This window comes from Lactococcus protaetiae, assembly GCF_006965445.1.
In the GTDB taxonomy this organism is placed as follows: domain Bacteria; phylum Bacillota; class Bacilli; order Lactobacillales; family Streptococcaceae; genus Lactococcus; species Lactococcus protaetiae.
On record NZ_CP041356.1, the window covers coordinates 288,357 to 749,729 of the forward strand.

Annotated in this window: 456 protein-coding genes, 25 tRNA genes, 13 rRNA genes, 25 pseudogenes, 1 riboswitch and 1 other annotated feature (2 of these 521 running past the window's edge); of the genes and pseudogenes, 251 read left to right on the plus strand and 268 right to left on the minus strand. The window is 37.9% G+C overall.

All coding sequences use genetic code 11. The features are described from left to right. From agaB to rpsB, 10 genes are all read right to left on the minus strand, one after another. On the minus strand, nucleotides 1-481 hold the 5' portion of the coding sequence (gene agaB, locus FLP15_RS01375; protein ID WP_142765709.1) for a PTS galactosamine transporter subunit IIB. The gene continues 17 nt to the left of window position 1, outside the view; only the first 481 of its 498 coding nucleotides appear in the window; it begins with the start codon at nucleotides 479-481; its stop codon lies beyond the left edge, outside the window. A gap of 115 nt (nucleotides 482-596) precedes the next feature. Further along, on the minus strand, nucleotides 597-1,283 hold the full coding sequence (locus FLP15_RS01380; RefSeq protein ID WP_190288323.1) for a MurR/RpiR family transcriptional regulator: 687 nt from the start codon (nucleotides 1,281-1,283) through the stop codon (nucleotides 597-599). A gap of 316 nt (nucleotides 1,284-1,599) precedes the next feature. Beyond that, nucleotides 1,600-1,714 (minus strand): 5S ribosomal RNA (rrf, locus tag FLP15_RS01385). 83 nt (nucleotides 1,715-1,797) lie between these two features. After that, nucleotides 1,798-4,695, minus strand: a 23S ribosomal RNA gene (locus FLP15_RS01390). A 185-nt stretch (nucleotides 4,696-4,880) separates the two neighbouring features. After that, a tRNA-Ala gene (locus FLP15_RS01395) sits at nucleotides 4,881-4,953 on the minus strand. A 90-nt stretch (nucleotides 4,954-5,043) separates the two neighbouring features. After that, nucleotides 5,044-6,590, minus strand: a 16S ribosomal RNA gene (locus FLP15_RS01400). A gap of 324 nt (nucleotides 6,591-6,914) precedes the next feature. After that, nucleotides 6,915-7,409 (minus strand): sigma-70 RNA polymerase sigma factor region 4 domain-containing protein, encoded by a 495-nt coding sequence (locus FLP15_RS01405; protein WP_142765711.1) that lies wholly within the window; start codon nucleotides 7,407-7,409, stop codon nucleotides 6,915-6,917. A 224-nt stretch (nucleotides 7,410-7,633) separates the two neighbouring features. After that, nucleotides 7,634-9,364 (minus strand): septation ring formation regulator EzrA, encoded by a 1,731-nt coding sequence (gene ezrA / locus FLP15_RS01410; protein WP_142765712.1) that lies wholly within the window; start codon nucleotides 9,362-9,364, stop codon nucleotides 7,634-7,636. Between the two features lie 188 nt (nucleotides 9,365-9,552). After that, a complete protein-coding gene (tsf, locus tag FLP15_RS01415; protein WP_142765713.1) occupies nucleotides 9,553-10,581 on the minus strand; it encodes a translation elongation factor Ts in 1,029 nt (342 codons plus the stop codon). Nucleotides 10,582-10,702: 121 nt separating this feature from the next. Then, entirely contained in the window at nucleotides 10,703-11,470 is a 768-nt protein-coding gene (rpsB, locus tag FLP15_RS01420; RefSeq protein ID WP_120772611.1) for a 30S ribosomal protein S2, read from the minus strand. A gap of 304 nt (nucleotides 11,471-11,774) precedes the next feature. Between rpsB and FLP15_RS01425 the strand changes: the two are divergent. Both FLP15_RS01425 and adhE read left to right on the plus strand, forming a co-directional pair. After that, a pseudogene (locus FLP15_RS01425) lies at nucleotides 11,775-12,799 on the plus strand (lactonase family protein). A 221-nt stretch (nucleotides 12,800-13,020) separates the two neighbouring features. After that, nucleotides 13,021-15,699, plus strand: a complete 2,679-nt coding sequence (adhE, locus tag FLP15_RS01430; protein WP_142765714.1) for a bifunctional acetaldehyde-CoA/alcohol dehydrogenase — start codon at nucleotides 13,021-13,023, stop codon at nucleotides 15,697-15,699. A 92-nt stretch (nucleotides 15,700-15,791) separates the two neighbouring features. Here adhE and FLP15_RS01435 read toward each other — a convergent pair whose 3' ends face one another. From FLP15_RS01435 to FLP15_RS13520, 14 genes are all read right to left on the minus strand, one after another. Beyond that, on the minus strand, nucleotides 15,792-16,262 hold the full coding sequence (locus FLP15_RS01435) for a hypothetical protein (protein ID WP_142765715.1): 471 nt from the start codon (nucleotides 16,260-16,262) through the stop codon (nucleotides 15,792-15,794). Nucleotides 16,263-16,348: 86 nt separating this feature from the next. Next, complete coding sequence (locus FLP15_RS01440; protein WP_142765716.1) at nucleotides 16,349-16,858, minus strand: LTA synthase family protein; 510 nt, start codon at nucleotides 16,856-16,858, stop codon at nucleotides 16,349-16,351. Beyond that, nucleotides 16,852-17,172: a hypothetical protein gene (locus FLP15_RS01445; protein WP_142765717.1), complete on the minus strand. Its 321-nt coding sequence runs from the start codon at nucleotides 17,170-17,172 to the stop codon at nucleotides 16,852-16,854. The genes FLP15_RS01440 and FLP15_RS01445 overlap by 7 nt, the downstream gene beginning before the upstream one ends. Nucleotides 17,173-17,195: 23 nt before the next feature. After that, nucleotides 17,196-17,711 (minus strand): hypothetical protein, encoded by a 516-nt coding sequence (locus FLP15_RS01450; protein ID WP_142765718.1) that lies wholly within the window; start codon nucleotides 17,709-17,711, stop codon nucleotides 17,196-17,198. A gap of 13 nt (nucleotides 17,712-17,724) precedes the next feature. Next, nucleotides 17,725-18,003: a hypothetical protein gene (locus tag FLP15_RS01455; protein ID WP_142765719.1), complete on the minus strand. Its 279-nt coding sequence runs from the start codon at nucleotides 18,001-18,003 to the stop codon at nucleotides 17,725-17,727. 86 nt (nucleotides 18,004-18,089) lie between these two features. Beyond that, on the minus strand, nucleotides 18,090-18,953 hold the full coding sequence (locus tag FLP15_RS01460; RefSeq protein ID WP_142765720.1) for an Rgg family transcriptional regulator: 864 nt from the start codon (nucleotides 18,951-18,953) through the stop codon (nucleotides 18,090-18,092). A 211-nt stretch (nucleotides 18,954-19,164) separates the two neighbouring features. Continuing rightward, nucleotides 19,165-20,214 (minus strand): SepM family pheromone-processing serine protease, encoded by a 1,050-nt coding sequence (locus tag FLP15_RS01465; RefSeq protein WP_142765721.1) that lies wholly within the window; start codon nucleotides 20,212-20,214, stop codon nucleotides 19,165-19,167. Next, complete coding sequence (gene coaD / locus FLP15_RS01470) at nucleotides 20,198-20,698, minus strand: pantetheine-phosphate adenylyltransferase (protein ID WP_142765722.1); 501 nt, start codon at nucleotides 20,696-20,698, stop codon at nucleotides 20,198-20,200. The genes FLP15_RS01465 and coaD overlap by 17 nt, the downstream gene beginning before the upstream one ends. 8 nt (nucleotides 20,699-20,706) lie before the next feature. Continuing rightward, nucleotides 20,707-21,129: a hypothetical protein gene (locus FLP15_RS01475; RefSeq protein ID WP_142765723.1), complete on the minus strand. Its 423-nt coding sequence runs from the start codon at nucleotides 21,127-21,129 to the stop codon at nucleotides 20,707-20,709. Further along, nucleotides 21,119-21,658, minus strand: a complete 540-nt coding sequence (gene rsmD, locus FLP15_RS01480; RefSeq protein WP_142765724.1) for a 16S rRNA (guanine(966)-N(2))-methyltransferase RsmD — start codon at nucleotides 21,656-21,658, stop codon at nucleotides 21,119-21,121. Before rsmD ends, FLP15_RS01475 begins: the two co-directional genes overlap by 11 nt. A gap of 248 nt (nucleotides 21,659-21,906) precedes the next feature. Beyond that, the gene (locus FLP15_RS01485) at nucleotides 21,907-23,124 is read right to left on the minus strand and encodes an MDR family MFS transporter (RefSeq protein WP_142765725.1); all 1,218 of its coding nucleotides are present in this window, start codon (nucleotides 23,122-23,124) and stop codon (nucleotides 21,907-21,909) included. 43 nt (nucleotides 23,125-23,167) lie between these two features. Continuing rightward, nucleotides 23,168-24,394: an MDR family MFS transporter gene (locus tag FLP15_RS01490; RefSeq protein WP_142765726.1), complete on the minus strand. Its 1,227-nt coding sequence runs from the start codon at nucleotides 24,392-24,394 to the stop codon at nucleotides 23,168-23,170. Between the two features lie 22 nt (nucleotides 24,395-24,416). Beyond that, nucleotides 24,417-25,130 (minus strand): MFS transporter, encoded by a 714-nt coding sequence (locus tag FLP15_RS01495; protein ID WP_342588731.1) that lies wholly within the window; start codon nucleotides 25,128-25,130, stop codon nucleotides 24,417-24,419. A 22-nt stretch (nucleotides 25,131-25,152) separates the two neighbouring features. Next, the gene (locus FLP15_RS13520; RefSeq protein WP_280954080.1) at nucleotides 25,153-25,506 is read right to left on the minus strand and encodes an MFS transporter; all 354 of its coding nucleotides are present in this window, start codon (nucleotides 25,504-25,506) and stop codon (nucleotides 25,153-25,155) included. A gap of 307 nt (nucleotides 25,507-25,813) precedes the next feature. Between FLP15_RS13520 and FLP15_RS01500 the strand changes: the two genes are divergently transcribed. Together FLP15_RS01500 and FLP15_RS01505 are read left to right on the plus strand one after the other, a co-directional pair. Next, the gene (locus FLP15_RS01500; protein ID WP_142765727.1) at nucleotides 25,814-26,305 is read left to right on the plus strand and encodes an RNA polymerase sigma factor; all 492 of its coding nucleotides are present in this window, start codon (nucleotides 25,814-25,816) and stop codon (nucleotides 26,303-26,305) included. 27 nt (nucleotides 26,306-26,332) lie between these two features. Next, entirely contained in the window at nucleotides 26,333-27,442 is a 1,110-nt protein-coding gene (locus FLP15_RS01505; RefSeq protein ID WP_142765728.1) for an anti-sigma factor, read from the plus strand. Between the two features lie 414 nt (nucleotides 27,443-27,856). On the opposite strand, the gene FLP15_RS01510 is transcribed toward FLP15_RS01505, so the two are convergent. Continuing rightward, nucleotides 27,857-29,203, minus strand: a complete 1,347-nt coding sequence (locus FLP15_RS01510) for a glucose-6-phosphate isomerase (RefSeq protein WP_142765729.1) — start codon at nucleotides 29,201-29,203, stop codon at nucleotides 27,857-27,859. 175 nt (nucleotides 29,204-29,378) lie between these two features. After that, nucleotides 29,379-29,894 (minus strand): TetR/AcrR family transcriptional regulator, encoded by a 516-nt coding sequence (locus tag FLP15_RS01515; RefSeq protein ID WP_142765730.1) that lies wholly within the window; start codon nucleotides 29,892-29,894, stop codon nucleotides 29,379-29,381. Between the two features lie 109 nt (nucleotides 29,895-30,003). On the opposite strand from FLP15_RS01515, the gene FLP15_RS01520 reads away from it, so the two are divergent. From FLP15_RS01520 to FLP15_RS01530, 3 genes are all read left to right on the plus strand, one after another. Beyond that, the gene (locus FLP15_RS01520; protein WP_142765731.1) at nucleotides 30,004-31,131 is read left to right on the plus strand and encodes an MFS transporter; all 1,128 of its coding nucleotides are present in this window, start codon (nucleotides 30,004-30,006) and stop codon (nucleotides 31,129-31,131) included. Nucleotides 31,132-31,250: 119 nt separating this feature from the next. Next, a complete protein-coding gene (locus tag FLP15_RS01525) occupies nucleotides 31,251-31,988 on the plus strand; it encodes a MerR family transcriptional regulator (RefSeq protein ID WP_142765732.1) in 738 nt (245 codons plus the stop codon). 22 nt (nucleotides 31,989-32,010) lie between these two features. Beyond that, complete coding sequence (locus tag FLP15_RS01530; RefSeq protein ID WP_142765733.1) at nucleotides 32,011-32,517, plus strand: YkgJ family cysteine cluster protein; 507 nt, start codon at nucleotides 32,011-32,013, stop codon at nucleotides 32,515-32,517. A gap of 269 nt (nucleotides 32,518-32,786) precedes the next feature. On the opposite strand, the gene FLP15_RS01535 is transcribed toward FLP15_RS01530, so the two are convergent. The 12 genes from FLP15_RS01535 to rlmD form a co-directional block, all read right to left on the minus strand. Continuing rightward, nucleotides 32,787-35,438 (minus strand): valine--tRNA ligase, encoded by a 2,652-nt coding sequence (locus FLP15_RS01535; RefSeq protein ID WP_142765734.1) that lies wholly within the window; start codon nucleotides 35,436-35,438, stop codon nucleotides 32,787-32,789. A 1-nt stretch (nucleotide 35,439) separates the two neighbouring features. Continuing rightward, nucleotides 35,440-35,829 (minus strand): nuclear transport factor 2 family protein, encoded by a 390-nt coding sequence (locus FLP15_RS01540; protein ID WP_142765735.1) that lies wholly within the window; start codon nucleotides 35,827-35,829, stop codon nucleotides 35,440-35,442. Between the two features lie 78 nt (nucleotides 35,830-35,907). Then, complete coding sequence (locus FLP15_RS01545) at nucleotides 35,908-36,807, minus strand: DUF5655 domain-containing protein (RefSeq protein WP_142765736.1); 900 nt, start codon at nucleotides 36,805-36,807, stop codon at nucleotides 35,908-35,910. After that, nucleotides 36,808-37,359, minus strand: coding sequence for a GDSL-type esterase/lipase family protein (locus FLP15_RS01550; protein WP_223804678.1), 552 nt, complete (start codon nucleotides 37,357-37,359; stop codon nucleotides 36,808-36,810). Nucleotides 37,360-37,372: 13 nt separating this feature from the next. Further along, complete coding sequence (locus FLP15_RS01555) at nucleotides 37,373-37,849, minus strand: GNAT family N-acetyltransferase (RefSeq protein ID WP_142765738.1); 477 nt, start codon at nucleotides 37,847-37,849, stop codon at nucleotides 37,373-37,375. Nucleotides 37,850-37,894: 45 nt separating this feature from the next. Then, nucleotides 37,895-38,195, minus strand: a binding site (T-box leader). A gap of 26 nt (nucleotides 38,196-38,221) precedes the next feature. Then, nucleotides 38,222-38,659: a DUF1801 domain-containing protein gene (locus FLP15_RS01565; RefSeq protein WP_223804679.1), complete on the minus strand. Its 438-nt coding sequence runs from the start codon at nucleotides 38,657-38,659 to the stop codon at nucleotides 38,222-38,224. Continuing rightward, entirely contained in the window at nucleotides 38,659-39,276 is a 618-nt protein-coding gene (locus FLP15_RS01570; RefSeq protein WP_142765741.1) for a FusB/FusC family EF-G-binding protein, read from the minus strand. Before FLP15_RS01570 ends, FLP15_RS01565 begins: the two co-directional genes overlap by 1 nt. A 275-nt stretch (nucleotides 39,277-39,551) precedes the next feature. Beyond that, nucleotides 39,552-39,800 carry a DUF1912 family protein gene (locus tag FLP15_RS01575; RefSeq protein WP_142765742.1) on the minus strand — a complete coding sequence of 83 codons (249 nt, stop codon included), beginning with the start codon at nucleotides 39,798-39,800 and terminating at the stop codon, nucleotides 39,552-39,554. A gap of 4 nt (nucleotides 39,801-39,804) precedes the next feature. Then, entirely contained in the window at nucleotides 39,805-40,158 is a 354-nt protein-coding gene (locus FLP15_RS01580; RefSeq protein ID WP_142765743.1) for an MmcQ/YjbR family DNA-binding protein, read from the minus strand. 3 nt (nucleotides 40,159-40,161) lie between these two features. Next, complete coding sequence (locus FLP15_RS01585; protein WP_142765744.1) at nucleotides 40,162-40,668, minus strand: GNAT family N-acetyltransferase; 507 nt, start codon at nucleotides 40,666-40,668, stop codon at nucleotides 40,162-40,164. 292 nt (nucleotides 40,669-40,960) lie between these two features. After that, on the minus strand, nucleotides 40,961-41,665 hold the full coding sequence (locus FLP15_RS01590; protein WP_142765745.1) for a B3/B4 domain-containing protein: 705 nt from the start codon (nucleotides 41,663-41,665) through the stop codon (nucleotides 40,961-40,963). A gap of 431 nt (nucleotides 41,666-42,096) precedes the next feature. Continuing rightward, the gene (gene rlmD / locus FLP15_RS01595; RefSeq protein WP_142765746.1) at nucleotides 42,097-43,632 is read right to left on the minus strand and encodes a 23S rRNA (uracil(1939)-C(5))-methyltransferase RlmD; all 1,536 of its coding nucleotides are present in this window, start codon (nucleotides 43,630-43,632) and stop codon (nucleotides 42,097-42,099) included. A 110-nt stretch (nucleotides 43,633-43,742) separates the two neighbouring features. Here rlmD and recX point away from each other — a divergent pair, with 110 nt between their 5' ends. Further along, entirely contained in the window at nucleotides 43,743-44,546 is an 804-nt protein-coding gene (gene recX, locus FLP15_RS01600) for a recombination regulator RecX (protein WP_142765747.1), read from the plus strand. Nucleotides 44,547-44,630: 84 nt separating this feature from the next. Here recX and rrf (FLP15_RS01605) read toward each other — a convergent pair. The 7 genes from rrf (FLP15_RS01605) to gnd form a co-directional block, all read right to left on the minus strand. After that, a 5S ribosomal RNA gene (rrf, locus tag FLP15_RS01605) occupies nucleotides 44,631-44,745 on the minus strand. Nucleotides 44,746-44,828: 83 nt separating this feature from the next. After that, nucleotides 44,829-47,725 (minus strand): 23S ribosomal RNA (locus FLP15_RS01610). Nucleotides 47,726-47,910: 185 nt separating this feature from the next. Next, nucleotides 47,911-47,983, minus strand: a tRNA-Ala gene (locus tag FLP15_RS01615). A 90-nt stretch (nucleotides 47,984-48,073) separates the two neighbouring features. After that, nucleotides 48,074-49,617 (minus strand): 16S ribosomal RNA (locus FLP15_RS01620). Between the two features lie 317 nt (nucleotides 49,618-49,934). Further along, nucleotides 49,935-51,350 carry a gluconate:H+ symporter gene (locus FLP15_RS01625; RefSeq protein ID WP_142765748.1) on the minus strand — a complete coding sequence of 472 codons (1,416 nt, stop codon included), beginning with the start codon at nucleotides 51,348-51,350 and terminating at the stop codon, nucleotides 49,935-49,937. 134 nt (nucleotides 51,351-51,484) lie between these two features. Continuing rightward, nucleotides 51,485-52,996 carry a gluconokinase gene (gene gntK, locus FLP15_RS01630; RefSeq protein WP_142765749.1) on the minus strand — a complete coding sequence of 504 codons (1,512 nt, stop codon included), beginning with the start codon at nucleotides 52,994-52,996 and terminating at the stop codon, nucleotides 51,485-51,487. 395 nt (nucleotides 52,997-53,391) lie between these two features. Next, complete coding sequence (gnd, locus tag FLP15_RS01635; protein ID WP_142765750.1) at nucleotides 53,392-54,366, minus strand: phosphogluconate dehydrogenase (NAD(+)-dependent, decarboxylating); 975 nt, start codon at nucleotides 54,364-54,366, stop codon at nucleotides 53,392-53,394. Nucleotides 54,367-55,604: 1,238 nt separating this feature from the next. Between gnd and FLP15_RS01640 the strand changes: the two are divergent. Continuing rightward, nucleotides 55,605-56,452, plus strand: a pseudogene (locus FLP15_RS01640) (MurR/RpiR family transcriptional regulator). Between the two features lie 991 nt (nucleotides 56,453-57,443). Beyond that, nucleotides 57,444-57,752, plus strand: coding sequence for a DUF960 domain-containing protein (locus FLP15_RS01645; RefSeq protein ID WP_120772647.1), 309 nt, complete (start codon nucleotides 57,444-57,446; stop codon nucleotides 57,750-57,752). A gap of 66 nt (nucleotides 57,753-57,818) precedes the next feature. Here the strand turns inward: FLP15_RS01645 and FLP15_RS01650 are convergent, their stop codons facing one another. From FLP15_RS01650 to FLP15_RS01670, 5 genes are all read right to left on the minus strand, one after another. Next, nucleotides 57,819-58,592, minus strand: a complete 774-nt coding sequence (locus tag FLP15_RS01650) for a metallophosphoesterase (protein WP_142765751.1) — start codon at nucleotides 58,590-58,592, stop codon at nucleotides 57,819-57,821. 177 nt (nucleotides 58,593-58,769) lie between these two features. After that, nucleotides 58,770-59,015, minus strand: coding sequence for a 30S ribosomal protein S18 (gene rpsR / locus FLP15_RS01655; RefSeq protein WP_075525977.1), 246 nt, complete (start codon nucleotides 59,013-59,015; stop codon nucleotides 58,770-58,772). 74 nt (nucleotides 59,016-59,089) lie between these two features. Then, nucleotides 59,090-59,584 carry a single-stranded DNA-binding protein gene (locus FLP15_RS01660; protein ID WP_142765752.1) on the minus strand — a complete coding sequence of 165 codons (495 nt, stop codon included), beginning with the start codon at nucleotides 59,582-59,584 and terminating at the stop codon, nucleotides 59,090-59,092. Nucleotides 59,585-59,608: 24 nt separating this feature from the next. After that, entirely contained in the window at nucleotides 59,609-59,902 is a 294-nt protein-coding gene (gene rpsF, locus FLP15_RS01665; protein ID WP_142765753.1) for a 30S ribosomal protein S6, read from the minus strand. Between the two features lie 132 nt (nucleotides 59,903-60,034). Beyond that, a complete protein-coding gene (locus tag FLP15_RS01670) occupies nucleotides 60,035-60,889 on the minus strand; it encodes an undecaprenyl-diphosphate phosphatase (RefSeq protein ID WP_142765754.1) in 855 nt (284 codons plus the stop codon). A gap of 413 nt (nucleotides 60,890-61,302) precedes the next feature. Continuing rightward, a riboswitch (Lysine riboswitch) is annotated at nucleotides 61,303-61,478 on the plus strand. 262 nt (nucleotides 61,479-61,740) lie between these two features. On the opposite strand from FLP15_RS01670, the pseudogene FLP15_RS01675 reads away from it, so the two are divergent. Continuing rightward, a pseudogene (locus tag FLP15_RS01675) lies at nucleotides 61,741-63,200 on the plus strand (amino acid permease). A gap of 25 nt (nucleotides 63,201-63,225) precedes the next feature. On the opposite strand, the gene FLP15_RS01680 reads toward FLP15_RS01675, so the two are convergent. From FLP15_RS01680 to FLP15_RS12910, 6 genes are all read right to left on the minus strand, one after another. Then, nucleotides 63,226-63,642 (minus strand): hypothetical protein, encoded by a 417-nt coding sequence (locus tag FLP15_RS01680; RefSeq protein WP_142765755.1) that lies wholly within the window; start codon nucleotides 63,640-63,642, stop codon nucleotides 63,226-63,228. A 14-nt stretch (nucleotides 63,643-63,656) separates the two neighbouring features. Further along, the gene (locus FLP15_RS01685; RefSeq protein ID WP_142765756.1) at nucleotides 63,657-63,986 is read right to left on the minus strand and encodes a hypothetical protein; all 330 of its coding nucleotides are present in this window, start codon (nucleotides 63,984-63,986) and stop codon (nucleotides 63,657-63,659) included. Nucleotides 63,987-64,138: 152 nt separating this feature from the next. Next, nucleotides 64,139-65,797: a DNA polymerase III subunit gamma/tau gene (gene dnaX, locus FLP15_RS01690; RefSeq protein ID WP_142765757.1), complete on the minus strand. Its 1,659-nt coding sequence runs from the start codon at nucleotides 65,795-65,797 to the stop codon at nucleotides 64,139-64,141. A gap of 15 nt (nucleotides 65,798-65,812) precedes the next feature. Next, nucleotides 65,813-66,466 carry a phosphotransferase gene (locus FLP15_RS01695; protein ID WP_142765758.1) on the minus strand — a complete coding sequence of 218 codons (654 nt, stop codon included), beginning with the start codon at nucleotides 66,464-66,466 and terminating at the stop codon, nucleotides 65,813-65,815. A 15-nt stretch (nucleotides 66,467-66,481) separates the two neighbouring features. Further along, nucleotides 66,482-66,970, minus strand: coding sequence for a GAF domain-containing protein (locus FLP15_RS01700; RefSeq protein WP_142765759.1), 489 nt, complete (start codon nucleotides 66,968-66,970; stop codon nucleotides 66,482-66,484). 60 nt (nucleotides 66,971-67,030) lie between these two features. Continuing rightward, complete coding sequence (locus FLP15_RS12910) at nucleotides 67,031-67,279, minus strand: hypothetical protein (RefSeq protein ID WP_142765760.1); 249 nt, start codon at nucleotides 67,277-67,279, stop codon at nucleotides 67,031-67,033. On the opposite strand from FLP15_RS12910, the gene FLP15_RS01710 reads away from it, so the two are divergent. Next, entirely contained in the window at nucleotides 67,278-67,562 is a 285-nt protein-coding gene (locus FLP15_RS01710; RefSeq protein WP_142765761.1) for a chorismate mutase, read from the plus strand. The genes FLP15_RS12910 and FLP15_RS01710 overlap by 2 nt on opposite strands. 23 nt (nucleotides 67,563-67,585) lie before the next feature. Here FLP15_RS01710 and FLP15_RS01715 read toward each other — a convergent pair whose 3' ends face one another. Next, entirely contained in the window at nucleotides 67,586-68,047 is a 462-nt protein-coding gene (locus FLP15_RS01715; RefSeq protein WP_142765762.1) for a hypothetical protein, read from the minus strand. 374 nt (nucleotides 68,048-68,421) lie between these two features. Here FLP15_RS01715 and FLP15_RS01720 point away from each other — a divergent pair, with 374 nt between their 5' ends. After that, nucleotides 68,422-68,622, plus strand: a complete 201-nt coding sequence (locus FLP15_RS01720) for a hypothetical protein (RefSeq protein ID WP_120772659.1) — start codon at nucleotides 68,422-68,424, stop codon at nucleotides 68,620-68,622. A gap of 40 nt (nucleotides 68,623-68,662) precedes the next feature. Here the strand turns inward: FLP15_RS01720 and glnA are convergent, their stop codons facing one another. The 56 genes and pseudogenes from glnA to FLP15_RS01960 all read right to left on the minus strand — a co-directional run bounded on the left by glnA (nucleotide 68,663) and on the right by FLP15_RS01960 (nucleotide 107,527). Further along, the gene (glnA, locus tag FLP15_RS01725) at nucleotides 68,663-70,003 is read right to left on the minus strand and encodes a type I glutamate--ammonia ligase (RefSeq protein ID WP_142765763.1); all 1,341 of its coding nucleotides are present in this window, start codon (nucleotides 70,001-70,003) and stop codon (nucleotides 68,663-68,665) included. 114 nt (nucleotides 70,004-70,117) lie between these two features. Next, the gene (locus FLP15_RS01730) at nucleotides 70,118-70,483 is read right to left on the minus strand and encodes a MerR family transcriptional regulator (RefSeq protein ID WP_142767401.1); all 366 of its coding nucleotides are present in this window, start codon (nucleotides 70,481-70,483) and stop codon (nucleotides 70,118-70,120) included. Between the two features lie 164 nt (nucleotides 70,484-70,647). Continuing rightward, on the minus strand, nucleotides 70,648-71,076 hold the full coding sequence (locus FLP15_RS01735) for a low molecular weight protein-tyrosine-phosphatase (RefSeq protein ID WP_142765764.1): 429 nt from the start codon (nucleotides 71,074-71,076) through the stop codon (nucleotides 70,648-70,650). A 606-nt stretch (nucleotides 71,077-71,682) separates the two neighbouring features. Continuing rightward, nucleotides 71,683-72,180 (minus strand): hypothetical protein, encoded by a 498-nt coding sequence (locus tag FLP15_RS01740; protein WP_142765765.1) that lies wholly within the window; start codon nucleotides 72,178-72,180, stop codon nucleotides 71,683-71,685. A 2-nt stretch (nucleotides 72,181-72,182) separates the two neighbouring features. Beyond that, nucleotides 72,183-73,184 carry a Holliday junction branch migration DNA helicase RuvB gene (ruvB, locus tag FLP15_RS01745; RefSeq protein WP_142765766.1) on the minus strand — a complete coding sequence of 334 codons (1,002 nt, stop codon included), beginning with the start codon at nucleotides 73,182-73,184 and terminating at the stop codon, nucleotides 72,183-72,185. Between the two features lie 476 nt (nucleotides 73,185-73,660). Further along, nucleotides 73,661-74,257, minus strand: coding sequence for a Holliday junction branch migration protein RuvA (ruvA, locus tag FLP15_RS01750; protein ID WP_142765767.1), 597 nt, complete (start codon nucleotides 74,255-74,257; stop codon nucleotides 73,661-73,663). Nucleotides 74,258-74,313: 56 nt separating this feature from the next. Further along, nucleotides 74,314-76,227 carry a DNA mismatch repair endonuclease MutL gene (gene mutL / locus FLP15_RS01755; protein ID WP_142765768.1) on the minus strand — a complete coding sequence of 638 codons (1,914 nt, stop codon included), beginning with the start codon at nucleotides 76,225-76,227 and terminating at the stop codon, nucleotides 74,314-74,316. A gap of 423 nt (nucleotides 76,228-76,650) precedes the next feature. Next, the gene (locus FLP15_RS01760) at nucleotides 76,651-77,193 is read right to left on the minus strand and encodes a hypothetical protein (protein WP_223804680.1); all 543 of its coding nucleotides are present in this window, start codon (nucleotides 77,191-77,193) and stop codon (nucleotides 76,651-76,653) included. A gap of 338 nt (nucleotides 77,194-77,531) precedes the next feature. Next, nucleotides 77,532-80,065 (minus strand): annotated as a pseudogene (mutS, locus tag FLP15_RS01765) (DNA mismatch repair protein MutS). Nucleotides 80,066-80,472: 407 nt separating this feature from the next. Continuing rightward, entirely contained in the window at nucleotides 80,473-80,823 is a 351-nt protein-coding gene (locus tag FLP15_RS01770; RefSeq protein WP_142765769.1) for a YlbF family regulator, read from the minus strand. After that, nucleotides 80,813-81,259 carry an arginine repressor gene (gene argR, locus FLP15_RS01775; protein ID WP_120772668.1) on the minus strand — a complete coding sequence of 149 codons (447 nt, stop codon included), beginning with the start codon at nucleotides 81,257-81,259 and terminating at the stop codon, nucleotides 80,813-80,815. The genes FLP15_RS01770 and argR overlap by 11 nt, the downstream gene beginning before the upstream one ends. A 223-nt stretch (nucleotides 81,260-81,482) precedes the next feature. After that, nucleotides 81,483-82,553, minus strand: coding sequence for a tyrosine-type recombinase/integrase (locus FLP15_RS01780; protein WP_223804681.1), 1,071 nt, complete (start codon nucleotides 82,551-82,553; stop codon nucleotides 81,483-81,485). Nucleotides 82,554-82,610: 57 nt separating this feature from the next. Continuing rightward, entirely contained in the window at nucleotides 82,611-82,826 is a 216-nt protein-coding gene (locus tag FLP15_RS01785; protein ID WP_142765770.1) for a hypothetical protein, read from the minus strand. A gap of 46 nt (nucleotides 82,827-82,872) precedes the next feature. Continuing rightward, nucleotides 82,873-83,100: a hypothetical protein gene (locus FLP15_RS01790; protein ID WP_142765771.1), complete on the minus strand. Its 228-nt coding sequence runs from the start codon at nucleotides 83,098-83,100 to the stop codon at nucleotides 82,873-82,875. A gap of 77 nt (nucleotides 83,101-83,177) precedes the next feature. Next, the gene (locus FLP15_RS01795; protein ID WP_142765772.1) at nucleotides 83,178-83,669 is read right to left on the minus strand and encodes an antirestriction protein ArdA; all 492 of its coding nucleotides are present in this window, start codon (nucleotides 83,667-83,669) and stop codon (nucleotides 83,178-83,180) included. A gap of 51 nt (nucleotides 83,670-83,720) precedes the next feature. Next, nucleotides 83,721-84,053, minus strand: coding sequence for a hypothetical protein (locus tag FLP15_RS01800; RefSeq protein WP_142765773.1), 333 nt, complete (start codon nucleotides 84,051-84,053; stop codon nucleotides 83,721-83,723). After that, nucleotides 84,053-84,382 (minus strand): type II toxin-antitoxin system RelB/DinJ family antitoxin, encoded by a 330-nt coding sequence (locus FLP15_RS01805; RefSeq protein WP_142765774.1) that lies wholly within the window; start codon nucleotides 84,380-84,382, stop codon nucleotides 84,053-84,055. The genes FLP15_RS01800 and FLP15_RS01805 overlap by 1 nt, the downstream gene beginning before the upstream one ends. A gap of 62 nt (nucleotides 84,383-84,444) precedes the next feature. Further along, nucleotides 84,445-84,939 (minus strand): hypothetical protein, encoded by a 495-nt coding sequence (locus tag FLP15_RS01810; RefSeq protein WP_142765775.1) that lies wholly within the window; start codon nucleotides 84,937-84,939, stop codon nucleotides 84,445-84,447. Between the two features lie 93 nt (nucleotides 84,940-85,032). After that, nucleotides 85,033-85,971: a hypothetical protein gene (locus FLP15_RS01815; protein WP_142765776.1), complete on the minus strand. Its 939-nt coding sequence runs from the start codon at nucleotides 85,969-85,971 to the stop codon at nucleotides 85,033-85,035. 18 nt (nucleotides 85,972-85,989) lie between these two features. Next, nucleotides 85,990-87,026, minus strand: a pseudogene (locus tag FLP15_RS01820) (phage tail tip lysozyme). Between the two features lie 15 nt (nucleotides 87,027-87,041). Continuing rightward, nucleotides 87,042-87,548 (minus strand): hypothetical protein, encoded by a 507-nt coding sequence (locus tag FLP15_RS01825; protein WP_142765777.1) that lies wholly within the window; start codon nucleotides 87,546-87,548, stop codon nucleotides 87,042-87,044. Next, entirely contained in the window at nucleotides 87,545-87,721 is a 177-nt protein-coding gene (locus FLP15_RS01830) for a hypothetical protein (RefSeq protein ID WP_190288324.1), read from the minus strand. The genes FLP15_RS01825 and FLP15_RS01830 overlap by 4 nt, the downstream gene beginning before the upstream one ends. 44 nt (nucleotides 87,722-87,765) lie before the next feature. Continuing rightward, entirely contained in the window at nucleotides 87,766-88,440 is a 675-nt protein-coding gene (locus FLP15_RS01835; protein WP_142765779.1) for a hypothetical protein, read from the minus strand. Nucleotides 88,441-88,622: 182 nt separating this feature from the next. Beyond that, the gene (locus FLP15_RS01840) at nucleotides 88,623-89,015 is read right to left on the minus strand and encodes a hypothetical protein (RefSeq protein WP_142765780.1); all 393 of its coding nucleotides are present in this window, start codon (nucleotides 89,013-89,015) and stop codon (nucleotides 88,623-88,625) included. Further along, nucleotides 89,015-89,272, minus strand: a complete 258-nt coding sequence (locus FLP15_RS13525; protein ID WP_276116913.1) for an ATP-binding protein — start codon at nucleotides 89,270-89,272, stop codon at nucleotides 89,015-89,017. Before FLP15_RS13525 ends, FLP15_RS01840 begins: the two co-directional genes overlap by 1 nt. Next, nucleotides 89,269-90,213, minus strand: coding sequence for an ATP-binding protein (locus tag FLP15_RS12920; protein ID WP_280954081.1), 945 nt, complete (start codon nucleotides 90,211-90,213; stop codon nucleotides 89,269-89,271). The genes FLP15_RS13525 and FLP15_RS12920 overlap by 4 nt, the downstream gene beginning before the upstream one ends. Continuing rightward, entirely contained in the window at nucleotides 90,126-90,560 is a 435-nt protein-coding gene (locus FLP15_RS12925) for a hypothetical protein (RefSeq protein ID WP_223804683.1), read from the minus strand. The genes FLP15_RS12920 and FLP15_RS12925 overlap by 88 nt, the downstream gene beginning before the upstream one ends. Nucleotides 90,561-90,601: 41 nt before the next feature. After that, nucleotides 90,602-91,579: a hypothetical protein gene (locus tag FLP15_RS12930; protein ID WP_223804684.1), complete on the minus strand. Its 978-nt coding sequence runs from the start codon at nucleotides 91,577-91,579 to the stop codon at nucleotides 90,602-90,604. Further along, nucleotides 91,579-91,938 (minus strand): TcpE family conjugal transfer membrane protein, encoded by a 360-nt coding sequence (locus tag FLP15_RS01850; protein ID WP_120772676.1) that lies wholly within the window; start codon nucleotides 91,936-91,938, stop codon nucleotides 91,579-91,581. The genes FLP15_RS12930 and FLP15_RS01850 overlap by 1 nt, the downstream gene beginning before the upstream one ends. Nucleotides 91,939-91,948: 10 nt before the next feature. Continuing rightward, nucleotides 91,949-92,184 (minus strand): annotated as a pseudogene (locus FLP15_RS13785) (TcpD family membrane protein). A 7-nt stretch (nucleotides 92,185-92,191) separates the two neighbouring features. After that, nucleotides 92,192-92,911, minus strand: coding sequence for a hypothetical protein (locus FLP15_RS12935; RefSeq protein ID WP_223804685.1), 720 nt, complete (start codon nucleotides 92,909-92,911; stop codon nucleotides 92,192-92,194). Nucleotides 92,912-92,919: 8 nt separating this feature from the next. Then, nucleotides 92,920-93,447 (minus strand): hypothetical protein, encoded by a 528-nt coding sequence (locus FLP15_RS12940; RefSeq protein WP_223804686.1) that lies wholly within the window; start codon nucleotides 93,445-93,447, stop codon nucleotides 92,920-92,922. 10 nt (nucleotides 93,448-93,457) lie between these two features. After that, the gene (locus FLP15_RS01865; protein WP_120772678.1) at nucleotides 93,458-93,745 is read right to left on the minus strand and encodes a hypothetical protein; all 288 of its coding nucleotides are present in this window, start codon (nucleotides 93,743-93,745) and stop codon (nucleotides 93,458-93,460) included. 1 nt (nucleotide 93,746) lies between these two features. Next, entirely contained in the window at nucleotides 93,747-94,385 is a 639-nt protein-coding gene (locus FLP15_RS01870; RefSeq protein ID WP_142765781.1) for a hypothetical protein, read from the minus strand. Further along, nucleotides 94,385-94,576, minus strand: a complete 192-nt coding sequence (locus tag FLP15_RS01875) for a hypothetical protein (protein ID WP_142765782.1) — start codon at nucleotides 94,574-94,576, stop codon at nucleotides 94,385-94,387. Before FLP15_RS01875 ends, FLP15_RS01870 begins: the two co-directional genes overlap by 1 nt. A 10-nt stretch (nucleotides 94,577-94,586) precedes the next feature. Further along, the gene (locus FLP15_RS01880) at nucleotides 94,587-95,096 is read right to left on the minus strand and encodes a hypothetical protein (RefSeq protein WP_142765783.1); all 510 of its coding nucleotides are present in this window, start codon (nucleotides 95,094-95,096) and stop codon (nucleotides 94,587-94,589) included. A gap of 52 nt (nucleotides 95,097-95,148) precedes the next feature. Continuing rightward, the gene (locus tag FLP15_RS12945) at nucleotides 95,149-95,343 is read right to left on the minus strand and encodes an LPXTG cell wall anchor domain-containing protein (protein ID WP_223804687.1); all 195 of its coding nucleotides are present in this window, start codon (nucleotides 95,341-95,343) and stop codon (nucleotides 95,149-95,151) included. Continuing rightward, nucleotides 95,340-97,226, minus strand: coding sequence for a SpaA isopeptide-forming pilin-related protein (locus tag FLP15_RS01885; RefSeq protein ID WP_223804688.1), 1,887 nt, complete (start codon nucleotides 97,224-97,226; stop codon nucleotides 95,340-95,342). The genes FLP15_RS12945 and FLP15_RS01885 overlap by 4 nt, the downstream gene beginning before the upstream one ends. Next, nucleotides 97,163-97,525 (minus strand): hypothetical protein, encoded by a 363-nt coding sequence (locus FLP15_RS12950; RefSeq protein ID WP_223804689.1) that lies wholly within the window; start codon nucleotides 97,523-97,525, stop codon nucleotides 97,163-97,165. Before FLP15_RS12950 ends, FLP15_RS01885 begins: the two co-directional genes overlap by 64 nt. Before the next feature lie 199 nt (nucleotides 97,526-97,724). Then, nucleotides 97,725-98,270, minus strand: coding sequence for a hypothetical protein (locus tag FLP15_RS01890; protein WP_142765784.1), 546 nt, complete (start codon nucleotides 98,268-98,270; stop codon nucleotides 97,725-97,727). Further along, entirely contained in the window at nucleotides 98,267-98,857 is a 591-nt protein-coding gene (locus tag FLP15_RS13790) for a helix-turn-helix domain-containing protein (RefSeq protein WP_142765785.1), read from the minus strand. Before FLP15_RS13790 ends, FLP15_RS01890 begins: the two co-directional genes overlap by 4 nt. Nucleotide 98,858: 1 nt before the next feature. Beyond that, nucleotides 98,859-99,131 (minus strand): hypothetical protein, encoded by a 273-nt coding sequence (locus tag FLP15_RS01900; RefSeq protein WP_142765786.1) that lies wholly within the window; start codon nucleotides 99,129-99,131, stop codon nucleotides 98,859-98,861. Between the two features lie 2 nt (nucleotides 99,132-99,133). Further along, nucleotides 99,134-99,271 carry a hypothetical protein gene (locus FLP15_RS12640; protein ID WP_190288325.1) on the minus strand — a complete coding sequence of 46 codons (138 nt, stop codon included), beginning with the start codon at nucleotides 99,269-99,271 and terminating at the stop codon, nucleotides 99,134-99,136. A gap of 230 nt (nucleotides 99,272-99,501) precedes the next feature. Then, complete coding sequence (locus FLP15_RS01905) at nucleotides 99,502-99,762, minus strand: hypothetical protein (RefSeq protein ID WP_142765787.1); 261 nt, start codon at nucleotides 99,760-99,762, stop codon at nucleotides 99,502-99,504. Nucleotides 99,763-99,827: 65 nt separating this feature from the next. Next, nucleotides 99,828-100,001, minus strand: a complete 174-nt coding sequence (locus FLP15_RS12645) for a hypothetical protein (RefSeq protein ID WP_190288326.1) — start codon at nucleotides 99,999-100,001, stop codon at nucleotides 99,828-99,830. Beyond that, nucleotides 100,002-100,304: a hypothetical protein gene (locus FLP15_RS01910; protein ID WP_142765788.1), complete on the minus strand. Its 303-nt coding sequence runs from the start codon at nucleotides 100,302-100,304 to the stop codon at nucleotides 100,002-100,004. A 107-nt stretch (nucleotides 100,305-100,411) separates the two neighbouring features. Continuing rightward, entirely contained in the window at nucleotides 100,412-102,073 is a 1,662-nt protein-coding gene (locus FLP15_RS01915) for a replication initiation factor domain-containing protein (RefSeq protein WP_142765789.1), read from the minus strand. Nucleotides 102,074-102,309: 236 nt separating this feature from the next. Next, entirely contained in the window at nucleotides 102,310-103,491 is a 1,182-nt protein-coding gene (locus tag FLP15_RS01920) for a site-specific integrase (RefSeq protein ID WP_142765790.1), read from the minus strand. Beyond that, entirely contained in the window at nucleotides 103,488-103,688 is a 201-nt protein-coding gene (locus FLP15_RS01925; RefSeq protein WP_142765791.1) for a DUF3173 family protein, read from the minus strand. The genes FLP15_RS01920 and FLP15_RS01925 overlap by 4 nt, the downstream gene beginning before the upstream one ends. Before the next feature lie 17 nt (nucleotides 103,689-103,705). Further along, nucleotides 103,706-103,960 (minus strand): hypothetical protein, encoded by a 255-nt coding sequence (locus FLP15_RS01930; RefSeq protein WP_142765792.1) that lies wholly within the window; start codon nucleotides 103,958-103,960, stop codon nucleotides 103,706-103,708. A gap of 22 nt (nucleotides 103,961-103,982) precedes the next feature. Beyond that, a complete protein-coding gene (locus FLP15_RS01935; RefSeq protein WP_142765793.1) occupies nucleotides 103,983-104,351 on the minus strand; it encodes a hypothetical protein in 369 nt (122 codons plus the stop codon). Next, nucleotides 104,344-104,655 (minus strand): hypothetical protein, encoded by a 312-nt coding sequence (locus FLP15_RS01940; RefSeq protein ID WP_223804690.1) that lies wholly within the window; start codon nucleotides 104,653-104,655, stop codon nucleotides 104,344-104,346. Before FLP15_RS01940 ends, FLP15_RS01935 begins: the two co-directional genes overlap by 8 nt. Before the next feature lie 39 nt (nucleotides 104,656-104,694). After that, nucleotides 104,695-106,029 carry a Rep family protein gene (locus FLP15_RS01945; protein WP_142765795.1) on the minus strand — a complete coding sequence of 445 codons (1,335 nt, stop codon included), beginning with the start codon at nucleotides 106,027-106,029 and terminating at the stop codon, nucleotides 104,695-104,697. Between the two features lie 356 nt (nucleotides 106,030-106,385). After that, nucleotides 106,386-106,736, minus strand: a complete 351-nt coding sequence (locus FLP15_RS01950; protein WP_142765796.1) for a hypothetical protein — start codon at nucleotides 106,734-106,736, stop codon at nucleotides 106,386-106,388. Nucleotides 106,737-106,746: 10 nt separating this feature from the next. Then, nucleotides 106,747-107,205, minus strand: a complete 459-nt coding sequence (locus FLP15_RS01955) for a hypothetical protein (protein WP_142765797.1) — start codon at nucleotides 107,203-107,205, stop codon at nucleotides 106,747-106,749. Then, nucleotides 107,195-107,527 (minus strand): hypothetical protein, encoded by a 333-nt coding sequence (locus FLP15_RS01960; protein WP_142765798.1) that lies wholly within the window; start codon nucleotides 107,525-107,527, stop codon nucleotides 107,195-107,197. The genes FLP15_RS01955 and FLP15_RS01960 overlap by 11 nt, the downstream gene beginning before the upstream one ends. Before the next feature lie 209 nt (nucleotides 107,528-107,736). Here FLP15_RS01960 and FLP15_RS01965 point away from each other — a divergent pair, with 209 nt between their 5' ends. Beyond that, on the plus strand, nucleotides 107,737-108,036 hold the full coding sequence (locus FLP15_RS01965) for a helix-turn-helix domain-containing protein (RefSeq protein ID WP_142765799.1): 300 nt from the start codon (nucleotides 107,737-107,739) through the stop codon (nucleotides 108,034-108,036). A gap of 122 nt (nucleotides 108,037-108,158) precedes the next feature. On the opposite strand, the gene FLP15_RS01970 is transcribed toward FLP15_RS01965, so the two are convergent. The 5 genes from FLP15_RS01970 to FLP15_RS01990 form a co-directional block, all read right to left on the minus strand. After that, nucleotides 108,159-108,413, minus strand: a complete 255-nt coding sequence (locus FLP15_RS01970) for a hypothetical protein (protein ID WP_142765800.1) — start codon at nucleotides 108,411-108,413, stop codon at nucleotides 108,159-108,161. A gap of 2 nt (nucleotides 108,414-108,415) precedes the next feature. Further along, a complete protein-coding gene (locus FLP15_RS01975) occupies nucleotides 108,416-109,660 on the minus strand; it encodes a Tle-like phospholipase domain-containing protein (protein WP_142765801.1) in 1,245 nt (414 codons plus the stop codon). Further along, nucleotides 109,657-110,028 carry a hypothetical protein gene (locus tag FLP15_RS01980; RefSeq protein WP_142765802.1) on the minus strand — a complete coding sequence of 124 codons (372 nt, stop codon included), beginning with the start codon at nucleotides 110,026-110,028 and terminating at the stop codon, nucleotides 109,657-109,659. Before FLP15_RS01980 ends, FLP15_RS01975 begins: the two co-directional genes overlap by 4 nt. A gap of 485 nt (nucleotides 110,029-110,513) precedes the next feature. Further along, on the minus strand, nucleotides 110,514-112,004 hold the full coding sequence (locus FLP15_RS01985) for an FtsK/SpoIIIE domain-containing protein (protein WP_142765803.1): 1,491 nt from the start codon (nucleotides 112,002-112,004) through the stop codon (nucleotides 110,514-110,516). Between the two features lie 125 nt (nucleotides 112,005-112,129). Next, a complete protein-coding gene (locus FLP15_RS01990) occupies nucleotides 112,130-112,933 on the minus strand; it encodes a hypothetical protein (protein ID WP_142765804.1) in 804 nt (267 codons plus the stop codon). Between the two features lie 284 nt (nucleotides 112,934-113,217). Here FLP15_RS01990 and FLP15_RS01995 point away from each other — a divergent pair, with 284 nt between their 5' ends. Continuing rightward, a complete protein-coding gene (locus tag FLP15_RS01995) occupies nucleotides 113,218-113,445 on the plus strand; it encodes a hypothetical protein (protein WP_142765805.1) in 228 nt (75 codons plus the stop codon). Between the two features lie 130 nt (nucleotides 113,446-113,575). Here the strand turns inward: FLP15_RS01995 and FLP15_RS02000 are convergent, their stop codons facing one another. The 9 genes from FLP15_RS02000 to FLP15_RS02035 all read right to left on the minus strand — a co-directional run bounded on the left by FLP15_RS02000 (nucleotide 113,576) and on the right by FLP15_RS02035 (nucleotide 116,649). Then, a complete protein-coding gene (locus tag FLP15_RS02000; protein ID WP_142765806.1) occupies nucleotides 113,576-113,827 on the minus strand; it encodes a hypothetical protein in 252 nt (83 codons plus the stop codon). Nucleotides 113,828-113,829: 2 nt separating this feature from the next. Then, nucleotides 113,830-114,099 (minus strand): hypothetical protein, encoded by a 270-nt coding sequence (locus FLP15_RS02005; RefSeq protein WP_120772699.1) that lies wholly within the window; start codon nucleotides 114,097-114,099, stop codon nucleotides 113,830-113,832. Next, on the minus strand, nucleotides 114,092-114,358 hold the full coding sequence (locus FLP15_RS02010; protein ID WP_120772700.1) for a hypothetical protein: 267 nt from the start codon (nucleotides 114,356-114,358) through the stop codon (nucleotides 114,092-114,094). Before FLP15_RS02010 ends, FLP15_RS02005 begins: the two co-directional genes overlap by 8 nt. Nucleotides 114,359-114,518: 160 nt before the next feature. Continuing rightward, nucleotides 114,519-114,776, minus strand: coding sequence for a hypothetical protein (locus FLP15_RS02015; protein WP_120772701.1), 258 nt, complete (start codon nucleotides 114,774-114,776; stop codon nucleotides 114,519-114,521). Then, the gene (locus FLP15_RS02020; RefSeq protein ID WP_223804691.1) at nucleotides 114,773-115,054 is read right to left on the minus strand and encodes a hypothetical protein; all 282 of its coding nucleotides are present in this window, start codon (nucleotides 115,052-115,054) and stop codon (nucleotides 114,773-114,775) included. Before FLP15_RS02020 ends, FLP15_RS02015 begins: the two co-directional genes overlap by 4 nt. Then, nucleotides 115,047-115,334 (minus strand): hypothetical protein, encoded by a 288-nt coding sequence (locus tag FLP15_RS02025; protein ID WP_120772702.1) that lies wholly within the window; start codon nucleotides 115,332-115,334, stop codon nucleotides 115,047-115,049. Before FLP15_RS02025 ends, FLP15_RS02020 begins: the two co-directional genes overlap by 8 nt. A gap of 4 nt (nucleotides 115,335-115,338) precedes the next feature. Beyond that, nucleotides 115,339-115,665, minus strand: a complete 327-nt coding sequence (locus FLP15_RS02030; RefSeq protein ID WP_142765807.1) for a helix-turn-helix transcriptional regulator — start codon at nucleotides 115,663-115,665, stop codon at nucleotides 115,339-115,341. Nucleotides 115,666-115,714: 49 nt separating this feature from the next. Then, nucleotides 115,715-115,858 (minus strand): hypothetical protein, encoded by a 144-nt coding sequence (locus FLP15_RS12650; RefSeq protein ID WP_190288327.1) that lies wholly within the window; start codon nucleotides 115,856-115,858, stop codon nucleotides 115,715-115,717. Between the two features lie 83 nt (nucleotides 115,859-115,941). Then, nucleotides 115,942-116,649, minus strand: coding sequence for a hypothetical protein (locus tag FLP15_RS02035; protein ID WP_142765808.1), 708 nt, complete (start codon nucleotides 116,647-116,649; stop codon nucleotides 115,942-115,944). A 724-nt stretch (nucleotides 116,650-117,373) separates the two neighbouring features. Between FLP15_RS02035 and FLP15_RS02040 the strand changes: the two genes are divergently transcribed. Both FLP15_RS02040 and FLP15_RS02045 read left to right on the plus strand, forming a co-directional pair. Continuing rightward, nucleotides 117,374-117,733 (plus strand): helix-turn-helix domain-containing protein, encoded by a 360-nt coding sequence (locus FLP15_RS02040; protein ID WP_142765809.1) that lies wholly within the window; start codon nucleotides 117,374-117,376, stop codon nucleotides 117,731-117,733. A 66-nt stretch (nucleotides 117,734-117,799) separates the two neighbouring features. Further along, nucleotides 117,800-118,663 carry an ImmA/IrrE family metallo-endopeptidase gene (locus tag FLP15_RS02045; RefSeq protein WP_223804692.1) on the plus strand — a complete coding sequence of 288 codons (864 nt, stop codon included), beginning with the start codon at nucleotides 117,800-117,802 and terminating at the stop codon, nucleotides 118,661-118,663. A gap of 71 nt (nucleotides 118,664-118,734) precedes the next feature. Here FLP15_RS02045 and FLP15_RS02050 read toward each other — a convergent pair whose 3' ends face one another. From FLP15_RS02050 to FLP15_RS02090, 9 genes are all read right to left on the minus strand, one after another. After that, the gene (locus FLP15_RS02050) at nucleotides 118,735-118,965 is read right to left on the minus strand and encodes a hypothetical protein (RefSeq protein ID WP_142765811.1); all 231 of its coding nucleotides are present in this window, start codon (nucleotides 118,963-118,965) and stop codon (nucleotides 118,735-118,737) included. Further along, nucleotides 118,962-120,011, minus strand: coding sequence for a synaptobrevin family protein (locus FLP15_RS02055; protein ID WP_142765812.1), 1,050 nt, complete (start codon nucleotides 120,009-120,011; stop codon nucleotides 118,962-118,964). The genes FLP15_RS02050 and FLP15_RS02055 overlap by 4 nt, the downstream gene beginning before the upstream one ends. Nucleotides 120,012-120,047: 36 nt before the next feature. Next, a complete protein-coding gene (locus FLP15_RS02060) occupies nucleotides 120,048-120,311 on the minus strand; it encodes a YiaA/YiaB family inner membrane protein (protein ID WP_142765813.1) in 264 nt (87 codons plus the stop codon). A gap of 83 nt (nucleotides 120,312-120,394) precedes the next feature. Beyond that, the gene (locus FLP15_RS02065; protein WP_120772709.1) at nucleotides 120,395-120,646 is read right to left on the minus strand and encodes an EsaB/YukD family protein; all 252 of its coding nucleotides are present in this window, start codon (nucleotides 120,644-120,646) and stop codon (nucleotides 120,395-120,397) included. A 33-nt stretch (nucleotides 120,647-120,679) separates the two neighbouring features. Next, nucleotides 120,680-120,964, minus strand: coding sequence for a hypothetical protein (locus FLP15_RS02070; protein ID WP_142765814.1), 285 nt, complete (start codon nucleotides 120,962-120,964; stop codon nucleotides 120,680-120,682). 7 nt (nucleotides 120,965-120,971) lie between these two features. After that, nucleotides 120,972-122,339: a hypothetical protein gene (locus FLP15_RS02075; RefSeq protein WP_142765815.1), complete on the minus strand. Its 1,368-nt coding sequence runs from the start codon at nucleotides 122,337-122,339 to the stop codon at nucleotides 120,972-120,974. Beyond that, nucleotides 122,330-122,908, minus strand: a complete 579-nt coding sequence (locus tag FLP15_RS02080; RefSeq protein WP_142765816.1) for a hypothetical protein — start codon at nucleotides 122,906-122,908, stop codon at nucleotides 122,330-122,332. The genes FLP15_RS02075 and FLP15_RS02080 overlap by 10 nt, the downstream gene beginning before the upstream one ends. Nucleotides 122,909-122,917: 9 nt before the next feature. After that, on the minus strand, nucleotides 122,918-123,193 hold the full coding sequence (locus FLP15_RS02085) for a TIGR04197 family type VII secretion effector (RefSeq protein ID WP_142765817.1): 276 nt from the start codon (nucleotides 123,191-123,193) through the stop codon (nucleotides 122,918-122,920). A gap of 553 nt (nucleotides 123,194-123,746) precedes the next feature. After that, nucleotides 123,747-124,049, minus strand: a complete 303-nt coding sequence (locus FLP15_RS02090; protein ID WP_223804693.1) for a helix-turn-helix domain-containing protein — start codon at nucleotides 124,047-124,049, stop codon at nucleotides 123,747-123,749. A 137-nt stretch (nucleotides 124,050-124,186) separates the two neighbouring features. Between FLP15_RS02090 and FLP15_RS02095 the strand changes: the two genes are divergently transcribed. From FLP15_RS02095 to FLP15_RS02120, 6 genes are all read left to right on the plus strand, one after another. After that, entirely contained in the window at nucleotides 124,187-124,987 is an 801-nt protein-coding gene (locus tag FLP15_RS02095) for an FxLYD domain-containing protein (protein ID WP_142765819.1), read from the plus strand. Between the two features lie 490 nt (nucleotides 124,988-125,477). After that, on the plus strand, nucleotides 125,478-125,687 hold the full coding sequence (locus FLP15_RS12955) for a hypothetical protein (RefSeq protein ID WP_223804694.1): 210 nt from the start codon (nucleotides 125,478-125,480) through the stop codon (nucleotides 125,685-125,687). Between the two features lie 13 nt (nucleotides 125,688-125,700). After that, on the plus strand, nucleotides 125,701-126,615 hold the full coding sequence (locus tag FLP15_RS02105; RefSeq protein WP_142765820.1) for a zinc finger Ran-binding domain-containing protein: 915 nt from the start codon (nucleotides 125,701-125,703) through the stop codon (nucleotides 126,613-126,615). An 11-nt stretch (nucleotides 126,616-126,626) separates the two neighbouring features. Then, on the plus strand, nucleotides 126,627-127,781 hold the full coding sequence (locus tag FLP15_RS02110) for an SPFH domain-containing protein (protein ID WP_142765821.1): 1,155 nt from the start codon (nucleotides 126,627-126,629) through the stop codon (nucleotides 127,779-127,781). 2 nt (nucleotides 127,782-127,783) lie between these two features. Continuing rightward, the gene (locus FLP15_RS02115) at nucleotides 127,784-128,353 is read left to right on the plus strand and encodes a hypothetical protein (protein ID WP_142765822.1); all 570 of its coding nucleotides are present in this window, start codon (nucleotides 127,784-127,786) and stop codon (nucleotides 128,351-128,353) included. Between the two features lie 220 nt (nucleotides 128,354-128,573). Then, entirely contained in the window at nucleotides 128,574-129,020 is a 447-nt protein-coding gene (locus FLP15_RS02120; RefSeq protein WP_142765823.1) for an Hsp20/alpha crystallin family protein, read from the plus strand. 52 nt (nucleotides 129,021-129,072) lie between these two features. Here FLP15_RS02120 and FLP15_RS02125 read toward each other — a convergent pair whose 3' ends face one another. The 5 genes from FLP15_RS02125 to FLP15_RS02145 form a co-directional block, all read right to left on the minus strand. Then, on the minus strand, nucleotides 129,073-129,954 hold the full coding sequence (locus FLP15_RS02125) for an NAD(P)-dependent oxidoreductase (RefSeq protein ID WP_142765824.1): 882 nt from the start codon (nucleotides 129,952-129,954) through the stop codon (nucleotides 129,073-129,075). A gap of 18 nt (nucleotides 129,955-129,972) precedes the next feature. After that, nucleotides 129,973-130,176 carry a hypothetical protein gene (locus FLP15_RS02130; protein WP_142765825.1) on the minus strand — a complete coding sequence of 68 codons (204 nt, stop codon included), beginning with the start codon at nucleotides 130,174-130,176 and terminating at the stop codon, nucleotides 129,973-129,975. A 128-nt stretch (nucleotides 130,177-130,304) separates the two neighbouring features. Then, nucleotides 130,305-130,386, minus strand: a tRNA-Leu gene (locus tag FLP15_RS02135). 331 nt (nucleotides 130,387-130,717) lie between these two features. Continuing rightward, nucleotides 130,718-131,080 carry a DUF1634 domain-containing protein gene (locus FLP15_RS02140; RefSeq protein ID WP_190288328.1) on the minus strand — a complete coding sequence of 121 codons (363 nt, stop codon included), beginning with the start codon at nucleotides 131,078-131,080 and terminating at the stop codon, nucleotides 130,718-130,720. A gap of 8 nt (nucleotides 131,081-131,088) precedes the next feature. Beyond that, nucleotides 131,089-131,943 (minus strand): sulfite exporter TauE/SafE family protein, encoded by an 855-nt coding sequence (locus FLP15_RS02145; protein ID WP_120772720.1) that lies wholly within the window; start codon nucleotides 131,941-131,943, stop codon nucleotides 131,089-131,091. A 335-nt stretch (nucleotides 131,944-132,278) separates the two neighbouring features. On the opposite strand from FLP15_RS02145, the gene FLP15_RS02150 reads away from it, so the two are divergent. Then, entirely contained in the window at nucleotides 132,279-132,458 is a 180-nt protein-coding gene (locus tag FLP15_RS02150) for a hypothetical protein (protein WP_120772721.1), read from the plus strand. A 299-nt stretch (nucleotides 132,459-132,757) separates the two neighbouring features. Next, nucleotides 132,758-134,269: a glucose-6-phosphate dehydrogenase gene (zwf, locus tag FLP15_RS02155; protein WP_142765827.1), complete on the plus strand. Its 1,512-nt coding sequence runs from the start codon at nucleotides 132,758-132,760 to the stop codon at nucleotides 134,267-134,269. 787 nt (nucleotides 134,270-135,056) lie between these two features. Here the strand turns inward: zwf and FLP15_RS02160 are convergent. From FLP15_RS02160 to mreC, 9 genes and pseudogenes are all read right to left on the minus strand, one after another. Then, nucleotides 135,057-135,587 carry a YqeG family HAD IIIA-type phosphatase gene (locus FLP15_RS02160; protein ID WP_142765828.1) on the minus strand — a complete coding sequence of 177 codons (531 nt, stop codon included), beginning with the start codon at nucleotides 135,585-135,587 and terminating at the stop codon, nucleotides 135,057-135,059. A 297-nt stretch (nucleotides 135,588-135,884) separates the two neighbouring features. Beyond that, complete coding sequence (dnaJ, locus tag FLP15_RS02165; RefSeq protein ID WP_142765829.1) at nucleotides 135,885-137,024, minus strand: molecular chaperone DnaJ; 1,140 nt, start codon at nucleotides 137,022-137,024, stop codon at nucleotides 135,885-135,887. Nucleotides 137,025-137,312: 288 nt separating this feature from the next. Next, nucleotides 137,313-138,071: a C39 family peptidase gene (locus FLP15_RS02170; RefSeq protein ID WP_142765830.1), complete on the minus strand. Its 759-nt coding sequence runs from the start codon at nucleotides 138,069-138,071 to the stop codon at nucleotides 137,313-137,315. Next, nucleotides 138,064-138,783 (minus strand): aspartate/glutamate racemase family protein, encoded by a 720-nt coding sequence (locus FLP15_RS02175; protein WP_142767402.1) that lies wholly within the window; start codon nucleotides 138,781-138,783, stop codon nucleotides 138,064-138,066. Before FLP15_RS02175 ends, FLP15_RS02170 begins: the two co-directional genes overlap by 8 nt. Nucleotides 138,784-139,168: 385 nt before the next feature. Then, nucleotides 139,169-140,338 (minus strand): carboxylate--amine ligase, encoded by a 1,170-nt coding sequence (locus FLP15_RS02180; protein ID WP_223804752.1) that lies wholly within the window; start codon nucleotides 140,336-140,338, stop codon nucleotides 139,169-139,171. 71 nt (nucleotides 140,339-140,409) lie between these two features. Further along, nucleotides 140,410-142,286: pseudogene (asnB, locus tag FLP15_RS02185) on the minus strand (asparagine synthase (glutamine-hydrolyzing)). Between the two features lie 128 nt (nucleotides 142,287-142,414). Further along, on the minus strand, nucleotides 142,415-143,695 hold the full coding sequence (locus FLP15_RS02190) for a C40 family peptidase (RefSeq protein WP_142765832.1): 1,281 nt from the start codon (nucleotides 143,693-143,695) through the stop codon (nucleotides 142,415-142,417). A 97-nt stretch (nucleotides 143,696-143,792) separates the two neighbouring features. Beyond that, nucleotides 143,793-144,326: a rod shape-determining protein MreD gene (mreD, locus tag FLP15_RS02195; protein WP_142765833.1), complete on the minus strand. Its 534-nt coding sequence runs from the start codon at nucleotides 144,324-144,326 to the stop codon at nucleotides 143,793-143,795. Next, complete coding sequence (mreC, locus tag FLP15_RS02200) at nucleotides 144,323-145,183, minus strand: rod shape-determining protein MreC (protein ID WP_142765834.1); 861 nt, start codon at nucleotides 145,181-145,183, stop codon at nucleotides 144,323-144,325. The genes mreD and mreC overlap by 4 nt, the downstream gene beginning before the upstream one ends. Before the next feature lie 221 nt (nucleotides 145,184-145,404). Here mreC and FLP15_RS02205 point away from each other — a divergent pair, with 221 nt between their 5' ends. After that, nucleotides 145,405-145,848: an NUDIX hydrolase gene (locus FLP15_RS02205; protein ID WP_142765835.1), complete on the plus strand. Its 444-nt coding sequence runs from the start codon at nucleotides 145,405-145,407 to the stop codon at nucleotides 145,846-145,848. Nucleotides 145,849-145,935: 87 nt separating this feature from the next. Here FLP15_RS02205 and rpiA read toward each other — a convergent pair whose 3' ends face one another. From rpiA to FLP15_RS02235, 6 genes and pseudogenes are all read right to left on the minus strand, one after another. Continuing rightward, a complete protein-coding gene (gene rpiA / locus FLP15_RS02210) occupies nucleotides 145,936-146,610 on the minus strand; it encodes a ribose-5-phosphate isomerase RpiA (protein ID WP_142765836.1) in 675 nt (224 codons plus the stop codon). 268 nt (nucleotides 146,611-146,878) lie between these two features. Next, nucleotides 146,879-147,541, minus strand: a complete 663-nt coding sequence (locus FLP15_RS02215; protein WP_120772732.1) for a Crp/Fnr family transcriptional regulator — start codon at nucleotides 147,539-147,541, stop codon at nucleotides 146,879-146,881. A 72-nt stretch (nucleotides 147,542-147,613) separates the two neighbouring features. Then, on the minus strand, nucleotides 147,614-148,828 hold the full coding sequence (locus FLP15_RS02220) for an MFS transporter (protein ID WP_142765837.1): 1,215 nt from the start codon (nucleotides 148,826-148,828) through the stop codon (nucleotides 147,614-147,616). 650 nt (nucleotides 148,829-149,478) lie between these two features. Continuing rightward, a complete protein-coding gene (locus tag FLP15_RS02225; protein WP_142765838.1) occupies nucleotides 149,479-149,682 on the minus strand; it encodes a hypothetical protein in 204 nt (67 codons plus the stop codon). A 423-nt stretch (nucleotides 149,683-150,105) separates the two neighbouring features. Next, entirely contained in the window at nucleotides 150,106-151,419 is a 1,314-nt protein-coding gene (locus tag FLP15_RS02230; protein ID WP_142765839.1) for an MATE family efflux transporter, read from the minus strand. Nucleotides 151,420-151,563: 144 nt separating this feature from the next. Further along, nucleotides 151,564-155,858: pseudogene (locus FLP15_RS02235) on the minus strand (acyl-CoA dehydratase activase-related protein). Nucleotides 155,859-156,275: 417 nt separating this feature from the next. Here FLP15_RS02235 and FLP15_RS02240 point away from each other — a divergent pair. The 3 genes from FLP15_RS02240 (at nucleotide 156,276) to FLP15_RS02250 (ending at nucleotide 159,156) form a co-directional block, all read left to right on the plus strand. Further along, nucleotides 156,276-156,890, plus strand: coding sequence for a TetR/AcrR family transcriptional regulator (locus FLP15_RS02240; protein WP_142765840.1), 615 nt, complete (start codon nucleotides 156,276-156,278; stop codon nucleotides 156,888-156,890). Nucleotides 156,891-157,094: 204 nt separating this feature from the next. Beyond that, a complete protein-coding gene (locus FLP15_RS02245) occupies nucleotides 157,095-158,450 on the plus strand; it encodes an FAD-dependent oxidoreductase (RefSeq protein WP_190288329.1) in 1,356 nt (451 codons plus the stop codon). A 28-nt stretch (nucleotides 158,451-158,478) separates the two neighbouring features. Then, nucleotides 158,479-159,156 carry a hypothetical protein gene (locus FLP15_RS02250; protein WP_223804695.1) on the plus strand — a complete coding sequence of 226 codons (678 nt, stop codon included), beginning with the start codon at nucleotides 158,479-158,481 and terminating at the stop codon, nucleotides 159,154-159,156. A gap of 395 nt (nucleotides 159,157-159,551) precedes the next feature. Here FLP15_RS02250 and FLP15_RS02255 read toward each other — a convergent pair whose 3' ends face one another. The 4 genes from FLP15_RS02255 to FLP15_RS02270 form a co-directional block, all read right to left on the minus strand. Next, complete coding sequence (locus FLP15_RS02255) at nucleotides 159,552-160,796, minus strand: ABC transporter permease (protein ID WP_142765843.1); 1,245 nt, start codon at nucleotides 160,794-160,796, stop codon at nucleotides 159,552-159,554. Beyond that, complete coding sequence (locus tag FLP15_RS02260) at nucleotides 160,793-161,542, minus strand: ABC transporter ATP-binding protein (protein ID WP_142765844.1); 750 nt, start codon at nucleotides 161,540-161,542, stop codon at nucleotides 160,793-160,795. The genes FLP15_RS02255 and FLP15_RS02260 overlap by 4 nt, the downstream gene beginning before the upstream one ends. A gap of 460 nt (nucleotides 161,543-162,002) precedes the next feature. Next, nucleotides 162,003-162,647, minus strand: a complete 645-nt coding sequence (locus tag FLP15_RS02265; protein WP_142765845.1) for a TetR/AcrR family transcriptional regulator — start codon at nucleotides 162,645-162,647, stop codon at nucleotides 162,003-162,005. Between the two features lie 62 nt (nucleotides 162,648-162,709). Then, nucleotides 162,710-163,438 carry a pseudouridine synthase gene (locus tag FLP15_RS02270; protein ID WP_142765846.1) on the minus strand — a complete coding sequence of 243 codons (729 nt, stop codon included), beginning with the start codon at nucleotides 163,436-163,438 and terminating at the stop codon, nucleotides 162,710-162,712. 119 nt (nucleotides 163,439-163,557) lie between these two features. Between FLP15_RS02270 and mnmE the strand changes: the two are divergent. After that, a pseudogene (gene mnmE, locus FLP15_RS02275) lies at nucleotides 163,558-164,924 on the plus strand (tRNA uridine-5-carboxymethylaminomethyl(34) synthesis GTPase MnmE). 166 nt (nucleotides 164,925-165,090) lie between these two features. On the opposite strand, the gene FLP15_RS02280 reads toward mnmE, so the two are convergent. From FLP15_RS02280 to FLP15_RS02305, 6 genes are all read right to left on the minus strand, one after another. Beyond that, the gene (locus tag FLP15_RS02280; RefSeq protein ID WP_142765847.1) at nucleotides 165,091-166,245 is read right to left on the minus strand and encodes an MFS transporter; all 1,155 of its coding nucleotides are present in this window, start codon (nucleotides 166,243-166,245) and stop codon (nucleotides 165,091-165,093) included. A 67-nt stretch (nucleotides 166,246-166,312) separates the two neighbouring features. Then, a complete protein-coding gene (locus FLP15_RS02285; protein ID WP_142765848.1) occupies nucleotides 166,313-166,612 on the minus strand; it encodes an ArsR/SmtB family transcription factor in 300 nt (99 codons plus the stop codon). Between the two features lie 42 nt (nucleotides 166,613-166,654). Beyond that, nucleotides 166,655-167,380: a hypothetical protein gene (locus FLP15_RS02290; protein ID WP_223804696.1), complete on the minus strand. Its 726-nt coding sequence runs from the start codon at nucleotides 167,378-167,380 to the stop codon at nucleotides 166,655-166,657. Between the two features lie 52 nt (nucleotides 167,381-167,432). After that, nucleotides 167,433-169,439, minus strand: coding sequence for an ATP-dependent DNA helicase RecG (recG, locus tag FLP15_RS02295; RefSeq protein WP_142765849.1), 2,007 nt, complete (start codon nucleotides 169,437-169,439; stop codon nucleotides 167,433-167,435). A gap of 129 nt (nucleotides 169,440-169,568) precedes the next feature. Further along, complete coding sequence (gene gap, locus FLP15_RS02300) at nucleotides 169,569-170,579, minus strand: type I glyceraldehyde-3-phosphate dehydrogenase (protein WP_142765850.1); 1,011 nt, start codon at nucleotides 170,577-170,579, stop codon at nucleotides 169,569-169,571. Nucleotides 170,580-170,869: 290 nt separating this feature from the next. Continuing rightward, on the minus strand, nucleotides 170,870-171,391 hold the full coding sequence (locus FLP15_RS02305; protein WP_142765851.1) for a DUF536 domain-containing protein: 522 nt from the start codon (nucleotides 171,389-171,391) through the stop codon (nucleotides 170,870-170,872). A gap of 126 nt (nucleotides 171,392-171,517) precedes the next feature. Here FLP15_RS02305 and FLP15_RS02310 point away from each other — a divergent pair, with 126 nt between their 5' ends. After that, nucleotides 171,518-174,214 (plus strand): cation-translocating P-type ATPase, encoded by a 2,697-nt coding sequence (locus FLP15_RS02310; protein WP_142765852.1) that lies wholly within the window; start codon nucleotides 171,518-171,520, stop codon nucleotides 174,212-174,214. A gap of 161 nt (nucleotides 174,215-174,375) precedes the next feature. Here FLP15_RS02310 and FLP15_RS02315 read toward each other — a convergent pair. The 12 genes from FLP15_RS02315 to rplM all read right to left on the minus strand — a co-directional run bounded on the left by FLP15_RS02315 (nucleotide 174,376) and on the right by rplM (nucleotide 181,044). Next, nucleotides 174,376-174,459, minus strand: a tRNA-Leu gene (locus tag FLP15_RS02315). 12 nt (nucleotides 174,460-174,471) lie between these two features. Then, nucleotides 174,472-174,543, minus strand: a tRNA-Gln gene (locus tag FLP15_RS02320). Between the two features lie 6 nt (nucleotides 174,544-174,549). Beyond that, nucleotides 174,550-174,622 (minus strand) — tRNA-His (locus FLP15_RS02325). Nucleotides 174,623-174,634: 12 nt separating this feature from the next. After that, nucleotides 174,635-174,705, minus strand: a tRNA-Trp gene (locus FLP15_RS02330). A 16-nt stretch (nucleotides 174,706-174,721) separates the two neighbouring features. Then, nucleotides 174,722-174,801 (minus strand) — tRNA-Tyr (locus FLP15_RS02335). Between the two features lie 31 nt (nucleotides 174,802-174,832). Next, nucleotides 174,833-174,905, minus strand: a tRNA-Val gene (locus FLP15_RS02340). Nucleotides 174,906-174,908: 3 nt separating this feature from the next. Next, nucleotides 174,909-175,023: ribosomal RNA gene (gene rrf / locus FLP15_RS02345) — 5S ribosomal RNA — on the minus strand. A gap of 83 nt (nucleotides 175,024-175,106) precedes the next feature. After that, nucleotides 175,107-178,002, minus strand: a 23S ribosomal RNA gene (locus FLP15_RS02350). Nucleotides 178,003-178,187: 185 nt separating this feature from the next. Then, nucleotides 178,188-178,260 (minus strand) — tRNA-Ala (locus tag FLP15_RS02355). An 89-nt stretch (nucleotides 178,261-178,349) separates the two neighbouring features. Beyond that, nucleotides 178,350-179,894: ribosomal RNA gene (locus FLP15_RS02360) — 16S ribosomal RNA — on the minus strand. A 291-nt stretch (nucleotides 179,895-180,185) separates the two neighbouring features. Then, nucleotides 180,186-180,578 carry a 30S ribosomal protein S9 gene (gene rpsI / locus FLP15_RS02365; RefSeq protein ID WP_120772749.1) on the minus strand — a complete coding sequence of 131 codons (393 nt, stop codon included), beginning with the start codon at nucleotides 180,576-180,578 and terminating at the stop codon, nucleotides 180,186-180,188. Between the two features lie 19 nt (nucleotides 180,579-180,597). Beyond that, entirely contained in the window at nucleotides 180,598-181,044 is a 447-nt protein-coding gene (rplM, locus tag FLP15_RS02370; RefSeq protein ID WP_120772750.1) for a 50S ribosomal protein L13, read from the minus strand. Nucleotides 181,045-181,229: 185 nt separating this feature from the next. On the opposite strand from rplM, the gene rnhC reads away from it, so the two are divergent. Both rnhC and lepB read left to right on the plus strand, forming a co-directional pair. Then, the gene (gene rnhC, locus FLP15_RS02375; RefSeq protein ID WP_142765853.1) at nucleotides 181,230-182,108 is read left to right on the plus strand and encodes a ribonuclease HIII; all 879 of its coding nucleotides are present in this window, start codon (nucleotides 181,230-181,232) and stop codon (nucleotides 182,106-182,108) included. 14 nt (nucleotides 182,109-182,122) lie between these two features. Then, complete coding sequence (lepB, locus tag FLP15_RS02380; protein WP_142765854.1) at nucleotides 182,123-182,749, plus strand: signal peptidase I; 627 nt, start codon at nucleotides 182,123-182,125, stop codon at nucleotides 182,747-182,749. A gap of 65 nt (nucleotides 182,750-182,814) precedes the next feature. On the opposite strand, the gene FLP15_RS02385 is transcribed toward lepB, so the two are convergent. The 5 genes from FLP15_RS02385 to rpsL all read right to left on the minus strand — a co-directional run bounded on the left by FLP15_RS02385 (nucleotide 182,815) and on the right by rpsL (nucleotide 187,580). Next, nucleotides 182,815-183,315 carry a DUF2127 domain-containing protein gene (locus tag FLP15_RS02385; RefSeq protein WP_223804697.1) on the minus strand — a complete coding sequence of 167 codons (501 nt, stop codon included), beginning with the start codon at nucleotides 183,313-183,315 and terminating at the stop codon, nucleotides 182,815-182,817. Nucleotides 183,316-183,373: 58 nt separating this feature from the next. After that, nucleotides 183,374-184,198 carry a pur operon repressor gene (purR, locus tag FLP15_RS02390; protein ID WP_142765855.1) on the minus strand — a complete coding sequence of 275 codons (825 nt, stop codon included), beginning with the start codon at nucleotides 184,196-184,198 and terminating at the stop codon, nucleotides 183,374-183,376. A gap of 150 nt (nucleotides 184,199-184,348) precedes the next feature. Next, on the minus strand, nucleotides 184,349-186,433 hold the full coding sequence (gene fusA, locus FLP15_RS02395) for an elongation factor G (protein WP_142765856.1): 2,085 nt from the start codon (nucleotides 186,431-186,433) through the stop codon (nucleotides 184,349-184,351). A 247-nt stretch (nucleotides 186,434-186,680) separates the two neighbouring features. Beyond that, nucleotides 186,681-187,148: a 30S ribosomal protein S7 gene (gene rpsG, locus FLP15_RS02400; RefSeq protein ID WP_120772754.1), complete on the minus strand. Its 468-nt coding sequence runs from the start codon at nucleotides 187,146-187,148 to the stop codon at nucleotides 186,681-186,683. Nucleotides 187,149-187,166: 18 nt separating this feature from the next. After that, nucleotides 187,167-187,580 (minus strand): 30S ribosomal protein S12, encoded by a 414-nt coding sequence (rpsL, locus tag FLP15_RS02405; protein ID WP_120772755.1) that lies wholly within the window; start codon nucleotides 187,578-187,580, stop codon nucleotides 187,167-187,169. Between the two features lie 309 nt (nucleotides 187,581-187,889). Between rpsL and FLP15_RS02410 the strand changes: the two genes are divergently transcribed. Beyond that, complete coding sequence (locus tag FLP15_RS02410; protein WP_142765857.1) at nucleotides 187,890-189,194, plus strand: serine hydrolase; 1,305 nt, start codon at nucleotides 187,890-187,892, stop codon at nucleotides 189,192-189,194. A 457-nt stretch (nucleotides 189,195-189,651) separates the two neighbouring features. On the opposite strand, the gene FLP15_RS02415 is transcribed toward FLP15_RS02410, so the two are convergent. From FLP15_RS02415 to FLP15_RS02495, 16 genes and pseudogenes are all read right to left on the minus strand, one after another. Further along, nucleotides 189,652-190,539 carry a GRP family sugar transporter gene (locus tag FLP15_RS02415; RefSeq protein ID WP_142765858.1) on the minus strand — a complete coding sequence of 296 codons (888 nt, stop codon included), beginning with the start codon at nucleotides 190,537-190,539 and terminating at the stop codon, nucleotides 189,652-189,654. Between the two features lie 557 nt (nucleotides 190,540-191,096). Then, nucleotides 191,097-191,690: a tRNA 5-(aminomethyl)-2-thiouridylate-methyltransferase MnmM gene (mnmM, locus tag FLP15_RS02420; RefSeq protein ID WP_142765859.1), complete on the minus strand. Its 594-nt coding sequence runs from the start codon at nucleotides 191,688-191,690 to the stop codon at nucleotides 191,097-191,099. 2 nt (nucleotides 191,691-191,692) lie between these two features. Continuing rightward, nucleotides 191,693-192,508, minus strand: coding sequence for a LacI family DNA-binding transcriptional regulator (locus FLP15_RS02425; protein WP_142765860.1), 816 nt, complete (start codon nucleotides 192,506-192,508; stop codon nucleotides 191,693-191,695). Between the two features lie 17 nt (nucleotides 192,509-192,525). Then, nucleotides 192,526-192,690, minus strand: coding sequence for a LacI family DNA-binding transcriptional regulator (locus tag FLP15_RS13410; RefSeq protein WP_190288330.1), 165 nt, complete (start codon nucleotides 192,688-192,690; stop codon nucleotides 192,526-192,528). Nucleotides 192,691-192,862: 172 nt separating this feature from the next. Next, the gene (locus tag FLP15_RS02435; RefSeq protein ID WP_142765862.1) at nucleotides 192,863-193,048 is read right to left on the minus strand and encodes a hypothetical protein; all 186 of its coding nucleotides are present in this window, start codon (nucleotides 193,046-193,048) and stop codon (nucleotides 192,863-192,865) included. After that, complete coding sequence (locus FLP15_RS02440) at nucleotides 193,045-193,383, minus strand: MATE family efflux transporter (protein ID WP_142765863.1); 339 nt, start codon at nucleotides 193,381-193,383, stop codon at nucleotides 193,045-193,047. The genes FLP15_RS02435 and FLP15_RS02440 overlap by 4 nt, the downstream gene beginning before the upstream one ends. A gap of 5 nt (nucleotides 193,384-193,388) precedes the next feature. Continuing rightward, nucleotides 193,389-194,206 (minus strand): annotated as a pseudogene (locus FLP15_RS13795) (MATE family efflux transporter). 96 nt (nucleotides 194,207-194,302) lie between these two features. Beyond that, nucleotides 194,303-195,082 carry a nucleotidyltransferase domain-containing protein gene (locus FLP15_RS02455; RefSeq protein ID WP_142765866.1) on the minus strand — a complete coding sequence of 260 codons (780 nt, stop codon included), beginning with the start codon at nucleotides 195,080-195,082 and terminating at the stop codon, nucleotides 194,303-194,305. A gap of 145 nt (nucleotides 195,083-195,227) precedes the next feature. Continuing rightward, nucleotides 195,228-196,169: a tRNA modification radical SAM protein MnmL/YtqA gene (mnmL, locus tag FLP15_RS02460; protein WP_142765867.1), complete on the minus strand. Its 942-nt coding sequence runs from the start codon at nucleotides 196,167-196,169 to the stop codon at nucleotides 195,228-195,230. 64 nt (nucleotides 196,170-196,233) lie between these two features. Next, nucleotides 196,234-196,307, minus strand: a tRNA-Asn gene (locus FLP15_RS02465). Between the two features lie 37 nt (nucleotides 196,308-196,344). Beyond that, nucleotides 196,345-196,416, minus strand: a tRNA-Glu gene (locus FLP15_RS02470). Nucleotides 196,417-196,424: 8 nt separating this feature from the next. After that, nucleotides 196,425-196,540 (minus strand): 5S ribosomal RNA (rrf, locus tag FLP15_RS02475). 83 nt (nucleotides 196,541-196,623) lie between these two features. Continuing rightward, nucleotides 196,624-199,521 (minus strand): 23S ribosomal RNA (locus FLP15_RS02480). Between the two features lie 185 nt (nucleotides 199,522-199,706). After that, a tRNA-Ala gene (locus FLP15_RS02485) sits at nucleotides 199,707-199,779 on the minus strand. 90 nt (nucleotides 199,780-199,869) lie between these two features. Then, nucleotides 199,870-201,414 (minus strand): 16S ribosomal RNA (locus tag FLP15_RS02490). A gap of 324 nt (nucleotides 201,415-201,738) precedes the next feature. Continuing rightward, entirely contained in the window at nucleotides 201,739-202,026 is a 288-nt protein-coding gene (locus FLP15_RS02495) for a hypothetical protein (RefSeq protein ID WP_223804698.1), read from the minus strand. A gap of 390 nt (nucleotides 202,027-202,416) precedes the next feature. Between FLP15_RS02495 and dnaA the strand changes: the two genes are divergently transcribed. The 38 genes and pseudogenes from dnaA (at nucleotide 202,417) to FLP15_RS02690 (ending at nucleotide 242,243) form a co-directional block, all read left to right on the plus strand. Further along, nucleotides 202,417-203,784, plus strand: coding sequence for a chromosomal replication initiator protein DnaA (gene dnaA, locus FLP15_RS02500; protein WP_142765868.1), 1,368 nt, complete (start codon nucleotides 202,417-202,419; stop codon nucleotides 203,782-203,784). A 156-nt stretch (nucleotides 203,785-203,940) separates the two neighbouring features. Next, nucleotides 203,941-205,082, plus strand: a pseudogene (gene dnaN / locus FLP15_RS02505) (DNA polymerase III subunit beta). Nucleotides 205,083-205,257: 175 nt separating this feature from the next. Further along, a complete protein-coding gene (rexB, locus tag FLP15_RS02510) occupies nucleotides 205,258-208,548 on the plus strand; it encodes an ATP-dependent nuclease subunit B (protein ID WP_142765869.1) in 3,291 nt (1,096 codons plus the stop codon). Next, nucleotides 208,541-212,167, plus strand: a complete 3,627-nt coding sequence (addA, locus tag FLP15_RS02515) for a helicase-exonuclease AddAB subunit AddA (RefSeq protein ID WP_142765870.1) — start codon at nucleotides 208,541-208,543, stop codon at nucleotides 212,165-212,167. The genes rexB and addA overlap by 8 nt, the downstream gene beginning before the upstream one ends. Nucleotides 212,168-212,376: 209 nt before the next feature. Then, complete coding sequence (locus FLP15_RS02520; RefSeq protein ID WP_120772765.1) at nucleotides 212,377-212,580, plus strand: DUF951 domain-containing protein; 204 nt, start codon at nucleotides 212,377-212,379, stop codon at nucleotides 212,578-212,580. A gap of 88 nt (nucleotides 212,581-212,668) precedes the next feature. Next, the gene (locus FLP15_RS02525; RefSeq protein WP_142767404.1) at nucleotides 212,669-213,079 is read left to right on the plus strand and encodes a helix-turn-helix domain-containing protein; all 411 of its coding nucleotides are present in this window, start codon (nucleotides 212,669-212,671) and stop codon (nucleotides 213,077-213,079) included. Between the two features lie 90 nt (nucleotides 213,080-213,169). Then, nucleotides 213,170-214,285 carry a redox-regulated ATPase YchF gene (gene ychF / locus FLP15_RS02530; RefSeq protein ID WP_142765871.1) on the plus strand — a complete coding sequence of 372 codons (1,116 nt, stop codon included), beginning with the start codon at nucleotides 213,170-213,172 and terminating at the stop codon, nucleotides 214,283-214,285. A gap of 124 nt (nucleotides 214,286-214,409) precedes the next feature. Further along, nucleotides 214,410-214,934 (plus strand): AAA family ATPase, encoded by a 525-nt coding sequence (locus tag FLP15_RS02535; protein ID WP_223804699.1) that lies wholly within the window; start codon nucleotides 214,410-214,412, stop codon nucleotides 214,932-214,934. Continuing rightward, nucleotides 214,900-215,520: a class I SAM-dependent methyltransferase gene (locus tag FLP15_RS02540; protein WP_142765872.1), complete on the plus strand. Its 621-nt coding sequence runs from the start codon at nucleotides 214,900-214,902 to the stop codon at nucleotides 215,518-215,520. The genes FLP15_RS02535 and FLP15_RS02540 overlap by 35 nt, the downstream gene beginning before the upstream one ends. Continuing rightward, the gene (gene pth / locus FLP15_RS02545; protein ID WP_142765873.1) at nucleotides 215,517-216,083 is read left to right on the plus strand and encodes an aminoacyl-tRNA hydrolase; all 567 of its coding nucleotides are present in this window, start codon (nucleotides 215,517-215,519) and stop codon (nucleotides 216,081-216,083) included. The genes FLP15_RS02540 and pth overlap by 4 nt, the downstream gene beginning before the upstream one ends. Nucleotides 216,084-216,134: 51 nt before the next feature. Continuing rightward, nucleotides 216,135-219,620 (plus strand): transcription-repair coupling factor, encoded by a 3,486-nt coding sequence (gene mfd / locus FLP15_RS02550; RefSeq protein WP_142765874.1) that lies wholly within the window; start codon nucleotides 216,135-216,137, stop codon nucleotides 219,618-219,620. Between the two features lie 171 nt (nucleotides 219,621-219,791). Beyond that, a complete protein-coding gene (locus tag FLP15_RS02555; RefSeq protein ID WP_142765875.1) occupies nucleotides 219,792-220,064 on the plus strand; it encodes an RNA-binding S4 domain-containing protein in 273 nt (90 codons plus the stop codon). Between the two features lie 20 nt (nucleotides 220,065-220,084). After that, nucleotides 220,085-220,456 carry an FtsB family cell division protein gene (locus FLP15_RS02560; RefSeq protein WP_142765876.1) on the plus strand — a complete coding sequence of 124 codons (372 nt, stop codon included), beginning with the start codon at nucleotides 220,085-220,087 and terminating at the stop codon, nucleotides 220,454-220,456. Next, entirely contained in the window at nucleotides 220,453-220,767 is a 315-nt protein-coding gene (locus tag FLP15_RS02565; protein ID WP_142765877.1) for an RNA-binding protein, read from the plus strand. Before FLP15_RS02560 ends, FLP15_RS02565 begins: the two co-directional genes overlap by 4 nt. A 26-nt stretch (nucleotides 220,768-220,793) precedes the next feature. After that, the gene (locus FLP15_RS02570) at nucleotides 220,794-222,236 is read left to right on the plus strand and encodes a 4-hydroxyphenylacetate 3-hydroxylase N-terminal domain-containing protein (RefSeq protein WP_142765878.1); all 1,443 of its coding nucleotides are present in this window, start codon (nucleotides 220,794-220,796) and stop codon (nucleotides 222,234-222,236) included. Next, nucleotides 222,217-223,533 (plus strand): serine hydrolase, encoded by a 1,317-nt coding sequence (locus FLP15_RS02575; protein ID WP_142765879.1) that lies wholly within the window; start codon nucleotides 222,217-222,219, stop codon nucleotides 223,531-223,533. Before FLP15_RS02570 ends, FLP15_RS02575 begins: the two co-directional genes overlap by 20 nt. Nucleotides 223,534-223,630: 97 nt before the next feature. Continuing rightward, nucleotides 223,631-224,800: a tRNA lysidine(34) synthetase TilS gene (tilS, locus tag FLP15_RS02580; protein ID WP_223804701.1), complete on the plus strand. Its 1,170-nt coding sequence runs from the start codon at nucleotides 223,631-223,633 to the stop codon at nucleotides 224,798-224,800. Between the two features lie 4 nt (nucleotides 224,801-224,804). Next, the gene (gene hpt / locus FLP15_RS02585) at nucleotides 224,805-225,344 is read left to right on the plus strand and encodes a hypoxanthine phosphoribosyltransferase (RefSeq protein WP_190288370.1); all 540 of its coding nucleotides are present in this window, start codon (nucleotides 224,805-224,807) and stop codon (nucleotides 225,342-225,344) included. Nucleotides 225,345-225,494: 150 nt separating this feature from the next. After that, entirely contained in the window at nucleotides 225,495-227,567 is a 2,073-nt protein-coding gene (gene ftsH, locus FLP15_RS02590; protein ID WP_142765881.1) for an ATP-dependent zinc metalloprotease FtsH, read from the plus strand. Between the two features lie 198 nt (nucleotides 227,568-227,765). Next, nucleotides 227,766-227,837: transfer RNA gene (locus tag FLP15_RS02595), tRNA-Glu, on the plus strand. A gap of 5 nt (nucleotides 227,838-227,842) precedes the next feature. Continuing rightward, nucleotides 227,843-227,932, plus strand: a tRNA-Ser gene (locus FLP15_RS02600). A gap of 11 nt (nucleotides 227,933-227,943) precedes the next feature. Further along, nucleotides 227,944-228,017: transfer RNA gene (locus FLP15_RS02605), tRNA-Met, on the plus strand. A gap of 8 nt (nucleotides 228,018-228,025) precedes the next feature. Next, nucleotides 228,026-228,098, plus strand: a tRNA-Phe gene (locus FLP15_RS02610). 12 nt (nucleotides 228,099-228,110) lie between these two features. Continuing rightward, nucleotides 228,111-228,181: transfer RNA gene (locus FLP15_RS02615), tRNA-Gly, on the plus strand. A gap of 14 nt (nucleotides 228,182-228,195) precedes the next feature. Further along, nucleotides 228,196-228,269 (plus strand) — tRNA-Ile (locus FLP15_RS02620). Nucleotides 228,270-228,271: 2 nt separating this feature from the next. Continuing rightward, nucleotides 228,272-228,387: ribosomal RNA gene (rrf, locus tag FLP15_RS02625) — 5S ribosomal RNA — on the plus strand. A 5-nt stretch (nucleotides 228,388-228,392) separates the two neighbouring features. Further along, nucleotides 228,393-228,466 (plus strand) — tRNA-Asn (locus FLP15_RS02630). Nucleotides 228,467-228,613: 147 nt separating this feature from the next. Then, the gene (locus FLP15_RS02635; protein WP_142765882.1) at nucleotides 228,614-230,437 is read left to right on the plus strand and encodes a PTS mannitol transporter subunit IIBC; all 1,824 of its coding nucleotides are present in this window, start codon (nucleotides 228,614-228,616) and stop codon (nucleotides 230,435-230,437) included. A 225-nt stretch (nucleotides 230,438-230,662) separates the two neighbouring features. Then, nucleotides 230,663-232,597 (plus strand): BglG family transcription antiterminator, encoded by a 1,935-nt coding sequence (locus tag FLP15_RS02640; RefSeq protein ID WP_142765883.1) that lies wholly within the window; start codon nucleotides 230,663-230,665, stop codon nucleotides 232,595-232,597. A gap of 106 nt (nucleotides 232,598-232,703) precedes the next feature. After that, nucleotides 232,704-233,135, plus strand: coding sequence for a PTS mannitol transporter subunit IIA (locus FLP15_RS02645; protein ID WP_142765884.1), 432 nt, complete (start codon nucleotides 232,704-232,706; stop codon nucleotides 233,133-233,135). Nucleotides 233,136-233,569: 434 nt separating this feature from the next. Continuing rightward, entirely contained in the window at nucleotides 233,570-234,724 is a 1,155-nt protein-coding gene (locus FLP15_RS02650) for a mannitol-1-phosphate 5-dehydrogenase (RefSeq protein WP_142765885.1), read from the plus strand. A gap of 674 nt (nucleotides 234,725-235,398) precedes the next feature. Beyond that, nucleotides 235,399-235,470 (plus strand) — tRNA-Lys (locus tag FLP15_RS02660). 154 nt (nucleotides 235,471-235,624) lie between these two features. Continuing rightward, entirely contained in the window at nucleotides 235,625-236,371 is a 747-nt protein-coding gene (gene pnuC / locus FLP15_RS02665; protein ID WP_142765886.1) for a nicotinamide riboside transporter PnuC, read from the plus strand. Between the two features lie 146 nt (nucleotides 236,372-236,517). Beyond that, complete coding sequence (locus tag FLP15_RS02670) at nucleotides 236,518-237,693, plus strand: pyridoxal phosphate-dependent aminotransferase (protein WP_142765887.1); 1,176 nt, start codon at nucleotides 236,518-236,520, stop codon at nucleotides 237,691-237,693. A gap of 433 nt (nucleotides 237,694-238,126) precedes the next feature. Continuing rightward, the gene (locus tag FLP15_RS02675) at nucleotides 238,127-238,585 is read left to right on the plus strand and encodes an HIT family protein (RefSeq protein ID WP_142765888.1); all 459 of its coding nucleotides are present in this window, start codon (nucleotides 238,127-238,129) and stop codon (nucleotides 238,583-238,585) included. Nucleotides 238,586-238,992: 407 nt separating this feature from the next. After that, on the plus strand, nucleotides 238,993-239,748 hold the full coding sequence (gene recO / locus FLP15_RS02680; protein ID WP_142767406.1) for a DNA repair protein RecO: 756 nt from the start codon (nucleotides 238,993-238,995) through the stop codon (nucleotides 239,746-239,748). Nucleotides 239,749-239,755: 7 nt separating this feature from the next. Beyond that, nucleotides 239,756-240,625: a helix-turn-helix domain-containing protein gene (locus tag FLP15_RS02685; protein ID WP_142765889.1), complete on the plus strand. Its 870-nt coding sequence runs from the start codon at nucleotides 239,756-239,758 to the stop codon at nucleotides 240,623-240,625. Between the two features lie 58 nt (nucleotides 240,626-240,683). Next, complete coding sequence (locus FLP15_RS02690) at nucleotides 240,684-242,243, plus strand: ATP-binding cassette domain-containing protein (protein ID WP_142765890.1); 1,560 nt, start codon at nucleotides 240,684-240,686, stop codon at nucleotides 242,241-242,243. A 101-nt stretch (nucleotides 242,244-242,344) separates the two neighbouring features. On the opposite strand, the gene lpdA is transcribed toward FLP15_RS02690, so the two are convergent. From lpdA to trpS, 10 genes are all read right to left on the minus strand, one after another. After that, a complete protein-coding gene (gene lpdA / locus FLP15_RS02695; RefSeq protein WP_142765891.1) occupies nucleotides 242,345-243,763 on the minus strand; it encodes a dihydrolipoyl dehydrogenase in 1,419 nt (472 codons plus the stop codon). 449 nt (nucleotides 243,764-244,212) lie between these two features. After that, complete coding sequence (locus tag FLP15_RS02700; protein WP_142765892.1) at nucleotides 244,213-245,808, minus strand: 2-oxo acid dehydrogenase subunit E2; 1,596 nt, start codon at nucleotides 245,806-245,808, stop codon at nucleotides 244,213-244,215. Then, nucleotides 245,801-246,781 carry an alpha-ketoacid dehydrogenase subunit beta gene (locus tag FLP15_RS02705; RefSeq protein ID WP_120772791.1) on the minus strand — a complete coding sequence of 327 codons (981 nt, stop codon included), beginning with the start codon at nucleotides 246,779-246,781 and terminating at the stop codon, nucleotides 245,801-245,803. The genes FLP15_RS02700 and FLP15_RS02705 overlap by 8 nt, the downstream gene beginning before the upstream one ends. A gap of 2 nt (nucleotides 246,782-246,783) precedes the next feature. Then, nucleotides 246,784-247,908: a thiamine pyrophosphate-dependent dehydrogenase E1 component subunit alpha gene (locus tag FLP15_RS02710; RefSeq protein WP_142765893.1), complete on the minus strand. Its 1,125-nt coding sequence runs from the start codon at nucleotides 247,906-247,908 to the stop codon at nucleotides 246,784-246,786. Nucleotides 247,909-247,990: 82 nt separating this feature from the next. After that, nucleotides 247,991-248,992, minus strand: coding sequence for a lipoate--protein ligase (gene lplA, locus FLP15_RS02715; RefSeq protein ID WP_142765894.1), 1,002 nt, complete (start codon nucleotides 248,990-248,992; stop codon nucleotides 247,991-247,993). A 231-nt stretch (nucleotides 248,993-249,223) separates the two neighbouring features. Next, entirely contained in the window at nucleotides 249,224-249,991 is a 768-nt protein-coding gene (locus tag FLP15_RS02720) for a glycerophosphodiester phosphodiesterase (protein WP_142767407.1), read from the minus strand. Nucleotides 249,992-250,273: 282 nt separating this feature from the next. Further along, nucleotides 250,274-250,918: an HD domain-containing protein gene (locus FLP15_RS02725; RefSeq protein WP_142765895.1), complete on the minus strand. Its 645-nt coding sequence runs from the start codon at nucleotides 250,916-250,918 to the stop codon at nucleotides 250,274-250,276. Nucleotides 250,919-250,967: 49 nt separating this feature from the next. Then, nucleotides 250,968-251,105, minus strand: a complete 138-nt coding sequence (locus FLP15_RS02730; RefSeq protein ID WP_223804702.1) for a DUF6440 family protein — start codon at nucleotides 251,103-251,105, stop codon at nucleotides 250,968-250,970. 10 nt (nucleotides 251,106-251,115) lie between these two features. Continuing rightward, complete coding sequence (locus FLP15_RS02735) at nucleotides 251,116-251,637, minus strand: 2'-5' RNA ligase family protein (protein ID WP_142765896.1); 522 nt, start codon at nucleotides 251,635-251,637, stop codon at nucleotides 251,116-251,118. A 3-nt stretch (nucleotides 251,638-251,640) separates the two neighbouring features. Beyond that, on the minus strand, nucleotides 251,641-252,666 hold the full coding sequence (gene trpS, locus FLP15_RS02740; RefSeq protein ID WP_142765897.1) for a tryptophan--tRNA ligase: 1,026 nt from the start codon (nucleotides 252,664-252,666) through the stop codon (nucleotides 251,641-251,643). A gap of 1,385 nt (nucleotides 252,667-254,051) precedes the next feature. Here trpS and FLP15_RS02745 point away from each other — a divergent pair. The 14 genes and pseudogenes from FLP15_RS02745 to FLP15_RS12665 all read left to right on the plus strand — a co-directional run bounded on the left by FLP15_RS02745 (nucleotide 254,052) and on the right by FLP15_RS12665 (nucleotide 265,611). Next, complete coding sequence (locus FLP15_RS02745; RefSeq protein ID WP_142765898.1) at nucleotides 254,052-254,489, plus strand: OsmC family protein; 438 nt, start codon at nucleotides 254,052-254,054, stop codon at nucleotides 254,487-254,489. 603 nt (nucleotides 254,490-255,092) lie between these two features. Further along, nucleotides 255,093-255,461: a VOC family protein gene (locus FLP15_RS02750; RefSeq protein ID WP_142765899.1), complete on the plus strand. Its 369-nt coding sequence runs from the start codon at nucleotides 255,093-255,095 to the stop codon at nucleotides 255,459-255,461. A gap of 223 nt (nucleotides 255,462-255,684) precedes the next feature. After that, entirely contained in the window at nucleotides 255,685-256,677 is a 993-nt protein-coding gene (locus FLP15_RS02755; protein WP_142765900.1) for a helix-turn-helix transcriptional regulator, read from the plus strand. A 260-nt stretch (nucleotides 256,678-256,937) separates the two neighbouring features. Beyond that, nucleotides 256,938-257,960: a putrescine carbamoyltransferase gene (ptcA, locus tag FLP15_RS02760; protein WP_142765901.1), complete on the plus strand. Its 1,023-nt coding sequence runs from the start codon at nucleotides 256,938-256,940 to the stop codon at nucleotides 257,958-257,960. 15 nt (nucleotides 257,961-257,975) lie between these two features. After that, nucleotides 257,976-259,337 carry an APC family permease gene (locus FLP15_RS02765; RefSeq protein WP_142765902.1) on the plus strand — a complete coding sequence of 454 codons (1,362 nt, stop codon included), beginning with the start codon at nucleotides 257,976-257,978 and terminating at the stop codon, nucleotides 259,335-259,337. 13 nt (nucleotides 259,338-259,350) lie between these two features. Then, on the plus strand, nucleotides 259,351-260,448 hold the full coding sequence (aguA, locus tag FLP15_RS02770) for an agmatine deiminase (RefSeq protein WP_142765903.1): 1,098 nt from the start codon (nucleotides 259,351-259,353) through the stop codon (nucleotides 260,446-260,448). 23 nt (nucleotides 260,449-260,471) lie between these two features. Further along, nucleotides 260,472-261,418 (plus strand): annotated as a pseudogene (gene arcC, locus FLP15_RS02775) (carbamate kinase). A 704-nt stretch (nucleotides 261,419-262,122) separates the two neighbouring features. Then, on the plus strand, nucleotides 262,123-262,302 hold the full coding sequence (locus FLP15_RS12660; protein ID WP_223804703.1) for a hypothetical protein: 180 nt from the start codon (nucleotides 262,123-262,125) through the stop codon (nucleotides 262,300-262,302). After that, complete coding sequence (locus FLP15_RS02780) at nucleotides 262,289-263,575, plus strand: APC family permease (protein ID WP_142765904.1); 1,287 nt, start codon at nucleotides 262,289-262,291, stop codon at nucleotides 263,573-263,575. The genes FLP15_RS12660 and FLP15_RS02780 overlap by 14 nt, the downstream gene beginning before the upstream one ends. Next, the gene (locus FLP15_RS12970; RefSeq protein WP_223804704.1) at nucleotides 263,568-263,951 is read left to right on the plus strand and encodes a TMEM175 family protein; all 384 of its coding nucleotides are present in this window, start codon (nucleotides 263,568-263,570) and stop codon (nucleotides 263,949-263,951) included. Before FLP15_RS02780 ends, FLP15_RS12970 begins: the two co-directional genes overlap by 8 nt. Next, nucleotides 263,942-264,172, plus strand: a complete 231-nt coding sequence (locus tag FLP15_RS12975) for a hypothetical protein (RefSeq protein WP_223804705.1) — start codon at nucleotides 263,942-263,944, stop codon at nucleotides 264,170-264,172. Before FLP15_RS12970 ends, FLP15_RS12975 begins: the two co-directional genes overlap by 10 nt. A gap of 241 nt (nucleotides 264,173-264,413) precedes the next feature. Then, nucleotides 264,414-264,749 carry a hypothetical protein gene (locus tag FLP15_RS02790; protein ID WP_142765905.1) on the plus strand — a complete coding sequence of 112 codons (336 nt, stop codon included), beginning with the start codon at nucleotides 264,414-264,416 and terminating at the stop codon, nucleotides 264,747-264,749. 109 nt (nucleotides 264,750-264,858) lie between these two features. Then, nucleotides 264,859-265,200 carry a DUF2391 family protein gene (locus FLP15_RS02795; protein ID WP_142765906.1) on the plus strand — a complete coding sequence of 114 codons (342 nt, stop codon included), beginning with the start codon at nucleotides 264,859-264,861 and terminating at the stop codon, nucleotides 265,198-265,200. A gap of 54 nt (nucleotides 265,201-265,254) precedes the next feature. Next, nucleotides 265,255-265,611, plus strand: coding sequence for a hypothetical protein (locus FLP15_RS12665; RefSeq protein WP_190288333.1), 357 nt, complete (start codon nucleotides 265,255-265,257; stop codon nucleotides 265,609-265,611). Nucleotides 265,612-265,629: 18 nt separating this feature from the next. Here the strand turns inward: FLP15_RS12665 and plsX are convergent. The 10 genes and pseudogenes from plsX to FLP15_RS02850 all read right to left on the minus strand — a co-directional run bounded on the left by plsX (nucleotide 265,630) and on the right by FLP15_RS02850 (nucleotide 275,858). Then, nucleotides 265,630-266,624 (minus strand): annotated as a pseudogene (plsX, locus tag FLP15_RS02805) (phosphate acyltransferase PlsX). A 324-nt stretch (nucleotides 266,625-266,948) separates the two neighbouring features. Next, nucleotides 266,949-267,761 carry a Cof-type HAD-IIB family hydrolase gene (locus FLP15_RS02810; RefSeq protein WP_142765907.1) on the minus strand — a complete coding sequence of 271 codons (813 nt, stop codon included), beginning with the start codon at nucleotides 267,759-267,761 and terminating at the stop codon, nucleotides 266,949-266,951. Between the two features lie 502 nt (nucleotides 267,762-268,263). Continuing rightward, nucleotides 268,264-268,947, minus strand: coding sequence for an NUDIX hydrolase (locus FLP15_RS02815; protein WP_223804706.1), 684 nt, complete (start codon nucleotides 268,945-268,947; stop codon nucleotides 268,264-268,266). Between the two features lie 6 nt (nucleotides 268,948-268,953). Further along, nucleotides 268,954-270,590: pseudogene (locus FLP15_RS02820) on the minus strand (ABC-F family ATP-binding cassette domain-containing protein). A gap of 353 nt (nucleotides 270,591-270,943) precedes the next feature. After that, nucleotides 270,944-271,768, minus strand: a complete 825-nt coding sequence (locus FLP15_RS02825) for an SDR family NAD(P)-dependent oxidoreductase (RefSeq protein ID WP_142765908.1) — start codon at nucleotides 271,766-271,768, stop codon at nucleotides 270,944-270,946. 267 nt (nucleotides 271,769-272,035) lie between these two features. Then, nucleotides 272,036-272,617 carry a TetR/AcrR family transcriptional regulator gene (locus FLP15_RS02830; RefSeq protein ID WP_142765909.1) on the minus strand — a complete coding sequence of 194 codons (582 nt, stop codon included), beginning with the start codon at nucleotides 272,615-272,617 and terminating at the stop codon, nucleotides 272,036-272,038. Between the two features lie 80 nt (nucleotides 272,618-272,697). Further along, entirely contained in the window at nucleotides 272,698-273,024 is a 327-nt protein-coding gene (locus FLP15_RS02835) for a hypothetical protein (protein WP_142765910.1), read from the minus strand. A 194-nt stretch (nucleotides 273,025-273,218) separates the two neighbouring features. Beyond that, nucleotides 273,219-274,049: an SDR family NAD(P)-dependent oxidoreductase gene (locus FLP15_RS02840; protein WP_142765911.1), complete on the minus strand. Its 831-nt coding sequence runs from the start codon at nucleotides 274,047-274,049 to the stop codon at nucleotides 273,219-273,221. A 117-nt stretch (nucleotides 274,050-274,166) separates the two neighbouring features. Further along, the gene (locus tag FLP15_RS02845; RefSeq protein WP_142765912.1) at nucleotides 274,167-274,886 is read right to left on the minus strand and encodes a YdeI/OmpD-associated family protein; all 720 of its coding nucleotides are present in this window, start codon (nucleotides 274,884-274,886) and stop codon (nucleotides 274,167-274,169) included. A 234-nt stretch (nucleotides 274,887-275,120) separates the two neighbouring features. Then, nucleotides 275,121-275,858, minus strand: coding sequence for a MerR family transcriptional regulator (locus FLP15_RS02850; protein ID WP_142765913.1), 738 nt, complete (start codon nucleotides 275,856-275,858; stop codon nucleotides 275,121-275,123). Nucleotides 275,859-276,054: 196 nt separating this feature from the next. Between FLP15_RS02850 and FLP15_RS02855 the strand changes: the two genes are divergently transcribed. From FLP15_RS02855 to FLP15_RS02875, 5 genes are all read left to right on the plus strand, one after another. Next, nucleotides 276,055-276,252, plus strand: coding sequence for a hypothetical protein (locus tag FLP15_RS02855; RefSeq protein ID WP_142765914.1), 198 nt, complete (start codon nucleotides 276,055-276,057; stop codon nucleotides 276,250-276,252). A gap of 321 nt (nucleotides 276,253-276,573) precedes the next feature. Continuing rightward, nucleotides 276,574-277,542, plus strand: coding sequence for a VOC family protein (locus FLP15_RS02860; RefSeq protein WP_142765915.1), 969 nt, complete (start codon nucleotides 276,574-276,576; stop codon nucleotides 277,540-277,542). 305 nt (nucleotides 277,543-277,847) lie between these two features. Next, on the plus strand, nucleotides 277,848-278,465 hold the full coding sequence (locus FLP15_RS02865; protein ID WP_142765916.1) for an alpha/beta hydrolase: 618 nt from the start codon (nucleotides 277,848-277,850) through the stop codon (nucleotides 278,463-278,465). A 181-nt stretch (nucleotides 278,466-278,646) separates the two neighbouring features. Continuing rightward, nucleotides 278,647-279,810 (plus strand): VOC family protein, encoded by a 1,164-nt coding sequence (locus FLP15_RS02870; protein WP_142765917.1) that lies wholly within the window; start codon nucleotides 278,647-278,649, stop codon nucleotides 279,808-279,810. A 42-nt stretch (nucleotides 279,811-279,852) separates the two neighbouring features. After that, on the plus strand, nucleotides 279,853-280,443 hold the full coding sequence (locus FLP15_RS02875; RefSeq protein ID WP_142765918.1) for a flavin reductase family protein: 591 nt from the start codon (nucleotides 279,853-279,855) through the stop codon (nucleotides 280,441-280,443). Between the two features lie 79 nt (nucleotides 280,444-280,522). Here the strand turns inward: FLP15_RS02875 and rpmG are convergent, their stop codons facing one another. Both rpmG and rpmF read right to left on the minus strand, forming a co-directional pair. Beyond that, nucleotides 280,523-280,684 carry a 50S ribosomal protein L33 gene (gene rpmG / locus FLP15_RS02880; protein ID WP_075526099.1) on the minus strand — a complete coding sequence of 54 codons (162 nt, stop codon included), beginning with the start codon at nucleotides 280,682-280,684 and terminating at the stop codon, nucleotides 280,523-280,525. Nucleotides 280,685-280,713: 29 nt separating this feature from the next. After that, nucleotides 280,714-280,887, minus strand: a complete 174-nt coding sequence (gene rpmF, locus FLP15_RS02885) for a 50S ribosomal protein L32 (RefSeq protein WP_075526098.1) — start codon at nucleotides 280,885-280,887, stop codon at nucleotides 280,714-280,716. Between the two features lie 610 nt (nucleotides 280,888-281,497). Between rpmF and FLP15_RS02890 the strand changes: the two genes are divergently transcribed. Continuing rightward, nucleotides 281,498-283,318 carry a heavy metal translocating P-type ATPase gene (locus FLP15_RS02890; protein ID WP_142765919.1) on the plus strand — a complete coding sequence of 607 codons (1,821 nt, stop codon included), beginning with the start codon at nucleotides 281,498-281,500 and terminating at the stop codon, nucleotides 283,316-283,318. 465 nt (nucleotides 283,319-283,783) lie between these two features. On the opposite strand, the gene FLP15_RS02895 is transcribed toward FLP15_RS02890, so the two are convergent. From FLP15_RS02895 to FLP15_RS02905, 3 genes are all read right to left on the minus strand, one after another. Further along, nucleotides 283,784-284,560, minus strand: coding sequence for a ParB/RepB/Spo0J family partition protein (locus FLP15_RS02895; RefSeq protein WP_142765920.1), 777 nt, complete (start codon nucleotides 284,558-284,560; stop codon nucleotides 283,784-283,786). Nucleotides 284,561-284,625: 65 nt separating this feature from the next. Continuing rightward, nucleotides 284,626-285,906 carry a replication-associated recombination protein A gene (locus tag FLP15_RS02900; RefSeq protein WP_142765921.1) on the minus strand — a complete coding sequence of 427 codons (1,281 nt, stop codon included), beginning with the start codon at nucleotides 285,904-285,906 and terminating at the stop codon, nucleotides 284,626-284,628. A 190-nt stretch (nucleotides 285,907-286,096) separates the two neighbouring features. Beyond that, nucleotides 286,097-286,585 (minus strand): GNAT family N-acetyltransferase, encoded by a 489-nt coding sequence (locus FLP15_RS02905; RefSeq protein WP_142767410.1) that lies wholly within the window; start codon nucleotides 286,583-286,585, stop codon nucleotides 286,097-286,099. A 660-nt stretch (nucleotides 286,586-287,245) separates the two neighbouring features. Between FLP15_RS02905 and FLP15_RS02910 the strand changes: the two genes are divergently transcribed. The 7 genes from FLP15_RS02910 to prmA are packed head-to-tail and all read left to right on the plus strand — an operon-like array spanning nucleotide 287,246 to nucleotide 291,941. Further along, nucleotides 287,246-287,713: a DUF3013 family protein gene (locus FLP15_RS02910; protein ID WP_142765922.1), complete on the plus strand. Its 468-nt coding sequence runs from the start codon at nucleotides 287,246-287,248 to the stop codon at nucleotides 287,711-287,713. Beyond that, nucleotides 287,710-288,132, plus strand: coding sequence for a VOC family protein (locus FLP15_RS02915; RefSeq protein ID WP_223804708.1), 423 nt, complete (start codon nucleotides 287,710-287,712; stop codon nucleotides 288,130-288,132). The genes FLP15_RS02910 and FLP15_RS02915 overlap by 4 nt, the downstream gene beginning before the upstream one ends. Before the next feature lie 3 nt (nucleotides 288,133-288,135). Next, nucleotides 288,136-288,615, plus strand: coding sequence for a GNAT family N-acetyltransferase (locus tag FLP15_RS02920; RefSeq protein WP_142765923.1), 480 nt, complete (start codon nucleotides 288,136-288,138; stop codon nucleotides 288,613-288,615). Between the two features lies 1 nt (nucleotide 288,616). Beyond that, the gene (locus FLP15_RS02925) at nucleotides 288,617-290,176 is read left to right on the plus strand and encodes an ABC-F family ATP-binding cassette domain-containing protein (protein ID WP_142765924.1); all 1,560 of its coding nucleotides are present in this window, start codon (nucleotides 288,617-288,619) and stop codon (nucleotides 290,174-290,176) included. Then, the gene (locus FLP15_RS02930; RefSeq protein ID WP_142765925.1) at nucleotides 290,173-290,634 is read left to right on the plus strand and encodes a hypothetical protein; all 462 of its coding nucleotides are present in this window, start codon (nucleotides 290,173-290,175) and stop codon (nucleotides 290,632-290,634) included. The genes FLP15_RS02925 and FLP15_RS02930 overlap by 4 nt, the downstream gene beginning before the upstream one ends. Nucleotides 290,635-290,664: 30 nt before the next feature. Then, nucleotides 290,665-290,967 (plus strand): hypothetical protein, encoded by a 303-nt coding sequence (locus tag FLP15_RS02935; protein ID WP_142765926.1) that lies wholly within the window; start codon nucleotides 290,665-290,667, stop codon nucleotides 290,965-290,967. A 20-nt stretch (nucleotides 290,968-290,987) separates the two neighbouring features. Then, the gene (gene prmA, locus FLP15_RS02940; RefSeq protein ID WP_142765927.1) at nucleotides 290,988-291,941 is read left to right on the plus strand and encodes a 50S ribosomal protein L11 methyltransferase; all 954 of its coding nucleotides are present in this window, start codon (nucleotides 290,988-290,990) and stop codon (nucleotides 291,939-291,941) included. A 12-nt stretch (nucleotides 291,942-291,953) separates the two neighbouring features. Here prmA and FLP15_RS02945 read toward each other — a convergent pair whose 3' ends face one another. Beyond that, a complete protein-coding gene (locus tag FLP15_RS02945) occupies nucleotides 291,954-292,763 on the minus strand; it encodes an ABC transporter permease (RefSeq protein ID WP_142765928.1) in 810 nt (269 codons plus the stop codon). Between the two features lie 502 nt (nucleotides 292,764-293,265). Beyond that, nucleotides 293,266-294,195, minus strand: a complete 930-nt coding sequence (locus FLP15_RS02950; protein ID WP_142765929.1) for an ATP-binding cassette domain-containing protein — start codon at nucleotides 294,193-294,195, stop codon at nucleotides 293,266-293,268. A 193-nt stretch (nucleotides 294,196-294,388) separates the two neighbouring features. On the opposite strand from FLP15_RS02950, the gene FLP15_RS02955 reads away from it, so the two are divergent. The 3 genes from FLP15_RS02955 (at nucleotide 294,389) to FLP15_RS02965 (ending at nucleotide 298,904) form a co-directional block, all read left to right on the plus strand. After that, nucleotides 294,389-294,907: a MarR family winged helix-turn-helix transcriptional regulator gene (locus FLP15_RS02955; RefSeq protein ID WP_142765930.1), complete on the plus strand. Its 519-nt coding sequence runs from the start codon at nucleotides 294,389-294,391 to the stop codon at nucleotides 294,905-294,907. Continuing rightward, on the plus strand, nucleotides 294,907-295,659 hold the full coding sequence (locus tag FLP15_RS02960; protein ID WP_142765931.1) for a 16S rRNA (uracil(1498)-N(3))-methyltransferase: 753 nt from the start codon (nucleotides 294,907-294,909) through the stop codon (nucleotides 295,657-295,659). The genes FLP15_RS02955 and FLP15_RS02960 overlap by 1 nt, the downstream gene beginning before the upstream one ends. Nucleotides 295,660-296,681: 1,022 nt before the next feature. Then, entirely contained in the window at nucleotides 296,682-298,904 is a 2,223-nt protein-coding gene (locus FLP15_RS02965) for a RelA/SpoT family protein (protein ID WP_142765932.1), read from the plus strand. Between the two features lie 173 nt (nucleotides 298,905-299,077). Here the strand turns inward: FLP15_RS02965 and FLP15_RS02970 are convergent. The 5 genes and pseudogenes from FLP15_RS02970 to FLP15_RS12675 all read right to left on the minus strand — a co-directional run bounded on the left by FLP15_RS02970 (nucleotide 299,078) and on the right by FLP15_RS12675 (nucleotide 303,151). Beyond that, nucleotides 299,078-300,003 (minus strand): annotated as a pseudogene (locus FLP15_RS02970) (glycosyltransferase family 2 protein). 183 nt (nucleotides 300,004-300,186) lie between these two features. Continuing rightward, entirely contained in the window at nucleotides 300,187-301,647 is a 1,461-nt protein-coding gene (locus FLP15_RS02975; protein ID WP_142765933.1) for a recombinase family protein, read from the minus strand. 120 nt (nucleotides 301,648-301,767) lie between these two features. Continuing rightward, nucleotides 301,768-302,226 (minus strand): hypothetical protein, encoded by a 459-nt coding sequence (locus FLP15_RS02980; RefSeq protein ID WP_142765934.1) that lies wholly within the window; start codon nucleotides 302,224-302,226, stop codon nucleotides 301,768-301,770. 62 nt (nucleotides 302,227-302,288) lie between these two features. Beyond that, the gene (locus FLP15_RS12670; RefSeq protein WP_190288334.1) at nucleotides 302,289-302,618 is read right to left on the minus strand and encodes a LexA family protein; all 330 of its coding nucleotides are present in this window, start codon (nucleotides 302,616-302,618) and stop codon (nucleotides 302,289-302,291) included. A 200-nt stretch (nucleotides 302,619-302,818) separates the two neighbouring features. Further along, nucleotides 302,819-303,151, minus strand: coding sequence for a helix-turn-helix domain-containing protein (locus tag FLP15_RS12675; protein WP_190288335.1), 333 nt, complete (start codon nucleotides 303,149-303,151; stop codon nucleotides 302,819-302,821). Nucleotides 303,152-303,317: 166 nt separating this feature from the next. On the opposite strand from FLP15_RS12675, the gene FLP15_RS02990 reads away from it, so the two are divergent. The 57 genes and pseudogenes from FLP15_RS02990 (at nucleotide 303,318) to ptsP (ending at nucleotide 344,727) form a co-directional block, all read left to right on the plus strand. Further along, nucleotides 303,318-303,542, plus strand: a complete 225-nt coding sequence (locus FLP15_RS02990; RefSeq protein WP_142765935.1) for a DUF739 family protein — start codon at nucleotides 303,318-303,320, stop codon at nucleotides 303,540-303,542. Nucleotides 303,543-303,649: 107 nt separating this feature from the next. After that, the gene (locus tag FLP15_RS12680) at nucleotides 303,650-303,796 is read left to right on the plus strand and encodes a hypothetical protein (protein ID WP_190288336.1); all 147 of its coding nucleotides are present in this window, start codon (nucleotides 303,650-303,652) and stop codon (nucleotides 303,794-303,796) included. Next, the gene (locus FLP15_RS02995; protein ID WP_142765936.1) at nucleotides 303,796-304,041 is read left to right on the plus strand and encodes a hypothetical protein; all 246 of its coding nucleotides are present in this window, start codon (nucleotides 303,796-303,798) and stop codon (nucleotides 304,039-304,041) included. Before FLP15_RS12680 ends, FLP15_RS02995 begins: the two co-directional genes overlap by 1 nt. A gap of 35 nt (nucleotides 304,042-304,076) precedes the next feature. Next, nucleotides 304,077-304,286 (plus strand): hypothetical protein, encoded by a 210-nt coding sequence (locus FLP15_RS03000; protein WP_142765937.1) that lies wholly within the window; start codon nucleotides 304,077-304,079, stop codon nucleotides 304,284-304,286. After that, a complete protein-coding gene (locus FLP15_RS03005) occupies nucleotides 304,276-305,559 on the plus strand; it encodes an AAA family ATPase (RefSeq protein WP_142765938.1) in 1,284 nt (427 codons plus the stop codon). Before FLP15_RS03000 ends, FLP15_RS03005 begins: the two co-directional genes overlap by 11 nt. Before the next feature lie 115 nt (nucleotides 305,560-305,674). Beyond that, a complete protein-coding gene (locus FLP15_RS03010; RefSeq protein WP_142765939.1) occupies nucleotides 305,675-306,220 on the plus strand; it encodes an HNH endonuclease in 546 nt (181 codons plus the stop codon). 9 nt (nucleotides 306,221-306,229) lie between these two features. After that, nucleotides 306,230-307,273, plus strand: coding sequence for an ATP-binding protein (locus FLP15_RS03015; RefSeq protein WP_142765940.1), 1,044 nt, complete (start codon nucleotides 306,230-306,232; stop codon nucleotides 307,271-307,273). A 17-nt stretch (nucleotides 307,274-307,290) separates the two neighbouring features. Then, nucleotides 307,291-307,863 carry a hypothetical protein gene (locus tag FLP15_RS03020; RefSeq protein WP_142765941.1) on the plus strand — a complete coding sequence of 191 codons (573 nt, stop codon included), beginning with the start codon at nucleotides 307,291-307,293 and terminating at the stop codon, nucleotides 307,861-307,863. A gap of 12 nt (nucleotides 307,864-307,875) precedes the next feature. Then, the gene (locus FLP15_RS03025) at nucleotides 307,876-308,136 is read left to right on the plus strand and encodes a hypothetical protein (RefSeq protein WP_142765942.1); all 261 of its coding nucleotides are present in this window, start codon (nucleotides 307,876-307,878) and stop codon (nucleotides 308,134-308,136) included. Continuing rightward, nucleotides 308,111-309,705, plus strand: a pseudogene (locus tag FLP15_RS03030) (DEAD/DEAH box helicase). The gene FLP15_RS03025 and the pseudogene FLP15_RS03030 overlap by 26 nt, the downstream one beginning before the upstream one ends. 2 nt (nucleotides 309,706-309,707) lie before the next feature. Continuing rightward, entirely contained in the window at nucleotides 309,708-311,009 is a 1,302-nt protein-coding gene (locus FLP15_RS13530) for a PriCT-2 domain-containing protein (RefSeq protein WP_280954082.1), read from the plus strand. Next, on the plus strand, nucleotides 311,006-312,043 hold the full coding sequence (locus FLP15_RS13535) for an AAA family ATPase (RefSeq protein WP_280954083.1): 1,038 nt from the start codon (nucleotides 311,006-311,008) through the stop codon (nucleotides 312,041-312,043). Before FLP15_RS13530 ends, FLP15_RS13535 begins: the two co-directional genes overlap by 4 nt. Before the next feature lie 384 nt (nucleotides 312,044-312,427). Next, on the plus strand, nucleotides 312,428-312,652 hold the full coding sequence (locus FLP15_RS03040; RefSeq protein ID WP_142765943.1) for a hypothetical protein: 225 nt from the start codon (nucleotides 312,428-312,430) through the stop codon (nucleotides 312,650-312,652). Then, nucleotides 312,642-312,998: a DUF1064 domain-containing protein gene (locus tag FLP15_RS03045; protein WP_142765944.1), complete on the plus strand. Its 357-nt coding sequence runs from the start codon at nucleotides 312,642-312,644 to the stop codon at nucleotides 312,996-312,998. The genes FLP15_RS03040 and FLP15_RS03045 overlap by 11 nt, the downstream gene beginning before the upstream one ends. Next, nucleotides 312,998-313,468: a DUF1642 domain-containing protein gene (locus FLP15_RS03050; protein WP_142765945.1), complete on the plus strand. Its 471-nt coding sequence runs from the start codon at nucleotides 312,998-313,000 to the stop codon at nucleotides 313,466-313,468. The genes FLP15_RS03045 and FLP15_RS03050 overlap by 1 nt, the downstream gene beginning before the upstream one ends. A gap of 142 nt (nucleotides 313,469-313,610) precedes the next feature. Continuing rightward, nucleotides 313,611-313,874 (plus strand): hypothetical protein, encoded by a 264-nt coding sequence (locus FLP15_RS03055; protein WP_142765946.1) that lies wholly within the window; start codon nucleotides 313,611-313,613, stop codon nucleotides 313,872-313,874. 51 nt (nucleotides 313,875-313,925) lie between these two features. Then, the gene (locus FLP15_RS03060; RefSeq protein ID WP_142765947.1) at nucleotides 313,926-314,156 is read left to right on the plus strand and encodes a hypothetical protein; all 231 of its coding nucleotides are present in this window, start codon (nucleotides 313,926-313,928) and stop codon (nucleotides 314,154-314,156) included. Then, nucleotides 314,153-314,368, plus strand: a complete 216-nt coding sequence (locus tag FLP15_RS03065; RefSeq protein ID WP_142765948.1) for a DUF1660 domain-containing protein — start codon at nucleotides 314,153-314,155, stop codon at nucleotides 314,366-314,368. Before FLP15_RS03060 ends, FLP15_RS03065 begins: the two co-directional genes overlap by 4 nt. Before the next feature lie 205 nt (nucleotides 314,369-314,573). Next, complete coding sequence (locus FLP15_RS03070) at nucleotides 314,574-315,032, plus strand: hypothetical protein (RefSeq protein ID WP_142765949.1); 459 nt, start codon at nucleotides 314,574-314,576, stop codon at nucleotides 315,030-315,032. Nucleotides 315,033-315,191: 159 nt separating this feature from the next. After that, a pseudogene (locus FLP15_RS12980) lies at nucleotides 315,192-315,448 on the plus strand (HNH endonuclease); the annotation flags it as partial. A gap of 3 nt (nucleotides 315,449-315,451) precedes the next feature. Then, complete coding sequence (locus FLP15_RS03075) at nucleotides 315,452-315,988, plus strand: HNH endonuclease (RefSeq protein ID WP_223804755.1); 537 nt, start codon at nucleotides 315,452-315,454, stop codon at nucleotides 315,986-315,988. Next, nucleotides 315,981-316,325, plus strand: coding sequence for a hypothetical protein (locus FLP15_RS12985; protein WP_223804709.1), 345 nt, complete (start codon nucleotides 315,981-315,983; stop codon nucleotides 316,323-316,325). Before FLP15_RS03075 ends, FLP15_RS12985 begins: the two co-directional genes overlap by 8 nt. Beyond that, nucleotides 316,307-317,224: a hypothetical protein gene (locus FLP15_RS03080; protein ID WP_223804710.1), complete on the plus strand. Its 918-nt coding sequence runs from the start codon at nucleotides 316,307-316,309 to the stop codon at nucleotides 317,222-317,224. Before FLP15_RS12985 ends, FLP15_RS03080 begins: the two co-directional genes overlap by 19 nt. Before the next feature lies 1 nt (nucleotide 317,225). After that, nucleotides 317,226-318,659 (plus strand): phage portal protein, encoded by a 1,434-nt coding sequence (locus tag FLP15_RS03085; protein ID WP_142765950.1) that lies wholly within the window; start codon nucleotides 317,226-317,228, stop codon nucleotides 318,657-318,659. Beyond that, nucleotides 318,656-319,819, plus strand: coding sequence for a phage minor head protein (locus FLP15_RS03090; protein ID WP_142765951.1), 1,164 nt, complete (start codon nucleotides 318,656-318,658; stop codon nucleotides 319,817-319,819). The genes FLP15_RS03085 and FLP15_RS03090 overlap by 4 nt, the downstream gene beginning before the upstream one ends. Beyond that, a complete protein-coding gene (locus FLP15_RS03095) occupies nucleotides 319,803-320,018 on the plus strand; it encodes a hypothetical protein (protein WP_142765952.1) in 216 nt (71 codons plus the stop codon). The genes FLP15_RS03090 and FLP15_RS03095 overlap by 17 nt, the downstream gene beginning before the upstream one ends. 101 nt (nucleotides 320,019-320,119) lie before the next feature. Then, the gene (locus FLP15_RS03100; RefSeq protein WP_142765953.1) at nucleotides 320,120-320,668 is read left to right on the plus strand and encodes a hypothetical protein; all 549 of its coding nucleotides are present in this window, start codon (nucleotides 320,120-320,122) and stop codon (nucleotides 320,666-320,668) included. Between the two features lie 204 nt (nucleotides 320,669-320,872). Then, nucleotides 320,873-320,949 (plus strand) — tRNA-OTHER (locus tag FLP15_RS03105). 76 nt (nucleotides 320,950-321,025) lie between these two features. Beyond that, nucleotides 321,026-321,637, plus strand: a complete 612-nt coding sequence (locus FLP15_RS03110) for a phage scaffolding protein (protein WP_190288338.1) — start codon at nucleotides 321,026-321,028, stop codon at nucleotides 321,635-321,637. A 1-nt stretch (nucleotide 321,638) separates the two neighbouring features. Beyond that, the gene (locus FLP15_RS03115) at nucleotides 321,639-322,532 is read left to right on the plus strand and encodes a major capsid protein (protein WP_142765955.1); all 894 of its coding nucleotides are present in this window, start codon (nucleotides 321,639-321,641) and stop codon (nucleotides 322,530-322,532) included. A gap of 10 nt (nucleotides 322,533-322,542) precedes the next feature. After that, complete coding sequence (locus tag FLP15_RS03120; protein WP_142765956.1) at nucleotides 322,543-322,818, plus strand: Ish1 domain-containing protein; 276 nt, start codon at nucleotides 322,543-322,545, stop codon at nucleotides 322,816-322,818. Nucleotides 322,819-322,826: 8 nt separating this feature from the next. After that, a complete protein-coding gene (locus FLP15_RS03125; RefSeq protein ID WP_223804711.1) occupies nucleotides 322,827-323,447 on the plus strand; it encodes a hypothetical protein in 621 nt (206 codons plus the stop codon). After that, nucleotides 323,434-323,799: a head-tail adaptor protein gene (locus tag FLP15_RS03130; protein ID WP_142765957.1), complete on the plus strand. Its 366-nt coding sequence runs from the start codon at nucleotides 323,434-323,436 to the stop codon at nucleotides 323,797-323,799. The genes FLP15_RS03125 and FLP15_RS03130 overlap by 14 nt, the downstream gene beginning before the upstream one ends. Before the next feature lie 229 nt (nucleotides 323,800-324,028). Next, nucleotides 324,029-324,259, plus strand: a complete 231-nt coding sequence (locus tag FLP15_RS03135; protein ID WP_142765958.1) for a pyocin knob domain-containing protein — start codon at nucleotides 324,029-324,031, stop codon at nucleotides 324,257-324,259. Next, nucleotides 324,241-324,558: a pyocin knob domain-containing protein gene (locus tag FLP15_RS03140; protein ID WP_142765959.1), complete on the plus strand. Its 318-nt coding sequence runs from the start codon at nucleotides 324,241-324,243 to the stop codon at nucleotides 324,556-324,558. Before FLP15_RS03135 ends, FLP15_RS03140 begins: the two co-directional genes overlap by 19 nt. A gap of 8 nt (nucleotides 324,559-324,566) precedes the next feature. Continuing rightward, a complete protein-coding gene (locus FLP15_RS03145; protein WP_142765960.1) occupies nucleotides 324,567-325,004 on the plus strand; it encodes an HK97-gp10 family putative phage morphogenesis protein in 438 nt (145 codons plus the stop codon). After that, complete coding sequence (locus FLP15_RS03150; RefSeq protein WP_142765961.1) at nucleotides 325,001-325,369, plus strand: hypothetical protein; 369 nt, start codon at nucleotides 325,001-325,003, stop codon at nucleotides 325,367-325,369. Before FLP15_RS03145 ends, FLP15_RS03150 begins: the two co-directional genes overlap by 4 nt. Continuing rightward, entirely contained in the window at nucleotides 325,366-325,986 is a 621-nt protein-coding gene (locus FLP15_RS03155; protein ID WP_142765962.1) for a hypothetical protein, read from the plus strand. The genes FLP15_RS03150 and FLP15_RS03155 overlap by 4 nt, the downstream gene beginning before the upstream one ends. 25 nt (nucleotides 325,987-326,011) lie before the next feature. Further along, nucleotides 326,012-326,365: an iron-containing alcohol dehydrogenase gene (locus tag FLP15_RS03160; protein ID WP_142765963.1), complete on the plus strand. Its 354-nt coding sequence runs from the start codon at nucleotides 326,012-326,014 to the stop codon at nucleotides 326,363-326,365. Between the two features lie 98 nt (nucleotides 326,366-326,463). Beyond that, a complete protein-coding gene (locus tag FLP15_RS03165; RefSeq protein ID WP_142765964.1) occupies nucleotides 326,464-326,694 on the plus strand; it encodes a hypothetical protein in 231 nt (76 codons plus the stop codon). Beyond that, nucleotides 326,681-327,241: a hypothetical protein gene (locus FLP15_RS03170; RefSeq protein WP_142765965.1), complete on the plus strand. Its 561-nt coding sequence runs from the start codon at nucleotides 326,681-326,683 to the stop codon at nucleotides 327,239-327,241. The genes FLP15_RS03165 and FLP15_RS03170 overlap by 14 nt, the downstream gene beginning before the upstream one ends. A gap of 29 nt (nucleotides 327,242-327,270) precedes the next feature. Then, nucleotides 327,271-329,493, plus strand: a complete 2,223-nt coding sequence (locus FLP15_RS03175; protein WP_142765966.1) for a phage tail protein — start codon at nucleotides 327,271-327,273, stop codon at nucleotides 329,491-329,493. A 2-nt stretch (nucleotides 329,494-329,495) separates the two neighbouring features. Then, nucleotides 329,496-330,374 (plus strand): phage tail domain-containing protein, encoded by an 879-nt coding sequence (locus FLP15_RS03180; protein ID WP_142765967.1) that lies wholly within the window; start codon nucleotides 329,496-329,498, stop codon nucleotides 330,372-330,374. Beyond that, nucleotides 330,371-331,486 (plus strand): siphovirus ReqiPepy6 Gp37-like family protein, encoded by a 1,116-nt coding sequence (locus tag FLP15_RS03185; RefSeq protein ID WP_142765968.1) that lies wholly within the window; start codon nucleotides 330,371-330,373, stop codon nucleotides 331,484-331,486. The genes FLP15_RS03180 and FLP15_RS03185 overlap by 4 nt, the downstream gene beginning before the upstream one ends. Nucleotides 331,487-331,488: 2 nt before the next feature. Next, nucleotides 331,489-332,538, plus strand: a complete 1,050-nt coding sequence (locus FLP15_RS03190) for a hypothetical protein (protein WP_142765969.1) — start codon at nucleotides 331,489-331,491, stop codon at nucleotides 332,536-332,538. Between the two features lie 77 nt (nucleotides 332,539-332,615). After that, nucleotides 332,616-332,975: a hypothetical protein gene (locus FLP15_RS03195; protein WP_142765970.1), complete on the plus strand. Its 360-nt coding sequence runs from the start codon at nucleotides 332,616-332,618 to the stop codon at nucleotides 332,973-332,975. A gap of 1 nt (nucleotide 332,976) precedes the next feature. After that, nucleotides 332,977-333,207 (plus strand): holin, encoded by a 231-nt coding sequence (locus FLP15_RS03200; RefSeq protein WP_142765971.1) that lies wholly within the window; start codon nucleotides 332,977-332,979, stop codon nucleotides 333,205-333,207. Between the two features lies 1 nt (nucleotide 333,208). Further along, nucleotides 333,209-333,988 (plus strand): peptidoglycan amidohydrolase family protein, encoded by a 780-nt coding sequence (locus tag FLP15_RS03205; RefSeq protein WP_142765972.1) that lies wholly within the window; start codon nucleotides 333,209-333,211, stop codon nucleotides 333,986-333,988. Between the two features lie 167 nt (nucleotides 333,989-334,155). Next, nucleotides 334,156-334,608 carry a D-aminoacyl-tRNA deacylase gene (gene dtd / locus FLP15_RS03210; RefSeq protein WP_142765973.1) on the plus strand — a complete coding sequence of 151 codons (453 nt, stop codon included), beginning with the start codon at nucleotides 334,156-334,158 and terminating at the stop codon, nucleotides 334,606-334,608. Next, on the plus strand, nucleotides 334,601-335,554 hold the full coding sequence (locus FLP15_RS03215; protein WP_142765974.1) for a TMEM175 family protein: 954 nt from the start codon (nucleotides 334,601-334,603) through the stop codon (nucleotides 335,552-335,554). The genes dtd and FLP15_RS03215 overlap by 8 nt, the downstream gene beginning before the upstream one ends. Further along, on the plus strand, nucleotides 335,554-336,189 hold the full coding sequence (locus FLP15_RS03220) for an HAD family hydrolase (RefSeq protein WP_142765975.1): 636 nt from the start codon (nucleotides 335,554-335,556) through the stop codon (nucleotides 336,187-336,189). The genes FLP15_RS03215 and FLP15_RS03220 overlap by 1 nt, the downstream gene beginning before the upstream one ends. A gap of 133 nt (nucleotides 336,190-336,322) precedes the next feature. Then, nucleotides 336,323-337,771, plus strand: coding sequence for an APC family permease (locus FLP15_RS03225; protein ID WP_142765976.1), 1,449 nt, complete (start codon nucleotides 336,323-336,325; stop codon nucleotides 337,769-337,771). A 119-nt stretch (nucleotides 337,772-337,890) separates the two neighbouring features. Next, nucleotides 337,891-338,535, plus strand: a complete 645-nt coding sequence (locus FLP15_RS03230) for a lysophospholipid acyltransferase family protein (protein ID WP_142765977.1) — start codon at nucleotides 337,891-337,893, stop codon at nucleotides 338,533-338,535. Between the two features lie 198 nt (nucleotides 338,536-338,733). Continuing rightward, nucleotides 338,734-341,322: a preprotein translocase subunit SecA gene (secA, locus tag FLP15_RS03235; RefSeq protein ID WP_142765978.1), complete on the plus strand. Its 2,589-nt coding sequence runs from the start codon at nucleotides 338,734-338,736 to the stop codon at nucleotides 341,320-341,322. Between the two features lie 127 nt (nucleotides 341,323-341,449). After that, entirely contained in the window at nucleotides 341,450-342,487 is a 1,038-nt protein-coding gene (locus tag FLP15_RS03240; RefSeq protein ID WP_142765979.1) for a 3-deoxy-7-phosphoheptulonate synthase, read from the plus strand. A gap of 243 nt (nucleotides 342,488-342,730) precedes the next feature. Further along, entirely contained in the window at nucleotides 342,731-342,997 is a 267-nt protein-coding gene (locus tag FLP15_RS03245; protein ID WP_120772856.1) for a phosphocarrier protein HPr, read from the plus strand. A 2-nt stretch (nucleotides 342,998-342,999) separates the two neighbouring features. Then, nucleotides 343,000-344,727, plus strand: a complete 1,728-nt coding sequence (gene ptsP, locus FLP15_RS03250; RefSeq protein WP_142765980.1) for a phosphoenolpyruvate--protein phosphotransferase — start codon at nucleotides 343,000-343,002, stop codon at nucleotides 344,725-344,727. 367 nt (nucleotides 344,728-345,094) lie between these two features. Here the strand turns inward: ptsP and FLP15_RS03255 are convergent, their stop codons facing one another. From FLP15_RS03255 to FLP15_RS03295, 9 genes are all read right to left on the minus strand, one after another. After that, on the minus strand, nucleotides 345,095-345,394 hold the full coding sequence (locus FLP15_RS03255) for a YbaB/EbfC family nucleoid-associated protein (protein WP_142765981.1): 300 nt from the start codon (nucleotides 345,392-345,394) through the stop codon (nucleotides 345,095-345,097). 82 nt (nucleotides 345,395-345,476) lie between these two features. After that, complete coding sequence (locus FLP15_RS03260; RefSeq protein WP_142765982.1) at nucleotides 345,477-346,631, minus strand: site-specific integrase; 1,155 nt, start codon at nucleotides 346,629-346,631, stop codon at nucleotides 345,477-345,479. Then, nucleotides 346,628-346,861: a DUF3173 family protein gene (locus tag FLP15_RS03265; RefSeq protein ID WP_142765983.1), complete on the minus strand. Its 234-nt coding sequence runs from the start codon at nucleotides 346,859-346,861 to the stop codon at nucleotides 346,628-346,630. Before FLP15_RS03265 ends, FLP15_RS03260 begins: the two co-directional genes overlap by 4 nt. A 51-nt stretch (nucleotides 346,862-346,912) precedes the next feature. Then, nucleotides 346,913-348,004, minus strand: a complete 1,092-nt coding sequence (locus FLP15_RS03270; protein WP_223804712.1) for a replication initiation protein — start codon at nucleotides 348,002-348,004, stop codon at nucleotides 346,913-346,915. Nucleotides 348,005-348,170: 166 nt separating this feature from the next. Beyond that, nucleotides 348,171-348,443: a hypothetical protein gene (locus tag FLP15_RS03275; RefSeq protein ID WP_223804713.1), complete on the minus strand. Its 273-nt coding sequence runs from the start codon at nucleotides 348,441-348,443 to the stop codon at nucleotides 348,171-348,173. 376 nt (nucleotides 348,444-348,819) lie between these two features. Continuing rightward, entirely contained in the window at nucleotides 348,820-349,044 is a 225-nt protein-coding gene (locus tag FLP15_RS03280) for a hypothetical protein (RefSeq protein ID WP_223804714.1), read from the minus strand. A 137-nt stretch (nucleotides 349,045-349,181) separates the two neighbouring features. Then, nucleotides 349,182-349,592, minus strand: a complete 411-nt coding sequence (locus FLP15_RS03285; protein WP_142765985.1) for a hypothetical protein — start codon at nucleotides 349,590-349,592, stop codon at nucleotides 349,182-349,184. Beyond that, nucleotides 349,582-350,145 carry a hypothetical protein gene (locus FLP15_RS03290; protein WP_142765986.1) on the minus strand — a complete coding sequence of 188 codons (564 nt, stop codon included), beginning with the start codon at nucleotides 350,143-350,145 and terminating at the stop codon, nucleotides 349,582-349,584. The genes FLP15_RS03285 and FLP15_RS03290 overlap by 11 nt, the downstream gene beginning before the upstream one ends. A gap of 129 nt (nucleotides 350,146-350,274) precedes the next feature. Continuing rightward, nucleotides 350,275-350,646 (minus strand): hypothetical protein, encoded by a 372-nt coding sequence (locus FLP15_RS03295; protein ID WP_142765987.1) that lies wholly within the window; start codon nucleotides 350,644-350,646, stop codon nucleotides 350,275-350,277. Between the two features lie 295 nt (nucleotides 350,647-350,941). Here FLP15_RS03295 and FLP15_RS03300 point away from each other — a divergent pair, with 295 nt between their 5' ends. The 3 genes from FLP15_RS03300 to FLP15_RS03310 are packed head-to-tail and all read left to right on the plus strand — an operon-like array spanning nucleotide 350,942 to nucleotide 352,809. Beyond that, nucleotides 350,942-351,382: a helix-turn-helix transcriptional regulator gene (locus FLP15_RS03300; protein WP_142765988.1), complete on the plus strand. Its 441-nt coding sequence runs from the start codon at nucleotides 350,942-350,944 to the stop codon at nucleotides 351,380-351,382. Nucleotides 351,383-351,392: 10 nt separating this feature from the next. Next, nucleotides 351,393-352,466 (plus strand): coiled-coil domain-containing protein, encoded by a 1,074-nt coding sequence (locus FLP15_RS03305; RefSeq protein WP_142765989.1) that lies wholly within the window; start codon nucleotides 351,393-351,395, stop codon nucleotides 352,464-352,466. 1 nt (nucleotide 352,467) lies between these two features. Then, nucleotides 352,468-352,809, plus strand: coding sequence for a hypothetical protein (locus tag FLP15_RS03310; RefSeq protein WP_142765990.1), 342 nt, complete (start codon nucleotides 352,468-352,470; stop codon nucleotides 352,807-352,809). A gap of 369 nt (nucleotides 352,810-353,178) precedes the next feature. On the opposite strand, the gene FLP15_RS03315 is transcribed toward FLP15_RS03310, so the two are convergent. After that, a tRNA-Leu gene (locus FLP15_RS03315) sits at nucleotides 353,179-353,264 on the minus strand. Nucleotides 353,265-353,344: 80 nt separating this feature from the next. After that, nucleotides 353,345-354,295: an alpha/beta hydrolase gene (locus tag FLP15_RS03320; RefSeq protein ID WP_142765991.1), complete on the minus strand. Its 951-nt coding sequence runs from the start codon at nucleotides 354,293-354,295 to the stop codon at nucleotides 353,345-353,347. Between the two features lie 228 nt (nucleotides 354,296-354,523). On the opposite strand from FLP15_RS03320, the gene FLP15_RS03325 reads away from it, so the two are divergent. Beyond that, a complete protein-coding gene (locus FLP15_RS03325; RefSeq protein WP_142767414.1) occupies nucleotides 354,524-354,844 on the plus strand; it encodes a DMT family transporter in 321 nt (106 codons plus the stop codon). Between the two features lie 201 nt (nucleotides 354,845-355,045). Here FLP15_RS03325 and FLP15_RS03330 read toward each other — a convergent pair. Next, nucleotides 355,046-355,132: transfer RNA gene (locus tag FLP15_RS03330), tRNA-Ser, on the minus strand. Between the two features lie 430 nt (nucleotides 355,133-355,562). On the opposite strand from FLP15_RS03330, the gene FLP15_RS03335 reads away from it, so the two are divergent. Both FLP15_RS03335 and argH read left to right on the plus strand, forming a co-directional pair. Beyond that, nucleotides 355,563-356,756 carry an argininosuccinate synthase gene (locus FLP15_RS03335; protein WP_142765992.1) on the plus strand — a complete coding sequence of 398 codons (1,194 nt, stop codon included), beginning with the start codon at nucleotides 355,563-355,565 and terminating at the stop codon, nucleotides 356,754-356,756. A 123-nt stretch (nucleotides 356,757-356,879) separates the two neighbouring features. Then, nucleotides 356,880-358,259, plus strand: coding sequence for an argininosuccinate lyase (gene argH, locus FLP15_RS03340; protein ID WP_142765993.1), 1,380 nt, complete (start codon nucleotides 356,880-356,882; stop codon nucleotides 358,257-358,259). A 61-nt stretch (nucleotides 358,260-358,320) separates the two neighbouring features. Here the strand turns inward: argH and FLP15_RS03345 are convergent, their stop codons facing one another. Next, nucleotides 358,321-359,529 carry a multidrug efflux MFS transporter gene (locus tag FLP15_RS03345; protein ID WP_142765994.1) on the minus strand — a complete coding sequence of 403 codons (1,209 nt, stop codon included), beginning with the start codon at nucleotides 359,527-359,529 and terminating at the stop codon, nucleotides 358,321-358,323. A gap of 242 nt (nucleotides 359,530-359,771) precedes the next feature. Between FLP15_RS03345 and FLP15_RS03350 the strand changes: the two genes are divergently transcribed. From FLP15_RS03350 to FLP15_RS03395, 10 genes and pseudogenes are all read left to right on the plus strand, one after another. Continuing rightward, on the plus strand, nucleotides 359,772-360,344 hold the full coding sequence (locus FLP15_RS03350) for a TetR/AcrR family transcriptional regulator (protein WP_142765995.1): 573 nt from the start codon (nucleotides 359,772-359,774) through the stop codon (nucleotides 360,342-360,344). A gap of 144 nt (nucleotides 360,345-360,488) precedes the next feature. Then, nucleotides 360,489-360,857: a ribonuclease P protein component gene (rnpA, locus tag FLP15_RS03355; RefSeq protein WP_190288371.1), complete on the plus strand. Its 369-nt coding sequence runs from the start codon at nucleotides 360,489-360,491 to the stop codon at nucleotides 360,855-360,857. 212 nt (nucleotides 360,858-361,069) lie between these two features. Then, nucleotides 361,070-361,662: pseudogene (locus FLP15_RS03360) on the plus strand (YidC/Oxa1 family membrane protein insertase). A gap of 251 nt (nucleotides 361,663-361,913) precedes the next feature. Then, entirely contained in the window at nucleotides 361,914-362,828 is a 915-nt protein-coding gene (jag, locus tag FLP15_RS03365) for an RNA-binding cell elongation regulator Jag/EloR (protein WP_142765996.1), read from the plus strand. Between the two features lie 234 nt (nucleotides 362,829-363,062). Beyond that, a complete protein-coding gene (gene rpmH / locus FLP15_RS03370) occupies nucleotides 363,063-363,197 on the plus strand; it encodes a 50S ribosomal protein L34 (RefSeq protein WP_003131818.1) in 135 nt (44 codons plus the stop codon). Nucleotides 363,198-363,774: 577 nt separating this feature from the next. Continuing rightward, the gene (locus tag FLP15_RS03375) at nucleotides 363,775-364,686 is read left to right on the plus strand and encodes an aldo/keto reductase (protein ID WP_142765997.1); all 912 of its coding nucleotides are present in this window, start codon (nucleotides 363,775-363,777) and stop codon (nucleotides 364,684-364,686) included. 608 nt (nucleotides 364,687-365,294) lie between these two features. Next, nucleotides 365,295-365,561, plus strand: coding sequence for an IreB family regulatory phosphoprotein (locus FLP15_RS03380; protein ID WP_120772866.1), 267 nt, complete (start codon nucleotides 365,295-365,297; stop codon nucleotides 365,559-365,561). Then, a complete protein-coding gene (gene ruvX / locus FLP15_RS03385) occupies nucleotides 365,561-365,992 on the plus strand; it encodes a Holliday junction resolvase RuvX (RefSeq protein WP_142765998.1) in 432 nt (143 codons plus the stop codon). Before FLP15_RS03380 ends, ruvX begins: the two co-directional genes overlap by 1 nt. 156 nt (nucleotides 365,993-366,148) lie before the next feature. Continuing rightward, a complete protein-coding gene (locus FLP15_RS03390) occupies nucleotides 366,149-366,472 on the plus strand; it encodes a DUF1292 domain-containing protein (RefSeq protein ID WP_142765999.1) in 324 nt (107 codons plus the stop codon). Between the two features lie 224 nt (nucleotides 366,473-366,696). After that, complete coding sequence (locus FLP15_RS03395) at nucleotides 366,697-367,167, plus strand: GNAT family N-acetyltransferase (RefSeq protein ID WP_142766000.1); 471 nt, start codon at nucleotides 366,697-366,699, stop codon at nucleotides 367,165-367,167. 153 nt (nucleotides 367,168-367,320) lie between these two features. On the opposite strand, the gene FLP15_RS03400 is transcribed toward FLP15_RS03395, so the two are convergent. Together FLP15_RS03400 and FLP15_RS03405 are read right to left on the minus strand one after the other, a co-directional pair. Then, the gene (locus tag FLP15_RS03400; RefSeq protein WP_142766001.1) at nucleotides 367,321-368,106 is read right to left on the minus strand and encodes an SDR family NAD(P)-dependent oxidoreductase; all 786 of its coding nucleotides are present in this window, start codon (nucleotides 368,104-368,106) and stop codon (nucleotides 367,321-367,323) included. A gap of 2 nt (nucleotides 368,107-368,108) precedes the next feature. Next, nucleotides 368,109-368,894 carry an SDR family oxidoreductase gene (locus FLP15_RS03405; protein ID WP_142766002.1) on the minus strand — a complete coding sequence of 262 codons (786 nt, stop codon included), beginning with the start codon at nucleotides 368,892-368,894 and terminating at the stop codon, nucleotides 368,109-368,111. Between the two features lie 915 nt (nucleotides 368,895-369,809). On the opposite strand from FLP15_RS03405, the gene FLP15_RS03410 reads away from it, so the two are divergent. Continuing rightward, nucleotides 369,810-370,349, plus strand: a complete 540-nt coding sequence (locus FLP15_RS03410; RefSeq protein WP_142766003.1) for a TetR/AcrR family transcriptional regulator — start codon at nucleotides 369,810-369,812, stop codon at nucleotides 370,347-370,349. A gap of 287 nt (nucleotides 370,350-370,636) precedes the next feature. Here FLP15_RS03410 and FLP15_RS03415 read toward each other — a convergent pair whose 3' ends face one another. Beyond that, nucleotides 370,637-372,580 carry an alpha-amylase family glycosyl hydrolase gene (locus FLP15_RS03415; RefSeq protein WP_142766004.1) on the minus strand — a complete coding sequence of 648 codons (1,944 nt, stop codon included), beginning with the start codon at nucleotides 372,578-372,580 and terminating at the stop codon, nucleotides 370,637-370,639. 586 nt (nucleotides 372,581-373,166) lie between these two features. Continuing rightward, the gene (locus FLP15_RS03420; protein WP_142766005.1) at nucleotides 373,167-373,592 is read right to left on the minus strand and encodes a hypothetical protein; all 426 of its coding nucleotides are present in this window, start codon (nucleotides 373,590-373,592) and stop codon (nucleotides 373,167-373,169) included. 633 nt (nucleotides 373,593-374,225) lie between these two features. Here FLP15_RS03420 and FLP15_RS03425 point away from each other — a divergent pair. The 16 genes from FLP15_RS03425 (at nucleotide 374,226) to FLP15_RS03495 (ending at nucleotide 384,772) form a co-directional block, all read left to right on the plus strand. Beyond that, nucleotides 374,226-376,853, plus strand: a complete 2,628-nt coding sequence (locus tag FLP15_RS03425; RefSeq protein ID WP_190288339.1) for a tetratricopeptide repeat protein — start codon at nucleotides 374,226-374,228, stop codon at nucleotides 376,851-376,853. Between the two features lie 436 nt (nucleotides 376,854-377,289). Beyond that, nucleotides 377,290-377,565 carry a hypothetical protein gene (locus FLP15_RS03430; protein ID WP_142766007.1) on the plus strand — a complete coding sequence of 92 codons (276 nt, stop codon included), beginning with the start codon at nucleotides 377,290-377,292 and terminating at the stop codon, nucleotides 377,563-377,565. Nucleotide 377,566: 1 nt separating this feature from the next. Beyond that, nucleotides 377,567-377,833: a hypothetical protein gene (locus tag FLP15_RS03435; protein ID WP_142766008.1), complete on the plus strand. Its 267-nt coding sequence runs from the start codon at nucleotides 377,567-377,569 to the stop codon at nucleotides 377,831-377,833. A gap of 79 nt (nucleotides 377,834-377,912) precedes the next feature. Further along, entirely contained in the window at nucleotides 377,913-378,968 is a 1,056-nt protein-coding gene (locus tag FLP15_RS03440) for a hypothetical protein (protein WP_142766009.1), read from the plus strand. A gap of 32 nt (nucleotides 378,969-379,000) precedes the next feature. Beyond that, entirely contained in the window at nucleotides 379,001-379,423 is a 423-nt protein-coding gene (locus FLP15_RS03445; protein ID WP_142766010.1) for a hypothetical protein, read from the plus strand. 8 nt (nucleotides 379,424-379,431) lie between these two features. Next, entirely contained in the window at nucleotides 379,432-380,007 is a 576-nt protein-coding gene (locus tag FLP15_RS03450) for a hypothetical protein (RefSeq protein ID WP_142766011.1), read from the plus strand. A gap of 31 nt (nucleotides 380,008-380,038) precedes the next feature. Next, nucleotides 380,039-380,611, plus strand: coding sequence for a J domain-containing protein (locus tag FLP15_RS12685; protein ID WP_190288340.1), 573 nt, complete (start codon nucleotides 380,039-380,041; stop codon nucleotides 380,609-380,611). Nucleotides 380,612-381,032: 421 nt separating this feature from the next. Next, on the plus strand, nucleotides 381,033-381,365 hold the full coding sequence (locus tag FLP15_RS03460) for a hypothetical protein (protein ID WP_142766012.1): 333 nt from the start codon (nucleotides 381,033-381,035) through the stop codon (nucleotides 381,363-381,365). 16 nt (nucleotides 381,366-381,381) lie between these two features. After that, complete coding sequence (locus FLP15_RS12690) at nucleotides 381,382-381,528, plus strand: hypothetical protein (protein WP_190288341.1); 147 nt, start codon at nucleotides 381,382-381,384, stop codon at nucleotides 381,526-381,528. Nucleotides 381,529-381,653: 125 nt separating this feature from the next. Then, nucleotides 381,654-382,055, plus strand: coding sequence for a hypothetical protein (locus FLP15_RS03465; protein ID WP_142766013.1), 402 nt, complete (start codon nucleotides 381,654-381,656; stop codon nucleotides 382,053-382,055). 47 nt (nucleotides 382,056-382,102) lie between these two features. After that, nucleotides 382,103-382,447: a type II toxin-antitoxin system RelB/DinJ family antitoxin gene (locus FLP15_RS13800; RefSeq protein ID WP_223804715.1), complete on the plus strand. Its 345-nt coding sequence runs from the start codon at nucleotides 382,103-382,105 to the stop codon at nucleotides 382,445-382,447. Beyond that, nucleotides 382,447-382,779 carry a hypothetical protein gene (locus FLP15_RS03475; RefSeq protein ID WP_142766014.1) on the plus strand — a complete coding sequence of 111 codons (333 nt, stop codon included), beginning with the start codon at nucleotides 382,447-382,449 and terminating at the stop codon, nucleotides 382,777-382,779. Before FLP15_RS13800 ends, FLP15_RS03475 begins: the two co-directional genes overlap by 1 nt. A 59-nt stretch (nucleotides 382,780-382,838) precedes the next feature. After that, entirely contained in the window at nucleotides 382,839-383,153 is a 315-nt protein-coding gene (locus FLP15_RS03480; RefSeq protein ID WP_142766015.1) for a hypothetical protein, read from the plus strand. Beyond that, nucleotides 383,146-383,367 carry a hypothetical protein gene (locus FLP15_RS03485; protein WP_142766016.1) on the plus strand — a complete coding sequence of 74 codons (222 nt, stop codon included), beginning with the start codon at nucleotides 383,146-383,148 and terminating at the stop codon, nucleotides 383,365-383,367. Before FLP15_RS03480 ends, FLP15_RS03485 begins: the two co-directional genes overlap by 8 nt. 29 nt (nucleotides 383,368-383,396) lie before the next feature. Further along, nucleotides 383,397-383,639 (plus strand): DUF3173 family protein, encoded by a 243-nt coding sequence (locus tag FLP15_RS03490; protein WP_223804716.1) that lies wholly within the window; start codon nucleotides 383,397-383,399, stop codon nucleotides 383,637-383,639. Next, nucleotides 383,639-384,772, plus strand: coding sequence for a site-specific integrase (locus FLP15_RS03495; RefSeq protein ID WP_142766017.1), 1,134 nt, complete (start codon nucleotides 383,639-383,641; stop codon nucleotides 384,770-384,772). Before FLP15_RS03490 ends, FLP15_RS03495 begins: the two co-directional genes overlap by 1 nt. A 78-nt stretch (nucleotides 384,773-384,850) precedes the next feature. On the opposite strand, the gene FLP15_RS03500 is transcribed toward FLP15_RS03495, so the two are convergent. Next, nucleotides 384,851-384,922, minus strand: a tRNA-Thr gene (locus FLP15_RS03500). A gap of 65 nt (nucleotides 384,923-384,987) precedes the next feature. Further along, nucleotides 384,988-386,136, minus strand: coding sequence for a tRNA guanosine(34) transglycosylase Tgt (gene tgt, locus FLP15_RS03505; protein ID WP_142766018.1), 1,149 nt, complete (start codon nucleotides 386,134-386,136; stop codon nucleotides 384,988-384,990). Between the two features lie 343 nt (nucleotides 386,137-386,479). On the opposite strand from tgt, the gene FLP15_RS03510 reads away from it, so the two are divergent. Then, the gene (locus tag FLP15_RS03510) at nucleotides 386,480-387,175 is read left to right on the plus strand and encodes a DUF975 family protein (RefSeq protein WP_142766019.1); all 696 of its coding nucleotides are present in this window, start codon (nucleotides 386,480-386,482) and stop codon (nucleotides 387,173-387,175) included. A 51-nt stretch (nucleotides 387,176-387,226) separates the two neighbouring features. Here the strand turns inward: FLP15_RS03510 and FLP15_RS03515 are convergent, their stop codons facing one another. Beyond that, a complete protein-coding gene (locus tag FLP15_RS03515) occupies nucleotides 387,227-388,405 on the minus strand; it encodes an MFS transporter (protein WP_142766020.1) in 1,179 nt (392 codons plus the stop codon). Between the two features lie 382 nt (nucleotides 388,406-388,787). Next, nucleotides 388,788-389,228, minus strand: coding sequence for a CoA-binding protein (locus FLP15_RS03520; protein ID WP_190288373.1), 441 nt, complete (start codon nucleotides 389,226-389,228; stop codon nucleotides 388,788-388,790). Between the two features lie 264 nt (nucleotides 389,229-389,492). On the opposite strand from FLP15_RS03520, the pseudogene FLP15_RS03525 reads away from it, so the two are divergent. The 13 genes and pseudogenes from FLP15_RS03525 to FLP15_RS03580 all read left to right on the plus strand — a co-directional run. Next, nucleotides 389,493-390,098 (plus strand): annotated as a pseudogene (locus tag FLP15_RS03525) (DNA/RNA non-specific endonuclease); the annotation flags it as partial. 249 nt (nucleotides 390,099-390,347) lie between these two features. Beyond that, entirely contained in the window at nucleotides 390,348-390,563 is a 216-nt protein-coding gene (locus tag FLP15_RS03530; protein WP_120772880.1) for a hypothetical protein, read from the plus strand. 33 nt (nucleotides 390,564-390,596) lie between these two features. Continuing rightward, nucleotides 390,597-390,836: a hypothetical protein gene (locus FLP15_RS03535; protein ID WP_120772881.1), complete on the plus strand. Its 240-nt coding sequence runs from the start codon at nucleotides 390,597-390,599 to the stop codon at nucleotides 390,834-390,836. 560 nt (nucleotides 390,837-391,396) lie between these two features. After that, nucleotides 391,397-392,398 (plus strand): hypothetical protein, encoded by a 1,002-nt coding sequence (locus tag FLP15_RS12990; RefSeq protein WP_223804717.1) that lies wholly within the window; start codon nucleotides 391,397-391,399, stop codon nucleotides 392,396-392,398. 56 nt (nucleotides 392,399-392,454) lie between these two features. Further along, nucleotides 392,455-392,976, plus strand: a complete 522-nt coding sequence (locus tag FLP15_RS12995) for a hypothetical protein (RefSeq protein ID WP_223804718.1) — start codon at nucleotides 392,455-392,457, stop codon at nucleotides 392,974-392,976. A gap of 203 nt (nucleotides 392,977-393,179) precedes the next feature. Continuing rightward, nucleotides 393,180-394,394 (plus strand): pyridoxal phosphate-dependent aminotransferase, encoded by a 1,215-nt coding sequence (locus FLP15_RS03545; RefSeq protein ID WP_142766023.1) that lies wholly within the window; start codon nucleotides 393,180-393,182, stop codon nucleotides 394,392-394,394. Between the two features lie 154 nt (nucleotides 394,395-394,548). Continuing rightward, a complete protein-coding gene (codY, locus tag FLP15_RS03550) occupies nucleotides 394,549-395,337 on the plus strand; it encodes a GTP-sensing pleiotropic transcriptional regulator CodY (protein WP_142766024.1) in 789 nt (262 codons plus the stop codon). Nucleotides 395,338-395,496: 159 nt separating this feature from the next. Then, on the plus strand, nucleotides 395,497-395,802 hold the full coding sequence (gene gatC / locus FLP15_RS03555; protein WP_142766025.1) for an Asp-tRNA(Asn)/Glu-tRNA(Gln) amidotransferase subunit GatC: 306 nt from the start codon (nucleotides 395,497-395,499) through the stop codon (nucleotides 395,800-395,802). Nucleotide 395,803: 1 nt separating this feature from the next. After that, complete coding sequence (gene gatA / locus FLP15_RS03560; protein WP_142766026.1) at nucleotides 395,804-397,264, plus strand: Asp-tRNA(Asn)/Glu-tRNA(Gln) amidotransferase subunit GatA; 1,461 nt, start codon at nucleotides 395,804-395,806, stop codon at nucleotides 397,262-397,264. Nucleotide 397,265: 1 nt separating this feature from the next. After that, nucleotides 397,266-397,877, plus strand: coding sequence for an NUDIX hydrolase (locus FLP15_RS03565; protein ID WP_142766027.1), 612 nt, complete (start codon nucleotides 397,266-397,268; stop codon nucleotides 397,875-397,877). A 9-nt stretch (nucleotides 397,878-397,886) separates the two neighbouring features. After that, the gene (locus tag FLP15_RS03570) at nucleotides 397,887-398,369 is read left to right on the plus strand and encodes a GyrI-like domain-containing protein (RefSeq protein ID WP_142766028.1); all 483 of its coding nucleotides are present in this window, start codon (nucleotides 397,887-397,889) and stop codon (nucleotides 398,367-398,369) included. A 129-nt stretch (nucleotides 398,370-398,498) separates the two neighbouring features. Then, nucleotides 398,499-399,932, plus strand: coding sequence for an Asp-tRNA(Asn)/Glu-tRNA(Gln) amidotransferase subunit GatB (gene gatB / locus FLP15_RS03575; RefSeq protein WP_142767419.1), 1,434 nt, complete (start codon nucleotides 398,499-398,501; stop codon nucleotides 399,930-399,932). A 164-nt stretch (nucleotides 399,933-400,096) separates the two neighbouring features. Further along, nucleotides 400,097-401,608, plus strand: coding sequence for an amidase family protein (locus tag FLP15_RS03580; RefSeq protein WP_142766029.1), 1,512 nt, complete (start codon nucleotides 400,097-400,099; stop codon nucleotides 401,606-401,608). 888 nt (nucleotides 401,609-402,496) lie between these two features. Here the strand turns inward: FLP15_RS03580 and FLP15_RS03585 are convergent. From FLP15_RS03585 to FLP15_RS03595, 3 genes are all read right to left on the minus strand, one after another. Then, complete coding sequence (locus tag FLP15_RS03585; RefSeq protein ID WP_142766030.1) at nucleotides 402,497-405,454, minus strand: BspA family leucine-rich repeat surface protein; 2,958 nt, start codon at nucleotides 405,452-405,454, stop codon at nucleotides 402,497-402,499. Between the two features lie 119 nt (nucleotides 405,455-405,573). Further along, a complete protein-coding gene (locus FLP15_RS03590) occupies nucleotides 405,574-406,968 on the minus strand; it encodes an MATE family efflux transporter (RefSeq protein WP_142766031.1) in 1,395 nt (464 codons plus the stop codon). Between the two features lie 194 nt (nucleotides 406,969-407,162). Then, nucleotides 407,163-407,360 carry a cold-shock protein gene (locus FLP15_RS03595; RefSeq protein ID WP_120772890.1) on the minus strand — a complete coding sequence of 66 codons (198 nt, stop codon included), beginning with the start codon at nucleotides 407,358-407,360 and terminating at the stop codon, nucleotides 407,163-407,165. Between the two features lie 113 nt (nucleotides 407,361-407,473). Here FLP15_RS03595 and FLP15_RS03600 point away from each other — a divergent pair, with 113 nt between their 5' ends. The 20 genes and pseudogenes from FLP15_RS03600 (at nucleotide 407,474) to FLP15_RS03690 (ending at nucleotide 426,067) form a co-directional block, all read left to right on the plus strand. After that, the gene (locus FLP15_RS03600) at nucleotides 407,474-407,998 is read left to right on the plus strand and encodes a 5-formyltetrahydrofolate cyclo-ligase (protein WP_142766032.1); all 525 of its coding nucleotides are present in this window, start codon (nucleotides 407,474-407,476) and stop codon (nucleotides 407,996-407,998) included. A gap of 12 nt (nucleotides 407,999-408,010) precedes the next feature. Further along, nucleotides 408,011-408,703: a rhomboid family intramembrane serine protease gene (locus FLP15_RS03605; protein WP_142766033.1), complete on the plus strand. Its 693-nt coding sequence runs from the start codon at nucleotides 408,011-408,013 to the stop codon at nucleotides 408,701-408,703. Between the two features lie 957 nt (nucleotides 408,704-409,660). Further along, entirely contained in the window at nucleotides 409,661-410,092 is a 432-nt protein-coding gene (locus FLP15_RS03610) for a DUF3284 domain-containing protein (RefSeq protein ID WP_142766034.1), read from the plus strand. Nucleotides 410,093-410,107: 15 nt separating this feature from the next. Further along, nucleotides 410,108-410,491, plus strand: a complete 384-nt coding sequence (locus FLP15_RS03615) for a VOC family protein (protein ID WP_142766035.1) — start codon at nucleotides 410,108-410,110, stop codon at nucleotides 410,489-410,491. Nucleotides 410,492-410,682: 191 nt separating this feature from the next. Beyond that, nucleotides 410,683-410,814, plus strand: a complete 132-nt coding sequence (locus tag FLP15_RS03620; protein WP_425351485.1) for a hypothetical protein — start codon at nucleotides 410,683-410,685, stop codon at nucleotides 410,812-410,814. Nucleotides 410,815-410,945: 131 nt separating this feature from the next. Beyond that, nucleotides 410,946-411,209 carry a hypothetical protein gene (locus FLP15_RS03625; protein WP_142766036.1) on the plus strand — a complete coding sequence of 88 codons (264 nt, stop codon included), beginning with the start codon at nucleotides 410,946-410,948 and terminating at the stop codon, nucleotides 411,207-411,209. Nucleotides 411,210-411,500: 291 nt separating this feature from the next. Continuing rightward, nucleotides 411,501-412,538: a GNAT family N-acetyltransferase gene (locus FLP15_RS03630; RefSeq protein ID WP_142766037.1), complete on the plus strand. Its 1,038-nt coding sequence runs from the start codon at nucleotides 411,501-411,503 to the stop codon at nucleotides 412,536-412,538. A 505-nt stretch (nucleotides 412,539-413,043) separates the two neighbouring features. Continuing rightward, a complete protein-coding gene (locus FLP15_RS03635; RefSeq protein WP_142766038.1) occupies nucleotides 413,044-414,135 on the plus strand; it encodes a DUF871 domain-containing protein in 1,092 nt (363 codons plus the stop codon). Further along, entirely contained in the window at nucleotides 414,128-414,259 is a 132-nt protein-coding gene (locus FLP15_RS13540) for a hypothetical protein (RefSeq protein ID WP_280954084.1), read from the plus strand. The genes FLP15_RS03635 and FLP15_RS13540 overlap by 8 nt, the downstream gene beginning before the upstream one ends. 60 nt (nucleotides 414,260-414,319) lie before the next feature. Then, entirely contained in the window at nucleotides 414,320-415,825 is a 1,506-nt protein-coding gene (locus tag FLP15_RS03640) for a PTS sugar transporter subunit IIC (RefSeq protein ID WP_142766039.1), read from the plus strand. 314 nt (nucleotides 415,826-416,139) lie between these two features. Then, on the plus strand, nucleotides 416,140-416,343 hold the full coding sequence (locus FLP15_RS03645) for a hypothetical protein (protein ID WP_223804719.1): 204 nt from the start codon (nucleotides 416,140-416,142) through the stop codon (nucleotides 416,341-416,343). Nucleotides 416,344-416,347: 4 nt separating this feature from the next. Continuing rightward, complete coding sequence (locus FLP15_RS03650; RefSeq protein WP_142766040.1) at nucleotides 416,348-416,542, plus strand: hypothetical protein; 195 nt, start codon at nucleotides 416,348-416,350, stop codon at nucleotides 416,540-416,542. A 763-nt stretch (nucleotides 416,543-417,305) separates the two neighbouring features. Then, on the plus strand, nucleotides 417,306-418,742 hold the full coding sequence (locus tag FLP15_RS03655; RefSeq protein ID WP_142766041.1) for a glycoside hydrolase family 1 protein: 1,437 nt from the start codon (nucleotides 417,306-417,308) through the stop codon (nucleotides 418,740-418,742). Nucleotides 418,743-418,812: 70 nt separating this feature from the next. Then, nucleotides 418,813-419,265, plus strand: a complete 453-nt coding sequence (locus tag FLP15_RS03660; RefSeq protein WP_142766042.1) for a dUTP diphosphatase — start codon at nucleotides 418,813-418,815, stop codon at nucleotides 419,263-419,265. A 204-nt stretch (nucleotides 419,266-419,469) separates the two neighbouring features. Further along, a complete protein-coding gene (locus FLP15_RS03665) occupies nucleotides 419,470-420,813 on the plus strand; it encodes a bifunctional metallophosphatase/5'-nucleotidase (RefSeq protein ID WP_142766043.1) in 1,344 nt (447 codons plus the stop codon). Beyond that, nucleotides 420,798-421,533 (plus strand): annotated as a pseudogene (locus FLP15_RS03670) (YutD family protein). Before FLP15_RS03665 ends, FLP15_RS03670 begins: the two are co-directional and overlap by 16 nt. 536 nt (nucleotides 421,534-422,069) lie before the next feature. Next, nucleotides 422,070-423,167 carry a dual-specificity RNA methyltransferase RlmN gene (rlmN, locus tag FLP15_RS03675; RefSeq protein WP_120772902.1) on the plus strand — a complete coding sequence of 366 codons (1,098 nt, stop codon included), beginning with the start codon at nucleotides 422,070-422,072 and terminating at the stop codon, nucleotides 423,165-423,167. Nucleotides 423,168-423,365: 198 nt separating this feature from the next. Then, nucleotides 423,366-423,977 (plus strand): nitroreductase family protein, encoded by a 612-nt coding sequence (locus FLP15_RS03680; RefSeq protein ID WP_142766044.1) that lies wholly within the window; start codon nucleotides 423,366-423,368, stop codon nucleotides 423,975-423,977. 117 nt (nucleotides 423,978-424,094) lie between these two features. Continuing rightward, on the plus strand, nucleotides 424,095-424,706 hold the full coding sequence (locus tag FLP15_RS03685; RefSeq protein WP_120772904.1) for a nitroreductase family protein: 612 nt from the start codon (nucleotides 424,095-424,097) through the stop codon (nucleotides 424,704-424,706). Nucleotides 424,707-425,086: 380 nt separating this feature from the next. Next, entirely contained in the window at nucleotides 425,087-426,067 is a 981-nt protein-coding gene (locus tag FLP15_RS03690; protein ID WP_142766045.1) for a polyprenyl synthetase family protein, read from the plus strand. Between the two features lie 144 nt (nucleotides 426,068-426,211). On the opposite strand, the gene FLP15_RS03695 is transcribed toward FLP15_RS03690, so the two are convergent. From FLP15_RS03695 to FLP15_RS03720, 6 genes are all read right to left on the minus strand, one after another. Then, nucleotides 426,212-426,841: an ATP-binding cassette domain-containing protein gene (locus FLP15_RS03695; RefSeq protein WP_142766046.1), complete on the minus strand. Its 630-nt coding sequence runs from the start codon at nucleotides 426,839-426,841 to the stop codon at nucleotides 426,212-426,214. A 172-nt stretch (nucleotides 426,842-427,013) separates the two neighbouring features. After that, nucleotides 427,014-427,682, minus strand: a complete 669-nt coding sequence (modB, locus tag FLP15_RS03700) for a molybdate ABC transporter permease subunit (protein WP_142766047.1) — start codon at nucleotides 427,680-427,682, stop codon at nucleotides 427,014-427,016. Nucleotides 427,683-427,800: 118 nt separating this feature from the next. Next, nucleotides 427,801-428,595, minus strand: coding sequence for a molybdate ABC transporter substrate-binding protein (modA, locus tag FLP15_RS03705; RefSeq protein WP_142766048.1), 795 nt, complete (start codon nucleotides 428,593-428,595; stop codon nucleotides 427,801-427,803). A 120-nt stretch (nucleotides 428,596-428,715) separates the two neighbouring features. Further along, nucleotides 428,716-428,964 (minus strand): hypothetical protein, encoded by a 249-nt coding sequence (locus tag FLP15_RS03710; RefSeq protein WP_120772909.1) that lies wholly within the window; start codon nucleotides 428,962-428,964, stop codon nucleotides 428,716-428,718. Nucleotides 428,965-429,041: 77 nt separating this feature from the next. After that, nucleotides 429,042-429,518 (minus strand): MogA/MoaB family molybdenum cofactor biosynthesis protein, encoded by a 477-nt coding sequence (locus FLP15_RS03715; RefSeq protein WP_142766049.1) that lies wholly within the window; start codon nucleotides 429,516-429,518, stop codon nucleotides 429,042-429,044. Next, nucleotides 429,515-430,516 (minus strand): HesA/MoeB/ThiF family protein, encoded by a 1,002-nt coding sequence (locus FLP15_RS03720; protein ID WP_142766050.1) that lies wholly within the window; start codon nucleotides 430,514-430,516, stop codon nucleotides 429,515-429,517. The genes FLP15_RS03715 and FLP15_RS03720 overlap by 4 nt, the downstream gene beginning before the upstream one ends. A 478-nt stretch (nucleotides 430,517-430,994) precedes the next feature. Here FLP15_RS03720 and FLP15_RS03725 point away from each other — a divergent pair, with 478 nt between their 5' ends. Continuing rightward, nucleotides 430,995-431,903 carry a prenyltransferase gene (locus FLP15_RS03725; RefSeq protein ID WP_142766051.1) on the plus strand — a complete coding sequence of 303 codons (909 nt, stop codon included), beginning with the start codon at nucleotides 430,995-430,997 and terminating at the stop codon, nucleotides 431,901-431,903. Between the two features lie 60 nt (nucleotides 431,904-431,963). On the opposite strand, the gene FLP15_RS03730 is transcribed toward FLP15_RS03725, so the two are convergent. The 3 genes from FLP15_RS03730 to FLP15_RS03740 form a co-directional block, all read right to left on the minus strand. After that, nucleotides 431,964-432,152, minus strand: a complete 189-nt coding sequence (locus tag FLP15_RS03730; protein WP_120772916.1) for a hypothetical protein — start codon at nucleotides 432,150-432,152, stop codon at nucleotides 431,964-431,966. 15 nt (nucleotides 432,153-432,167) lie between these two features. After that, the gene (gene feoB, locus FLP15_RS03735) at nucleotides 432,168-434,243 is read right to left on the minus strand and encodes a ferrous iron transport protein B (RefSeq protein WP_142767420.1); all 2,076 of its coding nucleotides are present in this window, start codon (nucleotides 434,241-434,243) and stop codon (nucleotides 432,168-432,170) included. A gap of 143 nt (nucleotides 434,244-434,386) precedes the next feature. Next, on the minus strand, nucleotides 434,387-434,851 hold the full coding sequence (locus FLP15_RS03740) for a ferrous iron transport protein A (protein WP_142766052.1): 465 nt from the start codon (nucleotides 434,849-434,851) through the stop codon (nucleotides 434,387-434,389). A 261-nt stretch (nucleotides 434,852-435,112) separates the two neighbouring features. Here FLP15_RS03740 and FLP15_RS13545 point away from each other — a divergent pair. From FLP15_RS13545 to FLP15_RS13555, 5 genes and pseudogenes are all read left to right on the plus strand, one after another. Beyond that, nucleotides 435,113-438,794: pseudogene (locus tag FLP15_RS13545) on the plus strand (nitrate reductase subunit alpha). After that, a pseudogene (narH, locus tag FLP15_RS03760) lies at nucleotides 438,791-440,352 on the plus strand (nitrate reductase subunit beta). Before FLP15_RS13545 ends, narH begins: the two co-directional pseudogenes overlap by 4 nt. Then, entirely contained in the window at nucleotides 440,330-440,953 is a 624-nt protein-coding gene (gene narJ / locus FLP15_RS03765) for a nitrate reductase molybdenum cofactor assembly chaperone (protein WP_142766056.1), read from the plus strand. The pseudogene narH and the gene narJ overlap by 23 nt, the downstream one beginning before the upstream one ends. After that, nucleotides 440,954-441,409: a respiratory nitrate reductase subunit gamma gene (narI, locus tag FLP15_RS13550; RefSeq protein ID WP_280954085.1), complete on the plus strand. Its 456-nt coding sequence runs from the start codon at nucleotides 440,954-440,956 to the stop codon at nucleotides 441,407-441,409. Beyond that, a complete protein-coding gene (locus FLP15_RS13555; protein ID WP_280954086.1) occupies nucleotides 441,406-441,642 on the plus strand; it encodes a respiratory nitrate reductase subunit gamma in 237 nt (78 codons plus the stop codon). Before narI ends, FLP15_RS13555 begins: the two co-directional genes overlap by 4 nt. 125 nt (nucleotides 441,643-441,767) lie before the next feature. Here the strand turns inward: FLP15_RS13555 and FLP15_RS03775 are convergent, their stop codons facing one another. Continuing rightward, nucleotides 441,768-442,295, minus strand: a complete 528-nt coding sequence (locus FLP15_RS03775; protein WP_142766057.1) for an NTP transferase domain-containing protein — start codon at nucleotides 442,293-442,295, stop codon at nucleotides 441,768-441,770. Between the two features lie 725 nt (nucleotides 442,296-443,020). On the opposite strand from FLP15_RS03775, the gene FLP15_RS03780 reads away from it, so the two are divergent. The 9 genes and pseudogenes from FLP15_RS03780 to FLP15_RS03820 all read left to right on the plus strand — a co-directional run bounded on the left by FLP15_RS03780 (nucleotide 443,021) and on the right by FLP15_RS03820 (nucleotide 449,864). Further along, nucleotides 443,021-444,235 (plus strand): molybdopterin molybdotransferase MoeA, encoded by a 1,215-nt coding sequence (locus tag FLP15_RS03780; RefSeq protein WP_142766058.1) that lies wholly within the window; start codon nucleotides 443,021-443,023, stop codon nucleotides 444,233-444,235. Next, nucleotides 444,214-444,702 carry a molybdopterin-guanine dinucleotide biosynthesis protein B gene (mobB, locus tag FLP15_RS03785; protein WP_142766059.1) on the plus strand — a complete coding sequence of 163 codons (489 nt, stop codon included), beginning with the start codon at nucleotides 444,214-444,216 and terminating at the stop codon, nucleotides 444,700-444,702. Before FLP15_RS03780 ends, mobB begins: the two co-directional genes overlap by 22 nt. Then, complete coding sequence (gene moaC, locus FLP15_RS03790; RefSeq protein ID WP_142766060.1) at nucleotides 444,687-445,166, plus strand: cyclic pyranopterin monophosphate synthase MoaC; 480 nt, start codon at nucleotides 444,687-444,689, stop codon at nucleotides 445,164-445,166. The genes mobB and moaC overlap by 16 nt, the downstream gene beginning before the upstream one ends. A gap of 6 nt (nucleotides 445,167-445,172) precedes the next feature. After that, entirely contained in the window at nucleotides 445,173-445,373 is a 201-nt protein-coding gene (locus FLP15_RS03795; RefSeq protein ID WP_142766061.1) for a hypothetical protein, read from the plus strand. Between the two features lie 7 nt (nucleotides 445,374-445,380). Continuing rightward, complete coding sequence (locus FLP15_RS03800; protein WP_142766062.1) at nucleotides 445,381-445,794, plus strand: molybdenum cofactor biosynthesis protein MoaE; 414 nt, start codon at nucleotides 445,381-445,383, stop codon at nucleotides 445,792-445,794. A gap of 51 nt (nucleotides 445,795-445,845) precedes the next feature. Then, the gene (locus FLP15_RS03805; protein WP_142766063.1) at nucleotides 445,846-446,088 is read left to right on the plus strand and encodes a MoaD/ThiS family protein; all 243 of its coding nucleotides are present in this window, start codon (nucleotides 445,846-445,848) and stop codon (nucleotides 446,086-446,088) included. 214 nt (nucleotides 446,089-446,302) lie between these two features. Next, nucleotides 446,303-447,321: pseudogene (moaA, locus tag FLP15_RS03810) on the plus strand (GTP 3',8-cyclase MoaA). Between the two features lie 296 nt (nucleotides 447,322-447,617). Beyond that, nucleotides 447,618-448,838, plus strand: a complete 1,221-nt coding sequence (locus FLP15_RS03815) for a nitrate/nitrite transporter (protein ID WP_142766064.1) — start codon at nucleotides 447,618-447,620, stop codon at nucleotides 448,836-448,838. Nucleotides 448,839-449,069: 231 nt separating this feature from the next. Then, the gene (locus tag FLP15_RS03820; protein WP_142767421.1) at nucleotides 449,070-449,864 is read left to right on the plus strand and encodes an HAD family hydrolase; all 795 of its coding nucleotides are present in this window, start codon (nucleotides 449,070-449,072) and stop codon (nucleotides 449,862-449,864) included. Nucleotides 449,865-450,022: 158 nt separating this feature from the next. Here FLP15_RS03820 and FLP15_RS03825 read toward each other — a convergent pair whose 3' ends face one another. The 3 genes from FLP15_RS03825 to rpmB all read right to left on the minus strand — a co-directional run bounded on the left by FLP15_RS03825 (nucleotide 450,023) and on the right by rpmB (nucleotide 452,516). Next, on the minus strand, nucleotides 450,023-451,687 hold the full coding sequence (locus FLP15_RS03825) for a DAK2 domain-containing protein (protein ID WP_142766065.1): 1,665 nt from the start codon (nucleotides 451,685-451,687) through the stop codon (nucleotides 450,023-450,025). After that, nucleotides 451,687-452,049 (minus strand): Asp23/Gls24 family envelope stress response protein, encoded by a 363-nt coding sequence (locus FLP15_RS03830; protein WP_162930940.1) that lies wholly within the window; start codon nucleotides 452,047-452,049, stop codon nucleotides 451,687-451,689. Before FLP15_RS03830 ends, FLP15_RS03825 begins: the two co-directional genes overlap by 1 nt. 272 nt (nucleotides 452,050-452,321) lie before the next feature. Then, nucleotides 452,322-452,516 carry a 50S ribosomal protein L28 gene (gene rpmB / locus FLP15_RS03835; RefSeq protein ID WP_120772929.1) on the minus strand — a complete coding sequence of 65 codons (195 nt, stop codon included), beginning with the start codon at nucleotides 452,514-452,516 and terminating at the stop codon, nucleotides 452,322-452,324. Nucleotides 452,517-452,652: 136 nt separating this feature from the next. Between rpmB and FLP15_RS03840 the strand changes: the two genes are divergently transcribed. The 10 genes and pseudogenes from FLP15_RS03840 to FLP15_RS03885 form a co-directional block, all read left to right on the plus strand. Continuing rightward, nucleotides 452,653-453,312, plus strand: a complete 660-nt coding sequence (locus FLP15_RS03840; RefSeq protein WP_142766066.1) for a DUF1129 domain-containing protein — start codon at nucleotides 452,653-452,655, stop codon at nucleotides 453,310-453,312. Nucleotides 453,313-453,436: 124 nt separating this feature from the next. Continuing rightward, a complete protein-coding gene (locus FLP15_RS03845; RefSeq protein WP_142766067.1) occupies nucleotides 453,437-454,390 on the plus strand; it encodes a hypothetical protein in 954 nt (317 codons plus the stop codon). Between the two features lie 135 nt (nucleotides 454,391-454,525). Then, nucleotides 454,526-455,394: pseudogene (gene rfbA / locus FLP15_RS03850) on the plus strand (glucose-1-phosphate thymidylyltransferase RfbA). Nucleotide 455,395: 1 nt separating this feature from the next. Beyond that, complete coding sequence (locus FLP15_RS03855; RefSeq protein WP_142766068.1) at nucleotides 455,396-455,989, plus strand: dTDP-4-dehydrorhamnose 3,5-epimerase family protein; 594 nt, start codon at nucleotides 455,396-455,398, stop codon at nucleotides 455,987-455,989. A gap of 4 nt (nucleotides 455,990-455,993) precedes the next feature. Continuing rightward, the gene (locus tag FLP15_RS03860; protein ID WP_142766069.1) at nucleotides 455,994-456,263 is read left to right on the plus strand and encodes a hypothetical protein; all 270 of its coding nucleotides are present in this window, start codon (nucleotides 455,994-455,996) and stop codon (nucleotides 456,261-456,263) included. Between the two features lie 60 nt (nucleotides 456,264-456,323). Then, nucleotides 456,324-457,367 (plus strand): dTDP-glucose 4,6-dehydratase, encoded by a 1,044-nt coding sequence (gene rfbB, locus FLP15_RS03865; protein WP_142766070.1) that lies wholly within the window; start codon nucleotides 456,324-456,326, stop codon nucleotides 457,365-457,367. 108 nt (nucleotides 457,368-457,475) lie between these two features. After that, nucleotides 457,476-458,375, plus strand: coding sequence for a dTDP-4-dehydrorhamnose reductase (rfbD, locus tag FLP15_RS03870; RefSeq protein ID WP_142766071.1), 900 nt, complete (start codon nucleotides 457,476-457,478; stop codon nucleotides 458,373-458,375). Nucleotides 458,376-458,895: 520 nt separating this feature from the next. Then, nucleotides 458,896-460,038, plus strand: a pseudogene (gene cps2T, locus FLP15_RS03875) (beta 1-4 rhamnosyltransferase Cps2T). After that, nucleotides 460,028-460,966: a glycosyltransferase family 2 protein gene (locus FLP15_RS03880; RefSeq protein ID WP_280954087.1), complete on the plus strand. Its 939-nt coding sequence runs from the start codon at nucleotides 460,028-460,030 to the stop codon at nucleotides 460,964-460,966. Before cps2T ends, FLP15_RS03880 begins: the two are co-directional and overlap by 11 nt. Next, on the plus strand, nucleotides 460,963-461,373 hold the 5' portion of the coding sequence (locus FLP15_RS03885; protein ID WP_142766072.1) for an ABC transporter permease. 399 nt of this gene lie beyond the right edge of the window; 411 of the gene's 810 nt are visible here — the first part of the coding sequence; it begins with the start codon at nucleotides 460,963-460,965; its stop codon lies off the right edge, out of view. Before FLP15_RS03880 ends, FLP15_RS03885 begins: the two co-directional genes overlap by 4 nt.

Genomic DNA, 461,373 nt, shown 5'->3' on the forward strand with positions numbered 1-461,373 from the left:
GAAAATCATTTGTGACAACTACTTTTTTATCGTTTGGTAATTCTTGAAGATAAACTTCAATACCTAAACCGATTAAATCTCTAAAAGCTTGCTTGTCTATTTCATCCACAAAAACCTTATTTGAAAGACCAATTTTACCTTCTGAATAGTGCATATTGCCGATATTTAGACTGCTGAATTTTACACCACCTTTCACCAGTATCAAAGCGTCTTCAGGTGTCTGGATAATTAAAAATATTTTTTGCCGAGGTGATGCCTTGTGAATCATATCAATCGTTTTTTTCAAAGTCCAAAAACGAATTCCGACTCCTGAACTTTCTGCTGTCGCACTCATCAATGTCTGCTGGAGCTCATTTTCAGCTGCAAAATCATTTGCGACTAGCAATAAATTTGTTCCACATTGAGCTGTCCAAACCACTCCAACCTGTCCATGGACAAGCCTATTGTCCACACGTGCAAGAACGATATTAGGTTCTGTCATAATAAATTCTCCTTAATAAATTATTAAATCTTTACTTACTATTGTATTCGCTTTCTTTTGAAAAATTTTTCTTTTTTCACAAAATTGGAAAAAATTTTTTCAAAAAAGAAGCTAATTACTTAGCTCCCGTTATATTTCCTAAATTTTTATAAATAGACCACATATCCAATAAAACACGAGCGATTATCTCAAGAGAAATACGACTGGCTGTGTCTGTTGTCATACCAAATTTTTTTAAATGAGATTTGTAACATATCATCTTATAATCCGCTTGCTGTGCAAGAGTACTCTCTCCCTCACTAGTTAAAGTTACCATATTTGCATGATTTTTTTTAGCAATCTCTCCGGCTAATATTATTTCCTCAGTTTCCCCATACAACGATAATATAAGCAAAAGATCTTCTCTTCCCATCTTATTTGCATAAAAGAGCATATAATCTTTATCATCTAATGCAATGCAACTTTTTCCTGATAATTGTAACTTACTTGCAAAATAATTAGCCACACTTTTCGTTGGACCAGCTGACATAATATAAATGTTTTGTGATTTATGTATTAAATGGACAATTTCTTCGATATCACCCAGCACAAGCAAATCAATAGTACGGTTGACTTCCTCACGATTTTTTTCAATCAATTCTTGTGCTACTACAGAAAAACCAGACTCTTTCAAAATATAGTGTGGCCGATTTTTCTTTGAACTTTTATAATCAGAATAACCATCATATCCACTTTTTTTTAGAGTTCTTTCAATTGTTGCTGCTGAAACATGAGAAATAGATGCTAATTTTGTAATAGTCATTGACTGCACCTTGTCTTCATTATCTTCTAAAAAATTCCATGTATATAACTCAGTAGATGAAAAAGACCTATCCATTATAAGCACCTCCATTTTATATTCCGCGAATCTATATTATCACATTTTCCCGACTCTATGCAATCTAAGGTGCAAAACAATTATCCAACAGTTACTGCGCAAAGGGTTTTCCTATGCTATGATACGCTCCGCCCTCCAAGATTATCCCCTCAACTAAACTCGCCTTCTAAAACGAAGGCTTTTATCTTACCTCAACTTCGTAAAATAAAAAAAAGAGGAGTAACACTCCCCTTCTCCCCAAACTTGGCCACTCGCCTATCTCCCAGGGGCAACCCCCAAGTACTTCCGCCGTAGATGGACTTAACTGCTGTGTTCGACATGGGAACAGGTGTATCTCCATCGCAATGATGACCAAATCTTTAAATGTTCCTTTGAACATTCAAAACTAAATAACAATCCTTCTAACTTCTAAACCTTAAGCATTTTATAGTTGACTCTTTTGGTAAAGTCCTCGAGCGATTAGTACTGGTCCGCTCCACCCCTCACAGGGCTTCCACTTCCAGCCTATCAACCAGATCATCTCTCTGGGCTCTTAATTCTTACGAATGGGAAATCTCATCTTGAGGTGGGCTTCGCACTTAGATGCTTTCAGCGCTTATCCCTTCCCTACATAGCTATCCAGCCGTGCTCCTGGCGGAACAACTGGTACACCAGCGGTAGGTCCATCCCGGTCCTCTCGTACTAAGGACAGATCCTCTCAAATTTCCTACGCCCGCGACGGATAGGGACCGAACTGTCTCACGACGTTCTGAACCCAGCTCGCGTGCCGCTTTAATGGGCGAACAGCCCAACCCTTGGGACCGACTACAGCCCCAGGATGCGACGAGCCGACATCGAGGTGCCAAACCTCCCCGTCGATGTGAACTCTTGGGGAGATAAGCCTGTTATCCCCAGGGTAGCTTTTATCCGTTGAGCGATGGCCCTTCCATGCGGTACCACCGGATCACTAAGCCCTAGTTTCCTACCTGCTCGAGTTGTAGCTCTCGCAGTCAAGCTCCCTTATACCTTTACACTCTACGATTGATTTCCAACCAATCTGAGGGAACCTTTGGGCGCCTCCGTTACTCTTTAGGAGGCGACCGCCCCAGTCAAACTGTCCGTCAGACACTGTCTCCCTGGCCGATATTGCCAGCGGGTTAGAGTAACCATAAGTCAAGGGTAGTATCCCAACAACGCCTCAATAGAAACTAGCGTCCCTATCTCAATGGCTCCTACCTATCCTGTACATGACTTACAGGTACTCAATATCAAACTACAGTAAAGCTCCATGGGGTCTTTCCGTCCTGTCGCGGGTAACCTGCATCTTCACAGGTACTAAAATTTCACCGAGTCTCTCGTTGAGACAGTGCCCAAATCATTACGCCTTTCGTGCGGGTCGGAACTTACCCGACAAGGAATTTCGCTACCTTAGGACCGTTATAGTTACGGCCGCCGTTTACTGGGGCTTCAATTCAGGGCTTCGCTTACGCTAACTCCTCCTCTTAACCTTCCAGCACCGGGCAGGCGTCACCCCCTATACATCACCTTGCGGTTTAGCAGAGAGCTGTGTTTTTGATAAACAGTTGCTTGGGCCTATTCACTGCGGCTGGCTTTTACACCAGCACCCCTTCTCCCGAAGTTACGGGGCTATTTTGCCGAGTTCCTTAACGAGAGTTCTCTCGATCACCTGAGGCTACTCGCCTCGACTACCTGTGTCGGTTTGCGGTACGGGTAGATATGACTTTACGCTAGAAGCTTTTCTTGGCAGTGTGACATCAGAGAGTTCGCAACCGTAGTTGCTTCCCCATTACAGCTCAATGTTAAAGAGAAATGCATTTGACACATCTCACACCTCACTGCTTAGACCAGAATCCATTAACTGGCATCTCTTAGCCTACTGCGTCCCTCCATCACGATCATATCTAGTACTGGAATATCAACCAGTTGTCCATCGACTACGCCTTTCGGCCTCGCCTTAGGTCCCGACTAACCCAGGGCGGACGAGCCTTCCCCTGGAAACCTTAGTCTTACGGTGGATAAGATTCTCACTTATCTTGCGCTACTCATACCGGCATTCTCACTTCTTAACGCTCCAGCACTCCTCACGGTATACCTTCTTCGCGGTTAAGAACGCTCTCCTACCATTGATAATATATCAATCCAAAGCTTCGGTAATATGTTTAGCCCCGGTACATTTTCGGCGCAGGGTCACTCGACTAGTGAGCTATTACGCACTCTTTGAATGATAGCTGCTTCTGAGCTAACATCCTAGTTGTCTGTGCAACCCCACATCCTTTTCCACTTAACATATATTTTGGGACCTTAGCTGTTGGTCTGGGCTGTTTCCCTTTCGACTACGGATCTTAGCACTCGCAGTCTGACTGCCGAACATGTGTATTAGCATTCGGAGTTTATCTGAGATTGGTAATCCGAGATGGACCCCTCACCCAAACAGTGCTCTACCTCCAATACACTTACATTTCGACGCTAGCCCTAAAGCTATTTCGGAGAGAACCAGCTATCTCCCAGTTCGTTTGGAATTTCTCCGCTATCCACAAGTCATCCAAACACTTTTCAACGTGTCCTGGTTCGGGCCTCCAGTGCGTCTTACCACACCTTCACCCTGCTCATGGATAGGTCACTAGGTTTCGGGTCTACATCATGATACTAAAGCGCCCTATTCAGACTCGCTTTCGCTACGGCTCCGTCTCTTCAACTTAACCTCGCATCATAACGTAACTCGCCGGTTCATTCTACAAAAGGCACGCTCTCACCCATTAACGGGCTCGAACTTCTTGTAGGCACACGGTTTCAGGTGCTATTTCACTCCCCTCTCGGGGTTCTTTTCACCTTTCCCTCACGGTACTGGTTCACTATCGGTCACTAAGGAGTATTTAGGGTTGGGAGATGGTCCTCCCGGATTCAAACTGGATTTCGCGTGTCCAGCCCTACTCAGGATACTGCTAGGTATAAGGTCTATTTCGAATACGAGGCTTTTACTCTCTTTGGCTCATCTTCCCAGATGATTCTTCTATAGACCTTAAGTCCACGTTGCAGTCCTACAACCCCAAGAAGCAAGCTTCTTGGTTTGCCCTTCTTCCTGTTCGCTCGCCGCTACTTAGGAAATCGTTTTTACTTTCTCTTCCTGCAGGTACTTAGATGTTTCAGTTCTCTGCGTTACCTTTACATGAGCTATGTATTCACTCATGAATAACTGCTAGAAGCAGCTGGGTTTCCCCATTCGGAAATCAACGGATCAAAGCGTACTTACAGCTCCCCGTCGCATATCGTCGTTAGTCACGTCCTTCTTCGGCTCTTAGTGCCAAGGCATCCACCGTGCGCCCTTATTAACTTTGCCATGATGATTCAATCATCTTTTTTCAAGTATAAGTTTGTAAATTCTTTAAAATTCACAGCTTTTCGGTTTATTTATCGTTATTAGATATTGTTATTTAGTTTTCAAGGTTCAAGATGATTTTAACGTCTTTTCTGACAAGATACCTTCGGCTGAAACTAATCTCAACACTTACTTTCGTATCTTCATGGAGCCTAGCGGGATCGAACCGCTGACCTCCTGCGTGCAAAGCAGGCGCTCTCCCAGCTGAGCTAAGGCCCCACAATCAAGAAGTTGATTCTTGCGTGGTCTATCTCTAGACCCCTCAAAACTGAATAAAGTTGAATGCTCATCCTTGTATATATTCCTTAGAAAGGAGGTGATCCAGCCGCACCTTCCGATACGGCTACCTTGTTACGACTTCACCCCAGTCATCGGTCTTACCTTAGGAAGCGCCCTCCTTGCGGTTAGGCAACCTACTTCGGGTACTCCCAACTCCCGTGGTGTGACGGGCGGTGTGTACAAGGCCCGGGAACGTATTCACCGCGGCGTGCTGATCCGCGATTACTAGCGATTCCGACTTCATGTAGGCGAGTTGCAGCCTACAATCCGAACTGAGAATGGTTTTAAGAGATTAGCTAAACATCACTGTCTCGCGACTCGTTGTACCATCCATTGTAGCACGTGTGTAGCCCAGGTCATAAGGGGCATGATGATTTGACGTCATCCCCACCTTCCTCCGGTTTATCACCGGCAGTCTCACTAGAGTGCCCAACTTAATGATGGCAACTAGTAATAGGGGTTGCGCTCGTTGCGGGACTTAACCCAACATCTCACGACACGAGCTGACGACAACCATGCACCACCTGTCACCGATGTACCGAAGTAACTCCTTATCTCTAAGGATAGCATCGGGATGTCAAGACCTGGTAAGGTTCTTCGCGTTGCTTCGAATTAAACCACATGCTCCACCGCTTGTGCGGGCCCCCGTCAATTCCTTTGAGTTTCAACCTTGCGGTCGTACTCCCCAGGCGGAGTGCTTATTGCGTTAGCTGCGATACAGAAAACTTATAGCTTCCTACATCTAGCACTCATCGTTTACGGCGTGGACTACCAGGGTATCTAATCCTGTTTGCTCCCCACGCTTTCGAGCCTCAGTGTCAGTTACAGGCCAGAGAGCCGCTTTCGCCACCGGTGTTCCTCCATATATCTACGCATTTCACCGCTACACATGGAATTCCACTCTCCTCTCCTGCACTCAAGTCTACCAGTTTCCAATGCATACAATGGTTGAGCCACTGCCTTTTACACCAGACTTAATAAACCACCTGCGCTCGCTTTACGCCCAATAAATCCGGACAACGCTCGGGACCTACGTATTACCGCGGCTGCTGGCACGTAGTTAGCCGTCCCTTTCTGGTTAGATACCGTCACTGCATGGATTTTCCACTCCCACACACGTTCTTCTCTAACAACAGAGTTTTACGATCCGAAAACCTTCTTCACTCACGCGGCGTTGCTCGGTCAGGGTTGCCCCCATTGCCGAAGATTCCCTACTGCTGCCTCCCGTAGGAGTTTGGGCCGTGTCTCAGTCCCAATGTGGCCGATCACCCTCTCAGGTCGGCTATGTATCATCGCCTTGGTAGGCCTTTACCCTACCAACTAGCTAATACAACGCGGGATCATCTTTGAGTGATGCATTTGCATCTTTCAAACTTTTAACTTATGTTTAAAGCTTTTATGCGGTATTAGCATTCGTTTCCAAATGTTGTCCCCCGCTCAAAGGCAGATTCCCCACGCGTTACTCACCCGTTCGCTGCTCTTCCAGTTGGTACAAGTACCAACCTTCAGCGCTCAACTTGCATGTATTAGGCACGCCGCCAGCGTTCGTCCTGAGCCAGGATCAAACTCTCAAATAAAGTATTTAAGTCACCTTAGTGACTGGCTTGTCTTTCATTATTGATTGACAGATTTTTGATGTCTTTACGACATCACATGAGTCATTCTTCTTTATTCAGTTTTCAAGGGTCTAAACGCTTGAGTGGCTTCCCTCTCTCGCGACAACTATTATATTCTATCAAACTACACACCCTTTGTCAATTATTTTATCACTCCTTTCTCCGATTTTTTTTACTTTGTTCGATTTTTACTCCTACCCTACTCCCATTTTTTATCGTGGACATAAACTGAATGGGAAATGAACCCAAAAAAGAAGCCCCTGTATCTAGCAGGGGACTTCCTTTTTATTCTTCCGAGTCATCTAAATCAAAAAGAATAGATTTAATTTTTTCTTTGAGCCGATAGCGCTCCATACGAGTCAGTTCTTCTCCTCGCATTTGGCGGACGAGAAGCTCTTGGTAATGAGGACGAAGGCACTCATACACCTCTGCTAGAAGGTGATTAAATACAAGGGCACTCTCTGGAGTCTCTCCGTGTGACGAAATGACATCCGAATACTCATAGATATCTACCGCTCCTAGTTGGTCAAAACCTCGTTTTTTCGCTTGGCTATGACGGATTTCATCTATCAAACGTTGGTGATATTGGACTTTGAATTTCACTGGTAGTCCCTCGAATCCCACACTTGATTCAAGTAAGTGATACAGAACTATCATTCCTTCTTGAAGATAATCGTCATATGTCCAAGAGCGAACTCGAAGTTGTTTCATTGCTTTTAAGACAATTGGTTTAAGTCTTGAAAAGGCTTGGTCAAAATTTATTTTATCTTTTTGTGGCAAACACACTTTCTCCTATTTATTTTTTACTAACGTATTTTTATCTTTTAGATGCTCGGAGGAGAATGATAAATGAACATGATATTGATATCCTTTCAAAGTTTTATCACTCCTTTCAATTTTAATTCTATTATAGGTCTATTTTTCTTTTACTGCCAATAATATGCAAATTATTACGTCTAGAAAACAAAAATAAAAAGACGAGAGTGCTCTCGTCTTTTTAAAAATCATAAATAATCTGGTTTAGCTTTATCTTTAAAATATACTCCTGAAATTCTCGAAGCTGCTCCTGGTTCCACAAGCTCTAATGTTTTCGATATTTCATCAAATGAAGCATTGTAGTCTCGATCGCGTTCAAATAATTGGAGAGCTCGTGAGATTCCTGAAGCGACCTGTTCATTTGAAGCCTTATAACGGTTGGCGTATTGAATAAGTTGTTCTGCCAACACTGCATGGTCTGTAAGATTATTTGTTGCTTCTTTCAAAACATGCATATCTTCTGTACTGACATCAACTAGATGATTAATTGTATCTATGTTAATTCTGACACGTCCTAACTCTTTAAAGAGATTTTGAATACGGTCACCTGTCATGAAGAACAAATCCAAATAGTCTTTAGGTAGACCTGGAAGATTTCTCTTCTCAACATATCGTTTTATTGTCCTGAGTTCCGAATCAAACTTTTCAGCAATTTCTTGTGCAGCCCTTTCTTCATCTTTCAACCCTGTTAAAGTATTATTGATTTTTATTTGATTCTTTTCCATTTCTTCTAATGCATTAACAATGGAATTTACTCTACGCGAAAGTACAGAGTAAGGAAGAGCTTTTTCCTCAATAGCTTTTAATATATCGTCGGCATCAACTTCTAATGTTTCTAAGTGTTCTTGATAACCTCGGACATAACCTTTTTCATTTCCAGAAAGGATGTATGATTGTGTAATATGGTCAATTTCAAGAAGTAAGTTTTTATTGTTTGAACGAATATGTTCAATATATTCTTTGAGCACAGCCGAACGCTTTTCAACATTTCTGCGCGCACCATATTCCTTATCAAATATAGCATATAGACTCTCGATTTTGTCTTGAATGGAAACAAGCTCAGTTTCTACACGATCAAGTTCAAATTGTTCCAAAAGATTTCGTGTATCATCAAGATGTTCTTGAATATCTGCCATCTTTTCCTCAATATCAACACTTTCGGGAAGGATGTACTCTTCTTCTATAAATTTATCGCTCGCTTCTTTGAGATCAGCAAGCTGCTTAGGAATATCTTTTTCAATTTTTTCGATAAATTCAGGAATCTGCTCAGTAATTGCTCTCAAAGCAATAGTATGTTCTTCTGCTGTTTCCAGAACCTCAGCTGCCTCAATAGGGTCTCCTGTAGAGTTCAAAGTCACAAATTGAGAAAACTCTGCTTCAATATTAGTCAAATGTTTCTCAAGCTCATGAATAACCGTTCCATACAAATCTGCATTATCAGTAATATCATTTCGTAAACTATCGTACAGATCCAGAGATTCTTGAATTTTATTAGAATTCCTTTTTTCTTGCTCCGTTAATTGTGCCACACCTTGGCGAATGGATTCTACTTCTTCTTCCATCAGTTCAATTTGCGCTTCACTATCTGCAACTGATTCACGTGCACGGAAAAAATGGAAAGAATCATTAAGTTGTTCTGCCTCAAAGATGTGATTTTCAAGGTCAGCAAAAGAATTTGATGACAAATCAATCCATTTTTGATTCCATTCTCGGAAGATCGTTTGTGACTGTCCGACAAGATGCATTTTTTTAACTGAATCTATCTCTTCTTGAACCGGAAGATCGAAAAGCGTTTCTTTTCTTTCTTCCATGGCTAAAATACGATCTTCTGTTTTCTTCCGCATCAAAATTGCGAAAATATAAAAGCCAACAACGATAACTACTAAGACAACGATAAGGATAATGACAGTACTTGACATGCTTTACTCCAAAAAATTTTTAATTACTTTACAGGTTACAGATTTCATTAGATAGAAAATCTCAAATATAATTATAGCATATTGCAAGAAGAATTACACTATTTTTTGGACCTATTTGGTTAAAAAATACTTTAATAAAATTGGTACACAAAAAAAGCAACTCACTCGAGTTACTTTTCATTTTCAAATTAAAGGCCAGCTTTAGCTGCTTCAACTTCTGCTGCAAAGTCTGTCTCTGCTTTTTCAATTCCTTCACCAACTTCAAAACGTGTAAAGCTGATTGCTTTGGCACCTTTAGAGTCAAGGAATTTTTCAACAGTCATGCTGTCATCCATGATATAGAGCTGAGCAAGGAGTGTGTATTGTTGGTCAACTTTAGTGTTGTCTTCAAGGAATTTAGCCATCTTGCCTGGGAGAATTTTATCCCAAATTTTTTCCGGTTTACCTTCGGCTTTAAGTTCTTCTTTGATTTCTACTTCAGCTGTCGCAATTGCTTCAGGAGTAATTTGTAATTTAGAACCGAATTTAGGGAATGGCAATGCTGGCTTATTAACCAATGCGCGACTCTCATTATCTTGTTCAATTTTGTGGATAAGTTGAGCTGTTTCATCATGAATAAATTGAGCATCTAATTCTTCGTATGAAAGAACGGTTGGATTCATTGCTGCTACATGCATTGATACTGATTTCGCAAGCGCGGCATCTCCACCTTCAATAACTGTAATAACTCCAATTTTTCCACCGTTATGTTGGTAAGCACCAAAGTATTGAGCATCTGTTTTTTCAACAACCACAAAACGACGGAAAGTAATTTTTTCTCCAATTGTTGCTGTTGCTTGAACAAGAGATTCTTCAAGTGTCGCACCTGAAGCTGTTTTAATAGCAAGGGCTTCTTCATTGTTTGCTGGTTTATTCGCAGCAATAAGCTCTGCAGTCTCTTTAACTAAAGCAACAAATTGATCGTTTTTCGCAACAAAGTCTGTTTCTGAGTTAAGCTCCACAAGAGCTGCAACATTTCCATCTACGGCAATCCCAGTGAGTCCTTCTGCTGCTACACGATCAGCTTTTTTAGCCGCTTTAGCGATACCTTTTTCACGAAGAAGTTCTGCTGCCGCTTCCATGTTTCCATCAGTTTCTACAAGTGCACGTTTAGCATCCATGATTCCTGCACCAGTCTTTTCACGCAATTCTTTAACTTGAGCTGCTGTTACTGCCATTTTGTAAATCTCCTATATTTTATTTTCTGCCTTATAGACAGGATGTTTATTTTAAAAAACAGACGAGGCGTAAGGCCTCGCCTGTTATTAATTACTTAACTTATAAGTTTAAAATTTTGAATCATTTGCCTTCAACAATTTCAGCAAGCTCTTCAAGTGATTCTTCTGAAGCTGCTTCATCTGCTACAAATTCTTCTGCTGCATCTTCACCTTGACGACCTTCAATAATAGCGTCTGCCATTTTAGCCGTAATCAATTTAACCGCACGGATAGCATCATCATTTGCAGGGATAACTACATCAATTGGTTCTGGATCAGCATTTGTATCAACCATAGCTACAACTGGAATCCCCAAAGTTTTAGCTTCTTTAACTGCGATTTGTTCAGCATGTGGGTCAACAATATACAGTACATCTGGAATACGAGGCATATCAGCGATACCACCAATGAATTTTTCAAGACGTTCACGCTCTTTATTAAGAAGAACTACTTCTTTCTTGGGTAAAACTTCGAAAGTTCCTTCTTCTTCCATTTTGTTGATTTCTTTAAGGCGTGACACACGTGTTTGGATAGTATTCCAGTTAGTGAGCATACCGCCTAACCAACGATGGTTTACGTAGTATTGACCAGCACGAAGTGCTTCTTCTTTAACTGCTTCAGCAGCTTGCTTTTTAGTACCAACAAAAAGAACTACTGCACCTTCTTGTGAAGCGTTTTTTACATAATTGTAAGCATCGTCAACAAGTTTTACAGTTTTTTGAAGGTCGATAACATGAATACCATTACGTTCTGTGAAGATGTATGGTTTCATTTTAGGGTTCCAACGACGAGTTTGGTGTCCAAAATGCACACCAGCTTCAAGAAGTTGTTTCATTGAAATAACTGACATTTTACTGTCTCCTTTTAAAATAGTTTTATCCTCTTTTGACCGTCAACCAGTGCCGCTACACTATGCGCACTACGACAATGTCCAATCAAAATGCGAAATGGTTGCACTGCAACTCACTTATTATACACTCTTATAGAATATTTTGCAAGTCGAATTTCAATAAGTTTTATCTCTCTAACTTTTTATATCCTGACTCTATTCATATTTAGAATTTTTTCTAAGAAAAAAATTAAATAATTTCGCTGTAAACGCTTATTTATGATAAAATGATGGTATGAACTTAAAAGTGAGATAAGGAGAAACGATGAAAGAAAAAATTCTTCTAGGTGGTTACACCAAACGTGTATCTAAAGGGTTTACAGTGTGATATTGGATACTAAAAGTGCTCAATTATCAGATTTGAATGAAGTGGCTACTGTGCAAAACCCTACTTACATTACCATTGATGAGCATAATCATCTTTATACCTGTGCTGCAGATGGAAATGGTGGAGGAGTTGCTGCATTTGATTTTGATGGAAAAACAGCCAAACATATCAATAACGTAACAAGTACAGGCGCTCCACTTTGCTACGTCGCCGTTGATGAAGCAAGACAATTAGTATATGGTGCAAATTATCATCTTGGTGAAATACGCGTTTACAAAATTCAACTCGATGGTTCTCTTAAACTGACCGATACTGTTAAGCATGAGGGCTCTGGACCTCGCCCTGAACAAAATGCTGCCCATGTCCATTATGCTGACTTAACTCCCGATGGTCGATTAGTCACTTGTGATTTAGGTACTGATGAGGTGACAGTATACGATGTAATCGGCGAAGGAAAACTGAATATTGTAACGATTTATCGTGCTGAAAAAGGAATGGGAGCACGTCATTTAACTTTCCACCCAAATGGAAAAATTGCTTACTTAGCTGGCGAATTAAACTCAACAGTTGAGGTTTTGAGCTACAATGAAGAAAAAGGACGATTTGCTCGTGTCCAAACAATCACTACTCTCCCTGAAAGTCATGAAGGCTTCAATGGCGTAGCTGCTATTCGCATTTCTTCTGATGGAAAGTTCCTCTATGTTTCTAATCGTGGAAATGATTCCTTAGCAATTTATCAAGTTAGCCCTCTTGGTACAAAACTTGAAATCATAGGATGGGTACCAACTGAAGGAAATATTCCACGTGACTTTAACTTTAACAAAACCGAAGACTTTATTATCGTTGCTCACCAAAATTCAGATAATTTAACTTTATTTGCTCGTGATAAATCAACTGGTAAATTGACTTTAGAGCAAAAAGATTTTTATGCCCCTGAAGCAACTTGTGTCCTTCCCTTATAAAACAAAATAATTGAACGTAAAAAATATTGTCAAATCTTTAAAATCATGGATTTGACAATATTTTTACGCCTTAATGTAAGCGCTATCTAATTTATCTGATTTTTTAATTTAATAAAAATTGTAAAAGTCATCACAATATTACTTGACATGGGAATAAATGTTTGTTAAAATATTCACGTAATGGTAAGTGAAAAAAATCACAAAGGAGAATCTATTTACTTATGCCAAAAGAAAAAACTGAGCTGACTGCTGAAGAAAAAATGGCTCAAGCCGTAAAATATACTGACGGTCTTGTCAAAAAAGCTCACGAAGCTGTACTAAAATTTGAAGGTTATACTCAAGAACAAGTTGACACAATTGTGGCCGCTATGGCACTAGCTGCAAGCGAACACTCATTGGAGCTTGCTCATGAAGCTGTAAACGAAACAGGACGCGGTGTGGTTGAGGATAAAGACACTAAGAATCGTTTTGCTTCTGAATCAGTTTATCACTCTATCAAGAACGACAAAACGGTCGGTGTGATTGGTGAAAACAAGGTTGCAGGTAGTGTTGAAATTGCAAGTCCTCTTGGAGTCTTGGCAGGTATTGTTCCAACTACCAATCCAACTTCTACTGCAATCTTTAAATCATTATTGGCAGCGAAAACACGTAACGCTATTGTTTTTGCTTTCCATCCACAAGCTCAAGGATGTTCAAGTCATGCTGCTAAGATTGTATACGATGCTGCTGTTGCAGCCGGAGCTCCTGAAAACTTTATCCAATGGGTAGAAAAACCTAGTCTTGACAATACAACTGCCTTGATTCAAAATCATGGTATTGCATCTATCCTTGCTACTGGCGGACCAGGTATGGTCAATGCTGCACTCAAATCTGGTAATCCTTCACTCGGCGTTGGTGCTGGTAATGGTGCAGTCTATATTGATGCTACAGCTAATGTTGAACGCGCGGTTGAAGACTTACTCATGTCTAAACGTTTTGATAATGGGATGATTTGTGCAACTGAAAATTCTGCTGTTATCGCAGCTGAAATCTACGATGAATTTGTTGCTAAAATGCAAACTCAGGGTGCTTATATGGTGCCTAAAAAAGATTACAAAGCTATTGAATCATTTGTTTTTGTTCAACGTGGTGGTGAAGGCTGGGGAGTAACTGGACCCGTTGCCGGTCGTTCAGGTCAATGGATTGCTGAACAGGCGGGTGTAAAAGTGCCTACTGATAAAGATGTTTTACTCTTTGAACTCGACAAGAAAAACATTGGTGAGGCACTTTCATCTGAAAAACTAAGCCCATTGCTTTCTATTTATAAATCAAATTCACGTGAAGAAGGAATCGAAATTGTCCGTAGTCTTCTGCACTATCAAGGTGCTGGGCATAATGCCGCTATCCAAATCGGCGCAATGGATGATCCATTTGTTAAAGAATTTGGTGAAAAAGTCGAAGCTTCTCGTATCTTAGTCAATCAACCTGATTCAATCGGCGGTGTTGGGGATATTTATACTGACGCAATGCGTCCATCGTTGACACTTGGTACTGGTTCTTGGGGGAAAAATTCGCTCTCACATAATTTGAGCACATATGATCTATTGAATATTAAAACAGTGGCAAAACGTCGTAATCGCCCACAATGGGTTCGTTTGCCAAAAGAAATCTACTACGAAAAAAATTCTATTTCTTACTTGCAAGATTTACCACACGTGCATAAAGCCTTTATCGTAGCTGACCCAGGTATGGTAAAATTTGGTTTTGTTGATAAGGTGTTGGAACAACTTGCAGTTCGTACAACTCAAGTACAAACAAGTATCTATGGTTCTGTTCAACCTGACCCAACTCTATCGGAAGCTATCGCGATTGCTCGTCAAATGAATGAGTTCCACCCTGACACGGTCATCGCAATCGGTGGTGGTTCTGCCCTTGATGCTGCAAAAATTGGTCGTTTGATTTATGAGTATTCACATCGTGGAGAAGTTGATTTAGCTGATGATAAAGCGTTGAAACATCTCTTTGAAGAATTAGCTCAAAAATTCATGGATATTCGTAAACGTGTTGTAAAATTCTATAACCAACGTCAAACTCAGATGGTATGTATCCCTACAACATCTGGTACAGGTTCTGAGGTAACTCCATTTGCCGTTATCACTGACGATGAGACTCATGTAAAATACCCACTCGCCGACTACCAATTGACACCTCAAGTAGCCATTGTTGACCCTGAGTTTGTTATGACTGTACCAAAACGTACTGTAGCTTGGTCTGGTATAGATGCACTCTCTCACGCTCTTGAATCTTATGTTTCTGTTATGGCTTCTGACTATACTAAACCTTATTCATTGCGTGCGATTAAGTTGATTTTTGAAAACTTGGAAACTTCTTACAAATATGATCCAAGTCATCCGTCTAAAGAAGGTCAAGTTGCTCGCGAAAATATGCACAATGCGGCGACTATCGCTGGTATGGCTTTTGCTCAAGCTTTCCTCGGTATCAATCACTCACTTGCTCACAAAACTGGTGGTGAATTCCACTTGCCACACGGTCTTGCGATTGCGATCGCAATGCCACATGTCATCAAGTTTAATGCTGTAACTGGTAACGTTAAGCGTACACCATTCCCACGCTATGAAACTTACCGTGCTCAGGAAGATTACGCCGAAATTGCACGTTATATCGGCTTGACTGGTAAAGATGATGCTGAATTGGTGGATGCTTTGATTGCTAAAATCCATGAACTTACAGATGCAGTTGATATTGACGTGACGCTTTCAGGCAATGGTGTGAAGAAAGAACAACTTGAAAGTCAACTCGACAAACTTGCAAACTTGGTTTATGATGACCAATGTACGCCTGCTAACCCTCGTCAACCTCGAATTGATGAACTTAAACAACTTTTGTTGAATCAATTTTGATGTTTGAATCCTTTAGTGAAGGATGATAATAATATGTTAAACCCGTCTGTTTAGTCACAGGCGGGTTTTAAATACACAAGAATAAAAAGAAACTACCTTAAAGCATAGTTTCTCCTATTGCGAGTAATATCTCGAATAATCCAAGCAATCAAGAAGATATTAACAACGGCAAACACATAGTAACCCCAGTAGAGCATATCGCTAAGCATAAACTTGATTACCTCAAGTCCAACCAATCCTTCGGATAAGTTTTTAAAAAGATATCCACCACCGAGATAGAATGCACTAAGTGCTAAAGCTCCTCCAATGATGTAGGATAGCTTTTTCGTCCTATTTCTCACAACAAAATAAAGGACAAACAAAGCAATAAATATACCCAAAGCAACTCCATGGAAAAGCAAATGGTTAAATACTGTCGTGTTATTGTGTCGCTCAATACCAAGACTTATCTTTCCGCTAACTGCGATTATCGGATGAATGGGACGTAAATATGGTAAAAATAGCGCGAATAGATACAATACACTCAATGTAACTAAAGAAATATTTTTTTGTATTTGTTTCATTAATTTTCCTTATTTTTCTATATGTTATAATTTACTCCATTGTTACTTTGAATAAATTAATTGGATACAGTAAATATAAGAGTGTACTACAAATCTACTGTATCTTTATGTTTTTTATTTTTGGGAGTAAAAGCTACAAAAATAGCCCAAACTGAAATTATAATACTAACTATTGTTGGAATCCAGTAACCTACACTTGCTACTTTCAAGATTATTTTTGCATTTTCTAATCCTGCACTTGAGTACAAAAACATCGGTAATATCATCAGTGTGGCTAAATCTAGTGTTGCCATAAACAATATAATCGATATAATACGAGATATTTTTTTATTTCGTTTGATAAAGGGAAAAACCATACCCAATACAATAAACGCAACTAAAGAAATCTGACTTCTCAAATAAGCAATTCCTACAAAAAGAATTGTAAAGATATTAGAGTTTCCTGCTCCTTGAACCGCATCTGTAAAATACGGAAATAATGAACCGATGGTATAAATTAAAACGAAAAAGAGGAATGCAACATCTCCTTTATTCAATCTAATTTTTCCCATCGAAAAGATTCTTTTGGATTTTAAGACCTTATTGTCTCCTACCATCTTCTAACCTCATGAATTCTAGTAATATACGTAAATGTATTTTCTATTATATTCGTTTGATATTCAACATATGCTGAAGTAATCGCAATAACTTTATAATAAAATCCATCAGAACGAAGAATAATTTCACCTACATATACTCCTCCACCATCGTCCATCACTTGTGTCAATGGTGCGATGGCAACTGGTGTTGTAACAGTATCTGCACTTGCTTTGAGTTCTGGAGTAGCAAAGAATAATCCTGCTGCAAGAGCTGCTACTGCAAGAAGTGCATATTTTGGAGCTTTTGTTCCTGAAATTTGTGAGTAGTCCATGATATGAACCTCCTTTGTATTTGTTAAGGTTGCACTTTTAGTTTAATCACTCTCTTTACATTTTTGCCCTCTCTATCAGAACTGTGATTAATAAACATATCTCTGATCAACCAACTAATTAGCATAACACTTGCAAGTGCAAAAGCATAGAATCCCCAATTCATTACAATTGGTACAACACTAGGAGAAGTTATACCACCCAAAAATCCTGTTTCTTGGAAATTTCTAATCATAATATAGCCCAAGACAAGATAGAATATCGTCAAAATCGCTACTGTCCCTGAAATAATTGCTAATTTCCTCAGACTTTTTCGTAAGACAAAGTAAGCAACTAACAAAACGAGAAAAAAAATAGTCGTTTTAGTATGTTCTATCACCTTAGTAAAACCAGTGGCTGCATTATATAGATCTATATTTCCATGAGTCGCCGCCTCCGTCCAAGAGGTTATCTTAAAGGGTTTGTAGTAGGGTAAAACAAAACTTATCAGATAGAGTAAAATGCTCAATCCTAGCCATAAAAAATTTATTTGTTTTTTCATTTCTCAGCACCTCCTAGGCAAGATAATCAGCATAAAACTTAAATTGTCCGTTGACAAGCTTATAATATCCTCCAGAAACCGTATTATAATACAATCCATTTCCTACATAGGCATATGTTCCTCCACCATCGTCCATTACTTGTGTCAATGGTGCGATGGCAACTGGTGTTGTAACAGTATCTGCGCTTGCTTTGAGTTCTGGAGTAGCAAAGAATAATCCTGCTGCAAGAGCTGCTACTGCAAGAAGTGCGTATTTTGGAGCTTTTACTCCTGAAATTTGTGAGTAGTCCATGATATGAACCTCCTTTGTATTTGTTAATGATAGTCTATCACTTTAAATGAAGGTTCATTTAGTTTTTGGAATATATACCAAAGCGCTTACAAATTTTCGATTTCTTCGTAAAGTATTTTTGCTTCTTCTTTGTACCCATAATATTCTAAGGTCTCAACACATTTTCTCATATCATTGACTGCACTTTTCTGTTTTTGCAATACCCTATAGTGAGCTTTGTGATAATTAAGAATTATTTTTTCATAAAAGAAATCAATTTGAATGTTTATAGATTCAAGATAATTAATATATTTAAGCGCAAAAATCAGATCTCCTCGTCGTAAAAATGTATCAATGATATTTAAAAATGTTCTAATAACGAGTTGTTGATTGAGATGTATGGATTGATAAAAGTTTGTTTTCCCTAAAATATACTTCCCATAATATTTCAGAGAATTATCATCAAAAAATCTTAAGCAGTTTGAAAAAATCCATAGTTCATAACGTCCCCACTCGGTAACTTGTTCTAAATGATTCATCAAAAAATCCACATCTTTTTTTAGAACAACTGAGTTCTGAGCCATTACGAGAATTATCCGAATTACTGTTTCATTTATTTTAAAATATTTGACAGATGGTTTTTCTTGGACTTTGCTTTCCCAAAACTTTAATATTTCTTTTATTTTAACTATATCTCGCTTAGAATATGCGTTCGCCAAATCTGTTCTAAATTTCTCCTCCTCATCCATGCTATAGTCATTATAAATACTTTGAAATTCATCCAAATAAATATTTGAATTTTTTAATATAACAAAAAATTTCTCAACAGTAATATCAGACTCACCTTTTTCAAATCTAGCAAGTAGCGACTCAGAAAAGCATCCCTGCGTGACTTCTCTGAGTTTTAGACTTTTTGCTCTTCTCAACATTGATATAATTTTGCCTAACTTTAAATCTTTTTTTTCGTCCATTTTTACTCACTTTACCAAATATTCCAAAAATTCTACAAATTATCTTTTTATATTATATCATTATTTCAAAACAACCATAAGGAGTTAATAATATGAAAAAAAGATTTTTTTGTTTCTTTGCATTCATTATTATGGATGTGATTATTACAAAATACTCACTTGTTATTCCCATCATCCAAAAATAAAAAATTCAGCTTATAAGCTGAATTTTTTAATCATTTATTTTCCCAGTTTCTAGATAATCAAGTGCATCATGAATTGTTTTTACTGGTATGATTTTCATTTTGGTGTTGAGTTTTTTGGCTGCTGCTTTGGCTGCAAGGTAGTTATTACTACTGTTTTTCTTCGTGCCTGAGTCTGGCACAATAAAGACGTCTGCTCCTTCTTTGCTCGCCGTGGCAACTTTTTTATCTACACCACCGATTTGGCCGATACTGCCATCATGCTCAATGGTTCCTGTACCCGCAATTTCTCGTCCTTGACGAAGATTTTTCCCTGTAAGCTGACTATAAATCTCGAGTGTGAACATCATCCCAGCACTTGGTCCACCAATACTGCCTGCATTAATCGTGACTTTCGGATTGGTGACTACTTCTGTGTGATCTGTCAGACTTATTCCTATTCCAGTTTTTCCATTTTCGAGCTTGATGTATTTTCCTGTGGACTTATGTTTACTTCCGTCAATCCTTGTGTACTCTATGGTTACTGAATCACCTACTTTTTGTTTTGAGACGTAATCAATCATTTCAGTGCTTGATTTGAAATGTTGACCATTTACTGCGGTGACTGTGTCTGCGAGTTGAAGTTTATTTTTAAACGTTGAATTTTTGGCAATTTGTAAAACATAAACGCCATCGTATTTTAATTCATAAGGTTTATCTGCTAATTTAAAAGCTTGATAAACCGCGGTATTTTGTGCGGTTTGCATATAAAATTGATTGACGAGGTTAAATTGTTCACTATTTAATCCACCTGTCATTTGCTGCTCACTATAAATTGTTGCAAAACTGTTAAAATGGCTATAAATCATCATTGCTACATTGGCTTGAGCAATCTGAACTGTAGTTAAAAAGAAGTCTCCTTTATGCTCATCTTTCTTGCCCTCCACTTGAACCATTTTGCCTAAAGGTTCGGTCGTACCAGGTACCTCAAGGTAGTAGCTTGTTGGATAGATGAGCGCAATTACAGCAATTACAACTACTGCAATAACAAGTGACCATTTGATTATTTTGCTTTGTTTTTTATTATTTGCTTTCTTCATTTCGTTTCCTTAATTCACGCGCGACATTTTCTGGAACCCACTGACTAACATCCTGCCCAAAGCTGTAAAGTTCTCGCATTCTAGTAGAATTCAATGGTTCAAGCGATGGCTTCGCTATAAATAAAATTGTTTCTATTCCTGTCATCTCATGATTAAAATAAAACATATTTTTTTCATACTCAAGGTCTTGAGTATTTCTAACTGAGCGTACAAGCGCTGTTACACCAAGGTTTTTAGCAATATTGACTGTCAAATCTCTTTCATGAGTAATGACTTCAACATTTTTTATTTCTGTCAGTGCTGACAGGCTTTCTGTCAGCATTTTTACACGTTCATTTGTTAAAAAAAGTGGATGTTTTTGGTCATTTTTGAAAATGCCAACATAAAGTTTATCAAAATGCTTACTTGCCCGCTTGATGATATCCAAATGTCCATTGGTCAGAGGGTCAAATGTACCTGTGAATAGTCCGATTTTTTGGCTCATGATTTTCCTCATGTAATTCTATAAAATTGAGTGATTAGGGCAACAATAATGCAGAGAAATACTGGGCTAAATGATAAAAGCACCTTGAGTGCGGCGTAAGGTTTATTTCCATCTATCACGACCATAGCAAAGAATGGACAGACTACACTCATCGGGAATCCAAGAATCGATACAAGAGCAAGTAAGCTACCAAAATCAGATGCTGGAATCATGGATTGAATTACCTTATGTGAGGCAAAGAAACTTCCAAAAAGAAGTGCTAAAATCAATATAACACCTAAACTATAAGTTAAAATGGCAAATACTTTCAAGCCATCATTCAAAATTTTCATTGTTTTTAAAGTGATTACTTCATTGATGAGGGATTCTTTCTCCCCACCAATGTTAGTAGAACGAAAGTAGAGATTAGTGCGTGATAATTTAAAACTCATAAATAGATATTTTTGAAATACCATAAACTTTTTGCTTCGTTAGTTCTAATTGTGCAATTTTGTCAGGTAATTCTACAGTTTTGTCAGTTTCACAAACAACAATACAGTGTTCTGTCAGCAATCTTTGTTCTTGTAAGTACTCCAGATTTTTGACAATCTGCTCTTTAGCATAGGGCGGGTCAAGCAAAATCAAATCAAATGGTTCTGTCAGCACTGACAAACTTCTGTCAGCTGGCATTTTCAACAGTTGAAACTTTTCTGCATCTTTCGTCATTTTGATATTTTCCAAAATCACTGCTTGCGCTAATCTATCTTTTTCCACCATCACTGCGAAATCCATTCCTCGTGAAACCGCTTCAATAGATAAGGAGCCTGAGCCTGCAAATAAATCTAACACACGTCCACCGTCAAAATATGGACCAATCATATTAAAAATAGCGCCTTTAACTTTGTCAGTAGTTGGGCGTGTTGTTTTGCCTGCCAATGTTTTTAGCGGACGTCCGCCATAGTTTCCTGAAACAACTCTCATGGAATCAATTATAACAGAAAAAGAGTAAATCTGTCAGCGTTCTGACAGATTCTCTATTCGTTAATGACATATATTTTTTCTAATTTATATCCTGACTTCATTACGCTATCACTGCTTAAACTCGGATATACAAGGCGAGATGACTGTAAAAATCGTAAGTGATGGAACAATGTTAATCGTTGTTGGCTTTTTACATTGAATGGACCGTAGCCGCTACTGACAGAAATCCTGTCAGCACACTTTCCTTATCATACTGCTTGTTTAATCCTAATCGAGCGCATAGCAGGAAGAACAGCGAAAACAATGATAAGAACCATGAAAAATGCCATGCCGACATTGCCATAAACTGCTGAAAAAGAAACGAGAACTCCTGATAATACTGAAGCTACAGGTTGTGTAATTGTGAAAAAACCTGAATAAGTTCCCGCTGAATCACCCTCCATCAGGTCGGCGCGATATGCTTGAATAAAGCCAACACCAATCATCTCACCAAAAGTTGCAACACCTGTTGCAATAAGCTCAACTGATAAAGTCGTTCCTAAAAATGCCACGATGAAGCCGCTGCCTTGTAAGACTAGACCAACCAAAATTCCTGTTTCACGTCGCCAATTTTTAGTCCATCGATTAATCCCACCGATAAATAATACAATCAAAAGCGTGTTGACAATCAAAAATATTGATAACATTCTTTGTCCGTAAATTTCTATGCCAAAAATACTCGTTGTCACAAAGTGGTCTGATAAATGAACTGGTAAATAATTATCTAACTGATTAAAAATCATTGCTGTAAAAATCGCCGATAAACAATACCACATAAACGCTGTATCTTTTGCTACCCATTGATATGCTTTAAAAATATTGCTCTCTGCTTTTCTCTTTGCCAATTCAGGATGGAAAGATTCACCAATCCAGAAATAAATCACCAGAAAGCTCAAAAATTCTTCTATTGAAATAACGAGCAAAAGTTCAAATAAGTAATCTCTGAAAAACCAACCTGATAGGGCCGAACCAATCAAGATTGCCATATTAATTACCCAGTATTGTAAACTATAAACCATTCGCCGATTATCCGAAGTGGTCAAATCAACCATCATCGCAGTTGCTGCCGTATTAAAAAATCCATAACCAAAAAACAAAATCAAAAAGCCGATATAAGTCAACCAAGGGTCGAAATACCAGGGTGAATTTGCAAAAGTCGCTGTCAAACCACCTATTGTCGTAACTAAGCAGGCAAAAAGCATGAGTGGTCTACGTCCACGTAAGTCTGATAAATGTCCAGCCCAAAGTCCCACAACAAAAGTCAGGATATTTGAGATGATGAGTAGAATCCCTGTAATACCTGCTCCCATATGCTCATTATAATAAATAGTCATTGAACCACCTACTGTACTAAAGCACAGTCCCCCAACAAACATCATTAAAATACGAAGTTGGATTTGTCGATTCAGTTTAAAAAAATCTTTCATATTCTCCTATTACCATTTTGTTAGTAGCTTGGCAGAAAATCTGTCAGCGTGCACCTCGTTCATATCGTCTGATGGAAACTAGACCAGGCAAGACGCCAAGAGAAGTTACAACTAATAAGATAATTCCCATCCCCATACTGCCATAAAGAGGCGAAAATGAAACTAAAGCACCACAAATAACTTGCGCCATTGGCTGAATTGCCGAAAAAGCACCTGTATAAGTTCCAATTTGTTCAGGATTCATCATATCTGCACGCAAAGATTGCTCAAAGGGAACAAAAATTAATTCTCCACCGACATTGAGTACTGCTGCGAGAAATTCAAATAGCACATTATTCGACCAGACTGCCATCGCCCAACCCAATCCCATCAAGATTGCCCCAATCGCAAACCCCCGTCGATTTGACCATTTATTGGTTTGTTTGCGGAAAAAAGACATGAAAAGTACCACGCAGATTGTATTCGTTACTGCCATAATTGTCAACATCCGTTGTCCATAAATTTCTACACCAAAAATATGACTCGTATGAAAAGCATTTCCACTCAAATGCACGGGGAGAAAATAATCTGGCTGTGTGAAAAGCATAGTAATAAAAAGTGTTGCAAGCAAATACAGCATAAATGTGCGATCTTTCGATACTTGTAAATAAGCTTTAAAAATGTTTGTCTGTTGATGTTCTGCGTGATGGACAGGATCAAAAGTTTCTACAATCAAAAATTTGACAATCAAAAGATTGATGACATCTCCCGTAACCACAATTGACAAAAGCATAAATAAATGGTCACGAAAAAGCCACCCTGAAATTCCACTCCCCAGTGCTACTCCGATATTGAGTACCCAGTAATTAAGGGAAAACACGACTTTCCGAGTTTTTGTTGTTGTAATATCAACTAACATCGCGCTCGCTCCAGAGTTAAAGAATCCCCATCCAAAACTTGATGCAACTAAACCAACAAAAGTCAACCAAGGATTAAATAGCACAGGAGAATTGGCAAACGTTGCTAAAGCTGCACCAAAAGTTGAAGTCAACGCACCAATCATCATCGTTGGTTTCCGACCATGAATATCTGTAAAATGTCCCGACCAAATCCCAACCAAAAAACTCAAAACTGAGCTGATGATAAGTAAAATCCCTGTCAGGCTTGCTCCCATATGCTGATTATAATAAATCGTCATCGAGCTACCAATCGTGGAAAAGGTCAGTACCCCGATAAAAGTCATAATAATCCTAAGTTTAATATTACGACTAAGTTCAAAAAAATCTTTCACTTACTCTATTCTCCAAGCTCTGTCAGTATACTGACAGGGTTTCTTTTTGATGACGTGACACAGCGATACTAGCAAGAATAATGGCTAAAATCTCTACAAACGCTAAAATTAATGAAACACCACTCGCTTTAATAATCGGTGAAATTGATACTAGTAAAGCTGCTAAAATCGAAGCAATTGGTGTACGAATTGCACCAATTCCATTATAAGAGCCTATCTTCTCAGGATTCATCAAATCTGCACCCAGTGTTTGAACACTAGGTGTATATACAATTTCACCAAGAGTATAAATCACCCCAGCAATAAAAATCGGAGTAAATGTCGTTGTCATAAAAGCAAAAATCATGCCTGCAGCCATAAAAAGACTACCTAATACGAAGCCTTTTTGATGCGACCAGTCTTTTGTCAACTTATTCATTGTTGTCATTAAAACAACTACCATGACACAAGCTAAAATCAAAAAAATCGTCAACATTCTCTGTCCATAAATCTCAAAACCTAAGATTTTCACCATTTGAAAGCTATTTGATAAGTGCACGGGTAAAAAATTATCAAACTGCATAATGATAAAAGTTGTCCCAATGTTTGCCGCCATAAAAATCATGTATGTTTTATCTCGAATGACAGTCTTATAAGCCTGCAAAATATTTTCACGAGGTTTGTCAGTGCTGACCGAAGGTTTGAATGTTTCTGTCATCACAAAAGTTGTCAAGAAAAACGAAACCAACACTGTCACAAGTAAAATTCCTAAAAGCGCTTCAAACGCAGGTTTGAATAGCCATGCCCAAGAGCTGCCCCAAAATAACTGACAAATTTTGCGCCCAATAATCCAACATAAAAACAACTTTTCGATTTTCAGCCGTTGATGCATCAATAATCATTGCATTTCCGGCTGTAATCACAAAATTATAACCAAAACTAATCATCAAAAAAGCAATAAAAGTTGTCCAAGCATTAACATGAGAAGGCAGATTTGAAAAAATTGCCAATCCACTTCCCAATAACTGGATCGCTGTCCCTACAACCATAACAGGTTTTCTACCATTTCTATCTGCAAAATAACCCGCCAAAATTCCAGCGACGAAAGTTGCGACTGCAGACAAAGCAAGCAAAATCCCGTAATTGCACTTCCTAAGTGTTGATTATAATAAATCGTCATTGACGAAAAAACCGTGCCATAAGAAAAGGCACCTAAAAATACAATTCCTAAGCGAAGTTGCAAATTTTTATCTAAATTCCAAAATTCTTTCATAAATTCCCTTAAATTATCAAATTTTCTTAATTTATCTACAATTGTAGCACAAATAAATTTTAAAAACTAGAAAATCTTAATATAAACTGAATCTATTCTCTCCTTTTGTTACAATAAACTGTAACCAAACTTAATCCCGTTTGTTATATAAGTGAGAGGAGGAAAAAGTGAATCTAAAAAAATATGAAACTGATATCAATCAATATGCAACGGAAATCACTAAATACCTCATCTCACGTGGAAGTAACTATGAAGATGCACAAGATACTGTCCAAGATACCCTAGTAAAGATGATTAGTCTAGACATTTTTATCCCACCTGATAAGCTTCGAGCTTGGATGTACCGTGTTGCCATTCGCAAATATATCAATACTTACAACCGAAACAAACATTATCAAACGCTCATTCAACAATTAAGCACTGAGGTTATGACTTCTGAATTTCTCATCGAAACAAGTCCTCTCCCCACATTTCTTGAACAACTTCCCCCTTATCAAAAACAGCTTCTGACAGCTTATTATTATAAAAATTATTCTACAAAACAACTTGCAGATATGTTTGATATTAGTCTAAGCAAAGTTAAAATTGACCTCTATCGCGCACGTAAAAAACTTAAAAAAATTTTAGAAAAAGAAGGTTACGACCAGTGGTCTTTGTAACCCTAAATATGAAAAGGACTCAAATCAATGCGTACAATTATGATTTTCTTTTATCTCATCCTACTCATTACATTAGCCATCGGGGTAGTTCGCTTTATTCTCTATACCATCAAAAAAATCCGTCACAAAAAGTTGCCTCAGTCTCACCCTATCTCTAATCTGGGAAAAGATTTTACTTCATTTGCCAACAAAACCAAATGGAAACGCTGGGGAATCACTGCATGGATTGCTTTAGTAATTATTTCAATGGTTGGAGCGTTGGTCTGGAACATTAATTCCTACTATATGGAAAAAGCTTATTTCAACGCAAGTAACGAAAGTTCTGCTTATTTTATAGCTTCCGCTCCAAATATTATTGCCAATAACCAAATCATTGATGATTACGGTATATTCAGCTCTAATATCCACTCTGATACTTACAAAGATGTGGATGGTTATCATGTTCCTTGGCGTTCTTACAATTTCGGTTTTGGCACATTAGGTACAACTAATCTAGGTATTCCATTTTCCTCTCCTGTTAATAGTGAAAACGGCTATTACACACAGGACACTGGACAAAAAATTGCAACATTTTTCTCAACGAAAGTTGACTATCACAGTAAAGATTACACAGGAATTCTTCCCACTCACGATGCCGATAAAATCTCAAAACTCTCAAATCATGTTGCAGAAGTTGCTGTAACTTTCAATCAATCCTACAGCTATAACGATATTCAAAAGATGATTCCAAAAAATTTACTCATCAACTGGTACTGGATTGGCTACAACAATCCGACATCTGCTATCGTTGCGGCTCAGGGCAACTGGTATGGTTTAATGAGTAACAGTAGCCCTACAAAAACAAACAGTAACTCACAACTAAATGGAAAACTAGATGATAAAAGTTATGCCTCCTTCATAAAAAATCTTCAAGTCATTACACAATCTCAGCAACTTATCATTAATAATTTCAATTTAACAAAAGATGTACTAAAACAAAGTCAAAAATATCCTTCCCTTAAAACTGCTAAATTTTCAGGTGTTATCCTCACAGGGCGTACTAAAAATTTTGAAAATCTTGATAAGAACTCCTGGGTTTATGCGACAAATGTAGGCGTGACAACTGAAATACGACCAGATATTCCCCCTATCAAATAAAAAACTTACTGACAGAATACTATCAGTAACTATCACAAAAAACCGTACTGACAGAAAGTTGTCAGTACGGTTTTAATCTCTTTTTTTAACCAAGCAAGTGTCTGCTACTCCGCCCTTCGGGCTACGCTGTCGATGCTCGCTACGGTGCTACGTGCTTCGCACGCCGTTCTGCGAACGGTCTACGCAACTTCGTTGCTCCGCTGTCCGTTTGATTGCCTCTATTCTTGTCACTTTAGTGACCTAGAGATAGAGGACAAATGTTCATCGGCACTTTAGTGCCTTACAGCCAATGGTCATGCGAAGCTAACTGCTAAAGCAGTAAGAGCAAAAGGCGAAGCGATAAGGCGAAATGGCAAGCTTTGCTTTCGTTCTACTAACAGAAAGAATCTCCCACTGATGAAGTAATCACTTTAATTAAAGGCGTGAGTTCAATTCTTTTCCAAGTTCTTCAAATCCTGGTTTACCAAGAAGCGCAAACATATTTTTCTTGTAGGCTTCAACACCTGGTTGGTTGAATGGATTAATACCATTCAAGTAGCCAGAAATACCGATAGCAAGCTCGAAGAAGTAAATGGCATATCCAAGCGTGAAAGCATCTTGTTCAGGCAAAGTCACAATCATGTTTGGTACATTACCATCAGTGTGAGCAAGCAATACACCATCAGCGGCTTTCTTATTAACGAAGTCAACATCTTTGCCTTGCAAGTAACCTAAACCATCCAAATCTACATCAAGCTCAGGAATGTTAATATTTTTACGTGGTTTTTCAATACGAACAGCTGTTTCAAAAACAGTACGTGTTCCTTCTTGAATCCATTGACCCAATGAGTGAAGGTCTGTTGAGAAGTTAGCTGAAGTTGGGTAAATTCCTTTTTGGTCTTTCCCTTCAGACTCACCAGCTAATTGTTTCCACCATTCTGAGAAGTATTGAAGTGATGGTTCGTAGTTAATCAAGATTTCTGAGAATTTACCTTTACGGTAGAGGATGTTACGAAGTGCAGCATAAGCATAAGCATCGTTTTCACGAACGTTTGTAGAAGTGTATTCTTTACGTGCAGCGTTAGCACCTTCCATCAAAGCAGTAATATCAGCACCTGAAGCTGCGATTGGCAAAAGTCCAACAGCTGTCAATACTGAGAAGCGTCCACCAACTGAATCTGGAACAACGAAAGTTTCCCAGTTATTAGCATCAGCATTAACTTTTACAGCACCTTTTTCTTTATCAGTTGTTGCGTAAATACGTTTGTTTGCTTCTTCACGACCGTATTTTTTAACCAACATTTCTTCGAAGACACGGAAAGCAATCGCTGGTTCTGTTGTCGTCCCTGATTTAGAGATAACATTTACAGAGAAATCTTTGTCAGCAACATAATCTACAAGGTCAGCCAAGTATGATGAAGAGATAGAGTTCCCTGCATAAAGAATACGTGGTGCTTTGCGTTCCTCAGCAGTTTGCAAGTTAACAAAACTGTTATTCAAAAAGTCAATCGCAGCACGCGCACCGAGGTATGAACCACCGATACCGATAACAATGAGGACTTCTGAGTCAGATTGAATTTTTTGAGCTGCTTTTTGGATACGAGCAAACTCTTCTTTGTCGTAATCTTCTGGGAGGTCAAGCCATCCGATGAAGTCTGAACCAGCACCTTTTCCTTCGCGGAGCAATTTATCAGCGCCGTCAATTTGCCATTGAATTTCGTCAAGTTCATTTTCAGCTACAAATGGTGTGAGTTTTGAATAGTCAAATTTAATGTGAGCCATTTTTGATTCCTTTCAAGCTCTTGCACACTGCAAGAATTTATCTATCAGATGAACTGCAAATTTTTACTTTTCATCTTCGAATTTTCTAGTTAATTTTATCACTTTTTCGCATTTTTAACAAGATAAGACATAGCTAAATACTATTTTTAAGCGTACACGCTTTCATTTTAAGCTTTCAGACAAATTTATCCGCCACCAAATTCCACACTGCTTCAAAATTTTCCTGAAAATGTTCATCCCAACGATTTGCAAACTGCGGATGTTGAAAAACCATAAATGCCTGAATCAATGCTTGATAGTCTTCCGTTTCATTCTCTGAGCTAAAATCACACAATAACTGTGCCAGATGTTGATTATGCTGGTCTTCGAGTGCGAGATTTGTAGAAATATAGTGCGTATAAAGCTCAAACATTTCTCTATCTTCTGTGTAAGCTCTTTTTTTGCAAGAAACAAGTAGCCAGAGCCAATCATGCACACTGTTTCCTTCAAAAGTAATCACAGGAAGCAAGATTTCATCTAGCCAAAGTAATGCCAGTTGCTCCATCAACTGTTTTTTGCTTTTAAAATGCTTGTAAGCCGCCTGATGCGTCACACCAATACGCTCCGCAACCTCAGTCACTGTCACACTTTTCGCCCCTTTTTGAGCTACCAACTGCTTTGCAACTTGTAAAATTTTGTCTTGTGTATTCATAATTTTGATTATAGCACAAGTTGCAAAACTTGACAAACGAAACTCAAAAAGATATAATCATTTCCAGAAAGTTGCAAAACACATAAAACGCAACTCAAAAGGAGATGAGATGAATCATTCACAACTTACCAACCGGGTGTCAAGAGAAAAACTGCCTAAGGGTTCACTTTTCGCTTTGTTTTTCAGTGGCTTTGTTTCGCTATTGACAGAGGCACTGCCTGCTGGACTGCTTCCTGAGATGTCAAGAAGCTTGCACATTACTGCTTCTTTGACAGGGCAAACCGTTACGATTTATGCACTTGCGACTGCTTTAGGCGCCATTCCTCTTGCCAGGTGGACTGCGTCTTGGTCACGCAAACGTGTGGTGCAAACGGCACTCGCTATCGTCTTTATCGCTGATTTATTGACTGCTTTTTCGCCATTTTTTGCCTTGACTATGTTTATTCGTTTCATTGCTGGGCTTGGGACGGCGATGATTTGGCCTTTGCTTGGCGGTTACGCTTCTAGTATTTCGCCAGAAAGCAGTCAAGGAAAAGCTGTGGCTCTCGCTTTGGCTGGAAATCCTGTCGGTTTAGCGTTAGGGATTCCAATGGGGGCGGCACTGGGCAAGCTTTTGGACTGGCAGTTGGTCTTTTTGATCGCAGCAGGACTTGTTTTGCTTAATTTTTTGTGGAATTTTCATTTCCTGATTGATGCCCCTGGGCGTAAACCTGAGCATCAGTCCAAGATTGGAGAAACACTTGCTATTCGAGGATTTAAGCCTATTCTTTTCGCCCTTGCGACTTATATGGTGGCACATAATATCGTTTACACCTATATCACGGACTATCTCGGACGGATTCACTTAGCTTCTGGGACAAGTTTGATTTTGTTTACTTTTGGAGCGGCTTCTATTTTGAGTGTGCTTTTAGTTGGCTCACTCATTGATCGCTACGTACGTCGTCTGACTTTGTTTTCAGCTTCTGGATTGGCATTCGCAATGTTTCTATTGTCAGTTTTCACAGAGAGTCCTTTTATCATTTTTCTTGCTAGTGGACTTTGGGGTTGGTTTTCGGAAGTTCGGCAAGTTTATTTATCCACTCAGCGATTCGTGCAACTGGCAAATATGCTGATATGGCGCAAGCGCTTGTCGTCACTGCATTTTCAGGTTCTATCTCGATTGGAGCTTTTAGTGGCGGCTTACTTATCTCAATCTTTGGCACTTTGTCCATCAGTTGGGCTGCTATGCTCTTACTGATTTTGTCTGCTTTAACTGTGTTTTTTGGGAAAAAGTTCGCTTTTCCTGTGAAATGATTTTGCACTTGACTCTGACCTTGGTGGAGAGTTTATAATGGTTCTATCAGGAAAGGAGATTTCATGTATACAGTTCATCAGGTTGCGGCGCTTTCTTGCGTAACCGTCAAGGCTTTGCACCATTATGACAAGATTGGCTTGCTTGTCCCAGCTACACGCTCTGAGGCAGGTTATCGGCTTTATGATAAGGCAGATTTACAGCGCTTACAGGAAATTTTGTTTTACAAAGCACTGGATTTTTCACTGACAGATATTCAGAAAATGCTGTCAGCACCTCAGCAGCGACTGTCAAATTTGACCGCGCAGCGACGACTACTGACAGAAAAAATTCAGTACTTACAGACCTTGATTACGAGTCTTGACGAAACTATCTCCGCAGAAATTAAAGGAGAAAAAATGACAGAAATCGCACTATTCAAAGGTTTTAAGACAATTGACGAATGGAATCATGCTTTACAGGAGCAAAATGAATATTTACAAAATGTTTATCAGACGCAGGTCAAAGTCGCGGATAGCGACCGTCAAAATTCACTGACAAAAGAAGCACAAAGCTTTACACAGCAAGTGATTACAGCATTACGCGCTGACAGACATCCGTCAGAACTGACAGAAATTGTACGCGCACATCTCGATTTTCAAAAAGCTTATCAGCTCCCTCATACTGCTGACAGCTTTGTCAAACAGACAGCATTTTTCTTGTCAGATGATTTTCATCGTAAAATGCTGGAAGACCAACAGGCAGGGCTTGCAGGCTATTTAGATGAAGTCGCTCAAGCTTATCAAAAGCAGGAAAATTCTTGAAAATTTTGTTAGAATATGAGCAATGAAACATAAATTCCAAGAAATTGACATCGCTCATTACCGCGACCTCGCCCAGCAAAAACAGAAAACGCACAAAAAATTTCTCACTGGACTTGCCAAAAAGCCACCGAAGAATCTTGACCGTGTCGCTCAATCTGTGCATGATGACGTTTTCCTTAAAATCGATTGCACTCTCTGCGCCAACTGCTGCAAGACCCTAGGACCACTATGGACGGAGGCTGATATAGAGCGCGTCGCTAAACATTTGCACATGAAACTACCCGACTTTGAAACTGCTTATCTGCGCATTGACGAGGATGGCGACAAAGTTTTTCAGACCATGCCTTGTCCCTTTTTGTCTACTAATAATCTCTGTAGTATTTACGAAGTTCGTCCCAAAGCTTGTCGCAAGTTTCCGCATACTGACAGAAAAAAGATTTACCAAATCAATCATCTGACCATAAAAAACACCTTGACTTGCCCTGCGGCTTATGAATTTGTAGAGGAATTATCGGAGAAAATAAAATAAAACTTACTGACAGAAAGTTGTCAGTAAGTTTTTTATTAGTTTTCCAATTCCTCAATACGCTTCGCAACCGTATTAAATTTCTCCTGATACCTACGCTTCGCTTCGGTGTCCGTTTGATTGCCATTTGGCTTGCCTCTATTCTTAGTGACTTAGAGATAGAGGACAAATGTCCTATGGTCATGCGAAGCTAGTCGCTATCTTCGCAACTTCTTTGCTACGCTGTCCATTTACTTAGGCGCTAAAGCGCCAAGAGCAAAAGGCAATCCGCCTTATTTTTTCAGTTCTTCAATTCGTGCCTGAGTGGCATTGAACTTATCAAGGTAATCCTGTAATTTTTCCTTTTCTTTCTGCACGACCTCAACCTTGGCATTGGCGACAAATTTCTCATTTGACAGCTTGCGGTTGACAAGGTCAAGCTCTTTTTGCCATTTGGCAAGTTCTTTGTTCAAGCGCGCGATTTCTTCGTCAATGTTGATGAGTCCTGCAAGTGGCAGGTAAATTTCTGCGCCTGTGATGACCGCTGACATGGCTTGTTCGGGCGCTGTCAGTTCCGCTGAAATTGTCAGTTCTGACGGATTGGCGAAGCGCACAATATAAAGTTTGACAGAGTTCAGGAAGTCTGCATTGTCAGATTTGACAAAAATTGGTACTTTCTTTGACAATGGCGTATTGACTTCCGCGCGAATATTTCGCACCGCGGTAATCAGCTCAATCAGCAGTGCGACTCCGTCAGATGCCTTTTCATCGTCAAATTCTGGGCGAACTGTCGGATAGTCTGCCACCACGATGGAGCCTGACGTATTTGGCAATTTTTCAAAAATTTCTTCCGTGAAGAAAGGCATAATCGGGTGCAACAAACGCAGCACATTGTCCAAAACGTGCAAGAGAACGCTTCTCGTTACATCTTTTTCTGCCTCATCATCACCGAACATGACTTCTTTTGTCAGCTCCAAATACCAGTTGGCGAACTCGTCCCAAATGAAATTGTAGAGAATGTGACCCGCAACTCCGAACTCAAACTTGTCCATCTGCTCAGTCACGCGCGCAACCGTGTCATTGAGCCGTGTCAAAATCCAGCGGTCAGTCACGTTGCCAACTTTTCCAGCTGACAGTTCTGTCAGTACTGACGAAACCTTGTCAGCACTGATAGACTCTGCATTCATCAGAATATAACGGCTGACATTCCAAATCTTGTTAATGAAATTCCAAGCAGCATCCATCTTATCATAGCTGAAACGCACGTCCTGACCAGGCGCAGAGCCATTTGACAGGAACCAGCGGAGCGCGTCCGTGCCATACTGCTCGATGACATCCATCGGATCAATCCCATTGCCGAGCGATTTCGACATCTTGCGCCCTTGCTCATCACGGATGAGGCCGTGAATCAGCGCACGCTCAAATGGCGATTGACCTGTAAACTCAAGCCCTTGGAAAATCATGCGTGACACCCAGAAAGGAATGATGTCATAGCCTGTCACGAGTGTGCTGGTTGGATAGTAACGTTTGAAGTCTTCCGCATTTTCATCAGGCCAGCCCATCGTGCTAAAAGGCCACAAAGCCGAGCTAAACCAAGTGTCCAGCACATCTTCTTCCTGTACCCAGCCGTCGCCCTCTGGTGCTTCCTCACCAACATAAACCTCACCGTCCTTGTACCACGCTGGAATCTGATGACCCCACCAGAGCTGACGACTGATGACCCAGTCATGGACATTTTCCATCCATTGCAAATAAGCATCGCCAAATCGTGGCGGATAGAAAGTTACGACATCATCTGTACCGTCTTCTTTGCGTTGATGCGCGATGGCATTTTTAGCCAGCCCGTCCATTTTTACAAACCACTGTTTAGACAAACGTGGCTCCACAATCACACCCGTCCGCTCAGAATGCCCTACTTCGTGATGAATCGGCTCGATTTTAACCAAAACCCCCAGCTTTTCAAACTCTGCCACCACTTTTTTGCGTGCTTCAAAACGGTCAAGCCCGTCATAGTCAGGTCCACAGAGTTCATTCATCGTGCCATCGGCATTCATGACATTCACCTGTGGCAAATCATGCCGCTGCCCAACCAAAAAGTCATTCGGATCATGCGCAGGCGTGATTTTCACGACACCTGTGCCCTTTTCCATATCTGCGTGCTCGTCGCCAATGATCGGGATTTCCTTATTGATAATCGGCAAAATCACGGTTTTCCCGATGTATTTGTTGTAACGCTCATCCGCAGGATTGACCGCCACCGCTGTGTCGCCAAAGAAAGTCTCAGGCCGTGTCGTTGCGACCTCCAGCACGATAGAACCGTCCGCAGAGGCATAATTCACATGATAAAAGGCGCCCTCCACATCCTTGTGAATGACCTCGATATCTGACAGCGCCGTCTGAGCTTTCGGATCCCAGTTGATGATTTTCTCGCCCTGATAAATCCAGCCTTTTTTGTAAAGCTCAACAAAAACCTTGCGCACCGCCTTGTTCAGCCCTTCATCAAGAGTGAAACGCTCACGGTCATAATCGACCGAAATACCCATTTTCGCCCATTGTTGATGGATGGTCTCGGCATACTCATCTTTCCACTCCCACGCTTTTTCAAGGAACTTCTCACGTCCAAGGTCTTGCGGCAAAATTCCGTCTTCAGCCAAACGTGCGGCCACTTTCGCCTGCGTGGCAATTCCTGCGTGATCCATCCCTGGCAGCCACAGCGTGTCAAAGCCCTGCATCCGCTTTTGACGAATGATAATATCTTGTAGCGTTGTATCCCAAGCGTGCCCTAAGTGGAGCTTACCCGTCACATTTGGCGGCGGAATCACAATGCTGTAAGGGTGCGCTTTTTTATCGCCACTCGGCTTAAAAACGCCTTGTGCCAACCATTTTTCATAGCGACCTTCTTCTACTTCTTTTGGGTTGAATTTTGTTGGTAGTTCTGTTGTCATGTTATCTCTCCTCAATTATTTCGATGTTCAACTCTCGCCGACTAAATTTGACGACACCATTTTCTTCCACAAAATCATCTTCATAGCAAATATACATGACAAGTAAGCTTCCATCAGGTTTCAAATGGTGAGCGATGCAATAGCTCGTCGCATGATTGTCGCCAAATTTTACCTGACCATTAAAATGAAAGGTCTTTGTGAAATTTGACAGGGCGGATTTGATGCCGTCAAGGAGTTCAGCCTTGCTGTCAAAAATTTGACGCGTACCATCAGGCATGATTGTCACATTTTCAAAGCTGTCAGTAAAGAGTGCGACTTGTTTTTCGTGCTGCTTGCTGTCAGCGTAGAAAGCCCAATCATCAATCAGCTGTTTCATTTTAATTTCATTCATTTTCAAAGCTCCTTTTTTCAGTTTCTCGTGGGTTGAATTTTGGAGTTAGTTGTGTTGTCATGTTATGTATCTCTTTCATTAATTATTATTCTTTTGGAAATCATAGGCTTGTTTAACTAAACTTAAGAAATAGTTATAATCTGTTGATTCATCAAGCCTAATTTCATAATCTCCATTTCCTCTATGCCCTGTTTCAGACATATCTCTTGCTACGCGGTTTCCATCCTTAAGCGTACCTTTCTTCAAATTAAGTGTAACTCTCATATTTCTCGTAGTAAATTCTACATCCATAAAATTTGAAATTAATTTGAAGGCAATATAAACTTTTGTAGGAGCAACTTTTATATCCATATCCCAAGATGTTATTTCATCTCTCAACCTGAAATAAAGCTCTTTTACAGAATCATCAACTTTTTTCATAAAATCCTCCTCTGTTTTCACTGTAATCTGCCGCGAAACAGATGGAAATTTTATTGCTGATTCATAAGTCTTATTCACATAATCAATATCAATGATATTTCCCTCATATCTGTTCACTGTCATCAAATCGAACGGAAGTTTTTTATTATTCATCGCTTCCCTCTGATGCTTATTAAATGCTGGAGCTACAAATAACACTCTGGTCTGACTCCAATCAAATTCTTTCGGTTCTCTAAAAGACTTTTTGATATTGTTATACGCTAAAACTAATGATTCTTTATGAGATTCTGCGATATTTAGATAAGCATAACCTTGATCAACAACACCGTCATTTTCTTTTCTCTTATATTCAACAATTAAAAAAGCATTATTTTCATTATCAAATAATAAACTATCAAATCTAAAACCAGCAACCGTTAATTCCGAAGCAATGAAATCACAGTTGGGAAGAATATAGGACGTATTTTTTTCAAAAAATCTTTGTAAATCTTTTTCAAGTTTAAATTCTTGCTTTCTGATTCTACCACTTATTTTATCTTTTTCTATCTGATATAGCATTTAATGCCTCTCCTTAATAAATTTCAAAATCTCCCCTACCAAAATCTCATAACCAGCCTCCGTAAAATGCAAGCCATCAGGTCTTAATAACGAATTCGGCTCTGGAAAATCAGCCATTGCCTGAAAAATATCAATCACAGGAAGTTGTTTTTCTTGCGCAAGGTCAAGAACGGCAGCTCTGAAAAGTTGAACCTCGGAAAGCTTGCTATAATGCGTAGGCTCAAGCTCATTGTAGTAGGGCGGCGTGATGAGGACGGTCTTGTCCGCACCCAGCTCGTCAATGATTTTGGTCAGATTTTGGCTATACTCGTCAGGTCGGATGAGATGATAGGGTGAAGCATCGTTGGCACCGAAGAAAACAAAGTTCAAGTCGGCATTTTCAGCTTTCACGTACTTAATCCGAAACTGTGCACCGTAGGTGTCGTCGCCGTTGATACCGTGGAGTTTGACCTCGATTTGTGGCATTTTTTCTTCAATCAAGTCCTTCAAAATCAGTGGATTTTCTGCCATATAGCCATTTGTGATGGAATCTCCGAAAATTGTAATTTTCACGGTCATCTCCCCTTTACTTTTCCAATTTATAAATGCACTCTGTAATCTCGTTTTGCCTTGCGGACGCATAACTCATCAGGCTGTCAGTACTGACAAATCCGTTTTTTTCTAAAACACGCTTGGAGGCAATGTTGTCAAAAGCAACTGAGGCAAAAATTGGACGTATTTTTATTTTTTCTATCAGCAACCTGACAGCTTCTGTCGTTATCCCTTGGTCAGCAAATGCTCTATCTATCCAATAAGTTATTTCTGGAAGTTCATCTTGCTCATATTTCCCAACCATTCCAACACTTTTTTCGTCCAATGTAATCACGTAAGCATTAATCGTTGAATCGTCAAAGCGTTGTTCCCACTTTTTAGAAAATTCATCAAAACTTTCTGGCTTTTCTTCTGGCATAAAAGCGGCTTGAAAGCGAGAGCTTTCATCAAGTTGCCATGAATAAAAAATTGGTAAATCTTCTTTTGTCATTGTTCTTAATGAGATTTTCATATTTTACTCACTTTCCGACAAAAAAACGCACGCAAACCTCCCACAAAATAGGACGCTCACGCGCGGTACCACCTAAATTCATACGTTATCGTATGCACTCTTTATTGTTTTAACTTCTGAGTTTTAAAGATGTTGCGCTTAAACATTTGTCCGTTTTCTCTAGTCGCTAAAGCGACTGATAAAAAGGCACGCGCGGTATCACCTAAATTTCTGTCAGTATGCTGACAGATGCTCATTGTTATTTTATTAATCTGAAATGATGCAACCTTCACAAAGTCTGATTGATAGTTTTCAGCATCCACTACCTCTCTTTAAATCTCGCTTTGTTACTCCTCATCAAGTTGTTTTCATTTTATCAGATTTTTTTGATTTTTACAAGGTTTTTTGCGGTTTATCATTACCTGAAAATTTTCCTTTATCATGCATTAGCTCAATCCCATGTCGAATGAAATTGTGCTTCATGACAAACTGTAAAAGTGATTTGAATTTCTCTTCATTCAAATCATAAGGTACTCGGAGAGAACCTTTTCCAACTTCAACGCCTTGGCGAATAAATGTCGCAAAATCTTCTGGCTCTAGTCCATCTGTACCATAAATTCCAAGCCAATTTTTCTGCGCTTGAACAAGGAAAAGTTGTTGATTTGACTTTGTTGCAAGCTTTGGATAAAAGCCGGGCATATTGTAAGCCACACGTTCTTGTACTTCTGGATACATCTCATTAACCAGAGTTCTTGTCAATTGTAATCTTTCTAACTGACTTACTGACAGACTTTTGTCAGTAAAATATTCATCAAAATCTTTTTTATCCATTATTTTTCTCTAATTATTTCTAAAAATTGTTGCAGACCTTGTATTGATTGAACTTGCTGGTTACATTTATCCGAGTCCAGACAAATATAAGTTCCATTTTTTGTGTAAGTTCCATCAGCTCCCGTTTTCGTTACAGCCAAAAACTGAGTCACTATACTTGTTTTTTTGCAAATTGCGCAAATGTTTTTCATACTTCCCGACATTGTACCATAAAAACCGTGGCCATCAGCTGTCAGAATATACTTGCGACCGCTTGATACCTCATTCCAAGCGAAATAAGTTACCTCGCGCATATCCCAAAGTGTTGTTGCAGGGATTTTAAGTTTCTTAACTTTTTTAAAGATTTTTCTCATTTGATTTTCAGTCATCAATGGAAAAGGTTCTATCAATGGTTTTAAATCAAGAAGTAATTTTTCAGCTTGTTCTCGTGAAAGTTTTGGGCTCTCAATTACTGACAGAAATTTTTCGATTTCTGGTAAGTCTGTCAGTGCCAAAATTTCACTAGCAACTTGCGCGTAAACAGCATCAACTGTAGATTTATCATTGACTGAGTGGTAAATATTAACCAAGTCAAAAGTAAGTGATTTTATTCTATTATATTCATAAGGTTTTAACATTTTTCTTATTCCTTTCTTATAGTTAGCCCACTCTAAAATCACCCTAAGATTGCTTAGAAATTTTTTGACAAACTGAGGCGGAAGGACACCAGTTTACTTAGCGTAAGCCAAGGACGACAACGAAAGGTTGTCGGAAAATTTAAGTAAGATGGGAGGATTTTAGAGTGGACTGGCTATATATCCGCAAAGAAATAAGACTTTGCGGTAATCTAAGCGAGAGCTCTTACCCGCACTTGATTACCAGTCATAAATTCTAATTTCATTTTTAATTCTTTCTAATAGGTCTTTGTGTCAAAATCTGGCATATCATGAAAACCTTTACCATTTTTATAATTTTCAAATTTTCCTTGTAGGAACTGATAAGCATCCAGACGACTTTCGTAGCGAATGACTGCATCTTCCGCTTCTGGTTTGTGGTCTTCTTTTGCAATTTTTGCAGCTGCCTTCATCGCTAAATCTGAAATTTGTACTTGCTGTTCAATCCATTCTGAAAAGTCTTTAAGAAATTGTTGTTCATAATTCATTTTTTTATTTTACCTTTCTCTTAGGTTTTATTAAATCATAACTATTTTCAATCATTTTTTGGAGGATATCATCTGGAACATCTCCGCCCAATCGAATATCATTCCAATGTGTTTTATTCATATGGAAGGCAGGCGTTACATCCACAAAAAATTCTCGGAGTTCTTGGGAAATTTCTGGATTTTGCTTAAGAGCAACAATCAAATTCTCATTGCGTTCATAAATAATTGCAAAAATTTTCTTATTTTTTAAATGACGCAATACTGCATAATCAATAGCTCCACTATTTTGACTAAATGGGAAGTCAAGATAGGTTGCGCCTAGAGACAAGCCAAACTCGATTATCTCCTCTTTAGTCATCTTCTAATCCAATTCTAATTGATAAGCAATACGCTTGCCTTCAATAAACACAAAACCACGTCTTATAAAACCTTCTCGCTCAAAAACATGCTGCATGACTTGATTCATCTCATGAGTATCTACTCGAAAATCATGATAATCTCGCGAAATCATCAAACTAAATATCGTTGAAAAAAGAAATCTTGTTAATTGTTGACCTCGGTATTGGTCTGAAAAAGCAATGCGATGAATCGTCACATAATCTAAACTATCATTTGACCACTTTCCGTCCGTAATTTCAGTATACGCTGGCTCCTCACCTGTAATCACAGCACTATAAGCTGCAACCTTATCATTTACAACAAGAACATAAGCTTGATTTTTTGCCATATCATTTTCAATATCTGCTAACGCAGGATATTGTCCTTGCCATTGATCCGAACCTGACTTTTTCAGGAAACTTTTAGCCTCTGTCAGTATACTGACAATTTCTGGTAAGTCTGTCAGTACCGCTTTTCTTAAATAAATCATATTTCTCTCACATTTTTATCCGAACAATATGTGTTATAACACATATTTATACTATAATTAATCCGTAGTAAAGACCAACAACGAATTGATGTTGCGACCCAACTTTATGGTACACTACTTGGTGCGATGTTCTGTTCGTTTGTTTGTCTGCAGTTCCCACTAGCCACTTCCCCGATTCAAAGTGAAGCAAGGGTTCATTTCTAAAAAATTAGTGGCTGAACTGCAAAAATACCGCCTCACAATGTAGTATAGCAAAGTAATTTCTAAAAGAACTTTTAGAAATTAAACATCATTAAAGATTAAGACTCGGATGATTTTTATCAACAATCACAGCAGTAGTCGTTAGTCCGAAATGTTCATTAATGAGTGTAGACAATGCATAAGTTGCCTCACGTACTGCATTTTCTTGTTCTGCTACACAACTTTCAACAATCAGGAAAGCATTTCTTGTTTCGTCTGTTAACATCGTACGTCTCCCATCACGCCAGTTCCAGCACCGACAAACTGCGCCCGCTTCATCCAAATAAGCCACTTCATCTTCAAGGCAAGGCTCAGACTTTTCTTCACCGATACCAACGAACTCTTCTCCACCATGTGCTTTAGTCAGGCGCATATCTCCTACAAACGCGTCCAAATCTTCTCCACCAGCAGGAAGTCCATATGTTAGGCTAATACTATTATATAAATCAACCAAAGGGTTGATTGTTCCTACTTCTTTTCCTTTACTTACACGTTTTAGAAGATTCTCAATTGAACTGCGTGCCCCTTTTTTCGTTTTAAACTTTTTATAAGCCTCGCGCCACACTGCAACAGCAGGGTTCTCGCTAAAAATATCCTCTTGCGTAAATTTTTCAGATTGTTCATTTGCTTTATTTAACAGTTGCAAAACTTTATCAGGTGTTTTTCCACTATTATCAAAATCTTTTGCCAACACAATACCAAAATGTGCATCAGGAAAAAGTTCCCAGAATTCATTTGTTACAATAAATTTTGCCATATTCTCTTCTTTCCAGTTATCTCAATCCCTCATTCATCGCATTCAACACTGTTTAACCAAGCAAGTGTCTGCTATCTCCGCCCTTTGGGCTACGCTGTCCATCCTCGCTAAGACGCTATGTGCTTTGCACGCCGTTCTACGAACGATCTTCGCAACTTCGTTGCTCCGCTGTCCGTTTCTATTCTTGTCACTTTAGTGACTTAGAGATAGAGGACAAATGTTCATCGGCACTTTGGTGCCTTACAGCCAATGGCAATCAAACGGACAGCGAAGATAACGACTAGAGAAAATGGACAAATGTTTTACGAAACTCCCACTAAATAAGTCTTGACTTCATTTTATCATAAAAACGAGGTTTTCAACTCCTCGTTTTCATTCGTCAGTACTGACAGAAATTTTGTCAGTAGCATTTTTGAATTCTGTCAGCAAATTCAACGCTTATTCACTCGTTTTCGAGTAGAATAATCTAGTTTTCTTCCTCTAGAGGCCCTTGGATTTTCATCTTTATGTTCAAATTTCACAATTTTTAATGGCTCTTTACGTTTGGTCAATTTTACCACAGCCTCCGTACGAGCAGTATGAGGAAACATGTCAACAGATTGAATATATTCTACTTTGTAGTAGTTGGCAAGAACCACCAAATCTTTGGCAAGGGTTGAAACATTACAGCTCACATACACCATACGCTCAGGTGGAAATTTCGTGATTGTCTCAAGCAGGGCATCATCAAGCCCAGTACGAGGCGGATCAACGATCATCGCTGTTGCACGGTGACCAGATTTATTCCAATTTGGAATAATCCGCTCTGCTTTACCAATCTCATAGTGACAGTTCTTCAAGCCTAGACGTTTTGCATTATTACGCGCATCAAAAATCGATTCTGGCGTGATGTCCATGCCATGAACAGATTTAACTTTTTTTGCGACAGCAAAACCAATCGTACCCACACCACAATAAGCATCAATCACACGGTCATCTTTTTTGGGATTTAGCGCTTTGACTGCTTCAGCATAAAGGACATTAGCCTGCTCAGAATTCAGCTGATAAAAAGCACGTGGACTTAATTCAAAATCATAATCTAAAACACCTTCAGTAATTGTTTCTTTCTCATTAAACAAAATTTGTGTTCGTTCACCATAAATTTCACTCGTTTTTTTCGGATGAAAATTCACTGCAACCGTTACAATCTCTTGAAATTGTTCTGTCAGTGCTGACAACATTTTGTCAAATTTGACAAAGCTATTTTTCTGACGTTTTGATGGTTCTTCCCGTAATTCAGGCCAAACTTGTCCATCCAAAATAATCGGTGTGGAGCTGATAAAAATAATCTGCACCTCACCAGTTTTTTGAGAACGACGCACCATTACTGTCCGAATTCCACCAATCTTACGTTCATCATAAACAGGCAAGTCAAATTTTTCAATTAAACGGCAAATTTGGTTAATAATCTCTTGCGTTTTTACATCTTGTACCAAACAGTTTTCCAGATTGACCAAATGATGGGTACCTTCTTTGTAAAGTCCCGCAATTACTGTTCCGTCATTAAGACGTCTCACTTGAAACTGCAATTTATTACGGTAATGCAAAGTATCTTTCATGCCCAAAGTAGGACGCAATTCATAAGAGGCCCACCCTGCTGGTTTATATTTTTCCAAAGCCTGACGCAGCACATCACGCTTAAATTCCAGCTGCATAGGATAGGAGAGGTGCATGATATGCGATTGACTCATCTCATGATAAGCGCGGTCCATTGGTTTTACACGATTTGGTGATTTCTTTTTTATTTCTACCAATTTTGCTCGGCTAAAATTCCGCGCATTTTCAGTAATTTCAGCAACAATTTCTTCACCTGGTAAGGCATAAGGTACGAAAATCAAGCGTCCTGATATGACTCCGATTCCCTCACCATTTATTCCCATTCGCTCAATTTCAAGCGAAATTTTTTGTCCAATTTTTAAATTTATCATAGCTCTGATTATACCATAAAAACCCTGTATTCTTGCATTTCTCTAAAAATATTTACTGACAGAACTTCTGTCAGTAACATCTGTCAGTTATTTTCGTATATAATAAGACTATGGGAAAAATTACTGAAATAAAAAAACTCAAAAAACTATATCGGATCGATTTAGAAAACTGTACCGAAGATAAAATATATGTTTGTGATGACACCATTGTTCATTTCATACTAACCACAGGCAAAATAATCACTGACGAAGAATTAATAAGTATCATCAATTTTGACCAGTTTGCGAGGGGAAAATCACTTGCTCTCTACTACATTTCTTTCAGACCCCGCACTTGCGCAGAAGTTAGAAAATATCTTTATGAACATGATATATTGGAGGAACAAGCCTCCGAAATTCTGTCAGTACTGACAGAAAATAAACTCATCGATGATAAAAACTATGCAGAGAATTTCATTCAAGGAAAAATTTCCATGTCCACCGCAGGCCCTTATCAGATTAAACAGAAATTATATCTAAAAGGAGTTGATAAATTCATTATAGAACAAGCACTCCAGGAACTTTACACTGAAGAAAAACAGATTGATGTTGCGTACAAACTTGCAGAAAAACAAGTCCGCTCAAACGCTCATAAGCTCCCCTTGAATCAGCTTAAACAAAAAATCATTCAAAACTTAACCACTAAAGGTTTCTCTTATTCTGTTAGTTCAATTGCATTAGACAGCCTAGAATTAGAGTCAGATGAAGACAATGAAATGACACTTCTCATGAGCGAATTATCCAAAGCTAATCATCGCTACTCACGAAATTACGACGGATACGAACGTGAACAAAGAATTATCCAACAGTTACTGCGCAAAGGGTTTTCCTATGCTATGATACGCTCCGCCCTCCAAGATTATCCCCTCAACTAAACTCGCCTTCTAAAACGAAGGCTTTTATCTTACCTCAACTTCGTAAAATAAAAAAAAGAGGAGTAACACTCCCCTTCTCCCCAAACTTGGCCACTCGCCTATCTCCCAGGGGCAACCCCCAAGTACTTCCGCCGTAGATGGACTTAACTGCTGTGTTCGACATGGGAACAGGTGTATCTCCATCGCAATGATGACCAAATCTTTAAATGTTCCTTTGAACATTCAAAACTAAATAACAATCCTTCTAACTTCTAAACCTTAAGCATTTTATAGTTGACTCTTTTGGTAAAGTCCTCGAGCGATTAGTACTGGTCCGCTCCACCCCTCACAGGGCTTCCACTTCCAGCCTATCAACCAGATCATCTCTCTGGGCTCTTAATTCTTACGAATGGGAAATCTCATCTTGAGGTGGGCTTCGCACTTAGATGCTTTCAGCGCTTATCCCTTCCCTACATAGCTATCCAGCCGTGCTCCTGGCGGAACAACTGGTACACCAGCGGTAGGTCCATCCCGGTCCTCTCGTACTAAGGACAGATCCTCTCAAATTTCCTACGCCCGCGACGGATAGGGACCGAACTGTCTCACGACGTTCTGAACCCAGCTCGCGTGCCGCTTTAATGGGCGAACAGCCCAACCCTTGGGACCGACTACAGCCCCAGGATGCGACGAGCCGACATCGAGGTGCCAAACCTCCCCGTCGATGTGAACTCTTGGGGAGATAAGCCTGTTATCCCCAGGGTAGCTTTTATCCGTTGAGCGATGGCCCTTCCATGCGGTACCACCGGATCACTAAGCCCTAGTTTCCTACCTGCTCGAGTTGTAGCTCTCGCAGTCAAGCTCCCTTATACCTTTACACTCTACGATTGATTTCCAACCAATCTGAGGGAACCTTTGGGCGCCTCCGTTACTCTTTAGGAGGCGACCGCCCCAGTCAAACTGTCCGTCAGACACTGTCTCCCTGGCCGATATTGCCAGCGGGTTAGAGTAACCATAAGTCAAGGGTAGTATCCCAACAACGCCTCAATAGAAACTAGCGTCCCTATCTCAATGGCTCCTACCTATCCTGTACATGACTTACAGGTACTCAATATCAAACTACAGTAAAGCTCCATGGGGTCTTTCCGTCCTGTCGCGGGTAACCTGCATCTTCACAGGTACTAAAATTTCACCGAGTCTCTCGTTGAGACAGTGCCCAAATCATTACGCCTTTCGTGCGGGTCGGAACTTACCCGACAAGGAATTTCGCTACCTTAGGACCGTTATAGTTACGGCCGCCGTTTACTGGGGCTTCAATTCAGGGCTTCGCTTACGCTAACTCCTCCTCTTAACCTTCCAGCACCGGGCAGGCGTCACCCCCTATACATCACCTTGCGGTTTAGCAGAGAGCTGTGTTTTTGATAAACAGTTGCTTGGGCCTATTCACTGCGGCTGGCTTTTACACCAGCACCCCTTCTCCCGAAGTTACGGGGCTATTTTGCCGAGTTCCTTAACGAGAGTTCTCTCGATCACCTGAGGCTACTCGCCTCGACTACCTGTGTCGGTTTGCGGTACGGGTAGATATGACTTTACGCTAGAAGCTTTTCTTGGCAGTGTGACATCAGAGAGTTCGCAACCGTAGTTGCTTCCCCATTACAGCTCAATGTTAAAGAGAAATGCATTTGACACATCTCACACCTCACTGCTTAGACCAGAATCCATTAACTGGCATCTCTTAGCCTACTGCGTCCCTCCATCACGATCATATCTAGTACTGGAATATCAACCAGTTGTCCATCGACTACGCCTTTCGGCCTCGCCTTAGGTCCCGACTAACCCAGGGCGGACGAGCCTTCCCCTGGAAACCTTAGTCTTACGGTGGATAAGATTCTCACTTATCTTGCGCTACTCATACCGGCATTCTCACTTCTTAACGCTCCAGCACTCCTCACGGTATACCTTCTTCGCGGTTAAGAACGCTCTCCTACCATTGATAATATATCAATCCAAAGCTTCGGTAATATGTTTAGCCCCGGTACATTTTCGGCGCAGGGTCACTCGACTAGTGAGCTATTACGCACTCTTTGAATGATAGCTGCTTCTGAGCTAACATCCTAGTTGTCTGTGCAACCCCACATCCTTTTCCACTTAACATATATTTTGGGACCTTAGCTGTTGGTCTGGGCTGTTTCCCTTTCGACTACGGATCTTAGCACTCGCAGTCTGACTGCCGAACATGTGTATTAGCATTCGGAGTTTATCTGAGATTGGTAATCCGAGATGGACCCCTCACCCAAACAGTGCTCTACCTCCAATACACTTACATTTCGACGCTAGCCCTAAAGCTATTTCGGAGAGAACCAGCTATCTCCCAGTTCGTTTGGAATTTCTCCGCTATCCACAAGTCATCCAAACACTTTTCAACGTGTCCTGGTTCGGGCCTCCAGTGCGTCTTACCACACCTTCACCCTGCTCATGGATAGGTCACTAGGTTTCGGGTCTACATCATGATACTAAAGCGCCCTATTCAGACTCGCTTTCGCTACGGCTCCGTCTCTTCAACTTAACCTCGCATCATAACGTAACTCGCCGGTTCATTCTACAAAAGGCACGCTCTCACCCATTAACGGGCTCGAACTTCTTGTAGGCACACGGTTTCAGGTGCTATTTCACTCCCCTCTCGGGGTTCTTTTCACCTTTCCCTCACGGTACTGGTTCACTATCGGTCACTAAGGAGTATTTAGGGTTGGGAGATGGTCCTCCCGGATTCAAACTGGATTTCGCGTGTCCAGCCCTACTCAGGATACTGCTAGGTATAAGGTCTATTTCGAATACGAGGCTTTTACTCTCTTTGGCTCATCTTCCCAGATGATTCTTCTATAGACCTTAAGTCCACGTTGCAGTCCTACAACCCAAGAAGCAAGCTTCTTGGTTTGCCCTTCTTCCTGTTCGCTCGCCGCTACTTAGGAAATCGTTTTTACTTTCTCTTCCTGCAGGTACTTAGATGTTTCAGTTCTCTGCGTTACCTTTACATGAGCTATGTATTCACTCATGAATAACTGCTAGAAGCAGCTGGGTTTCCCCATTCGGAAATCAACGGATCAAAGCGTACTTACAGCTCCCCGTCGCATATCGTCGTTAGTCACGTCCTTCTTCGGCTCTTAGTGCCAAGGCATCCACCGTGCGCCCTTATTAACTTTGCCATGATGATTCAATCATCTTTTTTCAAGTATAAGTTTGTAAATTCTTTAAAATTCACAGCTTTTCGGTTTATTTATCGTTATTAGATATTGTTATTTAGTTTTCAAGGTTCAAGATGATTTTAACGTCTTTTCTGACAAGATACCTTCGGCTGAAACTAATCTCAACACTTACTTTCGTATCTTCATGGAGCCTAGCGGGATCGAACCGCTGACCTCCTGCGTGCAAAGCAGGCGCTCTCCCAGCTGAGCTAAGGCCCCACAATCAAGAAGTTGATTCTTGCGTGGTCTATCTCTAGACCCCTCAAAACTGAATAAAGTTGAATGCTCATCCTTGTATATATTCCTTAGAAAGGAGGTGATCCAGCCGCACCTTCCGATACGGCTACCTTGTTACGACTTCACCCCAGTCATCGGTCTTACCTTAGGAAGCGCCCTCCTTGCGGTTAGGCAACCTACTTCGGGTACTCCCAACTCCCGTGGTGTGACGGGCGGTGTGTACAAGGCCCGGGAACGTATTCACCGCGGCGTGCTGATCCGCGATTACTAGCGATTCCGACTTCATGTAGGCGAGTTGCAGCCTACAATCCGAACTGAGAATGGTTTTAAGAGATTAGCTAAACATCACTGTCTCGCGACTCGTTGTACCATCCATTGTAGCACGTGTGTAGCCCAGGTCATAAGGGGCATGATGATTTGACGTCATCCCCACCTTCCTCCGGTTTATCACCGGCAGTCTCACTAGAGTGCCCAACTTAATGATGGCAACTAGTAATAGGGGTTGCGCTCGTTGCGGGACTTAACCCAACATCTCACGACACGAGCTGACGACAACCATGCACCACCTGTCACCGATGTACCGAAGTAACTCCTTATCTCTAAGGATAGCATCGGGATGTCAAGACCTGGTAAGGTTCTTCGCGTTGCTTCGAATTAAACCACATGCTCCACCGCTTGTGCGGGCCCCGTCAATTCCTTTGAGTTTCAACCTTGCGGTCGTACTCCCCAGGCGGAGTGCTTATTGCGTTAGCTGCGATACAGAAAACTTATAGCTTCCTACATCTAGCACTCATCGTTTACGGCGTGGACTACCAGGGTATCTAATCCTGTTTGCTCCCCACGCTTTCGAGCCTCAGTGTCAGTTACAGGCCAGAGAGCCGCTTTCGCCACCGGTGTTCCTCCATATATCTACGCATTTCACCGCTACACATGGAATTCCACTCTCCTCTCCTGCACTCAAGTCTACCAGTTTCCAATGCATACAATGGTTGAGCCACTGCCTTTTACACCAGACTTAATAAACCACCTGCGCTCGCTTTACGCCCAATAAATCCGGACAACGCTCGGACCTACGTATTACCGCGGCTGCTGGCACGTAGTTAGCCGTCCCTTTCTGGTTAGATACCGTCACTGCATGGATTTTCCACTCCCACACACGTTCTTCTCTAACAACAGAGTTTTACGATCCGAAAACCTTCTTCACTCACGCGGCGTTGCTCGGTCAGGGTTGCCCCCATTGCCGAAGATTCCCTACTGCTGCCTCCCGTAGGAGTTTGGGCCGTGTCTCAGTCCCAATGTGGCCGATCACCCTCTCAGGTCGGCTATGTATCATCGCCTTGGTAGGCCTTTACCCTACCAACTAGCTAATACAACGCGGGATCATCTTTGAGTGATGCATTTGCATCTTTCAAACTTTTAACTTATGTTTAAAGCTTTTATGCGGTATTAGCATTCGTTTCCAAATGTTGTCCCCGCTCAAAGGCAGATTCCCCACGCGTTACTCACCCGTTCGCTGCTCTTCCAGTTGGTACAAGTACCAACCTTCAGCGCTCAACTTGCATGTATTAGGCACGCCGCCAGCGTTCGTCCTGAGCCAGGATCAAACTCTCAAATAAAGTATTTAAGTCACCTTAGTGACTGGCTTGTCTTTCATTATTGATTGACAGATTTTTGATGTCTTTACGACATCACATGAGTCATTCTTCTTTATTCAGTTTTCAAGGGTCTAAACGCTTGAGTGGCTTCCCTCTCTCGCGACAACTATTATATTCTATCAAACTACACACCCTTTGTCAATTATTTTATCACTCCTTTCTCCGATTTTTTTTACTTTGTTCGATTTTTACTCCTACCCTACTCCCATTTTTTATCGTGGACATAAACTGAATGGGAAAATAAAAAACTTAGAAAAATTCTAAGTTTTTTATTTTTATTAGTGAATCCATATACTCATCAACATTACCATTCCCAAACCAACAACTGCAATAATCGTCTCCAGAACCGTCCATGTCTTGAGTGTTTGTTTCACATCTAAATCAAAGTACTCTTTGAACATCCAAAATCCTGCATCGTTCACGTGTGAAGCTGCGATTGAACCTGCCCCAATAGCAAGCACCATCAAAGCTGCCATATTTGGCGATGCAGAAGCAAGCATTGGTTGTACTAATCCTGCTGCCGTTAATGCCGCAACTGTAGCCGAACCCAGCGCGATACGTAAAATAACTGTGATAATCCATGCTAAAAGAAGCGGAGAAAGTGACGAATCTTTGAACATTTCGGCAATTTGAGATGAGATACCACCATCAATCAGAATTTGTTTAAGCGCGGCTCCACCACCAATAACAAGTAAAAGCATTGCGATTGATTTTACAGAGTCAACAATGGAAACAGCTATTTCGGAATTTTTCTTATGTTGCATCCATCCCATCGTAATCATAGCAAAGAGTAGCGAAATAATCATGGCAGAAACTGGATTACCGATGAACATCATGATATTTTCGATGAAACTAGACGGATAAGTCGTTGTTGTTACTACTTTGCCCGCTTTCAGAGCACTTGTGGTTACTGCTGAGAATGGCTTCCCTTGATTAGTGACAATAGAATAGATTGTGCTGATTGCCATTAGTATAACTGGCATGAGTGCAGTTAAGATTGATATTCCAAATCCTGGCGTTTCTTCCAATTTCCATTCTTTTATCTCTCCAAAAGTTGATAGTTTCTTTTTTACTACAAATGCTTCTGGAACCCATTTGCGAGCAATCTTGGTAAAAACGGGACCTGCGATAATGACTGTAGGAATAGCGGCAATAATTCCATAAAGTAAGACTGTTCCTGGATTGGCTCCTAACGCACCTGCAATGGCGATTGGTGCTGGGTGAGGTGGCAAAAATCCATGAGTAACAGAGAGACCTGCTGCCATTGGAATACCAAGATAAATCAGTGGAACTGATGCTTCTAAAGCAACCGCAAATACAATAGGAATCAGAAGAACCATACCAACTTCGAAGAAGAGCGCAATACCAATGATAAAGCTGGCAACCATAATCGCCCATTGAATTCTTTTTTTGCCAAAACTGTTAATTAATGTCTTTGAAATACGATAGGCACCACCAGCATCGGCGATTAAACGTCCTAGCATTGCTCCAAATCCGAATACAATCGCCAATTCCCCGAGCGAACCACCTATTCCATTTTGGATCGATACAGGAATTTGTCCCAGAGGCATTCCTAATCCGAGACCCACCAAGACGGAAACGACAATGAGTGAAACGAAGGTATTAATCTTAAACTTGATAATCATCAATAAAAGAATCAATACTCCAACTAAAAGAACAAGTAAATCAAGCATTTATTTTTTCCTTTCAATAAATAAATGATGGTATAACTGCATGCTTGCGCTTACAATTAAATTAAAAATTTTACTCAACACTTTTTTTATCTTCTTGAAATTAAAAGTATTGAGTATTTTTGTATTAACAAATGTCATTTGTTTTCTTCAAACTGTCTCTGAAAATTTGAAATATTTTCATACTCAGATGAAAGAGAACGGGATAATCGAATAAAGATAGGTGTAATCTCACGATAAATCTCAAAAGTTTCTGAGTTTGGTTGATAAGTTTGATTGCTCCCTACCATATCATCAACAACGCTTAGGCTATCAATCAAACCAAGTGCCTTTTCTGCCATAACAACCGCAGCTAAACACCCTGCCTCTCGACTTTCAGGAACATTGATAGGCTGTTCAAAAATATCTGCAAGAATTTGAGTCCATAGCGGAGAAGCTGTAAATCCCCCCGTTGCTTGAATCATATTTAAATCTCCCACAACTTCTACTAAACTCAAAGCCACCATGTAAAGATTAAACATCACACCTTCAAGAACGCTTCGAACCATATGACTTCGATTATGACCATAGTTCAAACCAAAGAACGACCCTCTAGCATTTGCATCCCATAGCGGCGCTCGCTCTCCTCCTAGATAGGGATGGAAAAGAAGACCGTTGGCACCAGGAGAGATTTTTGATGCGAGTTCTGTCACTTCGTCAAAACTTAGCTTACCGTCAAAAATTTGGTCACGCGCCCAACGAAAAACATCTCCTCCTGAATTTACTGGTCCACCCACAACCCAATGATTTTTGTCTAAGGCATAAGTAAAGGTACGACCTTTCTCATCTGTACGTGGTCGATCGGTCACAACACGAATAGCTCCAGATGTTCCTATAGTTATCGCTGCAACACCCGGTTTAATGGCATTTACTCCTAGATTTGACAGAGGACCATCTGCTGCGCCCCAAACAAATTTTGTATTGGATTGAATTCCCATTTTTTTGGCAAATTCGTGAGGCATATTTTCTTCAATCTCATAGGGCTCTACGACTTGAGGAAGTTGGTTTTGATTTACTCCTGTCATTTGTAGTGCTTCTTCATCCCATTTAAGTTCAAAAATATTGAACATTCCTGTACCTGAAGCTGTTGAAAGGTCAATTTTATTGGTACCAAATAGTCGGTAGAAAATATATCCTTTGAGCTCTAGATAGTGACTAGCTTGTTCATAAATCTCTGGTCGCTCCGCACGAAGCCATAGTAATTTTGATAGAGGCGCCATAGGGTGAAGAGGGGTGCCTGTTCGTTTATAAATTTCAAATCCCTTACTTGACACTTTAAGCTGTTCTGTGTATTTAACCGCTCTAGTGTCTGCCCAGGTCATCACCCGACTAAGTGGTTTCCAATCTTTATCAAATGCAATGAGCGAATGCATTTGGGTACTAAAGGAAACGGCCAAAAGCTCATCTGCCTCCTCAAGATTAATAGATACTTCACGAATTGTGACCAATACAGCTTCAAAGATATCTTCTAAGGCTTCTTCTGCCATGCCACTTGCATCACGATAAAGCGTATATGCCTGACTACTACTTGCAATAATTTTTCCACTTTTTTCAAAAAGTACTGCTTTAGTGGCTGTGGTTCCTAAGTCTACGCCAATCAGATATTGCATTTTTTCTCCTTTTTGTTCATTTTTATACTAGTTCATTTTTAATTTTACTAGGTAAAATTAAAAATGAACTGCAGATATACTGTCTTGCGACGCTTGAGAAAAACTGTGCTTTTCTTATTCGCAACCTTGACGCAGTCACTACGTTACGCTATCCATTCGCTCTAAGCCAGCAGAGCTGGCAAGGCGAAATGGTAAGCGCAAGAGATGGTTTGCGTAACACGCAAAGGTTGCGAGCATCGACAACGTAGCGCAGCGAAGTGACTTTTAATCCGTAGGTCTGAAAGTCAAACAGTATTAGTTTTGTCAGTAAACTTTTTCTGTCAGCATACTGACAGATTTTTTCTAAAACTGTTGAACTGCTCATTTAGAGATGAACTAGCATAAGCTAAAAGTGCTTATTTTCTCTCAACATCATGCCCACCGAAACCGTTACGCAATGCAGCGACAACTTTTCCTGTCATTGTATCATCTTGCAGTGAGCGATTACGCATCATGAGTGATAAAGCGATAACTGGTGCTGGAACTCTTAAATCTAAACTTTCTTCGATGGTCCATTTCCCTTCACCAGAAGATTGAACGCGTCCAATAATTTCATCAAGTTTTGGGTCTTTTGCAAACTGTTCTTCAGCAAGTTCCATGAGCCAACTGCGAATGACCGAGCCATGATTCCATAATTTAGCAACAGCTTCGTAGTCGTAGTCAAAAGGAGATGCTTCAAGAATTTCAAAGCCTTCAGCAATGGCCTGCATCATCCCATATTCAATACCATTATGAATCATTTTCAGATAATGACCACTACCAAGCTGCCCTGTATAAAGATATCCATTTTCTTGAGCGATAGCTTGGAAAATTGGCTCAATCACCTGCCACGCCACTTTATCATCACCGCCAATCATGAAGTTACCTCCTTGACGTGCACCTTCCATGCCACCTGATGTCCCAGCATCAAAAAATCTAATGCCCTTTTCCGCCAGAATTTTATTTTGTAGCAGATTATCTTTATAGTTGGAATTTCCACCATCAATGATGATGTCTCCTACTGACAGCTTTTCTGTCAGTTGCTCAATCGTGGAGTTTGTCGGATGTCCAGCTGGAACCATCACCCAGATAATTTTAGGAGATGCTGTCAGTTCATCACGACTCACAGAAGCTACTGGATCAGTAGATGGAGAATGAGCCTGTTCTACTGATGACAATTTTGTCAGTAAATCATCTATATCAAAAGCTCCAGTTACCTTGCCTGAATATTGTTGAATTTCCTCAACAGCCGAGCGTTCTAGGTCATAAGCAACAACTTCAATATCATGGTCCACTGCATTTTTAACAAGATTCATTCCCATTTTTCCTAGACCAATCATTGCAAATTTCATTTTTTCCTCCTCTAATCTTTAAGCTCAACAAATCCGTAATGATTTTATGCTATGGCCATCCACTTGTTACACTTATTGTGCGATTCTTGCACACTTTTGTGCTAAGAAACTTGCGAAGCAATGTTAATTTATCAAAACAAGTGCATGCTATCTCCGCTGCGCTACGCTGTCCATCCTCGCTACGGTACTGAAACACCTAGTCGGAATGGCAATCTTTGAATTTCGTCCGACTAAATTCAGTGGTGAGTTGCCCTTTTATCAGTCGCTTCAGTGACTAGAGAAAATGGACAAATGTTTTATGAAATTCCCACTGAATAAGTCTTGACTTCATTACTGCTTTTTACAACGAATGAGCTATAGTTTTAGTAAAATTACGACATGAACTTATCATTGATGTTATCGTTTTCATAAGTCTGTTATTATTATACGTAATTTATTTTCATTTGTCAACAATATATTTTGTAAAAAATTTTCTAATTTATATAATTACTTTTGCTGTAGGCTTCGACTAGATTTTATCAAAACAAGTGCGTGCTATCTCCGCCCTTTCGGGCTACGGTGCTACGTGCTTCGCACGGTTCTACGAACGGTCTACGCAACTTCGTTGCTCCGCTGTCCGTTTGATTGCCATTTGGCGTTGCCTCTATTCTTGTCACTTTAGTGACTTAGAGATAGAGGATAAATGTTCATCGGCACTTTAGTGCCTTACAGCCAATGCCTTTTGCTCTTGGGGCTTTAGCCCCTAAGCAAACGGACAAATGTCCTAGGGTCATGCGAAGCTAGCTGCTAAAGCAGCAAGAGCAAAAGGCAAAGCACCTAGTCGGAATGGCAAGCTTTGAATTTCGTCCGACTGCCATAGGGCGTTGGCGCTTTTAGCGACTAGGCTTCTTGGACAAGACCACTTCACCTTGCGACTTTAGTCGATTGCGATTTGAACTTCCGACTTTAGTCGGTTAGTGAAATCGACAACGTAGCAAAGCGGAGGTAGAGCGAATGGATAAATGGTGCGACCTCATATCAAAGATGTTAAGCAGACTGTTGCAGCTTTAGCTGCGTACAGGTCGCTTAGTTGTTACACCTAGAGGTTGCACCTTAAATTCAGTGGCGAGTTAAAACTCCCACTGAATAAGTCTTGACTTCATTGGTAATTTTCAAGAAAAGTTAAAGATGTTTTGTGGTATAATGTAATCAAATTCACTTGAGTTCATTAATCGAACTCAACTTATAGGAGGCTTGACATGGCGCGTACGCTGATTAGCCGCATCAAGAGTTATTATGACAATCTCAGCAAATCAGACCAAGCAATTTCCGACTATTTGATTGCAAATATTGACAGTGCCGCGAGACTCTCAATTCAAGATTTTGCCAAAAACACTAATGTATCTACTGCCACAATATCCAGATTTTCTAAAAAGATTGGATTCAATTCTTTTCAAGAGCTGAAGCTCGCAATTCACGCTACAGATTCTGTCAGTACTGACGAATTTTTTAGTGAACTTTCACCTACTGACAGCTATAAGGAAATATTGACAAAAAACTTTAACGGAAACATTTCCTCATTAAATTCTACTTTAAATTTAGTAGATGAGCGCAAGCTCAACCAAACAATGGATATCCTACTTCGTGCAGAAACCTGTGGGTTTTTCGGCCTTGGGGTTCAAATGCTGTGGCTCTGATTGCTTATCACAAGTTCTTACGAATGCCTTTGCACTGTGTTTATCATCAAGATTTTCATTTTCAACAAATGCAGGCTGCTAAATTGACTTCCAAAGACTGCGCTTTTGTCATCTCGCATACTGGGAAAAATAGGGATACCATCCACCTTTTAGAAATTTTGAAAAGTCGTGGTGTTCCCGTCATCGCAATCACCTCTTTTGCCAGTTCACCTTTAGCTAAGCTCGCAGACATTGCTCTTATATCTATTTCAGAAGAAATTTCCTATCGTCCAGAAGCCGTGGCTTCTACCGTTTCACAAATTAGCTTACTTGATGCTCTATTCATGATGTATGGTATGAAAATGAAAGATGTTTCTGAGAGCACTCTATCTGAAATCAGAAAAGTCATCCGCGATTCTCGTTTACCATGAGATGACACACCATAATAGCAAGGAAACTGAATTAATTCGTTATAAAAAGCAACAGCAAGTTAACGTTACTTCCCAAACCTCTTAGCGTAAGAGTTCGTCAGAACAGTACAATGAGTGTAACGGATATACACTAGTGTAGGAAACGTTATCAAAACAAGTGCGTGCTATCTCTGCCTTACGGCTACGCTGTCAATGCTCGCTACGCCACTAAATGTAACAACTAGCATATCCGTAAGCGCTGAAGCGCAAACGGCTATCCTATAAAGGGGCTAGTCGCAATCCTTGAGTTTCGTCCGACTGCACTAGGGCGTTAGTGCTTTAGCACTTAGGCTTCTGGGACAAGACCACTTCGCCTTGCAACTTTAGTTGATTAGAGCGAATGGATAACGAAGCGAAGCGGAGGTGTGACCTCATATCGAAGATGTGAGGTTGTACCCTAAATTCAGTGGTGAGTTGCCCTTTTATCAGTCGCTTTGCCTTTTGCTCTTGCTGTTTTAGCAGCTAGCTTCGCATGACCCTAGGACATTTGTCCGTTTGCTTAGGGGCTTAAAGCCCCAAGAGCAAAAGGCATTGGCTGTAAGACACTAAAGTGCCGATGAACATTTGTCCTCTATCTCTAAGTCACTAAAGTGACAAGAATAGAGACAACGCCAAATGGCAATCAAACGGGCAACGTAGCGCAGCGAAGATAGCGGCTTGAGAAAACAGACAAATATTTTACGAAACTCTCACTAATAAACCTTGACTTCATTGGTCATTCTGCAATTCGTTTGCCTTTTGCTCTTAGGGACCCTGCTTCTAAGCAAATGTTTTAACGAATGCAGACCGTTTCGCAGTCTATTCTGGTGCGCTTTTACACTAGGCTGGCGCGAAGCACCGTAAATCATTGATATTCTTTACAATGATTTAGCTATAGTACACCTCATCTCATGGAGAAATTGACAAAAACGTTACTGATGAGGTGTATATTTCAAAGAAAGGATGTGAATTCATGGCATTTTCCAACACTCGACGTCGCTATGCTAGTTTTGATACCGTTGCGTCTATTCCCGGAGAAGTTATTGATGCTTTTTGGTACATTATTGACCACCACCTCAAAGGCGTTTTTCCCATGGAACCTGTGATTAACTTTGATTTAGTTAATTCTCATAATTTGCTTTCTATTCGCTTTTCTCAAGACAACAGCCCGACTGTTGTAGTCATTGATTTTGATTACCCTTTTGATGCTGCTTGGCCTCGCGAATATCGCGCTGTTGACAATATGGGACGCGAAACAATCATGACCGCCAGAGAGATGTAAGCAAATAAATCACTGACCAATCTTATTTGTCATTAAAAAAATTCTGTCAGCATACTGACAGAATTTTTATAATTCATAATACACGATTTCTGGCGGAACACCGAAACGAATCGGCAAAAAAGTCAGACCGATACCACAATTCACATACAGCTTTGTCTTATCATTGAGCTGATACATTCCGCTATCTGCACAACTCGAACCTTTATTTCGCAAGCGCCAATTTCCCAAACGAATCTGCCCACCATGACTATGCCCAGATAAAACCAAATCAAAATGATTCAATGTCTTCATATCTAAAATCGTATCTGGCTCGTGAACCACAAGTACCGAAAATGCCTCCATCGCTGGTAAAAGTTCAAAATCTGGTTTTCCTTCTCGCCAATCATCAACACCAGACACTGACAGTTTTTTCGTCAGTACTGACGAATTTTTTAAAATCGTAAAACCTGATTTTTCCAATATTTCTTCAACAAAAACCGAAGAATTTTTATCATCAAAATCGTGATTCCCAAGCACCGCGAACTTACCTAATGGCGCCGTCAGTGATGACAACATTAGAATTAATTCATCCCAATTCTGACGCTTTGCCCAAAGAACCTTATCAAATAAATCTCCAGAAAAAACAATGACGTCTGGATTTTCACTTTCCATATTTCTTGCAAACTTTTTAAAACGTTGAGGCGTTGTGTGCCAAGTAAAATGTGTATCTGTAAAATGAGCAACTTTTACACCCTGTTGCTGACCAATTTCTACATGTCTCACTTTCATCAGGTGAGGCTCTATAAAAATTCCATAAAGCAGCAGAGCTAAGAGTAATGCTCCAATCGTCAATTCAACCATTTGTCCATTTTATCATAAATTCACTGACAAAAAAACTGTCCTACAATCTCAAAGATTATCATATCCCAGAAAGTTGGTATCAGTTTCTGTCTGTTTGCTAAAGAAGTAAAGAACAAAGCCAGTAAGTTAGAACTAACAAAAGAAAAAAAGATTGTCTTAGACAATCTTTTATATTTTTTAGTTTTCGTCAGAAGCTACGAATGGAAGCAAAGCCATTACGCGCGCGCGTTTGATTGCTGTAACCACTTTACGTTGGTTTTTAGCTGATGTACCAGTCACGCGACGTGGCAAGATTTTTCCACGTTCTGAGATAAAACGTTTCAAAAGTTCTGTATCTTTGTAGTCAACGACTTCGATTTTATTAGCAGCGATGAAGTCAACTTTTTTACGGCGTTTGAAGCCGCCACGACGTTGTTGTGCCATTTTATTTCTCCTTATATTATTTTTTAATGTCCTGTTAAAGTTTCAAGATGGTTGCCTAGAGCAAATCCATTGTATTAGAATGGAAGATCATCATCCGAAATTTCCATCGGCGAGCTACCAAATGGGTCAGCATCACGACCAAAATTCGGTGTTGTATTATTGTTCGTTTGAGGACGTGAATTATTTGCAGACTGACTTGGTGCAGAGTATGAACCAGTAGCTGCTCCACCACCCATACCTTCACGAGCAGAACGACTTTCCAACATCTGGAAATTATCAGCCACAACCTCAGTCACGTAAACACGTTGACCCTGTTGATTTTCATAATTACGCGTTTGGATACGACCAGTAATACCGATCAAAGCTCCTTTTTTAGCCCAATTCGCCAAGTTTTCAGCTTGTTGACGCCAAATGACGCAATTAATAAAATCGGCTTCACGCTCACCATTAGCATTTTTAAATTGGCGGTTAACCGCCAATGAAAAAGTAGCAACAGCCTGATTTTGTGGGGTATAACGAAGTTCAGGATCGCGGGTAATGCGTCCTACTAATACAACATTATTAATCATGATGAACTTCTCCTATAAAGCCAATTAAGCTTCAACTTTAACAATCATATGACGAAGAATGTCAAGATTGATCTTAGCAAGACGGTCAAATTCGCTCAAAGCTTCTGAAGTTGTTTCAGCTTCAAAAGTTGCGATGTGGTACAAACCTTCGCGGAAATCATTGATTTCGTAAGCGAGTTTGCGTTTTTCCCAGTCTTTAGACTCAAGATTCACAGCACCGTTGTCAGTCAAGATAGCATCGAAACGTTCAACAAGGGCAGCCTTTGCTTCTTCATCAATGTTTGGACGAATAATGTAAAGAATTTCGTATTTAGTCATTGATTTTTCCTCCTTTTGGACTAATGACGCAGGTTGAGTCCTGCGTAAGTTGTGGATTTTTTCCCACAGAAGGTTATTATAGCAAATTTTTTTTGATTTGACAAGATAAAATTTCCCTAATCAAGAGAGAGATTATCCAACAATAGCTTTAACAGCAGCATAGACGAGCAATACTGCACCTAGTACAATCCTATATTTCCCAAAGAATGTGAAATCATGTTTCTTAACATAGTTCATCAAGAACTTAATCGCCAGCATTGAAACACCAAATGCGACTAAACAGGCCAATAGTAAGACGCTGAATTGTTCAAGATTTAACGAATTTCCATTCTTGAAAAAATGAAAGATTTTAACAAGACTGGCCCCAAACATAACTGGAATTCCTAAGAAAAACGTGAACTCAGCGGCTACTTCACGGCTTACTCCAATCAGCAGTGCCCCAACGATTGTTGCTCCTGACCGCGATGTCCCAGGCAAAAGAGATAAAACTTGAAACAGCCCGATATATAAGGCAAATCGATAAGGAAGACGGTCAATATTAAACACACTAAATTCATGATGAGGTACCCATTGACGCTCGATAACAATGAAAGCAATCCCATAAATGATTAACATAAAAGCTACAGGTACAAAGTGATAAAAATGTGCATCTAACCAATCATTAAGAGGTAACCCAATAATCGCAGCAGGCAGTGCAGCAATCAAAACTTTCAACCATAAACGCCAGGTCAATTGTATTTCACGCGGTGTTTTTTGCTTATCTTTAGGGTTTAGCTTATTGAAAGGGTTCAATTTATGAAAGTACAAAACAACAACGGATAAAATCGCTCCAAGTTGAATGACTACATCAAACATTTCCTTAAATGCAGCGGATTGATTCAGTCGAATAAATTCCTCAGCAATAATCAAATGACCTGTTGATGAAATAGGCAACCATTCAGTAATTCCCTCAATAATCCCTAAAATAATCGCACGAATAAAGTCCATATTTGGTTCTCCTAGAAGTTTTCAGTAAAATAGTCTATGAAGCTGTTTTTTCCCAACTATACTTTATAGCTCTGCCAAAAACAAACACAAAGTTGCCATTTTAGCAACTAGATTTTTGGGATGGGCAAACTCATATCTGTGATACGAGCGTGTATCCTTATTCAGCTTCACAAACTTACTGTTCATTTTTTACTTAGCAGAGGATTGTCTGCTCCATAATAAAGCGACAAGATAAGCACACTCCACTCTGCTTTCGTCCTACTACAAACTCATTCATTGTAAAAGGCAAGATGAGTTTTACTCCATAAGTATATCATAAAATCAAAACCAATAAACTTAAAAACTTAACTCACCTCGCCACTTTTTGTTTTGCCCTTGACATCACAATAAAAAAAAGTTATCATTTTGTATAACACATCGATAGAGGTCGCGACTGATATGAGTTTATGCCGAGCTGGAGCACAGCTAAGACGCATAAATAAGGAGAAGTCGCCGAAAGATTTTTGACGCTCATCAAAAATCTTGGGCTAGTGGGAAACACTCACTAGACTGTCGCCATGACATAGACACGGCGGGGGCTATTCGTTCAAGAAATTTTAAAAATTTTTCGTACGTTTAGCAATCTCTTTTGTAGATTGCTTTTTTCTTGTTTTCATTGGTTTATCAAACGATGTTACTATTGAAAACAAGCAAACTCAGATGTATAATAGTCCTGCTTTGATATTTGCTTGGCATGGACTGTCATTGGTTTATTAATCTACTTTTTGAGGTAATTCTAGTTGCAACATTAGCAGAAAATTAGCTTCTCTTTGCTAAACTAAACCATAGAATAAAATTTTTAGGAGAGAGTTTTGGAAAATTCTTTAAACACTGAAACCCAAGTTAAGCGTGGTTTAAAATCTCGTCATATCTCAATGATTGCTCTTGGGGAACTATTGGTACAGGTTTGTTTTTAACCTCTGGTGACGTTATTCACACGGCTGGACCATTTGGAGCTTTAACAGCTTATGTACTGATTGGATTGATGGTCTATTTTCTCATGACGTCCCTTGGAGAAATGGCAACTTATTTGCCAACTTCTGGGTCTTTTTCTGATTATGGAACACGTTATGTTGACCCCGCATTTGGTTTTGCACTTGGATGGAACTACTGGTTAAACTGGGCAATTACTGTTGCCGTTGATTTGACTGCCGTCGCACTTTGTATGAAGTTTTGGCTACCAAATGTACCAAGCTGGGTCTTTTCATTGATTGCCCTTGTTATTGTTTTTTCGATTAATGCATTATCTGTTAAAACCTTTGGTGAAACTGAATATTGGTTATCCGCTATTAAAATCACGGTTGTCATCATTTTCTTGATTGTTGGTTTCTTGTCTATTTTTGGAATCATGGGCGGGCATATTGATGTAGCAAAAAATCTGTCCGTTGGTAATCATGGGTTCGTGGGTGGTCTAGGAAGTTTCACTACTGGTGGAGGAATACTTGGTGTACTTTTAGTTGCTGGTTTCTCATTTCAAGGAACAGAGTTACTTGGTATTACTGCTGGGGAAACCGAAAACCCAGATAAATCTATCCCAAAAGCTATGAATTCTATCTTCTGGCGTATTCTTATTTTCTATATCCTATCCATTTTTGTGATGGCTGCGATTATTCCATTCACTGACCCTCACTTAGTCGGAGGTGATTCTGCTGCTCAAAGTCCGTTCACCATTGTCTTCCAACGCGTAGGATTATCTATCGCTGCTAGTGTTATGAACGCTGTGGTTTTGACTTCTGTCATCTCGGCGGCAAACTCTGGAATGTATGCTTCTACTCGGATGCTTTATTCTCTTGCTAAAGATGGTGGGGCTCCAAAGATTTTCTCAAAAACGTCTAAAAATGGTATCCCTTTTATCGCTTTACTTTCTACAACTGCAATCGCACTTCTGACTTTCTTGACTTCGATTTATGGTGTTAGCTTTTTCACTTTCCTTGTATCAGCTTCTGGTTTAACTGGTTTTATTGCTTGGATTGGGATTGCCATTAGTCATTTCCGTTTCCGTCGTGCTTATGTTGCACAGGGTAAAGAGGTCAAAAAACTCCCTTATCTTGCTAAACTTTTCCCATTCGGTCCTATTTTGGCTTTGATTATGACTATTTTAGTAACTTTAGGTCAAGACCCTATGTTACTTTTTGGCAAATCATGGATACAAGGTGTCATTATGTATGCTGCAATCCCTCTCTTCATTGCCCTTTATCTCGGATATAAGATTAAAAATAAGACGAAACTTATCCCGCTCAAGGATGTAGATTTGAGTCGTCATAAAGATTAATACAAAAAACCGCCTGTTGCGGTTTTTATTTTTCTATAACTTTCAAATCCCGTTGGAATTTTTTCTCTGAGTAGACCTCCAGCGCGCCATCTGGGGCTTTTACAAGGTATTCTCCTATCTTGCCAAATGCTGGAATCCGAACTTGGTTTACAACAAGATAAATCACATCAGCATAGGCATTCTTCATTTTATTAGGTGAGATATAGAGTCCAATCCAGTCCAAGCTCTCTAACTCATCACCAATACTTGTGTGCGTTGTTAGAGTATTTTTTATCATTCCTTGTTTCTCCAACTTACGTTTTTCCGCAATATCCATAACAAGTTGACCACTCCACGAGAGTTGCTCTCTCTTAAACGCTTCAATGACCCATTGTTCATTTTGAGGTTTGTCTGTACTGATTTTCCAAAAATCAATGATAGTATTCCCTAATTTCGCTTGCATCACTTTTCCTCTCCCTATATCTTATATTCTTTCTCAAAATTTTTACACTCTACGACCTTATAGCAGCTTTCATCCTTTTTTATGAGATAATCTCCAGAAAAGCCTTTTTGGTTTAGAAATGCATCAGATATAACGAGATAGAGATGAGGAGTTTTATTTTTATAAGTGCGTGATAGTTTTTTGAAACCTGGCATTAACGTTAGACCTGTATTCAAGTTATCACTGTCATTCCAAAATATTTTCCTTTTCTCAAATGCTATTTTTACCCAATTGGGTTGTGTTTTAACATCAGTAAGGGAAATTTGCCATGCTTCAACTGTAACTTCGCCAAGTTTCGCTTGCATTTTAGACTCCTTTTTTACTGCATCAGTACCTCGTTTTTTACTTTTATATTATTTAAGCGATAGCGCTTTCTTTCATCTATTACTATTATAACATTCCCAAAATAAAAGCGCAATATAATATTGCGCTTTTATTACTTTTGTTTACACTGATTTTAATCATTAATTTCAACAACTTTTTCTCCAAAAAGTTCTTTTGCCATTGCAAGACCCTCATCTTCATGTTCTGGCTCTTCTGGTTGACTTTCTTGAGGTTTTTCAGCTTTAAGATTTGCGACGTATTCTGCCCGAATAGACTGCCAATCACTTTCCGCTAATGCAATAATTTCTGGTGAGAAACCCGTAATTGAACTTAGCAGATTACCACAAGTCAGTTGTAAATCATCATTTTCTGTCACGCGCTTCGCAAGATTACTGTGCGGAAATGTAACAACTACAAAATTTTCAGAGGCTGCAACTGGTGCAGTATTGTTGAGCAGCGCTCGTTCAGCTGGCTTCCCAATACTTGCAACAAGTTCTGGCCAAGCTGACAAGACTGATTTTCTAGCATCATTTGTTGCTTCAGATAGCGCTTTATAGACTAAATCTTTATTAATATGATTTTTATTTACTGACGAATTTTTGACTGTTTTTTTGGTTTCTGTCAGTGTGCTTGATTGTGTTGTATTATTTTGATTAGAAATCTGGCTTTTCAACTCTGCAATCTCAGATTTTAACGCTTGAATTTCTTGTTCAAAGTGAGTTGACGAATCTTCAGATATTTCTTGAGATTCTGTCAGTACTGACAGATTTTTTCCAACTTCTGACAAACGCATTGTCATCACATCTGCTGCGATTTTGGTCTGCGTTGTTTCTTTAATCGTCTTTAAACTCTCTATAGCAATATCAATCCATGCAAAAATTCGACTTCTGTCAGTACTGACAGACTTGTCTAACAACATATCTCGAAAATGAGCTAATAAATCCTCGGTGAAGCGCAACATATTTTTTCCTTCAGAAAAAACATAATCCAATTGCTCCAAAGCCTTATTTTCGTCATTAACTGACAAAGCCTGAATATAGCTGACAAGCGCCTCATTGGCAATAGAACCTGTTACCAACAGTGCATCTTTCTCTTGTAAAGTGCCTTCAGAAAATGACAGAGCTTGGTCCAGTAACGAAAGTGCATCACGCATTCCGCCCTCGGCTGATTTAGCAATGACATCCAATGCTTCAGGTGCAAACTCAACTTGTTCATCAGACAAGATTTCAGCTAAATGAGTTCTAATATCACTTGTCGTAATCGCCTTGAAAGCAAAACGCTGAACACGAGAAATAATCGTTGCTGGAATTTTCTGCAACTCTGTTGTTGCAAGAATAAAGACAACATTTTCCGTAGGCTCTTCCAATGTCTTCAAAAGTGCATTAAAAGCCCCTGTTGAGAGCATATGAACTTCATCAATGATATAAACTTTGTAAGTCGCAGTAGAAGCAGCATATGTCGATTTGTCGCGAATCTCACGAATTTCATCTACCCCATTATTTGATGCAGCATCAAGCTCAATGACATCTTCTAGCGTTCCTTTTGTGATTGACTCACAAATAAAGCATTGATTACAAGGTTCTCCGTCCACTTGATTGGGGCAGTTAATTGCCTTAGCAAATATTTTTGCAGCTGAAGTTTTCCCCGTTCCGCGCGGTCCACTAAAAAGATAAGCATGAGAAATCTGATGATTGACAATAGCATTTTTCAATGTGGTTGTTACCACTTCTTGCCCAACCATTCCATCAAAGCGCTGCGAGCGATATTTTCTATATAAAGCTTGATAAGCCATGATTAACCTTTATTTCTAATATAAATCCTGTTGCTCACTATAATTAAAATCTTTGAGAATCTCTGTTGTTGCATCACGAGATTGGATAAGTGCGTCAATATCTTCTGACTGATAGTTTTTTAACGCCCAACAAAGTGCAAAAATTCTCGCACGTTCAATCGTTGCAGCATCAGCTTCCGCTGCACTGAAAAATATTTTACGCGCTTTTTCATCAAAAATTGCCCAAGCTACCGCTAAATCACAAGCTGGGTCACCTATCACAGCCCTGTCAGCACTGACAACATCAACAAGTTTTCCATTAGTAACACGCAAATTTTGAGGAACAAAATCTCCTAATACCCAGACTAAGTCTTTGCCCCAAGGTTTATTAGCTGCACGTTCAAATTTTTCCTGAAGCAAATCAGCAGGCACAATTTTTTGATATTGTTTCAAAAGCATCGAAAACTCTGACTCAAAAAAAGACAAATCGGAACCAGCAAAATTATTTTCAAAGCTTGGAGCGCTATTTTCTTCACCAGCAGGTAGCCTGTGTAACTGATACAAAAAATATCCCAATTCACGAGCAAACTCTCTAGTATCACCAATATTTCCTGGATTTACTGGTTGTCCAGAGTTTCCGTCAGTAATTCCAAATCTGTCAGCAATAAATTTATCAACAATTTCACTCATCGTTCGTCCTTTCAATTAAGCAACTTCGAAAAATTTAAAATCTGTCATTTCACATAAAATTTCTGCAAATTCTTCCAAATACTTCTCATCAATCTCATCATAAAAACCGACTTCTGAGCTATCTAAATCAAGCACACCTACAACTTTTCCGCTTTTAACAAGTGGTACAACAATTTCTGACATCGCCCGCCCATCACAAGAAATGTAATTTTTATGTTTTTTCACATCATCAACAATCATTGTTTCACATTTCTCGGCAGACTCACCACAAACACCTTTACCCATTGTAATTTCAACACAAGAAACCGAACCTTGAAAAGGTCCCAAAATTAGTTTTTCACCATTATAAAGATAAAACCCCGTATAAACTTGATTTGGCAAAAAATCCCATAATAAACTGCTCGCATTTGCTAAATTTGAAATCGTATAATTCTGCTCACTCAAGAGTCCTTTTAGCTGTAAATTCAGCATTTCATAACCATCTATTTTTTCTTGTTTATTCATGATAACCCTCTTCATAAAGATATGAATCAATTATATCATTTTTCAAGAACAATTTTTAGATTATATTTTCTTCTTCACATCTGAAAACCTTAATTGAACTGACCACAAATTACCTATAAACATAATCCTCCCTACTCCTTTAAGAATATATCTCCGTGCTTTCAGCACTACGCTGTCCATTGGATTGTCATTTGGCGTTGCTGCTTGCCAATGGTCCTGCGAAGCTATGTGCTGAAGCACAAAGAGCCAAATGGCATTTTTCATCATTTCTTGCAAATCATACTCACATCTTGGTATAATAAAGAACATGAACTTAAAAGACCTCAGATGTGAAATTGACCAAATAGACGAACAAATTACTCAACTTCTTGAACAGCGTATGAATCTTGTACTTGATATTGCTAAAACCAAGAAAATCCAAAAGATTGAAGTTGTTGATCTTTCACGTGAACAGCTTGTTCTTGACCGTATTGCACAAAAAGTGCAAAACCCCGAATATCGCTCCACGATTGTAAATACCTATCAAGATATTATGAAAAATTCTCGCGCCTATCAACAAGATTTTCTTAAAGAAAACAAAAAAACAGACTGATAGAGTATCATCAGTCTGTTTTTTTACAAATTAAATTGACCAGCCAAGCTATCTTTTAACATCATATATTCCAATTGTGGAAGGTCAAGTAAAACCAATTTACTATTATCCAGTAGTTTTTTTGACTTCAAACTATTCAAAAAGCCTTTAATCTCTGTTGTTCCAAGATATAAACATTCCAAAAAGACGATATGCTTTTTGGCACTCATCTGATTAATAAACCAATCAAAGTCATCCTGAGTCATAGCTATATCAATATCTGAACGACGTACAACCGTTAAATCTTCTTCTTCACTTTTGATATCCGCCGCTAAAGTTTTAAAAATGCTAGTGTCCATCTTTGAACCGCCAGTGACTCCATCCGTTACATCCTCAACTATCGCATCTTCAGCTTCAGCATAAGCACCACGGTCAATCATTGCAACGACAGCAATTTCACCATATTTTAAAGTTTTGAGTGAATCTTTTAAATCATTGAGTTCCATTATCTTTGTGCACAACCCTTTAGTTTTCTAGCAAAATATCACAATTTTTGTAAACTACGTTCCATTGCTACATCATCCTAAAACTAAAGAACCTGTATTCCTTTCCCAATTTTTGAAATATTATCGCTAATTTATTGCAGAAATCAGCAACGAATACCATCAACTTCTCAATCTCATGATAAAACAACCATAAAAATCAATTTACAGTCAATCTAGCATACCTCCAGTTTACACTGAGTTTGTGAATTTTTCAAAAAATAAGCCTCCATTTTGTGAAAATACAAAGTCAAATTCAGATAAAATAATATTCCTTTTCCCTTTGCACTTCATGTATTCTTTGCTATAATAGTCTAAAATGGGAAAGAGGACAATATATGAAATTCCAATTTAAAGGAATCAGTTCTTATGAAGAACACGAAGAAAGCAATTACGTTGGTGCTGTTCACAAATCAGTCATCCTTGAATTTGCTAATCTTCAAGATGCAATTAACTACTCTGCTGACCACAAAGATTTCATTATTTCAGAAGATGGAAAGTCAGCCTTTCGAGTCCTTGAAATTTGCGAACTTCCTTAAACACAAAAAGCACATCAAATGATGTGCTTTTTTTATTTTCTTAATAAAGTTCCAAATAATTATCAATTTCCCATTGTGAAACGAATTGTGCGTAGCTTGCCCACTCAATACGTTTAGCTTCAACAAAATTAACAAGTACGTGTTCACCCAATGCTTCTGTAACTACATCATCTTCACGCAATGCTTTAACCGCATTGTGTAAAGTTGAAGGCAAGTCAGTAATCCCATGTGCTTTACGTTCTTCTTCAGTCATCACATAAATATTTGACTCAATCGCTTCTGGAGCTTCCATTTTGTTTTCAACTCCATCAAGTCCTGAAGCAAGAAGAACAGAGAGAACCAAATATGGATTCGCTGTTGGGTCAACTGAACGAAGTTCTACACGAGTTGACATTCCACGTGATGCAGGAACACGAATTAGAGGTGAGCGGTTACGACCAGCCCAAGCAACATATACAGGAGCTTCATAACCAGGAACAAGGCGTTTATAACTGTTTACAGTTGGATTTGCAATTGCTGTAAAGTTGTATGCATGCTTCAAAAGACCAGCAATAAAACTGTTAGCCGTTGCAGAAAGTCCCATATCACCTGTTGGGTCTGCAAAAGCATTTTTACCATCTTCTGTAAACAATGACATATTACAATGCATACCAGAGCCATTGATTCCATGAACAGGTTTAGCCATAAAGGTTGCGTGTAAACCATGTTTACGAGCAATTGTTTTAACAACGAGTTTGAAGATTTGAATATTGTCGCAAGCTTTCAAAGCATTTGCATATTTGAAGTCAATCTCGTGCTGACCAATCGCAACTTCGTGGTGAGAAGCCTCTACTTCAAAACCAAGGTCTGTCAATACGTTGACAATTTCGCGACGTGTATTGCCAGCAAGGTCAGTTGGAGCGAGGTCAAAATAGCCACCTTTATCGTTGACTTCAAGTGTTGGTTCAGCATTTTCATTCAGCTTGAAAAGGAAAAATTCTGGTTCTGGTCCAAGGTTAAAGCTCTTAAATCCAAGCTTTTCCATAGATTTCAGATTACGTTTCAGCACACCACGTGGATCCCCTGCAAATGGTTCCCCTTCTGGAGTGTAAACATCACAGATAACTCCTGCAACTTTACCGTATTCATCACCCCAAGGAAAGACAATCCAAGTATCAAGGTCTGGGTAAAGATACATATCTGATTCGTTAATACGAACAAAACCTTCGATTGATGAACCATCAAACATCATTTTGTTTTCAAATAATTTATCCAACTGTTCATCTGTGGCTGGAACTTCTACGTTTTTGAGTGTTCCGAGGATATCAGTGAACATCAAACGCAAAAATTTAATGTCCTTCTCTTTGACATCACGACGGATGTCTGCTGCTGTGATTGCCATGATTTGGTCTCCTAATTAAAAGATTGAGCTCAAGTCTTTTGAAATATCTATCAAAAGCTGAGACTCTGTTTTCATTTTCGTTGTAAAGGAGGTTGACAGTAGCGTAAACCAAATTTACATGCGAGGTTGACTGAAATTAGTAGGGTCGGGAGTCCCGAATCGTCCTTGTTGGGCAAATTCGTGTTCGAGTGCATGGTGTACTTCGCTAATTGATAATGTCTGGGCTTTCTTAGCATTCCTTTTAGCATAGATTGCTTTGATATCTGCAATATTGTTTCCCTCATGCAATAAATCAGCAATATCAAAAAGTGCATCAATGTCATTGAGCGAATACATTCGACGATTACCATCGTTCCGCTCTGGAAAAATCAGCTCTTGCTCTTCGTAATAACGAATCTGCCGAGCACTCAAATCAGTGAGTTTCATGACGGTTCCAATCGGAAGCACCGCCATAGAGCGTCTTAATTCACGTTCTTTCACTAAAATCTCGCCTCCATGTTTTTTATTATAGACCTTGAATTTTATAATGTCAAGGATTGATGTGAGCTTTTCTAACATCTATTTCTTTTGTTCGGAAATATCGAACTTTTTGTACTAACAAATTGATACTTCAATACAAGTTTACAAAAGCTAAACAATATTAATCAAGATAATAATTGTTTGCAACCTCTGCTGATAAGTCTATACGTTTCCTCAAAATTTCCGGTGTACCATGGATCTGGTACAGGATTATCTAACAACATTGTTATTTTATTTTGTGAATTCACAGGGGCAAGTTTTTTTAAATCATCTACATTCGAGTCATCCATCGCAATAATATAATCGAAGTGCTCAAAATCATCCTTTGAAATCTGTTGACTAACTTTTTGATTGTCAAATTTTATATTTTTTTCTACAAAGATATTTTTCGTACCTGGGTGAATAGGGTTCCCATGTTCCCAAGATGAAGTAGCGCGGCTTTCGATATGAAAATCATCGTTACGTCCTGCTTTTAAAGCTAGGTCTTTCATTACAAATTCTGCCATCGGACTTCGGCAGATATTACCTAAACATACAAATAATATTTTTTCCATCTTCTCATACTTTCAAAATGTTTGTCTGAAGTTACTTAAAAAGTTTATATCTATGAAATTTATACTCGCTTACCTTTGAATTTTTTCTAAGAAAACATTAGGTAGCTCCGCTATCCATTAACTGTATCTCCACTTCGTTATGCTGTTAATTTCACCAACCAACTAAAAGTCGGAAGTTCAAATCGCAATCTACTAATTCAACAGCGCCAAATAGAAACTGCAACGATTTACCTTTCGCACTCACAGCCTTGATGCAGTCATCAATCAAAAAAGGAATTTACATATGTGCAACTTTAACTTTTAGACGAACATCTAGCCATTAAATAGTATTAGATGCTCTCTTTGTCATAGATAAAAGCTATACTCCCATTATACCTTATTTTACAGGTTTTTTTGGATATTTCTGGCAATGAAGTCAAGACTTAGTGCTGCTTTTATCTCCGAGCTAAGAGGTCGGAGTATTGCGACTAGCCAGCCGTTTGCGCTTTAGCGCTTACGGATATGCTAGTTGTTTCACCTAGTGGCGTAGCGAGCATCAACAGCGTAGCCGTAAGGCGGAGATAGCACGCACTTGCTTTGATAAAAAAATAATCTACAAAAAAGAGATTATTTTTCCTTTTTCAAATACTCTAAAACTGTTTCTACCGTCTGCTCCGATGTTTTTTCGGTATTATCAACGAACAAGTCTGATTTTTCAAATTCAGCGACACCTTCATTATACATTTCTTGAATACGATGTTGTTCCCATTCATCCAGTTCACGAGTTCCTCGGTTAGTCATACAACTTTCTAAACTTGGGCATAAGGTTATTACTATAAAATCCGCATGCCCAGCAGTAATTTTACTAATTTTGTCAAAGCTTTCTAGGTACATTGGATATGCAAAGATGATAGTGTCCAATCGCGCTTCAGTAATCAATTCTTCTAAAAGCGTATAAAGCTTATGGAGCCGTGCATTGATTCTATCAGTGAATGACGGGAAAGCTGCGTCTGTTGTCAGTTCATCACACTCGATAAAAATACTATTAGGTAATCTTTCCGATAGAAGTTTTGAAATTGTTGATTTCCCAGAGTTTATTGGTCCATTGATATTAATCACTCTCATCTTCAATCCTCATGATTATAGACATATCCAAGATGTTCGTATGCTAGCTTAGTTGCCTTTCGTCCTTGCTTCGTCCTCATAAGGAATCCTTTTTGAATCAAATAGGGCTCATACATATCCTCAACTGTTTCTCTATCCTCAGCGATATTAACTGCTAATGTACCAAGTCCAACAGGACCACCATTATACATCTCAATCATTGTCTTCAAGATTTTCTGGTCAATGTAGTCTAATCCAGCATTATCTACATCAAGAATTGTGAGTGCTTTATCTGTAATTAACTTATCCACTCGACCATCACCCATAATCTGAGCAAAATCACGCACACGCTTGAGTAAACGATTCGCAATACGTGGTGTGCCACGCGAACGTAGCGCGATTTCCAAGGCTGCGTTATCAATAACTTCTATTTCGAAAATATCTGCCGTCCGATTGACAATTTCTTCCAAGTCTTTGTCGGCATAGTATTCCATATGTGCTGAAATACCAAAACGTGCGCGCAAAGGATTTGACAACATTCCTGCACGTGTTGTTGCTCCAACCAAAGTAAATGGCGGTAAATCTAGATGAACGCTGCGCGAACCATCACCAGAACCTAGCATGATATCAATATAAAAGTCTTCCATCGCGCTGTAAAGGACTTCCTCGACTTGCATTGGCATTCGATGAATTTCATCAATGAAAAGAACATCGCCCGGCTCAAGCTCGTTGAGAATCGCAACTAAATCTCCTGGTTTCTCGATTGCTGGTCCTGCAGTTTGTTTAATATTAACTCCTAGTTCATTAGCAATTACAAATGCCATTGTTGTTTTACCGAGCCCTGGAGGCCCAAAAAGTAAGACGTGGTCAAGCACTTCCTCACGTAATTTTGCAGCTTTGATAAATATTTCTAACTGGTTTTTGACTTTGTCCTGACCAATATACTGACTAAAATATTGTGGTCTGAGGGATTTTTCCAATTGTACTTCGTCATCCATTGATTCTTTGTTTAAAATGTCGTTCATATTATCCTCATTATATCAAGATGTGAGGCTGATTGTCCAGAACTCCTGAAAATTGCCACTTGGCTCTTTGTGCTTCAGCACATAGCTTCGCATGACCCTAGGACATTTGTCCGTTTGCTTAGGGGCTAAAGCCCAAGAGCAAAAGGCATTGGCTGTAAGCTGCTAAAGCAGCAACGCCAAATGGCAATCCAATGGACAGCGTAGTGCTGAAAGCACGGAGATAGTAAAAGACGGAGATGAGCTTTGCTCATTGGAGACTTTTATCTATTTTCCTGAGTTCTAAGTAGCCGAATTCAATTACAAGATGTGAGCACGATTTGCAAGAAATGATGAAAAATAGGAAAACTCGGAAAGAAACGAAGTTTCTTGGAGAGATTTATCTTTTTTCACTCATTTCTAATCGTACGAACTCAATTATTACAAGATGTGAGCAACACCGTCAAGAAGCATTGTAAATTCTGTCAGTGCTGACAGAATTATTTCATCATTAATTTTAGGGCAGACTTGATATATTCTTCGCTTGTCAGACCTTTCTGATTTGCCAATTCTTTTTCGACTTTTTTCAACTCAGTGGCTCTGTAACCGAGTGCTTGTAGAGCTTCTATCGCTTCCTCTAGCGCCACATTATTACTGTCAGTGCTGACAGAATTTACTGTAAGTGCTGACGAAGTTGTTAAGTCAAATTTTCCAGCTAAGTCAAGCACCATCTGCATCGCCGTTTTCTTACCAACTCCTGGAAATTTGGTCAGATATTTGATGTCATTGCTATCAATGGCGTTAATCAGTCCTTCGTTGTCACTTGCCGCAATAATTGCAAGTGCTGATTTCGGTCCAATCCCAGAAACACTAATCAAGCGCAAAAAAAGTGATTTTTCACCTTCATTGATGAAACCATACAAAGTATGAGCATCCTCTCGAATGACCTGATGCACAAAAACTTTAATTTCAGTATTCATCGTTGCTGACCAGGCATAAGGATTTGCAACACTGACCAGATACCCCACCCCTTGCACATCAATAACAATATGAGTTGGGGAAATTTTAACTAATTTTCCATTAAGATATTCAAACATTTTTCTACTTTTCTAATATTGATTGAGCTACTGACAGAGTTTCTGTCAGTAACTTTCTAATCAAAATCTTTCCATGTTGCAGCTTTTGAGCGATGTGTTTCTTGAATTCTTCTAAACATCTTCTGAATATCATCATCAGAAAAATGCACAATCGTAGGTCGCCCATGCGCACAACTGTAAGGATTTTCACAGGTTGCTAATTCTCTTAGAAGATTTCTTGCCGATTCGGCATCTAGCGGATGATTCGCCTTGATTGAACTCTTGCAAGCTACCATTTGCGCTAGTTCATGCCGATATTTTTTTAGTGAAAATTCCTTAGAGGATAGGATAATATCAATCATCTCATTGATAGAAGTTTCAATCTCATTTTCTTTTAACCAAATGGGATGTTCTCTCAGAATAAATTGATTTTCCCCATATTCTTCTAAGAAAATTCCAGCTTCATGGAGTAAATCTTTTTTTTCTGACAAAATCAAGGCATCATTTTTAGGTAAATCAAAGAGATAAGGAGCCAACAACAATTGCTGTTCCATACTCACTTCTCCTATTTTGTCTTTCCAATATTCATATTTGACACGCTCTTGAGCAGCGTGTTGGTCCACCAAATATAATCCTTCTGGTGCCTGACACAACAGGTAAGTCGCATGAAGCTGGGCTAAGTATTCCAGCTGGGGAAAAGCTTGTTTTGTTTCTGTCAGCACTGACGAACCCTCACTATCAGCAACATTATCCACTGACAGATTTTTGTCAGCAAATGATGCTACTATATCAGCGCTATCAGTAGCAATTTGGGGCTCCACCCATTCTTCTCTTATTAAATTTTCATTTTTATTAAACACATTTGTTTCACTAACATAGAAATCTTGTCGTGTTTTATCATAATATAAAGGTGATTGTTGCAATGGTAGCTCTGTTTGCACATTATTTTCAACTTTTGACACCGGACGCTTTTGCAAATTCTCCAAAGCATCAGGGATGAGAACTCCGTCAAGAAATGCTTCTTCAATCCCTCTGGAAATCAACGCCATCAATTCTTTCTCTTTTGACAAACGTACTTCTTGTTTAGTTGGATGAACATTGACATCCGCAAGTTTTGAATCAATATGGATAGACAACACAGCAATCGGAAATCGTCCCACCATCAAGCGGTTACCATAGCCATCCAAAATTGCACGATTAAGCAAGAAATTTTTAATAAATCTCCCATTAATTAAGAGTGTAATATAATTTCGGTTAGCACGAGAAAGCTCAGGTAAACTAACATAACCCGTCAACTCAAAATCCAAATCTGACTTTTCCACGAGTCGCATCTTTTTAGCCGTTGCAATCCCATAAACAGAAGCAATAACTTGGCGCAAATCACCCGAACCACTCGTTCTTAAAAATTCTCGCCCTTCATTAACTAACGTGAAAGAAATTTCCGGATGTGCTAAACTCAAACGGTTAACAATATCCGTAATGTGCGATAATTCTGCCTGCAAAGACTTGATGTATTTAAGTCTTGCTGGTGTATTGTAAAACAGATTGGCAACTGAGATTTTTGTTCCTGAACGCCTTGCCAAAGGTTCAATTGTCGTAATCTCACCCCCTCTAGCAACAAGTTTAGTCCCTGATTCTTCAGCACTCACACTTGTCTCAATCGTAAATTCACTGACAGATGCAATTGACGGAATCGCCTCTCCCCGAAATCCTAATGTACGAATCCGAAACAAGTCTCCCGCCTCTTTGATTTTACTTGTAGCATGACGTCTAAGTGCCACTGCAACATCTTCTTTTTCTATCCCAGAGCCATTATCCGTGACTTCAATTAGACGAAGTCCAGCTTCCTCAACTTTGATGATAATTTTATCGCTTCCTGCGTCAATAGAATTTTCAACCAGCTCCTTCACAACACTTGCTGGTCTTTCAACCACTTCTCCAGCCGCAATTTGATTGGCGAGACTTTCATCAAGTTCAATAATTTTTCCCACGACACCCCTCGCTTTCTCACTAAACTCATGAAATCAGACTTTGATTTACTCTAAGAGTGACTAGATATTCCGATAAATACAAAACGTATGACTTCACAACTTCATCTTATTTTTTCTGAAAATTAATTCTAATTATAACACAAAAAGCGGTTGCCCGCTTTTCCATTTTTCTATCAAAAATTAACTTTAACTTAGCAAGTGCGTGCTAATTCCCCCACCTCTGCAAGGTGGCGGGATAAGCAGCACTAAGCTCTGCTTTCGTTCTACTAACATTGGCGGGGAGAAAGAATCCCCCACCAATGAAGTAATCACTTCAATAACTGAAATGATGATAGTTTTGATTAAATTGTTGTTGGAAATAATCCAAATTATTAAAAACAGTAGCAATAAGAAGTGAAAGTAACAGAATAGCCAGAACAATCATTACAGCTCCAATAATGAAAGCAATAAGCCCGCTCTATTCCAACCATCCATAATTTTTCTAAACTCTTCTTCATCCCGATAGTGATTATCTGGATTTTCCAAAGCCCATCTTTCACCATTAAGCCCAAAGATAATCATCCACACAATTGCAAAAATCCAACCTACCCAAGGAATTAAACCCAGTAAAATCAGCAAGCCTAGATAAGCACGATGAGCAATCCCAAACCACATCGTAAACGAAAAAGCACCCCAATTCCACTTTGTTCTAATTTGTGACTTATTTTGTTCTAATGTCGTCGTTGGAATATCTTGATAACTTTCAGTTTGGGGTTGGGTAACGACTGGTTCAGAAATGACTGGTTGAGCGATTTCTGGCTCAGCAATTACTTCTTCCTCAATATCTCCTTTACCCTCCTGAATAACCACTGTTTCAACTGGATTTTCTCCATTTTCCAAAACAGCCTCATCAGTTGATATTTCTGAAGTTACGGGTACGTTTTCACTGCTGTCTTCGACAACTTTTTCCATTTCGTCTTCTACCATAACCACATCATCCTCTCGCATTCTACTAATTTTTAATCACGTTCTCATTTTATCAAAACAAGAGCGTGCTATCTCCGCCTTACGGCTACGCTGTCGATGCTCGCTACGCCACTAAAGTGGCTAGTCGCAATCGCAATTCCGCCACCTCTTAAAGGTGGTGGGATAAGCAGCACTAAGCTCTGCTTTCGTTCTACTGCCCTAGGGTCTTGGCGCTTTAGCGCTTAGACTTCAGGGACAGGGTGACCTCATATCTTTGATGTGAGGTTGTACCCTAACATCAGTGGGAGAGAAAGAATCTCCCACTGATGAAGTAATCACTTCAAATCCACACCTACAGGCTATAGTAAGTCTTTCAGCTCCCACAAGAAGTTTAATGCTTCACGCGCAGTCATATTATCTACATTTTTTGTTTTTAGCTGCTCAATAATTTCGGAGAAATTTTCATCGAAATCAAATAAACTGAGCTGTTCTTCATGTACTTCTGATTTTTTTGCTAGAACTGGTTTATTTTCTAACTTTTGTAAAATCAAATCTGCACGTTCCAATAATTTGTCAGGCAGACCAGCGATTTTTGCAACATGAATCCATAAGACTTATCTGCTGGCCCCGATGTAATCTTATGTAAGAATGTGACATCGCCATTTTTTTCTAAAGTTGCAACGTGGACATTAGAAAGAGCAGAAAGCTCTACTTCCAAGTCTGTTAACTCATGATAATGTGTTGCAAACAACGTTTTGGCACCGATATTATCATGCACATATTCAATAATTGCCTGCGCAAGCGCCATCCCATCATAAGTTGCCGTTCCACGTCCAAGTTCATCAAAAATAATCAAACTTCGCTTTGTCGCGTGCTGAATTGCACGATTTGCCTCCGACATTTCGACCATAAAGGTGGATTCTCCAGAAATCAAATTATCACTGGCACCAATTCGGGTAAAAATCGCATCAAATATTGGTAATTCAGCACACTTAGCTGGAACGAATGAACCAATCTGTGCCATAATGACCGTCAAAGCAAACTGCCGCATATAGGTTGATTTACCAGACATATTTGGACCAGTAATCAATTGAATATTCGTTTGCTCTGGTAAGTCAATATCATTTGGAACGTACTCTTGAGCGCCCATGACTGCTTCTACGACCGCGTGACGTCCTTCTTTTATATTGACCACTCTAGAATTCTCAGTAAGTGTCGGACGTATATAACCATACTTTTCGGAAACTGTTGACAAACTTTGTAAACAATCTATCTCGGCAACTCCCTTGGCAAGCGACTGTAGACGAGAAATGTATTGTTCGGTTTCTGCTCGAACTGCCATAAATAAATCATACTCTAATAAGCTTGATTTTTCTCGTGCTTCAAGCATAATTTCTTCAATTTCAGCAAGTTCTTTAGAACCAAAACGTTCGGAATTTTTTAAAGTTGCTTTCCGATAAAAGTGTTCGGGAACACTTGCAAGCTGGCTTTGCGTAATGTGAAAATAGTATCCATCTTTACGGTTATAATCAATTCTCAGTGTCGAGATACCTGTTCTTGCTTTTTCATTTGCTTCTAATTTTGCAATCCAAGACGCTCCATTTTGGAGTGCTTCTCTATATCGGTCAAGCTGCTCATCATAGCCTGTTCTTATAATCCCACCATCAGTGATTGTACGCGCTGCCGAATCACTGATGGCGCTATTTATCAGTGCTGACAACTCTGGAATATCGTCTAATTTTTCTGTCAGTACTGACAGATTTTTGTCATTAAGACTTTCTAAGATATTTCTTATCGCTGGCACATTTGACAATGAATTCGCCAACTGCAAAAAGTCTACTGGAACAGCCTTACCAAAAGAAACTCGAGAAGCCAATCGTTCTAAATCATACACCCCTTTTAACGCTTCAATCAAATCTGAACGTTCAAAGAAATTATCCAATAAAATCTGCACAATCTCCATACGATTAAAAATCGCCTGTTCAGAAATTAATGGTCTTTCAATCCAAGAACGCAACATCCGCGTTCCCATCGCTGTTTTAGTCGCATCAAGTAACCAATATAAAGTCCCATGTTTCTTACCTTCGCGTTTATTCACAGTCAATTCAAGCGAAGCTTTTGTCGCAAAGTCCATTTGCAAATAATCTTTTATTTCATAATGTTCCACCTCTTGCAAGTGACTCAAATCACGCATTTGTGTGCGTTTTACATAAGCAAGAAGTTTCGATGATACTTGATTTTCAAGTTCTGTCAGTGCTGACAGTTTTATCTGTAAGTGTTCAGGAAAATTCTGTTGTTCAGAAATTAACAGATTCATCTGTTTTGATAAAATTTTTGATTGTTGGTCTGTCAGTTCAAAACCAACGACAACTTCACGCGCTTTAAGCGAAGCAATCTCACCCACAACAGTCGAAAAATCTGTCAGTTCCGTTACTTTAAATTCACCCGTAGATAAATCCATATAGGCCAGGCCAAACTGATTCTCTGCTTTCTCTCCTTGCTTATCAATCGCCACCAAAAAATTATTATCAACACTAGAACCTACATCTGTCGCTGTACCTGGTGTAATAACCTGCGTCACGGCCCGTTTTACAATCCCTACAGCTTTTTTAGGGTCTTCCATTTGGTCTGCGACTGCTACCTTATAACCCAGATTAATCAACTTATCGATATATTCGCCGACTGCATGATGAGGCACACCTGCCATCGCAATAGGATTTTCTGAATTTTTATTACGCGAGGTTAATGTCAACTCCAAAATTTGTGCTGCATTAACTGCATCTTCATAAAAAAGCTCGTAAAAATCGCCCATTCGAAACAGTAAAAAAGCATCAGGATAATCTTTTTTTATATCCAAGTACTGCTGCATTCCCGGTGAAATCTTTTCAGACATATTTTATCTCTTCTCACTTATTTCTTAATTTATAGCTATTCTGTCAATGCTCGCTACGGTACTATGTGCTTCGCACGCCGTTCTGCGAACGCTCTATGCAACTTCGATTGCTACGCTGTCCGTTTGATTGTCATTTGGCGTTGGCACTTCAGTGCCCTATAGTCAATGATCCATGCGAAGCTAACTGCTAAAGCAGCAAGAGCAAAAGGCAGTATCTTTGCAGTTGCCACTTGGCATTGCTGCTTTGGTAGATTACGATTTGAACTTGCCACTTTATAGAATAGCCGTTTGCGCTTCAGCGTTTACGGATATGCTAGTTGTTTCACCTAGTGGCTTAGCGAAATCGACAGCGTAGCCATCTAATAATTTGACTGCGTAAAATTAAAAGTGAACTAGTATGATAAAAATTACTTTTCATCATTTTCTAACAATATATTCACTTTTCGCTCAATTTCACCCGTTACATATTGCACCAAGTCATTAACATCTTGCAATTTTATAAAATATTCCTCAACTAACGGACTCATTTTCAGTGATTTTTCAATTTTTTGCGCAGCTTGTGATGTCTCTTTATAAGCTTGCATTTTTCCAATTTCTCGGTATAACATCGCATCTTTTTGAAGCTTCTTCATCTCTTCTTGAGCTTCAAAAAGCGATGTTTGTTCCTGCAAACGTTGCTCAGCTCTCTTGAAATCTTCTACATATCCAAGATGTTCAATCTTCTCTTGCAGTTGCCCAACAAGTTCATCATAATACATTTTCAATCTCCACCACAAGCGCACGCGCTGCAGCTTCCGATACACACGTTACAAGTAAAGTATCAGCTCCTGCCAAAGTTCCCAAAATCTCCTCACGTTCTTCAGCATCTAACGCATTCGCAAGCAAATCTGCTTCTCCAAGTCGCGTATGAACCACAACCATCACACTACTTGATGCTACCTTGATCACAAAGCGAGAAAAATAAAGCTGCAACTCCGACTGAATTCGCCCATCTTCCCCATCCAGAAATGAATAAAAGCTCTTACCATCTCTACGCTTTTTAATAATATTCATCTCTCGAATATCACGTGACAATGTTGCTTGAGTAATACTAACTCCCTCAGCTTCAAGTATCTCTTGCAAATTTTCCTGCGTCGCCACTTGATTTTTACTAATAATTTCTTTAATTAAATTTAATCGTTCGTTACGCTTCATAGTATAATTATACCTTCCCATTGTATTTAATTATACCACATTCTATTACAAGCCCTTTAATATCAACGTTTAGCAATACCATCTATTCGCCATTCCCTCATATTATATTTTATTTCATTAACATTTTTGGTTAGCATTTGGTTAGTTTATAAATCAAGATTTTCTAATTTATCCGATAAATCTTCCTGCATTTTTATTGTCATGTGGCTATAAATCTGTAATATCATTTTTTCGTTAGAATGCCCACACGTTCCATTATACTTTTAATTGGCACGCCTAGCTCTATCAATAAAGAAATATGAGAATGTCTTAGCATATGTAAATTATATGTTCGAGAAACGTCTGAATCTTTATCTAATATTTGACAGATACGACCAAAATATTTGGATAAATTCCCTCTATGAAACATTCTGCCCTTTTCTGTCACAAAAATAAAATCACTATCTTTCATATTTTCACGAAAATAATCTACTATTTCAATACATCGTGTATTTATATAAATACTCCTATAAGAATGAGATGTTTTAGGACTTAGTAGCTGTCGCTCTTGTTCTGAATACCCATAAACATTTAATGTATGTCTAACAAATAATTGCCTTTTTTCAAAATCAATATCTTGCCATCTTAAAGCTTGTAATTCTCCAATTCTCAAACCTGTTAAAAACAAAAATTCATAAACCATCGTTTTTCGCACTTGTGATACATTTTGATAAGAATAATCAAGAATCCTCCTCATTTCTTCCTTATTCAAAAATTTATTTTTCTTTTTTCTAACCTCCTCAAAAGTAGTCCTAGCTTTAGGTAATACTACTCTCTCCATAGGATTATCAGCAATATAGCCCACTTTTTTTGCATAGCTGAAAAATAAATTATAATATGTTTTTCTCAATGTTCTAGTAGAAGCAGAAAGGTGCAATCCTAAAATAAACGTTTGAATTTCTTGACTTTTAATTTCTTGAATCTTTCGAGAACCAAATTGTTCTAAAAACTTTGAAAAACTCTTTTCCTCCGAAACCGCAGACGAAGCTTTTAGTTCAACATTTCTGATCACTCGCCACTCTTTAAAAATCTTTTGAGTTAATAGACATTCATTTGAATCCTCACTTTGCTCTACTTCCTCATATAATTTCATTATATTTGAAATTTTGAGTGATAACTCAGTTTTAGCTTCTCCTTGCGTTACTCTACTCTTAGATTTTTTTGTAATCGTTACTTGACGCCATTTATTTTGCTTTTCATCAAAAAACTTTTCAAAATAACGATATTTTCCATTAGACAACTTTTTTAAAAACATTCCTTTCTCCTACTTTTCAAAACCAAGCAAGAAAGTATGCAATTATATTATAACATCTCACATTGCTTTTTTTACTTCTTTTTCCAAAAAATCTATATACAATAAATAACCCTCTAAATCTATCAACAATGTTCTATAACCATATTTATGAATATATTTTGAAAAATTAACATCACACTTCATAGCTCTAAGATGATTTTCAACCGTTGAAATAGACCAACCCATTTTTTTAGCTATTTCTTTTTTTCTTAATCGCATCGCTTCCTCCATCATTCACTAAAAAAGAGCAAGATTGTTTTCTTGCCCTTCTCCTACTTTTTTAAAAATATTCTTCTACCTTTTTTAATTCTGAATAAGCTTGTTGCAAAAGTTTGTCAACTTTCTTAAAAATCTGGTGAACTTCTTGGACTTCCTTACTTCCATTATCCCCAAAGTTCATCCTAAACACTGCACCAGAACTCGCACTTTTTGCTTCAAACAACTGCTTATCAAGCCAATCAAAACCACCTTTAACTTGCTTACGTTCATAATCATCTTTAATTCTCATTTAATTTTCCCTCACAACTTTCCCCACTCATTAACTTAAAAAGAACAAGATTTTTTCTTGCTCTTGCTACTAAATTTCTAAATATTTCTAATATATCCATGACTTGTTTGTGAATAATCAGTAAGTGCTAAATCTCGACCATAAGCACGAAAGTTAAAATATCTTTGTAGCGTTTCTACACTTAATGTTTCTAAACCGCCCGTTCGCTCAATTAATTCTTGCGCCAAATCAGCATCATCTCTAGCATCCACAAAGTCTAAATCTTCTCTATTATTGATAACATCATCAATACTATAAATTTCAAGAAAATCTTTTAAATGGTCTATATCAGAAATTTCTTCTAATTTTTCGGCATATTCATTGAGTTCTTTGATTGATGAATATTCACCTACTCTATAACCGTAAAAGTTCTCAAAATCATGAATCGCGTATTCTTCGCCATGTTCTTCATCAAGCAATAAATCACGTTGAATTTGTCTAAAATTCACTGGTAACTCATACCAACGCCCTCTAGTTCTTCCGTTGTTATAACTTTGCAAATTTACAACATAAATTTTTGGTGTTTCCATTTTTCACTTTTCCTTTTCTAAAAAATAAAAAGCCTGACTAGATGTCAGACTTTATTCTATTTGCTCTAAAAATTCTTGAAGTCTTACTTCATCTCGTGCGGATAAATACCCCAGCACTCTTATTTTAGTTTTATCGCTATCAATGTTATAGGCTTGAACCGTATCAATCCAAGAACGTTTACGTAAGCCTGCTTCAATATAATCAATAATCTCAAAGTATTTACTCTTGATATACTCTGATTTGTTTTCATACTGACTTGTAATTCGATAAGTTTTTATAACTTTATCATCTAATGCTATAACAAAAGCAGGACGGACTTTTGAACCCGTCCCGTCCGCATAAACAACTTTGGCGATAACCACAGTATGCTCGCTCAGTTCCACTACATTAACTCCTCATACTCTGGAAATTCCTCATTGAAAAACTCGTTGACATCTTCTGATTTTGAAAAATCAAGTGTTTTTGCTTCCGATTTCTTCGTCAATTTGGAAATCTTTTCCCTTGCTTCTACTCGTTCGGGAGAAAACCACCCCGAAGGATAACCTGTTGATGATTGAGTAAAAAGAGTGAGTGGAATCTGTTGTTCATAAGCTGTTTTTGTAATTAACATCTTAATCACAGTCGCAACATCTAGCCCTTGCTTGTCAAAGACTTTTTGAGCTTCATCTCTCAATGTTTTATCTACCCTTGCAGAAACTTGAATCACATTCATAGCTACACCTCTCACATCTTATTTACTAACATTTTATCACAAATAGGTGCATTTTTCAACATTTAATAATCTAAAATACTCAGCCAGTTCATTTCATTCAATGATTGAACTTCCGCAAGAATCCCAGTTAATGAAAAGCCTTGACTTTCCATATCTTCCGCATATCCTTTAATATAGCGCACACTATTATCTAAATAGTTCCCAAAGATATATAATCTTTGCTTGTATCGCTTTTCAAGATAGACAAGAAAAAGGACATATTCAGAAAAAATAGAAATTGAATCATTATCCTCTCTGATATATCCCATCATACTTTGTACGAGTTTTCCCCAATCCTCTTTAGAAAATTGAATACTTTCTTGTTGCATGAGATGAATTTTTCCAATATATTTTTTTAGATTTTCAGCCCAAACCATTACCTCTGAGACTTTCGCAAAGGGGCGTAACATTAATTCCTGTTCAATTTCTCGTAAACGACGGTCAAAGCGTAAATATTTTTCTTGCATTCTTCGCTCAGAAGCTTTTTCTTGCGCTTTAAAATCTGATAGCTCTAACATATTATCTCTTTCTGTTTTCTATTGTTCGGAATTAACTTTAAAAATCCTGGAATTTTCAACGTAAAAACTAGGTTAATGCCGAACATTAATCGACTATTTTTTTGTTATTGATTTTAAATTATTTTTAAATGTACTTCTTTCTGAGCAATAAAGTGTTCGAATGTGAGTAATTCCACTCTCTACCCTTTCAACCTCGGAGCACTTATCCATCTTCAATAAGTTACACATTTTACGACCTTGCTTAGTTACACCAACCGCAAATACCTTACCAAAGGCAATATCTGGAATAGTTAAATCAATATCCTCTACAATTTCACTCAATGCTTTTGGTACTAATTTTAGTAAGTCTAATTGATTTTGATATTGCTTTTTTATGGCAATCACATCAATATATATTGGTAAGTCACGACTTGAATTTTTTACTTTTTCCCAAAGACTAACTCCATCAAGTTCTGCCAAATGGTAGAAGTCTTTATAAAGTAGTTGAGGTGCTTGCTCTTTTAATAATCTTAACTGAACATAGGCGACCGCAATTTCTTTTCCATTTTCACTTTTTGTAATAACCCTAGAAAATTTACCATAGTCTAAAAACTCATTTGCAATTTGTGAATTGTCCTCACTAAAATAGTCCCAGTTTTCTTTATCAGTTTGATTTACCACATCAAGCATCAATTCTGCATAATTTATTTGAGTTGGGTCAACAATCTTAAATCTGCTTGAAGGGGCTACTTTTTTTGAGTTGACTTTTTCAACTTTTTTAAAATGAATCTGATTAAAGAAATCAACAATGAGATAAATATTTACATCACCTCCCCCAGTCATACAACTAGCCAAATTAAAGGCGACTTGCTTTACATTTTCAACGACCTTTTTATTATCAAATTCTTTTACAAAATCATAAAATTCTTCTTCGCCTTTAGCTATACCAGTTAATTCTAAGAGTTTATACCCCTTCTGTTTTTCAATATATTTAAAGCTAACTCTAACTAAATAACCCTCAATTCCATCTATTTTATAAAAAATCTTGCACATTTTTTTCTTTCTCCTTTTTTATTTTCCTATCACATAATGGTATTGACTGGCTTGTGCCTTCGTTAGCACTTGGAACGTATAAACAGTGCTAAAACCAGTTCCTGATTGTGAAATCAAGACTGAACCGTCTGAGTGGATAGCTTCCACAAAAGCCACATGACCGTATTGACTATCTGCTGTCCAAGCACCACCGACACTCTGTCCGCCCTTAAAACTGACCGCACTATGCAACGTTGGGGTCATTGTGACCGTATAACCTGCTTTATTCTGCCAGTCTTGACCGTTCCCCATAGTTAAATCATAAGTAATTCCAAATTCTTTAGCTCTGTTCCAAACAAACCATGTGCATTGACGATACTCATAACTTATCGCACGATAATTATTAACATTAATCGGTTTATCCAGTTTCCAGCCGTTAGGTAAGCTAGGCAAAACACCTGAACTACCGCCAGAAGTCATCGCATCATACCAATACTTTGCATCCGCCTGTCGTTGAGCCAAACTATCAGTTGCTCCCGCACGCTCCCATTGGCGCATGATTTTTTCCGTCGTATCATTAATTGCTTTGCCCTTAATCAATTGTTTCAGCAATTTAGAATCTGAACCGTCATGCTCAAACATAAAATCAACTTGTAATTGGGCATCCGTCCACGCTTTTTTTTGACTTTTTGCATAGTTAAGCAAGTTTACTCGTCGTCCGCTATCCCACTGAGCCAAACCAAAAGCATAACCGCCAATACTAGAGTTCATTGCCTTTGTTTCGTCAAAGCTTGCATGAGATTGAATAACAGAGGGCTGAAGCTGACTTTCCACTTGATTATTTCCTAAAAGTGCTGCTGCGCCCTCTTTCGTTCCCCTTCTTTCAATACCCTATCCCAAATGATTTGAGCCGTTTGCGTTTGAGGGTCATTCACATTAGCTGCCACATTTGAGCTTGAATCATCTGAAATCACTACCCCAAACAACATGAGGACAAATAAGAAAATCACTAAAACAGGAATCAGATAGGGCAAGAGGACTAAAAGAAGTTTTCTTTTTAATTTTCGCTTCATCATCTTTCCTCAATTTTCCTATTTAGGTACGATAAAGGGGTTATTTGTTTTTGAAGATTGCTGTGTCGAAAGAAAACGGGGCATTTGACTTTCAAAACGGTGTGCCATTTTATAAGCAGCTTGTTGCTGTTCGCCTTTTATTTTCGCACTTTTTACCAATTTATTTTCTTTCGTTTCTGACGATTGATGTGATTTTTCATACACCGCTTGTGTATTTTTAGCAAAACGTTCCGCAGCTGGACGAATTTGAGCCATTTTCTTCTCTTGCTCAACTTTTTGGTCTGCTTGTTGTTTTAACTCTTTTAACGTTTTTCCCTTATCTGTTCGAGGGTTTTCTTGTTTCATATCATTGTAAGGCGCTACTTTTTCATTGGCTCGTTGTTGTTTTGTTTCAGAAGCCTGTTTATTTTTAAATGCTTCTGCTTTTTTCCTTTGTTTTTCAAACCGCTGTTCAAATCGTGCTTTTCTTTTAGCGGCTTGTTCTTGTTTTTTCTTTGTTTCATTAGGGTTGAGCATTGTTCTCATGCTATTGGCATATTTCCTGAAACGCTCCCTGAACGCATCCGCTGGACTGCTCCTGTTCCTACTTTCCGATTGACCTTTCCAGCAAATGTTTTTCCTGCCACTACTCCAGCCGTTGCCCCTGCTAAAACAGGTCTTAGGGTGCGTTGTTTTGCCCTCGAAAACGCATTATCCATGGCATTAAATACCTTATTATTTGTGACTGCACTTGAAGCATTTCCTAAAATAGATAAAAAGAATGTCCGATATTTAAAAAGCACAATGTAAATAACGATTTTAGAAACGGCAAGAAAAAGGTAATTGGTGGAACTTCCCCTAAAAGCTTATCCAGTAAATTATTAAAGCTTAGAAAAATGGTGGTACCATAGCTTAAAACGACCGATAAAATAAGGGTCAATGCCGTTTTTATGGACAGATTTTTCGTTGCCTGTGAAAAGATAGAAAGAAAAGAGAAAATCACAATCGCTGGCGCAATCGCAAGTAAAAGCAGAAAGGCTAAACCTGCAATGACAGCCCCCAATTTAAAAGCAATGACCCCACAAGCTAAAACAAAATTATTAATCACTGAACCAAGGGCAACCGAAAATTTATCGCCAATTTGATTAAAGGTCAAGTGTTCATTCTTTAATGACTTTTGAAGGTCTGAGACTTTTCCTGAATCGTTCTCTGTATTTAAGAGTTGATTGACATTTTCGCTTTTTGTTCCGTACTGCTCCTCACTATCAAAGTTCATTCGTTCAAAAGGTGTAATAACCATGGTTTGCAATAAATCAGGACTTTGATTTGATACACCAGAAATTTGTATTTTCTCAATAACCGAGGTACTAAATTCTGCTCCTTTAGTATTGACCGTATCAATCACTTTCCCAGTCAAATTAAAATACGCACTATTCATTAACAAGACCCCAAAAATCACAATTAACGTTTTGGCGACTGTTCCTTTAATAAAAGCTTTGAGCAAGCTATAAAGTACCGCAAGCGCAATCAACCAAAAGACTGGATTTTTTGGATTTAATAATGAATCATAAAGGGTTTTTCCTGTTGCTAAAATTTGTTTGGCATACGTACCGACAACATCTAATTGGGAAAGTAGCCCATCAATCCATTTCGTAAAACTATATTCTTGTTTGGCAACATAAAATATCCTTGTGCTGCCGTATTAATGCCACTTTTTAATGGATTGCCTGTATCAATATAAGAAGTATAAGCATACAAAGGAGTTCCTGCATCTCCAACAATATAATCTGTTGAATAGTCGCCTGTTGCCGCTGACACTTTATCATCAACTGCCCCTGTCAAATTATCTATACTGTCTTGTGCCTCCTGCGCAGCGTTATTCAAATCATCTAACGTTCCTTGGTCTGGAATAGAAATCCCTGGCATGGAAGTTGAATCCTCCGCACTCACGCTTACCATTGGAAAAAGACAAAAGAAAAGCGCCATTAAAAAAATGACGTGTTTTAATTTCATTATGCCACCTTTCTAGCTGATGCATTACTCCCTTTTTGCGTTTTAAACAATGCGGCAAGCTCTGGAAATACTCCGTCAACTGTGATACGTGAAATTCGTCCGAACGCATCTTTATATAAACATTGCCCTCTCGTCATGGTTTTCATCATCCTTCGAGATTCTTCTGTAATCGGAATTTCTAAATAATTTAAAACTTCATCTACTTCATTAGGTTCAAGAAAAGCAAAGGTTTGTCCAAAACTTGTATTGTCTTTCACTCCCCTGCTTCGCTTTTATCTCGAATAGATTGGCTCACTTGCAGTGTAAAGTCATTAAATGACCGCCCTGTTCTACGTTTTTCTTTCAAAATATGTGCGCCTGCTGGTGTAGTTTCCAAAAACCAAGCTTCATCAAAAAGGGTAGACGTATTTTCAGATTTATCTCGACGACCAAACCACGTACAAAAATAGCCTAACGCATACATAATCGCTAAAGAATTAATTTGAGCATCCGTGTATTGTTCAGGAGAATCTTGTTCTGTCGGCAAAGAAAGTCCTTGAACTTCTAAGATGGTAATTCGGCTCTCCATTGAAATTGCCGTATTCTCTCCATGTGAAAAAATCAAAGACAAGATAGAGCGGTGGCTGTTACTGATTAAGTATTTAGCAACTTTCGCAATCCCCTCATTTTCATGTTTTGACAAGTCATCAAAGACAGAAAGCAAGCCGACTTGTTCCCCTTTTTCACGCTTTTTGATAAACTGCTCTACCACATCAGGAAATACCGTGTCAAAATCAATATTACGATAATCTTTAGGAAGCACTTGTTTAACCAATGTTTTCGCAAGGTCAACCACTTCATCGCCTTTCAAAAATACAAGAGGGTCAAGCACTCCGTGGTTCGTTTCAACTTTTGCATCAAAAGTTATAAAATCTATTTTTTCGATATAATGCACAATGGCTTGTTTAAATCCGTAAGACCATTTTTCTTTTTCACTTGCATTTTCATCAGGAACTGGTTCATTTTTATAGTCATTCATGACTTTTAAATACTGCTCACGCATTTCTGCTTTTGGGTCAATATAGAGATTTCTTGACTTCATTAAGGTCATGAACAAGAAAAGCAACTTCGCTAAGAAGCTTTTTCCTTTACCTGTTTCTCCAATAATATCAGTCGCAGGGTTATCTGTGATTTTTCCCTCCACTTCTTTATTAACCACAAAAGGATTGAAAAAGACAAGATTATTAGAGTTCGCAAGTGCTTTCTCAAAATCTCCCCATAATTTGTATTGGTTCCATCTACTCTCGCTGCATAAAAGCCATAATCAAAACCGACTTTTTCCGTCACAAAAAAGAGATTTTCACAAAAACTTTCTACTGACATGGGCTGAATCCAGTTTTTATCCGTTGAAAGTAAATCATTGGCATAAGTCATTTTATCCATTAAATAAGGTTGGTCGCCCATTGCCGCAGAAAGTTCGACTTGAAAAGCTTTCATCTTTTCCATCAAAATATCTTGTTTCCACTCCACTTCTTCAACGGTATCGCCTGTAATCACTAACGTCATCAGATACGACAAGAACGTTTCATTGGCATTATCCCTCTGAATCACATCCCCAAGACTTGAACAGAGGCACCGATATTATCATTTTGAATAGAATCTTTTTCATACGCTTCAATTTGGGTTTGCTTCAATCGCCCTAAAGCACGTTCAGCCTTTTTCTTAATCGAGTTCCACCCTCTTTTTTTATTGAAATAATACTTAGTATTAATTTCAATTGGAAAAGATAGGGTTTGTAAGTATTCCACCAAATGAAAATAACTGACATTATTAGGCAGATAAGCAATAGGTAATGCCTTTACCACACTTTCGCCATAGTCATTCCCTAAGCGGTTAGTGCCATCTTCAAAATACCTTTTTCTCCCTTCTTCAAGATTGGTAACTGAATTTTCCATCATGTGAATCTCATGCTCACGTTGATAAAATAAGCCACGTAAATATTGATAACGATTAATAAACAGTGTTTGTGATTGATTGGTTGGTTTAGCCCCCAAACTTGAAAGGGTTGAGGTCAACGTTTCATTCAATAGTTCATACTCCTCATGCCAACCCTCAAAAAGTTTCTTTTCTTTCAAAGCGCCTATGGCTTGTTCTTTGAATAATTGAAACGTTGTTTTTAAAGTCTTAATCAAATTGGTTGAAATATGGTCATTCTTCAAAGGAATAACCATGAAATAGCGATATTCATAGGGCGAACCCATTTCTTCCGCAAATAAATCTAACGTGCCATCAAACAAATATTCCGCTAACTCTCTTGTATCATCCGCTAAATCATCAGATAAGACTTGATAACGTGCATAAACATCTAAGTTCATAGGCAAAGTTAAAATTTCGCCATTATGATAAGGGATCAAATCAACAAACACATTATTTTGGATTGCTTTTGCGGTTTCTTTGGCTTCTTCATCCGTTCTTGAAAGATTAATTGCTGGCACTTCAAACAGGGCATAAACTTCCCCATTTTCTTTTAACATTAAGTTATCATGAAAACTGATGATATTATTATATTTTCTTTTTTTAAACATTACTCCCCTTCTCTATGATGCACCCCTTTGACCCAGTAGCCTTTTTTACGAAAATAAATAAAATAAGTTTTTCCATAATCCCACAAGAAAACAGGAAAACTTTTTCCATCAGGACGAAAATCAGAAAAAGCTAAACCCACAGACCAAGACAAGAAACCACTTGCAGCCAAGCGCCAATTCATTGGAATCAAGGTTAAAAATTGAAAAGGGAATAGCCATAGTACCATGAATACCCCCACCGCATAAGCATAGGTTGAAAACTTTTTCGCATTGTTCAGCGACCAGCGCTCTGTGATTTTTTGAATCCAAACTGGCTGTTCAAAAGAGCGCTTGAATGTAAATAGTCTTTTATCTTTCATTGTTTCCTTTCTACGAGCCTAAATTAAACTTACTGCCAACCCATTTAATGATTTTACCGACGACCCCACCGACAATATTCATGAAACTTTCAGGGTTTGCGGCAAACCACCAGACTAAACCAGCACCAAGAATGACAGCAATAGCCCCATTGTTTTATGACTGTGCATTTCTTTAACGACTTTAAAACCCATCCACGCTAAAAATGGACCTGACCCTAATTTCCAAAGGGCTTGAAATAAATCCATAATCTCCTTATCCTTTCGTTGTTTCCATATCTTTTGCCGTAATCACATTTGAAAAATCACGAGCAAAATAGGTATTGTTTATTTTTTCAATCGTAAAGACATAATTTTCAGGATGTGTCCCTAAGCTATTTTTAAATGTTGCTTGAATGACTGCCTTGTATTTATCTTTTCCGACTGATTTATAATTGGTATAATCAATAGATGCCAATTCCTCAGAGGTTGAAAGCCCTAACCCTTTAGACAACAAGTCCAAACTTTCCTTATTCTTCGTCTTTGCTTCTAACAAGGACTTAACAAAAGCATTTAACTGATTTTCTTTTGACTTAGAAAGATTTGTCATTGCATCCAACGATAAGAGAGGTGCTGCTTTCCCTGCATTGAGTGCTGTGATATCTTCAAAGGTTGGAAATGAAGAAACATAATATTTCTCTCCTACCTTTGCATAAGGAACTTTAAACAATGTATTGGTCGTATTTGAACTCTTTTGAACACTTGCCTTTTTCCCTTTGGATGCTGGAATCGTCTTTTGAGTCGTCGTGGTATAAGAAACCAAATAAGTCGCAGATGAATCCGTAAAGTGAAGTAACTCTGATGCCGTTAATTGACTGGTATTTTTTTGTTGTCCTTGCGCAGCAATAGGCAAAGCTTGACCGTAAAAGGCACTAAGAAGCACCTGATTTTTTTCTTGTCCTGCAGCATCACTCGGAACATTAAAATAAGTTTTCACAAAATCATTTAAAAAAACTTGTGCGCTGTAATCTTGTTGCCCTTGCCCCCTGCCATTTTTTTAATTTGAGCTTGGTCTGATTGAATGATTTTCTGTGCTTCACTACGCACTTGATTTTGAGCTTGAAAGTAACTTAGACCACTTCCCAAAGAAAGTACGACTATTCCAATACACACCGCACCAAATAAGCCATTACTTAACTTTTGATTGTAGGCTTTTGGAAGGGTATTTTTTTGGTAAGTTTGTCCTCTCAATGGCTCACCTTGATTGACCGCTTTTTTATTTCCCCATTTTCGTTTACTTTTTTCTTTTTGGCTTTCCTTTACCGCGACCCCTTGCTTTGGCTTAGGAAGTTCAACAGATTCAACTTCTTGTTGTTCTGCCTTGAAAGCCTTTGTTAGAACCGCTGTTTGAGCAAGTGTTAATTCTGAACTCCCCTCTCCTGCATCAATGTCATTAATCTGACAGAGTATCAGCAAAAATTCTGATTCAGTTTTTAACATTTTTGCCAGTTCATCAACTGTTACTGTTTTCATTTCTCCCTCTCTATTCCTTTTTTTCCATTCCTGATAATACTGCCAGATGGTTTGCGTGTTCTAATTCTAAATTCAAATTGGCTAAATCACATTCAAGTGAATCAAGATAAATTCCAATTCTACGAGCCACTCTGTCAGCAACTTTATCGGCAGGGGTTAGGTCACTTAAATCTTGTTCGGGGAAACTCAATTCAAATGGAATCCTTTTTAAAACTTCCTTCGACTGAATTTCAACAACAAGTTTTTTAATTTCTTTTGTCCGTTCAATTAACGGTTGGTATTTTTCATTTTTGTTCATTTTACAATCCCTTTATTCCTTTTTTGATTTTTGCAACATGACCCTCATTTGAATTGAATTTGAAATAAACCCTTGTATATTTCAAGTGATAAGTTTCTGACACTTCTGTAAATAATAACAAGCCATCTTGATAGTTACTCTTTTTTTGACCATCAATCCTTCTTACCCAATCTGATTTCTTTCCTGTTTTTATCTCCTGAGCCAAGTGTCTAAAGATAAAGAAATGGCTCACTTCAAACAAAAAGCCTACCACGAACCAGCGTTGTAAAAGCTCATTTATTCTTTCATAATCAGTTAACTGAATTGAAAAAGCAAGATAAATCAAGAACCACCACAAGCCAACATTCAGAAAAGTTTTAACCACTTCCAAATCAGGTGCTCGCCTCTGAAAAACTTTTTTGCCTACTTTAATAAAATTTACAACAGTAACCAGTAGAAGTATCAAACTTAAAATCTTCTCTCTTTGACCATTTGAGAAGTCCAATGCTTGTGAAGTCAATGAAACAACAAAGATAAGAGAGAGAACAATCAAGAGATAAGAAACTATTTTTCTCAACACCAAAAATAAATTTAAGGCTTGAATTTTCCAAAATATTTTTTGATGTAATATCTTTTGAATGTTATTTATTTCTTCTTTCATTAATAAAAGCTCCCTTCACTTTCTCGTTCCAGCTCTAGAGAAACGACCTCAAATTTAACCTCACTTCTCAACCATTGACAAGCTATTTTTTCAGCGTCACGTTTTGTTTCAAATTTTGTCGCAAATTTTAAGTGTCTTGTCGCTTCTGTGTTGGCACAAAGATAGCCTCCACGCATTTTTACAACGTACATTTTAGTCCCTTTACTGTTTTTTTAAGCTGTCTTGTGGTATCGTCAAGCTCACTGTTCGTTTATTTTCATCTCTTGGAATTTCTTTAAAAAAAGCACTTAGAATGTTGGAAGTTTTATAAGTGATTTGCTCAACTTTTTCAAAATAGCTAAAATTTTCCCCTTCTTTTATTTTCGCTGTCCTAAAATTAACTGATTTTCTAATCAGTGTTCCATCTGTATTTTTTAGTAGAACATTAAAATCCTGATTGCTTAATAAGCTTCCTTCGGTGTTTACCACCTGATACTTGTTTTCAGTCACTGTTACTTTTTTTGTCAATGTCGTTGGAGAAAAGAGCCCCAATAAGCTAACCATTAAAATCAAGGCGCCGATAACAAAAAGAATATATTTTTCTTTCCTATTCTCCGTATTCTCAGAACGAGAAACTAGTAAACGTAACATCAAAGTCATTGCAATAAACATTAGAAAACATACACTAAACCAGTTTGTAGCTCCTATTCCAAGTATTGTTTTTTCTATCATTTCTACTCCACTTTACCTCAAAATAATAAAAGGGGAATCTATCCCCTTTTTATTATTCCTTCGCTGTTTTCTTCTTTCTCATGTAGTAAACTGTACCACCAAGCGTTGCCAAAAGAATAACCATACCACCATAAGCAAGCATATCTCCTGTGGAGCTTCCTGTTGTTGGCAGAACGCTTGCGACTTTTGTTACTGGTTGTGGTGTAACTGGTTTTGGAGTTGGTGTTTTGACTTTTTCAACCGTCAAGGTTTGGTCTTGGTCTTTGAGGTCATCATGAACTGCTTCGGGTTTGTCCGTGTCAGGATTTGTCCCTTGTCAAACAATTCTTCTGTCCAAACATAAGTTACCGTTGAGCCTCCAGGAACATCTCCGTCTTTTGTTGTATCAATCGTTGACTCAATTTGTTTTTCTTGTGAGATAACTGTTTCATCATCAACCGTGAAATTCAAAGTACGGATAACTTTCGATTCTGTGACTTTTCCATCTTTAGCAGTCACAATACGGTGGAGTGAAGCCACCATTTGGTCGCCTTTTTCCGCATTTGTCATCATGACTTTATCATAGACAGGAGTAGTTTTTGAAATTTCAGCCTTTTCAATGGTTTGGTCGCCATCAGCTGTATGCGCTTTGGTCTTAATCGTTGGCACTACTGGGGTTACTGGTTTATCAACGAGTGTTCCGAGATTGACTTTAAACATGGTGGAATTATCAGTTACTTTATCCAATGGAACATTAAGCGTTGTAATCACTTGTTTTGTGACCGTATCAGTAAATGTAACAGTGTAACCTGTGATATTACCGCCCGTATCTTTGACCGTATCACTTGTAATTGAAATTGGGTTAATCAGTTGCAAGTTATCATTATCTTGTGGTAACTCTTTCAGTAAATAATCGCCAATTGGAAGTTTCGGAACGTTAACCAAACCATTATTAATGTAACCACTATTATCTGTCCCTGTACCTGATGTGACTGTGACGGTTTCTCCTTTAGTGTCGCCTTGCGGAATCACTTCAAAGTTCCGACCATTCAAACCTGTCAACGAACCATTGACATCTTGCGCCTTAATAAATCCAAAGCCAAAATCAAGTACTTTGTCCGTTGCGGTTACATTGTCTACATAGTTACTTGTGCCTGAATCAAATGTGTCATTTTCATCAAATGAAACAGGATAACGTTGAGTGGATAGTTCATAACCATCAGGCGCTACCAATTCGCCCCATTCATATTTTTGACTATTGTCAAGGTTTTTAACCCCTACCCCTTTTGTGAGGTCAGTCATTTTAAGCTTGACAGTCTTATCGTCTGTCTTGTCGCCTGATGTGACGGTCACAGGATAGCCATCTTGACCGTCTGAATAGTTCACAAGTGTATCTGTGCCAGCTTTGTATAAGCCCCATACAGAGCCTACTAATTGTGCTTCGCCTTGGGTTTCTGTGCTGTTAGTATCAGCGTCATGTTTTAACAAGGTGGTTTCGCCAAGTCCGATGATGTTGACGTTAAGGTTTGCAAGTGCTTTTGAAGGGTCTTGCGTTGCAAGTACTGATTGACTAAGTTTTCCTGTACTATCGCCATCCGTAGAATACACAAAATAAGGCACATTATCTAGTGAAGCAACATTCCAAAATTGCAAAGCATTTGAAATTAGCCCATGCTTGCTTGTAATATCAGCTTTTAGTTTAACATCATTACCTGAAACACTCTGCGTTAGTCCATCCGCATTACTCTTAAAGTTAGGAAAATTAGGCAACACTCCTTTAGTATCGGTTACCGTTTTTTCAACTCCTTGAATCAATTGAATCGTAGTACCATTAAAGCTAGGTAATTCACGCATTTTCTTCGCTTCGTTGATTAAAGTATTCGCACCGTTTTTGATAGCATCCGCATCTTGTAAAAGCGTATTATCTTTTACAATCAAGTCTTTTGTTTGATTTTCTGAAACCCCTGCTTCATCAAGCAACAAATAAGTAGCGTGTTGAGCTTGTGCATATGCTAAAAGTGAACCATCTTTTTGCGCCAAATAATCAACGTTGTTAATCACTGCTATCTGTTCATCACTTAGTGCGTTCAAAATAGCATTAGTGGAATCAAGTTGAGCCTGCGTTGTATTATTAGGAAGCGGTACCCCCAAACCAAGACACCATGCAGGTGTAACACCATCTCCCCAACTGTTAACATTGGTTTGGGATGCTCTACTCCATTTTGGTCTATTTCATAATAGAGTGGTTTGTCATTATCCCAATGTACCGTTGTATCCGTTGGTAAACTTGCCGCTAACGCTGTGCTCACATAGACTAAACCGCCTACACCAGCCACCATTCCAAGCATGGTTGCCCCATACACAAACACCTTTTTGACCTTGCGCATTTTCCAATTTGTGACTTTCTTTTCAGTCGTCAACAGTTTTAAAACATTTTTCCGTTTACTCATGAGTAAATCTCCTTTAATTTTTTAATTTTGCAAAATAAAAAAATCCATCAGTACTGACAGATTAAGCGACTAGTTTTTTGTCGTTTCGGACATCTCCTTTTCAATAGATTAAACAACTTATCTTTGATAACCAAAATAAAAAAAGTGACTTTCGTCACTAATTCTTATCTTTCAATTCATAAATAGACTTGACGAGTGGTTAAGCCACAACATTTTTTTGTACGAAATTACAAAGTTCGCTATATTCGTGAGATGTTTTTTCATATATTGCACTCAATTTTTCTCTTGTTTTTTCATTCCATCCATGAGCATTAATCTTTTTATTCCATGTACTTGCAGAATAGACTTCTAAACCATCAAAATAAATTAACGCATCTTCTGTTCCGTGCTTGTTTTCCCCAATAAACTTGATAAAAGTAATTACTTGAAACCGATTATCTAAACCCTGCAAGACAATAAATTTAGCAAGCGCCAAGTTATCTCGATTCATTAATAATAAATCCATTGGTGAAAAACTGATTGACATTTTATTTAACGTAGACCCTGGTTTAAAATAAGCACCTTCAAAATCAACACTAACAGAAATTTTTCTATTGACTACAAAGCTTTCAGCTTGTGCCCTATGCTTAACTTTTAAATTATTAGAAGTGATTAGCCCATTTAATACAAAACAAAACATAAAAAATAATAAAACAAGAATAACAGGAGTAAACTTGTCTACTTCTTTAATTAATGTTTTTTTCATAAGATTTCCTTTTTTAAAGCTTGGATTTTATTTTCTAGAATCTGTTGCTTTTGAATGATTTCATTAGAAATTTGTTCTATTTCTTCCAGTTGAGATAAGAAGATGTCTTTTTGAGAGAGGAATTCATTATCCTTTTCTAAAATTGCACTTCCTAGTAAATCATCTATTGAAACATTGTAAAATTCACTTAAAACTCTAAGATGTTTTACTTTGGGCTTCACAATGCCAAGCTCGATTCTACCGTAAGCAACTTGCTTAATTCCTAATTTCTCTGCAATGTCAACCTGTCTTAAGTTTCTTCCTTTTCGTAATCGTTTCAAACGTTCAGTGAAGTCAATTTCTTCTGCCATTTGTAACTTTGGCAGTTTCCCTCTAAATACTTCTTCTTTAGTTCTACCCAATAAATAGTCGGTGCTAACTTGAAAATAATCTGCTAACTTATCTAGCGTTTCCCCAGAAGGAGAACTTTTCCCACTTTCCCACTTTTGATAATTCTGTTGAGTCATACCAAGTTGTTCCGCCACTTCTTTTTGAGTTAGTGCTTTACTTTTACGTAATTGTTTAAGACGTTCTGCAAATATAGTCATTTCATATCCTATCCTTAATTTTTTCCTTTATTACAACACTGACAATAAAAAGGATAATAGCAAGGAGAAATAGACCAGAACATCCGCAAGCCCAAAGCGGGTTAAGGTCTTTTGGAATTTTAGTATCAAAGATTATCCAAAACGTTAATGCTGTTAAAAACATCGAAGCAAAAACGGCAAATGGGAGTAAAATCAATGATGCAGAAATATAGGAGATAATTTTTAAAATTAAAATTCTATTTTTCTTCATTTTCCAACCTAACTTTTTAACCATTTTCACATTCCTTTTTTCCGTTTTGTTGCAACAGTTAACATATTCTGATAAGCTCTTGCATTGTTTAATTCATTATAGGGATCAAGCTTGGCTTGACGCCCAATATCAATTTGCGAAAACTCTAACTGTAATTGCAACATTCCTAAACTTTCCTGACCTCCAATATAATCAGTGACATCAATAATTTTCTTGTTCTCCTGAACTTTCTTTTTTCTAGTGATAAGACCTTTACCTCCCTTCTTTCTCTCCTTGTCAGGAAAACTTATCTCTTATTTTATTTATTACTTCACCAAGGCTTTTCACCCGCCACGACTATGGGTTTTAATTGTTTTGTCAAAGTTTTCTATCCCCACCCTATATCATTTAGTTATTAAAGTTGAACCGCTTGAGTTTTTTTGCCCATTGCAAAAACACGTTTGCCAACAGCTTCAATTTGTTTGTTCATTGCATAATATTCTTTTATCACACGATTGATGATTTCAAAATCAGAACCTGTCATAGAATCTTTGTTCGTTTTTAAGTAAGAGCTTAACGCTCCTGCAACAGTCCACGCTTCATCATATTTATGAGCTGCCATTGCATCCCCTAAGGCTTGAATTTTAGCTTGCGCTTCTTTTTTGTTATATGCCATTTCATTTCACCTTTTATCTTTCTTGTTGTTTTCCCTCACATTAATAGAAAACTTTGACAAAACAATCAATATTCGAGTGGATGCTCTAAAGAATATTTATGAAGTAATAGCTGATTCTGAATAAAATCTTCTTGCCAAGACAATTCTTGCAAAGTGATAGGGCGAACCCGTTCTACACGCAAAATATAATCGTCTAGCCAATTTCTTAACTCGTTTTCATATTTTTTTAATTCCCCCAATTATTTTCTATACCTCTTTTTATAACTTTCTAGTCGCCTTTTATAGAATTTTTCCCAATTTGAATCTCGACTAATAAATAACATTGGGTAAATTTCTTCAAATAATTTAAAAGTCCCAAGGACATTTATATCTTTTTCTAAATTATTCTCTAATTCCTTTTGAACCCACTGAACATCTGATAACCAGCGCTCTCTTTGGTTTAATAATTTCTTCTTTTCCTTCTCTTTTTGTGATAAAATAAAAAACAAAAAACTAGAAAGAACCATACATATTAAAACTAATACAACGACAACTCCTATCATTTTCCCCACCTCATAATGAAAATAAAAATTATTTAACTTTAATAGAAAATATTTTAACTGGTTCTAAAATTTCAAATTTAGACATAAACTAGAATATCGTTAAATATTTACTTTACTTCTCTCACCGAGAATAATTCACTATCAAAAAAATCAACCCCTTTTAAATCACCCAGACGTTGAATTTCTAATTTAGACATTCCTTCAGGAATGTTTGTATCCCATTCGCCTTGATGATTAATATAAATCACTGCTTTCAAAGGATTGTTTTTTATCCGAATTTCATACAATTTTTCCGTTTTGTCAATTTCTTGATTTTTATATTTATCAAATTTTTCTCGAATAAATTGTTGTTTGAACTTTTCATAATAACCGTTATCGTGCTTTGTAACACGTAACTTTTCCATACTTATATCAGCCCTTTGTTGCTCAGTAAACACGACTTCATTCATTAATTTATTCAGCCAGTTTTGAGTCCATTCAGCCCCAAATACTTCCCGAATCATTGCCAAGGTTCCGATTACCTGATTTTCTATCCAACGTATTTTTTCATCTAGCTTACTTTTGTTAGTTTTTCCATTAATTCTAACTTTTGTATAATCTCCGAAAACATCATAAAATGGTTTGTGATATTGATAGGCTTTTTTTCCATTGGAAAGCTCTATCTCTTCTAAAATTTCAATACGTGATAATAAGATTGAGATACCAATTTGATGTAATAATTCACCTTGTGCCAGTTGGTTAAAAGCATACATTGCGTATTTATCTTTTAACTCCATCTCATAGCGATTAACAACAGGGTCATTTAACAACGCCTCTTCTAACGTGATCCGCTCTTTTTTTGACCGCTCTTTTGCTTTTTCATAAAACCGAGCAAAAAATGCCGAACCGCGAGAACCAAATTTGATTGAAAGCCCCAAAGACCGATTTTTTGTGTGATTTTCTTGTTGCTGTATTTTGTGAATGATATCATTGCGCCAATCTTTTTGCGCAAGACTAACAAGTGTTTCATCTTGTTTTAAATAATCAGGTTGAAAAATTTCTTCCTCAGGTTCTTCATCTGAAAATCTTAAATCTTCTATATTCCCATTAGAGCGAAGAGGAGAACGAATTAAAGGAACTTCTGTTTTTTGAGCATTCCGCCATAAAATATCTCTTAAATCATAATTTCCAGTTTTGCGTAACATTTCATCTAATGCAATATCTAAACGGGTACAATTAAAGCGACTATACCAGCCGGCATTTCTAAAAAATTCAGAGTCAGTTGCCAATATTAACCAATCATTCAATTCAAAATCACTTTCCGCAAGAAACTCTTCAAATTCTCGAAGTCCTTGACCTGACATTTCCAATAAAATCCCTTGCTCTAACTTATCCGCTTCATAAACTTGTATTGCACCGCATCTATAAACACGGTCATAATGGTGTCGTTTAAGATGTTCGACATGAAAATATTTCTTTTCAATTCCTACCACTTTTTCCATCACAATTTCAGCCGTGGTTTCAAAAAGAGTCAATTTCAAATAATCTAAATGTGCTCGCAACTCTTCATCCGTTCGAGTTTCTAAAACAAGACCTAGCGCTTCTCTTATTTGGTCAGATGTTTTTGCAGTAATGATTCGTTCACCTTTTTCCATTGCGGATAATAGCGACTTGGAAACACCAACTTTGCCTGAGAAATCTCTCAACGTCCATTTATTCTTTTTACGAAGAAGTTTTAATTCTTTTGGAGTCATACGATTAAGACTCACTTGTTTTGCTACTTTAATCATGAAGTGATTTTTTCTAATTTTAAAAATAATAAAAAAACCTATGAAGCATTACCAACATTAGGTTTTTAGTCTTTTATATTTTGATTTTGTCCAAAAACATGAAATTTTGTCCACAAGTTTTTAAGACTGTAATGGGTTGCTATGATTGACTTTGTGAGGTGTCGGTAACGAGGTTTCGGGAAATATTTACCCCGTATTACAAATCGCAATAAAAAAAGACTTAAAACACCTATTTTCTAGGGTTCTAAGTCCTCTTTTTCTTCTTTTGGTAGCTGTTTTGGTAGCTCATCAAGTTTTATCAAATCTTTCAACTGGCTTGTTATCTCCTCGTCCGCATTAGGATAGAGATGACTATAAATTCCTAGTGTTGTTCTTATATCCGTATGTCCTAAGCGTTTTTGAATCAAAAGGGGTGTCACATTGTACTCATTAATTAAGAGTGAAGCATGAGAGTGTCTAAGAGCTTTAGCTTGTATTCGTCTAACCCCTGCACGTTTACTATACTTTGTAAGCATATCACGGACAAAGTGTGCATTATTCGGTGTTAAATCATAAGAAAGCACAAAATCGAATTGTTCAGAAAGTTCCTTTTGTCGTTCTTTCCAAGTTTTCAAAACTTCTATCGTTGTATCATCAAGAGAAATGACCCGTTTTGATTTTTCTGTTTTGAGCTTATTCTTTCTTTCCCAATTATTCTTATTCGCAAAATCTAAGTTATGGCTAATACTCACTTTTTTCTTTTCTAAATCAATATCAGACCAATACAAAGCCAAGCCTTCACTTACACGCATACCCGTAAAAAAATAGAACCAAATCATTGTAAAAATAAAGTGTTCAAAATAATCAGAGCGGTCTAAACTATTGATAAATTGCTCAAATTCTTCTGTCGTCCAGTAATCTATTTCTATTTTTTCTAATGGAATATTGCCCACTTTTTGAGCTAAATTATCACGGACTAAACCATAATTCCTGATTGAATTAAAAACCGTAATCAAGTAACCCATTTTCTTTCTTCCACCATTTTTAGAATATTTTTCTAACAGGAAATTTTTATACCGTGTAATATCAAAAATGGTAATATCTTTAGGCTTTTTCTTTCCAAAGAAATTTTTCATTTGTGTAAATTCAAATTCCTGACTATATCTTTTATTAACTGTGACACGTGCAAAAAAATCAGGTAAATAAATTTCATCTATGAATTGTTCAAAGGTCATTTGAGAATAAGCCATACCGCCCATGTCATGCACCTTCTTCATGGCTTTAATTCGTGCTTCATGTGCTTCTTTAGCTGTCCTAAACCCTCGACGTCGCTCTTGATAGGATTTCCCTGTGGCACGGTCTATTCCAGACTTGAAATAGTACATATATTTGCCTGTCTTATCGTCTTTTGTTACTCCCGTATAGCTTGTTTTACTCATACAATTTTAGTACCCAAAATTTCCTCAACAATTTCAAGCGGTACAGTTCCCAAGCGCTTGTTATCATAAAAAGCAAAGCCCTTGTTTACCATGATTTGCTTAGCTTGTTTAATCACACTTCGAGAAGCTCCCACCGTATAACCTAGCGCTACTAAATCTTTGTACTGTACGACCGCTGGTGCTACTTTTTTCTTCATCAGTTCTTCCTTTCTACTTATTCGCTAAAATCTAATGTGACGGTTCGTTCACTTCCACAATGTTCGCAATAGATTGGAAAAGTTCCAAAGCTTAGTCCCTTAATGTATTCTTCACGTACAAGGGTTGTAATATCCGTGGTTTTTAGACAGTTCCCGCAGAGCATACCATGACGATTTGACATTACTTCTTGCTTCAGTGCTTTATTTTGTTTAAATTTTTTAATCACACCGTCAAAATCTGGTTTAACTTTTCTACTTTGTTCTGTAATCATTTTCTTTTCCTCGTTTTCTCTCCTAAATTATCCCTTGTTGGCTAGCTTCAATAAAAGCGTGTGTCATTGTAATTTTATGCTTAATACAAAAGCCATAACAAAATCGAATGAGTTCGTTATTTTGTAAAAAATCTACAAGGGTTTCAAATTCTTCATCAAGTTGCTTTTGTTGTAAATTTAGCTCAATATCTTGTATCCAGCGATTTATCGGTTTTGTTCTATTCAAAGGGATAATATCTACAATAAAACGATAGGCTTGACGTTTAATTACAACATCAAAATCATTATCCACTTTAAAAACACAGAGTTTCCCCCTTTTTCGCTGTGGTCGGAGATTTTCTAAGTTTTTTAAAGGAGTTTCAAATTGTCTATGAATGGTATCGTTAATCATTTTCTTCTCCCTCATGGCTTACAAGTATTTCAACATCTCCAATACGAGTAAGTTTGCTTGTGTTTTTTCCCCAAGTTTTTGACTTTGAAAAATCTCCCAATTTCTTTAAAAATGCAAAGCTATCAATTACTGGTACAATTCCAGCATTTCCGCCGTCTTCATCAGTGACCCAATTCCCTAACACCTCTTTTTCGAGTTCAAAGTATTGTTGCGCATTGATGAACCCTTTGTTCACCGCCTCTTTAGAAATCATTGTCGCTATCTCTAAGGGAATGGACACCCAACCCTCCCAATAAACAAACATTCCGCTAACGTTAAAACTGGCTCTACTTTTTTCATTTTTTTAATCCTCAATTTCTTTTATTTTTTCTTTAAGAAAGGCAAAGTCTTTCTCTGTTTTAATCATTGTTTCAGCCCCTATCACTTCAAGTGCTTTTAAGGCTGCCTTTGCGATTTCATCACTTCCCTTACGGACATCTTCACAATCAATGATAGCGACTGTAAAACGTTCATACGTTCGCTCGTCCAGCTTTTTAATTTCATATCGTGCTTGATACCGTCCTGTTTTCGTACAGACAATTTCCCAAGGCAATCGGCGCATAATTTCACGACGTTTAAGCTGTCTTTTCTCAAAATCATCACTCTCATCAAATTTTGGAAGTAAGGCTGTTACAAATTCATCATAAGATTCTGTCGCTGTAATGAATAGAAACAAGGCGAGCCAATACTTATCAAAATTTCTTGAATTCACCGCCGTAAACTCAAAGCGATCCGCTAGTCCTAAAAATTCTTTATTATCTAAAGCTTTCCCCTCGGCTTCATTCATAATAGAGGCTATCTCTCCTTCGTACATTCCTGCGAAATCATAGGTTTTACCTTTGCCATGAGGGGGAATTTTATGCACACGGTCAGTTAAAGCATATGCCATAGCAGCCATTAATTGAGATTTTCCTACTCCGGTTTCTTTAGACCATGCAAAGACCGTTGTTAATTCTCTTCCGTGCCGTTCAAAGTCTCGTGCTTTATAATACAGATATTCTTTATAGTCATCTTCAAATCTTTTTTTATAGGTGTGCCAGTATTTTTCGCCTCGTATTGCTCCATACATTTCTTTTAACGCTTGATGAGCTTCACGCCAATATCTTCCGTTTTGAATATCCACATCTAATGAAGCGATAAACTCATCTAAATTAGCTTGCTCTTGCTTTTTATCTGTGGTATGCTTTATTAGTTCTGTATAGTCACAGTTTATCGTTTGAACTTCATCAACATTATATTGATATTTTCCGTCGTCCATGGCTTGACTTGTTCGGTGGGTTAAGTATCTTGCGACTGAACTTTTAGCTCTTACTGGTTTACAATTCTCTTTACGAGTTATTCCAAAATCTTTCATCAAAGAATTTTGATACCTTGCGTTTTTAAACATAAACAAGATATGGCAATGTAACGGTTTTGGCATACCATCTTTCAAAATATCTTTACTGTGAAATATCCAAGCCACGCTATCTCGTTCAGAAATGATAGATTTAATCCGTTGTGTCAAACCATTTTTCCACTCCTCTTGACTAACATTTGAAACCTGTAAACCCTCACTGTTATGCGTTTCATAGTAATAATTTACTTGAATAAACCAATTTCTACCTCTTAGGTTTTCATCATCTTTTACCTCATTTTCCACGTTTTTCCTCTCTTTTTTGCCTTTTTTGACACAAATTGACCCTATTTTTACCCCTTGTGTCAAAATTTCTCAATTTTTTTCTTTCTTTTCCTGTGCCTTTCAGGCAGACCCAGACGGAGTTTATGGGTCTGCCAGTACACAATAATCACTTTTGACACATGACACAAGCACATCTACAGCAAACTTAAAAAAAGCCCCTTTGTTCATACAATTTAATCTATTTCTAACAAAATAAAAGCTGTCTTCTATCGAGAGTGCCTTGTTAGCGGAGCTTCTGTTCACTCGCCCGTGACGCCTTTGGGGCGCTAGGCGAGTGACCCAGACCACAACGCCCTCTCTGAAACAGCTTTTATTTGTTAGTCCACCTTTTTATTCAAAGCTAAGTTGATTTTATCTGCTTTTCCTGAAAGCAAGAGTTCTACAAACTCACTACCTTTTGACGTACGAGCATAGAAACTAACGTCCAAGTGTTCAAATTTCACTGTTTTAGTTCCAGCCGCCATCACATCAGCATTTGTAAAAAGGGGATTATCTCCTGGAACTTTTACAAATACTTTTTCAAAACGAAGTCGAGGAAGAACAATTTCGTACTGCCAACCCAAGTGTGCTCTATCATTGTTAAAGTCCGTCCATTCTTTAACCTGTGTCACTTGATATTCGTTTTCTTGCCAGTTGTTCAGTGTTAAATCTGTTGTTTTTAATGCCATAATATTAATCTCATTTCTTTTTAAATTTATTTATTATCCCTTTGTTTTCAAGGGGTTCAAGTCGTTTTGTTAGGTCACTTATTTTTTCTTTCAGAGTGTCAAGTTCACTCTCTTGGCTTTGTATCCTTTTAGAAAGGGCAACGATTTGCGCACGTAATGCCATATCTTTTCGGTCTAGTCGGTCAAAATCACTTTTTTCCTTTTGTAATTCTTCGACTTCTTTATTACCGAAGACTTCATGAATTGCTTCAACTTTATTTTTTCCAGTTTTTAGCAATCTATCAAGCTCCTTAAAGCATTTCACATCTAAATCTGTAAAATTATAAGTTGTTCGATTTTTCCGTCCTCGACCATTTCTTACCCGGACACGTTGAAAGTCATTTCCTGAAATCCGTGCAATTTCTCCCCGCCATTTACGCACCGTATTATAGGGGCGGTCAATTGCTTCAGCAAGTTCTCTATAATTCATTGACTTCTTTTTTAGTGTCGGCTTCAGGATGAACCTCTCCACTCTCACGAAACTTTTTTAATCGCAATCCCTCCTTATAGCTATCAATGGACTGATAAATTTTGTCATTAACTCTACTTTGTTCAAGTCCAAACTCACCCCCTTTTTCAAGAAGTGTCGTTGCATAAGAACTTGTCATTTCACATAGTCCAGAAAATAAGTCCTTCATATTGCTTTGATTATTATAAAACTCACTATCCAATGTTTGACCGACTAGCATTACTGTCGCAATGGTATTCATACCACCAAGTAAATCCTCTAAATCAAAATCTCTATCTGCCATTTTATTTTTTTCCCTTTCGTGCTATAATTGATTGATGTTATAGTTATACAATTAAATGCTTTTTGAGCATTTAATTGTTGTTTTCATCGTTTACTTTCAGTAAGCAACACCTCCTTTACATTTACTAAAATAAATCAAATTAACCAAACACTCTCAAACGAATGTATTTATATAATACTCTCATTTGAGCGTGTTGTCAAGTGAGAACTATGTTAAAAGACAGATTAAAAACGCTAAGACATGAAAAACGACTAACACAAAAAGAAGTAGCTGATAAGCTAGGTACGAGTTACCAAACCTACCAACAGTGGGAGCGAGGTGTCAGAACCCCTAAAATAGCGAGCTTAAACCAATTAGCTGAAATTTTTAACGTTAGTACTGACTACCTTGCAGGGCGAGATGATAGTCTTGATGAACTTTTCAATATCATCAGAGAAAACAATCCCACAGGGGAAGACAAACAAGCATTAATACAATTAATAGATTCTTATTTTAAAAATAGAGAATAACCTACATTTTCGAGCCTTTGGCTCGACCCTTATCGCAGGGGCGAGAATACAAAAAGCACCATAAGTTTATAACTTATGGTGTTTTTTGTATGAATTATTTTATTATTACATCTGTACCCTATTTAAAAGCGGATAGCTATTGAATTGTCAAATCCCTCTTTGATTTTATCTGCTCCCTTTCCACTTGCACCTGTTTCAAAATCTTCTTTCAAGTGCTGGAGTTTATTTTTACTAGTGTTCAAAATATTGTCCATTTCTTGCTTAAATTTTTGTTCACAAATGCTACGGTCATGTTCTACACGTGGGGGCATTAAACGTCTAACATTCTCTAACCCTCGTTCATACTGTATCTGATTACCGTCTATTCCAAAAATCATTATTAAACTCCTCTAAACATTGTGGCTAGTTCTTTATCTCGGCTAATATGGTTTTCTGCAAATTTTTGCATGGCTTCAACAACTTTTTCTTGTTGTTCGAAATACTTATCAATTTTTTTGAGTGCCTTTTTATATTTATCACTCTCATAAATTCGCTTAGAGCCTACCAGAGAGAGATAAATATTTTTTGCTTCAAAGTAACCTATCACACTTCCACAAGCTCCTACGATTTTATATATCATTTCTTCTTCTTGATTTTTAGCCTCATTTTTTAAACGATTAATTTTACTTATGGCTTCTTCTTTTTGGACAAAAATTTCTGCGTGCATAGTTTGAGCTGTCGCAAGAACCAGCTCCGTTTCTACAAAAACTTTTTGAATACCTGATAAACCACCTGAACTCAATTGCTTTTTAAAGCCACTAATCAACTCATAACCGTTCTTAATTTGAGTCTTTTCAAATTTTTTTGCTTCACTTTTAGAAACTTTAACTTTTCCGTCAATGCCGTAATAATTTCCTTTTCCGTCAATCAAATAGCCCAGAGAATCAAATTTCCATGCAGTAATTGCGTGATAATTTAAAGGATTTATCCCTAAGTTGCCGTAGTTTACGACAACCTCTGCGCCTGTCCCCCCATGCCAGCCTAAATAAAGGTCTATAAATAATTGACCGCTCTTAAAACGACCGATAGCATCTCCCCCTTGACCAATGACATCATCTTTATTAAGAAAATTAGTCAGCTTATTCGGATTTTCTCTCAACCATTTTTTAGCCTGGTCTGATAAAACGCTGTAAGGATCAGGACCGTTAAAAGTTACCGTTTGCCAATGATGTTCTGCTCCTTGTGCTAAGGCTAAAAAGCCTCCCAAAGAATGCCCTGTCACAGAAATATTTGATTGAGGATATTTATTAGCGACTGACTGGGCAAAGTTACTCGCAGATTTTAATTGACCGTCACTAATAGAGTACACTACATTTTTAACATCAGCAAGAATATCTTTCAAATCAGACGAATTTGTACCAGCATAAGCAATTACAACTTGATTTTTATCTACTTGACCGTTCACTACTGGCGCTACTGCCATAGCTTGAAAACCATTCTTTTTATCGTCTTCTGCTTTTAAAACTTTCCAAGATGAACCATTCTTCCAAAATGTATCTCCTTTGTGTAAAACAATTCCTACTGCAGATGCATCAACTTGATAAGCTTCTTGTGCTAAACCATTATAATCTTGTGCTGTTGTCATTGAAGTACCTCACTTTTCCCATTACTATAAACTACTTCAATTTTATCAGAACCTGTAAATGATGGAAAAGTTGAATCATAGCCATCTAAAGCAAAATCTATACCTGTTTTATTTAAGTTCATACGGTATACTTTGCCTTTAACAGTTACACTTGCACCAATGGTCCACGGTAAACCAACCCCTGAATGTCCACCTTTACCTGTAAAAACAACTTTTGTCGCATTGTAGTCTTGTTTTTTTAAAGCTAAAGCAGCTTCACGTTCGTTTGATAATTCTTTTTGATTATCCATGCATTTTTTTCCTCCAACTCCAACTATCAAGACTAAAATAATTAGTCCTAATATGACCCAATTTTTACGCTTTTTCATACAGCTATCTCTCAATCAATTATTTAATCTGATACCGCACATACTAAGCTTAATTGTATCAAATTTTTCTTTAAAAATAAATTATCGTTACAATATTAAATAATCTTTAAATGAAATAATTTAACTTTTTTGGTAGCTCATTTGGTAGCCAAACAAAATAATACATCAGTTTTTCATGAAAACTAATAAACTAAAATGCCTTTAAATCAACCTTCTAATATCAAAATAATACGCTCTTAGTCTTACAAACTGGGGTAAACGTGAGGGGGTTAGCACCCCCTCACTTATGCGTTTTGCTCTTCCTCGCACTCCTCACTCCAGTTTTCGAGAGTAGAAAAGGTGCTAGGGTGTCTAGGGCTCGCACTCGCTAAGCGCGCTAACGCGCGCCCCGCTCGTCACTTCACCCTTTCCACTCCTAGCCCTAATCTTTTCTACTCTCGCTGTCGTTTCGTCGCCACTCGGGCAAAACGACTGTACCAATCTTTTTAACCGAAATCCACCATCACTTCAGCAATTATTTCTTTTAACGTTCCCTCCCCATTATTTTTCCTGTCAAATACTTGCACAAATAGGCGCTTTTCTTTTTCCGAATAGTCTTTTCCTGTAAAATTGACCCCCGAATCTTTTAATAAACCCTTGATTTTCTTAAACATCCTTTCATCAGTTGAAAGTTCATTAATCAAATCATTTTGCAAATAGCGTACTTCTTTTACTACTGGCTGTTCAATATCCTCAATTCTAGACAATTGCTTAAAATCATTGTAAAAACTAAAGTCTTTAGAATTAGGCAACAATGGAGCAAAAAACTCTCTCGCTGGCAATCCATTAACTGCCACATAGCCTCGACCATAGACCTTTTTTCCGTCAACTTTTTCAACATACTTAAATGCCTTATTTGCGTTAACTTCTCCAAATACAGAATCATAAGTATAACCTGAAACACGACCTACTGTGATTCTAAACATGATGTTATCTTTAAGCGTAGAAGGCAAGTCATCTGTTTTTACATTTTGTGTCGCTATAACAATGAACATCCCAGCTCCACGACCTTTTAGGAAAATTTGTTTCAAGTCACCCATGACTTTAAAAGCATCAATTTTAGAATCTCTCGGTAAATTTTCTAACTCTGACACTAAAGAGGGATATTCATCAATTAAAATAAATTCAGGCGCTAAATCATACTTGTAAAATGCTTCTAATTCTGTTTCATTCTTTGCATTTGAACGCTCACGCATTATCGCATAACGTGCCCGCATCCGCTCATGAGCATCTACAATTCGTTGAGCCATGGTTTCAGTCGTCCATGTGACACGGTCTTTTAAAACCTCTAAATCAGCCAATTTCACAAAATCAGCTTCTTTAGGATCAAGAATTTCAACCCGACCAATTCTTAGCAAACCGACCAACAAGGAACGCAGTAAAACAGTTTTCCCTCCACCAGTACCGCCAGCAATTAATAAATGTGGGTTTTCAATAAAATCCCATATTACTCCCTCAGCAAGTTTAATTCCCTCTTTAACCGTACCTCTAACATCTTTTGCAGAGATACGACTTCTAATCGCATCAATCGCATACTCAAAAGTGATATATGCCCCTTCGTTAACCTGATTCATCATATCAGCTGAAAAGGCTGTCTCTAATTGCCCACCGATTTTTAAAAAGCGGTCTTGAAACTTTATCCCTTCTAGTTGAAAACTCGCTGACATGGTTAATTTATCTTGCTTCAAATATACTTTGGGTAATTTTATTTTTTCTCTAGAGCCATTTGCTCCTTTTATCCGTTTCGTATAATAAAAACCATTTTGAATCATAAAGCGCCACAAAATAAATTCTCTACGGCGCTTTGTGAACCATCTCCCTTTAGTGATAAAGAGTTGATACAATCTATAAATCAAAAAGGATGAAATTAAGAGATAGGCAATAGAAACCCCACCAACAAGAAACCAGTGACCATAAAATTTATGGTACAGTAGCAAACCAATCCCCCAGCCAGCAAGCAGAAAGGAAACGCAATAACAAAAACAAGCAAAGGAAAAATAAGTTTATCTAAGTTTTTTACTCGATGCCCTTTTGGAAATAATTTTTTCATTTAAAGCCCTCATTATTTATTTTGATTGCCTTTTTGATTGTTGTTTCCATTTTCTGGTTGTTTTGGAGCTTCGGCTTTAACGGGTTCTGCTTTAGGAGAACTTGATGGAGTGACAGCTTTCACGTCATCAGCTTTAAGAGAGAGAGAAACTCGAATATTCTCCACCTGACTTTGGTCACGATAAAGTGTTGCTGATACTGTACCTGATAATTGGAAATGAGTAAATAAAGGAAGTTCTCGAACGTTCGAATCCAAGTTCAAAACATCAATTGAATACATTTCATTATTCAACGTTGAGCGAGCTTGAATCACAAACTTTTCAATCTCACCTGTCGGTTGACCTTCTGCATCACGAAAGATTTTAGGTTCAACAGAAATAAGAATGAAATCCCCAAAGGTTTTCTCAATATCAATCATTGATGAAATATTCCCGTTCCCTGTTCTGAAACTAGAAGTAAAATCGTCTGAACGCCCCTTAACAAAAGCCACAGGGTCAACGGCATCTCCTTTTTTAGCACTTGATGCCAATGGTGTAAAGGTCAAAAATGTTGATTGATTATCTTCATCAATTGAACGGATAGAAGGCTGAATAACGATTTGACCGAAAGTAACTTCTTCTCCAATTTCAACTTCTTCAGCACGTCTAGCTTCGGTTACATAGATTTCAGCAAGACCCACCGTTTGAGTAGTCACTGGATATTTTACTTTTGTTCCTGTATTACGTCCTCCAACCTGCGCCCGTGATGTATTTGCAACAAGTACCGCTTTCCCAAAAAAGTTTTCTTTAAGTGTGAAGCGTGGTAGTGAATTTGACATAGTTTTATTTCTCCATTTTTCTATTTATTTTTTTGTTCTGAAAAACCCCAAAATCAGGGTGATTTCGGAGCCATTGTTTTTGATTACCGTTAACTAACAGTATTTTTGGTGGTATATCTTTCACTTTTTCTAGCATATTTCCTCTCTTTTTTAGAGTTATAGTTTATTGACTTTGCGGTCAAATGGTTTTACTTTGTGGTATACTTAAATTGTTACAAACCTTTTGCTTCACCTCGAAAACTTTGGATATACTATTTGCAATCTTAGAAAACGAGGAAAGCAAAATGGTAAGTGACATTTTAGAAATTATCTTTGAGGGATTAGAACTTTTGATTTATGGAATAATAGAACTGCTTATTTCTATATTCTGGTGGACTATCTCAATATTGAAATGGTTAATCACCCGTGTAATAACAGCCCTTCTAACTATTGTTATTACACAACATCAAAAAGAATGCTTTGATTTTATTGAATTGTCTATTCAAGCTTTAAAAAATCATCTACAAAGATAAGTTCGAACTCTTAAAATATAACTATTCAATATAAAAATATCAGTGATAGTGATGTTTATTTTAAGAGCAAGCAGAAGAAAAAACTTTTTCTGCTTTTTAATTTATTGACATCTCGGTCAATTAGTTTAAATCACAAGTTATTACTATTATCTTTTAGAAATGCTGATAATTTTGGAAAATCAACCGCATATTCATCAAGAATAGTCACTTGGACAAGATGAACTATTAGAAGTCCTGTAGAAACATTATTTTTAAAACTTTCAGAAATTTCATTATCATCTTGAATTCTTAATTGGAGTTCTTCCAAATTACGCTGACATTGCGATAAATTTTTCACAGAACGAGCTAGAACTTCTCTTTCTTCCTTAGCAATTTTACCCATTGTTACTCACCCGCTAAAATCTTTTCTTTTCCACGTTCAAAGGCTTCTTCAACCAATCGGTGACAGTCTTCTCTTTCCTTAGCGAGTCGTTCTAACAAATACTGCTTTTTAATAGCTTCTTGAATTGAACGCTCAAAATCATCAAGGTCAGGAATCTTTTTTTCAAGTTCTTCTTCTGAAAGCGCAATATCTACCCGTAAAGGAATTGACTTTCCACATGAAATATCTAATATTAAATTCAGAGCTTCTACTTGTGTTTTGATTTTAGGCATAATTTTTGTTTTTCCTTTCATTCCATAAAAAAATCACTGCGTTATTATATGAACCAGTGATTTTTATTTCATATGTTTTATAAATCTTATAAAGGTTAGGATAAAGCTCTTTTAAATGTTTAAGCCTTAACATAGCCTTATCATAAGCTTCACGTAATGCTTGTGAGTTATCCCAATCTAAACAACGACTTGTTTCAAAACGGACGTAAATTTCCCTACACTCTTTTTCTGCTTGAAAGCATTGTGAGGATAATTTCATTTCTTTTTTCCTTTCACTTAAATTTATACGCACTTATGCGGAACGTGAGAATCGAACTCACTTTATTCAACCGAGAAATCCTTTTTCCGCTAATAAAAAATTGCTCTCTCAATCATGAGAAAGCAATCATTAGGAGTAAATAAACCTTTTTATGACTTATTCAGGTCAAGTTATTTAATTCAACAACACAAATTAAACCCTCCCCATAAATATTTTCTGCCCAATTCAACACGCTTTCTAAGGCATTTTCAGCACGTTTTCTACTAGAATAAGCTTTAGCCATACTTTTAACTTCAGAAAAGACCGCATATCTACTTCCCTGAACTATAAATGATTCTCCTGTATAATATCCCTCTAAAAACTTTATCGTACTCTTAATGACATACAAAGTCGTCTCTTTGTCTTTAGCTTTTGTCATTTCTTTCCCTCTTCAATCGCTGCAAGTGCTTCATTTTCAGCCAGCACATCTTCAATATTTCTTCCAGTCACTTTTTCGATATAATCAGCTGCGTTTTTTTGAGTTTTAGCTAACTCAGCAAGTTTACTATCGGCAATATTTCCTTCAACAATATTTTGATTAATGTTTGCGGCAGCACTTATATAAATTAATGTATGAATTAATTCATCACGTTCTTTCTTGACTTCTTCAAGCTCTCGCAATGCTTTAAGCGTTGTTGCATTTTCTAAATCATTCACTTTCGATACCTACGATTTCTTCTAAGTAGTTATCAATGAAAAATGACCAATCATTTCTGTGATGAACCTTGATGATTTTTAGTGCTTCTACTAAAATATCACGCTGTTTCTTGACTTTTTCAAGCTCAAGTTTGTCAGTGCTGACAGAGCCGTCGGTAAATAACCGCATAAGTAGCTTTTTCTGAAAATTTATCTTCTTCTTATTTGTAGAAGTTGAGCATATCATTCTGTAAATTTCAAGATTTTCCTCAAATTCTTCTGTTTTATTAAGTTGTCTCATTTCTTTATCCTCTCACAGCAAAACATTGTTCCATATATTCTAAGCAAGCTCTTGAACGTAAGCCATTTGAATCGCCATATTTTGCATTTTGCTCCAAAACGTCCATCACAAAATTGAATATTTCCATTTGCTTAGTAAGCCCTAGAATCCAAAATAAGTTTTTGTTATAAAACTCAGAAAAACGAATCAATAATTCTGTATCTGGCTTTGTCTGTCCTTTTTCATATCTGATATATGTTCTTTCAGTCAAACCCAAAGCATCACATACTTGATTTTGAGTTAAATTATTCATATGTCTTAAATCTGAAAGTCGCTCTGCAATAGTCGTCATTTGTTTATCTCCAAATAAAAAAACAGCCTTTGAAAGACTGTTTGAGTGATTAATTGACTTGAACGGGTTCAACACCGTATCTAATACTATGACCTGCAAGAAGCAAATTTGTTGCTTCTTCTGAATTTGCTGTTGAAGTAGCGTAAGCTTGAGCTTCTCCTAAAGTATTAAATGTTTGCGACCATCTACGCACTCCATCAACTGAAACCCAGCCTACATACTTATATACTGGTGTTGGTTGTGAGGGTTGTGTTGGTATAGAACTAGACGGAGGTGTTACTGGTGTCGTCGGTTGTTGAGTGTTTCCCCAGCATTGTTATTACCATTTGATGATGAATTACCTTGTGATGCTCCACCTGTATTACTTTGCCCTGAATTGTATGAAGAATTGGCATTATTTGAGCTTTGATTACTATTTGAATTTGTATTTGATGATTGACTTTGAGCCGTTGTGCTACTTGTTGTTTGATTAGCTGTACTTGCTTTTGTTGCTTCTGCTTTTTTCTTCTCTGCTTCAACTTTTACTTTTTGAGTAGAAATAGCTTGTTTGACTTTATCCAGCCGAGCTTGTTGTGACTTTTTATCTTTTTCAAGGTAGCTGTCTTTTTCTGCATTGATTGCATTTTGTGCCTTTGTCACATCAACCTCTTTTTTAGATTTTTCGGCAATCGCAATTAAGCCGTCAGTTGCTTTCAACTGATTGAGCAAACTTTTCAATTTATCCACTTCTGGTTGATATATTTTTTGATTTTTAGCACTCAATTTCTTAATCGCTGTTTCAGCACTTTTTATGTCTTCATCTTTACGTGAAGTATAAGCTTTTTGTATCGCTACTCTAGCTTTTTCTTTCAAATCGTTTGTCTTTTTCTCTAGTTGTGATGTTTCATCTTTCTTACTTTCAACTTTAGAACCACCACACGCTGATAACATACCTACTGATAGCAATGCAATAGTCGCAAGTGCAACTGTACTTTTCTTATTCATAATTTACTCCTTTAATGCTCCTATTGTTACTTTATTATAACATAAAGTAACAACATAATTATCTTAAAATTAAGAGAAATAGCGGATTTGAACCACTATCTGATGAATCATCTATTTTTCTTAAACTAATTTCTCATAAAAAACCTATCGCCATTTTTCTAAAAATAAAGGCACTTTAGAAAGTATCTCTCTTTTCATGAGTGTTATCTTTATTCCTAAATAAATATTGATTGGTTTTTACTTTATTCTCACTTTAAATTAAAAAAAAAAGAATTGACCTTTATCAATTCTTTTGCTTTTATAACTCTATTTTATTCTATTAATTAAAGGGAAGATGAAGATTTTTGACAGACTTCCCCTTAACAACGTGTATTTTCCTGACTATTTCACAACAGTCTGGGCTTTCGCTATCGGGGCGCATCATACTGCTTCCTCCCTAGCTAGTGGATAAGTGGCACTAGCGCCGGTTATTTAATTGGAATAAAGCTATGAATCTCAATAAACTTTTAGTACACATTGACTTTTCTCCTTTAGAAATGTTAAAATAATAATTGTCTAGGTTATTAATTTAACATTTCAGTGGAGGTTGCCAAAGCGCGCTTCCGCTTATTTTCGTTTATGTAATTAATAGAACTATTAACTACATAAACCATTTTAATACTACTACTAATTTTTGTCAAGTATAAACTTCTATTTTTTTAATTTTTTTTGGAGAAAGTAAAATATGTTCTATGAACGCCTAAAATCACTAGCAAATGAAAAGAAAAAATCACTAAATCAAATTGAAAATGACTTAGGTTTCTCAAAAAATACATTATATAATTCTAAAAAATATACTCCTCAGGGCGATAAGTTAGCCAAATTAGCCGAATACTTTGGTGTCAGCATAGACTATCTTTTAGGAAAGAAAGATACTCGAGATAATGAACCTTTAACAGAAGAAGAAAACGAACTTATCGCTGCTTTTCGCATGGAAAGAGAAGATATGACCCCTGATGAACAAATTCAATTTAATAAAGCACTTAAAGACCTTATGAAATATGCTAAAGATACTTTAAATGACGATTCTAAGTGGAAAAAATAAGATGATTTTATGAAAAAATACGAATACAGAATCGTTAATACTAACACTTATAGCAGATGTCTTAATATGGCAAATGAACTTATTGAACAAATTTCCATACAATTAAAAATCTCAAAATCTAAAATTTTACCCTCTGATATAATCATATTTTTTGAAAATCAACATAATATAAAATTCAATTTTTTTGAAGCAGACAACTCAAACAATCAGGTTGTATATAAAGACTTAATACCAAATGCAGAATTTAAACTTGTAGATAATAGTTTAATTAATCGTATATCTGGTGCAACATTTCCTAACAAGGGCAGAATCTTAATTTTGATAAATCAAACCATGCCCTTACCTCGTATTATTTTTACAATACTACATGAACTTTGCCATCTTCATTTTCATAACTTAGAACAAAACAAAAGAATATTTGCTTCTAAATTTTCAGGTATTTATCCTGATGAATTAATGCCTTTTGAAGATGAAGCAAATATTATCGCTTCAATTTTATTTTGTCCTACGGAAAAATTAGAAACATTATTAACTCGAAATTATTCTTTTAATAGAATTTGCGCATTAATTAACATAAGCAAAACTGCATTACGCAATAGAATATTAAATTATCTTTATCACATCATCAGACTAGATTACAAAGAAGCTTCTAATCTAGTTGAAAATTTTAAAAATGATAACTATAAAGCTACAAACAAAATTAAAAATCTAATCAATAAAAAGAATATCAAACGAACGACTATCAAATTTTATCCTGTCAAAACAAGTCGAGGTGTGATTGAAGACTATCAAACTTGCTTAAAGTTTCTGCAAAATCTGTCTATAAACGAACTTCTCTTTGAACAAGAATATGCACATTTTTCTAAAAATCGTGTACTAGAGCAACTTATCATGAATGAATATTTACGGAAACAACAAAGCAATATTTAATGCAATTTTTGAACAAAATAAAAAGACCTATAAAATTTGTATTTTCATAAGTCTTTTATTTTTTTAATTTTTTAGTTTAATTTAACCAAGCTTGGATAATCCGATTTCAAACTATCTAAAGCTGCCTGAATAGAATCATAAGAACTATACTCATCATATACATCATCTTTCGTTAATGATGCAACATTTATCTTATCGCCATTTAATTCTAGTCCTTTATAGCCATAAATATAATAACTTGTTGTTTTCGTATGTTGACCAAAAAAATTTGAATCATCAATAATTTTATAAATGGAAATCACAGAAAAACCTCTGAATTGGAATCTTGAATATTTTCCCCAATGAAATAACTTTCTTGTCGAGTAATAGTATAGGTATCATAATCATCAGACTTTTTATCACTTCTTACCACAGTATCAATTTGGCTAAGTAAATCATTCAAGTTTGAAATTTTGGGAGAATCTAAAAGTCCTGAAACTTTAATAGTTGTATCTCCTTTACCTGAAAGAATAAATCCTTTCTTAGCTAATGCCGCCACATAAGAATTAGAAAGATACATTTTTACAGAATCGCCATTTGTTAAATTTTTTCCACCCTCATCAGCTAAATATGAATCAGTAGTCTGACTTAAATTAAAAATTTCATCATTGTAAGTGAGTGAGCCAAAATGATTATATCCTATAACTTTTATGGGATATTTTTTTATAATATCAGAAATCTTATAAACTGTTGATTTTTCTAACCCTGAAACTGTCAATGCTTTTTTTGCTGATTTAATCGGATTATCTTTAAGGCTAGTTGTCACACTTAATGTTATCTTATCGCCATTTGATAAGTTATTATCTTTACTTAATTTGACTACTGTATCATCTAAATATTTCGTTAACTGAGCCATTTTAGTAATATTAGCAGTTAAAACATCATCATTTCCTTTTTTTACCGCATCCACATCAGAACTACTATAACCTACTTTTTTAGCTATAATAGCTTCCATCTCATTTTTATAATTCTCTGATAATACAGCAATTCCTAATTTATTATAACCAGAATATTTTACATCTATATTAGTAATGATATTTTTAGGACGGCTATTAACAAAAGAAAACACGCCAATAATTAAAACAATTATAAAAACAATACTACCTGCTAAAATAATATACTGTTTATTTTTACCACCAAATCTTTGTTTCAAGCTCACAGCATCAAGCTTTGAAATATTTTCAGTTTTATCTTCTAGCGTTTCTTCAAATTCAAATTCGCCATTTTCTTTAGCCTTCAAAAATTCTTCAACAGATGGCTCTCTACCATTCATTTGTCGAAACGCTTGTTTCCACTCCTCTTTTGTCATAAATTCTCCTTAAATTTTGAACAATTCTTTTTATACTTAATCGGCTGATGCATCCGTATCTCGAAACATCTTATTGTATCTTTCTTCATCTTCTTGATTATCTCTTACCACTTTAGCCACAGTAAAAGAAGATGAAATCAAACCAACCGCAGCCATTAAGTAATACCCCTTAACCATCAATGGCTCTTTTAATGCGTATAAGCCAATCAACAATAAAACTACAAAAAATGCAAATGCTCCCCATGCCATCATTTGATAAGCGGGTGTATTCCGATAAACTTTTTTCTTAATATTATTCATTACTTTCTTTTCCTTTCAAACATTAAAAAACCAAAACTTTTGGTATTCAATTATTCTGTTTTTATCTTAATTTAATTATCATCTCAATCCCAAACAATAACAAATACATCCCCATTCCCAACAGGATAATCTGCTAAAAAGTCCGTTCCATCAAAATGAAGATGTTTTCCTTTAACGTCAAGTTTCCAATTTTGGGGTAAAAAAACTTGATTTGAACGAAACATATTATCAAGTAATTCTATCAGGCGATTTACTGTTACTTGAATAGGAATAACTAAATCTAATTGTCGCCCCTCATATTCAAGGCTTATAGTAATATGTGTATCTGTTCGCATAGTAACCTATTTCTACCAACCATAAAAGAAAATTCAAAAATCATAATCTTTCTTCAAATCTTCAAAAAGCTCTTTAACCTGTGGAGACAATCCTTCTTTTTGTTCCATTTCTAACTCTCTAAGTCTAGCAATCAAAATACGCATAGTTGTACCAAAATGTTGGTGAGAATTAATCGAATCTCTTGCTAAAAACAAAGCTCTTTTTTCCTCATAACTCTTAGAGTACCTAGACCTTGTAACAACCATGGTATCTATTCTTACATAGTAATGTGTTTGTTTTTTAGTTAAATCATTAACCCCATCTTTAAAAAAACTCATTGTTTATCTACTGTGCTCCTGTTCCTGCAAATATAGGTCCTTGCCCTGAATTATCTGTCATTGTAGAAGAATTTTGCTTATTCTCAATCTCACGTTTCTTTTTCGCTTCAGATTCTAACCGAGCTAATTCTTCAAGATATTCTTTCCCTTTTTTCTTAATAGTTGTAGTTTCCAAAGTTGAATTGATTTCTCCAAATTGAGTTAAAGCGTTAGCGAATCTATTGGCATAAAGTAAACCATTGTTTTCATCTTCAGGATTAGGCATTTTCTTATTATTTTCAATTATTCTATCTGGATCAGCAACATACCCTAAAAGGTGCTTCATAGAGCTCCCTGCTTCAATTGAAACTAATTTGTTTGTTGTCGTATTTACAACATAACGAATCACATTATCTGAATCTGGCTCTCCATAACTAACAGTAATCAACTCTATATTATCATTATCATGTATTTTAGGATATTCTTTTATTTTTGAAAAATAAGCATTAACCACTTCTGAGGTTTGTTTAAGTTTATCAAGTTCTTTTTGATTTTTACCTAATTTTTGGAAAGTAAGATAAAGTTTTTCAGCTTCTTCAAGTGAAATTCCCATCTCTGAACTTAATTTTTCAATTGCTTTTAATTCACTTAAACGATTTTTATATTTATTTTTTATTTTACTATCCGTATAACTCGTTCCGTTATCAAGAGATTGATTTCTCATTGTACTCAACCAATTCAAATTAGAGCCTACTGGATATTTAGGATTGCCCCCACTATCAAAAGTCGTTCCATTGAGCATTTTTATCCCCTGCATTGCAGATTGAAAAACAGCTAGACTATCTGAAAAAAGAGAGGCGGTCATACTTGAAAAGCTTTCTAATGCGTTCATTTTCTCTTCATAACCCTGTTTCAATCGCTCTAACCGTTCCAATTGTTCTTGTAGTGCCTGTGCTTCACTGAACGTTCGAACACTTTCAAGAACATTCCCTCCCAAAACATTAGACATTTGAACTGAAAAATCTTGGTCAAGTTGAATTTGTTCTTCAACAGTACGCATTGTTTCTTGAATCAATCGATGCTGTTGTTGCAAAATCTCCATATCTAAATGTCCATAGTGACTAATACTGCTATCTGCCGACTTATAAGCTGAAAGGTCTGATTTTATATCCTCAATCGCCTGTTTCACTTTTAGTATTGTTGGGTGAATCACTGCTTCAAAAAGATTCTTGCCCGCATGATAAGCCACTCCTGATAATTCCCCACGGTTTAGTGTTGAAATTAAATGCGTACTCCCTTTACTCATTCCATTTGTTATTTGGTAAGAAATAGTTATATTTGAACTTAGCGCTTCAATCAACTCGTGTGATTCACCACTATCATAAATCAATCCCATGCTAGTTTATTCCTTTCTGCCCCTAATCTATCAATATCATCTTGTAAAGTTTGACGCATTTTTTGAGTGAACTGTTCCTGTGCTTCTTCCTGACGAAAACTAATATTTTTAATCTGTGAAAAAACATCTTGCAATTCATCATTTTCTCTTTCAGCTTGTGAAGGATTAAATTTTGATATTTGATATAATAATTCTTCATTTTGGCTTAATTGATGATAGCGCTCTTGTTCTAATCTATGATTTCTTTCAACCGTGCGATTTTTCAATTGCATGACATCATCAGTTTGATTTTCTTTTGCCATAATTTTTTGATTATAAGCGAGACGTTCTAACTCATTTTTATCTTTTGAAATTTTTCGTGTGCCAAAGTCTAGTGCCTCAAATTGTACCGTTTGCTTTTTCCGAAAAGTTGAAACATTGGGCTGTTTCTCTTGATTACTATTTTTCTGCCGTTCTGCTCGTTTCTGATTTTCCTTTAGCTGATTTTCTCGCCATATTTTTAAGTGTTCTTTAGGGTCAAGTCCTGCCCATATTGCAAGTGTTTTTGCCCATTCCTCATTTGCTTCCATAAATACTCTCTACTTTTTGAACTGTTGCGCATCTGAAATATCTCGTTCCTCAATTTTATGAGCAAGTTCAGGAAATTTTTTAGCTTGTTTAAGAATAACCGAGGAGAAATCAGAAACAAGATTGAGCATTTGATTAGACACGCTTTCCCCTGCCTTCATACTAGCAATATTGCTTGACCCTAAACTTATGGTCTTATTTTTATGTGAACTAGTATCTATCCCCACTAATTCAGAAATAGCTCCTTGTGCTACTATTGAGTTAGAACTTAGTTTCGATGTTCCCATTATGTAAAATTCTCCTTAAGTTTTCATGTGATTCTAATTAAGTTTATTTTACAGTTTTTAGAAGGGATTTGCAACTGCTTACCCCATTTTATTTACAATTAATATTTCAAATTTACAAAATAAAAAGCCACTAGTTCTTTTTTTGATTAGTGCCTTTTTATTTTATAAATTTACATATTATTCTTTGCTTGGTTAGTTTTTTGGTTAGTTTTCTTGTTTTCTATTCTACATTTGTTATTTTACTGGCTTCACGAAGTCCTCTGCTTCATAGTATAATTATAACATTTTTTTCATTGAATTTTAGACAAATTCCATCTAAAAAAGAAAACCTGAACAGTCAGGTTTTCTAACGCTGTTAAAGATGAAATCGTCTAAAACATTATTCAGAGCGATTTAGCTGTTTAAACAAGGAAATAATCTCTAAAATAATTTGAATTTGAGATTCTGTGAGACCGCTCAAGTCAACATCTTTAGTATCCATGATAAAACTCTCCTTTCACCATAGACGATGTAAAACTTGCACTAAAAAAACACTGCAAAAATCTGCAATGTCTTATTTTTCTTTCAAAGCATTAAACTGCTCAAATTCATTAATCAAACGCAGCACAATTTGAAGCTGCTCATCCGTCAAAGACGATGTATTAAACTCCTTGTCGTCAGACAAACCCAATAAATAGTCAGCCGAAACATCAAAAATCTGACAAAGTTGGATAAGCACCTCAACTGATGGGTACTTTCGACTTTTCTCGTAGGCAGAAATTGTTGCACTTACGACTCCAATCCTCGTTGATAAGTCACTTTGCGTCATCATTTTTTTAAGTCTCAAAGCTCGCAACTTATCCCCAAAATATTCCATTCCCATATTACTACCTCAGAATAAGCCTATCAAAACAAAAGAAACTTTAAGACTGATTTTTGTCTTTTAGTTGATATCAAGATTTGTTTAAGATATAATGAAAGCGAATATAAAATTTAATTTTTAGGAGAAAATTTATGAAAAGATTGTTAATCTTACCTATAACCTTACTTATCTCATTATTCATTCTCGCTTCATGTAGCTCACCTTCAAAAATCTCCACTCCCAAATATGCTGACAAAAAATTTATAACTGCATTATCACAAGGATTAGAAAATCGTTGGAAACTAGGAGATGAATACGATAAAATTAAAGATCCATCAACCGCACAAACAAAGGAATATTATCATAAATTTGTTCAGGCAGAATTAGAAAACATTTCACCCCTCAAAGATAAAAAATTTAAAGATTCAAAACTTCAAGCTTTAGTTATTCAATATTACAATGCGTTAGAAGATTCTAAGAAATCAATCAACTCGCTTGATAGTTTGGATGGAGCAAAAGCATGGAGTGCAGCATACGATACCCGTACAAAATTATTAGTTCAATTTAAAGAGAGTTATCATTTAAAAGTAAGTAAAAAGTATCAGTCTTATCTTGATAATCTTGAAAAAGATGGACAAAAAGCGCAACAAACCGATGAAGTAAAAACAAAAGTTACTGCAATGACAAACGCCATCAACTTTAAGTACATTCCTGAACAATATGACGATACTTATAAAAAATATCAAGCTACCGTTGAAAACACCACTGGAGTGAACTTATCTAGCTTTTCAGGCCAAGTCAATCTAATTAATGCAAATGGTGTAACTGTAGATAGCACTTATATCAATACTGATAATTGGAAAGCAGGTGCCAAAGTATTATTTGAATTTACCACTGATAAAACATTTTCTAAAACTGTTATCACCCCCGAGTACCAAGTTGCTGGCAACTAATTTGTTAAATTAGGTAATAAATTATGAATAACGAAAACAACGAAAATTTTTTTCTCTATCAGACATACACATTGATAGTATGGACAAGGAGGAAGGCGACTTTAATGATGTCATAAATATTCTCCCAATTAAATCTTCTAAAATCATAAAAAATTCATTTTCAAAAGCACAAACAAAAGCAGAAAAACTTTTGAAAGAGAAATCACAAAAATTTGATTCAATTTTTGAGCCCTTTCTCACTGATGTGACTCCCAAGATTCGAAAAAATGTCATAAGACAATTCATTTTGCGAGCCTCACATCGGCAATCGTTGGATTTTCTCCTATTCCTTTTTCAGATGCCGTATTGCTTGTATCAATCCAGCTTTCAATGCTGACGCGTCTATATATCATTTTTGGTGAAAAATGGTAAGAAGGACTTACCAAAAATCTAACAAAAGAGTTAGTATGTCGTAGGGTTAGGAAAAAGCGCAGTCGGAAATCTTCTAAAATTGATTCCTACTACAGGAACTGTTACAGGAGGAATAATCAACCCCACCGTTGCCTCAACAATTACTGAAACACTCGGTTGGCTCACTGTAAAAGCCCTCAATGATGGCGAAGATATTTTTGATGAAGCAGCATCATTTAAGGAGCAATTTAATACTTTGTACTCCACCCTATCAGAAACGACAAAAAAGAAAGTTAATTCTAAAAAATAATTAGGAGAAATTCATGAAAAAAACACTACTCTTGGCAATTGGACTTATTTTTTTAGGGATATTTTCAGCTTGCAACCATTCAAATGCAACCTACAAGGTGGATTATAACACCAATTCTTTTGAAAACGCCCTCGAAAATAATAAAAAAGTAAGTGGTAAAACTGTCGCCTTTACTGTAACCAATGAAAAGCCTCCTCTATTAGGTCTGGGCGATTATGATTTGCAAGACGTGAATAAAAACAACTTCAGATCTAAAAGTAATCCCAACATTACTCAAGGAGATAGTGTGATAGTCAAAGTTACTAGCGTCTCTAAAAGTTTAGGACATTATAAAATCTCTTATTCAAATCTTACTAAAATTAATGATTTATCAGATGTAGCTGTTAAAGAAAATAATATAGGATCATTCATTGGAGAAATCTTTTTCGGAATTGTTGGATTTGCTTTCTTCGTTTCAATTATTATTTTTGCCGTCATACAAGGAAAGAAGCAAAACATTATACAAAAGAAGAAGGACGATATTTTATCTTGTATCTCAGCTTCTGGTATTAGAGAACTCAAAGAAATTTCAAAAGTTACTGGACTTCAAGTTTATGAAATTGAAAAATTACTAACAGATATGATAAAAATGGCTTCACTTGCCAACTCCAAAGTTAATCAATCACTGAATATTAGAATTCTTAAAAATGCTCAGATTGATCATATTAACGATATTATTATACTTGACAAACATGCTACTGATACCAAACTTGATAAGATAGCTACAGCCGCAAATTCAATATTGGACCGTTTTAATCCAAAACAAAATATCAAAACTAAACCTCTAACTGTTAAACCAGAAAAATTGCCTGATTGGGTTTGCGAATACTGTAATTCATCAAACAAAGCAGAATCAGAAAAATGCTCACAGTGTAGCGCTAAAAGATAGGAGAAATAAAAATGGGAATTTTCAAAGGCATATCAGATGCAGTAGGAGGAACTCTTGCTGATCAGTGGAAAGACATTATTACAGCTGGAAATTTCAGTGAACATACTGTAGTGGTACCTGGTGTCCTTCAAAAAACAAACAACGGACGCGGCGCTAATTTATTTGGCTCCGACGGAATCATCTCAAATGGTTCAAAAATATTTGTCCCAGAAAATACCGTCGCTTTCATTTTCAGTGAGAGTAGCATCGAAAATATCATTACTGAGCCCGGCAGTTTTGAATATCAAGATGGCCAGACAAGTATTTTTAATGATAAGGAATTCAACGGTAGCTCACTCTTTAATCAGATGATTGACCGAGGGACTTCTGTATTAAAACAATCTGCCGAACGAGTTGGATTTGGAGGACAGAGTGCTGTTCAGAAGAGAATTGCCTTTGTCAATATGCGTGAAATTCGTGGAATTAAATTTGGAACACATGGTCCTCTAGTTTATAATGATTTATTCTATGGTGTTGACCTTGAAATTATGGCTTTTGGTTCCTTCTCAATTAAGATTACAAACCCTATCACCTTTATCAGAAATTTTGTTCCTGCTAATGTTGCCTATCTTTCTTTTGATGACAAAGATTCTAAAGCTCAAATTTCCTCAGAGTTTATTCAATCCTTCACTGTTGCAGTAAATTCGTTATCTGAAAATTTTAGAATTTCTCAACTCCCTTCTCACGCAAGTGAAATTTCTAAAAAAATTTCAACTGATGCCGATAATGCTGGAACTTGGCCAGAACGATTCGGATTTGAAGTAACCAAAGTTGCTATTGAAAACATTGAATTTTCTGATGATGCTCGTGAACTTGTAAAACAATTTTCATCCAACAAAATGAATGTCAAAGCTTTTGATGATATCTCACAACGCACCTCAAATATCGCTGCACAACAAAAAATTGCTGAGGGCATTCAAGATAACGGATTGGGAAATGGAGCAGGAATGATTTTTGGTATGAACATGTCACAAAATATGAATGGACAAGCTCAAACTCTTTCCACACCAACACTATCCATTGATCAGCAGATTGAAACACTAAAAAAATTGAAAGATCTTGTAGATTTGGGAATTCTATCAGAAGAAGAATTCAATAACAAAAAGAAAGAAATAATGGGACTATAACAATGATAAAGCAAAAAAGTTGGGGAATAATCATTATCTGGATTATTATTTTTTGGCCAGTTGGGGTTTATTTTCTATTTAAACGTCTAAATACTGATAAATCTGCACTTATGACAGGGAATCCTAATATTTTGATTGCTGTAGGTTATATTCTTATACTTTTTGCAATTTTAGGCTTTTTTTCCAATATCAACCATATTGAAACAGCATTTTTCAGTTTAATAATTTATGGTGCTGGTGCATATCTTGTTTTGAAAAAAGCAAGCAAAACAAAACTAAAAGCGAAAAAGTATAAGGCCTATCTTGATTTAATTATCAACCAAGGTATTATAGATTCTAATGAAATAGGAAATAGATTAGAAATTTCAAATTCATCTGTTAATAATGATATCCAAGAAATGATTACTGCTGGTTATCTCCCTAATAATTACAATATTCCTCTAGAACCCATCTATCATAATAATAATATTCAACAAGAAAAAGTTGTAAAGTGTCCTGCATGCGGAGCTAATAATAAGATTACTGTAGGAAAAGTCTCTGAATGCGAATACTGTGGAACACAAATTCACTAACCTGTCTAAAATATATATATGTATCATATACATACTAATCAAGAAACATCCCGATTATTAATACAAATTACATTAAAGTCTTACAATAAGCTGATAAAACTAGCACTCTTAAAAACAGAGTGCTAGTTTTCAAATCAAATCTTTGACAGTCTAATCAACGGTGCCTATAATTATAAGTGTAGGGTAAAAAATACAAACCCTAATAGAGGAGGTTATTACAATGTCAAACGATTTGATGAACAGTCAAAACAATTGGATGGATTTTGGAGATGATTTCTTTAATCATTTCGGTCGGAATTTCTTCAAAAATGGCCTTGGTTTCCAAAACTCTAACCGTCAAATGGCAATGAAAACAGATATTTCGGAGTCGGATGCGGCTTACAGCGTAAAGATTGACTTACCTGGCTTGAAGAAAGATAATATTAACATTGATTATGTTAATGGTATACTCACTGTTTCAGGCAAGCAAGAACACACAAACGAAGCAAAAAATGAGGATGGTGAAGTGATTCATAGTGAGCGTTACTCTGGTTCATACAGCCGCTCCTATAGTTTACCAAATGTTGAACGTGAAGCTATCACAGCAAAGTATGATGGTGGTGTGTTAATCTTGAATTTACCAAAAACAAAAGTTGATGCAAACTCACATCGAATTGAAATCCAATAATTGTAAAAATCGTAGCTAAACGGCTACGATTTTTTGTTAAGCAAAGTTTTTATCATTCTGGACGTTTGCCATCTTCCCACCATAGCTTAATCAATGCTTGTGTTCCATCATTTTCAAACCCTTTTTCGGCAAGCATATCATAAAGTTGTTTGGCTCCTGCTGTAGCTGGAAGAGAAATACCCATTTTAGCAGATTCGTCTAGCGCAATACCGAGGTCTTTGATAAAGTGTTTTACAAAAAATCCTGCGGTAAAGTCTTCACGTAAAATACGTGGTGCATAGTTAGTGAGTGACCATGTCGCAGCAGAGCCACCACCAACTGTCATCAATACTTTATCAAGGTCAAGTCCCGCTTTATCTGCATATACAAGAAGCTCTGTCATGGCAGTCATCGTTCCTGCAATACCGATTTGATTTGCCATTTTTGTATGCTGTCCGCTACCTGCAGAGCCTTGATAAGCAATTGTTTTTCCCATTTTTTCAAAAAGGGGTAGAGCTTTATTATACACAGGCTCATCTCCACCAACCATAATAGTCAATGTGGCATTCTTTGCTCCAAGGTCTCCACCTGAAACAGGAGCATCCAGTGACTCAGCACCTTCTTTTTTAGCTGCTTCATAGATTTCTTGAGCAAGACCAGGTTGCGAAGTCGTCATATCAATCAACACCTTCCCCGAAAGTTCTGCTTTAAAAACCCCAGTTTCTCCAAAATAAATTTCACGAACATCTTTTGGATATCCTACTATCGAGATGATGAATTCTGCTTGTTTAGCCGCAGCTTCTGGACTATCAACATAAGTTGCACCACGCGCAACTAACGTATCTGTTTTTGATTTTGTACGGTTGTATACGACTAACTCATGACCTGCATCCATGAGATGACCTGCCATTGCAGCGCCCATAACACCTGTACCGATAAATGCAACTTTTGACATATTTTTCTCCTTTTGATACTAATATTGAACGTCTCTTCTTTTTCTTGCTTTATCGCCTCGAAGACGTTTAATTTTTCGATTGCGATACTCATCTAATTTGTAAGTTTTTAATAATTTTTCAATCTCAGTACGTGAATGTCCTGTCGCTTCTGAAATTGAAGAGAGCGAACGCAGTGGGTTTTCATCAATAACTTCTTGAAGTTGTTCTTCCTTTAATCTCATTGTTCCCTCCATTTTTTCTTAATGAATACACATTTTTCAATTTATTTCAAAACAAAAAACGATTAGCACCCAGCCAACCGTCCATTATCTCTTAATAAATCTCTAAAACATAGAGCTTTATATTATTATGGGAAGAAGGGATTTGAACCCTCACGCCCTTTCGAGCACATGCACCTGAAGCATGCGTGTCTGCCATTCCACCACTTCCCCGTTGGGTCAAAACGTTACCCTTTCTCGCTACGTTGCTAAAGCAACGAGTCGAAAGGACTTCCCCAGCACTTTTCTATGATAACAGTTTCATATTGAAAATGCAAGCTTGAGGCTACCTATGACTGGCTTACTTAATACATGCCTGATTTTTTCATCAGAATTTTTTGTTCCTCTTGTTATCTCATACTAGCTCATCTTTAATTTTTCTTAGAAAAATTATTAGATGAACTGCAGATAGACTGCCTTTTGCTCTTGCAAGCTTCGCTTGCTAAGCAAACGGACAGCGGAGTAACTTTTAAATTTACCATTTAAAAGTTAAACAGCATTAGCTTCAAGCTCCTCCGTGACCAATGAACATAGCGATAATCAAAATAATAAAAACAAGGCAAGTAATCGCCACGTAGAGTTTATCACCTTCTTTTGCAAAAGCAAAGATAGAGGCTACCACACGTAAAACAGGGGTTAGAATTAATAAAAATAATCCTGCCATCAACCAAGCTAATGCTTTGAACTGCACTAAACCTGTCAGTATTTCATTAAACTTATCAGGCCAGATTCCGTCAGAGTAGCCAGAATGTCCTGTTATTACAAACATCAAAATACCAATGATAATAACAACCGAGCTAACAAATACACCTGCACGCAAGATTTTCCCGATATTTTGCTCAATCTTGAGCAATTCTTCTTTTGTCATTTCACCTTTCATCCGATATGTACCCCAATTCCTTTAAGTAACATCTGAATCGCCATCAAAAGAATGACTGGAATGAAAATAATTCTGATTGTTTTTGCTGGTAATTTTGGCATGATTTTAGAACCTAGAGCTGCACCTGCTACGATACCAATTGCAAGTGGACCTGCTAGAGTTGGATTAACATAACCATTGAAAAAATAGACGGTTGCAGAAGCTGCCGCAGTTACTCCAATCATCAGGTTTGATGTTGCTGTAGAGGCTTTTATTGGCATCTTCATCATAGAGTCCATCGCCATGACTTTAAAGGCACCTGAGCCAATCCCTAAAAGTCCTGAAGCTACACCCGCACCAAGCATAATTGCTGCTCCTCCCGGTACTTTTTCTACTTGATAACTAATATCTTGTCCCAGCTGCTTGTCATGATAACTTGAGTTAAGTTTAAGCTTTTTAGCAATTTTATCAGACTCTACATTTTGCAAAATTTCCTCACCTTTATGAAGCTTTTTCCACATATTGTAGCCTTGAAAAATCAATAAACAGCCAAACAAAACATTTAATACTGTACCATCAAAAAATCCTGCTAAAATTGCTCCGACAAGGCCACCTATCGTAGTGAAGATTTCTAAAAACATTGCTGCACGAATGTTAATCATGTCATCTTTTAAATAAGAAATCGCGGCACCTGAGCTTGTCGCAATGACTGCTACAATGCTTGCTCCAATCGCATATTTAATATCTACACCAAAAAAAGTTGTAATGATTGGCGTAATAATAATCCCACCACCTAGTCCCAAAATGGAACCTACTGTACCCGCCACAAAGCCAAGAACTAGCATTGATAGGGTAAATACTAATAAAGACATACTATCTGCAAATTCGATATTGAATCTTGACGAATTTGATCCTTTCTCTTTTCATTTTACCAAAAATTTAAGAAATTAGGCAATTTAGATTGACTGATGGAGCTGTCAGTGTACTGATAGTATTGTTACCTCTGCTGACAATACTTTTATTCGCCGATTCAATGCTTACTTTGGGCGCATTGAACTGACAGTATTGTCACCTCCGCTGACAATACTTTGTTTAACGATTTAATGCTCATTTTACACACTTTAAAGAAGCAGAATTCTTGTCAGTTTTGACAGCCTGTTTTTATGATATAATTCTAATTAGCGATAGATTTCATTGGGGGTGAAAAATGAACAGACAAGAACTCGAACAACGTTTGAGAAAAGAGCTTTCTATTCCATTTTACAATGCGAAAGTTGCTGAACGCGACTACAGTGAAGCTGAATTTCAGGAAATGAAAAAACAACTCAAAGCTGACATTGAGCAGTACGCAACTGATTATGTTGACGAACACAACTCAAATGGTTGAAAGTATTGATTATTTTTACTGACAGGATTTCTGTCAGTAAGTCATTGTCAGCACTGACAGATATTATCATTTGTATTTTTAACTTAGCAAGTGCGTGCTAATTCCCCACCTCTTAAAGGTGGCGGGATAAGCAGCACTAAGCTCTGCTTTCGTTCTACTGCCCTAGGGTCTTAGCGCTTCAGCGCTTAGACTTCAGGGACAGGGTGACCTCATATCTTTGATGTGAGGTTGTGCCCTAACGTTGGTGGGGAGAAAGAATCCCCACCAATGAAGTAATCACTTCAATAAAAGGAAATTTTATGACTGAACAAAAACAAGCCCTTTTCACTATTTTTGGAGCTACTGGCGACCTTGCCAAGCGTAAGCTCTACCCTTCTTTATTCCGCCTTTTCAAGAAAGGTGAACTCGCTGACAATTTCGCTGTCATTGGAACAGCACGCCGTCAGTGGACTGACAGCTTTTATCACGAAGTCGTTTTAGATTCAATCAAAGATTTGATGCACTCAAAAACAGAGGCAGAAAACTTTGCAAGTCATTTCTATTATCAAAGTCATGATGTCAATGATGCTGAGCATTATGTCAATCTGAAAAATTTAGGTGAACGCCTCAAAACTCAATATAAAACAGCAGGAAATCAAGTTTTCTTTCTTGCGATGGCGCCTCAATTTTTTGGTGTAATTGCTGAACATCTTAAATCTGAAAACATCTTGACTGGGGAAGGTTTTGAGCGAATTGTCATTGAAAAACCTTTCGGAAACAGCTACGCAACTGCAAAAACGCTCAATGACAGTTTGGCAAAAGTTTTTACTGAAGAGCAAATCTTCCGTATTGACCATTATCTTGGTAAAGAAATGATTCAATCTGTGAGCGCTGTCCGTTTTGCTAACCCAATTTTCGAAAGTCTTTGGAATAATCGCCATATTGATAATGTGCAAATTACTTTTGCCGAATTTATTGGTGTTGAGGAGCGTGGGGGCTATTACGAAACTTCTGGCGCACTCAAAGATATGATTCAAAATCACGTCTTGCAAGTCCTCAGTCTTATCGCAATGGAAAAACCCGAAAAATTTGATGAAGCTCATATTGTAAAGGAAAAAGTTAAAGCACTCAAAGCAATGCGTCAATATTCTTCACAAGAAGCGCTAGAAAACTTCATCCGTGGACAATATATCGCTGGAAAATTTGATGGAGAGAACTATCTAGGATATCGTGAAGAAGATTCTGTCGCACCTGATAGTCGCACAGAAACTTTCGCCGCCGGAAAATTTCTCATTGATAACGAACGTTGGGCCGGTGTTCCGTTTTATGTCCGCTCAGGAAAACGCATGACTGAAAAAGGAACTCGCATCAATATCGTTTTCAAAAAAGAAGCTGAAAATCTTTTTGCAGACAACTGTGATGACCAACCTGTGCAAAACGTTTTAACCATCTATATCCAACCTACTGAAGGATTCTCACTTTCTGTTAATGGTAAAGCTGCAGGTCAAGGATTCCATCTTGAACCACTTCGCCTTAGCTTCCGTCATGATAGTGAATTTTTAGGAAATTCTCCTGAAGCTTATGAAAAACTATTCTTGGACGTGTTGAATGGTGACGGTACAAACTTTAGTCATTGGGAAGAAGCTGCACGTGCTTGGGAACTTATTGACGTTATTCGTGAGGCATGGGATGGTGACACTAGCGCTATGCCTACGTACACCGCACGCAGCATGGGACCTCAAGCCGCATTTGATTTGCTCAAAAAAGACGGAAACGAATGGGCATGGCAACCTGATTTGTGGTATAAAGAGCGAGGATACTACGAAAAATAATAATGTATTGAAATAAGGAAGTAAGGGAATTCTGTCAGCATACTGACAGAATTTTTATTCGCCGATTCAATGCTCACTCCAATCGCATCGAACTGTCAGCATACTGACAGAATTTCTATTCACAGATTCAATGTTCACTTTAACAGTATCAAACTGTCAGCACAATGATAAAATTTTTGTTTTAATCAACTTTTCCCCAGATTTTTACACAGTTTTCCACATATTTGTGGAAACACCTTCTAAATATGTGGAAAACTATGAATAACTTCATCAATTTCCTGATAAGAACAAGTTTTCACTTGTGTATTTCATTTTTCCACACTGATAAATCAAAAAATACTGACAGAACTCCGTCAGTACTTTTTATCGAAGTAAGTGCGTGCTATCTCCGCCCTTCGGGCTACGCTGTCGATGCTCGCTAAGGCGCTGAAGCGCCTAGTCGCAATCGCAACACCTCTACCTCTTAGGTAGTAGGGGATGAAGCAGCACTATCTCCGCTTCGCTGCGCTGTCCATCCTCGCTACAGTGCTACGTGCTTCGCATGCCGTTCTACGAACGGTCTACGCAACTTCGTTGCTCCGCTATCCGTTTGCTTAGCTGCTAAAGCAGCAAGAGCAAAAGGCAAAGCATCTAGCCGGAATCGCAACTTTGAATTTCGTCCGACTGCCCTAGGGCGTTAGTGCTTTAGCACTTAGGCTTCTGGGACAGGGTGACCTCATATCGAAGATGTGAGGTTGTACCCTAAATTCAGTGGGGAGTTGAAACTCCCACTGAATAAGTCTTGACTTCATTCTAATTTAGTTCTCCACACTGGATTGCCATCACGTGCAATCATTTTTTTCCAGACACGTCGTTCTCTCCAACGATTAAATTTCGTATTCCAAGCATCTGATTCTACCAATGGTTTCACCAAAATGCTTCGTACACCAGCACGATGCGCGGCTCGAATATCTGTCATCAATTGGTCTCCAACCATAACCACTTCAGATGGTTTTTCATCAAAACGCTTCAAAGCGTTATTAATCCCCAAGGCAAAAGGCTTCATTGCTCGACTAATATAATCAACACCAAACTTTTCCACAGCTCGCGCAACACGTTCGCGTTTATTATTTGAGACAACAATAACTTTGATGTTATTTTCTCTCATTTCCTCAAGCCAAGAAAGCAACTCTGGTGTACCATCTGGATTATTCCAAGCAATCAAAGTATTATCTAAATCCACCATCACAGCTGTGATACCGTTCTTTCTCAGACTCTCTGCATCCAACTGATACACTGCTTCCAACAAAAAATCTGGCTTATAATTATCAATTTTCATATAGAGATATTATACCAAAAAATTTAGCAAGTTTTACACATTTATCATCTATAAGCAACCCAAATACACCAAGAAAAATAATAAAAAGTCGCCAAAGGCGACTCATTATAGCAAGATGTGAGCGGCTCCGTCAAGAAACGGAGAGAGTTAGGAAAACGTGGTTCTGCTCAAAGAGCAGGTTCCAGTTGTCACTTCGACTCATCGCTTCAGCGATGTAGCGAGAATGGACAGCGGAGACAGAACATGGCTAAAGAGGTATAACCTCACATTAAAATCCCCACTAAATAAGTCTTGAATTTACTTAAATTTATCAAAGAAACCTTTTTTACCATTTCCCGAAATATCAACACCGCTAACCTTAGCAAATGCTTGTAAAGCTTCTTTTTGAGCAGTATTCATATTCTTTGGTGTTATGATATTAACGATCACATATTGATCCCCATTACCCGAACCACGCAATTTTGGCGCCCCTTTTCCTTTCAATCGGAAGTTTGCTCCAGTTTGCGTGCCAGCAGGAATCTTTAATTTCACATTACCATGAACCGTTGGCACTTCAACTTCATCACCCAATGCCGCTTGAACAAACTCCAAAGGCATTTTATAGTAAATCTCAGAGCCATCACGCTCAAACTTATCAGATGCTTCAACTTGGAAACGTACATACAAATCACCATAAGGACCACCATTTGTACCAGCATCACCTTGGCCTTGCAAACGCATTTGTTGACCTGACTCAACTCCAGCAGGAACTTTTACCTTAACAGTATGGGCAGCTTTTTCATGACCAGTACCATGACAGGTAGGACATGGTTCCTTGATTTCTTTACCCGTACCATGACAAACATCACAAGTTTGTTGACTTTGCATACGGCCCAATGGTGTATCATGAACCACATTGATTGTACCGCGTCCACCACACTTATGACACGTTTCCGCATGAGTTCCTGGTTTTGCACCTTCACCACCACAAGTGTGACAAAGCTCTTCTCGATTATATTTTACTTCTTTTTCTACACCAAAAATAGCTTCTTCAAACTTCAGATTGATTCGATATTGTAAATCATCCCCTTGACGTGGTGCATTAGGATTAACCTGAGCGCCTCCACCGCCAAAGAAGCTAGAGAAAATATCCTCAAAACCGCCGAAGCCGCCTGCGCCACCAAAGCCAGAGAAGCCACCTTGACCTCCAAAACCACCACTACCAGCGCCAAAACCATTAGCACCAGCTTCGCCATATTGGTCATAGGCTGCCCGTTTTTGGTCATCCGATAATGTTTCGTAGGCTTCTTGCACCTCTTTATATTTTTGTTCAGCACCTGGTTCCTTATTCAAATCTGGGTGGTACTTTTTCGACATTTTTCGATAAGCTTTTTTAATTTCATCCTGACTGGCATTTTTATCTACCCCCAGGCGTTCATAAAATTCAGAGTTATTCATTATTTAATCCCTAATTCCTTTACTATAGCTCCTTCGTTGTAAAAAGAAACAACGGACGGACGTTGCTACGCAACTTCGTGACGCAAAAACAGCGACACGACACGCTAATTGCAGTCATCACTAATAAAATTCTAGCAGATTTTAAAGTGAGACTAGTATAAATTAATTTTTCAATAGCACTATTTTATCACGTTTTTTAAATTTTGGCAAAAAAATTAGCACTCTTTTTACTAGAGTGCTAATTTTAATGGAGCAAATCCCTCCTATATCGTATCCGAAATCATCATTTCAACTCACAAATTCAACAGCAAATTGATTAGTTCCTATATATACCGAAGAAACTGTTGACTCAGGAAGCCAATATTTTCCTTTGATAGGGTCGTTGACATGAAACTCTTTTTTCTTCGCATCATACCCATCCAAAATCACCGCATGAGTATTCGTCACAACTTCATGACCAAAATAATCTGTATACGTAATCTGTGGTTGAGCAAAGTCCACCGTTACCCACATTTCCACAAGATGCTCTTTCAAGACAATATTTTTGATATCATCAATACTTTTTCCAGAAACATCAACAACATTTGCACCATAACTTTGAGCAAATTTCATAAATGCATCTGGCCAGATTGTTGGAAAACCTCCATCAGGAATTTGATCATCCGGAGTCCAAGGATCTCCAGCATAACCTAGATTAGGATTGCCATCCCAACCTACCAAAGGCAATGAATCAAGCACTTCTTTCACAGACTTATCATGTGTTTTATTTAAGTAAACCAAAGCGTTATAGAGAGAAACTGTTTCACAACCTTGATAAGCTCCGATTTTTATTTGATTCACATCTCCTGTATCCATTAACACATAGTTGCACTTACCCGCATGGTCTTTTTTTGCAACAGTTTTTGAAGCTAATGAAGGCTGCTTATCCTCGCCTTCGCCTTTTTGAGGATTCATAAAGAAACCAAAACCAACAAAAACCACAATAAGACTCAAAAGGAGTAGAATAACCATGTTCTTTGTTTTTAAACGTTTTCTTCTTTTATTCATTTGCTAAGTCTTTTTTCTCCATCATCATCAAAGTTCGACGCACTGTTTCTGCTTGTGCGTCAATAATATTGAATTCTGAGTCGAGTTGATATTCTTCATACAAAACAGAGAGTTCCGTGCAACCTAAAATCATCACTTCACAGTTCATATTTTTCTTTACATCACTTAGAATTTCGTGGTAAAGCTCAAAATTCAAATTTTTATTTTCTTTAACCTCTTGATAAATCAATCGATTAACCTTTTCTTGCAATTCCTCATCTGGAATGACAGCTTCATAACCCTGAGCTTCTAACTCCTCACGATAAACACCTGTCAAAATAGTTCCCTCAGTAGCCAACACAGCAATACGCTTACTATCAGCAAATCGCTCTCTGATTCGTTCCACAGCGATACGAGGCATATGCAAGATTGGAATTTGTGTTGCATTTTGTAACTCCTCAAAATAATAATGAGCAGTATTACAAGGAATAACAAAAAACTTTGGGTTCAACACACTTTGAATTTTGATATCCTCAATCAGTTTTTCTTCTGGATTTTCTAAAGAAGAATCTTTTATATAAGCAGTACGGTCAGGAATCGTTGCATGATTAACTACGATATAGTCTAGAAAATCTTGGTCTCGATGAGCATCTGTCCGACGATTCAACGTATGAATGAAACTCTCTGTTGCCAGAGTCCCCATTCCTCCCAAAATTGTAAAGAAGTTTTCCATCATTCCCTCCGTTCTTCTTTCTTTTTTTATAGCCACAGAATAATAAAACAAACGCTGTTTATCGAAATAAGTGCGTGCTATCTCCGCCCTTTGGACTATGCTGTCAATACTCACTATACCACTAGGTGAAACAACTAGCATATCCGTAAGTTGCTAAAGCAACACAGCTATCCTATCTTAAGTAGGGGATGAAGCAGCACTATCTCCACTCCGTTTCGCTGTCCATCCTCGCTACGGTGCTACGTGCTTTGCACGCCGTTCTATGAACGGTCTCCGCAACTCTGTTGCTACGCTGTCCGTTTGCTTAGCTGCTAAAGCAACAAGAGCAAAAGGCAAAGCATCTGGTCGGAATCGCAACTTTGAATTTAGTTTTGACTTCATTTTATTAGCGATTATTAAAATATTCCTTAAACGTACCAATATAGCGATAAAAAGCATATCTCATCAGCAAATAACGCTTAGGCGAATTATCTTTTGCATAAAATAAAGTTGTACCATAGTTTTTAGATTTAATAAACTGGCGAATTTCCGCTTTAAAGCTTGGATTGACATATGTCAACAATACTTTCTTTGGAACACCTAACCACAACTTGGTTCCTTTACCACAAACTGTCTCAGCAAAAGGCTCATTAAAAATTCGATCTGAAACCAGATAACGTGTCAAATTGTAACCATTCAAAGTCACATAGAAAGAACTACGTCCTTGACGCAAATTGATTTCAAATAGTTTATACTCTCCATCACGAGGATCATATTTCATATCAAAATTCGCAAAGCCAGTATATTCAATTTTTTCAAGAAAATCTTGAATTTGCTGGTATACTTTTTCATTATAATCAGGTAATATAGCAACATAATTCCCGATTGCTTTCGGACTAGGGTCTTCAAGCAAAGGATGACCCAGACACATCATACGTACCTTATGATTTTTATCCACATAGGCATTCAATACGCGCATATTCTCATCTGTCCCTGGGATAAAATCTTGAATAATCATCTCATCTGGATAACCTGCTTCATAGCAGCGATGGAGCATTAATTTCATTTCTTCAGGTGATGCAATCGTAAAAGCTTTCTTTTGTCCTTCAAAATGGACTTCTAAATAAGAAATCGAATTTCCCGGTTTCAAAATCATTGGATATGGAAAAGATAAACCATTTACAAGAGGGTCAATCTCTGTTTCTGGAGTGACTAAAACAGTCTTTGGGTAAGGAAGCTGGTATTCTTCACAAATATTATAAAAATCTGGCTTATTTTCCAACTTTTGGTAAAGTGAATAATCAATATAGGGAACTTCAAAAAATTCTGAGAGCTCCGCCTTATACTTAGAAGCCATCAAAGCATAACCATCACCACAAGCCACAAGTAGATACTTCTTCTTATCGTTAGCATGATTTTCCTTAAATTCTCTCAAAGTTTTAATGAAAACTTCTTCTTGGTCAAAATGAGGATGGCATTGTACTTCCACAATTTTTGAGTATTTTGTCGGTGCTAACTGAGAGGCACTCAGAGCAATCGAAGTAATACCAAACTCTTCATGAAACGAACGCGCCATTCCATAGACATTAATATCAGACCCTAATAAAATCGGTTGAAATTCAATATTTTGAGACACAAAAAACTCCTCTAAAAAGTGACAACAGCTGGTTTTTCACCATTGTGGATAAAGTAAACATCATACCAAGTCAAGAAAGTATAAATTGTCCAAAGCTTACGTCTGGCATCATTCTTACCTGCAAAGTTATCATCCAACATTTCCAGTACCTTATCTTGATTAAAAAATTCTGAAACAAATTCTTGTTCAAACAAATGACGTACTACTTTGTAGTACTTCTCTTCTCTCAGCCAATCTTTGATTGGTACTGGGAAACCTAATTTTTTACGATTTGACCATTCTTCTGGCAAATGACGGCGTGCTGCTTGCCTGAAGGCATATTTTGTATTATGTTCATTAAGCAAGTATTTTGATGGAATTTGCTCTGCGGTGTGCATAAGCTCAATATCCAAGAGTGGCACTCGAAGCTCCAAAGAATGAGCCATTGACATTTTATCTGCTTTCAGTAAGATATCACCAGGCATCCATTGGTGCATATCAAGATATTGCATTTTACGTAGTTCTGAACCTTCTTGAGCTTTCTTATAGGTCTTTCCAACAATTCCTTTCACACTTGGTGCTGTTTGAAACTCTTGTTTTAAGAGTGTCATAGACTCTTCTTCTTCAAAAACTTTAGCTTGTCCAATGAAAAAGTCTTCAGCTGGTGCCAGTGATTCATAAAGATGTTTTTGACCTTTAAAATGCTTGTTTTGAATCCCTCGAGCAATTGAAAAGCGTAAACCTTTAGGCAATTTTTTTAGTCTTTCTGCAACAACACGGACGACACGAGAATTTGTACTAAAACCATAAGATTCATAACCCGCAAAAAGCTCATCTGCACCTTCACCACTCATGACCACTCGCACATCACGAGCTGCAAGCTCGGCTAGGAAAAATAGGGGCACACAAGATGGGTTGGAGTCTGGCTCGTCTAAATAATACTGAATTTGTGAGAAATGTTGAAAAGCTTCATCCCATGAATTTCCCGCGAAGTGTTATTTAAACCAATCATATCTGTCAGCTGTTTCGCTTGCTTAGATTCATTAAATGTCCCTTGACCAAATCCGATAGAATAAGTATGATCTGGACGGAGCGTTGATGCCACATAACTAGAGTCTACACCACTTGAGACGAAAGCTCCGACTTCAACATCCGCAAATTTATGTGCATCAACAGACTCTAAAACAGTCTTATCAATTAAATCAACAGACTCTTCTAGTGACATATTTTTTTCATCCACTTTCATATCCCAGTAAGGTTTAATGTCAAGTTTGCCATCTTTATAAGTAAAATAATGTCCCTCTTTGATACGGAACACTCCTTTAAAGAATGTTTCATCAAGCGCCGAATACTGGAAAGTCATATATGGTTTCAATGCTTCTTTGTTTAATTCTTTTTTGAAATTTGGATGTTTTAAAAAACTCTTAATCTCTGAGCCATACATGAATGTACCATTCATTTGAGCATAATAGAGTGGTTTGATACCAAAATGGTCACGAGCACCAAATAACTCTTGTTTTTCTCTATCCCAGATGACAAAGGCAAACATTCCTCGAATTTTTTGGAGAAGTTCCACACCATATTCTTCATAACCATGCAACAAGACTTCTGTGTCAGCATGAGTGGTGAAATCATGACCTTTTGCAATCAAGTCTTCTCTTAATTCACGAAAGTTATAAATCTCTCCATTGAACGTGATTAACTTTGATTTGTCCTCATTGTATATTGGTTGGTCTCCACCTTCAAGGTCAATGATACTCAAACGTCTAAAACCGATAGCTGCTCTATCATCAATAAATTCACCTGAACTACTTGGTCCGCGGTGAATAATCGTATCCATCATTTCTTTTAGTGTCTTTGTTTTATCATCTTGATTTAAGTTATCGACAAAGCCGACAATTCCACACATTTCTATCTATCCCCTATCATTTTTCTTGTTTTATTATACCATAATAATAAAAAATGATTTGACAGAAGGAAAATAATTTCCCTCCACCAAATCACTGATTTTTGTTATTATAAACTTTTTGTAGTTAATTACTTAATTACTTGTACAGCATAATTCACAGTATACCACGAAGTTTGTGAAACACGGACATTTAATCCTGGTCTTGGAGCATCAACTTGCATTCCGTTACCTAGATAAATTGCAACGTGAGCACCATTTTCTTCAATAATCAAATCACCAGGACGCGCTTGAGAAAGAGAAACTGGTGTACCTGCACCACCTTGTTCTTGAGAAGTGCGCGGAAGTGAAATTCCTGCTGCGTGTAAATATACATAGCTAGTAAGACCTGAACAGTCCATTCCAGCGAGAGTAGTTCCACCCCAAACATATGGTATAGCTGGCGTTCTATTTGCAAGCATTTGAGCGTAAGAAACAATTGCATCTAAAGTTGCTGAACTTGAACCTGAGTTAGATGATGAACTCCCTCCAGAATTAGAATTCGATGAACCATTACCACTTGTATTCGAGCTAGAGTTAGAATTCGACGAACTTCCATTATTGTTGTTCGAGTTTGATGTATTATTATCTGAGTTAGACGTAGATGTTGATGGAATATTTGTAGTAGTTGAAGTGGTCGTTTCTTGAGATTGTTGCGTTTTGTATGCAACTTGAGCCTGAGCTGCTTTTTTTGCCGCCTTCTCTGCCTCTGCTTTTTGTGCTAACAATTCATTTTTCTTATCTTGAGCTGTTGCAATAGTTGCTTCATAATTTAATGTAGCTACTTTAAGTTCAGCTTGTTGAGAAGTCAACTCTTTAGCTTGTGAATCTAAACTATCAGAAAGAGTTTCAAGATTATCAGAATTTTTTCTCAACTCTGAAGACTTTTGTACAAGTTCTTTTTGTTCTTTTTCTTGTTGCTCTAGCATTTGTTTGCTAGCACTTGAAACTGTAGCTATTGCCGTAACCTTTTGAATAGCATCAGTCAACGATTTTGAATCTACAACTGCACTTAAATAGTTCGTTGCAGAGTTATTAACTTGCGCACTTCGTGCTTGTGCTTCCAATGTCTTTGTACGGTCACTGATATTTGTCACAAGCGTACCAATTTGTACATTGAGGTTTTTCAATTGGTTATTCACCTGAGTGATTTTTGCTTTTGTACTCGCTTGTTTAGCTTGCAAACTTGACACTTTAGCTTGCAAACTATCAACTTGTGCTTGTGCTTGTGCTTTCGCTGATTGGGCACTTGCAATTGTTGCATCTTGTTTTTGAATGTCTGAGTTAGTATCAGCGTAAACACCTGATACGGGTGCTGCAGCAGAAAGTACTACTGTAGACAATAAAATAGCCGAGATAATCCTTTTTTTCATAACTGTTATTTTTAATTTGTCCTCCCTATGAAGTTCGGTTGAATAAACATATTATACTATTCTTACCACACCTTAATATTTCTTTTTAATTACAAAATCATTTCTCTGTGTATCTAAAATGACTTTTCCTTAATCTATAAAAGAGTTCTAAAGGTGCTTGAAGCATTGCTGCTAAAATAATATTGAGCAAAAGTGTAGGCGCTAATTGATAAACAACAAAGTTAAGAAAATTGAGTTGTGATAAACCAAAAGCTGCTGTAATTATTGCACTAAATACTTCAAATGCTGTGACAATGATAATAATAGTAAAGAGCCGTGTCCATCGATTAGTAAAGATGACACTTTCTATATTATAAACGAAAAGTGCGATAAGCGGAAATAATAAGGTGGCAATACCATAAACTCCCAAATAGTAGCTATCGTATACAGCTCCTAGAAGTGCTGCTAAAATAATAATATAGCTTGAACGATGTTGCGTAACACTATAAACTAGAAAAATTAGAAAAAGATGGCTTACAGGAGTCCAAGTTCCACCGCTTAGGCTTGTTAAAACGTGTGTGATTTGTCCATCCAATATTAGAAGTAAAAAGAGCAAGATTGGAGAAAAAAACTGAAAAGTAAAGCGACTCACTTAATTCCCCCAATCATACGTTGAATAACAAAAACAAATCGGATATCGTAAAGATTGCTCGCTGGTTTAACATAAATTTGACGATTCAATCCTTGATTATCATCTTTTTCTCCTAAGACCGTCCCAATGAGAAGGTCACGCGGACTATCGCCTCCAAGTCCACTCGTAAAGACTTGCGTCCCTTTAGAAATTTTGTCTTGTGTGGTTAATTGAGTGATAATATAAGCATTTTGTTGGCTATCATATCCTGTCAATAAACCATAAGTTGTTTCCTCTGAATTTCCTAGCCGAACCGGAATTTTATTTTCAATTCCTTTTGAAGAACTTAGAAGTGAAACTTTAGCTGTATTTTTATTGACTTGGATAACACGACCGATGACCCCACCATTTGCCATAACAATCATATCTGTTTTAAGACTATCTTTACTTCCCCTATCAATGACAAGTGTATCATTCCATGATGTAGGGTCACGGGTGATAACGTTGGCTGATACCGTTTGATAGTCAGTCAATGTTTCTTGAAGTTTCAGAGCATTTTTAAGCTCTTTATTTTCAGATTCAAGACCGTTTAGTTTATTGGCATCATCTTTTGACTTGGCAAGTTGAGTTTTTAAACTTTCATTTTGCTGATAGGTATCCATCAAATTTGAAAATTCATTGACTTTATCTTGGACAAAATGCACAGGAGTTCCAAGCACACGGTCAACGAACCCTGTTCCATCATTTATTGTTTGTGTCATTGCTGACGGTTTTTGATTAGATTTAAAATTTTTTGCTGAAATTACAATCGCTGACATCGCTGCGATAATAATAATCAGCGCGATAATAACCATTTTACTTAAATTAAATTTTTTCAATGTTCTAGATTCCCTTCAGTAAGTTGTCCTTACTCGTACCTTATTTTATCAAAATTGTCAGATTTTTGATAGAATAGTGATAAGAATTTTTTGTAAGCGTTTTTTACTTGTAATACTGATTATCGTAAGCTTTTTAATGGTACTGTTATCTACTTTATCATTGTAATCGTAATGCATGAAGTAAATTAGCTGCAAAATATAGCTTTTTGGAGGTTCTTAGGATGAGTAAAATTCCTGTTTTTGGAGAAAAAATTGATGGAAAAGATTATCAAAATCGGTACGGAGTCTATGGAATTGTTGCACGTGATTCTGGAGAAATTTGTTTAGTTCAAGCGCCTAATGGTGCTTTCATCCTTCCTGGTGGTGAGATTGAAGCTGGTGAAAATCATGAGAAAGCCTTGCAAAGAGAACTCGTTGAAGAACTTGGAGCTTCTGCAAAAATTGGTGCTTTCTTAGGACAAGCGGACGAATATTTTTATAGTTCACATCGTAATAAATACTTTTATAATCCAGCTTATATTTATGAAACTAAATCCGTCAGTTTTGATGCGGCTCCTCTGGAAGACTTTAATGGTATTTTTTGGTTTAGTCCTGAAATAGCAATCACTAAACTTAAACGCGGTTCTCACCAATGGGGCGTTCGTGAGTGGTTAAAGAAAAAATGATAAAAAACTGTCAGTATCCCAAATTTATGAGGCACTGACAGTTTTTTATCTGCTCACAAACTTATCATTCTGTCAGTACTGACAGAATTATTTTTCAATGATTTTCACACCATCATGACCTGCTACGATAACTTTTTTAACCATGTTATTAAATAAACCATGTTCTACAACACCTACTGTCAAATCCAGCTCTTGGGCAAGTTGTTCAGGATGTTTGATTTCACTGATGTGCAAGTCAATGAGATAGTGATGCATATCCGTGATTAATTTATTTCCTTTGTCATCTTCCCTCCATGTTGGAGCATAGCCTGCCGTTGTGAATTTACGAAATATTTGTTCAGCACCGTACGGGATAACTTCAACAGGAACTTTGAATGACCCTAGGTTTTCAGAGAGTTTCGACTCATCGACAATCCAAATATAGTCACGTGAGTAAGTGGCCACGATTTTTTCCATGAGTAATGCTGCACCACCACCTTTAATTCCATTTAGTTTTGAGTCAACCTCATCAGCCCCATCAACAGTCAAGTCAACAAAATCTACTTCATCAATAGATTTTAGTGGAATACCGAGCTTTGTCGCTTGATCGCTTGTTACACTAGATGTTGTCACGCCTATAATGCTTAGCCCCTCATCATGAATACGGCGTCCTAACTCCTCTACAAAAAACGCTGCTGTTGAACCTGTCCCCAATCCCACAGTCATACCATCTTTGACAAATTCTGCGGCTTTTATTCCAACTTGTTTTTTTAAATTTTCCATTTTTATTCCTTAACTGTCTTCTGTCTATGTGTCCTCAATTATACCAAGATGTGAGCAACTCCGTCAAGAAGCGTAGAGAAATTGGTTCTGCTGGTAGAGCAGGTTCCAGTTGCCACTTCGACTAATCGCTTCAGCGATGTAGCGAGAATGGACAGCGGAGCTGTCTTTTCTCATAGCTTCTGGTATTGCGAACTCGATTATACCAAGATATGAGGCTGATTGTCCAGAACTAATGAAAAAGACGAGATAGCACTCGCCTTTTTTATCATTAGCTGATATAATCCTCTAAATACTGTGGATTATAAACCATAATCTTGTTATCAATGATATCAATTACTTTTTCCATTTTTAGATCATGAATGATACGATTGACACTATTTCTTGTTGAAATACCGCAAAATCCTGCAATATCTTCATTGGTAACGGGAAAATCAATTAAGATTCCTTCTTTTTTCATGATACCAAAGTCTTCAATCAGGCTATTGATGCAAGCACAAACTGCACCTTTTTTACCATTTATTGTCATTTTTTGTAGGACACTAAGGTTCATTGAAAGGCGACGTTTATAAAAGTCGTTTACAATCCTAAAAAGACGGAGATCACTTCGTACCCAATCCCAAAAGTCTGCGCGTGAAACACGATAAAAGCTTGCTGTATCAGACTCGACTCGGACATTAAAAACTGCTGAGATTCCTTCTTGTTGCTCCTCTTCAAGGAGCGATACAAAGTCTTGTTCTACGACATACGCGATATTAAATTCTCGACCATCACGAAGAATATTGCTGATTTTTGCGACACCTTCTTTCAAGATGTAGATATATTCTGATTCAATTCCTTGGTACATTACGTAGCTATGCTTTTTACGGGTAACGACAGGAACTTTTTTTTCTTCTAAAAGTTGTATGAGGTTGTCTATATGTTCGTTTGTCATTTTTTTATGATTACTTTTTGAAAAATGTTATTGATACAATTTATCAATAATTGTTTTAGGGTTGCTTTTTTATTATACTACTACTTTTTGTTTTTTTCCGTGAATAAGGTAGTAAATAATCCAAACTGCAATAACGGCTGGAGCACTATAAAGATAAAGATTGCGGAAACCACTCATTCCTTGACCCAATAGCGGGATGATCGCACCCAAAACGATTGGACCTCCGCCAACACCTAGGTCAAGAAAGCCAAAGAATGTCGATGTGGCAACTCCAATACGTTCTTTGTTGGAGTCTCGAATAGCAATTGCTTGACCAAATGGTGCTACACCACCATACCCAAGTCCAAAAGCACCACCTGCAATCAACAACACGATGAAGCCTAATGTTGGGTTAAAGAAACCAGCAAGTCCTACAAGTAGCATTGCAACAGTAAAGAAGATAAAAGTGGGATGGAAAACCCAGTTGTCTCCTTTTGTATCAAAGATACGACCTGTCAATGGACGAGAAAGGAAGATGAGAATGGCATACATTGTAAAGAATAACGACCCAGCAAGTGGAATATGAAGTGCTGTTGAGAATGAGCCCATTCCTGTTAAGATTGCAGAATCAATAAACCCAGCAAGGAATGCAACAATTGAGATAGGAAGGGCAGATTTTTCAATAAATTTATTAACACCTTTAGGTTGATTGGCAAGGGCGTGTTCTCGCTCACTTGGGCTTAGTTCTTTCACATGAACAAAGAAAATAAGAACAAAGGTAAGAATAAGTAAAACTGATGCTAATCCTAAAAGATAGCTAAATCCTAGTGAAGAATAAATCATAATTGAAAGCGCCGGTCCTACTGCAGCAGCAAGTGTTACAGAAAGAGCATAATAGCCAATTCCTTCACCGCGGCGTGATGCAGGGACGATATGACCTGCAATGGTTCCTGAAGCTGTTGCTCCAATCCCAAAACCTGCTCCCTGAATGATACGAATAATAAAGAGTAACGGAATATTAGTTGTGAGATAATAACCAAAAATTAGGGCAAGAAAAAGAATACCTCCGATATATAGTAGTCGTTTCATTCCAAGTTTTGTGATAGTAATCCCTGTCCACACGCGACCAATCAAGGCCCCAATAACGAAAACACTTGAGAGTGATAAACTCACTACGGTAGATTGATGAAGCTGTTGAAGGGCATAAGTGCTGATGGATGATGTCAAAACATAAAAGACAATATAAAATAAAAAGCTGATTAATGTGTTAATGACGAAAGTAGGGGTAAAGATACTTTCTTTTTTCATGATGTTTCCATTTCTGTTTTTGATAAATATAATTTGTCAGTAAGGATATTAGACGTGTTCAGAAGTTCGTATTGCTTTTGAAGCCGAACTCACCTCTTTGATATGAGGTCACCTTGTCCATCTCCGCACTAATGTGCTACGCTATCCATTCTCGCTAAGCTGCTAAAGCAGCAAGTCGAAATGGTAAGAAGTCTAGTCGCTAAAGCGACTGACCTTATGGTAGCTTTGCGTTCATTTACTCGACATAAATGCCGAGCACTTGACAGGTTGCGGATGAAGTAAGCGTATCTTGTATCAAAGCGTGGTTCAACGAAAAATCAGAGCTTCTGAACAATCTTATTGTTAAAGTTTGCGTTCTGCACAAACTACTTCTTGCGTCAGAGCAAGAAATTTACTGACAGAAGTTTTCAATTACTGACAAGAAATCTATTAGTAAAATTGCATAAAAAATACGCCTTCTGGCACATTTTTTATCAAAACAAGAGCGTGCTAGCACTCCCACCTCTATAGGTGGGAGACGAAGCAGCTCTATCTCCGCTGTCCATTCGCTCTAAATCGCTAAAGCGATAAGGCGAAATGGCAATCTTTGAATTTCGCCCGACTAAATTCAGTAGGAGTTTCAACTCCTACTGAATAAGTCTGTGCTTCATTTATTTGACGAGTTGGATATTTCGGACTTCAAAAGCGCGTGAGCCATCGTCAGTGGTCATAAAACCATGATGGTCTGTGACGTATTTAATGGCTTGTGCCATATTTTCAAATTCGCGGACAACATAGTTCAACTTTCCGTCAGCAGTGTAGTTAGGCATTACGTCTTCTTCGTATACTGACAGACTTTTAAATTCAAATTTCATGATAAAAACTCCTTTTGATAGTGGTATATGGGTACAGATGCTAGCTTTCTGTACTCTGTTGATTCACTTTGATTCAACTTACTCACTTATTTTAGAAAAAGTTTTCCCCAAGCACGACACCAAACGTTGTTAACATTTGCTACAAGTCACAAATGTTAACAACGTTTGGTGTTGTCAGCACGCTGACAGAAAAAAATCACTGACAGCGTGTCAGTGAGCTCTTGTTTATCATTAATGTCCTAATACTGTTTAACTTTGAAACCTACGTTTTAAAAGTTGCTACGCTGTTAATATTCACTACGCGACTAGGTAAAACAACTCGCATATCCGTTGCTAATTTAGCAGTTTACAGCCAATGGACATCGTAGCCCCTAATAATTTTACTTCGTAAAATTAAAGATGAGCTAGTGTGACGAAAAACTGTCAGTAACTTTTATCAGTATAAAAGCTTGTATTTATTTTTTCTTTCATCAATTTTCTAAATAAGATAAGACTCAAGACAAGAAGATTAAATCCATAAATTGTGAAAAGCAAGACAAAACTTGTTACTCCTGTTAGCTTGCAAGCTAACATTACCAAAAACATCACGAGATTAATCACAAAGGAATTTCGCAAAACAAATTTTTCTAAATTCATCGCTTGAAGAATTCCTTTGAAAATCTCGTAAGAAATAAAAAACATTGAACAAACAAGAGCAATCAACAAGTACATAGGAAAACGCGCAACAATTTCACTTGATGAAAAAAGAGCAGCAAATCGCTTAGCATTCCACAAAATTAAACCTGAAAAAATGAAATAAAATCCTGCACTACTTACGGTTGCAATCTTGATAATTCGAAAAATCTTTGAAAAATCTGCTTCGCCATAAGCTTTAGATCCAAAGATGGTTACAGCATTTTCATAGATATAAGTAGGCATTTTTATGATATTCAGCGCTTGAGCGCATAGCCCATAAATCGCTAATGTAGTCACACCAAGTCGCGCAATCAAAGCTTCAAAGAAAATCGTAAAAATAACGCCTTCTAAAATTTCTTGCCCACCAAGAGGTACAGATTTTCTCAAAAGCTGTTTTATTTTTGTTGCTCTTTCGTCCCAAGCTTGTGCCAGTTTGTGCCGAACGACCCAAAATTGTAGAAAAACCATAACAAGTAAAGCAAAAATCGAGGCAATACTTGCTCCAATAATTCCCATATGTATCATGCGAACAAGGATTAAATTTAACAAAATCTCTAATCCTGTACTCACTAAGGAAATAACGAGAATATCATTCGTTTTATTTTGAATTTTAATCAAATTTGCCGAAAGAAACATCATCAGTGTCAAAAAGATATACGGAGATTGAATGAGTAGATATACTGTCGCTGTTTCAAGCATTTTTCCATCAAAAGCGTACGTTATGGATAAAAATAAACGCCCAAACACAAGTGTGATGAGAGCAAAAATAATTCCGATGAGCATATTGACAATAAGCGAAGACTTAATCAGTTGGAGAAAACCTTTCTCATCTGACTTCCCAAGTGCTTGTCCTCCTTCAATGTTGAACGCTAAAGCAACAACGCCCAAAATTCCACCTAATGCATAGAGCAGACTTTGTATCGTTGTGATTCCTGCCAAATTTTTGATTGACTGATTGACCGCCAAAAATAAAATCAGCTGATTGATGATAAGCTGAAGAAAATTGTTAGTCATCAGTGGAAACGCAAACCTTTGGATTTCCTTAAATAGATTTTCTTGCATTATTCTTTATTACTCCTGATATTTTTCTTGAAATCTTATTGAGTATAGCATAAAAAATCAGATTTTTCAGACTTTTCTTATTCTGTCAGTGTACTGACAGCAAAAAAGAACTGATAGAATTTCTGTCAGTTCTTTTTTGCTCTATCAATACCCGTGTGAACCCATCTGAACCATTTCGATTTTTTCTTCTTCATGATTCAGACGCTTTTTGGCTGTTGCCATCATGAGACGAATGCGGTTCAGCTGATTGACAGAAGAAACGCCAGGGTCATAGTCGATTGGAGCGAGGTTCGCCCCTGGATATTGACGGCGGAGTTCTTTGAGCATCCCTTTGCCGACGATGTGGTTGGGCAGGCAGCCAAAGGGTTGCAAGCATACGATATTCATCACATCTTTTTGGAGTAGCTCAATCATTTCACCCGTTAGGAACCAGCCTTCTCCTGTGTGATTTCCGATGGAAATGATTTCTTCAGTATTTGCAGCGACATCATAAATAGACTCGATTTCATCAAAGCGATTGGAATTTTTGAGGGCTTTGTTCATTGGTTTTTCTAGCATATTGATAATACCTATGAAAGTTTTTGCCATGAGTTTATTTTTCTTGGCAAAGCCAATTTCGTCGGTTTTCCAGATTTGATTGTAGAGGCTGTAGTTCATAAAGCCAATCAGATCAAGTACAACAGCCTCACCACCTTCTTCTTCAATGATACTAACAATGTCATTATTGGCAGTTTTACTATATTTGACAAGGATTTCACCTACAACACCAACTCTAGGTTTTTTAATATCCAAAAGTTCAACATTGTCAAATTCTTCAACAATTTTCTTGGTATTCCGATTAAATTCAAAGATAGATGCTGACTCAACATTATGACGTGCTTTTTCAAGCCATTTTTTATGCAATTCATTGACTGAGCCTGCAACAGCCTCATATGGTCGTGTTCGATAAACTACGCGTTCGAAGAGGTCCCCATAAAGCACGGCAAGCATAAATCGTGTCAGAAGTGGCACTGTAAATTTAAAGCCTTTTTCCGTTCCTTGATTGCCCATAGACAAACTGACAACAGGAACTTGAGGAAATCCTGCATCAATCAGTGCTTTCCTGAGTAATGGAATATAGTTCGTTGCGCGACAACCGCCACCTGTCTGTGTCATCATGACAGACGTGTTATTGACATCATATTCACCAGACTGGAGCGCTTCAATGAGCTGGCCAATCGTAATAATAGCCGGATAACAACTGTCATTATTGACAAATTTCAAACCGCTATTGACAGAAGCATTCGTTTCTGGCAACGACACTACGTTGTAACCAGAGGCCAAAAAGGCGGCATCAATCAAACCTTCTTGGTGAATCGGTGACAGCATAGGTAATAGAAGCGTATGTTTCTTCGCCATTTCTTTTGTAAACTGTGGCGTTTCTGGTACGAGTTCTGTCATTTCAAGTGTTGCTTCCACATTATGACGTTTCCGTTCGGAAACCGCCGCTTTGAGCGATCTTAGACGAATACGTACTGCGCCCATATTTGAACCTTCATCAATTTTTAGAACAGTATAAAGTTTGTTATGTCCGCGCATGATTTCTTCAACTTGGTCAGTGGTGACAGCATCAAGTCCACAGCCAAAACTGTTGAGTTGTACGAGTTCCAGATTTTTATTCTTGCAAACGACCTGAGCCGCAGCATAAAGTCTTGCGTGATAAACCCACTGATTAACGACACGCAAACCTGAAACTTCGGTCAGATGACTGATAGAATCTTCTGTCAGCACATGAAAACCTTCTTGAGTAATGATGTCAGCAATGCCGTGATTGATTTCTGGATCAAGATGATAGGGCCGTCCTGCAAGCACAATTGCTTTTTCGTTATTCAGATTGATTTGCATCAGCAGCTCTTCTGCTTTATCACGAATGTCTTTTTTGAAATTTTCCAACTCATCAAAGCCGTGTTTGACTGCTGATTTGACTTCGTCAGTACTGACAGAAATCCCAGAAGCACTCAGCGCCTTATAAATATTGTCAGCAACACTATCAAACTGTGCCAGATTGATAAATGGATGAATATAGGCAACTTCACCCTCACGGATTTCATCAATATTGTTCTTAATTACTTCTGGATAAGACTGCACAATCGGACAGTTGAAATGATTCTGTGCATTTTTTTGTTCTTCTTGTTCAAACAAAACAGAAGGGTAAAAAATCGTTGGTACTCCCTGATTAATCAATGCTTGAATATGCCCATGTGCCATTTTCGCTGGGTAACAGACCGTATCCGAAGGAATCGTTTCAATGCCTTGCTCAAAAAGCGCTTTGTCTGATTTTGGTGACAAAACAACTCGGAAGCCTAAATCTGTCAACATCGTGTGCCATAAAGGATAATTTTCGTACATATTAAGCACGCGCGGAATCCCGATTTCACCACGTGTTTGCTTTTTCTTTGATAGACTGTGGTAGCGGAAAAGTTTTTTGTATTTGTAATCAACCAGATTGACTTTTTTGTCTTTCTTTTCGATTTTTATTTGAGTTGCCTTTTCTGCGCCACGTTCACAGCGATTTCCTGTGACAAATTTGCTTCCGTCATTAAATACTGTCAGCGTCATTTTGCACATATTTTCGCAAAGTCCACAAGTCATAAATTCTTTATGCGTTTGAAAATCTGTCAGTGCTGACAGACCCAAAATTTCTGACTTTTTACCCACAACTTCATGGTCAAGTGAGATTAAAGCACAGCCATAAGCTCCCATCAATCCCGCAATTGACGGACGCACAACCTCACGTTCAGAAATTTTTTCAAAAGCGCGTAAAACAGCTTCATTATAAAAAGTTCCACCTTGGACAACAATCTTCTTGCCAAGTTCCTCAGGACGTTTAACCTTGATGACTTTGTAAAGAGCATTTTTGATGACAGAGTACGACAATCCTGCGGAAATATCGCCAACCGTTGCCCCTTCTTTTTGGACTTGTTTAACTTTTGAATTCATGAAAACCGTGCAACGTGAACCCAAATTAACCGGATGCTCAGCAAGCAAGGCTTTACCAGCGAAATCACGCACATCATGTTTCAAAGAATTAGCAAAAGTTTCAATAAATGAGCCACAGCCCGAACTACAAGCTTCATTAAGCTGAATACTCGAAAGCGCTCCGTCCCGAATCCTCATGGCTTTCATATCCTGACCCCAATATCAAGAATGAAATCCACACCAGGATTAAAATAGTCTGCCGCCTTGTAATGCGCCATCGTTTCCACTTCACCCATGTCCACATGAAGTCCCGCTTTGATTAAATGCTCGCCGTAACCCGTCACCGTCGACTTTGCAATGTAAACATCTTCTGGGAGTTTGCTGTACAAGTCCTTCATCACTGTAATGACAGACTCTAGCGGTTCACCATTATTTGAACCATAATGGTCATAAAGAATATTTCCCTCTCCATCAATCAGGACAATTTTAGTCGTGGTTGATCCTGCGTCAATCCCAAGAAAAGCTGCACCATGATGCTCCGATAGTAGCAGATAGCTGGCTTGTGCTTTAGCATGTCGCGCACGAAATTCTGTCAGTTCTTGCTCCGACTCAAATAACCGATCCATTGTATCTTGTGGAATCAAACTGTCAGAATCATCATTTTCTAAACTTTCTGTCAGCATACTGACAGATTTTTCAGCCGTTTCGTCAGATAAGGCCGCACCCATTGCAACAAAAAGCTGCGGATTTTCTGGAAAAATAATATCTTGTTCAGCCAAATCAAGTGTTTCAATGAAACGCTTGCGTAACTCACTCATAAAATAAAGTGGACCACCCAGAAATGCGACTTTTCCTTTAATTTTTCGTCCAGAAGCAAGCCCTGCAATCGTTTGATTGACCACTGCCTGAAAAATTGATGCTGCAATATCTGAACGCGCCACTCCTTCATTAAGCAACGGTTGCACATCAGTCTTTGCAAACACTCCACAACGACTAGCAATCGGATAAATCTTCTCATAGTTTTTTGCCAATTCGTTGACACCATTTGCATCAACTTTGAGTAACGCTGCCATCTGGTCAATGAAAGCCCCTGTACCTCCCGCACAAGTCCCATTCATCCGTAATTCCTGCGTACCACTGTCAAAAAAAGTCATCTTGGCATCTTCGCCACCCAGCTCAATCATGACATCTGTTTCAGGAATGAATTTTTCAATCGTAATACTGCTTGCAATAACTTCCTGAATAAAAGGAATATCTAAAACTTCCGCAAGCCCCATACCACCAGAACCAGTAATCGCAAGAGAAAGCGTACAATCTCCATATTCTTCTTTAAAGTCGGTCAATACCTTGATTGTCGCCTGCTTCACATCCGAAAAATGACGTTCATATCGACTAAATAACAATTGATACTGCTCATCAAAAACAACCAACTTTACTGTTGTAGAACCTACATCTATCCCTGCTTTATATTTATTTTCCATTCTCTATCCTTATTCTTCTTGAGCCATCAGATTTTGCTATACTACTTTTTATAGTTTACCGTGTTCTTTGTTATTTCTGAAATAATATCTAAACAGCTTGTTGATTATCTCATCTATTCTTAATTTTACCATTTGTCAACCTTTTTGCAACCAGCAAAAAGCCCGTGGTTGTCACATAAACAACGTTCCTAAGCAGGCTGTTGATTATGGAAAATCTATTTGACATAAATGACAAAAAAATTTTACTTCATTGTTAAATGACATTAGCCAAAAATTAAACTATAATAGTATTAGTTGATATTGTGTGAAAAATCCGACAAACCTATCGATAGATTCTATCAGTGATAGAATTCCCTTTGTGAAGCAGACAATACTTCTCTTAAGATAAGTTTTGTCACAATAAGAAAGAATGATTTTATGGTTAAAACCGATGATTTACGCGTAAAAAGAACCCGAAAGCTGATTACTCAAGCTTTTTTCGCTCTATTACGCAAGAAAAAATTTGAAAAAATTTCTATTCAGGAAATTGCGGACTCTGCAATGATTAATCGTGCTACTTTTTATGCACACTATGCTGACAAGCAAGATTTATACGATAGCCTAGTAGATGATTTTCTGACGAGCTTCACGACAATCTTGGATGAAGAAAACCTTGTTGACGGTAGCAATGTCCATGTCAAAGAAATCGAAACAGTACTGACACGCTTTTATGAATTTGTCAGAGAAAATCCCGAACTTGCGCAGATTATCACTGACAGAGCGCACGAACAAAGCTTGATGGATCGCTTTTTAGAAATCCTATCTGAACGTTACGCCGAACTTTTTGAAAAATTGGAAGTTCGCGAAAGAGATGTGATTGTCCCTAACGACTTTGTCATTGCTTATATCAGTTCAATCTTAGTCGGAACTTTAGACTGGTGGGTCAATTCCTCAAAACAAATGAGTGCCAAAAATTTTGCTCACCTCATTATCAAGCTCATTTCCAACGGACATCTTACCGTCCTAGGCGTTAACATTAATCGCGAAAGCTAACAGCGTAATAAATCAAACCAAAACTTCTGTCAGTATGCTGATAGAAGTTTTTTTACTGACAAGACCTCCTGTCACTTCATTATTTGTTTAAATTAATTTATATTATAATGATTATAACAAGTATAAAAATTCAAATTGAGTTCACCCTTTTGAAAATTGAAATTTTCAAAGATGGCGCAACTCATCTTAAGGAGAATTTATAAAATGAAAGTAATCATTATCGGAGGTTCTCATGCTGGAATTGCCTGTGCAAGACGAACACGAGAAGAATTTCCAGATGCGCAAGTCATTATTTACGAAAAACAAGAACAAATCAGTTTTGTCTCCCAATCCATCCCTATCTACTTGATGGGTAAGGACGACTTACTAAAAAATGGTGGATATGCAACAGTTGAAAGTTTGAACGATGAAGGAATTATTGTAAAAACCCAAACAATTATCAGAAAAATTGACACAGCAAAAAAACAAATTTTTTTCACTCAAAACAAATCCAATGAAGTCCACAGCACCTCCTATGACAAATTAGTCCTTGCAGTAGGCTCTTACCCCGTATTACCAAACTTTAGTGGAAGTTATCGCGATAAAGTTTACACCGTAAAAAATATCGCTGATGCCAAAAATATCGCTAGACTTATCGAAAAGGCGAAAAAAGTTATTGTCGTCGGCGCAGGATTCATCGGAGTAGAAATTTCACAAATTCTTGCAAAACGAGGACTTGAAGTCACACTTGTCCAAGCCCATCACTACATCTTAAATAAATATCTTGATGAAGTGCCCGCGCGAAGCATTGAACGTATGCTCGAAAAAGAAGGTGTCACGCTTTCTCTATCCACCTATCCTACAAATATCACCGAACCAAATCAGCCAAGTCTCGGTTCAGCCATTACCCTTTTTACAAATAATGATAAAGTCTTTGAAGCTGATGCAATCATTTATTCCACAGGATTTCAGCCAAATACTTTTTTGCTCAAAGGCCAAGCAGAATTAGGTGAACGAGGAGCAATTGAAGTTGATGAATATATGCAGACCAGTGTACCCGATGTCTTTGCCATAGGAGATTGTGCGACATCAACTGTCTACCGACTAAAAGGTACTCACTATCTCCCCCATGCCGCAGAAGCTTTACGTCAAGGAGAAATAGCTGCAATCAACCTTGCAAAACCTGTTTTGAAACTTCGTCCATCGCAAAATACTTATAATATGAATCTAGATGAACGGTCAATTTGCTCCGTCGGTATGACAAAAACAAGTGCAGAACAAAACGGCTATAAATGTGGCATAGTAAATTATAGAAATACCTATTTGAACAGTGATAAATATATCAATGCTTATATGGTTTATGAAAAAGAAACTCATCAGATTCTCGGATTACAAATTGAAGGGACATCACCCGAGATTCCTTCCTACTCCGATTTAATTTCTCTAGCCATTCAATATGATTTAACCGCCGAGGATTTAGAATTTTCCGATTTTTACTTTAAACATAGCTACAAAAATCCCGGAGGAATTATTCGTCCATTAGTTAAACTGATTAGAAAAGAAGATACACAATCCCATTAGTTTTCATATAGCACTTGCTAAGTTAAAAGTGAGCCAGTATAACCTAACGAAAGGACCACAAATGTATGAAGGAGACTTGCAATATTGTTATAAACTTCTAGAAACGATTAATGACTTGGAAAAAGTAAATCATAAACGAGGAGATTTACAACGAAAACTTGAACATAAAGCACTGCACTCACAAAGTTTCTATGCTTGTATCATCGCATTGATTCTTCCTCTTTTTCTTGTCATTTTCTCCTCACTTACAGCTCTGAATATCATTCCAGTTAACTTTATAGGACAAGATATCACTCTTGCAATCCCTCGACTGATTGGTGTACTCATTATTTCGATTATGATTTTTCTGGTAAGTGATCTGGTCCTTACCTCTATAGGACGCAAATATTTTATGACCTCTTCCAAAAAATACTGGGCAAAAAAGATAAAATTAACAGACTGCGAATTTGAACTAAATAAGGAGTCATCAAATATTTTCAAAAATTCTGTCCTAGCTGAAAATCGCTTAGAGGACAAATACCTCTCTTCACAAGGAGTTATCATGTTAATTCGTTATTTTGAAACAAATCGCGCTTCTTTCCTTGATGAAGCTGTGTATATGTTGGACTTGAATATCGAAAATTCACAACACGGAGTTTCTCCACTTGAATTAGAAAATATCATACAAAAAGAGCGTAAAATCCTTGAAGCTGCAAAAATATTCTAATACTATTTAATTTCTAAAAATTTCTTTTAGAAATTAAAGTGATTACTTCATCAGTGGGAGATTCTTTCTCTCCCACTGATGTTAGTAGAACGAAAGCAAAGTTTAGTGCTGCTTATCCCTCCACCTTAAAAGAGGTGGGGATTTATCAGGCACTTGCTTGGTTAAAGTTTGAGTAAAATCATAAAAGATAAAAAAACCGCGTTAATAATCGCGGATTTTTTATCGAAGTAAGTGCGTGCTAACATCCCTACCTCTTGGGCAGGGGATGAAGCAGCACTAACTTTGAATTTCCTTCGACTAAATTCAGTGGGGAGTTGAAACTCCCACTGAATAAGTCTTGACTTCATTACAATATCTTGTGCCTCACCTCATAAAAGATTTAGAAAGCATCTGTCTCACGTTCTCCGTAGAGCCTTCAACGCAACAACATTGAGCATATAAAGTAGCAAGACAATAGCAAAAAGTACTCCCAAATCAAAAGAAATTTGACTAAATCCCATTCCTTGCTTAACTACTTTCACAAGTGCATCTACTGCATAGTAAAGTGGCATCAAATGCGCCAACCACTGCAAAGGCTGACTCATCGTATCAACATTGATAATCCCCGAAAACAAAAACTGAGGAACGATGGCAATCGGAACAAATTGGATAAATTGAAATTCTGTTTTGGAAACAGCGGATAAGAGCAAACCAATCATCAAAGCAATCATCGCAATTAGAAGATTAATCAAAATAACCCAACCAAAATGCCCAACTACTTTCATTTGGAGAACATATTTCGCCCATACTAATACAAGAAGCGTCTGAACAACAGCAAGAAAACCATATGCAACTGTATATCCAGCAACAATCTCACTCCGCTTGACAGGTGTCACTAGCATCCGAGTCAAGGTCCCAGAAGTTCGTTCATTAACTAGACTGATACCACTAATAAGAAATACAAAGAAGAATACGAAGAAAGAAACTAAAACTGGAGCAAGATTGTCAAAAGGATTGAGTTTACTCGTTCCATAAAGATAATGACTTTCAATACTCATCGCTTGTACTTTAGGTAGCTCAAAACTGGAATTTTCTGCGCTAGATGCCTGTTTTTTAAGCGTATTTTGTAGCACTTGGGGATTAGCACCTGCCTTTATCGCTGCATCAATTAATTCTTGTGTTGCCTTTTGAGTGGCAGTTTGAGCCTGTTCTACTGCATTTTCAACTGTTTTTTGTATTTGCGCCTGAGTTCTCTTTCCCTGTGTCAATTGGACAAGACCGTTTAAAACGCTTGATATAACCTGAGTTTTTCCTGTGTCAGTATTAGTATAAGTCACATCTATTTTATGGTCTTGAACGGTTATTACTGCGTCTAGATTTTTATCATTTAATGTTTGTCGCTTACTATTCTCAACTTTTACAATGGTGAGTTTATCATTCTTTTTTAGTTGTGTGACGAGCTGCGCATCCGCTGGTAAATGCTTTGTTGTTTCCGTTGTTTGATTATCAATCCCTACGCGATAATTTACATTTGAGGGAACTTGCAAAAGTAGGTACATCAAGCTCAAAATCAATAGTGGAGCAACAAAGAGTAAAGCTAGACTTCGCTTATCTCCTTTTCTTTGGAGAAGAATTCGTTTAATGATTGCCTGTATTCTCATTTGTCAACTCCCATATTTTTTGAGTGTTCTAATTCTTGCCCCGCTTTTATAAAGACTTCCTCGATACTCGTTGCATCATACTGCGTTTTAAGTTCCACTGGCGTTCCTTGTGCTACAAATTTGCCATCACGTAGGAGTAAAACTTGATTACACCTTTCAGCTTCATCCATGACATGAGTCGTTACCAAAATTGCTTTCCCTTTCGCAGCTTGCTCACGTAGCTCATCCCAAATATCACGACGAAGTTCAGGATCAATTCCAACAGTCGGTTCATCCAGTAAAATCAATGGGGCATCTGCCGTAAGAGCAATTGCCAAACTTAATCTTCGCTTCATCCCTCCAGAATACCCACTGATTCGTTTATCTAAATCTGCTGTCAAATTCACAATTTGCGCTGATTTTATCATCTTTTCAGCCAAGTCTTTTTTCGCTATTCCTTGAAGGCTTCCAAAAAACTCAAGATTTTGACGGCCAGTTAGTTCTGTGAAAAGAGCATCTGATTGTGCCATAAAACCAATCTTAGCCATAATCTGCCGATTAGGGATTTCTTTACCAAAAATTTTTATTTCACCAACATTTGGCTTTACCATCCCTAAGAGCGCATTAATAAATGTAGATTTCCCAGCACCCGAAGGACCAATAAGTCCTACTATCTCTCCCTTTTTAAGCTCCAACGAAAGTTGATTTAAGACTGGTATTTTATCAAACTTTACCGTCAGATTTTTTACAGAAACTGCATTTTCCATATTATTTCTCCTTGCAAAAGATGTGAGAAGCACTCGTTCTGAAACGATGAAAATTAGAGAAATTCAAGGTTTTGTGCTACTACAAGTTCTGAATCTTATCTATTTTCAATTTTCACTCACTTCAAATGCTATGAACTCGATTAAGATACGAAAGCCATTAGCATAAAACCATAAAAATTACCATTTAGTGCCTTGTATCTTTTATCTCTAGCTATTTTTCAAGACTTGCGTCTTAATCTAATAAAAATAATAAATTAATAAAGCAAGCAAGTGAGTGAGTATTCACTCACTTCTTGTTTTTATTATAATCTGTACTTTCTTTTTTGTCAAGAGTTGAAGTGATTACTTCATTGGTGAGGGATTCTTTCTCTCCCGCCAATGTTAGTAGAACGAAAGCAGAGCTTAATGCTGCTTATCTCGCCACCTTATAGAGGTGGGGAATTAGCACGCACTTGCTAAGTTAAACTCTCAATGCTTTAATGAGCAATTGACTTACATACTTTGTTTCTTCTTCAAGCGTTCTGCAGTCAAGTCCTATCAGGATTTTCCCAAAATAAGCAACAACCATGCCAAAAGCCATCTCAAAAATAATATCATGAGGTAAATTAACCATCTTGTTTTCCTTTTGGAGACGGTTTATTGTTGGGACAACCAACTTTTGAAGTTGCTCTCCAAAAAACGATTTAACTTGTGTCGTAAATGTCGAATTTGTCAAAAGTTGTCCAAAAAGTAACCTTATCTCTTGAAAATTATCGTGGATATAGGTCATCCTATCTACTACCAAAGCATTGATAAAATCTTCTAATGTTTCATATTCAACATTAAATGCACTATCAGCAAATTCATCTGCCATCGCGTCTAACGTTCCTTGAAACAATGGAGCAAGTACGGCAACTAACAGTTCTTGTTTATTTTTAAATTGTTTATAGACTGACCCAGATGCTACTCCTGCTTCTGCAGCGATTTGAGCAGTTGATGTCGCTTCAAATCCCTGCGATGCAAAAAGTTTTAATGCTGCGCGTAAAACTAACTTTTGTCGCTCTGTAAGATGTTCGAGTTTATCTAAAGTTTGCTCATAAAGTGTAGTAATTGCTGATTCTGTCATTTTTTCTCACTTTCTTGATTTTATTGTACTCAAAAATGAGTGACTGCTCACTCATTATTATATCACTTTTTTATATTTTCAATTTCTTCTATTGTTAAAACACGGTAATCTCCTAGCTTTAGATTTTTATCTAATTTTAGATTGCCCATTCTTATTCGTTTAAGGTAAAGAACATACATTTCTACGGCTTCAAACATTCGCTTAACTTGATGAAATTTTCCTTCGTGGATAACAATGCGAATCTCGCTCATCCAGCCACTTTGAGTGTCACTTTCATACACTTTTTCTGAGTAAAGCTCGCCTGGTTTCACTTTTTCTCCATTTTTTAGGGTCAAGCCTGTTGCAAACTTATCAATAATTTCGCTTGTTACTTTTCCATCAATTCGTGCGAAATATTCTTTCTCTACGTGCTTTTTGGGCTGAGTCAAATCATGACCTAACGCACCATCATTGGTTAAGATAAGGAGTCCTTCTGTATTTTTATCCAATCGCCCAACGGGAAAAATATCTTCACGAAAATCTTTTTTGTCTAATAGCTGGACGACTGTTTTAAAAAGATTATCTTTCGTAGCTGATACAACGCCTTGAGGTTTATTCAACAAATAATAATAAAATTCCTGATAAATGAGCGGATTCCCATCAAAACAAACTTCAACTGAATTTTTATCAACTTGAAAGCGTCCATCTTTTTGCACTTGTCCAGCAACAGTCACCAGACCTTTTTTTAATAAAATCTTGACGCTACTCCGTGTTCCGATTCCTGCTTCTGCTAAAAATTTGTCTAATCTCATAAGAATATTATACAGGAAAATCTTTGTCAGTGTACTGACAGATTCATTTTTACTCTGTCAGTAAATTTTTTTTGGTAAAAGTCCTCCTCAAATGGTAAAAAATAATGTAAAATAGAGCTATGAGTTTAACACAAGAATTTGATACAATCGCGGCGATTTCAACGCCGCTTGGTGAGGGAGCAATTTCCATTGTTCGACTTTCGGGACCGATGCCCTCGTTATTGCTGACAAAATTTTTCGAGGAAAAACGCTTAAAAACGTTGCTTCACATACGATAAATTATGGACATATTTTTGAAAATGATACTTTGATTGACGAAGTTATGGTGTCAGTCATGCGTGCTCCAAAAACATTTACGCGCGAAGATATTGTTGAGATTAATACTCACGGCGGGATTGCTGTGACACAAGAAATTTTGCAGGTTTTATTGCGCAATGGTGCCAGACTGGCTGAACCTGGCGAATTTACAAAGCGTGCTTTTTTAAATGGGCGTATGGATTTGGCACAAGCTGAGTCCGTGATGGATTTGATTCGGGCAAAGACAGATAAGGCAGCAAATATCGCTGTCAAGCAACTGGATGGTTCACTTTCTCATTTGATTAACAATATTCGCGGAGAAATTTTGGAAGCTTTAGCGCAAGTTGAGGTCAATATTGATTATCCTGAATACGATGATGTGGAAACAATGACTTCACAAATGTTAGTGGAAAAAACTGCTCATTTTGAGCAACTTTTGCGTGGGTTGCTCGCAACGAGTAGACGTGGAAAAATCCTCCGTGAAGGGTTGAAAACGGCAATCATTGGACGACCAAATGTTGGAAAATCTTCACTTCTCAATCAGCTTCTTCGTGAAGAAAAGGCGATTGTAACTGATATTGCAGGCACCACAAGAGATAGCATTACTGAATTTGCTAATATTGGTGGCGTTCCTTTAGAGTTGATTGATACTGCGGGAATTCGTGAAACTGATGATGTCGTTGAAGCGATTGGTGTTGAACGCTCAAAAAAAGCACTCTCCGAGGCCGACCTTGTCTTGCTAGTGCTCAATGCTTCAGAGCAGTTGACCCAAAATGACGAAGAACTCCTAGAGTTGTCATCAAATGCTAACCGAATCATTTTGCTTAATAAAACTGATTTACCTGAAAAAATTGATATTGACAAACTTCCTCCAGATTTTATTCGTATTTCTGCCCTAAAAAATGAAAATCTAGATGCCGTTGAACAAAGAATTAACAGTATTTTCTTCGCAGGTGAGATTGAAGCCGCTGACGGAAACGTCTTATCAAATGCGCGCCATGTTGCACTCGTTGAAAAAGCACTATCAGCACTGACAGAAGCTAATAATAGTCTATATCAAGGACTTCCTGTTGATTTAGTACAAGTTGACATCACGCGCTGCTGGCAACTTCTCGGCGAAATTACTGGCGAAGCCGCACCAGATGAGCTTATCACGCAACTTTTCTCACAATTTTGCCTTGGTAAATAAAAAATACTGACAGAAATTTCTGTCAGTATTTTTTATCGAAGCAAGTGCGTGCTAATACCCCTACCTCTTAGGTAGGGGACAAAGCAGCACTAAGCTTCGAATTTCGTCCGACTAAATTCAGTGGTGAGTAGAAACTCCCACTAAACAAGTCTTGACTTCATTTCTATCAGTAAATTTTACCTCTGAAAAGCCCACTATATTTGTAAATAGATAAAGCAATAAGGTAAGTAAATATCACAAAGTATGCAATACCCAAAAAGTGAGGGAAATGAGTAAACAAGCTACCGCCGATAAGTCCCGCAAGTGTAGTTCCTGCGTACATCGCAGCATTTGACAGGCTCGATACCGTGCTACGCGCCGTTTCAGTCGTAGTCTGCAAGAGTGCCATGAAAACTGGGAAAATGAAACCATTAACTACAAAAATAAGCGCTAAAAATGAAAGAATGAACACAAGAGAGCTAAGCCAAGGTAAAATCAGATAGAGGATGCAAAGCGTCAACAAAGCCATCCAGAGCGATTTTGCAAGCCCTAGACGATTGATGATTTTATTTCCAAAAGTTGAGCCTACAAACTGTCCTAATCCAAGTATCATCATGCTTGCGCCAACCTGCGAGAGGTCAAGATGAAACTGATGGCTGAACCAAGTACCGATAAAAATAAATACGGTAAAATTTCCAGTTTGAAAAATCAGGTAACCGATGAGAAAATTAACTGCTTTTTTATTGTTTAAAATAACTTTGTAAATACTTATAAATCCTTTATTAGCCTGCTTTGTTGCTGATGATGTGGGCAAAAATTTTCCGACTAAAAAGAATAGTAAAACAGTGCAAAATGAAATCAAAACAAAAGGTGTACGCCAGTTGACTGTGGCAAGAAAACTGCCCAGTGGAACACCTGCAATCTGCGCTAGAGCAAGCCCTGAACTTGCAAAACCAATCATTTTGACCACCTGATTTTTAGGTGCTATAAGCGGAATCATCGCCCAAACTTGCGGTGTGACAAAGGAGGCTGCGACACCTGCGAGAAAACGAAAAATGAGCATGAGGACAAAACTGGTCGCAAAAGCACACAGAAAAGTGGCAAGAGCAAAGCCTGCAAAGCCGAACATCATAACTTTCTTACGATTTCGCCCGTCAGAAAATGGTCCGCTAATTAGCGCAAAAACTGCATAACCAATAGCATAGGCAGAAACAAGCCAGCCAGATAAGCTCGCTGTAATCCCATAAAGTCGAGATAATGTAGGCAAGAGCGGAGAGATAAGGAAAGTATCTGTACCAATGAGAAACATGACCAGAAAGAAAGTGAATGAGTATTTTTTCATAATTTTTCCTTTTATTTATATATTTAGATTTATCGATATATAAAGCAAAAACAAATCCTAGCGCTTATCAAAGCAAATCTAGGAAATGTGGAAGATATTTGTCAAATGTTTCCTGATTGAGCGAAACGATTTTTTCGCGCGAAGCCTTACGAGTATTGATAAGTCCAGCCTCACGCAAAGTTTTCATATGGTAAGACATGGTGGGCTGACTCATATCCAAATTTTCGCCAAGTACCGTGCAGTTGCACTCATCAGAACTACGTGACACTAAAAGACGCAAAACTTCTAGACGAGTTGGATCAGATAAAGCGTGAAAAATCTTGGTTAGTGTTTCATTATCAGGTTTTTCTGATATATTGATATTCATGAATATATTATAGCACTTCCCTAATTTTTTGCAAACAATCGTTCACAAATTCCGCTGACATTCCCCAAAGTAAGTGCCTTGAAAATTTCGTCCATTGATGACAATTAAACGATGATTAACTCTGTAAGCACGAACATATTTTGCAGATTTACCTGGTTCATTTTTATCAAAAATGAGTGTGTATTCATTTCCCAAGCTCTTCAACAAAATTCTGAGATTACTTGCTGACAAACTGGTTATCAACACATCTGGCTGCAATACATTAACTAATTTCGCTAACTTTGAATCAAATTGCTCTTGTTGCATTTTACTTAGTCCAGGCCAAACAGGACGCGTTGCAATTGGTGTGAACAAATCTACATGAACCGCTACATTTTTTCCACCCGTATAGCTCGCGTTAAATATGGGTAGAAACTTCGCTAACTGATTAAACCAACGACTCGGATTATATCGAAAATATTGATTTAATGCACTTTTATAACCTTCAATATTTACTGACAGGCTACCTGCCCTTTCTGTCAGTGCTGACAGATTTTTAAAACGCTGATTTTCGCCAAATTCTGCATCTGACGGATTCTTGCTTACCGTCAACACTCGTAAATCAGATTTCTCATAAGCTTCCAAATCTCCAAACCAAAGGATTGGTATACTATCAGGTACAACAACTTCTGCTGTTTCAGGCAAATTTTTTAGTTGTTCAAACTCTTGTCCTATTTCATTGATTAAATCATCAATTTTTGTCTCATCAATCTTCTGCTTTGATGCCATCTCAATATCCTCATAATTTTCACACTCTCCGGAGGATACAAGCAAGAAACTTCTAGTCAAATCCACCGTCCACTTCAACTTGCGCAATCAACCAACGATGCACCGGCTCGTCTGCTGTCTTAAATACTGCAACAGCTTCTTGTCTTGCGACTTCCAAAATATTGTAATCATTAACTAAATCAGCCACCAAAAATTCAGGAATACCACTTTGCCGCACTCCAAATATTTCACCAGAACCACGCATTTTTAAGTCTTCCTCAGCTAAGACAAAACCATTTTGTGTCTGAGTCATAATTTTCATTCGTTGTTTGCCTGAGTCTGATTTCGGGTTTGCCACTAAAATCGCATAAGACTTTTTCACACCACGCCCTACACGTCCTCGAAGTTGATGAAGTTGCGATAAACCAAAGCGGTCAGCATCCATAATCACCATAATTGTCGCATTTGGTACATCGACCCCAACCTCAATGACCGTCGTTGACACTAAAATATCAAGCTTTGCCGACTTAAACTCCTGCATGATTTGCTCTTTTTCCTCATTTTTCATCTTACCATGTAAAAGTCCAATATGAGCAAAAGCGCCAAAATAAGCCGTCAATTCAGCATAAAGTGCCTCAGCATTTTTTAAATCTAATACTTCACTCTCTTCAATAAGAGGGGAAATAAAGTAAACCTGTGCCTCATGTGAAAGTTCAGTCTGAATCCATTTCAAAACCTCTGAAAGTTGTTCATGCTTAACCCATCGTGTTGTAATTGGCTGCCTACCTTTTGGCAATTCATCAATAATTGACACATCCATATCACCAAATGCTGTAATCGCAAGTGTCCGCGGAATAGGCGTCGCTGTCATCATCAAAACATCAGGATTTTGTCCCTTTTCCCTAAGAATTTTACGTTGATTGACTCCAAAACGGTGCTGTTCATCAGTAATCACCAAACCTAGATTGTAAAAATCCACACCATCTTGAATCAATGCGTGCGTTCCCACAATCATATGCGTATGCCCAGAAGCTAAATCTGATAGGATTTGACGTCGCTCGGCAGCTTTCAGCCCAGAAACTAACAAAGAAATCTTTAATTCAGGAAATAGTTGTTGTAAATTTGCAAAGTGCTGTCTAGCCAAAATTTCCGTAGGTACCATAATAGCCGCTTGAAAATTCGCCAAACAAGCGGCATACATCGCAAGACTCGCCACTACGGTTTTTCCCGAACCCACATCTCCTTGCAGCAAACGATTCATATGATAGGGTGATTTCATATCCAATAAAATTTCATTTAAAGCCGATTTCTGAGCATTAGTCAACTCAAATGGCAATTCACGCATTTTATCCTCAATTTCATCTTGTTGAAACTTAATTAACAGACCTTCTCGCCCAGATTTTTCTTTATTTTTAAGGGCTTGAAGTTTCAACTGGAAGAAAAACAATTCTTCAAATTTTACACGCCTTAACGCTTGTTTGTGTTGCTCCATATCTTCTGGAAAATGCATCGCACGCACCGCTTCTTGTTGATTCATCAAACGATATTTTTCCAAAAGATAATCAGGCAAATTTTCCTGTAAATCCTCTAAAACACCGCCATCAAAAACTTGTTGAATCGCTTTAACCAGTTGCGTTTGCTTCAAACCTGCTGTTAAATGATAAACAGGCTCAAATCCCGAATCTACTTGCCCCACAACCTTCATTCCCAAAAGTTGTTGCTTTGCAAGTTCCCATTTCCCATAAACAGCAATTTCTGTACCCACTTCAACTTTATCTGCCAAATAAGGCTGATTGAAAAAACTAACTGCCACAATACTCTCGCCTTGCTTAATTTTAAAAGAAAGTCGATTTCGTTTGAAGCCATAATACTGCACATTTGCGGGTGTCACTACCGTGCCAATAATCGTCGCTTTTTCACCATCAAGCAACTCAAAAACGCTGCGTGATGCAAAGTCCTCGTAGCGAAATGGAAAATAGAGCAATAAATCCTGAACAGTAAAAACGCCTAACTTATGGAAGTTTTCTACTGCTTTAGGTCCCACACCCTTCAAATATTGTATTGAGTCTGTTAAATTCATAACTTTATTATACAATAAAAACTAACAAAACTGCCGGTTTGTTCCACCAACTTCAATATCAAGAGATTAAATCTCTCAAATAAAAAAACCAACATCAAAGCTGGTTTTTTTATCCTTAAAATCGGAAAATTATTTAGCGATTTTAGCGAAGTGTTCAAGAGTACGAACAAGGTTTGAAGTGTATGACATTTCGTTATCGTACCATGATACAGTCTTAACAAGTTGAACGCCGTTAGCTGAAGTAACTTCAGTTTGAGTAGCATCAAAGAGTGAAGAGTTAGAAATACCAACGATATCAGATGAAACGATTTGGTCTTCGTTGTAGCCGAATGATTCGTTAGATGCTGCTTTCATAGCTGCATTGATTTCTTCAACAGTAACTTCTTTATCAAGGATAGTAACAAGTTCTGTCAATGAACCAGTTGGAACTGGTACACGTTGTGCATGACCTTGAAGTTTACCATTAAGTTCTGGCAATACAAGACCGATAGCTTTAGCAGCACCTGTTGAGTTAGGAACGATATTTTCTGCTGCTGCACGTGCGCGACGGAAGTCACCACCACGGTGTGGGCCATCAAGAGTCATTTGGTCACCAGTGTAACCGTGAACTGTAGTCATTGTACCAACTTTGATACCAAAGTTTTTGTTCAAAGTATCAGCCATTGGTGCAAGACAGTTAGTTGTACATGAACCAGCTGAGATTACTGTTTCAGTACCGTCAAGTACGTCGTGGTTAGTGTTGAAAACGATAGTTTTAACGTCGCTTCCACCAGGTGCTGTGATAACAACTTTCTTAGCACCGTTAGCGTGCAAATGTTGTTCAGCTTTTTCTTTAGTTGCGAAGAAACCAGTTGCTTCAAGAACGATTTCTGCACCAACTTCAGCCCAGTTGATGTTAGCAGGATTTGATTCAGCAGTTACTTTAACGAATTTACCGTTAACTTCGAATCCACCATCTTTAACTTCAACTTTACCGTTGAAACGACCTTGAGTTGTGTCATATTTCAACAAGTGAGCAAGCATTGCTGGGTCTGTAAGGTCGTTGATTGCAACAACTTCAACACCTTCAACATTTTGAATACGACGGAAAGCAAGACGACCGATACGACCGAAACCGTTAATACCAACTTTAACTACCATGAGTAGTTTCCTCCTTATAGGGATTAAATTTTATAAAAGGCGAACCTTTTAAAGTGACTAAGTTAATCATTTAACTTACTCCTTTATTTTAACACTTTTTTCGAAATTTGCAAACATAAACTCCCCTAGAAGCGCGCTACAAAAGCAACAGTAGAGCGATAACAACTGAAAGCGGTTTACATTAAATTCACTGACAACTTCCTAAAATTGCTCAAAATTTCTGTCAGTACTGACAAAAATAAAGTGATATAAAAAAATACAACTGTGTTCCAGATGTATTTTTTATATCATTACTTTTTTCCAAATAATCGACCAAAAAATCCTTTATTTTCCACATTCTTTATACTTTCCTGTAAGTCTGTGAAAAATTGCTTTTGATCAGTAAGTGCTTTCTCCATCAGTTCTTGTTGTTTCTTAATTTGTGCATCTTTTTCGGCAATTTGCTCATCCTTGACAGAAAGCTGTTTATCTTTCGATTCAAGTTGACTATTCAAACGGTCGATTTCGGCATTTTTATCTTTCATCAACGCACTAATCATTTCGTAAGCCGCTGACGTCGCATCATCGGTTTTGACAGAAAGTTCTACCGTTGATGCAGACTCTTTTTCTACCACTTCTGCCTCAGCAGTCACAACTTTCCCGTACAAATGCTCAAGTTCATGAATGCCTTCTTTATTTACAACTGTTATATTTTTCTCATTTTTCTCTACGAATTTAGCATTCAACGATTTCACACGTTTATTCATCGCCTGACGTGTCACTCCAAAAAGCTCTGCCAATTCACTTACTGTTTTAGTTTCCATATCATCCATAATACCATATTTTTGGCTATTTATACAGCCTTTTTATAAAAATTTATTTGTATATTGTTTCTGTAAAAATGAGAAAAATATTATAATTATATTATAGTATTTTTAATTATGGAAAGGAATTTATTGATGAAATATAAAACTGAGCCGATTGAAAACATCAAAGAATTATATCAGATCAACTCTGAAACTGGATTAAATAGCCAACAAATCATCAAAAATCGAAATACTTTTGGAAGTAATGAATTCACTGAGCAAAAAGGACCTAACCTACTTCAAAAAATTGCTCACCATCTTCTTGAAGTGATGAATCTCATACTTATTGCGGTTGCTATCTTAGCTGGATATCTGGCTTGTATAGGAAATGGTAATTATACGAAAACAATCGTCGTACTACTCATTGTGATTATCAATGTTGTAGTCTCTACTTTTCAAGAAAGTCGAGCTGAAAATGCTTTATCAGCACTTAAAAAACTATCTTCACCTACCTCTACTGTTTTGCGTGAAGGAAAAATTCAGACGATTTCATCTTCTGAACTTGTTTGTGGAGATTTAATTCAACTCTCTGCTGGAATGCAAGTAGGAGCGGATGTGCGACTACTTAGTAGCAATTCTCTTCAAATTGATGAATCTTCCCTAACAGGTGAATCAGAACCCATTGATAAAGACGCAACTGTTGTCATTACTGAGGAAGTGCCACTTGGCGATCAACTCAACATGGTCTTTTCTGGGACAAATGTCCTCAATGGAACCGCGCAAGGGATCGTTGTTGCAGTCGGAAATCAATCGCAAATGGGGCAAATTGCTACATTGATTGGTGAGCAAGTCAAAGGAAAAACTCCACTTCAAAAACGAATTGATAAACTCGCAAAACGCCTTGCTATCATTGCTTTTGGTGCAGGTATCCTAATTTTTGCTATCAATATGTTTTATGGCAACATTCCTCTGGTTGATAATCTCATGACTGCAGTTGTTCTTGGAGTTGCTGCCGTACCCGAAACACTTCCTGTTATCGTTACCCTCAGTCTTATTTACGGTGTAGAAAACATGGCACACAAACGTGCGATTATTCGTAACATTCCCGCAGTAGAAACACTTGGTAATGCGACTGTCATTGCATCTGATAAGACAGGCACATTAACTCAAAATCAAATGACAATTCAAAAGCTTTGGCTTTCAGGAAATGAAACTTGGTCCGGTGGACACCTCTCAGACCATGAAGTGACACTCATGCAAAATTTTGCCTACGCATCAGATGCCACCGCCCAACTCAAAGACGGTAATTGGGAAGTTCATGGTGATCCAACAGAAGCTTCGATTATCCGTTTTCTGATTGCTCATGACCTCTACCATCCTGAAAAAGCACCAAAGCGTATCGCTGAACTTCCCTTTGATAGTTCACGAAAAAAAATGACGGTCGTCATCCCACATCCTCAATACACAGGGCGCTATATGGTGCTAACAAAAGGAGCATTTGACCGCCTTGCACCAACAAGCCAGCACACTACACATCATCACCATATTCTCAATATTGACGGCACAGCCGCTTTACAACCCGATTTAGAAGAAGAACTTCTTATTGAAGCACAACAAGTTCATGACGAATTTGCTGACAATGCACTTCGTGTCCTTGCTCTTGCTTACAAAGTCATTGATGAAATTCCGTCAGTACTGACAGAACTTGAAGAAGACCTCCACTTCCTCGGAATCATAGGTATGATTGACCCACCTCGTCCAGAGTCTAAAGCAGCCGTAGCAGAAGCACGTACAGCTGGAATCAAACCAATTATGATTACTGGTGACCATGCACTGACAGCCAAAGCAATTGCTACAGAATTAGATATTTATCGTGATGGCGACAAAGTTGTAGATGGTCTAACTCTGTCAGCAATGACAGACAGTGAACTAAAAACTGATATCGAAAAAGTATCCGTTTACGCTCGAGTCAGTCCAGAAGACAAACTTCGTATCGTCAAAGCTTGGCAAGATAAAGGACAAATCGTAGCTATGACAGGTGACGGTGTCAATGATGCACCAAGTTTACGAGCCGCTGATGTCGGGACTGCTATGGGAATCGCAGGAACCGAGGTAGCAAAATCTGCATCTGATATCGTCCTCGCTGATGACAACTTCGCCACCATTGTTGGAGCTGTCCGAGAAGGTCGCCGTGTATATGCCAATATCAAAAAGACAATCTATTATCTACTTTCAGCAAATGTAGCCGAAATCCTCATCATGCTTATTGGCGCAATTGTCGGTTGGGGATTACCATTCACTGGAATGCAACTTCTTTATATTAATGTCCTTGCTGATGGGATACCAGGTTTCGGTATTTCACGAGAAAAAGCTGATGAACATCTAATGCATCAACCGCCAATTGGAGTAAGAGAGAGTTTATTCTCACGTGGAGTCAGTTGGAGAATAGCGATTTGTTCCGCAAGCTTTATTGTGACAGGGCTTATTGGTTTCTATCTCGGAAGATTTATTGAGATTGCTGGTCAAACCCCAAGCCATCAACTTGGACAAACTATGGCATTCGTCATACTAACACTTGCTTCTACTATTAATGTTTATAATGCGAAGAGTAATAAATCTATCTTCAAATCAGGTATTACAGCAAATAAAATGATTTTTGGCACGACAATACTCTCACTAACAATCACATTAATCTTTACCCATGTTCCATTCCTAATGAACATTTTAGAGATTACCAGTCTATCAGCAACTCACTGGCTTATTGCAATTAGCTTATCATTAGTCAGCATACTCGTTATTGAACTTACAAAATTAGTTCTCAATAAACAAAATAAAAAATTTATCGGATAAACACAATAAATTTAAATAATCGCAAAAAGACTCCAGATTACTAAAAATCTGGAGTTTTGTCATCTCTTCACCAATCATTACCCATGTTCCACATTCTAGAAATTGCCAGATTCAAAATCAAACAAAAAACGATAACCATAGGCAAGTTATCGTCAACGTTATGCCGAAGGCCGGGGTCGAACCGGCACTCCCGTGAAGGAACCAGATTTTGAGTCTGGCGCGTCTGCCTATTCCGCCACTTCGGCGAAACATAACAACTGGGGTAGCTGGATTCGAACCAACGCATGAGGGAGTCAAAGTCCCTTGCCTTACCGCTTGGCTATACCCCATTAAAAGGCGGATGACGAGGATCGAACTCGCGAGTGCCGGCGCCACAAGCCGGTGTGTTAACCACTTCACCACATCCGCCATAATGAAAAACACGGGCAGCAGGAATTGAACCCACACCAAAGGTTTTGGAGACCTTTGTACTACCTTTATACTATGCCCGTACAAGTATAAAACAAATGGAAGGGGAGGGATTCGAACCCCGAACCCGAAGGAGCGGATTTACAGTCCGCCGCGTTTAGCCTCTTCGCTACCCTTCCAACACATTCAAATAAAGGCTGAATCAACCTATGGGAGTTAACGGGATCGAACCGCTGACCCTCTGCTTGTAAGGCAGATGCTCTCCCAGCTGAGCTAAACTCCCCAAACTTGGCCACTCGCCTATCTCCCAGGGGGCAACCCCAAGTACTTCCGCCGTAGATGGACTTAACTGCTGTGTTCGACATGGGAACAGGTGTATCTCCATCGCAATGATGACCAAATCTTTAAATGTTCCTTTGAACATTCAAAACTAAATAACAATCCTTCTAACTTCTAAACCTTAAGCATTTTATAGTTGACTCTTTTGGTAAAGTCCTCGAGCGATTAGTACTGGTCCGCTCCACCCCTCACAGGGCTTCCACTTCCAGCCTATCAACCAGATCATCTCTCTGGGCTCTTAATTCTTACGAATGGGAAATCTCATCTTGAGGTGGGCTTCGCACTTAGATGCTTTCAGCGCTTATCCCTTCCCTACATAGCTATCCAGCCGTGCTCCTGGCGGAACAACTGGTACACCAGCGGTAGGTCCATCCCGGTCCTCTCGTACTAAGGACAGATCCTCTCAAATTTCCTACGCCCGCGACGGATAGGGACCGAACTGTCTCACGACGTTCTGAACCCAGCTCGCGTGCCGCTTTAATGGGCGAACAGCCCAACCCTTGGGACCGACTACAGCCCCAGGATGCGACGAGCCGACATCGAGGTGCCAAACCTCCCCGTCGATGTGAACTCTTGGGGAGATAAGCCTGTTATCCCCAGGGTAGCTTTTATCCGTTGAGCGATGGCCCTTCCATGCGGTACCACCGGATCACTAAGCCCTAGTTTCCTACCTGCTCGAGTTGTAGCTCTCGCAGTCAAGCTCCCTTATACCTTTACACTCTACGATTGATTTCCAACCAATCTGAGGGAACCTTTGGGCGCCTCCGTTACTCTTTAGGAGGCGACCGCCCCAGTCAAACTGTCCGTCAGACACTGTCTCCCTGGCCGATATTGCCAGCGGGTTAGAGTAACCATAAGTCAAGGGTAGTATCCCAACAACGCCTCAATAGAAACTAGCGTCCCTATCTCAATGGCTCCTACCTATCCTGTACATGACTTACAGGTACTCAATATCAAACTACAGTAAAGCTCCATGGGGTCTTTCCGTCCTGTCGCGGTAACCTGCATCTTCACAGGTACTAAAATTTCACCGAGTCTCTCGTTGAGACAGTGCCCAAATCATTACGCCTTTCGTGCGGGTCGGAACTTACCCGACAAGGAATTTCGCTACCTTAGGACCGTTATAGTTACGGCCGCCGTTTACTGGGGCTTCAATTCAGGGCTTCGCTTACGCTAACTCCTCCTCTTAACCTTCCAGCACCGGGCAGGCGTCACCCCCTATACATCACCTTGCGGTTTAGCAGAGAGCTGTGTTTTTGATAAACAGTTGCTTGGGCCTATTCACTGCGGCTGGCTTTTACACCAGCACCCCTTCTCCCGAAGTTACGGGGCTATTTTGCCGAGTTCCTTAACGAGAGTTCTCTCGATCACCTGAGGCTACTCGCCTCGACTACCTGTGTCGGTTTGCGGTACGGGTAGATATGACTTTACGCTAGAAGCTTTTCTTGGCAGTGTGACATCAGAGAGTTCGCAACCGTAGTTGCTTCCCCATTACAGCTCAATGTTAAAGAGAAATGCATTTGACACATCTCACACCTCACTGCTTAGACCAGAATCCATTAACTGGCATCTCTTAGCCTACTGCGTCCCTCCATCACGATCATATCTAGTACTGGAATATCAACCAGTTGTCCATCGACTACGCCTTTCGGCCTCGCCTTAGGTCCCGACTAACCCAGGGCGGACGAGCCTTCCCCTGGAAACCTTAGTCTTACGGTGGATAAGATTCTCACTTATCTTGCGCTACTCATACCGGCATTCTCACTTCTTAACGCTCCAGCACTCCTCACGGTATACCTTCTTCGCGGTTAAGAACGCTCTCCTACCATTGATAATATATCAATCCAAAGCTTCGGTAATATGTTTAGCCCCGGTACATTTTCGGCGCAGGGTCACTCGACTAGTGAGCTATTACGCACTCTTTGAATGATAGCTGCTTCTGAGCTAACATCCTAGTTGTCTGTGCAACCCCACATCCTTTTCCACTTAACATATATTTTGGGACCTTAGCTGTTGGTCTGGGCTGTTTCCCTTTCGACTACGGATCTTAGCACTCGCAGTCTGACTGCCGAACATGTGTATTAGCATTCGGAGTTTATCTGAGATTGGTAATCCGAGATGGACCCCTCACCCAAACAGTGCTCTACCTCCAATACACTTACATTTCGACGCTAGCCCTAAAGCTATTTCGGAGAGAACCAGCTATCTCCCAGTTCGTTTGGAATTTCTCCGCTATCCACAAGTCATCCAAACACTTTTCAACGTGTCCTGGTTCGGGCCTCCAGTGCGTCTTACCACACCTTCACCCTGCTCATGGATAGGTCACTAGGTTTCGGGTCTACATCATGATACTAAAGCGCCCTATTCAGACTCGCTTTCGCTACGGCTCCGTCTCTTCAACTTAACCTCGCATCATAACGTAACTCGCCGGTTCATTCTACAAAAGGCACGCTCTCACCCATTAACGGGCTCGAACTTCTTGTAGGCACACGGTTTCAGGTGCTATTTCACTCCCCTCTCGGGTTCTTTTCACCTTTCCCTCACGGTACTGGTTCACTATCGGTCACTAAGGAGTATTTAGGGTTGGGAGATGGTCCTCCCGGATTCAAACTGGATTTCGCGTGTCCAGCCCTACTCAGGATACTGCTAGGTATAAGGTCTATTTCGAATACGAGGCTTTTACTCTCTTTGGCTCATCTTCCCAGATGATTCTTCTATAGACCTTAAGTCCACGTTGCAGTCCTACAACCCCAAGAAGCAAGCTTCTTGGTTTGCCCTTCTTCCTGTTCGCTCGCCGCTACTTAGGAAATCGTTTTTACTTTCTCTTCCTGCAGGTACTTAGATGTTTCAGTTCTCTGCGTTACCTTTACATGAGCTATGTATTCACTCATGAATAACTGCTAGAAGCAGCTGGGTTTCCCCATTCGGAAATCAACGGATCAAAGCGTACTTACAGCTCCCCGTCGCATATCGTCGTTAGTCACGTCCTTCTTCGGCTCTTAGTGCCAAGGCATCCACCGTGCGCCCTTATTAACTTTGCCATGATGATTCAATCATCTTTTTTCAAGTATAAGTTTGTAAATTCTTTAAAATTCACAGCTTTTCGGTTTATTTATCGTTATTAGATATTGTTATTTAGTTTTCAAGGTTCAAGATGATTTTAACGTCTTTTCTGACAAGATACCTTCGGCTGAAACTAATCTCAACACTTACTTTCGTATCTTCATGGAGCCTAGCGGGATCGAACCGCTGACCTCCTGCGTGCAAAGCAGGCGCTCTCCCAGCTGAGCTAAGGCCCCACAATCAAGAAGTTGATTCTTGCGTGGTCTATCTCTAGACCCTCAAAACTGAATAAAGTTGAATGCTCATCCTTGTATATATTCCTTAGAAAGGAGGTGATCCAGCCGCACCTTCCGATACGGCTACCTTGTTACGACTTCACCCCAGTCATCGGTCTTACCTTAGGAAGCGCCCTCCTTGCGGTTAGGCAACCTACTTCGGGTACTCCCAACTCCCGTGGTGTGACGGGCGGTGTGTACAAGGCCCGGGAACGTATTCACCGCGGCGTGCTGATCCGCGATTACTAGCGATTCCGACTTCATGTAGGCGAGTTGCAGCCTACAATCCGAACTGAGAATGGTTTTAAGAGATTAGCTAAACATCACTGTCTCGCGACTCGTTGTACCATCCATTGTAGCACGTGTGTAGCCCAGGTCATAAGGGCATGATGATTTGACGTCATCCCCACCTTCCTCCGGTTTATCACCGGCAGTCTCACTAGAGTGCCCAACTTAATGATGGCAACTAGTAATAGGGGTTGCGCTCGTTGCGGGACTTAACCCAACATCTCACGACACGAGCTGACGACAACCATGCACCACCTGTCACCGATGTACCGAAGTAACTCCTTATCTCTAAGGATAGCATCGGGATGTCAAGACCTGGTAAGGTTCTTCGCGTTGCTTCGAATTAAACCACATGCTCCACCGCTTGTGCGGGCCCCCGTCAATTCCTTTGAGTTTCAACCTTGCGGTCGTACTCCCCAGGCGGAGTGCTTATTGCGTTAGCTGCGATACAGAAAACTTATAGCTTCCTACATCTAGCACTCATCGTTTACGGCGTGGACTACCAGGGTATCTAATCCTGTTTGCTCCCCACGCTTTCGAGCCTCAGTGTCAGTTACAGGCCAGAGAGCCGCTTTCGCCACCGGTGTTCCTCCATATATCTACGCATTTCACCGCTACACATGGAATTCCACTCTCCTCTCCTGCACTCAAGTCTACCAGTTTCCAATGCATACAATGGTTGAGCCACTGCCTTTTACACCAGACTTAATAAACCACCTGCGCTCGCTTTACGCCCAATAAATCCGGACAACGCTCGGGACCTACGTATTACCGCGGCTGCTGGCACGTAGTTAGCCGTCCCTTTCTGGTTAGATACCGTCACTGCATGGATTTTCCACTCCCACACACGTTCTTCTCTAACAACAGAGTTTTACGATCCGAAAACCTTCTTCACTCACGCGGCGTTGCTCGGTCAGGGTTGCCCCCATTGCCGAAGATTCCCTACTGCTGCCTCCCGTAGGAGTTTGGGCCGTGTCTCAGTCCCAATGTGGCCGATCACCCTCTCAGGTCGGCTATGTATCATCGCCTTGGTAGGCCTTTACCCTACCAACTAGCTAATACAACGCGGGATCATCTTTGAGTGATGCATTTGCATCTTTCAAACTTTTAACTTATGTTTAAAGCTTTTATGCGGTATTAGCATTCGTTTCCAAATGTTGTCCCCGCTCAAAGGCAGATTCCCCACGCGTTACTCACCCGTTCGCTGCTCTTCCAGTTGGTACAAGTACCAACCTTCAGCGCTCAACTTGCATGTATTAGGCACGCCGCCAGCGTTCGTCCTGAGCCAGGATCAAACTCTCAAATAAAGTATTTAAGTCACCTTAGTGACTGGCTTGTCTTTCATTATTGATTGACAGATTTTTGATGTCTTTACGACATCACATGAGTCATTCTTCTTTATTCAGTTTTCAAGGGTCTAAACGCTTGAGTGGCTTCCCTCTCTCGCGACAACTATTATATTCTATCAAACTACACACCCTTTGTCAATTATTTGTTGTGATTTTTTTATATTTTTTTGTTACTAACCTGTATTATCACTTTTTAGTACAGAAAAAGCTCCAAAAATGTTTGGAGCTCCTGTCTTATTAACAATAAAATTAACGTTTTGAGAATTGTGATGCTTTACGGGCTTTCTTGAGACCAGCTTTTTTACGTTCAACCATACGGGCGTCACGTGTAAGAAGACCAGCACGTTTCAAAGAACCGCGGAAGTCAGGGTCTACTTCAAGCAATGCACGAGCGATACCATGACGGATAGCTCCTGCTTGACCTGATACACCACCACCATTAACGTTTACGAGTGTGTCGTAAGCACCTTCTGTTTGCGTGGCTGCAAATGGTTGGTTGATAACCAAACGCATATCAGCATGTGGGATATATTGTTCAACATCACGGTTATTTACAGTGATTTTACCAGTACCAGGTACGAGACGTACGCGTGCTACTGCATTTTTACGACGGCCTGTGCCGGCATATTGTACTTGTGCCATTTGTTTCGGTCCTTCCTGATTAGATTAAACCTGAGATATCAAGAACTTCAGGTTTTTGAGCTGCATGAGTGTGTTCTCCACCAACAAACACTTTAAGTTTCATGCCTTGTGCACGTCCAAGTGTGTTATGTGGAAGCATACCTTTAACTGATTTTTCAATCAATTTAACAGCATTCTTTTCACGAAGTTCACCAGCTGTGATTGATTTCAAGCCACCTGGGTGAAGTGAGTGAGAATAGTAAACTTTATCTGTTGCTTTTTTACCAGTCAATTTGATTTTTTCAGCATTGATAACAATTACAAAGTCTCCTGCATCAGCATGAGGTGTATAAGTTGGTTTGTTTTTACCGCGAAGTACGCTTGCTACAACTGCTGAAAGACGTCCAAGAGGGACATCTGTCGCATCAACTACGTACCATTTACGGTCAACGTTTTGTGCGTTAGCCATGAAAGTGGTTTTCATCATTTTGCTTATTTTCCTTTTACTAGAATTTGTTTACACGCAATCATTCCTTAATTGCTAGGTATTTTTGGGTTTCCGGGCCACAAAAATGGGGTAAACAATACCGTTTATCATCATATCATATTTTTATTTGCTTTGTCAAGATTTTTTCGTTTTTATTGGTCGTTTTTTTGTGGTAGAATATCCTTATGAACATTGTTCTAAAATTAAATAAAAAAGAACTTGAGCAGTTATATATCAAATTTAATCAGTATAAAACTTCATCTAAAAACCCTTATATTACTTTTTTTGCTAAAGTTGAAAAAACCTCCATCTCAGTCTATACTTCTGGAAAAGTTGTTTTTCAAGGTGTAGAAGCTGAAAAATTGGCTAGTGATTTTGGGTACAGTATACAAGAAGTTCCCGAAAAGCAAACTGATATTATCGGTACAGACGAAGTAGGAAATGGTTCTTATTTTGGAGGGTTATTTGTTGTTGCGAGCTATGTTAACTCTGAGAATCTTGCGCTCTTAAAAAAACTTGGTGTTGCTGACTCCAAAAAATTGACTGACGAAAAAATTATAGAAATTGCTCCTATCTTAATGGATAAAGTCCTACATATCCCTCTAGTTGTTGAGCCTTCAAAATATAATGAGGTTATTGAATCAGGCTATAATGCTGTTAGTATTAAAGTTGCTTTGCATAATCAAGCCATTTTTTTGTTGGAACAAAAGTTAAAAAAATCTCCTACCGCCGTCATTATTGACGCTTTTACAACGGAGGCAAACTATAAGAAATATGTAAAAAGTGAGAAAAATCAGGTACTGACAAAAGTAACCTTACTGACCAAAGCAGAAGATCAATTTCTAGCAGTAGCAGTGAGTTCCATCATTGCTCGTTTTCTTTTTTTAGAAAATCTTAGAGCTCTGTCTATTAGTTCTGGATTCAAATTACCTAGTGGTGCAGGGGCAAATTCTGACAAAATTGCTGCTGATATCATCAAACTCAAAGGGATTGATACTCTTCGAAATTTGGCAAAGTTACATTTTGCTAATACTAAAAAAGCATTAAAAATCTCTAAAATATAGAAAGTATAAAATTCATGAAAAAATTTTTGAAAGAGTGGGGATTATTTCTCGCGATTATCATTGTAGTTGTTCTCTCTCGTATTTTTGTCTGGTCTCTAGTCGTTGTCGACGGGCATTCAATGGATCCGACACTTGCTGACCGAGAACGTATGGTCATTGTCAAAACCTCTCAAATCAATCGTTTTGATATTGTTGTTGCAAAGGAAACGAATAATGGCGAAACTAAAGACATTGTGAAACGCGTGATAGGTATGCCAGGTGATGTGATAAAATTTGATCACGATCAACTCACAATCAACAATAAAGTTTATAAAGAACCTTACCTCAAAGATTTTCAACAGCAACTAAAAGATGGGAAGCTAGAAAAAACATATGCTGCTTATCCTTTGACTGATGCACTTACTTCACAAAGTCGAAACTTTTTTGTTAGTTTAGCTCAAAATACGAAAGCTTTCACAGTTGATAGTACTGGAAATCCCGTTTTTACTGTTACCGTGCCTAAGGGTCAATATTTCTTACTTGGTGACAATCGTGTTGTTTCTCAAGACAGTCGGGCTGTCGGGACATTTAAACGCTCTGCAATTATTGGTGAAGCGAAACTTAGAATATGGCCTCTCAATAAAATTTCTCTCATTAACTGATAAAAAAATACTGACAGAAATTTTGTCAGTGTTTTTTATTGATTTATCTACTGACAGAAATTCTGTCAGTAATTTTTTTGATACTTTAAATTGCGATATTCAAGGATGGTAAGCACAATCATTATTACGTCAACAATCGAAACTATAATCATAAAAATTGAATGGCGAGTAGCAAATTCATTGAGCTGATAAATAATAAAGCCAAGAAAAACTACTACTGACAGAGGATAAGACCACAAAATTTTTCTCCATAAAAGAAATAAAGTGATTATCTTTATCAAGCCATGTGACAGTAAATAGATGGCTGCGAGGTATTGGGTACCTGTTGTGAAATGATGTCCAAAATTAACAATGAGATTGATGAAAAAATCGTTGGGAACTTCGTGTAATTCACTTTTTGAAAACCAATGGATAACATTGTTCACGCGCTCTGGAGTCATGAAGAACATCGCAATACCGCCGATAATTTCAACAATTGCAAAAATACTCTTTAACAGTAAAACAACATCAAAACTTTTCTCAATAATTTTTTCTTCTGTTTTTTGATTGCTATTTTTTATGTTCACAACCCCCTCATCACTACTGACAAATTTCTGTCAGTACTTTTAACTACTCTTTAGCGGATTATTTTGGTTCATTTTCATCAAAAATATTGCCTAATTTTACGTCAATCGTACGGTTGGCAATGTCAATACGATCCACTTTAAGAATGGATTTATAATCATCAACAAGACGCTCCCCTTTAAATGGTCCTTCAAGGAAAACCGCAATACCCGCTAAAAAACAATCAAATTCATGAACCAAACTCTTCATTCCATTAATGGTTCCTGCACCTTTCATAAAATCATCAACAATCAACACATTTTGACCAATAGAAAGACTACGTTTAGAAAGAGTCATGTTTTCAACTCGCGAACTTGAACCTGACATATAGTTCACATTTAGCGTTGCACCCTCTGTAACTTTAGGATCTCGCCTAACAATGACAAATGGGACATCTAAAATTTCAGCAACAGACTGAGCGATTGGAATTCCTTTTGTTGCAATCGTCATAATGACATCGACCTGCTTATCATGATATTCATGAGCTATAATTTGACCGATTTTGCGCAAATTTGATGGTAAACCTAAAATATCGGAAAGATAGATATAGCCTCCAGGTAAAATACGATTTTCCTCACGCAAAAGCTCAGCAATTTCTTCTGTCATTTCTCGCGAACGTTCATCAGATATATACGGAGTAAAGCGTACACCACCTAAACTTCCAGGGAAAGTTTCCACAATTCCTACACCTTGATTTTCAAAAACACGTCTAATAAACACTAAATCTTCTGAAATAGACGACTTTGCAACTTCATAATGCTTGCTTAATTCATTCAAATTAAGCATTTTATTAGGATGATTAATTAAAAAATTTGTAAAATCGACTAAACGTTCGTTTCTTTTCATGATTTTCACCATTTTCTTGCTTGATATGTCCATTATAGCACGCAATTTCCGAACATTCAAGTTTCATGTGAAACTTGAATTTCTGTCAGTGCTAACAATGATGTAAAAAAACCTGTCAGTGCTGACAGGTTTTTTTTATTAACTCAAAGCTTAGTCGGCATTACGACCGTTTTTAGCAATGATTTCTTCTTGAATAGATTTTGGTACATCTGAATAGTGGTCAAATACCATCATGAAAGTACCACGACCTTGTGTAGATGAACGAAGTGTTGTCGCATATCCAAACATTTCAGCAAGTGGAATGAAAGCATTAACGATTTGTGATTTCCCGTGAGCTTCCATAGAGTTGACTTGACCACGACGAGCAGTCACGTGACCCATGATATCTCCAAGATTTTCTTCAGGAACAGTAATCGTAACTTTCATCATAGGCTCAAGGATTGCAGGTTGTGCAGTCTTAGCAGCTTCTTTCATCGCAAGTGAAGCCGCAACCTTGAAGGCCGTTTCAGATGAATCGACATCATGATATGAACCATCATAAAGTTTAGCTTTGATATCAACCATTGGATATCCAGCAAGGACACCATTAGCCATAGTTTCTACCAAACCTTTTTCAACAGCTGGTACGAATTCACGAGGCACAACACCACCAACGATAGCATTTTCGAACTCGAATCCTTTACCTTCTTCATTTGGTGTGAACTCAATCCATACGTCACCGTATTGACCTTTACCACCTGATTGACGTTTGAAGAATCCACGTGCTGAAGTGCCAGCGCGGAAAGTTTCACGGTAAGCAACTTGAGGCGCACCTACGTTTGCTTCAACTTTAAATTCACGTTTCATACGGTCAACAAGGACGTCCAAGTGAAGTTCACCCATACCAGAGATAACTGTTTCTCCAGTTTCAGGGTTTGTTTCAACGCGGAAAGTAGGGTCTTCTTCAGCCAATTTTTGAAGAGCAACACCCATCTTATCTTGGTCAGCTTTAGTTTTAGGTTCTACCATCAATTGGATAACTGGTTCTGGAACTTCGATTGATTCAAGAATGATTGGTGCTTTTTCATCTGTCAATGAGTCACCAGTTGTTGTATTTTTCAAACCAACAGCAGCAGCAATATCACCAGCATAAACAGTTTGAATTTCTTTACGTGTATTAGCGTGCATTTGAAGGATACGTCCGATACGTTCACGTTTACCTTTTGAAGTATTCATAACGTATGAACCAGCATCAAGCGTACCTGAGTAAACACGGAAGAATGAAAGACGTCCAACAAATGGGTCTGTCATAATCTTGAATGCCAGTGCAGCAAATGGAGCTTCATCTGATGCTGGGCGTTCGTCTTCTGCATCTGTATCTGGATTTACACCTTTAATTGCAGGAATATCAAGTGGACTTGGAAGGTAGTCAATAACTGCATCAAGCATCATTTGAACACCTTTATTTTTGAAAGCAGAACCTGCAAGCATTGGGTAGAATTCAACATTGATTGTTGCTTTACGGATAGCTGCTTTAAGTTCTGCTTCCGTAATTTCTTCACCTGAGAAGTATTTTTCCATGATATCTTCATCAAGTTCAGCTACTGCTTCAATAAGTTTTTCACGCCATTCTTGAGCTGTTTCCAAATATTCTGCTGGAATTTCTTCGTCAAGAATATCAGTCCCAAGGTCATTAGTGTAAACTTCTGCACGCATTGTTACCAAGTCAATAATCCCTACAAAATCATCTTCAGCACCAATTGGGATTTGGATTGGATGTGCATTTGCACCCAAACGGTCATGGAGTGTTGAGAGTGAATAGAAGAAGTCAGCACCAATTTTGTCCATTTTGTTAGCAAAAACAATACGTGGAACTCCATATTCAGTCGCTTGACGCCAAACTGTTTCAGTTTGAGGTTCTACACCTGATTGAGCATCAAGAACGGTAACAGCACCGTCAAGGACACGAAGTGAGCGTTGTACTTCGATAGTGAAGTCAACGTGACCTGGGGTGTCAATGATGTTGACACGGTTACCTTTCCATTGAGCAGTGGTTGCAGCAGATGTGATTGTGATACCACGTTCTTGTTCTTGCTCCATCCAGTCCATTTGTGATGCACCTTCGTGAGTTTCACCGATTTTGTGGATTTTACCAGTGTAGTAAAGAACACGTTCAGTTGTTGTTGTTTTACCAGCATCAACGTGAGCCATGATACCGATATTACGTGTATTAGCAAGTGAAAATTCGCGAGCCATTTTTTTCTCCTATATTTTTATTTAGCATTGAGAGGTAATGAGTTTCCTCAATTACCATTTTAACAAATTTTTTATTAAAAGATAAAATAAATCCGAGCGGGCAGGAGCCCAGCCCGGAGTTCTTTAGTCTTTTGTGACAGGCTGCTATTTTGATTTGGCTAGAGAAATTCGTAGCATCTGACCAAACAAAACGTACTGAGGTACGTGAGTAAGGGTAGAACAAGAATTTCCGATGTCCAAATTAAAATTACCAACGGAAGTGAGCGAACGCACGGTTAGCTTCAGCCATTTTGTGAGTGTCTTCACGTTTCTTAACTGCTGCACCTGTGTTGTTAGCTGCATCTAAGATTTCTTTTGCAAGACGGTCTTGCATAGTGTGTTCACCACGGTTACGAGCGATTGTTACTAACCAGCGAAGTCCAAGTGTTGTACGACGTTCTGGACGAACTTCAACTGGAACTTGATAGTTAGAACCACCAACACGACGCGCGCGAACTTCAAGAACTGGCATGATATTTTCCATAGCAGTTTCGAAAACTTCAAGTGGATTGTTTCCAGTAGCTTCTTCAATTTGTTTGAAAGCTCCGTAAACGATTTGAGCCGCAACACCACGTTTACCATCAAGCATAACGCGGTTGATAAGACGAGTTACTACGACTGAGTTATACATTGGGTCTGCCAAAACTTCACGTTTTGGGGCACGATTTTTACGCATTCTTACTTATCTCCCTTCTTAAGCTTTTGGTTTTTTGGCACCGTATTTAGAACGGCTTTGTTTACGGTCAGATACACCAGCAGTATCAAGCGCACCACGAACGATATGGTAACGTACCCCTGGAAGGTCTTTTACACGTCCACCACGAAGAAGCACTACGCTGTGTTCTTGGAGGTTATGTCCAATACCTGGGATATATGCTGTAACTTCCATAAGGTTTGAAAGACGTACACGAGCGAACTTACGGAGCGCTGAGTTAGGCTTCTTAGGTGTCATTGTACCAACACGAGTCGCAACACCACGTTTTTGTGGGCTGGCAAGTTTAGTTTGTACTTTTTTACGGCTGTTGTAGCCAACGTTCATAGCTGGTGATTTAGATTTAGTCACTTGAGCTTGACGAGGTTTGCGTACTAATTGATTAATTGTAGGCATTTTACTGTCTGCTTTTTGTATTTTTCCACATAATGCGAAGCGATGAGAAATACAAAAGCATTCCTTTCTTTTTATTGGCTGCTCTTTCGAGCGATTTTTGCGTCAGTATATGGTCGCTTAAGCCAAGTTCTGACAAGAAGTTTAGCAACTTTAACAAGTTCTCCTGAGAGTCCAAAGTAAAAAGTACCGCTTAATATAGTATCATTCTTTTTTGAAATTGTCAATCAATTTTTTAAGATTAATAAACTGATAAAATATATTTATGGTGATTATCTTGGGCTTTCTTGCTTTTTTTGGTATAATCAAGGCATGAAAAAAATTGCAATTCTTCTTTGTACCTTACTGACAGCTTTGTCAGTGCTAACAGGTATTTCTGTCAGCGCCGCTACTCCTTCTAGTAATAGTTTTTCCGTAGCTGCAAAATCTGCAATTGCGGTTGACGCTTCTAGTGGAAAGATTTTATATGCCCAAAATGCAGATGATTCAAGCACAGCAATTGCCTCAATAACTAAGCTTTTAACTGCTTATCTCGTTTATAAAGATATCGCTGAAGGGAAACTAAGTTGGACAACTAAAGTGCCAATTTCTCAATACGCCTATGATTTAACGCAAAATAGTAATGCAAGCAATATCCCACTTGCTAAAGACGAAACCTATACCGTCAAAGACCTCATGAATGCTCTTTTAATCCCATCAGCAAACTCTGCCGCTGTGGCACTCGCTGAAAAAGTTGCTGGTTCTGAACCAAAGTTTGTAGATATGATGACCGCTCAAATGAAAGCTTGGGGCATTAATGACACACATCTAGTCAATGCTTCAGGACTTCCAAATGATGATTTGAATGGACATATTTATCCTGGTTCAAGTAACACAGCCACAAACACAATGAGCGCCAAAGCTGTAGCCGTACTTTCTTATCATCTCATCAAAGATTATCCTCAAGTTTTAGATATCACCAAACAAGTGCAGCTTCCTTTTGATACTGGTGGGAAAACACAAACTACTCTTACCAATACTAATCAGATGCTTAAAGGATTTACAAACTCACGCGCAGGGGTTGATGGTCTGAAGACAGGGTCAACTAGCTTTCAAATCGACTGTTTTGCTGGTACAACAACCCAAAATGGTTTTCGTATCATTACAGTTGTCTTAGATGCAGATAATCCCGCTGTTGATAATTCAACTCCTTTCACTCTGACTAATCAATTAATGAATTACGTCTATGGACATTGGTGCACAGCTAGTCTTACTCAAAAGAGAAAAGCGATAAAAGATTTTGACAAAATTTCGTTGACTGACGGAAAACAGAAATCTGTTAACCTTGTTGCAGGAGAAACAATCAATCCTGTCGTTCCCTTTGCTACTGATGGAAGCGCTGATTTGAAATCTTTATCTATCAAATATAGTCAGAAAAAAACTAAAACAATCGAAGCGCCCGTTACAAAGGGACAAAAGATTGTTACAGTATCTGCTTCACTCAAAGATAAGCTTGGCTATCTTCCAGGAAGTTCGACAGCTCAATTTTCACTCGTTGCTAAAAATGATGTAGAAAAGAGCAATCCACTCAAGGTTTTCTGGAATCATTTCGTCATTTTTGTGAATGAGAAATTATAATTTTACTGACAGAAATTTTGTCAGTAAGTAAAAACTCTGTTAGTGTGCTGACAGAGTTTTCTTATTGTATTTTTAACTTAGCAAGTGCGTGCTATTGCTATCTCCGCCCTTTGGGTGGGCTACGCTGTCGATGCTCGCTACGCCACTAAAGTGGCTAGTCGCAATCGCAATCCACCACCTCTTAAAGAGGTGGTGGGATAAGCAGCACTATCTCCGCTTTGCTATGCTGTCCATTCGCTCTAAAGCAATAAGGCGAAATGACAAGCCCTGTCGTTCTACTGCCCTAAGGGCTTAGCGCTTTAGCGCTTAGACTTCAGGGACAGGGTGATCTCATATCTTTGATGTTAAGCAGACTATTGCAGCTTTAGCTGCGTAAGATTGCTTAGTTGTTACACCTAGAGGTTGTGCCCTAACATTGATGAGGGAGAAATAATCCCCCATCAATGAAGTAATCACTTCAACCTTTTGACTTAACAACAGCAAGCAATAGAGCACCAACAACGAAAAGAATCATACCAATCGCCACATAACCCAGCTCCTTTTTGGTTTTCTTTTCTCCGAGGAAAAGAATTCCTCCAATTGTCGAAATGATAATCCCAAGTTGAGAAAATGAAAAAGCAATTGCATTTCCGGCTTCTCTAGCCGCCATCAACATAAAGATATTTCCGACGCCCCACATAATACCAACAATCATATTTTGGAAAACATACTTTTCAAGTTTGATTTTACCACCACCCATAGCAATCGCACCAACAATCATTCCCAATGACATTGGCAAAATGATGGTCAATGTATCAAAATGTATGTTGAACCAAAGTGCTGACAGATTATTAAATAAGATGACATAAGCCACATAACCCAAAGTAGAATAAGTCAACCACATCAAGCCTTTACCATAATTATGGTGTTCATGAATCACAGTATTTTCGGGATCCCTTTTCGCAGAGAAGTAAAAACCAATTACCAAAACAATCATGGCAATGAAGCCAAGAATAAATTGAATTTGTTTTGTCCATTCATGAAAAGCGAAAACACCAATCAAACCGCCAAGTACAAGCTGTGTGCCCGAAGAAAGTGGACTTGCTACAGATACTCCCATATACTTCATCGAATTAAACTGACCAAACTGACCGATTGACCAAATCAATCCTCCGATAAATCCAATTAAAAAGATCGGCCAAGTTAAATGCGGCTGGCGGAACAAGAAAACAATAAGTGCAAAAACAAATGCGCCAAGCGTCATCCCAAGCGTTTGCTGTTTGGCATTACCACCAAATTTGTTTGCGACAAAACCAATTGAACCCCATGCAACCATTGGAACAAGCGCAAGCAGAACTCCTTGCATAATTTCACCTTTTCTAAGAGAAAAGCCCTATAAATCAAGCTTTCTTATATTATTTTTTATATCTGCTTTACCCTATTTAATTACTTCACAATCTATAAAACACAACCATTTATTTCAATCTTTTTTTGCAATATAGTTTAAAACAGCATTTTTTCATTTTACACTATTTTTTGGAAAAATCAAGCATTCTAGAACGTATAAATATTCAGAATTTGATTAATTTCATGGAAATTTTTTTCTATTTATAAATAGAAAATTGAAGCGATTACTTCATTAGTAGGGGATTATTTCTCCCACATCAATGTTAGGGCACAACCTCTAGGTGTAACAACTAAGCAATCTGCTTAAATGAGGTCAACCCTGTCTGTCCCTAAAGTCTACCTCGCTTTGCTCCGCTGTCGATTTCGCTAAGACACTAGGGTAGCAGAACGAAAGCAGAGATTGCTAGATTGCGATTTCGCCTTATCACTTTGCCTTTCGCTCTTACTGATTTAGCAGTACAGTTAAGCAAACGGACAGCGTAACCCAAAGGGCGGAGATAGCACGCACTTGCTAAGCTATTTCTTTTCCAAAATCACTAAAATCGGTGGAGTATGAACTTGATTGAGCGGACCATAGGTAAAAACCTCCCAAACTTTTTGATCAAGACCAGAAACCCAATGAATAACCGCATTTTTTTCTTGTTCTCCGCCCTCATGACCATAATAAATCATAAGAGCAATTCGACCACCAATAACCAACAGATCTGTCAGTGCTGACAAAGCTGTCAATGTTGTGTCAGGTTTTGTAATGACTGTTTTGTCTGCTTTTGGTAAATAACCCAAATTAAAAATTGCAGCCTTAATCGGCTGTTTGATGTATTTACGAACATTTTCATGTCCATCTAAAATTAATTTTACTGACGAGTTTTCTGTCAGTAACTTTTCATTTTCGGAAGCAGAAATTTTGATAACATTTTTCCCAGCAGCAGATAAACGTTTTTCAGTCGCCAAAAGCGCTTCATTTTGCACATCAAAAGCAAAAACATGAGCTGTCAAATTTGACAGAAACAGCGTATCATAGCCATTCCCCATTGTTGCGTCCACCACAATGTCATCAGATTTTATCACTTCTTTAAGGACTTGATGAGCAAATTCTAATGGTTTTTTCATATTTATTTCTCTTTCACGGTTTTTCTATTAATGAACTGGACAGGAAGTAAGATTTCATTTTCATAAATTTCCTTACCTTCAATTTTTGCGAGTAACAAATCAACCGCACATTTTCCCTTTCCCAAAACATCCTGTTTAATCGTACTTAGTTGTGCAAATTCTGCTAACGGTCCGTCATCATAGCCAATCACAGAAATTTGATTAGGAACTGAAATTTCCATTTCTGTCAGCACTGACAGAATGTCCGTCGCAAAATAGTCTGAACTCAAAAATAGCGCATCAAACTTTTCTAAATTTCCAGTAGAAATCCATTGCTTAAACTGGTTCAAGCGAATTTTTTTCTCTACTGATAAAGTAAAATATCGGCTGTCAGCACTGACAGATTTTAGCCCTTGAAATCGTGCCAAATCAACACCGAAAGGCATTTCTTCATCAGCAAAAAATGCAACGCGTGACAACCCCTGTGCAAGTAAGTACCGCCCAACCTGTCGTCCACCATCAAAATCATCACTTGTGATATTATAAATAGCTTCTGTCTGATCACTCACTGCACCATCAATGAAAACCGTAGGTTCTGTCAGTACTGACAGAAATTGCGCCGTATCAGCAGGCTTTGATTCAAGCACAATGATACCATCCACTTGCCAAGAACGCAAGGCATAAACAGCCTCATTCACGTTAGAAGCGCCATAAAGTAGCATAAAATATCCTGCTTCACGAATTCTTGACTCAATACTCGCAATTAATGCCCCATGATAATCTTCCTGAAAAATTTTCCCCTGTTCACGATATTCCGTACTCATCAACACGCCAATCATCCGACTTCTATTCCCAGCTAACGCTTGCCCGCACGATTGGGAATATAACCTGAACTGATGATGACTTTCTGAATCTTAGCTAATTTCTCCGCTGACAACTCATGGGTTCTACCATGGAGCACATTTGAAATCGTGGTAGGACTAACCTTTGCGAGTGTCGCTAATTCCTTAATTGTTATCATAAATTTATTATAGCAAGATGTGAGTACGATTGACAAGAAATGATGAAAAATGGGAAATCTCAAAGAGAAACAAAATTTCTTGGAGAGATTCATCTTTTTTCATTCATTTCTAATCGTGCGAACTCAGTTATTACAAGATGTGAGGCTGATCGTCCATAACTCATGAAAATAGCTATGAATCTACCAAATTCACCAACCATGTTTTCTCATGCATTTTCCAAAGACAAAGTCCCAATCGAAAAATCTCTTCTAATGAAATAGCAACAAAAACCCAGTAAATCGGTAAATGCCAGATAAAAGCGACCAATAATCCTAAAGGAATTGCCAAAATCCATGAACCAATTACAGATTGAATCAAAACAAATCGAGTTTCGCCCCTGCTGATAGTATGCCTTGTGTAATCACCATATTAACAACTTTAACTGGTAAAAACATCACCATCACTATCATCAAAATACTCGTCATCCTAAAGGAGTAATCTGACAAATGATAAAAACTCATATACCAATGATTAACTGGCAAATAAATCAAACCTAAGATTAAAGGAAAAACAAAGCTTAAAATTAATATCCGTTGACCAGTTCGATAGGCAAGCATTTTTTCATCTCTTCCAAGCGCCTGACCAACCATTACGGAACAAGCAAGCGAGAAACCACCAAAAAAAGCGATAATTAAACCTTGTACAGGCATCATTAAAGTCACTGCAATCGTCTGTGCTGTCCCATAAATCCATATATTGCATTATCCACCGTATCTGCAAGAATAAAACTTAACATTTCGACTAATAAAGGAAGCGTTAATGCCCAAAGCAAACGCAAATCTGCATCAAATTTAGTAAAAGTCAGCAACTCTCGCAGAGAATAAGCGCCGATTAAATGTTTACGATAAACAACCATCAACAGAAAAAATGCCTCAGCAAATTGTGAAATCGTTGTTGCAAGCCCTGCACCAGCTACACCCATTTTAGGCAAACCAAATATTCCAAAAATCAATAAAAAATTAAGTGTAGCATTCAGCACAACTGCTGCCATACCAGCGAACAAAGGCAATTTCACAATTTTTGCATTACGTAAAATTGTCGAATACATCATTGTAAGCACAAAAGGTAAATATCCTAGTGCAAGAAAACGATGATAGCGCGCACCAACGATAATAACAGCTTTATCAGCTGTAAAAAGTCCCATTGACCATATAGGAAAAATCAAAGAAATCACCACAAAGAACATTGCCAACAACAGCCCGTAAACAACATCATTCCTTGCATTTTGGTAATTTTCTCTGTCTTTTTCTTACCCATAAACTGTGCCGTCAAAATCGCAAGACCACCAGAGAGTCCCATTAGTGTAAAATTCAAGATGCCAAAATTTTTAGAAGCCAAGCTAACTGCTACCACGCTGACTTCTCCAAGTCGCCCAACCATAAGTTGATTAACAATAGCTAAAAGTGAGTATAATAAGCTTTGTAATGCGACTGGCAAAGCTAAATTAAATACTTGTTTCCAAAAATCATCTTCCATTATATCTCCTTTATCAAAAGCAACTGTTACGCAACAGTAGATGATATGAATTATCGTACACCTTCTTACAAAAAATGTCAATAAAAAAAGCAACCCTCAGATTACTTTCTCCACCACTTTTCTAAATTTTTCATCATCAAAATCTACTTTCCATCGCTCACCAATTTCTGTCAGCACTGACAAAGCTCGCTCAGTAACTTCCATCAAAAAATTTTGAACATTGCTCACTGGAGTATATTTGATCAGCCAGTTCTGCTGCTCTAACGACAATTTTGAACGCTTCCCCTCATACTTTGACCAATCTCCTAGACTATTAGGCTGTTCTCCCAATGCCATATACCAAAAAGCACAGAGGATATTTTTTAGATAAATACCGCACTCCTGCGCATAGTTCCATTCTTCACGTTGACTCCTCCTGAAAAATTCATGAACATAAGCGTAAAATTTTCCTAGATAAAAATCAAATTCTTCTTGAGTAAGTTGAAATTTTTCACTCATTGATTGCTCTGTCAGTGCTGACAGAAAACCATTCCTATCCATCAAAATTTTGATTTTCCTTAGCCAAACTGACGGTGTCAACTCTTCCAGAAAATAAACGAACACATCAACTTTGACAAAATGCTCAAAATGTAAAACGGCATAATGTTCCGTCAAAGTTTCGATAAACAGCAAATCCTTTCTTTTTGTCAGCACTGACAAAAATTTAGACTTACTTACACCTTGCTCTATCAGTAGCCGTAAATCCACATCCGAAAATTCATCTGCGCTACCACTTGCTAATGAACCACCCAGAAAAATTCCTAAAATCCCATTAATTTTTGAGCATTCTTCAGTTAATTCAAAGATTAACTGCTCACGCCAATCTGTTTCAGCCATTAAAGCACCTCGTCACTTGGATTCATTATATGATTTATCCCATGGAAATATTCCCTGATATTTAGACTACAGACCATATTTCAAAGAAAATATTTCCCCAAACAATCGAACACAATAAATAAACTACATTGGATTACAAAATTCTCTAAAAAGTCACAGCATTTGACAAGCGAACATCACGACAACCTTGTATCGAGCCTCGCCGTTCCATTTCAGCATCAATACTATTCAAAACTTCCCACTTTTTCAAAGACCACATCGGACCAATAATCAAGTCGCGCGGTGCATCTCCGGTCAAACGATGGATGACAATTTCCCTAGGAATCATCTCCAACTGGTCACAAATCACCTTCACATATTCCTCTTGAGACATGAGTTGTAATTTTCCCGCATGATAATCTCGTTGCAAACGCGTATTTTTCATCAAATGCAGTAAATGTAATTTCACTCCTTGAATATCCGAATCCAATATCATACGTCTCACATTTTCAAGCATCATCTCAGAAGTTTCACCCGGCAAACCATTAATCAAATGCGTGCAAACATTAATCCCGTGAACCCTCAAACGTTTCACAGCATCAACATAAGTCGCATAATCATGCGCACGGTTTATTAATTCAGAAGTTTCCTCATATGTCGTCTGCAAACCAAGATCAATCCAAACTTCCATTCGCTCATTTAACTCCGCCAGATAATCCACCACATCCTCAGGCAAACAATCTGGACGTGTCCCAATCGAAATCCCCACCACATCAGGTTGACCTACTGCCGCCTCAAAACGCTCACGCAAAACCTCAACAGGTGCGTGCGTATTTGTAAAGTTTTGAAAATAGACAATATATTTCTTAACTCCAGGCCATTTCTTATGAAATTGAATCACCTCTGCCTCAAACTGCTGCGCAATCGGTGCTTCTGGCTCCAAAATCATATCTCCAGAGCCCGAAACTGTACAAAAAGTACAGCCACCATGAGCGACAGTTCCATCACGATTAGGACAATCAAATCCCGCATCAATAGGGACTTTAAATATTTTTTCACCAAAATTCGCTCTTAAATACTCATTCCATGTTGTATATCGTTTTTCCATTACTAACCTCACCACATAGCAACAATTATAACACAAAAAAGAGACCACAAAGGTCTCTATAAAGCTGCGGATGTCAGACTCGAACTGACGACATCATGATTAACAGTCATGCGCTACTACCAACTGAGCTAATCCGCAATAACACAAAACTCGGTAAAACCGAGTCCTGAAAATATAGTCCGTACGGGATTCGAACCCGTGTTACCGCCGTGAAAAGGCGGTGTCTTAACCCCTTGACCAACGGACCATATATTAACTTGGCCACTCGCCTATCTCCCAGGGGGCAACCCCCAAGTACTTCCGCCGTAGATGGACTTAACTGCTGTGTTCGACATGGGAACAGGTGTATCTCCATCGCAATGATGACCAAATCTTTAAATGTTCCTTTGAACATTCAAAACTAAATAACAATCCTTCTAACTTCTAAACCTTAAGCATTTTATAGTTGACTCTTTTGGTAAAGTCCTCGAGCGATTAGTACTGGTCCGCTCCACCCCTCACAGGGCTTCCACTTCCAGCCTATCAACCAGATCATCTCTCTGGGCTCTTAATTCTTACGAATGGGAAATCTCATCTTGAGGTGGGCTTCGCACTTAGATGCTTTCAGCGCTTATCCCTTCCCTACATAGCTATCCAGCCGTGCTCCTGGCGGAACAACTGGTACACCAGCGGTAGGTCCATCCCGGTCCTCTCGTACTAAGGACAGATCCTCTCAAATTTCCTACGCCCGCGACGGATAGGGACCGAACTGTCTCACGACGTTCTGAACCCAGCTCGCGTGCCGCTTTAATGGGCGAACAGCCCAACCCTTGGGACCGACTACAGCCCCAGGATGCGACGAGCCGACATCGAGGTGCCAAACCTCCCCGTCGATGTGAACTCTTGGGGAGATAAGCCTGTTATCCCCAGGGTAGCTTTTATCCGTTGAGCGATGGCCCTTCCATGCGGTACCACCGGATCACTAAGCCCTAGTTTCCTACCTGCTCGAGTTGTAGCTCTCGCAGTCAAGCTCCCTTATACCTTTACACTCTACGATTGATTTCCAACCAATCTGAGGGAACCTTTGGGCGCCTCCGTTACTCTTTAGGAGGCGACCGCCCCAGTCAAACTGTCCGTCAGACACTGTCTCCCTGGCCGATATTGCCAGCGGGTTAGAGTAACCATAAGTCAAGGGTAGTATCCCAACAACGCCTCAATAGAAACTAGCGTCCCTATCTCAATGGCTCCTACCTATCCTGTACATGACTTACAGGTACTCAATATCAAACTACAGTAAAGCTCCATGGGGTCTTTCCGTCCTGTCGCGGGTAACCTGCATCTTCACAGGTACTAAAATTTCACCGAGTCTCTCGTTGAGACAGTGCCCAAATCATTACGCCTTTCGTGCGGGTCGGAACTTACCCGACAAGGAATTTCGCTACCTTAGGACCGTTATAGTTACGGCCGCCGTTTACTGGGGCTTCAATTCAGGGCTTCGCTTACGCTAACTCCTCCTCTTAACCTTCCAGCACCGGGCAGGCGTCACCCCCTATACATCACCTTGCGGTTTAGCAGAGAGCTGTGTTTTTGATAAACAGTTGCTTGGGCCTATTCACTGCGGCTGGCTTTTACACCAGCACCCCTTCTCCCGAAGTTACGGGGCTATTTTGCCGAGTTCCTTAACGAGAGTTCTCTCGATCACCTGAGGCTACTCGCCTCGACTACCTGTGTCGGTTTGCGGTACGGGTAGATATGACTTTACGCTAGAAGCTTTTCTTGGCAGTGTGACATCAGAGAGTTCGCAACCGTAGTTGCTTCCCCATTACAGCTCAATGTTAAAGAGAAATGCATTTGACACATCTCACACCTCACTGCTTAGACCAGAATCCATTAACTGGCATCTCTTAGCCTACTGCGTCCCTCCATCACGATCATATCTAGTACTGGAATATCAACCAGTTGTCCATCGACTACGCCTTTCGGCCTCGCCTTAGGTCCCGACTAACCCAGGGCGGACGAGCCTTCCCCTGGAAACCTTAGTCTTACGGTGGATAAGATTCTCACTTATCTTGCGCTACTCATACCGGCATTCTCACTTCTTAACGCTCCAGCACTCCTCACGGTATACCTTCTTCGCGGTTAAGAACGCTCTCCTACCATTGATAATATATCAATCCAAAGCTTCGGTAATATGTTTAGCCCCGGTACATTTTCGGCGCAGGGTCACTCGACTAGTGAGCTATTACGCACTCTTTGAATGATAGCTGCTTCTGAGCTAACATCCTAGTTGTCTGTGCAACCCCACATCCTTTTCCACTTAACATATATTTTGGGACCTTAGCTGTTGGTCTGGGCTGTTTCCCTTTCGACTACGGATCTTAGCACTCGCAGTCTGACTGCCGAACATGTGTATTAGCATTCGGAGTTTATCTGAGATTGGTAATCCGAGATGGACCCCTCACCCAAACAGTGCTCTACCTCCAATACACTTACATTTCGACGCTAGCCCTAAAGCTATTTCGGAGAGAACCAGCTATCTCCCAGTTCGTTTGGAATTTCTCCGCTATCCACAAGTCATCCAAACACTTTTCAACGTGTCCTGGTTCGGGCCTCCAGTGCGTCTTACCACACCTTCACCCTGCTCATGGATAGGTCACTAGGTTTCGGGTCTACATCATGATACTAAAGCGCCCTATTCAGACTCGCTTTCGCTACGGCTCCGTCTCTTCAACTTAACCTCGCATCATAACGTAACTCGCCGGTTCATTCTACAAAAGGCACGCTCTCACCCATTAACGGGCTCGAACTTCTTGTAGGCACACGGTTTCAGGTGCTATTTCACTCCCCTCTCGGGGTTCTTTTCACCTTTCCCTCACGGTACTGGTTCACTATCGGTCACTAAGGAGTATTTAGGGTTGGGAGATGGTCCTCCCGGATTCAAACTGGATTTCGCGTGTCCAGCCCTACTCAGGATACTGCTAGGTATAAGGTCTATTTCGAATACGAGGCTTTTACTCTCTTTGGCTCATCTTCCCAGATGATTCTTCTATAGACCTTAAGTCCACGTTGCAGTCCTACAACCCCAAGAAGCAAGCTTCTTGGTTTGCCCTTCTTCCTGTTCGCTCGCCGCTACTTAGGAAATCGTTTTTACTTTCTCTTCCTGCAGGTACTTAGATGTTTCAGTTCTCTGCGTTACCTTTACATGAGCTATGTATTCACTCATGAATAACTGCTAGAAGCAGCTGGGTTTCCCCATTCGGAAATCAACGGATCAAAGCGTACTTACAGCTCCCCGTCGCATATCGTCGTTAGTCACGTCCTTCTTCGGCTCTTAGTGCCAAGGCATCCACCGTGCGCCCTTATTAACTTTGCCATGATGATTCAATCATCTTTTTTCAAGTATAAGTTTGTAAATTCTTTAAAATTCACAGCTTTTCGGTTTATTTATCGTTATTAGATATTGTTATTTAGTTTTCAAGGTTCAAGATGATTTTAACGTCTTTTCTGACAAGATACCTTCGGCTGAAACTAATCTCAACACTTACTTTCGTATCTTCATGGAGCCTAGCGGGATCGAACCGCTGACCTCCTGCGTGCAAAGCAGGCGCTCTCCCAGCTGAGCTAAGGCCCCACAATCAAGAAGTTGATTCTTGCGTGGTCTATCTCTAGACCCCTCAAAACTGAATAAAGTTGAATGCTCATCCTTGTATATATTCCTTAGAAAGGAGGTGATCCAGCCGCACCTTCCGATACGGCTACCTTGTTACGACTTCACCCCAGTCATCGGTCTTACCTTAGGAAGCGCCCTCCTTGCGGTTAGGCAACCTACTTCGGGTACTCCCAACTCCCGTGGTGTGACGGGCGGTGTGTACAAGGCCCGGGAACGTATTCACCGCGGCGTGCTGATCCGCGATTACTAGCGATTCCGACTTCATGTAGGCGAGTTGCAGCCTACAATCCGAACTGAGAATGGTTTTAAGAGATTAGCTAAACATCACTGTCTCGCGACTCGTTGTACCATCCATTGTAGCACGTGTGTAGCCCAGGTCATAAGGGGCATGATGATTTGACGTCATCCCCACCTTCTTCCGGTTTATCACCGGCAGTCTCACTAGAGTGCCCAACTTAATGATGGCAACTAGTAATAGGGGTTGCGCTCGTTGCGGGACTTAACCCAACATCTCACGACACGAGCTGACGACAACCATGCACCACCTGTCACCGATGTACCGAAGTAACTCCTTATCTCTAAGGATAGCATCGGGATGTCAAGACCTGGTAAGGTTCTTCGCGTTGCTTCGAATTAAACCACATGCTCCACCGCTTGTGCGGGCCCCCGTCAATTCCTTTGAGTTTCAACCTTGCGGTCGTACTCCCCAGGCGGAGTGCTTATTGCGTTAGCTGCGATACAGAAAACTTATAGCTTCCTACATCTAGCACTCATCGTTTACGGCGTGGACTACCAGGGTATCTAATCCTGTTTGCTCCCCACGCTTTCGAGCCTCAGTGTCAGTTACAGGCCAGAGAGCCGCTTTCGCCACCGGTGTTCCTCCATATATCTACGCATTTCACCGCTACACATGGAATTCCACTCTCCTCTCCTGCACTCAAGTCTACCAGTTTCCAATGCATACAATGGTTGAGCCACTGCCTTTTACACCAGACTTAATAAACCACCTGCGCTCGCTTTACGCCCAATAAATCCGGACAACGCTCGGACCTACGTATTACCGCGGCTGCTGGCACGTAGTTAGCCGTCCCTTTCTGGTTAGATACCGTCACTGCATGGATTTTCCACTCCCACACACGTTCTTCTCTAACAACAGAGTTTTACGATCCGAAAACCTTCTTCACTCACGCGGCGTTGCTCGGTCAGGGTTGCCCCCATTGCCGAAGATTCCCTACTGCTGCCTCCCGTAGGAGTTTGGGCCGTGTCTCAGTCCCAATGTGGCCGATCACCCTCTCAGGTCGGCTATGTATCATCGCCTTGGTAGGCCTTTACCCTACCAACTAGCTAATACAACGCGGGATCATCTTTGAGTGATGCATTTGCATCTTTCAAACTTTTAACTTATGTTTAAAGCTTTTATGCGGTATTAGCATTCGTTTCCAAATGTTGTCCCCGCTCAAAGGCAGATTCCCCACGCGTTACTCACCCGTTCGCTGCTCTTCCAGTTGGTACAAGTACCAACCTTCAGCGCTCAACTTGCATGTATTAGGCACGCCGCCAGCGTTCGTCCTGAGCCAGGATCAAACTCTCAAATAAAGTATTTAAGTCACCTTAGTGACTGGCTTGTCTTTCATTATTGATTGACAGATTTTTGATGTCTTTACGACATCACATGAGTCATTCTTCTTTATTCAGTTTTCAAGGGTCTAAACGCTTGAGTGGCTTCCCTCTCTCGCGACAACTATTATATTCTATCAAACTACACACCCTTTGTCAATTATTTTATCACTCCTTTCTCCGATTTTTTTTACTTTGTTCGATTTTTACTCCTACCCTACTCCCATTTTTTATCGTGGACATAAACTGAATGGGAAATGAACCCAAAAAAGAAGCCCCTGTATCTAGCAGGGGACTTCCTTTTTATTCTTCCGAGTCATCTAAATCAAAAAGAATAGATTTAATTTTTTCTTTGAGCCGATAGCGCTCCATACGAGTCAGTTCTTCTCCTCGCATTTGGCGGACGAGAAGCTCTTGGTAATGAGGACGAAGGCACTCATACACCTCTGCTAGAAGGTGATTAAATACAAGGGCACTCTCTGGAGTCTCTCCGTGTGACGAAATGACATCCGAATACTCATAGATATCTACCGCTCCTAGTTGGTCAAAACCTCGTTTTTTCGCTTGGCTATGACGGATTTCATCTATCAAACGTTGGTGATAACTTTTTTTGTGATTACTATATATAGTAGATAACCATAATAAATATAAATTTGAGATTTGATGTTTTCCATTTTATAAAATATCCCCATTGTTGTTTTTGATTTTTTAATATTTGGTGGATTACTTTTATCAACTTTTTCTTTTCCACAAGATTAATACACAAATTTTTCGTTTTTATCACTTGTGGAAAACTCTTAAAATCCTTACAATTCCCTGCCTTAATTTGGAAAGTGAAACATATTTTCCACACTTTCCACAAAATTGTGAATAACTTATTTTAACAGTGGAAAACTTTATTTTTTTTATTTAAACAGACTGTGGAAAAATAGATTTTGAAATGATATAATAAGTTATCAACAAACTATGTAAAGGAGTATTATGTCTCTCCTAACTGAGAATCAAAAATTTTGGGACAGAGTCACTGAGTTAGCACATCAAAATATTGGACAACAAGCTTTTGAATTTTTTATTGAACCTGCGCAATTATTAAGTATTGAAAAAGATGTTGTTAACATTTTATTAGATAGTGGGATGAAAAAAGATTATTGGAGGAAACAGAGTGATTTAATCACTACTGCTGGATTCGAAATTTTTGGACGCCCACTTACTTATTCTCTCTATGCTAAAGATGAACTCTCAAGTAATGAGTTGAATAAATTGACATCTATAGATAATGTTGCGGAGACAACGTCTTCTGAAACCATCGCTACAGCACCCATTGCTAATGGATTAAATGAAAAATATATATTTGAAAATTTTGTTCAAGGACCTGGTAACCGATGGACACTTGCCGCAGCTGTCGCTGTTGCAGATAAACCTGGTGACACTTATAATCCCCTTTTTATTTATGGTGGTGCTGGGCTTGGTAAGACTCACTTAATGCATGCCATTGGTAATGAAATCTTAAAAGACAATCCGACAGCTAAAGTCAAATATGTTTCTTCTGAAAACTTTGTTAATGATTATGTTAATGCCACTCGTAAAAATCAGATGGAAAATTTCGAGAATACATATCGCAATCTTGATTTACTCCTACTTGATGATGTACAATTTTTTAGTGATAAAGAAGGCACTAAGACAGAGTTTTTCAATACTTTCAATGCTTTGTATGATAAAGGTGCTCAAATCGTTTTAACTTCTGACCGAATTCCTCAAGAATTAAATAATTTGGAAGAACGTCTGGTGAGTCGCTTCTCTTGGGGCTTAACTACAGATATTACTGCTCCAGATTATGAAACTCGGATGGCTATTCTTCTCATTAAGTCTGAATCCAGTCGTTTAGAGTTTCCTAGTGAAACCCTGAGTTATATTGCTGGACAAATTGACTCTAACGTTCGTGAGCTTGAAGGCGCCTTAAATCGAGTTGAGTTTGTTGCTAAGGCTAATGGCATTACTGTGGTAGATATTGAAACAGCTAGTCAGGCCTTACGTTCCTTAAAAAATGCAACGCAACAGTCTTTATCCAATCTTACAATTAAAAAGATTCAAGATGAAGTAGCTAATTACTATCATATTTCTTTTTCTGATTTAGTAGGACCTAAGCGTCCCAAAGAAATCGCTTTTCCCCGACAGATTGCAATGTATCTTGTTCGTGAACTTTTAGGTACAAGTCTTCCTGCCATTGGTACTGCCTTTGGAGGGCGCGATCACACGACAGTAATGTATGCTTATCGGCAGATTTCTGATAAAATGAAAACAGATATAGAAGTTCAAAAAGATATTGATAGTATAAAACGTAAATTTTAAGCTTGTGGAAAACTTCGAGACTTATAAAAACTTTATTCCCTTGTTATACACAGGCAAAAAGCTTTTAAATTCTTGATTATTTCTGTTATGCAGATTATCCACAAGACCTACTACTATTACTAATAAATTTATAAAAAATAATAATAAAGGAGTGCCATGATTAAATTTTCAATTAATAAAAATGCTTTTCAAAATGCACTGAGAATTACAAAACAAGCCATTGGTTCAAAAGTTACAATTCCTGCTTTAACAAAGTTAAAAATTGAAGTTGAAGATAAAGGAATAACACTTATTGGTTCAAATGGACAAATTTCTATAAAGAATTTTTTACCAGCTGACAATAAAGATGCTAATATGCTTATTTCTAATACAGGTTCTGTCTTGTTGGAAGCTGCATTCTTTGAAAATGTGGTTAGTCAGCTACCTGAGGTAACTTTGGAATTTACTGAAAAGGAGCAAAAGCAAGTTGTTTTAACTTCTGGTAAATCTGAGATTACTTTAAAAGGTTTAGATGCTGAAATTTACCCTCATTTACAAGAAATTTCACAAGGTGAATCATTAAAAATGAAAGTTAAAGCCTTAAAAGAAATTTTTAGTGAAACAGTATTTGCTGTTAGTACACAAGAAAATCGTCCAATTTTTACAGGTGTTCACTTAGAAATTTTACCCACGGGTGAATTGAAAGCAGTTGCTACAGACTCTCATAGGATGAGTCAACGTTTGTTTCCTTTAGAACAAGCAGATTTAAAATTTGATGTGATTTTACCAAGTAAGTCAATCAATAGTTTTAAAAATGTTTTTACTAATGACGAAGAAGAAATTGAAATCTTTATCAGTGGTAGCCAAATGTTATTTCAAAATGAAACAATTAGCTATTACAGCCGTTTGATTGAGGGTTCTTATCCCGATACTAACCGTTTGATACCGAAAGAGTCAGATTATACTTTAGATTTGATATTTGATGTAGCAGAACTTCGGCATACGATGGATCGAGCGCGACTTTTGACTGTTATGACAACTAATGGTACAGTTAAACTTACAGTTACTGGTGACAGTGTTGTGACAACTGCAAATTCTCCAGAAGTTGGTTCGGTTCATGAAGAATTAACAGCTTTATCAAAAGAAGGGCGGATATTGCAATCAGTTTCAATCCTGAATATTTAATTGATGCTTTGAAAGTGGTTAAATCTCCTGAAGTACGTGTACGCTTTATCTCAAATGTTCGCCCATTTACTTTACAACCTAAAAATGATGAAAATGGCTTTGTTCAGCTCATTACACCTGTTCGTACGAATTAAAAAATTTCTGTCAGTAATATTTACTGACAGTTTTTTTGTCAGCACTGACAAAAAGTGAGAACATAAAAAAATGTTATAAAACTGAGATATTATTGTTTTTTAGAAATAAGTGCTATGATATGCTGAATTTTTGCTTTTTGATATAATAGACTTAACGAAAGTTGGGTCTATTTTTATGGAAATTTTATATACTGAGATTACACAAGATTTGACAGCAGAGCTTTTAAAGCGAGCAGTCAAGGAATTAGAAACTGGTCGTAAAATTTATTACATTGTACCTTCGTCAATGTCATTTGAAAAAGAAAAAGAAATTTTAGAGCGATTATCTGAAGGAGAGGATACGGCTGTCTTTGATTTGCTTGTTACTCGTTTTAAGCAGCTTCCTTACTATTTTGATAAAAAAGAGCAGGGATTAGATAAGGTGGAATTGAGTCAAGCTGGACTATCAATGCTTTTTCGACGTGTTATGAGAAGTTTTTCTAAAGAAGAATTGCCACTTTATTTTTTACAGCAAAATTCGGCTGGATTTTTGGAAATGTTAACTAATTTACGCTCAGAATTACTGACAGCTAATCTGTCAGCTGATGATTTACCAGATAATCCTAAAAATCAAGAGTTAAAAAAAATATTATCAAGATTTGAAGAAGAATTATCGAAAAATTATGCTAATTATTCAGAGTTTGGAGAGTTTACAGAACGTGTAAACAATGGAGAATTTGATATTCAATTACGAAACAGTGTAATTATTGTTGATGGTTATACTCGATTTTCCGCAGAAGAAGAGTTATTTATTGAATCAGTAGAGCAACGGGTTGCAAATTTCATTATAGGAACTTATGCAGAACAAAAGGAAGTTCTTGATTTTTCAGAAACAATCTATGTCAATGCTGTGCAGATGATTGAACGTTTTAGAGAAAAATTTTCGGCTGATATACAGATATTGGAGAAACAGAATGTAAATGAAGTTTACAGTAAGTTGACAAAGCTAGTTGATCAAGAAGAACGTTTTGTTATTACTAATCAAACGATTCAGTTGTCTGAAAATGATGCTCATTCATTTGCTATTTGGGAAGCTGAAAATCAAAATGCTGAAATTGAGCGTGTTGCAAAAGAAATACGAAAGAAAATCAGCAATGGTGCATTTTTCAAAGAATTTACAGTGTTAGTCGGTGATTTAGCAGCCTATGAAATTGCAATAAAAGAGACATTTGAGCTTTATGATATTCCTTTTTTCTATGCTCAGGAAGAAGCCATGAGTCAGCATCCTCTGATTGTATTTTTTGAAAGTTTGTATGCAATCAAGAAAAATAATTATCGTACAGATGATGTTGTAAATCTTTTAAAAAGTAAAGTTTACACTTGTCCGAACTTTACACAAGATTATGTTGACCAATTTGAATATTACGTACAAAAATTTAAAATTTCAGGTCGTAAAAAATATTCCACAATTTTTGATGAAAAAGAATTTATTCACTTAACTTCAGTTGAAAAATTACGCGAAAAATTGCTAGGGCAATCGTCACCTTTACAAGAATTTTTAACAAGTAACTCAGCAAAAACGGGGAAAAAATGGGTTTCAGATTTACAAATTTTTTTAGAAAAAGGAAATGTGATTCATCAAATAAATAAACTCTATAATGAATCGGAAAATGAAAACGCTCATGAAGTTGCTGATAAGCATGAACAGGTTTGGAAATCACTTCTGTCAGTACTGACAGAGTTTTCATCAGTATTCTCTGATCAAAAAATGAAAGTTTTAGATTTTTTAGATATTCTATTAGCTGGATTAAAATCAGCAAAATACCGTCAAATCCCTGCAAATGTTGATGTAGTCAATGTGAAAGATTATGAGCTTGTTGAACCGCAAACGAATAAGTATATTTATGCGATTGGTCTAAGTCAAACGAACTTTCCACGAGTTAAGCAAAATTCAACACTTCTATCAGATGAAGAAAGAGCAGAGATTAACAGTACAACTGCAGAAAATCAATTTATTGAACAGCTTAATGTTGTAAACTATCATAAAAATATGTTTACAGTATTATCACTAATTAATTCAGCAAAAGAACATTTAGTGCTGTCAATGCCACAAATTATATCCAATGAACAAGGGGAACTTTCACCCATTTTTCAACTATTTATCCAACATTCAGATAAAGCAATTGTTCATCAAATTAGAACTGTAAATCTGGAGGAAACAATAGAGCATATCGGAAATAATCGTGCTGTTATTGCGATGATGGGCAAAATTGAGCGAGAATTATTAGAAGCAGACGCTGTAAGTAGTGACAAGAAAACTTTTTGGTCAAGCCTTTTTAGAATACTAGTTAAGTCTAATCCTAACTTCAAAAAATTGCTTTTAAATTTAGATAAAGACATTGATAGTGTAAATCTTGAAACTGATACAGTGGAACAAATTTATTCTGACAAAATATATGCCTCTGTCAGCAGTTTTGAACGGTTTTATAACTGTGAATATCAATATTTTTTAGAAAATACACTTAGATTGGAAACTTTTGAAAGTGTAGATATTAATTCAAAAATTGTAGGTAATTTTTTTCATGAAGTGTTTGAGAAACTAATGAACTTACCAGATTTATCAAAAGATAATTTTGATGAGAGGTTGACAGATGTTTTACATAAAGTTGACAAAGATTATTCACGATATTTTACACAAGATGCAACAGCACGATTTACCTGGAGTAATCTAGAAGAAATTGTTCGTCAAACAGCTGTTGTGTTAAAAAATTCTGTCAGTACTGACAAAATAAAAACTTTACTGACAGAAAGTAGTTTTGGTCTACCAAAAAGTGAACTAGGATACTTTGATATTGATGAAATCTCTCTTCGTGGCCGAATTGACCGAATTGATGAATTAGCTACTAAAATTGGTGCAATTGACTATAAGTCTAGTGCCCATCAATTCAGTTTACAAGAGGTTTACGATGGATTGAGTTTACAATTTTTGACATATCTTGATGTTTTGAAGAAAGCTTTTCCAGAACAACAGGCTTGGGGAGCACTTTATCTGCAATTTAAAAATCAACCCATTAATTTGTCAGAAGTCAATTCTCTGAATGAAATTGCTCAACTTTTAAATCAATCTATGCGTTATGAAGGATTGCTTTTAGAAGATGCAATTGATGATATTAAACAAATTGATAGTATTAATATTAAGAAAAATAATATTTATACAGAAGAAGTTTTTGAGCAACTCCTCAACATAAATGAGAAACATTATAAAGAAGCCGGCAATAGACTAAGGCAAGGACAAATTGCAATCAATCCAATTATGAAACGTTCAGAAGGAATTGATAAGAGCGGAAGTGTTCGAGGTTGTAGATACTGCCCTCTAAAATCAATTTGTAGATTTGAAGCAAATATTCACATGAAAGATGCTCGGGAAATTGGACAAAAATCCGCAGCAGATATTTTAGCAGAGATGAAAGGAGGAGAAAATGACTGAAATTAAGTTGACACCAGAACAAAAGGAAGCAATTTTTAGTTTAGGGAAAAATATCCTTGTTTCTGCAAGTGCAGGTTCAGGGAAAACCTTTGTTATGGCACAGCGAATTGTTGAGAAAATTAAACAAGGTGTAGAAATTAATCGATTATTTATTTCTACATTTACAAAAAAAGCTGCTGCAGAACTAAAAACAAGATTAGAAAAAGATATCAAAAAAGCAAGACAAAATACAAATAGGAATGATGAAAGAAAGAAGTTGACACTTGCTTTACAGAATTTGTCAACTGCTGATATTGGAACAATGGATAGCTTTACACAAAAATTGGTTAAAAATTATTTTAATCGAATTGATGTAGATCCTCATTTTCGAATTTTAGCAGATCAAACAGAAAGCGATTTACTTAAACAAGATGTATTTGAAGAATTAGTTGAGTATTACCTTACACCAGCAAATGAACAGGAAGTTTCTGCTATCATCTCAAAAGAAGATTTTGAGAAAATGGTAAAGAATTTTTCAAAAGATAGAAATATTAGTGGTTTTCAAGAAATAGTTTACAATGTTTACAGATTTGCAACTGCTACAGAACATCCAATTAAGTGGTTAGAAAATCAGTTTTTAAAAGGTTTCGAGAGTTATCAATCACTAACAGATTTATCAGAAGATTTTACAGATGATATCAATAAAAGTTTACAGTCATTTTTTGAGTTATTGGAAACTTCCTTAGAAAATGGAGTCATTGCTAAAAAGGGTGTTGGTCGTGATAAAGCAATGATTATTTTGGATAATAAAGAAGAACTTGTCAACTTGCTTAGCAAGAAAGACTACCAACATTTTTCAGAGTTATTTTTGTCATTGGATACTGATATTCGAGTAGGTTCATCAAAAGATGAAGTAATTTCTGAACTAAAGAAAAATTTTTCTACCCTCAAACAAGAGCTTATTGGGTCTAATAGCAAGCCAGGAATTGCGCGCGATTTTGTGAATCAGACAAAGCATAGTGAGTTAATTGAAAAATATCAGAGTGAAGCTTTCGAAGTAGCAAAGAATTTACAAAAATTTGTGATTGATTTTTATCAACATTATTTGGCGAGAAAACGTCAAGAAAATGCTTTTGAGTATTCTGATATCGCTCATTTTGCAATAGAAATTTTAGAAGAAAATCCAGATATTCGTGAAAATCTGAGAAAATATTATGATGAAATCATGATTGATGAGTATCAAGACACAAGTCATACGCAGGAAAGAATGTTAGAGTTGCTTTCAAATGGACATAATTTGTTTATGGTTGGTGATATTAAACAATCAATTTATGGCTTTCGTTTAGCAGACCCTGGGCTTTTTCTTGAAAAATACAAGTCCTATGGTCAACCAGAAAATTCAAATCAATTAATCCGTTTAAAAGAAAATTTTCGTTCTAGAGGAGAAGTCCTAAATTTTACAAATCAAGTTTTTAAACACTTAATGAATGAAACTTTAGGTGAGATGACTTACGGGTTAGAAGAACAGCTCGTCCAAGGAAATATCAGCGATTATCCTGAGAAAATGGAAGAGGGTTTTTACCCAGAATTACTGCTTTATAAAGAAAGTTCATTAGAAACAAATCTAGAAGCTGGAACTATGGATATTACGATTTCAGATGGTGAGATTCAGAGTGCCGCGAAACAGATTCAAAAATTAATTTCATCTGGAGTGGAGCCAAAAGATATTGCAATTTTAGTACGCTCAAAATCAAATAATAATAAAATAGAAGACGTCCTGAGCAGTTATGATATTCCAGTTGTTTTGGATGAAGGACGGGTTGATTTTTTGAAGTCAATGGAAGTACTTGTTATGCTTGATGTTTTGAGGGCAATTGACAATCCACTTTATGATATTTCTCTTGTTGCCCTTCTGCGCTCTCCATTATTCAGCTTTAATGAGGATGAATTAACTCGAATTGGTTTACAAGGTGGGAAAGAAGTTAGATTTTGGGAGAAAATCAAAATATGCTTTGATAAAACAGGACTTAAACCTGATTTAATTTCATTGACATTAACAAAAAAGTTATTAGATTTTACAAAAAAATTTACTGACTGGCGTAAACTTGTCAATCAAATTTCTATTCATGAATTGCTTTGGAAGATTTACACGGAAACCTATTATTTTGATTATGTTGGTGCACTGAAGAATGGTGAAATGCGTCAGGCTAATTTACAAGCTCTAGCTGTTCGTGCAGAATCTTATGAATCTTCTGGTTATAAAGGGCTGTTTAAATTTATCCAAATGATTAATAAATTTATGGAGCAAAATAATGATTTGGCTTCTGTAAACATCAAACTTCCACAAAACGCGGTTCGGGTGATGACTTTTCATAAATCAAAAGGTCTGGAATTTGATTATGTTTTCTTGATGAATTTGCAGTCCAGATTTAATGATAGAGATTTAAGAGAAAATATCATCTTAACACGAGAAAACGGGCTTGGGATGAAGTATGTTGCAGACCTCAAAAAAGAGCCCGAAGTCATGACAGAATTCCCTTATGCTCTTGTTAAAATGGAAACTCTACCTTACCGTGTCAATAAAGAATTAAAGCAAAAGACAATGCTTTCAGAAGAGATGCGTGTTCTTTATGTTGCATTTACACGTGCTAAAAAGAAACTTTACATGGTAGGAAAAATTAAAGAAACAGATAAAAAGACAACATTTGATGATTATGAAGCGGCTGTACTAGAACAGAGTGTGCTTTCTGATAAATATAGAAAATCTAACAGTGGTTTTCAACATTGGATTTTAGGATTACAAGCAGCGGTAAATCTTCCAATGAAAATGAATATTTATACAAAAGAGGATTTTCAGGAACAAGAAACTAAATTTGTGAGTCAGCCTAATTTCAAAAAATTAGTAGAAGAATCACTGAAATTTGATGATATTATGACTTATTCAGAAGAGTTAGCTGTTGCTCAGAAGATTATGAATTATGAGTATCCAAACCAAGCAGCAACCCAACTTGCAAGTATTCAAACGCCGAGTCAAGTGAAAAAGAGAAGTTATGAAAAACAACTTGAAGTAGGAACTGTGCAACCTGTTAGTGAGTTTGTACGAGTAAAAACTCTTGATTTTTCAGATTTTGGTCAAAAGAAAATCACAGCTGCTCAAATTGGTTCAGCTATTCATAGTTTTATGCAATATGTTGACTTTGACCATCCAGACTTGTTTAGTTTGCAGACAACTTTAGATGAAATGGGATTTGATGAATCAATTAAGGATAAAGTAGATATTGCGAAAATTTTAACACTTTTTGATACAGAGCTTGGTCAGCTTTTAGTTAAATACGTTGACAAAACTGTAAAAGAAGCTCCATTTTCAATGCTAAGAACAGATGAATTTGCAAAAGAACAATATATTGTTCGAGGAATTTGTGATGGATTTATAAAATTGGAAAATAGAGTGATACTATTTGATTATAAGACGGATTACTTTACACAGTTGACAGAAATTTCTAAAATAAAAAATCGTTATATTGATCAAATGGAGTTGTATACAGAGGCATTGACAAAGGCCTATGGCGTCAATCAGGTTGACAAGTATTTAATTCTTCTTGGTGGCCCTGATAAAGTTTATGTTGAACAATTGGATTGAAGTGATTACTTCATTGGTGGGGAATTTTCCCCACCAATGTTAGTAGAACGAAAACAGAACTTAGTGCTGCTTATTTCGCCACCTTATAAAGGTGGAGGAATTGCGATTGCGACTAGATGCTTCAGCACCGTAGCGAGCATCGACAGCGTAGCCCAAAGGGCGGAGATAGCACGCACTTGTTAAGTTAAAAGTAATGAAAGGAATGTAGAATGTTAGATTATGAATTGGGTTCAATCGTTGAGATGAAAAAACCTCATGCCTGTACAATAAAAGCAACAGGAAAGAAAGCTAACCGTTGGGAAATTACTCGTCTTGGTGCCGATATCAAAATTCGATGCACAAATTGTGGACATGAAGTGATGATGGGAAGATTTGATTTCAATAGAAAATTACAAAAAGTACTAGAAAAATAGAAATGCAACCAAGAGTTGCACAGATTCTACTGAGGGTTTCTTGTAGGTAATCATAAGTTTTGAGATAATACCTATGGAGGTAGAAGTGATGAAAAATACAGAGTTTGAGCGTTTATATCGTCTTAGAAAGAAGAGTGGTAAAAGTCAGGAAGAAATTGCTGACCAGTTGGGGATTAGCCGACAAGCACTCTCAAAATGGGAAAATGGTGAAAGTTTCCCAACAACTGAAAATTTGATTGCTCTAGCAAAAATTTATAATGTAAGTGTAGATGAATTGGTTGGCAATACCGTCGATAAAATTGTGCCAGATGTACCACAAGAAGTAAAAAAGAAGAAAATTACGAGTTTGGTTTATATGATTGCAGGACCATTTGCGACGATATTTTTCTTTCTCACTTTAGCTCTTTTTCCAAAATTTTCAATGCCGTGGATTTGGTTCTTATTTGTTCCAATAGCGGGTGGTATTGCGAGATTTTATGATAAAAAAAATAAATTGTAAAAATAGATTTAAATTAAAGTGAATTTTGTCTTTTTCGCTGATTTACGATATAATTTATAGGAATATAAATTTGACGGAGAAAATATAAATATGGCTTTAACAGCAGGTATTGTTGGTTTGCCCAATGTTGGTAAATCAACCCTTTTTAATGCAATCACAAAAGCTGGAGCGGAAGCAGCAAATTACCCTTTCGCAACAATTGACCCTAATGTCGGGATGGTTGAGGTGCCAGATGAACGTCTGAATAAGTTGACAGAGTTAATCAAACCTAAAAAGACAGTACCCACAACCTTTGAATTTACCGATATTGCTGGGATTGTCAAAGGTGCCTCCCGTGGTGAAGGTTTGGGGAATAAGTTTCTTGCTAACATCCGTGAAGTTGATGCGATTGTCCATGTGGTTCGTGCTTTTGATGATGAAAATGTGATGCGTGAAAATAATCGTGAGGGATCGTTTATTGACCCTATGGCTGACATCGAGACTATCAATTTAGAATTAATATTAGCGGACTTAGAATCAGTCAATAAACGATATACAAGAGTTGAAAAAGTAGCTCGTACTGCTAAAGATAAGGATGCTGTTGCTGAATTTAATGTGCTTAAAAAGATTAAACCTGTCCTTGAAGATGGTAAGTCTGCTCGCACTATTGCGTTTGATGATGATGAATTAAAAGTGGTCAAAGGTCTATTTTTATTGACAACAAAGCCTGTGCTTTATGTGGCAAATGTGTCCGAAGATGAAGTAGGGGAGCCTAATGATATTGAGTATGTCAAACAAATCCGTGAGTTTGCTACGACTGAAAATGCAGAAGTTGCGGTAATTTCTGCTCGTGTTGAAGAGGAAATTTCTGAACTTGAAGAAGATGAAAAGGCAGAATTTTTAGAAGCTATTGGACTTTCTGAGTCAGGAGTTGACTTGCTGACACGTGCGGCTTATCATTTACTTGGTCTTGCGACTTATTTTACAGCTGGTGAAAAAGAAGTACGAGCTTGGACTTTTAAGCGTGGAATGAAAGCACCACAAATGGCTGGTATCATTCACTCTGACTTTGAAAAAGGATTTATCCGCGCGGTAACGATGTCGTATGATGATTTAATTAAATATGGTTCTGAAAAGGCTGTGCGTGAGGCAGGACGACTGCGTGAAGAGGGTAAAGATTATGTTGGGCAAGATGGAGACATTATGGAATTCCGCTTCAATGTATAAGTCTTGATGTAAAAGTGAATATTGACAAAGTGCTGATTTGTAAGAATCAGCCTTTTGGTGTTTTTACCAAAAATAGTTACTGACAAATCTGTCAGTAACTTACAAGAAACTGTAAGTAGAGGTAATGATGAAAATTTATATTGTTGGAACTGTTGGTTCAGGAAAGTCAACACTATCTGATCGTCTTTCTGAATTACTTGAAATTCCTGTTTATCATCTCGATGATATCGTTCATGTGAAAAATGAAAAATCAATTCTGGGAAATACAAAACGTACTGACAGAGAGATTGAATGTATTTTTAAGGAAATTTTGAGTCAGGAAAATTTCATCATTGAAGATACTTTGCGTAATAGATTTACAGATGCTTTACACCAAGTTGACAAGGTTGTATTTCTTGATTTACCTTTAAATGTACTGAAATACAGAGTATTGAAAAGGTTTGTGAAACAAAAACTAGGAATTGAGAAAAGTTCTTATAAGCCAAGTTTACAGTTTTTGCACCAAATGTTGATTTGGCTAAGAGATTCACCGCGTGAAAAAGTTGAGGGACTGTCAAACGTATTGGTGTTAAAAAATAGTAAAGAAATCCGACACTTTATACAAGAGGTAGAAAATGAAAAATTTTTGGGAAAATATCTACAAACATGAAAAAAATGCTGAATATGATGGCTGGTTAGATTCATTTTTACCAGATTTATCTAAGGGAAAAGTTGTTGATTTGGGTTGTGGAAATGGTGCTGTATCAGATTTTTTAGTACGACAGAATGTTGATGTTTTAGCTTGTGATTTTTCAGAAGAGGCTTTAAAGAATTGCGCACTGCTTAACCCAAAAATCAAAACGCAGAAAGTTGACTTACGGGAGGCTCTAGCTTTTACTAACAAGTCTGTCAGTAGTGTTATTGCGGAGCTTTCTCTGCATTATTTTTCGTCAGCACTGACAGAGCAGATTTTACGAGAAATTTGGCGAATTTTGGATGATGAGGGACTGTTGTTTGTCCGTGTAAACTCAACGAAAGATGTTCATTTTGATGCAGGTCAGGGTGAGGAGATTGAGCAAAATTTTTATTCTAAAGATGGAAATACTAAGCGATTTTTTGATAAAGAGATGATTCAACATTTTTTCTTGACAGAAAACTGGGAAAAAGTTTCTGTAAGTGAACAAACAAAAATACGCTATGAAAATGAAAAAACATTTTGGGAAATTGTTTTAAGAAAGCGAGATGATAAAAAATGACAAAAATGATTGTTGGGCTTGGAAATCCAGGGACCAAATATGAAAAAACTAAGCATAATATGGGGTTTATGGCCCTTGATTTGTTGGCAAAAGAGCTAGGAGTGACATTTAGTGAAGAAAAAACCTTTATGTCTTTGGTCGGATCAACTTTTGTCAAAGGTGAGAAAGTGTTTCTCGTGAAACCATTGACTTTTATGAATGAGTCTGGACGTGCTGTAGCACCACTTTTAAAATATTATAATCTTGATTCAGATGAGTTGGTCGTTATGCATGATGATCTGGACTCGCCTGTAGGGCGAGTGCGGTTACGCCAGAAAGGATCATCTGGCGGGCAAAATGGAATTAAGTCTATACTGACCCATGTGGGAACCCAAGACTTTAATCGTGTAAAAATAGGAATTGGGCGTCCTAAAAATGGTATGACTGTTGTCAATCATGTTTTATCCAAGTTTGATGAAGAAGATGCTGTAGCAGCTCAAGATGGCATTTTTAAAGCAGTTGATGCAATGAAATTCTACCTTGAAAATGGTGATTTTCAAAAAACAATGAATAAATTTAACTGACAGAAAGTTGTCAGTAAATGTTTACAGTAAGTTTACACGAAGAGAGAATAAATGAATATCATTGAATTTTTTGACCAAAATTATCAACTTCAAAGTTGGCAACGAAGTTTTTCAAAACGAGAACGCACTTTACTGACAGGTCTTTCGGGAGCTGCAAAAGCACTTGTCATGGCAAATGCTTTTGCAAATGTTCCTGACAAATATATTGTCATTACTGACAGTCAATTTCATGCTAACGAGCTTTATGATGAATTGTCAACTTTGGTTGACGAGCATCATGTTTTCCAGTTTTTCAGTGATGATAATGTTTATGCTGAGTTCGCCTTGGCATCAAAAGACCGTATTGCTTATAGACTAGAGGCGTTGAATTTCCTGCTGGATGAATCACAGATGGGTTTTTTAGTCGTTCCATTTATGTCGATGCGCAGCTTACTTCCTAGTAGTGACAACTTTATTGAAAACTATCTTTTACTGACAAATGGCGATGAGTATGAGTTGTCAGCGTTGACAACATTACTGACAAATGCTGGATATGAACAAACGGGGCGTGTGATGACACCAGGTGAATTTTCACATCGAGGTGACATCTTTGATATTTATCCATTGGATGCAGAAAATCCTGTACGTATAGAATTTTTTGGTGATGAAGTTGACACAATTCGTTCGTTTGATGTAGATAGTCAAAGGTCTTTGTCAACACTTGAACAAATCGAAATCTATCCAGCAAGTGATTTTATTTTGAGTGATTTTGAGTTTGACAAAGGTGTTGAAAAATTGTCAGCACTGATAGAAACTCTATCAGACAGTCAAGCAAAATCGTATATGGAAGAAATTATTGCAGCAGCATCAAATCACTATTATCATAAAGATTTACGCAAATTTGCTGAATATTTTTATGAAAAACCAGCTTCTCTGCTCAATTATTTTCCTAAAAATGTGCAAATTTTCATTGATGATTTTCAGAAATTAAATGAATCTAATAATAAAGTTGAACTAGAATTAGCAGATTTTATTTTGTCAGAAAAATCAATGGGAAGAGGTTTTGATGGACAAAACTATCTTCTTGATATCATGGCAAAAGTTCGTAATTATAAACCATCAACTTTTTTCTCAAATTTCCAAAAAGGTCTCGGAAATTTGCGCTTTGACAGTCTTTACAACTTCAAGCAACATACAATGCAACAATTTTTTGGTCAATTAGAGTTGTTTTACACAGAAGTTGACAGATTTATAAAGCAAGGTTTTACGGTAATTCTTGCAGTTTCATCAGAAAAATTACGTCAATCACTTAATGAATTGGAACTTGATTTACATGAAGTTGACAGTGAAGAAATACAGATTGGTAAAATTAATCTTATTGATTTACAACTCTCCAATGGTTTCAATTTTCTTGATGAAAAATTAGTTGTCATTACAGAGGCAGAAATTTTTGGAAAGATTCGCAAGAAAAAAGCGCGCCGACTCAATATTACTAATGCAGAACGTTTAAAAGATTATAATGAGCTTGAAGTTGGTGATTTTGTTGTTCATAAAAATCATGGGATAGGAAAATATTTAGGTTTACAAACGCTTGAAGTTGGAGGAATGCACCGAGATTATCTTACAATCCAATATCAAAATGGTGATACCATCTCAGTTCCTGTTGACCATTTAGAACTTTTAAGCAAATACACTGCTGGTGAAGGAAAAACACCAAAAATAAATAAATTAAATGATGGTCGTTGGAAAAAGACAATGTCTTCAGTCACTAAACAAGTGGAGGATATTTCAGAAGACCTCATCAAACTTTACGCAACCAGACAGGCTCAAAAAGGTCATGCGTTCAGTATAGATGATGCTAATCAAGAAGAATTTGATAATGGTTTTGCTTACATAGAAACAGATGACCAACTTCGCTCTATTGATGAAATCAAAAAAGATATGGAACTTGAAAGACCAATGGATCGGTTATTAGTTGGGGATGTTGGATTTGGTAAAACAGAAGTTGCAATGCGAGCTGCCTTTAAGGCAATCAATGATGGTAAACAAGTTGCTGTTCTCGTTCCTACAACAGTTCTTGCAGAGCAACATTTTAATACCTTTAGTGAGCGTTTCATCAACTTTGGGGTAAATGTTGAAGTATTGAGTCGTTTTCAAACAAAAAATCAGCAGGCAGAAATTTTAGCAAAATTGAAAAAAGGACGTGTTGACTTGATTATAGGCACACATCGTCTTCTTTCACAAGACGTTATTTTCTTTGACCTTGGTCTGATGATTATAGATGAGGAACAACGGTTTGGTGTTAAACATAAGGAAAGGTTGAAAGCACTGAAGACTCAAGTTGACGTTTTGACATTAACAGCAACACCAATTCCGAGGACATTACATATGTCAATGCTCGGTATTCGCGATTTATCTGTTATTGAAACACCACCTACAAACCGTTATCCTGTGCAGACTTATGTGATGGAAACGAACTATGGAGTTGTACGAGATGCTATTTTACGAGAAATTTCACGTGGTGGTCAAGTTTACTATGTTTACAATCGTGTTGACACGATAGAACAAAAAGTTTCACAACTTGAGGAAATGATTCCAGAAGCACGTATTGCATATATTCATGGTCAAATGGGTGAGGTACAACTTGAAAATACTCTGCTTGCCTATATTGCAGGAGATTATGATGTTTTAGTAGCAACAACGATTATTGAAACAGGAGTTGATATTCCTAATGCCAATACATTGTTTATAGAAAATGCTGATATGATGGGCCTTTCTCAACTTTATCAACTTCGAGGGCGCGTGGGACGGTCAAATCGTGTCGCTTATGCTTATTTCATGTATCGACCCGAAAAACTTTTGTCAGAGGTATCTGAAAAACGTTTGGAGGCAATCAAAGGATTTACAGAGCTAGGTTCAGGCTTTAAAATAGCTATGCGTGACTTATCTATTCGTGGTGCAGGAAATCTTTTAGGAGCAGAACAGTCAGGATTTATTGATTCTGTTGGTTTTGATTTGTATTCGCAGTTATTAGAAGAAGCTGTCCACTCTAAACTGGGAGCGAAAAAACAACGACGCAAAACAAATGTGGAACTTTCCCTAGCATTAGATGCTTTTATTCCAGGTTATTATATTTCAGATGAGCGACAAAAAATTGAGATTTACAAGCGAATTCGGCAAATTGATGGACGAAAAGTTTATGAAGAACTGCAAGATGAGATGATTGATCGTTTTGGTGAATATCCTGATGAAGTTGCTTACTTGCTTGAAATTGGACTTCTAAAATATTTTTCAGAAAATGCATTAATTGAAAAAATTGAGAAGACAAATTTTGAAGCGGTAGTTACGATGGATAAAACTGCCAATACGATGTACGACCCTCAGGAGTACTTTAAAGCATTAGCAGCAACAAAGATGAAAGCATCTGTTGGAGAAAAATATGGGAAAATGACTTTCCGTTTCAAAATTGAAAATAGAAATGCAGTTGTTTTGTTGAGCGAGATTATGAATTTTGTAGAAGCTTTATCTAGTATTAGAGAGAGTCATGAAGAAAAGTAAACTAGCTTTAATATCACAGCTATTTGTTGCGAAAAATTCTGTAACCTCATTGTACAAAATCAGTGTGATGAGTAGAAAATTATCGAAAAAGTCATCAAAAGTAATGATTTCTTAGAAAATTTAAGCTTTAAGCATTTTTCAAACAAAATGAAATATGTTATAATCAATCACATGAGATTAGATAAGTTTTTGAAAGTTTCACGTTTAATAAAACGTCGCCCAGTTGCTAAAGAAGTAGCTGATAAAGGTCGAATCAAAATTAATGGAAAACTTGCCAAATCATCTAGTGATATCAAGTTTAATGATGTGATTGAGATTCGTTTTGGTAATAAAATTGTTGAGGTACGAGTTCTTGAAACAAAAGAATTCACGCGTAAAGAAGATGCTGAAAAAATGTATGAATTGCTAAGTGAAACTCGTGTCAAAGTAGATGAGAGTGAATAAGATTAAACTGGAGGTCTTCTATGTCCAAACAAGTAATTCAGTTAAATAATGAATTTACCAAAGGTAAAAATAAAGAAAAGTTCGCACCAGCACCAAAACGCAAGCATTTGGGCTTTATTTTAGTGATTGCAATTTTGCTTTTTAGCCTTGCTAGCATGAGTTTGATTCGCTCTTATCAAAATTTGCAGACACAGGTAGGGTTAGAGCAAAAAGCTATAAAACAACACGAAGCATTAACCAAAGAAGTTGCTACTAAGAGTGAGGAAATAAAAAAATTGCAAGATCCTAACTTTTTACAAAAATTTGCACGTAGTCAAGGCTACTCAAAAAGTGACGAAAAAATTTTTGAAACACAAAATCCATTGATTGGTGCAAGTGGAGTAACACCATGATTGGTCGGATTAAAAACATCACAAAATTTGGTCTTTTTGTGAGTTTTTTCATAACAGGCAAAGAGATAGACGAAAGTTTTATTCCCAAAGGAGTAGGTTTACTACGATGGTCAGAGCTTCCAAAAAGAGTGCCTAAACCAGAGGTTGGAGATTTAATAGGAGTAAGCATTCTTAAATGTCATGAAGACGGAAAAGTCGATTTGTCTTATGTTGAAAAAGATTTTAAAAGCACCTATGGCACTTTTTTAGAAGTAAGTGCTAGAAAAATAGAAGAGTTAAAGATTATGAATAAATCAAACTTGTCTCTTTAAAAATTTAAGAAAAATTCGGGGTAATTATGAGTACGAAAGACGGAAATCTCAATGACGGACGTAATGTTTACTATGCAGGAAAACTTGTTGAAGACATGGCTAATGAGCCAGTATTTTCAAGAACGTTAAAATTTGTTCAGCGATATTATGAACTTCAAGAAGAAGATCCAGAAACTTATCTTTACACAGATGAAAAGGGTGAAAAAAAGTCAATTCTGTTTATGCCTACGATGACTGTGGAAGATTTAGCTCATAAACGTAGAATATATGAGCAAATTGCTCGTGAATCTTATGGTTTTTTGGGACGTACACCTGATTTTATTGATACAGGAATTGCTATTTTAGATTATTATGCAGATGTTCTAGGAAAAGATAGTCGATGCGATTATGCGAAAAATGCGCGTGATTGGGCTGCTCGTGTTAAAAAACATGACTTATTTATTTCACATGCTATTCAAAATCCGCAGGTTGACCGTCAAAAAGGGTTGACAGAATTACTAAATGAGGGTCAAGAATTTGCTGCAGTATGGATTAAAGAAGAACGTTCAGATGGTGTAATTGTTCGAGGAGCTAAACAAGTTAACACTCTGGCCCCTCTGGCTGATGAACTGTTGGTATTTAATTTACCCGGTTTACACGAAGTTGACAGCAAATTTGCTTTAGCATTTTCGCTACCTCTTGCAACTAAAGGCGTGAAAATGGTATGTCGTAAACCAACAATGAAGGAAGGATTCTCACTCAAAGATTATCCTCTATCTGGAAGTTTTGATGAAATGGATGCTTTCATTATACTGGATGATGTCTTTGTACCTAACGAAAATCTTTTTGTATGTGGCTCAGTTGAAAAATCAAATGCATTTTTCCCAGCATCTGGATTTTTTGTCCATACAGCTCATCAAGATGAAGTTCGTGGTTTTGTTAAGCTAGAATTTGTGACTGGACTTGCTGTTCGATTAGCAGAAAAACTTGGTCTATCAGGTTTTCTTCGTGTGCAAGAGATGCTTGGTTCACTTACTGTAAACTTAGAAATGATTAAATCAAGTATTATTGCTAGTGAAGTCACTGCTCATATGGAAAATGGGGTGTTGACCCCAAATATGCAAGTCCTTCTTGCTGTCCGTGCAAGTTTGACAAATTATTACGATGAGGCTCTAAGGGTAATTGCAGAATTTGCAAGTGGTTCAATTGTTGGTGTACCTGACTTTCGTGAGTTTGAAAATACAGATATTTCAGAAATTCTGAAAACAAGCATGACTAGCGCTTTATTGAGTGCAGAAGAACGCTCATTGTTGTTAAATTTAGCGTGGGATGTTACAGGTGAGTCATTTGGACAACGCCAACGTACTTATGAATTTTTACATGGTGGAAATCCAATGTGGATTAAAAATATGCATTGGTTGACAGAGGACTTAGAAGCTGCCAATCAGATGTTGGATAAGGTTTTAGAAAATGCAAGAATTGAGAAATAAACTCAATATTGGTATGGTCCTGGTGATGATTTTGATGCTCATCCCAGGCTTTTTTGCTTTCCCCAAGTTCAAAAACAATATTGATAATAAGTATGATAAACCTAAAAATCACGTGATAGCTGACAAAAAAATAATAAGTGAAACTTGGGAAGGAGTTCCACAACGTCCGGTTGCCTACCATGACTTATTGGTTTACAACGATGATAAATTGAGTCAACCTAATGGAAAAATTCTTGCTCAGACTCAATTGAAAATTACAGAAGTGGTTGGAAAAGCATTTAAACTTAATGATGGAAAATATATTTCTGCTGACAAAAAATTAGTTATTTCGGATATCACAATTTCTAGAAAAGATGAATCTAAGATAATCTATACAACAAAAACTGTCAATGTGTTTTACAGCCCAGTAACAACATATGATAAACAAATTCTGTCAGTACTGACAGGAAGTCATAAATTTGTAGCTGACAAAGTTGCTCAAACTTACTGGGGAACTTATTATGAAATTTCTCTAGCTGATGGCAGAAAAGGTTGGGTTTCGTCAAAAGATATCTCTTTAGAAAATCCAAAACTTTTACAAGTTCAAAAATTACTTGACCAAAAATATAATAATAAAAAATATTCGATTTATGTTAAACAATTAAATGATGATTTTACAGTTGGTGTAAACCAAAATGAAAAAATGTATTCTGCAAGTTTATCAAAAATTCCAATTTTATATTGGACACAAAAGCAGATTAACGATGGTTATGCATCACTGAATGATAAGCTTTTATATACTACATCAGTAAATACGTTTTATGGAAGTTATAAACCAACAGGAACAGGAAATCTTCCTAAAACTGCTGACAACAAAGTTTACACTTTACAAGACATCATTAACCGTACAGCAAAACTTTCTGATAATGTTGGAAGTAATCTGCTTGCTTATTATGAAACAAAAGAATTTAGTCCAAATTATCAAAAAGAAATTAATCAAATTGCTGGAAGTCCGTGGAATCCTGAAACACGAGAAGCTTCTGCGCAGATGGTGGGACGTATGTTGGAAGCTTTATACGATGAAGGTGGAGCCGCCTTTAATGCTTTGTTTGACACAGCATTTGACAATATAAAAATTGAGGCTGGTGTGCCTAAAAATATCCCAGTTGCCCATAAAATTGGAGATGCTGACAATGACAATCATGATGCAGCGATTATCTTTACTTCTACTCCATATCTACTTGTGATTGAAACAGATGGCGCCACTAATCAGCAAATTCAACAAATTTCACACGAGATTTATGAGGTGATGAAATGACTCCCAATCAATTAAAATTTTTAAAAATAGTTAGAGAGAAGCACTATTTTGAACGACATGATAAGGTTTTAGTTGCTTTATCTGGGGGCAAGATTCTATGACGCTTTTTAATTGGCTCTATGATTTACAAGAAAAACTTGATATTAAACTTGGTATTGCTCATATTAACCATGGTGTGAGAGTAGAGTCTGAGCATGAAGAGCGGGCTATTCGAGAGATGAGTAACAAGTTAGCAGTTCCTATTTTTGTTGATAGGTTTACAGGAGAGTTTACAGAGCGCGATGCACGAGAATTTCGCTATAAATTCTTTGATAAAATAATGCATGAAAATGCTTATACAGCAGTGGTTACAGCTCATCACAAAGGAGATGTAGTAGAGACAGTGCTGATGCGTGAAATTACTGGACGACCTCTTAGAAGTTTACAAGGTATATCAGATTGTCAACCATTTGCAACGGGTGAACTCATTCGACCATTGTTAGAGTTTGAAAAGATAGAACTTGATGCACCAGTTTTTTTTGAAGATTGGACTAATCATGGAACAGACCAGCTGAGAAATAGAATTCGAAATCAACTCATCCCAAATTTAAAAAAAGAAAATCCCCAATTTACAGAGGCAATATTATCGCTGACATCTGAAATTAGTATGGCGATGTCAATTATTACTGACAAAATTTCAGAACTAGATATTGTCAGTAAAAAAATATCACTGACAGACTTTTGTCAGCATAGTAAAGCCTTGCAGCACTTTATCTTACAAGAATATTTTGCTCAATTTCCAGAGCTGAGTATGAATAAATCTAAATTTGAAGAGTTGATTCATATTATCAATCGACCTCAACAATATCGTGAGAAATTGAATAAAACGGTACTTTTTGTTAAGACAAAAGATGAATTTTATATTGAAAAATATTATCCAGAGTTAGAACAGGAGGCTGACAAAAAACTGTCAGTACTGACAGAAAATCCTAATGATGATAGCTTTATGCAAGTGAATTTACCAGCAACAGGAAAGATTGTAATTAGAAAAAGAGCACCAGGTGATGTGATTTTGATTAATGGCCATCATAAAAAACTAAGAAAATATTTTATTGAGCAAAAAATTCCACTTGAAAAGCGCGATAATTTACTCATTTTTGTTGAAAAAGAGCTTTATGCAGTAGTTGATGTTATATGCTCTGATTTGAGTAAAAGTGCTAAAAATGATAAAATGGGAAGGACATTATGGGTTAAACCCAGTGTAAGAGAGGAAAAGCAACATGCTTGATAAAATGCTTGATAGAGATATTGAAAAAGTGCTTGTTTCAGAAGATGAAATTATCGAAAAATCTAAAGAGCTTGGCGCGATTTTGACTAAAGAATATGCTGATAAAAATCCGTTAGTTCTAGGAATTTTAAGGGGTTCTGTTCCGTTTTTGGCTGAGTTGATTAAACACATTGATGCCCATCTTGAAACAGATTTTATGACTGTTTCAAGCTATCACGGTGGTACAAAATCATCAGGTGAAGTCAAGTTAATTTTAGATGTTGATACAGCTGTCAAAGACCGTGATATTCTTATTGTTGAGGATATTATTGATACGGGACGTACCTTGAAGTATTTGAAAGAGCTTTTAGAACATCGTGGTGCTCGTGTAAAAATCGTTACTTTGCTTGATAAGCCTGAAGGACGTGTTGTTGAGATTGCTCCAGATTATTCTGGTTTCACTATTCCAAATGAATTTGTTGTCGGATTTGGATTAGATTATAATGAAAATTATCGGAACCTTCCCTACGTTGGTGTCCTAAAACCAGAGGTTTACACAAAATAATTTTATGCATACTAAGACTAAAGTATGAAAAATTGTTTGACCAATACTTACTATTAGCAATCCCTCTAAAATTATGCTATAACTAGATAATCTAACTGTTACTGGCAGATTTTTTGTCAGTGATAAATAAATAAAAAAGACAAGGAAAAAATGAATAACAACAAGCAACCAAAACAAGGAAATTTTGTAAAAAATATCTTCATGTGGGTCATGTTAGCTATTATCGTTGTTGTCGGGTTCAATTTCTTTTTCAGTAATAACCATTCAAACGTAGATAAAATCAGCTATTCACAATTAATGACTAAGCTCGATGATGGCAAGATTAAGACAATCACAATGCAGCCATCTGATAGTTTGATAACTGTTACAGGGGAATATAAAGAGCCAGTAAAAGTTGACAATGCGGGGAGCTTCCCACTTTTAGGAAATTCAACAACTGAAGTTAAGGAATTTCAAGCGTATATTATCCCGACAGATAGTATTGTTAAAGATATGCAAAATGTTGCATCAGATAATGATGTAAAAATAAGTGTTATCCAAGCTTCATCAAGCGGTATGTGGATTCAAATCCTTTCATACATTATCCCTATGCTCCTTTTCGTGGGTGTTTTCTGGTTGATGATGGGTGGAATGGGTTCCCGTGGTGGCGGTGGTGCAGGCAATCCGATGTCATTTGGAAAATCTCGTGCCAAACAGCAAGATGGTAAGACATCAAAAGTTCGTTTTGCTGATGTTGCAGGTTCAGAAGAAGAAAAACAAGAGCTTGTTGAAGTCGTAGACTTCCTCAAAAATCCTAAGAAATATCATGATTTAGGTGCTCGTATTCCTGCTGGTGTACTTCTTGAGGGTCCTCCAGGTACAGGTAAAACTTTGCTTGCTAAGGCAGTTGCTGGTGAGGCAGGAGTTCCTTTTTACAGTATTTCGGGTTCTGATTTCGTAGAAATGTTTGTCGGTGTCGGGGCCTCACGTGTACGTGACCTTTTCGAAAATGCTAAGAAAACCTCTCCATCAATTATCTTCATTGATGAAATTGATGCTGTTGGACGTCAACGTGGCGCAGGTCTTGGTGGTGGTAACGATGAGCGTGAGCAAACTTTGAATCAACTTCTTGTAGAGATGGATGGTTTCCAAGATAATGCCAACTCTGTTATCGTCATTGCAGCTACTAACCGTTCAGATGTACTTGACCCAGCATTGTTGCGTCCAGGACGTTTTGACCGTAAGGTTCTTGTTGGCGCTCCAGATGTTAAGGGTCGTGAAGCTGTGCTTCGTGTCCATGCTAAAAATAAACCACTTGATTCAAGTGTTGACCTCAAAGTTATTGCTCAACAAACTCCAGGTTTCGTTGGTGCAGACCTTGAAAATGTCCTAAATGAAGCAGCTCTTGTCGCTGCCCGCCGTAATAAGAGAGTTATTGATGCATCTGACATTGATGAAGCTCAAGACCGAGTTATTGCAGGTCCAGCGAAGAAAGACAAGAAGATTTCAGAACATGAACGTGAAACAGTGGCTTACCACGAAGCAGGTCATACCATTGTTGGACTTGTTCTTTCAAATGCCAATACAGTTCATAAAGTTACAATTGTTCCACGTGGTCGTGCTGGCGGATATATGATTGCTCTTCCCAAAGAAGATCAGTTCCTCTTGTCTAAGGAAGATATGAAAGAAAATCTTGCAGGACTTATGGGTGGTCGCGCAGCTGAGCAAATTATCTACAACCAAATTACTACTGGTGCCTCTAATGACTTTGAACAAGCTACACGTATTGCTCGCGGAATGGTTACTCAGTATGGAATGTCTGAAAGACTAGGTACAGTTAGTTATGAAGGTGACCATGCGGTGTTCATTGGACGTGACTATGGTCAAACGAAAACTTACTCCGAAGCAACAGCAATTGCTATTGATGAAGAAATTCGTGCAATTACGAAAGAAGCTTATGATAAAGCAGTTGAAGTCATTCAAGCACATCGTGAACAACATAAAGCAATTGCGATGGCATTGCTTAAATATGAAACGCTTAATGCTAAACAAATTCTTTCACTTTTCAACACAGGTAAAATGCCTGAAGGTGAAGGAGTGGAAGAAAGTAGTATTGAGCCAAAATCATTTGATGAAATTTTATCAGCAAAAAATGATTTCTCAAATATTAATATTTATAATGGTGATGAAACATCAAATTCTGAACCAGAAAATAAAGAATCAGAGAATGAAACAGCCGAATAAGGCTGTTTTTTTCTGGTTGAGTTTATTCTTGACAAAAAATATAAATCTGATATAATTAAATAGTTGTCGTTTGAAGCGGTAGCTTTCTAAAAGGCGTTATTCATAGTGTTTTCAAAAGAATAACATAGTTTATTCTTGACAAAAAATATAAATAGTGTATAATGGAAAAGTACTGTTTGAGGCAGGACAACAATATATGGTCCGTTGGTCAAGGGGTTAAGACACCGCCTTTTCACGGCGGTAACACGGGTTCGAATCCCGTACGGACTATATTTGGAGGATTACCCAAGTCCGGCTGAAGGGAACGGTCTTGAAAACCGTCAGGCGTGTAAAAGCGTGCGTGGGTTCGAATCCCACATCCTCCTTTTTATATTATCGCGGGATGGAGCAGCTAGGTAGCTCGTCGGGCTCATAACCCGAAGGTCATAGGTTCAAATCCTATTCCCGCAATTTATTAGGGCTCGGTAGCTCAGTTGGTAGAGCAATGGATTGAAGCTCCATGTGTCGGCGGTTCGATTCCGTCTCGCGCCATTTCTTTAATTAGCGGATGTAGTTTAATGGTAGAACCCCAGCCTTCCAAGCTGGCTACGCGAGTTCGATTCTCGTCATCCGCTTAGATAAATATTTTGGGAGTTTAGCTCAGTTGGTTAGAGCACTGTGTTGATAACGCAGGGGTCCCAGGTTCGAATCCTGGAATTCCCATATTTGGTATCTATTGCATAGGAGATATACCTGTTCCCATGTCGAACACAGAAGTCAAGTCCTATTGCGCTGGAAGTACTTGGAGGTTGCCTCCTGGGAGATATAGACGATGCCAAGTTGTATTGCGGATTAGCTCAGTTGGTAGTAGCGCATGACTGTTAATCATGATGTCGTCAGTTCGAGTCTGACATCCGCAGTAAGTGAATCGCCTGAGGGCGATTTTTTTGTTAGTTAAAAGATTAACAAAAAATCTTGGCACATGAAAACGTGTCAAGATTTTTATTTACAGAAAAAATGTAAACGTGTACAATTATTGTTGTACGAAATATACAAAGGAGATAAACATGACTGAAAAAGTTAGTTTGAAAGTAAAAGTCCAACGTTTTGGTACTTTCTTATCAATGATGGTTATGCCTAATATCCCAGCATTAATTGCTTGGGGATTTATTACCTCATTGTTTTTGACACCTGGTGGATGGATTGTTGCGATTTGGCCACATTCTGTAGGTTTTACGAAAGAAATTTCAAATGTTATTGGCCCAATGTTGGGTTATATGATTCCTCTACTTATCGCGTATACTGGTGGTAAAAATGTTTACGGTAGCGAACGCGGAGGTGTTGTAGGTGCTATTGGTGCAATGGGATGTTTTGTTGCAGCAGAAGTTGGACCTGGAATTCCTATGATTTTAGGAGCTATGGTTGTAGGTCCTCTTGGTGGATGGTTACAAAAGAAATTTGATAATTGGGTACAACCTCATATTAAAACAGGTTTGGAAATGTTAGTTAATAACTTTTCTGCTGGTTTTATGGGATTATTTCTTGCAATCATTTCTTATAAGGTAGTTGAACCATTCGTTGATTTCTTTACAAATATTGCTCATGATGGTGTGCAAGCATTGATTAATGCTCACTTGATTCCATTGGCTAATTTATTTATTGAGCCAGCTAAAATCTTGTTTCTTAATAATGCTATTAATCATGGTATTTTGACACCCCTTGGTCTTGATCAAGCAAAGACTGCGGGTAAATCAATTCTTTTCCTTTTGGAAGCTAATCCTGGTCCTGGGCTTGGTATTTTGATTGCTTTCTGGTTATTCGGTAAAGGTACTGCGAAAGCGACGGCTCCTGGTGCTATCATTATTCAATTTATTGGTGGTATCCATGAAATTTATTTCCCATATGTTATGATGAAACCTGCACTGTTCCTTGCTGTTATGGCTGGTGGTGTATCTGGCACATTTATGAACAATATTTTGAACACAGGTCTTGTAGCTCCAGCTGCGCCTGGTTCGATTATTGCAATCTTTGCGCAAGGTTCTTCTCCTGCTGCAGGTGGTATTATGAACTTTGTCAAGATTTTGATTGCCGTTCTTGTAGCTGCTGCGGTATCTTTCATTGTAGCTGCTATAATTTTAAGACGTGATAAGTCTATGGTGGATGATACAGCGTTTACTGAGGCTAAAGCTGGTGTAGCCGCTGACAAAGCTGTATCAAAAGGTCAAAATACTTCGTCTGTAGCTACGTCAGTAGATTTCTCGAATGTAAAACATATTATCTTTGCTTGTGACGCTGGGATGGGATCGTCTGCGATGGGGGCTTCTATCTTGCGTAATAAAGCCAAAAAAGCAGGATTAACTCAAGATGTGACAAATGTTGCTATTGCAAACCTTAAAGCAGGCTCTGATACGATTGTTGTTACTCAGGAAGAGTTAGCTCCTCGGGCTGCTACAATGGCTCCAGAATCGATTCGTTATTCTGTTGCTAATTTCTTAAATTCACCTAAGTATGATGAAATTATCAATACCTTAACAGGTGCTGACGAAATTATTGCAACTCCTGTCAGTGTTGAAACTTCGAATGATGATGAAATTGATCTAAATCAAATTGATGAAGTGGTTTTTGCTCATGATAGTGCGCATACAGGGTCTAGTACGATGGGTAAAGAGACAATTCAAGCGATTTTCCATAATCATGGTGTAAAAATTCCAGTGTCAGATGTTGAGTTTATTGGTCTTGGAGCTTTTAATGCTTCAAATATCATGATTGTAACGACTCAAGAATTTACAGACACAGCGAAATCAAAAGCACCAAATGCGCAACATCTTTCAGTAGAGAGCCTAATTACAACACCTGAATATTTGAACATGGTTAAACGAATGAATAAATGAATCATTAAAAAGTGTTGTCAGTACTGACAGGTTTTTATCAGGAAAAATCGCTCTTGGAAATGATAAAATATAATGAAGTCAAGACTTATTCAGTGGGAGTTTCAACTCGCCACTGAATCTAGTCGGACGAAATTCAAAGCTTAGTGCTGCTTTATCTCCGACCTAAGAGGTCGGAGTATTAGCACGCACTTGTTTTGATAAATATAATGAGGAAGGGGCGCTGTTATGCTTATTACAAGTCGTGAGCAAAAATTAATTCATGAATTTTTAAAAAGTGGAACACTCACGATTTCTGAGATGTTAGAGCTGACGGGAACAAGCCGAAGAACGCTTTATCGTGATTTAGATAAGCTACAGCAATCCTTACCTCAAGGTGTGAGTTTACGGACTTCTGGTGATGGATACTTACTGACAGGAAACCTCAAGTTGCTGACAGAGGCGCGTGAATTAGTCGAATATTCGTCAGTAGAGCGTCTTCATGGTGAATTGATGCTATTGATTGAGGATAGGGCCTCAATTGCCTCCATAACGGAGAGTTTTGGTGTAAGTCAACCAACAGCAACAAGTGATTTGCGTCAGATTGAACAAACTTTGCTTGAGAATGAGCTGATGCTGGAACGTGAGCAAGGGCTGAGCATCAAAGGACGTGAGGAAAATATTAGGTCAGTATTAGTTGCAAGTATCTACAATTCATGTTCAATTCACGATGCAATTTCTGGAAATTTTGCTGAGAATAAGGTTTTAGCTTTCTTGGATTTAGAAAAATTTAGTCAAGCACAAACGGCTTTTGAAGCAATGGATTTACAAGAGTCAATGACAGATAAAGTTCGTGTATTGATGCAATTTTTTTTGACAGCAGTATTGCTAAGACTGGATAAGCAACGATTTGTTGATACTTCTAGCGTTAGACGACCAAGTAAACGTTCTCTTAACTTTGTAAACCAATTGTTGACCAAATTATCTGTAAACAACTTTACAATTGCTGAAATTACTTATTTGGCGGCAGTCTATGATGTACTCTATTTTGGTTTCGGACGTGAAATTCTCTTTATGGAGAAGTTTGATACTGATTTTTCTTATAAAATTAGGCAACTTATTGAGCAAGTTTCGCAACAGCTTGAGATTGAGTTTAGCAAGGATGATAGGTTATATGGCTTGCTTTATGCCCATTTGAAAGAGTCTGATGTGTTGCCTACGCTTTTCTCAGAAAAACAAAATGACTTTGTTAAAAAGATTGAATCTGATAATGAGAAAATTTTTCAAGTTGTGCAAACGGCACTGACACAAGTTTTTGCCAAACGTTTTTCTGAAATGGAATTTGCGTTTGTGACTTTACATTTTGTTGCCACATTGGAGCGAAGCGACCTTGTTTTACCACTCAGAGCTGCACTTGTAAGTAGTCGAGGACGTATTTCTTGTGAATTTTTAATGAGTAGTTTGAGAAAAAACTTTCCATTTTTAAAGAAAATTGACTTGATTCAAAGTTCAACAAAGTTTGATAAAAATCTGTATGATGTCATTTTTACAACGGAAAAAGAACTTGATTATATTTATGTCAGTCGAACATTAGAACAAAAAAATTTGGATGATATTCGACATAAATTACGGACAATTCAGCAAGGTTCAAGAGCTGTCAGTACTGATGAAAATCAAAAGAACTTTATCAATCTCAATCAGATGTTTAGTACAGGGCAGGCTATAGTGACAGACTTCAAAGTGACTCATATCACAAATCTGTCAGTACTGACAGATGTTGTCAATAAAGTTGTCAGCACTGTAAACGAAGATAATCAGAAAGAACTTGCAAAGTTACTGGAAAAAAGATTTGAAGAAACACATTTGGCAATTCCAGATACAAAAATGGCGTTACTTCACGGTGTTCACCCATCAGTTGTTGCTCCTTTATTTAGAATTTTTGACTTAAGTCAAGAAGTTGAAGTCATTGCAATGAATCGAAAACCACTCAAGATTAAGCGTATATTACTTCTACTTGCTCCACCAGAAGTGCCAGATTATGTTGCTTATCTTTTGGGGAAAATTTCAAGTTCAATTATTGAAAATAAACTTTACACAACAATCTACGACTCAGGAAATTACGCTATTGTTAGTGAGCTTTTAAGACAAATTATTACAGAATCAATAAGAAAATATGGAGAATAAGTTTACACTAGTGTAAACATTTAGTAAACTTCATAAATGAAGAAAGGAAGATAAATTCTTTCCTTAGCTTCTTTCATAGCTAAGAAGAAGATTTACACACTAAAAAATGGAAATTCAAAAAAATCTGATTAAACTTAATCAAAATTTTGCAACGAAAGAAGAAGCCATAGAATTTTGTGGTGATCTACTTGTAGCAGGAGGCCATGTCACACCTGATTATATTCCTGCAATGCTCAAGAGAAATGAAGAGTTATCTGTTTACATGGGAAACTTTATTGCAATCCCTCATGGTACAGATGAAGCTAAAAAAGAAGTACTTAAAACGGGGATTTCAATTGTTCAAGTACCGCGTGGTGTAAACTTTGGCACAGAAGAAGAACCAAAAGTAGCTACAGTACTTTTTGGAATTGCTGGTGTAGGCAACGAACATCTTGATTTAATTCAAAAAATTTCAATTTTTTGTGCAGACGTTGACAATGTTGTAAAGCTGGCAGATGCACAAACAGTTGAGGAAGTTGTCGGTTATTTTGCTGATTAACATACTAATTCCCGCGTTGAAATCTATATTACAGATGTCCATTTGCTCTATTTTCGCAACCTCGGATTTGCTACAGTGTTTAAGTTGCGGTGGCAAATGGATAAATCCACAAGTAAAGATGGCTGTAGTCCAGCAAATATAAGAATAAATTTGAAGTGATTACTTCATTGGTGGAGGATTCTTTCTCCCCCACCAATGTTAGTAGAACAAAAGCAGAGCTTAGTGCTGCTAAGTTAAAAATATGACACATTGAACTGTGCCATATTTTTTATTTACACTGAAAATGTAAAAGCTTACAATTGGAAATATAGAGCATCTATAAATTTATTGAAACCCTATCTAGAAACTGAATCAGATGTATTTTACTTCTGTGATCTAATACATCAACGGCTTTGGATATATTTAGTTTCATACTTTAAGGAGAATAAAAGAACATGAAAAAAGCAGTACATTTTGGCGCAGGTAATATTGGTCGCGGATTTATCGGAGAAATTCTTAGTCAAAATGGTTTTGAAATTTCCTTTGTTGACGTGAATGCAACAATTATTGATGAATTGAACGCTCGTCATGAATACACAATTGAACTGGCTAACGAAGAGCATACGACAATTGAAATTTCTGGTGTTAATGGGATTAATAATGGACAAAGCCCTGACGAAGTTGTTGCTGCAATTGCAGAAGCTGATGTTGTCACAACAGCAATCGGTCCGAATATTTTGCCTTTTATTGCTGAACTTTGTGCAAAGGGAATTCAAACACGCCGTATAAATGGAGTTAAGAAACCACTTGATTTTATTGCTTGTGAAAATATGATTGGTGGTTCAGAGTTTTTACTTGAAAAAGTGACACCGTTTTTGACTGATGAAGACAAAGCTTATGTGGCTGAGTTTATTGGATTTCCTAATGCTGCGGTTGATCGTATTGTACCAAATCAAAAGCATGATGATGTTCTTTATGTTGTAGTTGAGCCATTCCATGAATGGGTCATTGATGAAAGTCAGTTGAAAAATACAAGCTTTAAACTTGAAGGAGTGCATTATGCCAATAATCTTGAACCTTTCATTGAACGTAAACTTTTCTCTGTAAACTCAGGTCATGCGACAGTAGCTTATAATGGTGCCTATTATGGTTATAAGACGATTCTTGAGGCTTTACAGCATGAAGAAGTGCTTAATGCTTTGAAAGCTGTTCAAGCGGAAACTCGCGCACTTCTCCTTGCCAAATGGGATTTTAAAGAAGAAGACCTTGTGAAATATCATGAAACTATTATTTCTCGTTTTGGAAATACACAAATTATTGATGAAGTGACTCGTGTTGGACGGACACCGATTCGTAAGTTGGGTTATGATGAACGCTTCATTCGTCCAATCCGTGAACTCAAAAATCGAGGACTCAGTTATGTTGCACATTTAGATGTTGTGGGTAAAATATTTTCCTATATTGATGATAGTGATAGTCAAGCAGTAGAGTTACAATCAATGCTTAAATCTTCTGATTTAGAAGAAGTTATAAAAAAAGTAACGGATTTGACTGATGAAAAGCTTATTTCTGAGATTGAAACAGTAGTCAAAAAATACGCTAAATCATAAAATTACTCAAATTTTCCCTCACGTTGATTGAGGGATTTTTGTTTTTGTAAGCTATAGAAGTTAACCGTTTCCACTTGAAAAATTTAGGTGAAAATGATAATATAGAAACATAGAAAAGCACTGGAATGTGCGAGCTCTTTCATTTTTTTGACCGACTATATTTGTATTGCATAGGGGTTCATGAGACATTCGGTAGCGTAATACCTCGAACGAAAGTAGGGGAAGCTGACTTGAAGCGAGAACACCCACCTGGCGTTTTAGCGGGTTCAATACACGAGGGAGCATACGGCATTCAATCAGTGTTTTTTTGTATATTTAGTTATGTACTTCACTTGCGTAAAAGGTAACTGGAGGAGTTTGGCATGGATTTGATAAAAAAACAACCCACTCAATAAAATTGGTGGGTATGCTCAGGTTATTATACCATTGTAAAAACATACTTTTTCTAAAAAGCTGTTTTTGTTTGGCTATCTCATTCGTATGATAGCGAAATCATGGACAAGATTATCTTACCATATTTATCTAAGAAGGGATTATAACAATTAGTAATAACTTTTGTTAACAGTGAATAAGTAAAAAATGAAAGTTATTGGTTTTGTATAAAAATTCTTGCATTTTTCGGTGAAAAAGCGTACAATAGTGAAGTAAGTTTTGGGCTTACGTATTAAGAAATCGCCTCCTTAGCTCAGTTGGTAGAGCAGTAGACTCTTAATCTATGGGTCGTAGGTTCGAGTCCTACAGGGGCATATAAAATAAAAATAAGTGTCGTTAAGACGCTTGTTTTTATTTTTAGTAAGTATTCTTTTGAATATTGCACTTATAAATTTTCTGTGATATAATTTTTCCAAAAGTTTAATAAATTTTAATTAAGAATTCTTTTAATGAGAATATGGAGAGAATATGAACGTTTTTACTAGGGGATTATCACAAACTTTTTCACCTAAAAATGTGATTCGTGAACTTATCACCTTACGTTTCTTTGACTATATAATGCTTTTAGTGATGCTTGTTGCGCAAGTGGCAGCCTATATTGCAACTGATGCATTTGATTTGATTAGTAATCTGTCGTTGGTCGTTGGGATATTTACGATTCTGAATCTTATTTTGATGAATAGAGGACGATTGACTAATTATCTTTGGGGGACAATTGGAACGATTTTTTGGTGGATTATAGCATTACAAAGTCATTTGATTGGTGATATTTTTAGTCAGACTTTTTATTTGATCATGCAATTTGTAGGGATTTACTTTTGGCAGAAAAATTTGGATGATTTTGAGGGAGGCTCTGGTGAGGTAGCTCCTCGGAAGATAACAGCTAAGATTGCAAGTCTTGCTATTTTAGCCTTTGTAGTGATTTATGGAATTGTTTTGGCTACTTCTCATGGACTTCATGGGCAGCAAATTTTTCTAGATGCAACGCTTTTGCCTCTAGGAATATTGTCTATGATATTAATGACTTATGGCTATCGTTCACAATGGTTGGGATGGATTTTGATTGATTCTATCAATGTTATCATTTGGTTTAATAATTGGAATTCTGGAATACATGGTGGTAGCTCTGCGTTAGGAATGTTCGTTTTGCAGATTACGATGCTATTAAATTGTATCTACGGAACGTATCTTTGGTTTAGCAAGAAACCGGAGTAATGTATATTCTGCATATCATAGAATGGATTAAAGCGCTGTCAGTATACTGACAGCTTTCTTTTCAAATGAAAATTGTCTGAAAAAAGTGTATAATACTGAAAAAGACTTCTGTCAGTGTGCTGACAGGGAAGAGTGAAGGAAGCGTTATGGATTTAACAAATAGATTTAACCCCAATTTAGATAAAATTGCAGTTTCGATGATTCGTCAGTTTGACCAACAAGTTTCTAGTATTCCAGGAATTGTAAAATTAACTTTGGGTGAGCCTGATTTTTATACACCTGAACATGTGAAACAGGCTGGTATTGCGGCGATTACAGCGAATCAGAGCCATTATACTGGAATGGCTGGTTTGCCTGAATTAAGACAAGCCGCTAGTGATTTTATGGATCAAAAGTATGGGTTGACTTTTAGTCCAAACAATGAAATTTTAGTTACAGTTGGGGTTACAGAAGCAATTTCTGCAACTTTACTTTCAATTTTGGTGGCTGGTGATGAGGTATTAATACCTGCGCCGGCGTATCCTGGTTATGAGCCTTTAATTACACTGGCTGGTGGAACTTTGGTTGAAATTGATACCACGACAAATGATTTCGTTTTGACGCCTGAAATGCTTGAATCTGCGCTTGTAGAACATGCTGGAAAAGTAAAAGCAGTTATTTTGAATTATCCTGCAAATCCGACAGGGGTGACCTATACTCAGGAACAAATTCAACAACTTGCAGAGGTGGTCAAACATCATGAAGTCTTTGTCATTGCTGACGAAGTTTATAGTGAACTAAATTATACCGGACAATCTCATGTTTCAATTGCACAATATGCTCCTTCACAAACGATTGTATTGAATGGTTTATCTAAATCTCACGCGATGACAGGATGGCGGATTGGACTGATTTTTGCTCCGTCATTGCTGACAGCGCAAATCATCAAGACTCATCAGTATTTGGTTACATCAGCGAGTACACAATCTCAGTTTGCTGCGATTGAGGCGCTTAAAAATGGGGCAAATGATGCAGAGCCGATGAAAAAAGAATATTTGAAACGTCGTGATTTTATCATTGAGAAGATGAGTAAACTTGGTTTTAAAATCATCAAACCTGATGGTGCGTTTTATATTTTCGCTAAAATTCCTGATGATTTGAATCAAAATTCATTTGAATTTTGTGTTGATTTTGCGCAAAATAAGTCTGTTGCTATTATCCCTGGGATTAGTTTTGGTCAGTATGGTGAAGGGTTTGTAAGGCTTTCTTATGCGGCATCAATGGATGTAATCGAACTTGCGATGTCACGTTTGACAGAGTATGTCACTGATAAACGCAGCTAAAAGACTGTCACTGCACGATTTCGCATTATACTATGACTAGCGACTTTACCTTTTACTCTTGCTGCTTCAGCAAATTGCGATTTGAACTTGCCACTTTATAGGATAGACAGCGGTTTGCGCTAAAGTAGCAATGGATATGCTAGTTGTTTCACCTAGTGGCTGAAATCGGAGACAGAGTAAAACGGAGATAGAGCGAATGCCTCTATCGTTGTCAGCTCTGCTGACTTACGAATAGAGGACAAATGTTCTAGGGATACCCGTGTGTATCGACAACATATCGTAGCAGAGTAATTTCTAAAAGGAATTTTTAGAAATTAGACAGTATTAGAAATATGAGGTCACAGCGGTCTAGAATTCTGGCGTTGACAACGATGCTTACAGCAATTCGTCAGCACTTAGACACTTGGTCAGCATACTGACAGGATGGTAAAAAATGGAATGGTATGAAAATCGGATTTTATCTGCGAAAAATGGTACAAATCCAATGGTAATGGTAGAAATGAAAGCAGGATTTGCTGTATTTGGCGATGTGCAATTTTTGCCAGGTTACTGTGTATTGTTGCCCAAACATGAGATTTTTCAACTGAATGAACTTCCTTTAGTTGAGCGCACACAGTTTCTCTCCGATATGGCTTTACTTGGCGATGCAATTATTGCAGCTTGTAAGCCATTGCGCGTGAATTATGATGTTTTGGGAAATTCTGACCAATTTCTCCATGCGCATATTTTTCCGCGCTACGATTGGGAAGAGCCGAGTCGCCGAGCAAAACCAGTGTGGCTCTATGATGAAGCAAATTGGTATAATGAAGATACAGCTTACCAGCCAGAGATTCATGATGAGCTTCGTAATCGTATAAAAGAAGAGTTAGTAAAATTAATGACAGAAAAATGAATGCTGACAGAATTCTGTCAGTATTTTTTGAGTTCAGTTCAATTAAAAGAAGCGGAAAGCACCAACTTATTTTTCATCATTTCTTGCAAATCATGCTCACGTTTTGGCATAACCAAGTTCGCAGCATCGGAAGCTAGGAGAAAAGAAAAAACGGAACCTGCTCTACGAGTGGATCTACGCGACCTTGTCGCTTCGCTGTCCATGCTCGCTATGGTGCTAAGGCACCTAGTCGCAGTGGCAATCGACTGAAGTCGGAAGTTCAAATCGCAATCCAGCAAAGCTGGCAAGACGAAATGGTAAGAGTAAAAGGCAAAGCACAAAGAGCCAACTGGCATTTCTCTACGCTTCTTGACGGTGTTGCTCATATCTTGCTATAATTAAATAAAAAGTAGTTGAAAGGAGAGATGATGCGGGATGTTGAAACACGTGGACTGATTCTTTATAGTCAAAATTACAAAGAAAAAGATAAGCTTGTAAAAATTTTTACTGAGTCGTTTGGTAAACGAATGTTTTTTATAAAAAACTTTGGTAAATCAAAATATGCAAGTGGATTGCAAAATTTCACTTCATCAGTCCTTGTGGCAACAATCAATGATGAAGGCTTTAGTTTTATTGATGATGTTAGCGAAACGGTGACTTACAAACATATCATTGAGGACATTTTTGTCAATGCTCATGCCTCTTATATCATCAGTCTTGCAGATAGTGCGATTGCTGACAACCACTATGATCCGGCTTTATTTTCTTTTTTGATTCGTGCTTTGGAATTGCTTGATGAAGGTTTTGATATGGAAATTATTACCAATATTTTTGAATTACAGGTGCTTAATCGTTTTGGTGTTTCGCTCAATTTTGCGGAGTGTGCTTTTTGTCACACGACAGCTGGACCTTTTGATTTTTCCTACAAATTTAGTGGTTGCTTGTGTCCGAAACATTTTGATGAAGACTTGAGACGGAGTCATCTTGACCCAAATGTGATCTATCTCTGCAATCTTTTTCAGGAGATTTCTCTCGATGAACTCAAAAAAATCTCTATCAAACCAGAAATGAAACAAAAAATCCGTCAGTTCATTGATGGTCTTTATGATGAGTATGTTGGTATTCACCTCAAAGCAAAGAAATTTTTAGATGGTATGGGAAATTGGGCAGATATTATGAAATGAGGAAGAAATGGCGAGTGAAAATTGGGGAAAAACTTTTCGTGAGCTTCGCGAATTAAGGAACTTTTCTTTATCAAAAGTTGCAGGTCAAGTCATTTCAAAACAACAGCTTTCAAGATTCGAGCTTGGACAATCAGATATCACGCTACAAAATCTTGTGGCGATACTCGAAAATCTTGGTCTTTCTTTTGAAGAATATCTTTCCCATGTGAGAAATTTTGGGATGTTAAAAGAAGATGAATTGTTTGAGCGGATTAATTTTTTAGAAGAAACTGGTGATTGGGAGGCACTCGTAAAATTTTATCAAAATCTCAAAAAACGCTATAAAGATACACAAAAAGAGCAGGATTTGTGGTATGCTCTAGGTGCAAAAGCGGTGCTTGCTTATCACCAGTCGGACTATCAGTTGACTGAAGATGAAGTGTCACAGCTTGCAGACTATCTATTTTCGATTCTTGAATGGGGGAACAAAGAAGTGATGTTGTTCATCTATACTTTCTATTTTTTGTCGGAAAACCTCGTTTACGAATTTGCGTTAGAGCTTTACCACAGGACAAAGTTTTACCAAAGAAATTCGGATAATAAAGCTAAAGTTATCATGGCAATACGCAATAGTACGCAGTACTTTATCGCCAAAGAAGATAAAAAACGAGCGTTCGAGCTACTCAAGATTTATCGGAAGTTAATTGAAAATCCTGTGATTGATGTTTATACACGTAAAGAGTATAAAAGTGTTGAAGGGATGTATTATCTCAAATTAGATGATGAAGTTCGTGGAGCAGAGATTTTAGAGAAACTAGCCGTGATGTATGAAAATTTAGATTATCCAAAGCCTGCAGCTTACCTTCGCAGCATCATTTCAGAAAATCGTCACAAATAAGTGACGATTTTAATTTATCAAAAAATCCATGCTAAAATCATCTCATTGGAGGTATAAGATGATTATTTACATGAAAAAATTTAAAAAGGAGAACTTATTAGCATTTTTGGCCATCACTATGGATGCGTTTTTAACGGTTTTAAGTTCGGTTTTATTGGCAAAATTACTTAATTCGCTAGTTGCGATGAATTTGCGGAAAGTCATGTTTTGGTTGGGAGTTCTTGTATTTGTCTGGTTGCTTGATAGTTTGACTTGTATTGCACGCGATTTTCTTAAGGAGCGTGTATTGCAATTGGAGTTAAATGCCATCCGAGCAGCGATTTTGCAGCCTCTTACTCAGATGAGTTACGTTGAGTTTAATAAAAATAGTACAGAAGATTATAATTCTTGGTTAAACAATGATATGACACTCCTCTATGATAATGGTTTTCAACAAATCTATTTTGCTTATGAAGCTATTGTGATGATGATTTTCTCAGGCATTGCAGTCATCTTGTTCCACTGGATATTACTTGTAACGATGATTTTGGCAGCTTTTATATTGTTCTATTTGCCAAAAATTTTTGAAGCGTTAATCTCAAAAAGCACTATGCAAGTTTCAGAAAGAGCAAATCAAGCGTTGGCAACGTCAACTGATTATTTAAAAGGTTTTAGTATACTGTATCAGAATAACCGTTTGGACTACTTTAAACAAAAAATTATGACAGCGTTTGAGCAACTGAAAAATGTAAAAATAAAATTAACTTTGGTGCAAGCTTACATGATTTATTCACTAGGTTTTGTGGGTCTGATATTTCAAGGAGTGATATTGTTGGTAGCGGCAATTTTGATTATTCATCATCAAATTACCGTTGGTGTCATCTTTTCTGTGGGTAATCTTGCAGGAATTATCACAAATTATTCAAAAAGTGCAGCGAATAATATCATCACATTGAAAGCTACAGCAAGACTAATGGATAAATATCCAAAAATAAATTCTGTCAGTACTGACAGAAAGCTCAAATTTACTGACAGATTATCTGTCCAACATTTGTCAGTAAAATTTGCTCAGCAAGAAATTTCTTATCCAGATTTTACTATTAAAAAAGGTAAAAAATATGCCCTAATAGGCGAGAGCGGCTCAGGAAAATCAACACTTATTCAGCTCTTACTGGGAAATATACAGGACTATCAAGGAGAAATCTCACTAGATGGAGAAAGTTTCCGTCAAATCAATCCTAAGTTATTGCCAAGTATCATCAGCAACATTTCACAATTTCCCTATTTATTCCATGAATCTGTAGAGGAAAACTTGACATTGGGACGTAAAATTTCGCCCACTCAATTTCTGTCAGTACTGACAAGCACTTGTGCTACAGAGCTTGTCAGTGATAAGAGGAATATCAGCTTTGATAATAATTTATCCGGAGGACAGCAAGCAAGGATTTCAATTGCTCGTGAGTTGTTAGCGAATAAACCAATTCTTCTTATGGATGAAAGTACAGCAAATCTTGACAAAACTACAGCGCTTATCGTTGAACGGAATATTTTGCAAAATCCAAATTTAACGGTTATCATGATTACACATCATCTTTACGATGAAACTTGTCAATACTTTGATGAAATTATAACATTATAATTGCACAAAAAATCGCTGACAGAATTTCTGTCAGCGATTCGATTTTTTAATGATTGAAGTGATTGTTTCATTGGTGGCAGAATTAGCACGCACTAGCTAGGTTAAACGTGAATTGGCAATCCATCAGCCAATTCAGCAGTATCCATGATTGCTTCACCAAGAGTTGGGTGAGGTTGGATAGTGAGTGAAATGTCTTTAGAAGTCAGTCCATTCTCAATAGCAAGAGAAAGACCAGAAATCAAGTCAGATGCACCAGGACCAACAATTTGAGCACCAATAATGGCTCCTTCTTTAGTTTCAGTAATCAAACGTAAGAAACCTGTGGTATCATTCATAGAAATCGCACGACCATTTGCAGCAAATGGGAATTTTGAAATCTTGACATCTTTACGCTCTTTAACAGAATCAGGTGTTTCACCAACTGTGGCAAGCTCAGTTGTAGTATAAGCTACGGCTGGCAAAGCAACGTGCAAATCCACATCATCTTCGGCTCCTGCAATTGCAGCAGCAGCAACTTTAGCTTGGAATGAGGCTTTGTGGGCAAGCATAGGTCCAGGAACCACATCGCCAATAGCATAGATATGAGGAACATTTGTAGCGTAAGAGTCGTCAACTTCAATCAAACCGCGGTCAGTCAATTTTACATCAGTGTTATTCAATCCAATCAAGTCTGTGTTTGGACGACGACCAACAGAAACCAGCAAGTAGTCACCAGTAACCGTTTGTTCTTTACCATCAACTTCAAAAGTCAAAGTTACATCTTTGTCTGTTTGAACAGCAGATTTTGCCATTGCTGATGTAAAGATTTCAGAACCAGCAGACTTCACGCGATTTGCGATGATGTCAGACATCTCTTTATCAAAACCGTTTAAGATATGGTCAAGTCCTTCAACAATCGTGATTTTAGAGCCGAGCATCCGATAAGCACCACCAAGCTCAGATCCGATAACACCACCACCAACAATAATCAGATGTTTAGGTACTTCAGGAAGTGAGAGCGCACCAGTAGAGTCAATAATACGACCACCAAATGGGAAAGGAGGAATTTCAATAGGACGTGAACCTGTAGCGATAATCACATCGTTAAACTGTAAGAGTTGGAAACCATCTTCTTGTTCAACATTAATTGTATTATTGTCTACAAATTCAGCAGTTCCTTTGATAACGTCAATTTTGTGTTTTTTCAACAACATTTTAACGCCACCAGTTAATTGATTAACAACTTTTTCGTCTTTCCACTTTTGCGCAGCAGACCAGTCAAGTTCAACATTTTTAACTGAAAGTCCAAAAGGATTTTCACCTTTTTGTTCTTCCAAAGACTCTTGATAGTGGTGACCCACATTAATCAAGGCTTTTGATGGAATACATCCAATGTTCAAACAAACCCCACCAACATTATCTTTCTCAATAATTGTAACTTTTTTGCCTAATTCAGCAGCACGAATGGCAGCAACATAACCACCAGGGCCTGAACCAATAACAACCAAATCAACTTCTGTTGCTTGTGCACCAACAACCATTTTTATTCTCCTTTGAATATATTTTGTATACTGATCAAAAACTGTCAATATACAAAATTCAATCTCTGTCATTACTGACAGACGATGAAGTCAAGACTTATTCAGTGGAAATTTCATAAAACATTTGTCCATTTTTTCTAGTCGCTATCTTCACTACGCTACGCTGTCCGTTTGCTTAGCTGCTAAAGCAGCAAGAGCAAAAGGCAATGCGACTGATAAAAGGGCAACTCACCACTGAATTTAGGGTATAACCTCACATCTTCGATATGAGGTCACCCTGTCCCAGAAGCCTAAGTGCTTTAGCACTTAGGCCCTAGGGCAGTCGGACGAAAGTCGAGAAGCATAGTGCTGCTTTATCCCCTACCTAAGAGGTAAGGGAGATAGCACGCACTTGCTTTGATAAAATATAATTTACAACTTTGTCAAAATAGCGAAAGTTGTAACTCCAATTAGATTTCCATCAGCATGAACTCAGGATCAGCCAAAAGTGACTTCAAGTAGTTCAATGAAGTTTGACCCAACATACCATCAATCAAACGGTGGTCATAAGTCATTGACAACTTCATGTTTTGACCAACTACAATTTCACCTTCAGCGTTCACGATAGGTTCTTTAACAATTGAACCAAGTCCTAAGATGACCACATCAGAACCGTTGATAATTGGTGTAAACCAACTTCCGCGAGCAGAACCGATGTTAGAAATCGTAATCGTAGAACCTTGCATTTGTGCAGGTTTCAATGAACCATCACGAGTTGCTGCTGCCAATTCTGCGATTTCTTTGGCGATTTCAAGAATTGATTTGTTTTCAGCTTCATGGATGACTGGTACGTACAAGCCCGTAGGTGCGTTGACCGCAATACCTACATTGACATGTTCATGGTAAACAATTTCTTGTTTTTCGTAGTCCACAGAAGCATTGATGTCTGGGAATTTATGGGCTGTCGTAGCAAGCGCTTTTGCAACATAAGCAAGATAAGTGAGTTTGATATCTTGTTTTGCGGCAATATCTTTAAATCCAGCACGATGTTTCACGAGTTTTGAAACTTCAACTTGGTCAAAGTTTGTAACAGGTGGAATATGAGTATGTTGCGCAGTCATGACTTTAGAGACAACTTTACGTGTTGGATTCATCGCAACACGTTCGTCTGTCGCCCCCGCTTTAACAGCAGGAGCTTTAGGTGCATCTGCTTTAGGTGTGCTAGGCGCAGCAGCAGCTTCTGGAGTGCTAGGTGTTGTGCTAGGCGCTGCAAGAGGAGCAACTTTACCAGATTCAAAAGCTTTGACATCAGCAAGTGTTGTATGACCGTGACGACCAGTAGCAGGTACAAGTGTTAAATCAATACCAGCTTTACGCGCATAATGACGTACAGATGGCATAGCGAGGACACGACCAGCAGAAGTTGTTTTAGTTAAAGGTGCATTGCCAGCGGAAGCAGCAACTGCAGAAGCAGCTTCAACAGCAACAGGAGCAGGGCTTGATGTTGGTGTAGCTGGAGTGGCAGAAGAGCCATTTCCGTTGTACTCGATTAAAGGAGCACCAACTTCAACAGTCGTCCCTGCTTCAACAAAAAGTTTAGTGACAGTGCCAGAGTAAGGTGATAAAATTTCTTGCATGAGTTTATCATTTTGTACTTCAGCAACTGGATCATCTTCTTTGATTACATCTCCAACTTTAACCAACCAATTAGCGATATCACCTTCGTGCATTCCTTCACCTATGTCAGGCATAGTGAAGATTTGAACATCACCAGCAGGAGCTTCAGCTACAGCTGGCGCAGGAGTAGTTTCTGTTGCTCCACCAGTTCCATCACCGTCAAATTCAACCAAAGGGGCATCAACTTCAACAGTTGTCCCTGCTTCAACAAAAAGTTTAGTGACAGTGCCAGAGTAAGGAGACAAGATTTCTTGCATGAGTTTATCGTTTTGTACTTCAGCGATTGGATCATCTTCTTTGACCACATCTCCGACTTTAACCAGCCAGTTAGCGATGTCGCCTTCGTGCATTCCTTCACCAATATCAGGCATTTTAAAAATCTCAGTCATAATCAACCACCTCTTTAACTTTATTCACAATATCTTCTGCTTTAACCGCCCAATCATTTTCAGCTTGAGCAAATGGGAAGATTGAGTCTGGGCCAGTGACACGACCAATAGGTGCTTTGAGGCTCAAAACAAAACGTTCTGAAATTTCAGCCATAACATTTGCCGCAATACCAGCAGTACGTTGGGCTTCCTGAACGACTACGACACGACCGGTCTTTTCAACAGTTTTACCGATAGAAGCGATGTCAAGAGGAGCAACAGTGCGCAGGTCAAGGACTTCTGCCTTGATTCCTTCTTTTTCAAGCTGTTCAGCAGCTTTGAGTGCAAGTGGTACAGTACCACCATAGGCGATGATAGAAACATCAGAACCTTCTTTAGCTACAGCAGCTTGGTCAAGTGGTGTTGTATAATAGCCCTCAGGCACTTCACCTTTGAGTGAGCGATAGAGGTGGAGATTTTCAAGAAAAATGACAGGGTCATTGTTTTCGATAGACGCTAAAAGTAAACCTTTAGCATCAGCGGGATTTGATGGCATTACAACACGAAGCCCAGGAATTTGTGAAAACAAACCTTCAATTGAGTCAGCGTGCATTTCAGGTGTCTTAGTTCCGATACCATAAGGTGTACGAACAACGATATTGTTTGAACGTGTGTTGTTGAAACGATAACGTGTACGACTCATTTGACCTGCGATAGAGTCAAATACTTCAAAGATAAATGTTCCGAATTGAATTTCCATGATGGGATGGAATCCTTGAGTTGCAAGACCAATCGCCATACCACCAATTCCTGATTCAGCAAGCGGAGTATTGAAGACACGGTCTTCACCATATTTCTTTTGGAGTCCATCTGTTGCACGGAATACCCCACCATTTTCTCCGACATCTTCACCAAAAACTAGAGTGTCTTTGTCTTTTTCAAGCGCAAGGTCAAGCGCTTCTGTAATTGCTGCAATATAAGTTTTCACTGCCATTCTTATTTGCCCTCGCTTTCAAATTTTTCAATTTGCTCAAGCATTGCTTGGCTAGGTACTTCAAGTGTGTTTTTGATGAAGCTAGAGATTTTTTGTTTTTCAACATTATTTGCTTTTTTGATATCAGCATCAATGCGAGCGTCAAGTTCAGCAATATAAGCTTCCTCTTTTGCAGTATCCCAAAGTCCTTTGTCCGTCAAGAATTTACGCATACGAACAAGAGGTTCTTTCTTCCACCAAGCATCAATATCTTCTTTTGTACGATAGCGAAGCGGATCATCACCAGCAGTTGAGTGTGGTTCAAGACGATTTGTGATTGTTTCAATAACTACGGGACCATTACCAGCGACGGCCCAAGCGCGTGCGTCTTTTGAAGCGAGGTACATTGCGATAGCATCCATACCATCAACAACAATAGATGGCGCACCAGCAGCCCATCCTTTTGCAGCCAAATGTGGTGCAGCAGTTTGAAGACTACGAGGAGTTGAAATCGCAAAACCATTATTTTGAATGAAGGCAACAAGTGGGGCTTTGTAAGCTCCAGCAAAGTTGATTCCTTCATAAGTATCGCCTTGTGAAGAACCACCATCACCTGTATAAACAAAAGCTACGGCATCTTTTTTACGTTTTTTGAGTCCAAGAGCAACACCAGCGGCTTGAACGTATTGAGCGCCAATGATGATTTGTGGGAACCATGAATTGACTGGTTTTCCATCATCAGTAGTGTATTCATTACCGAGTTGGTGTCCACGTGACCAAAGGAGCCCTTTCCAGATTGGCCAACCTTTTGAGTAGATTTGTGGGAGGTCGCGATATCCTGGGAAAAGCCAGTCTTCATCTGTGAAGGCAAAGGCTGAGGCCATTTGTGAAGCTTCTTGACCTGCATGGGGACCAAAAAATCCCATACGTCCTTGTTTTGCGAGTTTCATTGAACGGATGTCTACTTGACGCGCAAAAAGCATACTCTTGAAGAGTTCGACAAGTTTTTCATCGGATAATTCTGCACGTTTAAGTCCATCTTCATCAACGATTTTTCCTTCTTCGTTGAGGATTTGCAACATTGGGAATGCAGTATCTTGCAATTCGAGTTGCGTTTTGAAATCTAAGATTTGTTTACTGTTTGACATTATAGATTTCCTTTCTATTTCCTATTTAGAAATTTAGCATTTTTCTTGGAGTTTTTCTTGAATAAAGCTTGTGAATTAGGCATTATTCAGCTAAGTCATTGGCTTTAAACATTTGAGCGAGTTCATTGTTTTCAATTGTTCCGAAATATTGTCCTTCTTTGTTGGAAGTGAGAACTTCGTGGACGGCTTCAGGAGTGAATTCGATGCCGATAAACTGCTCTTTAATATCACGCCAGTCACGAACGCCGAGGAAATCACCGAGAAAATTGATTTCTGTGATTTTTCCGTGCTCTACATTGACTTGGACATCGATGCTACCACCTGTAAATTTAGCATGGTTACTAAATGCGAATTTTGGTGACTCACCATAATTCCAATCCCAAGTGGAGAATTGATGATCACGCCAATCTTTGATACCTGTGAGTTGTTCTTCGGTCAGGAGAAGTTCATTGTCTTTTCCTTCGTCAGTGAGGTAGTATTTTAAGGCTTCGATGAAACTATCTAATGTCAATTCCTCAGGAGCATAATCTTTGATGTTACCAACGCGAGCGCGGACAGATTTTGCTGCTTTGCTGACAAACTTTTCATCAGAAACGTTGAGTGAGCGAATCATGGCTTCAACATCGGTATCCCAGAGTAGTGTTCCGTGATGCATGAGGTAGCCACCAGCGTATCGCTGAGCATTACCTGATATTTTCTTACCTTCGACTTCGAGGTCGTTACGACCTGTGATTTGAGCATTGATGCCAACAGCATGAAGTGCATCATACATGGGCTGGACAAATTGTTTAAAGTTGACAGATGCCGAACTTTCAACGGGGACAAAAAATGTGAAGCAGATATTTCCCTCATCGTGATATACTGCACCACCTCCGGATACACGACGAACGACTTGGACATCGTGATTGTCGATATAGTCTTGATTGACCTCGGCAAAAGTATTCTGGTTGCGACCTACAATAACTGCACGTTTGTTTTGCCATAATGAAAAAACAGGCTCAGTTGGTTTTAAATTGTAGAGTAGCCAGCTGTCCATAGCGATGTTGGTGTAAGCGTCTTGACCTAGATAGTTGATAAATTGCATGTTTATGCATCCTTCCCAAATCATTGTGTTGCCTTTGTCAAAGTTATTTGACAAATTTACACACACAGCTTAATTATACCCCTTGTGAAAGGAAATGTAAAGAAAAATGGATTGCGCTTACAATTAGTGTTAATATTCACTTTGTTTCTGTGAATTTTGTGAAAGACTTATCATTACTGTTTAATAAAAAACAGCCTAATACTATTTTCCTAATCATTGCAAGGCAGTAGATTAGCGAGTATAGTCTGGCTGTTTTTGAATTTGATTACGGATACGAATAGCTTGCTCAGGATAGTCTGTGATAATACCAGCAACATTTTCATGAAAAGCTTGTCGCATTTCGGATTCACTATTTACTGTCCAAAGTCTGACAGGTTTGTTGGACAATGCTGTAAGGACAGGATGTTTGAATGCGTAGGATTTACGAGGGTGAATACTAGTAATAAAATCTGTCAGTAACCCATTTTCAATCTTTTTAAGTCGATTATTGGTGAGATAACTTAATTCTACATCAGGCTCAATTTCGCTGAGAATTTTTAGAGAGTCAATATTGAAAGAGCTATACAAATGGGTAAAAGGCCACTGCTGGCTTTTCATCAGCACTGACAGCTTTTTTTCAATATCTGGATAGTGATATTTGTCAGTCTTGATTTCGATATTCAAGCTTCCTGTGAAGTGTAAATCTGTCAGTAATGACAGGACTTCCGAAAGGATTGGTATTTTTTCTCCACGGAAATCTTCTTTGAACCAAGATCCAGCATCAAACCTTTTGAGCTCGGCAACAGTCATTTTGCGCACAAGTCCTTTACCTGTCGTTGTCCGATCAATTTTTTCATCATGAATGACAATAAGTTCACCATCATTAGAAAGATGCACATCAAGTTCAATCCCATCGGAATGAACACGGACTGCTTCACGAAATGAAGCAAGCGTATTTTCGGGGCGATTGCATTTGGAACCACGATGAGCAAAGACAAAAGTTTGAACTTCATGATTCATCTGTTGATTGCGACTCAGCCATTTTTCTGATTTGCCGAATTTTCGCTTGTCAAGCGTGCGTAATGTTTTATTGATAAGGTTGGATAAACCGATAACCACGTGTGTTCTCCTTTCATTTAAGGTGTGAAAGCTATCCAATTTGAAATCATAAAGTCAAGACTGAATTCAAAGCAAGTGCGTGCTTTGATAAAAATAGGAAATTACAGATTCAGATATTCACACGAACACTAATTTATCTGTTTTTCATTCTCAATAACATAAGATTTTACTGACAGAAAGCTGTCAGTGACTTTCGTTATATTCCTGCTCTATTGCTTTGACAAAATCATGCATGATTTGATTTCGTTTTTTGCCTATATTTTTTGCCTCATCTGTATTGAGTAAATCTTCAAGCAAAAAAAGTTTTTCATAAAAATGATTAAGCGTGGTTCCCTCTTTTTGATGATAATCGGCCTTTGTCAGTACGCTGACAGGTTTATCAGAAGGGTCATAAAGTGCGCGACCACGTGCCCAACCGTACTCTAGCGTGCGAGCAATGCCCCAAGCGCCCATAGCATCGAGTCTGTCAGCATCCTGTACAATCTGCCCATTGATATCTAAGGATTTCCGACTTTCGATATTTGACGAAAAGCTCATATTGTCAATGATAAAGAAAATCTGCTTGTTGATAATACTGTCAGTACTGACAGTATTTAAAAATTTACTGACAAAAATTTTCTGCTGTTCTACACGATCTGTCAACTTTTCGTCATAGGTATCATGCAAGTAACAAGCAGCCAGCACAAGCTCACGATTTGCTGACGGTTCTGTCAGTAAAATTTTATTTGCTAAAGCTACCACGCGCTCAATATGGTCAAAACCATGACCATCATTATTTTCCATATGAATTTTTTTAGCAAATTCTGCAATTTTTTCTAAGTCAATCATTGGTAATCCTTATTAACCTTAGGCTTTCCTTCTTTGTCCATAAGTACAGTCAATCCGCCGCATAACCAGCAGCATGAAAAAGATACTCAATCCCAGTTTCTTTATCCACAATAACCGTATTCGTTTCAAGTGCTGCTGCTTTTCCAGTCGTTTGTTCAAACCGTTCTTTGATGTCATTTTTGTTCATAAAAATCCTCTCAATTTAGACTTACTTTCTTAATTATTTTAATATCTGAAGTTTTATTACTAAGTTCTATAAGTGCAATTTCAACAGCAAAGCCAGAGGGTATCAACTGGTTAGAAAGCATTGACTTTCCTACATTTGCAGCTTGCAGTCCTTGATGATTCATCAAGGTCAAATGCGGAACATAAGGAAACATTGGATTTTCTACGCCAGTAAATGACAATTCTTTTCGCAAATTATTGCGGAAAGCAATGATTCTATCATCAGAGAGTTGGAGAGTTAGTGTATCAGAGTGAGGAAAAATAGAGATTTTATCGAAAACAACATAAAAACTCTTTAGGCCAATGTTATCCATTGAATCTTTTATACTGGAAATATCTTCCTGAGTGAGTGCTGATTCTAAAGTGACATGAGGAAAATATCCAGCTTTATCCAGATGGTAAGTTGATAAGTGAGTTTTTTCAAAAATGTTCCAAACGCTTTGAATAAATTCATTGAACGCATCGTCAAATTTTAAAACAAGTGAATAATCCATATATTATTTAAAATAATTAATTCCCATAGCAAACTTAACTTCATCAAGCGTTTGACTAGCGACAGCCTCCGCTTTCAAAGAACCCTGCTTGAGCATATCATAGACATAGTCCATATTTTTGGCAAACTCAATTCGGCGTTCACGTATTGGTGACAGTTCTCGGTCAAGCACTTCGAGCAAATAGCGTTTTGTTTTCACATCACCAAGTCCACCTGCCTGATATTGCGCCTTCATCTCAGCAATAGTTGCCGCATCATCTGCATTACCAAAAACATCAAGATAATGGAAAACCATATTTCCTTCGATTTTACCAGGGTCTTCAACTTTGATGTGGTCAGGATCAGTGTACATACTCATCACTTTTTTCTTCAAAGTATCCAAGTCGTCCGCAAGGAAAATTCCATTATTGAGTGATTTAGACATTTTTGCATTACCATCTAGACCTGGTAAACGTCCAGCAGCCTCGTTTTCAGGGTAGATTCCCTCTGGTTCAACTAAAACATCGGCATGGTAAGCATTGTTGAATGAACGTACAATCTCACGTGTTTGCTCAATCATTGGTTTTTGGTCATTACCAACAGGCACATGAGTCGCCTTAAAAGCTGTAATATCAGCCGCCTGTGACACAGGATAGACTAAAAATCCTGCGGGGATAGATTCACCAAAACCTTTTTGAGCAATCTCCGTCTTAACTGTCGGATTACGCTCCAAGCGCGCCAAAGAAACAAGATTCATGTAATACATGGACAATTCAGCAAGCTCTGGAATCTGACTTTGAATAAAAATCGTTGATTTTTCAGGGTCAAGTCCAGCTGCTAGATAGTCTAGTGCAACATCACCCACAGATTGAATAATTTTTTCGGGTTCTTTGGCATGGTCGGTCAATGCTTGCTGGTCGGCAAGAAAGACAAACATATTATACTTGCCTTCATTTTGCATTTTCACGCGATTTTGGAGCGATCCGACGTAATGCCCGATGTGAAGTTTTCCAGTAGGGCGGTCGCCCGTTAATATAGTTGGTTTAGTCATAATTTAAGATGAGCTTATCAAGGAGTAAGCTCAATTCCTTTCTTCAGTTTAATGTGCTATCTTAGCCCTTTGGGCTACGCTGTCGATTCTCGCTACGGGCACGGAAGTGCCTAGTCGAAGTCGCAACTCGCTACGTGCTTCGCACGCCGTTCTATGAACGGTCTACACAACTTCGTTGCCCTGCTGTCCGTTTGATTGCCATTTGGCGTTGGCTCTATTCTTGTCACTTTAGTGACTTAGAGATAGAGGACAAATGTTCATCGGCACTTTAGTGCCTTACAGCCAATGCCTTTTGCTCTTGGGACAAACGGACAAATGTCCTATGGTCATGCGAAGCTAACTGCTAAAGCAGTAAGAGCAAAAAGCAAAGCGATAGGGCAAAATGGTGTTTTATTGCCCTAGGGTCTAAGCGCTTTGCGACTCGACTACTTAGCGAGAACCGTGCGACTCAGCGCTTCAGCGCCTAACGAGCACGGATACCTGCGGTGTGGACAGCGTAGCGCTTAGACTTCAGGGACAGGATAATCTCATATCTTTGATGTTAAGCAGACTGTTGCAGCTTTAGCTGCGTACAGGTCGCTTAGTTGTTACACCTAGAGGTTGTGCTCTAACATAGGAGTGCTGATGAAGTAAAAGTAATCACTTCAAATTTGGAGCAAAAAAGCCCGTAGAACATCATAAAAAATAATGCTCTACGGGCGCTATCTGCGCGGTGCCACCGTGATTTGAAACCATAAGATTTCCTCAAAACTTGCCAAAGACAAGTCGCTTTATAACGGAAGCTACCGCAATTTTTTCAAGAGATGAATACTTCATTAAGGTTGTGAATTCAACTTGTGTTGCTTTTAACAGCGAACCCAAGGAACAACCTCTGTGTGTAACAACTAAGCGACCTCTACGGTAGCTAAAGCTACAACAGTCTGCTTAACAGGTCACACACCATAGCGAATCTACGTTATCCATTCGCACTCTAAGCAGAACTCGTATCAAAGTGTAGTTCGACAAAAAAACAGAGTTTCCGAACACGTCTATTGTAAAAATTATTTTTGCTTTTTTTAATTGCAAATCAAGCCCATTCACTTCGTTGAAAACATCGACTTACACCACCGCCGACTTTCTAGAGATTTCATTAAGATGGCTCAAAAATGTATTTCATTTTGAGTACATCTAGTATCAAAGCTACTTTCTTGATGATTTAAATTTTACACTTTTTGTAAGAAACTGTCAATTGCTTCAATCTGGTAGTAATTTCTTGAATTTCTTAGGATAAAGCGCTATACTCAAAATGTAAAAAATGTTTTACATTTAAAAGATTACAATAAATGAGTTTGTATGCCCAATCTTTCATCTTTGGGTAGTCGAACTCTACCCAAAAGGAGAAAATTATGGCAAACGTATCCACAGCATCTGCACACTGGGAAGATTCACTTGAAAATGGTTTTGGTACAATTTCAGCAGAAAGTTCACAACTTTTTACAGAAGTTCCTTACAATTTTAAAGCACGTCTTGATAGTCAAGCACATATTACAACACCAGAAGAATTACTTGGTGCAGCTCACGCCGCTTGTTTTAGTATGGCGTTCTCTCTTGTTTTAGGAACAAAAGGACTTGTCCCAACGAGTGTAGATACTACTGCTGACGTTACTTTTGACGTTACACCAGACGGACCAGCTATTACTGGAATCAAATTAACCAATCATTCTGTTATCCCTGGACTATCAGAAAAAGATTTTCAAGAAATTGCCCAAGTAGTAAAGGAAAATTGCCCAGTTTCAAAGGCTTTGGCAGGAGTTGATATTACCTTAGAAGCAATTTTAGGATGAAGTCAAGACTTATTCAGTGGGAGTTTCGTAAAACATTTGTCCATTTTCTCTAGTCGCTAAAGCGACTGATAAAAGGGCAACTCGCCACTGAATTTAAGGTACAACCTCACATCAAAGATATGAGGTCATCTTGTCCAGAAGCCTAAGTGCTAAAGCACTAACGCCCTAGGGCAGTCGGACGAAATTCAAAGATTGCCTATTTCGCCTTATCGCTTTAGCGAGTTGCGACTTCGGCTAGGCACGTCCGTGCCGTAGCGAGAATCGACAGCGCAGTGAAACGGAGATAGAGCGAATGGACAGCGGAGCGAAGCGAAGATAGCACGCACTTGTTTTGATAAAAATTGGAGAAAACGAGCAAAAATGCTCGTTTTTTTGGTACAATGAATTTATTGAACTAATTAATTGAGTTCTGCTCGTTTGAAATCAGTGAAAGTAGAAGTTCTACTGTCCATTTGCTCCGTCTTCATTCTGTTATACTGTTGATTCACCGCAGGTATCCAGTAGCAAGACGAACTGGCAACTTCCAGAACCCTGCTTTCGTATGAACCTGTAATTTTCTTAATTTCAGGACGATTGCCCCTCATATCTTAAAGGAGTATGATTATGACTTTTAATATGTGCACTATGCTTTACGTTCAAGATGTAAAAGCAGAAGCTAACTTTTTTCAATCCATCGGATTTGCAGAAATTTCTCGCGAAACAATTGCGGAATCTGAAACAGTAACCTTTGCTCCGCAAGCAGAAGGAAATGCTCGTTTGCAGATTTTTGATATTGAATTTATCAAGTTAATGAGTCCAGAAGTAGCTGATAATAAGCCATCTATTTTATTTACAGTATCAGATATTTCAAAATGGCATGATAATGTCAAGACTCAAGGAGGTTTTATCAGTGATTTACAAGATATGGGCGGTAAATGCACATTCAACTTTCAAAGTCCAAGTGGTTCTTATTTTGCCTTCATGGAAGCCTAAATACGAAAAATTAAAAGTGCTAGTTAGCACTTTTTTGTTTAACGATAATCAAAGAACCTATGAAAGATTAATAAATATTCAATACAGTATCAGAATAAAAAATGTATATAATTTTGAGGTTAGTATAAGATAAAATAGTTTTATCATACAGAGAAAGTGGTTTTAATTGCTCATATTTATGATATGATATGATTAGATAATAATGTAAGTAGGTTTAACCCTGATGATTTTTAATTATATTTATACTACTTTCCTAACAATTCTCTATACACTTGTGATGTCATTTGCTTTGGGTGGCTATTTAAAAGAACATAAGAAGAACTACTTATTAATAACACTGTATTTTCTTCTTCTTATCTTGAACGGTCTACTTGTAACCATGTCGGAAACATTTAAAACATTTGCCAGTGATTATAATCGACAATTTATGGTAAATCCAATCATTGAAACGCTTTATTATTTAGCGATTTTTGCAATTGCTTTAAAGCTAATTAATGAATTACTTGGAGAAAAGATAAAATCTCACCAATACGGAATTTATATCGTGTTTGCTTTGTGGCTCATTGTGGTTCCTTTTTTTAGTAATTCTGCATTGAAAGTATGGCTCTACTATTTTCCAAGTCAGGCTGTCACAATTTATATGGGAATTTACTTGCTCAAGCACTACCGTAAGATAGAACAGTCAATTGTATGGCGGAATTATGCGAAATGGCTAGGTCTATTAGCTTTGATTTTTGGAATAGCTATTGTTTCAGAAGATACTTTTGTTATTTTCTTTAGAGATATCTATCACGCTAATATGTTAAAAATTCATAATCGCAATGTATCTGAGGATATTTTTCACATCTCGCTTTGTATAGTAGCGATCAAGTATTTTTTGTTTAATTATAAAACAAACTCTGTAAATCAAATAATTCCTTCTTCACTAGATATGGTAAATATTGAGGTTGATGAAGAAAATGTTGTGCGCACAGATGAGGAAGCATCCTACTTTGATAAATTTGTAGCTACTTATGGTATCACTCAAAGAGAAGCGGAAATTCTTGACTTACTCATAAAACGCAAACACAACCAAGAAATTGCAAACCAACTCTACCTCTCTCTTGGAACAGTAAAAACACATACCCACAATATTTTTATCAAACTTCAAATTGAGCGGCGCTCAGATGTTTGTGAAGTGTGGGAAAACTTCAAAAAGTCGGAAAAACTTAAATAAATAATGATAAAAATATCTGTCCTAAATGAACAGATATTTTCTTTTTGTAAAGATGAAAGCTTCATAAATCATTAAGTAAATGCTCTAAACCTTACTAAACTTTTTAATTTAAACTATTGATATAAAAGGGCTTTCATGAATTTTCAAAGATTATATCTTTAGGTTGATTGTTTTAAAAATATGCTCCTGATATACTGAAAGCGTTCCCGAAAGGGAGGACGAAAATTCAATTTACTATTTTATTCAGGAGGAATAAAAACATGACAACATCGAAAAAACGTGATTTTATCACAACAGAAGATTACAGCAAAGAAGAAATTCTTGACATTGTGAATCTTGGATTGAAAATTAAAGCGGCGATTAAAAATGGCTACTATCCGCCACTGTTGAAGAATAAATCACTTGGTATGATTTTTCAACAAACATCTACGCGGACTCGTGTTTCTTTTGAAACTGCAATGACACAACTTGGCGGACACGCAGAATATTTGGCGCCAGGTCAGATTCAACTCGGAGGGCACGAAACAATAGAAGATACAAGTACAGTCCTTTCCCGCTTGCTTGACGTGATCATGGCACGTGTTGACCGTCATGAATCAGTGAATAATCTGGCAAAACACACAACAATTCCAGTTCTTAATGGAATGTCAGACTATAACCATCCTACACAAGAAATAGGAGATTTAACCACCATTATTGAACACTTACCAGCTGGTAAGAAGCTTGAAGATTGTAAGGTCGTTTTTGTCGGAGATGCAACGCAAGTTTGTTTCTCATTAGGACTTATTGCGACAAAAATGGGGATGCACTTCGTTCACTTTGGCCCTAAAGGCTATCAACTTAACGAAGAACACCAAGCCAAGTTAGCGGCAAACTGTGAAGTTTCAGGAGGAACTTTTGAAGTAACAGATGACGAAGCTTCTATCGTAGGCGCAGATTTCCTTTACACAGATGTTTGGTACGGTTTATATGATGCAGAACTTTCAGAAGAAGAACGTTTGGCGATTTTCTTCCCTAAATATCAAGTAACACCTGAGATGATGAATAAAGCAGGCATGAATACTAAATTTATGCACTGTTTACCAGCTTCGCGTGGTGAAGAAGTCGTGGATGCTGTGATTGATGGTGAAAATTCAATCTGTTTTGATGAGGCAGAAAATCGCTTGACTTCAATTCGTGCTTTGCTTGTTTATCTCCTACGTGACTATCAAGAAAAAAATCCTTATGATTTAAAAGCACAAGCTGAGGCAAAAGCTGATTTAGAAGCTTACTTAGCGAAATAAGAAAGCGTGTCTTCTATGGAAAATGGAAAGAAAAAATTTAGCTTAGCGAGTGCAATTCTTTCTGTCATTTGTGTTGTTTTTGTTGCCGAGGCAGCAGCGCCTGTTGCTGCCATTGGTAACTCTCAGTTCTTTTGGTGGATTGTTTTGATTATTGCTTTTCTGTTGCCTTATGGTCTGATTACTTCTGAGCTTGGAACAACTTATACAGGTGAAGGAGGACTTTATGATTGGGTAACAAAGGCTTTCGGTCATCGCTGGGGAGCGCGTGTTTCTTGGTTTTATTGGATTAATTTCCCGCTTTGGATGGCTTCGCTTGCTGTACTTTGCCCAGACTTACTACAAAAAATATTTGGTTTTCAACTCAATACACCTATTGCATTGGTTATTGAACTTGTCTTTATTTGGGTGATTGTCTTAATCAGTCTATATCCAGTAAGTGATAGTGTTTGGATTCTGAATGGTGGCGCAGTCATAAAGGTATTCTTAGCTTTGGCATTAGGTGGATTTGGAGTTTATTCTGCAATCACACACGGTGTAGCGAACCACTATACCTTAGCTTCACTTTTACCAAGCTTTGATTTGCATAGTTTATCTTTTATCTCAGTGATTATCTTTAATCTGCTAGGCTTTGAAGTAATATGTACCTTTGCTGATAGTATGGAAAATCCTAAGAAACAAATTCCCCAATCAATCATTATTGGTGGGGTGGTCATTGCAGCGATTTATATGTTTTCAGCTTTTGGGATTGGTGTTGCGATTCCAACGGATAAACTTTCGACAAGTTCAGGCTTAGTGGATAGTTTTCAAGTGATGTTAGGCACACCAACGGGCTGGTTTATCAGTTTGATTGCCTTTCTGTTTATGCTGACTTTGTTTGGCAATATGGTTTCCTGGTCACAAGGGGTAAATAATATTGCAAGTTATGCTGCTGATAATGGTGATATGCCTAAATTCTTCTCAAAACGGCGTTCGTCTAATGGAATATCTTGGGGAGCTGCATTGATGAATGGGATTGTGGCAACGATAATTGTCGTTATTGCTCCAATCTTACCCAATCAGGACTTGTTCTGGTCATTCTTCTCTTTGAATCTTGTTTTGTTCTTATTAAGTTATGTTCCAGTATTTCCTGCTTTCTTTAAGTTGCGTAAAATTGATCCTGATACTCCTCGCCCTTTTCGTGTAAGTGGTGGTACGGGACTATTGAAGTTATACACAGCTTTACCGATGATTATTATCATTATTTCACTCATTTTTACTGCTATTCCACTGCAATTTGATAAGGCTTCGCTAACAGAACAGCTTCCGATTACGATTGGAGCAATTATCTTTATCATTATTGGTGAATTAATTATTTGGACAAAAAAGATAAAAAAATAAAGGAGAAATAAAAATGTCAAAACGTATTATTGGTACTACACCAAAACAAGATGGATTTCGGATGCCTGCTGAATTTGAAGCACAAAAGCAAGTGTTTATGATTTGGCCAGAACGTCCAGACAACTGGCGTGATGGTGCAAAACCAGTACAGGTTGCATTTGCCAATGTGGCTAAGGCAATCAGTCAATTTACGCCTGTCACAATGTTGGTTTCTAAAGTACAATATCAAAATGCCCGTTATCAACTGGCGGATGAAATCAGAGTGATTGAGGTCTCAAATAATGATTCTTGGGTGCGAGATTGTGGACCGACATTCGTGATTAATGATAAGGGTGAACTTCGTGCAAATGACTGGACTTTTAATGCATGGGGAGGATTAGTTGATGGTTTATACTTCCCTTGGGATCAAGATGATTTAGTTGCACAAAAGGTTTGTGAGTTGGAAGCTGTTGATTCTTATCGAACAAATGATTTTGTACTGGAAGGTGGCTCTTTCCATGTTGATGGAGAGGGGACGGTTTTAACGACAGAAATGTGTCTTTTGTCTGAGGGACGGAATCCCCATATGACTAAAGTAGAAATTGAAAATATGCTTAAAGAGCATTTGAATGCTGAAAAAGTCCTTTGGCTTGGTGATGGGATTGACCCAGAAGAAACAAATGGTCATGTGGATGATGTCGCGTGTTTTGTTGCTCCGGGTGAGGTGGCTTGTATTTATACAGAGGATGTTCATTCACCTTTTTACGAGGCAGCACAGGATGCTTACAAACGTTTGAGTGAAATGACAGATGCCAAAGGTCGTCAACTGAAAGTGCATAAGCTGACTTGTCCAGTCAATAACGTTACGATTAAGGGTGATTTTAAGATTGATACGGTTGAAGGAACACTTCCTCGCGAAGACGGCGATATCTGTATCGCTTCCTATATGAATTTCTTGATTACAAATAATGGGGTTATCGTTCCGCAATATGGGGATGAAAATGATGCATTAGCTTTGCAACAGGTTCAGGAGATGTTCCCAGAACGTGAAATTGTCGGGGTCAATACTGTAGAAGTAGTATATGGTGGGGGAAATATTCACTGTATTACGCAACAACAACCTAAGGCATAGAAGGATAAGAGAGGGGAAGAAAAATGGGAAAGCGTATTGTCGTTGCTCTTGGGGGAATGCGATTCTGACAGACAATCCAACAGCTCAAGCACAAGCGGAAGCTCTTCAAAGAACTGCTGAACAGTTAATTCCGTTGATTAAAGGGAATGATGTTGAGATGGTCATCACACATGGTAATGGTCCTCAAGTTGGAAATCTGTTGTTGCAACAATTGGAGAGTGATTCTCCTAAAAATCCTGCAATGCCTCTTGATACTGCGGTTGCTATGACTCAAGGACAAATTGGTTTTTGGATGGGTCAAGCATTTACTAAGGCTCTGGTTGATAATAAGATGTCAGAAGTTCCCTTTGTGTCTGTGGTGACTAGAACGGTTGTTGATGCTAATGACTCTGCTTTTGAAAATCCAACGAAACCGATTGGACCTTTTTATACAGAGCAAGAGGTTAAAGAGATTCAAATAAAATATCCTGACTGGAAAATAATTGAGGACGCAGGGCGTGGTTATCGTCGTGTTGTACCTTCACCATTGCCTTTACGTATTGTGGAAGCGGAAGCAATTAAGCCTTTATTAGATGCAGCTGTGTTAGTGACGGTATCTGGTGGCGGAGGTATTCCGGTTGTTGAGGAGGATAATGGTTTTAAAGGTGTTGAAGCGGTCATTGACAAAGATTTTTCTGCAGCCAAGCTTGCTGAACTTGTGGATGCAGATGAACTTGTGATTTTTACTTCTGTTGGCGATGTTTTTCTGAATTATGGTAAACCCAACCAGCAGACTTTAGGGACTGTTTCGGTGAGTGAGATGAAGAAGTATTTGGCTGAGAATCAATTTGCAGCAGGTTCGATGAAGCCTAAAGTTGCAGCAGCAGTTTCTTTTGTGGAGAATACGGGAAAAGTTGCTACGATTACTTCACTTGATAATGTAACAAACTTTGTTAAAAGTGGTGCAGGAACACGAATTATTCCTGATTAAAGTAATAAAAAATAGTATGGGAAAAATGCCATGCTATTTTTTGCAATTTTAATCACAATATTGGTCATAAGAATGAGGTGAAGGCGCTTAGTTTTTGCTATAACTGAGTTCATACGATTAGAATGGGTGAAAAAATATAAGTCTCTCTAAGAAACTTCGTTTCTCTACGAGATTTCCTATCTCCGTACTTATTGCATCACGCTGTCCATTGGCTTATGTGCTAAAGCACAAAGTTTTCATCATTTCTTGCCAATCGTATTCCCATCTTGGTATAATTGAGTTCGCAACACCAGAAGATATGAGAGAAGATAGCTCTGCTGTCCATTCTCGCTACATCGCTAAAGCGATGAGTCGAAGTGGCAACTGGAACCTGTTCTACGAACAGATCTACGCGACCTTGTCGCTCCGCTGTCCGTTTGATTGCCATTTGGCGTTGCCTCTATTCTTGTCACTTTAGTGACTTAGAGATAGAGGACAAATGTTCTAGGGTCATGCGAAGCTAGGAGCTGAAGCTCCACTGAAAAAATGTGTCCGCTCTCGCTACGGTGCTAAAGCACTTAGTCGAGTGGCAAGAGCAAAAGGCAATCACATTTTCCTATCTCTCTACGCTTCTTGACGGTGTTACTCTCATATTGTTATAATTTGATTATCAAATCATTCTTTGAAAAGGTTGAGCAATTAATTTGTTGAAACTACTGGCTCGTATGATAATTGCGTTTTGCTTAGTTCTCAATATAAGAGAAGTGAAAGCTTATATTTTAAGCACATGGGATAGTGGGACAGCAGTGCTTGGTTTGATAAAAATTGAATCCAACCTCTTTAGTGGAGATATTATATCATTACAGTTGGATTTGTCTCTCGGAGGGATGTATGAAGGAAACTAAATTACTTTCACCTACTGCCATTTTTTTACTCGGAATTAATTCTATTATTGGTTCGGGTATTTTCTTGCTTGCTGGGAAGATTTATCAAGATGCTGGGACACTTAGTTTACTTGCGATATTATTTGCTGGTTTATCTATCTTTGTGATTGCCTTTTCTTATGCAAACATGAGTAAAATTTATCCTGAAAATGGTGGTGCTTTTGTCTATGCAAAGGAAACTTTTGGACGTTTTCCAGGTTTCGTGATAGGGAGTATTACTTGGCTTTTGGGTGTGGTCACATTGGCAACTGAAGTATCAGCTCTACTTACGGCGTTAAAGATGATTTTTCCAAATCTTGCAACACGGCCCATAGGACTTTTGGTTATTTTATTGTTAGGGGTTATTTCGTATTTTGGAACATCAATTATTGCGGGTTTGGATAATATTACCTCTTTTGTCAAACTTTTGATTGTTGTGGTTTTTGTTGGAACTTGTGTTTGGTTGGTGCGTGGTGAGAATTTTACTACGTTGTCAGTACTGACAGAAAGTTCGTCAGCAGGTCATCACGCTGTCAGTGGTTTTTTATCAGCTTATGGAACAATTTTCTTCTTTTTCACTGGTTTTTCATTTTTACCAGTCAATGCTGAGAAGATGAAAAATCCGGCTAAGAATTTGCCTAAAATGATGGCTATTGTGATGCTGACGTGTATTACAGTGTATCTGGTGATTCAGACGATAACAATTGGTAGTCTTGGAGCGAATCTTCCTGCAACGATTGTACCAGCTGCAACAGCTTTTAGTAAAGTGGTTGGTGGTATTGGAATTCCTTTGTTTGTTATTGCAATATGTATTTCTATCTTTGGAGTAATCGTGGCGACAACGTTTAATACTCCAACAATTCTTGCTAGTTTAGCTGAGTCGCATGAAGACGTACCGATGATTGTGGCTAAGACGAATCATTTTGGAACAGCAACTTGGGCAATTTTCTTAACTACATTGGGTGCAATGGGACTTTTTCTCAGTGGAAATTATGTCTTTCTTAGTGGACTAACTGTTTTTATGAGTTTTGTTCAGTATTTATCAACTGGTCTTGCAAATATTAAGAAAAAATTTATTTGGATAGGTGTGGGTACAGTGATTTTTTCATTGGTTCTGTTGACAAGTTTCACGCTTAATGTTCTTTTATTTGGTGTGAGCATTCTCCTATTACTTATTGTGATTTATTTCATTGTTAAACTGGACGATGAGGAAAGGGAAAAATGGTTGCAGGAAAGAGGGAAAAATCATGGTTAGTAAATCACGTCTCGGAGGCTTTGTCGATGGGATTGTCGCAGTTGTTATGACAATTATGCTGTTGGAATTTCGAATCCCAGAAAGTGGTTTGCTTATGGATTTTTTGCGCAATAATCTGGTTTATATGATTGCCTATATTTTGAGCTTTATCTATGTAACGACTTCTTGGTTTAATCAGCAGTATATGTTAACGAATGCTGAACGTGTGACACGAAGGATTTATGTGTCCACAATGTTATGGATTTTGTCGCTATCATTATTGCCTGTACTTGCGGCTTGGACAGGTCGTACAATTGACCTATTTGACCATCTTGGGAGTACGGCTCCCAAAACGCCTGCTTTGCTGTTTATGGCAATGATTGGGTTGTGGGGCTAGCCTATGTGCAAATGAGCAAAGCTTATATTTTGGACAATCCCCCTCATGTTGCAGAAAAAATCAAAGCAATGGAAGTTTTGCACGTACTCAATCATCCAATCTGGATTTTAGTTATTTTTTTAGCGATGGTGGCAACGTATTTTTATCCTCCTTTTGTTCTTATTTACACGGCAGGAGAGATGATTTGGTCAATGCTACATTCAAAAAATGAGCAAAGATAGTCTGTCAGTTCAATGCGCCCGACGTAAGCATTGAATCGGCGGATGGAGGACTTATCATCGAAGTTGATAAGTCTGTCAGTATACTGACAGACTATAAAAAGGAAGTGAGTTCACCCTACTAGGAGCTAGACGATTAGATAAAATGTGTGCATCACATTTTCCTACTCTGCCTGCGGTGACTATGCTGTTGATTCTTGCGATATTCCTAAGCAGTCGGATTCACATCTTAAAAGGAGAAAAAATGAGTAAACGTGGAGTTTTTAGATTTGTTTTGAGCATTATTTTGTTGATCATCATTTGGGCATGTGTGATTTTGAATCTTGGTTTTATTCCGTTTGTAGCAGGAGCATTTGTTTGTGCGGTTATTTTCATGATGTCTGATTATAAATTTTCGGAGCGTAAAAAATTAATACCAACTAAAAAAATTCAAAAAATAAATGTCCTAATTTGGCCAGCGACAGTGATTTCTGTTCTCGTTGCACTATATGTAACAGACTACCTTTTAGCTCTAGCCATTGTCCTGACAATAATTTTGCCTGCTGGAATTTTCTTAAATGATAAATATCAACAGCGCTAGAATTTCTGTCAGTTCAATATGCCTAGAATAAGCATTGAACGTGTGGCTAAAAGACTTATCAATGAAGTCGATAAGTCTGTCAGTATACTGACAGACGCGTGGGGGGAAAATGCGCAGAAATTTTTATATTGTGATTTGCATTTTATATGTTTCAATGATGTTCATCAATGTTAACTTCAAATCATTTTGGTGGCTGTCATTGATGGGAGTAGCTTTGCTTGTTGTAGCGATGATTATTTTTGAGCGTAAATTTACTGATGAGGAGGCACCAAGAAAGAAAACGAAATGGCGTCACTATTTTCTCACTTGGTTTTTGACAGTTTTGGGGCTGACTTTCTTGGTTTCGGCGGTAAGTTATTTCATTCATTTTGATTGGAATCGCTGGTTTCAACCTTTATTTTACGCGCTTATTGCAATCGGTCTAGCTTACAGCTCACGATTTGAAAAATGAAGCTATTGACAAAGCTGTCAGTACACTTTTTGAAAGTAGAAATTGGAAATATATATGATGACAAAAAAAGAACACACTTTTTGGTTACTAAGTAGCATTGCAATGTTTCTTGCAATACCTTTTTTCTTGCTCTCGTATAAATTTCAAGGATGGGCATTTTTATTTTTTATGATTGGTGGAGTTTTGATATTTTTTATCAAAGATAAGTCAGCACCAATTAAGCCCCTACCAAATAGATTTTGGCAAAAGCGATGGTTTTGGGCGTGTATATTTATTCCGCTTATTTTGTTAGTGGGAATATTTTGTTGGGGAAATGTTAGTAGTCCTCCTTATTTTCTAATCGTTCTCTGTCTTGAATTTCCAATTATGGGCTATTTCCAAACTAAGTATGATTGGAGAAGAAAAAATTAAAAAGCCAATGTTGGCTTTTTAATTTTCCATATTTTCAAAGTGTTTAACGAGTTTACCAGTCACATCTGTTTCTAACATTTTGTGAATTTGTCCTAGCGCAGATAATATAGCGAATTCACTTGAGTTGCCATGTGCTTTGATAACAGGCGCTTTTAAGCCAACAAAAGCTGCACCTCCAGCAGCATCTGTGCTCATCATGTCTTTGAGTCCAGAGAGTGGTTTTTTAATTAATGCACCACCGATTTTTGTTGTGAAACTTCCTTCCATAATCGCTGCCTTGATTTGTTTCATAAGAACGCTTGCTGTACCTTCAATTGCTTTAAGTACAGCGTTTCCCGTGAAACCATCAGCTACAACGACATCGGCACCTCCAGTGAGAATATCACGTGATTCAATATTTCCGATAAAATTGATTTCAGGCATATTAGATAAGAGTTCATGCGCTTCTTTGACGCTTGGTGAGCCCTTTGACTCCTCTGTACCGTTGGAAAGTAAGGCTACTTTTGGTTTTGTTATTCCTCGGACATTTTCAGCGTAGTAAGAACCTAAAATTGCGAAATCAACCAAATGTTGCGCTGTATTTTCAGTATTGGCACCGAGGTCAAGCATCTCAAAGCCACGTCCGTCACTTGTTGGCAAGGTAGACATAAGTGCAGGACGTGAAACTTGCTTAATCCTTTTGACCAAAAGCAAGCCTGCAGTCAAAAGTGCGCCGGTCGATCCAGCAGATAAAACAGCATCAGCCTCTCCTTTTTTTACTGCTGTCACTGCCAGGACAAGGGAACTATTTTTTTTAGACTTAATTGCGGTTACTGGATCATCGTGAAAATCAATGATTTCAGTAGTTTCTATGATTTCTATATTTGTTTCATCATCTAAAAATTGACGAATTTTTTCTCCATTACCATAAAGCTGAAAAGTTACGTCGGAAAATTCTTTTTTAGCAAGATTAACACCTTTTACGATATTTTCAGGAGCGAAATCTCCTCCATCGCATCGATTGCAATTTTCATATTCTTCTCCAAATTTATTAATTAAGGTTGTGTAGAAACCCGTCTTGCTTTTGATGGCGGACATAAGGCACGACCTCTAGATGTAATCCAAGGGGTCTGTGCGCAGCTAGAGCGACAGCAGTCCGCTTAACATCTTCAATATGAGGTCACACTTTGTTCTCCATTTGCTCAAAGCGGGGGCATAAATGCCGAGTGTTTGATCGTGTGGGACACACTGTCAAAGTCGCGGATGAAGCAAGTGTAGTTTGACAAAAAAGCAGAGTTTCGGAACACATCTATTATTAAAATTATAGCAAAAAAAGTGGTTTAATGACCACTTTCGTTTTATTTTTCAGAAATAATACGCTCAATCTCAGTAAAAACAGCATCTTCATCATTGCTTCCAATGATGTTGTCAGCAAGAGTAAGTATTTCCTTAGTTGCATTGCTTACAGCGTACGAAGTTCCAGCATATTCCAGCATTTCGTAGTCATTCATTTGGTCGCCAAAAGCAGCGAGATTATCTGCTGTCCATCCAAAATGTTTGACTAAAGCGTTGAGCCCAGAAGCTTTGCTGATTCCATCTGGAATGATATCAATACTTGTAAAACCTGTTGTTGTTGCACGGACGTAAGGAAGCTCTTCAGTGATAAAACTTTCACATTCACGTGTTTTATCCTCAGGAAAATTCGTGGTAATTTTGAGAAGAGTATCATCGATCTCATCAAGAGAGTTCACAATCTGGCAATTAGCATAATAAAGTTGAGCCTTATCAAAGAACCAGTCGGATACACCTTTGATAGAATAGGCACCTTTAAGCCCAGAAATCAGAAAATCACTGTCAGGCGAAAAGGGCATTCTGCGTAACAAATCTATGATTGAATCAATTTGTGAGGTGGAAAATGTCTGTGCGGAAATCATTTTATTTTTATAGCTGACTACGCCGCCATTTTCAGCAACAAATGCCATTTTATCTGTAAAACCGTCAAAGAGTTCCTCTAAAGCTAAAAGTTGTCGTCCTGAAGAAGCGCAGAAAATCCAACCTAATTGGTCAAATTGTTCAAGTACAGTCGCTAGTTTATCACGATTATAAGCGCGATCAGAGCGCAAAAAAGTTCCATCCATATCTGTTGCAAAAAGTTTTAATTCTTTCGTCATTTGTTCTGTTAGTCCTTTAAATTCATTACAGGTTATTATTATAATTTTAACTTAGCACGCATTAAGCTCTGCTTTCGTTCTACTGCCCTAGGGTCTTAGCGCTTTAGCGATTGCGATTTGAGCTTGTCGCTTTAGCAACTTAGCGAAATCGACAGCGGAGCAAAGCGAGATAGACTTCAGGGACAGGACCACTTCGCCTTGCGACTTTAGTCGCTTAGAGCGAATGGATAACGAAGCTTTGCTACGGTGTGACCTCATATCTTTGATGTTAAGCAGACTGTTGCAGCTTTAGCTGCGTACAGGTCGCTTAGTTGTTACACCTAGAGATTGTGCCCTAACATTGGTGGGGAAAAAGAATCCCCACCAATGAAGTAATCACTTTAATTCAAGATAAAATTTATCGAAATAAGTGCGTGCTAACACCCCTACCTCTTAGGTAGGGGATGAAGCAGCACTAACTTTGAATTTAGTCTTGACTTCATTTAGCTATGAAATCATCAATTTAATTTTCTACAAATGAAGTTTCACCATTAAATCTAATATAATCAAAAATGTGTTTTGCATAGTGAAAAGGAATAAATTTTCCCTCATCAATCAATGCATTTAATTCGTCTTCGGATACCCATCGCATAGCAGAAACTTCTGATTTTTGAAGTTTTAAATCTTTGAGCGGTATATCTTTTTGAATGATAAAAACTTCACTCCAACCCTCATAGAACTGGATTGTTAGACGACTTGGTACATTTGAAAAGTTATAGAAAATTCCTGTTTCTTCCAGAAGTTCTCGAGTAGCAGCTTCGTGGAAAAGTTCCCCATCCTGTACTCCACCGCTAGCCGTAAAATCCCAGAAGTGAGGAAAACTTGACTTTGTCACTTGGCGTTGTTGAATAAGCACTTTATCACCAGTTTGACTAAAAATAATAACACGAACAACAAAGCGAAATTGACCGTTCTCTAGAGGAATTCCGCGTGTTCCGATTTTTCCTGTCTTTAGTTTTTGTGCATTATAAATATCAAAATTTTCCGTAATAACCACACTTTCGGTAAGGAAATGATTGCTGACAGTTCTGTCAGCTTTGAATCGGCAGATAAAAAATTTGTCAGCAAAGCTGATAAGTCTGTCAGTAACATTTTTGTCAGTAAAATAAATTCTGTCAGTAATTTTTATTACTGACAGAGTTATCAAATCAAATTAATCAGCCCAAAGTGTTTTAACTTTTGCTTGCACTTCATCATTAGAAAGATAATCATCATAAGTTTCACCGATGCGGTCAATCACACCAGATTTGCTGAGGACAACGATATGATTTGCAATCGTGTTGATAAATTCATGGTCATGTGAGGCAAAAAGAATACTGCCTTTGAAGGCTTTCAGACCATCATTGAGTGCAGAAATAGACTCCAAATCCAAGTGATTAGTTGGGTCATCAAGTACCAGCACATTAGCACGTTGAAGCATCATTTTTGAAAGCATGACACGGACTTTTTCTCCACCTGAGAGGACATTGACTGATTTTAAAGATTCCTCACCTTTGAAAAGCATCCGTCCAAGGAAACCGCGCAGATAAGTATTGTCGTCTTCTTCCTTAGTTAAAACGAACTGGCGGAGCCAATCCAAGATACTGTCAGTAGAAGCAAAGTCTTTCGTATTATCTTTGGGCAAATATGAGCGAGAAGTTGTTACGCCCATTTAATCTCACCGTTAACCGTCCAGTTATCCTCAATGTCGCCCATCAAAGCACGAATCAATGTTGTTTGTTGGATATCATTTTGTCCGATAAAGACGGTCTTATCACCAGGGGCCAAGATAAATGAAATATTTTCCAAAATGATTTCACCATCAATAGCAACTGAAAGGTTATCCACACGTAAAAGGTCATTTCCGATTTCACGTTCTTGTTCAAAGCCGACAAATGGGTATTTGCGTGAAGAAGGAACAAATTCTTCAACTTCGATTTTATCCAGCATTTTCTTACGTGAAGTTGCTTGTTTGGATTTGGAAGCATTGGCAGAGAACCGTGCGATAAATTCTTTGAGCTCAGCGATTTTTTCCTCTGCTTTGCGGTTGGCGTCACCTTGCAGGCGCAAAGCTAATTCAGATGACTCTTTCCAAAAATCATAATTCCCTGGGTAAAGTTTGATTTTACTATAGTCAAGGTCAGCCATATAAGTACAAACATTGTTCAAAAAATGGCGGTCATGAGAAACGACGATAACGGTATTTTCAAAGTTAATCAAAAATTCTTCTAACCAAGCGATGGCTTGAATGTCGAGTCCATTAGTTGGTTCGTCCAGTAGCAAAACGTCTGGTTTACCAAATAAAGCCTTAGCCAGCAAGACTTTGACGTGTTCGCCAGAAGTCAAGTTTGCCATAATGTCCATGTGTTGCTCAGTCTTAATGCCCAAGTTTTGTAGCAGTTTTGCAGCCTCGGATTCTGCTTCGTAGCCACCCATTTCGCCAAACTCTGCCTCGAGTTCAGCTGCGCGCATGAAATCATCATCCGTTGCATCAGGATTCATGTAGATAGCATTTTTTTCTTGATTGATGGCAAAGAGTTTTTCATTTCCCATCATCACAACATCAAGTGGCGTCTGGTCTTCATAGTCGTAATGGTTTTGTCGTAGTACGGACATCCGTTCATTTGGACCCATTGAGATATGACCCGTTGTCGGTTGGATTTCACCATCTAAGATTTTCAAAAATGTTGATTTTCCTGCACCATTTGCACCAATCAAACCATAGCAGTTGCCAGGTGTAAACTTAATATTAACTTCATCAAAGAGTTTACGGTCAGAAAATTGTAGTGAGATATCAGATACTGTAAGCATTAGTTTTCCTTTTGTTTAAATATAAGCTCATCTTTACTTATACTGTCCAAGCTTCCAAACGGAATATTTAGTAGCCAAACTAGTATCACAAAGAGCATTCTAACCCTATTCTATCATAAATGCTAGACTTTATAAAGCTTATTTTTCTTTGTCAGTAATGATAAATACGCTGTCAGTAAATAATTTTTTCTGTCAGTACTGACAGAATGATTTTTAAATTTTTAGTTTCAGTTTAGTGTGAGTTTAGTGAGAATTAAGTGAGTACCATTATAATATATTTATTCCAATTAAAATTTTTCATAAAGTTTACTCCTAAATTAAAAAGACACGGCTGGTTACCGTGTCTTTTTAATTTATTTTTGTTTTCCCATCCGATTCAATATTAATGTAAGCACTCTGAGAAAGAGTTTGGGATGAGCGCGTGCAATATGAACAATCGCACGGTCACTCATAGAATGAAAATATCGATGTTTAGGCTTTTCATCTGTCGCTGCTTTATAAAAGAGTTCGGCAAGTTGTAGAGAAGTTGCACCAGTACCCAGACTTTCACCAGACAAAGCACCACGAATACTAGCTACGAGAGGTTGATAAGGACTATTTTGCTTTAGATTTTTTTCTGCATTTTCCATAGCAATCGCTCCCCAACTTGAAGCTGTTCCACCAGGTTGAATAACGATTGAACGTATACCAAAAGCTTTGACTTCAGTATCAAGCGCATCAGACCATTGTTGCATTGCAGCTTTTGTCGCATGATAGAAGCTTCCTAATGGCATATAAAGATCCCCACCAATAGAAGAAATGTTGATAATTCGTCCAGATTTTTGTGTGCGCATTGTAGGTAGAACAAGCTGAGAAAGCTCTACTGCACCAAAGAAGTTAGTTTCAAACTGTTTACGAACATTTTCCATTGGGATTTCTTCTGCTGGCCCATATTCACCATAGCCAGCGTTATTGATTAAAACGTCGATGTGATCTGTGCTCTTGAGGATAGTTGAGATGAATTCTTGATTACTTTCGTGGCGGGTAACATCTAATTTTAGAGCTGTGATTGTCTTTCCTGTCGGGATTTTTTCGACACGGCGGGCGCCAGCATACACTTGCCAACCTTTACTTGCAAAGAGTTTTGTAGCTTCGTAACCCATACCGTTAGAAGCGCCTGTTATAATAATTGTTTTCATAATGATTTACCTCGTAAGATGTGAGTCCGACTGCTTTGAAAAGTTGAAAAATGTCACTTGGCTCTTTGCGCAAAAGCAGCATAAGCCAAGAGACAGCGTAGTAGTTATACTACAGAGATAGGAAAGATGGAGGTTCTGTCGCAGTCAGGTTCCCAACTTTATCTTTTTTCACACTTTTCCAAAGGTAGCAGACTCGATTTTAAATAAATGAACGTTCGTTTATTTATTATAAATGAATAAGCATTCATTTGTCAAGTGAAGTATCATTTAATGCAAAATTAAGGCATCTACTGAGAGTTCAATCATTTGCTCAATTTCCTTTTCGGATGGATTTGTTCCGCTACGGACGTGTGATGTTAGAACTAGGCTGATTGCAGAAGCAGACCACGTTAAAAGCAAATCGACTGGATAATCTTTGATAATTTTTGCTTCTAAAAGTCTATTATAAAGCGCTACTACAATCTCTGCGCGCTTCATTGAATAGGCAAGCCCTTCTGTTGAAATTTCGCTTGGATTTTCAAGTGCTTCTCGCATAAAAAGCGCCTCTCTAGGATTATTACTCCAAGAAATAATCATAAAACGAAGATAATTTTTGAGTTGAGCCAGAGGATTTTCACCAGCTTGTGTGATTGCTTCTGCATCACCATCATCAAGTAAATCTTTGACTTCAATCAAAATGCTACCTAGCATATCTGTCTTATCCTTATAATAAATATAAATCGTCGCAGGACTAACGCCAGCAATTTTTGCTACTTTTGCAATAGAAAGCCCGACAAGTCCGACTTCTTTGGTCAGTTGATAGACAGCTTGGGTAATTGCTTGTTTTTTACTTTCATCAATTTTTCTCATTCTTTTATTTTAAGTAAATGAATATTCATTTGTCAAGGGGAAATGTAAAAAAACAGCGTGATATTTGTCATGCTGTTTTTTTATAATTTATATTGTCTAAGAAGATTTGAGAGGTTTTCTTTGTATTTGTCTAGAAAGGCTTGATTTTTGATACGTAGACACCCTTTTCCTATTGAAGATTTTGGGAAGTCTTTTGTATATTGCTCAAATGTGGAGGTCGTATCGTAGATATAGAGGGCAATATAATTTTTTTGAGGCGCAATATTGATATAGCCTGCATCTTCATAGTCTGGTGATGGCAGTGGATTTTTTCCTAAAGCAAGGGCGCAGAAGGTTTTTCCATTATCAAAAAGCCGTGGAGGATGGTTTGGAAAGTGCTTGGTAATGAGTTTCACTACTTGTCGCATGAGCTCGGAATCAAAGCTTTGTGCAATGAGTTCATCAAGATTTTCTGCTTTATCAAAACAAGTGCATGCTAATACTCCGACCTCTTAGGTCGGAGATAAAGCAGCACTAAGCTTTGAATTTTGTCCGACTAAATTCAGTGGTGAGTTGAAACTCCCACTGAATAAGTCTTGACTTCATTATACATTTCACCTCTTTACTTTTTTTCAAAGTAACGCATAGCAAGGAGAAGAGCTTTGCGGAAAACTTTGGGATGGTTTCGTGCAACATATACCATAAATTTATCACCAAAAGAGTGCAAATAGCGCAGGCTAGGTTTGATATCTGTTGCTGCTTTATAGAAAAGTTCAGCTAAATCGGTAGTTTTTGCGCTATTTTTCATAAATCGTTCTAGGCCTGTAGCAACTGAACTTACAAGGGGCTGATAGGCAGAGTTCTCACTCATGTTTGCCTTAGAATTATCAAGAGCGATAGAGCCCCAACTAGACTGCGTGCCTCCAGGTTGGATACAGATGGAACGGATACCGAAAGGAGTAACTTCAAGGTCAAGGACATCTGACCATTGTTGAATAGCTGCTTTTGTCGCGTGGTAATAGGCACCAAGAGGCATATAGACATCACCGCCAATACTTGAGATATTAACGATACGACCATAATTTTGAGCGCGCATAATTGGTAGGACGAGTTGAGTGAGTTCAACTGCACCGAAAAAATTGGTTTCAAACTGTTTTCTTATCTTGTCCATTGGAATTTCTTCTGCTGGCCCATATTCACCATAACCAGCGTTGTTGATGAGGACGTCAATGTGTCCTGCATCACTAAAAATTTGCTCAATGAAAGCATGGTTTGAGGAGGAGTCGGTCACATCAAGTTTGATGGCAACAATATTTTCACCGTCTTGGGGAATTTTTTCGACGCGACGTGCGCCTGCGTAAACTTTCCAACCTTTTTTGGCGAACAGTTTTGTTGCTTCATAGCCCATACCGTTTGATGCTCCTGTGATTGCTACTGTTTTTTGATCGGTCATAATATCACACTTCCTTATTTTTGATGTGGTTCATAATTTTGTTTTTGCGCTTGTAATGATTATTTCATTTGTTGTTGTTTTCTACGGTTCTTAAAAGTAGAGTGAATGATAAATACTTCATTTTTTTAAAGACTTTTTGTAGAGGTCCGAAGTTTTGATTTTGGCGGTCATTGCTGACAAAAATTCGTCTTTACGCTTTTCTTGAGTAGCGGACTGCTTGGCAGAGTAGATATAGCGCGCCCAGTCGCGCTGATAGCCTGGCGTGAGGCTGTCAAAGTAGTCAAGCGCTGCTGCCAGTTCTGTCAGTTCAACGTGATTAGCCTGGGCTGTTGAATCGGTGGATATAGGAACTGTCAGTAATTGACGAAGCTCTGGGAGCTTGCTTGTGTAGTCAGTAACGCGTTGACTAGCTGCGGAAGTCTTTCCTGTTTTTTGACTGGCTATATTTTTGATAGCAATGACAGTGTAAATCTCATCAAGTGCAACCATCCGATTGAATTTGAGTGTGCTATCGGCAACAATCTTACTATCAGGATTAATCTTTAACAAGTCAAAAAGTTCATCGCGATGAATGGAGGTACTAAACTTTTTGTTTCCAATTTTCGGATAGGCGACAACATAAAGTCCATCAGGAGAAATTTTATCACGATATTTGGCAAAGGACTTTGTAAATTCTTTGGGATTTGTGACGAAAGTGATGATGAGATCGTAACTGTTTTTTTCGTCAGCATACTGACAGTTCGTTAAGTCTGATAAATAGCTGCTGTCGGGAAGATTGAGGACCAATTTATTGTTGAATTTGTTGAGATTGAGTTTTTCTACGAGCGTTTTTACCATCTATTTTCTCCGATTTTTAAGATAATTATACCACTTCAAATGGTAGGTGCAAACTGTTTATTTCTAAATCATTTTTGGCTTTATTAGCTTTGATAAGATAGAAACAAAAAAACTCCCGAGGAGTAGACGGGAGTTTTAGGAGTAATTTATGAAAAAGTTTATTTAGGAGTATGAAAACATTATATGTCATAATGCTGAAATGAAACTTAAATGAAAGAGAAAACCTTTTCTTTTTTATTTATTATAAAAATTAATTGTCGCATTAAGGAAAAATTCGGGAAGTCCATCGTATTTTTGAGTATAATTTTTCCGAAATCGTTCATCATCACAATACATCTGGGTCAAGCCGATGTGTGCCTTGGGTGTGATGGTGTGGTCTTCCCAGTAAAATTCGAGCCATCTTTTATGAAGTTTAACAGCTTCAAAAGCGAGCTGCTCATCGTTGTCAGCATAGGCTTTTTCTAACATATTAATGATTTTTTCATGGGTTTCCTTTGCCCAACTAAAGTCTGCTTCATTTTGGTTTAGAAATTTTTGGTTTGATTTTTCGATAGTTTGCTGACCATATTTTTGGCGGATTTCGGTGCCATAATTTTTTTCATTTTCTTCTAATTGCTGCTGTTTGAAAAGTACAAAATCTTTTTTTGACATTTGATAATCTCCTTTTTCTAGTTTTGCTGATAGGTGTTTAATCAGTGCTGACAGGGCATTTTGACGTTCTGTCAGTACTGACAGATGTGTGGTCAGCGCTGTTTTTTCATCAATTTGTGCTGACAGAATTTCTCTAATTTTTTCTAATGGTACATCGAGCTGACGGAGACTCATGATGTAGAAAATTTGATTGAGGTCATTGTCAGTATAGTTTCGATAGTCATTGTCAGCGCGACTGGGTGAGAGTAAGCCCACGGATTCCCAATGCCGCAAGGTTTTTGAAGTTAGTCCTGTGAGTTTAGTCACTTGTTTGATGTTCATATAAAATTTGAAGACAGTTGTCACAAGCGTGTCAACTGTACATTCCTTTCGTTAAATTTCTCCAAATCATCAGCTGATAAGTTTATTTTACAACTTTACCTTAGGTCAAGGTCAAGTGATGAAACTAATTTCTTGACAGAAAAAACTTTTTCGTTTACAATTGTAAACATAAAGAATAAGAAAGCTGGATATGACAATGAAAGTTACTTTTAAAACCCTTGATGGACGTACAGGAACAAAAGAGTTTGAAACTGTTGATGAATTTGTAACATTACAAAATCGAGAAATTCCTGCAATTGATGATTCAGCACATGTTGTCGAATTGATAGTTGATGGTAAAGTGCGCGAATTTAAAGGAAATATTGCTGATTTATACTTTGAACTGAGTAAATAAGAAAGGAATTGAGTTCGTCCTCCTTGAAGCTGTGGCATTAGGTAAAATGGAACTTTTATCAAAACAAGAGCGTGCTATCTCCGCCTTACGGCTACGCTGTCGATGCTCACTACGCCACTAAAGTGGCTAGTCGCAATCGCAACACTCCCACCTCTGTAGGTGGGAGATGAAGCAGCTCTAAGCTTTGAATTTAGTCTTTGCTTCATTTCGTGAAGAACCTCATTTTTCTAAATGTTGTCGGTTTACGAAGGAAATTCTATTTTGCAAAATCTTATCTGCACCCTTGATGCAGTGTGTCAAGCAATCGGGCTCACATATGATATGAAAGTACACCATATTTCATTATTGACAGGTGATTTTGAGCAAAATTTTCATTTTTATGTGGATATTTTGGGATTACGCTTGGTCAAAAATTCAATCAATCAAGGCAATATTTATATGCGACATGTCTACTATGGTGATTTTTTGGGAAGTGCCGGAACTGTGGTGACTTTTTTTCCCGACCATCGTTTTGGTCAGGAACGTATCGATGGAAAATCAGCGTTGACAGGAATCAAGTTTGGCATTCCGCGCGGTTCACGACAGTTTTGGACGAATCGATTAGCAAAATTTATTACTGATAGTTCGGTAAATATGACTAATAGTTTGTCAGTAAGAGATTTTGATCAAATTCCTCTAGAATTTATCGAAACAGATGATATTTTGACGGACTGGCATATTAATACGCTGACAGATATTCCGGCAGAATTTCAAATCACAGGAGTTCTTGGTACAACGTTGTTGACTGACCATATCGACGCTACTACTCGATTTCTCAAAGATATGGTAGGAGATTTTTCGGCAATAACTTTGGAAAAAACGGAGAATAATTTGCCAGTTTCTAAGTGGGGACGTGGTTCGGTAGATCATATCGCCTTTGCAGTTGAATCTACAGCAGAACTGGATGCGATTTGGAAAAAGGCAGAGCGACTTGACTATACGCGAGAAGCCTATGTGGATCGTGGATATTTTAGCTCTGTGTATTTGTTGACACCATCGGGCAATCGTATTGAATTTGCAACTTTGACACCTGGCTTTACACTTGATGAGTCGGTGCGTGAGTTGGGGACAACTTTTGCATTGCCACCACGCTATGAAGCTCGTCGTGGAGAGTTACTACGTTATTTCGGAAGACAAGGAGAACACTTCGATAAAGTAAAACCTGCTAAATTTGACGAGAATGTCACAGTAAAAATTAATCAAATTCGTCCTTGCACCAACACATCATTGAACGAGACAACAGAAATCTAATATTCCAAAAATCTACATGCTAAAAGCTTAGGGTGAACGTAAATCAACGGAGTTCGGTGCGCTTGAAATTAGTGAAAATAGACAACTTCCAGAACCGTGCTTTCGCACCAACCTGAAATTTTCTATTTTTTATAATTTCAGGATGAGCGCACCTCACATCTTAATCAACTGAGTTCGGAAGGCCAGAAACTTGCGAAAAAAGATGAAATTTTGAACCTGCTACTTAAGCAGAAGCAAAAATTTCCCTATGTTTCACAGTTTTTAAGCAAGCCTCCCTCATATCTTATTTTGAAAGGAGATACAACGTGACAGATTATATTTTTAAGGCTGGTAATCCGTTACTAGCTCCCATTTTGCTCCTACATAGTACAGGAGGAGATGAACATCAATTATTGCCTATTGCTGAGAGGATTGCACCAGGGCATCCCGTGCTTTCCATTCGCGGACGTGTCAATGACAATGGGATAAATCGCTATTTTAAGCTCCGACATGCAGGTGGATTTACACAGGATAATTTTGACCTTGACTCGTTGGCGCTTGAGAGCCAGTGGTTAGCAGATGAAATCTTGGCACTTGCTGAGAAATATAGTCTTGATGCGACAAAATTTATTGCGCTTGGGTACTCAAATGGTGCAAATATAGCGCTCTATATGACGCTGAAAGGCATTTTTAATTTTGATAAAGTCATTGCACTCCACGGAATGCAACTGACAGAAATTAATCATCCTGTCAGTACTGACAACAAGCGTATCTTTCTAACTTATGCACCCAATGACCCAATTGTATCGGAGCGCAATTTTAATGCATTGATACAAAATTTGGAAACAGCAAGTTGTCAAAATGAGATTTTTAAGTGTACTTACGGTCATCAACTGACCGAAGAGGAACTTGTTGCAGCTAAAAAGTGGCTAGAAATTTACTGACAGAATTTCTGTCAGTACGCTGATGTGTAATTTTATGGCACAAAGTCAGTGCTACAATATGCCAATTGTAGCACTGACTCAACGTTGCGATAAAGATAGAGCAAATACTTTTTAGAATGAAACGAATAAGCATCTTAATACATATTTTCATTCATATTAAATATAAAACAGGAGAAATATTATGACTCAAACGATTCAATCACAAATCGAAAATAATCATGTACTTGGAGGTGTTCATCATGTCACTGCCATAACATCTAGCGCTCAAAAAATCTATGATTTTTTCACAAACATTATGGGATTGCGTCTTGCAAAATTGACGGTCAATCAAGACGATTATGAAACATATCACCTTTATTTTACAGAAGAAGATGGCAAAGGCGCAGATATGACTTTCTTTGATTTCAAAGATATTCCGAAAGGAATGCATGGAGCAAACAATATCGAACGTGCCTCATTCCGTGTACCGACAGATGCTTCACTTGACTATTGGACAACACGTTTTGATAAAGCTCATGTCAAACATGGTGAAATCACAACAAAATTTGGTCAAAAAACTTTAGAATTTGAAGATTTTGACGGACAACAATATCAATTGATTTCTGACCAAGCAAATGCAGGAGCAGCTTCACAAGGACGCTCATGGCAACTTTCTAATGTGCCCGCAGAGCATGGGATTACAGGACTTGGCCCAGTGTTTGTCAAAGTAGAAAATACAGATAACCTTCGCTTGATTTTAGAAACAGTCTTTGGTTTTCGTTATGCAGGTCAGGAAGGAGATTTACATCTTTTTGAAGTTGCTGAAGGCGGTAATGGAGCTGCGTTAATTATTCAAGAAGCTCATGAAGGTGATCACTATGCTTATCAAGGCTATGGCACAATTCATCATCTCGCACTTGGAACAACAGACCCTGAAACTTTGAAATACTGGATTGCTCGTATTAATGCTTTCCAATTGCCAAATTCTGGCCTGGTGGATCGTTTTTATTTCTCAAGTGAGTATGTTCGTGTTGCTCCAGGTGTTCTTTTTGAAATTGCGACTTATACACCAGGTATTGGAGCTTTAGAAATGGCAAAATCAGGTCTTGGAGTTGTTGACAGTTATGAAGAAGCTCTGATTACTTCAGGTTTCTGGATTGATGAGAGTAAGGAGCAGTCAGGTCTTGGATTAAGCTTGCCACCACATCTTTTTCCAGGAGATGAAGCGACAAAAGCACGTACTGCTGCAAGTTTACGTCCTCTTGATACATCAGATACACATCGAGACCGTCGTGAAGATGAGCTTTGGACGATTGAAAAAGTCGTTGAACGTAAGACAGGCGTTCCTCTTGAAGCTACAAAATAAAACTAAGAAATATAAAAAAATCTATAAAGAAAAATCTAATCAATGAAATCTTATAAAGCAGACGAGCTGAATCAACAGCTCGTCTATAAACTTTTATCAGGAAGTGTTGTTCCTCGTCCCATTGCGTGGTTAACAACACAAAGTCAGGATGGGCTGGTCAATGTTGCTCCGTTCAGCTTTTTTAATGTTGCTTCAAGTCATCCACCGCTTTTGTCGGTTGCTTTTACAGGCAATAAAGATAGTCTGAATAACCTACTTTCAACTCAAGAAGCGGTTGTTCATCTTGTTAACAGTGATAACGTTGAACTAATGAATCTGACTGCTAGTCGTCTACCTGCTCATATAAGTGAAGCAGAGGAATTTTTAATAGAGCTTACTCCTTCGCAAATGGTCAAGGTTCCAACCATAAAAAATAGTAGTGCCCGCTTTGAAACAAAGCTCTACCAGCATATTCCTCTAGAAGATGAAGGACATCTTATTCTCCTTGAAGTGATTCATTTTGCTTTCGATGATGAAATTCTTGATGAACAAAATTTTCATATCAACACAGATAAACTAGCTCCAATCGCGCGTTTGGCAGGGAATGATTACGCAGTGCTGGGAGAAACTTTCACAATAAAACGTCCAGAATAATCCTGTCAGTATACTGACAGAATAAAAAAATACACTGACAAATTTGTCAGTGTATTATTTATATTTTTACCTAAAAAGATTATTTAACTTCTTTAAAAATTACATGTTTGCGTAATTTTGGAGAATATTTTTTAAGTTCCAATTTGTCTGGAGTGTTACGTTTGTTCTTTTGAGTAAGGTACAGACGTTCACCAGATTCTTTGTGTTCAAGAATAACATGTGTGCGTACACCAGCTGCCATAGTTGTTTACTTCCTTTCTTTTGAGTAGATTACTTAGTTTCGCGTACTTTGCGGCCTTTGTAGTAGCCTTTAAGTGAAACGCGGTGTGAGTGACGGTAGTCACCAGTAGTTTCGTCAAAAGTAACAGTTGGAGCTGTCAATTTGTAGTGTGTACGACGACGGTTTTTCTTTGCTGATGAAGTGTGACGTGCAGGTACTGCCATTGTTTTATGTCCTCCGTAGATTTTATCGTTTTTGCATCAATGTACTTAATAAAGTAACACCTTGCAAAAACATACTTTATTAGTATAGCATAAATTTCTAGAAATGCAAGCATTGTAAAGTAAAAATACTTGACAAAATTCATGATGATGATTTTTTTGTCAGCATACTGACAGCTTATAGGCGAATAATACTTGATTGACAAATATCTTTGACAGTTAAATTACTAAGAGAATGATATTATTTCTGATAAAATAATAGAAAATATCAATAAAGTCGTGAAGTTAATTCGTTTTATCGAAATAAGTGCGTGCTAACTTTGAATTTAGTATCGACTTCATTTTTGATGGTGAACCTCTCTTTGCTTTCTTAGTTGCTGTGACAAAGCTGAGTCGGACACTGTCAAGGTTGCAGATGTAGTAAGCAAAATTGTGTATCATAGCATAGTTCTACAAAAATCAGAGTTGACTTCACAAGTCTAATAAATAACTTAAAAATTTAGCTCAGTTCAATTGAATCAAAGCGGCGTTAAAAGTTGACAATCAGGTCACATAAGCTTTTAGCAAGGCAGAGCAAAGTCTCAGGACAAATAAATTTTTAAGGAGATAATGAATGACAAATCTTAAAAAACTCATTCTCGTGTTTGTCATCGCACTTGCTGCATTGGTGGCCTATTTTGGTTTTAACCAGTCTCTTGTTGCACAGATGATTGTCACGATTGTGGGCGGTATTTTGGCGCTCTCAATGTTCATTGAAATGATAAAAACTTTGCGAAGTGGCTCTTATGGTGTGGATTTACTTGCAATCACAGCAATTATTGCTACACTTCTGGTAGGAGAATACTGGGCTTCGCTTATTATCATTTTGATGTTAGTTGGTGGAGAGAGTTTGGAAGACTATGCGGCAGGACGTGCTCACCGCGCACTTGCCTCGTTACTTGAGAAATCACCAGATGTCGCTCACGTGAAAATCAATGATGAGGTTAAGGATTTCGCACTTGACGAAGTGGAGATTGGGAGTACTTTACTCATTAGACCTATGGAAGTCATTCCAATTGATGGACGGCTCCTCTCTGATGCGGCCCAGCTTAACGAAGCCTCGGTTACGGGTGAAACTAAGCCAAATGAGCTTTTGGCTGGGGATGAGGTGCTATCTGGCGCGATTAATGGTAATTCAAGTATTGAGATTCAGACCACTGTCGTGGCGAGCGATTCTCAATTTCAAAAAATTGTGCAATTGGTTAAAGAGGCAGAAGCTACACCGGCGAATTTTGTTCGATTGGCAGATAGATATGCTGTTCCTTTCACAATTATTGCCTATATTATTGCTGGTATTGCTTATGCTATATCGGGCAATCCCGTAAGAATTGCAGAAGTTTTGGTCGTGGCGAGTCCTTGTCCACTGATTTTGGCAGCGCCGATTGCTTTTGTTTCGGGAATGAGTCGTTCTAGTCAAAATGGTGCATTGATTAAAAATGGGACTGTGATTGAAAAACTTGCTAAAGCGCGTGGAATTTTTCTTGATAAAACGGGGACAATCACCGAAGGAAAAATCCAAGTCGAAAAAGTTGTTCCTGTTTCAGAAATTTTGTGTGAGATTGGGGATAAAAACAAAACTCAAGAGCAGTTTACAGCATCTGAACTGCTTCAAATTGTTTATACATTGGAACAATCCAGTAATCACATTCTTGCTAAAGCGGTCAGCAGCTATGCTGAAGAACGCCATGTTGTTCCTTTGCAATTGTCAAATTTGACTGAAGTTGCGGGACTCGGTGTGATTGGTGAAATCAACGGTGACGTGTTCAAGATTGGACGAAGTTCTTTCGTCGGTGCACCTGAAAATGATTTTGAAACAGCTTTTTATGTTGCAAAAAATAATCAATATATTGGTGCCGTGACATTTACAGATAGTTTGCGACCAGAAGCCAAGACGACAATTGCTAGGCTAAAAGAAATCGGTCTTTCTAGGATTACGATGCTGACTGGAGATCACATTCGTGTAGCGAGCAAAATCGCAGATGAAGTTGGTATTGATGACATTCATGCCAGTTTGATGCCAGATGAAAAGTTACAGTTCATCAAAAATTCAACTGATAAACCAGTCATTATGGTGGGAGACGGTGTAAATGATGCTCCAGCTCTTGCAACAGCAGATATTGGAATCTCTATCGCTGTGGGGTCTGGAACTGTAGCGAGCGAGGCAGCAGATATTGTTCTTCTACAAAATGACTTGAGTAATGTCACGAAATCTATTGAAATTAGTCGTGATACGATGAAAATTGCTAGACAAGCGGTAATGATAGGAATCGTTATTTGTATTGTCTTGATGTTTATTGCGGCGACAGGTGTAATTCCTGCGATTATTGGTGCAGTATTCCAAGAGGTAATTGATGTTGTATCAATTCTATACGCGCTTCGGGCATTGAGAGGATGATGTTGATTGAATGGAACACATTCACGTTTTGATAAAAGCAAATATTGAAGTGATTACTTCATTGGTGGGTTTCCCACCAATGTTAGGGCACAACCTCTAGGTGTAACAACTAAGCGACCTGTACGCAGCTAAAGCTGCAACAGCCTGCTTAACGTCTTCAATATGAGGTCACACCTCCGTTTCACTCCGTTATCCATTCGCTCTATCTTCGCTTTGCTACGCTGTCGATTTTAAAGCAACAATCGCTAAAACGCTAAGACCCTGGGGCAGTAGAACGGAAGCAGAACAACGAAGTTGCGTAGACCGTTCGTAGAACGGCGTGCGAAGCACGTAACGAGTTGCGATGTTCGTGCCATAGTGATCATCGACAGAGTAGCCTAAAGGGTGGAGATAGTACGTACTTGCTAAGTTAAAAATAAAATGCACTGACAGGATTCTGTCAGTGCATTTTTTGTTCTGTCAGTCTTATTTTTTGAGTAGATGAACCAAATGTTCCAATTCATCTAAGCTGTCAAAATCAATAGAGAGAGTTCCGTGATGACTTTTGTTACTCTTGATCTTTACCTTGTTACCAAGCGCCTGCATGAGTTCTTTCTCAAGTGCTTCTGTAAAAATGTTTTTTCTGTCAGCGCTGACAGAAATTTTGTCAGTACCGTAAATTAATTCTTCCAATGCTCGGACATTGAGATGGCTACTCACTACTCTGTCAGCGAGTTGTAATTGTCTATTGACATCTTTTTCAGCAAGGAGCGTCCTTCCGTGTGCCAACGAAATCTCACCAGATTCCACCCGACGTAAAATAACTTCAGGAAGTCCAAGTAAGCGAATGAGATTAGAAACGTAAGAACGTGATTTTCCTAAAGCTTGAGCAATTTGTTCGTGAGTCATCTTTAATTTGTTGGCAAGCTGAGCAAGCGAGCGTGCTTCTTCAACAGGATTTAGATTTTCACGTTGCAAATTTTCTAGGATGGATAAGGTCATCATTTCCTTATCTGAATACGTGCGAATAATGGCAGGAATCGTTACCATTCCTGCTAATTTAGAAGCTTGAAAACGTCGTTCACCAGCCAATAACTCATAACCAATGAGCCCTGACTTACGAACGATGATAGGTTGTAATACACCATTTTCTTTGATAGAACGTGCTAGTTCTTCAAGTTTGTCCGTGTCAAATACCAATCTGGGTTGGTATGGATTTTTGATAATTTCAGAGAGTTTAATTTGTTCGATTTGCTCAGTCATTTATTTTTTGACATCATCATCAGTCCGCTGTTCGTTTGACTGATAAGCTTTCCTTGCTCAAAAGTTTATCGCTTTTGAGAAGATTTGTCGCCACCTCCTTTTTGTTCATTAATCCATTGTTTGCGTAAATTTAGCGCTTTTTCATATTTTCCCATATCATCTGGTTGGAAATAGTCGGCTTTTATCAGCTTATCAGGAAGATATTGCTGGTTGACCCAATGATTAGGAAAATTGTGCGCATACTGATACTCCACGGAGCGTCCTAACTCTTTTGCTCCTGCATAATGCCCGTCTTGCAAATGAGCTGGAATGGGAAGATTTCCATATTTTCCGAGGTCAGAAATTGCTTCATCCATCGCTAGATAGGCAGCATTCGATTTGGGAGATAATGCTAAGTCAATCACAATATTTGCAAGAGGAATTCTTGCTTCAGGAAAACCGAGCTTTTCAGCAGCTTGCAAAGCTAGTACGGTGTGAACAGCAGCTTCAGGGTTGGCGAGACCAATATCTTCGTAAGCCATGACAGTTAATCTTCTGGCAAGAGAAGGTAAATCCCCGCCTTCAATCAACCTTGCAGCATAGTGTAAACTTGCGTTGACATCAGAACCTCGAATGGACTTTTGTAGGGCAGAAAGCAAATCATAATGAGCATCACCATCTTTGTCAAAAGTTGCAGCTTTTTTCTGTAAAGAATTTTCCATATCATCAAGCGTAACATGATGATTTTTGGAAGAGAGTACAGCAAGTTCCAGTGCATTAAATGTACTACGTAAATCACCGTTTGTTGAGTGAATTAAAAAATACAATGCATCATCATCAAGAGTTACATCAAAGTCAAAAGCTCTCGTTTTGTCCTGTAAACTCAGGTTGACAGCTTGCTGTAAATCCTCAGGTTCTAAGGGTTTTAATTCAAAAATTTGAACACGAGAACGAATGGCAGGTACGACTGAAAAATAAGGGTTTTCAGTTGTTGCACCAATCAAGATAATCTGTCCATTTTCTAAAAGAGGTAATAAAAAGTCTTGCTTTGGCTTGTCAAGTCGATGGATTTCATCAAGTAATAAAACAAGTTGTCCAGAAAACTCGGCTTCAGCAGCAATTTCTTGTAAACGTTTTTTAGTATCAGTTGTTGCATTAAACGTTCTAAAACTAGCCTCCATTGTTCCTGCAATAGCAGAAGCAATGGAAGTTTTCCCAATACCTGGTGGACCGTAGAGAATCATACTCGAAAGGAGACCGGTTTCGACCATCCGACGTAAAATTTTCCCTTGTCCTACAAGGTGGCTTTGACCGATAATTTCATCAATGTTGCGTGGTCTCATACGCCGTGCGAGATTTTGAGTCATAACTTCTCCAATCATATAAATAAACACTCAATATATTATTTTACTTTAAAATTCGATAGGGTTTTAAAGTGAGAGTTGTAACTAGCTTGTCATGCATCGTTTTCATGTCATGAAGTTAATCTGTTGTTGTTTTATAACGGATTAACTATAAAGGCTAATTTACTGAGGTTTACAAAGCTGTAAATGATGTTTACAGTAAAGTTTTGTCAAGATAATAAGCTAGAATACAATCGTCAATGTAAGTTTCGTCAATGAAGAACTCTTTGCGTAAACGACCTTCACAAACAAAACCAAGTTTTTCATAGAGTTTCAGAGCAGTAGGATTTGAGCCCATGACTTGTATTGTAATTTTTTTGTATCCTTCATGACGTGCATAATCAATAAAAAAAGTGATAAGAGCTGTAGCGACACCTTTGCCACGCGCTTTTTCGACAGTCATTATCCCAAAAGTGATGATATGTCGTCCAAACTCAGATTTGTGTCTAGGACCATAATCGAGAACACCTAGGATCTCACCGTTTTCCTCTGCAATGAAATAACCCATTCCTTTTGTGATTTTTTCAATAATCTTTTCAGCCGAGGAGTTCATGACGTGGGGAGTTGATGTGAGAGGCCAATTCTCATTTTCAAGTTGTGCAACAATTGCAAAGTCACGAGGTTCAATTTTCCTAATTTTCATCATTAATCTCCAGATTTCTTGATTCAAAGTGCACTGTCTAATATGCTCCTACTTCTAAAAATCATTAGAAGTGACCAGTTGCATCCTTTGTGTCCTATATCTCAAACAGTTTATCAAAGCAAGTGCGTGCTATCTCCGCCTTGCGGCTACGCTGTCGATGCTCGCTAAGGCGCTGAAGCGCCTAGTCGCAATCGCAATACCCCTTTACCTCTTAGGTAGGGGATAAAGCAGCACTATGCTTCGAGTTTCGTCCGACTGCCCATAGGGCGTTGGCGCTTTTAGCGCCTAGGTTTCTTGGACAAGGTGACCTCATATCTTTGATGTGAGGTTGTACCCTAAATTCAATGGTGAGTTGCCCTTTTATCAGTCGCTTTAGCGACTAGAGAAAATGGACAAATGTTCTACGAAACTCCCACTGAATAAATCTTGACTTCATTTACAGCTAATCTACTGATTGACTAAAGCCATTGAGAGATTAACTAGTGAACTGTTGTAAAGATAAGTACATTGGAACTATCCATGCTTTTCACGACAGTTTTTTGTTATAATTATTTTAACATAAAATAAGAGGTGAGAGCTAGGTGGTGGAGCTATATCGTTTATGAACGAGGTTTCATTCAGAAAGATAAAACTTTCACTCTAAGCTTTGGAGGTAAAAACATGGCTAAATTTGGCTTTTTAGATATTTTACAGGAAGAACTTGAAAAGAATTTTAATTATGATTTTGAGATAAATTGGGATAAGCGGAATTTCGCTGTTGAGGTCAGTTTTTTACTCGAAGCAGAAAATCCGTCAAGACTTACAGTGACTGATGCAGATGGTGTTTCATCTGATGATAATATTGTGGTTGAGGACGTTGTGATTTTTTACAACCCTGTCAAATCCAAATTTGATGCGGAGGATTATCTGACAGCGTTCCCTTACCCACCGAAAGGTTTGTCAGCGGAATTCTTGAGCTATTTTGCCCAATTTTTACAAGAAACGGCGGATGCTGGTTTGGATGATTTGATGGATTTTTTGACAGATGATGAAGCAGAAGAATTTGCTGTAAAATGGGATGCTGACAGCTTTCAAGTAGGTTTGTCAGCACTGACAGAAACTGAATTTTTCAAGTATCCGAGGTATTGAAAATAGTCAGTAAAAATCAAAATGTCGCACCGTCACCTTATATTCTTTTTCCAGGTAATGCGCGCGAAGCATTAACTTTTTATAGTGAAATTTTTGGCTGTCAGCTTTTCTTACACACATTTTCTGCATTTGAACGGACAGATGGACCAGCAAATACCATTGCTCACGGAGGTTTGGTTGATGGTCCCGTCAAACTATACGGAGCAGATGCAGCCGTAGGTCAAGCTTCCGTAAAAATGGAAGGAATGATGCTAACCTTGCTTGGCGTAGCAGAACCTAGTGTATTACATCAGTGGTTTAATCAGCTCTCGGTTTCTGGCACAATTATTGAGCCATTACAACGCCGTGCTTGGGGTGCTACAGATGGACAAGTCATTGACCGATTTGGCTTGTGTTGGCTAGTGGGCTATGAGGATTGAAGGTTGGAGATTTATGAGCTAACAGATGCTGACGTAAAATCTATCATTACTGACAAGATTTTACGACAACTTCCAGAGTGGTTTGGGATTCCGTCAGCACTGACAGACTATGTCAAAGGAGTATCAGATAAGATTTTCTACGCAGCTTTTGATGGAGAGAACTGTCTAGGTTTTCTTGCAGGTGAAATTCATTATGGACGGACCGGTGAAATCTTTGTTTGCGGAGTGTTACCAGAATTTCATACCAGAGGGATTGGTACGGCACTTTATCTTCGTTTTGAGCGAAAGCTTTTATCGCAAAATTGTGAGAGAGTTGTAGTTAAAACGTTAAGTAGTCAGCGTAAAAATGAATATTATTATAGGACACGCCAGTTTTATAAAGCTCAAAAGTTTGATGAATGGCTAGATTTACCAGAGCTTTGGGGACAGGCAAATCCTTGTTTGCTTATGGGCAAAATGTTAAAAAAAATAGAAGAGAAATAAAATGAGTATTTTAGATGTTAAAAACCTAACCCACGGTTTTGGTGACCGTGCGATTTTTGAAGGTGTGAGTTTTCGGCTGCTCAAGGGCGAGCATATTGGCTTTGTCGGGGCAAATGGTGAGGGTAAATCAACTTTTATGAGCATTATCACAGGCAGCTTGACGCCTGATGAGGGTAAGGTTATCTGGTCAAAAAAGCATCGTGTTGGCTACATGGATCAACACGCAGCGCTTGGTAAAGGTAAAACCACTCGGGCAGCACTTTCCGAGGCTTTTCAGTATCTTTTTGATGTCGAAGCAGAAATCAACGATACCTACATGAAAATGGCTGAAATGTCCGAAGATGAGATGAATGCAGCTCTTGAAAATGTCGGCGAGCTCCAAGAAGAACTAGATACAGGCGATTTTTATCTGATTGACTCAAAAGTTGAAGAAACTGCGCGAGGACTGGGCTTGACGAACTTGCTAGACAAGGACGTTGCAGATTTGTCAGGAGGGCAACGGACAAAAATTTTGCTTGGTAAACTTTTGCTTGAAAAGCCTGATATTTTGCTCTTGGACGAACCAACCAACTATCTGGATGAGGAGCATATTTTTTGGCTGAAAAATTATCTGAAAAATTATGAAAATGCCTTTATTTTGATTTCGCATGATGTGTCCTTTATGGACGAGGTCGTCAATGTCATTTATCACGTACACGGCTTGGGGATTACGCGCTATTCTATGTCTTATCACGAGTTTGAGCGAGTTTTTGAGGAAAAGAAAAAGCAGCTCGAAAATCTGCATGATGCACAAGTTGCGGAAAGTAAGAAGCTAAAAGATTTTATTGCCCGTAAAAAAGCCAACGTAGCGACCTCTGGACAAGCGAAAGCGCGCGAAAAAATGCTGGCGAAGATGGAAATTGTTGATACGATTCACGAGAAGCCAAAACCTCATTTTGATTTTAAATTTAGTCGTAAGCCAAGCCGTCTAGTTTTTGAGGCAAAAGACTTGGTCATCGGTTATTCTGCTGAAAATCCACTATCTGCGCCGATTAATCTCAAAGTCGAATCAGGACAAAAAATCGCTTTTGTCGGCTCAAACGGGATTGGGAAATCGACCTTGCTCAAGTCGCTGATGGGCCTGATTCCCGCGCTTGACGGCGAAATCGAAAAAGGAAATTTCCAAGACATCGCCTACTATGAGCAGGAAATCAAGGCACCATCACAAAAAACAGTGCTGGACGACCTCTGGGACGAGTATCCAAGTTGGAATCAGGCGGAACTTAGAGGTAGTTTGGCACGCGTGGGGCTGACAACCAAGCAAATCGAGACCCGTGTTTATGTGTTGTCAGGCGGTGAGCAAGCAAAACTTCGCTTTGCCAAGTTGATGAATAGTGAATCAAACATTTTGATTTTGGACGAACCGACCAACCACCTTGATGTTGATGCCAAAGAGGAGTTAAAACGCGCCTTGATAGACTATCCCGGTACGATTTTGATGGTCAGCCATGAACCTGAATTTTATGAGGGACTTGTGTCTGATGTGGTCAACTGCGAGGAATGGACGACGAGGATTTTGTGAGAAAAATGATAAACAATGCTATCTGGGAGAAAATAAAAGAAAAATTTAAAAATAATACGGAGTCAATTCAAGAGATACAGGAGTATTTAAAAGATAGTTTTGATATTGAAATGAAATGTTATCGAACAGATGCTAAACCTTATGGTCGTTGGAAATTTAAGCTTGATAAGGAAGTTGAAAATTTATCAAATATTGTTTATATCAAATGCTATATTGACAATGAAAAGAAATCTAAACCGTTTATTTGTGGAATGACAAAAACTGGTGTTTATGGAACAACGGATTTTAATTTTAGCGATGAACCAACAACAGATAGCTACAATGGTAGATTTTTTTTGAAAGAAGAAAAACTGACACATGATAGAACGGGCATTTATTTGTTTGGAACGGATAGTCCTAAAACTGCTAGAGTGCTTGAATCACATCTGCAAAAGAGATACAACTTGTTCGGAAGCTAGATTTTAAGCTAAGTAAAGAAAGTTTTGAAAATGACAGAACAGCACTTACCTTGGGAAAACCCCAATCAAGACTATAAACGAACCTTGATGAAACGTCGAAACGAGAGACGTTATCGGGTGCTGCAGCTAGCAAAAACCTTGCGCGTGAGTTTGACACGGCTAAAGCTGCTTGACATTGATGAATACAATGTGGAAATTCTCACATGGATTGAGCAAATGGAAGATGGCTCTGCTGCTGATTTTGACGATGAGGAATTTACGAAAGCGAAGCGATTTACGAAGCGAATTGTCAAATTGCTTGAAAAAATTGAAAATAAGAGTAATCAAGGCTGATAAGGATGGAGAAGTAAGAAATGAACAACTGGAACAGTATTACGGTAAAAATCACACGCAGTGCAGAAGAAGCCGTTTCCGCCATTCTCATTGAGGCGGGCGCTGCGGGCGTGGAAATCAATGATAGTGCGGATTATCTGACGCACGAGGAGCAATTTGGCGAAATTTTGCCCGAAATCGAGCAGTCAGATTTGGTGGAGGTCACAGCTTATTATCCTGAAAATCTGCCGATTGTTGAACTGACAGCGGATATTGAGCATAAAATCAACGGTTTAAGCGAATTTTTTGATTTGACAGGGTTGTCAGTACTGACGAATAATCTGTCAGAAACCAACTGGGCGGACGCGTGGAAGAAATATTTTGAGCCAGCGCGCGTGACGCATGATTTGACGATTGTGCCGAGTTGGACGGAGGATTATCAGGCGAAAGTGTCAGAAAAACTCATCAAACTTGACCCTGGCATGGCTTTTGGCACGGGGACGCACCCGACGACTAAGATGAGTCTTTATGCGCTGGAGCAGATTTTGCGTGGCGGCGAGACCGTTCTTGATGTCGGGACAGGCTCAGGCGTGCTGTCTGTCGCGAGTGTGCTCTTAGGGGCTTCCGAAGTCCACGCTTACGATATTGACGAAGTTGCAGTGCGTGTGGCATTGGAGAATATTCAGCTCAATCCTAACCATGAGAAAATCCATGTTTCGGCGAATAATTTGCTGGAAAATGTCACGCAGGAAGCAGACGTTATCGTGGCAAATATCCTCGCCGATATTCTTGTGCTGATGACCGCGGATGCTTACCGACTGGTCAAGCCAGAGGGTTATCTCGTTATGAGCGGTATCATTGCTGACAAGGCAGATATGGTCATTGCATCTGCTGAAAATGCAGGATTTTTCCTCGAAACGCGTACGATACAGGGGGAGTGGAATTGCGTGATTTTTAAGAAAACGGAGAACCGTGAGGGTGTGATTGGGGGATAAAAAAGCCTAGGTTTAGGCTTTTTTATTGTAAACAAGAATTGTAAGTGGAGCCATGACGACAACGATAGCTAGACTGATGAGGATTACCATAAAAGCATCATGACTAAAGGTTCCATGATTGACCATTTCTTTAAAAGCATTAATTAAAAATGTAATTGGATTGGCATTAGCAAAGTGTTGCAGCCATTTGGGTAAACTACTAATTGGTACGAAGGCAGAAGATAAGAAAGTTAGTCCCATTGTTAGTGGCATGGAAACCCCTGAGATTGTCGCTGCAGACTTAATCAAAAGTCCAACCATAGCAAAAATCCAGCTGAGTGCCCAAGTTGCAAAGATTACAAGGAGGATGCCAGCAAATAACCAACCATATCCAGCTGTGGGGCGCCATCCGAGTGCAAGCCCAGTCATTACTGATACAATTGCAGCAATGGCATATCGCAGTATGTCAGCTATTAAAAGTCCTGCAAATGGAGAGATTCTAGCAATTGGTAGTGACCGAAAGCGGTCGAATACACCTGTTTCCATGTCCTCGCGAAGTTGTACTCCAGTACCAGATGAAGCGTTAATCAGAGTTTGGATAAGAATTCCAGGGACAATCGTGACAAGGTAAGCTTTGAAGTTGCCTGCAATAGCGCCACCGAAAATGTAGGTAAAAAGTACCATAAAGAAAATCGGCATACCGACAACGTCGAAGAGTTGTTCGGGATTGTGTTGAGTCTTAGCAAAAGCGCGCCCTGCCATAATCCAACTGTCATGAATAATGGACGAGATATAACTTTTGTGTTTTTGAGTGGTAGGTGTGAGTTTTGTGCTTGCTTGCATTTTAATTCTTCCTTCTATGTCGTATTAATCTTTATCGTTAATTTTTAAACGAATTTTTCTATTTGCTACCTGTGGTATTAGTTGATTTTTGTTACATTCACTCCATTTTGCTCCATTTTCTGGCTAATCTTTTTCAACAAACACGGTCTTTGCACTATCTCCTCAACTGTGTTGCTCCGTTGTCCACACCACAGGTATCCATTCGCTCTAAGCAACTGAAGTTGCAAGGCGAAATGGTTCTCGCTAAGCTGCTGAAGCAGCAAGTCGAGTGGCAATCCGTTGAAAAAATTAGCCCCATTCTGCAAAATTCCGCTTAAACTTGACTGATCGAAGTGAAACAGGGATTGAAACACTGTTTCAAGGTGTCGGATAGAGAAAGCGTAGCTTTCGTCAAAGGCTGAACGTATGGTATTTTAGACCATGCTCTGTCCAGAAAATCGTCCGAAAAGTGGAATGGAGCAGAATTAATTTACAATTTAACTAGCACCACAGGTATACTCTCTTAGTTTCCTGTTACTTCTAAAAATACTTCATCAAGCGTTGGTTTTCTTACAGAAAAGGATGCCAAGCGTATGTGTGCTTCCTCAAATGTTGTGAGTAAGTCCGTCATAGCTGATGTGTTTTTCATTGGGAGTGAGAGCGTGTTTTGTTCGGGGAGCATATTTGCTTCAAGACCAAACTTACTGGTGATTAAACTTTGTGCGTCAGGAATATCTTTGCTATCTTCTAAAGATAGCTCAAAGAGTGTTGGAGCGAGTGTTTCTTTGAGTTCATTTGGTGTACCCTCAGCGATGAGTTTACCATGATCAATGATAGCAATCTTGTCAGCGAGCTGGTCTGCTTCCTCCAAATATTGAGTCGTTAACAGCAGAGTAGAACCATTTGCAACAAGTTCACGAATCGTCGTCCACATTTCACCACGGGTGCGAGGGTCAAGTCCTGTCGTTGGTTCATCAAGAAAGACAAGTTTTGGGCGTGCAATCAAACTGACAGCAAGATCAAGTCGTCGTTTCATGCCACCAGAGAATGTTTTGAGTTGTTTATGAGCGGCAGAACTCAGAGAAAATTGCTCAAGAAGCTCTATACCACGAGCCTTAGCGGCCTTTTTATTTAAACCGTTGAGACGACCGAAAATTGTTAGATTTTCAAGGGCAGTTAAATTTTCATCAACTGTAGCATCTTGCCCTGTCAACCCGATAATTTGACGGACAGATGCACTATTTGTTGCAACATTGTGTCCGAAAATACTTGCAGAACCGCTAGAAATAGAGGTCAGTGTGGAAAGCATACGCAGGAGAGTTGATTTCCCTGCACCATTGGGACCAAGAATGGCGAATATTTCGCCTTCGTTAACTGTGAGTGAGATTCCTTTCACAGCTGTCTTGCCTTTGAAGTCTTTGCGGATGTTTTGAGTTTGGATGGCTATGGTCATTATTCAAAATAAGAGTTCGTTTGTTCTACTGATAAAATTCAGGAAATATCAAGTGGAGGAGAGCGAGCTCAATTCCTTTCTTAAATTAGTAAGGATACCTTACGAAAAATATTATAAGGTATCCTGATTAAAATGTCAAGAAAAAAGTTCGGTACCCTGATAATATTTTGGAAAAATATGGTAAAATAAAGTTATGAATAGAGTAGAAGAAAGAAATTTAACAAAAAATTTTATGGAGTACACCCAGCTTATGTACTGGGTTGTCCGTAAAAAAATGAGTTTCCGTAAACAAGTCGGTACGCGACTTAACCGAATGGTCGGTCAAGGGCAGATTTTAGGAATTTTAGAAGAGGAATCACCGATTTCTCAAAGAGATCTTGTCGCTAGACTTGATATGAAACCTCAGTCAGCAAGTGAGATTATCAGAAAACTTGAGAAAAAAGGACTGATTAGTCGATGGCAGTCTCCAGAAGACAAGCGAGTTTACATTGTGTCGCTGACTCCTGCGGGTGAAAAAGAAATTGAACAGTTTGATGAGTTCATTGATGTTAGTCCTATTTTACTTGAGGGATTAGATGATGATGAAAAGTTGGAACTGATGCGATTGATTCAGAAGATGAGAACTTCGCTTGATGCTCAGGTTGAGAAAGAAGGGGGTAAGCTGCGTGGACAATACCAGCGGTTTGCTCGGAATCCAAAAGAGGCAGAATAATGGCAAATCAATACTTTGTATTTCGTGAACTACCTGAACTTAACACGACATTCACGATTGAAAATAAAGCGGCGGCGCACCATATTTTTACCGTCATGCGCGCGCAGGCAGGAGAAAAGCTGCAGCTGGTCTTTGACGGTGGTAAAGTTGCTTTAGCGGAGGTTGTCAGTCCTGATGAGCATGCGGTCAAACTGACAGAAATCCTGTCAGCACTGACAGAGCTACCAGTAGAGGTTACTGTGGCAGTCGGTTTTCCAAAAGCGGACAAGTTAGATTTTATTACGGAAAAGGCGACAGAGCTCGGCGCAGGAGCGATATGGGCGGCTCCTTTCAAATGGTCGGTTGTCAAATATGATCACAAAAAATTGACGAAAAAGCAAGACAAGCTAGAAAAAATAACACTCGGAGCGGCTGAACAATCAAGGCGACAAATCTTGCCAGACATCAAACTTTTTGACCAGCTGTCAGTACTGACAGAAAAGTTTTCTGAATTTGATAGCGTGCTGATTGCTTACGAAGAATCCGCTAAAGCTGGCGAAAAAACAGTCTTTCATCAGGCACTGACGGAGATGTCAAAAGGTCAAAAATTGCTCATTATTTTTGGACCAGAAGGCGGCATTGCCCCAGAAGAAATCGAAAAATTTGAGCAACTTGGCGCTCGCAAAATCGGTCTAGGTCCACGAATCATGCGCGCTGAGACAGCACCGCTTTATGCGCTGTCAGTGATTTCTGCTTATTTTGAGTTACTATAACTGGATCCATTGTAAAAACTAACAACGAATTGCCGTTACAGTTTAACTTCAAGGTGTTAAATTTGTTTTTAAAAGTTCCTTTCAGAAGTTAAAATTTACGTAAACTACTTTTTGTGATAGTACAAACAAGGCGGTATAGTTGAACTAGTATAACTTAGTAAGTGCGTGCTATCTTCGCCCTCTGGGCTACGTTGTCGATGCTCACTAAGCCACTAGGTAAAACAACTAGTGGCTTAGTGGAATTGGCAGCGGAGCAAAGCGGAGATAGCGCGAATGGATAACGAAGCGAAGCGGAAGTGTGACCTCATATCGAAGATGTTAAGCAGACTGTTGCAGCTTTAGCTGCGTACAGGTCGCTTAGTTGTTACACCTAGAGGTTGTGCCCCACCAATGAAGTAATCACTTCAAAAGTTGAGAAATTAAGGCTTTTTCTTGTATAAGACTTGTAAATCTTTAGATTAAGCTTCAAATATGATAAAATGGTTTAAACAAAAATCAAGGAGGAAAGCTAGTCATCCCGAATCACGATGAAGCAAAGACTTATTCAGCAGGAGTTTCGTAAAACATTTGTCCATTTTCTCTAGTCGCTAAAGCGGCTGATAAAAGGGCAACTCCTACTGAATTTAGGGTAAACCTCTAGGTGTAACAACTAAGCGACCTGTACGCAGCTAAAGCTGCAACAGTCTGCTTAACATCTTCGATACGAGGTCACCCTGTCCCAGAAGCCTAAGTGCTATCTCCGCTTCGCTCCGCTGTCCACTCTCGCTAAGTGGCTAAAGCCACAAGTCGAGTCGCAAAGTACTAACGCCCTAGGGCAGTCGGGCGAAATTCAAAGCTTAAAGTTGCTTCATCTCCTACCTAAAGAGTGGGAGTGTTGCGATTGCGACTAGGCGCTTTGCCTTTTGCTCTTACTGCTTTAGCAGCTAAGCAAACGGACAGCGTAGCCGCAAGGCGGAGATAGCATGCTCTTGTTTTGATAAAAAATAAGAAATCTAAGTGAAAAATAACTAGTATTTAAAATTATGCCTTCAGAACCAGTCTTAACCGGTGCAGAAGTTGTTAATATCTGTGCTGAATATATGAATGAAAAAGACCTTTTGCTGGTGCAGAAGGCATTACAGTGCGCATCTATTGCTCACGCGGACCAATATCGTGCTTCTGGTGAGGCTTATTTTGTCCACCCTACACAAGTTGCAGGTATTTTAGCGAAATTAAAACTTGATGCAGTAACGGTGTCTTGCGGTTTTTTGCATGACGTTGTAGAGGACACTAACTTTACTCAGGCTGACTTGCAAGAACTTTTTGGAGACGAAATTGCAGAAATTGTAGATGGTGTTACAAAACTTGGTAAAGTAGAGTACAAATCACACGAAGAACAATTAGCGGAGAACCATCGTAAGATGCTGATGGCGATGAGCAAAGACATTCGTGTCATTCTTGTCAAGCTTGCCGACCGTCTGCACAATATGCGAACGCTTAAACATTTACGTCCAGATAAACAAAAACGCATTTCTCGTGAAACGATGGAAATTTATGCTCCGCTGGCTCATCGTTTAGGGATTGCCAGTATCAAGTGGGAATTAGAAGATCTAGCTTTTCGTTATCTAGAAGAAGCGGAATTTTACCGTATCCGTGGTCTAATGAACGAAAAACGTGCGGCACGCGAAGAATTAGTATCAGAAGTCATTAGAAAGCTCCACGAACGTGTTGAAAAAGCAGGCGTTGACGCTGAGATTTATGGTCGTCCAAAGCATATTTATAGCATTTATCGTAAAATGCACGATAAGAAAAAACGCTTTGACGAGATTTATGATTTGATTGCAATCCGTTGTATCACTGAAACAACAAGCGATGTTTACACGACTTTAGGCTATATTCATGACCTCTGGAAACCCATGCCAGGACGTTTTAAAGACTACATTGCCAATCCGAAAGCAAATGGTTATCAGTCTGTCCATACTACGGTTTACGGTCCAAAAGGTCCAATGGAATTTCAAATTCGGACGCGCGAAATGCACCAAATCGCAGAATTTGGGGTTGCAGCGCATTGGGCATACAAACAGGGGCGTAAAGCAAAAGTTGATGTTCATGAAATTTCTGAAACTTTAAATTGGATTCATGAACTTGTTGAGCTGCGGGAAGAAGCAGGCGATTCTGCTGAAGATTTTGTAAAAGCAGTGCAGGAAGATATTTTATCTGATAAAATTTATGTTTTCACGCCAAATGGTGAAGTTCAAGAACTTCCCCGTGGTTCTGGTCCGATTGATTTTGCTTATGCTATCCATACAAAAGTTGGTGATCATGCCACGGGTGCAAAAGTGAATGGTCGAATGAAGCCCTTATCCGTGCAGCTCAAAACAGGGGACAGAGTTGAGATTATCACGAGTCCAAGCTCTTTTGGTCCAAGCCGTGACTGGATTAATCTTGTTAAAACAAATAAAGCGCGGAATAAAATCAAACAATTTTTCAAAAATCAAGATAAGGAACTTTCCGTCAATAAAGGACGTGAAATGTTACAAGATGCACTATTAGAAAGTGGTTTTGTTCCTAATCAGTATCTAGATAAAAAACATTTTGATGAATTATTCAACAAGATGAGTTATCGTAATGCAGATGCACTCTATGCAGCAATTGGTTTTGGGGAACTTTCACCAATCACGGTTGCCAATCGTTTGACTGAGTCAGAACGGCGCCAAGCTGAACGAGCGAAACAAAAAGCAGAAGCTGAAGAGTTGATGAAAGGCGAAGTCAAGCGCGAAACGAACAAAAATGTCATGAAAGTTCGTCATGATGGGGGTGTGAGTGTTTCTGGTATTGACAGCTTACTTGTACGCATTGCCAAATGTTGTAATCCTGTTCCAGGTGATGACATTGTTGGTTATATCACGAAGGGACGAGGCGTTTCGGTCCATCGATCTGATTGTCAAAATGTGCGGAACATGGAAGATTTTGAGCAACGTCTTGTTGAAGTTGAGTGGGATGAATCCGAAAATCTTACGAAAGAATATGTTGCAAATATTGATGTTTATGGTTTTAACCGCCCAGGTCTTTTGAATGATGTGATGCAAGTGTTGTCAAATTCAACAAAAAATCTAATTTCAATCAATGCTCAACCAACTAAAGATAAAAAAATGGCAAATATTCACATTGCTTTAGGCATTAAAAATCTGTCTGACCTTACGACAGTTGTAGATAAAATCAAGATGACACCAGATGTTTATTCTGTTAAACGTACAAACGCATAAATGAAGTCAAGACTTATTCAGCGAAGATAGCGTAGATCGTTCGCAAAACGGTGTGCGAAGCACGTAGCACCGTAGCGAGCATCAACAGCGCCATGCACTTGCTTTGATAAAAGAGTTTAGGGAAGTCCTAAACTCTTTTATTTTGCTTATTCCAAAAGCAGTATATTCGTAAATTAGTATAGATTTGTTTCTTTAATGATATAGTTGGGACGTTTTTTAGTTTCGAGGAAAATTTTAGCAATATATTTTCCTATGATTCCCAAAGAAAGAAGTTGTAATCCACCTAAAAGTAGGATGAGTACAATCAAGGTGGGAAATCCTTGCACAGGGTCGCCGAAAATTAAAGTTTTTATAATGTAAAAAATACCTAAAACAAGGGAGATGAAGAAACTAAGAACTCCTACAAATGTAGCGATATTTAAAGGTGCTTCTGAGAAGTTCATTAGACCATCAATGGAATAACTGAGTAATTCTCGAAAAGTCCAAGAGGTTTTACCGGCACTTCTTTCATGATTGGGATATTCAAGATAGACTACATTGTAGCCTACCCAAGCAAAAAGACCCTTGGAAAAACGATTATTTTCTTCCAATGTTAAAATACTGTCTACAACCTGACGTGTCATTAAGCGGAAGTCACGAACACCATCAACAATGGGGGTACTTGAAATTTTGTTGAATGTTTTATAAAACAAGCGAGATAAAGATGAGATAATGAAAGGCTCACCTTGGCGAGAAATTCTGCGTGTGCCTACAACATCGTATCCTTCAAGGATTTTATCATACATTTGAGTCAGGAGTTCAGGAGGGTCCTGAAGGTCAACATCCATGATAGTAACAAAAGATTCATGTGTAGCTTGCAATCCTGCTAGGAGAGCAGCTTCTTTTCCAAAGTTTCTGGAAAAACTGATATAGTTGATATTTTCTTCTTGAAGCGCTAATTTCTTAATAATAGAGAGAGTATTGTCTTTAGACCCATCATTTACGAAGTAAAAAGTTTTCTTGAGCTGAAGAGGGTCGTTTTTTTATTGACTGCTTCAATGAAAAGTTCAATGGTTTCTTCTTCATTGTATACTGGGACAATAATTGCTAGTTCTTCCATGAGCTTCTCCTTTAGAAGTTAAGTCTAATACATATTTCTTTACAAAGCATTATAGAGTTTTGATATAAAATAAGGTACTCTTATTAATACGATATTACCTAAAGACAGTCCGTCTGTCAAGAATTCTTTGCACTATGGTAAAATGAAAATATGAATATAGTGCTTACTAAATTCCATAAAAAATTAAAAACGACCCTTGATACTGATAGACTTATCAGTGACTATGATTTTATCAATGAGTAGGCCAGCTTTTTCCTTTTGGGTGATTGGGTCAAGCTGGCTAAATGGCTTATCTAAACTTAAAATTGTTTGTTTAAATTTTTCTATATTAGGACTATAAATCCTAGCTTTTAATATCTCTATATTTTTAGTGAGAGTGGAGCTTTGGGATTCTAAAGTTCTTTTTTTTGTATCATAAACATCTTTTGAAAGGTCTCCATCAAGATAGAGGTCAACCAAGCGACCTAATCTTGAATTATTTTTTTCAAATTCTTTTTCTAAGTTTTCGAGTTCTTCTTTGTCACTTTTTTCTGAATGATTATCTCTCAATTCCTTAATATCATCAGGATTAATTTGGATATTCTCAACCCAATCAAATATTGCTTGTTCAATAGGTTCACGTTTCAAGTTTTTTTGAATGCAGACAATGTCTGCAAATTTTTCTTCTGCATGACGTCTCCTAAAGGTCTCAGATTGCGTGTTTAAACATTTATAGTAAATGCGTTGACTTCCGTCCTTATTTCTTGTGCTAGCTGTCATGATGAAACGTGCGCCACAGTGTCCACAGTATAGCAAGCCAGAAGGGAGATATTTAGACTGAAAAGGCCTGGGGTTATTATTCTTTTTATAAGCTTCAGCTTGTCTAATTTCCAATTCCTTTTGTACCTTCTCGTAAGTTTCAAGGGTTATGAGAGGTTCATGATTACCTTTAAACCATTCTTTACTGTATCGTGTAAAGCCAGCATAGGTCTTATTCTTCAATACTTGCTTTACAGTTGGTAGAGACCACTTTTTATTTTTTCCAATATGACCAGCATCATTTAGTTCGCGAACAATGCTATTTGTTGACATACCTGCTAAATAATCGTCAAAAATTCGTTTAAGAATTGGGGATTGGATATCATCTACTTGCAGCTCACTATTCTCTAAATGATATCCAAATGGAGGGACAATCCAAGCGGATGTTTTACCAGATTCTATCCGTTTTCTTTTTCCAGCCATTAGTCGGCGCCGAATTGTAGCTTTTTCATATTGGGCGATACTTGCCTTGATACTATACTGAAGTATACCTGAATCGGAGTCAAGGTCATATTCTTCAGAAAGCGAACGCAGCTTTATATTATATTTTTTGAAAAGGTCATCAAGTAGAATAAGAGAATCTTTCAAATCACGACTTAATCGGTCTTGGTCATAAATTAACACGGTATCAAAATAACCCTTTTGGCCATCTTTTATGAGTTCATCCATCGCTGGGCGATCTAAATTACCCCCAGATTTACCTGCATCTGTATACACGTTATGAATCAGCCAACCTTGGGAGATGGAGTATGTGACCATCTTATCTGTTTGGTCTTCTAGGGAGTATCCTTTTTCAACTTGATTTTGTGTTGATACTCTAACATAGATTGCTACTCTGTTTGTCATTGATTTTTACTCACTTTCTTGTTAAAATGAGTGTAAGAAAAAGCATCAAATTTGATGGGTTTCTTACACTTAGAATTAAAAGCCGCCGCGGTCGCCAAACTTTTGGCGGCTTTTTTGTGTTTAATTTTTAATTTCCCATTTATGACCGCAATCGTTACACATCATTTTGAATGCTTTCGTACTACTTCCTACTTTCAAAATACCAAAGTTCCCTTTTTGTATTCCTCCAAGAGAGGTTACATTATGACTAAGGCATTTGGAGCAGATTGTTCCTTTTTTAGCTAATTTAATATCTTGTTTTTTTTGATTTTTTTCTTCTTTTTTTACATCTTTTTTCATTGTAGCTTCTTCCAAAAGTTCTTCAATTTTGGTATGAGCCTCTCCAGATTTCAGTTGTTCAATATTAATAGAGTTCAAAACTTTAGATAACATAAATGGGTTGGTTGCAAATTTTTCTAGGTTATATCCTAATAATTTTGCACAATTCGCACACACGATTTCTGTATTGCTATTTATGGTGTAGTGCGCTGTAAGCATACCTATTCGTTTACCACAAACATCACATTCTTTATTAATCATAAATAATATTCCTACTACCTAGCTTTTAACGAGAATCTAGGCTTGCTCGTAGTTTAATTTTATCAGTAGTCTTGTTCAACTTTAACCAATCTTCCCTCAACCTCTGCTGGATTGTATTCATCAGCATATTGGACAGGATAGTCAGGATTTAATGGCTCAAGTCTTAAACGAAGAGGATATCCATTTTCATCATACTCATAAAACACACATTTAAGAGTCGCCTCGTTATCATCAGTGAATCGTATCGCGCCAATACCTCCATCGCTAATATGCGGGTCTTGAAGGATTAAAGCGAAAGAACCGTCGTGTATCTCTGTTTCCATGCTTTCACCTTTAACTCTAAGCCAAAAGATATCATCACGTCCAGCATATTTTCCGTAAACAGGGCGCATACCTTCAAAATTTTGCTCAGAAAGAATGGGAGTTCCTGCGGCGATTTCTCCAATAACTGGTGCGTATCCCTCTTTATCTGGATCATAAGGAATGACATTAGTTATTTTGTCATAATCGATTTTATTTGAAAAGAAAGATCGAATTTTCTCCCCTCGTTTTTTAGCTTTTTCTTGTTCGGATAATTGAAGATTAGCAGTGTCTAGGACGATTTGTTGACGTGGGGCTCGAGTTTAGAACTTACTTTAGTTATTTTTTCTACTATGGGAGTAGGTGGTTTTGGGCGTTCGCTTTCCAGCATAGGAACATCAAACCCCATTAACCATGCTTCACTTACCCCAAAAGTTTGAGCCAGTAAATAAATTCTATTTTGGTCCGGTGATTGAATACCATTTACATATTGGGATAACGTGCTTTTGCTCAATTTAATACCATATTTTTTTTGGTAAGGATTAGAAAGATTAAGAATATCGACTTGTTTTAAACTTCTTTCGGACATCAGTTGCTTTAATCTATTACTTGTGTCGGTTTTCATAAAATTCCTCTTTTTATTTTGTATAAATAGATTATAACTTAACTTGAACAAAAGTTCAACAAAAAAATTCATCTTTCATGAACTTTTTTGTTGACAACGATAAATTTTAATGATAAACTGATAACCATAAAGTTCATGAATCGTGAACGAAAGGAAAGGAGACATTATGAGCTATGATTATTCAGCTTTACTTGGTAAAATTACTGAGAAATATGGGACGCAGTACAACTTTTCAATAGCTATGGGATTATCTGAAAGAAGTATCTCTCTTAAGCTTAATGATAAAGTTAATTGGAAAGATGATGAGATTATTAAAGCAATTTCAGTTCTAGGCATTGAGCCAAAAGATATTCCAAAATATTTTTTTACTACAAAAGTTCACGCTAAATAAACTTTTTGTGATAGAAAGGAAAAACAGAATGAAAGAACTCATCAAAATATTGAAAGAGACGCAAAAAGAAAGCAGTTAAAAATGACAAATTAAGTTAGGAGTTCAATATGGCTAAAGAAAAAGAAAAACTCACACTTGGTACATGGACGTTTCAAGATGGGACGGTCATGACCTATGAGGAATTTAAGGAATGGTGCAGAAATAATTACTTACCAAGTGAGGTAGGAAAAGCCTATGCGCGGGGGAATTGTTGATGAGAAAGCTCAAACTTTTAAATGAATCAGACCAGCTCTGGTTAGAACGTCGTGAAGATATTGAGGTTCAGCTTGAAGTAATGCAAACAATTATCAATGCAAACGACCGTGTTCGTTCTATGAAGCAGCCACGAGCACAACCGAGTGAATCGCTTGTTCAATATGCTAAAGAGCAGTCGCTTGGAGAGTGGTTTGATCAATCACCATTTTTAGCAGAAATGAAAAAAGCCCACGCGGCAACGTGAGCTAGAAACTAAAGGATAAGGACATTATACCATAAATGGAAAATTTTAAACTTAAAGGGTACTACTCAACTCACCACATTGGGTGTATGGTATCTGTTGAACCCAAAATAATACCTGTTATCAGTACTGATAGCTTTGCTACTTTAGATGAAGCCAAACAAGAATGGATGAAAGATCCATGGCTTGAAGGTGAAGGAAAATGTATTTTAGCAACAGAAATTATTGAGGTGAAAAATCATGATTAAAATTAATAAATTAGAAATCGAAAACGTAAAGCGGGTCAAGGCAGTAAAGCTTGAACCAACTCCTAACGGTCTAACTGTGATAGGTGGGCGCAACGGTCAAGGTAAAACATCTATCCTTGATTCCATTGCATGGGCATTGGGAGGGAATAAATACAAACCAAGCCAAGCACAGCGTGAGGGAAGTGTCTTACCACCTAATCTACACCTTGTATTGAGTAATGGATTAGAAATCAAGCGTGATGGAAAAAATAGTGATTTGAAAGTCATTGACCCAAGCGGAAATAAAGCCGGACAGAAATTACTTGATAGTTTCGTTGAAGAATTCGCAATTAACCTACCCAAATTTATGGATGCTTCAAATGCTGATAAAGCCAAAACGCTGCTCCAAATTATTGGTGTTGGAGATAAACTATTTGAGCTAGAGCAACAAGAAAAGAAACTCTATGACGAACGGACCTATGTTGGAAGGACAGCTGACCAAAAGAAAAAGTTTGCTTTGGAAATGATTTACTATCCTGAAGCGCCTAAGGAGCTTGTCAGTGCCTCAGAACTTATCCAGCAACAACAATCTATCTTAGCTAAAAAAGCTGAAAATGGGCGTATCAGAGCGCAAAAAGATAGTCTTAAACAACGACAAGCACATCTTGATTCTGAAATTGCTCGATTGATAGAAGAAAAAGCAAAGATTGACCAGCAGCTCGAAACTGCAGAAAAATCAGCTTTACAGTTACATGATGAGTCAACAGAAGAATTAGAACGTGACATCACTAATGCTGAAGAAATCAATCGCAAAGTCCGTGCCAATCTTGACAAAGACAAAGCCGAACAAGATGCTCAAGTTGAAAAAGAAAAATATGATAACTTGAGCGCTCAAATTGACCGTATTCGTTTAGATAAAAATCAGTTGTTAGAAGATGCAGATTTGCCTTTGCCTGGCCTGTCAGTAGCAGAAGGAGAACTCCTCTACAAAGGTCAACGCTGGGATAACATGTCCGGAGCTGAACAACTAAAAGTTTCAACAGCCATTGTTCGCAAACTCAATCCAGAGTGTGGTTTCATCTTGATTGATAAGTTAGAACAGATGGACTTAGACACTTTGAAAGAGTTTGGTCAATGGCTGGAACAAGAGCAATTACAAGCGATTGCCACAAGAGTTTCAACTGGTGACGAGTGTTCTATTATCATCTCAGATGGTTACGGTGAAGAAACTGAACAAACTGCTGTAATTGAAACACCACCAGTTCAGCCAGAACAAACAAAATATCAATTTTGAGGTGATGGATTATGGAAATGAAACAGATTCCAGATTATCCCAACTATGCTGTAACTAGAGATGGGAGAGTTTGGTCCTATAATGTAAACAGATTTATGAAGCTTCAAAAAAGTCAATGGGGACAAAAGTAGCACTTAATGTTGAAGGTATAAAAATTACTAAATATGTCCGAAGATTAGTTTATTGTGTTTTCAATAATTGTAAAGATGTAGATTGTATCACTCATAAAGATGGGGATAAATACAATAATAATTTGGATAATTTAGTTGCTAGAACGAGGCACCAGCATGCATGTTATACCAATAGCAATAGATATTTATCAAAATCTCTCAAGAATAAAAAAGTGGTAAAAATTGATATCAGTACTAGAAAAATCGAGCAAGTAAATCTGTCTATTTATACCGGCGCGAAGTACAAAGAAGAGTATAAAAAGATTTTAAATGCTATCAGTCCAATATATAAAGGTGGAAGTATAACAAGAGATGGTGCATTGTACTTTGTGGAAGGTGAAAAGTATCAGTTAATTAACAAAATACAATCATGTATAAAAACGGATGAAATCTTATTAAGAAACATTGACATCTACAATGTATTTAAAAAGAGTATAAGAAAGAAGATAAAGGTTAATAAAAATTATCTTCAAATCTTAGAAGAAACATAAGGAGAAAGAATGGCATTTAACATTACAAGCGGTCCGACAGCCACCGCTCAAAAAGTTGTCTTGTATGGCGTTGAAGGAATTGGTAAGTCAACCTTTGCTTCACAGTTCCCAGATGCAGTTTTTATTGATATTGAGGGTTCAACCTCAAATATGGATGTTAAGCGAATGCCCTCGCCACGAAGTTGGCAAATGATTATGGATGAGGTAGAAGATGTTAAACAACGTCAAATCTGCCAAACCTTAATCATTGATAGTGGGGACTGGGCTGAAAGAAAATGTAAAGAACATTTAGCTGTACTTGGAAAATGGACTGATAGTAATAATGATTATGGCGCTAAGTATGTAGCCCTTGAAAAAGAATTTGGTCAACTTGTAAATAAGTTGAGTGATGTAGTTGAAGCTGGAATTAATGTTGTAGTAATAGCTCATGCAAAACTTAAGAAAAAAGAAGAACCTGACCAAATGGGTGCTTATGACCGCTATCAGCTAAAAATGGAAGATAAGACTGGAGCGATGTTAAAGGAATGGGCAGATATAGTTCTGTTTGCCAATTATGAAACAACAATCGTTACTGACAGTAAAACCAATTCAAAAAAAGCGACCGGCGGTCAACGTGTCATGTTTGCAGCACATCATCCGGGTTGGGATGCAAAAAATAGACATAATTTGCCTGACAAGCTACCACTTGAATTTGGAGCAATTGCTCATATTTTCCAAAAGCAAGTCGCTCCACCGGTTCAGACAATACCGCAGCCCCCAGTTGAGCAACCTCAACAAGAACAAGCAACTGCAACAGCCACGGTTGAAACACCTCAAGAAAATCAATTTTCCCGAGAACCGTTTTCGATTGATTCAGGTATCAACTCAGCGCTTGCTCAATTGATGACCGCAAACGAAGTCACAGAGGATGAAATCAAAGCTCTTGTTGCTGAGAAAGGATATATGCCTTTTGAAACACCAGTGAGAGATTATCCTCTTGATTTAGTACAAGGTGGACTGGTCGCTCAATGGGACAAAATTTTTACTGATATTAAAGCTAAACGAGCTTATTAGAAAAAGGAGATTTAAAAATGAATGATAACGAAATCTTAGGATGGGATGACGAAGTAGAAGAAGGTTCCCCTTTTGTCCTTCTCCCAGAGGGAGACTATCCTTTTATAATTACTGGTCTTGATCGTGGAATCTATGAAAAACCTGCCAATCGTGAAAGCAAAGTACCAGCAAATTGTCCGATGGCAACAGTGACATTAGAATTCACGGCACCAACGGGTGAAAAAACAACACTGACAGAGAAATTCTATCTTTACAAAAAAATGCAGTGGAAAATTAATCAATTCTTCACATCTATTGGCGCTCAAAAAAATGCGGAAGGAAAAGTAAGAATGAATTGGAATGGCGTTTTAGGCGCTCATGGTACAGCAAGTTTAATTATTAATAAATATATGAAAGATAACAAAGAGAAAGAGAACAATAAAATTGATACATTTCTTGAACCAACTCAACAAACTTCTGCGTCAGGTTATCAAGCTCCACAACAAAATTATCAACAACCACCAGTGCAAAATCAAGCCCCTCAACAAAATGTAACTCCATTTCCACAACAAACTTCTGCACCTCAAAACGGTGCTGGCTATAATTTCTAAGGGGAATAGAAAATGATTGCAGAAAAAAATCTAACAGGAAAATTTAAATTTGAGTTTTCAGAAGCTGTAAAATGTTTCTCTCAATGGCTAGTAAGTATTGGTCAAGGCTTCTCTTATAAAGAGAAAGACTATACTATCACAGCGAAATTTGAATGTGATGAAGACTATTATAATGCTGAGGCGAAAGCAATTGAATTAGAAGGTAAAGCAAACCCTCAAATGAGCTTTGATTTAGAGGAGGATAGTAATGGAACTCCGCCCGTATCAGAATGAAGCGAATGATCGAATCCAAGAAGAATGGGCGAGCGGTGTCAAGAAGACACTGCTTGTTCTTCCCACTGGGTTAGGGAAAACCGTGACATTCTCAGATTTAACAAAACAATTAGTAAGCAAAGGTGAGCGGGTTTTAATTATGGCACACCGTGGTGAACTGCTTGATCAAGCTGCAGATAAGCTCTACAAAGTAACAGGATTGAGAGCAGCAGTCGAAAAAGCCGAGGAAACGGCTAAAAATTCTTTTTATCGCGTAACAGTCGGAAGTGTTCAAACGCTCATGAGAGAAAAACGACTGGAACAATTCCCACCCGATTTTTACGACACGATTGTTGTTGACGAGGCACATCATGTTTTGGCCAATAGTTATCAAAAAGTGCTTGATTATTTTAGCGAAGCAAAAGTATTGGGTGTAACGGCCACCGCAGACCGGACAGATAAGCAAAACTTAGGACAATTTTTTGAGTCGCTTGCTTATGAATATTCACTGACAGATGCGATAAAAAATAAATACTTATCTCCAATGAAGGCTTTAACGATTCCTTTAAAAATAGACCTTTCAGGCGTTTCAATGTCTGCAGGAGATTTCAAAGCCAGTGAAGTTGGAACGGCATTAGACCCTTATCTGTATCAAATTGCGGATGAAATGGTGAAATATTGCAAGGATAGAAAAACAGTTATCTTTTTACCACTTGTTGCCACGTCTAAAAAGTTTCGCGATATTCTCAATGAAAAAGGATTTAAAGCTGCAGAGGTCAACGGAGAATCTAAAGACCGTGCGGAAGTACTGAAAGACTTTGACGATGGAAAATACAATGTCTTGTGTAATTCAATGTTGCTTACTGAGGGCTGGGATTCACCAGAGGTAGATTGTGTCATTATGCTTCGTCCAACCAAATCACGTCCGCTTTATGTGCAATGTATTGGACGTGGATTACGTTTAGCAGAAGGAAAAGAAGATTGTTTAATTTTGGATTTTCTTTGGCACACTGAACGTCATGAACTGATTCACCCGCGCACTTGATTGCTAAGGACGAAGAAATTGCTCAAAAGATGACGGAAAAAATGGCGGATGTTGAGGAAGATGAACAACTTCAACTTTTTGACCTTGAGGAAGTGGCAGAGGAAGCTGAAAGTGAAGTTGTTCAAGACCGTGAAAATGCACTGGCCGAAAAATTGGCTGCGATGAAGAAACGTAAACGTAAATTGGTTGATCCATTACAATTTGAAATGTCAATCCAATCAGAAGACCTAATTAATTATGCACCATCTTTCGGTTGGGAAATGGCACCAGCAAGCGATAAGCAAGTGGCAGCTTTGGAAAAATTTGGAATCTTTCCAGAAGAAATTGAGAATGCTGGCAAGGCTAAGTTACTCCTTGAAAAGTTAAATAAACGTAAAATGTCAGGATTGACCACACCTAAACAAATTCGATTTTTGGAAAGTAGAGGCTTTCAACATGTTGGAACATGGAATTTTCAAAGTGCTCGCCAACTGATTGACCGAATCGCAGGGAATGGTTGGAGAACACCACTTGATATTAACCCTAAAGAATACAAAGGAGCATGATTTTGGAAGAAAAATTTGATTTAGTTCCACTCCTTGAATATATCTCACCAGCCTCTCTTGATTATCTAGACTGGGTGTCTGTTGGAATGGCTCTGAAATTTGAGGGATATTCTTTTGATGTTTGGGACAGTTGGTCACAAGCCGATAGCAGATACAATGCACGAGAAATGGAAAGTAAATGGGAATCACTTGGTCATAGCGGGTCCACACCAGTAACTGGTGCATTCATTACCATGAAAGCAAAAGAAAATGGTTGGTCTTCTCAATCATTTAAAGGGAATGATGGCAACGAATTCTTAGGCTGGGATGATGAGGTGAGTGCCTCAAGAGATTATAAGTTCATTGACAAATCATGGGTTGAGGGTCAAGAAATTAGAGGACCCGATCATTGGAATCCGATTGAACAACTTAAAACTTATATTCAAACCCTTTTCAAAAATGATGATTATGTGGGTTATGTCGTTAATTCTTGGTTAAGGGATGACGGAAAATATTCTGTCAGTGGTGCGGGAAATTTTGCAAGGACTGCCGAAGAAATTCTCAATGATCTGGAAAAGTATAAAAATGAAAATGACTTGGGATTTATTGTTGGGGACTCTGACCCAAAAGCGGGTGCATGGATTCGCTTTAATCCCTTAGATGGGAAAGGAGTCAAGAATGATAATGTCACTGATTTCAAATATGCACTTGTTGAATCAGATAATTTAAGTCTTGATAAGCAAAATGCCATCATGCGTGAGCTAGAATTGCCGATTGCAGCTTTGGTTTATTCTGGAAGTAAGTCCGTCCATGCCATTGTTAGGGTGGATGCCAAAGATAAAAATGAATATCGTGAACGTGTTGAATATCTCTATAAGATTTGTAATAAGAATGGACTGCAAGTCGATGGTCAAAATAAAAATCCTTCTCGCCTTTCTCGAATGCCTGGCGTTATCCGTGGGGAACACAAACAATTCCTGATTGATACGAATATCGGTAAGACGAACTGGGAAGAATGGCAGACCTATATTGAGGATTTGAATGATGACTTGCCAGAGTTTGAAAGTCTTGCGGATATGTTTGAAGAAGATCCGCAACTTGCCCCAGTTTTGATTGATGAAGTTTTGCGCAGAGGTCATAAGATGTTGATTGCTGGACCATCAAAAGCGGGTAAATCATTTGCATTGATGGAGATGTGTATTGCGATTGCAGAGGGGATTCCTTGGTTTGGTTTTAATTGTGAACGTGGAAAAGTCCTTTATATCAATATGGAGCTTGACCGCCCTCAGCTTATAAACGATTCAAAGATATTTACCAAGGAATGAATGTTCCACTAAATCATTTAAAGAATATTAGTATTTGGAACATGCGTGGTCATTCTATTCCAATGGATAAATTGACACCAAAACTGATCAGACGTGCTCAAAAAGAACAATTTGATGCAGTGATCATTGACCCGATTTATAAAGTACTGACAGGTTCTGAAAATGATGCGGAACAAATGGCCAAGTTTACAAATAACTTTGATAAGGTAGCTGCCGAACTTGGGACATCTGTTATTTACTGTCACCACCACTCAAAAGGAGCACAGGGCGGTAAATCTTCTATGGACCGAAGTTCTGGTTCTGGAGTATTTGCCAGAGACCCTGACGCAATTCTTGACTTAATCGAACTTGAAGTGACTGACAGCTTGAGAAAACAACAAGATGCCAGGGCAGTTGCCAACTTCTACGCAGCCAAAATCAGAGATGAAAAACCAGAATATCTTAATGAAATTGGTCAGGATGATTTTCTGTCAGCTCCTGAAATGCGAAAACATTTGGCTTTGGCATTTGGGGATGAATGTGCTAGAGAAATTGCGGGATTTGAATTGGAACAAGTTCAACGAGTTGTGAAGTTGATGACTGCTTGGCGACTTGAAGGCACACTTCGAGAGTTTCCAAAGTTTGAACCAGTCAATCTGTGGTTCAATTATCCGCTACATTATTCCGATGATTCTGGAGTTCTGAAAGACCTTGAACCAGTTGGGAGTGAGCCAGCATTTAAACGTGGTGCCAAAAAAGGAAGTGAGAAAAATGCTTCTGAGGGTAAGAAAAAAGAACGTTTAGAAGCACGTAAAGATAAAATCAATCTCGCATTTGATTTCCTAATTGGTGACAGAGAAGGCATCCCGATTGGAGAATTAGCAAAAGGAATTGAAGGTCAGCCATCTAGTGATACTGTAAAACGTTGGTTACAAGAGTTTCCTAATGATTACATAAAAGACAAGAACGGTATCGTTACAAAGGTACTCAAAGCCTTAGATGATTCAGGAAATGAGCAGAGGGGGTCAGGTACTCAAAGCCCTGAAAGTGATTAGGTAAAAAGGTACTCAAAGCCTGTTCGGTTTTAGGAATTGCGTACCAAGCAAAAAAGGTGCTCAAAGCCCTCTATGTAATCATAAACAAGTGTATGCAGGGGTGGAATTTATTCATCCACCCCGTGCACACCTCAAGTATATGATTCCTGAAAAAGAAAAAAAGATAGAGGGTGAATGTTACAGAAAAAATGAGATGACTAGTGAAAGTAAAATATGTTGAATTTGTAAATGAAAGAATTGGAACAATAAATCACAGAATTAATTTTATTCTTGAAAGAATAAAAAAGCGGTTTGATATTGTTTCTATGCACCAGAGTCAATCAATTTCAGAATCTGGGGCAGTAAAAGTGGTTTCGTTCACAATTCTCTATAAGGACAAACGAGATGGACTATGAAAAATTTTTCAGTGACGTGGCAAAGTGGATTTTAGAGTGTAACTCACAGGCGATAAATTTAGGGTTCGGAAATGATGGGTTTTGGAACTGGGTTGTAAATTCGCTTGGAGAATTATGCACAAAATATAATTCTGAACCGTTGGTCATGAAACAGACGGATATGCTCATGGATTGGTTAGAAGATACTTGGGAAGAGGTGAAAAATGGCTCATAAATACGGAGCTAAAAAAGTAACGGTTGATGGGATCGCGTTTGATAGTAAGGCTGAGAGCATTTACTATAAATTGCACAAGCACGAGCCGAACATGAAAATGCAAGAGAAGTTTGTTTTGCAAGACAAGTTCAGACTTAATGGGAAAGCTTATCGAGAAATTTACTACAAACCAGATTTTACTTTCTATGATGATGCTGGTAATTTAGTCAAAATCGTAGATGTAAAAGGGATACTAACTACTGAGTTTAAGATTAAAGCGAAAATGTTTGCGGCTCGTTATGGCATTCAAATCACGATTGCCAAGAAGATTGCACGTAAAGATTTATTCACCGAGGAGGTGATCTGATGCCTAAGACGTTTGAAGGATTTACACGACCAGACAATGGTCCTATTACTGATTTAAATAACAATGTTCAGGCTGTTTTGAGCCAGTACCGCAAAATGCGAAACTATGCTACCGAGCTTGAAAATAAATTGGAACAGAAGAAAGAACAGCTTACTGAGGTTAATAAATCTCTACCAATAGTTCCGCAGTTCGTGGCGGATTGGATTAGTGAATTAAAAGAAGCTAAAAATGACCTCAGCTATGCTTTCTGGTGTAAGTTTGAAGATTGTGCTAGCTATGATTACAACAAAGCGATTGCATGGAGAGACAATCATCCAGATGAGTTCGCTCGTGCATGGCTTGACGGCTACCAAGTCGAAGAACCTAAAGCTCTAGTCAGTCCATGTCCTATTTGTGGCTATGAGGGTGTTAAATCTAACTTTTGTTCAATTTGCGGACATAAGAATGAATATGTTGAGGTTGAAGAATGAATAAAAAAATAAATGTAACATGCGAAAAATGCAAAAGAAGCTTTAAGCTTACATCTACTGATAGCTCTTTCCTTGATAAGGTTTTAGAAGAAGGGCATTATATTTGCTTCACTTGCGAAGATAAAGAAAGTGAGACCACAGAATGAGCGAACAAAAGTATTATGTGAAAGATTTATTGACAGGAGATGGAGCTTGGCTTGGTAAAGATATTTTTGGAGTTGTCAATGGTGGTTTTATTGAAGAATTCCGTGCTATTTTCACTAAATCAGAGCTTGCTGGAATCATGGACGGAGCACTATATAAAAAAGCTGCCCCTGATGTTTATGATTCACAAAGGGAAGAAATGGGACTTCCTGAATGGATAAACCCACTCATTGAGCTTGTGCTTGTGAAAAGCGAGGAATAAAATGACCGACAAACTAATATCGCTGGTCAATGACTGGTGGGGAGGAATTGAATGAAACAAGAACTAGGATATACACAGTATAAATTTAATTATATTACTGACTACGCAAAAGAAATTGATAAATCGGCAACACGAATGGAATTCATATGGCAGAATAGAGATTCATTTAAAAATAATGTTGATATTGAAGTAGCACTTAAAAGCGCTGTTGAAACTATTGAACGTCAACTTGAAGAGTTCAAAGGTTATCTGAAACCATTCGACAAGGAGGATAACCAATGAAACTACTGTGTAAGCTGTTCGGGCATAAAACAAAAGAAGAGCATCAATATAGACATTCTTGTTATCTGTACTGTTATAGATGTAAAGAAAATGTCTGGGTTGTTGCTCCGAAGAATGCAAAAGTAAAAGTCTGTCAGTGTCAATGGTGTGTTGAAAATAAAATCAACCGCTCGGACCTTGACGAGTCTGAGAATGTGTTCGGGGAGGAATAGGAATGGACTATAGAATAACTAAAGATACGAAAAATAATGGGGAGATGACTTTCTATGTCGAATATTTAGATAGATGGAGCGGTATCTGGCGGCGACGATTTGGAGGCATAGACGAGTATCTTTATAAGGCTCACAATTACTATCGTGCGAAAGCGAAGCTTGCCGAATTAGTTGGGAATCAGGTTAGGAGCACGGAGGTAATTGAGTGAATTTAAGAGCAGAATATGGCTATCTAATCAAAGCGCTGAGGGAATATCCCTTTACTAAACAGGTTGAACGACGGATAGAAGAAATACATTGCCCAGTCGCAAAAAATGGGAATGATCCTAATTGGTGGATTAGACCACAAAATTTTACAAAAGACCCACAAGTTTTAACACATCTAATTCAACTTGAATGTGACCCATTACTTTCTAAATGGAGAAGGCAGTACAAAGCAATCACTGAAATGATTGAGGAAACTGACTCAGTACATTGGAAAATAATTAAGGCTGTGTATATTCATAATGAGTTAACGGTTGAAGGGGCATTGAATAGATATGGAAATGGTGAAAAAACATATGGTTACAAAAATATAATACGTCCATTTTTTGAAAAGTTAGAACAGAAAATTGATGTAATTGCGGCAAACGAGCGAATAAACATAAGCTTTGCGGAAAAATGAGCACTTTTTGGCAAAAATCGCGGAAAAGTGACCGTTTTTTTATGATAAAATAGTATTGTGAATGAGTGGATAAAGGTACTACTCAATTCTCCTTATAGATTTTCCTGTCAGAAATGGCAGGTTTTTTTATGCAAATTTTACAGAAAGCGAGGTAAGAACATGGCGAAAGCTAAATACAAGGAATGGTTGACAGAAGAAAAATTAATTCAGCTTGAAGGTTGGGCTCGTGATGGTCTTACCGATGAGCAGATAGCCATAATATAGGGATTTCTCGTAAGACTCTAGCTGAATGGAAAAATAAATATGGTGACATAAGTGACACCCTAAAAAGGGGCAAAGAAGTTGTTGACATTCAAGTCGAAAATGCACTGCTTAAACGTGCTTTAGGTTATGAATTTGTTGAAGTAACTAAAGAGCGGATGTCATCAGAAGCTCAAAAGAAAAGACATGATGGGCAAAGTAAGCTTACCGAAAAACAATGGGCGGCTTGTATTGATTATTTTGATTCAAGTTGTTGTTATTGTGGAAAGTCAGGAAAACTGACAAAGGACCACTTGCAGCCGCTCAAACAAAAAGGCGAGCTTGAAATTGCTAATGTTGTGCCAGCTTGTGCTTCTTGCAATTCTTCTAAAAAAGATAATCAGTGGCTTTCATGGTTTCAAAAGCAAGAATTTTATACCAAAGATAAAGCTAAACTTATTCAAAAGTGGATAACTTTTTCATTAAGCATAAAGGAGCTTTTTGAAGAAGAGCCTTCTGAAAGTGAAATGGTTATTTCAAAAGAAGTTACTAAGCAGATTGCACCAGATACAACCGCAGCTATTTTCTGGCTTAAAAATCGTAAGCCGAATGAGTGGCGAGACAAAAAAGAAACCGAGTTGTCTGGTTCAGTTGATGTTAATGCACGGAGTCAAGAAATAAAAGATAGAATCAAAGGACGTTTAAAAGATGGATAATGACTTTGATTTTTATATGGATTTGGTACTTAATAATCCTGTGCAGTTCGGAATTGAATGCGGTTTTGATGATTTAGAAGACATTCACAACGACTGGATAAAAACATTCCTATTTGCTGAAGAAGATGAAACGCTATTGGCTCATCGTGGCTCTTATAAAACAACTTGTTTATCCATTGCTATCGCGATTATGCTGATAATGTACCCAAATTTGACAATCATTTTCATGCGGAAGACGGATACAGATGTCATGGAAATTGTAGTGCAAGTTCAAAAGCTTTTACAGGCAGACATATTTCAAGCGTTCGCTCATGCATTATGGGGATTGATAGTGTAGTCTTTATTAAAGCGACAACCACTGAGATAGACACTAATCTTAAAGAAAGCAACAAGGGGACTTCACAACTCCTTGCTTTAGGTATTGGGGCAAGTATTACAGGTAAGCATGCGGACATTGTTATTACTGATGATATTGTCAATTTGAAAGACCGTGTGAGTCGGGCAGAACGTGAGCGGACTAAGACCCAGTATCAGGAATTACAAAACGTGAAGAATCGTGGTGGTCGTTTCATTAACACTGGAACTCCTTGGCATAAAGAAGATGCAATCACAGGTATGCCAAACGTAAAACGCTTTGATTGTTATCAGACTGGACTTATTACTAAAGAGCAACTTGAACATTTACGTCAGTCAATGACTGCTAGTTTGTTCGCTGCTAACTATGAACTCAAACATATTGCTGACAAAGATGCAATGTTCACACAAGCGACATTTACAGATAAACGTGAGGCACTTAAAAATGGTACGGCACAGATTGATGCTGCTTACGGTGGGAATGACTATACAGCGTACACTGCTAAGAAAAATAATGTGATGTTTGGCAAGCTGTGGCATAAACATGTTGATGATTGTTTGGATGAAATTATTGAGTTACACAAAGCTTTTCAGTTAGGGACAATCTATGCCGAAGATAATGGGGATAAAGGATATTTAGCTAAAGAGATACATAAACGAGGTTTATTGGTTAAGTCTTATCACGAAACACAAAATAAGTATATTAAAATTGCGACATATCTCAGAGCATCATGGTCAAACCTTTTATGGCTTGATGACACAGATCCAGAATATTTGTCACAGATTTTAGATTACACAGAAAATGCCGAACATGATGATGCACCAGATAGTGCAGCTAGCCTGATTCGAGCAACAGAGAAAAATAGAAAGTGGGTGGTTTAGAGTGCTGTTAAGCGAAAATATTAATGAATTAGCTGGCGAAATCAAAAAAGCAATAAGCATGGATTTGCTTGATGTGCGCAAAAGTCGAGCAAAGGAAGGGGTGCGCTACTACAATCACCAGCATGATATTTTAAAGCAACGAATCTTTTATGTTGATGATAACAAACAATTGCATGAAGATACCTATGCAAGCAACGCACGGATTGTTCACTCCTTCTTGACTGAATTGATTGACCAGAAAGTCCAGTTGATGTTGTCAAATCCAGTCACTTATAATTGCGATGATGAATTGCTCTATGAACGGTTGGGTGAGTATTATAATTCCAAGTTTCAAACTTTTCTTCAAGATTTGGTTGAAGAAGGTTCACAAAAGGGTTATGAATATGTTTATGCACGGACAACTGCAGCTGACAAGTTAGCGTTTCAATTGGCGGATAGTCTTCAAGTCTTACCTATCTTTGATGAAGATAATCAGTTGGTGAGAATTCTTTACTACCACAGCAATATGATCAGAAAAGATGGTAAGAAAGTCTGGCTAAGACATGCGGAACTTTATGATAATGAAAAGGTCTGGTACTTTATTGCTACGGATGATGGAGCTTATCAATTGGACCAATCAAAGCTTGTCAATCCAGCCCCTCATGTCATTGCCAAACTAGATAATGAAGGTGACGAACTACTTGGGCGGAGTTATGGGACAATTCCTTTCTTTCGTTATCAGAACAATCGTAGAGAAAAGACAGACTTAGAGCCGATTAAGTCGTTGATTGATGACTATGATTTGATGGATGCGTTCCTTTCTAATAATCTTCAAGACCTGACGGATGCTTTCTATGTCGTCAAAGGATTTGACGGTAATATTGATGATTTGAATTTCAATATTAGAGCTAAAAAGCGGATTAGTATTCCTGACAGTAATGGTGATTTAGAGATGAAAACAGTAGAGATTCCAGTCGAAGGACGGAAGACAAAACTGCAACTTGACCGTGAAAATATTTATAAATTTGGATTCGGATTTGATAGTGCTCAGATTGGTGATGGAAATATCACAAACGTTGTGATATTAGGTCGATATACTTTGCTTAATATGAAAGCAAATAAGACGGAAACACGACTCCGTGAAGCCCTAGAATGGATGAATCAGATGGTGATTGATGATATCAATCGTCGCTTTAATACGTCCTATCATCCAGAAGAAGTCAGCTTTGAATTTACCCGTGAGATGTTGATTAATAAAGCAGATAATGCACAGGTAGCTAAGACAGAGGCTGAAACGAATCAGATTATTATTCAGACTTTACTTGCGGCTGCTCCATTATTGCCAAGTGATGAGGTGCTCAAACAACTTTGTGACATGTATGATTTAGATTTTGATGATATTCAGGCTAAGATTGATTTTCAAGATTATGACACATCTGATGGAGCTGAAGCATGAGTATTGATGATATTTTGCAAACACAGCTAGACCAAAAGAAACTTCACAGTTCTTATGAAGAAATATTGAGTGAAGTGGATAAAAAGGTAAAAGATTGGCTAGAACATTATGGCGATTTATCTTTTAGTAAGCGAATTGAGTTTGAGAGACTCCTCAATATTAGTAATGAGATCAGACTAATCATAGGACAACCTAGTATTGATATTGCTGAAACAATCAAAAGGCATATAATTATTGAAGGTCATAATGGATATAATTCTGTTTATTACGGTATTGAATCAAAGTATAATGTAAATCTGAACTTTAGTTTCTTAGATGATAGTTATTTAAAAGCACTTATGAACAGTCCAGTAGCTGGCAAAACTTTATCGCAACGTTTATATAAGTACCGTTCGCGCTTGGCCAAGCAAATCAGTGATGCGATTGCTAGAGGAATGGCTTTTGGTTATAGCTACTCACGTATTGCTCAGGAGATAGCGACAATATCAGAAGCGAGCTACAGACAAGCTTTAACAATAGCACGTACTGAGGGTGGGCGTATTCGTTCCAATACCACGCAACAAGGTTATGAAGAAGCAAGGGCGAAGGGCGTTGATTTACAAAAACAATGGATGGCTACTCTTGATGTGAGAACTCGTCAAGATCATTCACAACTTGATGGACAAATCAGAGATATTGACGAACCTTTTGAAGTGAATGGATATGAAGGTCAAGGACCTCGACTTTTTGGAATTGCTGAGGAAGATATTAATTGTCGATGTACAACCGTAACGGTAGTAAATGGTATAGCACCTAAACTTATTAATTCAGATAGGACAAGCAGTAAATGGCAGAATTATGATGAATGGATGGCTTATCAGAAAGCTAAAGCGGAAAACAGTATTGCCGGTTTGGTTGCAAAAGATGGAGTAACTATCAGTGGTATGACAGACCATTTGAAAGAACGGATTGTAGAACGAGAAGTGAATCTTGAAAATATCGTTAATGCAATATTGAACCCCTTATATATTTATCCTGATAAGGTTGATGAATTTGGACGAATTTCCCGTAAATATCTAGGGAAATATGCTACAATAGTTATAAACCCAGAAGATGGTAGTGCGATAACCACAATGGCCACAAGTTCAAGATTAAGGAGGAAGTATGGTAAAAATAAATAGTATTTTAACTCAAAAAGAAATTGATTTTCTTAAGCAAAAATTAGACTTCCCTGATGAAATGTCACTTGATGATTTTACGGATTTTGGTGACCAGGTTATTGATATTGAAGCTTCAGCGGTGATGAATAGCAGTGATGATTTGAAAGAAATTGCAGATATTGTAACAAAGATAACCACTTCAAAGGAGTGGTCAGAATAAAAGAAGCGTTTGTCATAAGGCAGGCGCTTTTCTTATGTTCAAAATGTTAATTTCAATGATATTTTGATAAAATGGATTAAAAATATCATTGGAGAAAAATTTTGGATTATATTATTTTTGCTATACTTTACTTGTCTACTATCGTTATTGCCTGGTTTATTTACAATTTGGTAAAAAAAATTCCAGAAATGATTTCAGAAAAAATTAAATCTGAAAGAGAGTTTGAGTTTAATAAAATACTTCAAATTGATAACTATTACAGAAAAGATGGCAACTTAGCAAAAATCATGACAGCCTGGTCTAAATATGTTATTGATAAGAATACTTTGAATAACGTTGGAAGTGCTAAAGGGCAAAAAGAAATGAATGATTTAATTCAGTTAACGGTTGGATATGGCTCTCCTCGAACAATTAGGCTATTGTCAATCATGTCTCAACACATTTATAATAACAAAATTCCGGATTCGCCGGAAAGTGGTCTAAAATTATGGGTTATGTTAGCTATGGTTGTTGTTTCGTTAAAAAAAGACTTTGCAAATCAGGTTATTGATCCCTTAGATATAATAAAGATTAGAAGTACTGATTTTAAAGAATATGAAGACACATATTCAACTTATGTTAAAGAAATCACAGAAGAAATAGGGAATTAAAATGAAAATAAATTTTGTACTCATTTCTATTGCAACGGTAGTTGTTTGCTTGATAGTAATGATTATATTTTATTTTTTATACAAATGGCTAAAGAAGTAGGTACACACTAAAAATGTGTGCCTTTTTCATACTCAATTAAACTCGTAAATTAGTTATATCAACAACAAAACCGCTTGTCTAAAACGAACAAGTGGTTTTCTTATAGGAATTTAGCTTAGTAGGTTAGAGCGTACTGTTTGTGCACATCAGTAAGACATGGGTTCGACTCCCATAATTTCTGTTGCTGACAGTCGGCAGCATATCCGACAAATACTCTCAGCTGGTGGCGCCAGCATAACAAAGCCATGGAGGAAAAAATGAACAAATATCTTGAATTTTTAAAAACAATTCTTGAAAAGCACACTGATGCTGAAACGGGTAAAACTGATTTTGACTCGGTCATGAACGAGTTTGAAAAGGAATTGCCAAAAAATTGGATTACCAAGGAGAAATTCGCTGAACAAACCGAACAACTCAACGAAGCGAAGACGACCCTTGAAAGCTTGCAAAAACAAAATAAGGATAACGAATCCTTGCAAAATGAGGTCAACGACTGGAAAAGTAAGTATGAAGTCTCAGTTAAGGACAACGCGATTAACACTGCTTTACTTGCTGCTGGAGCGAAAGACCTTGATTATGCGAAGTTCAAACTTGGTGAGGTTAAACTGGACAAAGATGGGAATGTAAAAGGACTTGACCATCTGGTTAAGGATTTAAAAGAAAAAATTCCTGATTATTTCCAAGTTGAAACACCAAAAGACCCAGACGATAAAGGTCAAAAGGGGTATAAACCTATTGATACAAAACTGGGTGCAAATTCAGATTCTACTTACTCAATGGAACAAATCCAAAATATGAGTACAGAAGAAATCAATGCAAATTGGGAGGCTGTCGCAGCTTCCATGAACAACAATGAAGGAGGACAGTAATATGTCATTTACAAATTTTATCCCTAAGCTTTGGAGCGCCCGTCTCCTTGCTAACCTTGATAATGCGCTTGTCGCAAATCAATTTGTTTCTCGTGATTACGAAGGTGAAATCAAAGCCTTTGGGGACACGGTTTACATTAACCAAGTGGGGGACATCACGATTAAAGACTATGATGGGTCTGATATTGATGACCCAGAAGAACTTGACTCTACCCAACAAACCTTGAGCATTGACCAGGCGAAATATTTTAACTTTATGGTGAAAGATATTGACAAAGCTCAATCTAATATTGGGTTGGTTGATACATCAATGGGACGTGCAGGTTACGCTATGGATACTGTGGTCGATAAAGATATCTTTGAAGTCGCTGCTAGTGGTGCAGGGGTTAAAGTTGGGACGGTCGCAACACCTAAAGAAATCACTGTCCGAAATGCCTATGATGAAATTGTCATGCTTGGGGTTACGATGGATGAAAACAACGTTCCTAAATTTGGACGTAAGTTGGCATTACCTGCGTGGTATTTTGGACTCTTGGCTCGTGATTTCCGTTTTACCAAGGATATGACCGTTCTTGCTAATGGAGTCGTACAAGGGGCTACGGTTGGAGGTTTCCAGCTTGTTTCATCTAATAACCTCAAAACAGAAACTAGCGGTGCGGTTCATGCGATTGCTGCTGGTGGTATTTCTCAATCAAACAACGGAAAAGTTCTTGGACCTATCCAGCTTGCAATGCAAGTCGTTGAAACGGAAGCTTACCGCCCACAAAATAACTTTTCAGATGCCGTGAAAGGGCTGACGGTTTGGGGACGTAAAGTGGTACAACCGAAAGAAGTGGCTGATTTTGTTATCGTGCAGGGCACAGAAACAACTCCAGATGATGGACTTGGCGCATAAGGGGCACAAAATGAAACAATATAAAGTTGAACAACGATTTAAAGACAATGATACGGGCGTTGTTTATGAAGTTGGTGAGCTTTATCCTAAATTTCCAACGGATGAACGAATTGCAGAATTGTTGGGTGATACACATCCTAATCATGAGGGAGCAATTCTCTCTGAAATTGAGGAGAAACCAAACAAGGATACAAAAGTCGAAGACATCAAGAAATATCTTGATAGTCACGGAATTAAGCATGAAGGCATCACTAAAAAAGATGAATTGCTTGCTTTGATTGATTAGGAGGAAAAATGCTACTAACTTTAGAAAGTGCAAAGACTTTTAAGCCGACGGTTGAACAAGTAGAACTTGATGGGTTAGAAGCAGCGATTCGAGGAATCACTAACAACCGTTTTCAAAATATCCATATTCGCTATGTTGGTTTTGAAGTGCAAAATAAAAAAGAGCTGGTTTTCCATAGTGATCCAGCTTTTTTACGCGTTGGTGACACGATTGAAATTAGTGGAACAGAGGTTAATGATGGGCTGTTTGTTATTGAAGATCTCTCTGATAAAATAGTGACTTTGAAAGGAGAGGTTGCACTCTTTGAAGGAATTTTTAAAGAAGGGTTCGTGACAAAGATTGAATATCCAGCAGACCTCATTGCTGGTGTTCAGAAACTCTTAACCTATTCATCAAAAATGGATAGCAAAGTTGGGATTAAATCAGAGTCGATTTCAAGAATGAGCATCCAATATTATGATGTGAATGCATCAGACAATGTGGAAGGCTATCCCGCTGCTCTATTTTCTTTTTTGAACAAATATAAAAAGATGAATTGGGGAACTGGACGAGCTTTGCCTATCCCTCCTAATCCATTTAGTCATCATATTTACGAGGACGAACGGAGGTTTGGAGATGGGGCTTACTAATTTTGTGATACAAAATTTTGTCAGTGCTGATGATGGAATAGGGGGACATGTCAAAGCTTGGCAATCTTTCAAAAACGTTGAGGGCTATCTTGATTTTCTAACAGGCACAGACCTTGCTACAAAACAAAATGCGATTGTTGAAGAGTCAACGCACTTACTGATTATTCCGATATTTACATCTGGAATTACAGATAAAATGCGTGTGGTTGACTCTGAACAGCGCTTTTACGATATCACTTACGCTGATGACCCAATGGGGTTACATCACCATAATGAGATTTATCTGTCTTTTTCAGGTGTCCAAGAAAACACTGAAGATAGCAGCACTGTGAAATTGGAGGATATTCAATGACACAAGAATACTTCATCACGACAAGTGATAAAACGGGGCAGAGTTCAAGGCAAAAATTGTCAAATGGATTAACGAAAATACTGAGAAATTTGATCCGACAGAACTCAATAACCTTATATCTGATTTACAAACTGCAACAGATGGGAATACGGCAGCTATTACATTTAAAGCAAATACGGCTGATGTAGCGACACAACTTGCAGAAAAGCTAGGTAAAAATGAAAACGCAGTGAGTGCCAATGTACTTGCATTACAACAAGCTACAAGAGATTGGAATAACTACGTGACTAGTGGTTTGTATCAGGGCGATGGCAATATGTCAAACGCAAATAACCAAACCGCGCCCCTTCAAGTGTTTGAATTGAGTAATGGAGACGTTGTTCAAGTAAGTTACGGTGCAAATTTAGTGGTTAGAGCAAGAAAAAACGGTGCTTGGACAGTTTGGGGGCTGTTCCTCTAACTAATGTAGGGGTTCAAGGTGGCTTATTTGCACAGTATGCATTATCAGTTCAAGTAGGTAATACTAATTCAAGTACGGTACTGAATTTAGATACTATTGGACAAAGCTATTACATCTCCAGTGCTGTAACGAACCTGACAGGAAGTTTACCGTATCCTGTTGGTACCGCTTATTGGTTGGAATATACATTTGTCAATTCATTAAAAAAGCAAGTTGTATACCCTGAGAGTACAACGTTGAAACCTTTATGGAGAACTTTAAATGGTTCAACATGGACAGCTTGGAAAGGTTTTAGTTAGGTGTTATCATGGCGATAAAGTACGAGAATAACTTTAGCAAGGCGATGGAGTTGCTTGATGAAAACGTAGAGGGTGCGTTAATCGCTGGAAGTGAGTTAGTTCGTTCACAGGCTAAAGCTAATGTCACGGCAGCGGATCGAGTAGATACTGGAAGATTGCGTGACAATATCAATTACAAACTCGTAAAAGATGGAAACTATACAGGGGGGATGGCTTCACAGATTGGCTCTCCTGAAGAATACGCTATTTATAATGAGTTCGGAACAGGAGAATTTGCGGAAAATGGCGCAGGACGAAAAGGTGGTTGGTTTTATCATAGTCCTGATGGTACCCCTCATTTTACAAAAGGTTTGACTCCGATTAAATTTATGCGTAATGCGTTCCGTGATACCAAGCAGGAGGTTGAAGCTGCTTATCAACAAGAGCTAGGAAAGGGGATGAAATGATTGAATTTTTAGAAACACTTAATCTTATGTTTCGGGAAGTATTTCCAGAGAGTTATTTGGATACAAATGATTCTGAGGAAATCATTTATCCTTATCTGACTTACTCACTTAACCTTGAAAATATCAACCGAAATACCGATGGTTTTTATCTGGATATTGATATTTTTGACAATGGCTCAAGCACTAAAAATATTTATAACATTGAAAGTCTCATCCGTCATCACTTTGATTATGAGTTGAAATTTACGGATGATATTTTTTTACGCTACTACTTCCAACGTTCCATTCCTATTCCAACATTGAGTGATACGTTGAAACGTAGAAATATGCAGTTATACTGCAAAATAGATTGGAGAAACAAATGACATTACCAAATTCTGGTTATACAAAAACTTCATCAGAAAATTTCATGATTAATGCAGGCACGATTGTGGTTGATGTTCAATGGGATGAAGCAACAAAAACATTTACTGGGACACCGCTTGGGGCGACAAGTGATGGAACCAAAGTAAATATTGAACAAAAATATCGTAAAATTGCCGTTGATGGCACAGGGCACGTTGATGTTCAAGGGCTATGGGTACTTGATGAAGCACACGCAACAGTTGGGGCTAAATTGAAGGAACTGACTGCCGAAAACTTGGCGCTTGGATTGAATGGTACCTCAAAAGATTCTACAGATTATGATGGCTATGTCGAAATCGAATCAAAACGTTACCTTGAAGAAGGAGACTATATTGAAAACATGGCCATTGTTGGTAAATTGACAGGAAGTGATAAACCAATTATTATCCTCTTAGACAATGTGCTGACCACATCCGCTTTTGCTTTAGAAACAAAAGATGGTGACGAAGCTGCAATTGACTATGAAGGGACAGCAAATGCTTCGTTTGAACAACTTCAAAAGGATGAGTTTCCGTGGCGAATCCTGTATCCTAAAACAACGACACCAGAAGGAACAGATCCAGAGATTAGTGCTTAATTTATCATAGAAAGAAGAAAATAATATGACAAAAATACTTGAACTACGAGAATTACGTGGGGACGACTTGTTCACACTGCTTGAAATTTTCGGGAAACTTGAAATTCAAGACGATATTGTGGAGATGTTCAATGGTGTTGACACAACTGACTTGTCAGTGATTGAAGCACGAGGAAAAGCACTCATGGTGAGCTTGATTTCTAAGTTACTGAAGAATGTGAAGTTAGTCAAAACAGAACTCAATGCTTTTCTTGCGGAACTAGCAGACACGACACCAGAAGAAATCGGGCAACTTAGTCTGGTCACTTATGGGAAGTTGGTCAAAGATTTTGTCACAAAACCTGAACTGAAAGATTTTTTCCAATCATTGTCATCATAAAACAAATTGATGACGGAGAACATCAGTTAAAAGATTTTCTTTTTAAAAGGTACAGCCATCCATTGTCAGTCTTAGCGACTTATTCGTTAGGAAGGGCAGTGGATTTTATTTTGTATCTTTATGAAAAAGAGAATGAGGAAACACTTTGGGAAATGTGGCTGTCTAAAGACGTTGAGGAAAATTTCTCAGACTTTAAAAAGAAAAACTTAAAAACCTTACGAGTCAGTGAAAAAGAAGTAATCAGTGCTGACAAGGCACAAGAAAACTTAGACTTTGCAGCTCAATATTTCAATTTTAGTAAGGAGGTAAAAATGAATGGAAGTATTTAGTTTATTTGGCACACTTGGTTTACGCGGCGCAAGTGATGTTAAGGCACAATTGCAAGATACAAGTAAACAAGCAGACAAAACAGCAAATGATTTTGATCGCTCATCTGACAAGACAGGGAAAAGCTCACAAAGTTTCTTAGCGAAGATTGGTAGTGGGTTTAGTTCTGCTGGGACTCTAGCGACTAATTTTGTGACAGGTTCTGTCAGAGCCATTGGGAACTTTGGACAATCTCTTGAAAATCAGGGACAAAAATTAGTGAGCTTTGGGGGTGGAGCAACCACAGCACTAGCAACAGTTGGAGTTTCGGTCGCTACGCTCACAGCCTCAATTTCAGCTGGGATGAAACGCTTGGATGCATTGAATGGTGCTAATCTTGTCTTTCAATCCATGAGAGCAGCTGCAGACAAATCTTTTGGAAACATTAAGCAAGCTGCTCAAAATATGACTAAAGGGACAGTAATGTCTGTGGGGACTTTAATTCTAAAGTTCAACAGTATATTGCTAAAGGGGTTCCACAAGCTGCAGCAATCGCAACGACAGCCTTAAATGCTTTTGTTAAAGGGACGTCAGTTGGGATGACTGATGCAGCAACAGCAACTGCTCGGTTTAATTCTGTTGGAATGAATTTGAATAAATCAACCACAGAGTTTAAAAATATGACCAAGGTTTTGGCTGGGACAGGTAATGCTACAGCAGAAGGAATTGACCGGGCTTCATTGGCAATTTCTCAAATGGCTGGTAAAGGGAAGTTGGACATGGGTAACATGTTACAACTTATGAACACCATGCCCAATGCTTTAGCTTTTGTCTCACAATCTACCGGAATATCTATGAAAGATATTCAACAAGCCATTTCTGATGGTAAAGTAAGCTATGAAGATTTTTCTAAGGCTTTGCAAGACCAATCAGTAAAAGTTGATGAACAGTTTGCCAAACAGGGTGGAGTTATGGCACAGACTGGTAAGACCTTTGAAGGTTCTATCTCAAACATGAAAGCAGCTGTTGCACGTTTTGGGGCTTCAATCTTAGAAGGAATTGGTCAAAGTAAAATAACTGATGCAATGGCAAACATTGGTTCAAAAATTGATGAAACTGCCGCTAAAATTACTCCTATCATTCCGAAAGTTGTTGATTTTGGAACAAAATTATTTAATCTAGCTCAAAAATTCGCACCAGTAATTGGTGCTTTTTTAGCCTTTAAATTAGGTGCGCTTGGTGTCGGTACTGCAATGAAACAAATCGGTAGTGTCTTTACAACGCTTGCCAAGAACCCCATTCTGTCCATGCTCATGCTCTTAGCGATGTGGATAGCACAAAATTATACTAAAAGTGAAGAATTTAGAAATAAAGTAAATGCACTTTTGAAAAGTATGCAACCTCTTGTCAAAGTAGTTCAAGATGTCGCGGATAAATTCAGGGCATTTTTAGATTGGATGAATAAAGGTAACACTGGGGTACAAATTGTAAAAGCAGCTATTGTTGGCATAGTGGGAGCAATTGCAACATTTACAATTTTAAATACCGTTGCAGGGTGGATTACAAAAGTAAAAGCGGCGTTTGCGTTACTAAATGCAACTTTTGCGGCTAGCGGTATAGGCTTAATTATCATCGGAATTACTGCATTGGTTGCAGCTTTAATCTATTTCTTTACACAGACTAAGGCAGGACAAAAAATTTGGCAAGGCTTCATGAATTGGCTAAGAGGTGCTTGGCAATCCATCAGTCAATTCTTTACAGGATTGTGGGCTGGAATAGTCCAAACATTCAACAGCGTAGTAAATGCAATTGCTAGCGTTGTTGTACCTGTATTTAATGCAATTGCGGCTGGTATTGGTGTAGCTATGAACATTATTCAGACAGTAATAAGCACGGTCTGGAATGTCATTAAAGCAATTATTATCGGCGCTATTACCGTGATTGCTGTCGTCATTGGGACTTACATCAACATTTGGCGAACAGTCATAGAAATAGCGATGAACGCTATAAAAGCGGTCATTATGGCGGTTTGGAATGCGATTGAACCTTTTGTGACCGCTGTAGTAAATGCAATTAGCGGTGTAATCACTAGCGTATTTAATGCAATTAAAAACACAATTACAAGTGTTTTGAACACGATTAAAAACGTAATAACAAGCATCTTTAACGCAATCAAAAGTACAATTACAAGCATTTGGAATGCGATTAAAAGTACTATTTCAAGTGTTGTAAACAGCATTAGCAGTACCATTTCAAAAGTATTTAATACGATTAAAAGCACGATTAGCAGTGTTGTAGGTTCTATTAAAAGTACAGTTTCAAGTGTATTCAACAGTATCAAGAGCGCAATGACTACACCAATCAATACAGCTAAAGACCTGATTAATACCGCAATCAATGCAATTAAAGGATTCTTTAATTTCAAGATTAGCTTCCCTCATGTTCCACTACCACACTTTAAAATTAACCCTTCAGGTTGGCAAGCCGGAGACTTGTTGAAAGGTAAAATTCCAAGTTTAGGTGTAGATTTCTACGCCAAAGGTGGGATTATGAATGGTCCAACTATTTTTGGGATGAATGGCAATAATTTACAAGTCGGAGGTGAGGCCGGACGTGAAGCTGTCTTGCCGCTCAATAAAGATACCCTAGGTCAAATCGGTGATGGTATAAAACGAGCGACATCAGGAATGAATGAAAAAGAGAGCTACGTTTTTAACCAATACAATTATAGTCCGGAAAATATCGATGCTCGTGCAGCTGCTAAATATGCGAACCGACAAGGTAAGGATATGTTGAGAACAGCAAGAATTAGGAGAGGATAAGGATGAAAATTACATATAGCTCGTCAAATGGTGACAAAGTAGAATTCGGGCAACAACCACCATTTCTAGTCACCTCTATCAAAGGACTTGGTGGTGTGGGAAATATTATCACTAAACAACAACAATATGGGCTTGATGGTTCATTTTTGGTGAATCAACAATTGGATGATCGGGCACCAGGCATTGAAGGTGAAATTATTGCCTCTAGCTCTAGTGACTTAGCGACTAAATGTCAACAACTTTCAAGCCTACTTAACCCTAATACTGCAGGGACTCTGACGTACTATCCAGATAATGGCAAAATTTATGAAATTGATGTATTGATAGAGCAGCCTCCAGTTTTTGATGAACCACAGAATAATTTGACCCAAACTTTTTCTATTGACTTTGTTGCACTTGATTCTTATTGGATAGATAAAAGTCAAGCTGATAAACTAATTCCCTTATCTTCTGTTAAAAATAAACTTACATTTCCGCTGCGTATTACCTCTGGTTTTACTTTCGCAAACATCTCTTCTAATAATATTCAAACCATTATTAACAAAGGGGATGTTTCTGTTGGTGTAAAAATAACATTGAGGATTATTTCGGATGTAGTTAATCCCAAGATTTTAAATGTCGGAACAGGAGAATATTTTCGGCTTGAAGAAACTTACTCTGCTGGAACGGTTCTAACTATTGTAACGCTACGTGGAGAGAAAGAAGTTACAGGAGTTCAGGCAGACGGTACAATGTTCAATGCTTTGAAAGACTGGGATGATGACAGTGTCTTCTTACAGTTGGCACAGGGGAGCAATTTCTTACAGTTGCAAGCCGATGAAGGAGCTGCAAACATGATTGGAACGATTCAATTTAGTCCAAAAGTGATCGGAGTTAAATGAGTAAAGAACTAGTTATTTATCAAAGAATTAAAGACTTTGAGTATGAAAAAAATAAAGTATTTGACGGTATGACTTCTCTTATTATTTATGAAAACTATGGAAGCTGCGATACTTTTGAACTTGATTTACCAGAGTTAGAAAACAGTGTTGATTTATTTGCACAAAATAATGGTTTTAAATTTGATGGTGTTTACTATTATGTTGATGATTATGATGGAACGGAAGGGAAAATCAAAGTTTGTGGTAAAAGTTTAGGTGGGAAATATGATAGTCGAACAGTTGACCGAATTTATACTGCAAGTAAGAGCCCGGCATTGATTGTTTGGGACCATTTCAACCAAGAAATGATTAACCCACCAGACTATCAAGATGCACTAGGAACTTATAGTGGAAAAAACCGTAAGCTTGATTATTTATCGCTTGCACCGGCTGACGATTTAGGACTTGCAAAAATTGATTATCAAGATTCCTATGACTACGTTTCTACTCAGGTAGAAAGTCTTTGTCAGACGTATGATTTTGGCTTTCGTGAAGTGGGTGACAAACATACGTTTTCTAATCAAATCCAAATTTATCGGGGGAATGATGTGTCAAGTTGGGTTAAATTTTCAGATGATGTGGATGGTTATGAAAATCTAACGAGTACAGAATTTGAACATACCACTTTTGACGAAAAGACGTCTGCTCATGTTTTTGGAGAAGGTGATGGAGCTAATCGGGTGAAAGTGATAGTCAATCCTAATCTAGCAGGATTAGAACGCAAGGAATTGGCAGTAGATGCGCGTGATTTACAAAGCACTGATACGAATGGAGCAACGATTCCAGCGACTACTTATCGAAATATGCTTATTGAGCGTGGGAAGCAGAAACTAGCTGACCAACAAGAAGTTTTAACATTGAATGGGGAATTTATTTTGACCTCTAAGTTGGTTAAGTTTGGACGTGATTTTTTTGTTGGTGATCGAGTTAAGTTAGAAAGTAAACGCTATGGTGTATCGAAAGTAGCGACGATCACTCAGGCAAAACATACGTATGATGCGACAGGAGAACATATTGAATTAAATTATGACCACGATACCCCAACAGTCTTTGAATTTTTAGGAAGGAAATAATAATGTCAGAAAATGAAAAATCATTCCCTTGGGATGACTTAGACGAAGACCGCGAATATAACGCGGATGATTTTGGGGCTTATTATGCCTCATTATTTAGCCCTGGTGTTCTTGCGACAGCTAATTTTGGTAGTGCCCTTCAGGTCACGGAGTCTGCTAGCTTAGGAATGCGAGTGAAATATAGCGCAGGCGCGGCATTTAGCACCTTTGGACGTGGCTATATCCATACTCTGGATGAAGAAGTTGACATCCCAATTGCAAGTACACTTCAGGACCGTGTAGATAGTGTGGTCGTACAGTTCAATAAATCTGAACGTGATGCATTTTTTGTTTACAAACAAGGCGATATTTCTGTTACAAGGACAGATACAATTTTTGAAATTCAAATGGCTCAAATTACGATTTCAAAAAATGCAACACAGATTACTAATGCCAACATTAAGGATATGCGGGCAGATAAAACGGTGTGTGGTTATGCCACTCCTTATGGTGATGCGAATGTTGGGGATATTACAGCTCAGTTTGAAGCATGGTTTGAAGCGTTCAAAGGGAAGCTTGGAGAAGACCCCGCAACAAATCTTCAGCAACAAATTGATACTTTAAATGACAAAGTTGTTCACAATACAGGCGATGAGAGTATTTCAGGTAATAAAACATTCACTGACACTGTCAGTGTCAAAAACTTAGAAGTTACAGAGGGAGCTAACGTAAAAAGCCTAGTTGCTTCTGAAGGAATTTCGAGTAAAATCTATGAATCGAAAACTGCAACTGCATCAATTGAATTTCAATATTTCCGCGTTGGCAATATGGTGACCATGACGACTCATACTCTTGTTGGAATTGCTCAAGCCACGACATATAACATTCCCGTTGGATTTCGGCCATATAATAATGGAGGAAACCCAATTTATGAACAAGTGTTTTCTTCAGGAGCTACTGCCATTTTGAGAAGTTCAAACGCGACATGGCAACCTCGGGCGTCAGGTGGAGTTGGTACAGGTTTGTGGGCAACAACGACCTATCCTACCAATGATGATTTCCCAACAAGCTGATGAAAGAATGGAACAAAAATAAACTCTGTCAGTAGTGGCAGAGTTTTTTAGGAGGAGTATATGATTTGGAGCAATTAATGAGGGATGCGGGACAGATGGCAATTGATTTTATGATTAATTTGCCAACGATTGTCCTCATTTTGGGTTTGGGTGGAAAAATTTTTAAACGGTGGTTTTCACGATTAACCGAAAACATTAATGATAAGTTAGATGACATGGAGAAAAGAATTGCTGCAATTGAAAGTAGTGCTGCAATTGCACATAAAGAGCTTGAAAAAGAAGTTTTACGTTTGCAACTCTTAGAGGGGATTAATAGTGAGCGACTTTCAGCGAGTGAGGTTGCATATTTTTATGACCGTTATGTCGCTTTAGGCGGAAACAGCTTTGTATCTGAAAAGGTTCATGAGTACCTTGAAAAACTCAACGGAGGAAAATAACATGAAAACATTTTTTAAAGATATGTCGGAACGTGCTATCAAAACGTTTGCGCAAGCAGCAATCGGAGCACTTGGAGCAGGAGCGACAGGCTTGATTGGTATTGATTGGGCAAATATCTTATCAATTGCAGGCTTTGCGACATTGATTTCTATTTTGACATCAATCGCAAGCTTGAACATTGGCGATAATACAGCAAGTCTTGTTAAGACTAACTCAACGGAGGATAAATAACATGGGAAATATTGAAAAAATGATTGCTTGGATGGAAGCGCGAAAAGGGAAAGTTACTTACTCGATGACTTCTCGATTAGGACCAAATAGCTACGATTGTAGCTCGTCGGTCTTCTTTGCCATGATTGCGGGTGGATTCCTCCCTGCAGGTTCAATGGGAAATACCGAAACGTTGTTTGCGATGTCAGGCAAGACTTTGAAAGAAATCAGTAGAGCAGAAGTCAAGCGCGGGGATATTTTTATCTCTGGCACTCCTGGAGGTTCTAATGGTTCCGCAGGACACACAGGTATCTTTTTGAGTAATGGCGCATTCATCCATTGTTCTTATGTCAACAATGGCATTGCGGAGAATACGAATGATGCCTATATGGCCACGAGTTTACCCCATCATTTTTATCGGATTGTCAATGGAAATTCTGTCAGTACTGACAACAAACCTCAGATGATTCAATTAGCGATTGATGGTCAGTTTGGCAAGGCGACGGCTCGACGTCTTCAAGAATATTTTGATACCGATGGAAAAGATGGTGTGATCAGCCATCAATACAAGCAAGCCTTTAATCAAAATATCTATGCCGCTCAGTTTGATTCATCGCTGACAGGTTCAAACGTCATCAAAGCTTTACAGAAATTCTTGGGTATTGCCCAGGATGGACTGTGCGGTCAAGGCACGATTAAAGCTTTACAGAAACATCTTGGCACAACGCAAGATGGTATGATCAGTCCAGTTTCTGATATTGTGAAAGCCTTGCAAAAACGGCTGAATGCGAATAAATTGTAAATTTCTCCCTGACTTCGGTCAGGTTTTTTTATTGTCAAAATCTATGTTATAATGAGAGGGTCTTTAACCTAAGCAGTCGGTATGTTGCCGGCTTTTTTAGATGAAAAGGTGTGCTATAATTAATCCAAGGTTATAATAATATAAATTTAATAAATTAGGTAAATGTTATGAAAATTGTAATTCAACGTGTAAAATCAGCTTCTGTCAGTATTGACAGAGATGTTGTCAGTAAAATTGCTCAAGGATTGTTACTTTTGGTTGGTGTGGAAGATGCCGATACCGAGTTTGATTTAGATTATGCGGTGCGTAAAATCACACAAATGAGGATTTTTTCTGATAGTAATGACAAGATGAATTTGTCAGTACAGGATATTAAAGGAGAGATTTTGTCTATCTCTCAATTCACTTTGTATGCTGAAACAAAAAAGGGAAATCGTCCAAGTTTTAGCGCTGCAGGTCAGCCAGATTTTGCTCAGCAAATGTACGAAAAATTTGATGAAAAATTAACCCAAATTGTCCCCACGCAGGCAGGGGTTTTTGGAGCGGATATGCAAGTTGAGCTGATTAACGATGGGCCTGTCACGATTATTTTAGATACGAAAGAGGCGCGTCATGGCTGATGAACAAAAGATTACTGACGAAAATCTGTCAGCATCTGCTCAACATGAGAAAAATGCTGACAAATCGTTTGATGAAGCTGAAAATGCTCAACATTTACTGACAGATGTGCAACAAGTTACTGACAGAAAGTTATCAGCAAATAAAAAAGCAGAGTTTGGCAATAAACGTCAAGAGGAAGCTTTCAAGAAGCTATCCAATAATGAAGAACTTCGTATTGCAAGGCAAGAACTAAAAGATGAGTTTTTGTCTTCCCATCCGCGCTACGCATCAATGTCTGAGGATGAGTTGGGCAAGGAGATGCAAAAGCATAGCATTGAGGAAGACAAGATTCGTAAGCAGAAACTCCGTAATCATATTGAAACTTTTTCAGATGGAGTGATTGCAGTTATCATCACGATTATGCTACTAGAAATTCCGATGCCTACTACTGACGGTGGATATTGGAACTTTCTGTCAGCGGTTGGTATTTTCTTGGTCAGTTTTATTGTGATTGCAAATTTTTGGTTCAATCATCATAAAACTTTTGCGATTACTGAGCAGATTACTGAAGGAGTGATTGTTCAAGATTTTATTTTTATGGGCTTGCTTAGTCTTATTCCGCTGCTGACAAAGTGGATTATGGTGCAGCCTACAAGTTTTTCTGCAATTAATTATGGGATGGTTGTGCTGTTTATTCTTGTCCAACAAGAACTTTTGAGTCGCTCAATCATGCGCGAGCATTTTCATCATATGCCGAAAACATTTCATTTTTGGCAGAAAATTTGGGCTAGTCGTTTAATTTTTACTTTACTTGTTAATGTTGTAATTACAATCATTGCGGTTGCTTTTCCGGATTATGGTCATTGGCTATTTATTGTTGTCCCAATCTTTAACTTTTTCTTCAGAATGTGGGGAGATAAAGGTCAACAGCTTCAACCTAACGGTGGATTGAGAGGTATTGAATAATAATGATAAAAGCAATTATATTTGACCTTGGTGGTGTAATTATTGACTTAGGATTTGAGCGAATGACTAAGCGTTTTGAAGAGCTGGGTATTGAAGATTTTGGTCAATATTTTACTCCTAAAAGTCAAGTGGATTTCTTTGAAGATTTAGAGCTTGGCTTGATTGAGTCTGAAGAGCTCTACGATAAGTTTCGTCAGCATACTGACAGTGAGCTAACAAACGCTGTCATTGAAGAAACATGGAATCTTATTCTTAAAGATTTTAACAAACAGCGTATGGCTTTACTGACAGAACTGTCAGCGACTTATCCACTCTATCTTTTTTCAAATACCAATGCGATTCATGCGAAATGTTTTGAGAAAAGATGTTTAGAACAAACAGGTCATCATTTAGAGCACTATTTCACAACGCTTTATTATTCTCATGAGTTGCACCTCAGAAAACCAACGGTAGAAAGTTTCAAAAAAGTGCTTGATCAAGCAAATCTTACCGCCGATGAAACACTTTTCATTGATGATAATGAAGAGAATATCAAAGGTGCCAGGAAAGCTGGCTTGAAAACTTATCATTTGCAAACACCAGAACAGCTCACTGATATTGATTTTACAGAACTTCTGTCGAAATACAATAATTGATAAAACGCAAATATCTTACAGTATTAGCTATCTTTTTTTGCATACATTTAATTCTTGACAATTGTCTGACAATTCGATAAAATATAATCTATTGAAATTATTTTATTAAAAATTCAGACAAAAGGGAGTTATCATGGGTTTTATGAAAAAAGCTGATTTTCAGCTTTATCAAGATGCAGATAAACATTACGAACAGGTTCTTGGTACACGCGATTTTCTTGCGCTAGGTGTCGGGACGATTATTTCAACTTCAATTTTTACTTTACCAGGACAAGTCGCGGCGCAATTCGCTGGACCTGGTGTTGTTTTCTCATATTTGATTGCAGCAGTAGTGGCAGGATTTGTAGCTTTTGCTTATGCTGAAATGTCAACAGTAATGCCACTTGCAGGTTCAGCATATTCATGGATTTCAGTGTTATTTGGAGAGGGCTTTGGTTGGATAGCAGGTTGGGCATTACTCGCCGAGTACTTTATTGCCGTTGCTTTTGTTGGTGCAGGATTTTCCGCAAATTTTCAACAGTTGCTTGCACCGCTAGGCTTTCATTTACCAGCAGTTTTAGCAAATCCTTTTGGGACAAATGGTGGAGTTGTTGATATCATTTCTTTTCTCGTTATTTTGATTTCAGCTCTGATTGTTTTCAGAGGGGCTTCGGATGCAGGGAAAGTCAGTCAAGTTCTTGTTGTGCTTAAAGTTGCGGCTGTTATTGCTTTTATTATTGTTGGTATTACAGCAATTCACCCATCAAACTATCATCCATTTATTCCCCCTCATAATCCGAAAACAGGTTTTGGTGGTTTCTCGGGTATTTGGTCAGGGGTTTCAATGATTTTTCTTGCTTACATTGGTTTTGACTCTATTGCGGCGAATTCGGCTGAGGCGAAAAATCCGAAAAAGACGATGCCACGTGGAATTCTTGGTTCTCTCTTTATCGCGGTTGCTCTTTTTGCTGCTGTTACCTTGGTTCTTGTTGGAATGCATCGTTATTCAGCTTATGAAGGTAATGCTGCACCAGTTGGCTGGGCGCTCCAGCAGTCAGGATATTCAGTCCTTTCAGAAGTCGTGACAATTATTGCTCTTGCAGGGATGTTTGTTGCACTACTTGGTATGGTTCTTGCAGGTTCACGTTTAATTTATGCTTTTGGACGTGATGGTCTTTTACCTAAAGGACTGGGCAAAATGAACAAAAAACATCTTCCAGCAAATGGAGTTTGGGCGTTGTCAATCGTTGCAATTGTCATTGGGGCATTTTTCCCCTTTGCTTTTCTGGCTCAATTAATTTCAGCGGGGACGCTTATTGCATTTATGTTTGTGTCGCTTGGTATTTATTCATTACGCCGTCGCGAAGGCAAAGATTTGCCTAAAGCAGCATATAAAATGCCATTTTATCCAGTTCTTCCAGCTCTTGGTTTCATTGGTTCAGCCTTTATCTTTTGGGATTTAGATGCTAATGCAAAAATTTATGCTGGTTTATGGTTCTTAGTCGGTCTTGTAATTTACTTCTTTTACGGTCGAAGAAATAGTAAGAATTTGGAAACTGAAAAAAGTAAAGAAAATATTAAAGGCGTAGGAACGCTAAATTAAGTCCCTCTTTTGAAAATAATCCCTCAACTCACTAGTTGAGGGATTATTTATTGCCAAAATCACCAAAATGAGTTAAAATAAGCAAGTCTTATCTTTAAAGAAATGGAAATATAAACTTTATGAAAGAGTATGAAAAACAGCACCACGGCTTTTACGTTTTTTTGCGCAATCTAGTTGCATTCTTGCTATTTGTACTTAATGGTCGTAGTAAATATTACAATGTTGACAGAATTCCAAAGAATGAGAACTATATTTTGGTTGCTCCTCATCGCATGGCGTGGGAACCTGTATGGTTTGCTTTTGCGACACGACCAAAACAGTTCATCTTTATGGCAAAAAAAGAATTATTTGAACATAAATTTGGTGGTTGGTGGATTAAAATGTGTGGCGCATTCCCTGTTGACCGTAATAATCCAGGAACAAAACCGATTAAGCACGCTGTGAAAATGCTTAAAGAATCAAATAAATCAATGATTATGTTTCCTTCAGGAAGTCGACATAGCTCAGAAATGAAAGGTGGAGTGGCGCTCATTGCTAAGATGGCAAATGTTCGTATTGTACCTGCTGTTTATCAAGGACCTCTCACAATGAAGGGTGTTTTCAAACGTCAGAAAGTTGCGATTAATTTCGGGGAGCCAATTGATATTTCTGATATAAAAAAAGCGAATGCAGAAGGGATTGAGGAAGTCAATCGTCGCATGGAAGAAGCATTCGCTGCTCTTGATAAAGAACTTAATCCAAACTTCCACTATGAAGTGAAATAAGCGATTGATGTTATATCGTTCACTTGGTGCATTACTTTTTTATGAGAAAAATAAATAATAAAATCGAATTTTTTAAGAAATTCGATTTTTGATTATTAATTGTGTTTAAGTACCCATAATAAAAGATTTCAATTTGTAAAAATTTGAGAAAAATGTTAAACTTAAAGGAAGTATCTACTTATTACTGAAAGAGAAAATATGCCAAATATCATTCGAAAATTTGTCGAAAATGACAAAAAAGAGCTAAAAAAACTTAATAAAATGGCGCTCAAAGTTGAATCGTTTGCTGATGAAATGGAGCATTTGACTGATGAGCAATTAAAAGCTAAAACTCAAGAATTTAAAGAACGTGTCGAAAAAGGTGAGGCGCTAGACGATTTACTTTATGAAGCATTTGCTGTCTGTCGTGAAGCAGCACGTCGTGTGCTCGGTCTTTATCCATTCCATGTGCAAATCATGGGTGGGATTGTCCTTCACAATGGTGACGTTCCTGAAATGCGTACAGGTGAAGGTAAAACTTTGACGGCTACTATGCCAGTTTATCTCAACGCTTTGTCTGGTAAAGGCGTTCATGTTGTTACAGTCAATGAATACTTGGCAACACGTGACATGACTGAGATGGGAGAGCTTTATAGTTGGCTTGGGCTTACTGTAGGCTTGAACTTAAATTCAAAATCCCCAGAAGAAAAGCGTGAAGCGTACAATTGTGATATCACTTACTCAACTTCTGCTGAACTTGGGTTTGACTATCTTCGTGACAATATGGTGACGCGTGCGGAAGACATGGTTCAAAAACCGCTTAACTATGCCCTTGTCGATGAAGTTGACTCTATTTTGGTTGATGAAGCAAGAACACCTTTGATTATTTCAGGTCAAGCAGAATCTTCATCTGCCCTTTATTATCGTGCAGACCAATTTGCAAAACAACTTAAAGGTCAAAACTTGAACATTGCTACTTCTGACTATGAAGAAGGGGATGATTACAAGATTGACTTACAATCTAAAACAATTTCTTTGACTGAAGAAGGGATTGATAAAGCTGAGAAATTCTTTGCGATTGATAATCTCTATGATATGGAAAATGTTGCGCTGACTCACTTTGTGGATAATGCGCTTCGTGCAAACTATATCATGCTTCATGATATTGATTATATGGTGGATGAAAATCAAGAAGTTTTGATCATTGACCAATTTACAGGACGGACGATGCCAGGACGTCGTTATTCTGATGGACTCCACCAAGCAATCGAAGCAAAAGAGGCTGTACCTATTCAGGATGAGTCTAAGACAATGGCTTCAATTACGATTCAGAACTATTTCCGTATGTACAAAAAGTTGTCTGGTATGACAGGGACAGCAAAAACGGAAGAAGAAGAATTCCGCGAAATTTATAACATTCAGATTACGCCAATTCCAACGAACCGTCCTGTTAAACGTCTTGACCATCCAGATTTACTTTATCCAACTTTAGAGTCTAAGTTTAAAGCTGTCGTAGATGATATTAAACGTCGTCATGCCGAAGGTCAGCCTATTTTGATTGGTACAGTTGCGGTTGAAACTTCTGAATTAATTTCTAAGAAACTGGTTGAAGCAAAAATTCCGCATGAAGTGTTGAATGCAAAAAATCATTTCCGTGAAGCGCAAATTATCATGAATGCTGGACAACAAGGGGCTGTAACCATTGCAACCAATATGGCTGGTCGAGGAACTGACATTAAGCTCGGCCCTGGTGTAATAGACCATGCAGACCCTGAGTTTCAAGGTCTTGCGGTTATTGGTACAGAACGTCATGAAAGCCGCCGTATTGATAATCAGCTGCGTGGACGTTCTGGCCGTCAAGGAGACCCTGGTGTTTCTCAATTTTATCTTTCTCTTGAAGATGATTTGATGAAACGTTTTGGTTCTGAGCGTGTTTCGGCTTTCCTTGACCGCATGAGAATTTCTGGTGAAGATGCTGTGATTAAGTCTGGCTTGATTACGCGTCAAATCGAGAGTTCGCAAAAACGTGTCGAAGGAAACAACTATGACAGTCGTAAGCAAGTTTTGCAATATGATGACGTGATTCGTGAGCAACGTGAAGTGATTTATGCGCAACGCCACGATGTCATTACAGCTACTGAAGATATGACGCCAGTGCTGATGGGAATGTTCAACCGTACAGTTGACCGTCAGGTCGAGGGGCATGCCATCACAGGTGACCTTAAAAAAGAAGAAACCTTGCAAAATCTGCTGCAAACCGTGCAAAATACCATGTTGCCAGAGGATGCGATTGAGTTGTCAGAACTGACAGGTTTGTCAGCGCAAGCTATGAAAGATTTGATTTTTGAGAAAGTCAAAGTTCGTTATGCCTCACAAATGGAGAAATTATCGGATGCTGATCGTCAACTAGAGTTTCAACGTGCAGTTATTTTACGTGTTGTTGATAACAATTGGTCAGAACATATTGACCAACTTGATCAAATGCGTCAATCTGTTGGTTTGCGTGGCTATGCTCAAAATAATCCAATTGTTGAATATCAAGAAGAATCTTATAAGATGTTCAACGATATGATTGGTGCGATTGAGTTTGAGATTACTCGCCTGATGATGAAAGCTCAAATCCAACCACAAACGGCAATACGTCAAGAAGCACCTCGTGCAATGACAACGGCATCGCAAGGAAATATTACTTCTGTCAGCACTGACAATGGTGAAAATCCATTTGCAAATGTGGGACGTAATGACCTTTGTCCATGTGGCTCTGGTAAGAAATTTAAAAATTGTCATGGACGTGCACATATTGCTTAAAGGTTACTGACAGATTTTTTGTCAGTACTGACGATATTAGTTTTACAAGTATTTTCAAAAATTTTGATACAATAATAAGAAGCGCCCTTAGGGGCGCTTGATTTGAATAAAGAGGATTTAGAAAATTATGACTTTTAAAGAGATAAGTCCCAAAATAAATATTGATGCCATTAAAATGTTGGGTCATCTGAATAGTGAACAACAGGCAAAAAAAATTAAACGGGATAAGGAGTTGGAAGCAATCATCAAAGGAGATGATGAGCGTCTTCTCTTAATTATTGGACCTTGTTCTTCAGATAATGAAGAAGCTGTCCTTGAATATGCACGTCGCCTTGCCAAGCTGCAAGAAGAAGTAAAAGATAAAATTTTTATGGTGATGCGTGTCTATACGGCAAAACCTCGGACAAATGGTGATGGCTATAAAGGGTTGATTCACGAACCTGATGCAGATGGCCATACTGACCTTATCAATGGAATTAAGATGGTGCGTGATTTGCACTATAAAGTCATTACAGAAACAGGTCTGACGACTGCAGATGAGATGCTTTATCCCGAAAATCTGAGAATGGTAGATGATTTGGTGAGCTACCATGCAGTAGGAGCGCGTTCGGTAGAAAATCAACAGCACCGATTTGTAGCCAGTGGTATTGATGCGCCAACAGGGATGAAAAATCCGACTTCTGGTAATTTAAAAGTGATGTTTAATGGCGTTTATGCTGCGCAACAACCACAAGATTTTCTTTTTGGACTTGCAGAAGTACAAACTCCAGGTAATCCATTAGCTCACATCATTCTTCGGGGTGGACAAGATGAAAATGGAAAATATCACCCAAATTACTACACAGATAATCTCTTGGAAACGATAGACTTATACGAAAAAATGGGACTAAAAAATCCATTTGTTGTGATTGATACAAACCATGACAACTCAGGGAAAAAATACATGGAACAGATCCGTATTGTACGCCAAACTTTGGTCAATCGCGATTGGGATGAAAAAATTCACAAATATGTTCGTGGTTTTATGATTGAGTCTTATCTTGAAGATGGACGTCAAGACCGTCCAGATGTTTTTGGAAAATCCATTACAGATCCATGTCTTGGTTGGGAAAAAACAGAAGACCTGGTTAAAGAAATCTATAATGCAGAATCGAATAACCACTAAAATAATCTAAAAATAATTCTGTCAGTACTGACGGAATTATTTTTTTGTAAATAAAGTTTGTTAAGTTTAACACATGATGAATGCTGATATTGAAAGGAAAGTCAGAGTAATCTATGAAAAAATCTTTGAAAACTATAAGCAGTTATTGCAAACCCTTTCGTTTTATGGTACAATTTTTAAAGTGATAAATATCCTCAGATATTATCAGTAAAAACGAAAAACAACCTAAGGAGAACCATAGAAATGGCATCTAAAGAATTCCACATCGTTGCAGAAACTGGTATCCACGCACGCCCAGCTACATTGCTCGTGCAAACAGCTTCAAAATTCACTTCAGAAATCACTTTGGAATACAAAGGTAAATCAGTAAACCTTAAATCAATCATGGGTGTTATGTCACTTGGTGTTGGTCAAGGTGCTGACGTTACTATCTCAGCTGAAGGCGCAGACGCTGACGATGCTATCGCAACAATCACTGAAACAATGACTAAAGAAGGACTTGCTGAATAATCATGACAACTATGCTTAAAGGTATCGCTGCATCATCAGGTGTAGCAGTAGCTAAGGCATACTTGCTTGTCCAACCAGATTTGTCTTTTGAGACAAAGACAATCACTGATACAGCTAATGAAGAAGCTCGCCTTGATGCAGCACTTGCTACGTCGCAAAGCGAGCTTCAACTCATTAAGGACAAAGCAGTAGAAAGCCTTGGAGAAGAAGCCGCAGCCGTATTTGATGCACATATGATGGTTCTCTCAGATCCAGATATGACTGCACAAATCAAAGCGACAATTAATTCTAAATCTGTAAATGCTGAAGCTGCCCTCAAAGAAGTGACAGATATGTTTATCGCAATCTTTGAAGGCATGGAAGATAATGCTTATATGCAAGAACGTGCAGCTGATATCAAGGATGTGACAAAACGCGTTTTAGCTCATCTTTTAGGAGTAAATCTGCCTAATCCAGCTTTGATTAATGAAGAAGTTATCATCGTTGCTGAAGACCTGACGCCATCAGATACAGCTCAACTTGATAAGAGATTCGTTAAAGCTTTTGTTACAAACATTGGTGGACGTACTTCTCACTCAGCCATCATGGCGCGTACACTTGAAATCCCAGCTGTTCTTGGTACAAATAACATTACTGAACTTGTATCTGAAGGTCAGTTATTGGCTGTTTCAGGCTTGACTGGTGAAGTTATTCTTGATCCAACTCCTGAACAACAAGGTGAATTCCACAAAGCTGGCGAAGCTTATGCGGCTCAAAAAGCTGAATGGGCAGCACTTAAAGATGCTGAAACTGTAACAGCAGATGGACGTCATTTTGAACTTGCTGCAAATATTGGTACTCCAAAAGACGTTGAAGGTGTTAATGATAATGGTGCAGAAGCAATTGGACTTTATCGTACAGAATTCTTGTATATGGATGCACAAGATTTCCCAACAGAAGAAGACCAATATAATGCATATAAGGCAGTGCTTGAAGGCATGAATGGTAAACCAGTCGTTGTTCGTACAATGGACATCGGTGGAGATAAAACTTTGCCTTACTTCGACTTGCCAAAAGAAATGAACCCATTCCTTGGATGGCGTGCACTTCGTATTAGCCTTTCAACAGCTGGTGACGGGATGTTCCGTACTCAACTTCGTGCTTTGCTTCGTGCTTCTGTGCATGGAAAACTTCGTATCATGTTCCCGATGGTTGCGCTTGTGACTGAATTCCGTGCAGCTAAGAAAATTTATGATGAAGAAAAAGCTAAGTTGATTGCTGAAGGTGTTCCGGTTGCAGACGGCATTGAAGTAGGAATTATGATTGAAATTCCAGCAGCAGCAATGCTTGCAGACCAATTTGCAAAAGAAGTTGACTTCTTCTCAATTGGTACAAACGACCTCATCCAATACACGATGGCTGCAGACCGTATGAATGAACAAGTGTCATATCTTTACCAACCTTATAACCCATCTATTCTTCGTTTGATTAACAATGTTATCAAAGCGGCTCACGCTGAAGGCAAATGGGCTGGTATGTGTGGTGAGATGGCAGGTGACCAAACAGCGGTACCACTTCTTATGGGTATGGGACTTGATGAATTCTCAATGTCAGCAACTTCTGTGCTTCAAACACGTTCATTGATGAAACGTTTGGACTCTAAGAAAATGGAAGAATTGTCTAATAAAGCTTTGACAGAATGTGCAACTTTGGAAGAAGTTGTCACTCTTGTCGAAGAATATACAAAATAATATTTTTTATCCAAGCAAGAAGCTGTCAGTATACTGACAGCTTTTATCATATTTTTGGGGAAGTCAATAAGAAAACTACCCATTCTCAATGAGTAGTTTTTTTATTAAAGTTTATCAGATTGAAGTAATTACTTCATCAGTGGGAGATTCCTTCTCTCCCACTGATGTTAGGAGCCCCACATCAAAGATATGAGGTCACCCTGTCCCTGAAGTGACAAGACCCTAGGGCAGTAGAGCGAAAGCAAAACTTGCCATTTCGCCTTATCGCTTCAGCGATTTAGAGCGAATGGACAGCGTAGCGAAGCGGAGATAGTACTGCTTATCCCAACACCTTATAGAGGTGGTGGATAAGCAGGCACTTGCTTGGTTAAAAAGGCAAGCCTTTAGTAAATTTTCCGAGTTTTTGCTCAGTTACTTTTTCGATTTGTGAGAGTGCGTCATTGACTGCATCAGTTACCATATCTTGCAAAGTTTCAGGGTCCTCAGGGTCAATTACATCTGCTTTAATATTGAGCGTCTTCAGTACTTTATCGCCAGAGAATTCAGCGACAACAAGTTCTTGAGCTGATTTACCAACGAAAGTAGTATTGGCGATTTCTTCTTGAGAAGCTTGCATTTGTTTTTGTAACTTTTGAGCTTGCTTCATCATGGATTGCATATTCATCATGGTAGTGTACCTATTTCCTTTATTTATACGGCTTTTCAGCCTTTTTTATTTAACAATTTGACCAATTTTGACCACTTTATTTTTAAAAGTCGTCAAATGCGTTTGCAATTTCCTTTTGTTGCGATGGAAAGAGATGGCTGTAAGTATTTACAGTTGTAGTGATGGAAGAGTGCCCAAGCCGTTTCATTAGCGTAAAAAATAGATAATCTTTTCCTTCTCCATTTCTCAGACCTTGGCTGATTAAAAAAGCAGCGTGAGAATGTCGGAAATCATGATTTCTAATTAACGTTAAATCATCAGGCATACGCTTTTTAAGTTTATCATGTCTAAAGCCTGTGATTTGTGGATGTGTAACAATTTCAGGAGTAGTCTGATAAATTTGAAGTGTTTCGGGTTTATCAACATACTTTTCAAGAAGTTTAAACTGCTTAGTTTTCCAAGCTCTCAACTCATCAACAAATGATTTATGGATATGAATCATTCGAACAGACTGCGTTGTTTTTGTTGCCCCAATAGTTACTTTCTTTTTGCGATAATGAGCAGAGCTTTTGATATTGATATAACCTTCGTCAAGATTTACTACCTCCCAAGTTAAAGCTAGAGCTTCACCACTTCGAGCACCAGTAAACATCAAAATCTCAAAGAATAACTTATATCGAAATTCGTCTATTGGGTCAATGAGAGATATGAAGTGTTTGAACTGTTCGGGTGTATAGTATTTCATTTCAACGTGCTTTTCAGGTAATGCTTTAAGTTGGCACGGATTATCAGAGCGAATCTGGTGTAAAATAGAAATATCAAACAGTTTATGTAAAAATATCATTTGACGATTGATATTCTTGTTAGTAAGCTTACCACCCTTAACGCTAGGTTGTTTCTGAAGCCATTCACGAAATTTTTTAATATCAAGTATGGTTAAAGTTCGCATATTTGCTTTAGCAAAGAACTTTGAAACGTAAATACGATAATATGAATCTTGTGTATCTTTGGTAGATTGTGAGTTTCCACGGATTTCATCTTCTATTTTAACCAATGAATAAAGATAGTCAATAGAAATTTTCTGCTTAGGCTTTAATTCACGTAATTCAAAAAGTTTGATGTGAGCTTCATATTCCTCGGCTTGCTTTTTAGAAGTGAAACCAGTTTTACGAATTCTTTTACGTTCGCCTGTTAGCTCATCATATCCATCGGAGACATCAATTTTCCAAAGGCCTTTCCCATATTTAGAAACTGTCATAACATTGTACCAGCAGATACATCATCAATTATAACATTTTCTGTGTCCAATTTGTAGCCGAGAATAGCTTCTACAGCCTGAATCGGAACACGTGAAACACGTTTGTTAGAATACCAAACAAATCCCTCAGAAACCATAGAAGCCTTGGCTTTTCTTAAGATGTTTTGTGCCTGTGTTTTTGAATATCCAGTTAAAATCATAATATCAGATTTAGTAATATTTTGAATCATTTTTCTCCTTCTGCATGAATCATGCTATAATGAAGGAGTAACCTTTTGGGGTTACTCAATAATTGAGTTATCACTCTGACCGTCCAAAGTACGAGTTGATAGCTCTTTTTCAATTTGTGGAATTTGTCCAGTCAAAAGATTTTTAATAAAATCAAAGAAGTTTACCCTAGTAGGTTCTTGATTAAAAACTTCTGTATAGTCTAACGCATTTTGAAAGAATACATTGAGGTTCACTTCGGCAATGCTTTCAGCAAGCTTTTTATATTTCCTAATTGTTCTATTATCTGAACCAGCAAATAATTCGGGCTTATTTTTCATTGCAAAAAGTGCAATTTTTTCATTAACCCCGAGATTTTGAAATTCTAAACCCTCTAAGTTTTCAATAAATACAGGAATTTTAGCTAGGAAAGGTAACCCGTTTTTTAGCTCTTTTTTAATGTTACCTTCGTTATAAAATTTATATTCAATTCTCCAGAGATTTTCATACTGCTGATAAATTTCAATTTCAGCAGAGTCTCCTTGGTCTGCTCGTTCTTTTAGTTTGTTGTAATTTGTGATGTGATAATTGCCCTTAGGAGCACCAAAGTCCATGGTTTCAAGCTTTATACCTTTATAGATAGGACGATACATTGCCTTAGGCCAATTGACTTTTAATGTTGATAAATCACGTTCAAAGTCATAGGCTAAGTGGAATGTACTACAAGCTATATCGGATAAATGTGGAAGAAGTAAATTGAACACAGTTAAAAAGTGCTCTTTTGATACTTTTGAAGGAGTAAACTCAATTTTAAGTGGACGTTTGTTCATTTTAATTGAAGAAATCGGGGTATATTCCACATACCAATTTTCTTTCTCGTTATAGAAAAATTGTCCTTTATAGCTTGCAAGCTCTCCGTTTGGTGTTAGATTTGGTTCTTTTATCCCAAAAATATCATAAAGCTTGAATTCACCAGTTAAAATTTGGTTATGAAGCTCTTCGTCAATTCGTGCTGTCAGGCTCAACTTATCAAGTTTTAAACCAACAAATCCATATTTGAAAGAAACTTCCTCTTGAAATTTAGAATAAGATTGTTCATTGGGGGACATTTCATGTATAGTTATCGGGCTATTAGAAGTAGCCCGATTGTCGCTGTTTTCTGTCATTGTTTTTACTTTCTAAAAATTGCACGCAGTCCGTGCAGGAGGGGATTGGGTGCTATCCATTAGTTTATTTTGACGAACCAGATTTCTCTTGTTCGCCAAGTAAACCAACGCAATAAAACCCGCTCCGCTCCTACACGGTCAAGCCGTGCCTGTATTATACAGACGGTTACTCTTCGGATAATGCTAGAGCAACAAGTTCTGAAAAGGATGCAATTTTGTTTGCTGTGGTGACTGTGTAAGCAGCCATTGCACCGAATTCTGCAGTATTTTCGAAATCAATCTCATAAATACCAGCTTCATTAAAAATACCACCGAATTTAATTTTGTCATAATGTGCTCCAAGATCAGACCAAGAAGTACCATTAAGAGTGGCTAATTTCAGCCAACCTTTTTCTTTTTTATTGCTGATACCAATAACAGCAAGTGTTTGTGATGACATAGCAGGTTCCTTTCTCAGCTTTTATTGTCATTCAGGTCTTGGACATAAATCATTAGTTATTGGAAAATCTAAGCATATCAATTTAATCCACACCAGAAAACCAAGCCATGAATTCAGCGGACTGTCGGAGGAAACCTCCACAGCCCACCAAATTCACTTTTCAGTTTTCTTGTTCAGATTATTGATACAATTAGATTTTCTTTTTTCTAAACGTGGAACGGTAATTCCAATTATTAGAGACGGTTACACGATATCCACCTTTTACACGTTCAGGTGAGTGACAATAGCCTGAATCAAGCCATCTTTGCAGGCGCTTTATGTCATTGCTTATGATTTGAACGCTACCCGTCATCCTCGAAGAGTAACGTTAATTGTTTCATAAATATTCCCCTTTCATATAGTGAGCAAGCGTTTTACGAATATTTACACCGTCTGCAAGTTTAGGAGTGAGGAATAAGGTTGGTTTTCCTGATTCTCCCTTGGCATAACCATAATATTTAGTATGAGGTGGTGGCTTTTGTAAATCTGTTGTTTCGAACATCATGCGTGCATTTTCTGGGTCTATCTCTCTCCCCTCAGTGGCAAGTGCAATATTAATCATGGTGGAACGTATAAGACCAGGAAGGTAAGCCGTATCCGCACGCATTGCCGTTATCCATAAAAAACAGCCAAGTTGCCTACCTTTAGTAATGCAACGTACGAGCAGACTGGTTATCTCGTTAGCAATCTTCTTATCTATTATTTTAGCTTGCTCAATGAGGTCGATATATTCATCAAAGAATAACCAGCACGGGGGAATCCTAACGTATGATAATCTGCGTCAAGTCTTAGACTTGCATTATCGAGGAGCTTTCCTCGTCGTGTAATTTCTTCATAGAAATCGTTAAGTAAGACTAATGCACTCTCAGGAGAGTTTGCAAATGTTTCAGAACCATTGTTTGGAACTGAATGACGGAGGCTAAATAATGACCCACCTTTTGGATCTATGACTCTCAAATTTTTATATCCATCATTTTGTATAATGAAAATGTCACGAGCTGAGGTCAGGATTCGAAGATATGTCAGGGCTGCCTTGCCTACCCCACTAGCTCCAGTAAGATAGACGTGAAAGTCGTCAATATCTAATTCATCAGAGAGTTTAAATGTCAAAATCAATCTCCCTTCGTACTGGTTTTCTGTAACTAAGTTCAAAGACATAGTGTCCAGCGACTTCGTCATCTTCTATCCAGCTTCTTAAAGGAATATTGAATCTTTCAGAAAGTTTGCGACCAATACGGGCGGGCTCGTTTTCCTCAAGATAACCGTTAGAGTAAAAAATAATCCTCAACTTATCAGTAGATTTCTTGTAGTTTATGTTAACGATGTATCGTATTTCTACACCATCAGGAACAAATTCATCTGCAAAGAGTTTTAACTGGTGTTTTATTCGAATCCAACGAATCGGACTTTTTGCGGATTTTAGCCAGTCTATTGTCATTATTATTGATGTAATAATTAAAACGATTACGATAATAACTGTTAAGAAAGATTTCAACAAAAGCAATAAGGGTTGAATAATAGGGAAAATATTTTTTGGAATAAGCAGAAATTGTAAGAGCATGGAAACCACAAAAATGAGTATTCCGTACATTTCAACTATATTGATTGATTTTTGTACTTCTGGATTTTCAGAGTTTCTATTTAACTTACGAACTTTAGGCATTGGTTTGTACCACAATCTAAAATTAACATTCATAAATATCAATTAAAGACTTTTCCTTTCTTTTGTCCCTCTTGTCAAGGTACGAGATTAAAAGCACAAAAAAAGAGAGAAGCTATCTCTCGATTTAATTTATTTTTGCCTCATTAACCTAGAGGCGCGTACTATCATTTTTATAACAAAAGATATATATACTCGTCCCTCTATATATTTGCTTAACTCTACTTTTATTTTTTGGAAACCGTTATAGGCATCATCGCTTAATGTTAGGTTTGTTTTTAATTCTGGTTCTTCTTTTGGAATAAAGCCTTTTTGAGTATTGCTCTTATATTCTGAAATAACTTTTTCCCAATCGTTGAATGTTTCAATATCTCGGTATGCTTGATTAACAACATCTCCATTAGTGAATTGTCGGTCACCGTGATTTTCCTCTTCTAAGATTTGTTTTAAGTCGTTAATATCATTTTTAGTACTCTGAGCTAATCGAACACTTAATTTTTTCATTATTTTGACCTCTCTTCAATTAAGTTTATCAAATGTATAGAAAAATGTCCACTTAATAGATGGACATATTCCAATTTTATTAAGTAGTCATTCGACCTATTTATTAGCATTACTTGTAACCGTATCTTTAATATTTGCAATATCAGTAGTATTTTTAGTTGTGAGTGTATTCAAGGTATCAATATCTTTTTAATTTTTTTATAAATTTGTCAAATATTTTATACCGAGCAAAAAAATAATATCTTGTTGCAATAAAAGTTTTTTTGTGTTACTATACTAACAGAAAGAGGTATCCATGAATAATAATCCTCCACAAATTCAATATTTACAAGAAAACTTACAATCTATTCGAAAAATTGCAAAGTGGACTGCAGAAGATTTGAGTAAAAAAATTGGTGTTACCAAACAAACGATTAGTAATTTAGAAAATAATCGTACAAGAATGAATCTTACACAGTATATTGCAATTCGAGCAGTCCTAGAATACGAAGTTGAAAAAAATAAAGAAAATGTTCTTCTTCCTCAGGTTCTTAATGTTATTTTTGATGATGAGAATTCACAATTTTCAAGGGAAGCACATGAAAATACTGAAATAAAAGACAAAATTTCTATGATTGGAGCTGCTGTAGCTGCTGGTATTACCATAACCTCTATTATGAGTATGATTTCACCGCTATCAAGTACTTCCTCAACACTTCCTAAAGTCCCAAATTGGCTAAAAAATATACTGAAATAAGGAGAAAACCATGACTAATCAAGATATTATAAAAAATTTTCAACTCTCTACTAAGCAAACTGAGATTCTATATAATTTCGAAAAATTAAAAGTTGAAGCAGACATCAAAATTGAAAAAGATGATAAAATAAAATCTCTTAAAATAAACTGGCTGTTAGACTGGGAAGCTGGAATTTCAGATTTTTTCAAAAGTATCTCCCTTCAAAGTCCTGAAATTAGTTGGTATACAGATGTTTCAGAACTTAATAAACAGATAGAAGCTGAGTTTTTAGGTGAGCCAAATAGCATCTGGTATGATTTAGTTCTCCTTGAAGTTGTCCTTTTTGTTCCATATTATCCTTTAAATTCAGAAAAAGAAGAAATTAAGAAATTTAAAAAAGTGAATTATAAGAAATCTGAATGGTTAGATTTTATTGTTTACTCTCAAAAACATTCAGATTCGGATTTGTTAAAGAGATACAAAAAAACTTATAAAAAATCCATTAGCCGAATGAAAGGAACGAAGGAAAAAATCATCATTTCACTTCTTGTTACCTCTCTCATAACTGCACTTACGGCTGGAACGGCAACATTTTTTGCTCCAGCAATTGCAGCTTCATTATTTGGAAGTGAATTCACAGGACTATCTGGAGTTGCCTTGACAAATGCAACATTAGCCTATATTGGTGGTGGTGCAATCGTGACTGGTGGTGCGGGAATGCTTGGAGGTACAAGCATCATTGCTGGAGGCGGTGCAATTCTTGGATTAGCAGGCGGAGGCTTAACTACCTCAGCTGTAACAATTTCAAAACTTTTGACAACACCCGAAGAGAATCTTATCCAGACTGCTAAAATAGAAGTTGTCATCAAGGAAATATTAGCTAATAAGAGAAAAGATATTGCTTTAGCAGAAAAAACACTGAACTCAATTCAAGAGAGTATCAACTCCTTGAACTTCAGACTTAATGAACTCGATATTAAAGAAAATAAACAAGAAATCAAAAATATTGAAAAATCAATTAAGCAAATGAACAAAGCACAAGCTGAGCTTCGAAAATTCGTTTCTAGCTTTAAAATTGGACTTTCAAGGGAGAATGAGGAATAAAATGATTTCTAACGAACAAATTGCTCATGATTTAGTAATGGTTTATCTTAATAATAAGTATGGTGTGGATGTTATTGGGGATTTTGATGTGTATTCAGATTCAGAGAGAAATGTTTATGGTTCTGGAAAAGTTAAAACGAACAGATTTTCTGAACCAGCTGAAAAATTAGAAATGAGAAAAGTTCCAACTGGAAAAAAATATTTTGGTTTGATTAATGAAACTAAAAAAGTTCCAACAGGTAATACACTCTATCCAATGGATGATGTTTTTATAAAAATTATCCAAGATTATCGGAAAGCTTATTCTCGTTTTCTGTCATTACTTACTGGTAGTGTTGAATAGGTCTAACAACTTACAAAAATAAAAAACTTACTTACGAAAATTAGCTTTTTGTAAGTAAGTTTTTTATAAATTTATTGTTTATTTTTCAAAATCGGAACTTCATATAATGATGGAAGATGATTTGACCAAGTTTTGACCAAAACTAATCCTTTTGGTTATTATAGAATTAATATTTTACTTCATAAATTGCTATAAAGAGGGGATTGAATAGATAAACATACTTACCGATTAGCTAATTGGCGTTTTGCATATTCATCATGGGAATCTTACCTCATTTGGAATTTTCGTTAAAAATAAAAGTTTTCAACACTCTCTTATTTTATCATAAAAAAGGGAATAAAAAACTCAGCCTTAGCCGAGTCATCCGAGTGCGGTGGGAGGGACTTGAACCCTCACGACCTAAAGCGGTCACAGGATCCTTAATCCTGCGCGTCTGCCAATTCCGCCACCACCGCAAAACAGTACTTTAATATAGTACCATTTTTGATATAAACTGTCAAGAATAAAGTGGAAAGTTACTGACAGCTATATTGCCTTATTGGCCAGTACTGACAGGATTGTATTTGTTCATAAATTTAGAGACAGTTGAGCGATATAAAGTTGGATTCGTTTCAAAGGATTTGGCGTGAGCGGCTCCTTTTACAATAAGTAATGCTTTAGGAACATTACTTTTGACTGCTTTATAATTATCATAAACCATGCGAGTAGGGACATAAGTGTCTTTACTTCCGTGAATGAATAAGATAGGAAGTTTGTCTTTAGCTAAAGCTTTTGTAGCACTAGCCTCTTGGAAGAACCATCCTTGACGTATCTTACTTTCGAGGGAAACGCTATAAACAAGGGGAAATGCTGGGACATTGTATCCAACTTTTCCTTGATAAGTAATCTCGTCCCAAGCATTGTCATAACCACAGTCTTCGATGATACTTTTGACTGTTTTAGGTAGTGTTTTTTCACCAGAGGCCATCATAACAGTAGAAGCGCCCATTGATAGACCGTAGAGAGTAATTTCGCTTTGAGGATTTTTATTTGTTAGATAGTTTGCCCATGCAATAACATCATATTTATCGTGAAATCCAAAGCTGATAAACTCTCCTTGTGATTGTCCAGCTCCTCGATTATCGGGCATTAAGACATTATAACCTAACTGATGAAAAAGTTCGCCATACTGACGCATTGCTGACTTGTCTTGCCGAAATCCATGAACAACGATGACAGTTTTGTCAGTGACTTTATTGGCAGGCACATACCAAGCATCAAGTTTTAGTTTATCATTCTTAATCGTCACAGTTGTTTTGGGTAACATATTAAAGTTTTTAACTAGAGCATAGTTGGGACTCGTCGTTTTGACCTGACTGATAGGATTATCGTTTCTTACACAAGCTACTCGGTAGAAATATAAAGTTGCTCCGATATCAGCGATGATAAGTAGAGCGAAAATTCCAATTAACCATTGCCGTATTCGTTTTTTTGTCAATTTTTTCATGAAACTTATTATACACGAAAATGGACATAAATACTATATTTGTCTAATTCTTTGTCTTACGAACGAGCTGAATAAATAGCGATTAGATATTTTAGATAAAATGTGCTAGAATAATAGGAAATAAATAATAACTCCACCGGGAGTAAATCGTAAAAGCGATTATTTGCATTTCAGTAGGTCTTGGAAGAAATGCAAATAGTCGCTTTTTCTTATATGGAGGAAGAAAAAATGACATGGTTATACTTATTATTAGCGGGTATTTTTGAAGTAGTATGGGCAACCACAATAAAATTAAGTGAAGGTTTTTCCAGTATAAAGTTTTCTGTTATGACTGTACTGGGAATGTTTGCGAGTTTTATTTTTCTAGCCCTTGCGTTAAAGAAACTCCCTTTAGGATTAGCTTATCCGCTATGGACAGGAATTGGTGCTGTAGGGACAATTATAGTCGGTGTTTTATTATTTAAAGATGAAATACCAGCACTTACATGGGTTTTTGTTGGATTTCTTATCATAGGTATTTTGGGAATCAAGATGACAAGTGGACACTGAGCTGATTTCATTATTATGGGAAGATAATCTAGGGGAAAAATAAATGAGATTAGTTAAGTTTAAACAAAAAAACCTCCTGTTGAGGGTAAACAACAGGAGGAAAAGGAGTAAGTATGGTTATCGAAGAATTGTTACTATATGGAAAGTTGGAGACTTGGTAACTCATATGAGATAGGAATTATTCATAAAACCCATCACATAAGGAGTCAAGGGGATTTGAACCCCTGCGCCGCTTATCACGGTTCGCTGGATTTCGAGTCCAGTGCATTACCACTCTGCCATGGCTCCACTCCTTTATTTAATTATATTATACCATAGTTGATTCGCTTCTTAAAGCAATACGAGATAAGAAAATATGAAGTCAAGACTTATTCAGCGGGAGTTTCCTAAAACATTTGTCCATTTTCTCTAGTCGCTGAAGCGACTGATAAAAGGGCAACTCACAACTGAATTTAAGATACAACTTCACATCTTCGATATGAGGTCACACCTCCGTTTCACTTCGTTATCCATTCGCTCTATCTCCCGCTTTGCTCCGCTGTCGATTTCACTAAGCCACTTTAATGGCATAGCGAGCATCGACAGCGGAGCCGTAAAGCGGAGATAGCATGCGCTTGTTTTGATAAAAATAAAAGCGTATATTTATACAAAAATCTTGACAAATGAATAAATATGCCATATAATCGTATTTATATTAATTTTGAAAGAAGATGAGAAGATGGGGAATAAAAAAGTTGTTTTAGCCTACTCAGGTGGTTTGGATACAAGTGTTGCGGTAAAATGGCTGAGTGACAAAGGATTTGATGTTATTGCAGCTTGTATGGATGTTGGTGAAGGAAAAGATTTAACCTTTATCCACGATAAAGCACTCCAAGTTGGGGCTGTGGAATCTGTAGTTATAGATTGTAAGTCAGAATTTGCTGAAACTTTTGTTGGTGCAGCGCTTAAAGGAAATTTGATGTATGAAAATAAATATCCATTGGTTTCTGCCTTGAGTCGTCCTCTGATTGCTGAAAAATTGGTTGAAGTTGCAAAGGAGACGGGGGCGACAGCGATTGCACACGGTTGTACGGGTAAGGGAAATGATCAAGTTCGTTTTGAAGTGGCTATTCATTCATTAGCGCCAGAACTTGAGGTGATTGCACCTGTCCGTGAATGGCACTGGGCGCGTGAAGAAGAAATAGAATATGCGAACCAAAACGGTGTGCCTATTCCAGCTGATTTGGATAATCCTTATTCTATTGATATGAATTTGTGGGGTCGTGCAATTGAAGCAGGTGTGCTTGAAAATCCTTGGAATACCTGTCCAGAAGATGCTTTTTTCATGACGAATTCTATTGAAGATGCACCAAATGAAGCAGAATTTATCGAGATTGAATTTAAAGAAGGACTTCCTGTTGCGCTCAATGACAAAAATATGCCATTGCATGAAATTATAAAAGAAGTGAATATTATTGCAGGAAAACATGGAATTGGGCGGATTGACCATATTGAAAACCGATTGGTTGGGATTAAATCACGTGAATTTTATGAGTGTCCAGGTGCAATTACACTGTTAAAAGCGCATAAAGATTTAGAAGATTTAACGTTTGTTCGTGAATTATCACATTTTAAGTCAGTTATTGAAAACGAGTTATCTAACTTGATTTATAATGGTTTATGGTTTAATCCAGCGACAAAAGCTTTGATTGCTTATCTTGATGAAACTCAGAAAGTAGTTAATGGTGTGGTAAAAGTTAAATTATACAAAGGCTCTGCGACACCTATTGGTCGTAAGTCCTCTAACTCACTTTATGATGAAAAATTGGCGACTTATACTGCTGCGGATGAATTTGACCAAGCTGCTGCAGTTGGTTTCATTAAACTTTGGGGATTGCCAACTCAAGTAAACGCTCAAGTCAATACAAAATGAATTCTGTCACTGCATAACCTCACACCTTCGATATGAGGTCATTCTATAAGTCTGGTGTTGCGTTCATGCCTGTAGCACTTCGACAATGGGGAAATATACTGACAGTTTTTGGAAAGTTGAAATATGGTAGAAAAACTTTGGGGAGGACGTTTTGAAGCGTCTTTAAATAAACAAACTGAAGAATTTGGAGCATCAATTAAATTTGAACAAAGGCTTGCCCCTTTTGATTTACAAGGTTCGCTTGCTCATGTGAAAATGTTGGGAGAAACGGGTATTATTTCTGCTGACGAAGCTGGGAAAATTGCTGATGGGCTGACAGAAGTTGAGCAAAAACTTATGAGTGGTCAAATCGAGTTCAAAATTGAAAACGAAGATATTCACATGAATATGGAATCTTATCTTCATGATGAAATCGGTAGCATGGCGGGAAAACTTCATACTGCTCGTTCCAGAAATGACCAAGTGGCAACAGATATGCATTTGTATCTGAAAAGTGTGCTGACAGAAGTTTTGTCAGTGCTGACAGAGCTTCGCCAAACCATTGTCAATCTAGCTGTAAACCATGTTGACACTGTTATGCCAGGTTATACTCATTTACAGCATGCACAACCTATTTCTTTTGGGCAGCATTTGATGGCCTATTATCAGATGTTTACACGTGACTTTGAACGTTTTGAGTTCAACGTAAAACATACGGATATGAATCCGTTGGGAGCGGCAGCTCTTGCTGGAACAACTTTTCCGATTGATAGAGTGCTGACAACTCAGTTGCTTGGTTTTGACAAAGTTTACACTAATTCGATGGATGCTGTCAGTGACCGCGATTTTATTTTAGAATTTCTGTCAAATTCGAGTTTACTGATGATGCACTTATCACGGCTTTGTGAGGAAATTTTACTGTGGTGTAGCCATGAATTTCAATTTGTTACTTTATCAGATGCTTATTCAACAGGTTCTTCGATTATGCCACAAAAGAAAAATCCTGATATGGCTGAACTTATACGTGGGAAAACAGGACGTGTTTATGGAAATTTGATGGGATTATTGACTGTCATGAAAGGCTTACCTCTTGCTTATAACAAAGATTTACAAGAAGATAAAGAGGGGATGTTTGACAGCTCAGATACTATCTTGACAGCTCTGTCAGTAATGACAGGAATGCTGTCAACAATGACTGTCAATGATGTAAACATGGAAAGTGCAACACAGAAAGATTTTTCAAATGCAACAGAACTTGCAGACTATTTAGCTACAAAGGGAATTCCATTTCGAGAAGCGCATGAAATCGTTGGTAAGTTGGTATTAGATTGCACTAAAAAAGGAATCTATCTTCAAGATGTCAGTTTACAGGATTACCAGAAGTTGTCAACGTTGATAGAACAAGATGTTTATGAAGTTCTGAAATCAAGAACAGCTGTTGCCAGAAGAACATCGCTTGGTGGAACAGCTTTTGATTCAGTAAAATCACAAATTGAACAAGCAAAAAAAGAACTTCAAATTTGAAGTTCTTTTACAGTAATACAAATTGATAAGCTTGACAACTCTGTTGTATTATATGCTGTGGTTAAGCATGGAGTTCTTTTTTTACTGGCAATTCTTTAGTGTGTGTGAAGTAGTTAATTAGATTGAAGATGACAAGAATTGCAGAGCCAATGAATACATAGCGGTAGTCAATAAATCCAGCAATCGCAGAGCCTAGGAGGGGGCCAGCAAACGCACCAATTGATTGAGCAGACTGGTTGTAAGAAAAGATTCGACCAGTAACTTCTTGAGGGGATTCTTTTGCTAAGATAGCTTGTACGGAAGGCAAGATAGCTGCATCGGAAATACCGACTAACAAGCGCATTCCTATTAGGAACCAAACATTTGTAGTTGTAGCGGTTACCAAGAAAACAACCATAGAAAAGACTAACCCAAACCCAAGGATTCTTTTTTGACCAATTTGATCCCCAAGTCTTCCCAAAAGTGGTGCAATAACTAATGTTACGATACCTGGAGCAGCGGCAACAATCCCTGCCATAAGCGTGATATTTCCGTGTCCATGCATTAACTCTTGAACATAGAGTGATAATACAGGATTAATGGACTGATTTGTCATGTTGGTAATGAGGGTAGTCAAGAACATTCCCCAGATAACAGCAGGGTGGCTAATGACTTTCCATACTTGTTTTGAAGTTAACATATTTTTCTTTTCGATAGGTTTGAAAGTTTCTTGGACGAAGAAAATAGTCATGATAAAGACAAGAAAATAGATAATTCCGGTTACAGTAAATACATGACGATAGCCAGTAAAACCAACTAAAATTCCGCCGAAAATTGGACCAATTAGGGTTCCAGCTACGGAACCCGTAGTCAACAAAGACAAAACTGAACCAGATTTTTCCTTTGGGGTTGAGCTTGCCATCAATGCCATCGAGTTGGAAATGAAACCAGAGAAGGCGCCAAGCAGCATCCGTAAGATAAGCAGTTGCCAAGCAGCAGTGACAAAAGCCATCAGTGAAATGGAAACGGCCATACCTAGAGAGGCACGCAAAAGCATGAGCTTTCTTCCTTTCTGGTCGGCTAACCTTCCCCATAAAGGTGAAACAATCGCTAAAACGACAAAAGTAGACGAAAAAATGAGCCCTGACCAAATGTTTAACTCAGTTTTTGAATAGTTTCCTAAAGTCCCAATATAGAGTGAGATAAATGGTGAGATGAGGCTTGAGCCAATGCCAGTCATAAAAGTCCCAAACCATAAAACAATTAAATTTTTTTTCCATGCTTCTTTCATTTTTAATATATACTTCCTTCTTGAGAATATCTAATATTATTATAAAACTATTATTCGTAGTTTGTCAATGATAGATAGTCGCTTGAAAAATAATTGAAATAGTTTTATACTAATATTGTTTAATGTTTCAGACGTTAAACATTTGTATACTTGTAAATAAATTAAGAAAAAAAGCGATTAAAGACATTGAATTTTCACGATTATCAGATGGAAATAGTGAAAGTATCTTGGAAGGATGAATTATGGCAAGAATAGCACTAACACGAGAAAAAATTGTTCAAGCAACGGTTGAATTAGCTGGAAAGATTGGCTTAGGAAATGTAAGTTTCCCACGCCTAGCAGAATATTTCGGAATTAAAGCTCCTTCACTTTATAATCATTTCAAAAATATGGAAGAAGTACGTGTTGCGACAGCAGTATATTTACAAAGGGCCTTAAACTATGAGCTGACTCATGCAATGGTTGGTTTAAATCCTTTGGATGCTCTACGTGCTTACGCAGAAAGTTACAAAAAATTTGCAGAGCAATATGAATCTGTTTATGAGTTAGTTAATGTCATTCATCAGACTAACAATGCTGAGTTAGAGTTTCTGGCAAAAGAAAATATTCGACTTGTTCGACGTAGCCTTGATAATTTTAATTTAACAGAGGATGAAAATTTTCATATTAGTCGGATGTTCAGATCTACCTTGCACGGTTTTATTACACTGACTCAACTTGGTTATTTTCGAAACTCTGGTTCAATCTCAAAAGAGGAATCATTTGATTATATGGTAAACCAATTGTTGGCACCTCTAGCTTTACGCAAGCCATAAATTGATAAGATTCAAAAAATCCTGTCATTATTGACGGATTTTTATTTCATAAATATTAAAATAGTTAATAAAATTATAGCGTTTTCATACCAGAAAGTGACTTTTCATCAACTTTATGATAAAATTAAAGCGGTAATTTCTAAGATGGGAGAGGGTGGCTTGGCTATTAAAAAAACATATCGCGTGAAACGCTCAAAAGATTTTGACCAGATTTTTTCAGCGAAACATAGCTTTGCCAATAAAAGATTCGTTATTTACAAACTAGATGCTAGTCAACCTCACTTTCGTGTGGGGTTTTCGGTAAGTAAAAAATTAGGGCATGCCGTTCAGCGTAATCGTGTTAAGCGTCTACTACGTCATGCTATTGCTGAATTTTCACCTTTTCTAACAGATGAAGATTTTGTAGTCATTGCAAGAAGTGGTGTTGAAAATCTTAGCTTTGATGAAGTAAAGAAGAATCTAAAACACGTCCTGAAGTTATCAAAAATCTATGTAGATGGAGAAAACGATTGAAAAAGAAACTTACTTTGGTCGGAATAGCGGGAGCTGCTCTTTTGTTACTCACAGCTTGTGGGACACAAGCGGTAACAAGTAGCTCAAGCGGATTATGGGACCAAGTTGTATATGGCTTTGCACAAGTCATTCGTTTCTTGTCTTTTGGCGGATTGACCGGTATCGGCATTATTCTATTCACAATTATCATTCGAGCGGCTTTGCTCCCATTGATGAATGTCCAAATCAAATCTAGCCAGCGTATGCAAGAAATTCAGCCTGAAATTAAAAAAATTCAGGCTAAATATCCAAGCAAAGATGTGGAATCTCGTCGTTTGATGAACGAAGAAATTCAAAAACTTTATGCAGAAAATAAAGTTAATCCTTATATGGGATGTCTACCCTTTTGGTGCAAATGCCAGTGTTGTGGGCACTTTATCAAGCATTATCTCGTGTGGATTTCTTAAAACACGGTACTTTTCTTTGGTTTGATATTGGTGCAAAAGATCCAACATTTATCTTACCTATATTAGCAGCAATTTTTACTTTCTTAAGTTCTTATTTGATGATGAAGTCTGCACCAGAAAAAAATGCAATGACAACATCAATGACTTATATTATGCCAATCTTCATTTTGATTATGGGTGTTAATTTTGCAGCAGGTATTGCACTTTACTGGGTAATTTCAAATGCTTTCCAAGTATTCCAAACAATGTTGCTTGCTAATCCGTATAAAATTATTGCGGCTCGTGAAGCAAAGGTAAAAGCCGAAAAAGATAAAGTAAAAGCTCGTGAAAAAGCAATGAAAAAGGCAAGAAAAAAATAAAAAGACCTGTGGCAATTTTTATTTTAATTGGAATTTTATCTAGTTACTGCTTAACTTTTGAAAAATCATCTGAAGTCAGAATTTTTGTTTAATGATTAGCATGATTCTGTGAGTGAGAAAATTTTGTTTTCTCACTTTGAAATGCGGTAGTATAGAGTAGTTCGACTAATTATTTTATTGTATAAAATCAAAGACGAACGAGTATAAAAATTGTCAAGCGGGAATTATCATATTACAGGAGTAGTTTTAGTATGGCTATTTTTACTGGTGAAACGGTTGAGGACGCAATCGAGCGTGGTTTAAATCGATTAGGCGTCAAACGTGAAAATGTTCATATTCATATTGAACAAAAAGAAAAAAAAGGTTTCTTAGGTTTTGGAAAAAAACGTGCTCGCGTTAATATTGAGGCAATCCAAGAAGAAACTGTTCGTAAGGCGGATCATTTGGCTCAACGTGGAGTCGATGAGAGTATTAATCTTGGGGTGCCTAAAGCAAAATCTGCGATGGAAGCAACTCTTGAGCTCAGCCAAGTTGTAAAGGCTGTACGTGCAGCTGAAAAAGAACAAGAAGGTGAAATCACTGAAGAAGAACGTGATGCAATCATTGCAGCGGCTAAGAAAACAGTGGTACAAAATCGTCAATCAACTGCGAATTTATCAGATGTTGTAGAGGCGGTTAAAGATGAGGTTAAATCTAAAAAAGAGATTTCAGGGGAAGAAGAAAAAGTTGCTTCTAAAATCTCAAGTTATTTAACAACGATTACTCAAGAAATGGGAATTGCAACGCGTGTTGCAGTTTCACGAGATGGTAGTCTTACTGTATTTAATCTGACTTCAGATCATGATGCTTTACTAATCGGTAAGCATGGTAAAATTTTGCAAAGTTTGCAGATTCTTGCGAAAGCTTACGCTAACAGTATTCTCAATACTCGGATGAATATTGCTGTTAATGTTGGGGATTATCATGAGAAGCGTAAAGCTTATATTGTCAGCTTGGCTCATCGTGCAGCGGAACGCGCTCGTGGTGGGGAAACAGTTTATATCAACGATTTGCAATCTAATGAGCGTAAAATCATTCATACAATCATTGCACAGGAGAATGGTGTTTCAAGCCACTCTGAAGGGCAAGAGTATAATCGTTATATTGTTGTCGCTAAAGAGATTTAGCCTTGACAAAAAATCTCTCATAGTGTAGAATTGTAAGGTATGCTTTTTGAAGCGATAAACTAAGATGAAAGGAACACCGAAAAGGTGGAGCTACTTTCTACAAAATAAGTGGTGCAAAAGCGAACGGTTTGAAATTTTGTTTGATAAAAGAGTGTTTATAAAACCTCTCTTGAAAAAACAATAAAAATTCGTTGAGCTGTGCCTAATAAGTGAAGTAGCCCAGGGACTTATATAATGAAACGTACTTACCAACCACACAAAAAATCTCGTAAGACTACTCACGGATTCCGTAGCCGTATGGCAACTAAAAACGGACGTCGTGTCCTCGCAGCTCGTCGTCGTAAAGGACGTGCTTCACTTACAGTTTAATCAAAAGATTCTGAGATTAAGGTTACGGATTAAGCTTTGTTCAACAAACTATCCGTTATTATTTGTAAATGAAATGAAAGCCAGCGTTTGCTGGTTTTTTGTTTTTTTAAATACTATAGGTTTAAGTTAAGCGATTTCAAAAATTATGATATAATGAGTTTATCATTAAAAATTTAATTGAGTTCATCTTTTTGAAGTCAAGGATAGGCTTAGTGTTGCTTTATCTCCGAACTAGGAGGGACTAACCACTTGGTCTTTTGTTCTTGCAGATTTAGTAGCTTGCGATTTGAACTTTCCACTTTATAGGATAGCCGTTTGCGCTAAAGCAGCAACGGATATGCTAGTTGTTTCACCTAGTGGGTTGCCACTGCGAATAGGTGCTTCAGCACCATAGCGAGCATGGACAGCGAAGCAACGAAGTTGCGTAGATAGTGAAATCGGAAGCAGAGTAAAGCGGAGATAGAGCGGTGCACCGACAACGTAGCCCCAAAAGCGGAGATGGGCTGCACTTGCTTTGATAAAAAATTCGTGATTTTAAAGAGGTAGACACTCATATTTATTAAAGGAGTATTTTCTCATGAAAAAGTTCAAAATTGGTGATTTAGAAGCTTCTCAAATTATTTTGGGTTGTATGCGCATTAATGAAGAGGGTAAAAATCCCGTGGCTGTAATTGAAACAGCAGTAGAAAATGGAATTAACTTTTTTGACCATGCAGATATCTATGGTGGTGGAGAGTGTGAGTCCATCTTCGCAGATGCGCTTGCTAAGTCGTCGGTAAAACGTGAGGACATCATCGTTCAAAGTAAATGTGGTATTGTTCCTGGAAAAATGTTTGATTTTTCAAAAGAGCATATCATTGACTCTGTTGAGGGAAGCTTGAAGCGTCTTGATACGGATTATTTGGATGCTTTGCTTTTACATCGTCCAGATACACTGGTTGAGCCAGAGGAAGTAGCTGAGGCTTTTTATGAACTTGAAAAAGCGGGTAAAGTGCGTTATTTCGGGGTATCAAACCAAAATCCAGGTCAGGTAGAACTTTTGAAGATGGCTGTGAAACAACCTTTGTTGTTTAATCAATTACAATTTGGACTTAAACATACAGGGATGATTGACGCTGGAATTCATGTGAACATGTCAGATGAGGGTAGCTTTGTGCATGATAATGGTGTGTTGGAGTATTCTCGTATTAATAATATGACAATTCAAGCTTGGTCACCTTTCCAATATGGGTTCTTTGAAGGTGTGTTCGTGGGTAATGAAAAATTCCCAGAATTAAATAAAAAGTTAGAATTTTATGCTGAGAAATATGACGTAACACCGACTGGTATTGCTATTGCTTGGATTAATCGTCACCCAGCAAATATTCAAACGATTATTGGTACAATGACTTTGAGTCGTATTGAGGAAGTAGCTTCAGCTTCAGAAGTAGTGCTGAGTCGAGAAGAATGGTACGATTTGTATATGGCTGCTGGAAATATTTTGCCTTAAAGTGATTACTTCATTGGTGGGTTCCCCACAAATGTTAGGGTACAACCTCTAGGCGTAACAACTAAGCGACCTGTACGCAGCTAAAGCTAACGTGACAATAATAGAGGCAACGCCAAATGGTAATCAAACGAAGAGCGTAGCAACGAAGTTGCGTAGACCGTTCGCAGAACGGCATGCGCACCGTAGCGAACATCAACAGCGTAGTCCACAAAGGGCGGAGATAGCGCGTACTTGTTTTGATAAACGTGGATCGTTTCGGAGAACGGCGCACGAAGTACGTGCTATGGCACTTTTTTAGTGTAAATTAGCTACAGTGGAAATAATTGAATTTGCTTAAAAAATAACGTATAATTAACGTATATCTAAGAAAATTTTAATGATGGTTTTCGGTTTGCACAGATTTTCTGATTGTGGTACCTAAACATTTTAAAATTTTTCATACTGGCTTTTCAAAGTGGGAATTCTCAGATTTTTAAAAGCTGGATATATAAGTTTCACCATAAAGCTGTAGAGTGGTTTTATTGGTGTGAGCTACATTATGAATTAATTCGTTATAATGGGCTATAGTTGCATTTGGCTTTGCCAGATGATTTAAAAGGAGGTGTCTTATGGGCTTTACAGATGAAACAGTCCGTTTTGAATTTGGCGATTCGGACAAGAAAGAAATTGGCGAAACACTTGTCAATGTATATAACGTGCTTGAAGCAAAGGGTTACAATCCAATCAATCAAATCGTGGGTTATGTTTTGTCAGGAGACCCTGCTTACATCCCTCGTCATGATGACGCTAGAAACAAAATTCGTCGTTTTGATCGTGATGATATTGTTGAAGAGTTGATTAAAGATTATCTTAAAGCACATGGTGTGAATCTATAATGTTTGCACGAATTTTAGGACTTGATGTCGGTACAAAAACGGTTGGAGTGTCAGTGAGTGATTTGCTTGGTATGACTGCACAACCTGTAGAAACGATTAAAATTGACAGTGAAGCTGGCAATCTGGGTTTTGTGCGTCTTGAAGCATTAATCAAAGAATACAAACCGAATAAGATTGTGTTGGGACTTCCTAAGCATATGAATGGTGATGAAGGAATTCGAGCGGAAGCTTCACGAGATTATGGTAATAAAATCACTGAAGAATTTGGGATTGAAGTTGATTATCAAGATGAACGACTAACAACTGCTCAAGCTGAAAAGGTATTGATTGACGGTGGTGTACGACGCAAAGACCGTAAAAAATCAATTGATAAATTGGCAGCGGTACTGATTTTGCAGAGTTATCTTGATGCACACGCTTTGAAAATGTAAGTTTTACACTGATGGGTGTAGATTTTACTGACAGGTTTCTGTCAGTACATTTGGGCTGTGTTTTATCGGGAAAAGATTTACTGATAGAGATTTGTCAGTTCATGATGAGCTGATGGGGCTTTTGTCAGTGAAAATGTCAAAGAAAAGGGAAATAAAATGACTCATACACATGACCACGAACATGAACATAATCATGAGGCTGATTACATTACATTAGTTGATGAGAATGGAAATGAAAGTCTTTTTCAAATTTTGATTACTATTGATGGACAAGAGGAATTTGGTAAAAATTATGTTGTTCTTCAACCCACAGAGTTTGAAGAAGATGAAGATGGCTTGATTGATGTACTGGCTTATTCTTTCACTGAAAATGAAGACGGTACAGAAGGTGATTTGCAACCAATCCCAGAAGATGCTGAGGATGAGTGGGATATGATTGAAGAAGTCTTCAATAGTTTCATGGACGAACAAGAAGAGTAGTGGTTGACCGCAAAAAAACGGACTTGTGCCGATTGGATAAAGCTTTGGTTGCCCAATGGTATTAGCACTCACTTGCTTTGATAAATAAAATCTGTCAGTTCAATGCGATTATCGTGAGCATTGAATCGGCGGATAAAAGCTTTATCAACAGAGTTGAAAAAGCTGTCAGCATACTGACAGCTTTTTTGAGTTTAAAATTGTATAATATTTTGTGAGGTGAGTGAATGAAAATAAGAAAAGCAGAGATTAAAGATTGTCCTAAATTATTGGAGTTACTGGCGGAGATTGGTCAGTTTCATTATGAGCGGAGACCAGATGTTTTTCGAGCTGATGCTGGAAAATATTCGCTGACGGATTTATCGGAAATGCTGACAGATGCAACAAAACCAATCTTTGTGGCCGTTTCTGATCGTGATGAGGTTTTGGGATATGCGATGTGCCAAGTTAAAGAAAATACAGAGCATACTGTGCTTGCTCCATATAAAGTTCTATATTTAGATGATTTATGTGTGGATGAGAATGCACGAAAACTAGGTGCAGGCGGTCAGTTGATGGATGTTTTGATTGATTTTGCACGTGAGGAGCATTGTTCTAGAGTTGAGCTGAATGTATGGGAAATGCCAGATTCTGCAAAAGAATTTTATGAACATCATGGTTTCAAGACACAGAGACGAGAGATGGAGTTTTTGCTATAATAACTAAAAAAATCGGAGTTTTCCGATTTTTTATTTGTTTATCAAAGCAAGTGCATACTATCTCTGATTTATGGCTTTGCTGTTGGTGCTCGTTACGATAGGGTGCTGTGCAGACGGTGCAACGAAGCGGAGATGTGAGGTTGTACCCTAAATTCAATTTTTACCAAACTTACGTTTCAAACCATTTCTTGCGATGTCTTTGAGATTTTTTCCCATTAGCCCAGGTTCATAATTGTCAATGATAGTGCCGTCAAAATTGATAAGTTCGGCATTATGATTTTTTCCATCAAAGAGAAAACTTGTGATGTTCTCTGCAGCTTCGTAAGGAGTTCTGACCATTCCGCCTTCGCCAGCCTTTGCTCCGTTAAGGTCAGTTGCGATAGCACCAGGCATGACACCAAAGATTTGGCGTTTTGATTTATCTTTTTCAAACTGGTGGCCGAAGGCAAAAGTCATTGCATTTTGTGCAGCCTTGCTCGTCACGTAAGCGAGAGGCATCCAGTATTTTTGTGAAACAGGAACGGTCACATTGAGAATCTTGGCATTTTCTGAAAGCGCCGGCAAAAGATTTGTGATAACGGCATGAGTTCCTAAGAAATTAGTGTTGAGTGTCTCTTGAAGGTCAGTCGTTGTGTAGTCAAATGCGGATTTATTCATGTCTAGTTTACTTTTTTCTGTCGCGATGTTGCCAGCAATCCCTGCGTTGTTGACAAGAATGTCAACATCTGACAAATCTGACAGACTTTCTAATCCCTCTAAGTCGTTCAAATCAACTTTGACAAAACTTGCAGAAATACCATCAGCTTGCAATTTTTGGACGGCTTCTTGTCCAAGACTTTCTTGTCTTGCGCCAAGCAAAATTTCATAGCCACGCTTGCCAAGATTTTGTGCAATCGCAAAACCAATGCCTTTGTTTGCGCCAGTAATCAGTGCTTTCATTTCTATCTTTCTCCTTTTTCTTTTGGAAAATAATTTCCTAGCATTTGGGTAGAGAGTTTGTTCGTGTTTTCTTCACTATTGACTTTGCCCATTTGATGTAAAGTCTTCGCAAAGCCAGCATCAATGCGCTCCGCACCGTTTTCGAGACCAAGAAGAGTTTCGTCAATCAAATCGCTCAGTTTCATGTTGGTTGGATTTTCAGTTGAAGCGTGTTCTTCAAGATTGGTCTCTGCGACAAGAGGAGGTACAAGTTCGACAACACGTAAATTTTTTCCAAAATATTTTGCTTGTTCACGTAGTGCATCGCTGTAAAAGTGAACGCCAGCTTTTGTCAGGTTATAAATCGGATGTGCACCATCTGCAAGGTTGGATAAACCAGATGAAACGTTGATGATAGTGCCGTAATTATTAGTTAAAAGAGGCAATAATGCCTGTGTTACAGCGATTGTACCAGTGAGATTAGTATTGATTTCTTCTGTCAGTACTGACAAAGGGAGCTGTGCAAATAAATCATAAGCGCGCATAATACCAGCAGAATTCATCAGTACGTCAAGCCGTGGGAATTTGTCCTGAATGTATTCTGTCAGTGCTGACAAATGCTCTAGTGTCGTCACGTCGCTGACAAACCCTGATAATTCAGGATTTTCAGCCAAAATTTTGTTTAGGCGTGATTCATTACGAGCAGTGATAATGACACGATTGCCAAGGGATGCAAAGCGTTTAGCAAATCCAAAACCGATACCGCTTGTTCCACCAGTAATCAAAATTGTATGTCCAGTAAAAGTCATTGTTATCCTCCAAGAAATGAGTTCATTCGTCTTTTAACCAAGCAAGTTCCTGCTATCTCCGCCCTTTGGGCTACGTTGTCGATGCTCGCTACGGTGCTGAAGCACCTAGTCGCAATCGCAATTCCCCCACCTCTTTTAGGTGGAGGGATAAGCAACACTAAGCTTTGTTTTCGTTCTACTGCCCTAGGGTCTTGGCGCTTTAGCGCTTAGACTTCAGGGACAGGGTGACCTCATATCTTTGATGTTAAGCAGACTGTTGCAGCTTTAGCTGCGTACAGGTCGCTTAGTTGTTACATCTAGAGGTTGTACCCTAACATCAGTGGGAGAGAAAAAATCTCCCACTGATGAAGTAATCACTTCAATAATGTTATTCAAAAACAATACGAGCTTCCGAATAAGTCTAATGAACTTAATTATTATTTGGTTATAATTTTTTGTTTTTATAACTCATGAAAAGATTATACTATCAGAAGTTATATTTGTCAAGAATTATAACTTGTGTTAGAATGTTTTTATACTATTCTAAAAGTAATTTAGAAGTTAAACAATATTAGAAAGGAATTGAGTTCGGACTCCTAAAAGTTAGGAAAATAGATGACTCTACTGTCCGTTTGCTAAAACAGAAAAAGGCAAAGCAGGTGGTCGAAATGGTAACTGGGTTTCTAAAGCAACATCTTCGCTACGCTATTCATTCCGTTCTATTTCCGCTATCGTGCTAGGTGCTTTGCATGCTGTTCTGCGAACAGTCTACGTAAAATAACAAGCGCAAAAGGCGAAGTACCAAGTCGGAATGGTAAGATCAAAAGGAAACCTCATTTTTTAAAATTTCTACGCTTCTACGAGTGAAATTTTGCAAAACAAAATCTCTTCTGTAGCTTTGATATAATCTTTCAAGCAGTCGTCCTCACATTTAATATGACAACACGAGAAAAAATTCTCCAAGAAACCGAAAATTTCATCCTAAAGAACGGGATAGAGAAACTTACAATATCAAAAATTGCTAAAAAGTTGAATATCAGTCAGCCCGCAATTTACAAGCATTTTAAAAATAAGGAAGAGTTGCTGACCGTCCTTGCTCTTCGATTTCTCAACGAACAGACACTATCTGCGATTTTTCCTTTTGATACGACAAACTATACACAAAAAGTCGATATTATCCACGATTGGCTTTGGGCTGTCGCAAGTGCCAAGTTTTATGCGCATCAGGAAACACCTGAGATGTTTGCGCTTTACACTACTTATGTCAGCGAAAATCAAGCGCTTAGTCAGGAACACATTTTAGAAATGGTTCAGAGCTTACAGAGTGCAGCCGCTCTTTCAAAACCAGAGCAAGCAGGAGCCTTGATTCAAGCATTTGCTTATTTTCATCATCCGAAAGTAGCGCCACAGTGGGATAACTCTTTTCAAGAACAATTTGAAAATGTTTGGTCACTTATCAAAAAGAATTTTGAATAAGTTAGCTACAACCACTTTATAACTCACTTATTGTTGACTTTTACGGCAAATGAGTCATAGTAACAAAAATGTCAATAATGAAGCCAAGACTTATTCAGTGGGAGTTTCGACTCACCACTGAATTTAGGGTACAACCTCACATCTCCGCTTCGCTGCACTGTCTGCACAGCACCTTGTCGTAGCGAGCATCAACAGCGTAGCCGCAAGGCGGAGATAGCACGCACTTGTTTTGATAAAAACCTGTCAGTACGCTGACAGGTTCTATTTTAGGTGTTAATGTATTATGTTCATTTGATTCTAAATACCATTGCACATCTAGGTTCAAGAATGATATTGAGTTTTCCTTTTGACCAACCAAAGCTACTTCTTGGTCCAAAACCACCATATTTTCTATCATCGGTGTCAAAGATTAATTCAGGTTTTTCTGCAAAGTCCAGGTGAAGCTGCTGCTCATAACTTGGATGAAAATTAAATGCAAAAAGTAAATTCCCTTTTTGATAAGCCAATAGTTTATCAGAATTTTTTACCCACCGTTGCTTCAAGCTTGCACTATTCTCCATAAACTTGAACTGATGTTCTAAGTTAATCATATCGTTATCAAATGCCAAGAGATATTTGAAACGTAAATCTTGATTGTCTGCCAGAGACCATTGTCTACGTGCATGCTGATAGCTATCACCATTGCCCTCACGAGGGAAATCTAACCATTCTGGATGCCCAAACTCATTTCCCATGAAGTTCAGATAACCCTCTCCAGCAAGGCTGAAAGTGACGAGGCGAATCAGCTTGTGCAACGCAATTGCACGATCAATAATCAGCGATTCACTACCTGTATCCATCTTCCAGTAAATCTCACTATCCGCGAGCCACATCATGATGGTCTTGTCACCAACAAGCGCCTGATCATGACTTTCTGCATAGCCAATGTTTTTCTCTCCAGGTCGTCTCGTTGTCAATTCCCACCAGAGCGCCATCAAGTCAAGGTCATCATCAGATTTTTCTTTAAGTTGTTTAATCCAAAAATCAGGAATGCCCATTGAGAGTCGGTAGTCAAAGCCAATACCGCCAGCTGAGATAGGAAGTGCCATACCTGGCATCGCTGACATATCTTCAGCAATCGTCGTAGCATCAGGATTCACTTGACGGATGAGTTCATTTGCCAACATCAAATAAGTGACTGCCTCAACATCAGTATTAAGTGAAAAATATTTACTATAATCAGTGAATGCAGTACCCAGACCGTGGTCGTGATAGAGCATAGAAGTCACACCATCAAAGCGGAAACCATCAAATTTATAAACATCTAGCCAGAATTTCAGATTTGAGAGTAAGAAATGTAAGACTTCATCTTTGCCGTAATTAAATAATTTCGTGTTCCAAGCAGAATGTTCACCACGCTTGCCTTCATGGAAATATTGTGAAGTTGTGCCGTCAAAGAGATTTAGTCCATCTCCAACATTTTTCACAGCGTGTGAATGAACGACATCAAGCAATACGCGTAAGCCCATACCATGCGCCGTATCAATCAGTTCCATCAAATCTTCAGACTTACCAAATCGACTTGATATCGCAAAGAAATTGGATACTTGATAGCCAAAGCTGGCATAAAGCGGATGCTCCATAATTGCCATTAATTGAATCGTATTGTAACCATCTTTTTTGATGCGAGGTAAGATATCGCGTGTAAATTCTTTGTAGCTATTAATCCGATAATCTTCTGTGGAGATACCAATGTGTGCTTCATAAATTAAAGGTGCTTCGGTGAGGTTTGGTGCTTTGTGTTTCCATTCGTACTGCGGGTGTGTAATCACACCATCCATTTCATAACGTTCATTTTGCACAGCATACATGATATAGCTCGGAACACGATAAACAGTTTGCCCATCTTTCAAGAGTAATTTTACCTTAACTTTTGAACCGATAGGGAGCATACCAGGACTAGAAATTTCCCAAGTGCCACCATAGGCAGACCTGAGTTCAAAATTATTTTCCCAGTTATTAAAATCTCCAACTAACCAAGCTTTAGCAGCAGCAGGTGCCCATTCACGAAAAGTCCAATGATTTTTTTCCTGTTGGAATCCGAAATATTTATATCCATTTGCAAAGTCAGAGAGAGTACCATCCGTACCCAATAAACGTTTTTTTGTACGTGCATACTCAAAAAGCCTTAAAGATAAATCCTCTTTGAAAGGTTCAAGGTAAGGGTCATAGTCTAAAATACTTAAAGGCATAATGTTCTCCTTTTTTAAGATAGAGTCGAAATTAATAATTATTTAAAGTCATACTTCATACTAGTTCATCTCTAAATCTGCGTTAGCAGATTTGGTAGTTAAACTTTACCTATACTACATTGCGACGATTGGGAAAAGCGAAGTTTTTCTTATCCACAATCTTGACGCATTGTGTTAAGCGCAAGAGATGGTTTACGTTCTTGGAGTTAGGTACCAAACCGTGATTTGATGAAAAAGTGAAGTTGACTTCATACAGTTATTAAATGTCGCACTCAAATTTGTCCAATTATCCTAGACCTATTTTATCATTTTTGTAAAGGTTTTCATAACGAAAATATGATAAAAATGAAATAAACTATATTCTGCCAAAATTATGCGTAGAATTTTTATACTGTCGAAAACTGTAAATTCTGATTGATGAATCCAACCATATTTCGCTGACAGGGTTAGTGTATACTGATATAAGAGTGCTAATCACTCAATGCAGTGGTCAAAGTTGAAAGTCTGTGGATAAATAATGAAAAAGAAACTTTCTGTCAGCACTGACAGAATTTTTTAAGAATCTTGTCAGCAAATATCAGAGTTTTTATTGACTAAATCCGAACCAAGGGTCTTCTTCGTCAGTGAGCACCTTTTGGCTCGCTCCAAAAGGAGAAGTATCAGGGGTTTCAATAGTAGGTGAAAAAGCAGTGAAAAGTTGTTCAGGACGATTACTACTTTTAAGGGTTTCAGCTTTAATATTACTATCTGCGCTTGAAATTTCACTAAAGTGGTTAGAAGTGTCAGTGAGTACTGACGGATTTTTGTCAGCCTCTTTTGAGAGAGTTGTCAGCGAATTTGAACCATCAGTGAAAAAATAACCCTCCAAATATTGAATATAATCATAAAATTCTGTCAGGAGTTCGTGATAATAACTCATCTCACTTGTATTATCGATGCTTTCAAAAGTACCTTGAGCTTCACCCCAACGCTCAGCAATATGTTTACTTTTCATAAAATCATTATAGTTCATTTGGTTTCCTCACATTTTAAATAGTATATAATCTTTATCAATCCATCTACTGTAAAAAGCAACAACAAATTGACACTACCAAACTATTTTTGGTGGAACAAAATATAGTTTTGGTATATAATCCCGTGGGATTATAGATATGACTATCATAAGAAGTTGAAATATAAAATGATAGTCATTTAGTCAAATAATAGTATTTTAGATGATGTATACTTTTATATTTGCTGAAAGAACAAGGATAAAATTATAAAAGAACGAAAAAGTTATAAGAAAAGTTATGAGTTTCATGATGAAATTTCTCAATTTATTTTGTTATAACATTATTAAGTTTAATTTAAATCCTATGGAGTTTTTTATAGATTCTCTATATTAAAAATACAAAAAAGAATCTGGAATCAAAAAAGATTAAAAATTTATATTGGACGTTTGTGATAATTTTTAGGTCAGATATCCTGAATTGCTTAATATGATATATTAATTTTTAAAAGAAATCCAGAAAAATTATCTAAAATCTTAATAAGAAAAATCAATAGTGGATAGGTAAAATAAATTATGTGACGCATGGCTCATGCTCGCTTTTTAGATGATTTTACATTAAAATAGATATAACGAAAAAATTTAATGAGGAACAAAATGGAGAATTTTAGTTTAAGTACAAGACTTTTCATGTTTGCAGTTGTTACATCTATTGAATATGATTTGAGATTTTTTTTATCTACGACTCCCGAAACTATTACTGTTGGTGATGAGTTAATCTCAAAATCAAATGATAGAAACAAAAAAGAAAGAGTTGACAAAAAATCTGATATTGGTATTATTCTAGATGGCTTAGATTTAGGTGATTTAGTTGGATTAATTAACTCAAATGGAGTTATATTAAAATTATCAAATACTACGAGAAATAAGATTAATAGTATATTAGTGGAGAAACTAGTTCCGATAAGGAATAGAATAATGCATTCAAAGCCTCTTTATTTTTCTGACCGAGGAACAATAGAAGAAGCCATGCGAACTTTAGATAAAGAATTCCACTTTATAAATTGGAATGAACTTTTAAAGACAAAGGATAAAATATACAATAATCCCGAAAAATTGATGGCTAGTTTAAAGTTTATTCCAGAGATAGAAGATAATTCAATGTTTCACAATCTTCCAGAACCAGAGTTTGATGATACTGGATACATAGGTAGAAAACAAGAATTACACGATCTTGATAAATTGGTCAATTCGGATATTTATCCAGTAGTTACGATAGTAGGAAATGGAGGTTTTGGTAAAACTGCATTAGTTGTTAAATACTTATACGATTTCATTGACTCTAACAATTCTAATAAATTTGACGCTATTGTTTGGACAAGTTTAAAGACGAAAACGTTATCGCGCGGAGAGTTTATCAAAATCAAAGATTCTATTTCAAACGCTACTGAATTTTTTAATGATTTACAAATTAATCTTATTCAGCAAACTCAAAATCCAATTGATGATATTATTACTTTTATGGAAACTTTTCCCACATTATTAGTTATAGATAATTTAGAAACAATGCCAACTCTTCAGGTTATTGAATTTTTAAAACGCATACCAAGTAAATCAAAAGTATTAATTACGTCTCGTAAAGGGTTAGGTGAATTAGAGAATAGATATGAGCTGAAAGAGTTAAGTTCAAAAGATAGTATTGAATATTTTCGATTGCTTTCCAAATATTTTCAACTGGAACTTCATCAACGGCCAGATGAAGAACTTCAAAGGTTTATAGAGAAAAATTTGTATTCAAGCCCATTAGTAATAAAATGGTATTTAACAGGAATTTTTTATGGAGCAGATTCCAATTCCATTCTTGCCAATAAGAAAGAAGTTATCGAATTTTGCATGTCAAACATCATTGATAAATTAGCTGAAAAAGAAATAATGGTTCTATGGCTTTTACTCAATGAAGGAAAACCGCTGACTTTTGGGGAAATTGTCTACTATATTGGAGAGGAAGACTATCATACCTTAGTGGACAGTGTAAATAAATTAAAATCAACAAGTATGTTATCTTTAGATAAAAGTGGAATAAATTATTCTATCAATTCATTAGCTAAGGATTATCTGACTTATTTTCGTCCTGTATCGAATGAATTTATTGATATGATTAGAGACAAAAGGATGAAATTATATAGGATTCTTGAAACAATAAGTTCAAAAAATGAGAATGACCCTTTTGATGCTAAATCTATTCAACATAATTTAGACAATCCAAGTAATAAAATTGCTTCTTACTATTTAACAGAGGCTTTAGAAAGTAGTTATCAGAGAGATTGGACAGAAGCTAGTCGTTATCTTGAACGAGCTCTTACAGTAGCACCGGAGTATTTTGAGATATATAAAATTCGAGCTTTTATTACTAGTGAGATGTCTAATTATTCAGAAGCCCAGGAATTTTATAGAATAGCGTTAGAGAATGCAACAGATAATACTACCTCTGCCGTACTTAATTATCATCTAAGTGTATTTTATACTGTGAAAATGCAAGAGCATATTAAGGCTCTTGAGTACATAGAAAAAGCAGATGAGCTATTTCCAAACAATTTTAGAATACAACTTGAAAAAGGACGTATACTTACTAACTTATCAAAATACAAAGAAGCAATAGAGATTTTTGAACAGATTAAATTAAATAATGAAACCACAATTAAATTTGCTAATCAGTATATAAGTAAATATCTTGATGTTTATTTAAGAAGAGCTCAAAGTTTAAATTTCAGAGACTACTCATTGAAACTCAGTCTCTTGGGAGATGGGCTGGAAAAACTAGATTATTTAAATGAAGTGGATTATAAAACATCTACTATTCTAATAAAAGTCTTAATAGAAGTTGTAAAGCTCTCAAATAAGGACAAGGAAAAATCAACTTTATTATTTGAAAAGTATTATATTAAATATCAAAAAGAAATATTAAAAAATAATACAGGTCAACTGTTGACATTGAAACGTATTGTAAAGGAGTCTGAAATAAAGGTTCAAGCTGATATTTTCCATTCTTTAAATGATATACATAAAAAAAGTAAGAAAAGTTATTCTAATTTTACCGTTGAAAACGAGGGAATTATTACTCAATTATTTGAGAGTTCTGGTTTTATAAACAATAAGTTCGGAAAGTACTATTTTGATTTAGAAGATTTCGAATATGCCTCTCCAATGGAAGGTGATCAAGTAAAATTTAGGATTCACAGCAATGAAAAAGGTAATCAAGCTAAAGAAATTGACCTGATTTTTTAGTGACTATGCTTTATTGCAGATGTAGTAGCAAATAAAATGTCTTGAATTATAAGAAAAATTAGAAGGAAGCCAAAAAGATCAATAAAATCGCAAGAAACCACCCGTAAGCATAAGTGATTTGCTTCACAAATAAAACTAACCAAGCAATAAAAAGTGTGTTAAATAATTTATAAAATAAAGGGTCGTTACAAAGTGAACGGCTTTTTATTGTGTAAATTGGATAAAAATTACTAAAGGTTTAGTTTGTTGATGTAATTATTTTTACGCTCCTAATTTCTCAGGTTCTAGGTTAATAATATGAAAAGACTTGTGAAAATTAGTTTTCCAAATTTTTTATGCATTAGACAAAATTAAAAATAAAGTGTTGCAAATGTATTCTAAAAACTGTAAAATAAATTTAATGAGAAATACATAAAAAATTAAGGAGAATTTTATAATGGGCGCATCAAGAATTAGCTCTAATGTGATGACAGCACAAAACGCAATCTCTAAACTAACAGGGGTAGAAGCTGGTGCAATTCAAAATGAGAGTATCCACTTTGCAGGAAGTAACATTGCTTGTATGAAAGCAGGGCAGAAACTGAATAATCAAATGCTTAAAGATGTGAGTGAGCTAGTGTCATGTATCCAAAAACAAGCAAATAAAGTTGAAGGATTGGCACAGGCAATAGAGTATCGAGATAAAGCGGATAGTCAAAGTTGGGGGTTCTAGCATGAAAGATAAAAGTGCAGATGAGCGATTGGTATTAGGGCGAGAAATTTATGCCAAAGAAAATCAAATTGATGAGGTCAACCAAGAATATCGGAATCATCAAGCTCAACTTGAACGATTTCATAATGAGATGAATCGTTTATTTTATGTTGAAGAAGAGCTTTATGTTCAGGAAAAACAAGAGGGAGAGCAGAACAATTGGAAAAGTTCAGAGTTTCAAGGGTTCGTGAAGAAATACAGCAAGTTATTTCTAATGAATTTGATTTGATTGACCGAGGCTATCGTCAAGTTCGTATGAAAATCCAAGATGATATTGACCAACTTCAAACAGAAAGGAATCGATTGCCGTGGGACTAAAATATAATAAAAACGATGGGAATCTTTTTATTTCTGCAATGAATCATAATGTATCAAGCGCAAATGAAATTGTGAGTCGATTAAGAGAGGGAAGCGACCATTTAATTAGTAGGGTAGAGGGTGGTTCTTCTCAATTATCAGGAAAAGCTTATCATGCCGTAGGAACTCTTTTTGCGAGTTTGATTAAACCAGTGCTTACCAAGTTAGAATCAGCAACAGAAGATATAAAAAGTGATATTCAAGTCTTTCACTCTCAAAGTTCTGTATTTGATACCTTTAATGATACAATCTATGATGAAGACCACCTTAATCAATTACTTGAAATTAAACGTCAGCAACAAGCCTTAGTTCAAACTCAAATCAGTTTATTTAGTGGGAGCTTATTGTGGGATTTGGCTAAAAATGTAGCAGAAGAACTCTTTTATGAGGGAAAACGACTAGAGAATGTAGCGGAACATTACGCAAATGAGATGAGAGAAATTGAAGAGAAGCTCCGAATCTTACATGAATTTGATTCACGGACGAGTAGCCTTTTTCAGGATAGTCTTACGGTGTTCCAAAGTGCGATGCAGGGAGTTAAGGCACTTAATCAGGGGCGCTTTGATTCTAAAGGGAATTTTTCAATCCCTTCAAGTTCTAATATGGATTGGTACAAAACACTTACTAATCAAAAATTGGATTCAGCCTTAGTTTCAGATGTTGAGGCAGAACGTAATGCACTTCTCAAAGGACTTGATGTCAAAGGCTTGGCGGATAAAGACCGAGAAAAATATGAGTCATCTGTTTCAGATATTATCAAGACACTACAAAGCCAAGGCTGGACAAAGGAAGGGATTGAAGCTTATCTTAAAACGCTTGCGACAATCAATTCAAACAGTCATTCAGCAGGTGACCGTTTCCCAATTGAATCTTACATTGAAAATGCTCAATTGATGAAATTCTTGTTAGATAATGCGAGTCATCTTGATGTTTCTAAATACATTGAGAATAATTGGGGAAAGACTAAAACTTATTATTTTGTTAATGGGAACCAAATTATATTTTAACGCAACTTGGTGCTTATCTTCCACAGTTTAATGTGAAGAAACAAGCCAGTGCAGAGGATGCTTCAAAAGTGGCACCTATTTTGAAAGATAAAGTTGTTAATCCAAGAGATTCAGGGGTTGCTTTGGTTGCAAATACAATTTTTGATGAATCAGAGTTGATGAGAATAACAAATAGTAAAGAATTTATTGCAACGTTAAGAAATAAGGTCTTTACTAATACAAAAGCTTCGCTATATAATTTTAATTCATCTATTAAAGGATTTGAAATAGCCAAGAAAGAATTTGATGCGCTGAAACTTGCGGATGTGAAGACTTATCCAAGTGGGACTATAGTCGGTAAGTTACCTAATGGAGATATTGTTAATCTTCATCCCGGTAGTTCAGTAGGTGGTGCGCCTTCTTTGGAAATTCAAAGTTCTTTAGATAAAACAATAAATATAAAGATTAGATACTAGGAGAAGCTATGGAAATGGTAATTGATAGTGAGTTTATTTACAAAATATTAGTCATCAGGGAGATTTGGGAGGATGAAGGAACTTTTCATTTTATATTTGAAACTCAAACTGAAAGAGAATTAGCTAGTAAAGAATATTATGAGTTATCTTTTAGTCGTGTTGTTGGTATGGAATATTCTATAATGGCTATTAACAGACTTAGATTTTCTAAATTAACCGCAAAAGATGAGTTAAATAGCAATATATGTCTGATAGAAAATTCTGAGTGGATAAAAAACTTAGATGAATACTTTATTGATATTTATCAGCCTAAGAACTTGAAACATTATCTTATAATAGATTCTAGTGATACTGTAATAGATATTCTAGCAGACGGACACCCAACGTTAGAAAAAATCAGTAAACCTGAAGGTACGAAGTTATTAAAAGAAGAAATTGAACAGTTAAGATGGTGGAAAAATAAAGAAAATTTAACAGCTATCCAAGATGAATTAAAAGAGTTAAGAGAGTACAAAATTAAGCGAGAAAAGGAAGATAAACAAGCTAGAGAAGATGAAATTAATGCTAATTCTTTTGGTTTTTGATGAAATGAAGACATATAGGTGGGGAAATTAAATGTCATTTGGGATATTTTTATTAATTGCGTTTATTTTAGTGACGATTGCAAGTGTAGTTTGGAAGTATAGAGGTTTAATCTATTTTGTCGGAATTGTATTTTTGATTTGGCTATTTCTGAAGTATTTTTTCGTTGCTTTATTTATAATTTTAGGACTTGTGATTGCTCATTTTGTAAGAAAGAATGAAGTAAATGAGAGAATTTCTGTTGAAGAAGATAAAGCAAAACAAGCTCACCAAGAAAAAGTAAATGCATGGCGTAAGGAGCAAGAAAGAAAATATGGTTCTAATTGGTATCATGCAAACAGAGACGAAAAACAAACTAGAGCAGAAAAATCAAAAGATAGTCAAACTACGAAATTAATAGACTATGATAGACGCTGGGATAGTACAAACCCTTATATTATTTTAGGAGTAAGAGAACTATCAACATTTGCTGAAATAAAAAATCAATATAAATTTCTTTCAAAAAAATATCATCCAGACGTTGCGACTGAGTTAAATTCAGATACGATTATGAAAAAAATAAATTGGGCTTGGGATGAAATAAGAAAAGAAAAAGAAAACTACTGACTTAATGAGTTAGTAGTTTTCTTTATTTTATAAAATTAGGTAAGAAAAAGTATGAAAAGTCCTGTTAAATATTGTTTTGTTGTTTCCGTAAATATTCATTCATGACGAGTTGCTCTAATAAGTGATTTTTAGAAAAATGTGCGTATTCTTGTTCAAAGAGCAATTCTTCAATAGATAGTTTTTGTAAAAAATTGGTACATTCTTGCTGATTTTCGATCACGCCTCGACTTGTTTTGACGGGTAAAAATTTAGTAGTAGGTTTAAAATTCTTTTTGTCAATTAAGGTTTTGATTTGCCTTGATGTTCTATAATCACCATCTCTAAATTTTAAAACTAAGCTTAGTGCTTCATTATAAGTTAGACCTATAATGAAGCACTAAGCTTAGTTTAGAAATTAAGAAATTAGAAAAAGGTAAAAAGTATGAGATTAACAACAGAACAAATTAGATTTTTGGAACAATATTTAAGAAGAAATGTAACGGTCACGGTAGTGTCTAGTGTCGTTTTTTATAGAGACGTTCGTCCTTTTTCAGAAGCGAATAAAGAACTCAGTAATTTTAGTTCAGAAGAGTTAGGGGAAGTTGATGATTTGATGGAAGAATTTTCTATTAATGGTCGTGAAATTAGTTCTTATGCGGCGCATGCTTTGCTTGGAGAAAGTCATTTTTCAAGTGATTCTGTCTATGAACTTGAAGAAGCATTTAATGTTATGGGAACAACGATTCAAGAAGTTTTGTCACAGATGGATAAATAGGAGAAGTCGATAAATAATGAAAGTTAATCAAAGACAAGTCCGACTGATTATTTTAGAAGCTCAAAGTCAAGAGGTTAAATTAAAATTTATTGATGAATTTGAACATTATTCAAGGACTGCCAAAAGCCTTAAAGAATATTTAGAATATATCAGAGCTAGTTGAATAGAAGTTGATTTCCCTCATTCTTCTTTTGCAATTTTAAAGCAATTAGTATTAAAAAATGAGGAGAAACTTTTTTGTCAGTAATAATGAGTTAAAAATAAATTTGACTAGAAAAAGAGGATAAAATGGAATTTCAAAAAATTAAACGAGAGTGTCATCATGCAACAGAACACTATGGAAATTTAAAAAGAGCGCTGGAAGTCGTGATAGAAACGTATAATGAAACAACGTTCAGATATAATTTAAGAATTTCAGGAGTATATGACCTTATTGTAAAACGCGGTTATGGCGAAATTTCACTTGATGTTTTAGCTGAACTAAAGTCTGATGAATTTGAAAGTTATTTTGCAGATAGAAGATTTGATGTAAATGCTTTTTCAGAATATTTTTTGAGGGATATTAAGTTTTTTCAGACAAACGAAGCAGAAGAATTGGCTCAACTAGCTAGAAAATCTATGCAATTGTATCGTGAGTATTTAACAGTTTTAGATAATTTGTATCTTAATTGTGCTTTTGAAAGTAATTAAAAGTTGAAAAATGCACCTATTTGTGATAAAATGTTAGTAAATAAAGAATGAGAGGTGTAGATATGAGTGTGATTCAAGTTTCTGCAAGAGTAGATAAAACTTTGAGAGATGAAGCTCAAAAAGTATTTGATAAGCAAGGGCTAGATGTTGCGACTGTGATTAAGATGTTAATTACAAAAACAGCTTATGAACAACAAATACCGCTCACTCTTTTTACTCAATCATCAACAGGTTATCCTTCGGGGTGGTTTTCTCCTGAACGAGTAGAAGCAAGAGGAAAAATTTCTGAAATGACTAAAAAATCAGAAGCAAAAACACTTGATTTCTCAAAAACAGAAGATGTTGCGGAGTTTTTCAATGAGAAATTTCCAGAGTATGAGGGGTTAATGTAGTGGAACTGAGCGAGCATACAGTGGTTATCGCCAAAGTTATTTATGCGGACGGGACGGGTTCAAAAGTTCGTCCCGCTTTTGTTATAGAGTTAGACGGTACAGTTGTAAAAACTTATCGCATTACAAGCCAATATGAAAATAAATCAGAGTATATTAAGAGTAGATACTTTGAAATTATTGATTATATTGAGGCAGGCTTACGTAAACGTTCATGGATTGATACGGTTCAGGCTTATAATATTGATGGTAATAAAACAAAAATAAGAGTGTTGGGCTATTTATCAGCACGAGATGAAATAAGACTTCGAGAGTTTTTAGAACAGTTAGAATAAGCACTGACATTTAGTCAGGCTTTTTTATTTTTAGGAAAGAAAATAGTGAGGATAGAGTTATGATTTATAATGTTGATATAAGTGCAAATTTTAATGAAGAACAGCACGGAGTTAACACTCGTACAGCAGAGATTGAGGTATATTTAAGAGAAACAGAAACGAATAAGTTATTCAAATATTTTCCTATGTCGGCAGAAATTATTCAGGAAACTGAAACAGATAAATTTTATGAGGTTGATTTCAGACGTGCTTATTTTGGTAAGCAAGAAGGCAGGGTTTTATCACAATTAGGAGTACAGCGCTTTAAAAAAATGTTTGGTGGTTTTGCGGACGAGAAACATTTAAGTATCGCATTGGAGTACGATTATGATTAAAGAAGAACAAATAGCAGATTTAAGGCGAGATGTTGAAAAAGTACGTAGAGCAAGTGAAGCACCGCGTACTTGGGAAGGTTTAGCGGAGATTGAATCAATTATAAATTATATCAATCGAAAATATGGAACATCTTTTAGAGGTTATGAGATAGCATTAAGCGAAGCGGAATCTTACTTATGGAATAAGCATGATAGGCTAAAAGGTTACTATTAGGAAAAGAGCAGGAAAAATCTTGCTCTTTTTTGTGTTTAAAAATTGAAAAGGAAGGAAGATTAAATATTATGAATCGAAATTTGATTAGTAAACCTATAATTACTTGTGAAGATTTAATACAGTTGGGTTTACCACCAACACAAGCGAAAAGAGTAATTCATGATGCGAAAAAAAAGGCAGTTTTAGCAGGATTTACTTTTTATAATGGAAAGCAAAACTTTGCGCCTTCTAAATTTATCTTTGAAATTATTGGAATAGCAGAGGTAGCTTAATGGCAACAATACGATATAGGCAACGTGGAGTAAAAAAACTTTGGCATTTTGAAATTAGAGATGAATCAGGAAAAAGTGTAGCTTATCAAGGTGGATTTAAAACAAAGAGAATGGCTCAACTAGCTGGAAGTCCAATCTTTCAGGAAATTCAAAACGGAAGTAAGTTAAGCCCAGAAATGACACTCCTTAATTTATATGATTACTGGTTTGATGTAAAAATTAATAGTAAAGATTTAGAAGTAGCAACTTTTAGAAAATACTCTTATTATAAAAATGTGATTCAAGAAAACTTTGATATTCCAATAAAAAATATTAAGACAAGTCAGTATCAGCAGAAAATGAATAAATTAGGGGAAAAAGTTAGCTATGATGTTTTGCAAAGAATAAATAGTGTCATTCATAAGTCTATACAGTTGGCAAAAAGTGATAAAGTGCTTGTTGATGATTTTACATTAGGTGTAGATTTGAATACACAAAAGAAGTCAAAACTAATTGAGAATAAATATCTTCATAGCATATCAGATATATTAAAATTACAAAAGGAATTACGAGAGCGATTGAATTATAAAAAATCAGTAGTTCCTTATGTCCTTTATATTTTGCTTTCTACGGGTATGAGATATGGAGAAGCAATTGCTCTTACATGGAATGATATTAATTTTGAAAATGAAATAATTCATACTTATCGAAGATTTAACACTTCGCCTAAAATTTGGAAATTTGTTGCTCCAAAAACTGATATTTCAATTAGAGACATTCCACTAAATAAAAACGATATAGAAGTTTTAAAAAGTTTAAAAAAAGAGCAGAAATCTAGTAATTCAGAATTAGATATTAAAAATAAAAACAATTTAGTTTTTCAACATTACGGTTTAACTCATGATGTGCCAAGCACGGTATCAAGTAATAAGACACTTAGAAAGATATTAGATGATATGAAAATAGAGCCTAGTAATTTATCAGTATATGGTCTAAGACACACTAGAGCTAGTTATCTAATTCATTCAGGAATACCTGTTGATGTTTGCGCAAAAGTTTTGGGTCATACTGTAATACAATTTGAAAAGACTTATCGTCATTTGTTAATTGAAAAAAGAGATGAAGGTTTTGATGCAATTAGAAAGATATTGTGAGTGGGGCAATTTTAGGGGCAAATAAAAAAGACAAACAAAAAAGCCTTATATATCAACGATACAAGGCTTTTGACTTAATGCCGACTATAGGAATCGAACCTACGACCCTTCGTTACGAGTGAAGTGCTCTACCGACTGAGCTAAGTCGGCATTATAGTGAAAGTGAAAAAATCCACTTCCATTATGATACAACTTTTCATATTAAATTTCAAGAACTAGAAGTCTTTGGCATCAGGCTTGTTATAACCATAACGTTCACAAAAATCTTCGCGGAATTCAAGAAGATTATCGTCAACGATGGCTTGACGGACGTCTTTCATGAGATTAACAAGGAAATGAAGATTATGGTATGAGCAAAGTCTTAGGCCGAATGTTTCATCTGCTTTGATTAAATGTCGCAGATAAGCGCGTGTGTAGTTCGTGCAAGTATAGCAGTTGCACATCGGGTCAAGCGGTGTGAAATCATGCTCATATTTTGCATTTCTTATATTGACACGACCAAAATGAGTCATTAGTGTTCCATTTCGTGCAATGCGAGTGGGTAAGACACAGTCAAACATATCCACTCCACGAATGACACCATCAATCAAGCTATCAGGTGCTCCCACCCCCATAAGATAACGTGGTTTATTTTCAGGCAACATCGGTGTAGTAAAGTCCAGAACAGCGTTCATTTCTTTATGGGATTCGCCGACAGCAAGACCGCCAATAGAATATCCTGCAAAATCCATTGAAGTTAAATCATTCGCCGATTGTCGCCGAAGGTCTTCAAAACCAGCACCTTGCACGATACCAAACAGACCTTGATCATACGCTCTACGGTGTGCATTTAGACCACGCTCTGCCCAACGGGATGTACGTTCAACAGAAGCTTTAACATAATCATAAGGTTGATAGAATGGCGGACATTCATCAAAGGACATCATGATATCAGAGCCAAGATTGTTTTGGATTCCAATTGCCTTTTCTGGATTGAGAAAAAGTTCACGTCCGTCCAAGTGGCTTTTGAATTTCACGCCTTCTTCTGTGATATTTTTTTTATTTTGAACAAGGCTGTAAACTTGGAAACCACCACTATCTGTGAGAATAGGCTGATCCCAATTCATAAACTTATGAAGTCCACCTGCTTGTGCAACAAGCTCATCACCTGGACGGAGCCAAAGATGGTAAGTGTTCGAGAGGATAATACCTGAGCCAAGTTGTTTGAGTTCTTCGGGACTCATTGTTTTGACCGTCGCTTGAGTTCCTACGGGCATAAACATTGGTGTTGGGAAAGTCCCGTGTGGTGTAATAATCTCACCGAGTCTTGCACCAGTATGTTTTTCTTTTTTTATTAATCTGTATTTTATTGCGTGTTCTACCATAATGTTATGCAAGTCATCTCTTGTGAGATGAGCTTGTTTTCCTTTTCTTTAATATAAAATATCACTGCATAGGGTTAAGAAAAGCGCTGCCTTTCCTATCTGTAACCTTTGGAAGGGATATTTAAAGATTAAGCAGTGTTGAAATGATGACATTTCATCGGTGAGAAACTTAGCAGATACTTGCTAAGTTAAAAATCAGCACTTATAAGTATAACAAAAAATACCATGTTTTAATAGGGGAACTTTAATAAAAATCAGGCGAAAGTCTTAGTAAATTTTACAGTTTTGCTGGTATAATAATATTAAGATAAGAACAGGATAAGAAGATGAGGAGGAAAATTTTATGCCAAGAAGAGTATTAAAGGAGCAAGCTAAAGAAGCACTAAGAGATAACTTTATGGCGAAGATGTTGCTATTTATCATCCCGATTATTTTGGGGATTTTAGGTGGCGGAAATGGAATTCGTACATCTTTAGAGCATGGAAATATGCATGGAGATACGCTTTCTAATGCCGCTTGGGTGGCAATAACATTCTTTGGACTTTTGGGTGTGATTATTGGGATTGCAATTACTCTATTTGTGACAGTAGTAACGACTGGAGCGATTTTTAATTATATCAAGATTTTCCGTGGAGAACGTACTAATCCACAGTTTAACAATGTTTTTGTACCTTTTCATGATGGTTCTGCCGGCAAGATTATTTTGTTGAATGTTGTGAAAGGACTGATTTTAATCTTACTCGCCTTCATTCCAATAATTGGTTGGGCGATTGGGATTTATCTTTCTCTGGGCTGGTCGCAATCGACATATATTTTGTTTGATCAGTTAGAACATGGCAAATATACAGGGGTGATGGATGTTCTGCGAGATTCAGCGACGATGATGAAAGGGTTGCGTGGCGACTACTTTGTGTTTAGTTTCAGCTTCTTCTGGTGGTATGTGCTGTACGGAGTTTCTGGTGGGCTTGCAGGATTTTGGACAATGCCTTATATTAATATGGCTCGTGTTGCTTACTATGAAAATATTGGTCACTTATAGGAAAAAACTTCTGTCAGTATGCTGACAGAAGTTTTTTGTGCTGACAAAATCTCAAATACTCTTTTTTATATGGCGCCCATGCAGCAAATAATAAATGAATGCAATGATAATTGAGAAAATTGCAGAAGCAAAATATAGATTACGATAGCCAAGCAAAGGCATGATTAGGCCGAGGATAAATGGTCCAAAGCCAACACCCATATCCATTAAACCAAAGAAAGTTGAAGTTGCGACACCCAAACGTTCAAACCCAGAAGTACGAATCGCAATTGCTTGACCAAAAGGAGAGAATGAGCCATAGCCCAAACCGATGAAAATAGCAGCAACTAAGAGCATCCAGCCAGAATGTGCTAGGCCAATCAAGAACAATCCAATCGCGAAGAATAAGTAGGTCGGATACATGACAAAGTTGTCTCCGTGAGTGTCAAAAATTCGGCCAGTCAATGGACGAGAAATAAGGACGGTGACAGCATAGACAAGAAAGAAGAAAGAAGCGGCTTGTGCGAGATGGATCGATGAAGCATAGGCATCCATGAATGATAAAATACTCGAATATGCAATACCTATCAGAAAGGCGATGAGTGAAATAGTTAGAGCCTTCTTCTCAAAATAATTTGACCAAGCAAATTTTTTCTTTTTGTCAGTACTGACAGAAGTGTGAGTTGTTGTTTTAGGAATATGTAGGAGAAAAATCCCGATAAGAGCAGCAAAAAGTAAAATCGCAGACAGAATAATGAGGATGTTAAAACCGGAACTTGCATAAAGAAACATAGATAAAAATGGCCCAACGGCAGAAGATAATGTTACAGAAAGAGCATAATATCCAATCCCCTCACCGCGACGCGAAGCAGGGACAATGGCTCCAGCAAGTGTTCCTGATGCGGTTGCAGCGATACCAAATCCAACACCGTGAATTAATCGAAGAAGCAAGAGCAGACCAACGCTGTGAACTGCAAAATAACCAAAAGTAAGGACAAAATAAATAATTGTACCAATATAAAGAAGTTTTTTTGCTCCAAAACGTTTCATATTATTTCCTGTCCAGAGCCTGGCAATGAAACCGCCGACAATGAAGATACCAGACAAGATACCGGCAATACTGGCTGAGGCATGATATTCAGTCATTGCCATCGAACCGATGACAACGGTGGGTAAGTAGAAGACGAGATAAAAGATAAAGTTTAGTAGCATATTAATGACAAAGGTCATTGTCCATAATTTTTCTTTCAAGTGAAGAGAGTCCTTTCAAATAATAAATTTTTTATACTATAGTTTTTTGTTGTGAAAAAAGGCAACGTATCAACGTTGCTGCACAAGCTCAAAACACAAAACGGCGCTATCCCCATAATTTGCCCATAAGATTCTTTTAAAAGTTAGAAGCAAGGGCTATTTTAATGTGAATGCGCAATCATTTTGTATGAAAACAGACAAAACTCTCGTACGTGGACGAGAGTTTTGTGTAATTCGACTCTTTTATTTTATCAAAAAACTGAGTAAATATGTTGTATAGACTACTTTGAGCTATCTGTGTATTGATTTCCACGTTAAAGTTTTATAGGATATATGAGTGATGACTAGAATGTCACGATATTGATTTTGAGCTGATTTATCATTACTTTTTTCCTAGTCCAGAATAAGCATACTCAATCTTAATGCAACGGTTCATGACAATGTCGTTTTTTCCTGCAGCGCGTAGAATTTGTTCGGCTTCTTCTGATTGAAGACCAAGTTGTGCCCAAAAAACATCGGCATCTGTATCTACAAAGTCACGTGCAACATCTGCTAAAAATTCGCTTCGACGGAAAATATCAACAATGTCAATATGAATAGGGACGTCCTTGATGGAGGCATAAACCTTTTCGCCGAGTAACTCTTGTCCTTCAAGAAGTGGGTTAACAGGAATGATTTTGTAACCATTTTTTTGCAGCCCTTGTGCGATAAGATAAGAAGAACGGTCAGTTTTGTTTGAAATACCGACAACTGCGATTGTTTTTGCTTTTTTGAGATAGTCAAAAAGTTGTTCCTGACTAGGATTTTCAAATTCGTACATGATGATTCCTCCAATAATTTATCGTGCAAATCTTTATCAGCTGATAAAAGCTTTATTATTTTTTCTATTTCTATTATAACACTATGCTATAATTAAGCTATGAAAAAGAAACAAATAAAAGCTCTTACTAGTCTAGTTGTTATTATTATTGCTTTGGCAGTGGGGTATTTTGGCTCTGGACATCTGAATATTGGCCAAGCGCCTGCTCAAACAAGCACCGTAACATCGTCAGGCAAAGTGCTTTCGACAAGTGTTAAGCAGCAGCCTTTGGATTTTAAAAATAAAAGACAAATGGTAATGGCTAATACTGATGCGCTAGGTCGAGCAGTGGATTCGCATATCCAACTTAAAAATTCACAAGAGCCTCACGTGACACGTGAACCGTTAAACTATAATCCTGTTGGTTGGCATAATTATGATTTTTATTATAAAAAATCTGATGGTTCAATCGGTAAGATGTGGTTAATGGCAAGAGGTCATCTTGTGGGTTATCAATTTTCAGGATTAAACGATGAACCACGCAACTTAGTACCTGAAACGGCTTGGTTTAATGGTGGAAACTATACTGGGATGAATGATAGTAATACAGCCAGTATGTTATATTATGAAAATCGTCTAGATAGCTGGCTTGCAAATCATCCTAATTATTATCTTGATTATCAAGTTACCCCTCTTTACAAAGGCAATGAACTTTTACCAAGACAAATTCGTTTGGCTTATGTCGGTATTGATAAAAACGGTCAGACTTTAACGATTAAGTTGGGCGGAGGACGTGAACAAACAGGTAATGGTGGAGCAACGGTAGTTGTTCTTGATAATTATGCGCCAAACGCTAAAATCAACTATGCTGATGGAACAGCGGTAAATACAGTCAGCCCTAAATAGATGCTGACAGAATTGCCATAATAAAAAATCAGTCAAAAGACCGAGTAAATCGGTCTTTTTTACTGTTATAATAAAAATATAGTAAGAATAGTTAGGTAATGAATCATCTTAAATAACGAAAATTACATTAGAAATTTGATAAAAGAATAACTATTGAGTGATAGAAAGATGAGACTGATACGGTGAGTGGTATACAGGATTAAACTTTCTCACGACATACTCTAAAGGAGAAAATAAATGTTTTTTGTACTGATTATCTTTTTGGCGGCCTTACTTTTTGTGAGAGGATTGTTTCACTTCGTATTGCCAGCCTTACTGATTTTATTGGTTTTGCGCGTGTTTCTGGGCGGATTAATGTTACTGTTTAGCCCGCATTTTATTGGGACAGTGCTTATATTGGCGTTCATCATCTGGTTAGTCAAAGCTAGTCGAGGTGGACGACGTTACTATTAGAAATAGCGCGTGTATGCGTCGGGAGGAAGAATAATGTTTTTAGGCTTTTTATCAGGACTGATTGTTCTTGTAGCAGTTGTTTCTATACTGCTTGTTGTATTTGGCGTCATTGCCACACAGATTTTCTTTAGATATATTTTGCCAATCCTATTGGTTTTGCTTGTCATTCGAATCATTTTTGCTGGGATTATGCTTCTTTTTAATCCACATTTTTGGATATTTATCGCGATAGTTGCACTTGTCATCTATTTAGTCGGTAAATTTAAAAAATGAAATTAGCCCGCATTTGTTTTGATAAAGTTACAATCAGATAAAATATAGAGAAAAATTAATCACTGACAGTGTTTTGTCAGTGATTTTTTATGTGTTTTATGTTTATAATTTTCTAAGTTTATTGAGTGTTATCAAAAAATTTGATATAATTCATTTACTAATACTGTGTGAATGTTATAAAAGTTTAGCATTTATAGTGGTGTTTCCCACCACCTTTGATATTTTGATATTAAAGCAGTTTCATGAAACTTGATAAATATTTATAATCTTTAGAATCAAATGAGTACAACAGTTAGGGCTACCTTTTTCAATGATTTATACCAATTCATCTACTAATTTTTTCTACAAATAGTTGGTAGATGAACTACAGATATACTGCCTTTTGCTTGCCAAGCAAAAGGACATCGGAGCCGTTCATAGAACGGCGTGCGAAGCACGTAGCTGCATTACAAATGGACACCCAGCGTATTGACAACGTGGCACAGCAGAGTAATTTCTAAAAACGTTTTTAGAAATTTAAACAGTATTAGAAAAAGTTGAAAAAAGCAGTGGAGGACATCATGTCAAACGAATATAGAGCACGTTCATCTCGTCATGAGCGTAGATTATCGCGCCGAGCGAGAAAAGATTTTGATATCGTAGAAGCTACGGCAGATAAAGTAACTGAAAATTTAGGCGAGCTAGAAGGTCAAAACCGTGAGAGAATTTCTAGACATACTACTGTAAGTCGCGAAAGTTCGGGCTTATCAGTGACAGCCGTAGTTATTCAAGCTGTGGTATCCTTGCTTCTTGGGTTGAGTTTTTATGCTTTTCCGTTTTGGAATCAACTTGCGACACCGCTCCAGTCACAAAATCTTTATTCTGGTTTAGCCATGCAGCATGGATTAGTTCCTTTTAATGATTTCTATGGTACGGGTGGAACGTTATTTTATGTTCTGAACTGGCTTGGGAATTTTGCAGGAAGCACCCTTATTTTATGGATATTAGAAGTTGTTGCCCTGTTTATTAGCGGTATTATAACTTTCCAACTTGTGTTTAATCAGACTAAAAGTCAAAATGCAGCTACAATTATCTCAAATTTCACATTGATTATTGTTGCTGGTTTGGCGAGAGGTGGAGATGCTCCAACATTATTTGCACTTCCGTTTGCTCTCTGGGCAGTTAAATTCTTGAATGATTATTTCCGAGAAGAATCAACTGATAGAGGATTTATCCGTTTTGGAATGGCTGGTGCAGTAACCTTAGTTATTTCACCGATTATGACAATGTTCTTCGTCTTTTCGGCAATTGCATTGTTGATTTATAATGTTTCTCATCGACGTTTTTGGCACGGTTTCTATCAGATGTTAGCAGTTATCTTAGGGATTTCAGTTATAGGTTATTCGGTAGCTTATTATGCACTCAATCAGCAGACGCTTTATACTTCGATTGAGCAATCCGTTTTGATTCCTTTGACTCATTTTGGTCCAACGGATAGCCTTCTACTTACGATTGCTAAGGCACTTGTATTAACTCTGATTTTTGGAATTGTAACAGGCTTTGTGCAAGGGTCATCCAAATAAAAAATGCAGGACGCGCAACAATTTGGTATGCCACATTATTAGTCGGCACAGTCATTGTGACAACGATGATTATCTTTGCTCAGACTTTTGATAGCTCTAATCTTCTTGCTGTCTTACCGTTTACGGTTGTCTTCTCTGGACTTGGAGTTAAAGATGCAGAACAAGTTTTTCTGAAGTATCTACAAAATCGGTTGTTTGCACCAATTTTAGGGATACTATTTATCATCTCTGCACCGTTTGCCTATCATCATTTGAATAACGCAATTTTTACAGAAGAAAAAGCTATTGCTCAGTTTATACAAGAAAATGGTAAAGCAACAGATAGAGTCTATGTATTTGGTGCTGACAAAAATATCAATAATTTAACAAGAAAGATTGCCACACTAGATAATGTTCCAGCAGATTATCCAATAAAATTTACTCAGAACTATGACTTAAAGGTTGCAAGTCTTAAAGATAAGTACATCGTCATTGAGGCTGGACAAGCTGTACCTAAAAATTTGTCTCAATTGCTGTCATCAAATTACAAAACAGCCCCTTATGCAGGAAAGCATTTCCTTATTTATCAGAAGAAATAAGAATCTGCCAGTACTGCGACTTGACTCGCGACTTTAGGCGCTTAGCGAGCATGGATACCCGTGGTGTGGACAATCGAGCGCCGAAGGCGCGAAGATGACAGAAAAGTTTGTCAGAAACAGCGCCATGAAGTTTGTGTAGCAAGATTAATTTGTTGTCGCTTTTTACAACAAATTAGCTATAGTATCTGGAATCGAGGTTAACCATGAAAGAATTCGAAAAATCACATAAGTTAGATAATGTTAGTTACGATATTCGTGGCCCAGTGCTTGATGAGGCGCAGAGGATGCGAGCCAATGGTGAAAAAATCTTGCGTCTAAATACGGGAAATCCCGCAGAATTTGGTTTTTTGGCACCTGATGAAGTGATTCGTGATTTAATTCAAAATGCAGTGGAGAGTGAGGGTTACTCTGACTCAAAAGGGATTTTTTCTGCACGTAAAGCTATTATGCAGTATTGTCAGATTAAAGGTTTTCCAAATGTTGATGTTGATGATATTTATACGGGAAATGGTGTTTCTGAACTCATTGTAATGAGTATGCAAGGCTTGCTCGACACAGGTGATGAAGTTCTTATTCCCATGCCTGATTATCCACTTTGGACAGCATCGGTTAGCTTAGCTGGTGGTAAAGCTGTGCATTATATATGTGATGAGCAGGCAGGCTGGTTCCCAGATATTGATGATATTAAATCAAAAATCACAAACAATACAAAAGCGATTGTTCTGATTAATCCTAATAATCCGACTGGTGCGCTTTATTCTAAGGAATTATTACTAGAAATTGTGCAAATTGCTCGTGAACATGATTTGATTATCTTTTCTGATGAAATCTACGATCGACTAGTGATGGATGGTGCTACGCACGTACCGATTGCAAGTCTTGCTCCAGATGTTTTCGTGGTCACAATGAATGGTCTCTCAAAATCTCATCGAATTGCAGGTTTCCGTGTGGGCTGGATGGTTTTATCAGGTGACAAATCTCATGTTAAGGGTTATATTGAAGGGCTGAATATGCTTGCTTCAATGCGCCTTTGTTCAAATGTTTTGGCGCAATCTGTTGTCCAGACTTCACTCGGAGGTACTCAGTCTGTTGATAAGTTACTTTTACCTGGTGGACGTATTTATGAACAGCGTGAATTTATTTATAATGCCATCAATGCTATTCCGGGATTATCGGCAGTTAAGCCACAGGCGGCATTCTATATCTTCCCAAAGATTGACCGTGAAATGTACCGAATTGACAATGACGAACAGTTTGTACTAGATTTTTTGAAGCAAGAGAAAATCTTGTTAGTACACGGGCGAGGATTCAACTGGAATCAACCAGACCATTTCCGAATTGTTTATTTGCCTAGAGTTGACGAGTTGGCAGAAATTCAAGAAAAAATGGAACGTTTTTTGCATCAATATAGAAGATAAAAGCTGATTATGAGATGTATGAAAGATTCATACGTCTCTTTTATTGATGATAATTTTCTGACAAATTTTTATTGTTTTTATCTATGTTTTATGTTATACTGATTATGAAAAATTTTGTATAAAGACAAGAATCTAAAAAAACTAGGAGAACAAAGTGGCTACATTACTTGAAAAAACACGTAAAATCACTGCGATTTTGCAAGATGGAGTGACTGATTTGCAGCAGGAACTTCCATACAATAGCATGACTGAACGTTTAGCAAATGTCATTGACTGTAATGCCTGTGTGATTAATACGAAGGGCGAGTTACTTGGTTACTCACTACCTTACAATACTAATAACGAACGTGTTGACCAATTTTTCTATGACCGTAAGTTACCTGATGAATATGTTCGGGCTGCGGTTCGTATTTATGATACAATGGCAAATGTTCCAGTTGACAAGCCTTTAGCGATTTTCCCAGAAGAAGTACTCAGTAATTTCCCTAATGGAGTGACAACTTTGGCACCAATCTATGGTTCTGGTATGCGTTTAGGTACGTTTATCATGTGGCGTGAAGATGGTGAGTTCACGGATGATGACCTTATTTTGGTTGAGTTGGCAACAACAGTTATTGGCGTTCAACTTTCAAATCTCAAACTTGAACAAATGGAAGAAAATATCCGTAAGGATACAATGGCTACAATGGCAGTCAATACGCTTTCTTATTCAGAGATGAAGGCTGTTAAAGCGATTATTGAAGAGCTTGATGGTGAAGAAGGTCATGTCATTGCTTCTGTCATTGCTGACAAAATTGGGATTACACGTTCTGTCATTGTCAACGCTTTGCGTAAGCTTGAATCTGCGGGCGTTATCGAATCTCGTTCGCTCGGTATGAAAGGAACTTACCTTAAAGTTCTCAACACAGGTTTGTTTGACAAACTTGCTGGACGTAACTTCTAATTAAAGCTTAAATCTGAAAACTCTGCCTTGAAATGGTCAGAGTTTTTTTGTTATTTGTTTAAGAAGAAAATTTCTGTCAGTATGCTGACAAACCTGTCAAACTGCTGATTTTTTGGTATAATTAACAAGAATATACTCTTTGAAAATGGAGATTAAAAGATGAGTCAAATTACAGAGGAGCAAGTCAAGCACGTGGCACTTTTGTCAAAGCTTGAGTTCTCGGAAGAAGAAGTGTCAGGTTTCACAGCAACTTTTGGAAAAATCATTGACATGGTTGAAATGCTAGATGAAGTAGATACTGAGGGGATTCCTTTTACGATGAATGTAGCAGATAATCTGAACTTTATGCGTGAGGATGTGGCAGAAGCAGGCGTTGACCGTGAAAAACTAATGGCTGCTGTGCCTGAAAAACAAGACGGATTTATCAAAGTCCCTGCCATGCTTTCCGACGGAGGTGACGCATAAAATGTCATACAATAACAAAACAATCAAAGAATTACACCAACTTTTGGTCAATAAGGAATTGTCAGTTGTTGAGCTGACACAATCCGTATTGACAGACATCGAAAAACGTGAGCCTGTCATTGACGCATTTCTGTCAGTAAATGCGGATAGAGCTCTTTCACAAGCTGCGACGATTGATGCGCGTGGAGTAAATCCAGAAGTACTGACAGATGGTATTTCTATTGGTGTCAAAGATAATATCGTAACAGAAGGTCTTGAGACAACGGCTGCATCAAAGATTCTTGGTGGTTGGATTCCTCCCTATAATGCGACAGTGGCTGATAAATTAGCTGAAAATGGTTTAATCACTATTGGTAAACTCAACATGGACGAATTTGCCATGGGTGGCTCAGGTGAAAATTCATCGGTAAAACCAACAAAGAATGCTTGGAATCAAACAAAAGTACCTGGAGGTTCTTCATCAGGTTCAGCTGCGTCAGTAGCATCTGGAGAGGTTCGCTTATCTCTTGGTTCAGACACAGGTGGCTCAATTCGTCAGCCAGCCGCTTTCAACGGAATTGTTGGCTTGAAACCCACCTATGGTCGGGTCAGCCGTTTTGGACTCATTGCTTTCGCTTCATCTTTAGATCAAATCGGCCCTCTTACGCCAACAGTTGAAGAAAATGCTCAGTTGCTAAATGTTATCTCTGGTTTCGATAAAAATGATGGTACCTCATCAAATGTTGCAGTACCTGACTTTACAAGCAAGATTGGTCAAGACATCAAAGGAATGAAGATTGCTCTTCCTAAAGAATATTTTGGTGAGGGCATTGATGAAAAAGTCAAAGAACAAATTTTAGCAGCAGCTAAACATTTGGAAAAATTGGGCGCTATTGTTGAAGAAGTCAGCCTGCCACATAGTAAATACGGTGTCGCTGTGTACTACATCATCGCTTCATCTGAAGCCAGCTCAAACTTGCAACGTTTTGACGGGATTCGTTATGGCTATCGCGCGCAAGATATTAATAATCTTGAAGAGCTTTATGTCAAATCTCGCTCCGAAGGATTCGGTCCTGAGGTTCAACGCCGGATTATGCTGGGGACGTTCAGTCTTTCTGCGGGTTCTTACGATAAACATTTCAAGAAGGCAGGACAGGTTCGCACGCTGATTATCAATGATTTTGCTAAGGTTTTTGAGAATTATGATTTGATTTTAGGTCCTACTGCGCCAACACCTGCTTGGGATTTGGGAGCGCGTGTTGACGACCCTATTGCCATGTATCTGGCGGATTTGTTGACGATTCCTGTCAATTTAGCTGGTCTGCCTGGGATTTCGATTCCTGCTGGATTTGTGGACGGTTTGCCTGTCGGGATGCAGTTGATTGGTAAACGCTACGACGAGGCTACGATTTATCAAGTCGCTGGCGCGTTTGAAGCAACAACAGACTTTCACCAACACCTGCCTGTGATTTTTGATAAATAATATGGAAGATTTTGCAAAAATAATCAAGCGAATGAATGCCATTGCAGACAGCGGATTAATCTATGCCAAAGACATTTTTGACCGAGAACGTTATACGGAGCTGAAAGAACTAGCCTCTGATTTGACTGAAAATTTGACAGATTTGTCAAAATGTGAATTGACGGAAGCTTTTCGCCCAACTGCTTATTATCCGACTCCGATGATTGATGTGCGGGCGTTTGTACGGGATGAAGCAGGACGAATTTTGTTGATTTGTGACAAGGTAAGAGGTGACTGGGCGATGCCTGGGGGCTACGGTGAGATTGGTCTGACGGCAAAAGAAGATGTGCTCAAAGAATTGCTTGAAGAAGCTGGTCTGACAGGGAAAGTTAATCGGTTGCTTGCTGTATTTGACACAGAGAAATGGCAGCCTCAGGCAAGACAATATTATAAATTTGTCTTTGAGTGTTCAGTAATTTCAGGGGAGTTTACGGAAAATAGTGAAACTACAGAAAGTCGTTTTTTCGATTTTGTAGATTTGTCAAATTTGAACCTGTCCGAGCATCGTAATACGTATGCCCAGTTTGAACTACTTGAAAAATTAGCTAAAGAGAACAAGCAGCATATTGATTAGGAGAACAAAATGAAAGTAAAAATCGAAGAAAAACCAGCTTTTACAGCGGTTGGATTTAGAGGACGATTTACGAGTAAAGACGGTGCAAATTTTCGTGATATTCCGAAAATGTGGGACAATCTGTCGAAGCATGATTATGAGCGACTTTTGACGCTTTCCGATGTTTTTCCACAGACAGTTTTGGGCATTTGTGCCAATGAGGACAGCGAAACGGAGACTTTTGATTACTGGATTGCGGGAGCAACGACTGCGCAAACTTCTGATTTGGAACAACTCTCGATAGGGGCGGCGACTTATGCGGTTTTTGCCGTTGAGGGTGCGCAACCTGCTGCTGTTCAAAAAGCTTGGCAGGATATTTTTGCGGAATGGTTGCCAAATAGTGACTATAAAATCGCAAATGGTCCGCAGATTGAGTATAATCCAGACGGCGATGCGTTTGCGGAAGATTATTATTGTGAGATTTGGTTGCCTGTTGTGAAAAAAATGAAGTAGAGAGTGAGCACCGTATCGAGTCTCAAAATCGGTACAGTGCCGTTCGAACGAATTTATCGCTTAGGGCGAGTTGGACCACCGACTTTGGTCGGTGGTCTTAGTCGGCTTTGGCGAGATGAAAGGTTAATAATGAACTTTGAAACAGTAATCGGACTTGAAGTCCACGTTGAATTGAATACAAACTCAAAAATCTTTAGTCCAGCTTCGACAAAATTCGGTGGCGACCCTAATACCAATACAAATGTGATTGATTGGTCATTACCAGGGGTATTGCCTGTCATGAATAAAGGCGTGATTGAAGCTGGAATAAAGGCGGCACTCGCTTTAAATATGGATATTCATAAATCCATGCATTTTGATCGTAAGAACTACTTTTATCCAGATAACCCAAAAGCTTATCAAATTTCTCAGTTTGACGAGCCGATTGGCTATAATGGATCGATTGAGATTGAGCTAGAAGACGGACATAAAGCAACTATCCGCATTGAACGCGCTCACCTCGAAGAAGATGCAGGTAAAAACACGCACGGCACGGACGGCTATTCTTACGTTGACCTCAATCGTCAAGGTGTGCCTTTGATTGAGATTGTTTCTGAGGCGGATATGCGCACACCTGAGGAAGCTTATGCATATCTGACGGCACTTAAAGAAGCCATCCTTTACACTGGCATTTCTGATGTTAAGATGGAGGAAGGCTCGATGCGCTGTGATGCCAATGTCAGCTTGCGTCCTTATGGTCAAGAAGCTTTTGGTGTCAAGACCGAAGTCAAAAACATGAACTCGTTTTCTAATGTAAAAAAAGCATTGGACTTTGAAGTGGCAAGACAAGAAAAAATCTTGCGCACCGGTGGTGAAATTCGCCAAGAAACGCGTCGTTTTAACGACAAAACGGGTGAAACCATCCTTATGAGAGTTAAAGAAGGGGCATCTGATTATCGCTATTTCCCAGAGCCAGATGTACCGCGCTTTGAGATTTCTGACGAGTGGATTGCTGCTATGAGGGATGAGTTGCCTTTGACTGCAAAGGCACGCCGTACCCATTATATCAATGATTTGGGCTTGTCAGACTATGATGCGCGTCAGTTAACTGCAACAAAAGAAGTCTCTGATTTCTTTGATGAAGCGGTCAAATTTGACACCGATGCTAAGCTCGTATCCAACTGGCTTCAGGGTGAAGTGGCGCAATATCTCAATAGCGAGAAAAAAGAATTACATGAGATTGCTTTGACTCCAGAAAACCTGACCGAAATGATTCGGTTGATTGCTGACGGGACAATTTCATCAAAAATTGCCAAAAAAGTCTTTATTGAATTGGCGAAAAATGGTGGTTCAGCGGAAGAATTTGTTAAAAAAGCGGGACTTGTGCAGATTTCTGATCCAGCTATTTTGATTCCAATTATCCAAGAAGTTTTTGCGAATAATGAAAAATCTGTCGCTGATTACAGAGCCGGAAAACAAAATGCTGCTAAAGCACTTGTCGGACAGCTCATGAAAGCAACAAAAGGTCAAGCTAATCCAAGCGTGGCACAAAAATTACTTTACGAAGAGCTGGATAATTTTTGACCGAAAATAAAAGTGGGCTGATGCCTGCTTTTTTCTCAACGAGAATAGAAAGGAATTGAGTTTGTCTTCTTGAAGAAAGTGAAAAAAGATAAAACGGGGCTTGAGCTGTGCTCAGAGCCTACGCCTCCATTGGCTTGTTTATACGCTAATACGCAAAGAGTCAAATGGCATTTTTCATCTCTTCAGAATGGTTGGACTCACATCTTATGATTAAAGACGCAACCTATTGGGCGGAGCAGATTCGCACAGGAGAAATCTCAGCAGCAGATTTACTCTCTAAGACTAAAGATAAAATTGAACAACTCAATCCACTTTATAATGCCGTGGTTGCTGACAATATTGATTTAGCAAAGTCAGACTTGTCAGTCACTCAATCGGGTTTCTTTGCAGGTGTACCTTTCGCACTTAAAATGCTTGGACAAAGTCATGCTGGACTGCCAGCTACGGCAAGTTCTTGTCTATTTGCAGATTCAGTAGCTAGTAGCGATGATAACTACGTGAAAGCTCTGATGAAAGCAGGACTAACACCTTTTGGTCAGACAAATTCACCAGAGTTTGGCTTTAAAAATATTTCGGACTCTAGACTTTATGGTGATACGCGTAATGTATGGAATCCGGCTTATTATTCGGGAGGTTCATCTGGTGGTGCAGCATCCGCAGTAGCTTCTGGAATGTTTCCGATGGCTGGAGCTTCTGATGGTGGCGGTTCAATTCGAATCCCAGCTTCTTTTTCTGGTTTGATTGGACTGAAAATGACACGAGGACGTATGCCGCAAGGCCCATCGGGCTATCGAGGTTGGCAAGGAGCTTCTATTTCGGGGAGTCTGGCAGTTTCTGTACGTGATGTGGCAAACTTTGTTGCAGAAATGCAAACTTTACAAGAAGCGCAGCCTTATCCAGCACAATTGCTTGATAAAAAGTTACTAACAGAACTATCAGTACCATCACGAAGATTAAAAATCGCTATTTCCTTTAATAGCCCTATTGAGGGGATAAAAATTTCAGAAACTTCAAAGAATGCCTTAAAAAAATCGATTGACTTTTTAGAAAAACAAGGGCATGAAGTGACAGAAATTAATTTTCCGCTTGATGCGCGCGCTCTTATACAGTCGTATTACCGTATGAATGCAGCTGAAACGATTGCTATGCTTGAACCGTGGGAAAAAGCAGTTGGTCGAAAAATCACAAAAGATGATGTTGAACTACTTACCTATGCACTCTTAGAAGCTGGTCGAAAAGCACCTGTATCCAGTTATATCAATGCTTTGGATGAATGGGATTTGGCGGCAGCAACTTTTGAAGAAAAGATTTTTAATCAATTTGATCTTTTTATTACACCAACAACAGCCAAAACAGCTCCCAAAATTGGTGAAACGTTGATGTCGGCAGAAATCTTAGAAAAAATGACACACATTGCGCAATATGATTTTGAACAACAGATAAAAATCATTGAAGAAGCATTTGAGAGGTCGCTAGCCTTTACACCTTACAATTTTATCAGTAATCTGACAGGTCAACCCGCACTTTCTCTGCCGGTCTATGTAGAAGAAACCACGAATTTACCACAGGGCGTGCAACTTTGGGGACCTAAAAATTCAGAGCTTTTACTTTTACAATTAGCGCTAGAATTTGAAAAACATGGACAATTCGTACTTCCAGAAGCTTATATCAACTGACTATTCAGTGGCTTCTTTTGTTAAAAAATCGTAGAGCGATTTCTGCCTTACGATTTTTTAGAGTTCTTGATTTTATCGAAGTAAGTGCATGCTATCTCCGCCCTTTGGGCTACGCTGTCGATGCTCGCTAAGGCGCTGAAGCGCCTAGTCGCAATCGCAATAGGGGATGAAGCAGCACTATCTCCGCTTCGCTACGCTGTCCATTCGCTCTAAATCGCTAAAGCGATAAGGCGAAATGGCAACTTTGAATTTCGTCCGACTGCCATAGGGCGTTGGCGCTTTTAGCGCCTAGGCTTCTTGGACAAGACCACTTCGCCTTGCGACTTTAGTCGATTGCGATTTGAACTTGCGACTTTAGTCGGTTAGTGAAATCGACAACGTAGCAAAGCGTAGATAGAGCGAATGGATAACGAAGCGAAGCGGAGGTGTGACCTCATATCTTTGATATTAAGCAGACTGTTGTAGCTTTAGCTGCGTACAGGTCGCTTAGTTGTTACACCTAGAGGTTGTACCTTAAATTCAGTGGCGAGTTGCCCTTTTATCAGTCGCTTCGCCTTTTGCTCTTACCATTTCGTCTTGCCAGCTTTGCTGGCTTAGAACGAATGGATAGCGGAGCGAAGCGAAGATGCAAGTTTTAGCGGCTAGTTTCGCATGACCCTAGGACATTTGTCCGTTTGCTTAGGGGCTAAAGCCCCAAGAGCAAAAGGTATTTGGCTGTAAGGCACTAAAGTGCCGATGAACATTTGTCCTCTATCTCTAGGTCACTAAAGTGACAAGAATAGAGGCAACGCCAAATGGCAATCAAACGGACAGCGTAGCGCAGCGAAGATAGCGACTAGAGAAAATGGACAAATGTTTTACGAAACTCCCACTGAATAAGTCTTGACTTCATTTTCTGTGTCTGAGCCAAGCAAGAAATCCAGCGAGGGTAGCTAGAGTGAGGCCAAGAGAGAAGATGAATCCGATACTTTCTCCTGTGGAGGGGAGAGATTTTCCTGTAGGTGCAGAGATGTTTTCTGCACCAGTGGTCAACGAGTCTCCGTTCTCATCATTTCCGTTGGTTTCGCCATTTTCGTCATCATTTCCATTGTCCTCTCCGTTTCCGTTTTCATCTCCATTGGCATTTTGGTTTCCATTACCGTTCCCATTATTGTCACCATTTCCGTTAGCGTTGTTATTATTGTCGTTGTCGTTACCTTCACCAGCATTTCCAGTATCTTCTGCGGTGAGAGTCACTTGAATACGAGAGTTTTGGTTATCGCCCACTCGACTGAGGACGGTGGCTCGGTCTGTGATGTTGAAATGGATATCATGAGTGGTGTTAGGGTCTACGCTGGAGTCGGATTGAATAAAGGTAACATCATCGTCTATGAAATTCAAGAAATCAGTGGAGGCGGGACTTTTATCTGAAATTCTTGTGACTTCAAAGTTTCCTTTTTCAAGTAATGCTTCTGGGTCGAGGTCGGCACGCTCGCTGTGTGGATGTTCGAAATGTTCTAGACTAACGTATAAATCGTTGCCATCCGTGAAGCTGGTATCGCCATCATAGACGAAAAGTGTGAAAGTGAAAGTGTATTCGTTGTCATCCTCTGAACTTGCTGTGAAGTTGAAGTTACGAATTCCTGTTTCGAGTGTGTCGTCTGTTTCGCCAAGAACATTGCGCATTTTAGTGATTAAGTCACTAAAGTCTAGGTCTAGATTTTTCTCGGTGGACAAATCATGGACATAGAGGTTGGAAGTGATTGCGTTTTTTAGGTCTGCATCTGTGATTTTCTCGTGGACGGCGAAGTTGCTTGTGTGTTGCTCAAAGCGCGCATTCCGCTTCCATGTCCCTGCGGCACCAGTGGCAGAGGCTGTCATGAGTTCGGCGGAAGTTTTCACTTGTTCGCTTCGTGTGAGGGGAGTTGCTTCTGGTTGAAGTACCCAGCGGTCGAGGTAGTTTGGGAGAAGGCCAGGGAGTGAAGTGTCCGAGATATTGGTAGAATCGCCTAGTGTGAGGGTATGGAGAGAAGTGGTTTCAATAAGCATACCTTCTTTATGGGTGACCTTTGTTGTATCAAAACTTGATATATCGAGACTCGCTAAGAGGATATTGCCACTAAACATATAGCTCATCTGAATTACTTTCTCAGTATTAAAGTTAGATAAATCAAGTTGGGTAAGCAAACTTAGACCTAAGAACATCTGTTCCATATTTTCTACGTTAGAAGTGTTAAAACTACTCACATCTAAACTCGTTAAACTAGATAGACCATAGAACATCTGTTGCATATTTGTTACTTTTTCCGTATTAAAGTTAGATAAATCAAGTTGGGTAAGCAAACTTAGACCTAAGAACATCATATCCATATTTATTACATTTTCTGTATTTAGATTGTTGAGGTTGATGATTTCGTCTAGGTTTGATAAATCACTGAAAAGTTTTGATGAGTCCTTACTTGCGAGGATTTCACGTTTGAATTCAATTTTGTTAATGGTGTAGGGTTCACTTTCTGGGTCTCTGTCTTTGTTGATGAAGTCCTCTTCGAGCTTCTTGAAATAATATCCTGTCGTGCCACCTTTGAGAAGGTTTCCTCCAGTGATGTCAAGCTTTCCGCTGGTTTTGTCGAAAGTGTAGGTAATGCCATTCCAGTAGTCTTGGAGTTCCCAGATGCCAGCAACGGCACCAGTTTCTTTTGAGGCATTGATGAGCTTAGCGGTGTCGTAGACGGTACCGTCGGCATTTAGCCAAGCCTTGCCTTCGTATAGATTAAACTGAGTATAAGGGAGATCATGCTCAAACCCTATACCGAACAATGTTCCATCAAGATTAGAGTTTTCACCAAGAACTAGAGTGTGGAGACTTCTTAAATCTCCCAACATACCTGCTTTACCAGTTCCACCCAGATTCGGATCTAGAGCAGATAGGTCAAAATCACTGAGGTCTAAATACTCTATGGCTGAACCGAAAAACATAGTACCAGCGTTCTCTAAACTCTCGGTGTTGAACTCGTCCCAATTTTCAAGTTCCTTGAGATTAGAAGTTCCTAAAAACATATTGTTCATGGAGTCTACATCTTGTGTAAAGAAATTGCCGCCAAAGATGATTGTCTGAACACCTGAGTACTGAAACATATCTTGCATATCTGTAGCGTAAGAAGTGTCTAAATTTGACAAGTCCAGCTCTTCGAGATTTGGTGTATTTGCAAATAGTTGACCAAAATTCTGCGCTTTATTAGTATTAATATGCCCAAAACCTTCGATTGTTCTCACATATTCTAAGCTTTGAAAGTAGCCAAAAAAATCTGTACCTACAACGACTGGTCCTGTAAAAGTAATAGACTGAATATATACTTCATCATCATCTAGTGTTTTTTGAAATTTTCCTTCTAAATCATATAGAGGCAAACTAGTATTAATTGTCCCGCCTGTGATTTCAAGAGCGCCAGTGGTGGTTTCAAAACTGTACTCTAAACCTCCCCACTTGATATCTACGTGAGTGATTGGTGTTGAGGAGTAAGGGATAAAGCTTTGGTCTGTGATTTGTATGAGGTTGGCTTGGGTGATTTTTTCTAGATTTTCAGTGCTTTCGATGTATTCTGTATCTTCTGCATCTTTTGCATTTTCAGGGGGAGTTGGGTTTGTCTTGCTCTCATTATTTTCTAATGATTTGTCTGATTCGGATTCGGTGGTGGAAGGAAGTTCAGCGCTTTCGATGTTGTCTGTAGGGTGTTGATTGGTTGTTTTTGGGATTTCTTCGAGGGTGTCTGCGAGTGTGAAAGTCGCAGAGGTAAAGCTACCAAAGAGTAATGAGGGGATAGCTAGACTAATCCCAAGTCGGCGTAATTTTTTCTTGTGGTTGGTCATGTGAGGTCTCCTTGCGTTTTTAATGTATCTCTTATCATTTTATTTTTTTTTTTTTCATAATTTGAAATGATATGGGTAAAATAGGGCAAAAAGACTCTGAAAATTTTTCAGAGTCTTTTTTAATGATGAAAGACATTAAGCAAGGTCTTGCGTTTTGGTATGAGTTCTGTTTTTTCATACAAATCTTGGTTGTTTCTGAAGCGTTTAACCATTTGAATGGTGGTGGGAATTAAAATAGAGGTTGAACCAATCCAAGCTGCTGGATTGCTTGAGATAATGACGGTGTAATTCAGCAAGAGAACACCGACAATCGCGACTCCAGCACGCATGAATAACTCAGCAAAACCGCAGAGTGTTGGGATTTTAGCATTTCCTAAACCTTGAATCGTCGAGCGGGTCACAAAGAGAATCGCAAGTAGCCAATAGAAACTACCATTTACAAGATAATAATGGCTAGCCATCTCGATGACGGCAGTCTGACTTGCGGAAATGAATGCTGTGGTAAAGTAAAAGTGAGCAAGGTTAAGAAGAAGGGCAAAACCGATAGACCAACCCACTGCGATAGCAATCGAGCGCGAAAGTCCTTGATTAATCCGTTTATATTGCTTGGCGCCATAGTTTTGAGCGCCAAAAGTTGCCATTGCGAGCCCGATAGACATCATCGGAAGCATAGCAAGCTGATCGATTTTGGACACGATGGCTTGGGTAGCGACGGCATTTGTTCCCATCTTATTAAGTGCGATTTGTAGAGTGATAGAGCCAATGGCGATAATGCTAGATTGAAAACCCATTGGCACAGCGAGTCTTGCATGATGTAGAATCTCTTTTGGGTTATAGCCCAATAAATCTTTAGTAAGATGAAAATCTGGCACTTTCTTTTTGATATGCCAAAAAAGATAGACAACTGAGATGGCTTGCGCCAGAATGGTTGCGGCACTTGAACCAAGCAGTCCAAGATGGAGGACAAGAATAGCAAAATACTCCAAACCAATATTTAAAATACTAGCGACAACAAGGGCATACAATGGCGTTTTGGAATCTCCAAGTGCGCGTAGGGCATTGGAGAGATAGGCATAAAGATTGGTTGCAATCATTCCACCAAGCATGATGGTTAAAAAAGTCTTTGCACCAGCAAAAATTTCGCTAGGAGTTTGCATCAATTCAAGAAGCGAGCCGACAAAAATAACAGAGACGATACTCAATAAAATAGAAATGGCAATCGTAAAATAAAGTCCTGTAATATATGATTTTTTGACTGAGTTTTTGTCCTTAGCTCCGAAGCGCTGGGCGGTCAGAATTGTTAGTCCAGCAGTCATCCCTTGAGCAAATCCGACAATGAGGAAATTGATTGAGCCAGTTGCTCCAACGGAAGCTAGGGCATCTTTTCCGAGTGTTTGTCCAACAATCAACGTATCAGCGGTATTATAGAGGACCTGGAAGAAGTTTCCTAAAAGTAGTGGCAAGGTAAAGGCGATAAGCCCTTTGAGGATATTTCCTTTTGTTAAATCTTTCATTTTTCCCTAATTACTAATTTCTCGTATCCACCGAGAAAGCGTTTAAATATGATTTCTTTATTTTAGACCATTTTGATTGCTTTTACAAGGGCTTATCTTGATAAAAGCTGAGAAATTAGGGCTTAGTCATAAATATTACAACAAAAAAAGCCCGACTTCATTGACTGAAGTCCGAGCTTTTGCTTATATCAGAATTATTTTTCGATATTTACAGCTTGAGGTCCGCGAGGGCCGTCTTCGATATCAAAAGTTACTTTTTGACCTTCGTCGAGGGTTTTGAATCCGTCGCCTTGGATAGCTGAGAAGTGTGCAAATACGTCTTTTCCGTCTTCAGCAGTGATGAATCCGAAACCTTTAGTTGCGTTAAACCATTTTACAGTTCCTTGTGCCATTTTGTTACATCCTTTCTGTAAATTATAAATCTTATTTTGGGAAAAGAATGGAACAAATGTTACAATCATGATTCTAAAACAAAAACTTACAGCTTTATGATAACATAGTTAGTATGGAAAATAAAGTGTTAATTCGCAAAAAAATGATAAATTTACTAAATAATTTTTCTGCCGACGAAAAAAAGCGGCAAACTGGTGAGATTTTATCAGCTTTAATGGCTTCAAAAACATGGGGAAATGCTGATAAAATCGCACTTTATATGGCAACACCAATGGAATTTGATTTGTCGAGACTTTTTGAGGTGACTGACAAGGAAATTTTGATTCCTAAATGTTTGCCTAAACGTCAGATGATTTTTGCAAAGTATGACACAAAACATTTGGTTCGCTCAAATTTTGGACTGATGGAGCCAGATTCAATGGTTGAAGTTATCCCTGACTTGATTGTCGTTCCTGGTTTGGCATGGAATGAGCAGGGGTATCGTATTGGATTTGGTGGAGGTTACTATGACCGTTATTTGTCGGGATTTGAGGGTTTAACAGTGTCTGTGATTTATGATTTCCAAAAAGTAGATTTTACACCAGAAGCGCATGATATTGCAGTTCATGAAGTTTTTACTGCTGCAAGAAAGGATTAGAATACAAAAATAATGAATTTAAATGACTTTAAACGCGATGTAACTCGCTATAAAGCGACCTATATTCTCGCTTTATTTACGACAATTGTTTGGCTTTGGCAATTTATAAGCTTTGGCTCAGCGGCAACTTCTGGGATTAATTTATTTAATGCTGGCGCTTTATTTGGACCTGCAATTGTGCAAGACCCGACTCAATTGTGGCGACTGGTGACACCGATTTTTGTTCATATTGGTTGGATGCATTTTCTGATGAATATGTTGACGCTTGTCTTTATTGGTCGGCAGATTGAGACGATTTTTGGCTCTTTACGGTTTACTGCGATTTATATTTTGGCGGGTGTGTTCGGAAATGCGATGACTTTTTTACTTACACCAAATACTTTGTCAGCGGGCGCGTCAACCTCTCTTTTCGGGCTGTTCGCTGCTGTGGCAGGATTGGGATTTTTTACAGGACATCCTTTTCTTAGACAAATCGGAAAAACTTTTGCTGTGTTGATTGTTGCGAATTTACTTTTTAATACTTTTGATTTGAGTACCATCAACATTTGGGGGCATATCGGTGGGGCGCTGGGCGGAGCTCTTCTTTCTGCTATATTTCCTCCAAAAGCATTTAGACCCTCAATCCCAGAGCATTATCGCTGGTTTTCGGTGATTGCCTTTGTTTTCTTGCTTATTGCCTTTGTTGGTCTTTCTTTTGTAAGATAAGGGGATATTGCGGAGACTGGATGATATATGGGTTCCGCTTTAATTTAGCAAGGCGTGCTATCTTCGCCCTTTGGGCTACGCTGTCCATCCTCGCTACGGTGCTACGTGCTTCGCACGCCGTTCTGCGAACGGCTCCGTTGTCTGTTTGATTGCCATTTGGCGTTGTCTCTATTCTTGTCACTTTAGTGACTTAGAGATAGAGGACAAATGTTCATCGGCACTTTAGTGTCTTACAGCCAATGCCTTTTGCTCTTGGGGCTTTAAGCCCCTAAGCAAACGGACAAATGTCCTATGGTCATGCGAAGCTAGCTGCTAAAGCAGTAAGAGCAAAAGCCAAAGCGATAAGGCGAAATGGCAAGCTCTGTTTTCGTTCTACTGCCCTAGGGTCTTAGCGCTTTAGCGATTGCGATTTGAGCTTGTTGCTGTAGCAACTTAGCGAAATCGACAGCGGAGCAAAGCGAGATAGACTTCAGGGACAAGACCACTTCGCCTTGCGACTTTAGTCGCTTAGAGCGAATGGATAACGAAGCGAAGCGGAGGTGTGACCTCATATCTTTGATGTGAGGTTGTGCCCTAACATTGGTGGGGAGAAAGAATTCTCCACCAATGAAGTAATCACTTCAAAATCCGCTAGTATTTTGTTGGTGGCAATTTCAATGAGTATGACTTTTGCTCTTGGGGGAGCTATAACAAACGGAGAGTGTAGCGAGTAGACTGTTCATCATGGGCTGTGAAGTTCGCGAAGTGACATCAATCCGTTGTTGATTTTTACAGTGGTTTAGTTATAAAAAACTTATTTTGATGAGGAAAACATGAAAGTGCTTGCAATGCGATTCTAATCTTGCTAAAATTATTCTATAAAACGCAGTAAGTATAGTGAGTGTTAACTAGCGTGTTGTGACACTAGCTTTGCACCACGACATCAATTCGTTGTTGCTTAAAAGTATGGAGAAAGTTATGAAAATTAATAAAACAGTAGATGCACCACGAGAATTTATTTTTGAAAAAATCATTGATTCTTGTCTTTATGATATTGAGAAAAATACGGGGAAACGTCCAAAAGTTCGTAGCCTTAGTGGTTATGAATATACGAAAACCTTTGGAAAAAATCAAAAGGGAACGATTAAAATCAATGAATTAACTGACCCAAGTATCTATGAATTTACGACAAAAACGAATCGTAATACTTTTAAAACCCGTTGGGAATTACACAAGATTGATGATCGAAGTACAGATATTATCATTGAGGAAACTCAAAGTTCAAACGGTACAATACAGATGCTAAATGACAAATTTGTAGGATTGATTCTTGGACGATTTAAAAAACGTCAAATGTTGGCGGTTTTGGATAATATCAATCGAGCTTACAACGGAGGAAGAACACGGTAAAGGGTTTTTGAATCAATGAAAATAGAACATATTGGATTAATGGTTCAGGATTTGGAGCAGATGCGTCAGTTTTATGAGCATTATTTTGAGGCGAGCGCAGGAGAAAAATATCACAATCCTAAAACTACTTTTCAATCTTACTTTTTGAGTTTTGCTGATGGAGCAAGGTTAGAAATTGGGACAAAAGAGAATTCTGTCAGTCCTCTCAGAAATACTGTCAGCACAGGTTACGCACATTTGGCTATTTCTGTGGGGTCAAAAGAGCGTGTCAATCAACTTGTCCAGCAGTTTCAAACAGATGGTTTTACGATAAAATCAGGTCCGAGAACAACAGGTGATGGTTATTATGAAGCAGTAGTGCTTGATCCAGAGAAAAATGAAATTGAAATTACAATTTAGAATCGAAGTTTCAAGGAATATTTATAGTAATTTAACAGTTCTTTTAGATAAGCTGACATATTTTGTCAGTTTTTTTATTTTTTGTAAATTCATGCTTGTAAAATAAAACACAAAGTTTTATAATGAACTTGTTAATAAAGAAATGAAAAAAGGATATAAAAATATAAATATTAATAAAGGAGATTTTTATTATGAAAGCAGCAGTTGTACGTCAAAATCCAGACGGTTATGCTGATGTTGTCGAAAAAATGTTGCGTCCAATCAAGACAAATGAAGCATTGCTAGACATGAAATATTGTGGCATTTGCAACACGTCGTCTTGATGAAGTCAATGACATTATTGATGAGATGAAAGCAGGAAAAATCGAAGGACGTATGGTTATTGATTTTACAAAATAACCCTATTGAAGCAAGGCAGAGAGATTTTACAGTCTGGTAGAAAGAAGACACTAAAATGGAAACAGAACATTTAGTTAATTATTCAAGAGATGAATATCATAATCTTTCGCAATTTCAACAAGAAGAAATTACAAACAACTTTAAACAAGCGATTCTTTATAAGATAAAAGAAGAAAATATTGATATTGATGATGTCAGTGCAAAAGCGGGTTATTCTCCAGGAGATTTGTCAGCACTTTTACATTATGACACAGTCACTTACGAAACCCATGCAGAGCTTCAACGCATTTTGGCGGTGGTCAATAGCTTTGCACATTAATTCATGCTCCTAAAAAGAGGCAGCGACTTATTTTACAAGTCGCTGTTTTTTACTGACAGAATTTTACTGTTGAGAAATGCACTTAATGTGCCTTTTTATCAGTCACTTTAGTAATTAGAAAAAACGGGTAGCATAGTGAGTGTGATAAACGGAGACTGTTTGCAAAATAGTGTATGTGTCATGGTGTTATTTAGTTAGAAACAGGATTAGCCAGAGTGCTGACAGAAATCTTGTCAGCATCAAAATCAATGACAGATTTTGTTTCTCTTAACTTTGTGTTAAAATGAATTTATGAATACGAATACAAAAGAGAAAAAAGAACTGTTAGATTTGACGATTTATGCTTTCCATAAGCCTTTGACAGCAGCACGTGAGGCAGCATTCTACAAACTCCTAGAGTTTTCAAAAGCTTATCGCCATCTGGAAAATGAACGATTGACGTCAATGGTTATTGACACGCACTTTGACGTTTTTTGGAAAAAGCAACAACTCAAAATGTCAGGAGTTGGCTATGTCGCAAGTTACCCAGAAGCTAGGGGGAATGGGGCTATTCGTCAGCTAATGACCCAACTTTTGCGGGAAAATTATGAAGCTGGGACCGCTCTTTCTTATCTTGCACCATTTTCTTATCAATTTTATGGCAAATTTGGTTATTCGTATGCTTTTGACCAAAAATCCTATACGATGAAAGCAATAGATTTTCCTAAAGGTCAAAAAACAAAAGGCGAAATAACGAGAGAAGTGCTGACAGAGTCTGCTATTAATGATGATTCTGCTGATTCACTTTTGTCAGTACTGACAGAAATTCATCAGCAAGCTTACAATCAAGGTTCGCTCATTCGTCCACCGTATTTATGGGATTATTATTTCAAACACAAGTCTCAGCCGTATTTTGCGGTCTATCGTGAAGAGGGAAAGGCTCTAGGCTACCTTATTTACGAGTTTTCAGAAATGACTTTTGTTATTCGTGAATTGATTTTTTTGACAGAGTCTGCAAAACAAGCCCTATATCGATTTGTTTACAGCCATTCAGGAAGTTTCGAGAAGGTGTCGTGGGTTGCTACCAGCGACACTCAACTTGAGTACGATATGCCAGAGCCAACGCGTGCAACAATCCAGCTTATTCCTTATATGCAGGCGCGTATCATAAATTTACATGAGTTTTTGAAGATAAATGGTCAGCCCAATTTTGCTGCAGAAATCGTAGATGAACTTATTCCAGAAAATAATCAAATTGTAGGGACAGGAATACCAGAGAAGATGACAATTGGTGAATTTACAGCAAAGGTGTTGCGTGAAAATCATGCCATACTTCGTGAATATTTTTAATTAGGAATAATCAATTTTTTTATCAATAAAGTCAGCACTTTAAAAAATTCTTTGCCATTGGAGCAGAGAATTTTTTTATTTGGCGAGCGAGAAAAGATGAGAAGCTGATTTTATTGAAAAGTGTTTAATTTTACATTATTACAAGTATATTACTAAACGAGATTGGTATAGTCAGGTTTTTGTTGAAGATTAGGAAGCTCGGAAAGAAAGCGCTAAACCTATATAAAAATAAGATTTTTGCTTTATTGTTTCAATTTGAGAAACATGTTTTTTTGGCATGGATAACGCTTGCATTTTTGCTTTGAAAACCTTATCATAGAATTAAGATTTATTTCAGGTTAAAAATGAAATAAAAAATACATTAGATTTTATAATTGATTTCAGGGTGTTTGAGGTCGAAAAAAAGATAAATTTTAGATTTTTGTTGAAAATATGAATTTATGATTTTCTATTTTTCATGACGTTAGAACAAATGCTCTTTACAGCTTAAAGAAAAGGAGAAAAAATGGGAAAATTAGGAGTTTCCGTTTATCCAGAACGTTCAACTTTTGAAGCAGATAAAGCCTATCTTGACCTTGCTCATAAATATGGTTTCAAGCGTGTTTTTACTTCACTACTTGAGATTGATGGTGATAAAGATGCTGTCCTTGCGAGTTTCAAAAAAGTTGTAGATTATGCGAACGGACTTGATATGGAAGTGATGGTTGATATCAATCCAGGTCTCTTTAAACAACTTGATATCAGCTATGATGACCTGAGCTTTTTCCATGAGATGGGGGCGGACGGTGTTCGTCTTGATATCGGATTTACAGGAGCTGAGGAAGCGCGCATGACACGCAATCCGTATGGCATCAAGATTGAAATCAATATGAGCCAAGGGACAACTTATGTTGATAGTATTATGGATTATTCTCCTGATACAGAAAAACTTCTTGGCAGTCACAACTTCTACCCACATCGTTACACGGGACTTGAATTTAATCACTATGTGAAATGCACAGAGAAGTTTAATGGCTACAATCTCAATACAATGGCATTTGTTAATTCTCACGCAGCAACATTTGGACCGTGGCCAACTCAAGATGGACTATGTACCCTTGAAGACCACCGCGACCTTGACATTGCAACACAAGTGAAGCATTACAAACTTCTCGGAGGGATTAATGACATCACTATCGCTAATGCTTATGCAAGTGAAGAAGAACTGAGAGCAATGAGTGAAGCATTTAATGCTGCTATGCCAGAACTCAAAGTTGTTCCACGTGAAACGATTACTGAGGCAGAGCGTAAATGTCTTTACGAAGCGACTCATAGCTATCGTGGTGATAAATCAGCTTATATGCTTCGCTCTACCATGACGCGTGTCATTTACAAAGACCTTGATTTTCCACCACATGATAATTACACCATTCAACGAGGCGATGTTATTGTTGATAACAATGGTTATGGGCAATATAAAGGTGAAACCCAAATTGCTCTACGTGAAATGGAAAATGATGGACGTGTGAATGTTGTAGGACGTATTTCTGATGATGAACTCTTTTTACTTGATTTTCTGAAACCGTGGAGTTCTTTCAAATTTATCGAAAGTGACTAAAATAAAGTCTGTCAGTATACTGACAGGGCTTATAATCTTTGAAAGGGTACCCTTTCTCTTTTGCAAAGCAAAAGAGACACTTACAGCCCTTTATCTCTTTCTGTCAGTACTGACAGAAACTTAACCTCGTTCAAAATTTATTTTTTGGAGTATTTATTATATATTATCTTAAAAGGAGGATTCCATGAACGGAATTACTGCGTGGATGGAGAAATATCTCGTCCCTATTGCGGCAAAAATCGGGTCTCAAAAACACTTGGTTGCGCTGCGTGACTCATTCATTGGAATGTTGCCAGCAACTCTTGCTGGTGCAATGGCTGCGTTAATCTCAGCTATCGTTACAACATTCCCATCGGCTCTTCAACAGATGATTCAAGGACCAACTAAGGCAGCGGCTTCAGCAGCAGCAGGTACAGGGTGGACTTTGGCAAATACACCTGTTTTCAAAGAGTTAAACAACATCTCAGGACTTGTTAACCAAGGTACCCTAACAGTTATCGGTCTTATCTTTGCCTTTTCTTGGGGTTACAACTTGGCACGTGCTTATGGAGTCAATGACTTGGCTGGTGGTATCGTATCAACAGCAACATTGATGATGGGCTTACCAAACCAATTTGGCCGTTTCACTACAGCGCTTGCTAACATTGGTGGAATGGATAAAGCAACAGGTGCTTCAAAAGCTAATGATGCTGTCAACACTGTATTGTCAAACCAATTTATCGCTACATGGAAACCTGGTTTTGCAGCTGGACAACTTGATGCTGGGGCATATTTCACTGTTATGATTATGGGTGCAATCGCAGTCATCATCTATGCAAAATTAATGCTTGCTGACATCACAATCAAGATGCCAGAATCAGTACCACCTGCAGTAGCAAAAGCTTTCTTGGCTATTATTCCTACAATCGCAGCACTTTACATTGCAGGTATTATCTACTACATCGTAAATACACTTTCAGGCGAATCACTCGTCTTCCTGATTCAAAAGTATATCGCTCAACCGTTCCAAATCTTGTCACAAAACATTATTTCCGTGCTAATTGTCACGATTTTCGTATCAATCTTCTGGTTCTTCGGAATTCATGGTCCAAATGTATTGTCACCAGCACTTGATGGTATCTGGGGACCTCTTGGGCTTGACAACATGAACTTGTGGAACAAGATTCATACATCAGGTATCCAACATTTGGTTGCTAATGGAGCAACTTCACGTGCGCACGCTATCAATGGTGAATATGTGAATATCTGGGTACGTGGTTCATGGGACGCATTCGCATGGTTTGGTGGTTCAGGTGGTACAATTACCCTTGTTCTTGCTATCCTTATCTTCTCTAAACGTAAAGATTACCAAATCGTTGGTCGTCTGGGACTTGCACCAGGTCTCTTCAATATCAATGAACCAGTTCTCTTTGGTTTACCAGTTGTATTGAATGCAATCTTTGCTATTCCATTCGTTGTGGCACCACTTGTAGCCGTTGTCGTTGCGTATGTTGCAACAGCGCTTCAATTGGTTAACCCTGTTGTACTTGCAGTACCATGGGTAACACCACCAATCATGAATGCCTTCATGGCGACAGGTTTTGACTGGCGTGCGATTATCATTGCTATCATCAACTTGGCAATTACCTTCTTCATCTGGGCACCATTTGTTATTGCTGCTAACAAGATGGAAGAAGCAGATCTTGACTAATTTGAACTCTGCTATAGAGCAAGGAATCTCCTTGCTCTATACATTTTTTGTTAAATATGATAAGATTTTGGTAAAATCTTACCGTATTTGATAAAAACGATGTCTAATTTCGTTGTAAACAACAACGAATTGACATTGCAGTCGCCACTAACCAGTTCTTCCTGTAACTCCAACTCCCTAGATACTTTAGTGTTTTAGTGTAGATAGCGGAGTGGAGGATAGAATAAATGGATAAAAATCTCCAAAGGATTTTAAAGTGGTGCCAGTATAAATTTATTGATTAGCGGCAAAAACTCCGCAGAAAGGAAATTATTATGATTATCGTAAATCTCGCTCAAAGACAAGAAGAAATTATCGCACTTTTAGAATCCAAAGGATATCATTTTGTAAAAAAACAGGGCATTAAACTTTCTTTTGAAGTTCCAGAAGGGACAGAAGACCTGAATGCCGCGGCAGTTGAGGTAAAAGCACTTATCAAGGGAACAGAGTGGGGCCAGTGCTCTATTTCAACGTGGTAGTCGCATGAGTACGTGGGGTGTTGCTTTTATTAGCTTAGGTCTTTTACTTGTAGCTTATCGAAATTGGTTCGGCTTGGTGGTTATTATATTAGGTGCTGTGATGATGATTGTAGCACGTAATAATAAAAAGAAAGCCGCGAAGTTGGAACAAGAAAAACTACGTGAGCATAGAGAAACAGAAATAAAATCAAGGAAATAATTTAAAAAAAGTGACTTTCAAAAGAGTCGCTTTTTATAGTGGATGTGCAATAATATATCAAATCCGACTTTCTCAAATTTATCTAAGGGTTGTATAAATAAAGTCAAGACTTATTCAGTGGGAGTTTCGTAAAACATTTGTCCATTTTCTCTAGTCGCTATCTTCGCTGAGCTACGCTGTCCGTTTGATTGCCATTTGGCGTTGGCACTTTAGTGCCTTACAGCCAATGGTCATGCGAAGCTAGCTGCTAAAGCAGCAAGAGCAAAAGGCGATTCGACTGATAAAAGGGCAACTCGCCACTGAATTTAAGGTACAACCTCTAGGTGTAACAACTAAGCGACTTGTACGCAGCTAAAACTGCAACAGTCTGCTTAACATCTTCGATATGAGATCACACCTCCGCTTCACTTCGTTATCCATTCGCTCTATCTACGCTTTGCTACGTTGTTGATTTCACTAACCGACTAAAGTCGGAAGTTCAAATCGCAATCGACTAAAGTCGCAAGGCGAAGTGGTCTTATCCAAGAAGCCTAGGCGCTTCAGCGCCTTAGCGAGCACCGACAGCGTAGCCCAAAGGGCGGAGATAGCATGCACTTACTTCGATAAATTAAAAACAAGTTCCGCAATATGTAACACTAGAAAACGTTTCCAACGTGTTATAATAAAAGAAATGCTAAGCTTGTGAAGTCATATATTTTATTTTTGCTTGAGCTACTCTTCGCAAAATTGACTTTACACGACTAATATAAAGAAGGAGTAGAAGATGGAACATAAAAAATTGAATGCTTTTCCTAAAGATTTTCTTTGGGGCTCAGCATCTGCTGCCTACCAAGTTGAGGGAGCACCTTTTGAAGATGGAAAAAAAGCAAGCGTTTGGGATAACTTCGTACGCATTCCAGGTAAAACTTTTAAAGGAACCAATGGTGATGTAGCAGTTGACCATTATCATCGCTACAAAGAAGATGTTGCCTTGATGAAAGAAATGGGACTGAAATCTTATCGTTTCTCAATTGCGTGGACGCGGATTATTCCTGATGGACGCGGAGCAGTAAATGCTGTAGGTCTTGCTTTTTATGAGAATTTAATTGATGAGTTGATTGCAAATGGCATTGAGCCTGTTGTTACCCTTTATCATTGGGATTTGCCACAAGCCTTGCAAGATTTGTATGGAGGCTGGGAATCTCGCGAAATCATCGGTGATTTTGTGAATTATGCAGAAGTTTTGTTTAAAGCCTTTAAGGGTAAAGTCAAATATTGGGTTTCCTTAAATGAACAAAATATTTTTACGAATCAAGGATGGGCGATTGCGACACACCCACCAGGGAAAACAGACCTTAAGTTATTTTATCAAGTTAATCATATTGCAAATCTGGTCAATGCAGCAGTCATTAACAAATTTCATGAACTGGAGATTCCAGGACAAATTGGGCCATCTTTTGCATATACGCCACAATATCCCAAAGATTCTGATCCATTAAATGTTCTTGCAGCTGAAAATGCCGAAGAGCTTTATAGTCACTTTTGGATGGATGTCTATCTTTATGGAGAATACCCACTTGCTGCAATGGCTTATTTGCGTGAAAAAGGATTGGCTCCTGAGTTTGAAGAAGGTGATGCTGAACTTTTAAAATCGGCAAAACCAGATTTCCTCGGTATTAATTATTACCAGACAGCAACTAATGCATGGAACCCAACAGACGGTGGCGTTGGTGCTGCGAAATTTAATACGACAGGTAAAAAAGGAACAACTCAAGAATCAGGTGTTCCAGGTTTGCATAAAAAAGTTCAAAATCCTTTTGTCGAACGTACAAACTGGGATTGGGAAATTGACCCTGAAGGTTTACGAATTGCGCTTCGTCGGATTACTTCTCGTTATCGTATTCCAGTCATGATTACCGAGAATGGTCTAGGGGAATATGACAAACTTGAAGATGGAAAAATCCATGATGATTATCGAATCAAATACCTTGAAACTCATGTGAAAGCAATCAAAGAAGCAATTACAGATGGTGCAACTGTGATTGGATATCATACTTGGTCTTATACAGACCTTCTTTCTTGGCTTAATGGTTATCAAAAACGTTATGGCTTTGTCTATGTTGACCAAGATGAAACGATGCAAGGAAGTTTAAAACGTATTCCGAAAGATTCTTACTATTGGTATCAACACATGATTGAAACTAATGGAGATGAGATTTAAGAGAATGAAGCACCTATGGGTGCTTTTTGATTTATGTTATAATAGATAAAAAGATTTTGGGAGGTTTAGAATGAAAATACGTGGTTTTGAGATTGTCAGTAGCTATGAAAATAAAGGAATTAACCTTCCTAAGCGTTCGACTGAACATTCGGCAGGTTATGATATTGAGGCGGCAGAAACAGTCTCTCTAGCAGCTGGTGAAATCAAATTGATTCCAACGGGACTAAAAGCTTATATGCAAACTGGTGAAGTACTTTATATGTATAGCCGTTCAAGCAATCCTCGAAAAAAAGGCTTGGTCTTGATTAATTCTGTTGGCGTTATTGACAAAGATTACTATAACAATCCTGAGAATGAAGGGCATATGTTCATGCAAATGCGCAATATTACGGAGCATGAAGTCGTTGTTGAAAAAGGGGAGCGCATCGTGCAAGGAGTATTTATGCCTTTCTTGGTCGCTGATGGCGATGATGATGTGGAAAAAGGTGTCCGTTCAGGTGGGTTTGGTTCTACTGGTGTATAATTTGGCTAAATTCCTTGTGAAAAATAAGTCATAATCAATGAATAAGGGCTGTCAGTATGCTGACAGCTTTTTCAGCTCTGCTGATAAAGCTTTTATTCGCCGATTCAATGCTCACGTTAATCGCATTGAACTGACAGCTTTTTTGTCAGTAATTTTTTGGGAAATGGGTAATGAGTGGTCAGTGAAATGTGCTATAATAGACCTATGAATAATCTGCGTCTTCTCCATTTGAATGATTTACATTCTCACTTGGAAAAATTTCCAGTAATTGAGCGTTTTTTTGCCGAAAAATCTAAAGAAAATGTAGAAACTTTACGTTTTGATTTGGGAGATAATATTGACCGTGTGCATCCACTCACTGAGGCAACGGCGGGACATATTAATGTTGAGTTGATGAATCGTTTGGATTTGACGGCAGCAACGGTGGGAAATAATGAGGGTCTGGGCTTGACGCATGAGATGTTGTCGCATTTGTATGATGAGGCAAATTTTCCTGTGTTGTTGGCAAATTTGGAAACGGACTTCGCAATTTCTAAGCCATTAATTGTAACGACTTCATTTGGGTTGCGCATTGGTTTGATTGGAATGACAGCGCCTTATGATCTGGCTTATCCTTCTGCTGGGTGGAAATTGTCTGATCCTTTTGATGTTTTAGATAAGATTTTACCTGTGAATTGTGATTTTACGATTTTATTGTCACATTTAGGGAAGAATTTTGATGAGAAAATTGCAGCACGCTATGATATTGATTTGATTATTGGAAGTCATACGCATCATTTGTTTGAACATGGTGCACAGATTAATAAAACTTTACTTGCTGCAGCGGGAAAATATGGGGAACATATTGGACAAATTGATTTGGCTTTTGATGAGCAAAATCACCTTGTGGATGCGCAGATTGAAACAATTGCAACGAATACCTTACCTAGTCGTAAGTCGGATGCTGTGGAGATACATGGCTGGGAATTACGTGGTCATAAACTTTTGCAGGGAACTCAGGTGGTGGAGTTAGAGGCTCCGTTAACGAACCAATCTCCTGATTTTGCAGGGAGTAGGTACTTTGCGAAGATTTTTTCTGATTATGCTCAAACTGAGATTTGTGTGATGAATTCGGGTTTGCTTGTTACGGATTTATTGCCTGCACGCCTAACTTTAGATGATTTGCATGAATTTTTGCCTCATTCTATTCGTTTAGTCCGTTTTAGTTTTACTGGAGCGGAGCTTGAGCTAGTGTTAACTGAGATGATTGATGTTTCAGCTTTTCTTGTGACTCAAAGAATACAAGGTATGGGCTTCCGTGGGAAAATTTTTGGACAGTTGATTTTTGAGGGAATTGATTTTAAAAATGGTGAATTTCTTATACATGGTGAGGGATTAGAGCATGATAAAATTTATCAAGTTGCCATGCCAGACCAGTATTTGTTTGCCTGGTATTTCCCTTTGCTTAAAAAATTAGGTCAATCAGAGATTTTATTCCCATATTTTTTGCGAGAGATTGTAATGGAATATTTTAAAAAGAAGAGAAAGAGTAGATGCCTAAGGAAATAGACGAAAGTAAATTAAACTATAATAAGTATCCTGGTGAGCACGTGATTGCTAGTGGTGATGTGGTGTCAGTCGGGACAAGACTTTTCATGTCGTACGGAATTATCGTGAAGCTTTTGATACGGAAAAATTAGAACAACGGTTTTCTGATGTTTTAGATAAGTATGATTATATTGTGGGAGATTGGGCTTTGAGCAATTGAGGTTAAAAGGTTTTTTCTCTGCCAGTCGGAAAAAAATGGAAGCCGATAACAAAATTGACCATCTTGAAGATTATATCAACGAGTATTGTAATTATGGTTGTGCTTATTTTGTTCTGCGCCGTATTCGTACGCGTGATGCAAAACGGACAGAGGCTTTTACATCAGAAAAAATTTTTACTGAAAAAGAGATTAAACAAAAACTTGATAAACCGCGTCGTAGACGTAATCGTAATAAAAATCGAGAACGCGATGAGCAAATTTCGGAAAAAATCAGCAGAGTGGAAAATCGTATCGAAAAGCCTGAAGAACGTAGAAAAGATTTTAAAATGCGTGAAAAATCTACTGACAGAGCGACAAAATTTGCTGACAGAACTGTTCGTCAACAAAAATCAGGAAAATCACATACTGACAGTAAATTTACAGTAAATCATCGTACGAAACCAAAAGTCAAATCCGAAGTGAAGAGTAAAGGGCAAGTGGGACAAGGCTTTGTCATTCGTACGCGTGGGAAAAAAGATTAGTGTGCTAATTCAATTCCCCCATCTCTATAAGGTGGCGAGATAAGTAGCACTATCTCCGCTTCGATTCGCCGTCCGTTTGATTGCCATTTGCCGTTGCCTCTATTCTTGGCACTTTAGTGACTTAGAGATAGAGGACAAATGTTCATCGGCACTTTAGTGCCTTACAGCCAATGGTCATGCGAAGCTAACTGCTAAAGCAGTAACATTGGTGGGGAAAAAGAATCCTCCACCAATGAAGTAATCACTTCAAAATTCGATAGGGTTTTGAAGTGGTAACCATAGGAGCGGGTCATGGTGGTAGGGAGTATTACCACGCACGTGCTTTGATAAATTGCTCTTGTCAAATTTAAATTTTTAGATTAAAATAGAGTCTTGTGTGCTGACAGATTTCTGTTTGTGTGTTTATTAGTGTTTGTCAGTATGCTGACAGAAAAAATTTTGATAAAAATGAGTGAGTCATTGCCAAATGAAAAGTAGAATGAGATGAAGTAGCACTTGCTTCGACAAATTGGCTGTGATAAATAAAGAAAGATAAAATGACTGAAAATATCCAAAAAGAAACGCGCCCTTCAATTTATGGCTTAACGCGTGAACAATTGATTGCATGGGCAATTGAGCATGGTGAGAAAAAATTCCGCGCAACACAAGTTTGGGACTGGCTTTACCGTAAACGTGTTCAAACTTTTGAAGAAATGACAAATCTGTCCGCAGGATTTATTGAGAAACTCAATGAGAATTTTATCCTAAATCCACTGGAGCAGGTTGTCGTGCAAGAATCTGCCGATGGAACAGTTAAATATCTCTTCATGCTACCTGATCGTATGATGATTGAAACAGTATTGATGCGTCAGTCTTATGGTTTGTCTGTCTGCGTGACCACACAGGTAGGCTGTAACATGGGTTGCACATTTTGCGCTTCAGGGATTCTGAAAAAAGAGCGTGATGTGACAGCAGGAGAGATTGTGAGTCAAATCATGCTAGTGCAAAAGTACTTTGATGAACGCGGACTAGATGAGCGAGTGTCACACGTGGTTGTCATGGGGATTGGCGAACCTTTTGATAATTATGAGCATTTGATGAATTTTTTGCGTGTCATCAATGATGACAATGGTCTAGCGATTGGTGCAAGACACATTACCGTGTCAACTTGTGGCTTTATGCCAGCAAAAATCCGTGAGTTTGCTCATGAAAATTTGCAAATTAATCTAGCAATTTCACTTCATGCACCAAATAATGAATTACGGACATCGTTGATGCGCGTGACTCGTAATGCACCGCTGGAAAAATTATTTGATGCAATTGACTATTATACAGAAACGACGAATCGTCGTGTGACTTATGAGTATATTATGCTTTCTGGAGAAAACGATAGTCCAGAGATTGCTCAGGAACTTGCAGACTTGATTAAACCAAGAAATAAACTTTCCTATGTCAATCTGATTCCATATAATCCTGTTGCTGAACATATCAAGTATGAGCGCTCTACCAAGGATGATACGACAAAATTTTACGATGTTTTAAAGAAAAATGGAATCAATTGTGTTGTTCGTCAAGAACATGGAACAGATATTGATGCCGCTTGTGGTCAATTGCGTTCAAAACAAATTAAAAAAGATAAAGTAAAACTTGCTTAAAACTAATGAAATTCTGTCAGCATACTGACAGGATTTTTTGTTACTGACAAAGAAGCTGTCAGTAATGTTTTGTCATAATTCACAACTATGACAAAACAAACTACTTTTGATAGAATATAACTATTAAAAATAATCTGAAATATATGAGTTTTAATAAATATTTATAAGTTCAGTGTAGAAATAGGGGAAGCCAGTCTTATGGAATTTCAAAAATTAACCAAGAGTCGTCACGCTGTAAAAAAATTTGATGGTAAAAAAGTTCCGACAGTAGATGTACGTCAAATCATTGATACTGCGGCACTAGCCCCAAGTGGTATCAATATTCAAAGTTGGCATTTTGTGATTGTTGAAAGTGATGAAGCTAGAAGAAAGCTCCTTTTGGAAGTCAATCCAAGCAATCGAGAACAAGTAGAAACAGCTGGAGCTGTCGTTATGTTATTTGCAGATACGAACTGGTCATCCAGATTGCATTTGATTGCAGAACGGATGGGAGATGAAGCTTCAGATATTGAGCGTGAGCGTCTTTTAGAGCGTTATCCAGCTTATGTTTCAACGTTTAGTAAAGAATATATGCTTGAATATATGGCGATTAATTCTGGCTTAGTTACCATGAATCTGATGTATGCAATAAAAGATATGGGTTATGAAGGAAATATTTTACTTGGTTTCAATCGTTCAAAGAAAATCAATGAAATTTTGGATATTAATCCGCGTTATATTCCTGAACTTCTGATTACACTTGGCTCATCTGATGAAAAAGGGCAAGCCAGCTATCGTTTACCCCAACAGGATATTTTAGAAATTAGATAAACCATTATCTCAAAATAGTAATCAAAAGAAAGCCTTTTCTGGATAAATGGGATTTCCCATGCAAAAATAAGAAAAATTTGCTAAAATAAAGGCAGAAACTATGAGAAGAGGGAAATCATGGACTACGTAAAGCTTAATAAATCTCGTCATGCAGTCAAGTTTTTTGACGGTAAAAAAATTCCAACTGTTGATGTGAAACAAATCATTTCAGCAGCTAGTCTTGCACCATCGGCACACAATATTCAATCTTGGCATTTTGTGATTGTGGAATCTGCAGAAAAACGTGCAAAACTTCTTGAAGAGGTTAGACCTAAAAATCGTGAACAAGTTGAACAAGCTGGTGCAGTTATTGTCTTGTTTAGTGATACAGATTTGGCAGAACGTTCGCGTGAAATCGCACGTCTTGGTGGAAATGAACTTACAGATGAGCAATTGCTGAATTTCAACAGTCGCTATCCACAAATGTTTGAGAACTTTGAAGAACTTTATGAAAGTAATTATCTGTCCATTAACATCGGACTTATTGCGATGAATTTGGTGCTTGCGATAAAGAATTATGGCTATGAAAGCAATCTGATTCTTGGTTTTGAGCGGACAGAGAAGATTAATGATATTCTTGAAGTAGAACGTCGCTATCGTCCAGAGCTGATTGTTCCACTCGGTAATTCTGATACAAAAGGAAAACCAAGTTATCGCTTGCCACAAGATAGAATCATGGAGATTAGATAAAGTAAGTAAAAAGCTGTAGAATAGTAGTTCTATAGCTTTTTATAAAAATAAGATTTGACAAGAATACAGGTTGAAAGAGTCATCATTTTGAAGCGATTACTTCATTGGTGGGAGATTCTTTCTCCCCATCAATGTTAGGGAACAACCTCTAGGTGTAACAACTAAGCGACCTGTACGCAGCTAAAGCTGCAACAGTCTGCTTAACATCAAAGATATGAGGTCACACCGTAGCGAAGCGGAGATAGTGATGCTTATCCCGCCGTGGGGGAATTAGCACGCACTTGCTAAGTTAAAGCAAGTTTTAAACCTGCAACATTCTGTTGTTTTTGTTAAAATATAAGGTAAGCGCGTATCACATACCGAGAGGAAATAAAGAAACATTGCTCACTTTTTGGCAGGATTACCCCGAAATTCAAGAAAAATTAGAAAAGGTGCAGGCTTTGATGGCTGCACGCTTAAAAATAAACAATGAAGACATTCAAAATGCGCTTCAGAGATTCACATCACGCGGTGGGAAAATGGTTCGCCCAGCGCTCTTTTTCCTGTTTGCTGGTCTTGTGGAAAATGAAAAAGTTGACGAGAAAAAATTGACAAAGATTGCAGCTTCTCTGGAGATGCTACATTCTGCAACATTGATTCATGATGATATTATTGATGACTCGCCACTAAGACGTGGTCTCCCATCAATCGAATCACAGTTTGGAAAAGATGTTGCGGTTTATACAGGAGATTTTGTTTATACTATTTATTTTGAGTTGTTGATTGAAACGATGAATGGTACTGAGTTTCTTTCAAGAAATGCAAAATCAATGAAAAAAATCTTACAAGGTGAGTTGACTCAAATGCAGTCAGCGTTCAACAAAGAAAATACAGCACGACGCTATATGAAAGCAATCAGTGGAAAAACTGCGGAGTTGTTGAGTTTAAGTTGCTTAGAAGGCGCTTATTTTGCAGGTGGAGATAGACAGTTACAACGTTCTGCTCGCAAGATTGGAAGAAGTATTGGTCTTGCCTTTCAAGTCTATGATGATATTTTAAACTTTACGGTTGGACTTGATGAAGCGGATAAACCTATCTTAACAGATTTTCGTCAAGGGATTTATACTTTACCATTACTTTTGGCTAAGGAAGCGGATGAAGCGGCGATTATGCCTTATCTAGAGGCACCTGAACAGCTTTCACGTGATGAATGTTTGCAGTTTGCGGCGTTGGTTACAGATTTGGGTGGAATTACAGGAAGTTTGATGATTGCTGCAACATTGACTGAACTCGCACTTGCAGAGATTCGTAAACTTCCACAATCACGTAATCGTGAGATTTTAGAAGAAGCAACTCAGATTTTATTACAAAGAAATTATTGAGTAGTCGTTTAGTGAACTAGAAATTTTGTTAGTTTGATGATATTGAAACTCTGAAGTGCTTACTTCAGAGTTTTTATACTGATTTCACTTTCACAGGTTTAGCGGCACTGTAACTCAAAAAAATAGCCTGTCAGTATTGACAGACTATTTTATTTTAATGATGTGATTTGTCAGTGCATCAAGTTCATTTTTTCGATGAGAGACGATGATGGTTGGAATTTGTTTTTCTTCAATGATTGATTTTAAGAGTTGACTGGCAAGCATTGCATTTTCTTCATCAAGTCCATTAAAAGGCTCGTCAAGAAGAAGCAAACGTGGCTGACTGTATAATGCTCTAGCAAGTGCAACACGTTGCTTTTGTCCACCAGAGAGTTTGTGTGTGGGCTGATGGATTAGTTTTTCTATCCCTAACTTTTCTGTCAGTACTGACAGATTTTCTGGCTTGCTGCTAGAGCGTTTTTGATGAGTTGTCAGTGAAAATTTGATATTTTTTTCGACGTCAAGGTGTGGAAAAAGAGAAACTTCTTGCATTACGAAAGCAAGATTTCTTTTGTAAGTCGGCTGAAAAATATGCTTTGAGCTTGATGCCCAAATTTCATTATCAAAAGTAATCTCTGCTTGACTACTGCGAGATAAACCAGCGATATTTTTTAAGATAGTTGATTTTCCAATGCCAGAAGGTCCAGAAAGACCAGTGATGAGTGAGGTAAATTCTGCTTCAAAATCGAGTCTTTGTAGGAAAAGTTGTTGATGTATTTTTACGGAAAGGGTCATGTCAAACTCCGATAGGATAGAGAAAAAGGTAAGATGCGGGTGTATTTTTACGATAGAATTGTACTAGAGAACCTCTAAAGCTGCATGAGTTGAACTGCATATATCGTGTCTTGAAATAATTGAGAAATTATATACGGCCTTGAAAAGTAGCGTCAAACACGAGAAACGGTATTTAGTAATGCGTGTCCATTTCTATTCGACCACGTGTGAGGAGATAGATGATTGCTAAGATAATGAAGCCAAATGCGACATTAATCAAACTTAACATTAAAGCCCGATGGGTGTCTCCTTGCTGCACGGCGAAATAAATGGAATTGGCAATAGTATCGGTCTTGCCTTGAATGTAGCCTGCGACCATGAGACTAGCACCAAACTCACCTAATGCTCTACAAAACGCAAGCAGTAAAGTTGCAATGAGAGAGGGCCAGCAATTTGGTAAAATCACGCGAAATAAAATCTCACGCGGATTGGCAGACAATGTCGCAGCAACTTCAATGATAGATTTAGGAACAGAGGCAAGTGCGCCTTTAAGTCCCTGATAAATGATGGGTAAAATAACAACAACACTTGCAATAACAGCACCACTAAGATTGAAAATGATAGAAAAATTAAATAAAGCTAAGAATTTTCCGAGCCATCCATAACGTCCAAATGCCATAAGGAGATACAAACCAACGACAGTGGGAGGTAAAACTAGAGGCATGAGAAGCAGGCTCTCAATCAACCACTTTCCACGATAAGATTTAAAAACTCCCACATAACTCAAAGGGAGCATGACTAAAAAGGCGATAATTGTCGCCAAAATACTCACGATAATAGAGTGAATGATGGGAGTAAGCATAAGAATTTCCTTATAAAATGAAACGACTGTTTGAAATGCGCTGTCAATACTGTAATCATGCTAAAACTGTGAGGCGAGTCGCTAAGCACAACTAGAGTAGTGGGAGTGATAAGTTGCATTACTTAGCGGATTTGAAGCCGTATTTTGCAAAAACTTTTTGAGCAGCAGAAGAATCAAGATATTTGTTGAAAGCTTTAACTTCTTTGCTGTGTTTAGTGTCTTTCACTGTTTCTGTGTAATAGGTGATTGCATCGTGCAAATCATCTGGAATATTATCCACGACTTTTACGTTTTTGTTAGACATGGCATCTGTTTTATAAACAAAACCGAGGTCAACATTTCCAGCAGCGGCGTAAGAAAGCACTTGCGTGACATCTGAACCCATGACGAGTTTAGGTTTGAGTGATGTTGCTAAACCGAGTTTTGTCAAAGTTTGTTCAGCGTACATTCCAGCAGGTACTGTGCTTGGTTCACCAATAGCAATTTTCTTAGCAGAATTTAATGTATCTGTCAGACTTTTGCTTGAGCTGACTGAGGTGTTTTTGTTTGCAACAAGCACGAGAGTATTTCCTAAAACCGCTTTAGCATCTGCACCTTTTCCTGCTTGGGTCAATTTGTCAGCGTCAGATTTGCTGGCAAGAAAGACACCATCAATTGGAGCACCAGCGACTACTTTTTCGCGGATAGCGCCAGAACCTGCAAAATCAAAATTGATTTTAACATTTTGATGAGATTTTTCATAAGTTTTATCAATTTCTGTCAATGCACCTTGTAAACTTGCGGCGGCAGAATAGTTGATGCTTACAGGTTTGTCAGTAGTTGGTTTTTTTGCAGAGCTTTGTGAAGTACAGCCTGTCAGGATAAGACCGGCAGAAAGTGCAACAACACTTGCAAGAAGTAATTTTTTAGACATAGTTCCTCCAAATAATGAGTAAAACACCCATTAAATTTATTTTTATTGAGCGCTTTCGCTCTGAAAGTTTCTGTGCAAGAGGTAGAGTCAGGAATTTTCAGAGCAAAGGCGAAAAGCGATTTACTCGTAATAAGCATCCAACTTGAAAGGATGCTTATTATCAACCATTGCGAGATAGTGTTCATAATCGCGATTTAAAGCAATCAATGCGCGGTCAAGTTTTTCCAAATCGTCATCTCGCTCTAGGGTACGCAATTCATTATTTAATTCAGCAGCTTCATTTTCAAGTAAAGTCCGTTGAATCGTCAAGCTTTGCAGGGCAATTTGGAGTAATTTTTGAAAATCGGTTTCTGTAATTTCTGTTTTCATGTTTAAAATGTGAGTCCATCTCCATCGTGACTGCAATGATGCAAAGTCTAATCTAAAAAAATGAACTCAGTTCCTTTCTATTTCCGTCTTTCTTTAATCAAATGATAAATTTCTGGCAAAATCAGTTGTTTCATTGCCAAAGTGACCGCATGAGTTGAGCCAGGCAGGACAAAAACTAATTTGTCATCCTCTGTAAAAAAAGCAAGAGAACGTGAAGCCATTGCGTGTGTCCCAATTTCCTCAAAACTGAGCAAACGAAAAAATTCGCCAAAACCAGGAATTTCTTGAGCAATGAGGGGCTGCACCGCTTCAAAAGTAACATCACGCTTTGCAAGACCAGTGCCACCACTTGTAATTAGAACGTCTGCATCCCAAAGTTGTTCAAGTCCGCTATGGATTGCCTCTACATCGTCACTGACAACAATTCTGTCAGTAACAATTAACTGATGGTTAGTAACAATCTGCTCAATGGTTTGTCCTGATAAATCTGTCAGTAAATTTCTTGTGTCACTAATTGTTAAAATTCCGATAGATAAAGTTAATTCTTCTTTCATAAATTTATAATCTGCTCGAAAATCTTTTGAGCGACGTTTTCTTCTTCAAAATGATAGAACAAAATACGTCCCTTTCTAAAAATTGTGATTTCATAATGTTCAAATTTGACCAAAAGAACAAGTGAATTTGATTTCAAGTTCCATTGTTTCATTTGACAAAATTGCTCGAATTTCTCAAAATTAAAATGAGTGAGCGTAGACTGATAAACTCCGCCACAGCTCCGTTCGAGCCGCAAATTTCTGTCAGTACTGACAGAAAAATCACGACTGCAACAAGGGCAAGATTTCTGCTTTTTGATTGAAAATTGAGCAAAATTTAAAGGCCAATTTTCAACAATATGCATGGTCTCCCAATCAACTGCAGAAGGAGTCACCAAAATCTGCAAGGCAAGACTCACCTCTATTCCTGAAATTAAAGGAATCAAAGAGGTCACTACACCGATTGTTTCACAATTTCGCTCAAGTTCAATTAAATCAGGAAAGATACAAGATAGACAAGGTCCAAATCTAGGTTTGAGCGCCATTACTTGTCCGCTGGTTCCTGCGGCAGAGGCAAATACGAAAGGTAAATCATGATGTAGGCAAAACTCGTTAATCAACTCTCGTGCTAAAAAGTTATCAGTACAATCAAGCACTAAGTCAAGTTTTCCAAAATCGTCAAAAAGCGTGTGTTCAAAAGATTCATTACGAGCCGTAATCGTGACTTCGGGATTAATTGCAAGTAATGCCTCTCGTGCTGCAAAAACTTTGAAATGAGAAAATTCAACATCGGCCGTTGTAAAAAGTGCTTGCCGTTGCAGATTTGATTTTTCAACAATGTCTGGATCAATCAAAAAAAGATGTCCAACTCCAGCGCGAGTCAGTTGTTCGGCGGCATAGGTGCCAAGCGCACCGCAACCCACGATGAGTACACGAGAATTTGCTAGTTTTTCTTGACCAGCAAGTCCGATTTGTGGTACTCGAATTTGTCGGTCATAGCGATTTTTATCTATTTTCATTTAAAAAATTTTCCTATGGCTCATTCGTTGTAATACTGTTTGACATTTTACGCTTGGCGCTGCTTTTTATACTAGCTCAGCTCTAAAGATACTGCTTCTGAAAGGAGCTTTTAGAAATTAAACAGTATTAAGTCTGTTGTATGAGCAAATTGATGCTTTTTTACTCACCTCAAAGAACAGAAAGCTTTACCAAATTCAAGCAAAGCGAACTCACCGCAAATATGCTAAAATAAGATTAAGTAATCTAAATAAACAACGCGATGTTGTTTCAGAGATATTGTAACACACTTTATACAAATTTTCACAAAGAAAATAAATATTAAATAAAATAAAGGATAAATAAAATGGTCTGAAGCCTTGTATTCATTGCAAAAAGGCTTATAAAAAATTTCTCTACTTGAGCTATCAAAGTGAAAATGATGTCATAACTTTGCCACTTTTGCTCGAAAAAGGTAAATCAGATTAATAGAATAAAAAAATGAATTTTAAAATTTTCGCTGAACTCATTGAACTCAAAGCCAAGACAGCTTCGGTTTTCCCTTTTTTATTGGGACTTGGCTATTCGCTCTATCATTACAAGACCGCAAATGTTCTACCACTTGTTATTTACTTCATTGCGATGTTTTTGTTTAATTGTTTTGTTGACATTTGGGACAATTACAATGATTATCATAATGCGGTAGATACCGCTGATTATCAAAAAAATACTAATATTATTGGTCGAGAAAAAATTCCAATGAAGTTGATTAAAGGATTGCTTGCTTTTTTCTTCATTGTTTCCTTAGTTTTAGGGTTGATTGTAGCGAGTATGACCGGTTGGGCGGTCTTTTTCCTCGGTTTAATCTGTTATGCTGTTGGAATTTTTTATGCAGGTGGACCTAAACCCTTGTCATCTTTACCTGTAGGAGAGTTTCTCTCAGGGATAACGATGGGATATATCATTTTCCTTATCTGTGTTTATATCAATGCACATGGTATGTTTGTATGGTCATGGGCAACGATTGGAAGCACCTTTCTAATTTCTCTTCCAAATACTCTGTTAATTGCTAATCTGATGTTGGCAAATAATACTTGTGATTTAGAAGAAGATGAAGCAAACCATCGTTTTACAATTGTGCATTATATTGGACGTCAAGGGGCACTGCTATGGTGGAAAGCAGCCCTTATCATCGCCTTTTTATCGGTGATTTTGTCAGTGATTTTAGGATTGCTTTCTCCAGTCAGTTTAGCCATTATCATTATTATTCCACTAATGATAAAATTTGCACGACCTTATCTAAAAAAACAAGTCAAACGAGAAACCTTTATCTGTTCTGTTAAGATATTGATGGTTTTCCAACTTTATCAAGTGCTACTGTTGTTTATTAGCTTAATTTTTCGTCGATAAAAATTCTGTCAGTACTGACAGAATAAAAAAATCACTGACAGTTTTTTGTCAGTGATTTTTTTATTTACAGCAGTCATGCGTGTGCTCTTTTGCTTCATGTAAATCAGTAGGGAGTACGGACACTCCTTTCACAGGGCAACTGTTAACATTACAATCTTCACAGGCTCCTTTGCTTCGGATTGTCTTGAAAATCGCAAAAGCTGTGATGATGAGAATAATCGCTAAGATAATAAAACTTGCTAAGTTCATAAATATTGCTACCTCCTAAAGTTCATTGAGTGCTGGTCGAGGACTTTTCCTGAAAATGAAATATAACCCAATCAGCAATACAATAATTGCTAATATTGTCATGGTTTGAATACCATATCCACTAATTGCTCGTCCCAGCTGATAAATGATGAAGCTCATGCTGTAAGCGACTAAAGTTTGGAAGCCTACTGCGCGAATTGTCCATTTTAAGTCTCCCATTTCCTTATAAATCGTAGAAATAGCGGCTACACAAGGGGCGCAAAGCAAATTGAAGACAAGGAGAGAATAAGCAGAAAGTGGGGTGTAAGCCTGACGGACGTTCTCCCATAGGACATGTGTTGAATCTGAACCATGCGCATAAAGTACACCCATCGTTCCGACGATTGTTTCTTTGGCAATCAAACCAGTAAGCGTAGCCACAGTAGCACGCCATTCACCGAAACCAAGTGGAGCAAAGAAGATGGCAACGACTTTACCGAAGTCTGCCAAAATAGAATGGCTAGAATCAACTTGTTGGAAATCCCAAGCGTAGTTTGAAGTAAACCAAATCAGAACATTCATCGCAAAAATAATTGTTCCTGCACGCTTGATAAAGCTAAATGCACGGTCAAAAGCGTACTTGAAGACAGTGAGGGCGTGTGGGAGATGATACATCGGTAATTCCATGATGAAAGCGGAGGTATCACCAGAAAACATTCGTGTTTTCTTGAGAATGATTCCAGATAAAATAATCATTCCCATTCCTAAGAAATAAGCACTAGGCGCTACCCAGCTCGCGTGTCTAAAGAAAGCACCAGAAACAAGTGCAATAATTGGCAACTTAGCCGAACAAGGCATAAAAGTTGTAACCATAATTGTAATTTTTCGGTCACGCTCTTGCTCGATTGTACGTGTTGCCATAATCCCAGGAACACCGCAACCAGAAGCGATAAGCATTGGAATAAATGATTTACCAGATAAACCAAAGCGACGGAAGATACGGTCCATGACGAATGCAACCCGAGCCATATATCCAGAATCTTCAAGGATTCCAAGCAATAGAAAAAGTACAAATATCTGTGGTACAAAACCCAAAATCGCACCGATACCAGCTACAACACCGTTTAAGACCAAGTCTTGAAGCCAAGGAACAATCGCAAGACTATGCATTCCAGCAGAAATCCAGCTAGGTATGAGCTGACCAAAGAAAACATCATTGACCCAGTCCGTTGCAGCAGTACCAACGGTTTGGATAGAAAGGAAATAAACCAACCACATGATAAAGATAAAAATTGGTAATCCTAACCACTTGTGAGTGATGATACGGTCAATTTTATCAGTCATATTTGCTTTTCCAGTTGATGTATCACTTACACAAAGATTGACAATATGACCGATAAGATCATAACGTTCGTTGACAATGATAGATTCACGGTCATCAACCATAATTTTTTCGGTAATACTGACAATTTCTTCAAGCTCAGACTTTTGGTTTTCTGTCAGTACTGACAGCGCAATTTTGTCAGCTTCAAAAGCTTTGATTTGGTCAAAGCGGCTTGTAAAGCCAGTCACTTTAGCGATTTCAGAAAGCGCCCCTTCAAGCCTGTGGTCATAATCTAATGGCTTAATCTCATGGGTCTTTAATGCAAGATTGACCGCTTCATTTAAACCTTTGTTTTTTATGGCAGAAGTAGTAACAACAGGAAGCCCCAGACTATAAGATAATTTTTCTGTGTCAATCTTTTTGCCAAGAGATTCAACCAAGTCACTCATATTCAAAGCAAGAACCATTGGAATACCAAATTCCATGAGTTGTAAAGTGAGATACAGGGAGCGCTCAAGATTTGTTGAATCCACAATATTAATCAGCACATCAGGAGGGGTTTTAGATAGAAAGTCACGTGCGACTTGCTCATCTGGTGAGTAAGGAGAGAGCGAGTACAGACCTGGTAAATCTTGGATACAAATTGATTTATCTTTTTTATAAAAACCAGATTTACGTTCAACAGTAACACCAGGCCAGTTCCCAACTTGTTGATTTGAACCAGTCAGTATATTAAAGATACTCGTTTTTCCGCTATTGGGATTACCAAGCAATGCAATTATTTTCATATTCATCTAATTTTTCATTTTTGACAGTCGTCCTGTGAAGTCAATTTTAACTTAGCAGCATTAAGCTCTACTTTCGTTCCACTTTATAGCAGAACCGCGCCTTGAGGAAAGGGAATCAGGTAAAAGCAAAATGAATTAACTTGTCAGTAAGGTTGTTCTAGAACGACTTTAATTTTTTCAGCATCCATTTTTCGAAGTGAAAGGGCATATCCGCGGAGATGAAGCTCAATTGGGTCACCGAGAGGTGCAAGTTTCTGGACATAAATACTCGTTCCGCGTGTAATTCCCATATCCATTAATCGTCGTTTAATTTCGCCCGCAGCATCTACCAAACGAACAATTCCAGTTTGACCAACCTGTAAAGTAGATAAGCCAACGACCTGTTCAGCAGAGCGCTCATTTTTAACAAAAATCTGTTTCAAAAATTGAGCGCTTAGTGCAATACGTGAATGATCTATTTTGACAATAGCATTCTCTCCATCACTTGAAACGAGAGTTACCTTCTTGTCAGTAATAAATCCCATCTCGCGCAATTTTGACTGATTAGCACCAAATATTTTATCTATATAGTAAATTTGTCCCACATGGGTGGTATCAAGTGTCTTCATAGTTCCTCCAATTCTGTCAATCGCGACAAAAATGTAAAACAGTTTTTACATTGTCTATTATAGCAAAGTGTGAAAAAGAATACAAAGATTTATCGAAGAAAACAACACAGTGTCGTTAAACGTTGATGTGAAAGGCTTTGCAACAAAATGTAAAAAAACCTTTACACTCATATATATTGCGGATTGACGGGACTTTGTACTATACTTGAGAGGTATAAAACTCTAGAAAATAATTTATCCATTATGAAAGGGACCGGAATTATGAGAAAACCACGTTTTTTCAACGTCGTTGAGAAATTCAATGGGTCGTTCACTCAGCTTGAAGAAAATAATCGCCGCTGGGAAGATATATATCGCAGACGTTGGGCGCATGATAAAATAGTTCGTACGACTCACGGTGTCAACTGTACTGGCTCATGCTCTTGGAACGTCTTTGTCAAGCAAGGGATTATCACCTGGGAGCATCAAGCAACAGACTATCCTTCGTGTGGTCCAGATATGCCTGAATATGAACCACGTGGTTGTCCTCGTGGTGCAAGCTTTAGTTGGTATGAATACAGTCCATTACGTATTAAATATCCCTATATTCGTGGTGTACTTTGGACAATGTGGCTTGAAGCCAAAAACCTATTTGCAGGAGATTCAGTTGCAGCATGGAAGTCTATCGTAGAGAATCCAGAAAAATCACGCGAATATAAAGCAGCGCGTGGACATGGTGGACTTGTACGAGTTAAATGGTCTGATGCGCTTGAGCTTATCTCAGCTATGCTGACTTATACGATTAAAACGTATGGTCCCGACCGTCTTGTTGGTTTCTCACCTATTCCAGCGATGTCAATGATTTCTTTTGCCTCTGGGGCGCGTTTCTTATCACTTTTGGGTGGTGAGATGTTGTCATTTTATGATTGGTATGCCGATTTGCCACCCGCTTCTCCACAAATTTGGGGAGAGCAAACTGACGTTCCAGAATCAGCGGATTGGTATAACTCTCAATATATTATGATGTGGGGTTCAAATGTCCCATTAACTCGGACACCAGATGCTCACTTTATGACAGAAGCGCGTTATAAAGGAGCTAAAGTTGTTGCAGTAAGCCCAGACTATGCCGAAAATGTTAAATTCGCAGATAACTGGCTGGCACCGCATCCAGGAACAGATGCGGCCTTAGCTCAAGCGATGACATATGTTATCTTAAAAGAATATTATGTTGATCGCCAAGTTCCTTACTTCATTGAGTATACAAAGCAATACACAGACCTTCCATTCTTGATTCTTTTAGATAAAGATGATAATGGAAATTATAAGTCAGGGCGTTTTCTTCGTATTTCTGATCTCCATGGCAAAAACTCGGAAGAAAATTCAGAATGGAAACCAGTTCTAATTGATGAAAATGATCAACAAATTAAAGTTCCAAATGGAACAATCGGTCAGCGTTGGGACCATTCAGAAAAATGGAATCTAAAACTTGGGGGATTAATCCTAAATTATCAATTTTAGAAGAAAATACACCACATGTTAAAATTGATTTTCCTTATTTTGATGAAGCAGGGTCAAGTATTTTGACTCGGAATGTTCCTGTGAAGCCTGTGATTTTTGAGGATGGCACAGAACATCTTGTCACTACTGTGTTTGATTTACAAATGTCGCAGTATGGTGTGAAACGCGTAGCCAGTGATGACCTTGCTGCTAAAGGATATGATGACTTAGACTCACCATACACACCTGCTTGGCAAGAAAAAATTACAGGGGTTAAAGCTTCACTCGCTATTCAAATCGGTCAAGAATTTGCACAAAATGCCGAGGATACCAAAGGTAAAACAATGGTCATTATTGGTGCGGGTGTCAATCACTGGTTCAACTCTGATATGATTTATCGTAGTGTCATCAATATGTTGGCTTTGACAGGCTGTATTGGTGTTTCTGGTGGTGGCTGGGCTCACTATGTTGGTCAAGAAAAACTCCGTCCAGCAGAAGGTTGGGCAGCAGTTACATTTGCTAACGACTGGAACCCAGGTGCTGCACGTCAACAAAATGGAACTTCTTTCTTTTACTTTGCTTCAGACCAATGGAAGTATGATGAGATGGATAATGAAGCGCTTAAATCTCCGTTAGCAAATAAAACATCCAATAGCTATAAACATCCAGCAGACTATAACCAAATGGCAGTTCGATTAGGATGGTTACCAAGTTATCCACAATTTAATCGTAATTCACTTGATTTTGTAAAGCAATATGGTACGACCGATATTGAAGAAATCAAACCACGTATTGTTGAAGAACTCAAATCAGGCAGCTTACAATTTGCTGTAGAAGCACCAGACCGTAAGGAAAATCAACCTAAAGGCATGTTTATCTGGCGTTCAAATCTTTTTGCCTCATCAGGTAAAGGGGCAGAGTATTTCATGAAGCATCTTTTGGGAGCTGAGAATGGTCTGCTTGCCAAAACAAATGATAACTTCAAACCTGAAGAAATGGAATGGAATGAAGAGGAAGTCACAGGTAAACTTGACCTTGTAACAACGCTTGATTTTCGGATGGTAACAACACCAATGTACTCTGATATTGTTTTGCCAGCAGCAACATGGTATGAAAAAGAGGATTTATCTTCAACAGATATGCATCCATTTATACATCCGTTTAATGCTGCGGTAAGTCCACTTTGGGAATCAAAAACAGACTGGAATATTTTCCGTGAACTTGCTAAAACTTTCCAAGAAATGGCAAAAAAAGAATTTGATGGACCAGTCTATGATATTCATACTAGCCCGTTGGCACATGATTCAAAAGCTGAAATTGCTCAACCGTTTGGTCAAGTTAAGGACTGGAAAAAAGGTGAAATTGAGGCTATTCCTGGGCAAACAATGCCAAACATTAAGCTTGTAAAACGCGATTACACGAAGCTGTATGACCAATATATTGCACTTGGTCCCAACCTTGCCAAAGGAAAAGTTGGCGCGATTGGTTTATCTTACCCAGTAGCTAAGCAGTATGAGGAACTGAAACACACGCTTCAAACCTATAAAACAGGAAGCAATGCTGGACTTCCTAAAATTTATGAAGCGAAACAAGTGGCTGATGCAATCCTGACACTTTCATCTACTTCAAACGGTAAAGTTAATATGGAAGCGTGGAAAGCTGCTGAAGAAGAACACGGGGTAGATTTACTTGATATTGGTGGAGGCTATGAGCAACAAAAGATGACTTTCAAAGATATCACAGCTCAACCTCGTGAATCTTATCCAACACCAATCGGTACTTCTGCTAAAAAAGATGGCGAACGCTATTCAGCATTCTCTCTACATATTGAGCGTTTGGTACCTTTCCGTACATTGACAGGACGTCAACAATTCTATATTGATCATGAAATTTTCCAAGAATATGGAGAAAATCTTTCAACGTATAAACCTACTTTACCTCCACAAGTGATGGGCCAAAAGATGCAGACATCAAAGTGGCAGAGGGTAAAGAAATTACTTTGCGTTATATGACACCACATGGTAAATGGAACATACATACCATGTATCAGGATAATATTCATATGCTGACCCTTTTCCGCGGTGGTCCAAATGTTTGGCTTTCGATTGAGGATGCGAAGAAATTGGAAATTAAAGATAATGATTGGCTAGAACTTTACAACCGAAATGGTGTGGTAACAGCAAGAGCAGTCGTTTCACACCGGATGCCAGAAGGTACAATGTATATGTATCATGCTCAGGATGCTACTGTTCAAGTGCCACTTTCAAATATTACTGGGAATCGTGGTGGCTCGCATAATGCTCCTACACAAATTCATATCAAGCCAACGCAAATGGTTGGAGGATATGCGCAACTTTCTTATGGCTGGAACTACTATGGTCCAATCGGAAATCAGCGTGATTTATATGTCAATGTTAGAAAATTGGACAAGGTAGATTGGTCTAATACAGAAGGAGGCGACTCATGAAAGTAAAAGCACAAATCGGTATGGTGCTCAACCTTGATAAATGTATCGGTTGTCATACTTGCTCTGTGACTTGTAAAAATACTTGGACTAATCGTCCAGGAACTGAATATATGTGGTTTAACAATGTCGAAACAAAGCCTGGTGTGGGTTATCCAAAGCGTTGGGAAGACCAAGAAAAATATGCTGGTGGTTGGAAAGTTAATAAGAATGGTAAGCTAACTTTGAAAGCTGGAGGAAAGGCTGAAAAAGTAGCAACCTTTAGTATTTTTTACAATGCTGATATGCCAGAGCTTGATGATTATTATGAACCTTGGACTTACGACTATCGCAATCTTTTTGGAAAAGCTCAAAAACACCAACCTGTAGCGCGGGCAAAATCACAAATTACGGGTGAAAATATTGATCTTAAATGGGGACCAAACTGGGATGATGATTTAGCAGGAGGGAACATTCTATCGCTAATGACCCTAATATTGCTAAAATTGAATCAGATATTAAGGCTAACTTTGAGACGACATTTATGATGTATTTGCCTCGTCTTTGTGAACATTGTTTAAACCCTGCTTGTGTAAGTTCTTGCCCATCAGGAGCGATGTATAAACGTGATGAAGATGGGATTGTTTTGGTCAATCAAGACCATTGTAAAGGTTGGCGTTTTTGTGTAAGTTCTTGCCCTTACAAAAAAGTTTACTTTAATTGGTCGACACACAAGGCCGAAAAATGTACTTTCTGTTATCCACGTATTGAGGAAGGTTTACCAACGGTATGCTCTGAAACTTGTGTGGGACGGATTCGTTATATTGGTGTGATGCTTTATGATGCCGATCGTGTGGCTGAGGCAGCCAGCGAGCCAGATGAAAAATTACTTTATCAACGTCAACTTGAAGTTTTTCTTGACCCTTATGACTCTAAAGTGATTGAGGCGGCGCGTGCTGAGGGAATTTCTGAGGACATGATTGAGGGGGCGCAAAATTCTCCTGTCTATCGGATGGTCATGGAAGAAAAAATTGCCTTTCCTTTGCACCCTGAATATCGTACCATGCCAATGGTTTGGTATTGTCCACCGCTTAGTCCAATCATGAGCTATTTTGAAGGAAAAAATTCGCTGAAAAATCCTGAGATGATTTTCCCAGGTATTGATGAGATGCGTATTCCTGTGGACTATTTGGCATCAATCTTGACAGCTGGCAACGTGGAACCAGTTAAGGCTGCACTTTACAAGTTGGCGATGATTCGTTTGTATATGCGTGCGGCAACTTCAGGAAAAGAATTTGATGAAGCGAAGTTGAAAATGGTTGGTTTGACAAAGGAATCAGCTACTTCACTCTATCGTTTGCTTGCGATTGCTAAATATGAAGACCGCTTTGTGATTCCTAAGGCGCATAGGGAAGAACAATTTGAAGATGTAGAAAAAGCGCAAGGTGCTTTAGGCTACGATGAATGTAATGGTTGTTCGTTGGCTGATTTACATTCGTCAATGATTCAAAAAGCTCAGAAAGGGAAATCTGGTTCAGATATTTACGCTGAAAGCTTCTATGGAGGAATTTGGCGTGATTAATGTTCGAGAGTTGGAACGTTTGAGAAAGAGTTTTTTGCTTCTTTCTCAAGCAATTGATTTTCCAGATGATGAGGTAAGAAGTCAGGACTTTGCAATGGAAGTGTTAAAAAACTTTCCTCAGATTCCCGAAAAAAATCAATTTTTAAGTGTTTTGAAGGAGTTTCAGGCTAAGTCTTTACAAGAACTACAAGAAAATTATACAGGACTCTTTGAACTAAATAAGCGAATTACGATGTACTGTACCTATTATCGTTTTGAGGATTCACGTGAGCGTGGAGGGATTTTGGCAAAATTGAAAATGCTCTATGAGATGTTTGGTGTAGAGCTTGATATGGCTGAAATGACGGACTATTTGCCTACGATGTTGGAATTTCTGGGACTTGGCGTGTGGACAGATGGACCCGTAGAAGATACTCGAATTGAAGATTTGAATTTGTTATTTTCTGTGTTAGAAGATGGAACTTATGAGATTCTAAAGCAGGCAAAAGAGCTTGTAGATGAGCCATATTTAGACTTGGTTCGCTTAATTCGTAGTAGCTTACGGTATTGCATTATTGATGGAGGAGATAACGCAGAGATGAGGAAAGGAGAAAAAGCTTAGATGACTCAGTTTTGGAACTTTATGCTTTGGGTGGTTTACCCATATTTGATGCTTGGTTCGTTTTTCATCGGAACAGTTGTTCGAATGAGAAAACCCGGCTCTGTTACTGCGAAATCAAGTGAACTCATGGAGAAGAAGCGCTTGATTTGGGGGTCGATTCTTTTCCATATTGGGATTCTTGGGGTATTTGGTGGACACGTGATTGGTATTTTTATTCCAGAAACGTTTACGGACTCAATCGGGATTACTAATGAGTTCTATCATAAGGTGCTTGCGATGGGAATTGGTGGTGTGTTTGGTGCAATGACTCTTGTAGGAATTATTGTACTGACTTATCGTCGTTTTACGAGTAAGCGTGTTGCTGCAACTTCTACGCTAAATGATAATGTTGTGATTGTGGCATTGTTGGTTACGATTGTGCTTGGGATGATGAGCTCATTTTGGCAGGTCCTATGACACCTGGATTTGATTATCGTACGACAATTGGAGTTTGGGGACGTGGTTTATTTGCTTTCAGTCCGGCTTGGAATTTGATGAATAATATTCCATTATTTTATAAGTTGCACATCATTTGTGGCTTGGCTATGTTTGGATTTTTCCCTTATACGCGGTTAGTTCATGCACTTTATGTTCCTTTGCATTATATTTTCCGTCGTTTTGTGGTTTATCGTCGGTATTCACGTCGTTAAAAGAAAAAATCCAGCTTAGCTGGGTTTTTTAGTCACTGACAGCTTTCTGTCAGTGCTGATGAGTCTGATTTATCATAAATTAGTTTATGTTTTTTGAGTCAAGAGTGAAAAAACTTGGGTAATGTTTATTGATAGTTGTGGTTGGTAAGCTCAATCTCAGGCAGGGTTATTGAGGTTGCTTGGATAGAGGCTAAAAAATCTTGCATTCGACGGTTTTTATTTTCCAGAAAGTCTTGTATTTGGGTATGGCTGAAAGTAAGGTGAGCAATGGTGAAATTATTTTTGATATAAGTATTTTTTACTGACAGAAGTTCTGTCAGTGATTGTACCGAAATCTCTGGATAATCTACGGCTAAAATTAGATAATCATGTGTATTTTTAGCTATTGATGAAACGGTGTATAAGCCTGCTAGTGGTCCTTCTCCAGCGAAAAGTGAATGGTCAGTAACAATGTGTGCTGATGGAAGTTGTTTTTTGATTTGAGGAAGATTAGAATGGCTTGCAACGATATAAGTTTTTTCTGTCAGTGCTGACAGTTTTCTGTAAGCGATTTCTGTCCAAGTTTGATTGGAGCTTTTATCTAAAAATAGAGCTTTATCTCCGTTTTTAAAGCGACTGGACTTTCCACCCGCTAGAATGATTCCGATAGTCATGGTTTTATTTTATCATAAAGCTTGTGAGCTTGACTTGTTTTGCTTTTGATTGGCTGTCTTGTAACTTCATGATGTCAAAATGCTGCTATATGGTCGTTGAAGAAGTTAATAAAAAAGCATAATGGATGATTTTGGTTTACGAATTTCTTTGTGCGACTGTGCTATAAAAGCTTGTTTGAGTTTGAAAGATAGACTAGTATGAAGTCTGGATTAGAGCCAGATTTCCTTGAGAATAGCTCTTAACTTTGGACTTTTAAAAAAGAAAAAATGAAGTCAAGACTTATTCAGTGGAGTTTCAATTCACCACTGAATTTAAGGTACAACCTCTAGGTGTAACAACTAAGCGACCTGTACGCAGCTAAAGCTGCAACAGTCTGCTTAACATCTTCGATATGAGGTCACACCTCCGCTTCACTTCGTTATCCATTCGCTCTAAGCGACTAAAGTCGCAAGGCGAAGTGGTCTTTTCCAAGAAGCCTAGGCGCTAAAAGCGCCAACGCCCTATGGCAGTCGGACGAAATTCAAAGTTAGTGCTGCTTCATTCCTAACTAAAAGGTAGGGGTGTTAGCAAGCACTTGCTTCGATAAACTACATTGCGTTGCTTTTCGTTGGCACAAGCCTCTAAATTTTTGATATACTAAGGGTGTAACTTTTTCTCTGAAAAAGCGGGATTCTGTAGTTTTGGAAAATATATAAAAAAGTAAAAATAGAATTGAGAGATTGTCATGTATCTAAATCGTGATATTATCACGCTTGAAGAAGCTCAAGGGCTGCTTCAAAGTGTAAATTTACAAACTAAAACAAAGAAAATTTCTACTGCTGAAGCACATTTTTATGTGCTTGCAGAGAATATTTACGCTACTTTTCCGATTCCGGCTTTCAGAAGGAGTGGATATGATGGCTATGGGATTTTGAATGAAGATGATCATAGTTTTCCACGTGAATTTGAAATTATAGATAACATTGGTGCAGGTTCAGTTTTGGAGAAAAAGATGTCTTCGGGTCAAGCAGTGAGGATTATGACGGGTGCCAAAGTTCCAGATGAAGTTGGTAAGGTCACCATGCTCGAAGTTACAGAAAAGTGTTCAGATGATAAAGTGTTAATCAAGGAAAGTATGAAGCACAGTAATATTTCTTCTATTGGTGAAGAATTTCTTAAAGGCGATTTGCTGTTAAGTTCAGGAACACGCTTAAATGCTGGTGCAATCAGTTTGCTTAATGCTTTTGGTATTGCTGAGGTATTGGTTTATCAAAAGCCAAAAGTTGGGATTTTAGCGACAGGTTCGGAGCTTCTAAAAGCTGGTGAAGCTTATGTTGAAGGGAAAATTTATAATTCGAATGGCCCACTTCTCGAAGCTTTAGTCCGAGAAAACGGTGGTCTTGTTATCACTTTGGATAATGTCAAAGACGAACTTCATGATACACTGGCGATTTTAAATGACCTAACTTCACGGTGTGATCTTGTATTAACGACTGGCGGAGTATCTGTTGGCGATTTTGATTTCATGGCTGAGGCAGCTAAAGCGGCAGACCAATTTTTATTTAATAAATTGAGTATGCGACCAGGGAGTCCAACGACTGCTTTTGTTCATAAGGGAACACCTGTTATTGCGCTTTCGGGAAATCCAGGAGCTTGCTTCACAGGATTTTATCTTTTTGTTGAGCCTACGTTGCAACGGTTTGTTGGAGGAAAAAGTCGTTTAAAACAAGTGAAGTTACCTTTGGCTCATGATTACGATAAACCAAATAATTTTGATAAATATCTACGTGCAACGGTCAATTTTGACCATGATTCTGGACTTATTGTTAGTCAAATTGGTTCTGATAAATCATCAGCACTTGGAAATTTACATAGTACAACAGCATTCTTTAAAGTTCCGCATGATAGTAGTATTCACAAGGGTGAGGAGGTTGAAGTATGGTTACTGCCTTACAAATAATCGGCAAAAAAAAGTCTGGAAAGACAACGACAACAATTGATTTTATTAAGTCAGCTCGTGAACTGAATCTTGTTGTTGCAAGCTTTAAACATACTCATCATACGGTTTCGATGGATGTGGAAGGAACGGATACAGCACGATTTGCTCAAGCGGGAGCGCAGCAAGTTGGGATGCAAAATGACAAAGGATTTTTTTGGCATGAAACACGTCCAGCAAAAGCATTGGAAGAAGAAATTGCTGATTTTGTTCGACCAGAAACAGATTTACTTCTAATTGAAGGATTTAAGAAGGAAAATTTCCCGAAATTATTGCTCTTGCGAGAAAATGACCAAGTTACAGACTTCGCAGAATTTGACAATATTGAATTTGTTGGAACGATTTTTCCGTCAGTACTGACAGAAAATATGATTGATTTGACGACAGAAGAAAAACGAAAGGAATGGTTAAAGTCATGGCTGACGAATTAACCCATTTTAACGGACAGGGGCGCGCTAAGATGGTGGATGTAACTGAGAAAACTGTCACTAAACGTGTGGCGCTAGCCACGACAACCATTATCATGCAAGCAGAAACACTTAAGAGAATTAAAGAAGGAAAAGTGAAAAAAGGAGATGTGCTTGCTGTAGCTCAAACTGCTGGTATCATGGCGGCAAAACGTACATCAGAGTTGATTCCAATGTGTCATCTCCTTCCTCTTTCAGGTGTGGACATCAATTTCGTTGATGATGGAGTTGACAGGTTGACACTTACTGCAACTGTAAAAACAGTTAATCAAACAGGTGTGGAGATGGAGGCGTTGACAGCGGTACAAATTGCAGCACTTACCGTTTATGATATGTGTAAAGCAATGGATAGAGGAATGCAGATTACAGAATGTCATTTGGTTGAGAAAATGGGTGGAAAATCAGGGCATTTTATATACGGAGAGTAAAAAAGAATGAATGTTGTACTTCCCGTAATATTTTTGGGTGGTTTCATCATTGTTCTCATTAATATGATTCGGCTGAAAATCAAATTTAAAAATGCTGGCGATGGCGGTTTTAAATCTTCGATGAAGGCAGTCGGACTTTCACTATTATTGGGATTTGGCGTAGAATTGCTAACAGTACTTATCTGGCTTATTTGGACAAAAATATAGAAAAAATATGGCAATCATAAAATTACAAACAAGCCCGATTGATGTCGGGCGCTATTACAGTCTGCTCAAGGACGAAAAATACGGTGGAATTGACCTATTTGTTGGGACGGTACGAGAATGGACAAAAAAGAGCGGAAAAGTGGAACATACGGATTATATCGAGTACACTGCCTATGAAGAAATGGCAATTAAAGAATTGCAAAAATTGGCGGCTCCGATAGAAGCGCGAGGAGACCGTGTTGTTATTGTTCATCGTTTAGGGAGGCTAGAGCTGACTGATGAGGCTGTGTTGATTGGTGTGGCTAGTCCGCACCGCGAAGCAGCATTTGAGGGCTGTCATAGTATCATTGATCATCTTAAAGAAACAGTGCCTATTTGGAAAAAAGAGGTAGATGGTGAGATTGAGAGATGGGGGAAATAAACAGACAAGAGAGTTATGCACAACAGATAGAATTTTCCGGAGGAAACAACATTGAAAAAGGTAAAACTATTTGGCTTTCTTGGCGCATTTATCGCACCAGAGATTAAACTTGATTTACCAGATAAAATTAATAAAAATATCATTCTATCAGTACTGACAGAGCAATATCCAATGCATCAAACAGAGTTTTTACAGTGTAATGTCGCTGTAAACCAAGTTTACATCTTTGACGAAGAAGTTGACAGCAGAAATATTGAAGAAATTGCAATTATTCCACCTGTCAGTGGTGGATAAAAGCTGTCAGTATGCTGACAGAGCTGAAAATATAGAATATCGTAATTTTTCATAAAGGGAGTAGCCCATTCTTTGTAAAATAAGACACTGAATTGAGGTGCCTCACAACCTAAATATGAAAAACTCTGAGTAATTGTGAGTGCGGTAGATTTACCGTAATTTTGTGCTGAAATACAAGATTGTCTCATCAAAAGGAGAAATAATGACAACAAAAATGACAGAACCATTTGTACTGACAGACCGTTTTGGTCGAATTCATGATTATATTCGTATCAGTATTACAGATAAATGTAGTTTACGCTGTGTTTACTGTATGCCAGAAGAAGGATTAGAGTTTTTTCCAGATGATAAAGTGCTTTCGAAAGATGAGATTATACAACTAGTAACAAATTTTGCAAAGCTTGGAATCAAAAAAGTTCGTTTGACTGGTGGAGAGCCGTTGATGCGCCATGATATTCTTGAACTGGTTGAAGGGATTGCAAGTATTTCGGGAATTGAAGATATCGCTCTTACAACAAATGGTTTGGCATTAGCACGTTTATCTGAAAAATTGTGGAATGCGGGTTTAAAGCGGATAAACATCAGTTTGGATACTTTTGAAGCAGATAAATACCGTGAAATCACACGTGGTGGAAATATTAAGCAGGTTTTAAAAGGTTTGGAAAAAGCCAGCCAATTTCCCTTCAAAATAAAGATGAATGTCGTCGTTATTGGGGGCAAAATGACAACGAAATTATTGATTTTTTGAAATATTCGATTGAACATCCAGTGAATGTTCGTTTCATTGAGTTTATGCCTATTGGTCATACCAATATCGAGCGAGATAATGAGATGTGGAAACACAAATATAAAGGAGTTGAAACAGTTTTTGATATTTGTGAGGAGAATGGTTGGGATTATGAGCCGATTGATTTTGCTGGGAATGGACCTTCAGAAAATTTTCAAATTTCTGGAGCAAAAGGGTCATTTGGATTGATTCATCCAGTATCCTGTCGCTTTTGTGAGAGCTGTAATCGTTTACGAGTGACGGCAGATGGTTACATTAAGTCGTGTCTTTATTGGGATGACGAAGAAAGTATTCGTCCTTATCTTGATGACTTTGAGGCTTTTAAAGCAAAAATTTTACATTCACTTGACATGAAACCAGAAAATCATGAAATGGCACTTGCAGAAAATGAAAAAAGTCAATTTCAAAAACCAACTTGGCGACATATGAGTCAAATCGGAGGCTGACAGAGCGATAAAAATCCTGTCAGTATGCTTACAAAGCTGTCAGTGACAGCTTTTTTTGTCGTTCAAAGCGTATTTAAAAGAAAACGATGTCAAGTGTATTTTACACAACTCAGTGTAGCTTTTTCATACAAATTGTAATAAAATATAGCTTGTTAATAGCTGTTACATTGTTAAACGAATACAACGTAATGTGTCGCTTCATATCAAAATGATGTGAGAATAGCGTCAAAAAATGCTAATCACGGTCTTTTATTAAAAATGAGACTAGTATAAAATAACTAAGGAGATTTATTATCATGGAAAATATTTCCAACGATAAAAAAGCTGCTACAATGGCGCTTGTCATGGGAACTTTGGCGATGTTGGTTTCGTTTATGGCATGGTCTTCTGTTGCACCATTAGCAACTGCATTTGCACCGAAGCTCGGATTTGTAGCGGGCACAGGGGCACAAAAGGTACTTGTTGCAGTGCCAGTTTTGCTCGGCTCAATTATGCGTATCCCAATGGGGATTTTATCTGACCGTTTAGGTGGTAAAAAAGTTTTTATTGCATTAATGATTTTCACATTAATTCCGCTGGTTATTATTCCGCATATCACAAGTTATACTGCGATGCTCTGGGTTTTATTGCTTTTGGGAATGGCTGGAACGTCATTTGCTGTTGCAATTAGCTATGTCAGTGTTTGGTTCCCTGCTGAAAAACAAGGACTTGCACTTGGAATCGCTGGGATGGGGAACATCGGTAACGCGGTCTCTGCACTGATTCTGCCATCTATTATCGGCCCTGCAAAGCATATTGACTATGCTTATAATTTCCTTATTGTACTTATTGCTGTCTTTACTGTTATCTTTGCACTGACAACAAAAGAAATGCCTACTGACAAAAACAAAACGTTGGGTAGTGCGCTGTCAGTGGCTAAGGAAAAAGATACTTGGTATTTGTCACTTTTTTATATGTTGACCTTTGGTTCATTCATGGCTTTCGGTAATCTAATTCCAACTTTGATTGGTAAAGGAAATGTCAACGGTTTTGTCATTGCTGACAATCCTGCACGGGTTCTTGTCATTGCAGGTTTTTGGGCGGCTGGGTTCTCTGCTGTTGCAACGATTATGCGTCCGCTTGGTGGTGCTATTGCTGATAAGATTTTGCCTAAAAAAATGTTGATGTTTGTATTTGCAGGTGTATTTGTGTCAACCTTAGTTCTTGCTGAGGGAACGAAAAATTTTGCCATTCTCATGACAGGAGTTTTCCTACTTGCCGTTTTTGCAGGTATTGGTAATGGTGTTGTTTTCAAAATGGTACCTTATGTTTCGAAGAAGAATACAGGAGCGGTCACAGGATTTGTTGGTGCAATCGGTGGTTTAGGTGGATTCGTTTATCCATTTGTCGTTGCAGGCATCGGCAATCTTCATATTAGTTTTCTTGTGCTGACAGGATTCACGATAATTTGTGCCATTGTTCTCTGGGCTGTGTTCTTCCGAGGTGGTGACACAATTGTCAAAAATCCACGAAATTAAAGTGTGACCAACTTATTTGAAAGTTTTTTTGCTCATAAGTTAAAAGAAAATTAAGGGTGCAACCATTAAATAATTAATCCTAAAATAAAACCTTTGGATGTTTAACATTTAAAAGTTTTATTTTAGGATTTTAATTTTGGCAAATGTTCCTTAAAAATAGAACTTATGCGCTGATTTTTTATGATAAACTGTAAGCAGATACAAATAGAATATAGTTCAGAAAGAAGAATGATGATTAAACTTGTTTTAACGGATCTAGACGGTACATTTCTCAATTCCAGCGGGACTTTTGATGCTGACAGGTTCAAAAAAATTCTGTCAGCACTGACAGAAAAAGAAATTGCCTTTGGAGTAGTGACAGGAAAGCAAACAGAGCGCGTGGAAGAACTTTTTGGTGACTTATCCAAGAAAATATGGATTTTGGGAGATTCTGCGAGTCGGATAAAATTCAATGGAAAATTTGAATTTCAGCAACTTATTCCAAATGCTCAAGGCAAGCAGTTGATTCAAAAATTAGAAGAAATTCATGCTGACCAGACCATCATTGCTTGCACAGAAAGCGCAGCGATTATCAAAGAAAGTCGGGCAGAGCTTGATGGAGAGCTGGTCAGGGGGTCCTATGCGGTAATGAAAGCGGTCAAAGATTTCAGCGAAATCACTGATGATTTTGTCAAAGTGACAGTGTTTGATAGGCAGAAGCGTTGCTATGCAAGCTTTGAGCAGTTAAAGGCTGAACAAGAGCAGTTTTACATTGTGGCAAGTGAAGCAGCTTGGATTGATATCACGTCAAAAGGAATTCACAAAGGTACAACCGTACAAAAGTTACAGGAATTGCTTTCTGTTTCTGTCAGTGAGACGATGGCATTTGGAGATGGCTACAACGATTTTGAACTGCTGGCTCAAGCTAAATTTAGCTATGCGATGGCGAATGCTTTTCCAGAAGTACAAGCTAAAGCGGACTTTATCGCACCAAGTAATGATGAATCTGGTGTTTTAACAGTAATCGAGCAAAAGCTTATCAAGTAGAGTGACCTAAAAAAGCTGTCAGTTCAATGCGAGTAACGTGAACATTGAATCGGCGAATAGAAGCTTTGTCAGTAGAGCTGAAAAAAGCTGTCAGCATACTGACAGCTTTTAATTACAATTACAATATTGATAAGTAGTTGAAACAATATATTTTGAACTTATTCAACAGAGAAGATATATGGGTAAACAGGTTGTTTACCATCATGAATCTCAACTTCAAGATTTGGATGTTTCTTTTCTAGTTCCTTAGCGATACGGTCGGCATTAGATTTTTTACCTTCACTACCTACATAAATCGCAGCAATTTCACTGTCTTCATCAATCATTTTGTCAAATACGGCGAAGATAGCATCATTCATTTTCTTCGTTGAAGCAACGATTTTATTATTCAACATACCGAGGGTATCTTTTTTATGAATTTCAATACCATCAACATTTGTATCCCTGATTGCAGTTGTCACAGAACCAGATTGAACATCAGACAATGCACTAGTCATTGCATCTTTATTTTCTTCTATCGTGCGTGTTGGGTCAAAACTCAATAATGCAGTGAATCCTTGTGGAATTGTGGCTGTTTCAATTACTTCCACAGGAATTTCAGCAACTTCAGCAGCCGATTTCGCAGCCATAAAAATATTTTTATTGTTTGGTAAAATAATAACCTTTTCTGCATTGACCGCTTCAACAGCATTTAGAATATCTTCAGTTGAAGGATTCATCGTTTGTCCACCTGAAACAATATGGTTAACACCCATTTCGCGGAAAATATCAGCTAATCCTTCGCCAGCTGCAATAGCGATAAGTCCCCAATCTTTCTTAGAAGTAGAAGTGGATACCTTTGAAGATTTGGCTTCTTTTTCAGCCACACCTTCATTTTGAAGACGCATATTATCGACTTTGACTTTTACGAGACGTCCGTATTTTAAACCTTCCTGCATCACAAGTCCAGGATCTTCTGTATGGACATGAACTTTTACAATTTCGTCATCATCAACAACAAGAAGAGAATTTCCGATACCTGCTAGATACGCTTGGAAATTATCGTGATTATAACCTTCACGAGCGGTTGGACCTTGACCAAGTTCAACCATAATTTCTGTACAATAACCATATTTAATATCCGAAGTTGAAGCATTTGCGACGCTCTCATGTTCAATATTAACCATACGATCCATTGCCCCAAGTTCAGCAGTAGGTGTTTCAGGAACAAATTCACCATTGAGTGCCATCAAAAAGCCTTCGTAAATGTAAACCAAACCTTGTCCACCAGAGTCAACTACACCGACTTCTTTAAGGACAGGCAACAAATCAGGAGTCTTGGCAAGCGCACGTTTTGCACCTTCAAGAGCGGCTGTCATAACCTGTGTGGCATCATCAGTTTCATCGGTCTTATGTTTTGCCATTTCAGCAGCACCACGAGAAACAGTAAGAATGGTTCCCTCAACAGGTTTCATTACGGCTTTGTAAGCCACTTCTACACCATTTTGGAGTGCAGCTGCGAGATGAATCCCATCAAGTTCTTCATAATCTTTTGCATATTGTCCAAAACCACGGAAAAGTTGGCTTAAAATAACACCAGAGTTTCCACGCGCTCCCATAAGCAACCCTTTTGAGAGAATTTGAGCGACTTCACCAACTGTATTCGCTGATTTTTCAGCCACTTCTTTTGCACCATTAGTAATGGTCATTCCCATGTTGGTTCCTGTATCACCATCTGGTACAGGAAATACATTGAGTGAGTTGACATATTCAGCCTGTTCATTCAAACGGCTTGCCGCAGCTTGAATCATTTCTTGAAATTTACTTGAATTGATATTTGACACTAGTCCTCAACCACCTTCACATTTTGTACGTACACGTTCACACGGGCAGCAGTAATGCCGAGTTGATTTTCGAGATTGAAACGCACACGTTCTTGGATATTTTTAGCGACTTCGCTGATTTTTACACCATAACTAATTACAACATAAACATCAATGGAAATTTCGTTATCACTAGTTGTGACAACAACGCCTTTTGAGTAGTTTTCTTGACGTAAGATATTGCGGACGTTGTCTTTAACAGCTGACTTACTTGTCATACCGACCACACCGAAAATCTCAGTCGTAGAGGCACCTACAACAGTCGCAATGACTTCGGTAGCAATGTCAACGTTACCATGTTGGTTGTTAATAGTAACACTCATTTTTATACCTGTACCGTCATCAATGACACGATTTCTCGAGCTCAGAAAAAATTTTTTCTGACAAACGGCACTTTCCTCCATATTATTTAAATATCACTACTTATTCTATCATATTTTTGTAAAATAAAACAGTTGTATTGACTGATGGAATCGCTATCTTGTCAAAACTATGATCTAATATTTGACAAAAATGATGATATGTTCAAAAATAAAAAATAAAAAACCCCATCAATCTGACAGGATGTTTTTGTGTTTTGCAAAAAACAAAAAAATTACACGCGTTCTACGCCTGCTGGCAATTTTTTCAAAGCTTTAGCTGAAGCCCAAACAGTTTTAAGTTCACCGTTTTCAAGGATAGTCACTTTTTGAAGATTAGGTTTAACTACACGTTTAGTTTGGTTCATTGCGTGTGAGCGGTTATTAGATGTCACAGTCTTACGACCAGTGAAATAACATTCTTTAGACATGGTGCATACCTCCCATTAGATTTTTATGTTCTATAAAATAACATACCTGTTAAGTATAACATTTTCTTAAATAAAAAATCAAGCTTTTACACTATTTTTTAATGATTTTTTTTAGAGATTCTGCTAAAATGAAGCTATGGAAAATTTAATAGAAGAACTCACTGCAAAGAACAAAGAATATATCCATTCAGTGACCAAGCAGCTCATGCTACTTGGCAAGTCTGATGAAGAAATTAAGACAATTTTAAATGATATTCTCCCACAAATTATTGAGGCTCAAAAAAATGGTACAATTGCTAGGAAGCTTCTGGGAGCACCGACAGAGTTTGCTCAGAAATATCAACCAAAAGTTGCTGACAAGCCTGTCACAGAAAAAAATGAAAATCCTGGTTTGATGTGGTTGGATAGTACATTACTCTTCCTAGGATTTATCTCTGTTTTAAATGGCATTATGGCATTTGTTAGCTCGGCTTCACCAGTATATGGATTTGTCACTGTTGTTTTATCATCTGCTATTGCAGGTCTTGTGATGTATATGATGTATCGCTTCTTCTATCGTCCTAAAGCTGATGGAGCACGTCAAAAGTGGAACTGGAAAGGTTTTGCCGCAACCACAGTTTCAGTCTTATTGTGGATTGCGGTTACTGTGCTCTCAGGATTGCTCCCAACTTCTGTCAATATCCAACTTCCAGCAATTGCTTTGATTATCATTGGTATCGTTGCGTTTGGTGTAAGGTGGTTACTTAAACGTCAATTCAACATTCAATCTGCACTTGTTTCACAACCTAGAAAATGACAAAAACCTCAAATTGAGGTTTTTTGTTTTATCGATTTGCGTATCTTTGGGAAAAAATGGAGAAGAACGGTATACTAAAAGTACGAACAAACTGAATTTTAAGTGAAGATAGGAGAGTGAAGCAGTGAAACTTGCTCAAAAAATAGTATTAACTGCTCTGATAGCTATAGTTGCTGTGTTTGGAGTGATCATAGCTAGAGATAAAATGCAGATTTCAGATTCTCAAAAGTCAAATCTTGCTTCTGCTGCAAAGATAACAAGTAAGCAAAGTTTGAGTACACAAACGACTTCCTTATCGTCAAAAGATATGGAAAAACCCTTCGATAAAAGCTCGGTCTCCACTCGGAAATCCATTCCTCCAACGACACAATCAACCCAGGATAATTTATCTGGCTCAACACAGAGTACGCAAGAAACAACTCAAAAATTCCAAGAATCTACTGGAAATCAAGAAACAGCATTGGACTGGTTCAACACCCAAGCATCAAATTATCTGGCACAACTTATTTTGAATGAAAATGCGATTGCGAATAATGGGACAGCTAATCTTTCTATCAGTACTGATTCAAAAGATACCGCATTGGCAAAAACAGAATGTGAATGGAATAACAGCCAAGAACAAGTTGTTCATAATTATATCCCAGCGCCTGGAGGTCAAAATATTGCAGGAGGACACTATGATGCTGACTTGACAGATGCAGGAGCAAAGGTACTTGCACAGAAACTTTTTAACGGTTACTATGCAGAGAAGACAGGTTATTATGACTTGATAGCTGCGGGATACACACCAGAGCAAATCGTAAATGGAGGCGCACAGGTAACAGTGAATGGTGTGACCTATAGCGAAAAAGGGATGAATGGTACAGGGTTTGAAACGAGTAGTGGTGGCGGTGTTGTTTCTCATTATGCTGAAATCGCCAATCAAGTTCCAACTCACAAAGCAACGAAATTTTCAGTGAGTGTGATTTATGATCCGGATAAAAATTTTGTTAGCACTGCGGCGGACTTCTTTTGTGGTAATGTAAGTTACGTTTATCAGAAGGATGCAAGTGGTGCAATGAATTATGTGAATTATTAATGAAATCAAGAGACTTTTTAGTCTCTTTTTTGATGTTTCGGTATTAAAAGTCATTCAACTGATAAAGAGGCTTGTGAAATGAAAAAGGATTTATGATATAATTACTACGATTAATTATATTATGGAGGTCCTTTCATGAAAGGGATTATTTTGGCCGGAGGGTCTGGAACTCGTCTTTACCCTTTAACTCGTGCCGCAAGTAAGCAATTGATGCCTATTTATGATAAACCAATGATTTACTATCCACTGTCAACACTGATGTTAGCGGGGATTAAAGATATTTTGATTATCTCAACCCCTACAGATACACCACGTTTTAAAGAGTTGTTGCAAGACGGCTCAGAATTTGGTATTAATCTGGAATATGCAGTGCAACCTTCTCCGGATGGATTGGCGCAAGCTTTCATCATTGGAGAGGAATTCATAGGTGAGGACTCAGTTGCACTGATTTTGGGCGATAATATTTATCACGGACCAGGTATGTCTAAAATGCTTCAAAATGCAGCTGCTAAAGAAAAAGGGCTACCGTCTTTGGCTATCATGTTTCTGACCCAGAGCGCTTTGGCGTTGTGGAATTTGATGATAAGATGAATGCTGTTTCTATTGAAGAAAAACCAGAGCATCCAAAATCAAATTATGCCGTAACAGGTCTTTATTTCTATGATAATGATGTGGTGGAAATTGCTAAAAACATAAAACCTTCTCCTCGTGGAGAGCTAGAAATTACCGATGTCAACAAAGCTTATCTTGAACGTGGAGACTTGTCTGTTGAACTGATGGGACGCGGTTTTGCGTGGCTTGATACAGGAACGCATGAGTCACTTTTGGAAGCAGCTCAATATATTGAAACAGTGCAACGTATGCAAAATGTTCAAGTGGCAAATTTGGAAGAAATTGCGTGGCGAATGGGCTATATCAGTGCAGATGACGTTTATGAATTGGCGCAACCACTGAAGAAAAATGAGTATGGGCAATATCTATTGCGTTTGATTGGGAAGGATTAGTATGACTGAAGAATTTTTCGAAAAAACGTTAGCTTCTCGGGAAATTGAAGCAATTCCGGGGATGTTAGAGTTTGATATTCCAGTTCACGGAGATAATCGTGGCTGGTTTAAAGAAAATTTTCAAAAGGAAAAAATGCTACCTTTAGGCTTTCCAGAAAGTTTTTTTGCTGAGGGAAAATTGCAAAATAATGTGAGCTTTTCTCGTAAAAATGTTTTAAGGGGTTTGCATGCTGAACCTTGGGATAAATATATTTCGGTGGCGGATAGCGGTCGTGTGCTTGGCTCTTGGGTAGATTTGCGCGAAGGTGCGAGTTTTGGTCAAGTTTATCAGACTGTGATTGACGCTAGTAAAGGGATTTTTGTGCCACGTGGTGTAGCAAATGGTTTTCAAGTTCTATCTGACACTGTTTCTTACTCTTATCTGGTTAATGATTATTGGGCGTTAGATTTGAAACCAAAATATGCTTTTGTTAACTATGCTGATCCAGCGCTTGATATTACTTGGGAAAATCTGGAAGAAGCTGAGGTTTCTGATGCAGATAAAAACCATCCTATGCTAAAAGATGTAAAACCTTTGACAAAGGATTTGTTGTAATTTAATGAAGGCAATACATCTACGTAGTAAGAAAAAGTTAGAATTTTGGTTGATAAAGAACGGAAATGAAGAGGCTCCTGTTTGGGTGCAAGATGCTTTCACAGCGAAAGGTTTTCAGTGGATAGGCCCTTCTAGTCTAAGGATTGTTAATGCTGGTGGACTGATTAAAATTAATGCGAGTGCAGGAGATTTCCTTGTTTTTAATGGAAAATACATGAAAATTGTAACTGCTTCAAGATTTAAGACAGAGTGTCGCGTATTAAATAATCAATAGTGGAGCTTTATAGTGCAAACTATCTTTATCAAGATGAACATAAAAATTTCGGAGAAAAACATGACTGAATATAAAAACATCGTCGTCACAGGTGGTGCAGGCTTTATTGGCTCGAACTTTGTGCACTACGTTTATAACAATCATCCAGAAGTACATATTACGGTTTTGGACAAATTGACTTATGCGGGAAATCGTGCGAACATTGAAGAAATATTGGGCGAACGTGTAGAGCTTGTTGTGGGCGACATCGCTGACCCTGTCATTGTTGATGAGGTGGCAAGTAAAGCTGATGCAATTGTGCATTATGCAGCAGAAAGTCATAATGATAATAGTTTGAAATCGCAAGATGAGTTTATCCAAACCAACTTTATCGGGACTTATACATTGATTCAGGCGGCACGTAAGTATAATTTGCGTTTCCACCATGTATCAACGGATGAGGTTTATGGAGATTTGCCTTATCGTGAAGATTTACCTGGGCATGGTGAAGGACCTGGTGAAAAGTTTACTGACCATACGCCTTACAATCCTAGCTCTCCTTATAGCTCGACAAAGGCTGCGTCTGACTTGATTGTGCGTGCGTGGGTGCGCTCTTTTGGCTTAAAAGCAACGATTTCAAATTGTTCAAACAACTATGGTCCTTACCAACACATCGAAAAATTTATTCCTCGTCAGATTACAAATATTTTATCAGGAATTAAACCAAAACTTTATGGTGATGGTAAAAATGTACGAGACTGGATTCATACGGAAGACCATTCGTCAGGAGTTTGGACTATTTTAACAAAAGGTCGGATTGGCGAAACTTACTTGATTGGTGCTGATGGAGAAAAGAACAACAAAGAAGTTTTGGAGCAAATTTTAACTGAGATGGGTCAACCAGCGGATGCCTATGAGCGTGTGACTGACCGTGCGGGTCATGATTTGCGCTATGCAATTGACAATAGCAAACTTCGTAATGAATTAGGCTGGGAACCAAAGCACACTGACTTTGAATCGGGTTTGAAAGCGACAATCGAGTGGTACCGAGAAAATGAGGGCTGGTGGAAGGCTGAAAAAGCGGCTGTTGAAGCGAAATACGCTGAAACTCAAAAAGTGTTATAAAAAAATTTACTGACAGAGTTAAAAGTGACTCTGTCAGTAATTATATACTGACAGAATGGATTTCTACATCCTGTCAGTAAAATTAATGAATCTGAAAGTAGAGAAAATATGATTTTAATCACAGGTGGAAATGGGCAACTCGGTACAGAATTGCGCCATTTGCTTGATGAGCGTGGTGTGGTTTATATGGCAACGGATGCAAAAGAACTTGATATTACTGACAAGGGCGCAGTGGATAGCTTTTTTGATGAAAATAGACCTGAGTTAGTTTATCATTGTGCGGCTTATACAGCGGTTGATAAAGCTGAGGATGAGGGAAAGGCGCTTGATGAAAAAATCAATGTTGAGGGTACGAAAAATGTTGCTGAGGCGGCAGCTCGTGTCGGTGCAACGTTAGTCTATATTTCGACAGATTATGTATTTGGCGGTACTTTGCTAGTTGGTCAAGAGTGGCCAGTTGATGCACCAAAAGCTCCTGAATCAGAATATGGACGGACGAAACATTTGGGTGAAGAAGCTGTTGTTGCAAGTGGTGTGAAGCATTATATCATTCGTACGGCTTGGGTTTTCGGCTCTTACGGTCCAAACTTTGTCTTTACGATGCAAAATTTGGCAAAAACGCACGACACACTCACAGTAGTCAATGACCAGCATGGACGTCCAACATGGACGCGGACACTCGCTGAATTTATGGTTTACCTGGTGGACAATGACGAAGCGACAGGATTTTATCATTTGACGAATGATGCGAAGCCCGGAGAAGATGTGACTTGGTTTGACTTTGCGACGGAAATCTTGAAAAATACAGATACAAAAGTTTTGCCTGTTGATTCAAGTCAATTTCCAGCAAAAGCAAAGCGTCCGTTTAATTCGACAATGAGTCTTGAGAAAGCAAAAGCAACAGGTTTTGTCATCCCCACTTGGCAAGATGCCCTTTGGTCAATGCTTGAAAAAGGCGATTTGCGAGAAAATAAAGATGGACGTAAAGGCGAAATCAGCAAAAAATAATAAAAATTTACTGACAGAAATTCTGTCAGTGAAATACTTAGTGTTTTATTGACAGAATTTCTGTCAGTAAAACAATAGAAGTAAAGAATTCTGTCATGGTGCAACTTCTAATACTGTTTAATTTCTAAAATGTCCCATTTAGAAATTACTTCGCTACGCTACGTTGTCGATGCTCGCTACGGTGCGGAAGCACCTAGTCGCAATCGCAACCTTTGCGTTTCACGCAAACCTCCTCTTGCGCTTACCATTTCGCCTTGCCAGCTCTGATGGCTTAGAGCGAATGGATAGCGTAACGTAGTGAAGATGACGCATTGCGTCAAGGTTGCGAATAGGAAAAGCTACGCTTTTCACTTTCGTTGCAAGGCAGTATATTTGCAGTTCATCTAATAATTTTACTGCGTAAAATTAAAGATGAACTAGTATAAGAATTACTGTGCTGACAGAATTCTCGTTTTGAGAAGCTAGAAGAAATCGCTAGAGTCAAAAGATAAATAGCGTTTAAAGTAGCCAAAGGAAGAACATGAAAAAACACATTTTTATCATTGGCAGTCGTGGTTTGCCAGCGAAATATGGCGGTTTTGAGACATTTGTTGAGGAACTTGTCAAACATCAAAATAATAAAAATATCCAATATCATGTAGCTTGTCAAAGCGAGAATTCAGATAGAGCTACTGCGGGGAGCATTTTGACTATCTTGGAGCAGATTGTTTTGTGGTCAAAGTTCCCAAAATTGGTCCAGCGCGTGTCATTGCATATGATATTTTAGCTATTAATGCTGGACTTAAGCAGTGTAAGACTGAAAATATAGAGCAACCTATTTTTTATATTTTAGGTAATACGATTGGCGGCGTTATTGGTCACTATGCAAGAAAAATCCGTAGGATTGGTGGTAAACTTTTTGTCAATCCAGACGGTCTTGAATGGAAACGGACGAAATGGGCGCCCCTGTGCGCAAGTATCTTAAAATTGCTGAGAAAAAGATGGTAAAAAATGCAAATCTTATCATCTCAGATAATGCTGGAATTAAAGAATATTTAACCTCAGAATATGGCAAAATTGATACCAAAATTATCGCTTATGGCACTGAAAAATTTAGCTCAAATTTGACAGAATCAAAAACTTTGGTAAAATATAAGGTTAGAGATTACTATTTGATTGTAGGGCGTTTTGTACCAGAAAATAATTATGAATTGTTGATTCGTACATTTATGGAAAGCAAGATAACGCGGGATTTAGTCATTATCACGAATTACGCGGGAAATAGTTATTACGAAGAACTTCGGGAGAAGACGGGATTTGATAAAGATTCACGTATCAAATTTGTTGGTACCGTTTATGATCAAAATGAGCTGCGATTCATTCGTGAACACGCGTTTGCTTATTTGCATGGGCACGAAGTCGGAGGAACCAATCCAGGTCTGCTGGAAGCGATGTGGTCAACACCTGTCAATGTGGTGTTAGGTGTGAATTTCAATCGGACAACTGCTGGTGTGTCTGTCATATATTTTGACAAAAAAAATCTTCTGTCAGTACTGACAGAAATTGAAAATATGACTGATGAAACTAGAAAGCTTCTTCATGAGAAAGCCATAAAATTATTAAAGAAAAATATACTTGGGAACATATCTGCACCCAATACGAGGAACTTTTTGTTGAAAGTTAATATACTAATGTCAACCTACAATGGCGAAAAGTACATCGCTGAACAAATTGAAAGTATACAAAAACAGACCTTTAAAGATTGGCAGCTCATCATTCGTGATGATGGCTCTAAAGACACAACCTGTAAAATTGTGGAAACTTTTATCACTAATGATAAGCGTATTCGTTTAATAAGAGCAGAGAATGTTGGAGTTATCCGATCGTTTTATGAGTTAGTAAAAGTAGAAACTGCAGATTTTTATTTCTTCGCTGACCAAGATGATTACTGGCTTCCAGAAAAACTGGAAATTATGCTAAACGAAACACAAAAACATGATAACAGCAAACCTGTTATGTATTATACTGATTTAAAGGTTACTGACAGAAATCTGTCAGTAACAAAAGAATCTATGATTAAAACTCAATCCAATCATCCGAATACTCAATTTGTTCAAGAACTGACAGAAAATACAGTAACGGGCGGAGCCAGTATGATTAACCATGCACTAGCTGAGCACTGGCTGACAACGGATGATATCATCATGCATGATTGGTACTTGGCGCTTTTAGCGACAGCGATAGGAGAGTTGGTCTTTATTGACATTCCGACGCATCTTTATCGTCAGCATGATTCTAATGTTTTAGGCGCTAGGACGCTAACCAAACGGATGAAGAAATGGGTTCATCCAAAATCATGGTTTGAAAAATATTGGTGGTTGATTAATGCTAGTCAAAAACAAGCAAAAAAAATACTGACAGAAAACCGATCAGTGCTGACAGAGCAAAATAAACAACTTATTGAAGCTTTTGTTAGAGTGCTAGATTACCCACGAAAAGAGCGCAGACATATTTTAAACCAATACAACTTACGGAAGAATAAAAAGTATCATACCTACATTTTCCGTGCGCTTCTCATCACAAAATTTGCATACAAAGGAAAAAATAAATGAATTTCTTCAGTCGCAGAAATCAAATTCTGCTCAAAGAACTCGTCAAAACAGATTTTAAGCTTAGATATCAAGGGAGTGCAATAGGATATCTTTGGTCAGTTCTAAAACCAATTTTACTCTTTGTAATCATGTATCTTGTCTTTGTAAAATTTATGCGATTTGGTGCAAGCGTACCTCATTTTGCTGTTGCGTTACTTTTAGGGATTACCATTTGGAATTTCTTTGGTGAAGCAACAGGAGTAGGAATGTTATCTATTGTTAGTAGGGTAGATTTATTACGTAAGGTAAATTTCTCAAAACCTGTTGTGATATTTTCCGTTGTTCTAAATGCTTTGATTAATCTTGTTATCTCACTTGTTGTTGTTTTTGGGTTTGCAATTATTAACGGTGTTCCATTCAGTTGGAAT

Excerpts from the sequence above, each read along its gene's own strand:
- FLP15_RS01380 (WP_190288323.1), bottom strand. The coding sequence starts at position 1,283 with ATGACTATTACAAAATTAGCATCTATTTCTCATGTTTCAGCAGCAACA.
- ezrA (WP_142765712.1), bottom strand. The coding sequence starts at position 9,364 with ATGTCAAGTACTGTCATTATCCTTATCGTTGTCTTAGTAGTTATCGTT.
- tsf (WP_142765713.1), bottom strand. The coding sequence starts at position 10,581 with ATGGCAGTAACAGCAGCTCAAGTTAAAGAATTGCGTGAAAAGACTGGT.
- rpsB (WP_120772611.1), bottom strand. The coding sequence starts at position 11,470 with ATGTCAGTTATTTCAATGAAACAACTTCTTGAAGCTGGTGTGCATTTT.
- adhE (WP_142765714.1), top strand. The coding sequence starts at position 13,021 with ATGCCAAAAGAAAAAACTGAGCTGACTGCTGAAGAAAAAATGGCTCAA.
- FLP15_RS01435 (WP_142765715.1), bottom strand. The coding sequence starts at position 16,262 with ATGAAACAAATACAAAAAAATATTTCTTTAGTTACATTGAGTGTATTG.
- FLP15_RS01440 (WP_142765716.1), bottom strand. The coding sequence starts at position 16,858 with ATGGTAGGAGACAATAAGGTCTTAAAATCCAAAAGAATCTTTTCGATG.
- FLP15_RS01445 (WP_142765717.1), bottom strand. The coding sequence starts at position 17,172 with ATGGACTACTCACAAATTTCAGGAACAAAAGCTCCAAAATATGCACTT.
- FLP15_RS01450 (WP_142765718.1), bottom strand. The coding sequence starts at position 17,711 with ATGAAAAAACAAATAAATTTTTTATGGCTAGGATTGAGCATTTTACTC.
- FLP15_RS01455 (WP_142765719.1), bottom strand. The coding sequence starts at position 18,003 with ATGGACTACTCACAAATTTCAGGAGTAAAAGCTCCAAAATACGCACTT.
- FLP15_RS01460 (WP_142765720.1), bottom strand. The coding sequence starts at position 18,953 with ATGGACGAAAAAAAAGATTTAAAGTTAGGCAAAATTATATCAATGTTG.
- FLP15_RS01465 (WP_142765721.1), bottom strand. The coding sequence starts at position 20,214 with ATGAAGAAAGCAAATAATAAAAAACAAAGCAAAATAATCAAATGGTCA.
- coaD (WP_142765722.1), bottom strand. The coding sequence starts at position 20,698 with ATGAGCCAAAAAATCGGACTATTCACAGGTACATTTGACCCTCTGACC.
- FLP15_RS01475 (WP_142765723.1), bottom strand. The coding sequence starts at position 21,129 with ATGAGTTTTAAATTATCACGCACTAATCTCTACTTTCGTTCTACTAAC.
- rsmD (WP_142765724.1), bottom strand. The coding sequence starts at position 21,658 with ATGAGAGTTGTTTCAGGAAACTATGGCGGACGTCCGCTAAAAACATTG.
- FLP15_RS01485 (WP_142765725.1), bottom strand. The coding sequence starts at position 23,124 with ATGAAAGATTTTTTTAAACTGAATCGACAAATCCAACTTCGTATTTTA.
- FLP15_RS01505 (WP_142765728.1), top strand. The coding sequence starts at position 26,333 with ATGCGTACAATTATGATTTTCTTTTATCTCATCCTACTCATTACATTA.
- FLP15_RS01510 (WP_142765729.1), bottom strand. The coding sequence starts at position 29,203 with ATGGCTCACATTAAATTTGACTATTCAAAACTCACACCATTTGTAGCT.
- FLP15_RS01515 (WP_142765730.1), bottom strand. The coding sequence starts at position 29,894 with ATGAATACACAAGACAAAATTTTACAAGTTGCAAAGCAGTTGGTAGCT.
- FLP15_RS01520 (WP_142765731.1), top strand. The coding sequence starts at position 30,004 with ATGAATCATTCACAACTTACCAACCGGGTGTCAAGAGAAAAACTGCCT.
- FLP15_RS01525 (WP_142765732.1), top strand. The coding sequence starts at position 31,251 with ATGTATACAGTTCATCAGGTTGCGGCGCTTTCTTGCGTAACCGTCAAG.
- FLP15_RS01530 (WP_142765733.1), top strand. The coding sequence starts at position 32,011 with ATGAAACATAAATTCCAAGAAATTGACATCGCTCATTACCGCGACCTC.
- FLP15_RS01535 (WP_142765734.1), bottom strand. The coding sequence starts at position 35,438 with ATGACAACAGAACTACCAACAAAATTCAACCCAAAAGAAGTAGAAGAA.
- FLP15_RS01540 (WP_142765735.1), bottom strand. The coding sequence starts at position 35,829 with ATGAATGAAATTAAAATGAAACAGCTGATTGATGATTGGGCTTTCTAC.
- FLP15_RS01545 (WP_142765736.1), bottom strand. The coding sequence starts at position 36,807 with ATGCTATATCAGATAGAAAAAGATAAAATAAGTGGTAGAATCAGAAAG.
- FLP15_RS01555 (WP_142765738.1), bottom strand. The coding sequence starts at position 37,849 with ATGAAAATCTCATTAAGAACAATGACAAAAGAAGATTTACCAATTTTT.
- FLP15_RS01565 (WP_223804679.1), bottom strand. The coding sequence starts at position 38,659 with ATGGATAAAAAAGATTTTGATGAATATTTTACTGACAAAAGTCTGTCA.
- FLP15_RS01570 (WP_142765741.1), bottom strand. The coding sequence starts at position 39,276 with ATGTTAAAACCTTATGAATATAATAGAATAAAATCACTTACTTTTGAC.
- FLP15_RS01575 (WP_142765742.1), bottom strand. The coding sequence starts at position 39,800 with ATGAATTATGAACAACAATTTCTTAAAGACTTTTCAGAATGGATTGAA.
- FLP15_RS01580 (WP_142765743.1), bottom strand. The coding sequence starts at position 40,158 with ATGACTAAAGAGGAGATAATCGAGTTTGGCTTGTCTCTAGGCGCAACC.
- FLP15_RS01585 (WP_142765744.1), bottom strand. The coding sequence starts at position 40,668 with ATGATTTATTTAAGAAAAGCGGTACTGACAGACTTACCAGAAATTGTC.
- FLP15_RS01590 (WP_142765745.1), bottom strand. The coding sequence starts at position 41,665 with ATGGCAAAATTTATTGTAACAAATGAATTCTGGGAACTTTTTCCTGAT.
- rlmD (WP_142765746.1), bottom strand. The coding sequence starts at position 43,632 with ATGATAAATTTAAAAATTGGACAAAAAATTTCGCTTGAAATTGAGCGA.
- recX (WP_142765747.1), top strand. The coding sequence starts at position 43,743 with ATGGGAAAAATTACTGAAATAAAAAAACTCAAAAAACTATATCGGATC.
- FLP15_RS01625 (WP_142765748.1), bottom strand. The coding sequence starts at position 51,350 with ATGCTTGATTTACTTGTTCTTTTAGTTGGAGTATTGATTCTTTTATTG.
- gntK (WP_142765749.1), bottom strand. The coding sequence starts at position 52,996 with ATGCAATATCTGATTGGCGTAGACTTAGGAACCACAGCCACTAAAGCA.
- gnd (WP_142765750.1), bottom strand. The coding sequence starts at position 54,366 with ATGAAATTTGCAATGATTGGTCTAGGAAAAATGGGAATGAATCTTGTT.
- FLP15_RS01645 (WP_120772647.1), top strand. The coding sequence starts at position 57,444 with ATGGCATTTTCCAACACTCGACGTCGCTATGCTAGTTTTGATACCGTT.
- FLP15_RS01650 (WP_142765751.1), bottom strand. The coding sequence starts at position 58,592 with ATGGTTGAATTGACGATTGGAGCATTACTCTTAGCTCTGCTGCTTTAT.
- rpsR (WP_075525977.1), bottom strand. The coding sequence starts at position 59,015 with ATGGCACAACAACGTCGTGGCGGCTTCAAACGCCGTAAAAAAGTTGAC.
- FLP15_RS01660 (WP_142765752.1), bottom strand. The coding sequence starts at position 59,584 with ATGATTAATAATGTTGTATTAGTAGGACGCATTACCCGCGATCCTGAA.
- rpsF (WP_142765753.1), bottom strand. The coding sequence starts at position 59,902 with ATGACTAAATACGAAATTCTTTACATTATTCGTCCAAACATTGATGAA.
- FLP15_RS01670 (WP_142765754.1), bottom strand. The coding sequence starts at position 60,889 with ATGGACTTTATTCGTGCGATTATTTTAGGGATTATTGAGGGAATTACT.
- FLP15_RS01680 (WP_142765755.1), bottom strand. The coding sequence starts at position 63,642 with ATGCAAGCGAAATTAGGGAATACTATCATTGATTTTTGGAAAATCAGT.
- FLP15_RS01685 (WP_142765756.1), bottom strand. The coding sequence starts at position 63,986 with ATGCAAGCGAAACTTGGCGAAGTTACAGTTGAAGCATGGCAAATTTCC.
- dnaX (WP_142765757.1), bottom strand. The coding sequence starts at position 65,797 with ATGGCTTATCAAGCTTTATATAGAAAATATCGCTCGCAGCGCTTTGAT.
- FLP15_RS01695 (WP_142765758.1), bottom strand. The coding sequence starts at position 66,466 with ATGAGTGAAATTGTTGATAAATTTATTGCTGACAGATTTGGAATTACT.
- FLP15_RS01700 (WP_142765759.1), bottom strand. The coding sequence starts at position 66,970 with ATGAATAAACAAGAAAAAATAGATGGTTATGAAATGCTGAATTTACAG.
- FLP15_RS01710 (WP_142765761.1), top strand. The coding sequence starts at position 67,278 with ATGAACTTAAAAGACCTCAGATGTGAAATTGACCAAATAGACGAACAA.
- FLP15_RS12910 (WP_142765760.1), bottom strand. The coding sequence starts at position 67,279 with ATGTTCTTTATTATACCAAGATGTGAGTATGATTTGCAAGAAATGATG.
- FLP15_RS01715 (WP_142765762.1), bottom strand. The coding sequence starts at position 68,047 with ATGGAACTCAATGATTTAAAAGATTCACTCAAAACTTTAAAATATGGT.
- FLP15_RS01720 (WP_120772659.1), top strand. The coding sequence starts at position 68,422 with ATGAAATTCCAATTTAAAGGAATCAGTTCTTATGAAGAACACGAAGAA.
- glnA (WP_142765763.1), bottom strand. The coding sequence starts at position 70,003 with ATGGCAATCACAGCAGCAGACATCCGTCGTGATGTCAAAGAGAAGGAC.
- FLP15_RS01735 (WP_142765764.1), bottom strand. The coding sequence starts at position 71,076 with ATGGAAAAAATATTATTTGTATGTTTAGGTAATATCTGCCGAAGTCCG.
- FLP15_RS01740 (WP_142765765.1), bottom strand. The coding sequence starts at position 72,180 with ATGAGAGTGATTAATATCAATGGACCAATAAACTCTGGGAAATCAACA.
- ruvB (WP_142765766.1), bottom strand. The coding sequence starts at position 73,184 with ATGAACGACATTTTAAACAAAGAATCAATGGATGACGAAGTACAATTG.
- ruvA (WP_142765767.1), bottom strand. The coding sequence starts at position 74,257 with ATGTTTGAATATCTTAATGGAAAATTAGTTAAAATTTCCCCAACTCAT.
- FLP15_RS01760 (WP_223804680.1), bottom strand. The coding sequence starts at position 77,193 with ATGGTAGAAGACGAAATGGAAAAAGTTGTCGAAGACAGCAGTGAAAAC.
- FLP15_RS01770 (WP_142765769.1), bottom strand. The coding sequence starts at position 80,823 with ATGTATTATGATGAACTTGTTGGGCAACTGCAAGAGAAGATTGAACAT.
- argR (WP_120772668.1), bottom strand. The coding sequence starts at position 81,259 with ATGAAGCGTAACGAACGATTAAATTTAATTAAAGAAATTATTAGTAAA.
- FLP15_RS01780 (WP_223804681.1), bottom strand. The coding sequence starts at position 82,553 with ATGTTTTTAAAAAAGTTGTCTAATGGAAAATATCGTTATTTTGAAAAG.
- FLP15_RS01785 (WP_142765770.1), bottom strand. The coding sequence starts at position 82,826 with ATGATGGAGGAAGCGATGCGATTAAGAAAAAAAGAAATAGCTAAAAAA.
- FLP15_RS01790 (WP_142765771.1), bottom strand. The coding sequence starts at position 83,100 with ATGAGAATTAAAGATGATTATGAACGTAAGCAAGTTAAAGGTGGTTTT.
- FLP15_RS01795 (WP_142765772.1), bottom strand. The coding sequence starts at position 83,669 with ATGGAAACACCAAAAATTTATGTTGTAAATTTGCAAAGTTATAACAAC.
- FLP15_RS01805 (WP_142765774.1), bottom strand. The coding sequence starts at position 84,382 with ATGAATGTGATTCAAGTTTCTGCAAGGGTAGATAAAACATTGAGAGAT.
- FLP15_RS01810 (WP_142765775.1), bottom strand. The coding sequence starts at position 84,939 with ATGTTAGAGCTATCAGATTTTAAAGCGCAAGAAAAAGCTTCTGAGCGA.
- FLP15_RS01815 (WP_142765776.1), bottom strand. The coding sequence starts at position 85,971 with ATGTGCAAGATTTTTTATAAAATAGATGGAATTGAGGGTTATTTAGTT.
- FLP15_RS01825 (WP_142765777.1), bottom strand. The coding sequence starts at position 87,548 with ATGAGAACAATGCTCAACCCTAATGAAACAAAGAAAAAACAAGAACAA.
- FLP15_RS01830 (WP_190288324.1), bottom strand. The coding sequence starts at position 87,721 with ATGGATAATGCGTTTTCGAGGGCAAAACAACGCACCCTAAGACCTGTT.
- FLP15_RS01835 (WP_142765779.1), bottom strand. The coding sequence starts at position 88,440 with ATGAATAGTGCGTATTTTAATTTGACTGGGAAAGTGATTGATACGGTC.
- FLP15_RS01840 (WP_142765780.1), bottom strand. The coding sequence starts at position 89,015 with ATGAAATTAAAACACGTCATTTTTTTAATGGCGCTTTTCTTTTGTCTT.
- FLP15_RS12925 (WP_223804683.1), bottom strand. The coding sequence starts at position 90,560 with ATGACGTTAGTGATTACAGGCGATACCGTTGAAGAAGTGGAGTGGAAA.
- FLP15_RS12930 (WP_223804684.1), bottom strand. The coding sequence starts at position 91,579 with ATGTTTAAAAAAAGAAAATATAATAATATCATCAGTTTTCATGATAAC.
- FLP15_RS01850 (WP_120772676.1), bottom strand. The coding sequence starts at position 91,938 with ATGAAAGATAAAAGACTATTTACATTCAAGCGCTCTTTTGAACAGCCA.
- FLP15_RS12940 (WP_223804686.1), bottom strand. The coding sequence starts at position 93,447 with ATGAAAACAGTAACAGTTGATGAACTGGCAAAAATGTTAAAAACTGAA.
- FLP15_RS01865 (WP_120772678.1), bottom strand. The coding sequence starts at position 93,745 with ATGAACAAAAATGAAAAATACCAACCGTTAATTGAACGGACAAAAGAA.
- FLP15_RS01870 (WP_142765781.1), bottom strand. The coding sequence starts at position 94,385 with ATGAAAGAAGAAATAAATAACATTCAAAAGATATTACATCAAAAAATA.
- FLP15_RS01875 (WP_142765782.1), bottom strand. The coding sequence starts at position 94,576 with ATGTACGTTGTAAAAATGCGTGGAGGCTATCTTTGTGCCAACACAGAA.
- FLP15_RS01880 (WP_142765783.1), bottom strand. The coding sequence starts at position 95,096 with ATGATAGAAAAAACAATACTTGGAATAGGAGCTACAAACTGGTTTAGT.
- FLP15_RS12950 (WP_223804689.1), bottom strand. The coding sequence starts at position 97,525 with ATGAGTAAACGGAAAAATGTTTTAAAACTGTTGACGACTGAAAAGAAA.
- FLP15_RS01890 (WP_142765784.1), bottom strand. The coding sequence starts at position 98,270 with ATGAAAAAAACATTAATTAAAGAAGTAGACAAGTTTACTCCTGTTATT.
- FLP15_RS13790 (WP_142765785.1), bottom strand. The coding sequence starts at position 98,857 with ATGACTATATTTGCAGAACGTCTTAAACAATTACGTAAAAGTAAAGCA.
- FLP15_RS01900 (WP_142765786.1), bottom strand. The coding sequence starts at position 99,131 with ATGGTTAAAAAGTTAGGTTGGAAAATGAAGAAAAATAGAATTTTAATT.
- FLP15_RS12640 (WP_190288325.1), bottom strand. The coding sequence starts at position 99,271 with ATGTTGCAATTACAGTTAGAGTTTTCGCAAATTGATATTGGGCGTCAA.
- FLP15_RS01905 (WP_142765787.1), bottom strand. The coding sequence starts at position 99,762 with ATGGCATATAACAAAAAAGAAGCGCAAGCTAAAATTCAAGCCTTAGGG.
- FLP15_RS01910 (WP_142765788.1), bottom strand. The coding sequence starts at position 100,304 with ATGATAGGAGTTGTCGTTGTATTAGTTTTAATATGTATGGTTCTTTCT.
- FLP15_RS01915 (WP_142765789.1), bottom strand. The coding sequence starts at position 102,073 with ATGATTAAAGTAGCAAAACAAGTGAGTCTTAATCGTATGACTCCAAAA.
- FLP15_RS01920 (WP_142765790.1), bottom strand. The coding sequence starts at position 103,491 with ATGAGTAAAACAAGCTATACGGGAGTAACAAAAGACGATAAGACAGGC.
- FLP15_RS01925 (WP_142765791.1), bottom strand. The coding sequence starts at position 103,688 with ATGAAGAAAAAAGTAGCACCAGCGGTCGTACAGTACAAAGATTTAGTA.
- FLP15_RS01930 (WP_142765792.1), bottom strand. The coding sequence starts at position 103,960 with ATGATTACAGAACAAAGTAGAAAAGTTAAACCAGATTTTGACGGTGTG.
- FLP15_RS01935 (WP_142765793.1), bottom strand. The coding sequence starts at position 104,351 with ATGATTAACGATACCATTCATAGACAATTTGAAACTCCTTTAAAAAAC.
- FLP15_RS01940 (WP_223804690.1), bottom strand. The coding sequence starts at position 104,655 with ATGTTTGTTTATTGGGAGGGTTGGGTGTCCATTCCCTTAGAGATAGCG.
- FLP15_RS01950 (WP_142765796.1), bottom strand. The coding sequence starts at position 106,736 with ATGGCATTAAAAACAACAGATTTAACACTGAACAACTGGCAAGAAAAC.
- FLP15_RS01955 (WP_142765797.1), bottom strand. The coding sequence starts at position 107,205 with ATGAATTATAGAGAACTTGCTGAAGCAATTGACCGCCCCTATAATACG.
- FLP15_RS01960 (WP_142765798.1), bottom strand. The coding sequence starts at position 107,527 with ATGGCAGATAGAGATTTTGATTTAGAGGATTTACTTGGTGGTATGAAT.
- FLP15_RS01965 (WP_142765799.1), top strand. The coding sequence starts at position 107,737 with ATGTTAAAAGACAGATTAAAAACGCTAAGACATGAAAAACGACTAACA.
- FLP15_RS01970 (WP_142765800.1), bottom strand. The coding sequence starts at position 108,413 with ATGATTTTTGGAATAGACGGTAATCAGATACAGTATGAACGAGGGTTA.
- FLP15_RS01975 (WP_142765801.1), bottom strand. The coding sequence starts at position 109,660 with ATGACAACAGCACAAGATTATAATGGTTTAGCACAAGAAGCTTATCAA.
- FLP15_RS01980 (WP_142765802.1), bottom strand. The coding sequence starts at position 110,028 with ATGAAAAAGCGTAAAAATTGGGTCATATTAGGACTAATTATTTTAGTC.
- FLP15_RS01990 (WP_142765804.1), bottom strand. The coding sequence starts at position 112,933 with ATGTCAAATTCACTACCACGCTTCACACTTAAAGAAAACTTTTTTGGG.
- FLP15_RS01995 (WP_142765805.1), top strand. The coding sequence starts at position 113,218 with ATGGTAAGTGACATTTTAGAAATTATCTTTGAGGGATTAGAACTTTTG.
- FLP15_RS02000 (WP_142765806.1), bottom strand. The coding sequence starts at position 113,827 with ATGGGTAAAATTGCTAAGGAAGAAAGAGAAGTTCTAGCTCGTTCTGTG.
- FLP15_RS02005 (WP_120772699.1), bottom strand. The coding sequence starts at position 114,099 with ATGCCTAAAATCAAAACACAAGTAGAAGCTCTGAATTTAATATTAGAT.
- FLP15_RS02010 (WP_120772700.1), bottom strand. The coding sequence starts at position 114,358 with ATGAAATTATCCTCACAATGCTTTCAAGCAGAAAAAGAGTGTAGGGAA.
- FLP15_RS02015 (WP_120772701.1), bottom strand. The coding sequence starts at position 114,776 with ATGACAAAAGCTAAAGACAAAGAGACGACTTTGTATGTCATTAAGAGT.
- FLP15_RS02025 (WP_120772702.1), bottom strand. The coding sequence starts at position 115,334 with ATGAGACAACTTAATAAAACAGAAGAATTTGAGGAAAATCTTGAAATT.
- FLP15_RS02030 (WP_142765807.1), bottom strand. The coding sequence starts at position 115,665 with ATGACGACTATTGCAGAGCGACTTTCAGATTTAAGACATATGAATAAT.
- FLP15_RS02035 (WP_142765808.1), bottom strand. The coding sequence starts at position 116,649 with ATGAATAAGAAAAGTACAGTTGCACTTGCGACTATTGCATTGCTATCA.
- FLP15_RS02040 (WP_142765809.1), top strand. The coding sequence starts at position 117,374 with ATGTTCTATGAACGCCTAAAATCACTAGCAAATGAAAAGAAAAAATCA.
- FLP15_RS02045 (WP_223804692.1), top strand. The coding sequence starts at position 117,800 with ATGGCAAATGAACTTATTGAACAAATTTCCATACAATTAAAAATCTCA.
- FLP15_RS02055 (WP_142765812.1), bottom strand. The coding sequence starts at position 120,011 with ATGACAAAAGAGGAGTGGAAACAAGCGTTTCGACAAATGAATGGTAGA.
- FLP15_RS02060 (WP_142765813.1), bottom strand. The coding sequence starts at position 120,311 with ATGAATAATATTAAGAAAAAAGTTTATCGGAATACACCCGCTTATCAA.
- FLP15_RS02065 (WP_120772709.1), bottom strand. The coding sequence starts at position 120,646 with ATGCGAACAGATACACATATTACTATAAGCCTTGAATATGAGGGGCGA.
- FLP15_RS02070 (WP_142765814.1), bottom strand. The coding sequence starts at position 120,964 with ATGAGTTTTTTTAAAGATGGGGTTAATGATTTAACTAAAAAACAAACA.
- FLP15_RS02075 (WP_142765815.1), bottom strand. The coding sequence starts at position 122,339 with ATGGGATTGATTTATGATAGTGGTGAATCACACGAGTTGATTGAAGCG.
- FLP15_RS02080 (WP_142765816.1), bottom strand. The coding sequence starts at position 122,908 with ATGGAAGCAAATGAGGAATGGGCAAAAACACTTGCAATATGGGCAGGA.
- FLP15_RS02085 (WP_142765817.1), bottom strand. The coding sequence starts at position 123,193 with ATGGGAACATCGAAACTAAGTTCTAACTCAATAGTAGCACAAGGAGCT.
- FLP15_RS02090 (WP_223804693.1), bottom strand. The coding sequence starts at position 124,049 with ATGGAATATTTTGGGGATAAGTTGCGAGCTTTGAGACTTAAAAAAATG.
- FLP15_RS02095 (WP_142765819.1), top strand. The coding sequence starts at position 124,187 with ATGAAAAGATTGTTAATCTTACCTATAACCTTACTTATCTCATTATTC.
- FLP15_RS02105 (WP_142765820.1), top strand. The coding sequence starts at position 125,701 with ATGAAAAAAACACTACTCTTGGCAATTGGACTTATTTTTTTAGGGATA.
- FLP15_RS02110 (WP_142765821.1), top strand. The coding sequence starts at position 126,627 with ATGGGAATTTTCAAAGGCATATCAGATGCAGTAGGAGGAACTCTTGCT.
- FLP15_RS02115 (WP_142765822.1), top strand. The coding sequence starts at position 127,784 with ATGATAAAGCAAAAAAGTTGGGGAATAATCATTATCTGGATTATTATT.
- FLP15_RS02120 (WP_142765823.1), top strand. The coding sequence starts at position 128,574 with ATGTCAAACGATTTGATGAACAGTCAAAACAATTGGATGGATTTTGGA.
- FLP15_RS02125 (WP_142765824.1), bottom strand. The coding sequence starts at position 129,954 with ATGTCAAAAGTTGCATTTATCGGTACAGGTGTTATGGGCGCTGCAATG.
- FLP15_RS02130 (WP_142765825.1), bottom strand. The coding sequence starts at position 130,176 with ATGAGATTAAAGGAAGAACAACTTCAAGAAGTTATTGATGAAAACCCA.
- FLP15_RS02140 (WP_190288328.1), bottom strand. The coding sequence starts at position 131,080 with ATGACAAAAGAAGAATTGCTCAAGATTGAGCAAAATATCGGGAAAATC.
- FLP15_RS02145 (WP_120772720.1), bottom strand. The coding sequence starts at position 131,943 with ATGTCTTTATTAGTATTTACCCTATCAATGCTAGTTCTTGGCTTTGTG.
- FLP15_RS02150 (WP_120772721.1), top strand. The coding sequence starts at position 132,279 with ATGAACAGACAAGAACTCGAACAACGTTTGAGAAAAGAGCTTTCTATT.
- zwf (WP_142765827.1), top strand. The coding sequence starts at position 132,758 with ATGACTGAACAAAAACAAGCCCTTTTCACTATTTTTGGAGCTACTGGC.
- FLP15_RS02160 (WP_142765828.1), bottom strand. The coding sequence starts at position 135,587 with ATGAAAATTGATAATTATAAGCCAGATTTTTTGTTGGAAGCAGTGTAT.
- dnaJ (WP_142765829.1), bottom strand. The coding sequence starts at position 137,024 with ATGAATAACTCTGAATTTTATGAACGCCTGGGGGTAGATAAAAATGCC.
- FLP15_RS02170 (WP_142765830.1), bottom strand. The coding sequence starts at position 138,071 with ATGAATAAAAGAAGAAAACGTTTAAAAACAAAGAACATGGTTATTCTA.
- FLP15_RS02175 (WP_142767402.1), bottom strand. The coding sequence starts at position 138,783 with ATGGAAAACTTCTTTACAATTTTGGGAGGAATGGGGACTCTGGCAACA.
- FLP15_RS02180 (WP_223804752.1), bottom strand. The coding sequence starts at position 140,338 with ATGGCGCGTTCGTTTCATGAAGAGTTTGGTATTACTTCGATTGCTCTG.
- FLP15_RS02190 (WP_142765832.1), bottom strand. The coding sequence starts at position 143,695 with ATGAAAAAAAGGATTATCTCGGCTATTTTATTGTCTACAGTAGTACTT.
- FLP15_RS02205 (WP_142765835.1), top strand. The coding sequence starts at position 145,405 with ATGAGTAAAATTCCTGTTTTTGGAGAAAAAATTGATGGAAAAGATTAT.
- rpiA (WP_142765836.1), bottom strand. The coding sequence starts at position 146,610 with ATGGAAAATTTAAAAAAACAAGTTGGAATAAAAGCCGCAGAATTTGTC.
- FLP15_RS02215 (WP_120772732.1), bottom strand. The coding sequence starts at position 147,541 with ATGACAAACGAACATATAGACAACCTCATACAACTTTTAGAAGAAAAA.
- FLP15_RS02220 (WP_142765837.1), bottom strand. The coding sequence starts at position 148,828 with ATGAAAAAAGAAAGTATCTTTACCCCTACTTTCGTCATTAACACATTA.
- FLP15_RS02225 (WP_142765838.1), bottom strand. The coding sequence starts at position 149,682 with ATGAAATTTGAATTTAAAAGTCTGTCAGTATACGAAGAAGACGTAATG.
- FLP15_RS02230 (WP_142765839.1), bottom strand. The coding sequence starts at position 151,419 with ATGCAAGAAAATCTATTTAAGGAAATCCAAAGGTTTGCGTTTCCACTG.
- FLP15_RS02240 (WP_142765840.1), top strand. The coding sequence starts at position 156,276 with ATGGTTAAAACCGATGATTTACGCGTAAAAAGAACCCGAAAGCTGATT.
- FLP15_RS02245 (WP_190288329.1), top strand. The coding sequence starts at position 157,095 with ATGAAAGTAATCATTATCGGAGGTTCTCATGCTGGAATTGCCTGTGCA.
- FLP15_RS02255 (WP_142765843.1), bottom strand. The coding sequence starts at position 160,796 with ATGAGAATACAGGCAATCATTAAACGAATTCTTCTCCAAAGAAAAGGA.
- FLP15_RS02260 (WP_142765844.1), bottom strand. The coding sequence starts at position 161,542 with ATGGAAAATGCAGTTTCTGTAAAAAATCTGACGGTAAAGTTTGATAAA.
- FLP15_RS02265 (WP_142765845.1), bottom strand. The coding sequence starts at position 162,647 with ATGACAGAATCAGCAATTACTACACTTTATGAGCAAACTTTAGATAAA.
- FLP15_RS02270 (WP_142765846.1), bottom strand. The coding sequence starts at position 163,438 with ATGAGATTAGACAAATTTTTAGCAGAAGCAGGAATCGGAACACGGAGT.
- FLP15_RS02280 (WP_142765847.1), bottom strand. The coding sequence starts at position 166,245 with ATGAAAAAATACTCATTCACTTTCTTTCTGGTCATGTTTCTCATTGGT.
- FLP15_RS02285 (WP_142765848.1), bottom strand. The coding sequence starts at position 166,612 with ATGAATATCAATATATCAGAAAAACCTGATAATGAAACACTAACCAAG.
- FLP15_RS02290 (WP_223804696.1), bottom strand. The coding sequence starts at position 167,380 with ATGGCATCAAAGCAGAAGATTGATGAGACAAAAATTGATGATTTAATC.
- recG (WP_142765849.1), bottom strand. The coding sequence starts at position 169,439 with ATGAATTTAACAGACTCAATACAATATTTGAAGGGTGTGGGACCTAAA.
- gap (WP_142765850.1), bottom strand. The coding sequence starts at position 170,579 with ATGGTAGTTAAAGTTGGTATTAACGGTTTCGGTCGTATCGGTCGTCTT.
- FLP15_RS02305 (WP_142765851.1), bottom strand. The coding sequence starts at position 171,391 with ATGGATGATATGGAAACTAAAACAGTAAGTGAATTGGCAGAGCTTTTT.
- FLP15_RS02310 (WP_142765852.1), top strand. The coding sequence starts at position 171,518 with ATGAAATATAAAACTGAGCCGATTGAAAACATCAAAGAATTATATCAG.
- rpsI (WP_120772749.1), bottom strand. The coding sequence starts at position 180,578 with ATGGCACAAGTACAATATGCCGGCACAGGCCGTCGTAAAAATGCAGTA.
- rplM (WP_120772750.1), bottom strand. The coding sequence starts at position 181,044 with ATGATGAAAACCACTTTCATGGCTAACGCACAAAACGTTGACCGTAAA.
- rnhC (WP_142765853.1), top strand. The coding sequence starts at position 181,230 with ATGAACATTGTTCTAAAATTAAATAAAAAAGAACTTGAGCAGTTATAT.
- lepB (WP_142765854.1), top strand. The coding sequence starts at position 182,123 with ATGAAAAAATTTTTGAAAGAGTGGGGATTATTTCTCGCGATTATCATT.
- purR (WP_142765855.1), bottom strand. The coding sequence starts at position 184,198 with ATGAAAAGAAACGAACGTTTAGTCGATTTTACAAATTTTTTAATTAAT.
- fusA (WP_142765856.1), bottom strand. The coding sequence starts at position 186,433 with ATGGCTCGCGAATTTTCACTTGCTAATACACGTAATATCGGTATCATG.
- rpsG (WP_120772754.1), bottom strand. The coding sequence starts at position 187,148 with ATGCGTAAAAATCGTGCCCCAAAACGTGAAGTTTTGGCAGACCCAATG.
- rpsL (WP_120772755.1), bottom strand. The coding sequence starts at position 187,580 with ATGCCTACAATTAATCAATTAGTACGCAAACCTCGTCAAGCTCAAGTG.
- FLP15_RS02410 (WP_142765857.1), top strand. The coding sequence starts at position 187,890 with ATGAAAAAAATTGCAATTCTTCTTTGTACCTTACTGACAGCTTTGTCA.
- FLP15_RS02415 (WP_142765858.1), bottom strand. The coding sequence starts at position 190,539 with ATGCAAGGAGTTCTGCTTGCGCTTGTTCCAATGGTTGCATGGGGTTCA.
- mnmM (WP_142765859.1), bottom strand. The coding sequence starts at position 191,690 with ATGAAAAAACCATTAGAATTTGCTCATCAAGTCCTTAAAGAAGTGATA.
- FLP15_RS02425 (WP_142765860.1), bottom strand. The coding sequence starts at position 192,508 with ATGATTGGCGTGTTGATGAGTACGGAATATCGTGAACAGGGGAAAATT.
- FLP15_RS13410 (WP_190288330.1), bottom strand. The coding sequence starts at position 192,690 with ATGATAACAATTAAGGAATTAGCGACACTCGCAAAGGTTAGTCCTACC.
- FLP15_RS02440 (WP_142765863.1), bottom strand. The coding sequence starts at position 193,383 with ATGATGCCTGTACAAGGTTTAATTATCGCTTTTTTTGGTGGTTTCTCG.
- FLP15_RS02455 (WP_142765866.1), bottom strand. The coding sequence starts at position 195,082 with ATGGCTGAAACAGATTGGCGTGAGCAGTTAATCTTTGAATTAACTGAA.
- mnmL (WP_142765867.1), bottom strand. The coding sequence starts at position 196,169 with ATGGAAAAACGATATACAACATGGAATGAGTATTTAAGAGCGAATTTT.
- dnaA (WP_142765868.1), top strand. The coding sequence starts at position 202,417 with ATGTCTCTCCTAACTGAGAATCAAAAATTTTGGGACAGAGTCACTGAG.
- rexB (WP_142765869.1), top strand. The coding sequence starts at position 205,258 with ATGGAAATTTTATATACTGAGATTACACAAGATTTGACAGCAGAGCTT.
- addA (WP_142765870.1), top strand. The coding sequence starts at position 208,541 with ATGACTGAAATTAAGTTGACACCAGAACAAAAGGAAGCAATTTTTAGT.
- FLP15_RS02520 (WP_120772765.1), top strand. The coding sequence starts at position 212,377 with ATGTTAGATTATGAATTGGGTTCAATCGTTGAGATGAAAAAACCTCAT.
- FLP15_RS02525 (WP_142767404.1), top strand. The coding sequence starts at position 212,669 with ATGAAAAATACAGAGTTTGAGCGTTTATATCGTCTTAGAAAGAAGAGT.
- ychF (WP_142765871.1), top strand. The coding sequence starts at position 213,170 with ATGGCTTTAACAGCAGGTATTGTTGGTTTGCCCAATGTTGGTAAATCA.
- FLP15_RS02535 (WP_223804699.1), top strand. The coding sequence starts at position 214,410 with ATGATGAAAATTTATATTGTTGGAACTGTTGGTTCAGGAAAGTCAACA.
- FLP15_RS02540 (WP_142765872.1), top strand. The coding sequence starts at position 214,900 with ATGAAAAATTTTTGGGAAAATATCTACAAACATGAAAAAAATGCTGAA.
- pth (WP_142765873.1), top strand. The coding sequence starts at position 215,517 with ATGACAAAAATGATTGTTGGGCTTGGAAATCCAGGGACCAAATATGAA.
- mfd (WP_142765874.1), top strand. The coding sequence starts at position 216,135 with ATGAATATCATTGAATTTTTTGACCAAAATTATCAACTTCAAAGTTGG.
- FLP15_RS02555 (WP_142765875.1), top strand. The coding sequence starts at position 219,792 with ATGAGATTAGATAAGTTTTTGAAAGTTTCACGTTTAATAAAACGTCGC.
- FLP15_RS02560 (WP_142765876.1), top strand. The coding sequence starts at position 220,085 with ATGTCCAAACAAGTAATTCAGTTAAATAATGAATTTACCAAAGGTAAA.
- FLP15_RS02565 (WP_142765877.1), top strand. The coding sequence starts at position 220,453 with ATGATTGGTCGGATTAAAAACATCACAAAATTTGGTCTTTTTGTGAGT.
- FLP15_RS02570 (WP_142765878.1), top strand. The coding sequence starts at position 220,794 with ATGAGTACGAAAGACGGAAATCTCAATGACGGACGTAATGTTTACTAT.
- FLP15_RS02575 (WP_142765879.1), top strand. The coding sequence starts at position 222,217 with ATGCAAGAATTGAGAAATAAACTCAATATTGGTATGGTCCTGGTGATG.
- tilS (WP_223804701.1), top strand. The coding sequence starts at position 223,631 with ATGACGCTTTTTAATTGGCTCTATGATTTACAAGAAAAACTTGATATT.
- hpt (WP_190288370.1), top strand. The coding sequence starts at position 224,805 with ATGCTTGATAGAGATATTGAAAAAGTGCTTGTTTCAGAAGATGAAATT.
- ftsH (WP_142765881.1), top strand. The coding sequence starts at position 225,495 with ATGAATAACAACAAGCAACCAAAACAAGGAAATTTTGTAAAAAATATC.
- FLP15_RS02635 (WP_142765882.1), top strand. The coding sequence starts at position 228,614 with ATGACTGAAAAAGTTAGTTTGAAAGTAAAAGTCCAACGTTTTGGTACT.
- FLP15_RS02640 (WP_142765883.1), top strand. The coding sequence starts at position 230,663 with ATGCTTATTACAAGTCGTGAGCAAAAATTAATTCATGAATTTTTAAAA.
- FLP15_RS02645 (WP_142765884.1), top strand. The coding sequence starts at position 232,704 with ATGGAAATTCAAAAAAATCTGATTAAACTTAATCAAAATTTTGCAACG.
- FLP15_RS02650 (WP_142765885.1), top strand. The coding sequence starts at position 233,570 with ATGAAAAAAGCAGTACATTTTGGCGCAGGTAATATTGGTCGCGGATTT.
- pnuC (WP_142765886.1), top strand. The coding sequence starts at position 235,625 with ATGAACGTTTTTACTAGGGGATTATCACAAACTTTTTCACCTAAAAAT.
- FLP15_RS02670 (WP_142765887.1), top strand. The coding sequence starts at position 236,518 with ATGGATTTAACAAATAGATTTAACCCCAATTTAGATAAAATTGCAGTT.
- FLP15_RS02675 (WP_142765888.1), top strand. The coding sequence starts at position 238,127 with ATGGAATGGTATGAAAATCGGATTTTATCTGCGAAAAATGGTACAAAT.
- recO (WP_142767406.1), top strand. The coding sequence starts at position 238,993 with ATGCGGGATGTTGAAACACGTGGACTGATTCTTTATAGTCAAAATTAC.
- FLP15_RS02685 (WP_142765889.1), top strand. The coding sequence starts at position 239,756 with ATGGCGAGTGAAAATTGGGGAAAAACTTTTCGTGAGCTTCGCGAATTA.
- FLP15_RS02690 (WP_142765890.1), top strand. The coding sequence starts at position 240,684 with ATGATTATTTACATGAAAAAATTTAAAAAGGAGAACTTATTAGCATTT.
- lpdA (WP_142765891.1), bottom strand. The coding sequence starts at position 243,763 with ATGGTTGTTGGTGCACAAGCAACAGAAGTTGATTTGGTTGTTATTGGT.
- FLP15_RS02700 (WP_142765892.1), bottom strand. The coding sequence starts at position 245,808 with ATGACTGAGATTTTTAAAATGCCTGATATTGGTGAAGGAATGCACGAA.
- FLP15_RS02705 (WP_120772791.1), bottom strand. The coding sequence starts at position 246,781 with ATGGCAGTGAAAACTTATATTGCAGCAATTACAGAAGCGCTTGACCTT.
- FLP15_RS02710 (WP_142765893.1), bottom strand. The coding sequence starts at position 247,908 with ATGTCAAACAGTAAACAAATCTTAGATTTCAAAACGCAACTCGAATTG.
- lplA (WP_142765894.1), bottom strand. The coding sequence starts at position 248,992 with ATGCAATTTATCAACTATCTAGGTCAAGACGCTTACACCAACATCGCT.
- FLP15_RS02720 (WP_142767407.1), bottom strand. The coding sequence starts at position 249,991 with ATGAATCATGAAGTTCAAACTTTTGTCTTTGCTCATCGTGGTTCCAAA.
- FLP15_RS02725 (WP_142765895.1), bottom strand. The coding sequence starts at position 250,918 with ATGATTGACTTAGAAAAAATTGCAGAATTTGCTAAAAAAATTCATATG.
- FLP15_RS02730 (WP_223804702.1), bottom strand. The coding sequence starts at position 251,105 with ATGAACAAAAATGACATCAAAGAACGGTTTGAACAAACGACTGGAAAA.
- FLP15_RS02735 (WP_142765896.1), bottom strand. The coding sequence starts at position 251,637 with ATGGATTATTCACTTGTTTTAAAATTTGACGATGCGTTCAATGAATTT.
- trpS (WP_142765897.1), bottom strand. The coding sequence starts at position 252,666 with ATGACTAAACCAACTATATTAACGGGCGACCGCCCTACTGGAAAACTT.
- FLP15_RS02745 (WP_142765898.1), top strand. The coding sequence starts at position 254,052 with ATGGCAAACGTATCCACAGCATCTGCACACTGGGAAGATTCACTTGAA.
- FLP15_RS02750 (WP_142765899.1), top strand. The coding sequence starts at position 255,093 with ATGACTTTTAATATGTGCACTATGCTTTACGTTCAAGATGTAAAAGCA.
- FLP15_RS02755 (WP_142765900.1), top strand. The coding sequence starts at position 255,685 with ATGATTTTTAATTATATTTATACTACTTTCCTAACAATTCTCTATACA.
- ptcA (WP_142765901.1), top strand. The coding sequence starts at position 256,938 with ATGACAACATCGAAAAAACGTGATTTTATCACAACAGAAGATTACAGC.
- FLP15_RS02765 (WP_142765902.1), top strand. The coding sequence starts at position 257,976 with ATGGAAAATGGAAAGAAAAAATTTAGCTTAGCGAGTGCAATTCTTTCT.
- aguA (WP_142765903.1), top strand. The coding sequence starts at position 259,351 with ATGTCAAAACGTATTATTGGTACTACACCAAAACAAGATGGATTTCGG.
- FLP15_RS12660 (WP_223804703.1), top strand. The coding sequence starts at position 262,123 with ATGATAATTGCGTTTTGCTTAGTTCTCAATATAAGAGAAGTGAAAGCT.
- FLP15_RS02780 (WP_142765904.1), top strand. The coding sequence starts at position 262,289 with ATGAAGGAAACTAAATTACTTTCACCTACTGCCATTTTTTTACTCGGA.
- FLP15_RS12970 (WP_223804704.1), top strand. The coding sequence starts at position 263,568 with ATGGTTAGTAAATCACGTCTCGGAGGCTTTGTCGATGGGATTGTCGCA.
- FLP15_RS02790 (WP_142765905.1), top strand. The coding sequence starts at position 264,414 with ATGAGTAAACGTGGAGTTTTTAGATTTGTTTTGAGCATTATTTTGTTG.
- FLP15_RS02795 (WP_142765906.1), top strand. The coding sequence starts at position 264,859 with ATGCGCAGAAATTTTTATATTGTGATTTGCATTTTATATGTTTCAATG.
- FLP15_RS12665 (WP_190288333.1), top strand. The coding sequence starts at position 265,255 with ATGATGACAAAAAAAGAACACACTTTTTGGTTACTAAGTAGCATTGCA.
- FLP15_RS02810 (WP_142765907.1), bottom strand. The coding sequence starts at position 267,761 with ATGACGAAAGAATTAAAACTTTTTGCAACAGATATGGATGGAACTTTT.
- FLP15_RS02825 (WP_142765908.1), bottom strand. The coding sequence starts at position 271,768 with ATGAAAACAATTATTATAACAGGCGCTTCTAACGGTATGGGTTACGAA.
- FLP15_RS02830 (WP_142765909.1), bottom strand. The coding sequence starts at position 272,617 with ATGAGAAAAATTGATGAAAGTAAAAAACAAGCAATTACCCAAGCTGTC.
- FLP15_RS02835 (WP_142765910.1), bottom strand. The coding sequence starts at position 273,024 with ATGCGACAAGTAGTGAAACTCATTACCAAGCACTTTCCAAACCATCCT.
- FLP15_RS02840 (WP_142765911.1), bottom strand. The coding sequence starts at position 274,049 with ATGACCGATCAAAAAACAGTAGCAATCACAGGAGCATCAAACGGTATG.
- FLP15_RS02845 (WP_142765912.1), bottom strand. The coding sequence starts at position 274,886 with ATGGTAAAAACGCTCGTAGAAAAACTCAATCTCAACAAATTCAACAAT.
- FLP15_RS02850 (WP_142765913.1), bottom strand. The coding sequence starts at position 275,858 with ATGAACATCAAACAAGTGACTAAACTCACAGGACTAACTTCAAAAACC.
- FLP15_RS02855 (WP_142765914.1), top strand. The coding sequence starts at position 276,055 with ATGAAAGTTACTTTTAAAACCCTTGATGGACGTACAGGAACAAAAGAG.
- FLP15_RS02860 (WP_142765915.1), top strand. The coding sequence starts at position 276,574 with ATGAAAGTACACCATATTTCATTATTGACAGGTGATTTTGAGCAAAAT.
- FLP15_RS02870 (WP_142765917.1), top strand. The coding sequence starts at position 278,647 with ATGACTCAAACGATTCAATCACAAATCGAAAATAATCATGTACTTGGA.
- FLP15_RS02875 (WP_142765918.1), top strand. The coding sequence starts at position 279,853 with ATGAAATCTTATAAAGCAGACGAGCTGAATCAACAGCTCGTCTATAAA.
- rpmG (WP_075526099.1), bottom strand. The coding sequence starts at position 280,684 with ATGGCAGCTGGTGTACGCACACATGTTATTCTTGAACACAAAGAATCT.
- rpmF (WP_075526098.1), bottom strand. The coding sequence starts at position 280,887 with ATGGCAGTACCTGCACGTCACACTTCATCAGCAAAGAAAAACCGTCGT.
- FLP15_RS02890 (WP_142765919.1), top strand. The coding sequence starts at position 281,498 with ATGACAAATCTTAAAAAACTCATTCTCGTGTTTGTCATCGCACTTGCT.
- FLP15_RS02895 (WP_142765920.1), bottom strand. The coding sequence starts at position 284,560 with ATGACTGAGCAAATCGAACAAATTAAACTCTCTGAAATTATCAAAAAT.
- FLP15_RS02900 (WP_142765921.1), bottom strand. The coding sequence starts at position 285,906 with ATGACTCAAAATCTCGCACGGCGTATGAGACCACGCAACATTGATGAA.
- FLP15_RS02905 (WP_142767410.1), bottom strand. The coding sequence starts at position 286,585 with ATGAAAATTAGGAAAATTGAACCTCGTGACTTTGCAATTGTTGCACAA.
- FLP15_RS02910 (WP_142765922.1), top strand. The coding sequence starts at position 287,246 with ATGGCTAAATTTGGCTTTTTAGATATTTTACAGGAAGAACTTGAAAAG.
- FLP15_RS02925 (WP_142765924.1), top strand. The coding sequence starts at position 288,617 with ATGAGTATTTTAGATGTTAAAAACCTAACCCACGGTTTTGGTGACCGT.
- FLP15_RS02935 (WP_142765926.1), top strand. The coding sequence starts at position 290,665 with ATGACAGAACAGCACTTACCTTGGGAAAACCCCAATCAAGACTATAAA.
- prmA (WP_142765927.1), top strand. The coding sequence starts at position 290,988 with ATGAACAACTGGAACAGTATTACGGTAAAAATCACACGCAGTGCAGAA.
- FLP15_RS02945 (WP_142765928.1), bottom strand. The coding sequence starts at position 292,763 with ATGCAAGCAAGCACAAAACTCACACCTACCACTCAAAAACACAAAAGT.
- FLP15_RS02950 (WP_142765929.1), bottom strand. The coding sequence starts at position 294,195 with ATGACCATAGCCATCCAAACTCAAAACATCCGCAAAGACTTCAAAGGC.
- FLP15_RS02955 (WP_142765930.1), top strand. The coding sequence starts at position 294,389 with ATGAATAGAGTAGAAGAAAGAAATTTAACAAAAAATTTTATGGAGTAC.
- FLP15_RS02960 (WP_142765931.1), top strand. The coding sequence starts at position 294,907 with ATGGCAAATCAATACTTTGTATTTCGTGAACTACCTGAACTTAACACG.
- FLP15_RS02965 (WP_142765932.1), top strand. The coding sequence starts at position 296,682 with ATGCCTTCAGAACCAGTCTTAACCGGTGCAGAAGTTGTTAATATCTGT.
- FLP15_RS02975 (WP_142765933.1), bottom strand. The coding sequence starts at position 301,647 with ATGACAAACAGAGTAGCAATCTATGTTAGAGTATCAACACAAAATCAA.
- FLP15_RS02980 (WP_142765934.1), bottom strand. The coding sequence starts at position 302,226 with ATGATTAATAAAGAATGTGATGTTTGTGGTAAACGAATAGGTATGCTT.
- FLP15_RS12670 (WP_190288334.1), bottom strand. The coding sequence starts at position 302,618 with ATGCGCCCTGTTTACGGAAAATATGCTGGACGTGATGATATCTTTTGG.
- FLP15_RS12675 (WP_190288335.1), bottom strand. The coding sequence starts at position 303,151 with ATGAAAACCGACACAAGTAATAGATTAAAGCAACTGATGTCCGAAAGA.
- FLP15_RS02990 (WP_142765935.1), top strand. The coding sequence starts at position 303,318 with ATGAGCTATGATTATTCAGCTTTACTTGGTAAAATTACTGAGAAATAT.
- FLP15_RS12680 (WP_190288336.1), top strand. The coding sequence starts at position 303,650 with ATGGCTAAAGAAAAAGAAAAACTCACACTTGGTACATGGACGTTTCAA.
- FLP15_RS02995 (WP_142765936.1), top strand. The coding sequence starts at position 303,796 with ATGAGAAAGCTCAAACTTTTAAATGAATCAGACCAGCTCTGGTTAGAA.
- FLP15_RS03000 (WP_142765937.1), top strand. The coding sequence starts at position 304,077 with ATGGAAAATTTTAAACTTAAAGGGTACTACTCAACTCACCACATTGGG.
- FLP15_RS03010 (WP_142765939.1), top strand. The coding sequence starts at position 305,675 with ATGGGGACAAAAGTAGCACTTAATGTTGAAGGTATAAAAATTACTAAA.
- FLP15_RS03015 (WP_142765940.1), top strand. The coding sequence starts at position 306,230 with ATGGCATTTAACATTACAAGCGGTCCGACAGCCACCGCTCAAAAAGTT.
- FLP15_RS03020 (WP_142765941.1), top strand. The coding sequence starts at position 307,291 with ATGAATGATAACGAAATCTTAGGATGGGATGACGAAGTAGAAGAAGGT.
- FLP15_RS03025 (WP_142765942.1), top strand. The coding sequence starts at position 307,876 with ATGATTGCAGAAAAAAATCTAACAGGAAAATTTAAATTTGAGTTTTCA.
- FLP15_RS13535 (WP_280954083.1), top strand. The coding sequence starts at position 311,006 with ATGAATGTTCCACTAAATCATTTAAAGAATATTAGTATTTGGAACATG.
- FLP15_RS03040 (WP_142765943.1), top strand. The coding sequence starts at position 312,428 with ATGGACTATGAAAAATTTTTCAGTGACGTGGCAAAGTGGATTTTAGAG.
- FLP15_RS03045 (WP_142765944.1), top strand. The coding sequence starts at position 312,642 with ATGGCTCATAAATACGGAGCTAAAAAAGTAACGGTTGATGGGATCGCG.
- FLP15_RS03050 (WP_142765945.1), top strand. The coding sequence starts at position 312,998 with ATGCCTAAGACGTTTGAAGGATTTACACGACCAGACAATGGTCCTATT.
- FLP15_RS03055 (WP_142765946.1), top strand. The coding sequence starts at position 313,611 with ATGAGCGAACAAAAGTATTATGTGAAAGATTTATTGACAGGAGATGGA.
- FLP15_RS03060 (WP_142765947.1), top strand. The coding sequence starts at position 313,926 with ATGAAACAAGAACTAGGATATACACAGTATAAATTTAATTATATTACT.
- FLP15_RS03065 (WP_142765948.1), top strand. The coding sequence starts at position 314,153 with ATGAAACTACTGTGTAAGCTGTTCGGGCATAAAACAAAAGAAGAGCAT.
- FLP15_RS03075 (WP_223804755.1), top strand. The coding sequence starts at position 315,452 with ATGTCATCAGAAGCTCAAAAGAAAAGACATGATGGGCAAAGTAAGCTT.
- FLP15_RS12985 (WP_223804709.1), top strand. The coding sequence starts at position 315,981 with ATGGATAATGACTTTGATTTTTATATGGATTTGGTACTTAATAATCCT.
- FLP15_RS03080 (WP_223804710.1), top strand. The coding sequence starts at position 316,307 with ATGGGGATTGATAGTGTAGTCTTTATTAAAGCGACAACCACTGAGATA.
- FLP15_RS03090 (WP_142765951.1), top strand. The coding sequence starts at position 318,656 with ATGAGTATTGATGATATTTTGCAAACACAGCTAGACCAAAAGAAACTT.
- FLP15_RS03095 (WP_142765952.1), top strand. The coding sequence starts at position 319,803 with ATGGTAAAAATAAATAGTATTTTAACTCAAAAAGAAATTGATTTTCTT.
- FLP15_RS03110 (WP_190288338.1), top strand. The coding sequence starts at position 321,026 with ATGAACAAATATCTTGAATTTTTAAAAACAATTCTTGAAAAGCACACT.
- FLP15_RS03115 (WP_142765955.1), top strand. The coding sequence starts at position 321,639 with ATGTCATTTACAAATTTTATCCCTAAGCTTTGGAGCGCCCGTCTCCTT.
- FLP15_RS03120 (WP_142765956.1), top strand. The coding sequence starts at position 322,543 with ATGAAACAATATAAAGTTGAACAACGATTTAAAGACAATGATACGGGC.
- FLP15_RS03125 (WP_223804711.1), top strand. The coding sequence starts at position 322,827 with ATGCTACTAACTTTAGAAAGTGCAAAGACTTTTAAGCCGACGGTTGAA.
- FLP15_RS03130 (WP_142765957.1), top strand. The coding sequence starts at position 323,434 with ATGGGGCTTACTAATTTTGTGATACAAAATTTTGTCAGTGCTGATGAT.
- FLP15_RS03145 (WP_142765960.1), top strand. The coding sequence starts at position 324,567 with ATGGCGATAAAGTACGAGAATAACTTTAGCAAGGCGATGGAGTTGCTT.
- FLP15_RS03150 (WP_142765961.1), top strand. The coding sequence starts at position 325,001 with ATGATTGAATTTTTAGAAACACTTAATCTTATGTTTCGGGAAGTATTT.
- FLP15_RS03155 (WP_142765962.1), top strand. The coding sequence starts at position 325,366 with ATGACATTACCAAATTCTGGTTATACAAAAACTTCATCAGAAAATTTC.
- FLP15_RS03160 (WP_142765963.1), top strand. The coding sequence starts at position 326,012 with ATGACAAAAATACTTGAACTACGAGAATTACGTGGGGACGACTTGTTC.
- FLP15_RS03170 (WP_142765965.1), top strand. The coding sequence starts at position 326,681 with ATGGAAGTATTTAGTTTATTTGGCACACTTGGTTTACGCGGCGCAAGT.
- FLP15_RS03175 (WP_142765966.1), top strand. The coding sequence starts at position 327,271 with ATGACTGATGCAGCAACAGCAACTGCTCGGTTTAATTCTGTTGGAATG.
- FLP15_RS03180 (WP_142765967.1), top strand. The coding sequence starts at position 329,496 with ATGAAAATTACATATAGCTCGTCAAATGGTGACAAAGTAGAATTCGGG.
- FLP15_RS03185 (WP_142765968.1), top strand. The coding sequence starts at position 330,371 with ATGAGTAAAGAACTAGTTATTTATCAAAGAATTAAAGACTTTGAGTAT.
- FLP15_RS03190 (WP_142765969.1), top strand. The coding sequence starts at position 331,489 with ATGTCAGAAAATGAAAAATCATTCCCTTGGGATGACTTAGACGAAGAC.
- FLP15_RS03195 (WP_142765970.1), top strand. The coding sequence starts at position 332,616 with ATGAGGGATGCGGGACAGATGGCAATTGATTTTATGATTAATTTGCCA.
- FLP15_RS03200 (WP_142765971.1), top strand. The coding sequence starts at position 332,977 with ATGAAAACATTTTTTAAAGATATGTCGGAACGTGCTATCAAAACGTTT.
- FLP15_RS03205 (WP_142765972.1), top strand. The coding sequence starts at position 333,209 with ATGGGAAATATTGAAAAAATGATTGCTTGGATGGAAGCGCGAAAAGGG.
- dtd (WP_142765973.1), top strand. The coding sequence starts at position 334,156 with ATGAAAATTGTAATTCAACGTGTAAAATCAGCTTCTGTCAGTATTGAC.
- FLP15_RS03215 (WP_142765974.1), top strand. The coding sequence starts at position 334,601 with ATGGCTGATGAACAAAAGATTACTGACGAAAATCTGTCAGCATCTGCT.
- FLP15_RS03225 (WP_142765976.1), top strand. The coding sequence starts at position 336,323 with ATGGGTTTTATGAAAAAAGCTGATTTTCAGCTTTATCAAGATGCAGAT.
- FLP15_RS03230 (WP_142765977.1), top strand. The coding sequence starts at position 337,891 with ATGAAAGAGTATGAAAAACAGCACCACGGCTTTTACGTTTTTTTGCGC.
- secA (WP_142765978.1), top strand. The coding sequence starts at position 338,734 with ATGCCAAATATCATTCGAAAATTTGTCGAAAATGACAAAAAAGAGCTA.
- FLP15_RS03240 (WP_142765979.1), top strand. The coding sequence starts at position 341,450 with ATGACTTTTAAAGAGATAAGTCCCAAAATAAATATTGATGCCATTAAA.
- FLP15_RS03245 (WP_120772856.1), top strand. The coding sequence starts at position 342,731 with ATGGCATCTAAAGAATTCCACATCGTTGCAGAAACTGGTATCCACGCA.
- ptsP (WP_142765980.1), top strand. The coding sequence starts at position 343,000 with ATGACAACTATGCTTAAAGGTATCGCTGCATCATCAGGTGTAGCAGTA.
- FLP15_RS03255 (WP_142765981.1), bottom strand. The coding sequence starts at position 345,394 with ATGATGAATATGCAATCCATGATGAAGCAAGCTCAAAAGTTACAAAAA.
- FLP15_RS03260 (WP_142765982.1), bottom strand. The coding sequence starts at position 346,631 with ATGACAGTTTCTAAATATGGGAAAGGCCTTTGGAAAATTGATGTCTCC.
- FLP15_RS03265 (WP_142765983.1), bottom strand. The coding sequence starts at position 346,861 with ATGATTCAAAATATTACTAAATCTGATATTATGATTTTAACTGGATAT.
- FLP15_RS03270 (WP_223804712.1), bottom strand. The coding sequence starts at position 348,004 with ATGACAGAAAACAGCGACAATCGGGCTACTTCTAATAGCCCGATAACT.
- FLP15_RS03275 (WP_223804713.1), bottom strand. The coding sequence starts at position 348,443 with ATGTCATCACAAACACTTGCTGTTATTGGTATCAGCAATAAAAAAGAA.
- FLP15_RS03280 (WP_223804714.1), bottom strand. The coding sequence starts at position 349,044 with ATGATTAATATTGCACTTGCCACTGAGGGGAGAGAGATAGACCCAGAA.
- FLP15_RS03290 (WP_142765986.1), bottom strand. The coding sequence starts at position 350,145 with ATGCCTAAAGTTCGTAAGTTAAATAGAAACTCTGAAAATCCAGAAGTA.
- FLP15_RS03295 (WP_142765987.1), bottom strand. The coding sequence starts at position 350,646 with ATGAAAAAATTAAGTGTTCGATTAGCTCAGAGTACTAAAAATGATATT.
- FLP15_RS03300 (WP_142765988.1), top strand. The coding sequence starts at position 350,942 with ATGAATAATAATCCTCCACAAATTCAATATTTACAAGAAAACTTACAA.
- FLP15_RS03305 (WP_142765989.1), top strand. The coding sequence starts at position 351,393 with ATGACTAATCAAGATATTATAAAAAATTTTCAACTCTCTACTAAGCAA.
- FLP15_RS03310 (WP_142765990.1), top strand. The coding sequence starts at position 352,468 with ATGATTTCTAACGAACAAATTGCTCATGATTTAGTAATGGTTTATCTT.
- FLP15_RS03320 (WP_142765991.1), bottom strand. The coding sequence starts at position 354,295 with ATGAAAAAATTGACAAAAAAACGAATACGGCAATGGTTAATTGGAATT.
- FLP15_RS03325 (WP_142767414.1), top strand. The coding sequence starts at position 354,524 with ATGACATGGTTATACTTATTATTAGCGGGTATTTTTGAAGTAGTATGG.
- FLP15_RS03335 (WP_142765992.1), top strand. The coding sequence starts at position 355,563 with ATGGGGAATAAAAAAGTTGTTTTAGCCTACTCAGGTGGTTTGGATACA.
- argH (WP_142765993.1), top strand. The coding sequence starts at position 356,880 with ATGGTAGAAAAACTTTGGGGAGGACGTTTTGAAGCGTCTTTAAATAAA.
- FLP15_RS03345 (WP_142765994.1), bottom strand. The coding sequence starts at position 359,529 with ATGAAAGAAGCATGGAAAAAAAATTTAATTGTTTTATGGTTTGGGACT.
- FLP15_RS03350 (WP_142765995.1), top strand. The coding sequence starts at position 359,772 with ATGGCAAGAATAGCACTAACACGAGAAAAAATTGTTCAAGCAACGGTT.
- rnpA (WP_190288371.1), top strand. The coding sequence starts at position 360,489 with ATGGGAGAGGGTGGCTTGGCTATTAAAAAAACATATCGCGTGAAACGC.
- jag (WP_142765996.1), top strand. The coding sequence starts at position 361,914 with ATGGCTATTTTTACTGGTGAAACGGTTGAGGACGCAATCGAGCGTGGT.
- rpmH (WP_003131818.1), top strand. The coding sequence starts at position 363,063 with ATGAAACGTACTTACCAACCACACAAAAAATCTCGTAAGACTACTCAC.
- FLP15_RS03375 (WP_142765997.1), top strand. The coding sequence starts at position 363,775 with ATGAAAAAGTTCAAAATTGGTGATTTAGAAGCTTCTCAAATTATTTTG.
- FLP15_RS03380 (WP_120772866.1), top strand. The coding sequence starts at position 365,295 with ATGGGCTTTACAGATGAAACAGTCCGTTTTGAATTTGGCGATTCGGAC.
- ruvX (WP_142765998.1), top strand. The coding sequence starts at position 365,561 with ATGTTTGCACGAATTTTAGGACTTGATGTCGGTACAAAAACGGTTGGA.
- FLP15_RS03390 (WP_142765999.1), top strand. The coding sequence starts at position 366,149 with ATGACTCATACACATGACCACGAACATGAACATAATCATGAGGCTGAT.
- FLP15_RS03395 (WP_142766000.1), top strand. The coding sequence starts at position 366,697 with ATGAAAATAAGAAAAGCAGAGATTAAAGATTGTCCTAAATTATTGGAG.
- FLP15_RS03400 (WP_142766001.1), bottom strand. The coding sequence starts at position 368,106 with ATGAAAGCACTGATTACTGGCGCAAACAAAGGCATTGGTTTTGCGATT.
- FLP15_RS03405 (WP_142766002.1), bottom strand. The coding sequence starts at position 368,894 with ATGACTTTTACTGGACATACAATTTTGATTACTGGTGGAACAAGCGGT.
- FLP15_RS03410 (WP_142766003.1), top strand. The coding sequence starts at position 369,810 with ATGACAACACGAGAAAAAATTCTCCAAGAAACCGAAAATTTCATCCTA.
- FLP15_RS03415 (WP_142766004.1), bottom strand. The coding sequence starts at position 372,580 with ATGCCTTTAAGTATTTTAGACTATGACCCTTACCTTGAACCTTTCAAA.
- FLP15_RS03420 (WP_142766005.1), bottom strand. The coding sequence starts at position 373,592 with ATGAACTATAATGATTTTATGAAAAGTAAACATATTGCTGAGCGTTGG.
- FLP15_RS03425 (WP_190288339.1), top strand. The coding sequence starts at position 374,226 with ATGGAGAATTTTAGTTTAAGTACAAGACTTTTCATGTTTGCAGTTGTT.
- FLP15_RS03430 (WP_142766007.1), top strand. The coding sequence starts at position 377,290 with ATGGGCGCATCAAGAATTAGCTCTAATGTGATGACAGCACAAAACGCA.
- FLP15_RS03435 (WP_142766008.1), top strand. The coding sequence starts at position 377,567 with ATGAAAGATAAAAGTGCAGATGAGCGATTGGTATTAGGGCGAGAAATT.
- FLP15_RS03450 (WP_142766011.1), top strand. The coding sequence starts at position 379,432 with ATGGAAATGGTAATTGATAGTGAGTTTATTTACAAAATATTAGTCATC.
- FLP15_RS12685 (WP_190288340.1), top strand. The coding sequence starts at position 380,039 with ATGTCATTTGGGATATTTTTATTAATTGCGTTTATTTTAGTGACGATT.
- FLP15_RS03460 (WP_142766012.1), top strand. The coding sequence starts at position 381,033 with ATGAGATTAACAACAGAACAAATTAGATTTTTGGAACAATATTTAAGA.
- FLP15_RS12690 (WP_190288341.1), top strand. The coding sequence starts at position 381,382 with ATGAAAGTTAATCAAAGACAAGTCCGACTGATTATTTTAGAAGCTCAA.
- FLP15_RS03465 (WP_142766013.1), top strand. The coding sequence starts at position 381,654 with ATGGAATTTCAAAAAATTAAACGAGAGTGTCATCATGCAACAGAACAC.
- FLP15_RS13800 (WP_223804715.1), top strand. The coding sequence starts at position 382,103 with ATGAGAGGTGTAGATATGAGTGTGATTCAAGTTTCTGCAAGAGTAGAT.
- FLP15_RS03480 (WP_142766015.1), top strand. The coding sequence starts at position 382,839 with ATGATTTATAATGTTGATATAAGTGCAAATTTTAATGAAGAACAGCAC.
- FLP15_RS03485 (WP_142766016.1), top strand. The coding sequence starts at position 383,146 with ATGATTAAAGAAGAACAAATAGCAGATTTAAGGCGAGATGTTGAAAAA.
- FLP15_RS03495 (WP_142766017.1), top strand. The coding sequence starts at position 383,639 with ATGGCAACAATACGATATAGGCAACGTGGAGTAAAAAAACTTTGGCAT.
- tgt (WP_142766018.1), bottom strand. The coding sequence starts at position 386,136 with ATGGTAGAACACGCAATAAAATACAGATTAATAAAAAAAGAAAAACAT.
- FLP15_RS03510 (WP_142766019.1), top strand. The coding sequence starts at position 386,480 with ATGCCAAGAAGAGTATTAAAGGAGCAAGCTAAAGAAGCACTAAGAGAT.
- FLP15_RS03530 (WP_120772880.1), top strand. The coding sequence starts at position 390,348 with ATGTTTTTTGTACTGATTATCTTTTTGGCGGCCTTACTTTTTGTGAGA.
- FLP15_RS03535 (WP_120772881.1), top strand. The coding sequence starts at position 390,597 with ATGTTTTTAGGCTTTTTATCAGGACTGATTGTTCTTGTAGCAGTTGTT.
- FLP15_RS12990 (WP_223804717.1), top strand. The coding sequence starts at position 391,397 with ATGTCAAACGAATATAGAGCACGTTCATCTCGTCATGAGCGTAGATTA.
- FLP15_RS03545 (WP_142766023.1), top strand. The coding sequence starts at position 393,180 with ATGAAAGAATTCGAAAAATCACATAAGTTAGATAATGTTAGTTACGAT.
- gatC (WP_142766025.1), top strand. The coding sequence starts at position 395,497 with ATGAGTCAAATTACAGAGGAGCAAGTCAAGCACGTGGCACTTTTGTCA.
- gatA (WP_142766026.1), top strand. The coding sequence starts at position 395,804 with ATGTCATACAATAACAAAACAATCAAAGAATTACACCAACTTTTGGTC.
- FLP15_RS03565 (WP_142766027.1), top strand. The coding sequence starts at position 397,266 with ATGGAAGATTTTGCAAAAATAATCAAGCGAATGAATGCCATTGCAGAC.
- FLP15_RS03570 (WP_142766028.1), top strand. The coding sequence starts at position 397,887 with ATGAAAGTAAAAATCGAAGAAAAACCAGCTTTTACAGCGGTTGGATTT.
- gatB (WP_142767419.1), top strand. The coding sequence starts at position 398,499 with ATGAACTTTGAAACAGTAATCGGACTTGAAGTCCACGTTGAATTGAAT.
- FLP15_RS03580 (WP_142766029.1), top strand. The coding sequence starts at position 400,097 with ATGGCATTTTTCATCTCTTCAGAATGGTTGGACTCACATCTTATGATT.
- FLP15_RS03585 (WP_142766030.1), bottom strand. The coding sequence starts at position 405,454 with ATGACCAACCACAAGAAAAAATTACGCCGACTTGGGATTAGTCTAGCT.
- FLP15_RS03590 (WP_142766031.1), bottom strand. The coding sequence starts at position 406,968 with ATGAAAGATTTAACAAAAGGAAATATCCTCAAAGGGCTTATCGCCTTT.
- FLP15_RS03595 (WP_120772890.1), bottom strand. The coding sequence starts at position 407,360 with ATGGCACAAGGAACTGTAAAATGGTTTAACGCAACTAAAGGTTTCGGA.
- FLP15_RS03600 (WP_142766032.1), top strand. The coding sequence starts at position 407,474 with ATGGAAAATAAAGTGTTAATTCGCAAAAAAATGATAAATTTACTAAAT.
- FLP15_RS03605 (WP_142766033.1), top strand. The coding sequence starts at position 408,011 with ATGAATTTAAATGACTTTAAACGCGATGTAACTCGCTATAAAGCGACC.
- FLP15_RS03610 (WP_142766034.1), top strand. The coding sequence starts at position 409,661 with ATGAAAATTAATAAAACAGTAGATGCACCACGAGAATTTATTTTTGAA.
- FLP15_RS03615 (WP_142766035.1), top strand. The coding sequence starts at position 410,108 with ATGAAAATAGAACATATTGGATTAATGGTTCAGGATTTGGAGCAGATG.
- FLP15_RS03620 (WP_425351485.1), top strand. The coding sequence starts at position 410,683 with ATGAAAGCAGCAGTTGTACGTCAAAATCCAGACGGTTATGCTGATGTT.
- FLP15_RS03625 (WP_142766036.1), top strand. The coding sequence starts at position 410,946 with ATGGAAACAGAACATTTAGTTAATTATTCAAGAGATGAATATCATAAT.
- FLP15_RS03630 (WP_142766037.1), top strand. The coding sequence starts at position 411,501 with ATGAATACGAATACAAAAGAGAAAAAAGAACTGTTAGATTTGACGATT.
- FLP15_RS03635 (WP_142766038.1), top strand. The coding sequence starts at position 413,044 with ATGGGAAAATTAGGAGTTTCCGTTTATCCAGAACGTTCAACTTTTGAA.
- FLP15_RS03640 (WP_142766039.1), top strand. The coding sequence starts at position 414,320 with ATGAACGGAATTACTGCGTGGATGGAGAAATATCTCGTCCCTATTGCG.
- FLP15_RS03645 (WP_223804719.1), top strand. The coding sequence starts at position 416,140 with ATGATTATCGTAAATCTCGCTCAAAGACAAGAAGAAATTATCGCACTT.
- FLP15_RS03650 (WP_142766040.1), top strand. The coding sequence starts at position 416,348 with ATGAGTACGTGGGGTGTTGCTTTTATTAGCTTAGGTCTTTTACTTGTA.
- FLP15_RS03655 (WP_142766041.1), top strand. The coding sequence starts at position 417,306 with ATGGAACATAAAAAATTGAATGCTTTTCCTAAAGATTTTCTTTGGGGC.
- FLP15_RS03660 (WP_142766042.1), top strand. The coding sequence starts at position 418,813 with ATGAAAATACGTGGTTTTGAGATTGTCAGTAGCTATGAAAATAAAGGA.
- FLP15_RS03665 (WP_142766043.1), top strand. The coding sequence starts at position 419,470 with ATGAATAATCTGCGTCTTCTCCATTTGAATGATTTACATTCTCACTTG.
- rlmN (WP_120772902.1), top strand. The coding sequence starts at position 422,070 with ATGACTGAAAATATCCAAAAAGAAACGCGCCCTTCAATTTATGGCTTA.
- FLP15_RS03680 (WP_142766044.1), top strand. The coding sequence starts at position 423,366 with ATGGAATTTCAAAAATTAACCAAGAGTCGTCACGCTGTAAAAAAATTT.
- FLP15_RS03685 (WP_120772904.1), top strand. The coding sequence starts at position 424,095 with ATGGACTACGTAAAGCTTAATAAATCTCGTCATGCAGTCAAGTTTTTT.
- FLP15_RS03695 (WP_142766046.1), bottom strand. The coding sequence starts at position 426,841 with ATGACCCTTTCCGTAAAAATACATCAACAACTTTTCCTACAAAGACTC.
- modB (WP_142766047.1), bottom strand. The coding sequence starts at position 427,682 with ATGCTTACTCCCATCATTCACTCTATTATCGTGAGTATTTTGGCGACA.
- modA (WP_142766048.1), bottom strand. The coding sequence starts at position 428,595 with ATGTCTAAAAAATTACTTCTTGCAAGTGTTGTTGCACTTTCTGCCGGT.
- FLP15_RS03710 (WP_120772909.1), bottom strand. The coding sequence starts at position 428,964 with ATGAAAACAGAAATTACAGAAACCGATTTTCAAAAATTACTCCAAATT.
- FLP15_RS03715 (WP_142766049.1), bottom strand. The coding sequence starts at position 429,518 with ATGAAAGAAGAATTAACTTTATCTATCGGAATTTTAACAATTAGTGAC.
- FLP15_RS03720 (WP_142766050.1), bottom strand. The coding sequence starts at position 430,516 with ATGAAAATAGATAAAAATCGCTATGACCGACAAATTCGAGTACCACAA.
- FLP15_RS03725 (WP_142766051.1), top strand. The coding sequence starts at position 430,995 with ATGAATTTTAAAATTTTCGCTGAACTCATTGAACTCAAAGCCAAGACA.
- FLP15_RS03730 (WP_120772916.1), bottom strand. The coding sequence starts at position 432,152 with ATGAACTTAGCAAGTTTTATTATCTTAGCGATTATTCTCATCATCACA.
- feoB (WP_142767420.1), bottom strand. The coding sequence starts at position 434,243 with ATGAAAATAATTGCATTGCTTGGTAATCCCAATAGCGGAAAAACGAGT.
- FLP15_RS03740 (WP_142766052.1), bottom strand. The coding sequence starts at position 434,851 with ATGAAGACACTTGATACCACCCATGTGGGACAAATTTACTATATAGAT.
- narJ (WP_142766056.1), top strand. The coding sequence starts at position 440,330 with ATGGAGGAATTTGGCGTGATTAATGTTCGAGAGTTGGAACGTTTGAGA.
- narI (WP_280954085.1), top strand. The coding sequence starts at position 440,954 with ATGACTCAGTTTTGGAACTTTATGCTTTGGGTGGTTTACCCATATTTG.
- FLP15_RS13555 (WP_280954086.1), top strand. The coding sequence starts at position 441,406 with ATGACACCTGGATTTGATTATCGTACGACAATTGGAGTTTGGGGACGT.
- FLP15_RS03775 (WP_142766057.1), bottom strand. The coding sequence starts at position 442,295 with ATGACTATCGGAATCATTCTAGCGGGTGGAAAGTCCAGTCGCTTTAAA.
- FLP15_RS03780 (WP_142766058.1), top strand. The coding sequence starts at position 443,021 with ATGTATCTAAATCGTGATATTATCACGCTTGAAGAAGCTCAAGGGCTG.
- mobB (WP_142766059.1), top strand. The coding sequence starts at position 444,214 with ATGGTTACTGCCTTACAAATAATCGGCAAAAAAAAGTCTGGAAAGACA.
- moaC (WP_142766060.1), top strand. The coding sequence starts at position 444,687 with ATGGCTGACGAATTAACCCATTTTAACGGACAGGGGCGCGCTAAGATG.
- FLP15_RS03795 (WP_142766061.1), top strand. The coding sequence starts at position 445,173 with ATGAATGTTGTACTTCCCGTAATATTTTTGGGTGGTTTCATCATTGTT.
- FLP15_RS03800 (WP_142766062.1), top strand. The coding sequence starts at position 445,381 with ATGGCAATCATAAAATTACAAACAAGCCCGATTGATGTCGGGCGCTAT.
- FLP15_RS03815 (WP_142766064.1), top strand. The coding sequence starts at position 447,618 with ATGGAAAATATTTCCAACGATAAAAAAGCTGCTACAATGGCGCTTGTC.
- FLP15_RS03820 (WP_142767421.1), top strand. The coding sequence starts at position 449,070 with ATGATTAAACTTGTTTTAACGGATCTAGACGGTACATTTCTCAATTCC.
- FLP15_RS03830 (WP_162930940.1), bottom strand. The coding sequence starts at position 452,049 with ATGAGTGTTACTATTAACAACCAACATGGTAACGTTGACATTGCTACC.
- rpmB (WP_120772929.1), bottom strand. The coding sequence starts at position 452,516 with ATGTCTAAAGAATGTTATTTCACTGGTCGTAAGACTGTGACATCTAAT.
- FLP15_RS03840 (WP_142766066.1), top strand. The coding sequence starts at position 452,653 with ATGGAAAATTTAATAGAAGAACTCACTGCAAAGAACAAAGAATATATC.
- FLP15_RS03855 (WP_142766068.1), top strand. The coding sequence starts at position 455,396 with ATGACTGAAGAATTTTTCGAAAAAACGTTAGCTTCTCGGGAAATTGAA.
- FLP15_RS03860 (WP_142766069.1), top strand. The coding sequence starts at position 455,994 with ATGAAGGCAATACATCTACGTAGTAAGAAAAAGTTAGAATTTTGGTTG.
- rfbB (WP_142766070.1), top strand. The coding sequence starts at position 456,324 with ATGACTGAATATAAAAACATCGTCGTCACAGGTGGTGCAGGCTTTATT.
- rfbD (WP_142766071.1), top strand. The coding sequence starts at position 457,476 with ATGATTTTAATCACAGGTGGAAATGGGCAACTCGGTACAGAATTGCGC.